General features: G+C 41.3%; 469 protein-coding genes, 1 tRNA gene, 2 pseudogenes, 2 riboswitches and 2 other annotated features (2 of these 476 cut by a window edge). Of the genes and pseudogenes, 97 read left to right on the top strand and 375 right to left on the bottom strand.

All coding sequences use genetic code 11. The features are described from left to right. The 100 genes from dapG to MKX49_RS06275 all read right to left on the bottom strand — a co-directional run. Window positions 1-777 carry the 5' portion of an aspartate kinase gene (gene dapG, locus MKX49_RS06770; RefSeq protein ID WP_063596245.1) on the bottom strand. The gene continues 450 nt to the left of window position 1, outside the view, so only the first 777 of its 1,227 coding nucleotides appear in the window; it begins with the start codon at window positions 775-777; the stop codon falls past the left edge of the window. 97 nt (window positions 778-874) lie between these two features. Continuing rightward, window positions 875-1,930 (bottom strand): aspartate-semialdehyde dehydrogenase, encoded by a 1,056-nt coding sequence (gene asd / locus MKX49_RS06765; RefSeq protein ID WP_053534389.1) that lies wholly within the window; start codon window positions 1,928-1,930, stop codon window positions 875-877. 211 nt (window positions 1,931-2,141) lie between these two features. Continuing rightward, window positions 2,142-2,744 carry a dipicolinate synthase subunit B gene (locus tag MKX49_RS06760; protein ID WP_034313581.1) on the bottom strand — a complete coding sequence of 201 codons (603 nt, stop codon included), beginning with the start codon at window positions 2,742-2,744 and terminating at the stop codon, window positions 2,142-2,144. After that, window positions 2,741-3,643 carry a dipicolinic acid synthetase subunit A gene (gene dpaA / locus MKX49_RS06755; protein WP_048684752.1) on the bottom strand — a complete coding sequence of 301 codons (903 nt, stop codon included), beginning with the start codon at window positions 3,641-3,643 and terminating at the stop codon, window positions 2,741-2,743. The genes MKX49_RS06760 and dpaA overlap by 4 nt, the downstream gene beginning before the upstream one ends. A gap of 228 nt (window positions 3,644-3,871) precedes the next feature. Further along, window positions 3,872-4,141, bottom strand: coding sequence for a YlmC/YmxH family sporulation protein (locus MKX49_RS06750; RefSeq protein ID WP_048684753.1), 270 nt, complete (start codon window positions 4,139-4,141; stop codon window positions 3,872-3,874). A gap of 158 nt (window positions 4,142-4,299) precedes the next feature. After that, on the bottom strand, window positions 4,300-5,526 hold the full coding sequence (locus tag MKX49_RS06745) for a M16 family metallopeptidase (protein ID WP_034313588.1): 1,227 nt from the start codon (window positions 5,524-5,526) through the stop codon (window positions 4,300-4,302). 46 nt (window positions 5,527-5,572) lie between these two features. Beyond that, window positions 5,573-6,532 carry a polysaccharide deacetylase family protein gene (locus tag MKX49_RS06740; RefSeq protein WP_340875781.1) on the bottom strand — a complete coding sequence of 320 codons (960 nt, stop codon included), beginning with the start codon at window positions 6,530-6,532 and terminating at the stop codon, window positions 5,573-5,575. Between the two features lie 158 nt (window positions 6,533-6,690). Beyond that, window positions 6,691-8,808, bottom strand: a complete 2,118-nt coding sequence (pnp, locus tag MKX49_RS06735) for a polyribonucleotide nucleotidyltransferase (protein WP_034313594.1) — start codon at window positions 8,806-8,808, stop codon at window positions 6,691-6,693. A gap of 319 nt (window positions 8,809-9,127) precedes the next feature. Next, window positions 9,128-9,397, bottom strand: a complete 270-nt coding sequence (gene rpsO, locus MKX49_RS06730; RefSeq protein WP_034313598.1) for a 30S ribosomal protein S15 — start codon at window positions 9,395-9,397, stop codon at window positions 9,128-9,130. A gap of 135 nt (window positions 9,398-9,532) precedes the next feature. Next, entirely contained in the window at window positions 9,533-10,483 is a 951-nt protein-coding gene (gene ribF, locus MKX49_RS06725) for a bifunctional riboflavin kinase/FAD synthetase (protein ID WP_251538995.1), read from the bottom strand. 33 nt (window positions 10,484-10,516) lie between these two features. Further along, window positions 10,517-11,437 carry a tRNA pseudouridine(55) synthase TruB gene (gene truB, locus MKX49_RS06720; protein WP_340875780.1) on the bottom strand — a complete coding sequence of 307 codons (921 nt, stop codon included), beginning with the start codon at window positions 11,435-11,437 and terminating at the stop codon, window positions 10,517-10,519. 152 nt (window positions 11,438-11,589) lie between these two features. Continuing rightward, window positions 11,590-11,958 carry a 30S ribosome-binding factor RbfA gene (gene rbfA / locus MKX49_RS06715; RefSeq protein ID WP_034313607.1) on the bottom strand — a complete coding sequence of 123 codons (369 nt, stop codon included), beginning with the start codon at window positions 11,956-11,958 and terminating at the stop codon, window positions 11,590-11,592. Between the two features lie 17 nt (window positions 11,959-11,975). Next, the gene (locus MKX49_RS06710; protein ID WP_034313609.1) at window positions 11,976-12,257 is read right to left on the bottom strand and encodes a DUF503 domain-containing protein; all 282 of its coding nucleotides are present in this window, start codon (window positions 12,255-12,257) and stop codon (window positions 11,976-11,978) included. Beyond that, on the bottom strand, window positions 12,254-14,407 hold the full coding sequence (infB, locus tag MKX49_RS06705; RefSeq protein ID WP_048684762.1) for a translation initiation factor IF-2: 2,154 nt from the start codon (window positions 14,405-14,407) through the stop codon (window positions 12,254-12,256). The genes MKX49_RS06710 and infB overlap by 4 nt, the downstream gene beginning before the upstream one ends. 19 nt (window positions 14,408-14,426) lie before the next feature. Further along, window positions 14,427-14,732, bottom strand: coding sequence for a YlxQ family RNA-binding protein (locus tag MKX49_RS06700; RefSeq protein WP_034313614.1), 306 nt, complete (start codon window positions 14,730-14,732; stop codon window positions 14,427-14,429). Between the two features lie 4 nt (window positions 14,733-14,736). After that, window positions 14,737-15,012: an RNase P modulator RnpM gene (gene rnpM, locus MKX49_RS06695; protein WP_034313617.1), complete on the bottom strand. Its 276-nt coding sequence runs from the start codon at window positions 15,010-15,012 to the stop codon at window positions 14,737-14,739. A gap of 16 nt (window positions 15,013-15,028) precedes the next feature. Then, entirely contained in the window at window positions 15,029-16,159 is a 1,131-nt protein-coding gene (nusA, locus tag MKX49_RS06690) for a transcription termination factor NusA (RefSeq protein ID WP_048684764.1), read from the bottom strand. A gap of 43 nt (window positions 16,160-16,202) precedes the next feature. Next, window positions 16,203-16,676, bottom strand: a complete 474-nt coding sequence (gene rimP, locus MKX49_RS06685) for a ribosome maturation factor RimP (RefSeq protein WP_048684765.1) — start codon at window positions 16,674-16,676, stop codon at window positions 16,203-16,205. Window positions 16,677-16,868: 192 nt separating this feature from the next. After that, entirely contained in the window at window positions 16,869-21,191 is a 4,323-nt protein-coding gene (locus MKX49_RS06680) for a PolC-type DNA polymerase III (protein WP_340875779.1), read from the bottom strand. 165 nt (window positions 21,192-21,356) lie between these two features. Then, window positions 21,357-23,057 carry a proline--tRNA ligase gene (locus MKX49_RS06675; RefSeq protein WP_340875777.1) on the bottom strand — a complete coding sequence of 567 codons (1,701 nt, stop codon included), beginning with the start codon at window positions 23,055-23,057 and terminating at the stop codon, window positions 21,357-21,359. A gap of 270 nt (window positions 23,058-23,327) precedes the next feature. Then, window positions 23,328-24,596 carry an RIP metalloprotease RseP gene (gene rseP, locus MKX49_RS06670; RefSeq protein WP_048684772.1) on the bottom strand — a complete coding sequence of 423 codons (1,269 nt, stop codon included), beginning with the start codon at window positions 24,594-24,596 and terminating at the stop codon, window positions 23,328-23,330. 7 nt (window positions 24,597-24,603) lie between these two features. Further along, entirely contained in the window at window positions 24,604-25,764 is a 1,161-nt protein-coding gene (dxr, locus tag MKX49_RS06665) for a 1-deoxy-D-xylulose-5-phosphate reductoisomerase (protein WP_251538993.1), read from the bottom strand. Window positions 25,765-25,807: 43 nt separating this feature from the next. Continuing rightward, the gene (locus MKX49_RS06660; protein ID WP_063596537.1) at window positions 25,808-26,605 is read right to left on the bottom strand and encodes a phosphatidate cytidylyltransferase; all 798 of its coding nucleotides are present in this window, start codon (window positions 26,603-26,605) and stop codon (window positions 25,808-25,810) included. Between the two features lie 25 nt (window positions 26,606-26,630). Then, window positions 26,631-27,404 (bottom strand): isoprenyl transferase, encoded by a 774-nt coding sequence (locus MKX49_RS06655; RefSeq protein ID WP_340875774.1) that lies wholly within the window; start codon window positions 27,402-27,404, stop codon window positions 26,631-26,633. Window positions 27,405-27,804: 400 nt separating this feature from the next. Then, entirely contained in the window at window positions 27,805-28,362 is a 558-nt protein-coding gene (gene frr / locus MKX49_RS06650; protein ID WP_048684777.1) for a ribosome recycling factor, read from the bottom strand. A gap of 3 nt (window positions 28,363-28,365) precedes the next feature. Beyond that, on the bottom strand, window positions 28,366-29,088 hold the full coding sequence (gene pyrH / locus MKX49_RS06645) for a UMP kinase (RefSeq protein ID WP_034313639.1): 723 nt from the start codon (window positions 29,086-29,088) through the stop codon (window positions 28,366-28,368). Between the two features lie 125 nt (window positions 29,089-29,213). Continuing rightward, a complete protein-coding gene (gene tsf / locus MKX49_RS06640; RefSeq protein WP_034313641.1) occupies window positions 29,214-30,098 on the bottom strand; it encodes a translation elongation factor Ts in 885 nt (294 codons plus the stop codon). A gap of 308 nt (window positions 30,099-30,406) precedes the next feature. Next, window positions 30,407-31,120 carry a 30S ribosomal protein S2 gene (gene rpsB / locus MKX49_RS06635; RefSeq protein ID WP_034313644.1) on the bottom strand — a complete coding sequence of 238 codons (714 nt, stop codon included), beginning with the start codon at window positions 31,118-31,120 and terminating at the stop codon, window positions 30,407-30,409. 154 nt (window positions 31,121-31,274) lie between these two features. Next, complete coding sequence (locus MKX49_RS06630; protein ID WP_340875772.1) at window positions 31,275-31,880, bottom strand: DUF6115 domain-containing protein; 606 nt, start codon at window positions 31,878-31,880, stop codon at window positions 31,275-31,277. A 259-nt stretch (window positions 31,881-32,139) separates the two neighbouring features. After that, window positions 32,140-32,904 (bottom strand): FliA/WhiG family RNA polymerase sigma factor, encoded by a 765-nt coding sequence (locus MKX49_RS06625; RefSeq protein WP_252269222.1) that lies wholly within the window; start codon window positions 32,902-32,904, stop codon window positions 32,140-32,142. Window positions 32,905-33,029: 125 nt separating this feature from the next. Continuing rightward, on the bottom strand, window positions 33,030-33,533 hold the full coding sequence (locus MKX49_RS06620) for a chemotaxis protein CheD (protein ID WP_323598865.1): 504 nt from the start codon (window positions 33,531-33,533) through the stop codon (window positions 33,030-33,032). Then, a complete protein-coding gene (locus MKX49_RS06615) occupies window positions 33,526-34,164 on the bottom strand; it encodes a chemotaxis protein CheC (RefSeq protein ID WP_048684797.1) in 639 nt (212 codons plus the stop codon). Before MKX49_RS06615 ends, MKX49_RS06620 begins: the two co-directional genes overlap by 8 nt. A gap of 4 nt (window positions 34,165-34,168) precedes the next feature. Continuing rightward, window positions 34,169-34,624: a chemotaxis protein CheW gene (locus MKX49_RS06610; protein WP_251538984.1), complete on the bottom strand. Its 456-nt coding sequence runs from the start codon at window positions 34,622-34,624 to the stop codon at window positions 34,169-34,171. 102 nt (window positions 34,625-34,726) lie between these two features. After that, window positions 34,727-36,769, bottom strand: a complete 2,043-nt coding sequence (locus MKX49_RS06605) for a chemotaxis protein CheA (protein WP_340875770.1) — start codon at window positions 36,767-36,769, stop codon at window positions 34,727-34,729. Between the two features lie 21 nt (window positions 36,770-36,790). Continuing rightward, entirely contained in the window at window positions 36,791-37,888 is a 1,098-nt protein-coding gene (locus tag MKX49_RS06600) for a protein-glutamate methylesterase/protein-glutamine glutaminase (protein WP_340875769.1), read from the bottom strand. Further along, complete coding sequence (locus tag MKX49_RS06595; RefSeq protein WP_340875768.1) at window positions 37,876-38,763, bottom strand: MinD/ParA family protein; 888 nt, start codon at window positions 38,761-38,763, stop codon at window positions 37,876-37,878. The genes MKX49_RS06600 and MKX49_RS06595 overlap by 13 nt, the downstream gene beginning before the upstream one ends. Then, window positions 38,747-39,745: a flagellar biosynthesis protein FlhF gene (gene flhF / locus MKX49_RS06590; RefSeq protein ID WP_340878487.1), complete on the bottom strand. Its 999-nt coding sequence runs from the start codon at window positions 39,743-39,745 to the stop codon at window positions 38,747-38,749. Before flhF ends, MKX49_RS06595 begins: the two co-directional genes overlap by 17 nt. A gap of 13 nt (window positions 39,746-39,758) precedes the next feature. Next, entirely contained in the window at window positions 39,759-39,902 is a 144-nt protein-coding gene (locus tag MKX49_RS06585) for a hypothetical protein (protein ID WP_340875766.1), read from the bottom strand. Then, window positions 39,899-41,935, bottom strand: a complete 2,037-nt coding sequence (gene flhA / locus MKX49_RS06580; protein WP_340875764.1) for a flagellar biosynthesis protein FlhA — start codon at window positions 41,933-41,935, stop codon at window positions 39,899-39,901. Before flhA ends, MKX49_RS06585 begins: the two co-directional genes overlap by 4 nt. A 41-nt stretch (window positions 41,936-41,976) precedes the next feature. Beyond that, entirely contained in the window at window positions 41,977-43,059 is a 1,083-nt protein-coding gene (gene flhB, locus MKX49_RS06575; RefSeq protein ID WP_340875763.1) for a flagellar biosynthesis protein FlhB, read from the bottom strand. Between the two features lies 1 nt (window position 43,060). After that, window positions 43,061-43,837 carry a flagellar biosynthetic protein FliR gene (gene fliR, locus MKX49_RS06570; RefSeq protein ID WP_252269209.1) on the bottom strand — a complete coding sequence of 259 codons (777 nt, stop codon included), beginning with the start codon at window positions 43,835-43,837 and terminating at the stop codon, window positions 43,061-43,063. A 3-nt stretch (window positions 43,838-43,840) separates the two neighbouring features. After that, entirely contained in the window at window positions 43,841-44,110 is a 270-nt protein-coding gene (fliQ, locus tag MKX49_RS06565) for a flagellar biosynthesis protein FliQ (protein ID WP_048684818.1), read from the bottom strand. Window positions 44,111-44,124: 14 nt separating this feature from the next. Continuing rightward, on the bottom strand, window positions 44,125-44,790 hold the full coding sequence (gene fliP / locus MKX49_RS06560) for a flagellar type III secretion system pore protein FliP (RefSeq protein ID WP_323598857.1): 666 nt from the start codon (window positions 44,788-44,790) through the stop codon (window positions 44,125-44,127). Continuing rightward, a complete protein-coding gene (locus MKX49_RS06555; RefSeq protein ID WP_340875762.1) occupies window positions 44,787-45,446 on the bottom strand; it encodes a flagellar biosynthetic protein FliO in 660 nt (219 codons plus the stop codon). Before MKX49_RS06555 ends, fliP begins: the two co-directional genes overlap by 4 nt. A gap of 15 nt (window positions 45,447-45,461) precedes the next feature. Beyond that, entirely contained in the window at window positions 45,462-45,824 is a 363-nt protein-coding gene (locus MKX49_RS06550; RefSeq protein WP_048684828.1) for a response regulator, read from the bottom strand. Between the two features lie 17 nt (window positions 45,825-45,841). Then, entirely contained in the window at window positions 45,842-47,059 is a 1,218-nt protein-coding gene (fliY, locus tag MKX49_RS06545; protein WP_340875760.1) for a flagellar motor switch phosphatase FliY, read from the bottom strand. Then, a complete protein-coding gene (gene fliM / locus MKX49_RS06540) occupies window positions 47,049-48,047 on the bottom strand; it encodes a flagellar motor switch protein FliM (protein ID WP_251538972.1) in 999 nt (332 codons plus the stop codon). Before fliM ends, fliY begins: the two co-directional genes overlap by 11 nt. A 52-nt stretch (window positions 48,048-48,099) precedes the next feature. After that, on the bottom strand, window positions 48,100-48,528 hold the full coding sequence (gene fliL / locus MKX49_RS06535) for a flagellar basal body-associated protein FliL (protein WP_063596269.1): 429 nt from the start codon (window positions 48,526-48,528) through the stop codon (window positions 48,100-48,102). Continuing rightward, entirely contained in the window at window positions 48,525-48,761 is a 237-nt protein-coding gene (locus MKX49_RS06530; protein ID WP_445670114.1) for a flagellar FlbD family protein, read from the bottom strand. Before MKX49_RS06530 ends, fliL begins: the two co-directional genes overlap by 4 nt. Before the next feature lie 26 nt (window positions 48,762-48,787). After that, a complete protein-coding gene (locus MKX49_RS06525; protein ID WP_340875758.1) occupies window positions 48,788-50,053 on the bottom strand; it encodes a flagellar hook protein FlgE in 1,266 nt (421 codons plus the stop codon). A 71-nt stretch (window positions 50,054-50,124) separates the two neighbouring features. After that, window positions 50,125-50,274, bottom strand: a complete 150-nt coding sequence (locus MKX49_RS06520; RefSeq protein WP_340875756.1) for a hypothetical protein — start codon at window positions 50,272-50,274, stop codon at window positions 50,125-50,127. 163 nt (window positions 50,275-50,437) lie between these two features. Then, a complete protein-coding gene (gene flgD, locus MKX49_RS06515; protein ID WP_289349448.1) occupies window positions 50,438-51,073 on the bottom strand; it encodes a flagellar hook assembly protein FlgD in 636 nt (211 codons plus the stop codon). Between the two features lie 8 nt (window positions 51,074-51,081). Further along, complete coding sequence (locus MKX49_RS06510) at window positions 51,082-52,386, bottom strand: flagellar hook-length control protein FliK (RefSeq protein ID WP_340875754.1); 1,305 nt, start codon at window positions 52,384-52,386, stop codon at window positions 51,082-51,084. Window positions 52,387-52,411: 25 nt separating this feature from the next. Further along, entirely contained in the window at window positions 52,412-53,020 is a 609-nt protein-coding gene (locus MKX49_RS06505; protein ID WP_340875753.1) for a MotE family protein, read from the bottom strand. A gap of 4 nt (window positions 53,021-53,024) precedes the next feature. Then, complete coding sequence (fliJ, locus tag MKX49_RS06500; RefSeq protein ID WP_323598850.1) at window positions 53,025-53,474, bottom strand: flagellar export protein FliJ; 450 nt, start codon at window positions 53,472-53,474, stop codon at window positions 53,025-53,027. Continuing rightward, window positions 53,474-54,793, bottom strand: a complete 1,320-nt coding sequence (fliI, locus tag MKX49_RS06495) for a flagellar protein export ATPase FliI (RefSeq protein ID WP_340875751.1) — start codon at window positions 54,791-54,793, stop codon at window positions 53,474-53,476. Before fliI ends, fliJ begins: the two co-directional genes overlap by 1 nt. A gap of 2 nt (window positions 54,794-54,795) precedes the next feature. Further along, window positions 54,796-55,560 (bottom strand): flagellar assembly protein FliH, encoded by a 765-nt coding sequence (gene fliH / locus MKX49_RS06490; protein WP_340875749.1) that lies wholly within the window; start codon window positions 55,558-55,560, stop codon window positions 54,796-54,798. After that, a complete protein-coding gene (fliG, locus tag MKX49_RS06485; protein WP_340875746.1) occupies window positions 55,553-56,572 on the bottom strand; it encodes a flagellar motor switch protein FliG in 1,020 nt (339 codons plus the stop codon). Before fliG ends, fliH begins: the two co-directional genes overlap by 8 nt. Window positions 56,573-56,584: 12 nt before the next feature. Beyond that, on the bottom strand, window positions 56,585-58,183 hold the full coding sequence (fliF, locus tag MKX49_RS06480) for a flagellar basal-body MS-ring/collar protein FliF (RefSeq protein WP_340875743.1): 1,599 nt from the start codon (window positions 58,181-58,183) through the stop codon (window positions 56,585-56,587). A gap of 93 nt (window positions 58,184-58,276) precedes the next feature. Further along, complete coding sequence (gene fliE / locus MKX49_RS06475) at window positions 58,277-58,585, bottom strand: flagellar hook-basal body complex protein FliE (protein WP_340875741.1); 309 nt, start codon at window positions 58,583-58,585, stop codon at window positions 58,277-58,279. 22 nt (window positions 58,586-58,607) lie between these two features. Then, entirely contained in the window at window positions 58,608-59,066 is a 459-nt protein-coding gene (gene flgC / locus MKX49_RS06470) for a flagellar basal body rod protein FlgC (protein WP_340875739.1), read from the bottom strand. After that, on the bottom strand, window positions 59,066-59,461 hold the full coding sequence (gene flgB, locus MKX49_RS06465; protein ID WP_063596280.1) for a flagellar basal body rod protein FlgB: 396 nt from the start codon (window positions 59,459-59,461) through the stop codon (window positions 59,066-59,068). Before flgB ends, flgC begins: the two co-directional genes overlap by 1 nt. Before the next feature lie 746 nt (window positions 59,462-60,207). Continuing rightward, entirely contained in the window at window positions 60,208-60,987 is a 780-nt protein-coding gene (gene codY, locus MKX49_RS06460) for a GTP-sensing pleiotropic transcriptional regulator CodY (RefSeq protein ID WP_034313657.1), read from the bottom strand. A gap of 107 nt (window positions 60,988-61,094) precedes the next feature. Further along, a complete protein-coding gene (hslU, locus tag MKX49_RS06455; RefSeq protein ID WP_340875735.1) occupies window positions 61,095-62,504 on the bottom strand; it encodes an HslU--HslV peptidase ATPase subunit in 1,410 nt (469 codons plus the stop codon). Window positions 62,505-62,516: 12 nt separating this feature from the next. After that, on the bottom strand, window positions 62,517-63,044 hold the full coding sequence (hslV, locus tag MKX49_RS06450) for an HslVU peptidase proteolytic subunit (RefSeq protein WP_048684874.1): 528 nt from the start codon (window positions 63,042-63,044) through the stop codon (window positions 62,517-62,519). A gap of 20 nt (window positions 63,045-63,064) precedes the next feature. Then, window positions 63,065-63,967, bottom strand: a complete 903-nt coding sequence (gene xerC, locus MKX49_RS06445) for a tyrosine recombinase XerC (RefSeq protein ID WP_048684877.1) — start codon at window positions 63,965-63,967, stop codon at window positions 63,065-63,067. Between the two features lie 59 nt (window positions 63,968-64,026). Next, on the bottom strand, window positions 64,027-65,334 hold the full coding sequence (gene trmFO, locus MKX49_RS06440; protein WP_048684880.1) for an FADH(2)-oxidizing methylenetetrahydrofolate--tRNA-(uracil(54)-C(5))-methyltransferase TrmFO: 1,308 nt from the start codon (window positions 65,332-65,334) through the stop codon (window positions 64,027-64,029). Between the two features lie 401 nt (window positions 65,335-65,735). Next, window positions 65,736-67,811 (bottom strand): type I DNA topoisomerase, encoded by a 2,076-nt coding sequence (gene topA / locus MKX49_RS06435; protein WP_048684883.1) that lies wholly within the window; start codon window positions 67,809-67,811, stop codon window positions 65,736-65,738. 265 nt (window positions 67,812-68,076) lie between these two features. Further along, window positions 68,077-68,943, bottom strand: a complete 867-nt coding sequence (dprA, locus tag MKX49_RS06430) for a DNA-processing protein DprA (RefSeq protein WP_340875732.1) — start codon at window positions 68,941-68,943, stop codon at window positions 68,077-68,079. 118 nt (window positions 68,944-69,061) lie between these two features. Next, window positions 69,062-69,964 (bottom strand): succinate--CoA ligase subunit alpha, encoded by a 903-nt coding sequence (gene sucD, locus MKX49_RS06425; RefSeq protein ID WP_048684890.1) that lies wholly within the window; start codon window positions 69,962-69,964, stop codon window positions 69,062-69,064. A gap of 18 nt (window positions 69,965-69,982) precedes the next feature. After that, complete coding sequence (gene sucC / locus MKX49_RS06420) at window positions 69,983-71,143, bottom strand: ADP-forming succinate--CoA ligase subunit beta (protein WP_048684894.1); 1,161 nt, start codon at window positions 71,141-71,143, stop codon at window positions 69,983-69,985. 477 nt (window positions 71,144-71,620) lie between these two features. Then, the gene (locus tag MKX49_RS06415; RefSeq protein WP_340875728.1) at window positions 71,621-71,893 is read right to left on the bottom strand and encodes an EscU/YscU/HrcU family type III secretion system export apparatus switch protein; all 273 of its coding nucleotides are present in this window, start codon (window positions 71,891-71,893) and stop codon (window positions 71,621-71,623) included. Further along, complete coding sequence (locus tag MKX49_RS06410; protein ID WP_340875726.1) at window positions 71,890-72,567, bottom strand: hypothetical protein; 678 nt, start codon at window positions 72,565-72,567, stop codon at window positions 71,890-71,892. Before MKX49_RS06410 ends, MKX49_RS06415 begins: the two co-directional genes overlap by 4 nt. 88 nt (window positions 72,568-72,655) lie before the next feature. Continuing rightward, window positions 72,656-73,021 carry a hypothetical protein gene (locus tag MKX49_RS06405; RefSeq protein WP_340875723.1) on the bottom strand — a complete coding sequence of 122 codons (366 nt, stop codon included), beginning with the start codon at window positions 73,019-73,021 and terminating at the stop codon, window positions 72,656-72,658. After that, window positions 73,008-73,358, bottom strand: coding sequence for a hypothetical protein (locus MKX49_RS06400; protein ID WP_340875721.1), 351 nt, complete (start codon window positions 73,356-73,358; stop codon window positions 73,008-73,010). Before MKX49_RS06400 ends, MKX49_RS06405 begins: the two co-directional genes overlap by 14 nt. Window positions 73,359-73,456: 98 nt before the next feature. After that, window positions 73,457-73,816: a hypothetical protein gene (locus tag MKX49_RS06395; protein WP_340875719.1), complete on the bottom strand. Its 360-nt coding sequence runs from the start codon at window positions 73,814-73,816 to the stop codon at window positions 73,457-73,459. Between the two features lie 14 nt (window positions 73,817-73,830). Then, window positions 73,831-74,613: a ribonuclease HII gene (locus tag MKX49_RS06390; protein WP_223255880.1), complete on the bottom strand. Its 783-nt coding sequence runs from the start codon at window positions 74,611-74,613 to the stop codon at window positions 73,831-73,833. A gap of 155 nt (window positions 74,614-74,768) precedes the next feature. Then, entirely contained in the window at window positions 74,769-75,641 is an 873-nt protein-coding gene (ylqF, locus tag MKX49_RS06385) for a ribosome biogenesis GTPase YlqF (RefSeq protein WP_048684908.1), read from the bottom strand. Window positions 75,642-75,658: 17 nt separating this feature from the next. After that, window positions 75,659-76,219: a signal peptidase I gene (gene lepB / locus MKX49_RS06380; protein WP_063231882.1), complete on the bottom strand. Its 561-nt coding sequence runs from the start codon at window positions 76,217-76,219 to the stop codon at window positions 75,659-75,661. 219 nt (window positions 76,220-76,438) lie between these two features. Next, window positions 76,439-76,786: a 50S ribosomal protein L19 gene (rplS, locus tag MKX49_RS06375; RefSeq protein ID WP_034313702.1), complete on the bottom strand. Its 348-nt coding sequence runs from the start codon at window positions 76,784-76,786 to the stop codon at window positions 76,439-76,441. A 130-nt stretch (window positions 76,787-76,916) separates the two neighbouring features. Further along, the gene (trmD, locus tag MKX49_RS06370) at window positions 76,917-77,651 is read right to left on the bottom strand and encodes a tRNA (guanosine(37)-N1)-methyltransferase TrmD (protein ID WP_048684912.1); all 735 of its coding nucleotides are present in this window, start codon (window positions 77,649-77,651) and stop codon (window positions 76,917-76,919) included. Next, a complete protein-coding gene (gene rimM / locus MKX49_RS06365) occupies window positions 77,651-78,169 on the bottom strand; it encodes a ribosome maturation factor RimM (RefSeq protein WP_340875714.1) in 519 nt (172 codons plus the stop codon). Before rimM ends, trmD begins: the two co-directional genes overlap by 1 nt. Window positions 78,170-78,179: 10 nt before the next feature. Beyond that, window positions 78,180-78,566, bottom strand: a complete 387-nt coding sequence (locus MKX49_RS06360; RefSeq protein ID WP_034313711.1) for a YlqD family protein — start codon at window positions 78,564-78,566, stop codon at window positions 78,180-78,182. 221 nt (window positions 78,567-78,787) lie between these two features. Beyond that, window positions 78,788-79,018, bottom strand: coding sequence for a KH domain-containing protein (locus MKX49_RS06355; RefSeq protein WP_048684915.1), 231 nt, complete (start codon window positions 79,016-79,018; stop codon window positions 78,788-78,790). A gap of 13 nt (window positions 79,019-79,031) precedes the next feature. Next, window positions 79,032-79,304: a 30S ribosomal protein S16 gene (rpsP, locus tag MKX49_RS06350; RefSeq protein ID WP_048684918.1), complete on the bottom strand. Its 273-nt coding sequence runs from the start codon at window positions 79,302-79,304 to the stop codon at window positions 79,032-79,034. A gap of 152 nt (window positions 79,305-79,456) precedes the next feature. Next, on the bottom strand, window positions 79,457-80,797 hold the full coding sequence (gene ffh, locus MKX49_RS06345; protein WP_034313716.1) for a signal recognition particle protein: 1,341 nt from the start codon (window positions 80,795-80,797) through the stop codon (window positions 79,457-79,459). 11 nt (window positions 80,798-80,808) lie between these two features. Continuing rightward, window positions 80,809-81,141 carry a putative DNA-binding protein gene (locus MKX49_RS06340; RefSeq protein WP_034313718.1) on the bottom strand — a complete coding sequence of 111 codons (333 nt, stop codon included), beginning with the start codon at window positions 81,139-81,141 and terminating at the stop codon, window positions 80,809-80,811. Between the two features lie 216 nt (window positions 81,142-81,357). Further along, a complete protein-coding gene (gene ftsY, locus MKX49_RS06335; protein WP_340875711.1) occupies window positions 81,358-82,374 on the bottom strand; it encodes a signal recognition particle-docking protein FtsY in 1,017 nt (338 codons plus the stop codon). A gap of 27 nt (window positions 82,375-82,401) precedes the next feature. Next, complete coding sequence (gene smc, locus MKX49_RS06330) at window positions 82,402-85,965, bottom strand: chromosome segregation protein SMC (protein WP_252297588.1); 3,564 nt, start codon at window positions 85,963-85,965, stop codon at window positions 82,402-82,404. Window positions 85,966-85,985: 20 nt separating this feature from the next. Then, entirely contained in the window at window positions 85,986-86,729 is a 744-nt protein-coding gene (gene rnc, locus MKX49_RS06325) for a ribonuclease III (RefSeq protein WP_034313726.1), read from the bottom strand. 260 nt (window positions 86,730-86,989) lie between these two features. Beyond that, window positions 86,990-87,223, bottom strand: a complete 234-nt coding sequence (locus MKX49_RS06320) for an acyl carrier protein (RefSeq protein ID WP_034313729.1) — start codon at window positions 87,221-87,223, stop codon at window positions 86,990-86,992. Between the two features lie 57 nt (window positions 87,224-87,280). After that, complete coding sequence (gene fabG, locus MKX49_RS06315) at window positions 87,281-88,024, bottom strand: 3-oxoacyl-[acyl-carrier-protein] reductase (protein ID WP_053534365.1); 744 nt, start codon at window positions 88,022-88,024, stop codon at window positions 87,281-87,283. After that, window positions 88,021-88,968 carry an ACP S-malonyltransferase gene (fabD, locus tag MKX49_RS06310; RefSeq protein WP_034313737.1) on the bottom strand — a complete coding sequence of 316 codons (948 nt, stop codon included), beginning with the start codon at window positions 88,966-88,968 and terminating at the stop codon, window positions 88,021-88,023. Before fabD ends, fabG begins: the two co-directional genes overlap by 4 nt. Before the next feature lie 27 nt (window positions 88,969-88,995). Beyond that, a complete protein-coding gene (gene plsX, locus MKX49_RS06305; RefSeq protein ID WP_034313740.1) occupies window positions 88,996-89,982 on the bottom strand; it encodes a phosphate acyltransferase PlsX in 987 nt (328 codons plus the stop codon). Between the two features lie 24 nt (window positions 89,983-90,006). Beyond that, window positions 90,007-90,564 carry a transcription factor FapR gene (fapR, locus tag MKX49_RS06300; protein ID WP_034313744.1) on the bottom strand — a complete coding sequence of 186 codons (558 nt, stop codon included), beginning with the start codon at window positions 90,562-90,564 and terminating at the stop codon, window positions 90,007-90,009. 118 nt (window positions 90,565-90,682) lie between these two features. Beyond that, on the bottom strand, window positions 90,683-92,734 hold the full coding sequence (gene recG, locus MKX49_RS06295; protein WP_340875707.1) for an ATP-dependent DNA helicase RecG: 2,052 nt from the start codon (window positions 92,732-92,734) through the stop codon (window positions 90,683-90,685). Beyond that, complete coding sequence (gene sdaAA, locus MKX49_RS06290; RefSeq protein ID WP_340875705.1) at window positions 92,731-93,615, bottom strand: L-serine ammonia-lyase, iron-sulfur-dependent, subunit alpha; 885 nt, start codon at window positions 93,613-93,615, stop codon at window positions 92,731-92,733. Before sdaAA ends, recG begins: the two co-directional genes overlap by 4 nt. A gap of 37 nt (window positions 93,616-93,652) precedes the next feature. Continuing rightward, the gene (gene sdaAB, locus MKX49_RS06285) at window positions 93,653-94,315 is read right to left on the bottom strand and encodes an L-serine ammonia-lyase, iron-sulfur-dependent subunit beta (RefSeq protein WP_034313754.1); all 663 of its coding nucleotides are present in this window, start codon (window positions 94,313-94,315) and stop codon (window positions 93,653-93,655) included. A 434-nt stretch (window positions 94,316-94,749) separates the two neighbouring features. After that, window positions 94,750-96,420, bottom strand: coding sequence for a DAK2 domain-containing protein (locus tag MKX49_RS06280; protein WP_340875704.1), 1,671 nt, complete (start codon window positions 96,418-96,420; stop codon window positions 94,750-94,752). Between the two features lie 18 nt (window positions 96,421-96,438). Continuing rightward, window positions 96,439-96,801, bottom strand: a complete 363-nt coding sequence (locus MKX49_RS06275; RefSeq protein ID WP_048684651.1) for an Asp23/Gls24 family envelope stress response protein — start codon at window positions 96,799-96,801, stop codon at window positions 96,439-96,441. Between the two features lie 253 nt (window positions 96,802-97,054). Between MKX49_RS06275 and rpmB the strand changes: the two genes are divergently transcribed. Next, window positions 97,055-97,243, top strand: coding sequence for a 50S ribosomal protein L28 (gene rpmB, locus MKX49_RS06270; RefSeq protein WP_034313767.1), 189 nt, complete (start codon window positions 97,055-97,057; stop codon window positions 97,241-97,243). Between the two features lie 185 nt (window positions 97,244-97,428). Here rpmB and spoVM read toward each other — a convergent pair whose 3' ends face one another. From spoVM to MKX49_RS06180, 18 genes are all read right to left on the bottom strand, one after another. Next, complete coding sequence (spoVM, locus tag MKX49_RS06265) at window positions 97,429-97,509, bottom strand: stage V sporulation protein SpoVM (protein ID WP_034313769.1); 81 nt, start codon at window positions 97,507-97,509, stop codon at window positions 97,429-97,431. Window positions 97,510-97,631: 122 nt separating this feature from the next. Then, the gene (locus MKX49_RS06260) at window positions 97,632-98,285 is read right to left on the bottom strand and encodes a thiamine diphosphokinase (RefSeq protein WP_048684650.1); all 654 of its coding nucleotides are present in this window, start codon (window positions 98,283-98,285) and stop codon (window positions 97,632-97,634) included. Between the two features lie 102 nt (window positions 98,286-98,387). Further along, complete coding sequence (gene rpe / locus MKX49_RS06255) at window positions 98,388-99,035, bottom strand: ribulose-phosphate 3-epimerase (protein ID WP_340875699.1); 648 nt, start codon at window positions 99,033-99,035, stop codon at window positions 98,388-98,390. A gap of 1 nt (window position 99,036) precedes the next feature. Continuing rightward, the gene (gene rsgA / locus MKX49_RS06250; protein WP_340875697.1) at window positions 99,037-99,918 is read right to left on the bottom strand and encodes a ribosome small subunit-dependent GTPase A; all 882 of its coding nucleotides are present in this window, start codon (window positions 99,916-99,918) and stop codon (window positions 99,037-99,039) included. A gap of 23 nt (window positions 99,919-99,941) precedes the next feature. Further along, a complete protein-coding gene (gene pknB / locus MKX49_RS06245) occupies window positions 99,942-101,975 on the bottom strand; it encodes a Stk1 family PASTA domain-containing Ser/Thr kinase (protein WP_340875694.1) in 2,034 nt (677 codons plus the stop codon). A gap of 5 nt (window positions 101,976-101,980) precedes the next feature. After that, window positions 101,981-102,730 (bottom strand): Stp1/IreP family PP2C-type Ser/Thr phosphatase, encoded by a 750-nt coding sequence (locus MKX49_RS06240; RefSeq protein WP_034313784.1) that lies wholly within the window; start codon window positions 102,728-102,730, stop codon window positions 101,981-101,983. A gap of 4 nt (window positions 102,731-102,734) precedes the next feature. Further along, window positions 102,735-103,829, bottom strand: a complete 1,095-nt coding sequence (gene rlmN, locus MKX49_RS06235; protein ID WP_340875691.1) for a 23S rRNA (adenine(2503)-C(2))-methyltransferase RlmN — start codon at window positions 103,827-103,829, stop codon at window positions 102,735-102,737. Continuing rightward, window positions 103,829-105,181 carry a 16S rRNA (cytosine(967)-C(5))-methyltransferase RsmB gene (rsmB, locus tag MKX49_RS06230; RefSeq protein ID WP_289349434.1) on the bottom strand — a complete coding sequence of 451 codons (1,353 nt, stop codon included), beginning with the start codon at window positions 105,179-105,181 and terminating at the stop codon, window positions 103,829-103,831. Before rsmB ends, rlmN begins: the two co-directional genes overlap by 1 nt. Further along, window positions 105,168-106,127, bottom strand: coding sequence for a methionyl-tRNA formyltransferase (fmt, locus tag MKX49_RS06225; protein ID WP_340875689.1), 960 nt, complete (start codon window positions 106,125-106,127; stop codon window positions 105,168-105,170). Before fmt ends, rsmB begins: the two co-directional genes overlap by 14 nt. Beyond that, entirely contained in the window at window positions 106,124-106,609 is a 486-nt protein-coding gene (gene def, locus MKX49_RS06220) for a peptide deformylase (protein WP_034313798.1), read from the bottom strand. The genes fmt and def (MKX49_RS06220) overlap by 4 nt, the downstream gene beginning before the upstream one ends. Window positions 106,610-106,704: 95 nt before the next feature. Beyond that, a complete protein-coding gene (gene priA / locus MKX49_RS06215; RefSeq protein ID WP_340875687.1) occupies window positions 106,705-109,116 on the bottom strand; it encodes a primosomal protein N' in 2,412 nt (803 codons plus the stop codon). Window positions 109,117-109,122: 6 nt separating this feature from the next. Then, entirely contained in the window at window positions 109,123-110,331 is a 1,209-nt protein-coding gene (gene coaBC, locus MKX49_RS06210; protein WP_249594990.1) for a bifunctional phosphopantothenoylcysteine decarboxylase/phosphopantothenate--cysteine ligase CoaBC, read from the bottom strand. 225 nt (window positions 110,332-110,556) lie between these two features. Continuing rightward, window positions 110,557-110,760: a DNA-directed RNA polymerase subunit omega gene (gene rpoZ / locus MKX49_RS06205; protein ID WP_034313807.1), complete on the bottom strand. Its 204-nt coding sequence runs from the start codon at window positions 110,758-110,760 to the stop codon at window positions 110,557-110,559. 3 nt (window positions 110,761-110,763) lie between these two features. Beyond that, window positions 110,764-111,378 (bottom strand): guanylate kinase, encoded by a 615-nt coding sequence (gene gmk, locus MKX49_RS06200; RefSeq protein WP_076366617.1) that lies wholly within the window; start codon window positions 111,376-111,378, stop codon window positions 110,764-110,766. A 10-nt stretch (window positions 111,379-111,388) separates the two neighbouring features. Further along, window positions 111,389-111,652, bottom strand: a complete 264-nt coding sequence (remA, locus tag MKX49_RS06195) for an extracellular matrix/biofilm regulator RemA (protein ID WP_034313813.1) — start codon at window positions 111,650-111,652, stop codon at window positions 111,389-111,391. Window positions 111,653-111,705: 53 nt separating this feature from the next. Next, entirely contained in the window at window positions 111,706-112,581 is an 876-nt protein-coding gene (locus MKX49_RS06190) for a YicC/YloC family endoribonuclease (protein ID WP_323599233.1), read from the bottom strand. 157 nt (window positions 112,582-112,738) lie between these two features. Continuing rightward, window positions 112,739-115,417: a calcium-translocating P-type ATPase, SERCA-type gene (locus tag MKX49_RS06185; protein WP_063596539.1), complete on the bottom strand. Its 2,679-nt coding sequence runs from the start codon at window positions 115,415-115,417 to the stop codon at window positions 112,739-112,741. Beyond that, window positions 115,417-115,545: a hypothetical protein gene (locus MKX49_RS06180; protein WP_340875683.1), complete on the bottom strand. Its 129-nt coding sequence runs from the start codon at window positions 115,543-115,545 to the stop codon at window positions 115,417-115,419. The genes MKX49_RS06185 and MKX49_RS06180 overlap by 1 nt, the downstream gene beginning before the upstream one ends. 284 nt (window positions 115,546-115,829) lie before the next feature. Here MKX49_RS06180 and MKX49_RS06175 point away from each other — a divergent pair, with 284 nt between their 5' ends. After that, window positions 115,830-117,551, top strand: a complete 1,722-nt coding sequence (locus MKX49_RS06175) for an Rqc2 family fibronectin-binding protein (protein WP_340875680.1) — start codon at window positions 115,830-115,832, stop codon at window positions 117,549-117,551. 46 nt (window positions 117,552-117,597) lie between these two features. Here MKX49_RS06175 and pyrE read toward each other — a convergent pair whose 3' ends face one another. From pyrE to MKX49_RS05960, 43 genes are all read right to left on the bottom strand, one after another. Then, window positions 117,598-118,233, bottom strand: coding sequence for an orotate phosphoribosyltransferase (gene pyrE, locus MKX49_RS06170; protein WP_034313822.1), 636 nt, complete (start codon window positions 118,231-118,233; stop codon window positions 117,598-117,600). Then, a complete protein-coding gene (gene pyrF, locus MKX49_RS06165) occupies window positions 118,227-118,943 on the bottom strand; it encodes an orotidine-5'-phosphate decarboxylase (RefSeq protein ID WP_048684626.1) in 717 nt (238 codons plus the stop codon). The genes pyrE and pyrF overlap by 7 nt, the downstream gene beginning before the upstream one ends. Continuing rightward, window positions 118,915-119,856 (bottom strand): dihydroorotate dehydrogenase, encoded by a 942-nt coding sequence (locus MKX49_RS06160; RefSeq protein ID WP_063591681.1) that lies wholly within the window; start codon window positions 119,854-119,856, stop codon window positions 118,915-118,917. Before MKX49_RS06160 ends, pyrF begins: the two co-directional genes overlap by 29 nt. Beyond that, a complete protein-coding gene (locus MKX49_RS06155) occupies window positions 119,853-120,632 on the bottom strand; it encodes a dihydroorotate dehydrogenase electron transfer subunit (RefSeq protein ID WP_054396938.1) in 780 nt (259 codons plus the stop codon). The genes MKX49_RS06160 and MKX49_RS06155 overlap by 4 nt, the downstream gene beginning before the upstream one ends. Further along, complete coding sequence (carB, locus tag MKX49_RS06150) at window positions 120,629-123,835, bottom strand: carbamoyl-phosphate synthase large subunit (protein WP_053534349.1); 3,207 nt, start codon at window positions 123,833-123,835, stop codon at window positions 120,629-120,631. Before carB ends, MKX49_RS06155 begins: the two co-directional genes overlap by 4 nt. Then, a complete protein-coding gene (locus MKX49_RS06145; protein ID WP_048684617.1) occupies window positions 123,814-124,920 on the bottom strand; it encodes a carbamoyl phosphate synthase small subunit in 1,107 nt (368 codons plus the stop codon). The genes carB and MKX49_RS06145 overlap by 22 nt, the downstream gene beginning before the upstream one ends. Continuing rightward, window positions 124,917-126,203: a dihydroorotase gene (locus MKX49_RS06140; RefSeq protein ID WP_340875675.1), complete on the bottom strand. Its 1,287-nt coding sequence runs from the start codon at window positions 126,201-126,203 to the stop codon at window positions 124,917-124,919. Before MKX49_RS06140 ends, MKX49_RS06145 begins: the two co-directional genes overlap by 4 nt. Then, window positions 126,166-127,101, bottom strand: coding sequence for an aspartate carbamoyltransferase catalytic subunit (locus MKX49_RS06135; RefSeq protein ID WP_323599229.1), 936 nt, complete (start codon window positions 127,099-127,101; stop codon window positions 126,166-126,168). The genes MKX49_RS06140 and MKX49_RS06135 overlap by 38 nt, the downstream gene beginning before the upstream one ends. Before the next feature lie 197 nt (window positions 127,102-127,298). After that, the gene (locus MKX49_RS06130) at window positions 127,299-128,588 is read right to left on the bottom strand and encodes a solute carrier family 23 protein (RefSeq protein ID WP_081088559.1); all 1,290 of its coding nucleotides are present in this window, start codon (window positions 128,586-128,588) and stop codon (window positions 127,299-127,301) included. 176 nt (window positions 128,589-128,764) lie between these two features. Continuing rightward, complete coding sequence (gene pyrR / locus MKX49_RS06125) at window positions 128,765-129,307, bottom strand: bifunctional pyr operon transcriptional regulator/uracil phosphoribosyltransferase PyrR (protein ID WP_048684666.1); 543 nt, start codon at window positions 129,305-129,307, stop codon at window positions 128,765-128,767. A gap of 196 nt (window positions 129,308-129,503) precedes the next feature. After that, window positions 129,504-130,421, bottom strand: a complete 918-nt coding sequence (locus MKX49_RS06120) for an RluA family pseudouridine synthase (protein WP_034313849.1) — start codon at window positions 130,419-130,421, stop codon at window positions 129,504-129,506. Further along, window positions 130,414-130,884 (bottom strand): signal peptidase II, encoded by a 471-nt coding sequence (gene lspA, locus MKX49_RS06115; protein ID WP_034313851.1) that lies wholly within the window; start codon window positions 130,882-130,884, stop codon window positions 130,414-130,416. Before lspA ends, MKX49_RS06120 begins: the two co-directional genes overlap by 8 nt. 206 nt (window positions 130,885-131,090) lie before the next feature. Further along, window positions 131,091-133,859 carry an isoleucine--tRNA ligase gene (ileS, locus tag MKX49_RS06110; protein WP_340878484.1) on the bottom strand — a complete coding sequence of 923 codons (2,769 nt, stop codon included), beginning with the start codon at window positions 133,857-133,859 and terminating at the stop codon, window positions 131,091-131,093. Window positions 133,860-134,253: 394 nt separating this feature from the next. After that, complete coding sequence (locus MKX49_RS06105) at window positions 134,254-134,769, bottom strand: DivIVA domain-containing protein (RefSeq protein WP_034313857.1); 516 nt, start codon at window positions 134,767-134,769, stop codon at window positions 134,254-134,256. A gap of 85 nt (window positions 134,770-134,854) precedes the next feature. Beyond that, on the bottom strand, window positions 134,855-135,628 hold the full coding sequence (locus MKX49_RS06100) for a YlmH family RNA-binding protein (RefSeq protein ID WP_048684605.1): 774 nt from the start codon (window positions 135,626-135,628) through the stop codon (window positions 134,855-134,857). Window positions 135,629-135,762: 134 nt separating this feature from the next. Then, the gene (locus MKX49_RS06095; protein ID WP_034313862.1) at window positions 135,763-136,029 is read right to left on the bottom strand and encodes a YggT family protein; all 267 of its coding nucleotides are present in this window, start codon (window positions 136,027-136,029) and stop codon (window positions 135,763-135,765) included. A 6-nt stretch (window positions 136,030-136,035) separates the two neighbouring features. After that, complete coding sequence (locus MKX49_RS06090; protein WP_034313864.1) at window positions 136,036-136,500, bottom strand: cell division protein SepF; 465 nt, start codon at window positions 136,498-136,500, stop codon at window positions 136,036-136,038. 21 nt (window positions 136,501-136,521) lie between these two features. Further along, window positions 136,522-137,193 (bottom strand): YggS family pyridoxal phosphate-dependent enzyme, encoded by a 672-nt coding sequence (locus tag MKX49_RS06085; protein WP_340875668.1) that lies wholly within the window; start codon window positions 137,191-137,193, stop codon window positions 136,522-136,524. A 2-nt stretch (window positions 137,194-137,195) separates the two neighbouring features. Next, window positions 137,196-138,023, bottom strand: coding sequence for a peptidoglycan editing factor PgeF (gene pgeF / locus MKX49_RS06080; protein WP_048684601.1), 828 nt, complete (start codon window positions 138,021-138,023; stop codon window positions 137,196-137,198). 55 nt (window positions 138,024-138,078) lie between these two features. Then, the gene (locus tag MKX49_RS06075; RefSeq protein ID WP_034313870.1) at window positions 138,079-138,348 is read right to left on the bottom strand and encodes a YlmC/YmxH family sporulation protein; all 270 of its coding nucleotides are present in this window, start codon (window positions 138,346-138,348) and stop codon (window positions 138,079-138,081) included. Between the two features lie 228 nt (window positions 138,349-138,576). Further along, window positions 138,577-139,356, bottom strand: a complete 780-nt coding sequence (gene sigG / locus MKX49_RS06070; protein ID WP_034313871.1) for an RNA polymerase sporulation sigma factor SigG — start codon at window positions 139,354-139,356, stop codon at window positions 138,577-138,579. Window positions 139,357-139,506: 150 nt separating this feature from the next. Next, window positions 139,507-140,226 carry an RNA polymerase sporulation sigma factor SigE gene (sigE, locus tag MKX49_RS06065; protein ID WP_034313874.1) on the bottom strand — a complete coding sequence of 240 codons (720 nt, stop codon included), beginning with the start codon at window positions 140,224-140,226 and terminating at the stop codon, window positions 139,507-139,509. Window positions 140,227-140,284: 58 nt separating this feature from the next. Then, window positions 140,285-141,211: a sigma-E processing peptidase SpoIIGA gene (gene spoIIGA, locus MKX49_RS06060; protein ID WP_034313877.1), complete on the bottom strand. Its 927-nt coding sequence runs from the start codon at window positions 141,209-141,211 to the stop codon at window positions 140,285-140,287. A 370-nt stretch (window positions 141,212-141,581) separates the two neighbouring features. Next, on the bottom strand, window positions 141,582-142,739 hold the full coding sequence (ftsZ, locus tag MKX49_RS06055) for a cell division protein FtsZ (protein WP_034313879.1): 1,158 nt from the start codon (window positions 142,737-142,739) through the stop codon (window positions 141,582-141,584). Window positions 142,740-142,783: 44 nt separating this feature from the next. Further along, complete coding sequence (gene ftsA, locus MKX49_RS06050) at window positions 142,784-144,082, bottom strand: cell division protein FtsA (RefSeq protein ID WP_034313882.1); 1,299 nt, start codon at window positions 144,080-144,082, stop codon at window positions 142,784-142,786. Between the two features lie 255 nt (window positions 144,083-144,337). Further along, complete coding sequence (locus MKX49_RS06045; RefSeq protein ID WP_034313884.1) at window positions 144,338-144,703, bottom strand: small basic family protein; 366 nt, start codon at window positions 144,701-144,703, stop codon at window positions 144,338-144,340. Then, window positions 144,703-145,413 (bottom strand): DUF881 domain-containing protein, encoded by a 711-nt coding sequence (locus MKX49_RS06040; RefSeq protein WP_251538907.1) that lies wholly within the window; start codon window positions 145,411-145,413, stop codon window positions 144,703-144,705. The genes MKX49_RS06045 and MKX49_RS06040 overlap by 1 nt, the downstream gene beginning before the upstream one ends. 43 nt (window positions 145,414-145,456) lie before the next feature. After that, window positions 145,457-146,149: a DUF881 domain-containing protein gene (locus tag MKX49_RS06035; RefSeq protein WP_323599225.1), complete on the bottom strand. Its 693-nt coding sequence runs from the start codon at window positions 146,147-146,149 to the stop codon at window positions 145,457-145,459. Further along, window positions 146,136-146,918, bottom strand: coding sequence for a cell division protein FtsQ/DivIB (locus MKX49_RS06030; RefSeq protein WP_063596313.1), 783 nt, complete (start codon window positions 146,916-146,918; stop codon window positions 146,136-146,138). The genes MKX49_RS06035 and MKX49_RS06030 overlap by 14 nt, the downstream gene beginning before the upstream one ends. A 129-nt stretch (window positions 146,919-147,047) precedes the next feature. After that, window positions 147,048-147,956, bottom strand: coding sequence for a UDP-N-acetylmuramate dehydrogenase (murB, locus tag MKX49_RS06025; RefSeq protein ID WP_340875661.1), 909 nt, complete (start codon window positions 147,954-147,956; stop codon window positions 147,048-147,050). A 354-nt stretch (window positions 147,957-148,310) separates the two neighbouring features. Beyond that, on the bottom strand, window positions 148,311-149,417 hold the full coding sequence (spoVE, locus tag MKX49_RS06020; protein WP_034313896.1) for a stage V sporulation protein E: 1,107 nt from the start codon (window positions 149,415-149,417) through the stop codon (window positions 148,311-148,313). A gap of 151 nt (window positions 149,418-149,568) precedes the next feature. Beyond that, window positions 149,569-150,921, bottom strand: a complete 1,353-nt coding sequence (murD, locus tag MKX49_RS06015; RefSeq protein ID WP_048684588.1) for a UDP-N-acetylmuramoyl-L-alanine--D-glutamate ligase — start codon at window positions 150,919-150,921, stop codon at window positions 149,569-149,571. Further along, window positions 150,922-151,899: a phospho-N-acetylmuramoyl-pentapeptide-transferase gene (gene mraY, locus MKX49_RS06010; RefSeq protein ID WP_034313901.1), complete on the bottom strand. Its 978-nt coding sequence runs from the start codon at window positions 151,897-151,899 to the stop codon at window positions 150,922-150,924. Window positions 151,900-151,988: 89 nt separating this feature from the next. Next, a complete protein-coding gene (locus tag MKX49_RS06005; protein ID WP_340875658.1) occupies window positions 151,989-153,461 on the bottom strand; it encodes a UDP-N-acetylmuramoyl-L-alanyl-D-glutamate--2,6-diaminopimelate ligase in 1,473 nt (490 codons plus the stop codon). A gap of 158 nt (window positions 153,462-153,619) precedes the next feature. Further along, window positions 153,620-155,542 carry a stage V sporulation protein D gene (locus MKX49_RS06000; RefSeq protein WP_034313905.1) on the bottom strand — a complete coding sequence of 641 codons (1,923 nt, stop codon included), beginning with the start codon at window positions 155,540-155,542 and terminating at the stop codon, window positions 153,620-153,622. A 112-nt stretch (window positions 155,543-155,654) separates the two neighbouring features. Continuing rightward, window positions 155,655-157,811: a penicillin-binding protein gene (locus MKX49_RS05995; RefSeq protein WP_340875656.1), complete on the bottom strand. Its 2,157-nt coding sequence runs from the start codon at window positions 157,809-157,811 to the stop codon at window positions 155,655-155,657. Between the two features lie 2 nt (window positions 157,812-157,813). Next, complete coding sequence (gene ftsL / locus MKX49_RS05990; protein WP_072272701.1) at window positions 157,814-158,170, bottom strand: cell division protein FtsL; 357 nt, start codon at window positions 158,168-158,170, stop codon at window positions 157,814-157,816. A 32-nt stretch (window positions 158,171-158,202) separates the two neighbouring features. Further along, window positions 158,203-159,135 carry a 16S rRNA (cytosine(1402)-N(4))-methyltransferase RsmH gene (gene rsmH, locus MKX49_RS05985; RefSeq protein ID WP_340875654.1) on the bottom strand — a complete coding sequence of 311 codons (933 nt, stop codon included), beginning with the start codon at window positions 159,133-159,135 and terminating at the stop codon, window positions 158,203-158,205. A 52-nt stretch (window positions 159,136-159,187) separates the two neighbouring features. Next, window positions 159,188-159,619, bottom strand: coding sequence for a division/cell wall cluster transcriptional repressor MraZ (gene mraZ, locus MKX49_RS05980; RefSeq protein WP_034313914.1), 432 nt, complete (start codon window positions 159,617-159,619; stop codon window positions 159,188-159,190). Between the two features lie 121 nt (window positions 159,620-159,740). Continuing rightward, complete coding sequence (locus MKX49_RS05975) at window positions 159,741-159,875, bottom strand: hypothetical protein (protein WP_286676029.1); 135 nt, start codon at window positions 159,873-159,875, stop codon at window positions 159,741-159,743. Window positions 159,876-159,961: 86 nt separating this feature from the next. Continuing rightward, the gene (gene bshC, locus MKX49_RS05970; RefSeq protein ID WP_340875649.1) at window positions 159,962-161,590 is read right to left on the bottom strand and encodes a bacillithiol biosynthesis cysteine-adding enzyme BshC; all 1,629 of its coding nucleotides are present in this window, start codon (window positions 161,588-161,590) and stop codon (window positions 159,962-159,964) included. A 109-nt stretch (window positions 161,591-161,699) separates the two neighbouring features. Further along, a complete protein-coding gene (locus MKX49_RS05965) occupies window positions 161,700-162,092 on the bottom strand; it encodes a DUF3397 domain-containing protein (protein ID WP_275730360.1) in 393 nt (130 codons plus the stop codon). Window positions 162,093-162,096: 4 nt separating this feature from the next. Continuing rightward, window positions 162,097-162,981, bottom strand: coding sequence for a 2-dehydropantoate 2-reductase (locus MKX49_RS05960; RefSeq protein WP_340875647.1), 885 nt, complete (start codon window positions 162,979-162,981; stop codon window positions 162,097-162,099). 467 nt (window positions 162,982-163,448) lie between these two features. Here MKX49_RS05960 and MKX49_RS05955 point away from each other — a divergent pair, with 467 nt between their 5' ends. Then, on the top strand, window positions 163,449-163,937 hold the full coding sequence (locus MKX49_RS05955; protein ID WP_318291365.1) for an N-acetyltransferase: 489 nt from the start codon (window positions 163,449-163,451) through the stop codon (window positions 163,935-163,937). A 44-nt stretch (window positions 163,938-163,981) separates the two neighbouring features. Here the strand turns inward: MKX49_RS05955 and MKX49_RS05950 are convergent, their stop codons facing one another. The 4 genes from MKX49_RS05950 to MKX49_RS05935 all read right to left on the bottom strand — a co-directional run bounded on the left by MKX49_RS05950 (window position 163,982) and on the right by MKX49_RS05935 (window position 166,355). Then, on the bottom strand, window positions 163,982-164,602 hold the full coding sequence (locus MKX49_RS05950) for an RsfA family transcriptional regulator (protein ID WP_048684572.1): 621 nt from the start codon (window positions 164,600-164,602) through the stop codon (window positions 163,982-163,984). Between the two features lie 79 nt (window positions 164,603-164,681). Then, on the bottom strand, window positions 164,682-165,446 hold the full coding sequence (locus MKX49_RS05945; protein ID WP_340875644.1) for an enoyl-CoA hydratase/isomerase family protein: 765 nt from the start codon (window positions 165,444-165,446) through the stop codon (window positions 164,682-164,684). Between the two features lie 148 nt (window positions 165,447-165,594). Next, entirely contained in the window at window positions 165,595-165,768 is a 174-nt protein-coding gene (gene rpmF, locus MKX49_RS05940) for a 50S ribosomal protein L32 (protein WP_034313929.1), read from the bottom strand. A 65-nt stretch (window positions 165,769-165,833) separates the two neighbouring features. Beyond that, the gene (locus MKX49_RS05935) at window positions 165,834-166,355 is read right to left on the bottom strand and encodes a YceD family protein (RefSeq protein ID WP_323599218.1); all 522 of its coding nucleotides are present in this window, start codon (window positions 166,353-166,355) and stop codon (window positions 165,834-165,836) included. A gap of 219 nt (window positions 166,356-166,574) precedes the next feature. Here MKX49_RS05935 and MKX49_RS05930 point away from each other — a divergent pair, with 219 nt between their 5' ends. Continuing rightward, complete coding sequence (locus tag MKX49_RS05930) at window positions 166,575-167,780, top strand: nucleotidyltransferase (RefSeq protein WP_340875642.1); 1,206 nt, start codon at window positions 166,575-166,577, stop codon at window positions 167,778-167,780. An 89-nt stretch (window positions 167,781-167,869) separates the two neighbouring features. Here the strand turns inward: MKX49_RS05930 and MKX49_RS05925 are convergent, their stop codons facing one another. Both MKX49_RS05925 and MKX49_RS05920 read right to left on the bottom strand, forming a co-directional pair. After that, window positions 167,870-168,895 (bottom strand): SepM family pheromone-processing serine protease, encoded by a 1,026-nt coding sequence (locus tag MKX49_RS05925; protein ID WP_048684565.1) that lies wholly within the window; start codon window positions 168,893-168,895, stop codon window positions 167,870-167,872. Continuing rightward, complete coding sequence (locus MKX49_RS05920; protein WP_034313939.1) at window positions 168,885-169,682, bottom strand: patatin-like phospholipase family protein; 798 nt, start codon at window positions 169,680-169,682, stop codon at window positions 168,885-168,887. The genes MKX49_RS05925 and MKX49_RS05920 overlap by 11 nt, the downstream gene beginning before the upstream one ends. A 306-nt stretch (window positions 169,683-169,988) precedes the next feature. Between MKX49_RS05920 and ylbJ the strand changes: the two genes are divergently transcribed. Next, complete coding sequence (ylbJ, locus tag MKX49_RS05915) at window positions 169,989-171,206, top strand: sporulation integral membrane protein YlbJ (protein ID WP_063596324.1); 1,218 nt, start codon at window positions 169,989-169,991, stop codon at window positions 171,204-171,206. A gap of 40 nt (window positions 171,207-171,246) precedes the next feature. Here ylbJ and coaD read toward each other — a convergent pair whose 3' ends face one another. Beyond that, complete coding sequence (gene coaD, locus MKX49_RS05910) at window positions 171,247-171,738, bottom strand: pantetheine-phosphate adenylyltransferase (RefSeq protein ID WP_340875639.1); 492 nt, start codon at window positions 171,736-171,738, stop codon at window positions 171,247-171,249. Next, entirely contained in the window at window positions 171,739-172,314 is a 576-nt protein-coding gene (gene rsmD, locus MKX49_RS05905; RefSeq protein WP_127778618.1) for a 16S rRNA (guanine(966)-N(2))-methyltransferase RsmD, read from the bottom strand. A gap of 471 nt (window positions 172,315-172,785) precedes the next feature. On the opposite strand from rsmD, the gene MKX49_RS05900 reads away from it, so the two are divergent. Further along, on the top strand, window positions 172,786-173,175 hold the full coding sequence (locus tag MKX49_RS05900) for a DUF7147 family protein (RefSeq protein WP_053534320.1): 390 nt from the start codon (window positions 172,786-172,788) through the stop codon (window positions 173,173-173,175). Window positions 173,176-173,229: 54 nt separating this feature from the next. On the opposite strand, the gene MKX49_RS05895 is transcribed toward MKX49_RS05900, so the two are convergent. Beyond that, the gene (locus tag MKX49_RS05895; protein WP_048684554.1) at window positions 173,230-173,505 is read right to left on the bottom strand and encodes a YlbG family protein; all 276 of its coding nucleotides are present in this window, start codon (window positions 173,503-173,505) and stop codon (window positions 173,230-173,232) included. 138 nt (window positions 173,506-173,643) lie between these two features. Between MKX49_RS05895 and MKX49_RS05890 the strand changes: the two genes are divergently transcribed. Further along, the gene (locus tag MKX49_RS05890; protein ID WP_340875635.1) at window positions 173,644-173,967 is read left to right on the top strand and encodes a hypothetical protein; all 324 of its coding nucleotides are present in this window, start codon (window positions 173,644-173,646) and stop codon (window positions 173,965-173,967) included. Window positions 173,968-174,140: 173 nt separating this feature from the next. On the opposite strand, the gene MKX49_RS05885 is transcribed toward MKX49_RS05890, so the two are convergent. The 4 genes from MKX49_RS05885 to MKX49_RS05870 are packed head-to-tail and all read right to left on the bottom strand — an operon-like array spanning window position 174,141 to window position 175,823. Continuing rightward, the gene (locus MKX49_RS05885; RefSeq protein ID WP_063596543.1) at window positions 174,141-174,590 is read right to left on the bottom strand and encodes a YlbF family regulator; all 450 of its coding nucleotides are present in this window, start codon (window positions 174,588-174,590) and stop codon (window positions 174,141-174,143) included. A gap of 60 nt (window positions 174,591-174,650) precedes the next feature. Continuing rightward, window positions 174,651-175,076: a hypothetical protein gene (locus tag MKX49_RS05880; protein ID WP_048684546.1), complete on the bottom strand. Its 426-nt coding sequence runs from the start codon at window positions 175,074-175,076 to the stop codon at window positions 174,651-174,653. Window positions 175,077-175,136: 60 nt separating this feature from the next. Next, window positions 175,137-175,379 (bottom strand): YlbE-like family protein, encoded by a 243-nt coding sequence (locus MKX49_RS05875; RefSeq protein WP_034313959.1) that lies wholly within the window; start codon window positions 175,377-175,379, stop codon window positions 175,137-175,139. A 12-nt stretch (window positions 175,380-175,391) separates the two neighbouring features. Continuing rightward, window positions 175,392-175,823 (bottom strand): YlbD family protein, encoded by a 432-nt coding sequence (locus MKX49_RS05870; RefSeq protein ID WP_063596327.1) that lies wholly within the window; start codon window positions 175,821-175,823, stop codon window positions 175,392-175,394. A gap of 709 nt (window positions 175,824-176,532) precedes the next feature. Between MKX49_RS05870 and MKX49_RS05865 the strand changes: the two genes are divergently transcribed. Both MKX49_RS05865 and MKX49_RS05860 read left to right on the top strand, forming a co-directional pair. Next, window positions 176,533-176,640 (top strand): hypothetical protein, encoded by a 108-nt coding sequence (locus MKX49_RS05865; RefSeq protein WP_289349413.1) that lies wholly within the window; start codon window positions 176,533-176,535, stop codon window positions 176,638-176,640. A gap of 640 nt (window positions 176,641-177,280) precedes the next feature. After that, entirely contained in the window at window positions 177,281-177,625 is a 345-nt protein-coding gene (locus tag MKX49_RS05860) for a transposase (RefSeq protein ID WP_340875630.1), read from the top strand. 134 nt (window positions 177,626-177,759) lie between these two features. On the opposite strand, the gene MKX49_RS05855 is transcribed toward MKX49_RS05860, so the two are convergent. Then, window positions 177,760-178,794, bottom strand: coding sequence for a CAP domain-containing protein (locus MKX49_RS05855; RefSeq protein WP_340875628.1), 1,035 nt, complete (start codon window positions 178,792-178,794; stop codon window positions 177,760-177,762). A gap of 345 nt (window positions 178,795-179,139) precedes the next feature. Between MKX49_RS05855 and MKX49_RS05850 the strand changes: the two genes are divergently transcribed. Next, window positions 179,140-179,502, top strand: a complete 363-nt coding sequence (locus MKX49_RS05850) for a YugN family protein (protein WP_034313973.1) — start codon at window positions 179,140-179,142, stop codon at window positions 179,500-179,502. Window positions 179,503-179,612: 110 nt separating this feature from the next. Here MKX49_RS05850 and MKX49_RS05845 read toward each other — a convergent pair whose 3' ends face one another. The 7 genes from MKX49_RS05845 to cyoE form a co-directional block, all read right to left on the bottom strand. Further along, window positions 179,613-180,074, bottom strand: coding sequence for a DUF420 domain-containing protein (locus MKX49_RS05845; protein WP_048684536.1), 462 nt, complete (start codon window positions 180,072-180,074; stop codon window positions 179,613-179,615). A 207-nt stretch (window positions 180,075-180,281) separates the two neighbouring features. After that, on the bottom strand, window positions 180,282-181,193 hold the full coding sequence (ctaG, locus tag MKX49_RS05840) for a cytochrome c oxidase assembly factor CtaG (RefSeq protein WP_340878483.1): 912 nt from the start codon (window positions 181,191-181,193) through the stop codon (window positions 180,282-180,284). A gap of 138 nt (window positions 181,194-181,331) precedes the next feature. Further along, on the bottom strand, window positions 181,332-181,667 hold the full coding sequence (gene ctaF, locus MKX49_RS05835) for a cytochrome c oxidase subunit IVB (RefSeq protein ID WP_063596329.1): 336 nt from the start codon (window positions 181,665-181,667) through the stop codon (window positions 181,332-181,334). A gap of 3 nt (window positions 181,668-181,670) precedes the next feature. Beyond that, window positions 181,671-182,300, bottom strand: coding sequence for a cytochrome (ubi)quinol oxidase subunit III (locus MKX49_RS05830; RefSeq protein WP_336862819.1), 630 nt, complete (start codon window positions 182,298-182,300; stop codon window positions 181,671-181,673). Beyond that, window positions 182,300-184,171 (bottom strand): cytochrome c oxidase subunit I, encoded by a 1,872-nt coding sequence (gene ctaD / locus MKX49_RS05825; protein ID WP_336862818.1) that lies wholly within the window; start codon window positions 184,169-184,171, stop codon window positions 182,300-182,302. Before ctaD ends, MKX49_RS05830 begins: the two co-directional genes overlap by 1 nt. Before the next feature lie 24 nt (window positions 184,172-184,195). Beyond that, the gene (coxB, locus tag MKX49_RS05820) at window positions 184,196-185,278 is read right to left on the bottom strand and encodes a cytochrome c oxidase subunit II (RefSeq protein ID WP_340875618.1); all 1,083 of its coding nucleotides are present in this window, start codon (window positions 185,276-185,278) and stop codon (window positions 184,196-184,198) included. Window positions 185,279-185,531: 253 nt separating this feature from the next. Continuing rightward, window positions 185,532-186,470: a heme o synthase gene (cyoE, locus tag MKX49_RS05815; RefSeq protein ID WP_340875615.1), complete on the bottom strand. Its 939-nt coding sequence runs from the start codon at window positions 186,468-186,470 to the stop codon at window positions 185,532-185,534. 601 nt (window positions 186,471-187,071) lie between these two features. Here cyoE and MKX49_RS05810 point away from each other — a divergent pair. Next, window positions 187,072-188,058, top strand: a complete 987-nt coding sequence (locus tag MKX49_RS05810) for a COX15/CtaA family protein (protein ID WP_034313992.1) — start codon at window positions 187,072-187,074, stop codon at window positions 188,056-188,058. Window positions 188,059-188,241: 183 nt separating this feature from the next. On the opposite strand, the gene pyc is transcribed toward MKX49_RS05810, so the two are convergent. After that, window positions 188,242-191,679, bottom strand: a complete 3,438-nt coding sequence (gene pyc, locus MKX49_RS05805) for a pyruvate carboxylase (RefSeq protein WP_340875612.1) — start codon at window positions 191,677-191,679, stop codon at window positions 188,242-188,244. Between the two features lie 620 nt (window positions 191,680-192,299). After that, window positions 192,300-192,581 carry a YlaN family protein gene (locus tag MKX49_RS05800; RefSeq protein ID WP_034313996.1) on the bottom strand — a complete coding sequence of 94 codons (282 nt, stop codon included), beginning with the start codon at window positions 192,579-192,581 and terminating at the stop codon, window positions 192,300-192,302. A gap of 221 nt (window positions 192,582-192,802) precedes the next feature. Between MKX49_RS05800 and MKX49_RS05795 the strand changes: the two genes are divergently transcribed. Next, window positions 192,803-193,306, top strand: a complete 504-nt coding sequence (locus MKX49_RS05795; protein WP_340875608.1) for a peptidyl-prolyl cis-trans isomerase — start codon at window positions 192,803-192,805, stop codon at window positions 193,304-193,306. 62 nt (window positions 193,307-193,368) lie between these two features. On the opposite strand, the gene MKX49_RS05790 is transcribed toward MKX49_RS05795, so the two are convergent. Continuing rightward, entirely contained in the window at window positions 193,369-194,700 is a 1,332-nt protein-coding gene (locus MKX49_RS05790; RefSeq protein WP_048684523.1) for a PhoH family protein, read from the bottom strand. Window positions 194,701-194,966: 266 nt separating this feature from the next. On the opposite strand from MKX49_RS05790, the gene MKX49_RS05785 reads away from it, so the two are divergent. The 3 genes from MKX49_RS05785 (at window position 194,967) to MKX49_RS05775 (ending at window position 196,326) form a co-directional block, all read left to right on the top strand. Further along, window positions 194,967-195,566 (top strand): YhcN/YlaJ family sporulation lipoprotein, encoded by a 600-nt coding sequence (locus MKX49_RS05785; RefSeq protein ID WP_072272691.1) that lies wholly within the window; start codon window positions 194,967-194,969, stop codon window positions 195,564-195,566. A 144-nt stretch (window positions 195,567-195,710) separates the two neighbouring features. Continuing rightward, on the top strand, window positions 195,711-195,911 hold the full coding sequence (locus tag MKX49_RS05780; RefSeq protein WP_072272690.1) for a YlaI family protein: 201 nt from the start codon (window positions 195,711-195,713) through the stop codon (window positions 195,909-195,911). Next, window positions 195,895-196,326, top strand: coding sequence for a hypothetical protein (locus MKX49_RS05775; protein WP_340875604.1), 432 nt, complete (start codon window positions 195,895-195,897; stop codon window positions 196,324-196,326). Before MKX49_RS05780 ends, MKX49_RS05775 begins: the two co-directional genes overlap by 17 nt. Before the next feature lie 38 nt (window positions 196,327-196,364). On the opposite strand, the gene MKX49_RS05770 is transcribed toward MKX49_RS05775, so the two are convergent. From MKX49_RS05770 to typA, 3 genes are read right to left on the bottom strand one after another with little or no spacing between them, the layout of a single operon-like run. Beyond that, window positions 196,365-196,649 (bottom strand): hypothetical protein, encoded by a 285-nt coding sequence (locus tag MKX49_RS05770; RefSeq protein ID WP_202317081.1) that lies wholly within the window; start codon window positions 196,647-196,649, stop codon window positions 196,365-196,367. Between the two features lie 4 nt (window positions 196,650-196,653). Beyond that, the gene (locus tag MKX49_RS05765; RefSeq protein ID WP_034314008.1) at window positions 196,654-196,962 is read right to left on the bottom strand and encodes a YlaH-like family protein; all 309 of its coding nucleotides are present in this window, start codon (window positions 196,960-196,962) and stop codon (window positions 196,654-196,656) included. Window positions 196,963-196,984: 22 nt separating this feature from the next. Further along, complete coding sequence (gene typA / locus MKX49_RS05760; protein WP_048684521.1) at window positions 196,985-198,832, bottom strand: translational GTPase TypA; 1,848 nt, start codon at window positions 198,830-198,832, stop codon at window positions 196,985-196,987. Window positions 198,833-198,956: 124 nt separating this feature from the next. On the opposite strand from typA, the gene MKX49_RS05755 reads away from it, so the two are divergent. Then, complete coding sequence (locus tag MKX49_RS05755) at window positions 198,957-199,139, top strand: YlaF family protein (RefSeq protein WP_034314013.1); 183 nt, start codon at window positions 198,957-198,959, stop codon at window positions 199,137-199,139. Window positions 199,140-199,227: 88 nt separating this feature from the next. Here the strand turns inward: MKX49_RS05755 and MKX49_RS05750 are convergent, their stop codons facing one another. Both MKX49_RS05750 and MKX49_RS05745 read right to left on the bottom strand, forming a co-directional pair. Further along, complete coding sequence (locus MKX49_RS05750; protein WP_063596336.1) at window positions 199,228-200,031, bottom strand: inositol monophosphatase family protein; 804 nt, start codon at window positions 200,029-200,031, stop codon at window positions 199,228-199,230. Window positions 200,032-200,426: 395 nt separating this feature from the next. Then, the gene (locus tag MKX49_RS05745) at window positions 200,427-200,624 is read right to left on the bottom strand and encodes a hypothetical protein (RefSeq protein ID WP_034314018.1); all 198 of its coding nucleotides are present in this window, start codon (window positions 200,622-200,624) and stop codon (window positions 200,427-200,429) included. 194 nt (window positions 200,625-200,818) lie between these two features. Here MKX49_RS05745 and MKX49_RS05740 point away from each other — a divergent pair, with 194 nt between their 5' ends. Beyond that, window positions 200,819-201,439, top strand: coding sequence for a YktB family protein (locus tag MKX49_RS05740; protein WP_340875598.1), 621 nt, complete (start codon window positions 200,819-200,821; stop codon window positions 201,437-201,439). Between the two features lie 309 nt (window positions 201,440-201,748). Here MKX49_RS05740 and trpA read toward each other — a convergent pair whose 3' ends face one another. From trpA to MKX49_RS05695, 9 genes are all read right to left on the bottom strand, one after another. Continuing rightward, on the bottom strand, window positions 201,749-202,528 hold the full coding sequence (gene trpA, locus MKX49_RS05735) for a tryptophan synthase subunit alpha (protein WP_095389971.1): 780 nt from the start codon (window positions 202,526-202,528) through the stop codon (window positions 201,749-201,751). Beyond that, window positions 202,521-203,726, bottom strand: a complete 1,206-nt coding sequence (gene trpB / locus MKX49_RS05730; RefSeq protein ID WP_063576935.1) for a tryptophan synthase subunit beta — start codon at window positions 203,724-203,726, stop codon at window positions 202,521-202,523. The genes trpA and trpB overlap by 8 nt, the downstream gene beginning before the upstream one ends. Window positions 203,727-203,730: 4 nt before the next feature. Continuing rightward, window positions 203,731-204,345 carry a phosphoribosylanthranilate isomerase gene (locus MKX49_RS05725; protein WP_340875593.1) on the bottom strand — a complete coding sequence of 205 codons (615 nt, stop codon included), beginning with the start codon at window positions 204,343-204,345 and terminating at the stop codon, window positions 203,731-203,733. Window positions 204,346-204,355: 10 nt separating this feature from the next. Continuing rightward, entirely contained in the window at window positions 204,356-205,132 is a 777-nt protein-coding gene (trpC, locus tag MKX49_RS05720) for an indole-3-glycerol phosphate synthase TrpC (RefSeq protein ID WP_252269135.1), read from the bottom strand. Then, on the bottom strand, window positions 205,132-206,154 hold the full coding sequence (gene trpD, locus MKX49_RS05715; protein ID WP_048687068.1) for an anthranilate phosphoribosyltransferase: 1,023 nt from the start codon (window positions 206,152-206,154) through the stop codon (window positions 205,132-205,134). Before trpD ends, trpC begins: the two co-directional genes overlap by 1 nt. 27 nt (window positions 206,155-206,181) lie before the next feature. After that, window positions 206,182-206,787: an anthranilate synthase component II gene (locus MKX49_RS05710; RefSeq protein ID WP_048687070.1), complete on the bottom strand. Its 606-nt coding sequence runs from the start codon at window positions 206,785-206,787 to the stop codon at window positions 206,182-206,184. Next, entirely contained in the window at window positions 206,784-208,181 is a 1,398-nt protein-coding gene (gene trpE, locus MKX49_RS05705) for an anthranilate synthase component I (protein WP_340875589.1), read from the bottom strand. Before trpE ends, MKX49_RS05710 begins: the two co-directional genes overlap by 4 nt. 162 nt (window positions 208,182-208,343) lie before the next feature. Continuing rightward, window positions 208,344-208,579, bottom strand: a binding site (T-box leader). 35 nt (window positions 208,580-208,614) lie between these two features. Next, window positions 208,615-208,845 (bottom strand) — a binding site (T-box leader). Between the two features lie 69 nt (window positions 208,846-208,914). Then, a complete protein-coding gene (locus tag MKX49_RS05700) occupies window positions 208,915-209,190 on the bottom strand; it encodes a UPF0223 family protein (RefSeq protein ID WP_048687073.1) in 276 nt (91 codons plus the stop codon). 57 nt (window positions 209,191-209,247) lie between these two features. Further along, window positions 209,248-210,207 (bottom strand): NAD(P)H-dependent flavin oxidoreductase, encoded by a 960-nt coding sequence (locus MKX49_RS05695; protein WP_340875586.1) that lies wholly within the window; start codon window positions 210,205-210,207, stop codon window positions 209,248-209,250. Between the two features lie 411 nt (window positions 210,208-210,618). Here MKX49_RS05695 and MKX49_RS05690 point away from each other — a divergent pair, with 411 nt between their 5' ends. Then, on the top strand, window positions 210,619-212,079 hold the full coding sequence (locus MKX49_RS05690) for an aminotransferase class I/II-fold pyridoxal phosphate-dependent enzyme (protein WP_340875583.1): 1,461 nt from the start codon (window positions 210,619-210,621) through the stop codon (window positions 212,077-212,079). Window positions 212,080-212,219: 140 nt separating this feature from the next. On the opposite strand, the gene MKX49_RS05685 is transcribed toward MKX49_RS05690, so the two are convergent. Then, window positions 212,220-212,345: a GapA-binding peptide SR1P gene (locus MKX49_RS05685; protein WP_072272684.1), complete on the bottom strand. Its 126-nt coding sequence runs from the start codon at window positions 212,343-212,345 to the stop codon at window positions 212,220-212,222. A gap of 362 nt (window positions 212,346-212,707) precedes the next feature. On the opposite strand from MKX49_RS05685, the gene MKX49_RS05680 reads away from it, so the two are divergent. Further along, window positions 212,708-213,142, top strand: coding sequence for a DUF1885 family protein (locus MKX49_RS05680; RefSeq protein WP_054396989.1), 435 nt, complete (start codon window positions 212,708-212,710; stop codon window positions 213,140-213,142). A 26-nt stretch (window positions 213,143-213,168) separates the two neighbouring features. On the opposite strand, the gene MKX49_RS05675 is transcribed toward MKX49_RS05680, so the two are convergent. The 7 genes from MKX49_RS05675 to MKX49_RS05645 form a co-directional block, all read right to left on the bottom strand. Then, entirely contained in the window at window positions 213,169-213,996 is an 828-nt protein-coding gene (locus tag MKX49_RS05675; protein WP_340875580.1) for a polysaccharide deacetylase family protein, read from the bottom strand. Window positions 213,997-214,039: 43 nt separating this feature from the next. Beyond that, the gene (locus tag MKX49_RS05670) at window positions 214,040-214,297 is read right to left on the bottom strand and encodes a hypothetical protein (protein ID WP_309247762.1); all 258 of its coding nucleotides are present in this window, start codon (window positions 214,295-214,297) and stop codon (window positions 214,040-214,042) included. Between the two features lie 761 nt (window positions 214,298-215,058). Then, window positions 215,059-216,471 (bottom strand): dihydrolipoyl dehydrogenase, encoded by a 1,413-nt coding sequence (lpdA, locus tag MKX49_RS05665; RefSeq protein ID WP_034314059.1) that lies wholly within the window; start codon window positions 216,469-216,471, stop codon window positions 215,059-215,061. A gap of 3 nt (window positions 216,472-216,474) precedes the next feature. Beyond that, window positions 216,475-217,833 carry a dihydrolipoamide acetyltransferase family protein gene (locus tag MKX49_RS05660; protein WP_048687082.1) on the bottom strand — a complete coding sequence of 453 codons (1,359 nt, stop codon included), beginning with the start codon at window positions 217,831-217,833 and terminating at the stop codon, window positions 216,475-216,477. Window positions 217,834-217,953: 120 nt separating this feature from the next. Beyond that, on the bottom strand, window positions 217,954-218,931 hold the full coding sequence (locus tag MKX49_RS05655; RefSeq protein ID WP_034314063.1) for an alpha-ketoacid dehydrogenase subunit beta: 978 nt from the start codon (window positions 218,929-218,931) through the stop codon (window positions 217,954-217,956). 3 nt (window positions 218,932-218,934) lie between these two features. Continuing rightward, window positions 218,935-220,050 carry a pyruvate dehydrogenase (acetyl-transferring) E1 component subunit alpha gene (pdhA, locus tag MKX49_RS05650; protein WP_034314064.1) on the bottom strand — a complete coding sequence of 372 codons (1,116 nt, stop codon included), beginning with the start codon at window positions 220,048-220,050 and terminating at the stop codon, window positions 218,935-218,937. Window positions 220,051-220,694: 644 nt separating this feature from the next. Further along, the gene (locus MKX49_RS05645; RefSeq protein ID WP_340875576.1) at window positions 220,695-221,357 is read right to left on the bottom strand and encodes a YkyA family protein; all 663 of its coding nucleotides are present in this window, start codon (window positions 221,355-221,357) and stop codon (window positions 220,695-220,697) included. A gap of 210 nt (window positions 221,358-221,567) precedes the next feature. Between MKX49_RS05645 and MKX49_RS05640 the strand changes: the two genes are divergently transcribed. Both MKX49_RS05640 and def (MKX49_RS05635) read left to right on the top strand, forming a co-directional pair. Beyond that, window positions 221,568-221,723: a YjcZ family sporulation protein gene (locus tag MKX49_RS05640; protein ID WP_063576945.1), complete on the top strand. Its 156-nt coding sequence runs from the start codon at window positions 221,568-221,570 to the stop codon at window positions 221,721-221,723. Window positions 221,724-221,960: 237 nt separating this feature from the next. Then, complete coding sequence (gene def, locus MKX49_RS05635; RefSeq protein WP_053534293.1) at window positions 221,961-222,515, top strand: peptide deformylase; 555 nt, start codon at window positions 221,961-221,963, stop codon at window positions 222,513-222,515. Window positions 222,516-222,562: 47 nt separating this feature from the next. Here the strand turns inward: def (MKX49_RS05635) and MKX49_RS05630 are convergent, their stop codons facing one another. Continuing rightward, complete coding sequence (locus tag MKX49_RS05630; protein ID WP_053534292.1) at window positions 222,563-223,330, bottom strand: Cof-type HAD-IIB family hydrolase; 768 nt, start codon at window positions 223,328-223,330, stop codon at window positions 222,563-222,565. An 884-nt stretch (window positions 223,331-224,214) separates the two neighbouring features. Here MKX49_RS05630 and MKX49_RS05625 point away from each other — a divergent pair. After that, window positions 224,215-224,424 (top strand): DNA-dependent RNA polymerase subunit epsilon, encoded by a 210-nt coding sequence (locus MKX49_RS05625; RefSeq protein WP_034314070.1) that lies wholly within the window; start codon window positions 224,215-224,217, stop codon window positions 224,422-224,424. A 3-nt stretch (window positions 224,425-224,427) separates the two neighbouring features. Then, complete coding sequence (rnjA, locus tag MKX49_RS05620; protein WP_034314071.1) at window positions 224,428-226,098, top strand: ribonuclease J1; 1,671 nt, start codon at window positions 224,428-224,430, stop codon at window positions 226,096-226,098. Window positions 226,099-226,589: 491 nt separating this feature from the next. On the opposite strand, the gene MKX49_RS05615 is transcribed toward rnjA, so the two are convergent. From MKX49_RS05615 to MKX49_RS05600, 4 genes are all read right to left on the bottom strand, one after another. Beyond that, window positions 226,590-227,249: a potassium channel family protein gene (locus MKX49_RS05615; RefSeq protein WP_340875573.1), complete on the bottom strand. Its 660-nt coding sequence runs from the start codon at window positions 227,247-227,249 to the stop codon at window positions 226,590-226,592. Between the two features lie 61 nt (window positions 227,250-227,310). Next, window positions 227,311-228,435, bottom strand: coding sequence for an N-acetyldiaminopimelate deacetylase (locus MKX49_RS05610; protein WP_340878480.1), 1,125 nt, complete (start codon window positions 228,433-228,435; stop codon window positions 227,311-227,313). Window positions 228,436-228,510: 75 nt separating this feature from the next. Continuing rightward, window positions 228,511-229,221 carry a 2,3,4,5-tetrahydropyridine-2,6-dicarboxylate N-acetyltransferase gene (gene dapD, locus MKX49_RS05605; protein ID WP_251538850.1) on the bottom strand — a complete coding sequence of 237 codons (711 nt, stop codon included), beginning with the start codon at window positions 229,219-229,221 and terminating at the stop codon, window positions 228,511-228,513. A gap of 124 nt (window positions 229,222-229,345) precedes the next feature. Next, window positions 229,346-230,230: a LysR family transcriptional regulator gene (locus tag MKX49_RS05600; protein ID WP_340875568.1), complete on the bottom strand. Its 885-nt coding sequence runs from the start codon at window positions 230,228-230,230 to the stop codon at window positions 229,346-229,348. A gap of 114 nt (window positions 230,231-230,344) precedes the next feature. On the opposite strand from MKX49_RS05600, the gene MKX49_RS05595 reads away from it, so the two are divergent. Next, window positions 230,345-231,082, top strand: a complete 738-nt coding sequence (locus MKX49_RS05595) for a sulfite exporter TauE/SafE family protein (protein ID WP_323599441.1) — start codon at window positions 230,345-230,347, stop codon at window positions 231,080-231,082. A 47-nt stretch (window positions 231,083-231,129) separates the two neighbouring features. Here the strand turns inward: MKX49_RS05595 and MKX49_RS05590 are convergent, their stop codons facing one another. The 4 genes from MKX49_RS05590 to MKX49_RS05575 form a co-directional block, all read right to left on the bottom strand. Beyond that, a complete protein-coding gene (locus MKX49_RS05590) occupies window positions 231,130-232,644 on the bottom strand; it encodes an MDR family MFS transporter (protein ID WP_063596353.1) in 1,515 nt (504 codons plus the stop codon). Between the two features lie 120 nt (window positions 232,645-232,764). Further along, window positions 232,765-233,205 carry a cyclic-di-AMP-binding protein CbpB gene (cbpB, locus tag MKX49_RS05585; protein WP_034314084.1) on the bottom strand — a complete coding sequence of 147 codons (441 nt, stop codon included), beginning with the start codon at window positions 233,203-233,205 and terminating at the stop codon, window positions 232,765-232,767. A gap of 120 nt (window positions 233,206-233,325) precedes the next feature. Further along, the gene (locus MKX49_RS05580; RefSeq protein ID WP_094246583.1) at window positions 233,326-233,472 is read right to left on the bottom strand and encodes a hypothetical protein; all 147 of its coding nucleotides are present in this window, start codon (window positions 233,470-233,472) and stop codon (window positions 233,326-233,328) included. A 116-nt stretch (window positions 233,473-233,588) separates the two neighbouring features. Then, window positions 233,589-233,828 carry a YkuJ family protein gene (locus tag MKX49_RS05575; protein ID WP_034314086.1) on the bottom strand — a complete coding sequence of 80 codons (240 nt, stop codon included), beginning with the start codon at window positions 233,826-233,828 and terminating at the stop codon, window positions 233,589-233,591. Window positions 233,829-234,011: 183 nt separating this feature from the next. Here MKX49_RS05575 and MKX49_RS05570 point away from each other — a divergent pair, with 183 nt between their 5' ends. Next, entirely contained in the window at window positions 234,012-234,971 is a 960-nt protein-coding gene (locus MKX49_RS05570) for an MBL fold metallo-hydrolase (protein WP_340875564.1), read from the top strand. 91 nt (window positions 234,972-235,062) lie between these two features. Then, entirely contained in the window at window positions 235,063-235,296 is a 234-nt protein-coding gene (locus MKX49_RS05565) for a glutaredoxin family protein (RefSeq protein WP_034314090.1), read from the top strand. A gap of 70 nt (window positions 235,297-235,366) precedes the next feature. On the opposite strand, the gene MKX49_RS05560 is transcribed toward MKX49_RS05565, so the two are convergent. From MKX49_RS05560 to MKX49_RS05545, 4 genes are all read right to left on the bottom strand, one after another. Beyond that, complete coding sequence (locus MKX49_RS05560) at window positions 235,367-235,846, bottom strand: DUF3993 domain-containing protein (protein WP_048687100.1); 480 nt, start codon at window positions 235,844-235,846, stop codon at window positions 235,367-235,369. A 181-nt stretch (window positions 235,847-236,027) separates the two neighbouring features. Further along, window positions 236,028-236,255 (bottom strand): hypothetical protein, encoded by a 228-nt coding sequence (locus tag MKX49_RS05555; protein WP_048687102.1) that lies wholly within the window; start codon window positions 236,253-236,255, stop codon window positions 236,028-236,030. Between the two features lie 74 nt (window positions 236,256-236,329). Then, window positions 236,330-237,535 (bottom strand): EAL domain-containing protein, encoded by a 1,206-nt coding sequence (locus tag MKX49_RS05550; protein ID WP_048687103.1) that lies wholly within the window; start codon window positions 237,533-237,535, stop codon window positions 236,330-236,332. Between the two features lie 197 nt (window positions 237,536-237,732). Beyond that, window positions 237,733-239,589, bottom strand: coding sequence for an SLC13 family permease (locus MKX49_RS05545; protein ID WP_318292952.1), 1,857 nt, complete (start codon window positions 239,587-239,589; stop codon window positions 237,733-237,735). A 163-nt stretch (window positions 239,590-239,752) separates the two neighbouring features. Here MKX49_RS05545 and MKX49_RS05540 point away from each other — a divergent pair, with 163 nt between their 5' ends. Beyond that, window positions 239,753-240,616 (top strand): metallophosphoesterase, encoded by an 864-nt coding sequence (locus MKX49_RS05540; protein WP_063596358.1) that lies wholly within the window; start codon window positions 239,753-239,755, stop codon window positions 240,614-240,616. Window positions 240,617-240,787: 171 nt separating this feature from the next. On the opposite strand, the gene crcB is transcribed toward MKX49_RS05540, so the two are convergent. Both crcB and MKX49_RS05530 read right to left on the bottom strand, forming a co-directional pair. After that, complete coding sequence (gene crcB, locus MKX49_RS05535; protein WP_048678196.1) at window positions 240,788-241,150, bottom strand: fluoride efflux transporter CrcB; 363 nt, start codon at window positions 241,148-241,150, stop codon at window positions 240,788-240,790. Next, on the bottom strand, window positions 241,147-241,527 hold the full coding sequence (locus MKX49_RS05530; RefSeq protein ID WP_048678198.1) for a fluoride efflux transporter FluC: 381 nt from the start codon (window positions 241,525-241,527) through the stop codon (window positions 241,147-241,149). Before MKX49_RS05530 ends, crcB begins: the two co-directional genes overlap by 4 nt. Window positions 241,528-241,689: 162 nt before the next feature. Here MKX49_RS05530 and MKX49_RS05525 point away from each other — a divergent pair, with 162 nt between their 5' ends. Next, window positions 241,690-242,013: a hypothetical protein gene (locus tag MKX49_RS05525; protein ID WP_445670159.1), complete on the top strand. Its 324-nt coding sequence runs from the start codon at window positions 241,690-241,692 to the stop codon at window positions 242,011-242,013. 290 nt (window positions 242,014-242,303) lie between these two features. Continuing rightward, window positions 242,304-242,810, top strand: a complete 507-nt coding sequence (locus MKX49_RS05520) for a YkyB family protein (protein WP_063596360.1) — start codon at window positions 242,304-242,306, stop codon at window positions 242,808-242,810. A gap of 55 nt (window positions 242,811-242,865) precedes the next feature. Here the strand turns inward: MKX49_RS05520 and MKX49_RS05515 are convergent, their stop codons facing one another. Next, on the bottom strand, window positions 242,866-243,771 hold the full coding sequence (locus MKX49_RS05515) for a chemotaxis protein (protein ID WP_340875549.1): 906 nt from the start codon (window positions 243,769-243,771) through the stop codon (window positions 242,866-242,868). A gap of 325 nt (window positions 243,772-244,096) precedes the next feature. Continuing rightward, window positions 244,097-245,080, bottom strand: a complete 984-nt coding sequence (gene corA, locus MKX49_RS05510) for a magnesium/cobalt transporter CorA (protein ID WP_264640628.1) — start codon at window positions 245,078-245,080, stop codon at window positions 244,097-244,099. Between the two features lie 148 nt (window positions 245,081-245,228). Between corA and MKX49_RS05505 the strand changes: the two genes are divergently transcribed. Next, a complete protein-coding gene (locus MKX49_RS05505) occupies window positions 245,229-246,377 on the top strand; it encodes an aminotransferase A (protein WP_340875546.1) in 1,149 nt (382 codons plus the stop codon). A 101-nt stretch (window positions 246,378-246,478) separates the two neighbouring features. On the opposite strand, the gene MKX49_RS05500 is transcribed toward MKX49_RS05505, so the two are convergent. The 7 genes from MKX49_RS05500 to MKX49_RS05470 all read right to left on the bottom strand — a co-directional run bounded on the left by MKX49_RS05500 (window position 246,479) and on the right by MKX49_RS05470 (window position 252,515). Then, a complete protein-coding gene (locus MKX49_RS05500) occupies window positions 246,479-246,844 on the bottom strand; it encodes a hypothetical protein (RefSeq protein ID WP_034314117.1) in 366 nt (121 codons plus the stop codon). A 65-nt stretch (window positions 246,845-246,909) separates the two neighbouring features. Further along, a complete protein-coding gene (locus MKX49_RS05495; RefSeq protein WP_323599434.1) occupies window positions 246,910-247,812 on the bottom strand; it encodes an NAD(P)-dependent oxidoreductase in 903 nt (300 codons plus the stop codon). Between the two features lie 6 nt (window positions 247,813-247,818). Beyond that, window positions 247,819-248,604: an SDR family oxidoreductase gene (locus tag MKX49_RS05490; protein ID WP_340875543.1), complete on the bottom strand. Its 786-nt coding sequence runs from the start codon at window positions 248,602-248,604 to the stop codon at window positions 247,819-247,821. A gap of 309 nt (window positions 248,605-248,913) precedes the next feature. Next, window positions 248,914-250,632 (bottom strand): phosphoenolpyruvate--protein phosphotransferase, encoded by a 1,719-nt coding sequence (gene ptsP / locus MKX49_RS05485; RefSeq protein WP_328130231.1) that lies wholly within the window; start codon window positions 250,630-250,632, stop codon window positions 248,914-248,916. Then, window positions 250,632-250,898, bottom strand: a complete 267-nt coding sequence (locus tag MKX49_RS05480; protein ID WP_034314127.1) for a phosphocarrier protein HPr — start codon at window positions 250,896-250,898, stop codon at window positions 250,632-250,634. The genes ptsP and MKX49_RS05480 overlap by 1 nt, the downstream gene beginning before the upstream one ends. 202 nt (window positions 250,899-251,100) lie before the next feature. Further along, window positions 251,101-251,886 carry an ABC transporter permease gene (locus tag MKX49_RS05475; protein WP_340875536.1) on the bottom strand — a complete coding sequence of 262 codons (786 nt, stop codon included), beginning with the start codon at window positions 251,884-251,886 and terminating at the stop codon, window positions 251,101-251,103. Continuing rightward, window positions 251,886-252,515 (bottom strand): ABC transporter ATP-binding protein, encoded by a 630-nt coding sequence (locus MKX49_RS05470; protein WP_445670158.1) that lies wholly within the window; start codon window positions 252,513-252,515, stop codon window positions 251,886-251,888. Before MKX49_RS05470 ends, MKX49_RS05475 begins: the two co-directional genes overlap by 1 nt. A gap of 179 nt (window positions 252,516-252,694) precedes the next feature. Here MKX49_RS05470 and MKX49_RS05465 point away from each other — a divergent pair, with 179 nt between their 5' ends. Next, the gene (locus tag MKX49_RS05465) at window positions 252,695-253,513 is read left to right on the top strand and encodes a thermonuclease family protein (protein ID WP_323599431.1); all 819 of its coding nucleotides are present in this window, start codon (window positions 252,695-252,697) and stop codon (window positions 253,511-253,513) included. A gap of 746 nt (window positions 253,514-254,259) precedes the next feature. On the opposite strand, the gene MKX49_RS05460 is transcribed toward MKX49_RS05465, so the two are convergent. Next, window positions 254,260-254,421, bottom strand: a complete 162-nt coding sequence (locus MKX49_RS05460; protein ID WP_153246083.1) for a hypothetical protein — start codon at window positions 254,419-254,421, stop codon at window positions 254,260-254,262. A 113-nt stretch (window positions 254,422-254,534) separates the two neighbouring features. Between MKX49_RS05460 and MKX49_RS05455 the strand changes: the two genes are divergently transcribed. Continuing rightward, window positions 254,535-255,029 carry a sigma-70 family RNA polymerase sigma factor gene (locus MKX49_RS05455; protein ID WP_340875528.1) on the top strand — a complete coding sequence of 165 codons (495 nt, stop codon included), beginning with the start codon at window positions 254,535-254,537 and terminating at the stop codon, window positions 255,027-255,029. 47 nt (window positions 255,030-255,076) lie between these two features. On the opposite strand, the gene MKX49_RS05450 is transcribed toward MKX49_RS05455, so the two are convergent. Next, entirely contained in the window at window positions 255,077-255,271 is a 195-nt protein-coding gene (locus MKX49_RS05450; RefSeq protein WP_340875526.1) for a hypothetical protein, read from the bottom strand. 452 nt (window positions 255,272-255,723) lie between these two features. On the opposite strand from MKX49_RS05450, the gene MKX49_RS05445 reads away from it, so the two are divergent. After that, the gene (locus MKX49_RS05445; RefSeq protein ID WP_064505160.1) at window positions 255,724-255,900 is read left to right on the top strand and encodes a YkvS family protein; all 177 of its coding nucleotides are present in this window, start codon (window positions 255,724-255,726) and stop codon (window positions 255,898-255,900) included. A gap of 193 nt (window positions 255,901-256,093) precedes the next feature. Next, window positions 256,094-256,720, top strand: a complete 627-nt coding sequence (locus tag MKX49_RS05440) for a hypothetical protein (protein ID WP_340875524.1) — start codon at window positions 256,094-256,096, stop codon at window positions 256,718-256,720. 53 nt (window positions 256,721-256,773) lie between these two features. Here the strand turns inward: MKX49_RS05440 and MKX49_RS05435 are convergent, their stop codons facing one another. The 3 genes from MKX49_RS05435 to MKX49_RS05425 form a co-directional block, all read right to left on the bottom strand. Then, entirely contained in the window at window positions 256,774-257,814 is a 1,041-nt protein-coding gene (locus tag MKX49_RS05435; RefSeq protein ID WP_340875522.1) for a YkvI family membrane protein, read from the bottom strand. 434 nt (window positions 257,815-258,248) lie between these two features. Continuing rightward, complete coding sequence (locus MKX49_RS05430) at window positions 258,249-259,943, bottom strand: M3 family oligoendopeptidase (RefSeq protein WP_340875520.1); 1,695 nt, start codon at window positions 259,941-259,943, stop codon at window positions 258,249-258,251. A gap of 227 nt (window positions 259,944-260,170) precedes the next feature. Next, the gene (locus tag MKX49_RS05425; protein WP_034314147.1) at window positions 260,171-260,608 is read right to left on the bottom strand and encodes a MarR family winged helix-turn-helix transcriptional regulator; all 438 of its coding nucleotides are present in this window, start codon (window positions 260,606-260,608) and stop codon (window positions 260,171-260,173) included. A 156-nt stretch (window positions 260,609-260,764) separates the two neighbouring features. Between MKX49_RS05425 and MKX49_RS05420 the strand changes: the two genes are divergently transcribed. The 3 genes from MKX49_RS05420 (at window position 260,765) to MKX49_RS05410 (ending at window position 264,473) form a co-directional block, all read left to right on the top strand. Then, a complete protein-coding gene (locus MKX49_RS05420; protein WP_340875517.1) occupies window positions 260,765-262,261 on the top strand; it encodes a PAS domain-containing sensor histidine kinase in 1,497 nt (498 codons plus the stop codon). A 143-nt stretch (window positions 262,262-262,404) separates the two neighbouring features. Then, the gene (locus MKX49_RS05415) at window positions 262,405-263,628 is read left to right on the top strand and encodes an MFS transporter (protein ID WP_048678249.1); all 1,224 of its coding nucleotides are present in this window, start codon (window positions 262,405-262,407) and stop codon (window positions 263,626-263,628) included. Between the two features lie 113 nt (window positions 263,629-263,741). Then, a complete protein-coding gene (locus MKX49_RS05410) occupies window positions 263,742-264,473 on the top strand; it encodes a ZIP family metal transporter (RefSeq protein ID WP_034314151.1) in 732 nt (243 codons plus the stop codon). Window positions 264,474-264,768: 295 nt separating this feature from the next. Here the strand turns inward: MKX49_RS05410 and MKX49_RS05405 are convergent, their stop codons facing one another. Next, entirely contained in the window at window positions 264,769-265,023 is a 255-nt protein-coding gene (locus tag MKX49_RS05405; RefSeq protein WP_340875514.1) for an aspartyl-phosphate phosphatase Spo0E family protein, read from the bottom strand. A 457-nt stretch (window positions 265,024-265,480) separates the two neighbouring features. Beyond that, complete coding sequence (locus MKX49_RS05400; protein WP_340875512.1) at window positions 265,481-267,640, bottom strand: PAS domain-containing sensor histidine kinase; 2,160 nt, start codon at window positions 267,638-267,640, stop codon at window positions 265,481-265,483. Between the two features lie 276 nt (window positions 267,641-267,916). Between MKX49_RS05400 and MKX49_RS05395 the strand changes: the two genes are divergently transcribed. Continuing rightward, complete coding sequence (locus tag MKX49_RS05395; protein WP_063596374.1) at window positions 267,917-268,942, top strand: acyltransferase family protein; 1,026 nt, start codon at window positions 267,917-267,919, stop codon at window positions 268,940-268,942. Window positions 268,943-269,147: 205 nt separating this feature from the next. Further along, entirely contained in the window at window positions 269,148-270,908 is a 1,761-nt protein-coding gene (locus tag MKX49_RS05390) for a B12-binding domain-containing radical SAM protein (RefSeq protein ID WP_340878479.1), read from the top strand. 36 nt (window positions 270,909-270,944) lie between these two features. Here MKX49_RS05390 and MKX49_RS05385 read toward each other — a convergent pair whose 3' ends face one another. Continuing rightward, window positions 270,945-271,091 (bottom strand): hypothetical protein, encoded by a 147-nt coding sequence (locus MKX49_RS05385; protein WP_164468810.1) that lies wholly within the window; start codon window positions 271,089-271,091, stop codon window positions 270,945-270,947. Continuing rightward, on the bottom strand, window positions 271,084-271,248 hold the full coding sequence (locus MKX49_RS05380; RefSeq protein ID WP_057278994.1) for a hypothetical protein: 165 nt from the start codon (window positions 271,246-271,248) through the stop codon (window positions 271,084-271,086). Before MKX49_RS05380 ends, MKX49_RS05385 begins: the two co-directional genes overlap by 8 nt. Window positions 271,249-271,370: 122 nt before the next feature. Here MKX49_RS05380 and MKX49_RS05375 point away from each other — a divergent pair, with 122 nt between their 5' ends. Then, entirely contained in the window at window positions 271,371-271,706 is a 336-nt protein-coding gene (locus tag MKX49_RS05375) for a DUF3905 domain-containing protein (protein WP_048680429.1), read from the top strand. A 69-nt stretch (window positions 271,707-271,775) separates the two neighbouring features. On the opposite strand, the gene MKX49_RS05370 is transcribed toward MKX49_RS05375, so the two are convergent. From MKX49_RS05370 to MKX49_RS05305, 14 genes are all read right to left on the bottom strand, one after another. Then, entirely contained in the window at window positions 271,776-272,753 is a 978-nt protein-coding gene (locus tag MKX49_RS05370) for a quinone oxidoreductase family protein (protein ID WP_048680433.1), read from the bottom strand. Between the two features lie 16 nt (window positions 272,754-272,769). After that, window positions 272,770-273,549, bottom strand: a complete 780-nt coding sequence (locus MKX49_RS05365) for an enoyl-CoA hydratase/isomerase family protein (RefSeq protein WP_340875508.1) — start codon at window positions 273,547-273,549, stop codon at window positions 272,770-272,772. Between the two features lie 17 nt (window positions 273,550-273,566). After that, complete coding sequence (locus tag MKX49_RS05360) at window positions 273,567-274,346, bottom strand: SDR family NAD(P)-dependent oxidoreductase (protein ID WP_191928544.1); 780 nt, start codon at window positions 274,344-274,346, stop codon at window positions 273,567-273,569. A 29-nt stretch (window positions 274,347-274,375) separates the two neighbouring features. Then, window positions 274,376-275,134: a 2-phosphosulfolactate phosphatase gene (locus tag MKX49_RS05355; protein WP_340875501.1), complete on the bottom strand. Its 759-nt coding sequence runs from the start codon at window positions 275,132-275,134 to the stop codon at window positions 274,376-274,378. A 4-nt stretch (window positions 275,135-275,138) separates the two neighbouring features. Then, window positions 275,139-276,200 (bottom strand): phosphotransferase family protein, encoded by a 1,062-nt coding sequence (locus tag MKX49_RS05350; protein WP_340875499.1) that lies wholly within the window; start codon window positions 276,198-276,200, stop codon window positions 275,139-275,141. 29 nt (window positions 276,201-276,229) lie between these two features. Continuing rightward, window positions 276,230-276,631, bottom strand: coding sequence for an acyl-CoA thioesterase (locus MKX49_RS05345; protein WP_048680441.1), 402 nt, complete (start codon window positions 276,629-276,631; stop codon window positions 276,230-276,232). Window positions 276,632-276,646: 15 nt separating this feature from the next. Further along, the gene (locus MKX49_RS05340; RefSeq protein ID WP_323599417.1) at window positions 276,647-277,426 is read right to left on the bottom strand and encodes an enoyl-CoA hydratase; all 780 of its coding nucleotides are present in this window, start codon (window positions 277,424-277,426) and stop codon (window positions 276,647-276,649) included. Further along, window positions 277,426-278,310: a 3-hydroxyacyl-CoA dehydrogenase family protein gene (locus MKX49_RS05335; protein WP_340875495.1), complete on the bottom strand. Its 885-nt coding sequence runs from the start codon at window positions 278,308-278,310 to the stop codon at window positions 277,426-277,428. The genes MKX49_RS05340 and MKX49_RS05335 overlap by 1 nt, the downstream gene beginning before the upstream one ends. A gap of 43 nt (window positions 278,311-278,353) precedes the next feature. Next, window positions 278,354-278,917, bottom strand: a complete 564-nt coding sequence (locus tag MKX49_RS05330; RefSeq protein WP_048680450.1) for a TetR/AcrR family transcriptional regulator — start codon at window positions 278,915-278,917, stop codon at window positions 278,354-278,356. Between the two features lie 72 nt (window positions 278,918-278,989). Continuing rightward, entirely contained in the window at window positions 278,990-280,600 is a 1,611-nt protein-coding gene (locus MKX49_RS05325) for a long-chain-fatty-acid--CoA ligase (RefSeq protein ID WP_063596550.1), read from the bottom strand. Window positions 280,601-280,637: 37 nt separating this feature from the next. After that, window positions 280,638-281,411: an SDR family oxidoreductase gene (locus MKX49_RS05320; RefSeq protein WP_323599415.1), complete on the bottom strand. Its 774-nt coding sequence runs from the start codon at window positions 281,409-281,411 to the stop codon at window positions 280,638-280,640. Continuing rightward, window positions 281,408-282,637, bottom strand: a complete 1,230-nt coding sequence (locus MKX49_RS05315) for an acyl-CoA dehydrogenase family protein (protein ID WP_063596382.1) — start codon at window positions 282,635-282,637, stop codon at window positions 281,408-281,410. Before MKX49_RS05315 ends, MKX49_RS05320 begins: the two co-directional genes overlap by 4 nt. Before the next feature lie 105 nt (window positions 282,638-282,742). Further along, window positions 282,743-284,065, bottom strand: a complete 1,323-nt coding sequence (locus MKX49_RS05310; RefSeq protein ID WP_340875489.1) for an ATP-binding protein — start codon at window positions 284,063-284,065, stop codon at window positions 282,743-282,745. A 190-nt stretch (window positions 284,066-284,255) separates the two neighbouring features. Continuing rightward, window positions 284,256-285,665 (bottom strand): TrkH family potassium uptake protein, encoded by a 1,410-nt coding sequence (locus MKX49_RS05305; RefSeq protein WP_286676049.1) that lies wholly within the window; start codon window positions 285,663-285,665, stop codon window positions 284,256-284,258. Window positions 285,666-285,840: 175 nt separating this feature from the next. On the opposite strand from MKX49_RS05305, the gene MKX49_RS05300 reads away from it, so the two are divergent. Continuing rightward, window positions 285,841-286,032, top strand: coding sequence for an alpha/beta-type small acid-soluble spore protein (locus MKX49_RS05300; protein WP_034314196.1), 192 nt, complete (start codon window positions 285,841-285,843; stop codon window positions 286,030-286,032). Window positions 286,033-286,083: 51 nt separating this feature from the next. Here MKX49_RS05300 and MKX49_RS05295 read toward each other — a convergent pair whose 3' ends face one another. From MKX49_RS05295 to MKX49_RS05280, 4 genes are all read right to left on the bottom strand, one after another. Beyond that, entirely contained in the window at window positions 286,084-287,382 is a 1,299-nt protein-coding gene (locus MKX49_RS05295) for an anti-sigma-I factor RsgI family protein (RefSeq protein ID WP_340875488.1), read from the bottom strand. Further along, window positions 287,379-288,122, bottom strand: a complete 744-nt coding sequence (sigI, locus tag MKX49_RS05290; RefSeq protein ID WP_323599411.1) for an RNA polymerase sigma factor SigI — start codon at window positions 288,120-288,122, stop codon at window positions 287,379-287,381. Before sigI ends, MKX49_RS05295 begins: the two co-directional genes overlap by 4 nt. Window positions 288,123-288,476: 354 nt before the next feature. Next, window positions 288,477-289,259 (bottom strand): TerC family protein, encoded by a 783-nt coding sequence (locus MKX49_RS05285; protein WP_053534247.1) that lies wholly within the window; start codon window positions 289,257-289,259, stop codon window positions 288,477-288,479. Window positions 289,260-289,518: 259 nt separating this feature from the next. After that, on the bottom strand, window positions 289,519-291,078 hold the full coding sequence (locus MKX49_RS05280) for an aldehyde dehydrogenase family protein (RefSeq protein ID WP_340875483.1): 1,560 nt from the start codon (window positions 291,076-291,078) through the stop codon (window positions 289,519-289,521). A gap of 776 nt (window positions 291,079-291,854) precedes the next feature. On the opposite strand from MKX49_RS05280, the gene MKX49_RS05275 reads away from it, so the two are divergent. Beyond that, entirely contained in the window at window positions 291,855-293,048 is a 1,194-nt protein-coding gene (locus MKX49_RS05275; RefSeq protein ID WP_340875481.1) for an FtsW/RodA/SpoVE family cell cycle protein, read from the top strand. A gap of 109 nt (window positions 293,049-293,157) precedes the next feature. Here MKX49_RS05275 and nhaC read toward each other — a convergent pair whose 3' ends face one another. Both nhaC and MKX49_RS05265 read right to left on the bottom strand, forming a co-directional pair. Then, window positions 293,158-294,537 (bottom strand): Na+/H+ antiporter NhaC, encoded by a 1,380-nt coding sequence (gene nhaC / locus MKX49_RS05270; RefSeq protein WP_063596389.1) that lies wholly within the window; start codon window positions 294,535-294,537, stop codon window positions 293,158-293,160. 821 nt (window positions 294,538-295,358) lie between these two features. Then, window positions 295,359-296,933, bottom strand: a complete 1,575-nt coding sequence (locus MKX49_RS05265; RefSeq protein WP_034314233.1) for a peptide chain release factor 3 — start codon at window positions 296,931-296,933, stop codon at window positions 295,359-295,361. A gap of 897 nt (window positions 296,934-297,830) precedes the next feature. Here MKX49_RS05265 and cspD point away from each other — a divergent pair. Then, the gene (cspD, locus tag MKX49_RS05260) at window positions 297,831-298,034 is read left to right on the top strand and encodes a cold-shock protein CspD (protein WP_034314240.1); all 204 of its coding nucleotides are present in this window, start codon (window positions 297,831-297,833) and stop codon (window positions 298,032-298,034) included. Window positions 298,035-298,132: 98 nt separating this feature from the next. Here cspD and MKX49_RS05255 read toward each other — a convergent pair whose 3' ends face one another. The 3 genes from MKX49_RS05255 to MKX49_RS05245 are packed head-to-tail and all read right to left on the bottom strand — an operon-like array spanning window position 298,133 to window position 301,354. Next, window positions 298,133-300,100 (bottom strand): DUF6449 domain-containing protein, encoded by a 1,968-nt coding sequence (locus tag MKX49_RS05255; protein WP_340875477.1) that lies wholly within the window; start codon window positions 300,098-300,100, stop codon window positions 298,133-298,135. Then, window positions 300,075-300,974, bottom strand: a complete 900-nt coding sequence (locus tag MKX49_RS05250) for an ABC transporter ATP-binding protein (RefSeq protein WP_251538795.1) — start codon at window positions 300,972-300,974, stop codon at window positions 300,075-300,077. The genes MKX49_RS05255 and MKX49_RS05250 overlap by 26 nt, the downstream gene beginning before the upstream one ends. Next, complete coding sequence (locus MKX49_RS05245; RefSeq protein ID WP_340875472.1) at window positions 300,971-301,354, bottom strand: GntR family transcriptional regulator; 384 nt, start codon at window positions 301,352-301,354, stop codon at window positions 300,971-300,973. The genes MKX49_RS05250 and MKX49_RS05245 overlap by 4 nt, the downstream gene beginning before the upstream one ends. 179 nt (window positions 301,355-301,533) lie before the next feature. Between MKX49_RS05245 and MKX49_RS05240 the strand changes: the two genes are divergently transcribed. Beyond that, window positions 301,534-301,950 carry an organic hydroperoxide resistance protein gene (locus tag MKX49_RS05240; protein ID WP_034314249.1) on the top strand — a complete coding sequence of 139 codons (417 nt, stop codon included), beginning with the start codon at window positions 301,534-301,536 and terminating at the stop codon, window positions 301,948-301,950. Between the two features lie 53 nt (window positions 301,951-302,003). Here MKX49_RS05240 and MKX49_RS05235 read toward each other — a convergent pair whose 3' ends face one another. Continuing rightward, on the bottom strand, window positions 302,004-303,320 hold the full coding sequence (locus MKX49_RS05235) for an MFS transporter (RefSeq protein ID WP_340875467.1): 1,317 nt from the start codon (window positions 303,318-303,320) through the stop codon (window positions 302,004-302,006). A gap of 177 nt (window positions 303,321-303,497) precedes the next feature. Here MKX49_RS05235 and MKX49_RS05230 point away from each other — a divergent pair, with 177 nt between their 5' ends. After that, window positions 303,498-304,319, top strand: coding sequence for a glycerophosphodiester phosphodiesterase (locus MKX49_RS05230; protein WP_340875464.1), 822 nt, complete (start codon window positions 303,498-303,500; stop codon window positions 304,317-304,319). Between the two features lie 304 nt (window positions 304,320-304,623). Here the strand turns inward: MKX49_RS05230 and MKX49_RS05225 are convergent, their stop codons facing one another. Then, window positions 304,624-305,100, bottom strand: coding sequence for a hypothetical protein (locus MKX49_RS05225; RefSeq protein WP_340875462.1), 477 nt, complete (start codon window positions 305,098-305,100; stop codon window positions 304,624-304,626). A 296-nt stretch (window positions 305,101-305,396) separates the two neighbouring features. Between MKX49_RS05225 and MKX49_RS05220 the strand changes: the two genes are divergently transcribed. Continuing rightward, window positions 305,397-305,684 carry a hypothetical protein gene (locus tag MKX49_RS05220; RefSeq protein ID WP_048687259.1) on the top strand — a complete coding sequence of 96 codons (288 nt, stop codon included), beginning with the start codon at window positions 305,397-305,399 and terminating at the stop codon, window positions 305,682-305,684. A gap of 28 nt (window positions 305,685-305,712) precedes the next feature. Beyond that, entirely contained in the window at window positions 305,713-306,498 is a 786-nt protein-coding gene (gene yidC, locus MKX49_RS05215) for a membrane protein insertase YidC (RefSeq protein ID WP_340875459.1), read from the top strand. Between the two features lie 85 nt (window positions 306,499-306,583). On the opposite strand, the gene cphA is transcribed toward yidC, so the two are convergent. After that, on the bottom strand, window positions 306,584-309,205 hold the full coding sequence (gene cphA / locus MKX49_RS05210) for a cyanophycin synthetase (RefSeq protein ID WP_340875457.1): 2,622 nt from the start codon (window positions 309,203-309,205) through the stop codon (window positions 306,584-306,586). Beyond that, window positions 309,202-310,014 carry a cyanophycinase gene (locus tag MKX49_RS05205; RefSeq protein WP_048687263.1) on the bottom strand — a complete coding sequence of 271 codons (813 nt, stop codon included), beginning with the start codon at window positions 310,012-310,014 and terminating at the stop codon, window positions 309,202-309,204. The genes cphA and MKX49_RS05205 overlap by 4 nt, the downstream gene beginning before the upstream one ends. A gap of 184 nt (window positions 310,015-310,198) precedes the next feature. Here MKX49_RS05205 and MKX49_RS05200 point away from each other — a divergent pair, with 184 nt between their 5' ends. Next, window positions 310,199-310,621: a pyridoxamine 5'-phosphate oxidase family protein gene (locus tag MKX49_RS05200; protein WP_063596399.1), complete on the top strand. Its 423-nt coding sequence runs from the start codon at window positions 310,199-310,201 to the stop codon at window positions 310,619-310,621. A gap of 145 nt (window positions 310,622-310,766) precedes the next feature. Here the strand turns inward: MKX49_RS05200 and MKX49_RS05195 are convergent, their stop codons facing one another. From MKX49_RS05195 to MKX49_RS05160, 8 genes are all read right to left on the bottom strand, one after another. Continuing rightward, entirely contained in the window at window positions 310,767-311,819 is a 1,053-nt protein-coding gene (locus tag MKX49_RS05195) for a M42 family metallopeptidase (protein WP_340875454.1), read from the bottom strand. Between the two features lie 92 nt (window positions 311,820-311,911). Next, window positions 311,912-312,049, bottom strand: a complete 138-nt coding sequence (locus tag MKX49_RS05190; protein WP_156319562.1) for a hypothetical protein — start codon at window positions 312,047-312,049, stop codon at window positions 311,912-311,914. Window positions 312,050-312,080: 31 nt separating this feature from the next. Beyond that, window positions 312,081-312,269 (bottom strand): hypothetical protein, encoded by a 189-nt coding sequence (locus MKX49_RS05185; protein WP_054397060.1) that lies wholly within the window; start codon window positions 312,267-312,269, stop codon window positions 312,081-312,083. Window positions 312,270-312,376: 107 nt separating this feature from the next. Continuing rightward, window positions 312,377-314,140 carry an oligopeptide ABC transporter substrate-binding protein gene (gene opp4A / locus MKX49_RS05180; RefSeq protein WP_340875452.1) on the bottom strand — a complete coding sequence of 588 codons (1,764 nt, stop codon included), beginning with the start codon at window positions 314,138-314,140 and terminating at the stop codon, window positions 312,377-312,379. A gap of 19 nt (window positions 314,141-314,159) precedes the next feature. Continuing rightward, window positions 314,160-315,059: an ABC transporter permease gene (locus MKX49_RS05175; protein ID WP_034315454.1), complete on the bottom strand. Its 900-nt coding sequence runs from the start codon at window positions 315,057-315,059 to the stop codon at window positions 314,160-314,162. A gap of 22 nt (window positions 315,060-315,081) precedes the next feature. Beyond that, a complete protein-coding gene (gene opp4B / locus MKX49_RS05170; RefSeq protein WP_340875449.1) occupies window positions 315,082-316,047 on the bottom strand; it encodes an oligopeptide ABC transporter permease in 966 nt (321 codons plus the stop codon). 15 nt (window positions 316,048-316,062) lie between these two features. Then, the gene (locus MKX49_RS05165) at window positions 316,063-316,989 is read right to left on the bottom strand and encodes an ABC transporter ATP-binding protein (RefSeq protein ID WP_053534228.1); all 927 of its coding nucleotides are present in this window, start codon (window positions 316,987-316,989) and stop codon (window positions 316,063-316,065) included. Further along, entirely contained in the window at window positions 316,967-317,992 is a 1,026-nt protein-coding gene (locus MKX49_RS05160) for an ABC transporter ATP-binding protein (protein ID WP_251538781.1), read from the bottom strand. The genes MKX49_RS05165 and MKX49_RS05160 overlap by 23 nt, the downstream gene beginning before the upstream one ends. A 494-nt stretch (window positions 317,993-318,486) precedes the next feature. Here MKX49_RS05160 and MKX49_RS05155 point away from each other — a divergent pair, with 494 nt between their 5' ends. Next, window positions 318,487-319,122: a Bax inhibitor-1/YccA family protein gene (locus MKX49_RS05155; RefSeq protein WP_034314277.1), complete on the top strand. Its 636-nt coding sequence runs from the start codon at window positions 318,487-318,489 to the stop codon at window positions 319,120-319,122. Between the two features lie 102 nt (window positions 319,123-319,224). Here MKX49_RS05155 and MKX49_RS05150 read toward each other — a convergent pair whose 3' ends face one another. The 3 genes from MKX49_RS05150 to MKX49_RS05140 form a co-directional block, all read right to left on the bottom strand. Next, the gene (locus MKX49_RS05150) at window positions 319,225-319,767 is read right to left on the bottom strand and encodes an acyl-CoA thioesterase (protein WP_034314279.1); all 543 of its coding nucleotides are present in this window, start codon (window positions 319,765-319,767) and stop codon (window positions 319,225-319,227) included. A gap of 131 nt (window positions 319,768-319,898) precedes the next feature. Then, window positions 319,899-320,363, bottom strand: a complete 465-nt coding sequence (locus MKX49_RS05145) for a M15 family metallopeptidase (protein ID WP_340878478.1) — start codon at window positions 320,361-320,363, stop codon at window positions 319,899-319,901. Window positions 320,364-320,515: 152 nt separating this feature from the next. Next, on the bottom strand, window positions 320,516-320,998 hold the full coding sequence (locus MKX49_RS05140; protein ID WP_340875445.1) for a DinB family protein: 483 nt from the start codon (window positions 320,996-320,998) through the stop codon (window positions 320,516-320,518). Window positions 320,999-321,181: 183 nt separating this feature from the next. Between MKX49_RS05140 and MKX49_RS05135 the strand changes: the two genes are divergently transcribed. Together MKX49_RS05135 and MKX49_RS05130 are read left to right on the top strand one after the other, a co-directional pair. Continuing rightward, a complete protein-coding gene (locus MKX49_RS05135) occupies window positions 321,182-322,414 on the top strand; it encodes an ABC transporter ATP-binding protein (protein ID WP_340875443.1) in 1,233 nt (410 codons plus the stop codon). 22 nt (window positions 322,415-322,436) lie between these two features. Next, the gene (locus MKX49_RS05130; RefSeq protein ID WP_340875441.1) at window positions 322,437-323,006 is read left to right on the top strand and encodes an ABC transporter ATP-binding protein; all 570 of its coding nucleotides are present in this window, start codon (window positions 322,437-322,439) and stop codon (window positions 323,004-323,006) included. A gap of 42 nt (window positions 323,007-323,048) precedes the next feature. Here MKX49_RS05130 and MKX49_RS05125 read toward each other — a convergent pair whose 3' ends face one another. Next, window positions 323,049-323,750 carry a DUF459 domain-containing protein gene (locus MKX49_RS05125; RefSeq protein ID WP_048687285.1) on the bottom strand — a complete coding sequence of 234 codons (702 nt, stop codon included), beginning with the start codon at window positions 323,748-323,750 and terminating at the stop codon, window positions 323,049-323,051. A gap of 188 nt (window positions 323,751-323,938) precedes the next feature. Here MKX49_RS05125 and MKX49_RS05120 point away from each other — a divergent pair, with 188 nt between their 5' ends. Beyond that, complete coding sequence (locus MKX49_RS05120) at window positions 323,939-324,445, top strand: GNAT family N-acetyltransferase (protein ID WP_034314287.1); 507 nt, start codon at window positions 323,939-323,941, stop codon at window positions 324,443-324,445. A 69-nt stretch (window positions 324,446-324,514) separates the two neighbouring features. Here MKX49_RS05120 and MKX49_RS05115 read toward each other — a convergent pair whose 3' ends face one another. Together MKX49_RS05115 and MKX49_RS05110 are read right to left on the bottom strand one after the other, a co-directional pair. Then, on the bottom strand, window positions 324,515-324,712 hold the full coding sequence (locus MKX49_RS05115; RefSeq protein ID WP_340875436.1) for an aspartyl-phosphate phosphatase Spo0E family protein: 198 nt from the start codon (window positions 324,710-324,712) through the stop codon (window positions 324,515-324,517). A 249-nt stretch (window positions 324,713-324,961) separates the two neighbouring features. Continuing rightward, window positions 324,962-325,150: a Fur-regulated basic protein FbpA gene (locus MKX49_RS05110; RefSeq protein ID WP_034314291.1), complete on the bottom strand. Its 189-nt coding sequence runs from the start codon at window positions 325,148-325,150 to the stop codon at window positions 324,962-324,964. A 175-nt stretch (window positions 325,151-325,325) separates the two neighbouring features. After that, window positions 325,326-325,430: riboswitch (SAM riboswitch) on the bottom strand. Between the two features lie 157 nt (window positions 325,431-325,587). After that, window positions 325,588-325,692: riboswitch (TPP riboswitch) on the top strand. Between the two features lie 91 nt (window positions 325,693-325,783). Here MKX49_RS05110 and tenA point away from each other — a divergent pair. Genes tenA through thiE form a run of 5 tightly spaced genes read left to right on the top strand, consistent with a single transcriptional unit; the run spans window position 325,784 to window position 329,210 of the window. Next, the gene (gene tenA, locus MKX49_RS05105) at window positions 325,784-326,473 is read left to right on the top strand and encodes a thiaminase II (RefSeq protein WP_340875433.1); all 690 of its coding nucleotides are present in this window, start codon (window positions 325,784-325,786) and stop codon (window positions 326,471-326,473) included. Between the two features lie 15 nt (window positions 326,474-326,488). Beyond that, window positions 326,489-327,010 carry an energy coupling factor transporter S component ThiW gene (thiW, locus tag MKX49_RS05100; RefSeq protein ID WP_340878476.1) on the top strand — a complete coding sequence of 174 codons (522 nt, stop codon included), beginning with the start codon at window positions 326,489-326,491 and terminating at the stop codon, window positions 327,008-327,010. Next, on the top strand, window positions 326,979-327,785 hold the full coding sequence (gene thiD / locus MKX49_RS05095; RefSeq protein ID WP_340875430.1) for a bifunctional hydroxymethylpyrimidine kinase/phosphomethylpyrimidine kinase: 807 nt from the start codon (window positions 326,979-326,981) through the stop codon (window positions 327,783-327,785). The genes thiW and thiD overlap by 32 nt, the downstream gene beginning before the upstream one ends. Beyond that, window positions 327,782-328,597, top strand: coding sequence for a hydroxyethylthiazole kinase (gene thiM, locus MKX49_RS05090; protein WP_340875427.1), 816 nt, complete (start codon window positions 327,782-327,784; stop codon window positions 328,595-328,597). Before thiD ends, thiM begins: the two co-directional genes overlap by 4 nt. Next, window positions 328,578-329,210, top strand: coding sequence for a thiamine phosphate synthase (gene thiE / locus MKX49_RS05085; protein ID WP_063596409.1), 633 nt, complete (start codon window positions 328,578-328,580; stop codon window positions 329,208-329,210). The genes thiM and thiE overlap by 20 nt, the downstream gene beginning before the upstream one ends. Window positions 329,211-329,248: 38 nt before the next feature. Here the strand turns inward: thiE and MKX49_RS05080 are convergent, their stop codons facing one another. Then, the gene (locus MKX49_RS05080; RefSeq protein WP_323599117.1) at window positions 329,249-330,454 is read right to left on the bottom strand and encodes an MFS transporter; all 1,206 of its coding nucleotides are present in this window, start codon (window positions 330,452-330,454) and stop codon (window positions 329,249-329,251) included. Window positions 330,455-330,724: 270 nt separating this feature from the next. Here MKX49_RS05080 and MKX49_RS05075 point away from each other — a divergent pair, with 270 nt between their 5' ends. From MKX49_RS05075 to MKX49_RS05065, 3 genes are all read left to right on the top strand, one after another. Next, window positions 330,725-332,212: an aldehyde dehydrogenase family protein gene (locus MKX49_RS05075; protein ID WP_340875421.1), complete on the top strand. Its 1,488-nt coding sequence runs from the start codon at window positions 330,725-330,727 to the stop codon at window positions 332,210-332,212. A gap of 292 nt (window positions 332,213-332,504) precedes the next feature. Next, window positions 332,505-333,737, top strand: a complete 1,233-nt coding sequence (locus tag MKX49_RS05070) for an aminopeptidase (protein WP_340875419.1) — start codon at window positions 332,505-332,507, stop codon at window positions 333,735-333,737. Between the two features lie 369 nt (window positions 333,738-334,106). Continuing rightward, window positions 334,107-334,274: a hypothetical protein gene (locus tag MKX49_RS05065; RefSeq protein ID WP_164855016.1), complete on the top strand. Its 168-nt coding sequence runs from the start codon at window positions 334,107-334,109 to the stop codon at window positions 334,272-334,274. Window positions 334,275-334,399: 125 nt separating this feature from the next. On the opposite strand, the gene cspC is transcribed toward MKX49_RS05065, so the two are convergent. Continuing rightward, the gene (cspC, locus tag MKX49_RS05060; protein WP_034314312.1) at window positions 334,400-334,600 is read right to left on the bottom strand and encodes a cold shock protein CspC; all 201 of its coding nucleotides are present in this window, start codon (window positions 334,598-334,600) and stop codon (window positions 334,400-334,402) included. Between the two features lie 289 nt (window positions 334,601-334,889). Between cspC and MKX49_RS05055 the strand changes: the two genes are divergently transcribed. Next, window positions 334,890-335,150, top strand: coding sequence for a hypothetical protein (locus tag MKX49_RS05055; RefSeq protein WP_048687304.1), 261 nt, complete (start codon window positions 334,890-334,892; stop codon window positions 335,148-335,150). Between the two features lie 32 nt (window positions 335,151-335,182). Here the strand turns inward: MKX49_RS05055 and MKX49_RS05050 are convergent, their stop codons facing one another. From MKX49_RS05050 to MKX49_RS05040, 3 genes are all read right to left on the bottom strand, one after another. Next, on the bottom strand, window positions 335,183-335,782 hold the full coding sequence (locus MKX49_RS05050) for a YdcF family protein (protein ID WP_340878475.1): 600 nt from the start codon (window positions 335,780-335,782) through the stop codon (window positions 335,183-335,185). A gap of 88 nt (window positions 335,783-335,870) precedes the next feature. Then, window positions 335,871-336,656, bottom strand: a complete 786-nt coding sequence (locus MKX49_RS05045) for a serine hydrolase (RefSeq protein ID WP_340875414.1) — start codon at window positions 336,654-336,656, stop codon at window positions 335,871-335,873. A gap of 660 nt (window positions 336,657-337,316) precedes the next feature. After that, entirely contained in the window at window positions 337,317-337,484 is a 168-nt protein-coding gene (locus MKX49_RS05040; protein ID WP_251538764.1) for a YezD family protein, read from the bottom strand. 523 nt (window positions 337,485-338,007) lie between these two features. Between MKX49_RS05040 and MKX49_RS05035 the strand changes: the two genes are divergently transcribed. Then, window positions 338,008-339,396, top strand: a complete 1,389-nt coding sequence (locus MKX49_RS05035; protein ID WP_323599119.1) for an amino acid permease — start codon at window positions 338,008-338,010, stop codon at window positions 339,394-339,396. 39 nt (window positions 339,397-339,435) lie between these two features. On the opposite strand, the gene MKX49_RS05030 is transcribed toward MKX49_RS05035, so the two are convergent. The 20 genes from MKX49_RS05030 to MKX49_RS04935 form a co-directional block, all read right to left on the bottom strand. Beyond that, window positions 339,436-340,410, bottom strand: coding sequence for an aldose 1-epimerase (locus MKX49_RS05030; protein WP_340875403.1), 975 nt, complete (start codon window positions 340,408-340,410; stop codon window positions 339,436-339,438). 235 nt (window positions 340,411-340,645) lie between these two features. Then, window positions 340,646-340,945 carry a YxcD family protein gene (locus MKX49_RS05025; protein WP_340875400.1) on the bottom strand — a complete coding sequence of 100 codons (300 nt, stop codon included), beginning with the start codon at window positions 340,943-340,945 and terminating at the stop codon, window positions 340,646-340,648. Beyond that, window positions 340,933-341,367, bottom strand: a complete 435-nt coding sequence (locus tag MKX49_RS05020; RefSeq protein ID WP_340878474.1) for a hypothetical protein — start codon at window positions 341,365-341,367, stop codon at window positions 340,933-340,935. Before MKX49_RS05020 ends, MKX49_RS05025 begins: the two co-directional genes overlap by 13 nt. Before the next feature lie 198 nt (window positions 341,368-341,565). Then, complete coding sequence (locus tag MKX49_RS05015; RefSeq protein ID WP_340875397.1) at window positions 341,566-342,966, bottom strand: C40 family peptidase; 1,401 nt, start codon at window positions 342,964-342,966, stop codon at window positions 341,566-341,568. A gap of 514 nt (window positions 342,967-343,480) precedes the next feature. After that, a complete protein-coding gene (locus tag MKX49_RS05010) occupies window positions 343,481-344,545 on the bottom strand; it encodes a sulfate/molybdate ABC transporter ATP-binding protein (protein ID WP_340875395.1) in 1,065 nt (354 codons plus the stop codon). Between the two features lie 10 nt (window positions 344,546-344,555). Beyond that, window positions 344,556-345,440, bottom strand: coding sequence for a sulfate ABC transporter permease subunit CysW (cysW, locus tag MKX49_RS05005; RefSeq protein WP_340875393.1), 885 nt, complete (start codon window positions 345,438-345,440; stop codon window positions 344,556-344,558). Between the two features lie 10 nt (window positions 345,441-345,450). Continuing rightward, entirely contained in the window at window positions 345,451-346,290 is an 840-nt protein-coding gene (gene cysT / locus MKX49_RS05000; RefSeq protein WP_340875391.1) for a sulfate ABC transporter permease subunit CysT, read from the bottom strand. 69 nt (window positions 346,291-346,359) lie between these two features. Then, a complete protein-coding gene (locus MKX49_RS04995; RefSeq protein WP_340875389.1) occupies window positions 346,360-347,391 on the bottom strand; it encodes a sulfate ABC transporter substrate-binding protein in 1,032 nt (343 codons plus the stop codon). Window positions 347,392-347,658: 267 nt separating this feature from the next. Beyond that, window positions 347,659-348,312, bottom strand: a complete 654-nt coding sequence (gene nadD, locus MKX49_RS04990) for a nicotinate (nicotinamide) nucleotide adenylyltransferase (RefSeq protein WP_340875385.1) — start codon at window positions 348,310-348,312, stop codon at window positions 347,659-347,661. A gap of 16 nt (window positions 348,313-348,328) precedes the next feature. Beyond that, window positions 348,329-348,955, bottom strand: coding sequence for an arylformamidase (kynB, locus tag MKX49_RS04985; RefSeq protein ID WP_048682948.1), 627 nt, complete (start codon window positions 348,953-348,955; stop codon window positions 348,329-348,331). Window positions 348,956-348,969: 14 nt separating this feature from the next. Then, entirely contained in the window at window positions 348,970-349,815 is an 846-nt protein-coding gene (kynA, locus tag MKX49_RS04980) for a tryptophan 2,3-dioxygenase (protein WP_340875380.1), read from the bottom strand. 17 nt (window positions 349,816-349,832) lie between these two features. Beyond that, a complete protein-coding gene (locus MKX49_RS04975; RefSeq protein ID WP_340875376.1) occupies window positions 349,833-351,182 on the bottom strand; it encodes an amino acid permease in 1,350 nt (449 codons plus the stop codon). 14 nt (window positions 351,183-351,196) lie between these two features. After that, window positions 351,197-352,483: a kynureninase gene (gene kynU, locus MKX49_RS04970; protein WP_340878473.1), complete on the bottom strand. Its 1,287-nt coding sequence runs from the start codon at window positions 352,481-352,483 to the stop codon at window positions 351,197-351,199. Between the two features lie 32 nt (window positions 352,484-352,515). Beyond that, window positions 352,516-354,030: a carboxylesterase/lipase family protein gene (locus tag MKX49_RS04965; RefSeq protein WP_340875372.1), complete on the bottom strand. Its 1,515-nt coding sequence runs from the start codon at window positions 354,028-354,030 to the stop codon at window positions 352,516-352,518. A 245-nt stretch (window positions 354,031-354,275) separates the two neighbouring features. Continuing rightward, window positions 354,276-354,689 (bottom strand): MerR family transcriptional regulator, encoded by a 414-nt coding sequence (locus MKX49_RS04960; protein ID WP_052137486.1) that lies wholly within the window; start codon window positions 354,687-354,689, stop codon window positions 354,276-354,278. Window positions 354,690-354,773: 84 nt separating this feature from the next. After that, window positions 354,774-356,414 (bottom strand): SulP family inorganic anion transporter, encoded by a 1,641-nt coding sequence (locus MKX49_RS04955; RefSeq protein ID WP_260088914.1) that lies wholly within the window; start codon window positions 356,412-356,414, stop codon window positions 354,774-354,776. Between the two features lie 493 nt (window positions 356,415-356,907). After that, window positions 356,908-358,317 carry a GH1 family beta-glucosidase gene (locus MKX49_RS04950; protein ID WP_340875371.1) on the bottom strand — a complete coding sequence of 470 codons (1,410 nt, stop codon included), beginning with the start codon at window positions 358,315-358,317 and terminating at the stop codon, window positions 356,908-356,910. Between the two features lie 259 nt (window positions 358,318-358,576). Next, window positions 358,577-359,698: an NADH-dependent flavin oxidoreductase gene (locus tag MKX49_RS04945; protein WP_340875369.1), complete on the bottom strand. Its 1,122-nt coding sequence runs from the start codon at window positions 359,696-359,698 to the stop codon at window positions 358,577-358,579. A gap of 21 nt (window positions 359,699-359,719) precedes the next feature. Continuing rightward, a complete protein-coding gene (locus MKX49_RS04940) occupies window positions 359,720-360,028 on the bottom strand; it encodes a hypothetical protein (protein WP_057278928.1) in 309 nt (102 codons plus the stop codon). Window positions 360,029-360,109: 81 nt separating this feature from the next. Then, entirely contained in the window at window positions 360,110-361,108 is a 999-nt protein-coding gene (locus tag MKX49_RS04935; protein ID WP_340878470.1) for a Gfo/Idh/MocA family protein, read from the bottom strand. Between the two features lie 206 nt (window positions 361,109-361,314). Here MKX49_RS04935 and MKX49_RS04930 point away from each other — a divergent pair, with 206 nt between their 5' ends. After that, a complete protein-coding gene (locus MKX49_RS04930; protein ID WP_340875367.1) occupies window positions 361,315-362,100 on the top strand; it encodes an SDR family oxidoreductase in 786 nt (261 codons plus the stop codon). Between the two features lie 50 nt (window positions 362,101-362,150). Here MKX49_RS04930 and MKX49_RS04925 read toward each other — a convergent pair whose 3' ends face one another. After that, complete coding sequence (locus tag MKX49_RS04925) at window positions 362,151-363,383, bottom strand: multidrug effflux MFS transporter (RefSeq protein WP_439126799.1); 1,233 nt, start codon at window positions 363,381-363,383, stop codon at window positions 362,151-362,153. A gap of 558 nt (window positions 363,384-363,941) precedes the next feature. Beyond that, entirely contained in the window at window positions 363,942-364,919 is a 978-nt protein-coding gene (locus MKX49_RS04920) for a 2-hydroxyacid dehydrogenase (protein ID WP_340875364.1), read from the bottom strand. 309 nt (window positions 364,920-365,228) lie between these two features. On the opposite strand from MKX49_RS04920, the gene MKX49_RS04915 reads away from it, so the two are divergent. After that, on the top strand, window positions 365,229-366,194 hold the full coding sequence (locus tag MKX49_RS04915) for an MBL fold metallo-hydrolase (protein ID WP_340875362.1): 966 nt from the start codon (window positions 365,229-365,231) through the stop codon (window positions 366,192-366,194). Between the two features lie 187 nt (window positions 366,195-366,381). Then, the gene (locus tag MKX49_RS04910) at window positions 366,382-367,578 is read left to right on the top strand and encodes a M14 family metallopeptidase (RefSeq protein WP_063577030.1); all 1,197 of its coding nucleotides are present in this window, start codon (window positions 366,382-366,384) and stop codon (window positions 367,576-367,578) included. 136 nt (window positions 367,579-367,714) lie between these two features. Here MKX49_RS04910 and MKX49_RS04905 read toward each other — a convergent pair whose 3' ends face one another. After that, window positions 367,715-368,686, bottom strand: coding sequence for a TRM11 family SAM-dependent methyltransferase (locus MKX49_RS04905; RefSeq protein WP_439126800.1), 972 nt, complete (start codon window positions 368,684-368,686; stop codon window positions 367,715-367,717). Window positions 368,687-368,832: 146 nt separating this feature from the next. Continuing rightward, window positions 368,833-369,924 carry a CotH kinase family protein gene (locus MKX49_RS04900; RefSeq protein WP_340875358.1) on the bottom strand — a complete coding sequence of 364 codons (1,092 nt, stop codon included), beginning with the start codon at window positions 369,922-369,924 and terminating at the stop codon, window positions 368,833-368,835. Between the two features lie 154 nt (window positions 369,925-370,078). On the opposite strand from MKX49_RS04900, the pseudogene MKX49_RS28365 reads away from it, so the two are divergent. Together MKX49_RS28365 and MKX49_RS04895 are read left to right on the top strand one after the other, a co-directional pair. Next, window positions 370,079-370,156 (top strand): annotated as a pseudogene (locus MKX49_RS28365) (CotG/ExsB N-terminal domain-containing protein); the annotation flags it as partial. 97 nt (window positions 370,157-370,253) lie between these two features. Continuing rightward, window positions 370,254-370,511, top strand: a complete 258-nt coding sequence (locus MKX49_RS04895; RefSeq protein ID WP_048682991.1) for a hypothetical protein — start codon at window positions 370,254-370,256, stop codon at window positions 370,509-370,511. 238 nt (window positions 370,512-370,749) lie between these two features. On the opposite strand, the gene MKX49_RS04890 is transcribed toward MKX49_RS04895, so the two are convergent. Genes MKX49_RS04890 through MKX49_RS04880 form a run of 3 tightly spaced genes read right to left on the bottom strand, consistent with a single transcriptional unit; the run spans window position 370,750 to window position 373,497 of the window. Then, window positions 370,750-371,061: a DUF3870 domain-containing protein gene (locus MKX49_RS04890; protein WP_034315474.1), complete on the bottom strand. Its 312-nt coding sequence runs from the start codon at window positions 371,059-371,061 to the stop codon at window positions 370,750-370,752. A 28-nt stretch (window positions 371,062-371,089) separates the two neighbouring features. After that, window positions 371,090-372,295, bottom strand: a complete 1,206-nt coding sequence (locus MKX49_RS04885; RefSeq protein WP_340878469.1) for an acyl-CoA dehydrogenase family protein — start codon at window positions 372,293-372,295, stop codon at window positions 371,090-371,092. A 14-nt stretch (window positions 372,296-372,309) separates the two neighbouring features. Then, window positions 372,310-373,497 carry a CaiB/BaiF CoA transferase family protein gene (locus MKX49_RS04880; RefSeq protein WP_034314369.1) on the bottom strand — a complete coding sequence of 396 codons (1,188 nt, stop codon included), beginning with the start codon at window positions 373,495-373,497 and terminating at the stop codon, window positions 372,310-372,312. A 453-nt stretch (window positions 373,498-373,950) separates the two neighbouring features. On the opposite strand from MKX49_RS04880, the gene MKX49_RS04875 reads away from it, so the two are divergent. Next, the gene (locus tag MKX49_RS04875) at window positions 373,951-374,889 is read left to right on the top strand and encodes a DHH family phosphoesterase (protein WP_340875354.1); all 939 of its coding nucleotides are present in this window, start codon (window positions 373,951-373,953) and stop codon (window positions 374,887-374,889) included. A gap of 116 nt (window positions 374,890-375,005) precedes the next feature. On the opposite strand, the gene MKX49_RS04870 is transcribed toward MKX49_RS04875, so the two are convergent. From MKX49_RS04870 to MKX49_RS04855, 4 genes are all read right to left on the bottom strand, one after another. Beyond that, window positions 375,006-376,022, bottom strand: a complete 1,017-nt coding sequence (locus MKX49_RS04870) for an aliphatic sulfonate ABC transporter substrate-binding protein (RefSeq protein WP_072272640.1) — start codon at window positions 376,020-376,022, stop codon at window positions 375,006-375,008. Between the two features lie 41 nt (window positions 376,023-376,063). After that, window positions 376,064-376,816, bottom strand: coding sequence for an ABC transporter permease (locus MKX49_RS04865; protein ID WP_034314377.1), 753 nt, complete (start codon window positions 376,814-376,816; stop codon window positions 376,064-376,066). Then, window positions 376,749-377,591, bottom strand: a complete 843-nt coding sequence (locus MKX49_RS04860; RefSeq protein WP_057278916.1) for an ABC transporter ATP-binding protein — start codon at window positions 377,589-377,591, stop codon at window positions 376,749-376,751. Before MKX49_RS04860 ends, MKX49_RS04865 begins: the two co-directional genes overlap by 68 nt. Before the next feature lie 281 nt (window positions 377,592-377,872). Then, on the bottom strand, window positions 377,873-379,975 hold the full coding sequence (locus MKX49_RS04855) for a YhgE/Pip domain-containing protein (RefSeq protein WP_340875348.1): 2,103 nt from the start codon (window positions 379,973-379,975) through the stop codon (window positions 377,873-377,875). A 325-nt stretch (window positions 379,976-380,300) separates the two neighbouring features. Between MKX49_RS04855 and MKX49_RS04850 the strand changes: the two genes are divergently transcribed. After that, a complete protein-coding gene (locus MKX49_RS04850) occupies window positions 380,301-380,993 on the top strand; it encodes a DUF421 domain-containing protein (RefSeq protein WP_340875345.1) in 693 nt (230 codons plus the stop codon). Window positions 380,994-381,094: 101 nt separating this feature from the next. Here MKX49_RS04850 and MKX49_RS04845 read toward each other — a convergent pair whose 3' ends face one another. Both MKX49_RS04845 and truA read right to left on the bottom strand, forming a co-directional pair. Then, on the bottom strand, window positions 381,095-381,619 hold the full coding sequence (locus tag MKX49_RS04845; RefSeq protein ID WP_340875342.1) for a type 1 glutamine amidotransferase domain-containing protein: 525 nt from the start codon (window positions 381,617-381,619) through the stop codon (window positions 381,095-381,097). 110 nt (window positions 381,620-381,729) lie between these two features. Continuing rightward, window positions 381,730-382,467 carry a tRNA pseudouridine(38-40) synthase TruA gene (truA, locus tag MKX49_RS04840; protein ID WP_340875340.1) on the bottom strand — a complete coding sequence of 246 codons (738 nt, stop codon included), beginning with the start codon at window positions 382,465-382,467 and terminating at the stop codon, window positions 381,730-381,732. Window positions 382,468-383,085: 618 nt separating this feature from the next. Between truA and MKX49_RS04835 the strand changes: the two genes are divergently transcribed. Then, window positions 383,086-384,222, top strand: coding sequence for a site-2 protease family protein (locus MKX49_RS04835; RefSeq protein WP_340875338.1), 1,137 nt, complete (start codon window positions 383,086-383,088; stop codon window positions 384,220-384,222). 768 nt (window positions 384,223-384,990) lie between these two features. On the opposite strand, the gene MKX49_RS04830 is transcribed toward MKX49_RS04835, so the two are convergent. From MKX49_RS04830 to MKX49_RS04815, 4 genes are all read right to left on the bottom strand, one after another. Then, window positions 384,991-385,407 (bottom strand): hypothetical protein, encoded by a 417-nt coding sequence (locus tag MKX49_RS04830; protein WP_054397148.1) that lies wholly within the window; start codon window positions 385,405-385,407, stop codon window positions 384,991-384,993. A 434-nt stretch (window positions 385,408-385,841) separates the two neighbouring features. After that, window positions 385,842-385,913 (bottom strand) — tRNA-Val (locus MKX49_RS04825). Between the two features lie 285 nt (window positions 385,914-386,198). Then, a complete protein-coding gene (locus tag MKX49_RS04820; protein ID WP_340875334.1) occupies window positions 386,199-386,810 on the bottom strand; it encodes a hypothetical protein in 612 nt (203 codons plus the stop codon). Then, the gene (locus MKX49_RS04815; RefSeq protein WP_340875332.1) at window positions 386,756-387,301 is read right to left on the bottom strand and encodes a hypothetical protein; all 546 of its coding nucleotides are present in this window, start codon (window positions 387,299-387,301) and stop codon (window positions 386,756-386,758) included. Before MKX49_RS04815 ends, MKX49_RS04820 begins: the two co-directional genes overlap by 55 nt. Window positions 387,302-387,809: 508 nt before the next feature. Here MKX49_RS04815 and MKX49_RS04810 point away from each other — a divergent pair. Next, window positions 387,810-388,031, top strand: coding sequence for a hypothetical protein (locus MKX49_RS04810; protein ID WP_034314444.1), 222 nt, complete (start codon window positions 387,810-387,812; stop codon window positions 388,029-388,031). A gap of 17 nt (window positions 388,032-388,048) precedes the next feature. Here MKX49_RS04810 and MKX49_RS04805 read toward each other — a convergent pair whose 3' ends face one another. Then, the gene (locus tag MKX49_RS04805; RefSeq protein ID WP_034314446.1) at window positions 388,049-388,606 is read right to left on the bottom strand and encodes a phosphatidylglycerophosphatase A family protein; all 558 of its coding nucleotides are present in this window, start codon (window positions 388,604-388,606) and stop codon (window positions 388,049-388,051) included. 190 nt (window positions 388,607-388,796) lie between these two features. On the opposite strand from MKX49_RS04805, the gene MKX49_RS04800 reads away from it, so the two are divergent. The 5 genes from MKX49_RS04800 to MKX49_RS04780 all read left to right on the top strand — a co-directional run bounded on the left by MKX49_RS04800 (window position 388,797) and on the right by MKX49_RS04780 (window position 391,701). Beyond that, window positions 388,797-389,519: an alpha/beta hydrolase gene (locus tag MKX49_RS04800; RefSeq protein WP_214769146.1), complete on the top strand. Its 723-nt coding sequence runs from the start codon at window positions 388,797-388,799 to the stop codon at window positions 389,517-389,519. Between the two features lie 88 nt (window positions 389,520-389,607). Then, entirely contained in the window at window positions 389,608-390,123 is a 516-nt protein-coding gene (locus MKX49_RS04795) for a YjcG family protein (RefSeq protein ID WP_048686587.1), read from the top strand. Next, window positions 390,095-390,556, top strand: a complete 462-nt coding sequence (locus MKX49_RS04790; protein ID WP_207200503.1) for a GNAT family N-acetyltransferase — start codon at window positions 390,095-390,097, stop codon at window positions 390,554-390,556. Before MKX49_RS04795 ends, MKX49_RS04790 begins: the two co-directional genes overlap by 29 nt. Before the next feature lie 158 nt (window positions 390,557-390,714). Then, window positions 390,715-390,978 (top strand): hypothetical protein, encoded by a 264-nt coding sequence (locus MKX49_RS04785; RefSeq protein ID WP_048686585.1) that lies wholly within the window; start codon window positions 390,715-390,717, stop codon window positions 390,976-390,978. A gap of 234 nt (window positions 390,979-391,212) precedes the next feature. Beyond that, window positions 391,213-391,701, top strand: a complete 489-nt coding sequence (locus tag MKX49_RS04780) for a spore coat protein (RefSeq protein ID WP_063591806.1) — start codon at window positions 391,213-391,215, stop codon at window positions 391,699-391,701. A 54-nt stretch (window positions 391,702-391,755) separates the two neighbouring features. On the opposite strand, the gene MKX49_RS04775 is transcribed toward MKX49_RS04780, so the two are convergent. Then, window positions 391,756-392,052 carry a hypothetical protein gene (locus tag MKX49_RS04775; protein ID WP_340875324.1) on the bottom strand — a complete coding sequence of 99 codons (297 nt, stop codon included), beginning with the start codon at window positions 392,050-392,052 and terminating at the stop codon, window positions 391,756-391,758. 151 nt (window positions 392,053-392,203) lie between these two features. On the opposite strand from MKX49_RS04775, the gene MKX49_RS04770 reads away from it, so the two are divergent. Further along, a complete protein-coding gene (locus MKX49_RS04770) occupies window positions 392,204-394,477 on the top strand; it encodes an ATP-dependent helicase (RefSeq protein WP_340875321.1) in 2,274 nt (757 codons plus the stop codon). Between the two features lie 121 nt (window positions 394,478-394,598). Here the strand turns inward: MKX49_RS04770 and MKX49_RS04765 are convergent, their stop codons facing one another. From MKX49_RS04765 to mgtE, 11 genes are all read right to left on the bottom strand, one after another. Continuing rightward, entirely contained in the window at window positions 394,599-394,853 is a 255-nt protein-coding gene (locus MKX49_RS04765; RefSeq protein ID WP_034314458.1) for a stage VI sporulation protein F, read from the bottom strand. Between the two features lie 112 nt (window positions 394,854-394,965). Then, a complete protein-coding gene (locus MKX49_RS04760) occupies window positions 394,966-395,118 on the bottom strand; it encodes a YjcZ family sporulation protein (protein WP_072272578.1) in 153 nt (50 codons plus the stop codon). A 102-nt stretch (window positions 395,119-395,220) separates the two neighbouring features. Further along, a complete protein-coding gene (spoVAE, locus tag MKX49_RS04755; RefSeq protein WP_048686576.1) occupies window positions 395,221-395,577 on the bottom strand; it encodes a stage V sporulation protein AE in 357 nt (118 codons plus the stop codon). Between the two features lie 16 nt (window positions 395,578-395,593). Then, window positions 395,594-396,619 carry a stage V sporulation protein AD gene (spoVAD, locus tag MKX49_RS04750; RefSeq protein WP_323599630.1) on the bottom strand — a complete coding sequence of 342 codons (1,026 nt, stop codon included), beginning with the start codon at window positions 396,617-396,619 and terminating at the stop codon, window positions 395,594-395,596. Between the two features lie 3 nt (window positions 396,620-396,622). Then, complete coding sequence (spoVAC, locus tag MKX49_RS04745; RefSeq protein ID WP_048686569.1) at window positions 396,623-397,093, bottom strand: stage V sporulation protein AC; 471 nt, start codon at window positions 397,091-397,093, stop codon at window positions 396,623-396,625. A gap of 18 nt (window positions 397,094-397,111) precedes the next feature. Beyond that, window positions 397,112-397,609 (bottom strand): YhcN/YlaJ family sporulation lipoprotein, encoded by a 498-nt coding sequence (locus MKX49_RS04740; RefSeq protein WP_048686567.1) that lies wholly within the window; start codon window positions 397,607-397,609, stop codon window positions 397,112-397,114. 293 nt (window positions 397,610-397,902) lie between these two features. Next, window positions 397,903-398,268 carry a DUF1360 domain-containing protein gene (locus tag MKX49_RS04735; RefSeq protein ID WP_034314467.1) on the bottom strand — a complete coding sequence of 122 codons (366 nt, stop codon included), beginning with the start codon at window positions 398,266-398,268 and terminating at the stop codon, window positions 397,903-397,905. Between the two features lie 14 nt (window positions 398,269-398,282). Continuing rightward, window positions 398,283-398,855, bottom strand: coding sequence for a hypothetical protein (locus MKX49_RS04730; RefSeq protein ID WP_289349317.1), 573 nt, complete (start codon window positions 398,853-398,855; stop codon window positions 398,283-398,285). Window positions 398,856-398,866: 11 nt separating this feature from the next. Beyond that, entirely contained in the window at window positions 398,867-399,178 is a 312-nt protein-coding gene (locus tag MKX49_RS04725; protein ID WP_251538687.1) for a hypothetical protein, read from the bottom strand. Between the two features lie 307 nt (window positions 399,179-399,485). Next, window positions 399,486-400,259, bottom strand: a complete 774-nt coding sequence (fabI, locus tag MKX49_RS04720) for an enoyl-ACP reductase FabI (RefSeq protein WP_034314473.1) — start codon at window positions 400,257-400,259, stop codon at window positions 399,486-399,488. 133 nt (window positions 400,260-400,392) lie between these two features. After that, complete coding sequence (mgtE, locus tag MKX49_RS04715; protein ID WP_340878468.1) at window positions 400,393-401,769, bottom strand: magnesium transporter; 1,377 nt, start codon at window positions 401,767-401,769, stop codon at window positions 400,393-400,395. A gap of 121 nt (window positions 401,770-401,890) precedes the next feature. Between mgtE and prpE the strand changes: the two genes are divergently transcribed. Further along, entirely contained in the window at window positions 401,891-402,634 is a 744-nt protein-coding gene (gene prpE, locus MKX49_RS04710) for a bis(5'-nucleosyl)-tetraphosphatase PrpE (RefSeq protein WP_057278897.1), read from the top strand. 94 nt (window positions 402,635-402,728) lie between these two features. On the opposite strand, the gene MKX49_RS04705 is transcribed toward prpE, so the two are convergent. Genes MKX49_RS04705 through MKX49_RS04695 form a run of 3 tightly spaced genes read right to left on the bottom strand, consistent with a single transcriptional unit; the run spans window position 402,729 to window position 405,125 of the window. Continuing rightward, the gene (locus MKX49_RS04705) at window positions 402,729-403,643 is read right to left on the bottom strand and encodes an RluA family pseudouridine synthase (RefSeq protein WP_063591814.1); all 915 of its coding nucleotides are present in this window, start codon (window positions 403,641-403,643) and stop codon (window positions 402,729-402,731) included. Between the two features lie 17 nt (window positions 403,644-403,660). Next, window positions 403,661-404,455 (bottom strand): NAD kinase, encoded by a 795-nt coding sequence (locus MKX49_RS04700; RefSeq protein WP_323599626.1) that lies wholly within the window; start codon window positions 404,453-404,455, stop codon window positions 403,661-403,663. 49 nt (window positions 404,456-404,504) lie between these two features. After that, a complete protein-coding gene (locus MKX49_RS04695; protein WP_034314484.1) occupies window positions 404,505-405,125 on the bottom strand; it encodes a GTP pyrophosphokinase in 621 nt (206 codons plus the stop codon). Between the two features lie 319 nt (window positions 405,126-405,444). Here MKX49_RS04695 and MKX49_RS04690 point away from each other — a divergent pair, with 319 nt between their 5' ends. From MKX49_RS04690 to MKX49_RS04675, 4 genes are all read left to right on the top strand, one after another. After that, a complete protein-coding gene (locus tag MKX49_RS04690) occupies window positions 405,445-406,023 on the top strand; it encodes a CYTH domain-containing protein (protein WP_340875304.1) in 579 nt (192 codons plus the stop codon). 22 nt (window positions 406,024-406,045) lie between these two features. Then, on the top strand, window positions 406,046-406,714 hold the full coding sequence (locus MKX49_RS04685) for a lytic transglycosylase domain-containing protein (RefSeq protein WP_445670113.1): 669 nt from the start codon (window positions 406,046-406,048) through the stop codon (window positions 406,712-406,714). 233 nt (window positions 406,715-406,947) lie between these two features. Beyond that, complete coding sequence (locus MKX49_RS04680; RefSeq protein WP_053534150.1) at window positions 406,948-407,352, top strand: globin domain-containing protein; 405 nt, start codon at window positions 406,948-406,950, stop codon at window positions 407,350-407,352. Beyond that, window positions 407,349-408,242 carry a ClpXP adapter SpxH family protein gene (locus tag MKX49_RS04675; RefSeq protein WP_053087428.1) on the top strand — a complete coding sequence of 298 codons (894 nt, stop codon included), beginning with the start codon at window positions 407,349-407,351 and terminating at the stop codon, window positions 408,240-408,242. The genes MKX49_RS04680 and MKX49_RS04675 overlap by 4 nt, the downstream gene beginning before the upstream one ends. A 933-nt stretch (window positions 408,243-409,175) precedes the next feature. Here MKX49_RS04675 and pepF read toward each other — a convergent pair. The 7 genes from pepF to MKX49_RS04640 all read right to left on the bottom strand — a co-directional run bounded on the left by pepF (window position 409,176) and on the right by MKX49_RS04640 (window position 418,088). Continuing rightward, window positions 409,176-410,993, bottom strand: coding sequence for an oligoendopeptidase F (gene pepF / locus MKX49_RS04670; RefSeq protein WP_063596454.1), 1,818 nt, complete (start codon window positions 410,991-410,993; stop codon window positions 409,176-409,178). Window positions 410,994-411,159: 166 nt separating this feature from the next. Then, window positions 411,160-412,368, bottom strand: a complete 1,209-nt coding sequence (locus tag MKX49_RS04665; protein WP_340875300.1) for a competence protein CoiA — start codon at window positions 412,366-412,368, stop codon at window positions 411,160-411,162. 97 nt (window positions 412,369-412,465) lie between these two features. After that, window positions 412,466-413,974 carry a cardiolipin synthase gene (cls, locus tag MKX49_RS04660; protein WP_340875298.1) on the bottom strand — a complete coding sequence of 503 codons (1,509 nt, stop codon included), beginning with the start codon at window positions 413,972-413,974 and terminating at the stop codon, window positions 412,466-412,468. Between the two features lie 91 nt (window positions 413,975-414,065). Further along, a complete protein-coding gene (gene mecA / locus MKX49_RS04655) occupies window positions 414,066-414,734 on the bottom strand; it encodes an adaptor protein MecA (protein ID WP_034314498.1) in 669 nt (222 codons plus the stop codon). Between the two features lie 494 nt (window positions 414,735-415,228). Further along, complete coding sequence (gene spxA / locus MKX49_RS04650; RefSeq protein WP_034314502.1) at window positions 415,229-415,624, bottom strand: transcriptional regulator SpxA; 396 nt, start codon at window positions 415,622-415,624, stop codon at window positions 415,229-415,231. 503 nt (window positions 415,625-416,127) lie between these two features. Further along, window positions 416,128-416,310, bottom strand: coding sequence for a hypothetical protein (locus tag MKX49_RS04645; protein ID WP_340875296.1), 183 nt, complete (start codon window positions 416,308-416,310; stop codon window positions 416,128-416,130). A gap of 1,196 nt (window positions 416,311-417,506) precedes the next feature. Further along, on the bottom strand, window positions 417,507-418,088 hold the full coding sequence (locus MKX49_RS04640; RefSeq protein WP_340875294.1) for a GNAT family N-acetyltransferase: 582 nt from the start codon (window positions 418,086-418,088) through the stop codon (window positions 417,507-417,509). 96 nt (window positions 418,089-418,184) lie between these two features. Here MKX49_RS04640 and MKX49_RS04635 point away from each other — a divergent pair, with 96 nt between their 5' ends. Further along, a complete protein-coding gene (locus MKX49_RS04635) occupies window positions 418,185-418,373 on the top strand; it encodes a hypothetical protein (protein WP_034314508.1) in 189 nt (62 codons plus the stop codon). 51 nt (window positions 418,374-418,424) lie between these two features. On the opposite strand, the gene MKX49_RS04630 is transcribed toward MKX49_RS04635, so the two are convergent. After that, a complete protein-coding gene (locus MKX49_RS04630) occupies window positions 418,425-419,570 on the bottom strand; it encodes a putative glycoside hydrolase (protein ID WP_323597976.1) in 1,146 nt (381 codons plus the stop codon). Window positions 419,571-420,140: 570 nt separating this feature from the next. On the opposite strand from MKX49_RS04630, the gene trpS reads away from it, so the two are divergent. Together trpS and MKX49_RS04620 are read left to right on the top strand one after the other, a co-directional pair. Further along, entirely contained in the window at window positions 420,141-421,127 is a 987-nt protein-coding gene (trpS, locus tag MKX49_RS04625; RefSeq protein WP_063591819.1) for a tryptophan--tRNA ligase, read from the top strand. Window positions 421,128-421,371: 244 nt separating this feature from the next. Then, a protein-coding gene (locus MKX49_RS04620) for an IS3 family transposase (RefSeq protein ID WP_445670112.1) occupies window positions 421,372-422,720 on the top strand; the annotation gives its coding sequence in 2 pieces (ribosomal slippage) (window positions 421,372-421,852 and window positions 421,852-422,720; 1,350 coding nt in all). Window positions 422,721-422,776: 56 nt separating this feature from the next. Here MKX49_RS04620 and MKX49_RS04615 read toward each other — a convergent pair. The 4 genes from MKX49_RS04615 to MKX49_RS04600 all read right to left on the bottom strand — a co-directional run bounded on the left by MKX49_RS04615 (window position 422,777) and on the right by MKX49_RS04600 (window position 426,762). Continuing rightward, on the bottom strand, window positions 422,777-423,532 hold the full coding sequence (locus MKX49_RS04615) for a YjbA family protein (RefSeq protein WP_034314514.1): 756 nt from the start codon (window positions 423,530-423,532) through the stop codon (window positions 422,777-422,779). A 114-nt stretch (window positions 423,533-423,646) separates the two neighbouring features. Next, a complete protein-coding gene (locus MKX49_RS04610) occupies window positions 423,647-424,411 on the bottom strand; it encodes a DUF2268 domain-containing protein (protein WP_340875290.1) in 765 nt (254 codons plus the stop codon). 126 nt (window positions 424,412-424,537) lie between these two features. Then, a complete protein-coding gene (gene fabF, locus MKX49_RS04605) occupies window positions 424,538-425,776 on the bottom strand; it encodes a beta-ketoacyl-ACP synthase II (protein ID WP_048686925.1) in 1,239 nt (412 codons plus the stop codon). Between the two features lie 50 nt (window positions 425,777-425,826). Further along, window positions 425,827-426,762 carry a beta-ketoacyl-ACP synthase III gene (locus MKX49_RS04600; RefSeq protein ID WP_340875285.1) on the bottom strand — a complete coding sequence of 312 codons (936 nt, stop codon included), beginning with the start codon at window positions 426,760-426,762 and terminating at the stop codon, window positions 425,827-425,829. 202 nt (window positions 426,763-426,964) lie between these two features. Between MKX49_RS04600 and MKX49_RS04595 the strand changes: the two genes are divergently transcribed. Then, entirely contained in the window at window positions 426,965-427,186 is a 222-nt protein-coding gene (locus tag MKX49_RS04595; RefSeq protein ID WP_048686923.1) for a hypothetical protein, read from the top strand. Window positions 427,187-427,228: 42 nt separating this feature from the next. Here the strand turns inward: MKX49_RS04595 and MKX49_RS04590 are convergent, their stop codons facing one another. The 3 genes from MKX49_RS04590 to MKX49_RS04580 form a co-directional block, all read right to left on the bottom strand. Continuing rightward, complete coding sequence (locus MKX49_RS04590; protein ID WP_034314525.1) at window positions 427,229-427,411, bottom strand: ComZ family protein; 183 nt, start codon at window positions 427,409-427,411, stop codon at window positions 427,229-427,231. A gap of 211 nt (window positions 427,412-427,622) precedes the next feature. Beyond that, on the bottom strand, window positions 427,623-428,456 hold the full coding sequence (locus MKX49_RS04585) for a hypothetical protein (RefSeq protein WP_048686921.1): 834 nt from the start codon (window positions 428,454-428,456) through the stop codon (window positions 427,623-427,625). A gap of 102 nt (window positions 428,457-428,558) precedes the next feature. Continuing rightward, window positions 428,559-429,281 carry an alpha/beta hydrolase gene (locus MKX49_RS04580; protein ID WP_048686919.1) on the bottom strand — a complete coding sequence of 241 codons (723 nt, stop codon included), beginning with the start codon at window positions 429,279-429,281 and terminating at the stop codon, window positions 428,559-428,561. Window positions 429,282-429,575: 294 nt separating this feature from the next. Between MKX49_RS04580 and MKX49_RS04575 the strand changes: the two genes are divergently transcribed. Beyond that, window positions 429,576-429,767, top strand: coding sequence for a YjzD family protein (locus MKX49_RS04575; protein WP_048686917.1), 192 nt, complete (start codon window positions 429,576-429,578; stop codon window positions 429,765-429,767). 82 nt (window positions 429,768-429,849) lie between these two features. Here the strand turns inward: MKX49_RS04575 and clpB are convergent, their stop codons facing one another. The 5 genes from clpB to MKX49_RS04550 all read right to left on the bottom strand — a co-directional run bounded on the left by clpB (window position 429,850) and on the right by MKX49_RS04550 (window position 436,571). After that, window positions 429,850-432,438: an ATP-dependent chaperone ClpB gene (gene clpB / locus MKX49_RS04570; protein ID WP_340875278.1), complete on the bottom strand. Its 2,589-nt coding sequence runs from the start codon at window positions 432,436-432,438 to the stop codon at window positions 429,850-429,852. A gap of 222 nt (window positions 432,439-432,660) precedes the next feature. Beyond that, on the bottom strand, window positions 432,661-433,860 hold the full coding sequence (locus MKX49_RS04565) for an FAD-dependent monooxygenase (protein WP_340875276.1): 1,200 nt from the start codon (window positions 433,858-433,860) through the stop codon (window positions 432,661-432,663). A 127-nt stretch (window positions 433,861-433,987) separates the two neighbouring features. Next, window positions 433,988-435,100, bottom strand: a complete 1,113-nt coding sequence (locus tag MKX49_RS04560) for a cupin domain-containing protein (RefSeq protein WP_340875275.1) — start codon at window positions 435,098-435,100, stop codon at window positions 433,988-433,990. A 30-nt stretch (window positions 435,101-435,130) separates the two neighbouring features. Beyond that, entirely contained in the window at window positions 435,131-435,622 is a 492-nt protein-coding gene (locus tag MKX49_RS04555) for a DinB family protein (protein ID WP_340875272.1), read from the bottom strand. A gap of 1 nt (window position 435,623) precedes the next feature. Next, window positions 435,624-436,571, bottom strand: a complete 948-nt coding sequence (locus MKX49_RS04550) for a fumarylacetoacetate hydrolase family protein (protein WP_323597956.1) — start codon at window positions 436,569-436,571, stop codon at window positions 435,624-435,626. Window positions 436,572-436,953: 382 nt separating this feature from the next. Between MKX49_RS04550 and MKX49_RS04545 the strand changes: the two genes are divergently transcribed. Further along, complete coding sequence (locus MKX49_RS04545; protein WP_340875271.1) at window positions 436,954-437,712, top strand: IclR family transcriptional regulator; 759 nt, start codon at window positions 436,954-436,956, stop codon at window positions 437,710-437,712. Window positions 437,713-437,765: 53 nt separating this feature from the next. On the opposite strand, the gene MKX49_RS04540 is transcribed toward MKX49_RS04545, so the two are convergent. From MKX49_RS04540 to argC, 8 genes are all read right to left on the bottom strand, one after another. Then, window positions 437,766-437,945, bottom strand: a complete 180-nt coding sequence (locus MKX49_RS04540) for a YjzC family protein (protein ID WP_034314546.1) — start codon at window positions 437,943-437,945, stop codon at window positions 437,766-437,768. A gap of 617 nt (window positions 437,946-438,562) precedes the next feature. Further along, entirely contained in the window at window positions 438,563-439,522 is a 960-nt protein-coding gene (gene argF / locus MKX49_RS04535) for an ornithine carbamoyltransferase (protein WP_340875269.1), read from the bottom strand. Beyond that, on the bottom strand, window positions 439,519-442,638 hold the full coding sequence (locus MKX49_RS04530) for a carbamoyl phosphate synthase large subunit (RefSeq protein WP_340875266.1): 3,120 nt from the start codon (window positions 442,636-442,638) through the stop codon (window positions 439,519-439,521). The genes argF and MKX49_RS04530 overlap by 4 nt, the downstream gene beginning before the upstream one ends. Continuing rightward, window positions 442,631-443,713, bottom strand: a complete 1,083-nt coding sequence (locus MKX49_RS04525) for a carbamoyl phosphate synthase small subunit (protein WP_048686899.1) — start codon at window positions 443,711-443,713, stop codon at window positions 442,631-442,633. Before MKX49_RS04525 ends, MKX49_RS04530 begins: the two co-directional genes overlap by 8 nt. 81 nt (window positions 443,714-443,794) lie before the next feature. Then, entirely contained in the window at window positions 443,795-444,946 is a 1,152-nt protein-coding gene (locus MKX49_RS04520) for an acetylornithine transaminase (RefSeq protein ID WP_340875264.1), read from the bottom strand. Continuing rightward, complete coding sequence (gene argB / locus MKX49_RS04515) at window positions 444,943-445,716, bottom strand: acetylglutamate kinase (RefSeq protein ID WP_340875262.1); 774 nt, start codon at window positions 445,714-445,716, stop codon at window positions 444,943-444,945. Before argB ends, MKX49_RS04520 begins: the two co-directional genes overlap by 4 nt. A 12-nt stretch (window positions 445,717-445,728) precedes the next feature. After that, window positions 445,729-446,961: a bifunctional ornithine acetyltransferase/N-acetylglutamate synthase gene (argJ, locus tag MKX49_RS04510; protein WP_340875260.1), complete on the bottom strand. Its 1,233-nt coding sequence runs from the start codon at window positions 446,959-446,961 to the stop codon at window positions 445,729-445,731. A gap of 16 nt (window positions 446,962-446,977) precedes the next feature. Continuing rightward, window positions 446,978-448,015 (bottom strand): N-acetyl-gamma-glutamyl-phosphate reductase, encoded by a 1,038-nt coding sequence (gene argC, locus MKX49_RS04505; RefSeq protein WP_048686891.1) that lies wholly within the window; start codon window positions 448,013-448,015, stop codon window positions 446,978-446,980. A 232-nt stretch (window positions 448,016-448,247) separates the two neighbouring features. On the opposite strand from argC, the gene MKX49_RS04500 reads away from it, so the two are divergent. Then, complete coding sequence (locus MKX49_RS04500) at window positions 448,248-448,937, top strand: Crp/Fnr family transcriptional regulator (RefSeq protein WP_034314560.1); 690 nt, start codon at window positions 448,248-448,250, stop codon at window positions 448,935-448,937. Window positions 448,938-449,177: 240 nt separating this feature from the next. Here MKX49_RS04500 and moaA read toward each other — a convergent pair whose 3' ends face one another. From moaA to MKX49_RS04485, 3 genes are all read right to left on the bottom strand, one after another. After that, window positions 449,178-450,191 carry a GTP 3',8-cyclase MoaA gene (moaA, locus tag MKX49_RS04495; RefSeq protein WP_063596475.1) on the bottom strand — a complete coding sequence of 338 codons (1,014 nt, stop codon included), beginning with the start codon at window positions 450,189-450,191 and terminating at the stop codon, window positions 449,178-449,180. Between the two features lie 107 nt (window positions 450,192-450,298). Further along, the gene (locus MKX49_RS04490) at window positions 450,299-450,607 is read right to left on the bottom strand and encodes a metal-sulfur cluster assembly factor (RefSeq protein WP_034314562.1); all 309 of its coding nucleotides are present in this window, start codon (window positions 450,605-450,607) and stop codon (window positions 450,299-450,301) included. An 88-nt stretch (window positions 450,608-450,695) separates the two neighbouring features. Continuing rightward, window positions 450,696-451,484, bottom strand: coding sequence for an alpha/beta fold hydrolase (locus MKX49_RS04485; RefSeq protein WP_340875254.1), 789 nt, complete (start codon window positions 451,482-451,484; stop codon window positions 450,696-450,698). 215 nt (window positions 451,485-451,699) lie between these two features. On the opposite strand from MKX49_RS04485, the gene MKX49_RS04480 reads away from it, so the two are divergent. The 3 genes from MKX49_RS04480 (at window position 451,700) to MKX49_RS04470 (ending at window position 452,962) form a co-directional block, all read left to right on the top strand. Continuing rightward, window positions 451,700-452,515, top strand: coding sequence for a Cof-type HAD-IIB family hydrolase (locus MKX49_RS04480; protein ID WP_323597948.1), 816 nt, complete (start codon window positions 451,700-451,702; stop codon window positions 452,513-452,515). A gap of 103 nt (window positions 452,516-452,618) precedes the next feature. Then, window positions 452,619-452,771 carry a hypothetical protein gene (locus MKX49_RS04475; RefSeq protein WP_164468789.1) on the top strand — a complete coding sequence of 51 codons (153 nt, stop codon included), beginning with the start codon at window positions 452,619-452,621 and terminating at the stop codon, window positions 452,769-452,771. Beyond that, window positions 452,771-452,962, top strand: coding sequence for a DUF3813 domain-containing protein (locus MKX49_RS04470; RefSeq protein WP_034314570.1), 192 nt, complete (start codon window positions 452,771-452,773; stop codon window positions 452,960-452,962). The genes MKX49_RS04475 and MKX49_RS04470 overlap by 1 nt, the downstream gene beginning before the upstream one ends. A 49-nt stretch (window positions 452,963-453,011) precedes the next feature. On the opposite strand, the pseudogene MKX49_RS04465 reads toward MKX49_RS04470, so the two are convergent. Together MKX49_RS04465 and MKX49_RS04460 are read right to left on the bottom strand one after the other, a co-directional pair. Further along, a pseudogene (locus MKX49_RS04465) lies at window positions 453,012-453,260 on the bottom strand (KGG domain-containing protein); the annotation flags it as partial. Window positions 453,261-453,395: 135 nt separating this feature from the next. Continuing rightward, the gene (locus tag MKX49_RS04460; RefSeq protein ID WP_048686881.1) at window positions 453,396-454,238 is read right to left on the bottom strand and encodes a YitT family protein; all 843 of its coding nucleotides are present in this window, start codon (window positions 454,236-454,238) and stop codon (window positions 453,396-453,398) included. Window positions 454,239-454,394: 156 nt separating this feature from the next. Here MKX49_RS04460 and MKX49_RS04455 point away from each other — a divergent pair, with 156 nt between their 5' ends. The 5 genes from MKX49_RS04455 (at window position 454,395) to MKX49_RS04435 (ending at window position 458,079) form a co-directional block, all read left to right on the top strand. Continuing rightward, entirely contained in the window at window positions 454,395-455,261 is an 867-nt protein-coding gene (locus MKX49_RS04455) for a DegV family protein (RefSeq protein WP_340875251.1), read from the top strand. Window positions 455,262-455,329: 68 nt separating this feature from the next. Next, the gene (locus MKX49_RS04450) at window positions 455,330-455,461 is read left to right on the top strand and encodes a DUF3941 domain-containing protein (RefSeq protein ID WP_072272565.1); all 132 of its coding nucleotides are present in this window, start codon (window positions 455,330-455,332) and stop codon (window positions 455,459-455,461) included. A 103-nt stretch (window positions 455,462-455,564) separates the two neighbouring features. Further along, window positions 455,565-456,056, top strand: coding sequence for a YajQ family cyclic di-GMP-binding protein (locus MKX49_RS04445; protein ID WP_034314577.1), 492 nt, complete (start codon window positions 455,565-455,567; stop codon window positions 456,054-456,056). Window positions 456,057-456,293: 237 nt separating this feature from the next. After that, the gene (locus tag MKX49_RS04440; RefSeq protein ID WP_048686877.1) at window positions 456,294-457,169 is read left to right on the top strand and encodes an SDR family oxidoreductase; all 876 of its coding nucleotides are present in this window, start codon (window positions 456,294-456,296) and stop codon (window positions 457,167-457,169) included. Window positions 457,170-457,299: 130 nt separating this feature from the next. Next, on the top strand, window positions 457,300-458,079 hold the full coding sequence (locus MKX49_RS04435; RefSeq protein WP_340878466.1) for an MBL fold metallo-hydrolase: 780 nt from the start codon (window positions 457,300-457,302) through the stop codon (window positions 458,077-458,079). A 37-nt stretch (window positions 458,080-458,116) separates the two neighbouring features. Here MKX49_RS04435 and MKX49_RS04430 read toward each other — a convergent pair whose 3' ends face one another. The 3 genes from MKX49_RS04430 to MKX49_RS04420 all read right to left on the bottom strand — a co-directional run. Further along, entirely contained in the window at window positions 458,117-459,160 is a 1,044-nt protein-coding gene (locus MKX49_RS04430; RefSeq protein ID WP_034314582.1) for a LacI family DNA-binding transcriptional regulator, read from the bottom strand. A 329-nt stretch (window positions 459,161-459,489) separates the two neighbouring features. After that, window positions 459,490-461,139: a glycoside hydrolase family 13 protein gene (locus tag MKX49_RS04425; protein ID WP_127777117.1), complete on the bottom strand. Its 1,650-nt coding sequence runs from the start codon at window positions 461,137-461,139 to the stop codon at window positions 459,490-459,492. Between the two features lie 79 nt (window positions 461,140-461,218). After that, on the bottom strand, window positions 461,219-461,373 hold the 3' portion of the coding sequence (locus MKX49_RS04420; protein WP_340875243.1) for an alpha-amylase family glycosyl hydrolase. Its footprint extends 1,381 nt past the window's final position; 155 of the gene's 1,536 nt are visible here — the last part of the coding sequence; its start codon lies off the right edge, out of view — the gene reads right to left on this strand; its stop codon occupies window positions 461,219-461,221.

The following is a 461,373-nucleotide window of genomic DNA, read 5'->3' as shown; positions in this document are numbered from 1 at the left end:
TTCACGTATGTCACTGCCCTGGCTTCCCTTATTCACGCTTGTAACAAGGGTTCCCAAACCTTCGCTGTATGTTGACCTTATCCGAATCGGGACTTTCGCCTGCATCGCAATTTCAACAGCTCTCGGATGAATGACCTTCGCCCCTTGGTATGCCATGTTGCAAACTTCCGTATATGAAACGATTGATAATGGACGAGCTTGATCGGCAATGCGCGGATCTGCCGTCATGATTCCTTCCACATCCGTAAAAATATCGACCCGTTCAGCTTGCAATGCGGCACCTAATGCAGCTGCTGAAGTATCACTTCCACCACGGCCGATGGTCGTGATGTCACCATTTTTAGCAGCTCCCTGGAAACCTGCTACAACGACAACATCCTTCACCTCAAGTTCTTTCATGAGTCGATCGCATTTCATTTCGATTATTTTCGCACTGGAATAGTCGGTATTCGTCATGAATCCTGCTTGAGCTCCAGTATAAGCAACCGCATCAATACCATGTTCCAAGAGCATGTTAGTAAATACTACAGATGATATCGTTTCTCCGACAGACATAAGTAAATCCTGTTCTCGTTTTGAAAGGCTGGCTTTGGCTCCATTTACAAGGGAAAGTAAGGTATCCGTTGCATAAGGATCCCCTTTTCTTCCCATTGCTGAAACCACAACCACCACTTTATAGCCTTCTTTAATCGCTTTTTCGATATGCCCCTTGGCAAATGAACGGCTTTCCTCATCACGAACGGATGTCCCACCGTATTTCTGGACGATAATTTTCATAATATGCACCCCAAATATAAGCCAGCTCCCCGATCCGGGAAGCTGACAAAAACTCTCTATCCTTTATTTTTCTGTCGAGTTCATTAAGAATAAATTATTACTTAACGGTAACCAAACCTAATTTCAAAAGGCTTTCAGCAATTTGAACGGAATTCCAAGCTGCACCTTTTAATAGATTATCGGAAACCACCCATAAATGGAAGCCTTTATCTTCATCCAAATCTTTGCGAATCCGACCGACGAATACATCATTCTTGCCGACGGATGAAGCAGGTGTTGGGTAAACTTGTTGTTCCGGTTCGTCTTCCAATACTATTCCAGGTGCCGTTCTCATTAAATCCTTGATTTGAGAAGCCGCTATGCCTTCTTTTTCAACTTCAATGTATACAGATTCCGAATGACCTGTTACAACAGGAAGCCTCACGCAAGTTGCAGCCACTGGAAGGTCTTGCATATGCATGATTTTCTTTGTTTCATTAATCATTTTCATCTCTTCGAATGTGTACCCATTATCTTGGAATTTATCGATTTGGGGAATGACGTTAAATGCGATTTGATAATGCTTTTCGTCCCCTTTTACCGGTAATATTTTCGGATCGATTTCTTTTTCATCAAGCAAGTCGCGAGCCTGTTCCTTTAATTCATTTATCGCTGCTGCACCTGCACCAGAAACAGCCTGGTAGGTAGAAACAACAATTTTTGACAAGCCATATGTCTGGCGGATAGGCTCTAATGCCACAACCATTTGGATAGTTGAACAATTCGGGTTTGCAATGATCCCATTATGCTGCTTCAAGTCTTCCTCATTTACTTCAGGAACGACTAGCGGCACATTTTCATCCATGCGGAAAGCGCTCGTATTATCCACCACTATCGCACCGCGTTTCACTGCTTCTGGAGCCAATTCCTTAGACACGCTTCCTCCAGCACTGAATAAAGCGATATCGATGCCTTCAAAGCTTTCAGGTTTTGCTTCCTGCACTTCGATTTCTTCGCCCTTAAACGTAAGTTTGATGCCTGCGGAACGAGCCGATGATAAAAAGATGATTTTCTTAATCGGTAAGTCCCTTTGTTCGAGTGTTGAAATCATTTGTTGTCCTACTGCTCCAGTTGCTCCCACAACTGCAATACGCAATCCCTGTGTCTCAGTCATTTATACATACTCCTTTTCTATCTCTTAAATTAGTTATTTGTTGGATTTATTACTTCTTGTTCAGAATATCATTTATTTTATCACATTAACATTCCAAAGGGTCGGACTTTAACAAAATATTCTGGTAGTGGAGTGGTTTTTTATAACTTCAACCTACAAATTTATGCATATATGTCAGTCGTTGAAAGCTAGATCCGTGGCAAAAACTTGTTCAGGCTAAATCATCCTTGAACCTTTCGACGATGACAGGCTGAATCTGTTCCCTCTCCAGTGCCGATATGATCGTATCCCTTATCATGCTCATCCTTGCAACCATGGAACTTGGTTTGCCTGTGGGATTATCCTGGCCATATGGAACAAAATAAATATCTTTTGCTGCCATCAGTCTCATTAGATTGACACCATTTAACCCAAGTGCATCATTTGTTGATATCGCGACCACGACAGGACGGTGATTCCTCATCGTCGCTTTTGCAGCCATAAGTACAGGCGAATCGGTAAGAGCATTTGCCATTTTACTCATTGAGTTACCCGTTAAAGGAGCGATCACCATACAATCGAGTGGCAATTTAGGTCCTAAAGGCTCCGCTTTGACGATTGTATCAACGACGTGATTCCCCGTCAATTTTTCTATTCTTTCGACCCAGTCTTCACCCTTTCCAAAACGGGTTTCCGTGTTTTGAACAGTCGATGTTACGATTGGGATGACTTCCGCTCCTTCATTTACAAGTTTTTCTATTTCCGGAAACACTTCATCATATGTGCAATGTGATCCTGTTAATCCGAAACCAATCCGTTTACCTTTGAGACTCATATCATTTTCCCCTTCCTTTTCAAGAACTCGCCTTGAATCAATAGTCCCAGTGCATTCGCTAATATCTGACCAGCTGTTTTCGGGGCAACTATACCCGGCAGGCTCGGTGCCAACAGCGCCTTAATTCCCCTTTTTTCAGCGTAACGAAAATCCGTCCCCCCCGGTTTTGAAGCAAGGTCGATGATTAATGTATGAACGGGCATATTAGCGATGACTTTTGCGGTAATTATCGGAAAAGGGATCGTATTGATACATATATCAACATTTTTCATTTCTGCAGCAAGATCATTTAAATGAAAAGGGGCTAATGCCATTTCACTGATCCTCGCTATATCTTCGCTTTTTCTTGCCCCCACCTTTACTTTTGCTCCAAGTGCCTGGAATGACCGGGCTACACTCATACCGACCCTTCCCAGTCCTAGAACGGCTACATTCGATCCATGGATAGTAAAATCCGTATGTTGAATGGCCATCATGATCGCACCCTCAACAGTGGGAATCGAATTATAAATAGCGACATCATCACGTTCGAACAATAGAACAAGCTTTCGATCCACTTTCTTGAATATCTCATCGAGGTAATCGTTACTGATTCCTGCATAAAAAGTACAATGTTCCGGGGTATTTTTTATCATTTCTTCAGTCAAAACAACCTCTTCACTGGAAAAGATCGTTTCTACTTTCCCATCTGAATCCGTACCCCGGACAGGTAAAATAACTGAATCTAATTCCTTGAAGTTTATATCTTCCATTTTTTCCTTAACCGCTCCGGTAAAAGCATGGTCGAGCTGTTCAAAACCTACCAATAATAGCTTTGCATCAAGCTCTGTCAGTTTACGGACAACTTCAAGCTGACGCGCATCTCCACCAATTACAGCGATTTGCATGCCTGTAAGCATTAAAACCGTCACCTTCTTTATATAAAAGATCCTAAACATTCCTTGCCTCGTGATACAATTCCTTCAGGAAGCAATTCGGTTTTTGCTACATTCTCTAGTTACCCTGCCATCTTATGTTTTTACTTAAAAAACGGTGATAAGAAAAGAAAAAACGCCATAGCTATTGCCAGCTAAGGCGTTTTCGAGAGTGTATTTCGAGAAGTTCCAAGGAGTATGAAGCGAGCGTCATTATCCGTCCATATGCTCTCCGTCTTTAAGTGAAAGTCCTTCCTGAAAATCAATGATGACCATATCCGCACCGATTTTTTTTATATGTTCCCATGGCACTCTTATTTCACTGCCATTCCTTAAAAGGCCGAACCATTTGACAGATGGAATGATCAACGAGGTAATTTGTCCAGTTTCATCTATTTCCAAATCCGTCTGACCAAGGATTCCTAATCTTTCCGCCCTATTCACATCGACTATTTCCTTACCGCTCAGTTCGCTCAACCTCAATTTTGGTTCCCCCTTTTTCGTCACCTATTCAATCTATATCCGAAAAAGGTGAACTTAGAAGGCATTTAACCAAATATTGTCCATAACTCTGGACCCTCCCGCACTCAAAGAAAAAAAGCCTGACCTCCCAATAAAGGAAGGTTCAGACTTGTTCGTTATTATTTGTCCCAATTTTCCAGCGGGCTCACTAATGACAAGGAATGTTCCGTAAAGATCTGATTTGCCAATTCATTGACGGTATCCTCAGTCACTTCGTCAATCTTGATGATGATATCATCAAGGGAACGGTGCTCACCCAACATAAGCTCATTTTTTCCATTCCGGCTCATGCGGCTATTCGTGCTTTCAAGGCTGAGCATCAAGCTTCCTTTAAGTTGCTCTTTGCTATTCCGTAATTCCTTTTCCGTAATGCCATCCCTTTTTAAAGTATCCAATGTTTCCTGAATGGTTTCATACAGGCTGTCAAGCTGATTTGTGCCTGTCCCCCCATATACTGTCACCATACCGCTATCTTGATAGCTGGAATGATAAGAGTAAACGGAATAGGCAAGGCCGCGTTGCTCCCTGACGTCCTGGAATAGACGGCTGCTCATGCTTCCCCCAAGGATATTATTCAAGGTAATCAGGCTGTATGTTTTATCATTGCCGATTTCCAATCCGTTGTAACCAAGGCATAAGTGGGCTTGTTCCGTATCTTTTTTACGGGTGATCCTATTTTCGTGGAAGGAAGGTTTGACCAATTCAAGACGTTCTTCCCCTCCTTGATACGAGCCAAAGTAGCTTTCGACTTCATTGATCAATTTTTCATCCACATTCCCAGCAATGGACACGACTACCTTATCGGGTGTATACATGTCATGGACGTATTTTTTTAATGTATCACTATTGAAGGTTTCAAGCGTATTTTCCGTCCCTAGTATTGGATAACCAAGGGGGTGATTTTCATATACCGCCTTGCTTAAGAGGTCATGGACAATGTCATCTGGTGTGTCTTCGTACATTTTGATTTCTTCATAGACGACATTTTTTTCTTTTTTCAATTCTTCCCCATCAAATGTTGAATTGAAGAACATATCAGCCAGGATTTCAAGCGCATAGCTTGCATGGTTATCCATTACTTTAGCATAATAGCATGTATATTCTTTTGAAGTGAATGCATTCACCTGTCCACCGATACTATCGAACGATTCGGCAATTTCACGCGCATTTCTCTTAGTTGTCCCTTTAAAGAACATATGCTCCAGAAAATGTGAAACCCCATTCAATTCTGGCGTTTCATTCCTTGAACCTGTTTTGATCCATACTCCAATTGCCGCTGAACGTACAGTTGGAATATTTTCCAATACAATTCTAACTCCATTTTGACACGTGTATTTCTTAATCAACTAACATTCCTCCCAATCATTCTATGCTGCCATCGTTACCAATACATTATGGATTCGATCGCTCTTCATCTACAGCTTCCGAAACGGTAACTACATCTAGATCTTTCTTTTTTATTTCAATTATTAACGTTTCCAATGATTTTGCAGTAGATTCAGTCGGATGCATCAATATAAATGCTCCAGGGTGTACCTTAGAAAGCACTCTTTGTTGAAGGACTTCAGGGCTTGGCTTTTGCCAGTCGATCGTATCCACACTCCACATGGCGGTCTCCATACCGAAAGAATCCGCGATTTTCACCGTTTCATCCCGGTAGCTTCCACTTGGTGGTGCGAACCATTTCATTTTCAAACCTGTCACAGCTTCAATGACTTCATTCGTTTTTCGAATTTCCTCACGTGTAGCTTGTGCGGATATGTTTTTCATATCTGGATGTGAATAAGAATGATTTCCAATTTCGTGCCCGCCATCCTTAATCATCTTGGCCAATTCTGGATTTTTCTTGGTCCAATTACCTTCAAGGAAAAATGTGGCCTTGACATTATTCTTTTTTAACACGGCCAACATATCTTGTAGGTATTCATTCCCCCAGGCCACATTGATTAAAAATGATACCACTGGCTTTTCGGGATGGGCCCGGTATATGGGAGCCGGATCCAGATCCTCCATATGTATCTTTGCAGGGACCTGCTGAAATACCAGCTTATTCTTATCGAACACGCCCTCCTTCTTCATGGCTTTATACGAATCATCAATATTTACCTTCAGGCCGTTATATGCAGGAACGGTTTTCCAAACAGAATCTATTCGTGCATCCTGTGGTGCAATCTCATATTTTTTTGTTGATTCTTTTATTTGTAAAAGAAGCTCGTCTTCTTGCTTCATAGAAGCAACTGAATCATCGGTTAATTGGGTCAAATAAATTTGTGTATATGGATTTTGCACTAATAACCATGATATACCTGCAATGGCACTTATCGCAACTATCTGCTTCCATTTATTATTCATTTTTTACGCCCCCTTCATACCAAAATGTATGAAGAAAACGGACAAGGTAGAACATGACATCCTTTTGACACCATTCTCCCCATGGATATTCCAATACCTTTAAACAAAAAAAAGCATGCAGATTCACAAGGAATCGCATGCCGGATTTATATTTTTCATTACGATTGAGAAGGGTTGGCTGCCTCTTTTTGCTCTTTCAAGACTGCTTTACGGGAAAGGTTAACCCTTCCTTGCTTATCGATCTCAGTGACTTTGACCAATAATTCATCGCCAAGTGAAACGACATCTTCCACTTTTCCGACTCTTTCTTCAGCCAGTTCAGAAATATGTACCAAACCGTCTTTACCATTGAAGATTTCAACGAAGGCACCGAACTTTTCGATACGTTTAACTTTACCTAAGTATAGTTCGCCCACTACGACTTCACGTACGATATCTTCAATGATTTTCTTCGCTTTTTGAATCATTGGTTCATCAGTAGAAGATATGAATACCGTTCCATCTTGTTCGATGTCGATTTTCACGCCAGTTTCTTCAATGATTTTGTTGATATGTTTTCCGCTCGGTCCAATGACATCACGGATCTTATCCGGATTTATGGACATTGTAACGATTTTTGGAGCATATTTGGATAACTGCTCACGCGGTTGATTGATCGTTGACATCATTGATTCCAAAATGTGCATCCGGCCATGTTTGGCTTGAAGTAAAGCTTCTTCAAGAATCTCTCTTGAAAGTCCTTCAATCTTAATATCCATTTGTAGGGCAGTAACACCTTTTGAAGTCCCTGCGACTTTAAAGTCCATGTCTCCCAGATGATCTTCCATACCTTGAATATCCGTTAAGATTGTATAGTGCTCACCTGATTTGACTAGTCCCATGGCAATACCGGCAACTGGAGCTTTCAATGGAACTCCGGCATCCATCATTGCCAAAGTGCTTGCACAGATACTTGCTTGTGATGTTGATCCGTTCGATTCAAGGACTTCAGATACAAGTCTGATTGTATATGGGAAGTCTTTATCGTTAGGAATGACAGGCTCCAATGCTCTTTCACCAAGTGCACCGTGACCGATTTCACGGCGTCCTGCCCCACGGATAGGACCAGTTTCACCTACACTGAAATGCGGGAAATTATAGTGATGCATAAAACGTTTTGACTCTTCGGTCCCAAGTCCGTCCAGAATCTGCACATCACCAAGTGCACCTAATGTACAGATGGATAGCGCTTGGGTTTGTCCGCGTGTGAACAATCCGGAACCATGTGTACGGGGCAGAATGGTGACTTCAGATGATAATGGTCTGATTTCGTCAGGATTACGGCCATCCGGGCGCACTTTTTCTTCCGTGATCAAACGGCGGACTTCGGATTTAACCAATTTATTAAGGATTTCTTTAATTTGCTTTAATTTTTCTTCATCAGTTTCTTCTTCATAATGAACCAACACACGATCTTTTACTGCTTTGATCGCGTCTTCACGAGCATGTTTTTCCTGAACTTGTACAGCTTTGTTCAAGTCAGCTTCACATAGGCCTTTCACTTCTGCTTCCAGTTCCGCATCCACTTGGTATAAAGTGACCTGCATTTTTTCCTTGCCGATTTCAGCAACGATTTTCTCTTGGAATGCAATGATCTTCTTGATTTCATCATGTCCGAACATGATTGCTTCAAGCATCGTTTCCTCTGGTACTTCATTCGCTCCGGCTTCAACCATGTTGATGGCATCTTTAGTGCCGGCAACCGTCAGATTGATGTCACTTTTAGCTAGTTGGTCAACAGTAGGGTTAATAATGAATTCATTATTGATTCTCCCCACTACAACTCCAGCAATCGGACCTTCAAACGGAATATCGGAAACTGAAAGTGCAAGGGAAGAACCTAGCATGGCTGCCATTTCCGTAGAGCAATCTTGATCGACACTCATGACCATGCTGATGATCTGAACATCGTTCCTGAAGCCATCGGCGAAAAGCGGACGGATTGGACGATCGATTAAACGGCTTGCAAGAATTGCCCTTTCACTCGGTCGTCCTTCACGTTTGATGAAGCCTCCCGGAATTTTACCGACTGCATAAAGTCTTTCTTCATAGTTGACTGTCAAAGGGAAGAAGTCAACATTTCTAGGTTCCTTCGAAGCTGTCGCAGTACTTAATACAGCAGTTTCTCCATAACGGACTAAAACTGCCCCGTTCGCTTGTTTGGCTAATTGCCCTATCTCTACCGTTACATTACGGCCGGCCCAGTCAAATGAATACGTATGTTTTTCCTGTCCCATTTATTAAACCCCTCTCTGAATCTTCACTTAGAGGCTTAGTTTACCTAAACCTGTATTGGATTAAATCATTTATATGTGAAAGTAACTGAACTCGAGTTAAAACCAAACTATTCCTATTATGCACGAAAAAAACAAGCATTAACAGTAAAATGAATAAAAATTTCATTCATTTGATTATGTATATCCTGATCATTTATAAATGGAAAAGGACCCGGCTCCTGCCGAGTCCCAAGGACGAAGGCCCAGCCTTAAGTAGAACACGTCCAAATCATTTGATTAACACCAAAAAAGCGGGAAATTTCCCGCCTTCCTGAAAAAATTATCTACGTAGACCTAATTTGTTAATTAGTGTACGGTAACGAGTAACGTCTTTGTTACGTAGGTAAGTTAAAAGATTACGACGTTTACCTACCATTTTTAGAAGACCGCGACGTGAATGGTGGTCTTTTTTGTGTGTGCGTAAGTGATCGTTCAAGTTGTTGATTTCTTCTGTTAATACTGCGATTTGAACTTCTGGAGATCCAGTGTCAGTATCGTGAGTTCTGAATTCTGCGATAAGTTCGTTTTTGCGTACTTGTGTAATTGCCATGTTATTATTCCTCCTAAAATTCTGTAAAATCACCTATTACCGAGCCAGCGTCGGAGTCTCGACTAGCCAAGCAATGGTTATTTTCATACATACAATAGAATACATGTTTTTCATCAAAATTGCAAGTCTTGTCTTTTATGCTTCAAGCTTTGCAAAATAGGCTATTGCATTTTGCTTATCCGTTTCGATCTGAGCGACCAATGCTTCAAGTCCGGAAAATTTCTGCTCACTCCGAAGTCTTGTATGCCATTCAACCGAAACCTGGTCGCCATAAATATCTCCCGAGAACTCCAAGGCATGGACCTCTACAGTGGGATATTTAGGTTTTTCTTCGTGGAACGTAGGTTTGTATCCGACATTGCAAACCCCATTATACCATTTACCGCTTATTTTGATCCTGACTGCATACACGCCTGCAGCAGGGAAGATATAATCGTCACTTACTTCAATATTAGCGGTGGGGAAACCCAACTTCCTGCCCCGCTTTTCACCGTGAACGACATGACCTTTCGTTAAATAGCGTCGTCCAGCCAAATGATAAAAGTCGGAAAAGTTGCCATTACCGAGAGTTTCCCTGATTCTCGTCGAGCTAACCTTTTCATCTTCAAGTGTCTGTTTTGCAACGACTGTCTGCGAAAATCTGCCCTGTGCGTAAACAGGCAAATCTTCCATCGACCCTTGACCATAGCGACCGTATGAATAATCAAAGCCTGCAACTACATGACGGACATTCAGCCCGGCAATGTATTCGTCAACGAACCGTTCCGGCAGTACCGAAGCAAATTCCTTGCTGAAATGGACAATGAATAAATAATCGATCCCCATCGACTCTATGATATCCACCTTATCTTCAAGTGGAGTGATATAGCGGATATTTTCCGTTTTCCTACCCAGTACTGCAGAAGGGTGCGGGTCAAATGTCATGACTGCTGACTTAAGATTCATTTCATCGGCTTTTTGCTTGGCGGCTTGAATGACAATTTGATGGCCTTTATGTATGCCATCAAAAAATCCAAGCGCCATTACAAGCTCGGGAAAATCATCCGTATTAAATTGATGAGGATGCTCTATTGCGATCACTTTCACCTTTCAATCTCCTCTTTCCGGCGGTAAAACGGTCTATAATTCTTGTGCCAATACTTTTACAGGTTTAATTAATCCCTCTTTTGTCGGATGTATTTGATAAATGGCAATGGCCTTATCTGCTGGATCGACCATCACAAATGGCATTCCTTTTTCAACAACAACATCCTTTGTTTGTTCCAATACCGCGCCGTTAAGTACTTTCTTTGCTACTTTATCACTAATCGGAAATTTGGGCAAATGAAATAATCCCCGCTCCAAAGGCAACAGAAATTCATCCGTTTGACCATTTTCCATGAACTCTTCCACTTCAGAAAATGTGAAACAGTCCTCCTGCTTAAAACCTGCTGATTCAATACGCGTCAAGTCTGACATATGAGCAGGAAAACCCAGTTCTTCACCCATCATGACTGCAAGTGTCCGAATATACGTTCCTTTGCTGCAATTTACACGAAAACGAAAAGATATGGTTTCCCCTTTAAATTCAGAACGATCATCGAGAAGGGTAATATCATAGATGGTGACCTCCCTTGTCGGCCTCTCCACATCTATCCCTGCACGGGCATATTCATATAATTTCTTCCCGTTTACCTTTACCGCTGAAAACATCGGCGGCGTCTGTTCAATTTTTCCAGTCAATGATTCAAGCACTTCCAGAATCCGTTTACGCTGAATCACTTGATCAATCTTTTTCTCTTCGACTTTTTCGCCGCTTGCGTCTTCAGTTGTCGTTGAAAAACCAAGGGTCACTTCCCCTTCATAAGCTTTACCGGCTTCTGTCAGATATTCGGCTATCTTTGTTGCCCTGCCAATACAAATAGGTAAAACCCCTGTTACATCAGGATCTAAAGTACCTGTGTGCCCAACCTTTTTTGTCTTTAATATCTTTCTTAATTTAAAAACACAATCATGGGATGTCAATCCCTTGGGTTTCCATAATGGAAGAATACCGTTCACGCTTTCACCTCATCTTTTATAAAACACCTTAAACGATTATGAATACTTTCCCGAAAGGTGTTTTTCCTTTTTTCATATTCGGTTTCAAAAAAAAGAGACCGACTTCAAGAAGTGCAAAGCACTTATTGAGTCGGCCTCCTTTTACTGCTTGCTTATTCCTCGTCTTTTTCAGCCGGTTTATCCTCTGAATTGATTTGGGAAATCAACGACTCGATACGATTACCATAATCGACCGATTCATCAAATTCAAAAAACAGCTCAGGGGTTTTGCGCAGGCGGATTCGCTGCCCAATTTCTGAACGCATGAATCCTTTTGCCTTAGCTAGACCTTGCAGGGTTTTCTCCCTTTGTTCCTGGTCACCCAAAACGGAAATATAAACTGTTGCCTGTTGTAAATCGCCTGTAACCGCGACATCCGTCACTGTAACAAATCCGATTCTTGGATCTTTAATTTTTCGGCCGATAATTTCACTCAGCTCTTTTTTCATTTGTTCGCCAACACGATTTGAACGAAGGCTCATAATATCACCTCGATAGCCTAAAGCCAGTCTATATCTGTTATTGTTCGCTCTAGTTCCGGAAAAGAATCTAGAAATTTAAGGGCATTTTGAAGTTCCCGTTCAGTAGCCTTCCTTGAGGATGTTACGGTTACGATTGAAATCTTTGTCCGCTGCCATAAATCCTGAAAATCGGTCTCTGCTACAGAAATATTGAACTTCTGCTTAAGCCGTGTCATGACACGCTGAAGCACGGCCCTTTTTTCTTTTAAAGAATGGGTGTCATGGATGATGCATTCACATTGGACGGAGCCAACGATCATTTACGTTCGATCTCTTCCATTACATACGCTTCAATTACATCGCCTTCTTTAAGGTCGTTGTAATTTTTAATCGTAATACCGCACTCATAGTTCGTTGCCACTTCTTTAACATCATCTTTAAAACGTTTCAATGCATCAATTTCACCTTCGTAAATGACGACACCTTCACGAATTAAGCGAATTCCGCTATCACGTGTAATTTTTCCTTCTGTAACGTAAGAACCGGCAATCGTGCCTACCTTGGATACTTTGAAAGTCGTACGAACCTCAGCCTGACCGATAATTTTTTCTTCGAATTCAGGGTCAAGCATCCCTTTCATAGCCGACTCGATCTCTTCGATCGCTTTATAGATGATGCGGTGTAGGCGGACATCAACATTTTCTGATTCAGCTGCACGCTTCGCATTCACGTCAGGACGGACGTTAAATCCGATGACGATTGCATTCGAAGCTGTAGCAAGGATGATGTCAGACTCTGTAATAGCACCAACGCCTATGTGAATGATTTTCACTTTAGCGCCTTCCACCTCTATTTTATTCAGGGAAGCGGCTACTGCTTCCGCAGAACCTTGAACATCAGCTTTTAGAATGATGTTCAATTCTTTAATTTCCCCTTCTTTCATTTGTTCGAACAAAGTATCTAGGGTTACACGGGATTTCTCATTACGTTGTGAAGCAAGTTGTCTCTGTGCACGCACTTCCCCAACTTGACGGGCCGTTTTCTCATCTTCAAAGACGATGAAACGATCGCCGGCTTGCGGCACTTCGTTCAATCCAGTGATTTCAACCGGTGTTGAAGGACCTGCATCCTTAACACGGCGTCCAAGATCGTTGACCATCGCACGAACACGTCCGAATGTATTACCGATAACAATCGGATCCCCGATTTTCAACGTTCCGTTTTGAACAAGCAATGTGGCAACCGATCCGCGGCCTTTATCCAGGCGTGCTTCGATAACCGTTCCATTTGCTTTACGAGCTGGATTCGCTTTATACTCCTCCACTTCACTGACAAGAAGAATCATTTCAAGCAAGCTATCGATACCCTCACCGTTCTTAGCTGAAATTGGTACGAAAATTGTGTCTCCGCCCCATGCTTCAGAAACTAAACCATGTTCTGTCAATTCTTGCATGACACGGTCCGGATTGGCAGCTTCTTTATCCATCTTATTGACAGCGACGATAATTGGAACTTCTGCCGCTTTAGCATGGTTGATCGCTTCAATCGTTTGAGGCATAACGCCATCATCCGCAGCGACGACAAGAATGGTGATATCGGTAACTTGTGCACCGCGGGCACGCATTGTTGTAAACGCAGCATGACCTGGTGTATCAAGGAATGTTATTTTCTTATCGTTAACTTTAACTTGATAAGCACCGATATGCTGAGTGATTCCGCCCGCTTCGCCTTCAGTGACTTTTGTATGGCGTATAGAATCAAGCAATGTCGTTTTACCATGGTCAACGTGCCCCATGATCGTCACGACAGCCGGACGTTCAATCAAATCTTCAGAAGCATCCTCAGTGACAAGTGATTCAAGGTCTGTTAGATCGACACGAATCTCTTCTTCGGCCACTACACCGTATTCCGCACAAATCAATTCAATTGCATCTTTATCCAAAGTTTGGTTGATTGTTGCCATAACACCAAGCATAAAGAGCTTTTTAATGATTTCAGAAGGTTCACGGTGAAGTTTTTTTCCAAGTTCCATAACCGTCAAAGACTCATAAAACGTAATTTTCTCTGGAAGTTCTCTTTCTTTACGTTTTGTAACAGGTGCCTGAGGCGCTTGTTGTCTTTGTTTATTATTTTTATTCTTGTTATTGCGACCCTTGTTGAACTGGCCGCCAGTTGGTTTTTTCGTCCCTACAGGTTTAACTGGTGGTTTCTTCTTCAGTTTTTCTTTATTGACAGTGCTCTTTTCATCCGCTTCGGCTTCGTACTTCGCAACCGTAGCGTTAGCTTTTGGCTCTTGGCTTTTATCTTCGTTTTTAGGTTTGATTGAATCGTTTAATTTATTTACAGTTGAATCGTCTAATGCTGTCATATGGTTTGTTACCTCTATATTCATTTCTTTAAGTTTATTTATTACATCCTTGCTTGAAACGTTCTTTTGTTTTGCATATTCATATACACGCAATTTTGTCATACGTTCACCCCCGTAAAATTTAATCGAGCAGCGTTCGGAGTTTTTGTGCAAAACCTTCATCCAGAACTGCGACGGCAACTCTAGCATCCTTACCTATCGCATGGCCGAGCAATGACCTGCTTTCGACTCTTTTTAAAGGAACCTGATAAAATGCGCACTTATCAGATATTTTTTTTTCAGTGTTTTTTGAAGCGTCCGCGGATAAAATAACAACTTTGGCATTACCGCTTCTAATCTCTTTAACCACTAATTCTTCACCCGAAATTAGCTTGCGTGCTCGATTGGCCAAACCTAATAGAGACATCCATTGTTGTTGTTGGGTCATGGTGTTAGTTTTTCTCCTTATTCACTAATTCGAGCAATTGTTCATAAAGGGAAGAATCGATTTGGGTACTAAGGTGATTAGCCAGCACATTTTTCTTTTTGGCCAGCTCGATAACATCCCGATCAAGAGTCAAATAAGCTCCCCTTCCAGATTTCTTACCGGTCGGATCCAGGCTGACTTCCCCTTCTTTAGATCGAACGATGCGAATGAGTTCTTTCTTCGGCTTCATTTCGCCTGTTGCCACACATTTACGCATCGGGATTTTTTTTCGGTTATTCATCTTTTTTCACCTCGAATTACTCGTTATCCTCTTCGAAATCTGTTTCCTCTTCAGTAACATAACTATCTCTGCTCAAAAGGAATTCCTGTTCTTCCACAGGATATATGCCAGCTTCGCGGGCTTCCGTTTCACTCTTGATATCAATTTTCCAGCCTGTAAGCTTGGCAGCTAAACGGGCATTTTGTCCACGCTTACCAATTGCCAGGGAGAGTTGATAATCAGGAACGATTACAGTCGTCGCCTTTTCCTCTTCTTTAACAATGACCTCAAGTACTTTTGAAGGGCTTAAAGCATTCGCAACGAAAATGACCGGGTTCTCCGACCATTTGACGATATCGATCTTTTCACCTTTCAATTCGTTGACGATGGCCTGAACACGCTGGCCTTTTTGGCCTACACAGGAACCGACAGGATCGACTTCTTCGTTATCGGAGTGCACGGAGATTTTTGAACGGTCGCCTGCTTCGCGGGCAACTGACTTGATCTCGACTGTCCCATCGAAAATTTCAGGCACTTCGATTTCGAATAAACGTTTTAAAAGGCCAGGATGTGAACGGGATACAAAAATTTGCGGACCCTTGGAAGTCTTTTCAACTTTAGTGATGAAAACTTTAATGCGGTCATGCGGTTTATATTGTTCATTCGGCATTTGCTCATTCACCGGGAGCAAAGCCTCGATTTTACCTAAGCTCACATAAATGAATCGGGAATCCTGGCGTTGAACGATACCAGTCATGATATCCTCTTCACGATCGATGAATTCGGCATAAATGATGCCCCGTTCCGCTTCACGCACCCTTTGAGTGACGACTTGTTTTGCTGTTTGTGCAGCAATACGGCCGAAATCCTTAGGTGTTACTTCCATTTCGACAACATCCTCTAACTGATAGTTGGGATCAATTGCTCTTGCTTCTTCAACAGAAATTTCCAGACGCGAATCGAACACTTCGTCAACAACGTCTTTTCTGGCAAATACACGCATTGTTCCTTTACCAAGATTCAAGTCGATACGTACATTTTGTGCTTGGTTAAAGTTACGGCGATATGCCGATATAAGGGCAGATTCAATCGCGTCGATCAAAACCTCCCTGGAAATTCCTTTTTCGTTTTCTAAAATATAGAGAGCATCCAATAACTCATTGCCCATGGTGATCCCCCTTACGGATATTTAAATTAATGATTTGCTTGACTTAAGCGAAGGTAATCGCCAATCTTGCTTTGGCTACCTTTTCGAATGGTATGACGATCGTTTTCTTTCTTGTCTTGATTCTGACTTCGAGTGTCACTTCTTCACCATCGAAACTGGTTAAGATTCCTTCGAATTCTTTTTCATCTAAAATGGGCTCGTATGTTTTTATGTAAACATTTTTACCGATAGCATTAAGGAAATCCTTCTCTTTTTTCAGAGGCCTTTCAGCTCCGGGTGATGAAACTTCGAGAAAATAATTTTGTGGAATCGGATCAACCTCATCAAGCTTTTCACTGAGTTTTTCACTCACATTTCCGCAATCATCAATATCTACGCCTGTTTCTTTATCAATGTACACTCGAAGGAACCAGCTTTTACCTTCCTTCACATACTCCACTTCGACTAATTCAAGCTGCAATTCTTCTAGAATTGGTAATGCTAATTCCTCTACGACTTCCGTTACCTTTTTACTCATTTGTTTCCTCCATACGTGCGTTGTATGCGCTTGGTTTCGGATTCAAAATAAATGGTCATTACAACACGAAAGAGTGGGTTTCCCCACTCTTGCCATTGGTTCCTCTTAGTATTTCCAATAAAAATATACCATAATCAAGATATTTATGCAAATATCATGTCTGTTTCTTCCTTTTTGAAATCCGTTTCCTCTTTAAAATAAAGATAACTGATTTTGTTCAGGCAATGACTCCAGACAGCCTTGTTTATCAAGGTATTCAAGGATGGTCTTCGAAACCTTACCCCGCTGTTGAAGGTCTTCTTTGGAGAGGAATTCACCATTTCCCCTCGCGTTGACGATATTGATCGCCGCATTCGTTCCAAGACCTGGAATCGAATTGAAAGGCGGAATCAAAGTATTTCCTTCAATTAGGAATTGATCTGCACTGGATTTGTACAAGTCCACTTTAGCGAATGAATATCCTCGTTCACACATTTCCAAAGCTAGTTCAAGAACCGTCAATGTATTCTTTTCCTTTGTGGATGCATCCAATCCCTTAACCATGATTTCTTCCATTTTTGCTTTGATCGCTTGCGATCCCCGTGTCATGGCGTCGATTTCAAAATCATCGGCACGTACTGTGAAATAGGCCGCATAATATAATAAGGGCAGATGCACTTTAAAATAGGCAATCCGGACAGCCATTAAGACGTAAGCTGCAGCATGGGCTTTCGGGAACATGTATTTAATCTTCTTACATGAATCGATATACCATTCCGGCACCTCATTTTTCCTCATTTCCTCTTCGAATTCCTCCGAGAGCCCTTTCCCTTTACGTACAGATTCCATGATTTTAAACGCCAGGGAAGGATCGAGACCTTGATAGATCAGATAGACCATAATATCATCCCGGCAGCCAATAACCTCACTTAGTGTACAGATCCGGTTGTGGATCAGTTCCTGTGCATTGCTCAGCCATACATCCGTACCGTGGGAAAGGCCTGAAATCTGAACAAGCTCGGAAAAAGTAGTAGGTTTCGTATCTTCAAGCATCTGCCGGACAAAACGCGTACCAAATTCCGGGATGCCTAGCGTACCCGTTTTACACATGATCTGTTCTTCGGTAACCCCTAAAGATTCAGTACTGCTGAATATTTTCATTACTTCCGGATCATCGGTAGGAACGGTCTTTGGATCGATGCCACTTAAATCTTGAAGCATCCGGATTACAGTCGGATCATCGTGTCCAAGTATATCAAGTTTCAAAATATTATCGTGAATGGAATGGAAATCAAAGTGAGTTGTTTTCCACTCTGAATTCCGGTCATCCGCAGGGAACTGAATTGGTGTGAAATCATAGATATCCATATAATCCGGAACGACGATGATTCCGCCCGGGTGCTGTCCAGTCGTCCTTTTCACACCAGTACAACCGGCAACAAGGCGATCGGTCTCGGCTCCGCGCATATGGATGTTATTATCAGAGGAATACCCTTTTACATATCCATAAGCCGTTTTTTCAGCAACCGTACCAATCGTTCCGGCACGATATACATATTCTTCACCGAATAAGACCTTCGTATAGTTATGGGCCTTCGGCTGATATTCACCGGAGAAGTTCAAGTCGATATCCGGAACCTTATCCCCTTTAAATCCAAGGAAAGTTTCAAACGGGATATCATGCCCGTCTTTAGTATAAGCGATACCACAATCGGGACAGTCTTTATCGGGCAGGTCAAACCCGGAACCTACAGAACCGTCATTGAAGAATTCGGATTTCTTGCACTCAGGACATACATAATGCGGCGGAAGAGGGTTCACCTCTGTAATTTCAGTCATGGTGGCAACGAAAGATGATCCAACCGATCCCCTTGAGCCAACTAGATAACCATCATTCAATGATTTTTTAACAAGCTTGTGGGAAATTAAATAAATAACGGCAAAACCGTGGCCGATGATGCTTTTCAATTCTTTCTCAAGACGGGCTTCCACGATTTCCGGCAGGTTTTCTCCATAAATCTTCCTTGCCATGCCATAACTCATTTCACGCATCTCTTCATCTGCACCTTCAATTTTAGGTGTGTATAATTCATCCTTGATTGGCTTGATTTCTTCAATCATATCAGCGATTTTATTCGTGTTGGTTACCACGACCTCTTTGGCTTTCTCGGAGCCGAGGAAGGAGAATTCCCGCAGCATTTCATCTGTTGTCCGAAAATGTACGTCAGGAAGCTTATGACGATTCAGCGGGTTTGCGCCGCCTTGTGAATTCACAAGGATTTTACGGTAAATTTTATCATTCGGATCCAAGTAATGCACATTTCCCGTGGCTACGACTGGCTTGTCCAGCTTTTCACCAAGCTTGACGATATTGGAGATGATCGTTTCTAATGATTTATCATCCCGTACATATTCAAGCTCAATCAAATGCTGATACACTTCCTTCGGATGGATTTCAAGATAATCGTAGAATTCGGCGATATCGACGACTTCCTCAAAACCCTTCTGCATCATCCCTTCAAAAACTTCCCCTTTATCACATCCCGATCCGACCAGGATTCCTTCACGATACTTTTTAAGTTGTGAGCGCGGTAATCGAGGCACACGATAGAAATAATCGATGTGTGATATTGAAATTAATTTAAAAAGGTTTTTTAAGCCAGCCTGTGTTTGCGCGATCAACGTACAATGGGACGGCCGGGAACGCTGGTAAGCATTTCCTTTACCCATATTGTCATTAAGTTGATCATGATGGGTAATCTCCTTTTCCATTGCATCCTTCAGCATCTTCAGCATAAGGTAACCTGTTGCTTCGGCGTCATAAATGGCCCTATGATGCTGGGTCAAATCAATATCGAACTTTTTACATAATGTATTTAACCGGTGATTTTTAAACTCCGGATATAAGAAACGGGCAAGTTCCAATGTATCAAGCACTGGATTGGAAGCTTTAGGATAACCCAAGTTTTTATAACCTATATTCAAAAACCCCATATCGAAGGCCGCGTTGTGGGCAACCAGAATCGCATCGCCCGCCCAGTCCTTGAACTTTTCCAGCACTTCCGAGACTTCTGGAGCATTTTCTACAAGGTCATCAGTGATTCCAGTCAATTCTATCGTCGTATTGGATAGTGGGTGATGCGGATTAGCAAATGACTCGAATCGATCAATGATGTCACCGTCACGGATTTTCACTGCAGCAAATTCAATGATCGTATCATAAACGGCTGACAGACCCGTCGTCTCTACGTCAAACACAACATAGGTGGCATCTGCCAAAGCGATATGGGCCTCATTATAAACGATGGGTACACCATCATTTACAAGATTCACTTCGACGCCATAAAGGATTTTGATACCATTCTTTTTCCCGGCACTATAAGCTTCAGGGAATGATTGTGCTCCCGCATGATCTGTAATGGCAACAGCCTTATGCCCCCACTTTGCAGCCTGGGCAACAAGCGCTGAAGTAGGTGTCACTGCATCCATCGAGCTCATTGGGGTATGCATATGCAGTTCTACACGCTTTTCTCCTTCTGGGGCCTTATCCTGCCGTCCTTGTTTAGAGATTTCATTTATATCATTTGCGATCATTACAAGGTCACGTACGAATGTATCATTTTGGATGCTTCCTTGGGCACGTACCCACATCCCTTTTTTCACTCGGGCAAGTATGGCAGCATCTTCTTTATCACGCGAAAACATTTTGACCAATATCGAGCTCGTATAATCCGTGACTTTAAATGTCAGCAGGCTTCGTCCGCTTCGCAACTCACGCACTTCTGCATCAAATACGAATCCTTCGATAGCAATCCTGCGCTCTTCATCGATAATTTGTTCGATTCTGCGGAAATCCGCATCTTCTTTAATCGTATAGCCAATTTTAACCGGTCCTTCGTAGACGCCATCGTCGCCGCCTTTTTCCGATTCTTTCTTCTGCATTTCCACTAGCGCAGCAAGTCCTTTTTCCGCGTCTTCCTTTTGTTTCTCTTCCAAAAACTTTTGGTAATCAGGATTCGACACCGTTTCCTTCACTTCCGCTTCAAGTGTCAACGGAGGAAAACCGAATGTTTGGTAGATATTCGAAATGATGCCGGAGTATTTTCGTTTCAGCTGACCAGCTTCCGTATCATTTCGGGCGCTTACGATAAGCTTATATCCATTTACCGTTGGCACTTGTTCATTCAGGAGCGATAACAGTGCTGGAGACATGCCTTCAAGCTCGCCAATGCAGTTTTTCCAATACTCTTTTACCAATTGTTCGGTCACTTGCGGATTGGCCACATTCAAGATGAATGTGACCTTTGCAATATGGGAAAACGTACTTGCTAGATGAGTAGCAAGTCTTGTATGAACACTGCAAGGAATCAATGCAGGTATATTAAAGGCAAAATGCCATGTTTTGGACTCCCTCTCGATTGAGAGTTTATCAATTTCGGCACCTATGAAATAATTTACAAAGGCATCCTCGGTCAAGTCCATTTGCTGGAGCAAGAGTTGAAATCTCTCTCTACCGCTATTTGGATTTTGATCCATTCCCTCTCTCCCCTATCTACTATCTCTTTAGATATTATTCACTATCATTTTCTTTTTGATATCAGAGGCTATTATAACATATCATGAATGTTTCACTAGTATCCAAATCCATGAAAAGGAAAGGCATCATCCTATTGAATGATGCCTAGTTCCCCCATTTTTAAATTATCCCAGTATTTCGTGAAGCTTTTGAGTTAGTTCAGCTCTTTCAAGTTCAAGAACCTCACCCGTTTTGCGGATTTTCACTTCGACAATTCCGTCGGATGCCTTTTTACCAACAGTCACCCTGACAGGAAGACCGATCAAGTCGGAGTCTGCGAATTTTACGCCCGCACGTTCTTGACGATCATCCATTAGAACTTCCATGCCTTGTCCCTTTAAATCTTTATATAATTCTTCTGCCAGGGCAGCCTGAGCCTCATCCTTCATATTGATTGGAATCAAATGGACTTGATATGGCGCTAAATTCTTTGGCCAGACCAATCCTTTTTCATCGTTGAATTGTTCAGCGACAGCTGCAAGTGTACGGGAAACCCCAATACCATAACATCCCATGATCATTGGCTGCGACCGCCCATTCTCATCCAGGAATGTCGCATTCATAGCTTCGGAATATTTTGTTCCCAGCTTGAATACGTGGCCTACCTCAATCCCTTTGGCAAATTTAATTTTTCCGTTTCCGTCGGGTGATGGATCACCCTCTTGGATGAAACGAAGATCTATATAATTGGCCACGTTAAAATCACGAGCGGGATTGACGTTCACATAATGGTGGTCTTCCTCATTTGCACCACAAACTCCATTAACCATGGCTTCGACGGCAAGATCCGCAATCACTTCCACATCAGAAGTGACATTTATTGGTCCAAGAGATCCAATTGCACATCCCAAGACTTCCTTCGTCTCATTTGCATCGACCAAATCAACGATTGAAGCGTTATAGAAGTTCTTCAGCTTGATATCATTGACTTCATGATCTCCTCGTACCAAAACTAGCACATACTTTTCATCCACTTTAAACAATAATGATTTTATTAGTTTCGCTGCATCGGTATTCAGGAATGCAGCAACTTCTTCTATCGATTTTTGACCCGGTGTATGAATTTTTTCAAGTGCAATTTGTTCTTCGCCGCTTTTTTCATATTTTACATTCACAGGTGCCATTTCAATATTGGCTGCATAATCGGAAGTATCCGAATAAGCGATGGTATCCTCCCCTATTTCAGACAGGACCATGAATTCATGTGTATCCTTACCACCCATTGCCCCAGAATCGGCAATGACCGCACGGAAGTTCAACCCACAACGGCTAAATATATTCGAATATGCCGCAAATAAATTTTTATATACAGCATCCAGGCTTTCTTGATTAGCATGGAAAGAATAAGCATCCTTCATGATGAACTCACGTCCACGCAGCAATCCGAAACGCGGTCTTTTTTCATCACGGAATTTGGTTTGGATTTGGTAAACCGTCAATGGAAGACGCTTATAGGATTTCACCTCATCGCGAACTAAACTGGTTATCACTTCTTCATGTGTGGCACCAAGCGCAAATTCACGGTTGTTGCGATCCTTAAGCCGCATCAGCTCTGGACCATAAGTATACCAGCGTCCAGATTCCTGCCAGAATTCGGCTTGTTGTAAAGCCGGCATCAACAGTTCCACTGCACCAGCATTTTCCAGTTCTTCCCGAACGATCGCCTCAACCTTTTGAAGCACCTTTTTTCCAAGCGGCATAAAACTATAAACCCCGCTGGAATTTTGTCTCATAAATCCTGCACGCAATAGCAGCTGATGACTTTTGATTTCAGCATCTGCAGGCACTTCCCTCAATGTAGGGATCAACGTCATACTTTGTTTCATATTTGCACCTCTTCAATATTTCCTTTAAATTACTTGCAGCTTCGGTAAATTTTGATACCGCAACATTTTAATACGGTCATTTCATACAAAAAAGACTTTCCGGTCATTCAGAAAAGCTAATTTAATATACTCATTCTCGATTATACTTACGATTTCCCTAGAAAACAAACAATTTCCCCAAAACGATTAAAAAACTAGGCAATCCCTTCAGATAAGAAAACGGCCAACAGATAATTCTGCTGGCCAGTTTTTGCATTATCCAAACATGTCTTACAGGAAGAATCGCTGGATGTCATTCCAGGTAACGACGATCATCAATAACATCAGCAAAGCAAAGCCGATGAAGTGGACCATCCCTTCTTTTTGACGGTCAATTGGTTTCCCTCTTAAGAATTCGACCACAAAGAATAACAGTCTTCCTCCATCCAATGCCGGCAGTGGAAGCAGGTTCATGATTCCCAGATTAATGCTGAGCAGCCCTGCCCATTTCATTAACGTGAATAAACCTTGTTTCGCCACTTCCTCAGTTGATTTATATATGCCTACAGGACCAGATAAACTGTCGATCGTAAATCCGCCCGTTACAAGATCACCAAGGATGATGAAGATTTGTTTTGTCCAAAAATACGTTTCTGTAAAACCATATTGTATAGCTTTAATCGGTGCTTTTTCAACTGGAGGGTAAACACCGATAATCCCGATTTTCTTCCCTTCCCTTTCCACTTCTTGTGGAACAACCGGTACTTCTAATGTTTTCCCGTCCCTGTCAACGACGAACTCGATCTCTTGCCCAGGGTTCTTCTGAATGCTTTCCTGAACATCTCCCCAAGTGGAGACTTCCGTCCCTTCTATGGATTGAATGACATCTCCCGATTTTAAACCGGCATTTACAGCCGAACCATCCGGAGTCAACTCACCAAGTTTCGCTTCATCCACCACGACACCTTGAAACAGGCCGATCAGCACAAAAATGACAAAAGCCAAAACGAAATTCATTGCCGGACCAGCTACAATCGTCAGAAAACGATGCCCAAGCGATTTTGAGGCAAATTGCCGGTCAAAAGGAGCAATCTGGTTCTCTACACCATTTTCAACGATCACAGCTTCTTTATTGATGGTAAACGTTTTTAGTGTATCTTCCTCGCCCTCTTCATAACCAGTAAGGATCAGTTTATGGTCAAGGTCGATCACTTCAACTTCCACAAGACGAATATCAGGATATTTATCTTTATTGTTCAAAATGATCTTTGTAACATTCTCATCATTATCGAACATTAACCCCACCCGATAGCCGGGTTTCAATTCTATATTTTCTGCATCTTCACCGGCCATACGCACGTAACCGCCAAGAGGAAGCAATCGGATGGTATAAACGGTTTCCTTCTTTTTATATGTGAATACTTTTGGCCCGAAACCGATTGCGAACTCACGGCATAAGATTCCTGCTCGCTTTGCAAACACTAAGTGCCCAAGCTCATGGAAAAATACTAGAGCTCCAAAAATGATGATGAACGCTATAATCGTTTCTAAAGTCTGCATGTTCCGGTCACCTATCTTTCACTAAAGATTCTATATACTGCCTTGTCATATTATCGACTTCCTGAATCGTTTCTAAATCTGGAAGGGCTATGACGGAATGCTGATTCAGCGCTTTTTCAATCAATGTCTCAATTTCAAGGAAGGTTACCTTTCCAGATAAGAATGCAGAGACTGCGGCTTCATTGGCGGCATTTAACACAGTAGTCATCGTTCCGCCCATTTTACCTGCTTTATAAGCGAATTGCAAACAAGGATATCTGGTGAAATCCATATCCCTAAAATGCAGTTTGCCTGCTTCAGCAAGGTTCAATCGTTTGCGACCTGCCAGCGGAATACGGTCTGGATAAGTAAGTGCATATTGTATCGGTACCCGCATATCCGGTGTCCCCAGTTGTGCTATCACGCTGGAGTCATGAAACTCAACCATGGAATGGATGATGCTCTCCTTATGTAGCAATACATCAATTTTATCGTAGGGAAGATCGAATAGCCAATGGGCCTCAATCACTTCCAAACCTTTATTCATCATTGATGCTGAATCGATCGTGATTTTAGCTCCCATTGACCAGTTCGGATGGTTCAGTGCCTCTTCCACCGTTACATCCTTCAATTCTTCCCTGGTCCGATCTCGAAAACTGCCTCCTGAAGCAGTAATGACAAGACGTTCTATATTTTTTTCCTTTTCACCTTGCAGTGCCTGAAAAATAGCGGAATGCTCACTGTCAACCGGCAGCAATCTGACCCCCGCTTTTTTTGCTTCACTTATGACCAAATGACCTGCCGTCACCAACGTCTCCTTGTTGGCGATTGCAATATCCTTTTTAGCCTTTATTGCTTGAAGTGTCGGATAAAGACCCACGCTTCCGATGACGGCATTGACCAATATCGTCGCCTGACCATAAACAGCAACAGCAGTCAATCCCTCATCCCCATACATGAACTCGATATCTTTGCGGTTGGAGAATTCACATTTCAAAACATGATAATCTTCTTCCGTCTGGACTGAAACCAGTTTCGGTTCAAACTCTTGTATATAAGTCCTGACCAATTCTATATTCTTTCCAGCAGAAAGCGCCACGATCTTGAATTGATCTGGATGGGACCTAACTACATCCGCTGTTTGTTGACCAATCGATCCTGTCGCGCCCAAAAGGCTGATATTTTTCAAATTGTTCATCTCCTAATTCATATAACGCTTGCCTATATTTATATTATAAAACATGCAATAAATGCAAAATCGGTAAAATGAAGATCACACTATCTAGCCTGTCCAAAATTCCACCATGTCCCGGGAGAAGCTTCCCTGAATCCTTTACGCCATAATGACGTTTATACGCCGATTGGACGAGATCACCCAATTGGCCGAATACCCCAATGATTAATGAAATCAATAATAATTGTAATAACGTGTAATCAAGGCTGGAGAAGGCGTAAAATAGAACACCCACCACCATCGCGGATATTAACCCGCCGATAAATCCTTCCACCGTCTTGTTTGGACTTATTTCCGGCCACAGCTTTCTTTTACCAAGCGATTTACCAATGAAGTAGGCTCCGGAATCAGTTGCCCAGATCGTAAATAGGGTAAGCAGGATATAAATCAGCCCCAACCCCAAAGAGTCACGTGTTTCAAATAGGAAGTAGAAACCTATGCCCAAGTATAGGATTGAAATCACTAGAAAGCCTGCGTCATCAAAGGTAAAACGGTTTTTTGAAACGACTGTATAAAGTAACAGCAGCAAAACCCCGATTAAGAATACTTGAACTTTATCATAATTAATTTCTGCCAAAAAAGCGGTATGCTCATTAGGCAATAAAAGCACCCACAATAATATGTGAGAAAGAATTGCTTCAAAAGAAAGTACACGTAACTTTTTCATTTTCATCAGTTCATATAAACCAATTGAACCTAACAGATAAACCGTCAGTAAAAAGGGAGTGCCCCCTAAAATGACTAGTGGAATGAAGATAGCGGCAACTACGACCGCCGTAATAATTCGTTGTTTCATTATTCCATTTTCCTCGCCTTCTACATTAAACGCCACCGAATCTTCGTGAACGCTTTTGATACTCCTCAACTGCCTGCAATAAATGCTCTTCACTAAAATCCGGCCACAGCACTTCAGTAAACCACAGCTCCGTATAAGCAGACTGCCAAAGCATGAAATTACTTAAACGGATTTCACCGCTTGTACGGATCAGTAAATCAGGATCCGACAAATGTTTGGTCATCAGGTAACTGGATACCATTTCCTCCGTTACATTTTCCTTTATTATACCATTCTTAGCATCTTGAATGATGCTATTCACTGCAGATACAATCTCCCCACGGCTTCCATAGTTCAGGGCAAAATTCAGAATCATCCCATCATTTTCTTTCGTGTCTTCCATTGCCCGTTTAACGGCACTTTGAGTATGTGACGGAATGAGTGACAAGTCCCCAATCGTTTCAACTCTAACATTTTCGGAAATGAGCTCGGGTAAAAAAGTCCCAAGAAATTCCTGGGGCAGCTTCATCAAAAAGTCGACTTCACTTTTCGGACGTTTCCAATTTTCAGTGGAAAACGCATAGACCGTCAAAGTTTTGACCCCTAATTTATTGGCAACTTTCGTAATTCTACGAACGGTTTTCATTCCTTCATGATGACCCGCCACACGTGGCAATGCACGCTTTTTGGCCCAACGGCCGTTCCCATCCATAATGATGGCGATATGCTGAGGAACATCAAACTGTTTAATATGCTGAATCCTATTTGTTACATCGGAAGAAGCATCTTTTTTAACGAAACGCTTCCAAAGTGAATACATATGTTAGTCCCCCATCAGGTTGTACTTATCTCTCTACAAAGGCAAAGTTTTTCGTGCACTATGTATATCAAGCTTTCTGCCGCTTAAAAAGAATCTATATTATAATATCAAAAAAAAACTGGTTCTCATATTATTATTATGAAAATTATTTCTTCATTAGAAGCTTGAAAGGGAGAAATCATTCCTTATTTTTTTCTAAAACCGATTATGACTGCCATGAAAAATGCAAAAAAAGGACCACCTCCAACGTTTGCATGCAACATACTAACTCAAGGAGTAATCATTATCGGAGAAACCTTATTATAACAGTTTTCTCCTTTAAGCACACCTATATGTTAGCACCAAGACATGACCCAGTATGGATTCGGCCCTCTTTATTTAATCAATACTTCAATGGAAATTATACTTCCAAAATTTCTTTTTCTTTATCTTTTGTAATTTCATCGATTCTCGTGATATTGCCATCTGTCATCTTTTGGATGTCATCAGCATAGCCACGTAAATCATCTTCAGTGATTTCACCACTTTTTTCAAGCTTTTTCAAATCATCATTAGCATCGCGACGCACATTACGGACAGCTATTTTCGCCTCTTCCGCTTCTTTTTTCACAACTTTCACAAGCTCTTTTCTGCGCTCTTCAGTTAACGCCGGGATGGCTATCCTGATGACCGATCCATCATTAGAAGGATTTAAGCCTAAGTCTGATTTCAAAATCGCCTTTTCGATTTCACCCAATACCGTTTTATCATATGGTTGAATGACTAATAGTCTAGCTTCCGGGACAGAAATACCAGCCACCTGATTAACTGGTGTCGGCGAACCATAATAATCAATCGAGATTCTATCAAGCAATGAGGCATTTGCCCTTCCGGCACGGATGCTTGCTAATTCACGTGTGTACGCTCCAATGGCTTTTTCCATTTTCGTTTTCGCATTCGAAATAACTTGTTTCGGCATCTTTTATTTCCCCCTTACAATAGTTCCAAGCGTTTCGCCTAAAACGGCCCGTTTAATATTACCTTTTTCCATGATCGAGAAGACGATCAATGGAATATCGTTGTCCATGCATAGTGAGGACGCAGTTGAATCCATTACTTCTAACCCTTCTTTAATCACATCAAGATAGGAAAGTTTATCATACTTCACTGCATTTTTGTCTTTAACCGGATCTGCATTGTATACGCCATCCACATTATTCTTCGCCATCAAGATGACATCAGCTTCAATTTCTGCAGCACGCAGGGCGGCAGTGGTATCCGTTGAGAAGTATGGATTACCTGTACCAGCTGCAAAAATCACCACTCTCTTTTTCTCTAGATGCCTGATTGCACGGCGTCTAATGTATGGTTCTGCGACTTGTCTCATCTCAATGGAAGTTTGCACGCGCGTTTCAATTCCAAGCTGATCAAGGCTGTCTTGTAATGCCAATGAGTTCATGACTGTAGCCAACATCCCCATATAATCGGCATTAGCACGATCCATGCCCATTTCACTGCCTATTTTCCCGCGCCAGATGTTTCCGCCACCGACAACAACAGCCACTTCCACATCAAGCTCAGCCACTTCCTTGACTTGTTCAGCAATGGATTTAATCACTGCAGGGTTAATTCCAAATCCTTCTTCACCGGCTAATGCTTCACCACTTAGTTTTAGAACGACACGTTTATATTTAGCGTTACTCATGAGAACCTCCAACTATGTAATCTTTTCATTCGTTCATCATGCTTTCTTGCAATACTGCCAAAAATTCATGACATTTCAAAAAATAGGGAACACAAGAGTGTTCCCCATTATTAATTATCTGACAATTAGTCTTTTTTAACTTGGTTCATTACTTCTTCAGCGAAGTTTTCTTGACGTTTTTCAAGACCTTCCCCTACTTCATAACGAACGAATGATTGGATTTTTCCACCTTTTGATTCAACGAATTGTCCCACTTTTTGATCAGGGTTCTTAACGAAAGCTTGTTCGTTAACACAGATTTCTTCGTAGAATTTATTGATACGTCCTTCAACCATTTTCGCAACGATTTTTTCAGGTTTTCCTTCATTAAGAGCTTGCTGCGTAAGAACTTCGCGTTCGCGTTCTAATTCGCTAGCATCCACTTGGTCGCGAGAGATATATTTAGGGTTAATTGCAGCAATATGCATTGAAACGCTTTTAGCTGCCTCTTCGTCAGTTGTACCTTCAAGAACTGATAGTACGCTGATGCGTCCACCCATGTGAAGGTATGCACCAAATGCATCGTTATCTGTTTTAGAAACGACTTGGAAACGGCGAAGAGTTAATTTTTCCCCAATTTTAGCAACAGCAGCATTGATATGATCTGCAACTTTTGCTCCATTTTCCATTGTTTGCTCAAGAGCAGCTTCAACGCTTTCAGGTTTGTTCGCAAGAAGGAACCCAGCCAATTCCTTAACAAGAATTTGGAAGCCTTCGTTTTTAGCAACGAAATCAGTTTCAGAGTTCACTTCAAGAATAACCGCTTGGTTTCCTTCAACAACGATTGAAGTTAAACCTTCAGCAGCGATACGGTCGCCTTTATTAGCAGCTTTTGCAATTCCTTTTTCACGTAGGAAATCGATTGCCTTTTCCATATCGCCTTCAGTTTGTACAAGTGCCTTTTTACAGTCCATCATACCGGCACCAGTTTTTTCACGCAATTCTTTAACTAATTGTGCAGTGATTGCCATAATATATATCCTCCTCAAATTAAATGCAGTTTATTCAATCTTTACCCATTATTGCCAAAAAATACTTGTTATCATCAAAGAAAATAACGAGCTTTGACAATATTTTCGAAAAACATCCACATTTTCAGTCAATATGACGGAACTAAACCAGCAGATGATTTTCATCCCTTAAAAATCGCCCATACCTTTTAAAAATGACATTCAGTACAGTGATTTTATGTATGTTTATTTAGTGCAAAAAAAAGGGATAAAAGGCATTATCCTCTTATCACCTTTTTTCTTACTGAATAAGCAACCTTTTTTACTTATTAAGCAGTAGTTGTTTCAGTTGCTGTTTCTTCGCCTTGTTTAGCTTCTAAGATAGCATCTGCCATTTTACCTGTTAATAATTTAACAGCACGGATTGCATCGTCATTCGCAGGAATAACTACATCGATTTCATCCGGATCACAGTTTGTATCAACGATACCAACAAGTGGAATGTGTAATTTGTGTGCTTCCGCAACAGCAATACGCTCTTTGCGTGGGTCGATAACGAAGATCGCATCTGGAAGAGTCTTCATATCTTTAATACCGCCTAAGAATTTCTCTAAGCGATCCCATTCTTTTTTAAGTTGGATAACTTCTTTTTTAGGAAGGACTTCGAAAGTTCCGTTTTCTTCCATTTTTTCGATATCTTTAAGACGAGCGATACGTTTTTGGATTGTTTCAAAGTTTGTTAAAGTTCCACCTAACCAACGTTGGTTTACATAGTACATACCAGAACGGATAGCTTCTTCTTTAACAGATTCTTGAGCTTGTTTTTTAGTTCCGACGAAAAGAACAGTACCGCCGTTAGCAGCTAGTTCTTTCACGAAGTTATAAGCTTCTTCAACCTTTTTAACTGTTTTTTGAAGGTCGATGATGTAGATGCCGTTACGCTCAGTGAAGATATATTTCTTCATTTTTGGGTTCCAGCGACGTGTTTGGTGTCCGAAATGCACACCAGCTTCAAGCAATTGTTTCATAGAAATGACTGACATTTTAGTTCCTCCTAAATGGTTTTGTTTTTCCTCCGCACCGATCATTTTCATACAGAAACTGTCGTAACAGCACCATCTGCAAGAATCACGGGGCGTGTGTATTAACACCATTTCATAATATATCATAATGACTCTGCACAATCAAGAGATAAGTTTATCTATTCATGCGAAACTTTAGTAATAGCTCTATCTCCGTTTGACCGCGACCTAACTTTTTGGCGATTTCAACCACTGAATGTCCTTGATCCGCTAACATATCCACTTTTTCATTTAATGACCGTTCATTTAACGAAGCCTGCAGCATGTCCGAAAATTCCATGGCAGCCGATGCAAGTTCCAATTTGTCCTCGACTTTTACGGGTAAAGCATTGGCCTCATTTTCTTCAGGCATTATTTTATAAGCGTTAATCGCCTGCTTTTTAGCGGCGGCACGACTTCCCGCTTTATACTCTAGCAGAATGTTTTGTTCTTGTTTTTCTTGTTTTTCTTCCTTAGTTTCTTTGATTGAACCATGTTCTTGTCCTTTTTGTCCATGCTCAGGATTCATCGCCACCGAATTGTTGATTGCCTTTACCAGTGTCTCGTTGTCCTCCTTTATCTCCATTAAATAACCAGACAAAAGTTGTTCCATTTCTCCAATGACGGCTTTTTGGTCTTTTTCCAACTTACTTAAACGATTTTGCCGAAGATATAAAACGATGATGGCAAAAATGGTGAATATGTTCAATATAAACAACAGAAATATAAAAAATGCTGACATGCTGCCTCCTAATTAACCGGAATAGTCAATCCTGTTACCTTTAGCGGATGGGGATCTTTTTTCACTGTTGTTTTTTTCTTGATTACTTTCCTATGCTCTTCTTGACAAAGTACAATTCGAACATTCTGTGATTTCGAAATATTTATTGATGAAAGTATCCCTAAAAATTCTATCAAGTTGATTTATACGGCTTTCTTCGATCAATAGGAATCTCTTATGCCTTCCAGACTCCATAGCCTCTTCAATGAAAATATCTTCATTAAATCTTTTGATCTTGCATCGTATTTCTTAATTTATAAATCGCTTTCGAGTGAATTTGGGATATCCGTGACGTAGATAAACTCATCACTTGTCCGATTTCGGTTAACGTCAGTTCTTCTTTATAAAAAAGCTGTAAAACCAACTGTTCTTTTTCATTTAGGGTTTCAATGACTTTGGCTAATTCCTCATACAGTTCATCCCTTAACACATGCTCCTCAGGTAAATCAGCCTTTTCATCTTTAATATGAAAATTCACGCTTTCTTTATCGTCCTCTTGGGGATTTTCATCCATAGATAGTACATTGGCAAAGAAATTCTCATTTAATGCAGCATATACTTCATCTTCCGGAATATTCAATTCAGCGGCAATTTCATTTGGCGAAAGGTTCCTCATGTATTGCTGCTCCAGCTTCTCTATTGCAGATTCAATTTTCTTGGCTTTATCTCTTGCACTCCGTGGAAGCCAATCCTCTTTTCTTAATCCATCTAAAATGGCACCACGAATTCTAAATGATGCATATGTGTCAAACTTGAGGTCACGCTTCGTATCAAAACGTTCCAGGGCATCGAATAACCCCATCATCCCTAAACTCCTTATATCATCCCGGCTCACATTTTTAGGAAGACTTACTGAAATACGTTGAACATGGTACGATACGAGAGGTATGTATTTCTTTACCAAAATGTCCCCGGCTAGCGGATCTCTGCAATCCACCCAATTTTTCCAACATAACTGCTCCTCTTCGATGGTCAGATGAGACATTGGACATCCTCCTAACATTGTTATACGATTTGTGATCAATACGGCCCTTAAAGCCATATATGCAATAATAATTCGGTTGCAAATACATCTGTCATATTTTGGTTTTTAAAGAGTCAAATCCGATCCTATATGTTTTTAGTCCCTTTTGTAACGGTCCGTATATTTAGCAGACAATCATTTAAATTGAATTCAATCGTTCTTCCGCTATTTCCGCCAACATCTTCGGCAACGATTCTAATCCGCAAGTCAGATAACCCTTTCCGGACAGCTTCCACATTCCGGGGTCCGATTCTCATTAAATCCCCTCCGGAGGCAAATTGAAACATTTGTGCTCCGCCAGCCAGCTTCGCTTTTAGGAATGGCATTCTTGCGCCTTCTTTTACTAATACCTGCACTAATTCGTTTATCGCCGTATCTGCAAATTTGGCAACGTTGATCTGTCCCGATTTAGCGAGTGAAGAGTCTGGAAGCATGATATGGGCCAAACCTGCAATTTCTTTTTTTTCATCATAAATCACAACACCGACACACGATCCCAAACCTGAAGTACGAATCGTATAGGGAGGTTTTATTATATTCATATCAGCTATTCCAACCTTAACAACCTGGACCTTTACCGATTCAGTCATTAGGTGAGACTCCTAAGGCGGAAAAAATGATATCAAAAAATTCGGGATCAGGTAATAAAAAGAAATGACCACTAACCGAGTCAGCAAAAAGCTGGTCCTTTTCAAGTACAGTTTCAATGACGATGGCCGCGTCACTTACTTGAGATAATTCCAATAACCCATAACTGATCGTTGCCCCTGCCATATCGATGCTCAAGGAAGGAACGGATGGATAGATATTCAATCGGGTAAAATCAGAAAGGGCAGAGAGATAGGATCCCGATAAAATATTCCCTAATTCCTGAAGGCAAGAGAGTGCCAATTCAGTATAGGGTGCGGATTCCATCAAAAAGGTTTCATCACCAGTCATCCTACGAATCAAGTATTGGGCTACAGGTAGTGAAAGGATAAAAAACATACTTCCTGAAGCATCACCTTCTATTCTAAGAAAAACGCTGGCCACGACGTGATCGGCCCCGCCAGCCATTTCCATCATTTCATCAAAGGAAACGATTCGGACATTAGGAACATTCATATCAATTTTCCTATTAAGGATGGCAGAAAGTGCAGTTGCTGCGTTTCCTGCACCTATATTACCGATTTCCTTCAAAATATCGAGCTGAAGAGTGTTGATTTTCTCAATGAACGACATATGATTATCCTTCTCTTAACATATTTTCAGTCATTTCAAGACTTAAGGCCTTCTCCAAATTAATCAGGACAAGCAGTCGCTTTTCAATTTTAGCCACTCCGCTAATGTATTCTGAAGCCAAATGTCCCACAACTTCAGGCTGAGGTTCGATACTCTCCACTGGAATATCCAAAACATCATTGGCAGAGTCCACTATTAACCCCACCTCCATATCATCCAGAATGACGATGATAATCCTTGTTGATTCATCGTATTCCACCTCTTCAAAATCAAAACGAACCCGTAAATCAATAATTGGAGTGATTACCCCCCTTAAATTTATGACTCCCTTAACGAATTTTAAAGCCTTTGGAACCCTGGTAATATGCAGTAGCTTTTCAATGCCGCTGACCTTATCCACTGGAATTGCATATTCCTTATCCTTTATTTGAAATACGATTACTTTCATATCCTCCGACATCTATTCCCCTCCTTTAATAAACTAATGATGATTGTGAAGTCTTGACGAAATCTGCATCGACACGGTCGAACCATCTCAATACCTGCACGATTCATCTATCATTCAATGAATCAATGTGTTGCAATCTATGATTAATGCAACTTGACCATCACCAAGTATCGTAGCCCCGGATATGGCAAATGCACTGGTTAAATAATTGCCCAATGATTTCAGAACGATTTCCAGTTGCCCGATAAATGAATCTACAACTAATCCCGCTAATTTATCACCTTTTCTTACAATGACCACAGAGAGGGACTCTTCTTCTTCCTGATTGATAGGAACTTCAAATATATCTTTCAAGAACAGAAGCGGCAGAACCTTACCCCTGAAGTCAATGACTTGTTGATTATGGGCATTCATGATATCTGCTTTTTTTATGATTGCTGTTTCTATGATGGAAGAAAGCGGTATGGCATATTTTTCGTTTTGGATGGCAACCAGCATGACAGAAATTATGGACAATGTAAGCGGAAGCTGAATAAGGAAGATGGATCCTTCATTTTCTTTGGAATCGATCGTCACAGATCCACCAAGGGACTCAATGGTATTTTTAACTACATCCAGCCCCACACCGCGTCCCGATACATCTGAAATGATTTCCGCTGTCGAGAAACCAGACGCGAATATCAATTCATAGATTTGCTTATCCGTTAGGGTGGCGGCAGTTTCCTTAGTTAATATCCCATTGGATAGCGCCTTGTTCAAGACTCGATCTTTATTGATTCCTGCGCCGTCATCCTCGATTTCAATGAAAACATGATTACCGCTGTGATATGCTTTTAACAGGATTTTCCCTTCTTCATTCTTCCCTTTCGCCCAACGTTCTTCAGGTGTTTCAATTCCATGATCCATGGCGTTCCTTATCAAATGTACGAGAGGATCACCGATTTCATCAATGACTGTACGATCAAGTTCCGTTTCGGCACCGTTAATTTCCAAATTGACTTTCTTGTTTAAGTCCCTTGCCAATTGACGTACCATTTTAGGAAAACGATTGAATACAGTTTCCACGGGCACCATCCGCATATTCAATACGATTGTTTGTAAATCACTGGTTATACGGGACATTCTTTCTACTGTTTCATGCAATTCTTGATTATCCAAATCACTTGAAATTTGATCAAGCCTGCCTCTATCGATTACTAGTTCCTCGAATAAGTTCATCAATATATCAAGCCGCTCAATGTTCACTCGAATGGTCTTGCTTGATGCCGTCTTAACGGGTGCCTGTTTTTTCTTATCATCATATTCCGTTGGAAGCTCGGCATTATTTGTCTCTTGTTTTGGGATTTCAGTAACTTTATAATCTTTAGAATGGGCGGCATACCGCAAATGTTCAAGATTAAGTGCATTTACAACAACTTGATTCACTTCTGAAACCTTCATGATTTTATTCTTTATCTCATCACTCGATTCCCTTGTTACCACCGTGATGGTAAATCGCTGATCGAATTGCTCTTCTTCCAAAAGTTCGACGGGTGGGTGTGACTTGATTACTTCACAGGACTTTTCAAGCACCTCAAAAACCATATACACCCTGGCAGCTTTTAAAAGACAGTCCTCACGCAACCCTATCGAAATTTCGAAGCTGCTGAATCCCTGATCCTTTGATTGCTGTAGTACTGTCCATTCAAATTCATCGTACTCTACAACAGTCATTTCCTCCTTTTCAAGGACGGCAGAAGCTGCTGCCACTTCTGCAATGGTTGAAGAAACGGGCGACTCGCCTTTTTCAATCATTTCCAGCTGATGGACAACCCCCATCACATTTCTTTTTCCATCTCCACCTTCAGCAATGGACATGACCATCGATTCTAAATCATCTACCGCTAAAAATATCACGTCAAACAATTCAGGCGAAAGAACGATTTGACTGTTTCGGATCGCATCCAAAACATTCTCCATTTTATGAGTTAAATTGGCTAGATCCTCATAACCCATAGTTGCCGACATCCCTTTTAAGGTATGGGCGGAACGAAAGATTTCGTTTACAATCGAGAGGTCTTCCGGGTTCTTTTCGAGTACCAGCAACTGTTCGCTGCATGTTTGAAGATGTTCTTTACTTTCTTCAATAAATACCTCTAAATACTGATTCATATCCATACAATCTCACACCTCCACGTGTTAACAATAGCTTATTACCGCTCTAGCTATTTTTTCTACATCCTCTATGCTATCTATTAACTTGGTATTGATTGCCGCCTTAGGCATACCAAAAACGATTGAAGTCTCCTGTGATTCGGCTATCGCTTTTAAAGGACCCTTTTTTTTCAGCTTGGTAAGCCCCTTTGACCCATCCATCCCCATCCCGGTCATAATAACGGCTATTTTCGCATAATCATTCATTTCACTCACCGATTCAATTAGCACATCAACCGACGGGCGATGTCCATTACGCAATTCGGATTGATCCAAAAGGATTGCCCAGCTCATTCCGACTTTCCTCACTTTCAAGTGATAACCTCCAGGTGCGATGTAGGCGACACCTTTTTGAATCAGTTCTCCCTCTTCAGCTTCCTTCACTTTAATCTTGCATAACGAATTCAGGCGTGTTGCCAAGGATTTTGTGAAACCGGGGGGCATATGCTGGACAATGAGTATAGGAGCATCAATGTCTTCTGGAAGTCCTGTCAAGACAGTCTGCAGAGCTCTCGGGCCTCCTGTTGATGTACCGATAACTATTATTTTTTTGTATCCATAGAACCATTTTCTTCGATTTTTTTCATTTATTGACGATGCTACTGATTCTATTTTACTATATTTTTCCCAAACGGATGGGCTTCTTTCAATATTTCTCGCATTTTTTTCTAGTATGTGAACATTTGCCCTGCTGGCAGCCATAACTTTTTCATGGAGTTCTTTCTTGATTTTATGTAAGTCCAATGAAATGGCTCCCGAAGGTTTAGCCACAAAATCAAAGGCTCCGCTGTTCATCGCGGCCAATGTATTTTCCGTTCCTTTTTTTGTTGTGCTTGATAACATGACTACAGCGGTTGGACATTCATTCATGATCCGGTTTAATGCTTCCAACCCGTCCATAATCGGCATTTCCACATCCAAAGTCACGACATCGGGTTTTAAAGTCTTTATTTTTTCTATGGCATCTATTCCATTCCTGGCAGTCCCGATGATTTCCATCCTGCTATCTTCTGCCAAAAACTCTGAGATTAACTTTCTCATAAATGCAGAATCGTCCACTATCAGCACTTTTACTTTATCCATAGAAGGAGACCTACTTTCCCAAAAAATATCTCTTTATATTTTGGAGGAAACGGCTTTTTTTGCAAAGTCAATTCTTCCCCAAATGAATGATTTGCATATCTCGAAGCAATGTCCACGATGGCTTTGGATACATCGGCTTCAGAATCGAAAAGGAGAAAGGGCATTTGTTTGGCAACAGATTGGGGTACGGTTCTATCATCTGGCAAATAACCTAGTGCTACAGCTTCAGAACCTAAAAATTTCACTAGCGCATTTTGTAGCCGATTAATCGTTTCTTTGCCGTCTTTACTCGAGAAAACACGATTGCAAACTAGGAAGAATGGAATCTCTTTGTTTACTGAATGAATATATTTCATTGCGGAATATGCATCCATGATGGAAGTAGGTTCAGGCGTCGTGAGAACGACCAATTCATCCACACATAACAGGAATTTCATGGAATCCTCAGTGATGCCTGCACCCATATCAAATAAGATATAATCGTAATTTGCCAGCAATAAACTGAATTCTTCATTAAAGCGGGTATACTTATCTTCATCAAGTGAAAAGAGATTCGTCATCCCTCCTCCTGTAATGATTGAAATATTTCCCGGTCCTGACATAATGATATCCTTCAACCTACATTCTTTTTCAAAAAAATCAATAATACTGCAGGGCGAATGTTCCCCAATCAAAATATCAAGATTCCCCATACCGATATCCATGTCGAACAACAGTACCTTTTTCCCTCTTTGGGATAAGGCAATGGAAAAATTCAAAGAAAAGTTTGATTTTCCCACTCCACCTTTACCGCTTAAAACGGCAATCGTTTTGGCCATTGATTGATTTTGGCGGGCTTCCAATCTTCTTCGTAAATTCTCAGCTTGATCTTTCATATTTTTTAGCCCCAAAAGCCATTTTCATTAGCTGTGATGATGTAGCTATTTCAATATCGTCCGGTACATTCTGTCCATCTGTTATATAGGCGGCTCCTAATTTATGAGTGTGTATAAAGTTGAATACAGGCCCGAAAGTGGAAGTTTCGTCCGCTTTTGTAAAAATGACCTGTTTAAGCGGTATGGCAGCAAACTGTCGATAAATATCTTCCATATCCTTCTGTTTAGAGGTCAATGACAGAACTAAATAGGTTTCCATCTCATCTGTAAAATGGATGATTTCATTAAGATCCTTAACATATTGCGCGTTACGGAAATTCCTTCCGGCCGTATCAATAAAAACAAAATCATAATGGGAGAAGCGTTCAGCCGCCCTTTTGAAGTCTTCCAGATTATAAGCCACTTCTATGGGAACGTTTAAGATCTTGGCATATGTCTTAAGTTGATCTATTGCAGCAATCCTGTACGTATCCGTCGTAATGAAAGCCACCTTTTTATCATGCTTCAACATGGTTTCTGCAGCCACTTTTGCCAGGGTCGTCGTCTTTCCCACACCTGTCGGGCCAACAAAATTAATATACTTTTTTTGCAGCCCGGTTTTTCCATTATCGACCTTTTCCAAAATCCCGAACATGGCTTCTTCCAACCAAACTTGAACCTCTTCATCAGTGGATTGTTGTTTAAAAACGAACCATTTTTCAAGAAGTTCATCCATGATTTTGGACCGAAGTGAACGATCCACTTCCTGCCCGGTTAGGTATTCATGCATTTTCTGCAGTTTCCCCGGATATTTTTTATCAGTTGAATAGATTTGCAAACTCTTTATCATATCTTTCAAACCTTCGATTTCTTTTAATAAGTCAGCACTTTCACTATTCCCTTTATTAGGTTCAGGGGCATGACTTGCCATTTCCAGCTTTGATGGCAACTTCTTCGATTTTTGCTTGGTTACGGCTTGGATAGGCTGGGGCACAGGGTCTATGGCTGCAATGACTTCAATATTCCTCTTCTTGAATAACCCTAAGAAACCACCAGTATATACAGCCTTTGAACAAGATTACCGCATCACTGCCTAGTTCCTCCCTTATTCGCTTCATTGCCTCGTTCATTGATGGCGCCAAATATTTCTTTACCTTCAATCGAAATTCACCACCCCTACACTTTGTACTTCTACATTCGATTCGAGTTCATTGTATGAAAGAATCGGTACATTAGGAAAATAACGTTCAGTTAATTGCCGGGCATACATCCTTACTGCTGGAGAGCAGAGTAAAATCGGTTGGTGATCCATTAGGGTCAGCTCTTCCAATTTGGCTGCAATTGCCTCCAATATGGATTGCGATAGAGTTGGATCCAATGATAAAAAATTACCATGTTCGGTTTGCTGTACACCATCCGCGATGGTCTTCTCCACTTTCCCCGATAATGTTATGACTTTAATTCTATTTTCATCCGTAATAAAAGAATTCGTTATTTGTCTGGCTAAATTCTGCCTTACATACTCAGTAAGCAAATCTGTGTCAGTCGATAACTTGCCATAATCAGCAAGTGTTTCGAAAATGATCGGTAAGTTCCTTATTGAAACTTTTTCCTTCAATAATTTTGCCAATACCTTTTGTACATCTCCTATAGACAAAGGATTCGGAGTGACTTCCTCCACCAGTATAGGTGCCGATTCGTGAAGATGATCGATCAATTGTTTCGTTTCCTGCCTGCCCAATAATTCCTGCGCATTGGCCTTTATGACTTCCGTCAAATGAGTGGATACAACGCTTGGCGGGTCCACAACTGTATAACCCAACAACTCGGCATGTTCTTTCATGTCATCCGTGATCCACTTGGCTGGTAAACCGAAAGACGGTTCTATTGTATCGATTCCTTCTATTGAATCATCCACCATCCCTGGACTCATGGCCAAGAAATGATTAAGGAGCAATTCCCCCTTTGCCATGACGCTTCCTTTAATCTTCAGCCGATACTCATTGGGATTCAACTGAATGTTATCACGTATTCTGACAACTGGGATCACGAGCCCCAATTCAATCGCAAGCTGCCTGCGGATCATGACGACCCGGTCCAGTAGGTCTCCCCCTTGATTGGCATCCGCAAGCGGAATCAATCCATATCCAAACTCAAATTCGATCGGGTCGACACTTAAAAGGTTAACGACGCTTTCTGGACTTTTCATTTCATCGGTTTCCAACACTTCTTCCATTTCTTGTATTTCACTTTCGTCCTGCTTCGGTATCCTTGAAATCGTATACCCTCCAACGACTAATAAAGCAGCAATCGGAATGGTGAATAAGTCGGAAATGGGAGTGAATAACCCTAAAAGGAAAATGGTTGCTGCTGTTAGGTAAAGCATTTTGGGAAATTGAAATAACTGTTCAACAATGTCCGCTCCGAGGTTTCCATTCGAGGCAGCCCGGGTTACAACTATTCCCGTAGCTGTAGAAATCAATAAAGCTGGTACCTGACTCACGATACCGTCACCAACCGATAACATGGAAAAATGGACGGCTGCCTCTCCAAAGCTCATGTCCAATTGCATGACGCCAATGATCATACCGAAAATCAAGTTAATGATGACAATGATGATGCCCGCTATGGCGTCCCCTTTAACAAACTTACTCGCTCCATCCATGGATCCATAAAAGTCTGCTTCGTTACTAATTTTTTCCCTTCTGGCACGAGCTTCGTTTTCGGAGATAATCCCAGCATTTAAATCTGCATCGATGGCCATCTGTTTCCCTGGCATCGCATCCAGCGTAAACCTTGCCGCCACCTCCGAGACCCGTTCGGAACCTTTCGTAATCACGATGAAATTGATGATGACCAAAATGATGAATACAACTAATCCTACAAGCACGTTACCGCCGACTACAAATGAACCAAAGGTTTCTACAACTCCCCCAGCATCACCATATGTCAAAATGGCACGAGTCGTGGAAACATTCAACCCCAGCCTGAACAACGTCAGTAAAAGGAGCAAGGAAGGAAAGATTGAAAATTCGAGAGGCTCTTTCATATTCATCGTAGTCAATAGAACCAGCAACGCAAGAGAGATATTTAATAGGAGTAAAATACTTAACAACCAGGTTGGCAATGGAATGACCAACATGGCAACGATCATGATGACGCTCGATATAACAACTAAATCTCTTGCTCGCATGTTTTTTTCTCTCCTAACTAGCGGGTTACCCTATTACTTCTTTACAGTTTACCTTTGGTTTTATATACAAAGGCCAGTATTTCAGCGACCGCCTTAAAGAACTCTTCAGGTATCGCCTGGCCTAATTCAGCTTGATCATATAAAGACCTGGCCAAAGGCCGATTTTCCACCATGATCACATCGTTCTCTTTAGCAATGAATTTAATTTTCTGCGCAACAAAATCAACGCCCTTTGCCACTACATACGGAGCCTCAGCTTTTTCTTGATCATATTTTAAAGCAATGGCAAAATGCGTCGGGTTGGTGATGACCACATCCGCATCGGGAATTTCCTGCATCATTCTTTGAGCGGCCATCTGCCTCTGCTTTTGCTTTATCTTGGATTTGATGAGCGGGTCCCCTTCGGAATTTTTATACTCATCCTTAATATCCTGTTTGGACATCCGGATGTTTTTTTCAAAGTCATATTTTTGATACAAATAGTCTAATAGAGCAATGAACAATAAGGCCACAGCGGCATAAAATCCTACTTTTATCGTAATATCCGCCAATGTTGCCATTGCTTCTTCCACAGAAATCTGTGATAAGATCATAATCTCATCCATGCGCTGCCATAGTACATAAGAGGCAACAAAACCAACAAATGCTATTTTAAGAATGGATTTCAATAATTCAACAATGGCCCTCATTGAAAAAATACGCTTGAATCCTTTAATGGGATCCAATTTTTCAAGTTTGAACTGAATGGATTCAGTCGAAAACAAAAATCCGACTTGCATGACATTAGCCAATATCCCAGCCACTAACGCTGCTGCGAAAACGGGTCCCAGGATAAGGCCCATCTCCTTTAAAACCTCAATCATGATAATTTGAATATTTTCCTCGTTGAATCCAGTCAAGGTAAAATGTTGCAGATGTTCTTTCATGAGACCGAGCAGATGATTATACATGTACGGTCCCATAAGCAATAATACTGAAAACACTGCAAGTAAATTCACAGAGGTATTTACATCCTGACTCTTTGCCACCTGACCTTTTTTCTTCGAATCCTGACGTTTTTTGGGAGTCGCCTTTTCGGTCTTCTCACCTGCGAAAAACTGCAAATCCAACTGAAACCTCTCCACATCAAACGCCTCCAATCAACTGCATTAGATGACGCATGGTCAAAAGCAAGAAATTGAAGAGTTGGGTGACAACTGTCATCATCATCCCCATTACCAGTATGATAACCGCTAAGCCGGCAATGATTTTCACTGGAATACCGACAACGAACACATTTAATTGAGGAACTGTCCTGGCAAGGATCCCCAGCGTGACATCCACTAAGAAAATACTTCCCACTACAGGTATGGACATTTGAAAAGCAATCATGAAAGCTTTGCTGAAAGCTCTGGCCAAATATTCTATCAGTGCATGATCTCCGAATGGTACAAATAATTGGTCAATCGGGATGAACTGATAACTATAAAAAATTCCATCCAAAAGCAAATGATGTCCGTTAGTGCTCAATAGGAATAATAAAGCGATCGTATAAAGGTATTGTCCCATCAACGGGCTTTGTGCCCCCGTTTGGGGGTCGATGACATTCGCTATTGAAAAACCCATTTGAAAATCAATCAATCCGCCAGCGACTTGAACGGCCGACAAAATCATATACGCTGTAAACCCAATGAAAAGGCCAACAAGCGCTTCCTTCATGATCAATAAATAAAACGTCACATCCAATTCCAGAACTGGAGCATCGATGGTGTAGTACATGATCCAGGCAAGGAAGATTCCAAGCCCGACCCGATGTTGTACCGGTATAGAACGGTACGAAAAAATCGGCATGGCCACGAAAAACGTAGTGACCCGGACTACAATTAATAAAAAGGCGGGAAAGTGCGGAAATAATTCCTCCATGCCCTACCCTACAAATCGATTCAGATTGCCGAATATTTCATTTGCATATGATAATAGGTGGCTCAGCATCCATGGAGCCAATAAAATGAGTCCCAATAAGACTGCGACGATTTTCGGAACAAATGCCAAGGTTTGTTCCTGAATCTGTGTAGTCGCCTGAAAGATGCTTACTACTAGTCCTACAATAAGGGCGATTACCATCAATGGACCGGCAATTATCAATACCATATAAATTCCTTTTTCTGCTATATCAATAACAAAATCTGCACTCATTTTTTCTCACCTGCTTAAAAACTCTGTAATAAAGACTTCACCACTAAATACCATCCATCAACAAGAATGAAAAGGAGGATTTTAAATGGCAGGGAAATCATGACTGGCGGCAACATCATCATCCCCATCGACATCAGAACACTTGCAACGACCATATCAATAACCAAAAAGGGAATGAAAATCATGAAGCCAATTTGAAAAGCTGTTTTGATTTCACTGATTGCAAAAGCAGGTACAAAGGCAGTCAAAGGAATGTCCTGTATCGTTTCAGGCTTATCCACCTTGGCATAATCCAAAAATAACGCCAAATCCTTTTGCCTTGTATGGGCACTCATGAATTCCTTGAATGGTATCGAGGCCTGTACATATGCCTCTTCTAAATCTATCTCTTCATTAAATAATGGGGTTAATGCCTTTTCATTCACTTCCTGTAAAGTCGGTGCCATTATGAAAAATGTCATAAAAAGTGCCAAGCCGACCAACACCTGATTCGGCGGCATCTGCTGTGTAGCTAGCGATGTTCTCACAAAGCTCAGGACAATGATGATTCTTGTAAAACAGGTCATCAAGATCAATATGCTTGGAGCCAGCGATAAGACAGTCATCAGAAGAACAAGTTTGACGGAAGTAGAGACATTAGTGGGATCACTGTTATTAAAAAACTCCATGAACTCATTCATTCATTGTCTCTTCCTTTCCTATCAAGCTCCTTTAACAGCTTTTTCCTGCTATCAGACATTTGATCAAGTTGACTTTTGAACTCTGCAGAGAAACTAGCGGTTTTTGAACCGCTTTTCTTCAACCACTTATTTTTCAACTTCATGGCAAGTTCCCCAGGCTGGATCATTTGATCGATCTTATCGTTGTGATCTTTCAAAAACTGTTCATATTCCTCGGGATCATCTATTTCTTTCAAAAGCTGAATATTTTCGCCGACCCCGATCACCAATATTCGCCCGCCGACCTTAACAAGCTGAACAGAACGGTTTGCACCAAGGGCCGTACCGCCTAAATTCTCCACTGAATTTGCCTTTTGATACGATTTACTTTTTTTATTAATGAACTTTAATAGGATATATAGAAGGGCCACTACAAAAATAGTAGCAAATATCATCCTCAGAAACTCCCAAACGGTTATCCCCACTTTGTCAGAATTCGTTGCCTGTTTGGTAGATTTCGAGTCTATTGATTCACCTTTATCCACCTTTAAATCATCTGGCTGTTCATAAACATCCTTCACTGTTTTTTCAAGATCTTCCGCATGGGCCTGTATGGCCCCAGAGAAGAATACTGCTATCATCAGTGAGAACTGAAGCCATTTTTTAATTAATACCAATATGAAGACACCTTCTTAACTTAATGCTTTATTTATGGCTTCCAAAACACGGTCTGCCTGGAATGGCTTCACGATAAAGTCTTTTGCACCCGCCTGGATCGCATCGATGACCATGGCTTGCTGCCCCATCGCTGAACACATGATGACCTTAGCTTGAGGATTTATCTTTTTAATTTCCTTTAACGCTGTAATACCATCCATTTCGGGCATGGTAATATCCATGGTTACAAGATCAGGATGGGTTTCTTTATATTTATCCACTGCTTGGGCGCCATCTGCTGCTTCCCCGACTATTTCAAAACCATTTTTAGAAAGGATATCCTTTATCATCATTCTCATAAATGCTGCATCGTCCACAATTAAAATTTTATTAGCCATTATTTTCGTCCCCCAAATTATTTTATTTTATTTAATCGTTCACTTTGGCTCATGATATCCGTAACACGCACCCCAAAGTTTTCATCAATCACCACTACCTCACCTTTTGCTATCAAGCGGCTGTTTACCAGGATATCCACTGGCTCTCCTGCCAATTTATCCAATTCGATGATCGATCCGGAGGAAAGCTCCAAAATATCCTTTACGGAGCGTTTCGTTCTTCCAAGTTCCACAGTCACTTGCAAAGGGATATCCATCAGCATGCTGAGATTTTTCGTTTCAGGCTCCTGAAGCTGATAAGGCTGGAAACTAGTGAAACTGGCAGGCTGAACATTCACCGGCTGTCCTGTTGGTACGGATGAAACTCCAAAATGTTGTGGTACATTCGGTATTTGGTTCATGGGTTGGGTTTGATGACCGCCTTGTCCATAAGTTTCATTTACCGATCGATCAGTCCGGTTATCCTGGAATGGTGCCGGCTCCTGAGTCGGAATGTTCATTTCTGGATCACTCAGTGCTTTTTGCGTATTCATATCGGCAGGTTGGCTTTCGCCCGTCCCATTTAATAATTCAGAAACTAACCCTTTAGCAAACTCTAACGGCAACAATTGCATAATGCTGGAGTCAATTAAGTTACCGACACGGAGGCGGAACGAGATTTTTGCAAATAAATCTTCGTCAGGTATCGCATTTTCACCAACACCATTTAAAAAGTTAAGTAAATCTACGCTAGGTGGTGAAATATCCACTTTTTTACTGAAAATGGTCGACATGGATGTCGCAGCAGAACCCATCATTTGGTTCATGGCTTCCTGGACAGCACTCAATTGAATTTCCCCAAGAAGGTCAGAAGGATTCCCCCCATCTCCGCCAAGCATCAAATCTGCAATGATAGCTGCATCGCTCTGCTTGATTACCAGCATATTTATACCTGAAAAACCTTCTGTATATTGCACTTGAATCGCTACGTACGGATGCGGGAATTCTTCCGCGATCTGTCCCCTTTCAATTAAAGTAACCGTCGGGGTGGTGATATCTACTTTCTGATTCAACAACGTGGATAGAGCAGTGGCCGAACTTCCGAAGGAGATATTACCAATTTCACCGAGGGTGTCGAGTTCCATCATTGATAAATGATCATCAATCGAAAGAGGGAACACCTCATCCTCTATATCACTTGTACCTTTTAAAAGGGCATCTATCTCGTCTTGTGAAAGCATTCCATCACTTACCATCTTCGTCTCCCCCTTTCAAAATATCAAGAATCTGGATAGCATGTTTTTTTCCTACTTTTCCTGGCTGCCCGCTGTATTTCGGGATCCCTCCAATGGTAATCGTCAAAGGTTCATCGATTGACTTATTTAAATCGATGACATCGCCAACATCAAGCAGCAAAAAATCCTCAATGGTGATGTCCGTGGAACCAAGTTCGGATATAATGGGAAGATCTGCGTTTCGGATACGCTTTTCCAAAATCATGATTTCCTCCGGGATTTTTTCCTTTTGGGAATTTTCCATCCAATAATGAGCGGACAACTTTGGTATGATCGGTTCCAATACGACGTGAGGAATGCAAACATTAATCATTCCGCTCGTTTCTCCGATTTGTGTGTTCAAGGAAATGACCACAACTGTATCGTTGGGCGAAACCAGCTGCAGGAATTGTGGATTCACCTCGAACTCAGTCATCACCGGGTCTATGTCAACAATCGTTCCCCAAGCCTCCTGTAAATTCTCAAAAGCCTTCTCGAATAAATTCGACATGATTTTCGTTTCTATTTCCGTTAAACTATCCACCTTATTCACGCTTATGCCCCGCCCGCCCAAAACGCGATCCATCATGGAATATGCGATATTCGGGTTGACCTCAATAATGATTCGGCCATCCAAAGGCGGCACCTCAAAAACATTAATGATAGTCATTTTCGGAATCGATCGGATAAATTCTTCGTATGGAATTTGATCTGCAGAAGCAACGGATATTTGGACATATGTTCTGAGCTGAGCAGAAAAGTATGTGGTCAGCAGCCTGGCAAAGTTCTCGTGTATCCTAGTCAAACTCCGGATTTGATCCTTTGAAAACCGAAGCGCCCTTTTAAAGTCGTATACTTTCACTCTTTTTTCTACTTCTTCTTTTTTTAAATCGTCTGCATCCATTTCCCCTGTGGAAATGGCCGATAACAAAGCATCGATTTCATTTTGCGATAATATTTCCCCGGACATTAACACTCACCTCCAAAGCTTCCCCTTCTAATTTAATGAAGCAAGGATGTTCTTATTGCAGAATCGAGGAAGTTATATAAACCTTTTCAACTTTTCCTTCTTCCATTAATTCATTCATTCTAGTCTTTAAAGCTTCCTGAAGCTTTTCCTTGCCTTTTTTACCGGTTAACTCTTCCGCTTTCATTTCGGATAGTTCGGTAATGATGATATTTTTCACTTGAAAATTTCTTTTTTCCAACTCTTCTTTTGCTTTTTTATTTTCTGTTTGAACCATAAATGAGATTTTAATATAATCATTGCCGGCAAGATTCGTAGTAATTTCAGGAACCTCCACTGATGATTCCACAATTTCGTCAATGCTAGGTTTATCTTCGGCAGATGTGGGATCAGATAACTTTGTCACAACCACGACCGCTATGACACCAACAAGCGTTATAGCCACGAGTATAATCAACATAATAGTCAATAGGTTTTTTTTCATGAACTTTCCTCCACATCCTTACGAAAACCGAGAACATTAACGGTACGATAAAATTGTATGATAGCTGCAACCAGTTCCTCTTCCTTCTCTAGCACAACGATTTTCTTACCATTTGTGAAAGTAATGGTCGTATCTGGCAATGACTCGACTGTGTCTATGTACAATGCATTTATATGAAAGTATTTGCCATTGAGCCTTCTGACTTTGATAATGATATTTAGGAGCCAGAGCAAAAGACCTGGCTCCTCCCTCCCTTAACCTATCGTTTTAAGTTAACTAATTCCTGTAAAATTTCATCCGACGTCGTAATGATCCTGGAATTCGACTGGAAACCACGTTGAGCAACGATCATTTCAGTAAATTCTTCGGATAAATCCACATTGGACATTTCCAATGAACCTGATGCAATCACACCGCGCCCCTCACCTGCGATATTGATGTTTGCAGTACCTGAATTGATTGATTCCTGAAAAGTATTACCACCCGTTTTCGTCAAGCCTGATGCATTGGAAAACTTGGCAACGGCCAGTTGGCCTAAGGTTGTGATAAGTCCATTGGAATAAACGCCATTTATTTCCCCTGATGAACCAATATTGAAACTTTCCAGTTTACCTTCTTTATTACCGTCCGGATTGACAAGAGCAGTAGTGGAACCTTTAACTTGAGTGAGGTTCGAGAAATCAAAATCCAAATTAACTTTTTGAACGCTTTCATCAACTGCTGTATCCGAGTCATCCTCATTGCCGCTTGAAATGTTAATGGTTTGACCTGCCTGGGTTTTATCTGCTGCCACAATCTGACCATTAGCATCGAAATTCACTGAAGTGAACGGCTTTGGTTTAGTTGCTGAGGTATCCCCCAAAGCAGCAGGTTCTTCATCAAATAGCTCCCATTTATCATCACCGTTTTTTTGGAAATAGATAGTTGCCGTTTGTTCTTTTCCCTTTTCATCCACAACTTTCATTTGCTGGCTAAATACGGTCCCATCAATTGCATCAGAAGCTAGATTTCCACTTACTGATATTTTAGTAGTGGTAATGGCAGGTAAAATCGCATTGACGTTAACAGCAACGTCGTCAATCGTTTTTGATCGTTTCCCGTTTTCATCAATCTTGTATGCCTGTACTTTCAAACCATTCGCGTTTACAAGCGTACCATTATCATCCAGATAAAAGTTACCTGCACGTGTATATGAAAGAGAATCACCTTGCTTGACGACAAAATAGCCATCCCCGGATATCCCTAAATCAAGATCGCGGCCGGTGGTTTGCAGGCTTGACTGTGTATGGATCGTATCGATTGTAGCAATCGTGGAGCCCAATCCAATTTGTTTGGAATTGGTTCCGCCTTTATTGGCTGTTGCTGCACTTGCACCAGATACCGTTTGGTTCATCGCATCACTGAATGTCACACGGCTTTTTTTGAAACCATATGTATTGACATTGGCAACGTTATTACCGATAACATCCAATTTTGTTTGTAAGTTTTTTAATCCGCTTATTCCCGAATACATTGAACGAAGCATGTAAAGCTCCCCTTTCATATAACGACTGCTTCCGTCATTCCGCAGTCCAGGCTTCCTTTTCCAAGTCCAGCCTATTTATCTATAATTATGGTTCCATTGATTTTCGTGAAAATTTGTGATGTTGCTTCATCTCTGTCCATGACCGTGATGACCTTGTTGTTTTCCGTGCTTACTATGAGTGCCGCATTAGCTGTAATAAAAAGAGCTTCGGTTACCCCCATCTTGTTGGCCTCTTTGGCTTTATGGGCTATTTTGTCCCAAGTTTGCGGAAATGCTGTCGAAAACCTTGTGGGATCATCTGCCTTTGCCTAAACTGTAATTGGGTTTGTGACATCAGCTCAGCGGAATCTGCTTGAATACCAAGTTTATTCATATTCCTGCCCCTTAAGCTTCAGCGATTTTTATCAATTGCCCTGATGATAACTTGGTTTTGTTTTCATCATCCACTTCAATTTGCAGCTTGCCATTACTCATGGATACCGAGATTACAACAGCGGACGACTCTCCATTTTTTTCGTCCATCCAGGAAACGCGCTTGCCTATTAATTCACTTGCCGCCGTCAGGCTATTCGCCGTGGAACTTGTTTGTTTCATTGCTGAAATATTTGCGGGTTCAAGCTTTGTGCCATCTTCTAAAAGAAAATAAACACCATCCCCCTTATATTGGATGGATTTAACGATGCCTGTCCCTTCTTCTATCGCAAGGTCGTCATCTCCCTCATCCAATTTGTGCCAAGTTACTTCCTTTCCTACAAAAGAGTTATAGTCCATTAAACTATTTTGTTGATTGATCCCAATTATTTCTTCCAATTGGGCTCCCATATTCATCATCTGTTCCAGAGAAGAAAAAGTGGCCATTTGGGCGATGAATTCCGTATTATCCATCGGACTTGAAGGATCTTGGTTTTGAAGCTGGGTAAGCAACAATTTCAAGAAATCATCTTTTCCCAATGCATCCCCGGCTTTTCTGTTTTCAGTTTGAGATTTTGGTAATAATAGCGACGTATCGATGGTCGTCATTTTTTCACCTACACTTCCAGATTTAACAGAGCATCGGCAAAGGATCCCATAAACTCGCTTTCCGCCTCATCATTGTTTTCTTCCTTACTCTCCTGTTGTTCATTATGTTCTTCCGCATCTTTCTGGCTGAATTTCTCAGAGTTAAAAGCATTGAAGGCCTGTGATATTTCAATTCTTTCAATTTGAATGTTTTGTCCGCTAAAGGCGTGTTTTAAACCATGAATCTGATTCTCCAGCATATCTTTGGCCTGGGCAGTAGTAGCCAGAATCTTGGCTGACAGCATACCATCCTTTTCAATCAACTCGATTCTTAGGGACCCTAAATGTTCAGGATTCAATCTGAACAACAGTTTATTTACACCGTTAGTTCCGCTAAAGTTAGCCTTACTTAAAATATTTTCAAATTGCTTAACAAACTCTTCTTGACTGACGGTTTGCTCACCTTTTGGAGCTGCCAAGACGAATTGTTCCAGCTTTGTCATGAGAAAAGGCATACCTGGCCCTTGATGTTTACCGCTATCCGTACTTTGCAAAGTCACACCGCTGCCCACTGTCCCGTCCTTAGTTACTTTGTCACTCCCGGATAATTGCGAGAATGCGCTTTTCAATGTTTCTATGGCTTTTGTTTGCCCTTTCTCCAACGTGTTAAAAGATCGGTCAATTTCTGATTTAGACTGATTGGACAGCCATTTCTCCAGCTTTCCCGTTATCCCTTCAAGGAGGCGTTTCATTTGTTTCTGGATGGCCGCTTCATCTTGTTTCATATCCTTATTCTCCGAGAGAAGAGCTTGAATTTTCACCAGTTTCAAAAGATTCACCACACCAGATAAGGGGAAGTCTTGCCATTCTTCTTCGCTCAATGCAGTAACTTTTTTCAGGATTGTATACAGTTCCATGACATCGGCAGATAACAAACTTTGTGGATTCAGGCTGAAGTCATCCACTTCTTGTTCTAAATCCAGTTCCTCGATGCTCGTTAAGAAATCAGCAAGGGCATCCTCATCATTTCCAGCTACATTCGTTAGGACCTGTAAAATATGTTTGTTGTCTCGTTGGTTTACTGTAGGGGCAACGGCTGCATTCTCTTCCCCTTTATCACTCAACCTTTCAAGTTTCAAAAAAACAAGCAAATCCTTTATTACAGACATTCGTCCTTCAGTGATGGCTGCCATATCCGATTGAATGGAGAGTTCTGCCCCCATGGCTGATCGAAGGACGGAACCAAACCCTGAATTAGTTTGCTGATTTGCCTTAATTGGTACCTTTAGATTCAATGATGCCAAAGGAAGTACAGAATTAATGGTTGAATTCATCTATTCACCTCCTCACTCTTTCCGCTTAAGAACCTTGTTCAGTTAGTTTCTTCGTTAATCTTGCAGCATCAGCTGTTGTCATTTTCTCCAAAACCTTAGCTAAAGTGGCTGCTTTCATACTTGAGAGAATTTCCACTGCATCTTCATCATTCATTTCTGTAATGATAGGTGCAGCTCTCTTGGGAGCCATCGTTTCATAAGTACGGATTATATCTTTGAACGCTTGTTTACTATTATTCTGACCATCCTTAAGTTGATTCATTTCTGTTTGAAGCTGCTGTTTTTCCGCTTCTGCCTTTGCAATGGCCTTGTCACGTGTATCAATGATGCCCTCAAGCTTTTCTATCTCTTTTTCCTTATTTTCAATCTCGGTTTCTAATTTTTCGAGCTTCATGGAAACTTTCTCATCATTCTTCGCTGATTTACCAATCTCTTCACCCTTTTGATCCGATTCAATGAAGGGTATTTTCGCCGACATTTCCTTTGCCTTTTCCACTACATTCACCCCTGCAACGGTAAAAACGATCAACGCTACAGTTACCGCAAAGATTAATGGAATGAAGATGACAAGAAACCATTGAAACTTGCTTATCTTGCTTTCTTTCAATTCATTAGATTCACTTTTTTTACGCATTCCATCACCTTACGCCTTTGCTTAAGTATTGCCGGATAGATATTTCATCCATTTCTTTGTTCTCAGCTTCCTTCATGACATCGAGAAATTCAAGCAAATCATTTTCTTTCATTTTCTCGTACTTTTTAACCTCGACATTTCTTTCCATTAATATATCCCGTTGAGTATTCATCTTGTATCGCGCTTCAATGACTTCCTGTTGACAGAGGCTTAAGAGTTTTTCCAAATTGTCCATAAATAACTGATGATGACGAATATCCTGAACGGATAATCCATTTCGCAGCTTCTCCTGTTGAAACTCAAGCAACTCTTCTTTTTTCTTTAAAAGCTTATATAATTTTTCTGCCACTTCTTCAAATTTTTTTAAAGCGGCATTATATTTAGCTAGTGCATCGGTTTTTTCTTTTTCTTTGATGGACAGGATCTTCTCGAATTTATATTGATAAATCATCATTAATCACCTTTCTCCATCAATTCGACAAGGGCGTTGATACTATTATCTTTAGAAGCTTTTTCAAGGGTTCCTTGCTTTAAAAATGAAATGATGTCCGGATAGCGTGTAATTGAATGATCAATTTGTTTGGAAGACCCCTTCTTATAAGCTCCTATATTTATCAAATCTTCTGACTCCATATAGGTTGATAAACTTGCCCGCAATTTTTCTGCAGCGTTTTTATGCTTTTCACCAACAATATTGTTCATGACACGACTAATGCTCTTTAATACATTAAGCGCTGGAAACTGTCCTTTATTGGCCAAATTACGGTCCAGTATGAAGTGACCATCCAAAATTCCCCTGACAGCATCAGCAATCGGTTCATTCATATCATCACCGTCGACGAGAACTGTGTAAAAAGCTGTAATGGTACCCAACAGATTTGTTCCCGTTCTTTCGAGTAACCTTGGAAGGATGGCAAAAACGGATGGCGTATATCCTTTGGTCGTCGGCGGTTCCCCGATGGCAAGCCCAATTTCCCTCTGGGCCATCGCAACCCTCGTGACCGAATCCATCATCAGCATCACATTCAATCCCTTATCACGAAAATATTCAGCGATGGCAGTTGCCGTCAAAGCACCCTTTATCCTCATCAACGCTGGCTGGTCAGATGTCGCCACTACAACGATTGATCGTGCCAGCCCTTCTGGTCCAAGATCTTTCTCAATGAATTCCCGAACTTCACGGCCCCGTTCTCCAATAAGACCGATTACATTTAAGTCCGCCGTCGTATTCCTTGCCACCATTCCAAGCAACGTGCTTTTCCCGACACCGCTCCCTGCAAAGATACCAACACGTTGTCCTTTTCCAACTGTTAATAAACTATCAATCACTCGAACTCCTACATCTATCGGCTCATTAATGGGAGGTCGTTTCATCGGATTCGGCGGATCTTGATCCACAGAAATTGTCGCGAGACCTTTTGGAAGCATAGAGTCATCTATAGGGTGTCCCAATGGGTCGACTACTTTGCCAATCAGCCCACTTCCCACCTTTATCTCAAGGCTCCGTCCGCTCCCTTCCACGATACACCCCGGTGCAATATCACTAACTGCTGTAAACGGCATTAAAATAACCATTTCATCACGGAAGCCGACAACTTCAGCCAAGATTCTATTTTTCTTTTTTTGTATACCTGTATAGATATAACAAATATCGCCTACAGAGCTTTCAGGGCCTTGAGATTCTATCATTAGCCCCACGACACGTTTGACCCGTCCATAATGTTTGAAAGGATCAACTTCATCAACTAAGGCCAATAGGTCTCTAGTTTTCATCTCTACTCCCCTTCCAGCACTTCAGTTAGTTTCACTTTTATTTCCTGCAGCTGACTGTCGACACTGGCATCCATCCTTCCGTTTTCGGATTCAATGATACAGCTGCTTTCTTCAAGCTCATCATCCGGAAAGATATACAACTCGGTATCTTTCGGAAAGATTGCCATCAATTCATCTTTATGAGAAAGAATCGATTGATATTGGATTGGATGGATATGCAATTGCACTTCACGATAATCCCTCACCTCTTTGATGGCTCTTTTGACTATGGATAAAAAAGACACTTCATCTTTTTCAAGCTGTTGCCCGATAATTTTCTCTGCCACTTTCAGGGCAAGATTCAAAATAACCCTCTCAGATGATTCAATGTGGTGCCGATAATCTTTTTTAGAAGACTCTACCACTTCCTTAGCGAAGGCTATTTCCGCTGCAATCTCGCTATACCCCTTTTGAATACCATCTTCGACTCCCTGCCGATACCCTTCTTTTTGAGCTTGTTCGATAAACATTGCTTTCTCTTGATTCTCCCATTGTTCTCGGTCTTGCTGGATTTCGGCATCAATCGCTTGGGCTTTTTGTTTAGCTTCAAGCAATAACGTTTTCGCTTCCTGTTTAGCATCATTAAGAAATTCATCAGATTGAAGATAATGAAGGTTTTTCCGCTCATCTGCAACATCATTTTGAAGAAAGTCGAAAGGGCGAACTTTTATTGCAATCTTTTTGCTTTTCTCCTGGTTAGCCTGCTGGGATTTGATAATCCTAGACAATGATATCATCCCCTCCGCCGCGGGCTATCACAATATCACCAGTTTCCTCCAGTTTTCGAATGACGGCAACAATTCTTGATTGTGCTTCTTCCACATCACGCAAACGTACCGGTCCCATAAATTCCATTTCTTCCTGGAACGTTTCAACCATACGTTTTGACATGTTGCGAAAGACGATTTCCTTCACTTCATCACTAGCCACTTTAAGAGAAAGTTTAAGGTCTTCGTTATCAGATTCCCTGACTACTCGCTGAATCGCCCTGCCATCAAGGGTCACGATATCTTCAAAAACAAACATTCGTTTCTTGATTTCCTCAGCAAGCTCCGGATCTTGGATTTCAAGTGCATCCAAAATCGTTCTTTCCGTTGAGCGGTCAACACCATTCAACACATCTACAACAGCTTCAACTCCACCAGTCTGTGTATAATCTTGGGTTACGGTCGCAGAAAGTTTCCTTTCGAGTATTTGCTCCACTTCATTGATGATTTCCGGAGAAGTGCTATCCATTAATGCAATCCTTCTTGCAATATCGGCCTGCACCTCTTGCGGAAGTTCAGACAATATTTGTCCAGCCTGTGTGGGATCAAGGTAAGACAGGATTAATGCAATGATCTGCGGATGCTCGTTCTGGATGAAATTCAAGATTTGTCCAGGATCTGCCTTTCGTGCAAAGTCGAATGGACGAACCTGTAAGGATGATGTTAAACGGTTAATGATGGCGGTTGCCTGATCAGTGCCTAATGCTTTTTCTAGTACCTGCTTCGCATATCCTATCCCGCCCTGCGAGATGTAATCCTGTGCCAAAGCAATATTATGGAATTCTTCCAGGATTTCTTCTTTATCATGGGGGTCCACTTTCCTCACTCCAGAGATTTCAAGGGTCAATCTCTCAATTTCCTCTTCAGTAAGATGCTTATATACGGATGCAGAAACATCCGGGCCTAAGGAAATAAGGAGGATGGCAGCTTTCTGTTTGCCAGTCAATCCGGCCTTTTTTTTTCTTTCTGTCACTTTCCAAGCCTCCTAGTCTTCCGCTATCCAGCTTCTTAATAATTTTGCAAATTCATCCGGCTTTTCTTTTGCAAGTTTCTCCAATTGTTTTCTTTTTAAGGATGCTTCCGTTTCCTTCTCTTTGTTCAAATCCGGAACTTCGAATACGACCTCTTCCTCTTCAACCACGTACTCCTCTTCCATTTCAGCTTGTTTTCGGGACCGGAGGAATAAGATTAATAGAATGATAATGGCAAGTATTAGCACTCCGCCGACGATGTACGCCCAAATTGGTAACGAAGGATTCGTTTCATCTTTTTGCACCTTCATTTTTCCGTTAAACGGCTGAACGGAAATCGCAATTTTATTATTAAGCTCCTCGTCCGTCAGTTCTTCCCCTTCAGCTTTTTTCTCGATTGTCGTGCGTATTATCGTACCTAGGATTTGTGTAATATCATCCACACTCTGTTGAGATAAAGAATCCGGATCGTCAGCTGAAGGCGGCTCGACCATGACTTGAATACCTAAATCTTTAACTTTATATGGGCTTTCGACTATTTCTTTCTTGATTCGGTTCACTTCACTATTTATCGTTTCATCCACTTTTTCATAATCACCGGAACCGTTTGTGCCTTCAGCATATTGGGTTCCCAATGAATCTGAGGAATCCTCACTTTGCGGAACGCCTCCTGCCCCCGCTGCGTCCCCGCTATACGATTCATTGATTCTTTGCGCAGAAATCTCAATCCCAGCCATATTTTCTTCATCGACCGGTTCAACTAAATTCTCTTCCCGATTTTCTTGAGTGAAATCGATGTCTGTCGTGACTGAAACTACGACTTTGTCTCTTCCCATTATCGTTCCAAGCATATTTTGTACCTGTCTTTGAATATCGCGTTCTATCTCTTTTTTTATTTCGTTTTGGGTAGCAAATACGGACGCAAAAGAAGAATTTTGTTTTTCAAGATCGAAGTACTCAAACTCTTGGTTCATAATGACGATATTATCTGTAGGGAGATTCGGAACACTTTTTGAGACAAGATGGTAAAGGGAATTGATTTGACTTTCCTCAAATTTATAACCGGGTTTCGTATTCAATACAATGGATGCTGACGCTTCCCCAGCTGAATCACTGACAAAAACTCCTTCATCAGGAAGAGTGATCATTACACTGGCATCTTCCACTCCATCAATCTTTTTTATTAAACTGGCCAATTCCGTTTGCATCGAGTCCAATTTAATGACATTGAATTCATTTTCAGTCATGCCGATACCGGCACTCTGACTAAAAAAGGAATAGTCGATGCTGCCCGATTCCGGAATTCCTTCTGCTGCCAGTTCCACTTTAAGTGAATCCAGTCTTTCTTCAGGAACTTTTATGGTCGTTCCATTTTCAGAAACTTCATTCATAATCCCTTGACTGTCTAGATTCTCTTTAATGCTCCCCGTTTCCGATGGAGTTAAGTTGGAGTATAAGGGCACCAGCGTCGTACGCGTGGTTAAAATTGAAACCGTCGTAATGATGATGATAATTAATGCTGCTGAACCAACCATCATGATTTTTTGGTTTTTACTGCGGCTCGTCCAGTAAGCAGTTATTTTGTTTTTAAAATTTACTAGTACTTCATTCATTTAAATCCCCCGGTCAGTCTATGAATTTATGATTGGGGGATTTCTTTTCCCCCTGGTCATTTTTCTCTATATTATGAGGTTAAAAAATGAATGCTATATACTCATTCTCATCATTTCCTGGTAGGTTTCCACAACCTTATTCCGAACCTCTAATGTAGCCTGCATGGTGACACTGGCTTTTTGTGAAGCTATCATCACCGAATGAAGCTCAACATCCTCTCCATTAACCAATTTGGTTGTAAGGTCATCAGATGCCACTTGTGTTTCGTTGACTTTATTCATTGATTCTTTTAATACCCACGCAAAATCCCTCTGTGCTTCGTATGGTGTATTAGTATTGCTCTGATCTTTTTTTAGTACATGATTTGCATTGGTCACTGCCGAAAGAGAAATCCCCTCCATGACAACATCTCCTTTCAAGATTTTATTTTCCGATTTCCAAAGCCTTCATCATCATTTCCTTTGATGCATTTAGAACTGTCACATTCGCTTCGTATGAACGTGTGACACTCATTAAATCAACCATTTCCCTAAGTGGGTCGACATTTGGCATTTCAACATAACCATCTTCATTGGCATCAGGATGGTCGGGATTGTAATCCAGTGCAAAAGGTGTTTTATCTCCTACTATTCCAGTCACCTTCACTCCATTCCCTACTTCGCTCGTTTTTCCGGATGCTGCGTTTAAGAAACTCGAAAAACCATTTTCCTTACTTTGCAACACAACCGATTTTCTTGTGTATGGCTTCCATGTTTTCGATTCAGCGTCATATTCCGCCCTGGTCGTATCGGCATTAGCCATATTAGCAGAGATTACATCCATCCTAACCCTTTGACTCGTCAGGCTAGATCCGGTCATGTTTATACTTTGGAAGATCCCCATCACTTACCTCCTCTAATTACATTCTGCAATGATTGAAACTTACCCGAAAGCCTGTCGGTTACTGCATTATAGTAAATTTGATTGGCAGCAAGATCCGTCATTTCCTTATCAATGTCCACGCTATTTCCATTGTTGTTATATCGGACATTTTTCTGCGCCACGATGTGAGAAGCATGACTCCCCTCTGATTTGAAGGTAAAGTGTCTTTCATCGGTACGATATGACTCGAGGGAAGATTCCAGCTCTGCCTTAAAGGACTTTGTTTTGTCAACATCTTTAGCTTTATAATTAGGCGTGTCCGAATTGGCTATGTTCTGTGAAATGACTTTTTGTTTTGCATTAGAATAATCAAGGGCATTTTCTAGTGATTGAAAAGTATTCGAAAATAATTCCATATCGATCACCTCTTTCTATAATTGACAGATAATTACTTTATCAATAAATTAACCCAGCCGATTTACGTTTTAATTTTAAAGAAACATTATAACTATGTCCATAAACAATACATAGACTTTAGACCTATTATCGTCGAAATTTGTCACAAATTGCTCAATTTTGTCTTTTTTCTTAGTATCATTATAGGGTTAATATTACGTAATCTTACATTTTAATATGATATTCTACATATTAACCAAATTTTACTTCTATTAACTTTTATATCATATCGAAAAACCTACCTATATACCTGATACTTTAGAACTAATTTTCACGTTTACTTTCAAATTTTTAATTTATTTTAGTTGATTTCACCCTTTAAAATAAAGGATTTATAAGAAAACAACGGATTGCTGCATTTTTTCTTTTTTGAAAAAAAACCGTTTTTATCAAAGTTTTGAACCATTCGACAAATTTCTCTAATGACTAAAACCGTTATCAATAGTCTTTTAAGAATCAAAAAGTTATCCTATCGTTCATTTACACCATTTCGACAGTTATAATAATATAATTACCCTTTATGGGAAATATTTAACTACTTTCTGCTTCAAACAGAAGCATGCCCATATTCACATGTCCATTTTATCTGAATTACCTCTTTTCCCTCCCCCTGCCCTTCACCGTATTTACCTGTTTGTCCCGGACAGTAACACATCCAAATATCAAAAAAAGGCAGCCCTTTTTTCAAGGACTGCCTTTCTATATGTTAATTATTTTTAAGCTTCTCTAATTCAAGAAGGAATTTATCGTTCAATACCTTGATATAAGTACCTTTCATTCCAAGAGAACGTGATTCAATGACCCCAGCACTTTCCAGTTTCCTTAGGGCATTTACGATAACGGAACGGGTGATGCCGACACGGTCCGCAATTTTTGATGCTACAAGCAGACCTTCATTACCTTTAAGTTCCTCAAAGATGTGCTCTATTGCTTCCAATTCACTGTAAGATAACGAGGAAATCGCCATTTGAACGACAGCTTTACTACGAGCTTCCTCTTCTATCTCTTCTGATTTTTCACGAAGGATTTCCATACCGACTACAGTCGCACCATATTCAGCCAAAATTAAATCATCATCGTGAAATTTTTCTTGTAAACGGGCAAGAACCAATGTTCCTAAACGTTCTCCCCCACCCATAATCGGTACGATCGTTGTTAATCCAGTTGAGAAAAGTTCCTTGTTTTCGACTGGGAAAGCAGTATATTCGCTTTCGATATCAAGATTCGAAGAGGTTTCAGGAATATTGAACAGGTTTTTTGTGTACTCTTCAGGGAATTGTTTATCTTCCAACATTTTGTACATGCGTTCGTTTTCAATTTGCTGACTTACTGCGATGCCAAGTAATTTCCCGCGGCGGCTGACGACGAATACATTTGCTTCGATAACTTCACTTAAACTCTCAGCCATTTCCTTGAAGTTAACTGCTTTACCTGCTGCTTTTTGGAGCATTGCATTGATTTTTCTTGTTTTTGCTAATAAGTTCATTTGATTTGTTCCTCCTAAAAATACCATGGTTCACAATAACTATGAAGTTGTATTTCCGTAATTTTATGTTCATTGCTTAGGCAAATCATTGCCAAAATTGTTTCTAATTAAAGGATAAACTGGCTTAAATCTTTGTTCCGGGCGATAGAACCAAGCTTACCTTCGACATATTGGGGCGTAATTGTAATCTTCTCCATCGTTATTTCCGGAGCTTCAAAAGATAAGTCTTCAAGCAACCGTTCCAAAATGGTATGAAGTCTTCTTGCACCAATATTGTCTGTGTTTTGATTTACTTCGAAGGCCACTTCTGCTATCTTACGAACAGCATCGTCAGAAAATTCAATTTCTATACCTTCAGTTTCCAATAAAGCAACATATTGTTTTAACAAGGCATTATCGGGTTCATGCAGAATCCGCACAAAGTCATCTACAGTCAGTTTGTTCAATTCTACACGAATTGGGAATCTACCTTGTAATTCCGGGATTAGGTCGGATGGCTTAGCCATATGAAAGGCCCCTGCAGCAATGAATAGGACATGATCCGTTTTAACTGAACCATATTTAGTCACTACTGTTGAACCTTCAACAATTGGCAGGATATCCCTTTGGACACCCTCTCTTGATACATCCGCTGATGAACTTCCAGATTGCTTACTGGCAATTTTGTCTATTTCATCTATGAAGATAATCCCATTTTGCTCAGCCCCGTATACTGCATCTGAAGTTACTTCATCCATATCAATCAATTTTGCCGCTTCTTCATTTGTTAAAACGGTTCTCGCTTCACTTACTTTCAATTTGCGCTTCTTGCTTTTTTTCGGCATCAAGCTTCCTAAAGCGTCCTGCATGTTCATCCCCATTTGTTCCATTCCCGAACCTTGGAGCATATCAAACATAGAAGCAGCCTGTTCTTCCACTTCGACCGTTATCATTTCACTTTCCAGCTCACCATTAGCCAGCTTTTCAGCGACGATTTTTCTTTTTTCCTGCAAACTTAAATCTTCGGAATTTTCTTCCGGATCCTGTTCGTCTTGATTGTTATTGCCTCCAAAAAAGACTTCAAGAGGATTCTTGAAATTACTCTGTTTTTTAGCCGATGGCACTAATAGCTCTATTAAACGGCGATTTGCATTTTCTTCTGCCCGTTCCTTTACACTGGCCATCTTTTCTTCCTTCACGAGGCGGACGGAAGTCTCCACCAAATCACGGACCATGGACTCTACATCCCGGCCGACATACCCGACTTCCGTAAATTTCGTTGCTTCAACTTTTACAAAAGGAGCACCCACCAATTTAGCCATTCTCCGAGCTATTTCTGTTTTCCCAACACCTGTCGGTCCAATCATTAATATATTCTTCGGAACGACTTCGTCACGAAGTTGATCCGAGAGAAGGGAACGTCGGTAGCGATTCCGAAGAGCCACTGCCACTGCCCGTTTTGCCTCACGCTGCCCAACGATATACTGATCCAGTTTTTCAACGATTTGCCTCGGTGTTAAATTAGCTTTTTTTGACATTTGCGCTCCTCCTTACAACTCTTCCACGATTATATTCGTATTTGTAAATACACAAATTTCCGCTGCAATTTGTAAAGATGATTGAGCGATTTCCTTTGCCGATAAGTGGTCGCTGGAAAACCGCATTAATGCCCTGCCGGCTGCCAATGCATAATTCCCTCCCGATCCTATGGCGAGAATCCCGTCATCCGGTTCAATTACTTCCCCGGTGCCAGAAACGAGCAGTAAATGGTTCTTATCCATCACGACTAGCATGGCTTCAAGCTTTCTCAATACATTGTCACTTCTCCATTGCTTTGCCATTTCAACGGCAGCGCGCTGAAGATTGCCATTATACTCTTCAAGTTTAGCTTCGAACATCTCAAATAAAGTGAAAGCATCTGCAACGGAACCAGCAAAACCTGCAAGTACATTACCATTAAAGATTTTTCTTACTTTCCTCGCTGTATGCTTCATCACTACTGAATTTCCTAAAGTAACCTGCCCATCACCGGACATGGCACATTCACCTTTATGATGCACTGCAAATATCGTTGTCATAAAGTGTCCCCTTTCAACATTTAAGGCCGCGGATGTGATGCATTGTAGACTTTTTTCAATTGGTCTTTTGTAACATGCGTATACACTTGCGTTGATGAAATTTTTGAATGACCAAGCAATTCCTGAACCGTGCGAATGTCCGCCCCATTATTCAATAGGTGTGTAGCAAACGAATGCCTTAGCATATGGGGATGAAGACTTCCATCTGCGGCTGACTTTTTAATCAATTCATTCAATATATAGCGAACTCCCCTAGGTGTCAGAGGGTCTCCACGAAAATTAACAAATAAATAAACATGCGCCTTGGCGTCAGACGAAGTCAATTCCATCCTGGCTGTACGTATGTATAAATCTATCGCTTCCTGTGCATATCTACCAACCGGAACGTAGCGATCCTTTTTTCCTTTTCCATGGATCAGTACTGTCCCTAAGGAAAGATCGATATCCTGCAGTTTAATATCACAACATTCACTTACGCGAATGCCTGTAGCATACAATAATTCCAGTAAGGCATTGTTCCTTATTCCTATCGGTGAATCTTTCTTTAAAGAAGAAAACAACTGATCCATTTCCTTCTCATAGAGAAAACGTGGCAGTCTTTGATCCTTTTTAGGTAAAGAAGCAAGGGAAAAAGGGTTATCCTTCACATCACCTTCACGCAGTAAAAATTTATAAAGGCTCCGCAAGCAAGAAGTTTTTCTTGCAACAGTGCGCTTAGAAAGTTTTTTCTCATATAAATTCGTTAAATATAACCGGACATCAAGATATTCAACGGACGTGATGTCCTCAATCCCCTGTTCATTAAGGAACAGGAAAAATTCGTGAATATCACGTTTGTAATTTTCAATGGTGTAATGTGAACTGTTCTTTTCAATTTGTAAATATTCGATGAAGGATGATAATGCCTTTTTTTGATTAATCATGGAAACACCTCGCAAAGGCTAATAAATAGTATCATACTTTAAAACAGCAGGCAAATATTTTACAAATTTTTCACAAAGTTCTGAATTGTGTCCAAAGCGCGTTTAGCATGCGTTTCATTCCGCTCTTTTTTGGATTTGATTCTCACTTCAAGGTCTGGAAGCAATCCAAAGTTGGCATTCATCGGCTGGAAGCTCTTACCATTCGTCGACGTTATGTACCTTGCCATACTGCCCATCGTCGTCTCCGCAGGGAAAATGATAGGCTCCAAACCTTCGACGATCCTTGCAGCATTGATACCTGCGACAAGTCCCGACGCAGCCGATTCAACATACCCTTCAACGCCAGTCATCTGACCGGCAAAGAATAAATCATCCCGATTCTTGAATTGGTATGTTGGCTTCAAAACATTAGGTGAGTTTATGAAAGTGTTTCGATGCATGACCCCATAACGTACAATTTCCGCATTTTCCAATCCAGGTATGAGCTGCAATACTTCTTTTTGCGGCCCCCATTTCAAATGTGTCTGAAAACCAACAATATTGTAAAGTGTTCCTGCCGCATCATCCTGACGCAATTGAACTACAGCAAAAGGACGTTTTCCCGTTTTTGGATCTTCTAGGCCAACTGGCTTCAATGGACCAAATAACATCGTTTTCTTCCCGCGTGATGCCATTACTTCAATGGGCATGCAGCCTTCAAAAAAGATTTCTTTTTCGAATTCTTTAAGCGGGACTGTTTCAGCAGCAATCAATGCATCATAAAAGCGGTCAAACTCTTCTTCCGTCATCGGACAGTTCAAATAAGCTGCTTCCCCTTTATCATAACGGGATTTCAAATATACTTTATCCATATTGATGCTGTCTTTTTCAAGAATTGGTGCGGCAGCATCATAAAAGTACAAGTATTCTTCATCCATGATTTGCTTTAAGCTATCAGATAGTGACTGACTTGTAAGCGGACCGGTTGCAATGACGGTAGGACCTTCCGGAATTTCCGTCACTTCTTCATTAATGACCGTTACATTTGGATGATTTTTGACCCTTTCCGTAACAAGACCGGCAAATTCATGACGATCAACGGCTAATGCACCGCCAGCCGGTACAGCACAAGCATCCGCTGCGGACATGATGACCGAATCCAGTATACGCATTTCTTCTTTTAATACACCAACTGCATTTGTTAACGTATTTGCCCGAAGTGAATTGGAACAAACAAGTTCAGCGAATTTATCGGTATGATGGGCTGGCGTTTGTTTTACAGGGCGCATTTCATATAGATCGACTTTAATTCCTCTTTTAGCTAACTGCCAAGCCGCCTCACTTCCAGCAAGCCCAGCACCGATTACACTTACTTTTGTTTCTTTCATTTTTCGAACCTCCATGTATAGATATGATAAGACAGGATCATTTATCATTAAAACTGCTTTCCAGAAGTTTCATTTTTAACGATATCTATGTATTTATACCCGAAATACTCATTCCTGCTAACGATTATTTTAAAAATATGCCATCCTTATTTACTAAAAGGGTAACGGACGCAAATAGGAATTATATCTTTAAAAGAATGTACTTGTCCACTGAATTTTACATCACAAGGCCTAAATAAAAAAGTTTCAAGCTTTATCCATTTTCTTCTTGGAAGTAAATCCACCTATCACCATGATATCATACTTCCCTGAACATAAAGAAACCCGGCAGATGCCGAGTCCATTTATATTTAGGGTTTTTCGATAGTTCACAAGGAAAGTAAACGATTTCAAGGCCTTTTCTATGCTTGGGGCATTTCTTTAAAATCACAATCCATGCACTGGACCTGGACACCTTTTTTGAGTTTTTTCTCAACAAGTGTACCTTCACATTTTGGACAACTCCGCGGCAGCGGTTTATCCCAAGATATGAAGTCACATCCAGGGTAAGTATCACACCCGTAAAATATGCGGCGTTTTTTACTTTTCCTTTCAATGATATTTCCTTCTTTACATTTTGGGCATTTGACACCGATTTCTTTGACGATTGGTTTGGTGTTACGGCAATCCGGGAAATTACTGCATGCCATGAACTTTCCATAACGTCCCATCTTAAAGACCATCCCATGTCCGCACTCCACGCAATCTTCACCTGCAGGTTCATCTTTGATTTCAATTTTCTCCATCTCGACTTCGGCTTTAGCCAAATGAATTGCAAATTCTTTATAAAATTCATCGATGACCTTAATCCATTCAATATTGCCTTCCTCAACGCTGTCAAATTCCTGTTCCATCTTGGCAGTGAACTCTGCATCGAGAATATCCGGGAAGAATTCGCGTATCAATTCGAGAACGATCTCACCAAGCTCTGTCGGGATGAACCGTTTATTATCCAAGGTAACATAGCCCCGTTTTTGGATCGTATCCAAGGTAGGCGCATATGTAGACGGACGGCCTATTCCCAGTTCCTCTAGGGTCTTGACCAGACGGGCTTCAGTATATCGGGGCGGAGGCTGTGTGAAATGCTGCTTCGGCTCGATATCTTTTGAAAAGAATTGATCTCCTTTTTTCACATCAGGAAGTGCATTTTCCTTTTCTTCCACCGAGTCATCGGACCCTTCAACATATACCTTCATGAAACCCGGAAATTTAATTTTTGAACCATTTGCCCTGAAGATGACATCCCCGTTATGCAGGTCGATGCTCATCGTATCCATGACCGCCGAAGACATTTGACTGGAAACGAATCGTTCCCAAATCAATTTATAAAGACGGAATTGATCTCTGGATAAGAACTCCTTGACTACGCCCGGTTCACGTAATGTGCTTGTTGGCCTGACGGCTTCATGCGCGTCCTGGGCATTAGTTTGTTTTTTCTCCTTGCGCTGCTCGACCTGAACATATTCTTTACCATAACTATTTTGAATGAACGTATGGACTTCCTCTTTGGCACTATCTGAAATCCGGGTCGAATCGGTTCTCATATAAGTGATTAACCCGACTGTACCTTCCTTGCCAAGCTCGATTCCTTCATAAAGCTGCTGAGCAAGCATCATGGTTTTCTTCGCACGGAAATTCAATTTACGTGCCGCTTCCTGTTGCAGGGAAGAAGTTGTAAAAGGTGCTGCTGGATTACGCCTTCTTTCCTTTTTAGCCACAGCTCCTATCGTAAATTCGCCGCCATTTAAAGAAGCGAGCACTTTTTTGACGTCCTCTTCGGTATTTAATTCCTTCTTCTCGCCGCCAAGGCTGAAGAAAGAACCTTCAAACTGTTCTTTTCCTTTTACAAAATCAGCCTTGATTGTCCAATACTCTTCCGGGATAAAATCTTTGATCTCCTTCTCCCGGTCAATGATCATCCGTACAGCAACCGATTGGACCCGTCCCGCGCTTAAGCCCTTTTTCACCTTTTTCCACAATAACGGGCTTATATTGTATCCGACCAAACGGTCCAAGACCCTTCTTGCCTGCTGAGCATCAACCAATTTCATATTTATTGGCCTTGGCGATTTAAATGATTCCTTGATAGCCTCTTTCGTGATCTCGTTGAATACCACGCGGCAATCTGAGTTAACGTCAACATCAAGACTGTGAGCCAAATGCCAGGCAATTGCTTCCCCTTCCCTGTCGGGGTCAGCCGCGAGATAGATTTTTTTCGCTTTTTTTGCAGCTGTTTTCAATTCTTTTAAAACCGGGCCTTTGCCGCGGATAGTTATATATTTAGGTTCATATTCATGTTCAACATCGACACCCATTTGACTTTTAGGCAAATCACGTACATGCCCCATGGAAGCCTTTACTTTATATTTTTTTCCCAAGTAACGTTCTATTGTTTTCGCCTTTGCGGGCGATTCCACAATCACTAAGTATTCTGACATCCAATAAATCCTCCTCAAAGAGGTAATATAAATCTTCACTATTATTAATCATTCAAAAATCATTTGTCAACACCTCTTTACTTTTCAAAGCATGCTGATTCATTTATTTCTAGTTTTTTGACAAGAGGTGCCATTTGCAAAACTTATAACAGTTTTACAATATTTTCAACCTTTTTGTCTAATAATTCAACCCACCCTTCAAAAAAAGCACCTATTTTTTCAATTTTCCCGTTTGATTCTCCGTCTATCTTCTATATTATATTGTTCAAAACTCTTCCTCGATCTGCCTGGAGCTAAAAACAAGTTTGGCACCATCATAAATCAATTGATTGGTACCCTGTGATTCAGGGCTCGTAACATTACCAGGAAGCGCAAATACTTCCCTGCCGTGTTCCAAAGCAGCTTGTGCCGTAATAAGGGAACCGCTTCTTTCTTTTGCCTCTACCACGAATACGCCCTGTGATAATCCGCTGATGATTCGATTCCTAAGTGGAAACATCCATGGTTCCGCCTTCACTTCCGGTGGAGTCTCAGATATAAGCAGGCCTTTATTCATGATTTCTTCAGCAAGGGTAAAATTGGATTTCGGATATATTTGCTTAAGCCCTCCGCCTAAAACCCCGATCGTATCTCCGCCTTCCCTTAATGTGATCTTATGTGACTCTGCATCGATTCCAGCCGCCATTCCGCTTATGATCACGAACTTTTTCTTTACAAGCGGTAATAGAATCGTTTTTAAGGCCTCCAGCCCATACGAGGTTGGCTTGCGTGTTCCAACAACACCTAGGGTATTCTTCCTTGTTAAAAGCTTCTTATCACCTTTAAAATAAAGAACCCACGGAGGATCGAATATTTGCTTTAGCAAAAAAGGATATTCATCATCGAAGATCGTTAAACAATGGATTTGGCTATCTTCGTATTTTTTAAGTTTTTCGATGGAATGGAGTGAATGTAAATCTTTGAGAAAGAGGTTAAGCTTATTTGAAGGGATAGGGAGCATTTTTGCCCATTCAACGTAATTCGTCGTGAACAGGGAAGATAATGATGGGTCTTTGGACATGATTGCTTGGATTGTTTTCCATCCTGCTCCGCGGCAATGATGGAGATGGATTAACTTTTCTTTTTTATTCAATCGGAAACGCCCCTAATCGGATATTTTTAAAGGTAGGTTGATAGTGATGTACTTGGTCTCTCCCGAGGAAATTCGAGGAAATAAAGACCGACCCAAAAAAAGGTCGGCCAAGCTTAAATCAATGTGTTTTACAAGGTTCGTAAATATCTTTTTCTTTTAAAACGGAAATCAATGTTTCTCCCATTACGGATGGAGTTTCGGCAACTTTGATTCCACATTCGTTCATTACGCGGATTTTCTCGTCAGCCGTCCCTTTTCCTCCTGAGATAATGGCACCGGCATGTCCCATGCGTTTACCGGCAGGAGCCGTACGGCCACCAATGAAACCAACAACTGGCTTAGTCATATTTTCCTTCACCCAGATTGCCGCTTCTTCTTCCGCCGTTCCGCCGATTTCCCCGATCATGATCACCGCATGTGTTTCCGGATCTTCATTGAACGCTTTTAAAACATCAATGAAATCCGTTCCGTTAACGGGATCTCCACCGATACCGACAGCCGAAGATTGTCCGATGCCTGCTTGCGATAATTGGTGAACAGCTTCATATGTCAAAGTTCCAGAACGAGAAACTACGCCTACATGGCCTTTTTTGTGGATATACCCTGGCATGATACCAATCTTACACTCTTCAGGAGTAATGACACCTGGGCAGTTCGGTCCGATCAAGCGAGTTTTTTTGCCTTCCATGTAGCGCTTCACCTTGACCATATCCAGTACAGGAATATGTTCCGTGATACAAATGGCAAGATCAAGTTCTGCGTCTACGGCTTCAAGAATTGCATCGGCAGCAAATGGTGCCGGTACATAGATAACAGATGCACTCGCACCGGTTTCAGTGACAGCTTCGGAAACTGTATTGAATACAGGTACCCCTTCCACTTCTGTTCCACCTTTACCCGGAGTGACTCCCCCTACGATTTTCGTGCCGTATTCCAACATTTGTTTTGTATGAAATAATGCTGTTGCACCAGTGATTCCCTGAACGATCACTTTCGTATCTTTATTAATATAAACGCTCATTATGTTCCCCCCTGCCTATTATCCTACAAGTGATACTATTTTTTGTGCTCCATCTGCCATTGATTCAGCAGCCGTAATATTTAAACCTGACTCTTTTAGAATCTTTTTGCCAAGGTCCACATTCGTTCCTTCAAGACGAACAACAAGAGGGACATCCAGTCCAAGCTCTTTGGCAGCAGCCACGACGCCTGTAGCGATGATGTCACATTTCATGATTCCTCCGAAGATATTAACGAAGATGCCTTTAACATTTTGATCGGAAAGGATGATTTTGAAAGCCTCTTTTACTTTTTCCTCAGTGGCGCCGCCACCAACGTCAAGGAAGTTAGCCGGATCTCCCATATAATGTTTAATGATGTCCATCGTCGCCATAGCAAGCCCGGCACCATTAACCATGCATCCGATATTTCCGTCAAGCGATATGTAACTTAGGCCATGTTTTGATGCTTCAATCTCTTTCGCATCCTCTTCATCCAAATCACGGTACTCCGCGATGTCCTTATGGCGGTAAATCGCATTATCATCGAAGTTCAATTTAGCATCAAGCGCCATTACATCGCCGTCACCCGTTACCACTAATGGGTTGATTTCTGCGATTGAGCAATCCTTTTCAACGAAAGCTGTATATAGGTTAATCATCAGTTTGGAAGCTTTATTTATAAGTGGAGCCGGAATATTGATATTGAATGCAATCCTCCGTGCTTGGAAACCAGTCAGGCCTACAACCGGATCGATTACTTCTTTGAATATTTTCTCTGGTGTCTTTTCGGCCACTTCCTCAATTTCCGTACCGCCTTCTTCAGAAGCCATCAATACGACACTGTCCGTAGCACGGTCAAGGACAAGCCCGATATAATACTCTTTCGTAATGTCGCAGCCTTCTTCAATAAGTAAACGCTTAACTTCCTTGCCTTCAGGTCCCGTTTGATGGGTCACCAGTGTCTTGCCAAGAATCTCTTCTGCATATGTACGTGCTTCATCAAGATTCTTTGCTACCTTGACTCCGCCGGCTTTACCGCGGCCGCCCGCATGAATTTGAGCTTTGACGACAACAACTTCCGTACCTAACTCCTTCGCTGCTTCAACTGCTTCATCAACAGTAAAGGCAACCCGGCCATTTGGAACGGATACCCCGTATTGTCGCAATATCTCTTTCCCCTGATACTCATGGATATTCATTTCCCATCCTCCTTATCTACTAAAAAACAACCTTGAAATTTAATGCGTGTTTTCTCTATCATATTACAACAAAATTCTCCCTCGTGCATAATATTCTTTCACATAATTTTTAAAATATTATTATAATATACTTCCTTACCCTTTAAAAAAATAGAAAAAACCTTCTGCGCCGTTGTGTTTTTTTCTTATTAATATCATTTATTTCGGATCTGCAATTCTAGTACAAAAAGAGTCATATTTCTATCAAAAACACTCCCGTGAAAGCCTTTTCAATTTATTGTTCCAAAGATATTCTCATGAATAACTACGGTTATCCTGGTCTTGATTCAAAGAAAAGTAAAAGGACAAAGCCCTGTCGCCTTGTCCTTTTACAAATAGTTTAGTATTTTTTTAATATAATGAAAAATCGACAGTAATTCTCCTAATATTCTACATAAACCAACAGAAACCCATTGGTGAAACCAGATGGTTAGTCTCCTACCGATTCATGTCCTTGTCAACTTTATAAATGAATGCAAATACCTCTGCAACAGCTCCATACAATTCTTCAGGAATCGTTTGATTTATATCCAATTGACCTAAAAGTGCAGCAAGCGATTCGTCCCTTTGGACCGGTATATCGAGTTTCATGGCCTTATCCATAATAGTTTCAGCCGTTTTCCCTTTCCCTTTGGCCAATATGACGGGCGCTTTGGATGTCTTTTGATCATACTTTAATGCAATGGCTTCTTTTCGTTTATCATTTATCATATTCGAATATCCACTCCACTATATGAACCTGCTTCTGTAAAAAGAATCGGTTCCCCCCTAAGGTCCCGCTCTTTTTCATATACGGGATTTACAAACGAAACTCCTGATAATCTGTAATCCATTTTCCCAAGATTCTCTCTCAGGATGTCAAGGTATTGACCGGCTGCCTCTTCAAGGGTTGCACCATGCCCATTGATGACCGTCACTTTTATGATTCGGTTTTGAACCTGCATGTCGATGACCGTCTCTTCAAGGTGCTCCAATTCTAAATAAAATAGGACTCGGCAGTAATCCGGGTCTATTTTGCCTTCTTTTGTCTTCCTTCCGCTCCATTGTAACGTCAGATCCGTTTTAGTAGATCCCAGATTGAGTGGAAGTGTAAGGAGTAAATTCTGAATCGGCCCGTTTTCCTGTGAAAGGATCTGTTGCGCTGTAATCCGATTCAGGATTTGTTCTGCCATTTCCTTGATAGCTGCCGGAATTTGCTCATTCAGCAATTTAAGCAGCAGCGGTTTAAGTGTCTCTAAATCATTGGGGAAATCTGCCAAATCATCTCCTGGAAGATTAATGAGTGCATGTTCCAGCTGGAGTCCAAGGATCTTGGTCATTTCTTTCAGTTGGTGTGCGACAGAAGGTCCATGGGTGTAATCGATTGTTTGAAAATCAGCTGCCAATACATGTGAAAGGACCAGCTTCTCATTAATCCTAGCGGATTGGGCCTCAGGAGGCTTATTAAGCGACCGAAACAGTAATTCAGCAGCTTTAACCCTTCGACTCAGCTACTTGCTCTGTGTCCTTATTCAAGTAGCCTATAAGGTCATTCACTTCTATTTTTCCGTCTACTGCCTTTGTAGCTATCGCTTCGGCAAAAGCATTCTGGAGTAAATGAAAGGCAAGAGGGGTAAGTTTTTCTGCAGAAATGTTTTTTCTCTGCATCGAGTGGATATCAATCGGCAGTTTTGCCTTCTCATGATCATGACTATTCAATATGCGGTTAATAGCCATTTCGATTTCTTCAACTTGTGCAAATGCTCCGCCTTTAGCTGCGGAAAGCAGCTGCAATCCTTGGTGTAATTTATCAATCGCTGAATTTTTAGGAATACCGGACCTAACCTCAGCTCCATCCATTAAACTTTCCAGAAAGACGGATTCCGTCATTCCCTTTGGAAACGAAACCCGTCTTTTGAAGCAGGGAAAATGCCCCGGATTTCATTTCTGGCGTTGAATCGGAATTCAGCCAAGCGGTCACAAGTTTTTGTAAACCGATTTGTTGAAGCTGGTTCTGTTTGGCAACATGTAAAGAGTCCAATACCTCCATTAGCTTGGAGGCAGTCCTCGTTACTGCCCCACCATCCTGCAGCTGCTGCCTGAAGCCACTGAGGAGTTTGTGGAAAGGTTCACCTTTGGACTGCGTAAATAATGCATCAAATACACCTTTTACAAAAGGCAGTTGCTGAATGAACATTGTTTTTATTACAGGCAGACCAACTTCTGCAGCATCAGCAGCTTTTAACCATTGTAAAGCGGATTGAAAAGTTTCCTTGGTTATCGGAAGGCGGTTTGTCAGCAGGTATGGTATTCGGCAAGCTTGGTTGCGGCCGGTTCAGGTTTTATGCCGAGGTGAGCGATCAATTGTGCAACTGTTCCCTTTAAGCCAGAAACGTTCAAATTGGGGGAATCTAAAGCTTTTAACACGACACACCCCTCAATTGGTTGCTGCACTTGAAACCAATACTTCACTCCTGTACGAAGCGGGATATCAAGAGTGGCAACCATTTTTTGATGGCCAACCTGTACCTCGGCCGTTTGGTTAAGAAAAAACTTATTCACCTTCCCGAAAAGGATTTGCCCGTTTTTCAAACTCGCAGTTCCTTTTATTTCAATGGGTGAAGCTACGGGTTGACTGCTTTTTATGGATTGCACCACTCATCCCCCCCTTATTCCTTCGTTCGTGCAGCGATTTCCTTAACCGGTGCAAAACTTCTTCTATGCCAAGGTGTAAGCCCGTGTATGTCGAGCGCTTCTAAATGTTGGCTTGTCCCGTAACCCATGTGCTTTTCAAAACCATATTCCGGATATTTTTCACCATATTCCTTCATCATCCTATCACGAGTCACCTTGGCTATTATGGATGCCGCAGAGATGCTAATGCTTCTTGCGTCCCCCTTTATGAGGGAAAGCTGGGGAATCGGCACATCCAGTTCCATCGCATCGATCAACAAATGATCCGGAAGTTCTGACAGATCGTTCACTGCAGCCACCATTGCCTTTTTCGTAGCTTGATATATATTGATTTCATCAATTACTTCGCTATGTACAACACCTACACCTACGGATATCGCTTCCTTAAAAATCATCTCATAAAACTGTTCCCTTTTTGACTCCGGAATCTTTTTAGAATCATTAAGCCCTGGCAAATAAAAAGAATCAGGCAAGATGACTGCACTTGTCACAACCGGTCCCGCAAGAGGTCCTCTTCCCACTTCATCGATGCCAGCGAGAATGGAAAACCCTTGTTTCCGTAATTGCCTTTCAAACTCTGTCATTTCCGTGAAAGCATCCCTTACCTGTTGTTCTTTTTCATAAGTTCTTTGCCATTTGTTTACTAAGTCGGTTACTCCCTTCCGTCCGTCCTCCCGGCATTTCTGTAAAAATAAATCTTCCGGCTCTCTTATCGTCTTTAACTTTAAGGAGATTTCCTTAATGCTCATTGCAGTTATCATCTTTTATCACCCATCATTTTAATTATCGGCAGTCTTGCTTCTTTTCTACAGTTCAAACAAAAATACGGAGCGGAAAAGAGACATCAAAAAGAAAAAATCTTTTCGACATCCAACTCCAGCTCCGTATTACAACACTCAAGTCAATGTTAATCTTATTCGGGGATATCATCCTTTTCATAATCCGAAGGAACCTCGAACGTAAGCGGGCCCATCTTTTCTGAACGGATTTCACGTACGACCAACTCTGCGGTTTTGTCATAATCGATGAAGCCCCCAGATGCTAAACAGCCCCTGAACTTTCCAACAGCATCGAACAATTCGAGCGTTTCCTGTGGAATTACATCCAGGTTATAACGGGATTTCAGTCTTTCCGGGTATTCTTTTTCCAAAAAGCGAAGGCCATATAATGAGACTTCGTGCAAGTTTAAAATCGTATCCTTGATCGCACCTGTCAACGCAAGCTTCAAACCTACTTCTTGATCCTCGAATTTCGGCCAGAGAATCCCCGGCGTGTCGAGCAATTCCAATTCCTTACCCACTTTTATCCATTGCTGCGCTTTAGTGACTCCAGGTGTATTTCCTGTTTTGGCAATGTTCTTTTTGGCAAGTCGATTGATTAAAGTCGATTTCCCCACGTTAGGAATGCCGACTATCATGGCACGGATCGCTCTCGGCTTTATTCCTCTTGATTCCATCCGCTCATACTTTTCTTTTAAAAGATTTTTGGATGCAGCTGTAATCTGGTTTAAACCGTTTCCTGCCTGTGAGTTAATGGCAATCGCCGTTTTCCCCTGCGATTTATAATGTTCCAGCCACATATTCGTTTTTGCCGGATCGGCCATATCAGCTTTATTCAAAAGGATGACCCTCGGTTTATGCTGAATGATTTCGTCGATCATCGGATTTCGTGAAGATGCCGGAATCCGGGCATCCACAAGTTCAAAGATGATGTCGATCAGTTTTAATTTCTCTGTTACTTCCCGTCTTGCTTTGGCCATATGGCCAGGGAACCACTGTATTGTCAATGGAATCCACCTTCCTACTATTCCGCCAATCGAAAGTCTTCGATCGGCCAATAAACTAATTTAGTTTTTCCTAACACTTTATCGTAAGGAACGACACCTACACCAATATGGCGGCTATCCTTGCTGAAACGGCGATTATCCCCCAGGACAAATAGGTGATCTTCAGGCACCGTTCCTTGTTCTATGACATCACTTAATGTAAAAGGTTCCGTCAAAGCCCCGCCATCAATCAATTGTTCTTTATATTCATCCAAGTATGGCTCATCATAAGCTTTTCCATTCACGTAAAGAGTATCATCTCTATATTCCACTTTTTCCCCTGGCAATCCGATGACCCGTTTTATGTAATCTTTGCCTTCTGGAGCTTCGAAAACGATAATGTCGAATCTTTTGGGTTCGCCAATCGAATAGGAGATTTTATTAACGATCATGCGGTCCGTATCCTTTAATGTCGGCATCATGGAATTACCGTCCACAACAATAGGAGCCAGGAGGAAATAACGAATCAGCGTCGCCGCTATAACCGCGATTATGACCGCCTTTGTCCATTCCCACAATTCATTTTTCTTTTTCGCCATCCTTACCCACCCTTTTTGAAGCATATCAACAATTATTTTAACATGTCGCGGACGCTATAGCGAGCAGGATTCTATATAGCTTTCACCCTATGTGCATTCATATCGTTTCTTAAAGTGCAAAAAGGGAGCCTGATAAACAAGCTCCCTTTTTTGCATGATACTGTTTGGTTATTCACCTTATGTGGATCATGGTAAACCCGCATGAAGATATTCGAAGAATTAACGACGAATTTCTTTAATACGTGCTTTTTTACCACGAAGTTCGCGTAGGTAATAAAGTTTCGCACGACGTACTTTACCGTGACGGATAACTTCTAGTTTCGCAATTTTTGGTGTGTGAACAGGGAAAGCACGTTCTACTCCAACGCCGTAAGAGATCTTACGCACTGTGAAAGTTTCACTAACTCCGCCGCCACGACGTTTGATTACAACGCCTTCAAACAACTGGATACGTTCGCGAGTTCCTTCAATAACCTTTACGTGTACACGTACTGTGTCACCAGGTCTGAATGATGGAAGATCTGAGCGAAGTTGTTCTTTTGTGATTTCGTTAATAAGATTTTGCATCGATTTCAACTCCTCCTGGACGCTCTTGCAAATACTTATTGTTTGCAGCGGAACATCGTTATAAGACTGAGCATTTTGCCCAAGTCACAAGGTATATCCTATCATACTCTAAACGTCGATGCAATAGACATCAGTCTTCTTTTTTAATCTCGGACAATAATTTTTTTTCAACTTCCGATAGTTCATAACTATCGAGCAAATCCGGACGTCGAATCCAAGTTCTGCGCAGAGATTCCTTCATCCGCCATTCATCGATTTTTTTATGATTCCCGGATATTAGCGGATCGGGAACTTTCATCCCCCTGAAATCTGCAGGTCTAGTATAATGGGGATGCTCTAACAAACCAGAAGAATAGGAATCAAGGATCGGGGAGTCAACATTTCCCAAAACGCCCGGCAGCAAGCGAACAACGCTGTCAATAATGACCATTGCGCCCAATTCCCCGCCTGTAAGCACAAAGTCACCAATAGATATTTCATCCGTTACGACATGCTCCCGGATGCGCTCATCATACCCTTCATAATGCCCGCAAATGAAAATGAGATGTTCCTCTTCAGCAAACTCTTCGGCTTTTTTCTGCGTGTAACGCTCTCCCTGGGGACAAAGGAGGACTACCCTTGGGGTTAGCTCCCCTTGCCCTTTAAGAGCTTCCACAGCATCAAAGATCGGCTGTGCCTTTAATACCATTCCGGCACCGCCTCCATAAGGATAATCATCTACCGTCGAATGCTTATTATCTGCATAATCTCGAAAATTGGTCACCTTATAGCTCACAGCCTGCTTTTCCGCAGCCTTTTTTAAGATTGACGAACCAAATACCCCTTCGAACATTTCTGGAAAAAGCGAAAGCACATCGATTTTCATCAGTCTAAAAGTCCTTCCATCGGTGTAATGATGACCCTTTTAGCGGAAATATCCACTTCTTTAACAATTTGTTCAATATACGGGATCAGGATGTCCTTACTGCCAGCTTTCTTAATGACCCAAACATCATTGGCACCAGGCGTAAGAACCTCAACGATTTCCCCAACTTCCATTCCTTCATCCGTAAATACCGAACAGCCGATGATTTCATGGAAGTAGAACTCACCTTCGTCCAATTTACCAAGCTGTGCTTCCTTCACTTTCAGGACCCCGTTTTTAAATGCTTCAACCTGTCCGACGTTATAATAATTCTCGAACGTCAATAGGTTAAAGTTTTTATGGGTGCGATGCGACCTGATTATAAGGGGCAAGGGTTTTTTCTCCGTGTCCCTAAACAGATACAGAGTATTTCCCACTTTGTACCGTTTTTCTGGAAAGTCTGTTGAAGAAATCACACGGACTTCTCCTAAAAGACCATGTGTGTTGACAATTTTACCTACATTAAACCATTTTTCCATTCTTTCACCTCTAACGAATTTCCGAGACGATTCCATCTTTTATGACAATGGTCTTCGTTGCCATGATTTCGTCCCAATCTGCCCCAATTTCCACATCAATGATACTTTGAACTTCCCGTTCCTTCAATTCACTACCTGCGGGAAGGATCTCCAACTGCTCCATTTGAAATTCAAGCAGTTTAATTTTTTCTTGCCTCTGGTTTATTTCTTTTTCAAAATGAGCACGGAGACTAGCAGGTTGGAGAGTTCTTGTTTTTTCAAGTTTTTTCAGTTCAAAGCGAAGCTGTTCACTCTCTTTTTGAAGCTGAAGGCGTTTTGACTTGTATTTCTCGAGGAGCTGATTCTTGCTGGATTCCGTTAATACTTGGTTAACGATTACATTTTGGAGAATTTTCATTCCAGCACCTCCTATTATCTATGATTTCTTATTTCCTTCAAAAAATATGTATGATGGGGTAATCTTTTTGAAATGGGGGTCATTCTCTTAAGTATAACGTAAATCGGTAAAAGATGCGTCTTAAAAAGGCGTAAAGTTTAAAGTCCGGGTCTATTCAATTAGGATCCAAGTCGAAATTTCACTTTCTTGAAGTACAAAAAAAGGAGGGGTATTAACCCTCCTTATTCGGAAATCTCCAAATAGATTTTCTTCTGCTGTGAAGATCCTGCTGCATATACCACAGTCCGAATCGCCTTAGCAACACGCCCTTGTTTACCGATCACCTTGCCCATATCCTCTTTATGAACGGAGAGGATATAAACAATCCGGTCGGATTCTTCCTTGGAGGTCACGATGACCTCTTCCGGATAATCCACAAGTGCTGAAACAATCGTTTCAATAAGTGCTTTCATCAACTACCGTCGATTACTTGCTGTTTTTTGCAACATGGAATTTTTCCATGATGCCTTGTGTAGAGAATAAGTTACGAACTGTATCAGATGGTTTAGCTCCATCTTGTAACCATTTAAGAGCAAGCTCTTCGTTGATTTCAACTTTAGCTGGTTGAGCAACCGGGTTATAAGTTCCTACCACTTCAATGTAACGTCCGTCACGTGGTGAACGAGAATCTGCAACTACAATACGATAGAAAGGAGATTTTTTAGCTCCCATACGTTTTAAGCGAATTTTTACTGCCATTTTAAATAAGCACCTCCGAATAGTTTCACACAAGATAGTATAATATCAAATGTCTTGCATGTTTGTAAAGGTTTTTTTCTTAACAGGTAAAAAAAGTGTTGAAATACATGGCTTCGACCCGTATTCGCCTCAGTTTAGACCTGAAATAAACCTTACATGAACGGGAATTTGAATCCCTTTTTCTTTCCTTTTTGCATGTTCGTGACCTGTTTCATCATCTTTTTCATTTCTTCGAATTGCTTCAGTAGACGGTTCACTTCTTGAATCGATCTGCCGCTTCCTTTTGCAATCCGTTTCTTGCGGGATGCATTCATGGTTTCCGGATGTTCCTTTTCATGCGTTGTCATTGAACGGATGATAGCTTCAACATGACCGATCTGTTTCTCATCGATCTGAAGGTTGTCCATCCCTTTCATTTTATTCGCACCGGGAATCATTTTCAGAATATCATCAAGCGGTCCCATATTCCGCACCTGACCAAGCTGATCAAGGAAATCATCAAAGGTAAAAGTGGCGGTACGCATCTTTTTCTCTAATTCTTTCGCTTTTTCTTCATCTACATTGGCCTGTGCTTTTTCGATAAGGGTCAATACATCACCCATGCCGAGGATCCTTGACGCCATCCGCTCTGGATGGAACGCTTCAAGTGCATCCAATTTTTCACCCATACCGACGAATTTGATCGGCGTGTCGGTGACTGAACGAATTGAAAGTGCCGCACCACCACGTGTATCCCCATCAAGTTTCGTTAATACGACTCCTGTCAGGCCTAGCTGTTCATTGAAGCTTTGGGCTACATTGACCGCATCCTGACCTGTCATCGCATCGACAACCAGGAAGATTTCATCAGGTTTTGTCAACTCTTTGATATCCTTCAGTTCGCCCATCAAGTTTTCATCCACATGAAGACGGCCTGCGGTATCAATCAACACATAGTCATGATGTTCTTCCTTAGCTTTTTCAATTGCCTGTTTGGCAATTTCAACAGGGCTGACCTGGTCCCCAAGGGAGAAAACAGGCATGCTTAATTGTTTGCCAAGTGTTTCGAGCTGCTTAATCGCCGCCGGACGGTAAATATCAGCCGCAACGAGCAATGGCTTGCGGTTGTATTTTTTTCTAAGAAGATTGGCAAGCTTTCCGGTGGTCGTCGTTTTACCAGCACCCTGAAGACCTACCATCATAATGACAGTCGGTGGTTTCGAGGCAACGGCAATCTTGCTCTGTTCGCCGCCCATCAGCTCAGTCAATTCTTCCTTAACTACTTTAATTACCTGTTGACCGGGGGTTAAGCTTTTCAGCACTTCCTGACCTACCGAACGTTCACTGACACGTTTTACAAAATCCTTCACGACTTTAAAGTTAACATCCGCTTCAAGCAGGGCCAATCGAACTTCACGCATCATTTCTTTCACGTCCGCTTCGTTGACCTTCCCTTTTCCACGGATCTTTTGCATCGTGCTCTGCAGTCGGTCGGCCAATCCTTCAAATGCCATATTGCCGCCTCCTAATCCAACTTCTCAAGCGTTGTGATTGCGTCTAGCAGCTTCTCTTTTGAAAAGGATTCCTTTTCTATGAGTCCCTTCATATTCGCAATCCACTGGTTACGCTCTTGAAATTTTTGAAATAACAATAGCTTTGCTTCATATTCCTCAAGCATCGCTTCTGTTCTTTTTATATTATCATAGACTGCCTGCCTACTGACTTCGTATTCATCGGCAATCTCGCCAAGAGAGTAATCATCCAGATAGTAGAGGGACATGTAGCTCTGCTGCTTCTCTGTTAACAACGATTGGTAAAAGTCATACAAATAATTAATCCGCGTTGTCTTTTCAAGCATCTTAGCAAGCCTCCCTGCTGTTAAGTGAAAACCCTTTACAAGTTTATATTGTAAAGCCTTGTTTATTTGATGTCAAGTTAAACTCCTTACCACGTGTTTGCAAAGCATTATTTTTTCATTTTCCGCTTCTTTTTTGGACCTTTCTTCAATTGGTCCTCCAATTATCATGGTAAAAAAACCAGAAGAGAATGAACTCTTCCGGCTTACAATTTTCCCTTAAACCTCTTCTTTATCGATGATATCAGCAAAAAGGCCATAAACATATTTCTCGGCATCGAATTCCTGTAGATCATCCATTTTTTCACCTAGCCCGACAAATTTAACGGGAATGGCCAATTCATTGCGAATCGCCAAAACAATTCCACCTTTAGCGGTGCCATCAAGCTTTGTTAAAACAATACCGGAAACATTTGTCGCTTCCTTGAATGTCTTGGCCTGGATAAGGGCATTTTGCCCAGTTGTCGCATCAAGGGCAAGCAGCACCTCGTGTGGTGCACCTGGTACTTCACGTTCAATTACACGTTTCACCTTTTCCAATTCCTTCATTAAATTCACTTTATTCTGCAAGCGACCGGCAGTGTCACAGATAAGGATATCCGCTTTTCGTGCCTTGGCGGCCTGAATGGCGTCGAACATGACAGCTGCTGGGTCAGAGCCTTCACCCTGTTTGATTACACTGACACCGACACGCTCACCCCAAACCTCAAGCTGTTCAATCGCACCGGCACGGAAGGTATCCCCTGCAGCCAATACGACAGATTTTCCATCTGTTTTGAATTTGTGGGCAAGTTTACCAATGGTCGTCGTTTTACCTACCCCATTAACCCCTACAAACAAAATAACCGTCAAACCTTCTTCTTGTATATTCAGGCTAGAAGTCGCTTCATCATCACCTTGGTAGATTTCAACAAGCTTTTCGGAAATAACGGACTGCACTTCCCTCGTATCAGAGATATTGCGAAGCTTGACTTCCATTTTTAATTGATCAATCAGTTCCATCACAGTATCAAAGCCTACATCAGCCTGTATCAGGATTTCTTCAAGTTCTTCAAAGAAGTCCTCATCCACTTTCCGATAACGGGCAACAAGTTCATTAACCCTTCCAGTAAAGGAATTCCTCGTCTTTGTCAAACCTTGTTTGAATTTTTCCCCAATGGATACTTCTGCTTCAACTGATTTTTCTTTTTCTTCCTGAGTAGTAAATTTCTCTTTTAACTTTTTGAAAAAACTCATTGTCCCACTTCCTCTAATTCATGAATTTTAAACTTCCATAAAGTTTTCTGATTCTTCCATCCGGACGGAAACAAGTTTGGAGACGCCTGACTCCTGCATCGTAATGCCGTATAGGACATCTGCCTCTTCCATCGTGCCTTTGCGGTGAGTAATCACGATGAACTGCGTTTCCCTGCTGAACTTTCTTAAAAATTGGCTGAACCGGACGACATTCGCCTCATCTAGCGCTGCCTCGACTTCGTCAAGGATACAGAAAGGAACAGGACGCACTTTTAGAATGGAGAATAAAAGGGCTATGGCTGTCAATGCTCGTTCTCCGCCGGATAAGAGGCTCAAATTTTGCAGTTTTTTTCCGGGAGGCTGTGCAATGATATCCACCCCTGTATTTAGCAAATCATCAGGATTCGTCAGTTTCAGCTCCGCTCTGCCTCCGCCAAATAAAGCTTTGAAGACTTGTTCGAATTCTTTACGGATCGAATAGAAAGTATCCGCAAAGCGGCGTTTCATTTCATCATCCATTTCATCGATGACTTGGAATAATGTATCTTTCGCCTGTTGAAGGTCTTCCTTTTGACTAAGAAGGAATTCATAGCGTTCAGCTACACGTGCGTATTCATCAATTGCACCTAAATTCACCGTCCCCAGTTCCTCGATTGCAAGCTTGATGAGCTTCACCCTTTTTTGAGCTTCGTCGGCAGGCATCATCAATGGATACTGTTCTTTAGCACCTTCAAAGGAAAGGGTATATTCTTCTCGCAAGTGGTCGAGGCGATTTTCCAGTTCGACATCCAGACGAGTTAATTTCACTTCTTCATCCTTTATCACTTCGACAATGCCTCTATAAAGTCGATTTTCTTCTTTCAAGGACAGTTCGAGCGTTTCAACTTCCATTAGAAGCTCGTTTTTTTCCTGTTTTTTTATGGTGATTCCTTCAATTGCTCCATTTTTATCGAGCAATTTCTGCTGAGCCATATCTTCCAGGGACTCTTCCCCGCTTGAACTGTCTGTCATTTCATTGGTGAGGAGCCCTAAATCATCTTTGTTTTCAGCAAGCCTGCTTGATTCCTTAGAAAGATCCGATTCAATGCGTTCCATCTTCTCTTTTTGGTTTTGCAGCTGGCCACGCTTGGAAGCGAGCATTACCTTCAGTTCATTCGTTTCTTCAGCAAGACTCTCTTTTGAAGATTGTTGTGATTGCTTTTGTTCGGTCATTTCGGAAATCAACCGGTCCAGACCTTCAATTTCCGATTTACATGATTCCAAAAGTTCTTCCAGCTCTTCAAGTCTTGCCGTTTTTTGCTGTTGTTCTTCTAAATATGAATTTTTATCCAAATCATAAAGATGCAGCCGTTCATTCACATTTCTTTCCTGAAGCTCCACTTCACGGAGTTCCCCTTTAAGGGTTTGTTCTTGTAATCGAAGTCTCTCTCCCGTTTTTCTGGTTTGTTCAAGCGTTTGCTCTTGAACACCCACATCCACTTTGAGCTGTTTGACTTGCTTTTCAAGCTGATTCGTTTTGACTTCCATGGCAGCAAGTTTTTGTTGGAGCTCCTCCAATTCCGTTTTCCTTGAAAGCAGGGAGGTCGTTTTTTGCTTTAAGGCTCCACCAGTCATTGAACCACCTGGATTAACGATATCCCCTTCAAGTGTTACGAAGCGGAAACGGTGCTGCATCATTTTCGCCAGGTCATTTGCCCCTTTTAAATCTGTGGTGATAATCACTGTTCCTAATAGGTTTTCAGCAATCGCTGCATGCCTATCATCATATTGGATCAATGAGGAACCAGTCCCTACAAAAGCTGAATGGCTCTTCAGCATCGATAATTGGTTAGCTGATATCTCTCTTGCCTTTATGACTGATAAAGGCAAGAAAGTCGCACGCCCATACCTATTTTTCTTCAAGAAGGAAATGGCTTCCCGTGCATGCTCTTCGCGTTCCACGACAACATGCTGCATCGCTCCGCCCAAAGCCGTTTCAATGGCCGTTTCATATTCCTTTGGAACCTTTATCAATTCCGCAACTGCCCCTTCAATGCCTCGAAGGGTTTCTTTCGCTTTCAAAACCTCTTTTACACCCTGAAAGAAGCCTGCATAATCATCTTCCATTTCTTCAAGCAGTTCCTTACGCGATTTAGCCTGTTGAAGGAATTGATAGGCCTTATAAAGGGTGGTTTCTTGTTTTTGATACGTATCTTTTGCCGCGTTCAATTTATTCTGCTGATTTCGGAAATAAGTGACATGCTCTTCAAGCTGCTTGGTCATATTGTCCATCAGCTGTGAATATTCCATTTTTTTTGCAGTGATTTCCATTCTTTCAGTTAAGAACTTTTCATTTTCCATATCAAGTTTTGCATTTTTATGTTCCTGCTGCGCAAGCTGCTGAAGCAGGTATTGTTTTTCGTTTTTGGCCGAGGCCTGCTTGTTCAACCACTCGATATAGTCACTCTTTTTCGCTTCGATCACCGCTTCAATATCACTATTGAATAGACCGAGGCTTTTTTGTTTTTCATGTAAGGTTTCAGAAATCCCTTTCACTTCCAAGTTCAGTGCATGCAGGATTTCCGTTTCTCTTTCCTTTTGCAAAGACAAACGCTCGACAGCAGCCTCACCTTCCACAATCGCTTTTTCCAGCTGTGACTTGTTTTGGGCGGCATTTTTTTTCCGTTCTTTCAAAACTTCTTTACGGCCTTCAAGCTTTTCAAGTTCTTCGCTGGCATTCAGGAGAATCTCCTGAAGGCCATTGATCGATGTCTCAAGCGTCGCAAGACTATCCCTTAACTTTTTGAGATGCGCTTCCCTGTCCTGAAGCTGTCCTGCCATTTGCTGTTCCATTTCATTATGTTTTTCAAGTTCCTGTGATAGTTTTTCCCATTTTTCATAAAGCTCTTCAATTTCATAAACGGTTAAAGCCACTTCTATTTGCTCTAGCTCGTCTTTCTTCGCCAAAAATTCCTTGGCAAGGGAAGACTGAATTTTTAATGGCTCCACCTGCCCCTCCAATTCATGGAGGATATCATGGACACGGTTTAAGTTATCCTGTGTTTCCGTCAGCTTCGATTCCGCTTTTCGTTTTCTCGTTTTATACTTCAGGACACCGGCTGCTTCTTCAAAAATCACTCGTCTTTCTTCAGCCTTACTGCTAAGGATTTCTTCCACTTTCCCTTGGCTGATGATGGAAAACGCTTCTCTCCCAAGACCGGAATCCATGAAAAGGTCTATGATGTCTTTCAGACGGCAACCTTGATTATTAATGAAAAATTCACTTTCTCCCGATCGATATACACGCCTTGTCACACTGACTTCATGAAAGTCGATCGGCAGGGAATTGGTCTCGTTATCAAGGGTCAATGATACTTCCGCAAAATTCAACGCTTTCCTCGTGTCACTTCCCGAAAAGATGATATCTTCCATTTTTGCTCCACGCAGTGATTTCGCAGACTGCTCTCCAAGGACCCACCGGACTGCATCGGTCACATTACTTTTACCGCTTCCGTTTGGTCCAACCACTGCCGTGACACCAGGTACAAAATCTATCGAAATTTTCTCTGCGAAAGATTTAAATCCTACAACGTCCAAACGTTTGAGGAACATGACCTTTCCCCCTCTACTGTTCAACTATCTTGTTGATTTTTTTCTTTTAAAACGATCAATGCATGCTCGGCTGCATGCTGCTCCGCTTCTTTTTTGGACTTTCCTATTCCAGAGCCAAGTTCTTCCCCATTCAGGGAGACCGTCGAAACAAACTCCCGATTATGGGCCGGTCCTTTTTCCTGCAAGATCTTATATTGCAGGACACCGATGGCATCGCGCTGGATCAGCTCCTGAAGCTGGCTCTTATAATCCATCACATGAGAAAAAGCACCCTCGTCTATCTTCGGAAACACGACATTCGTCAAAAACTGCACAACTGGCTCTAATCCTTGATCAAGGTACAAAGCACCAATATAGGCTTCGAATACATCCGCAAGCATGGCAGGGCGTTCCCTTCCACCTGTCATTTCTTCCCCTTTTCCGAGTAATACATATTCCCCGTAAGAAAGGCTATTGGCAAAAGCAACAAGTGAAGGCTCACACACAATGGCTGCCCTTAGTTTGGTAAGTTCACCTTCGCTCATCATCGGATATTTTTGATATAAGTATTTAGAGATGGTCAGTTCAAGTACAGCGTCCCCCAAGAATTCAAGCCTTTCATTATCTTCATAAGGCTTACGGCGATGCTCATTCACATAAGATGAATGTGTAAAAGCTTGTTTCAATAAGTTTTCATCTTTAAAATGAAAACCCAGATTTTCTTGCAACTGTTTGAATTTATTTTCCTTGATTGATGGTTTACGATTATTTCCGTTCCTACGCATCACACAAAACCCTCCACGGTTCAAAAAGCATATTTTTCCAATATATAAAAAGAAACCTGGCAGGAATTCCTGTCAAGCTTTCCTATGTACCATCATACATGATTATCCGCTTAAAGAAAACTAAAGGCAAAAGACACTGCATGCAGGCGGAGCATACCCGTGAACATGCTCATTCCGTTATCTGCCGCTGAATCAAACTTCTTTAAGCAATAAGAGAAAGCCCCGTTAAAAAACGGAGCTTTTAGTCAAATGACAATTCATTACATAGTGCTTTGTATGTAATTCACAGCATCACCTACTGTGGCGATTTTTTCAGCGTCATCGTCCGAAATTTCCATATCAAACTCGTCTTCGAATTCCATGACTAGTTCAACTACATCAAGGGAATCGGCACCAAGATCTTCTTTGAAAGAAGCTTCAAGTTTTACCTCTGATTCTTCTACGTTCAAACGATCTACAACGATTTTAGTTACTCTTTCTAATACATCTGCCAATGTGTTCACCTCCCCTCAAGACATTATAAATTAATTTCGAAAAAAATCAAAGAAAACTTACATGACCATGCCGCCATCTACATGAAGAGTTTGCCCAGTCATATATTTGCTTGCATCGGAAGCAAGGAAAGACGCCACTGCAGCAATATCTTTAGGGTCACCGAAACGTGCAAGCGGAATTTGGTCCAGCATGGCTTTTTGAACGTCTTCAGGCAATTCCCCAGTCATATCCGTTGAGATGAAACCTGGGGCAATCGCATTGACCGTAATGCCTCTTGATGCAAGTTCCTTTGCCGTCGTTTTAGTCAAACCGATGACACCTGCTTTAGCCGCTACATAATTAGCCTGCCCTGCATTTCCGCTGACGCCGACGATCGATGCCATATTGATGATCCTGCCGCTACGCTGCTTCATCATTTGCCTTGTAACAGCTTTGGTGCATAGGAACACGCCTTTAAGATTCGTATTGATAACAGAATCCCATTCATCTTCTTTCATGCGCATCAAAAGGTTATCACGTGTGATGCCGGCATTATTAACCAGGATATCCACTCTGTCAAATTGTTCGACGACCTCTTTGATCATGCTTGTCACTGATTCACTATTTGCAACATCGCATTGGATTGCGAATGCTTTCCGGCCCAATGCCTTGATTTCATCAACCACTTCATTCGCTTTTGCCTCACTGCCGGAATAGTTAATGGCAACGTCTGCTCCCTGACGGGCAAGTTCCAATGCAACTTCCCTGCCAATACCTCGTGATGCTCCCGTTACAAGTGCTTTTTTACCTTCGAGGATCATGCTTGTACCCCCTTCAATGTTTCAATTGTTTTAGTTAGAGTATCTATATCGGATACCGAATGAATTTGAACGGAACGATCAATTTTCTTTATCAATCCGCCCAACACTTTCCCTGGGCCAACCTCGATGAACGTATCCACGCCCAATTCAAGTAGATTTTTCACACTGTCCTCCCAAAGGACCGGTGAATACAGCTGTTCGATTAATTTTTCTTTTATTTCGGCAGGTGCTGTAATGGGCTTAGCCGTTACGTTTGAAATGACAGGAATTTCTGCCTGTTTGAAGCTTACTTCATCAAGGACACCCTGTAACTTTTCTGCTGCCGGTTTCATTAATTCAGAATGGAACGGTCCGCTCACTTCAAGAGGAAGAGCCCGTTTAGCCCCATTTTCCTTGGCTTTTGCACTTGCAAGTTTAACCCCTTCGGAGGTGCCTGAAATGACGATTTGCCCTGGACAATTAATATTGGCCAATTGAACGGATTCACCTGTGGCCGTAATTTCAGAAGTGACTTCAGATAGAGCTTCACGGTCCATTCCCAAAATCGCAGCCATTGAGCCTTGACCATTCGGTACCGCAGCTTCCATGAATTCACCGCGTTTACGCACTGTATATACGGCATCTTCAAAAGAAATTGCACCAGATGCAACTAATGCCGTATATTCACCTAAACTGTGCCCGGCAGTATAATCGGGTTTGATTCCCGCTTCTTCCAACTCCTTGACAAAAGCATAACTCGTAGTCAATAAGGCTGGCTGTGCATTATAAGTCACCGTTAATTCTTGTTGTGTGCCATTAAAGATCAATTCCGTAAGCGGAAAATCAAGTTTTTCATCTGCTGATCGAAAAATTTGCTGAGCACGCTCTTTTTCCTGAAATAGGCCATGCCCCATTCCTATTGATTGTGATCCTTGTCCTGGAAAGACAAAAGCAATTTTACCCATCTGTTACTCCCCTGCCTCTATGATTTATTATTGTTTTTCTATTGTCTCCGCAATTGTCGATATGACGTCATTTCCAACCATATCGCGAGTCTGGCGTATAGCATTATAGACCGCATTAGCATCTGAAGAACCATGCGCCTTAATGACAGGGGCCTTCAAACCGAAGAGGCCAGCACCGCCATACTCCGAGTAATCCATTTTATTTTTTATGACTTTTAGTTCTGGCTTTACCATTGCTGCAGCCAACTTACTTTTGAGGTTGCTCATCAAGGCAGCTTTCACCATTTTGAATACGCCCATAGCAGTACCTTCCAGCGTCTTTAACACCATATTTCCCGTGAAGCCGTCCGTCACAACAACGTCCGCCGGCCCGTTTAGGAGGTCCCTTGCCTCTACGTTACCTATAAAGGATATCTCCGATGATTGCTGCAGTAATGTAAAGGCATGCTTAGTCAGTTCATTCCCTTTTTTTTCTTCTGTTCCGATATTAAGTAATCCGACACGGGGCTTTTCGATTCCCCGCACTTTTTGGGCATAAACAGACCCCATTATGGCGAATTGAAGGAGATGCTCCGGTTTCGCATCGGAGTTCGCGCCTACATCCAGTAATACAAAACCCTTGCCATCGATCGTCGGAAGGGTGGGAGCCAATGCCGGACGTTCAATGCCTTCTATCCTTCCGACCACAAACAAACCTGCAGCCATTAGCGCCCCCGTATTGCCTGAAGAAATGCATGCGTCCGCTTCTCCGTCAGCCACTTGCTGTGCAGCCAATACCATCGATGCGCTTTTCTTGCGGCGAACCGCACGAACAGGTTCATCGGTACTTAATATTTTTTCATCAGTATGTATAACCCTTATTCGGCCATGCTTCGCTAAGTATTGGTTAATCTCGGATTCATTGCCTATCAAGGTAATTTCCACATCGGAAAAAGCCTCGACAGCTTTCATCGCTCCCAAAACCTGTGCCTTGGGAGCATTATCGCCACCCATTGCATCTATCGTTATCTTCATTTTTTTTCATCCTTTACTAGCAAGTTAAGAGCGATACATTTCGAACTCGCCTTTAAAAACCAGTTCATTACCTACGTAGCTTCTAACCTCCACCACGGAACGATCGTTGGTGTGGTCCACGTTTTTAACCCTCGCTTTAGCTACCACTCTTTCATTTTCCTTTACAGAACGAGTGAATAAAATGGATGCTTTCGCAGTTAATGCCAATTCATCATTTATGACTGCCACAGCCAATGAGTTTGCTTGGGCAAAAAGGTGATGTCCCCTTGCGATTCCATTCCGCTTAAAGACATGCTCTTTATTTATATCCAAAATCGAAATTGCATTATCATCTAAATTAAGATCTATTACTTCCCCGATGATTTCATCCAAAGGCAATGCCCTGATTTCGTCACTGAATTTTTTCTCGGCCACGCTTTTAATCCGTTCACGCAGTTCCGGTATCGATAATTCAAGACGGTCAAGCCTAATGGTCTGGACGCTCACCGAATATTTTTCAGCCAGCTCCTCATCCGTTACAAAAGGATTCTGTTTAATCGTTTCGATTAATAATTGCTGGCGTTCCTTCTTATTTCTTCGCATTTGAAGGTCACCATCCGTAGTATTATGACTAGGTACTAATAGTAGTATATATATTTTAAAAACAGATTGCAAGATATTGCGTAAAATCTCACAATCTGCTATTGGTTTTTTATTGGGTTCAGTCCAGCTTTTCTCCCGTAAATACTCCCGTTCCCTCTAAATAGTCCCGCAAAGGTGCATACTCCGGGGAATGCCAAAAGCTTTGGGAGGCAATCAATTTTGCTGCATCCATCCTTGCCACTTCAAGGGTCCTGTAATCATGGACCATGTCGGCTACCTTGAATTCGGGAAGGCCGCTTTGTTTTTTACCGAAGAAGTCCCCGGGTCCACGGAGTTCCAAATCTTTTTCGGAAAGGGCAAAACCATCGTTTGTCTCAGTCATGATTTTCATCCGCTCTTTGCCGACTTCCGTTTTCGGATCAGCCAGCAGGATGCAAAAGGACTGATCGCTACCCCGTCCAACCCTTCCGCGTAGCTGGTGCAACTGTGAAAGTCCAAAGCGCTCCGCATCATAAATGACCATTACCGTTGCATTTGGAACATTCACCCCAACCTCGACGACCGTAGTGGAAACAAGGATTTGCGCTTCATTGGCACTGAACTGCTGCATCACTTCTTCCTTTTCATCCGCGGGCAGACGCCCATGCATAAGACCCACTTTGTACCTGTTCGCAAAGTATTGTGTCAGCATTGCATGAACATCAAGAACATTCTGTAAAGAATCGAGTTTCTCCGACTCCTCAATCAATGGACAGATGACGTAAGCCTGTCTCCCTTTCTTTAGTTCCTTTTCGACAAAGGATAAGATCCGATCAAGCATTTGGTGTTTCGCCCAATAGGTCTCTATCGCTTTACGCCCGGCAGGCATTTCATCGATCGTCGAGACGTCCATTTCCCCAAACACTGTAATTGCGAGAGTTCGCGGAATTGGTGTAGCCGTCATGAAAAGTACATCTGGATTGGTACCTTTTTCACGAAGGATGCGGCGCTGCTCCACTCCGAAACGATGTTGTTCATCCGTTATGACAAGACCTAAGTTCCGGAAATTCACTTCATCTTGAATCAATGCATGAGTTCCTATCAAAAGATCCAGCTCCCCGGATTCCAGCATTTGCAATAGTTCCTTGCGCTTTTTGCCTTTTACCGAACTTGTCAACAATGCGACCTTTACTCCACTCGGTTCCAACATGGCTTTCAGCGATTGTGTATGCTGCTCAGCCAAGATTTCCGTGGGGACCATAAGTGCACCTTGGAAACCTGCTGTAATCGTAGCCTTCAGGCATATGGCGGCAACCACCGTTTTCCCAGACCCTACATCCCCTTGAAGCAGACGATTCATCCTGTAGGGAGATTTCATGTCATTCATTATTTCCTCGACGACCCTATTCTGAGCGTTCGTCAAAGGAAAAGGGAGGGTTTCAATAAAGGCTTCCAACCGCTCCATGTCAAACTCTTGACCTATTCCTTTTGACTGCTCCCGCTGCACTTTACGAAGTGCCTGCATTTTAAGTTGAAACATTAAAAATTCTTCATACACAAAACGGCGTCGGGCCTTCTTCACCTCATTGGCCGATTGAGGGAAATGCATGGTACGAAGAGCATCATTACGCGGCATCAGTTTGTATGCCGCCAATAATTGCGGGGGGAGATTTTCTTCTATCATTGTCCCATATTCAGAAAATGCATTGGAGATAAAGCGGCGGAGCCCTTTGACGGTAATGCTGCCCTTCACTGAATACACCGGTTCGAACTCTTTCTCCCGGCTTCGATCACCAACATGGCATTCCGAGCCTGTAATGGTTTGGCGATGACGATCCCATTTTCCCGTTATCGTTACGGTTTCGCCTATCGCAAGCTTCGGCTTCAGATAAGGCTGGTTAAAAAAAATGACATTTATTAAATATCTCCCAGTCAAAACTTTAATCGTGAGCCTGGATTTTTTCTTTCCGAAGTACCCTAACGTGGGTACTGTATGAACTTTGCCTTCTACAGTAACCCGTTCATCATGCTCGACCGTTTCTAAATCCCTCAACCGGTAATCTTCATAGCGATATGGGAGGTGCTCAAGGAGATCCGCGACGGTATGGATCTCCATTTCCCCCAAAGCTGCTGCCGTTTCGGCCCCAATGCCTTTTACTGCGGTAATGGGTTCGCGTAAAGTCGAGTTCACTTCTTATTTAGCGGTAAGCCAAAGATTTTCGCTTCCAACTCCCGCCCAGTCGGTGTAGCCGCTAAACCTCCTTGTGCAGTTTCCCTAAGAGCAGATGGCATCGTTTGCCCGATTTTATACATCGCATCAATTACTTCATCACACGGTATGCGGCTTGTGATACCCGCTAAAGCCATATCTGCTGCAACCATGGCATTGGCTGCACCCATGGCATTACGCTTCACACAAGGCACCTCCACAAGCCCAGCAACAGGATCACACACAAGACCAAGCATGTTCTTTAATGTGATTGCCATCGCTTCTGCACTTTGTGCCGGTGTCCCTCCTGCCATTTCAACGATGGCTGCCGCCGCCATACCCGAAGCAGAACCGACCTCCGCCTGACAGCCCCCTGCGGCTCCAGAGATAGAAGCATTATTCGCTACTACAAAACCAAACGCCCCTGCTGTAAATAGGAACTCAATTTTCTGTTCCCGATTCGGTTTTAATTTATTTTGCAAAGCGAAAAGGGTACCAGGCACAACACCAGCAGATCCGGCAGTCGGTGTCGCACAAATCGTTCCCATGGCTGCGTTCACTTCGTTTGTTGCCACGGCTTTGCTTACCGCATCCAACAGCAGTTCACCGGATAAGAAGTTTCCGGATTTAATGTAATTCTGAAGAAGGACTGCATCCCCTCCCGTCAGGCCGGAAACGGACCGTACACCTTGAAGTCCTTTTTCAACTGCCTGTTCCATTACATCCAGATTGACTCCCATCTGGCGGATGATTTCTTCACGGCTTTTTCCCGTTACTTCCATTTCCTGCTCTATCATCAGCGTTGAAATTTTTTTCTGCTTTGATTCAGCTAATTCTACTAATTCCGCTACATTTCGAAACATGATTTCTTCTCCTTCCTAAGTGGAAACGATTGCTCTATCAATCCACAATCCTTGCTACTTGAGTGATATTGGGGAGTGCTGTAATTTCAGCTATGACGTGATCCTCCAGGTTTTGGTCCACTTCAATCGTCATCAAGGCCATCTGCCCTTTCTCTTTTCGGGAGACTTCCATTTGGCCAATATTGATCTGATGCTTGGCTAATATGTTTGAAACATTGGCTATGGCACCAAATCGATCATCATGAACGACGAGTATGGCAGGGTTATGCCCGGACAGCCTCAATTTAAACCCGTTCAATTCGACGATTTCGATCTTTCCCCCGCCTATCGATATTCCGACAAGTTCCAGTTCACCATCATCATCACCAACAGTTATTTTTGCTGTATTGGGATGTTCCGGTACTGCCTCTTCTTCTCGAAATGTAATTTTCATTTTCTTTTTGCGTGCTATTTCCAGCGATTCTTTGATTCTCTCATCAAATGTATCAAAATCAAGCAAGCCTCCTACAATGGCTACATCCGTTCCATGGCCTTTATAGGTTTTGGCAAACGATCCGTAAAAAGAAATATGGGCCCATTTTGGTTCCCGGTCGAATAAATTCCTGGCAACCCTACCGATCCTTGCAGCTCCTGCTGTATGGGAACTAGAGGGGCCGATCATAACAGGACCAATTATATCGAATACACTTCTAAATTTCATGATTAGCTCCTCCTTCTATTCAATTGGAGTCAGTTTAATAATAAAGCCTGATATATTGTAATTACAATTATGCTGTCCGTAATCCTTCTTTTCATAAAAATAAAGGCTCTTTTCGTAAAGATTGTTGTTTTTAAAACGAAACTATTTAAGGTTGATTGGAGCGGAAGTGCGAGACTCCTGCGGGAGCAGCGGGACAGGTGAGACCCCACAGGCGTTTACGCCGAGGAGGCTCACCGCCCGCCCCGCGGAAAGCGAGCATCTGGAGGGGAAATCAACCACAACTCACTACCTGGTTAAATAGCAACAAAGTATGTGAAAACAGCCAAAATAAAACTGCATAGCCTAATGACATATGCAGTTTATTGCCTTTTATTTTTTTCGGGATCCTCCAAACATTGTGACGGATAGGTTTCCCTTATTTTCATGTTCTCTACTTATTCAATTGAAAAAATGAAAGAATATAAAGGTTGTTTCCCATTATGGACTTCAACTTCAACGTCTTCGAAATTCTCATTACAAAACGCAACAAGACTTTCGACATCTTCAGCAGTGGCATCTTCACCATATAAAATGGTAAGGATTTCTGAATCTTCGTCAATCATATCGGAGAGAAGATCTTTTGCCGCTTTAGTCATGTTCTTATCCTTCACCTTGATCGTGCCTTCAGCAATTCCCATGAAGTCCCCGGTCTCGATTGCAAGACCGTCAATGTTGGTATCCCGGACAGCATAAGTAATCTGGCCCGTTTTCACATGCGAAAGGGCTTCGATCATCGCTTTTTTATTCTCTTCGGCATCAAGTGAAGGGTTGAAAGCCAACAATGCAGCCATTCCCTGTGGTACTGTTTTCGTTGGAATGACAGTCACATGATCCCCAAGTACATCAGCAGCCTGATTGGCGGCCATGATGATATTTTTATTATTAGGCAAGATGATCACATGATCTGCATATGCCCCTTCGACAGCTTTAACGATATCTTCCGTGCTAGGATTCATCGTTTGCCCGCCTTCGATGACGGACTTAGCGCCGATGCTTTTGAATAATTCGCTGATGCCAGCGCCCATCGCCACTGACACTACAGCGTATTTCTCTTTGGTGGGCGGTTTAGTTTGAAGCGGTGTATTCGTCTCACCTACAATCGCAGTATGCTGTTCACGCATATTATCGATTTTCATTTTTATTAAACTACCATATTGCTGTCCATAATTCAGGCACGTGCCAGGCTGTTCAGAGTGAATATGTACTTTGACGACTTCATCATCTGAGATGACTAGTAAAGAATCTCCGTATTCACTTAAATCATTTCTGAATTTTTCTTCATCAAATAATTGATTGGCAAGTTTTTCACTTTCCAATCGGACCATGAATTCCGTACAGTAGCCAAACACGATATCTTCCGTGTTCATATGTCCTTGTACATTCATGTGATGTTCGGCACTGATCATGTCATCCATGCTTGGACCATTAGCGGATCGGACTGGAAGGGCTTCACCTTTCAGCTCAGCAAGGAAACCTTCATATACGAACACCAACCCTTGCCCGCCGCTATCAACGACACCCACTTCTTTTAAGACTGGAAGAAGATCAGGTGTGCGTTTTAATGAAGCATTAGCCTCCGTAACGATTTCTTCCATTACCTGAATAAGGTCTATATGCTTTGCTGCTGATGAAACCGCTTGCTTGGCTGCATCTTTTGCAACCGTTAAAATGGTTCCTTCAACAGGTTTCATAACGGCTTTATAAGCTGTTTGAACCCCTGCTTCAAAAGCTTGGGCAAATTCTTCACTATTGATTTCCGATTTATGTTCAATCGCTTTAGCAAAACCGCGGAACAGTTGCGAAAGGATAACTCCCGAATTGCCGCGTGCGCCCATAAGCAATCCTCTTGAAAGGGACGCACCCACTTTTCCGATGTGTTCCTGGACGTTATTTTGCACTTCCTTCGCTCCCGAAGTCATCGATAAATTCATATTCGTTCCTGTATCTCCATCCGGAACAGGGAAAACATTCAATGCATCAACCATTTGGGCATTAGCCGCTAAATGGTTGGCACCTTGAATGATCATTTCTGCAAAGCGCTTTCCGTTCAAACTTGTAATTGACACAAAACTTTCCTCCTATACTTAAGGGTTCGTCACACGAACTCCCTGTACAAAAATGTTAACGGAATCAACAGCTAATCCTACAGTTTTGTCCAGAGTGTACTTTACCTTTGATTGCACATTATGTGCAACTTCCGAGATTTTCGTTCCATAACTTACGATAATATACATATCGATATGAACTTCTTCCTCTTCTTGACGGACAATTACACCCTTAGTAAAGTTTTCTTTTCTTAGAATTTCGGCAATGCCGTCTTTAAATTGTTTTTTGGAAGCCATTCCTATAATTCCATAGCAATCCACGGCTGCGCCGCCTGCTACAGTTGCGATAACATCATTAGAGATATCAATTTGTCCATACTTCGTTTGTAATTCGATAGACATTTTCTTTTCCCTCCCAAAAAATCAAATCAACTAAAGACATTTTACTATAATGTCTCTGGTTTTAAAAGTAAATGTCTTACGGCACTCTATATAATTCAATTTCGAAGTATGTATGTCAAGGTTTTTTTCTTGAAAGTAATTAACTGAAGTATTGCATTCTAGCGGTAGGTATGATAAATTATTAAAGTATTTTACAAAGACTTAAGACGACTGCGAAAAACTTAAGCTTGTTGTAGTTAGGAGGGAATTTGACATGGCACGTAAATGTGTAATCACTGGAAGAAGAACTCGTTCTGGTAACAGCCGCTCTCACGCAATGAACGCTAGCAAGCGTACATGGGGCGCTAACCTTCAAAAAGTACGTATTTTAGTTGACGGTAAACCTAAACGTGTATACGTTTCTGCAAGAGCTCTTAAATCGGGCAAAGTAGAACGCGTATAATGTTACGGCATCCTCTTAGGATGCCTTTTTACTTGTAATGGCCGGTATTTAATGGGGATGGTTTCAAATCTTTGACCAGGTCCAGTCTGCATCAAGAGGATGCCTTCACCCATTAATGGATGGCCGCTCTTTTTTACCCAAAAATAACACCTCCCTTATTTTGAGAGGTGTCATGGAGATAAGTATCAGCCTTTTTTAAACGCTCCGAGCATAGCCCTTACCAAACTGCCCAGAACTTTTGGCAATTTAATCGTATAAAATTTCATCATGCCCCTCCTCTTTGCATCCCACAATTAAAGATGAAGTGGAATTTTTCTATTACAACATAAGCTTTTAAGCGGATATAGGATGATCGTAATTATATCCGAATCTGCTCTAAGCATGAATTTTAATCACTGCTTCTTATCACCATTAATATGCCTTTCTCAAATGAAACATTCCCAGATTCGGAAATTAGTTCATTGCTGATGCAAAGTGTCGAACCCATTTCCAAGCTTGCATCGTCCAGCGGATATTTGAAACCCGAAAGAGTAATGCCGGTGACTTCAGCGTTTACTGGGAGCAAGGACAAGTATTTCTTATCTTTCAAAGCAGTGACCTCATAAGAACCTGCTGTCTTTACTGTGATTATATTTTGCCGATCGACTATGTATATATCCATATCGCCATGATGAGGGAGGACACTTTCTTTTTGGAGCAGCTGGATATTCCCGAGAAAATGGTCCATTCTTCCCCCTGTTGCGCCCAGAATGTGAATTTCTCTTGGCTTTTGCCCCATTGCCCATTTAAATGCGATTTCTAAATCCGTTTCATCCTTTTCCGAGGAATATAGATTGATTTCTTGCAGCATTTGCTCAATCTTTTCGTATTCACCTTCCGAAACCGAATCAAAATCCCCAAAACCGTACTTAGGTTCGATACCTTTTTCAAGCAGAGACCATACTCCCCTGTCAACCCCGACCCAAAGATCTGTCTTCTCCTTATACCATGTCAAATCCGGCCAAAAACATTCCGGACCTCCAGCCATTATACTGATAATCATCGAAATCATCCTTTTCCATATATAATCATATCCAAGGTGCCTTAGTTTATTTGATAAAAAAAGCCGATCACCATCATATGAATATGATAGTGTCGGCTTATATCACTTTCCCCGAATCTTTTGAATCGCTGCGTGTCGATCTTCCTGATCATATATTGCCGAACCGGCCACCAGGATTGTCGCCCCTTGTTCAATACATTGTTTAGCCGTTTCTTCATTTACTCCACCATCAATCTCTATCTCGAGATTTTGATTATACTTTCCTGCCATCGCCTTCACTTCGGCAATTTTCGGAAGAACGGATTTAATGAACTTTTGCCCGCCAAAACCCGGATTAACCGTCATCAACAATACCATGTCAATATCTTCGATTATAGGTTGTATCAAGGAAGCCGGAGTGGCTGGATTAAGCACCACGCCTGCCTTTACACCAAAAGATTTAATCAATTGAACCGTTCGATGCAAATGTGTGCAGGCCTCTACATGTACAGTTATATAATCGGCTCCCGCTTTCGCAAAGGACTCGATATAACGATCAGGTTGTTCAATCATTAAATGAACATCAAGCGGAAGCTTCGTTACTGGGCGGATAGCATCAACAATTAGTGAGCCTATCGTTATATTCGGCACGAAATGCCCATCCATGACATCCACATGGATCAAATCCGCTCCGCCCCTTTCCACATCAAGAATTTCTTCTCCCAATTTTGCAAAGTCAGCTGATAAAATGGATGGTGCGATTTTAACCATTTTAATACCTCGGCTTTCTATCTCTTATTTCTTCTAAGAATTGCATATAATGCTCGTATCGATAACGGGGAATTTCCCCGGAATCCACCGATTCCTTCACTGCACATTTCGGTTCTTTATCGTGCAGACAGGCCCTGAATTTACAGTCTTCCCCATGCTTATGCATTTCCGGGAAGCAATAGGAAAGCCGTTCAGCTTCCATTTCCATGAATTCAAGTGAACTGAACCCTGGAGTATCCGCGACAAGTCCAGAGCCAATATGGATCAATTCAACGTGCCGGGTCGTATGCTTCCCGCGTCCCAGATGTGAAGAAATATCATCCGTCTTTAAAGCCAATTCCGGATTGATCGCATTCAGCAAAGACGATTTCCCAACACCGGACTGCCCCGCAAATACACTGGTCTTTCCTTCTAAATACGGCACTAGTTCTTCAATCCCTCCAGCGGTGACGGAAGATGTCTCCAGTACAGTATAGCCAAGTTTCTGATAGTCCTTGATATACTGAGACAATTTCTTTTGGTTTTCAGCTGTAACCAAGTCCAGTTTCGTCACGACGATAATCGGTTCGATTTCGTTATCTTCGATCAATACGAGAAATCGATCAAGCAAGGGTGGACTGAAATCAGGTTCCACTGCCGAAAAGACAAGGATTGCCTGGTCTACATTCGAGATTTGCGGACGTATCAATTCATTCTTTCGCGGTTTTATTTCGGTCACGGTCCCGTCCGTTTTATTTTCCGCTTCAAAAACAACATAATCACCAACGAGCGGGGTTACCTTATTCTTCCTGAACAGGCCCCTTCCACGGCATTGATAGACCTCTTCACCATCAAGGACATAATAAAATCCACTTAATGCTTTGATTATTTTTCCTTCTGGCATAACCACACTCCTAATTCTTAAATTTATTCTGGATATGAGACGGATTCGTCAATGATGACCTGATTGTCCCGCATGACTTTATATCCTGCTTTCTTATCCGGGGATACCATTAATTCGATCGTTCTCTTCGCATCTTCCAATATATAGAATGTTTCTTGAGGCTCCGTCATGCTATTGTCGATATCCTCGATGAAGATTTGTATTTTTTGTGTTTTGCCTGGCTCAACCGGATCATACTCGATGTTGACTTCTTCCGTTACACTCTTGGGCGGAATCTCTTCTTTCCCTTTTGAAATGACCACTTTCACAGTACTGCCCTTTTCCACCTTCGTAGCAGGTTCCGGTGACTGGGAAATGACAAGCCCTTCCGCAACGGAATCATCATAGATTTCTTCTTCGATCTCTACCTTTATTCCACTCTCGCTTGAATAATCATTAAGGCCAGCCTCATTGAACCCCGTTAAGTTCTTCAAGCTCAGGAGATCTGCCCCTTTACTGACCGTCAGCTCAAGCTCCGTTTCGGATGGTACGACCTCAGTCGCACCAGAAGGCGATTGTTCTATGATCGTGCCGGGAGCACTGTCATCATACTTTTCAGTAACGCTGATGTTTTTGAATCCCATTTTTTCAAGCAGGGATTTAACATCAGAGTAATCTCGACCTTCATAGCTGGACAATGAAATCGTCTCTTTACCAACGCTTTGGTAAATATCGATCACTGCACCTTCCTTGACCGTCTTACCTTCCTTAGGGTTGGTTTTGATCACAAGACCAGCTTCAACCTCTTCATCTTCAATCTCGATCGTATCTCCAATTTCCAAATCCATTTCAAGCAATTCAGTAATGGCGTCATCCAATTCTTCCCCTTTAAGGTCAGGGATCGTCACTTCCTTCGAGACAAGGAGGGGAGGTAAAACTGTGACAGATAAAACAGCAAGCAGTGCGAGAACTAAAAAGGTGGTCACCAAGATCGCAGGCATGTTCTTTCGTTTTTTACCTTTGTGTTCCGACTTGTTTTTTTGTTTTTTCTGTTTCTTTTGTTTCTTCTGTTTCTTTTTTGAATTACTCTCTGCTTCTGATTCACTTTCCTCATCGTCCGCATAAACTAACGTATTTTTTTCAGGACCCCTTATGATTGTCTCATCGATGCTTGAAAGCTGATCATCCGTTATGACGGGGATGGCTTTTGTTGCATCATGATCTTCGGGAATCGCAAAAGGAAGCTCATTTGAACGCTCCGGATTAAGCGACGTCCGTATATCATCTTCCATCGAGTCCACGCTCTCATAGCGGTAATATGAATCTTTGGCTGTCGCTTTCAAGATAATATTTTCCACACTCTGGGGTATTTCAGAGTTCCAGCGTTTTGGTGAAGGAGTTTCCGATTGTAAATGTTTAAGAGCTATCGACACGGCTGATTCACCCGAAAAAGGCAATCTCCCCGTCAACAATTCAAACATGACGATGCCAAGTGAATAAATGTCCGATTTCTTATTGGCCATACCGCCTCTGGCCTGTTCCGGAGATAAATAATGAACCGAACCCAAGACTGCGTTGGTCTGCGTTATGTTTGTTGCACTTAGGGCCAATGCAATGCCAAAGTCCGTAATCTTGACGGTTCCTTCCTTATCAATCAAAATGTTCTGTGGCTTGATGTCACGATGGATGATCCCATTATGATGGGCATGGGAAATCGCTGCCGTGATTTGCCTCATGATATCCAAGGCTTCATCAACTGGAATTGGATAATATTTTTGTATGTATTGCTTAAGTGTAAAACCGTCAACGTATTCCATTACAATATAATAGATGGAATCTTCTTCACCAACATCATAAATACTTACGATATTGGGATGGGCCAAACTGGTTGCCGATTGGGCTTCCCGATTGAAGCGCTTGATGAACTCTTCGTCATTATTAAAATCCATGCGAAGGATTTTCAAAGCAACATCCCTATCTAAGATCATATCCCTTGCAAGGTAAACATTAGCCATACCTCCGCCGCCGACCATCTGGATCAGTTTATAACGGCCGTTGATCCTTCTGCCAATCAACATTCAATTCACCTGCTTTCACTTTCTTCAGTAAATTGAACAAGCACAAGGGTGATATTATCTTCCCCACCGTAGTGATTGGCCTTATCTATTAATGAATTCGCCTTTTCTTCAAGTGACTGTGCATTGGTTACCGTTTCTTCCAGTTCCAGTTCACTCACTTTATTCGTCAATCCGTCCGAACAAAGCAATAGTAAATCATTTTCTTCGAAGATGACCGTCATAATGTCCATTTCCACTTGCATTTCTGTCCCCAAGGCTCGTAATAAAACATTTTTCCGTGGATGGTTTTCGGCATCTTCTTTCGAAATCTGACCGGAACGGACCAATTCGTTAACGAGTGAATGATCTTCCGTGACCTGCTTAAAACCACTCTCATTATACAAATAACACCGGCTGTCCCCGATGTTGGCAATGGTAGCAAACTTGTCGGTGCAAATGGCTGCAACAATGGTGGTACCCATGCCCTTACATTCCGTATTCGCTTCTGCATGTTCAAAAAGCAACTGATTGACCGTGAAGATTTGCTGCTTAAGCCAATCTTCGGCATCATTTGCCGTTTCGATTCCGGTGGATACTTCCCAGCCCTTTTTCAGAAGGTCTATCGTCATTGCACTGGCTACATCCCCGGCACGGTGGCCGCCCATGCCATCTGCAACGATGGCAAGGCGAACGCCTTCCGAGTTCTTAAAGATTCCGCCATTATCTTCATTATGCTGGCGGACTTTTCCACGGTCTGTCTTAAATATTGCCCTCATAGGGTCACCTCGTCTCTTCTTTGCGCTCCTTGGCCCGAAGCTGGCCGCAGGCTGCGTCAATATCACTGCCTTGTTCCCTTCGGATCGTTACATTAATGCCGCGCTTCTTTAATGTTTTTTCAAACTCAAAAATCTGGTCCCGAGGTGTTCGTACATAGTTGCGTTCCGGTACATAGTTAACCGGTATTAAGTTCACATGGCATTTTATCCCTTTTATTAAAGCTGCTAATTCTTCAGCGTGCTCCACTGAATCATTTTCGCCACCGAATAGACCATATTCAAAACTTACACGGCGGCCTGTTTTTTCTGTATAGTATTTGATGGCCTCAATCAGGTCTGGAAGTTTGTAGGCCTTATTGATCGGCATCAATTTACTTCTCAATTCCGTATTCGGTGCATGAAGGGAAACAGCAAAGTTTATTTGCATGCTTTCTTCGGCAAACTTATAGATTTTAGGAATGATTCCACTTGTAGAAACGGTAATATGACGCGCCCCGATGTTCAAGCCCTTTTCATGGTTTATATTCTTCAAGAATGACATCATATTATCGTAGTTATCAAACGGTTCACCGATTCCCATGATAACGACGGAACTAACACGCTCTTCCGACTCGTCAAGTGCTTGCTGAACTTTAACGACCTGGGCAACAATTTCCCCTGATTCAAGATTCCGCTTTAAACCGCCTAGTGTCGAAGCACAGAATGTACAGCCAATTCTGCATCCTACCTGCGTTGTCACACAAATGGAGTTTCCGTATTCATGACGCATCAGCACCGTTTCAATCGAATATCCATCTTGGAGTTCAAATAAAAACTTCATCGTTCCGTCATTGGACGTTTGCTGAATCAAAGTCTTCAATGTTGTGAAGGTGAATTGCGACTCCAACTTATCCCGTAATGATTTCGAAAGGTTGGACATATCTTCAAAACTGGAGACACGCTTTTTATAAAGCCAGTCATATACTTGCTCGGCCCGGAATGGCTTCTCACCATTTTGTAGAAGCCATTCTTTAATTTGGTGAAGCTCCAATGAGTAGATCGATGGTTTTTCTGGTGTCGTGTCTTTTCTTACTCTAGATGATTTAGTGATTTCTGCCATTACAGCACCTTCTTTCTAAAACTCGCAATAAAGAATCCGTCACTGCTAAAATATTGCGGAAAAACTTGCAGCGTATGACCCTCGATATATGGCTGAACGCTTTCAGGCATTCTTGTGGACAAGGTTGCATCGCTTTCAAAATCCGGATGGCTTTCCAAAAATGCTGCAGCGACTTTGTCATTTTCTTCTTTATCCACCGTACAGGTACTATATACTAACCGTCCGCCTTGCTTAACAAGCGGGGCAGCCGATTCCAATAATTGTTGTTGTATACTTGAGAGTTTCATTATATCATCTTTTGTTTTAGTATACTTTACATCAGGCTTCCGGCGCATGACTCCCAACCCGGAACATGGTGCATCGATCAGGACCCTGTCAAACCCTTCCTTATTAAAGTGCTCTTGCACTTTTCTGCTATCAAGGGCCATTGTCTTAATATTGTTTCTGAGTTTTAGGCGCTCCGCCTGCTCTTTAATGAGCTTGACCTTATGCTCATGAAGGTCTAGCGCATATACTTGTCCTGTGGTCAAGCCTTCTGCGATATGGGTCGTTTTCCCTCCAGGTGCAGCACAGCAATCGAGCACAGCATCATTTTCATTCGCACCCAATGCATGGGCAACTAGCATTGAACTCTCGTCCTGAATCGATAAATACCCCATTTTATAGCTTTCTGAATGAGCAAGATTCCCTTTATAGCTGACGATTGCTTCGGGAACGACTTCACTCGCTTCAACATCATATCCTTCTTCCGTTAATATGCTGATCAGTTCACGGCGTGAAATCTTCTTTAAATTAACACGTCCTGTCTGTAATGGCGCAGTTAAGTTGATTTCACACATTTCCTTGGTTTTTTCATAACCAAATTGCTCTACCCAACGCTGGACCAGCCAAATAGGATGACTCACCTCTATGGAAAGCCGTTCCAGATCATCTTTTATTTCCTCTAAAGAAGGAACACCATTTCTTTGAATATTACGAAGCACACCATTGACCATCGAAGAGGTGCCCTTGTGTCCGCGCTTTTTGGAAATTTCTACAGCCTCGAAAATGATTGCATGATCAGGCACTTTATCTAAATAGACCATTTGGTAAACGGAAAGTCTAAGTAAATTGATGACCCAGCTTTGCGTTTTTTTAGGTTGTTTAATAAACGGGTTCAAAAAATAATCCAAAGTCATTTTCCGCTGGATGGTACCGTAGCTTATCTCTGTAAGCAAACCGCTATCCACGACGGATAACTGGTGCTTTTTAATCAAGTTGTTCAATAATAGGTTACTGTAGGATTGGTTTTTCTCTACAGATTCCAAAATATCGAGAGCGATTTCACGTACTCCCTTTTTAGTTTGCTTCATTCTGTTCTCCTAACTTCATGCCTGCTTTAATGAACGATCCGGCTCCGCGCAAGTAATCTTTCGCCGGCATTTTTTTCTTTCCTGAAGGCTGCAGTTCAGTTACTAGTATTGCCGTCTCATTGCCTGTCGAAACGATGAAACCATCATTTTGTACATCAATGACCGTGCCCGGCAAGGCCTGCTTGCCAGCTTCAAGTTTCTTTACTTGCCATATTTTCATAATGGAACCGTCTAAGGTTGTATAAGCAACAGGCCAAGGATTCAGGCCGCGTACATGGTTATAGATGTCTTCCCCTGATTTCGACCAGTCGATTTTTTCCTCCGACCGTTTGATGTTGGGCGCAAAAGATGCTTTAGCATCATCTTGCTTGATTGCCTGTAACTCTTCATTTATAAGTTTTGGAAGTGTCTCCGCAAGTAAATCCGACCCTATCTTGCTTAATTTATCATGCAGTGTACCAACATTGTCTTCTTCCTCTATAGTAACTTCCGCCTGAGTCAATATATCACCGGCATCCAATTTTTCTGCCATATACATGATGGTTATCCCAGTCTTTTCTTTCCCCTGTAAAATGGAATAATGAATTGGCGCCCCTCCACGCAGTTCGGGAAGCAGGGAGGCATGTACATTAATACAACCGTACTTAGGGGCATCCAACAATTCATTCGGAAGAATTTGTCCGAATGCCGCCGTCACCACTAAATCAGCATTCAATGCAATGATTTTTTCAAGTTCTTCTTTTTCCCGGATTTTTTCAGGCTGATAAACGGGTATCCCATGCTTTTCGGCTTCAACTTTAACTGGCGGCGGCGTTAGCACCTTTTTGCGGCCCACTGGACGATCGGGCTGTGTGACAACAGCGATCACATCATACCCTTCATCAATGATTCTTTTCAATACCGGCACCGAAAAGTCCGGTGTACCCATAAAAATTATTTTTGTCATTCTTCTCCATACCTTTCTAACTCTTCTTCCGAAATATACCGGGAAACCTTACTTGTAAATAAGACTCCTTGCAGATGATCGATTTCGTGTAGAAGGGCCCTTGCAAGGAAATCCTCCGCTTCTATCTCGAAATAAGATCCTTTTCGGTCTTGTGCCCGGACTTTGACACGGTAAGGACGCACTACTTCACCATATAAACTCGGGAAGCTCAAGCATCCTTCAACACCTGTCTGTTCTCCTTCCAATTCCAGCACTTCCGGATTAATCAGTTCGATTGCACCTGATCCTTCCTCTATTTCAACGACGGCCACTTGCTTTTTCACGCCAACTTGAGGTGCTGCAAGTCCAACGCCATCCGCCTCCACCATCGTTTCATACATGTTATTTAACAGCTTTGCCAACTTTTTATCAAAACTTGTTACTTTATCGCATTTTTGTTGTAAAATTTTTTCAGGAAACAAAACAATCGGTAAAATAGCCAAAATTAAAGGTACCCTCCTAGATATGAAAAACAACACTTCATTATATAAAAACGCAAGCTGTAACAGCTCGCGGTAATCATCCATCTCTTAAATAATTACATCATGATTTGTGGATTTAAATCTATTGAAATCTGCAAATGATTCTGAGCGGTTTCTTTTTGGTAATGCTCTAAAAGTGTGCGTAAATGCTGATTCAGGTCAGGCTCTCGTTTGTATTTTATCAGACATTGATAGCGATATCTATTGTTGATTCGACTAATGGGCGAAGCAACCGGACCTAGTACGACAGAATCCCGATTCAATCGCGAGCCTAAATAATTGGTGATTTTCTCAGTAACACTCACCGTCTTCATTAAATCTTCATGTGAAACGGTTATCAGGACAACATAATAATATGGAGGGTAATGACTTTGCCTCCTTAGATACATCTCCCGTTCATAAAAAGCATCATAATCCTGCAGGGCAGAAAGCTCGATGCTGTAATGCTCAGGCGTATAGGTTTGGATGACCACTTCTCCCGGAAGCTGATGACGTCCCGCCCTTCCACTGACCTGCGTCAGCAGCTGAAATGTCTTTTCCGAAGAACGGAAATCAGGTAGATGCAGCATCGTATCAGCTGAAAGGACTCCAACAAGAGTGATATTAGGAAAATCAAGGCCCTTGGCTATCATTTGGGTGCCTAGCAATATATCCGCCTTTCCTTCACCAAAGGCATTCAGCAATCGCTCATGTGAACCCTTCTTACTCGTCGTGTCAACATCCATTCGTATGACCCTTGCTTCAGGGAGGATTTTTGCAAGCTCTTCTTCAACCTTTTGAGTGCCTGTTCCAAAGAACCTTATATGATCACTTTCACATTCAGGGCAAACGGAAGGCATTCCCTCTTCAAACCCACAATAATGGCATTTCATTATATCATTAAAGCGATGATATGTAAGTGAAATGTCACAATTAGGGCAGTTGATGACCAATCCGCAGCTTCGACACATCACAAAGGAAGAATGTCCCCTTTTATTTAGCATCAGGACAGTTTGCTCCCCCTTATCAAGCCGGTCTTTCAGCTTGGTAAAGAGCAGCTCCGAAAACATGGAACGATTTCCCGTTCTTAGTTCTTCCCTCATATCTACAATATCAACTGCTGGCAAAGCATTTTTATTCATCCTCTGGCTAAGGGTCAATAATTTATAGACATTTTTCTTGGCTCGCGCAAAAGATTCAAGTGTAGGTGTGGCACTGCCAAGAATAACCGGACAACCATATGATTTTGCTCTTTCAATGGCAACATCCCTAGCATGGTACCTTGGCGTTTCTTCTTGCTTATAACTGGATTCATGCTCTTCGTCAATGATGACCAGCCCCAGGTTTTCAAAAGGAGCAAACACGGCAGAACGAGCCCCGACCACCACTTTTACTTCTTTGCGGTGAATTTTCCGCCATTCATCATATTTTTCACCTACGGATAAACCGCTATGCATGACAGCTACCTGCTCCCCAAATCGTTCCTTAAACCTCTTCACCGTCTGTGGCGTCAAGGAGATTTCAGGTACAAGCATGATGGCTTCCTTCCCTTTTTCAATGACAGAGGCAATTGCCTGCAGGTACACTTCCGTCTTCCCGCTGCCGGTTACACCATATAAAAGGAAGACATCATGTTCATCATGATGTATTTTCTCTTGAATAGGCTTCAATGCAGCGGTTTGTTCAGCTGTCAGTGTAAAGGGAATGGATTTTTCGAACACACGGTTTTCATAAGGATCACGGTATATTTCTTGATCCATTTCAGCCAAGGCCCCTTTTGACACTAGGGATTTGACGGTACCGCTTGATGTGTTCATCAATTCAAGCAAATCCTTTAACGGGATGGGTTCTTGATGTTCAATAAAGTATTGAAGGAGTTCCTGTTGTTTTTTTGCATGGCTGGATATGGTTGATGCCATTTCTTTCAATTCCATAGGGGAAAGCAAAGATTTAATGACTCGGACCGTCTTCTTGTTAAGTCGGTTTTTCACATTATATTCGAGCTCAAGATTGCCATTTTGCATTTCCTTTTGGACCAGGGAGGCATTCTCCCCTTCAATCACATCTTTCCAAGATAGTGAATCATTTTTTCCGAAAAGGTTTTGAATGGAGGGAGGGAGCTGATCCTTTTTATCTTCAACGACTTTAATAACTTTTTCATACTTTGCTTTCATTGCTGCCGGAAGCATGGCCTGTAGCGCTGAAATTTTAAAACACATCGCCTCCTTCGTCAACCAGTCACCGAGCTGAAGCAATTCCTCATTAAGGATGGGCTCCAAATCCATTGGTTCCTTTATAAAGCGTAATTTCGCAAAGTCGCTTTTAGCTTTTAAGCCTGTGACGAACCCCTGCACCATTCTTGGACCGAATGGGACGATAACTCTCATTCCGGGCTTGATGACTTGGTTCCACTTTTCAGGGATGCGATAGTCGAATTCTCGATCCGTTTGTTTAGCAGGTACATCCACGATGACGGATGCTATATCCATAAGACATCATTCCTTTTGCTTGCGAGATACTTCTGCCAGGATGCTTTTAGCTATATCCGCTTTACTCATTTTTGGAAGTTCGGTAGCACTTCCATCTTTATCGTAAATGGTCACGATGTTCGTATCCGTTCCAAATCCTGCCCCTGCGACGGTAACATTATTGGCAACGATCATATCTGCATTCTTTTTGACTAATTTTCCTCTTGCGTATTCTTCAACATTGTTCGTTTCAGCTGCAAAGCCCACCAAAATCTGATGAGTTTTATTTTCACCGAGTTCCTTTAGGATATCCTTTGTCCGTTCAAATTCAATCACATTTTCCCCTGGCTGCTTTTTCATCTTTCGAGTATGATAGACCTTCGGTTTATAATCCGCCACTGCAGCCGTCATGATTACGACATCACTGGTAGCGAACTGATCGAATACCGCATCATACATATCTGCAGCTGATTCCACTGGTATTACACTAGCCTTGGGAGGTGGCGTCAAGTTCACTGGGCCGGTAATCAATGTCACCTCAGCGCCCATTTCAATTGCCGCTTCGGCTAGGGCATAGCCCATTTTGCCGCTGGAATGATTCGTCACAAAACGCACCGGATCAATCGCTTCACGTGTCGGTCCTGCCGTTATTAAATATTTCTTTCCTTTAAGAGGCTGTTGCTGTAATTTGCGTTCATTGAAATATCGATTAAGATGTTCTACGATTGTTTCAGGTTCCTCCAATCGTCCTTTCCCTACATATCCGCAGGCCAAATACCCTTCGCCCGGTTCAATGAATTGATATCCAAACGACCGAAGTGTCTCCATATTTTTCTGAACCGCTGGATGTGCGTACATGTGCACGTTCATTGCAGGCGCAACCCAAACAGGTGCTTCCGTTGCCAATAGGGTGGTCGTGATCATATCATCCGCGATTCCATTGGCTACTTTGCCAATGACATTGGCTGTAGCTGGAGCCAACAGGATGATATCAGCCCAATCAGCCAAGTCGATGTGGGCAATGACTGAAGAATCCTTCTCATCAAAAGTATCTGTGTACACATCATTTCTCGAAAGTGCTTGAAAGGTGAGCGGCGTCACGAACTTACGTGCCGATTCACTCATGATCACTTTAACATGCGCACCTTCCTGAGTTAATTTACTTGTCAGGGCAGCAGCCTTATATACAGCAATCCCGCCGGTGACACAAAGAAGTACTTTTTTATCGATAAGCATGCAAATTTCCCCTAACTATACATTCTATTCTTTCTAATTATGACGGAAAACCGAAGAAATTTCATTTGAAATGCGCAATAACCTATGGATTCCCCCAAACATTACTTTAAAAAAATCAATACAAACAGGCCTGACACCTTGGCCGCAGGAAGGAAGCACTTTCCAAATGTAACGCTCCTGTTTGCTTTAGGGTGTCAGGCCCGATAGGTCAAGCTCTGTGTTCTCTTAGTTTTCCTCGTAAGAATTATCGTAAGTCAATTTACCGGAATGAATTTCTTCAAGGGCACGACCTACCGATTTATGGGAAACCGGTTTTATAAGGCAATTATCTTTAATTTGCATTTCCCTGGCGCGTTTAGCTGCCACCGATACAAGTGAGTATTTAGAATCGATTTTAAGTAATAGAGAATCAATTGATGGATATAACATGATTTATTCCGCCTCCAACATTTTTTTATATAAAACTGCAACTCTTTCCCGACGGCAATGCTCGGCAATTACAATTGCATTAATTCTAGCACATGCTGCATCCACATGATCATTTTCAACAACATAATCGTACAGATCCATAAGTTCTATTTCTTCCTTGGCCACTTTCATCCGGCCTTTTATCGCTTCCTCCGTCTCGGTTCCGCGAGTAACGATGCGGCTTTCGAGTTCAGTCAAACTCGGAGGAGCAAGGAAAATGAAAAGTCCTTCAGGGAACTTCTCCCGGACCTGTTTAGCTCCTTGAACTTCTATTTCCAGAAATACATCTTTTCCGGAATCGATTGTTTCACGGACATAATCCACGGGTGTTCCATAATAATTACCGACGAACTCAGCATATTCCAGCAATTTGCCTTCTTTGATCAGTGCTTCGAATTCCTCGCGTTTTTTGAAGAAATAGTCCACTCCGTCCACTTCACCATGGCGAGGCAGCCTTGTTGTCATCGAAATTGAATATTCGAATGCCGTTCCTGGCTGAGAAAAAATCGCCTTCCTAACAGTTCCTTTACCAACACCGGATGGTCCGGACAAAACGATTAATAAACCTTTTTCTCTCATATTGTTTCAGTTACCCCTCTTCTACGCTGTCATCTCTATCTTGTAGCCGTGCAGCAACCGTTTCCGGTTGAACGGCAGATAAGATAACATGGTCGCTGTCTGTAATTATAACGGCCCTGGTTCTTCTACCATATGTAGCATCTATTAAGGATCCGCGATCTCGGGCGTCTTGGATGATCCTTTTTATCGGAGCCGATTCAGGGCTCACGATGGATACGATCCGGTTCGCGGAAACGATATTCCCAAAACCAATATTAATGAGCTTAATTGACATTTTTGTCCCCCATTCATATCTATTGTCACCTTGTTAGGTTCATCATAAACCGACTACTCGATATTTTGAACCTGTTCCTTTAATTTTTCAAGCAAACTTTTCATTTCCACCACTTCTTTCGTAATGGCCGAATCATTTGCCTTTGATCCAATCGTATTGACTTCCCTATTCATTTCCTGGACAAGGAAGTCAAGTTTCCTTCCAATTGGTTCACTGAGGGTAAGGGTCCTTGAAAATTGCTGTACATGGCTATCGAGTCTGGTCAGTTCTTCATTTATATCACATTTATCAGCAAAAATGGCCGCTTCTGTCACAATACGGCTATCTTCAATCAATCCATCAGTCAACTCGGCCAGTTTGATTTCCAATCGGGCTTTATATTTTTCGACGACTGAAGGTGCATGCATTTTGACCCCTGCTACTATCTCACCAAACTTTTCAAGCTGGCGTTTCATGTCCGAGGCAAGCTCCTGACCTTCCAGATCGCGCATTTTTTTCAGATTTTCCAATGCCCCCGTGACAGCCTTCATTAACAGGGATTCCAAATCGGCAGGAACGGCAGGTACTTCTTCCGTCACGAAAATCGATTCAAGTTGCAGCATATCCTGTAATGTAATTGAACTTTCCAGATTGTATTTTCCCTTAACTTCATCCATCAATCCCACATATTGATCAGCAAGATCCCAATCGATCTTCACCTTTTTGGAAACCAGGCTCTCACCTTCCACTGTAATGAAGATTTCCACCCGTCCCCTTCTTATGTATTGATTCGCCTTCTTTTTTACCTTTTCTTCCAAAACCAAAAGCTGGCGCGGCATTCGAATCGTATATTCACAAAAACGATGGTTAACGGTCTTGATTTCAGCAAAAACCCTGACCTGTTCGTTTTCCGCTTCTTCTCTTCCATAGCCCGTCATACTGGTAACCATGGTTCCACATCCTATCAAAACATAATGTAGTAATTTGGCCTTTTAACATTCATTATATATTAGCTAAAGTACGGAAACATTAGCTTACAAATAAAATACTACAAAAATAAAAAGGCAATAGAGCAAGACTCTACCACCTTAAAGATTATACCATATATCATTGTGCTTTTCTTGCTAAAAAGGTTCCAGCCAGTAAAAAAGTTGGTATGGATGCCATTCCTATTACTAATAGCCAATCCCTTCCCGAAATCGGTACCGTATGAAAGATGGTTTGTAAAGGCTGCACATACATGACGGCTACCATCAATAATAGGGAGGATAGTACCGCCCCCACTAGATAAAGGTTACCGAATGGATTTCTCGAGAAGATCGAACGTTCACTTCGGCAATCGAATACATGTATAAGCTGAGCCAGGACCAAGGTAGCGAAAGCAATCGTTTGTGCATAAGCAAGGTTATCCGGATTTGCACGATATACAACATAAAATGCAATCAATGTGGAAACCCCTATCAGAAAACCGCGTGAGATGATCTTCCAGCCAAGCCCTCTTCCAAAAACACCTTCATTGGCATTTCTTGGATTCCTTTTCATTACATCTTCTTCTGCGGCATCCAGGCCCAATGCCATCGCAGGCAATCCGTCGGTTACAAGGTTCACGAATAAGATCTGGATTGGTATCAATGGTAATGGCAAGGCGCATAGCATCGCAAAAAACATGACCAAAATCTCTCCAACATTGGAAGCAAGCAGGTAACGGATGAACTTCCTGATGTTTTCGTAAATATTCCTGCCTTCTTTGATGGCCGATTTTATTGTGGCAAAATTATCGTCAACCAATATCAAGGAAGAAGCTTCTTTAGCAACATCAGTCCCCGTGATGCCCATGGATATACCAATATCCGCTGATTTTATCGCAGGGGCATCATTGACACCATCCCCTGTCATTGCAACGACATGTCCTTTATTTTGCAAGGCTTTTACGATTTTTAACTTATGTTCCGGGGAAACTCGGGCAAATACCGAAACACTTTCAACAACTTCCTCAAGTTCCCCGACTTCCATGTCCGCCAATTGCCGTCCTTCAAGTACACGATCTTTTCCTTTTAAAATTCCAAGCTCTTTAGCAATTGCCTTTGCGGTTATCACATGGTCGCCTGTAATCATGACAGTTTTGATCCCGGCGTCCCTGCATTCCTTAACTGCCTGTTTCACCTCCGGACGAGGGGGATCGATCATGCCCTGCAGTCCCATGAAGGTCAAATTACGCTCAGCTTCGGTTTCATGCAGCAAAATCGTTCCTTTTGAAAGAGGTTTATAACCTACAGCAATCATTCTAAGTGCCTGCGAAGCAAGCCCATTCATGTCCTGCTGCACCCTTTCCTTACTCTCCCGATTTAATATTTCCGACCTTCCTTCCCAAAGAATCGTGTCGGACTGGGCAATCAATACGTCCGGGGCACCTTTTACGATAACGAAATGATTATCTTTATCATCCTTCACTATGACACTCATCATTTTGCGGCTCGAGTCAAATGGAAACTCCTTTACTATCGTAAACCTCTTAGATAAGTGTTCCCTCGTCAATCCCGCTTTCATTGCCGCGACCAACATCGCCCCTTCTGTCGGATCACCGTCTAGAATATATTGTTTACCATTCTCCTTTAACTCAGCTTTATTACAGAGCATGCCGAATGTAATTATTTGAAGCAAGGCATTATGGTTTTTCGGGGCAACTGAAACTCCCTCTAAAGAAAATTCTCCGACCGGATTGTAACCAGTACCGCCCACATCCCAAGTTTTTCCTCCACTCCAAACCTTCGTCACCGTCATTTTGTTTTGTGTCAGTGTACCTGTTTTATCTGAGCAAATCACTGTTGCACAGCCAAGCGTTTCTACGGCAGGAAGCTTACGGACAATTGCTTTTTGTTTGATCATACGCTGAACACCTAAAGACAAGGCTACGGTCACAATGGCTGGCAAGCCTTCGGGAATCGCCGCAACAGCCAAAGATACCCCGGCCAAAAACATCGTATAAAGATCATGTCCTTGAATGACACCAGTCAGGACCACGATTACAGTTAATATTAAAGCCGTGACGATCAAGATTTTGCCTAGCTGCTCCAACCTCCGTTGAAGCGGTGTTTCTTTTGTTTCTGCAGTCTGCAGGAGATCCGCAATCTTTCCCATCGCCGTATTCATTCCTGTAGCGATTACGATTCCGACTCCATTCCCTCTTGTCACCATCGTTCCCATAAACGCCATATTTTCCTGATCACCGATACCTTCAACCTCATTCATCAATGGATCAGAACATTTTACGGCCGGGAGTGACTCGCCGGTAAGTGCCGACTCTTCTATTTCAAGGCTTGAATGGTCGATGATCCGTAAATCGGCACCAATACGGTCACCGCTCGAAAACTTCAGGATATCCCCTACAACCACTTCTCTCGATGGGATTTTCATCCACTGGCCATCTCGAAGCACGTTAACTTGCGGTGCAGCCATTTCCTTTAAGGCATCCAATGATTTTTCTGCCTTCCGTTCTTGAAAAAAACCAAGTAATCCATTCAAAAAAACAATCGCCATGATGGCAATCGCATCGATATATTCACCCAATATCCCGGAAACCAATGTCGCGGCAAGTAAAACTATGACCATGAAATCTTTGAATTGGGCGAAAAATAAAAGAATGGCTGACTGTTTTTCTCCTTCCTTCAATTCGTTAAAACCATTCTTTCGCAGCCTGTCCTTTACTACATCATCGTCCAAACCGTGTGTAACGTTTGTTTGAAGCGCTTTCTCCATTTCTTGATTATTCATTTCCCTGAACTCCATCAAGTTTCACACATCCCTTTGAATAGAATGAAATAGGCTCCTGTATACATCTCAACAGGCGCTTTTTGCTTTACTCTTCCAACACCTGCCTGCTTACCGATACATAAAACAACCTGCTCTTCTTCCATGATTATTCAGACTCGTCCAAAATAATGCTATAATTAAACAGAATTGCGGAAAGAAGAACGATCCGGATAATTTTTTGTATGAACGAACTGTAATCATGATGAATGGACCAATTTTGTATTCAATATCAGGAAATTAAAAAAAGCATCCATTCACTGTACCTGAACTGCTGCTTTCACCCAGTTCGCTAAAAAATTGTAGTTAACTAAAATGGGCAGCGATGCATTTATAACGCCCGGCAAAAATGAGTTCTTAGAAAATCTTATGTAAAGGAAGTAAAAATAGAATGTCATTTGATGGATTATTTACGAAAGCGATGACGGAAGAAATCGCTTCTTTATTAGAAGGTGGACGAATCAATAAGGTACATCAGCCTTATAAAAATGAAGTAATACTGGTTGTTCGTGCTGGAGGTAAGAACCATAAGCTCTTATTATCAGCCCATCCAAGTTATTCGAGGGTGCAAATGACCGAAGAAAGTTATGAAAATCCCAAAGAGGCACCCATGTTCTGCATGCTTCTTAGGAAGCACCTCGAAGGCTATACGATAGAAAACATTTATCAATATGAACTTGATAGGATGATCATTTTTGAAGTGAAGGGCCGTAATGAGCTTGGCGATGTCTCTCAAAAGCAGTTAATCATCGAAATCATGGGGCGACACAGCAACATTGTTTTAGTAGATAAAGAACGAAATATGATTTTGGACAGCATTAAGCATGTTTCACATGCCGTCAACAGTTATCGGGCGATATTGCCCGGCCAGGAATATAAAGCTCCACCCGCACAGGAAAAAAATGATCCCTTCAAGGCTACCGAGGACGATATCAGGAAGAATATTGACTTCAATGCAGGAAAGCTGGATCGACAGCTTGTTGCCCATTTTTCAGGAGTTTCACCATTAGTTGCAAAGGAAGCCGTCTACCGGGCCGGACTTGCCAACAGTACGACCCTTCCAACAGCCTTTTTAAAGATTATCCAGGAAATCTCGGAACAGAAATATGCTGCCACGATCAAACAAGATGGAAATAAAGAAGTTTTTTATATGCTTTCACTAGAGCATCTGTCTGGGAATCAACGTACGTTTTCTTCATTGAGCGAGATGCTGGACCGCTACTACTTCGGAAAGGCAGAAAGAGATCGGGTTAAGCAAAAGAGTCAGGATGTAGAACGTTTCATTACTAATGAAATCGAAAAGAACTCAAAAAAAATCGGCAAGCTCGAACGTACATTGAAAGATACGGAACGCGGGGAACAGTATCAGTTGTTCGGTGAGCTGCTTACAGCTAATCTATATCAAATGAAAAAAGGCATGAAGGAAATAGAAGTCGTCAATTATTATGATGAAGAACAAAGTATGGTCACCATCCCGCTTGACCCATTAAAAAATCCGTCAGATAATGCACAAAAGTACTTCTCCAGATACCAAAAGTCCAAAAATGCAGTCGGAGTGGTCCAAGAACAAATCGAAAAAACTAAATTGGAATTGGCCTACTTCGAAGCCTTGCATCAGCAGCTCCAATCAGCGTCACCCAGGGATATAGAGGAGATTCGGGAAGAACTTCAGGAAGAAGGATACATTAGGCAAAAAAAGAAAAAAGGCATGAAAAAGCCTGCAAATGCAAAACCGCAGCTTGAAACATATTATGCTACGGATGGAGATCTCATTTTTGTCGGGAAGAATAATAAACAAAATGATTATTTAACGAATAAGTTTGCACGCCGTGATGAAATATGGCTTCATACCAAAGATATACCCGGCTCACATGTTGTGATTCGAAATGAATCGCCAAGTGAACAAACGATAAAAGAGGCAGCCGTATTAGCAGCTTTCTTCAGTAAAGCAAAGCAATCGAGTTCAGTGCCCGTTGATTTCACACAGGTTCGCCATGTTAAGAAACCGAATGGTTCCAAGCCCGGGTTCGTAATCTATGACCAGCAGCAGACCGTTTATATTACACCGGATGCCGATACTGTCATACGCTTAAAGGAAGCGGTAAAGGAGTAAAAAAATAGAGGGGGCCCAGTCCTAAGTGATTGGGCCTCCTCTATTTTCATGCCGAAATCCAAGCTGTATCAGCCGGATTCTCCCGCCATTTTTTTAGCTTTTCCAATTCTTCTGCCGTGATGTACCCTTTATCATTAGCGACTTTTATCAAAGTAGAGTAGTCACTCAACGAATGGTTAATAATGCCCTCAGCTTCGAATTTTTCTTTTCCCTTTTCCAATTCGTAAGTAAAGATCGAAACGACTCCTAGAACATCACATCCAGCCTCTTTCAGCGCATTAACAGCAGTAATCACACTTCCGCCGGTTGAAATCAAGTCTTCTACAACCACCACTTTTTGTCCTGGAACTGCGCGGCCTTCGATTTGATTGCCCTTTCCGTGCTCCTTGGCTTTGGATCGAACATAGCACATCGGTGCATTTAATTTTTCACTCACCCAAGCTGCATGCGGAATGCCGGCAGTTGCTGTGCCTGCAATCAGTTCAGCCTCAGGGAAATGCTGTTCAATCAAACCTTTCAATCCTTCCGCTATTTCATTGCGAACCTCTGGGTATGAAAGGGTTAAGCGATTGTCACAATAAATGGGTGATTTAATTCCAGATGCCCAAGTAAAGGGGTCATTCGGCTGTAGGTACACTGCTTTTATTTCCAATAGATGTTCAGCTATCTTATTATTTAACATGATATTCCCTCCCAAGCTGCTTTCATATCCAAATACGCCCTTAATGGATCTGCCGCCCCCGTTATGGCTCTCCCTACAACGATGGCATCCGCTCCAAAATCCCTAGCTTGTTCAGGCGTGGCAATTCTCTTTTGATCATGCGTCTGTCCACCTGCACTTCGGATTCCTGGTGTGACGGTCAAGAATTCATGACCGATGCGTTCATGTATGTTCTTTACTTCATGGGTAGAACAGACGACGCCATCCAATCCTGCCTGTCTAGTAAGGTTTGCATAATGGAGGACCGAATCTTCCAGAGATCCGGCAATGTTTTGCTCAGCATTCATTTGTTCTTGTGACGTGCTCGTCAGTTGGGTAACCCCAATGCATAATGGTCGTTTTTTACCAGCGGACGTACCCTTATCCAGGCCTTCCATGGCTGCTTCCATCATCTTTTGTCCACCTGCTGCATGTACATTGACCATGTCAGCGCCTAAAGCTGCCAATCCGGTCATGGCCATTTTAACGGTGTTTGGAATATCATGAAGCTTCAAGTCCAAAAACACATCGTGACCTTGCTCCTTTACGAAAGAAACGATTGATGGACCATTCTGATAAAATAATTCCATCCCCACTTTTACAGCCAGTTTTTCCGAATGGAACTGTTTTAGGAATGTCTCCGTTTGAAGGAGGTCAGGGAAATCAAGAGCGATTATTAGTGACTGTTTCATTTTGCTTCCAGCTCCTTCCGGTACATTCTGAAATATGGTCAAATCCCAGCTCATCCAACAATTTCGGTAATTCTTCGATGATGGTCGGGCATACAAAGGGATCCACGAAGTTCGCGGTTCCCACCGCAACAGCACTGGCACCCGCATAGAAAAATTCAATGACGTCTTCCGCCGTAGCGATGCCGCCCATTCCGATTATTGGAATAGAAACTTGCTGGCTAACCTCATAAATCATCCGGAGCGCTACAGGTTTTATTGCAGGACCAGATAATCCACCCGTTCTGTTAGAAAGGATCGGTTTGCCCGTTTTTAAATCCAATCGCATGCCGACTAATGTATTTATCATTGTCAACCCGTCGGCCCCGCCATCTTCAACTGCTTTGGCCATATCCACAATATTACTGACATTCGGTGAAAGCTTCACATAGACTGGGACGGAAGATACTTCCTTTACCGCCTTGGTTACCTCTTTGGCAACTTCCGGTACCGTACCGAAAGCTATGCCTCCTTCTTTTACGTTCGGACAAGAGATATTCAATTCAAGTGCTTTCACATTCCCCGCCTTGCTTATTTCACTGGCAACTTTTACATAGTCATCTATTTGCGAACCTGCAACGTTGGCAATGATGGGAACATCATACCTACTTAGCCAGGCCAGTTCTTCACTGATGACCTTTTCCAAGCCTGGATTCTGCAGACCGATGGCGTTCAGCATTCCCGAAGAGGTTTCCGCAACACGCGGAGTTGGGTTGCCGAACCTCGGCTCAGGAGTGGTCGCTTTGATCATGATCGCCCCAAGAATATCCAAGTCGAAAAATTGACTGTATTCACGGCCAAATCCAAAGCACCCAGATGCTGGCATGACCGGGTTTTTCAAGTGTAATCCTGGTAATTCAACTGAAAGCCTGCTCATAATACCACCTCTCCTGCCCGGAATACGGGTCCATCGCTGCAAACCTTTTTATAACTGAAACCAGTTGGGTCATCCCCTGTATGACACACGCAAGCAAAGCATGCACCGATGCCGCATCCCATCCTTTCCTCAAGGGACAGGAAAAGCTTTTTCTCACGATAGCCCGATTCCAAGGCTCTTAACATTGGTGTAGGCCCGCATGAAAAGATCGTTGCAAACTCTTGCTCCAGATTGTCTATTACAGTTGTAACAAATCCTTTTGTCCCGTATGAACCATCCACCGTGGCAATATAGGTATCACCTAATTCACTGAATTCTTTTTCGTAAAAGATGGCTGACTTGGTTTGGAAGCCCAATACATGGATTACCGTAACACCTTTCGCAACCAACATTTGTGATAATTGATACAGGGGCGGGACACCAATCCCGCCGCCAACCAATAATGCCGTTTCACCCTGTTTAGCCTCATGAACGGGAAATCCGTTGCCAAGGGGTCCAAGGATATCGACCGCTTCCGCCTCTTTACGCTGCGATAACAGTGTCGTTCCTTTACCTTCAGCCCGGTATATCATCGTGAACTGTTTTTCACTGCTGTTGTAAGAAGAAATCGAAATCGGGCGTCTTAACAATGGCTCAGTGCCTTCTGTTGTCTTGACTTGGACAAACTGGCCTGGTTGATTCATCTCTGAAACCAATTCACCTTGCAGGGTAAGTTCAAAGATGGATGGGGCCAGTTCCTTATGATTTAACACCTTCATTCTTTCCTTCTTGATCATATATAGCTCACCTCACGACTTTTTTCCGTTTTTCCCATTGCTTCTGCCGAGAAGGTCATGGATTCTATCACTCTTAAAATGGCTTCTGCCGTATCAAGTGATGTTAGGCATGTCACTCCATTTTCAACCGATTCACGTCGGATTCTGAAACCATCCCGTGCCGGCTGCTTACCTTTTGTCAAAGTATTTATGACAAATTGCGCTTCCCCGTTCCGGATGACATCCAGCAGGTTTGTACCTTCTTCGCCAATTTTCCCGACAATTGCAGTCGGGATTCCTGATTGCTCCAATAGGGCAGCAGTTCCGCTGGTGGCTATCAGCTTGAAGCCGATATTATGGAAACGCCTTGCTAAAAGCAGCGCTTCTTGCTTATCTTTATCCGATATCGTCAATAACACCGAACCATGCCCCTTGATCTTGAAACCGGAAGCGACCAGCCCTTTATATAAAGCTTTTTCAAGGGTGCTATCTTTCCCCATTACTTCACCGGTCGATTTCATTTCAGGTCCGAGTGAGATGTCCACACCTCTTAATTTCGCAAATGAGAAGACCGGCACTTTCACATAGACCCCAGTTTGTTCTGGCACTAACCCCGATTTGTAACCTTGGCTTTCAAGCGTGTGGCCCAAGATGACCTTCGTGGCTAAGTTAGCCATCGGCACATTCGTAATTTTACTTAAGAATGGAACGGTTCGGCTGGAACGTGGATTTACTTCAATCACATACACTTCTTCATTGCTGATGACATATTGAATGTTCAAGAGACCAATTATATTCAAGCCTTTTGCCAATCGGGTCGTATAATCAATGATTACTTCTTTTTGTTTTTCGGTTAAGTTTTGTGGCGGATAGACTGCAATCGAGTCACCTGAATGGACGCCGGCGCGCTCAATATGCTCCATGATCCCAGGGATAACGACCGTTTCTCCATCGGAAATACCATCCACTTCGATTTCCTTACCCGTTAAGTAGCGGTCTATCAGGACAGGATGATCCGGATTTATTTTCACGGCATTTTTCATGTAATGCAGCAATTCTTCTTGTTTATAGACGATTTCCATCGCTCTTCCTCCGAGGACATACGATGGCCTTACTAAAACCGGGTACCCGATATCTTCAGCGATGATGATCGCTTCATCAACCGATGTTGCAGTTTTGCCCTTTGGCTGAGGGATGCCTAAATCCTTAAGTGCTTTTTCAAATTTATTTCGATTTTCCGCCCTATCCAGGTCTTCAAGTGAAGTACCAAGGATTTTCACTCCTCTTTCAACAAGACCATCTGCAAGGTTGATTGCTGTCTGTCCGCCAAACTGTACGATGACCCCTTCCGGTTTTTCCAAATCGATGACATGCATGACATCTTCAATAGTCAATGGTTCGAAATAAAGTTTGTCGGAGATACTGAAATCCGTCGAAACTGTTTCGGGATTGTTGTTGATGATGATCGCTTCATATCCCGCTTCCTTAATGGCCCATACCGAGTGTACGGTCGCATAATCAAACTCTACTCCTTGCCCGATCCGAATTGGGCCTGATCCCAGAACAATGACACTTTTCTTGTCAGTGACGATGGATTCATTCTCATCTTCGTATGTCCCATAAAAATACGGAGTTTCCGATTCGAATTCGGCAGCACATGTATCAACCATTTTGTAAACAGGGATGATTCCTTGCTGTTTCCGGTATTCATAGACATCAATTTCGGGAACTCCCCATATTTCTGCGATCGTTTTGTCAGAAAACCCTAGTTCTTTAGCCTTTTGCAATACTTCACAATCAAAAGAATGTTCTTTAAGCTGCTTTTCAAAGTCGATTATCTTTTTCAACTTATGCAAGAAGAATAAATCGATCTGGCTCCATTCGTGGATGGTTTCGATCGTTTTTCCCCTTCTTAACGCTTCACCGATATAGAATAACCGTTCATCTCCGGCTTTTCTGATCCGTTTCTCTATCTTTCCATCCTCAAACTCGTCATTCAAATTAAGATGGAATATACCCGCTTCAAGGGAACGCACAGCTTTTAAGATTGATTCCTCGAATGTACGGCCGATTGCCATGACTTCTCCGGTCGCTTTCATTTGGGTACCGAGCCTACGGTTGGCGCTTTCGAACTTATCGAAAGGCCAGCGCGGAATTTTCGTAACGACATAGTCCAGTGCCGGTTCAAAGCTGGCATAGGTTTTGCCAGTGACAGGGTTCATCATTTCATCGAGCGTCAAACCAACGGCTATCTTTGCTGCTAGCTTTGCAATTGGATACCCAGTCGCTTTTGAAGCAAGTGCCGAAGAACGGCTGACCCTTGGGTTCACTTCAATGACATAATATTGATAGCTGTTTGGATCTAGCGCAAGCTGAACATTACATCCACCTTCAATTTTCAAGGCGCGGATAATCTTCAAAGACGTATTTCGAAGCATTTGATACTCTCTGTCACTTAATGTTTGGCTTGGTGCCGCAACGATTGAATCGCCTGTATGGACACCGACAGGATCGAAGTTTTCCATATTACAAACAACTATTGCATTATCATTGGAATCACGCATCACTTCATATTCCACTTCTTTGAAACCGGCAATGCTCTTCTCAAGCAGACATTGGTGAACCGGGCTGCTTTTCAGGCCACCCTCAACGATCTCGATAAGCTGCTCTTCGTTATCACAAATCCCACCGCCTGTTCCGCCAAGCGTGAAGGCTGGACGAACAATGACCGGATAGCCGACTCGTTCAACGAATGTATAAGCTTCTTCCAGGTTATGAATAATGTCGCTGTCAGGCACTGGTTCCCCCAGATCGTTCATTAGCGTACGGAAAAGGTCACGGTCTTCCGCTTGTTGGATAGCCGAAAGTTTGGTCCCAAGAATTTGGACATTGCATTCTTCCAGGATTCCTGATTCGGCAAGCTCAACTGCCATGTTCAAGCCAGTCTGTCCGCCCAAGGTAGGTAACAGTGCATCCGGGCGCTCTTTACGAATGATTTTGCTGACAAATTCCAATGTGATCGGTTCGATATAAACCGCGTCAGCCATTTCAGTGTCTGTCATGATTGTCGCAGGGTTAGAGTTAATCAGGATCACTCGATAGCCTTCTTCTTTTAAGGCTATACACGCTTGGGTTCCTGCATAATCGAACTCGGCGGCCTGTCCGATGACGATCGGACCGGAACCAATTACTAGGATGCTTTTTATATCATTGCGTTTTGGCATGTTTTTTCCCCCTTGTTGGTTGCAGCTTCAATCATTTGTAAGAATTCATTGAATAAGTAGTTGGCATCTTCCGGACCTGGTGATGCTTCCGGGTGATATTGTACGGTGAAAGCTGGATACTTTTTATGGCGCAGACCTTCAATCGTATCGTCATTCAATGCTGTATGTGTCACAATAAGATCTGTACTTTCAATGGAAAGTTCTTCAACTGTATATCCATGATTTTGAGATGTGATGGATACCTTTCCGGTACGAAGGTCCCTAACTGGATGATTCGAACCTCGATGGCCGAATTTTAATTTTGCCGTATCCGCCCCGTTTGCAAGTGCGAATAATTGATGTCCTAAACAGATTCCGAATAACGGTACTTGCGTTTGGATTGTACGGATCATTTCGAGCGTCTCATGAACACTTTTCGGATCTCCAGGGCCGTTTGAAAGCATCACGCCATCCGGATGGTATTGCATCACTTCTTCGGCCGTGACGTTATAAGGTACAACCACGACATCACAGCCGCGCTTCGTCAACTCACGTAAAATCCCATGCTTCATGCCGTAGTCTACAAGAACAACCCGCGGGCCTCTGCCCGGGCTGGAATAAGGTGCTTTTGTTGAAACCTGTTTTACCTGATTAGAAGGAATCACTGTTGCCTTCAATTGGGAAACCACTTCACTTGCATCTTTATTGATATTGCAAAGCGCCCCTTTTAGTGCACCTGATTTCCTGATGATTCTTGTCAGCTTTCTCGTATCGATTCCGCTTATTCCAGGTATGTTCTTCATTTTCAGATATTCATCTAGTGATAATTGGTTTCGCCAGTTGGAAGGAAGTTCTGCTGTTTCCTTAACGACGAATCCTGCTATGGCTGGGTTGATGGATTCAAAGTCATCGCGGTTTATCCCGTAGTTCCCGATTAATGGATACGTAAGTGTAACGATTTGACCGCAATACGATGGATCGGATAGAATCTCTTGGTAACCGGTCATTCCTGTGTTAAAAACGACTTCACCTATTTTTTCTACGTCCCCGCCGAATGCTTCCCCAAGGAATACTGTCCCATCTTCTAAAATTAGCTGTCTTTTCATCCTTGAACACGTCCTTTTTCCCAAGCTATTTTTCCTTCTGCAATCGTCATGACTGGCCAGCCATAACATTTCTTTTCATTAAAAGGTGTATTTTTCCCTTTTGAAGCAAACTCTTCAGCATTGATTTCTTTTTCCGTTTCCAAATCGATGAGTACGATATCCGCAGTAGCACCTTCTTTTAGCTCTCCATAAGGAAGGGAGAAGCTTTCGGATGGTTTGATTGTCATGAAATCGATCAATTGCTTTAATGTTATGACGCCCTTTTTAACCAATTCGGTGTAAAGCAGCGGGAAGGCCGTTTCCAATCCTACGATTCCGAAAGGAGCCAGCTGCATTCCCTGCGCCTTTTCCTCTGCCGCATGCGGGGCATGGTCTGTTGCTATAAAATCGATGGTTCCATCAAGCAGCCCTTCAATCAACGCGTCCCGATCTTCACGGCCCCTTAATGGCGGGTTCATTTTATAATTCGTATCAAGTCCCGGTATATCATCTTCACACAATAATAAGTGATGCGGTGTTACTTCGGCGGTGACGCGGATACCTGCACGCTTTGCATCCCTTACCGTCCTTACCGATTCCTTAGTGGATATATGGCACACGTGATAATGGCAGTCTGCCGCTTCGGCAAGAAGGATATCCCGGGCGATATGTACAGCTTCACATACCGACGGAATTCCATTGATCCCCTGTTCTTTTGAGAATCTTCCTTCATGGACGGAGCCTTTATTGATTAAGCTATTGTCTTCACAATGAGCAACAATGGCCATATCTTGAGCTGCTGCCCGTTTCATCGCTTCCAGCATCATCCCGGCTTCTTGAATTCCTACGCCATCGTCTGTAAAGGCGAAAGCACCCGTTTGTTTTAGTGAAGCAAAGTCGGTCAGCTCCTTGCCAGCTTCCCTAATCGTAATGGATGCATATGGGAGTACCCTGACATGAGCCGTTTCTTCAATTTTCCTGTTAAGCGCTTCTAGGTTCTCCACTGTATCAGGAACTGGCCTAGTATTAGGCATCGCCGCTACCGTAGTGAAACCGCCTCTTGCCGCTGCAAGCGTTCCGCTTGCGATTGTTTCCTTATGTTCACCGCCCGGTTCGCGTAAATGGACATGCAGGTCAACAAGCCCAGGTGTAATCAGTAATCCTCCAGCGTCAACTACGTTACAATTTTCCGTCGCCAAGTCCTCGCCGATCTTTGTGATGACCTTGCCTTCTATCTCAATGTCCGCTTTTTTGAATGAGTTTTGATTATCTAGCAATACTCCATTTTTGATTACTGTTTTCATGGATGTTTCCCCCTTCGGTTTGTTCAAGCACATTTTTTAATACGGCCATTCTAATGAACACGCCATTTTCCATTTGTTTAAAAATTCTCGAGCGGCTGCATTCGACTAAATCACTGTCTATTTCAACACCGCGGTTTATTGGTGCAGGATGCATGATGATCGCATCCGGTTTCATATTTTTTTCACGTTGTTTGGTCAGGCCGAATTTTTCCAGGTAATCTCCATTTGCCTGATCGTATTTATCAATATGCCTTTCATGCTGTATTCTGAGCAGCATGACCACATCCGATGTAGCTACCGCATGATCGATGTCTTCATACCTTCCTAAACTGTTTGTTCTGTCAAACCATTCAGGCGGACCCGAAAATACGACATTCGCTCCTAAACGAGTCAGTGCTTCTGCATTCGATTTCGCAACCCGACTATGCCTTACATCACCGATTATCGCAATCTTCAGACCTTTGAAACTTTTAAACTCTTGTTTAATCGTCAATAAGTCCAGTAATGATTGGGTTGGGTGATTTCCGCAGCCATCCCCTGCATTGATTATTGGAATCCCGATCTTCTCATTCAATTCGTCAAAATAATTATCCTGTTCATGACGGATGATCAAGGCATTTACACCTATCGCTTCTAACGTTTTAACTGTGTCATATAAGGTTTCGCCTTTTAACACGGATGATGTACCCGCATCAAAAGGAATGACCTCAAGTCCCAATTTTCTTTCAGCCATTTCAAAGCTTGATTTTGTACGGGTACTTGGTTCAAAGAAGAGATTGGCAACTGTGGTCAGTTGCTTTGGAATCCAGTTGGTTCCGTTGGCAAAACACTCTGCCTCATGTAAAATCCCTTCAATCTCACTTATTGTCAATTCATTCATGGTCAATAATTTTTTCATCGATCCTGCTCCTCTCACATTTGTGATGCGGGGCATAAAAAACACCCCGCCATTAAGGACAGGGTGTAGGTCATAAAGATTGTGAGGACACGGAATGGTTTACACTTTTCTCCGTTCTCATTCATCTTTACAGCAACACCCTTTTAAGCCTCTCTGGACTTCTTTTAAAAGGTGATCTATTGTTTTGATGCAATATCTTATTTTCCAAATATATCTCCGGATATTTTTTCCCGGTCAGGAAGAATCAAGTTAAGAAGGATTCCTACGATGGCTGAAAGTGCCATTCCGGAAAGCGATACCGTTTCCGATAGTTGTACGAACGCTCCTCCGATTCCTAACACCAGGATGACTGAAGCTATCATCAGGTTTCTTTTCTTGTCAAAGTCGACCTTATTATCAATTAGCATCCTCAATCCACTTGAGGCGATGATACCGAAGAGCAAGATGGAAATGCCGCCCATCACAGCTGTAGGTATCGAGCTGATGACTGCTGAAATCTTACCGTTAAAGCCAAAGATGATTGCAGTCAATGCTGCCCCTCCGATGATATAGACACTGTACGCCTTCGTCATGGTCAGGACCCCAATATTTTCACCATACGAAGTCAGCGGCGGCCCACCGATGAAGGACCCAATCATGATTCCTGCGCCATCTCCTAAAATCGAGCGATGCAAACCTGGCTTTTCCAAAAAGTTTCTGCCGACTACTTTGCTCAGTACCATCTGGTGACCGATATGTTCTGATAAAGTTACGATGGCAACCGGTACCATGATGGCAATGACTTCCCATGAGAAGGTCGGTGTATAGGTTACATACGGAAACATGAATTCAGGCATTTCCCACCATTTTGCTGCCTTGATTGGTTCATAATCTATTATACCTGCTACAGCCGAACAGCCGTAGCCCACTAGGATTCCCATTAAAATGGGGATCAAGTTAATGAATCCCTTAAAGAATACGTTGCAGATGATTGTTACCGCTAAAGTGATCAGCGCTATAATTATATAAGTGACGCTGTATTTATCTTGCGGATCATACATTGCCATGTCCACTGCCGTTCCGGCAAGGCTTAATCCGATTACGATAATCACCGGACCAACCACAACCGGAGGAAGTATATTCATTAACCAGCTTAAACCGACTTTTTGGATGATCAAAGCTACAATCCCATATATGAACCCTGCCGCAAAACAGCCGATCATGGCCGCTTCCGGACCTCCCAAAGCCTTAGCCGCGATGATTGGCGTAATGAAAGCGAAAGATGAACCGAGATAAGCTGGTATCTGACCTTTCGTTATCAATAAGTACGAAAGTGTTCCCAACCCGCTTGAAACCAGTGCTACCGCCGGGCTTAAACCTACCAGGAATGGCACCAGCACCGTTGCGCCGAACATGGCGAACAAATGCTGGATGCTTAACGTAATCCACTGTCCAGCCTTTGGCACGTCCTCGACATCCAGTACGATGTCCCTTTTCATTTCTTCCATTTCCGTATCCCCCTCATGAAAATTCCATCAAAACTGTAAAAACCCTCTTTGCAGTATACAAAGAGGGTTTCTCAGAAGGTAAATGCCTATACATGGGCATAGCTCTTCTGATTGACTCCCCTTTGCCAGCCTCTCTGGACTGTCTTTAAAAGGGTAATATGAAATTTTCATGGTGTTTAGTTTTCTAATATAGTAACTTGATCTACTTGATCTACTTCTGTTAAAGTAACTGTAATTTTTTCAGATTGGGAAGTCGGAACGTTTTTACCGACGAAATCCGCGCGAATCGGCAGTTCCCTATGTCCCCTATCCACTAATACGGCAAGCTGGATCTGCGAAGGTCTTCCCAAATCCACCAGAGCATCCATTGCCGCTCTAACGGTTCTGCCTGTGAAAAGAACATCATCCACTAAAATCACTTTCTTGTCAGTGATATTGACCGGAATGTCCGAACCTTTTACGATGGGTTCCCCATCATTGGTCTTTTTCGAAAGGTCGTCGCGATAAAGTGTAATATCCAGTTCACCCAGCTCTATTTCCTTGCCTTCTATTTGATTGATGCGCTTTGCAAGTCGGTCAGCGAGGAAAATCCCGCGTGTACGTATCCCGATTAAGACGCAATCCTCAATCCCCTTATTTTTCTCAATGATTTCATGGGCAATCCTCGTCAAGGCTCTGCTAATGGCCTGCTCATCAAGTACTATGGCTTTCTCATTCAACACGTCGGCCACCCCGATTCTTTTTTCTGATAAGTCAATTTCAACAAAAAAATCCTCATGCCAAGAAGGCATGAGGATTTTATCGCCATGGGCATAATTATCCCACTTTGCGTATCCGTTTCCTTCTCAGTCTCTCTGAACTGTGTTAAAGGTTCTTATTAAGTTGTTATTATAATATATCAAAAAAATGAATTTGTCAATCCTTACTTCTACGTAATTGATTAATTAGATTTTCAAACTCCTCCGGAATCGGCGCTTCGAATTCCATATACTCATTTGTTCGTGGATGAATGAAACCTAGAAGACCGGCGTGTAACGCTTGTCCATCCAATTTCAGGGTCTTTTTCGGACCATATTTCGGATCTCCCGCCAGTGGGAAGCCAATGTATTTCATATGAACACGGATTTGATGTGTCCTTCCTGTTTCAAGCTGGCATTCCACCAAAGTGAAATCTTTGAAGCGTTCGATGACACGGAAATGCGTGACGGCATTTTTGGCATTCGAATCTGTGACAGTCATGCTTTGGCGATCTTTTTTATCGCGGCCGATCGGTGCATCGATCGTTCCAAAATCATGAGGGATCACACCATGAACTACAGCTTGATACTTACGGGTAACCGTTTTGTCAACGAGCTGCTGTACCAGTTTCTCATGTGCCATATCATTTTTGGCAACCATCAATAGCCCTGATGTATCTTTGTCGATCCGATGGACGATTCCAGGACGCATGACACCGTTGATTCCAGAAAGATCCTTGCAGTGAGCCATCAATCCATTTACAAGCGTGCCAGATACATGTCCCGGTGCCGGATGGACGACCATACCGCTCGGTTTATTAACCACGAGTACATCTGCATCTTCATAATAGATATCCAAATCCATTTCCTCTGCTACCGCATCCAATTCCTCAAGTTCTGGAATCGTCACTTCGATTGTATCGCCAGGAACGGCTTTGTAATTCGTCTTAATAACCGCGCCATTTACCAAAACGTGATCTTCCTTGATCCATTGCTGGACTTGCGTGCGAGACCATTCCTCATTTAAAGTGGAAAGGGCCTTATCAATCCTAACTCCTTTTAGTGTTTCATCGATGCTGTATAACCTTTTATCCATTATCTTTCTCCTTAGCGTTTTTTTCTTCTAAAAACATATGAATCACGAGCAGTCCGACACCAATTGAAAGCGCAGCATCAGCAACATTAAATACCGGGAAACTATAGCTGAAAATATAGGTATGAACGAAATCCACTACTTCCTGACGAGCAACACGATCGATGAAATTACCAATCGCACCGCCTAGCATGAGACCAAGTGCAACTCCGAGTAAAATGCTTTCCTTCGCCATTTTCTGAATATAATAGACAAGTCCAATAATGACAGCGATGGTGATGATGTAGAAAAACCACATTTGACCTTGTAGAATTCCCCATGCTGCCCCACGATTACGATGCGAGGTGATATATAGAAGGTTTTCAATAATTTCAATGCTTTCTCCGTACTCCATTTTTTTCACAATCATCCATTTTGTCAGCTGATCGAGAGCTATGACCAAAAGGGCAATCAAATAATAAAACACATTTTTTCCCCCAAACTAATCAAATCTTCACTTTTGAATTGTAGCATAAACTAGAAATAATGACTAATCCGAAAAACAGAAGTCCGCTAACTGTTCCTTAAGAATATCGGAAGATTGGACAAAGGCAAAATTCCCGATTGGGGTTTTAGCTTTCATTCACACAAAAAAGCCGGCCCTTCATATAGGGACCGGCTTTTTTGCAGGAATTATTGATTCACGTAATGTTCTTTCACGACTGTAGCACAACGCGGGCAAAGTGTTGGATGATCCTCCACTTGACCTACTTCCTTCGAAACATTCCAGCAACGTTCACACGTTTCACCTTCTGCTTTTGTAACAAGGATTGCTATATCCTCAAGTTTAACCGCTTCGGCTGGGGCACTTGCCACATCTCCAGCGATTTCAAATTCAGATACGATGAATAGCTGTTCAAAGCTTTCCTTGATGCCATCAAGCAGGTTTTTCGTTTCTTCATTAACATATACCGTCACTTTAGCATTCAGTGATTTTCCGATGACCTTCTGGTTACGGGCTTCTTCCAATGCTTTCAGAACATTATCACGGACATCCATGAACGCCGTCCATTTTGCTTCAATGACTTCAGCATCATCAATGGAAATTTCTTCAGGCATCAATGTCAACTGTACACTTTCTTCCGTTACACCCGGAATGAACGCCCATACTTCATCAGCTGTATGAGAGAGGATCGGTGATACCAATTTAGTCAAGCTGACCAATGATTCGTAAAGGACCGTTTGAATGGCCATACGCTCTTTCCCATTTGGTGCTTCACAATAAAGAATGTCTTTTGCATAATCAAGGTAGAACGAACTTAAATCCTGTGTACAGAAATTATTGACCATATTATAAATGGTAGCAAACTCATAATTTTCATAACTTAGCTTCGACTGTTTGATCAGTTTATTTAATTTAACCAGCATGTATCGATCGACTTCAGGCAATTCTTGAACAGCCACTTTATCGGTCTTAGGATTGAATCCATCCAAGTTCCCCAACAGGAAGCGGAAAGTATTACGAATCTTACGGTAAACTTCCGAAACTTGTTTTAAAATAGGATCGGAAACCCTGACATCCGATTGGTAATCCACCGAAGCTACCCAAAGGCGTAAGATATCTGCACCCAGTTGGTTCATGACCTTGGATGGCAGTACAACATTCCCAATCGACTTACTCATTTTACGGCCTTCGCCATCCAATGCGAACCCGTGGCTAAGTACACCTTTATATGGTGCTTTGCCTGTAACGGCAACGCTCGTTGAAAGTGATGAGTTAAACCAGCCGCGATATTGATCGGACCCTTCTAAATAAAGGTCAGCAGGGCGTTGCAAGTCGTCTCTTTCTTCAAGTACCGCTTGATGAGAAGAACCGGAATCGAACCATACGTCCATGATATCCGTTTCTTTCGTGAAGATACCATTCGGGCTGCCTTCATGTGTATAGCCCTCAGGCAGAAGATCTTTCGCTTCACGCTCAAACCAGATGTTTGAACCGTGTTCGCGGAATAGGTTTGAAATATGGTCGATGGTTTCATCCGTAATGATCGGCTCGCCATTTTCTCCATAAAACACTGGAATTGGCACGCCCCAAGCGCGTTGGCGGGAAATACACCAATCCCCACGGTCACGGACCATATTGAATAGGCGCGTTTCGCCCCAAGCCGGTACCCATTTCGTTTCTTCAATCGCTTCCAGAAGTTCATTGCGGAAGTCCTTGATTGACGCGAACCATTGTGCTGTTGCACGGAAGATCGTTGGCTTCTTCGTCCGCCAGTCATGTGGATAAGAGTGCGTGATGAACGTCAAGTTCAATAACGCGCCTGCTTCAGTTAATTTTTCGGTAATCGGTTTATTCGCTTGATCATAAAATAATCCGGCAAATTCCCCTGCTTCTTCCGTCATGACCCCTTTTTCATCTACAGGACAAAGTACGTCCAAGCCATATTTTTGCCCAATGATAAAGTCATCTTCACCATGACCTGGCGCAGTATGAACACAGCCCGTTCCAGCTTCAGTCGTTACGTGCTCACCTAACATCACTAAAGATTCACGGTCATAAAGAGGATGTTTGGCAACAGCACGGTCCAACTCGCTCCCTTTTACTGTTTTATGGATGGACGGGTTTTCCCAGCCTAATGTTTCCGTAACCGATTCAAGCAGTGCCTCAGCAATTAAGAATTTTTCATTTTCGACAGCCACTACTACATAATTTAATTGCGGATGCAATGAGATACCAAGATTAGCCGGAATCGTCCATGGAGTTGTCGTCCAGATGATGATCTTGACGCCTTCATCAATTACACCTTTGCCATCTGTGACTTCAAAAGCAACATAGATCGAAGCAGAGCGTTTGTCTTGATATTCGATTTCAGCTTCGGCTAGCGCTGATTCACTTGAAGGGGACCAGTAAACAGGTTTTTTCCCTTTATAAATGTAGCCTTTTTTCGCCATTTCACCGAATACCTTGATTTGCTGTGCTTCATATTCAGGCTTCAATGTGATATAAGGATTTTCCCAATCACCACGGACCCCTATTCTCTTAAACTGCTCACGTTGATTGTCAATCTGGCCATAAGCATACTCTTCACAAAGCTTTCTGAATTCGGCAACGCTCATTTCTTTCCGTTTCACGCCTTTTTTCGTCAATGCCGTTTCGATTGGAAGCCCATGTGTATCCCAGCCAGGTACATACGGTGCTTGAAAACCGCTCATCGATTTAAATCGGACAATAAAATCCTTTAAAACCTTATTCATTGCATGGCCCATGTGGATATCGCCGTTGGCATATGGAGGTCCATCATGCAAAATGAATAAAGGACGTCCTTCCGTTTGTTCTTGCACTTTTTTATAGATGTTCATTTCTTTCCATTTTTCTTGGATTTCCGGTTCACGCTTCGGCAAATTCCCCCGCATTGGAAATTCAGTTTTAGGCATCAATAAGGTATCTTTGTATTCCATCATAAAATCCTCCATCCGTCTTTTAAAAAAATTCATTCGAACCGATGACTTGATATCCGGCCAAAATAAAAAGCCCTCTCATCCCTAAAAAAGGGACGAGAAAGCTTTGCTTCCCGCGGTACCACCCTGGCTAGAAAGATTCACGAAGTGAATCCAACCTCTCGAGCATTCGTAACGTGAATGAAACGCTTCATTTACTTACTGCAAAAGCAGGTTCAACTCAGAACTCAAGGGTGATCTTCAATATCTTCGCTTATTCCGGGCTTTCACCATCCCCGGTTCGCTAAAAATAAGTGTGTGAAGAATTTACTTTCCCTGTCATCGTCTAATTTCATAATGAATTGTATTGTTAAAAAATTATATGCGAAAAAAGTGTTCAAAGTCAAGGAATCGTTTAAATTTCCTCTTCCACTCTCTCATTTAATTCTATTTCAGTCGCATCCACTTCATAATCCAGAAGATGGTCCCAATCGTCATTGTCCAGCAAATCCAGCTGTGCACCGACAAGCATTTTGAAACGTGTCCGGAATACTTTGGATTGTTTTTTCAAATCTTCAATATCCATCGCTATTTTCCTTGCTTTCACAAGTGACTCATTTACGATCCTGTCAGCATTTTTCTCTGCTTCCTTTATGATCAGTTTCGCTTCTTTTTGGGCATTGCGCCTTAATTCTTCGGCTGCTTCCTGAGCGACAATAATCGACTTGTTAAGTGTACCCTCAATTGTCGTAAAATGTCCCAAACGATCGAAAGTCTCGTTCAGTTTATCTTCAAGTTCCTTCTTCTCCCTCAAAATCAGTTCATAATCTTTAATGACCTGGTCGAGAAATTCATTTACTTCATCTTCATCATACCCTCGAAATACTTTGTTAAATTCCTTGTTATGTATATCTATCGGGGTTAAGGGCATTACGGCACCTCCAGAACGGTTTCTACTCTAGTATGTTAAAACTCTATATTCGACAATAAATTTATGATTCCTGCTTTTTCTTGAATTATTTTTGTCTGCCTAACGAGATTCTCCACTTATCCTTCTTGGTTTTCCCATCGATTGAAGTTATTTTACATCTTCCAAAACCTCTGATGGAAAGTGTGTCACCCTCACGGCATTCTTCCGAGACGTTTTCCGTTTGCTTGAAATTCACCTTTACTTTTCCTGACGTTATCAAGGACTGGGTTTTTTGACGGGACAAATTCAGGACGGCCGATAGCACACTGTCAAGCCTAAGAGAACTGACGGTGGTTACTTGCTCTTCCCATTTTTCCTTAACTTGGACGATATTCTCGATTGGAAGCCGTTTGATGGAAACGGAAGCATTCCCTATTTTCTCCAGATTCCCAGTGAGATATGAATCCATCTCTTCGGCAGCTATAAATTGAATATGCTCTTCCGTCACTATTATATCACCAAATTTTTCACGTTTTACCCCTAGTGACATCAAGGTTCCAAGTATTTGCCTATGTTCAAGCGTTACAAATTTTTTTGGATAGGAGATATCGTATAAGGAGATATTGAAATCAGATGGTTCAGGAGAGTAATAATCAGGGAAAATGAGCACACGTTTTCGCTCTACGAAATCGCTCCCGCCATTGAATTGCAGTTTCGCTTCCGGATCATTCCCTATTAAGGAAGTAAGGATTTCCTGCTGACGCGGATCAAGAAAATCAGATAGTTTCGGAGCGTAGGAATGTTTAACTTGATCAATCCAATTCATAGCCTGGTCGATAAAATCTTTTTCCTCCGGCCTGAAATGCTGATAAATACTCATGATTGAATAAATGCTCCTTAGTTATCAAATTAATGGTCGATCATAAGGAATTGATTGAACTCATTCTGGCGTTGCAACTACACAGCGGAAATGTTCCGACTGTGTAGTAATATGCATGTCAGGTTAATTGTTGATCATCCAATTAATGTCTGTAAGTAATAAATTCCATAACCGCTGGCAAAATTAAGAACCAGCAAGGCCACAAGAGGTGAAAGATCAATCATGCCAAGTGGCGGAATGAACTTTCTGAACGGTTCTAAATACGGTTCGCAAATTTTTTCCAAAAATTGACCGATTGATGTCTCCCTTGCATTGGGGAACCATGACATCAATATGTAAACGATTAATGCCATTGAATAAATTTCAATTAAATAATATAAACCCTGAAGCACTAGACCCATTAACCATTACCACCTCGCTTCTTCGTACTCCTCTTCGGCGGCGAAGCCGGTAATATTACCGGAAACATCGACGTTGTCCGGGGTACATAAGAATATATCTGTTCCGATTTTTTGGATATCCCCGCTGATTGCATAGACAGTCCCACTTAGAAAATCGATGATTCGCTTTCCTTGGTCATGCTGGATTCGTTGAAGGTTCACGACTACTGCGCGCCTGTTTTTCAAATGATCAGCTACCTCCTGGGCTTCTGCATAAGCACGCGGCTCCAATAATACTACTTTAGAAGATTTCTGTACGCTTTGCAAACTTACGATATTCTGATTGGTATTATTCCCTGCAGAAGCGGACTGCTGCTGTTTAGCTGACTTCACGACTTTTGGTTCAGCCTCCTCTTCTTCCACCACTTCATCCCTGTACTCATACTCATCATCCAGCGCGAAATAAGATTTAAATTTTGATACGAACGACATCTTTAGCGTACCTCCTTAAAATTATTCGCCTACAAGTGCTGTACCAATCCGGATCATTGTAGCGCCTTCCTCAATGGCAATCATGAAATCATTGGACATACCCATGGACAATTCAGTACAGGGGGCATGCTTCAACTCCAAAGCTTGTACTTCGACCTGGATGCCTTTCAGTTTCCTGAAACATTCCCGCAAAATCCGTTCATCATCAGTCAATGGAGCCATCGTCATCAATCCTGCAACATTCACCTTATCAAAAGCAGATAACCCTTTGATGAAATCAATAGTCGCATCCGGATTCAGACCATGTTTTGATTCCTCACCAGATACATTCACCTGCACTAAACAGTTTATCGGCTCATTTGCGCGTTTTTGAATTTCTTCTGCCAAAGAAATGCGATCCAATGAATGGATATATGAAATTTTATCGATGACATTCTTAACTTTGCGTGTTTGCATGGAACCAATATAATGCCAGTTTGGCTTGTCCTTCAGCACTTCATATTTAGCCAATAGACCTTCGTCACGGTTTTCGCCCAAATCAAGTATTCCCGCTTCCAATGCTTCATTCGCCCTCTCGACCGAAACATATTTCGTCACTGCGATCAACTTTATCGCTTCACGGTCCCTACCACTATTTTCACATGCTATATTTATTTTTTCTTCGATGTTTTTTAAATTGTCCACTACTTTCACTGTTACTCTAAATCCTCCTTCCAACCGATAAAACTCATCAATCTGCCTGTCTTCCCGTTATCACGGCGATGTGAAAAAAACAATTCATGATCACAGCTTGTACAGTATGATGTAACGTCGATCTGACTATTTGGAATTCCTGATTTTTGAAGAATCAATGCATTAAGTTGCTTAAGGTCTAACTGATATTGTCCTTCACTGATTAAATTATAGGGCTTTTCGTCAATATCTACCAGCAAATTCTGCACTAAATCCATGACATAATCATCAACTACATAGCATTTCGAACAAATCGAAGGTCCAATAACAGCAAATATCTCACTTGCTTTTATACCCTCATTCAGCCATGCCTCAACCATTTTTCGTGCAATCCCATTAACCGTGCCCTTCCAGCCAGCATGTGCCACCCCAATCATACCATGTGCCGGAGCAAGAAAGTATAAGGGCACGCAGTCTGCATAGCAAAGGGTCAATAGAACGTTTGGGTCCTTCGTATAGAATCCATCAGTCGCTTTAAAGGCTGAATCATAATCCGCAGCACCTCTCCCGCAATCGCGGCTGGTAACCTGATGGATATTCGTTTCATGTGTCTGCTCGGCCCCTATCCATTCATTAAGCGGATACATCAGCTTATCGGCTATAATCCTGCGATTTCCCTGGACATCACCAAGTTTATCCCCGACATGAAAACCGGTATTCAATGTTTGAAATTCACCTGTACTGACTCCCCCATTTTTTGTGGTGAAGCCCGCTACGAGCTGGAGATTTTTTTGTCTCCAGCTGTCAATGAGCATATATTGGTCTTTTATTAAAACAAATGGCTCTTTCATGCTAAAAACCTCTTTATTTTTAGTCTAGTGTATCATATATTTGCGCCATGCACCTTTAAAAACGTTCATCTTTCAGTTCTCCTTGAAATACCGTCTGATGTTCAACAAGTATGACATCCGCACCGATTTTTTTTATTTTGCGCCATGGAATCACAATGTCTTGTTCTCTTCCAAAAAAACCCATTAATCGGGTACCATTTGAAACGACGATGGCCTCTATTTTCCCCGTGGCCGTATTTATTTCAAGGTCTGACATATTACCCAACTTCTTCCCATCCGCTATATTGACGATATCCTTTATTTGAAATTCTGAAATCCTGGTCACATCACTCAGCTCCTCAAAAATTCATCATAGATGAAGGTCCTATTCCTATGTATATGACAAGATGCGCTCAAGGATGAAGATTACGATAAATAAACGTCCCCGATTCACGATCCCTTCCGGAAGGGATTTTCAACAAAATAAAAAAGCCGCAATGGATAAGTAGCTATGAAGCGGGTATCGACATTTTTGCCCTGCCCGCTTCAGCTAACTTTTTCTCATGCTCAGCTTCTACTGTTGGATATTTTTATTCATTTGCTTGATTGCCGCTTTTTCCAAGCGGGAGACCTGTGCTTGTGAAATGCCGATTTCCTCGGCTACCTCCATTTGCGTCTTCCCTTGGAAAAACCGTTTGCGAAGGATCATTTTTTCCCGGTCATTCAACCGTCTCATGCCTTCATTTATAGCTATTTCATCAATCCAGGTACTATCTTTATTTTTTTCATCACTCAGTTGGTCGAGTACATAAATCGGATCCCCGCCATCATTATAAATCGGTTCAAAAAGTGAAACTGGATCTTGTATAGCATCTAGTGCAAAAACAATTTCTTCATGAGGTACTTCCAACACCTTGGCGATTTCTTCAGCTGTCGGCTCACGAAGGGTCTGGCTTATGAGCTTTTCTTTTACCTGCAAAGCTTTGTAAGCGATGTCTCTTAAAGAACGGGATACCCGAATCGGATTATTATCACGAAGATATCTTCTGATTTCTCCAATAATCATCGGTACAGCATACGTTGAAAACTTAACATTTTGACCTAGGTCAAAGTTATCTATCGACTTCATCAACCCTATACAGCCTACCTGAAATAGATCATCTACATACTCTCCCCGATTGTTGAAGCGTTGAATGACGCTTAGAACGAGTCGAAGATTCCCGTTTACCAGTTTCTCTCTTGCTGAAATATCGCCATCTTGCAGTTCTTTAAAGAGTTTTCTCATTTCTTCATTCTTTAAAACCGGTAATTTTGATGTATCCACACCGCAGATTTCAACCTTATTACGAGACAAAATTATTCCCTCCTCACAGGAGCGCTGTACAAAAAACAGTATTTCCGCGGGAGGAAAAAATATGCACATGGCTAGAACAGAAAATCCCGATTATTTTTCAATATAGCTACCGAAGTATTGATTTGATTGACATTCAAGCACTTTATTTTTTTACACCATTTTATTAAATTCTTTACGAAGCCTCTTAATAATCCGTTTTTCCAAACGCGAAATGTAAGATTGGGAAATGCCCAGCATGTCGGCAACGTCCTTTTGGGTTTTTTCTTCTCCTCCTGCAAGCCCAAAACGGAGTTCCATTATCTGTTTTTCACGTTCCGATAACTGTGTAAGTGCTTTTGTCAGCAACTTACGGTCAACGTTTGCCTCAAGGTCTTTCGTGATAATGTCATCATCCGTTCCCAGTACATCGGATAACAGAAGTTCATTTCCATCCCAATCAATATTCAGAGGTTCATCAAAAGAAACTTCAGAGCGGATCTTGTTATTTCTGCGTAAATACATCAATATTTCATTCTCGATGCATCTCGATGCATATGTAGCCAGTTTTATTTTCTTCTCAGGATTGAATGTATTCACAGCTTTGATCAAACCTATGGTACCTATGCTGATTAAATCTTCAATGTTGATGCCTGTATTTTCGAATTTCCTGGCAATATAAACAACCAGCCTTAAATTACGTTCAATCAAGATCGAGCGTGCAGCTTCATCGCCATTTGGTAATTTATTGATCAGTATTGCCTCTTCTTCCTTTGAAAGGGGCGGCGGCAGTGCCTCACTCCCTCCTATATAAAATATTTCGTCCGTTTTCAATCCGAGCTTGAACAATAGTTTGTACCAAAAGTAAGTAAGCCGAAGAATGAATTTCTTCAAAATAATTCTCCCTTCTAATAAACGGATTATGGGTCAAATTTAAGAGTGAATCGATGGTTCAGGAGGCAGTTTGCACCGGTATGCCGGTTAACATCTTCGGGTGAACGATAGATTGATAGCTATTGTCGGGAGAGAGTTGTTGAAAGGTAAACGAAATGAGACCCTGCTTGACATGAAATTCTTTTTCTCCTTGAACGATTTTAATATAATCCGGTTTGATTGCGGTTAACAGCTGATGTTCATGACCTACGACTTTATAAGGGATGACACGCATTCTTCCTGTCCATGAATATTCGGGCTGCACTTCCTGACTAATCAGGGTATCGGGGTTTTTAAAGAGCTCTAGCATATCATTCGGAATTCCTGTTTCCGCGCCTGAAAGAGAAATGATCATTACTGGGGAACGTGTAATCGGGTCATATAGTTGATTGCCGCTATCCACCAATCCATGAAACGTTCCTTCAAAGTCAGAAATTTTAACCGAGACCGAAACCATTTGTTCATGTGTAAGCTTGGTCATTTCCATCCCTTCTAGTGTTCGCTTGGAAAATTGCCATGCGAGCGGGAACCCGATCATGACGAATATCCAGCTGACAGGGTCGCCAAAACGATTGATTCCGGCATATTGACCAGGGTCCTTGGACACGATTTGGAATTCAAATAGGTAGTGAAGTCCCAGAAGGATTCCTCCCGATAAAAATGTCACAAAATATAAAGTGGCCACCGATTTCACGAATAGTTTTAACCTATTAAACCCAAAGGTTGCCAGCACCATGACCATGGATACTAAAATCTTCATGTATACCCGGTCGGCAATTGCATAAAAAGGAGTGAATGCCAATACGATAATGAAGGAACCAATCAATCCGCCGATGCATACCCGCCAAAGAGCTACCCTTCGTTTGAGAATGATTGCGGTCCAATATAAAAGGAGGCAGTCAAATAACCAATTCAATAACCAGATCACATCTAAATATAAAGTCACACCCTCCCCTCCTTATATGAACTAACCTTCCACTAGCAAAAAGTATAGCGTACCTGCCCTAAGAAAGTGTGTCACTTTTTGTACTGAAAACTTAAGAGTTTTTCAGTCATTTTTACCCTTTTTGTAGAAAATCAGCTATTGATATTTTCAATACTGTCTTAGAGACTATCCTGCTCCCTTTTACTGCTGTCGATTTATGTTATAAAAGTTTAATAATTTCCCTCTCATCTTTTTACATTAATGAATGGAAGTGAACAAAAGACGGAAGCTCCCTTCTGCCCAGGCAACATCCAGCACAATTCCGTCTAGGAATGCATTTTATTAACGACAAAAAACCGTCCCCAAATGGGAACGGCATATAACGTCGGTATTAACGGCGTCTGTTACGGTTACGGAGGAATGTTGGAATATCCAAAGCCTCATCACCTTGATTGGCATTACGTGCAGGCTGTTCATTGACTTCTTCCCTCTTCACTTCACGCTTCACGTTAGACTGTGGCGTTTGTTGTGTCTGAGGTCTTGATTGCTGCTGCTGTCCGAGTGTTGGACGTCCAGTAGGCCGAATTGAAGCTTCAACCTCGTTAAATCCTGTAGCAATTACCGTAACGACGATTTCGTCTTTAAGGTTTTCATTGATAACAGAACCAAAAATCATGTTGACGTCTTGATCGGATGCTGTAGCCACGATATCTGCCGCTTCCTGGACTTCAAAAAGACTTAGGTTCGTACCACCGGTAATATTCATCAGTACGCCTTGGGCGCCATCAATCGATGTTTCAAGCAACGGACTGGAAATGGCTTTTTTCGCCGCTTCCGCCGCACGGTTTTCCCCGGAGGAAATCCCGATTCCCATAAGAGCTGAACCTTTGTTGGACATGATCGTCTTCACATCGGCAAAGTCCAAGTTAATAAGACCTGGAACAGCAATTAAATCTGAAATCCCTTGTACACCTTGGCGAAGTACATTATCCGCTTCACGGAATGCTTCAAGCATTGGCGTGCTTTTATCGACGATTTCAAGGAGGCGGTCGTTCGGAATGACGATCAGTGTGTCAACCGATTCCTTCATGGATGAAATGCCGCCTTGTGCCTGTGTTGCACGTTTTCGGCCTTCGAAAGTAAATGGACGTGTAACTACACCCACTGTAAGGGCTCCTAGATCTTTAGCAATGCCCGCTATGACAGGAGCTGCCCCCGTTCCCGTACCGCCGCCCATTCCAGCCGTTACGAATACCATATCGGCACCTTTAAGCGCTTCTTCAATCTGCTCTTTGCTTTCTTCAGCAGCTTTTTTTCCTACCTCTGGATTGGCACCTGCACCCAAACCACGTGTAAGCTTCCCACCGATTTGCATTTTGATTTCTGCTTTTGATAGATTAAGAGCCTGTGCGTCAGTATTGACAGAAATAAACTCAACACCCTGTACACCATGCTCGATCATTCTGTTTACCGCATTGTTTCCGCCGCCGCCAACACCTATTACTTTTATCGTTGCTAATTGTTCTAGATTAGAATCAAACTCCAACATGACAATCCTCCTATTTTGACGAAATTCCCGATTCTTAATGATTGTTATTCAAAAAAGTAACCCAGGATTTTTTTGAATTTAGATTCACCTTTTTCACCTTGTTTTTTAGCCGTGTTCTCTTTATTTTTCTGAGAAACCTTCTGGCTGCGCTGGTCGTTATCTTCTTGAGCTTGTCCAGCTGCTACAGGAGTTTTATTAGCGGTGTTTTTTTGCATTCTCTCTTTCTTGCATGCGTGTTTAATCAAACCAACAGCCGTGGTGTATTGGGGTTCCCTAACACCGATGTAATTGGGTTCAGCTGTCCTTACTCGGTTTTGGAACACATATTGAGCTAGCTCCAGGACACCCGGCATCTTGACGACGCCCCCGGTCAACACGAAACCACCCGGTATATCCTGGAAGCCAAGTCTCTTCAAATCATCTTGAATCAACTCGAATATTTCGGTCACCCGCGCTTCAATGATATCCGAAAGCATTAACTGGTTGCAGGTCTGTTGCTGATCGCTGCCGATGATCGGTATTTGGAATACTTCATCTTCAGACGCGTCATCATAAAAGGCATGTCCATGCTTCACTTTTATTTTCTCAGCTTCTTCCATAGTCGTCCTTAGAACGATGGAAAGGTCTTTCGTAAGTGTTTCCCCGCCTATAGGTATCACAGACGTATATTGTAAATAGCCTTGTTCGAAAATTGCCAGGGTCGTGGAACCCCCGCCAATATCGACAAGTGCCACACCAAGTTCTTTTTCATCCTTGGATAAAACAAGGGAACCTGCGGCTAAGGGCTGAAGGGCGATATCGGTTATTTCCAATCCTGCCCTTTCCACACAGCGCAGCGTATTATGTAAAATTGTCCGAAGACCTGTGATTAAAATCCCTCTCATTTCCAACCGGACACCTATCATGCCCCGTGGATCACTGATTTCATCAAGTTCATCAACTTTGTAGTGAATTGGCACCACGTCGATGATTTCCCTGTCGGATGGTATCGTTATTAACTCCGCTGCTTCCCTGACACGGAAAACGTCATGCTCGGTAATCTCTTTATTGTCACTGGATACCGCTACTACCCCATGACACGGCTGAAGCGTCACATGATTTCCACTTATGCCGACGATTACTTTTGTTATCTCCATCCCTATCATCCGTTCTGCTTGCTCTATAGCCTTTTGAATGGATTGGACGGTTTCATCTATACCGACGATCGAACCCTTTTTGAGCCCTTCTGATTTAACATTTCCTACACCGATTATATTTAATGTGTCATTGACCATTTCCCCAATGATAACTTTTACACTGGATGTACCGATGTCAAGACTTACGTATATTTCGTTGCTGTTCATTCCATGGCACCTCCTTCAGTTTTATACATGTATTAGTAGAATAACATCTTTATATCGAAGACTTATACATTATAGAATAACAGAACTGTTTACAACAACTGACGAATTACATAGATAAGCGTTTCATTTTGTATTTCCCGAACAAAACTCGTACTTTATGGTGTATATTGTTCGCTTCTCTACGAGACTGATTTACTAAAAAAACTAGATACTGCCATAAACTATTCGTCATTTATAACTTAATTCCCTTTAAAATTATAGATTTTTTTTCTGCTTTTTCCGGGAAATGGACCATTTTTCAATCAGGATCCTTCTAATCAGGGCAATATTTTGAAAGAGCCTGACACCGAATACAAAGATTGCGGCTAAATATAAGTCTACACCAAGATGTACACCTAGAAAAGCCAAACCTGCGGCTAAAATAATATTAAAGAAGAATCCTGTTACAAATACAACTTCATCATAAAGATTTTGCAAATGAGCCCGTATTCCCCCAAATAAGGTATCAAAAGCAGCAAGCACGGCAATGGAGAGATAATTTGAATATTCATGGGGAATATCAAAATCCACCAAAAAACCAAGGGTGATTCCAATCAACAGACCAAAAACTGAAAGCCACATTACGATTCCCCCCCATCCATAATGGGTTCCATATGTTCCACGTTAATAGCATTTTGATAAGCCGGCAATGTCAACTCGCCGGAAGGCACCTTAATCTGCACTTCAAAATTGTCTATAAAGAAATCATCCATAAGTTCGGAACCTTCAATGCGCTGCTTCAGTTTCTTTGGATTAACGGTTATTGCCTGCACTTCAACCGGGTAATGAACCAGAGGATATCCGTCCATTTTCGGCTGCCCATTAATATCACGAATAACCGATGTTGATATATACCTTTGTCCTGAAATGGAAATTTCGTCAGCGCCATACCTATACATTTCATTAATGAGCCGAATGATCAATACTGGTGAAATATACTTGACCTTCTCACCGAGAAGGATATCGGCCTTGATAGGCTGTATAGATACGACTACCCCATTACCTCTTATTTCGGTCAAACCTGCGTCAGTCTTCAATTCGATCAGGGTGTCACGCAAGACTTCTTCTTTACCCTCATTTTTCTTTGTTTCATAAGATGCTATTTTTCCCTCAAGCTTACTGATACCCTCTATTAATTCCGCCTGGGTCTGCTGTTCTTTCAATAAATCATTTTTCAGTTCCCACATATCCCTTGTATCGGATACAACAGGCTGATTCACCAAATTGAATTGAATAGCGAGCATGAAGCCAGCAATCAACGTAACCAAACTAAAAGAAAGCTTTTTTTTCATTTCCAGTTTCTCACCAATCTTTCATCGAATCCGGCGGTCACGATCACCCTCCAATAATTGGATCAAAAATGATATTCTTTTGTTTTTCCACTGTAAAGATAATATTCTCATTAACCAGCTGTTCCTTGATGCCACCCGGTAAATCCAGTGAAGCACCCAGGACTTCCGGGTCCCCTATCGCAGATATGATGAAGGGAGCAGGATGCTGATGGCCATCAATTGTAATCACAGGCCCATTACAGATTATGTATGAATCATGATTTAACCTTTGACCGTTAATCGCAACAGCTTCTGCACCTGATATGTATAGTTCATTGACGACCTTGAAGACATGCTGTTCATGGACGAGGTAATTATTAACATTGGCTTCTGATTCCATATCTGTACCATCTTCAAGCGTCACCTGAAGGCCTGAGCCTTTCACTTTCACTTTTCCGAGAAACATTCGGTATTTTTCCGTTTCCTTTGCCAAATTGAAAAAAAGGTGCTTTTCCTGCGCTAGGTCTTTTTCTATTTGGGATACATTTTCTTGCTTCTGGAGGAGTTCCTTTTGAAGTTCCCGGTTCTGCTTCTCTTGTTCGATCAGCTGCTGCCTGAGCTCATATTCCTGATCCCAGGCTTTGTCCTTCCCTGCACCTTCACCTTCTTTGGTCAGATTGTAAGAGAAGGCAATCATGAATCCGAGAACCACGCAAACCAGGGGTAAAACCACCCGTTTGCCATTAATTTTCCTCATTGGAGTCTTCCTTTTGTTCAGCGTCTTCATATGCTTTAAAATAAGAACCCACTTCCAGATCGATGACTCCCTTTACATTTGGATCCAGCTGGCTGACTATCGATGGATAGTGAATCATTTTCTCGTATAAAGTCCGGCTTGTCGCACTTACTTCAAACCCATCGTTCATGAACATGACGATATGGTATTCATCGGTTTTTGTAGGAGCGTAATGAATTTCCGAAATGGCATTCTGGATCTCGACAGGAAGCTTGTCCAGCTCTTCTAAAAGCAACTTTAATGCTTTACCCTCTTTGAAACCAATTAAAACAGGGGCAAATACTGGAATTTCTCCTGTTGCTAACTCCTCTAAAACGGACCCGTTTTCCAAAATGGGTGCAAACTTCCCATTATTGGACAAATATGCCATTCTGTTATGTTCCGAAACCGTAATTTTAATGGAATTAGGAAATACCGGTGTCACCTTAACGCTTTTTATTTCTTGATTTTTTTTGATATTGGCTTCGGCTGTCCCTGTATCAACCTTCCAGATGCTTCGATCCTTCTTCACCTTACTCAATTTAATGATCTGTTTGGAAGTAATATACCGATTCCCCTCTACCTGCACGGATTTCACATAGCTCAACGGGGATAAGAAATATAGCACACAAGCAACAAGAATGAAGAAAAGGGACAGCAAAAGAACAAGTCGCCTGTTTGCTTTGCTTTTTCTTAATTGTTTTAATTTCGGGATGCGGTCCTCAATGGAAACGATTTTTCCCTTTTCCATCCCCTTCACCTCTTCCTGAAAAAATGGATGGTTCTTGACAGTGCGAAATCAAGAAAACTCAATATTATGTTCTTAACAAACTTTAAAGGTAACACATTATATCACAATATTTGGATATAATGAATCTCATTATTTTCTTCCAATGATCTCCACTTCTGTTTCCATTTCAACTTCAAATTTATCATATACAGTATCCTTCACATGCTGTATCAAGGCTTGAACATCCGCTGCACTTCCATTACCTGTGTTAACGATGAAGTTCCCGTGCATCGGTGAAATCTGAGCTCCGCCAATAGAATGTCCCTTCAGGCCTGCATTCTCGACCAATTTACCAGCATGGTGTGGAAGTGGATTCCTAAATATGCTCCCGGCACATGGAAGATTATACGGCTGGGTATCTTTACGATAATTCTTGTTATTTTGCATTCTTTCAACGATTTCGGTTTTATCCCCCTCTTTCAATTGAAAAATTGCTTCCAGTACGATACCAGGTCTTTTCTTCTGAAGCAGAGAAGTTCGATAAGAAAACTCCATTTCCTCTTTCGAAAGCCAAGCTAGAGTTCCATCTTCAAAAAGAACATGTGCCTGCTTGAGGATTTCACTCATATCGGAACCATGTGCACCAGCGTTCATATAGACTGCTCCGCCGACGGAACCAGGAATCCCACTGGCAAATTCCAATCCTGCATATCCTTTTTTACTGATTTGTACGGAGAGGCTGACAAGTGATACCCCAGCTCCTGCTTTGATCTCCGTCCCATTTATCTCGAGATGATCAAGTCCTCTACCCAATTTAAGCACGGCACCTTCAATTCCGCCATCACTGACCAGCAGGTTCGAGCCCCTGCCAATCACCCTCCACGGCATCCCATTTTCTTTGATGACCTGCATCGTTTTTTCTATATTTTCAATGGATGACGGCATGATGAATAAATCAGCCGGCCCCCCAATTTTCATAGTTGTATGATTTGCAAGCGGTTCCTGTTCAAGAACTTTGCCGATTTTCATTTCAGTTAATTGCTTTATCACATTATCCATGATAAACCTCCTTGTTGTTCCAAAATTCCAAGTTATAATTTTCATTTCCTCTTCCATGAGGTCACTTATATTACAAGATTAATAACGCCTTTTTAGCAGAAAAATGAACAGAAGCAAGCCCCAGTACGGCCTAACCCTCTTATACTATAGTCTAAACAAAGACGTATTGCCAATATTTATTGTGGATTCCCCAACATTCATACATGGTAATATTTAAGCGGCATTTCATTTATTTCTAAATTTCGGCAAGCCCCACCAAAAAATTGTTTTTCCTGGAAGGGTTTTCAACGTAAAAAAGGGAAGCCCTGCGTTCAACAGGACTTCCCTTTTGCCAAACCACATTTTTTACTTATTTCAGAACCTCGAATATCGGCTAATATTCAGGAGCACCCCAATCGCCATCAACATGAGCGTCAGCGATGAACCGCCATAACTTAAGAGGGGCAAGGTGATGCCCGTAACCGGCATAAGCCCCGTTACCACCCCTATATTGATCATCACTTGAATGGCGACCATTGCAATGATTCCCACCGCTACAAGGCTCCCGTATAGATCAGGGGCACCAAGTGCGATCCGAATGCCCCGCCAAAGCATTAACGCAAATAATAAAATGACAAGAGAACCCCCGATGAAGCCAAGTTCCTCGGAAAGTATGGCAAAAATGAAATCAGTCTGCGGTTCGGGTAAATAGAAAAACTTTTGGCGGCTTTGCCCGAGTCCCAATCCGAACAATCCCCCTGGCCCGATTGCATAAAACGATTGAATCATTTGAAATCCACTGCCCAAAGGGTCTTCCCATGGATCCAGAAAAGACGTGATCCTTTTTATCCGGTAAGGTGCTGACAAAATCAGACCGATAAAACCTGCTACCCCAATTAGCCCCAAGCCGACAAAATGACTGATTCTTGCCCCGGAAATAAAAATCATGACAATGCACGTTCCAACCATTACCGTTCCCGTTCCAAGGTCCGGCTGTAACATGATCAAACCAAATGCCAAAAACACTAAACCCAAGGATGGAAGCATCCCTTTTTTAAAGGAGGTGATCAGCTTTTGCCGTTCCGATAAAAACTTAGCTAAAAAAGCGATCATCGCCAGCTTCATGAACTCAGAGGGTTGGACCGAAAAAGCACCCACACCAATCCAGCTCCTCGAACCATTTCTCGCCATCCCTATACCTGGTACAAGCACAGCCAGTAACATAATGAAACAAATGATGATAAGGATTTTGGCCCATGTCCGCCACGTCCAGTAATCCACATTCATGATGAAAAACATGGCTATGACACCGACGCAGGCAAAAAGCAATTGCCTTTTAGCAAAATAAAACGAATCATCAAATTTATATGTTGCCCAAATGGCACTCGCGCTGTAAACCATGATTAATCCAACAGTCAAAAGACTTAAGGTGACGATAATGAGAATGAGATCAGGATTCGATTTTTTTAATGGCACGGACATCCACCTCTAGGAAGTTTTTAGCCTACGAATATAAACATCAGTGCTGATTGCTTGTCAGCACTTTAGTCAAAAAAAAAGCGATAACGGCTCATTATCGCTTTTTTTCATGGTGTCAACGTAGAAGCAAGTTCACTTCTCTCTGCGAAAGCTCTTACTTAAGTTTATGCACGGCCTCCATAAACATGTCTCCTCTTTGCTCAAAAGTTTTATATTGATCCCAGCTTGCACAAGCCGGGGAGAGAAGAATACAGTCGCCTTCATTTGATAATTCAAATGCAGCCGGCACGGCCTTTTCTACATTATCGACACGTTTTATATTCGCTATTCCTATTTCTTTGGCTACCCGTTCAATTTTTTCCGCCGTTTCACCAAAAGTTATCACGGCTTTGACATTTTTCATCGCCGGTTTCAACTCATCAAATTCATTTCCGCGATCCAGACCGCCTGCCAATAAAATGACAGGTTCCGTAAAGGATGTTAACGCTTTGGATGCTGCAAGAATGTTCGTCGCTTTCGAATCATTATAAAATTTACGGTTATCGATCGTTGCCACGAACTGCAGACGGTGCTCCACACCATAAAATGTTTTCAGTACAGTCTGAATGGCTTCATTCGTTACACCCTTCAGCTTGGCCGCTGAGATGGCGGCGAGCACATTTTCCAAATTATGCTTCCCGGGAAGGGCTATCTCTGAAACTTCAATGATTTTTTCCCCTCGGAAACAGGCGGCACCATCTTCCACATAGGCTCCATTCTCATGTTTCACTTCAGCTGAAAAAGGAACAAGTTCAGCCTTGGTCTCTTTCGCCATGGATAAAACAAGATCTTGATCTGCATTATAAATCATGAAATCCGATGCTATTTGATTTTTCGTGATGGCAGCTTTTGCTTCGACATATTCCTGTTTGGAACTGTGATAATCCAAATGTGCATCATACAGATTTGTCACGATTGAGATTTCAGGACGAAATTCGTCTATTCCCATTAACTGAAACGATGATAATTCAATGACGATCGAGTCATCTGGTTTTGCATGTTCAGCAACACCAGATGCCACTGTCCCGATATTACCGGCAATCAGCGGGGATTTTTCACCGGACTTCAACATTTCGTATATCAATGTTGTCGTGGTCGTTTTCCCATTTGTACCAGTGATTCCTATGAAAGGTGCTTCACTTATCTGGTAGGCCAGTTCAACTTCCGTGATAACAGGAATCCCTTTTTCCAATGCCCCTTTTACTATAGGGTTCCGATAGGGAATTCCCGGATTTTTCACGATCAGCTCGAACCCCTCATCCAGAAGCTCGATTGGATGACTGCCGCAGATGACTTTGATTCCCTGTTCAAGAAGTCCTTGAGCCTCAGGATTTTCCGATAATGGCTTCATGTCATTAACCGTCACGAAAGCACCTAATTTATGTAGAAGCGAAGCTGCCATCACTCCGCTTTTTGCCAAACCCAATACTAATATCTTTTTCTCTGAATACTTTGCAGTCTCTTTCAATTATATCCACACCTCTAAATAGATTCCGAGTACCGCACACAGCAGCCCCACTGTCCAGAAAGTGACGACGACACGCCATTCCGACCAGCCGGAAAGCTCATAATGGTGGTGAAGCGGACTCATTTTAAAAATACGTTTACCAGTCGTTTTAAAAGATCCTACCTGAAGGATGACCGAGAGCGTTTCAATGACGAAGACTCCGCCAATGATTACCAGGAGGATTTCAAGCTTCGTTAACAAGGCGATGGTTGCGATCGCTCCCCCAAGGGCCAAGGAACCCGTATCCCCCATGAAAACCTTTGCCGGGTGTGCATTGAATACCAAAAATCCGAGTACTGCACCGACAACCGCAACCGAAAAAATGGCGACATCATATTGTGACTGACTCCAGGCCAAAATGGCAAAAGCACCAAAGGCAATGGCTGATGTCCCTGAGACAAGTCCATCAAGCCCATCCGTCAAATTGACGGCATTTGAAAAGCCTACCAGCCAGAATATAACGATGAACAGATAAAACCAGCCAAAATCAAAAGCAAAGTCAGTGCCTGGAATCGTTAATTCAGGATTAAAACGGTCTGTCTGCTTGAAGACGAAGTAAAAGATGACCGAAATCACAATTTGTCCAAGCAGTTTTTGCTTGGAAGTCAGTCCCAGGTTACGCTTCATGACCACTTTGATGAAGTCATCAAGGAAACCTAATAAACCAAAACCTAAAGTAACGAATAATAATAAATACGTTTCGGTTGAAGGTGCCGAAAATTTCAAAGTCATGACCAGTGTAGCGATGGTAACAGATAATAATATGACCAAACCGCCCATGGTGGGTGTTCCCGTTTTCTTCAAATGCGATTGCGGGCCTTCTTCCCTAATACTTTGCCCGAATTTCAATCTTCTTAAAAACGGGATGAAAATCGGCGAAAGAAGAACGGTTACTAAAAACGCCACCAAAATCGTATAAAAAATCACTTGTTCCAACATTCCTTATTCCCTCATTCCTAACACAATTCAAATATAAAATTCTGCTTGATGTCTTTTCCTATTTGTTGCAGGGCAATTTCAGCCTTGGTTCAAACTGAACCCAAACGACTTTGAATCGCCTTTTCCGCTTCCTCACGGTCATCGAAGTGAAGCACTTCGTCACCGACCAATTGATAGGTTTCATGGCCCTTTCCAGCAATTAATATAACGTCTCCCTCTTCCGCCTTTGAAACTGCGTAAGCTATCGCCTGCCTGCGGTCTTCAATAACCTTATATTCTTTGCTTGCTACACCAGCTTCCATATCGCGGAGGATCTGGGCAGCATCTTCACTGCGTGGATTATCCGAAGTGAAGATCGGGTCAGTCGCCAAGCTGCATGCAATTTGCGCCATGATTGGACGCTTTGTCTTGTCTCGGTCCCCGCCGCAGCCCACTATCACGTAAATTTTCTTTCTAGCAAACTCACCAACAGTCTTTAGAACATTTTCCAAACTGTCCGGAGTATGGGCATAGTCAACAATGACCGGGAAGTCCTGATTCGCTGAAATGAGCTCAAAACGGCCTGCAACACCTTTTATATCCTCGATGGATCTAATGGTCTCATCCAGATCGTTACCGGCGCACAAAGCAGCAGAGATGGCAGAGAGTACATTATAAACACTGAATTTACCAATTAGCTTCAGCTGAATGTATCGCTCTTCTTTACCTGCTGTCAAGGTGAACGATGTGCCATTTGCATCAATTTTTATATCCTTGGCCCTGATATCCGCTTCATTGTCTATGCCGTATGTAACGACAGTAGCAGCAGTCGCTTTAATGAAATCGGCTGTTGCCTCATCATCAGCATTAAGCACAGCATATTTAGGGCGATTTTCTATGTAAGCATTGCCAAGCTGTGAGAAAAATAAGGATTTTGCCTGCCTGTATCTGTCCATGGTTTTATGAAAATCCAAATGATCCTGTGTGAGATTCGTAAAGACGGCAATATCATAATCACAGCCATGGACGCGCCCAAGCTCAAGTGCATGCGATGAAACTTCCATAATGGCCGTGGAGACGGATGCTTCGGCCATTTCATGAAAAGCCTTCTGCAATGTAACGCTATCTGGCGTCGTATTCTTGGTTTCATATACCGTATCGGCAATTTTTGTATACATCGTGCCAATCAAGCCTGTTTTTTCTTGTCGATCCTCGAAAATCTTTTCCAATAAGTGACTGGTCGTCGTCTTTCCATTCGTTCCTGTAATTCCGATCAAGCGCATCTTTTGAGTCGGATGGCCATAAAATGCATCGGCAAGAACTGCCATCGCCCTGCTCGAATCCCTGACTACGATCACGGGAACATCGAGGTCAAGCGGCCTTTCGGCAATGACTGCTGCAGCTCCATGCTCTACAGCAAGTTCGGCAAAATCATGACCATCGACTGTATAACCTTTTATACAAACAAATAAACTTCCGTCTATGACTTTTCGGTTATCATTTTCAATGGAGGTGATTTCAGGATTTTCTCCTTCATACGTAAATAAGGAGTGTAAATAAGATAGTAATTTGTGAAGCTTCATTTTTCCATCCCTCTCAACTTAATTTGAGGATTCATTATATGTGATTAGCCTTGGCTTGTCGAGAAACCAATTTCAATTATACGGGGTTATCCCGACTCCGTAAACAAAGCGGCTGATGATTCTTCAGCCGCTTTAACTATTCATATATTATATTATACTTATTCTGTATTTTCGCCAAGATAAATTCTTATTGTAGAGCCTTGTTTTACTTTAACACCTGGATCTGGGGCTTGATTTATGACTTTATCCCCATTTCCGGCAATATCAAGCTTAAGGTCGATGAGCTGGGTTTGCAACTCTTTTTTGCTGAGACCCACGACGTCGGGTACCTCGACCATGACGGGATCCGTCCAGACCGTTTCCTTCTCAATCTGGTTCTTCCTTGGCTTGACGCCCATGGCCCTAAGTGAATCCTCCATGATATTCCCAACGATCGGTGCGGCAACGACCCCGCCGAATTGTACCGTTCCTTTCGGATTATCCACAGCTATATACACGACGATTTGCGGATCATCCGCTGGAGCGACACCAATGAATGAGAGAATATAATTATTTTCAAGGTATCGGCCATTTTCAGCTTTTTGGGCTGTACCCGTTTTCCCGCCGACGCGGTACGACTCCACGAATGCTCCTTTACCGCTTCCTTGGGCGACAACGGATTCAAGCGCTTCCCGGACTTTCTTCGAGGTTGCTTCTGAAATCACCTTTTTCTTCGCCTGAGGGGTCTTTCGCATCAGCACTTCCCCATTTTTTGGATTCACGAGTTCCTTCGCGATATATGGTGTATACAAAGTCCCGCCATTCACGGCCGCCGATACCGCTGTCACCTGCTGAATGGGCGTTACGGCTACACCTTGTCCAAACGCAGTAGTTGCCTGCTCTACCGGACCCACTCGATCCATGTTGAACATGATTCCTTTTCCTTCTCCGGTTAAATCAATTCCCGTCTTTTGCCCAAAACCGAAATCATTTATATATTTAAACAGCTTGTCTTTACCAAGCCGGTTCCCTAATTCCACAAAACCCGGGTTACATGAGTTCTCGACCACTTCAAGAAAAGTTTGATCCCCATGTCCTCCGCTTTTCCAGCAATGCAGCGTTGATCCTGACACTTCCACATGTCCGGAATCATAAAAATGTTCCTTTTGTAAGTCGACCTTCCCTTCCTCAAGCGCTGCAGCAAGCGTGATGATCTTAAAAGTCGATCCTGGTTCATATATACTCCAAACTGGTAAATTACGATTATACACTTCTGAGGGGACATTTTGAAAATTGGCAGGGTCGAAGGTTGGCCTGCTGGACATTGCCAATATTTCCCCTGTGTTCGGGTCCATTGCAATGGCAATTATACCATCGGGATCATATGTCGCCTCCGCATTATCGAGCTCCCTCTCCACAATTGTTTGGATTTTGCTATCGATGGTCAGCTTCAAGTTATCACCATCAACAGGGGGCTTATAGTCATCGGCCATATTCTCAAGCCTTTTCCCTTTCGCATCGGAGTAAAATTTAACGAATCCTTTTTCCCCGCTTAGTTCCTTATCATAAGACAATTCAATACCCATCAACCCTTGATTGTCAGAGCCTGTAAAGCCAAGAACATGTGAAAGGTATTCACCAAATGGGTAATGGCGCTTTGAATCTTCAGCGATATATACACCCTTTATCCCTAATGCCTTAATTTCCTTCGCCTTTTCGTGAGATATCTTTCTGCCTTCCGGAATTCTGACGCTCATCGCCTGTTTCGTTAACCATTGATAAGCCTTTTCCTTTGTCATATCCAATATTGAAGCAAGCTGTTCCGCCGTCTCCCCAGGATTCTCAATCTGTCTTGGGATGACATACACTGTTGGCGCAGATATATTCGTTGCCAGCTCGACACCATTCCGATCAAGGATTTCTCCTCGTTTGGCTTCAAAAGGAATATTCCTGCTCCAGGAATCTTTAGCCAGCCCCGTCAACTTATCCCCTAGATAAAACTGTACAATTCCCAATCGGATATCAATGATAAAAAAAACAACGATACCGATCGCCAATGCGATTGCCAGCCGTTTTCGGACAGTAACATTCGAAACACGCAAAAACAGGCACCTCCATTTCATACATGCTTCAATATATGCTTGTCTACTCGATGCTAGACTAGAAAATTTGATAGAAATAAAGAGGGGATCCAATTGGATCCCCTCTTTGTCTTCACTCTGTTTTCTCTTTTGTCGATATATCTTCACCAGCCCCATCTGGTTGGGATAATTCAATATTGAAGGTTTCCCCTTCATTAACCTTTTTCCCGGCCTCAAGACTCTGTTTACTCACGTATCCCGTACCTTCGGTTTTCAGATCCAGTTTTGCAACCTTAGCCAATTTCATGACATCGCGCAAGGACCATCCCTTCATGTCAGGAACTTTCATTTCGCCATCCGTCCTGAGGATTATCTTTTCACCCTGTAAGAGTACACTCCCCGCTTTCGGGGATTGGTCGAGCACTTTACGTCCACTTCCGATCGTACTTACATCATAACCAAGTTCCTTCAGTTCTGTAACAGCTGAACTCTCGGTTTGATTCGTAAAGTCTTTGATTTTATTTGCTTTTTGTTTTTTAACTTCAGAAGGTTTTATGTTTAGATATTGCAGGCTATTTTGCATGACAGGATTAAATATCTCTGACAATGGATCAGCCCCAACATAAGATACACCTAACTTGGGCTGCTTGACCGCCACATACATGACCAACTGCGGATCATCTTTTGGAGCCATTCCTAAAAAGGAGAACACATAGTTATTTTTCCCTTCTAAATATCTACCTGTCGGACCCGCAATTTGTGCAGTACCGGTTTTCCCCGCTACTTGATATCCATCAATGGCATATTTTTTCCCAGTTCCTTTTTTCGCGGTAATTACCGTTTCCAAATAATCACGTACTTGTTTTGCAGTTTCTGCCGAAATCGGTTGCCCTGTCACTTTCGGCTTAGTCGTTTTCAAAATTTTTCCGGTATCCTGATCGGAAATGCTTTTTATCACGTACGGCCGCATCATTTTTCCGTCATTGGCTATTGCGGATGCAGCTTGGATTTGTTGAATCGGTGTAACGGTCGAACCCTGTCCAAAGGAGGTAGTCACTTTTTCAAGCTTATACTTGTATTGAATTTTTCCGGTTATCTCGTTTGGCAGGTCAATTCCCGTTTTTTTATCAAATCCGAACTTAGTCAAATACTCACGGAACGTATCGGCTCCTATTTTATCCATTGCAAGTGTGGCAAAAGCGACGTTCGAGGAACGTTGTACCCCTTCCAGAAAGGTCATGCTCTTTCCTCTTTCGATTCCGCTATGATCCCCGATTTTCCCCGATCCGGCTTTATAGGTTCCTGCAACAAAGCTTTCATTCGGATTAAAGACCCCTTCCTCAACAGCCGCGGCAAGGGTGAAGGTTTTCATGGTTGAACCCGGTTCGAAGGTTTCTTCAATAGCCAGGTTACGCCATGTATCCGTTAGGCCGACTTTCGTTGTCGGATGGAAGGTGGGCCTTTGCCCCATCGCCACAATCTCCCCCGTTTTGGGATTGGAGACAATCGCTATGATTTGTTCGGGATCGTATTTTTCCTGCACTTTGCTCATCGAGTCTTCCAAGAATGTTTGTATTTTCTTGTCGATCGTAAGCATGACATCATTGCCATTATCAGGAGCAACGACTTTTTCCTTCTTATCCGGTAAGAGGAAACCCCATGAGTCACTGTCATATGTCAGCTTCCCATCCGTTTCCTGCAATTCTTTATTGAGGTACCTTTCGATGCCGAACTTACCAGCCATTTCTCCCGTTTCTTCATCCTTTTCTACATAACCAATCAGATGGGAGGCAAAAATCCCATTCGGATAAAAACGTTTATTGGTCCTTCCGAATGTAATTCCCGGCAGTTCCAATTTTTCTATTTTCTGCTTGACGACCTGAGTCAAATCCTTGCCGGCACTGCCAAACTCCACTTGGTATGCCCCTTTTTTCGTAAGTCTTTCATAGATGTCCTGTTCATCCATTTCGATATATTTAGCAAGCTCATTCGCGGTCTTCTCCGGATCCTTGACATGCTCCGGCTCCTTTTCACTAAGTACTGCCCTTAAGATATAGGAGGAAGTATCTTCGGCGATGACTTCACCTTTTGTATCGAGTATGCTTCCCCTTTTTGCTTCTATGACCTGTTTTTTTTCATATTTCTTGTCGATTTTCGAAGCCAGTACCTCCCCGCCAGCTGTACCCGTCACCTGAATATACAAAAAGCGGCAGACTAAAACAAAAAAGAGCAGGCCGAATAAGAAGAATAATCCGGCTGCCCCATGCTTCATATTTTTTTGTTTCTGCATTATCACTGCACACCCTTCACATTATTCTCATTTAACTTGAACCCTAGCGCTGCAGCTTTTTTCCAAATTCTCTCGTATGTACTAAGTTCAGCAACCTGCACTTTTAAATCATCATTCACTTTACCCTGTTCTTCAATCGATGTTTCCACTAGCTGGATCTCTTTATTCGTTTCATAGATGGCCGCTTGATTAGAGACTATTTTCACTCCCATGAAGGTGACCATGATAGCAAGGGCACATAGTAAGAAAACTTCACCAATGGATATCTTCGCTTTACGGATGACCACTGTTTGCTGTGTCTGTTGCTGCTGTTGGTCTTCATATTGCTGTTCTTGTACTTTTTTGGCTATGGAACTCATTCATGTTCCCCCTCACTGATTTTTTTCTGTAATCATTGCTTTTCGGCGATTCTTAGCTTAGCCGACCGGGAACGATTATTCCCTTCCAACTCTTCTTCTGAAGGTAAAATCGGTTTTCTCGTAATTATTTTCATAGTTGGCTTGAATTCATCCGGGATAACTGGAAGTCCAGGCGGAAGATCCGGCATGCTACTGGCCTTTTTAAATACCGTTTTACAAATTCTATCTTCGAGCGAATGGAATGTAATAACAGATATTCTTCCCTCTCTATCCAAAAGCGAAATGGCCTGCTCCAGGGAATCTTCAAAGACACCAAGTTCGTCATTCACAGCGATCCTTATTGCTTGGAACACTCGTTTCGCAGGGTGCCCGCCTTTACGCCTTGCCGGGGCCGGTATCCCATCCTTAATTAATTCCACAAGTTCGAACGTCGTTTCAATCGGTTTTATTTCTCGTGCCGCTTCAATTTTCCTGGCAATTTGTTTCGAAAACTTTTCTTCTCCATATTGGAAGAAAATTCTCAGCAAATCATGGAATGACCAAGTATTCACGACATCATAGGCAGAAATGGCAGCACTTTGGTCCATCCTCATATCCAAAGGTGCATCATGGTTATAGCTGAAACCACGCTCCGGTGTATCCAATTGTGGGGATGACACACCTAAATCATAAAGGATCCCGTCCACTTTCTCGATTCCCCGGGCATTCAACTCTTCTTTTAAGTATTTAAAATTATTAGGAACAAGAACAATACGTTCGCCATAGCTTTCCAATTTTTCCTTAGCATTCCGAATCGCCGTTTCGTCCTGATCAAAAGCATAAAGCCTGCCCTTGTCAGAGAGCTGTGAAAGTAAGTATTCGCTGTGACCGGCTCCTCCTAAAGTACAATCCACATAAATTCCATCAGGTTTGATGTTCAATCCATCAACCGTCTCTTTTAATAACACTGTTGTATGTTGAAACATGCTAGACATCCTTCCAATCGGTTATTGAGTGACTCTATTTCTGAGGGCAGCCTTAAATATCAAAGCCAATCATATTTTCTGCTATCTCAGCGAAAGAATCCTCCGAAGCTGAAAAATAGTTTTCCCAAAGGGATTTGCTCCAAATCTCAATACGATTGGTAACACCAAGAATTACACATTCTTTTTCCAATTGGCCATATGAAGTAAGCGGCGTGGGGATATTAATTCGCCCTTGTTTATCAATTTCGCATTCTGTAGCTGCAGAAAAGAAAAAACGGGTAAAGGCTCGGGCATCTTTTTTTGTTAAAGGCAGGGCTTTCAGCTTTTCTTCTAGCAGCTTCCACTCTTCCATAGGGTAACCAAATAAACATTGATCGAGTCCGCGGGTAAGGACAAATTGCTCCCCGAGATTTTCCCTGAATTTCACCGGGACTATCAAACGGCCCTTTATATCGATGTTATGATGGTACTCTCCCATGAACATACCCAATACCCCCACATTCTAATCTCAATGTACCACATTCCCCCACCTTTCTCCACTTGTTTTTACTTTCTCCTTCCAAGTAAAAATTACCTTCTTTTCTTATTAAGTTTATTTAGCCAAATTATTCAAAGAAACGTGCATTTCCCTCGAATGCACTCAAACTAAGACGCAGGCCCACTATTACTGTCGAAGCCCCGCCTGACAAGTACTCAGGAAACAGAAAAAAGACAGGCTTTAGCACCTGTCTTTTTTTCACATTTCAATCCCTCCATCAGGATTGGTTTGTGGCAACCGTATTCAAAATGATCTATCCGCCACTTTTCCCCAAAACGGATGGTTTTTCTAAATGAAAATCAATTTATGCTGATTATTGAAGCGATAGTCCAGTTTCATCATATCCCTTACGAGCTCTGGCCCATATTGATTCAAGTAATAAAACACATTCCAAATCCTCTCCTGGGGTGATTCGAGAGGGTACAGCGAATTTGCTATCCGATCATATTTTTTCAAGATGACCGAATGTCTTTCCTTTGTACGGTCACCGATTTTGCCATAGATGAAATTCAATTGTTTTTGAATGAATTCAATGTTCTTGTTCAACATTGGCTCGAGTCCTCTATCCAAAGAGACAGCGTGGACAAATAGCTTTTCATGGTTCTCTTCAAGCTGTGATTTCAGCGTCCCGAACAGGGTGTCAATCGTCTCATCTTTAACGGAATCAAGGTAACTTTCCACAGCATTAGCGGTCCCTTCAGTCAGAACAGTTTCCAAACTGAGTTCCATTTCTTCAAGGTCGCTTTGGATACTCCGCTCCACCAGCGTGATGTTTAACCTAGGAATGATTGGCGGCATCTTCATGGAAAACAACTCAAACACCTTTTTTAATTCTGCCCAATAGGCTATTTCCCCTGGCCCAGAAACGAAAGCCAATACAGGGAAAAGCATTTCCTGCATGAGCGGGCGTGTAATGACATTGTTGCTTAATCGTTCTGGATGATTTCTGGCTATCTGCAAGAGTTCATCTCCGGTAAATGATACCTCACCGTTTTTTCCGCTGAAACCGCCTTCTACACGTTCGAGTAAACATCGATCTTTTTTTTCTGGATCATAATAAAATAAATTAGCGGCCTGTTTATCCATTTCAATCATTTTTGCATACCCTTTTGCATGCATGAATGATTGCTGTTCCTCGACCACTTCAGCAATCCGTCCACTTTCATTGACCATCGATTCAAAGTATGCCTTCTCGATTCGCCTTAAATCCGGATCTCCGGCATCGACTAGTAAAAGGCCATATTCTTTGAACCATTCATGAATCAGCTCGGCGAAGAAATCGACGAAAGTATTCGATCTCTTAATGGTTTCCTTCATATCAATCAGGAGTTTGTTCGTAAATTCCGTTTCTCCATATGTTTCAATGATTTCCTCAAGCCACTTCTCTGCCTTTTCCGTTTCCAGCTCCACATCGGAAACCATTGTTTTATATGGCTGGTAGGAAGGGTAGGTTTTTTTATCGGGTTTTCCGTTTTTCATAACATAAACATGATTGACTTCAGCCAAATCATGATCTTCTCCAGCTATCCAAAAAACCGGAATGACTGGCTGCCCCAGTTTTTTTTCCTGTTCTTCCGCAAGCTTAATGATCGATATCACTTTATGAATGGTATACAGCGGCCCTGATAATAACCCTGCCTGCTGTCCTCCAATCACAACCACGGAATCATCCCTGCGCAACCTTTCAATATTACCCTTAACTGCCTCACTGAACGAAAGACGAGACATGTATTGTTGTATGTAATCCGACAATTCCCCACGTGAAAAAGAGCGGTTCATCAATTCTTCATATCTATTGAGATAAATGTCAGGCTTAGACAAGTCATAGTGAAAATAATCCTCCGTTTCAAGACGGTTTTGTAAATAGTCCGATGCAAAACGGTTTAAAGATGGTAACGCGAGATCTTTCATCTCCATTTCTGTTCTCCCTTTCTCTGCAACTACAATTCTTTTTAGAGTATAACATTCCGGTTTAAGAAAACAAAAGAAGTTGCCCAGCAGCAGAAAATTGATGCGTTGTTCTATGTTATGTAGTCAATATCTTCGTAATACTTGTGATTATTCCAATGGAAAACAATAGAAGGTAAGCCACGAAAAAGAAGGCGAAGTTCACTCTCCAAAAACCCTTTAATACCTTATGGAAAATGATTTCTCCTTTTACCTTGTAATGGACAAGAACCACCACGAATGCGTTGATGATCATGATGAGCATGATCACCCAAAGAATTTGCATATCCCAAATCGTAATGATCAAATAATGGACGGATAATACGAACAGCAGCGTACTCATGTCCATTGCAAATTGAACGGAGCGCCGATGGTTTCCAGTGAATTGTTTGGCACCTATAAAAAAAAGTATATACCCTACGAAAGGCAAGGTAATAAATATCGCGGCAAGGCTTGAAACTACGTACGGCACATCCTCATCCCCCCTGAGACTCTTTTCCTTTGACCATCTTATATAGAGAAGACGTCAGGCAATCACTTTTCCCTTTATTCTTTGCCTCCGAGAGGATATGACCCAAAATGGCATCAATTTCCGTTTTACGGCCATTTTCTAAATCTTTTAGCATGGACGATCGATTTTCAGCAGTTGCCATGCAAACGGATTTCACATGTTCAAATGACTCTTCCTTATTTTGAACTTCCAAAATACCGGAGATTTCCCCGAAAAGATCTTGAAATAATTGGTAGTGAAAAGAGTTAGTGATTAAACCGCCATTTTCCACACCAAGTATCGCCGTTAATGGATTTATCACCGCATTGACGACAAGTTTATCCATCAGCATCGAGTGAAAATCTTCACTCGTCGTAAAAGGAAAATGATCGATCCTTTCATTCATGAGCGATAGTTGCCCAAGTTCCCCTCTAAAGGAAGCGATCCTTGTAATGCCAAGCCCCGTATGCTCCACGGTATTCCCGTCATGTTTCAATGCACCATGCTCCACTACCCCCACATATATGGTCGGGGATTGAAGCTGCTTTAAATAAGAAATATGCCCATAGCCATTCTGCAAGAATAGCAATGGAACCTGAATACCTTTGATCCTAGGCAATATTTGCGGCAGGTGATATTGCTTGACTGCCACTATTAGAAGATCCACATCCGATATCCCTTCATCCAGCCCCTTGGAAATGATGCCCGTCAGCAGTCGGCTTTCACCATCCGCAATAAGACGGATTCCATCACGTTGGATGATGGACGCCTGATCCGCAGTATGAGTATAGAGAGTCACATTATGTTTTTCACTTAAATGGGACGCAAACAGCAGCCCTATGGCCCCTCCGCCAATGATTCCAATTCTCATAATAACCTTCCTTACTTTTTTATATATATTTACTATTTTATCACATTATCTTTTTTAGCCTGCACCAATTTTCCCATCGTTGGAAAACGCAGCCAATCTGATTGAACGAAACGATGGAACTGCCATTAACGATGGCTCGTCATAAAATACCAATGGAAAGAATGATTAATACGCAATTGAAGATATATTTTCTTCTTTAAGTGTTAATTTAATGGTATATTAGATACGAAAAGCTTAGCCATTTTGAAGACTTTACAGGAACAAAAGATAACTCCAAACTCACCCCAAGAGATTGAAGGGAAAAGGGCGGGGGATATAAGGCTATAAGCATTTAGTCAGCTAGGATAAGTCGATGATGTCATACTAGATTTAACCTAAGTTGAAATTCCACATGGCAAAGATCAGTGGGATGACTTTCAAAGGGTACTATCGGAAGAGGTTTATCAGAATTAAGGGGGAGCTTTTTTATGGAATACAAGGTTGAACGATTACTTGTAAATTTTAAAACGCTTGAGGAATTCAAAAAATTCAAAGAATATGGGATACAGGAACTGTCCATGCTAGATGATTTAGAGGGTAACATCATCGAAAATGACAGCCAATCACCTTTTTACGGAATCTTTTATGGCGATAAACTTGTAGCTCGCATGAGCCTGTATAAAAGAAGCGCTAAATTCGACCAGTATTTTGACAATTCCAGGGATTTCCTTGTGCTTTGGAAACTTGAAGTCCTGCCTAACTATCAGAAAAAAGGTTATGGAAGAGCTTTGGTCGAATTCGCCAAAAGCCTGAACATGCCTATCAAAACCAACCCAAGAGTCCATTCACAAGACTTTTGGAAAAAGATGGGTTTTTCTGCTGTTTCCTATGACTTGGACAGGGACCTCGGAGAAAACCCGCTGATTTGGAGCCCATTTGACATACAAGATAAGGAAGAAATAGATACACAAGAATAAGGAAGCATCAAGAAAATGCGGGCGGATTTTCCCACCCGCATTTTTTATTTATTGACCCTTTCCAAATTACCATTCTTATCCATTTGAAAACTCACCTTCGGATTCGCCTTTTCGTCCTCCTGGACACTAAGTTTTCTTGCGCGCTCCATGATCTGCATTAACGCACGATAATCTTCCTCAACAGCTTTCAGGTTTTCCTTAAGCAGGACATTCTCTTCCAGTAATCGGACATTTTCCCGTTCAAGAAATAGGGAACGCTCAGAAATCCGTTCTTTTTCCTTATTATCAAGCTGAAAGAATTCATCCATTTTGGTTAAATATAATATAACTTCCTGAAGGGTAATAGATTCTTTATCTTCATGCTCGGGCGTTATTTCTTCAATCGTGACATTTTCGACCGCTGCAATCGAATCCCTTTCCACTTCAGGATTATTGACTACCTGTTCTTTCCTTTGTTTTTTCGCCAGCTCTATCCCTGATTTATATTGCTTCCTAACAAAGGAATTCCAACGGAACCCACAAGCAGCAGATGTCCTTGATAACTGTTTCCCCACTTCTTCAAACGCCTTTAATTGTGTACTGCCTTCCCGTATATGCCTCAGTACCACTTCAGCCAACAACAGATCCTCATCATGAGTCCATGCATCTTGTCTCGCAATCGTCATCTCTCTACCTCCTTAGCAAGTTTTAATTCATAATATGCACATGCTAGGAAAGATAGAAGATATATAGAGCGTGTAATATTTATTTTTTCTTATTTAGAAAACGCTCGACTGCAGCATGGTGCTCATCACTCGCCCACAGTTTGGAACATTCCCGGATTTCCGCATCCATTCTTCCTTTAAGCCCGCTATCCTGCCATTTATGGACCAGCAATCGTTTATAGGCCATCAATACCCCTTTCTCATGGCGAAGAAAATCTTCCGCAAACCATTCCCATCCATCCGTACCTTCTCCGACTACCTCATCTACGAAACCAAGTTCCTTCGCTTCCTCAGCTTTATGTATTTTTGCATCCAATAATAGCTTTAGCGCTTTTTGCTCTGGTATTTTTTCAAGTAAAAGCGAAGCTCCGCCCCAGCCAGTCGTTATTCCTAGAGTACCTTGTACAAACCCTAGCCTAGCTTCCCTCTTTGCTAACCTGAAATCACAAGCTGTCGCTATTTCGCATCCGCCGCCGAAAGCACTTCCATTGATTAGCGCTATTGTCGGTTTTGGGAAAACTGCTAGTTTATACAGAATTTCACCCATTTTCGATAACATAGAAAAGGCCTCTTCTTCTGTATGCAAATCCTGAAATTCCCTTAGATCCCCGCCTGAACAGAACGCCTCAGAGCCCGCGCCGGTCAGGACCAGCAACTTAACTTCATCATCGCTTGCAGCTTCCGACAATATCGACTCAAGTTCGTCCATCAGCTGATAATTCACGGCATTCCTTTTCTCCGGTCTATTAAATAGGAGCTTCATGAAACCGCGTTTATCCATTTCAACTTCAATCACCTGATCCATGTAAACACCTTCTCCAAAATCATCGGCAAACACAAATGATTCGAAATATTCTGCCAAATATATTTGTAAAAAAAGCACAGAGAAAAATCCCTGCGCTTTGATTAGCGTGTTGCATCAAGAGAGCTAAGCTCTCAAGTAGGTCAAGAAATTATTTTGCGACAACTTCTTTTCCTTTATATGTTCCACATTCTTTACAAACGTGATGTGAAAGAGTCATTCCACCACAGCTCGGGCATTCTACCATACCAGGTACTTGAAGCTTGAAGTGCGTACGACGTTTTCTTTTTACAGTTTTCGACGTTCTTCTAAAAGGTACAGCCATTATTCCCACCTCCTTAAAAAATATAAAAAAGCTGGAAAAATCGGATTAACGATTTTTCGTTCCAATCAAGATTCTTTATTGTTGTCAAAAAAGTCGGCAAGCTTTGCAAATCTCGGATCAACCTTATGCTCATTTTCCTCTTCGGAAATAACAGCCCAGTCTTTCCCAGATTGAGGAGCAGCTTCATTCGAATCGACATCCTCACAAAAAACCTGCATCGGAATTTCTAGCAATAAATTTTCTTTAATTACCGGTATTAGGTCTACAACGTCGCCTTCCACAACAGTGACATCATCTCCGTAGAAATCTGTGCCATCTGCCTTTAAAAGAAAGGTTTCCTTTGTATCAATATCAATCGGATATTTAACGTCTACCAGTGTACGGGAGCAAGGTAATGTTAATTCACCTGAAAGATGCAAGTGAAAAGTAATCTCGGTCGAGCTGATATCAGCTCTTCCTGTTACTCTGATCGGAGAAACATCGCGAATTTGCGGGTCTCTTTCTCTAATGTCCAAGACATCCACCAGTTCATCAAACCGTAAATCTTTGTCCCGAATTTTTTGAAGTTGACTAATCGTCCATTTCAAATGAAATCACCTCAAGGCAACAAAAATAATTATAGCTTTCAATTATAAGTTTGTCAATATTTTTTCTTTACACTATAATGTAGTCATCCTAACTGATTGTCTAAGTTTTATGAATCATTTCTAACAAAAAATCCAGACGATTACTTATAGTAATTTTACTTGAAATACTATTTTAGCACTAAGTTGATAAAATACAAAGTTTTTCTCTGAGGTGAACGAATGAAAGCTTGCGGTTTAGTAGTCGAATATAACCCTTTTCATAATGGACATGTTTTACATGCAAGAGAAAGTAGAGAAAAAACAGGTGCAGATGTTGTTGTCGCTGTTATGAGCGGGCCCTTCTTACAGCGTGGCGAGCCCGCTATCGTCAGCAAGTGGACACGCGCTGAAATGGCCTTGAATGGCGGCATTGATCTTGTCATTGAGCTGCCATATGCTTTCGCGACACAGAAGGCTGAAATATTTGCAAAAGGATCTATTGCTCTTTTGGAATCCCTTGGCTGTGACTCCTTTTGCTTCGGAAGCGAGGATGGCAAAATTGAACCATTCATCATCGCCCACAGAATCCTTTCGGAAAATTCCGCTGCATTCGATGCCGCAATCAAATCGGCCATGGATGCCGGTAATAGTTATCCGGCAAGTGCTGCCCAGGCTTATCGTTCGATCATCCATGGTGATGCGGCATTGGATTTGACAAAGCCGAATAATATCCTTGGAAAGGAATATGTAAGTGCTGCCCTTTCAAACGGCTACTCCATTCGCCCTTATACGATTCAAAGGGTCGCTGCCGGGTACCATGAAACAAAGTTGTCCAAAAACCCTATTGCCAGCGCAACGGGGATACGTAAAGCCATCCATGAACACCAGGAATTACATTCAGTTTCCAGTTACATTCCTCAAGCGACGATGAGTGGCCTTGAGCAATATTTAACGCACTACCATGCCTTGCATGACTGGGAAATGTATTGGTCCATGTTGAAATACCGTATCCTTTCCTCCTCTTTAACCGAATTGGCAGGAATATACGAAGTTGAGGAAGGCATAGAGCACCGAATGAAGGAGATGGCCAACCAATCTTCGAGCTTTTCTGGATTCATGGCAGCGCTGAAGACAAAACGCTACACATGGACACGGCTGCAGCGGATGTGTGTCCATATATTGACGCATACATTCAAGGAACAGGTGATTCATAATGACCAACCGGCCTATATCAGACTTCTTGGCATGAATGGCCGGGGACAAGAATATCTTCGTTCTGTAAAAAAAGGCTTGCCCCTCCCTCTCATCTCTAAACTTTCGTCCTATCGGAAGCAGGACATCGATATGGACTTGCGAGCGGCACAGGTGTATGCACTGGGCTTGCCCGAGCCGCATCAAGCTGCATTGATGCAACGTGAATATGAATCTCCCGTCATTTTCAAATGAAGAAGGATTCAAGCTTGGTCCGTTTCATCCTTAAGTGTAAAAAGAAAATGAAAAAAGCGCAAACAGTAGATGACTGCCTGCGCTTTTTTTCATTTTTCTTTTCCATTTAGCTTCGTTAAATAGGCTACTGCATCTTCAAAGTTGTCAACCGGCACGATCTTCATGTCAGTGTCAATATCCTTTGCTGCAATGAGTGCATCTTCATAATTCGAACCCGCTGCTCCGTTTTCATTCGGGGCAAAGAATATTTCGGCTCCAGACTTATCGGCTGCAACAATTTTCTGTTGAATTCCGCCAATTGGACCGACTGTCCCATCATCAGACATCGTCCCTGTACCCGCTATGTCATATCCATTTGTAAGATCGCCTTTCGTTAATTGATTATAAATTTCCAATGAAAACATTAAACCAGCCGAAGGACCGCCTATATGTTCTGAATCTATGGCAATCGCCGGTTTTGTGGTCACTCTTCGATTGTCATCCAGCGAAATGCCGATTCCTACCCTATTTGGGTCATTTTTAAAAGGCTGCAATGAAAGAACGGCCGTTTTCTCCGTCTCTTCCCGCTTATAAACTATTTTAACTTCATCTCCAGCCTTCTTTTCGTTAATATAGTCCATGAATTCCTGTGCAGACTTGAATTTAACATCATCAACTTGAATGATTTGATCGCCCGCTTTCAGCTCTTTTGCTGCCGGCATTCCTTTTAGCACGTCCAAAACATATACACCCAGGTACTCGTATTCGACTTCTTTCCCTGCTTTTTCATATGCGATCTTAATGGCATTATTTTTAGAACCATCCATTAAATGGAGCTGCCTGATATTATATTCTTCATCTGTTTCATCTTCGCTTCTGATGGAGGTTTCTGGATAAAGCTCCTGATATTTGCTCCACTTCGCCATCATGTAGGAATATATATTCGCCCGGCCCATCCTTACAGTGGTTAACATAAAGCTTCCTTTTGCTTCATCTCCTCCGGATACCTCAATGATTGGCTCCAATTCTTTAGCCATTCCTGGTTTCGATACATAAAAAGGTAGGGAATAAAGGGCTGATGCTATGAGAAGTATAGCCACCACCAGGAAAGTGCGTACATACGTTTTACGGCTCATCTTCAAAGGACTCCTTCCAAGTAACAATGCTCTGCTTAATTTGATCTATCTTACCTCTTGCTGCTTCTTCTCCAATACTAATTATTTCCTGTACGTTTGTAAATGATTTCGAGCTGTATTTCTCAACCCTGGGGCGTATCATGACGTCTGAAGCAAACTCCCTGCTTTTAACCAGCTCCATTTGCAGGATATCGAGGCTTTGCATGATGACGTCATATATGGAGTTTATCTCCATATCCTGTTTCACGTGGGCTACATCCACACCAATTATGATGTCTGCTCCCATGTCCTTCACAACTGAAACAGGAACCCTGTCAACTACGCCGCCATCAACAAGCAGTCTGTTTCCGATTCTTTCGGGAATGAAAATCCCGGGAATGGAGATGCTTGCCCTTACAGCCGGTGCGATGGGACCTTCCTGAAAAATGACTTTTTCCCCCGTTTTTATATCAGTGGCTACCACCGCCACAGGAATATCAAGTTCTTCAAATTTCTTGCCATATGTAAATACCCTGATTAAATCCTTTGTCCGCTTACCCGAGATGAAGCCCATCTTAGGTATGGTGAAGTCCAAATAATACTTCCGCTTAAATGCACGGGACAACTTATACAGCCTCTCGATATCCGACCCCGCTCCATAAAAGGCTGCAACCATTGCTCCCATGCTGCTTCCAGCAATCATATCTATCGGAATGCCTTCTTGCTGCAATACCTTTATCACGCCAATATGTGCAAACCCCCTAGCTCCTCCTGACCCAAGTGCAAGCCCGACCTTTGGTTTCGACAAAGATATCCCTCCCGCTTTAACTAGTTCAAAATATTGAAATAACACTCATTCAAAGTTATGGTCTTAAACGGATTTATAGAAGCATATTATTTATATTGACAGTGAAACAAGCATGGCAGATATATTCCATGCAGCCAATGTAAGTGAAGGGCTGCGCGGAAATTCCATTGTGCGGATCATCCCTCTTTACATGTCGGTACAATCCTTATTCCATCATGCGCTTACTTTCGAGAAAAAGAAGTTCATATTTTATTATATACGAAACGAACTGCCCTTATTTAGTAACCTTCAAGAGGAGGCTGAATTTTGCTAAAATCAAAATCTAAAACAGTACTGTTAGCTACCTCCGTCACGATGATGGCAGTTGGCTTGATCATCTTCCCCCAAGAATCCTTTGAAGCTTCCAAAGGCGGACTGAATATTTGGTGGACAATTGTTTTCCCTTCGCTTCTGCCTTTCTTGATTTTCTCGGAGTTATTAATCAGTTTTGGGGTTGTCAGGTTCATTGGTGTCATGCTCGAACCATTTATGCGTCCCTTATTCCGTGTACCAGGAGTGGGCGGTTTCGTTTGGGCGATGGGACTTGCATCAGGGTTTCCAGCCGGGGCGAAATTCACTGTAAGGCTTCGTCAGGAAGAACAATTGACCCGCATTGAAGCTGAAAGACTCGTTTGTTTTACTAATTCATCCAATCCATTGTTCCTATTCGTTGCCGTTGCCGTTGGTTTTTTCCACAATCCTCATTTAGGGATCATCCTTGCACTTTCCCACTACCTAGGAAATATTTGTGTAGGCATCATCATGCGTTTTTACCGTTGGAAAGAAGAAAAATCCCATGCAAAAGTACTGACCAAGCTCCCCTCCATAAGACAAGCCTTTAGTCAAATGCATCGAACCAGAATAAAAGAAACAAGACCATTTGGCAGTTTACTTGGAGATGCAGTACTCTCATCCATCCAAACCCTATTGATGATCGGGGGGTTCATCATTCTCTTTTCTGTGGTGAACAAGCTTTTATTTCATATGAACATCACCGGATTGCTAGCATCTGGGGTCGGAGGAATTCTACATATTTTTAATTTCCCGGATTCCTTAAGCCTTCCCTTCATATCAGGTATGTTTGAAATGACTCTAGGTTCAAAATTAACCAGCACGGTCGAAGAGGCGACACTCTTTCAGCAAACCGTGATGACAAGTTTCATCTTAGCTTTCAACGGGTTCAGCATTCAAGCGCAAGTGGCCAGCATCATTGCCGCAACGGACATTCGTTTCACTCCCTTTTTTCTGGCTAGGATTGCACATGGCCTTCTTGCATCCATTATCACCGTCCTGCTTTGGGAACCATTCTATAAAGGCAAAATGTACAGCGGCAGCCCGATAAACGCATTCCCGGTCAGCGGATCCGGTGAACACGCGAATTCCCTATATCAAAGCATGCTTGAAATAGGTCCCATTCTAACACTCGTGTTTTTGATCCTATACATCATCATATTTACCAAAAGGTTATTCAAAGGCCTTTCGTAAACCAAAAAAGAGCATTGCGCGTTGGCAATGCTCTTTTTTTCTATCCTTTCAGTTCCTCGTATTTTTTGGCCAGAGCTTTCTGGACGACACTTGGCACTAGTTCGGAAATATCCCCGCCATACTTCGCTACCTCTTTCACGATACTCGAACTCAAGAAAGAATATTGATTTTTCGTCATGATAAAGAATGACTCTATTTTACTGTTAAGGAATCGGTTCATCGAAGTTCCCTGCATTTCATATTCAAAGTCGGAAGTCGCCCTCAATCCCCTGATGATGGCATTCGCGGAAACGCTTTCAGCATAGTCGACCGTCAATCCTTGATAGAAATCCACTTTAACATTCGGCATATGGGCAGTCGCTTCAGTAATCAGTTCCAGCCTCTCCTCCACTGTAAAAAGGGAGTTTTTCGCTGAATTGTTCACGATGACCACATATACCTCATCAAAAACATTCGCTCCCCTTTGAATGATATCAAGATGACCAAATGTTATTGGATCAAAACTCCCCGGACAAATCGCTATTTTGGACATTCATAGTTCCCCCTGTTCGTGTACGTTTCCCCATTGATAAATCGTAACGGCAATGACGCCATAAACTTCTTTTCTCTTAACGGTAAAGTCACCAACTTTTTCTGGCAAAGTAACATCATGGCCATGCTCACAAACAATGTATCCCATATCGTTCAGCAATCGGTATTTATGTATTTCTTCAAGAATCTCAACTAGCTTTTGTTTCTTATAAGGTGGATCAAGAAAAATCAAATCAAAAGTCATTTCCCTTTTCACCAAAGCCTTTAATGCACGTTCTGAATCATTTTTATAAACTTCTGCACGGTCTGAAAACTTGCATAGTTCCAAATTAGCCTTAACCGTTTGATTTGCTTTAAAATCCCGGTCGACAAATATGGCTTTTTCCATGCCTCTGCTTAACGCTTCAATTCCCAGTCCACCGCTTCCGGCAAACAAGTCGAGGACCAGCCCTCCTTCGAAATAAGGACCAATCATGTTGAAAATGGATTCCTTGACTTTATCAGTAGTCGGCCGGGTTCCTGTACCCGGTACAGCCTTAAGTGGTCTTCCTTTGCAAATTCCGGAAACGACCCTCATCATTCTCACCACATTTTATGACAAATTTCTGTTACTTTCCTATCCTAACATATTAGAAAAAGCTAGCCAATATTTAAACCCATTTGGCTTCATTTCCATGATGAAAAGAACATAACATTTCGTACCATGGATAGTAGATATCCATTCTTTTTATAAATCTTTTACATGTTGAATAATAAAGTGGTTTTTGGCAATAATGTGAATAACAACATTCCTTTTTAGGTGTTGTTGCCAACCGCGGAGAAGGCTTACGTTTCCCCATAAGTTCTTCCTCCGGTTTCTCCTCTCCCTTTGCCTTCTGGTCCTTAGTTAGACATAGAAGGACCCTGCATATTTTTGCAGGGCTTTTTTTTATTGATAAACCACTTATTTCTAATTTCCTTTATCATCATTCGTCAATGAAGTTGTCCTTCTCTTTTATGAGGGATAATGATAAAGTAATGAATAATAAGTTAGTTAGGAGAGGTTTAATTGATTCAACGTTTTATTGAAATTGGACAAGGATATTCCGATATATATGAGTTGCTGGAAGTAGGCCGCAATCAGAAACATCGAGTTGCAAGGCTCTTGGCCATGCATACTACTATAAATGATAAAAAGGTAACGTCATTGGTCATCGTCATGGAGCCCACAGATCCCGGGAAATTCCAGCCGCTTTACATTTGCCGTGAAGGTATCCCTAACCCACATGCCACCAAAAACAAACGCTATGAGCTTTTTGAGAACTTGGCTGAGGAACTGGATAGGCCAATTATTGAAATCGACGTGAAACCTTCGGTGCTCTTTGCAGAAATCGAGTTGTACTACCAGCACTTAATCGGCATTTTGCGAATGAATAGATATCTGCCGCCATTAGGTTGAAAGATGTTGCTGCCCTGAAAATGAAAAAGCTGACTCCGCATGAGTCAGCTTTTTTCAAATTCCCATTTTATAATCATATTCTTTCGCTTTATCCGGTTTGGAGTTTTCGAACTCCACCTTCAAAAAAGGCTTGTAAGAAAGGTCCACCTTTTTAACGAACGAATAATTATTCAGTTTTTCCACCAGTGGTTCCACTTCATCCATATTCGTATAAAGCACGACATATTTCAACTTTTTTGAAACATAATGGATATTTCCAAATTTCCTAAGCATTTTGGCTTGTTTCAATGTATGTAAATAGACGATGATTCCCTGTCTCGCTCCAAGCATATCAATAACTCCCTTTTATAAAGGTTTTAACTAAGTGTAGCATAGCAGAATCTTTACTTTCAACCAAGAAAAAAAGATTATAAACAAAATTCTCTCACTATTATGAATATATACACTGTGAAGGGAGTCAAACAAACGATGGATTTAAACCAAATTTGGCATCAATTTATTGATCATCTATTGGATAATGATGAAATTACCCAAGCTTCGATAAAAAAGTTCACAGGAATCCCCTTTATATATATCCATTATCATCCGGCACCAAATGATGATGGTAAGCTTCCTCTCTTAATAAAAACAGCCGCAAGCCTTTCAATGCGTGGCAAGCAGCTTCATTGTGAAACCATTTTCGTACGGCAGGAAGAACATTTATATGTATTCCGGCATCGTTTTTATGTGCCGCAGCAAAAGATGTTTTGCTGCGGAAACCTTTGTCCGGATTGTATTTTATATCGCAGTTAATCGCTTTTTGCCACGAATCCGGAATATGTACAATGAAAGAACATGCATCTGTTCATGACCATGTCTCGGCGAGGTTCCAAACATGACACAGCCACCGAACTTCGTATTAATGTCGAATTTCGATGGCTGCATGTTATATACCGGCCGGGAATGTTCCCAATCTGGCCATTACCTTAAGCAGAGCACCCGCAACTTCCCCCGGTTCCGCAACTTCCCGTTGAACATCCGCCGGATGAAACAAAAAATGGATTCCCAGCCGGGGTTTTGACCTGTTCAGAAACAGCTCGGCCAATTCTTCCACTTATTTCATCAAGAACGGATTGCAACTCGGTCTCCGCCCGCTTAAACCTTGCAACGGCAGGATGCATATCCATGTCTCGTTTAGCTTGCCTCGTTTCTAAATTGATGCGTTTATAATCCGGATGATATTTACCGAACCTTTGAACATCTTCAAATAGATCCTTAAGCGAAGTAAACTTTGAAATTATCCGCTGGGCCTCTTTGTCGTTTTGTAATTTATATAAACTAAGGAGGTATTCTTCCCCTATTTCAGAATGAAGGATCATTTCAGCTAATCCATCAGCCTGATGTAAAATGTCGATGATTTCCATAGTAGCAAGCATTAACAAGCTCACCTCCACAACCATTTTACCATTTCTCCCTTTTAGATGCTAATGGTTTGATTAAATCGAGGAAGTGATATGTACCTCAATCTCTTTTTGCAGCCCTGTTTTTTCACCTGCACCATTCAAAATCTCCAGCTTTATTTTATGCATGCCATTCGGAACATCCTTTACGATAAATGCTGCCGTTTTCATATCGACTTTCTTTTGATTATCAATAAATACGGACACAGTTGCCAATTGTTCAGGATTTGATTCAGAAAAACCATAGTTTTTCAAGTAGCACTCAACATAGACGGAGTTGCCTTTTACAAATGTTTTTACCCGAAAGTCCTCATCTGAGTTTTTGATGCTCGATACAGTGGTGGCAGCCTCTAGTGTAGAAACACCTTGTATGGCTACTCCTGAGTTTTCAGGTTCAGGTATTTTCTTGCCACAACCCGTCGCTGCCATCAACACTGTTAGAGCCAATATCAACTTTCTCATTCCATCTTCCCCCTTTTGCCTTTATTGTTCGCCAAAAGGAGTAATTTACTCTTATTTTCTTCATTCACTTGGAGCATTCATCGCTTGAAACATATGAAGCATCATTGAGGCAACCTGAACGCTTTCCGAAAATTTAGAGACCCGATGTGGAATCGACTTCTCAAAATAATATTTAGCTTCGGTTTCAAACACATCCACTTCATGTGGATTACGCATTAATCTTTTGTACCATGCAGGCTGAACCCTCAAATAATTTCGCATATCTTCGTTTGTTTGAATGAATTCATATATATTCTGGCGCATGAAAAACCCTCCTTAATCTTTGGTGAATAAAAAAGGGTTAGCTCTCTGCTCTTTTTCTTTTGGGGGAGGACTGGTATCACCTGATTTATTCCCTTGGAAAGCAGATAGCACTCCTTGGATTGCACCGATGGCCTGATTGGCATTCGTAATATATTGTTGAATCTGCCCCATATCCATGTTTTTAACGGCACTCATTAACGAACCGATCAACTCAGTGCTTTGGTCTCCCTTTTCAACCGGCGGTGATGGAGATCCTGTATTCTCTTTGGGCTCACCCACACTGCCGTCAGCCTGCCAGCGCGGATGATCTTCTCCGAGTAAATACCACTCTTCAAAAAGTTCCTGCCATGTTGCTTGTTTGCTTCTCACTTCATTCACTAAATGAGGATGTTCCTTTACAAACTCCCGAAATCCATCCACGGAGGGCCGCTTTCTTTTTGCCATTACTCTCACCTCACACTTAGACATCGCCTATTGCACCATATGCTAAAGGTAAATAAAAAGTGCATAAATTCCTTTTCTAATGCAATGGGGCGTGACTGCTGAATCCAAGTTCGTTATGTAAAAACCTCCATTGGCAAAAGATCCTCATCGAGGGGAATGCAACTGGTTGGGACCTTTAGTCAATTTAAAAATATGATCCACAACAAGAAAACGGACCCAAACCGGGTCCATTTCAGACTGTAGTCAAACTCGATGAAAAACGAGTTTGTCTACATTTTTTTTGCTTGTACAAATTTGGACGTTGATTTCCACTTCAGGCACTCGCTTTCCGCGGGCGGTCCGGGAGCCTCCTCGGCGTACTTGCGCCTGTGGGGTCTCCCTTGGACTCGCTATTCCCGCAGGAGTCTCGCACCTGCCGTTCCAATCAACTATGTTTTAGCCTACAGTCTTTTGTTTTGAAATAGATCTATTAAAACTTGAAGTGATGAGGATGCTTTCGAAACATATTTCCATTCGAGATCAATGATTACGTTAGATCAATTGGTGCCTCCGAACCATTTGGTTCGTAAAATATAGGCTGACATTGACTTCACTTTCATGTATGACTTGGTGAAAGGTATGTATTCAGAGGTAGGACACGCAGTATTGATCCAGTTATTCAGTTAAACTGACATTCATTCAATATACCTTCGTTTTCGTTATTCGTTCCATGCGTAAAGCGATTGAAGAAACTGAAACAAATATGGCTTACCATTGGCTCTTAGGCTATAGTTTTCATGATAAGCACCTCATTTCTCAAAGTTCGGAAAAATTATGAGCGACGTTTTAAAGATACAGACCCGTTTGAACAGATTTTCAATCGCATCTTAATAACAGCTGCTGATAGAAAGTTAATAAGCGCTGAACACGTATTCGCGATTCCACACATGTAAAAGCCAATGCGAATAAGCGCAAATTGAAAAGAAAATCGTACGCATAGAAACACGAGCATATCAATGACGTCTTCCAGATGAAATAAATCAAGATCGTGAAAACCATGGAAAGAAGCCTTTTCCACCAGATAAATTTGATAAGGAAGAAACCAAAGCAATTAAAGAAAGTACTACGGATCCTGAGAGTGGCTACCATGTGAAAGGTAAACGAACAAAACAGTTCGCCTATTCATTCCACGCGGTCGCAGACAGCAACGTTTTGTATTAGGAACAATTGTAACAACTGGCATGACAGTCATATTTTGATGCTACTAGGATTGAGAAAGTTGGCAACGAGAAGCAGTTGCCGCAAATGCAGCTTATAAAACACCAGCGATTACAAGCTACCTTTTTAACAAAGTAATCACACCTGCTTTACCCTATACACGTCCTCGAACAAAAGAAGGATTCTTTTGCAAACATGACTATGTTTCTTGTTACCTTTGCTCTTCGTGCGAAACTTTAAAGTACTCAACAACAAATAAAGTGGACTATCGCGAGTACAAATCGCCAAAACAAATTTGTGCAACATGCTCATATTTATCACGGTACAGAAAGCAAAGACCATCAAAAGGTAGTGACACGACATATCTGGCAAGCATTTGTGGAAGAAGCAGATCATTGCGTCATCATCAAAATATAAAACCTATATATGCGAAACGCAAAGAAACGGTTGAGCGTATATTCGCAGATGCAAAAGAAAAGCATGGTATGCGATGGACTACTTTAAGGGGATTTGAAAAATTGCCGATGCAAGCGATGCTTACTTTCGCTGCCATTAATTTAAAGAAGATGGCCACGTGGACATGGCAAGGTCCTAAAATGGCATAACATAGTGGCTCGAAGAACTCAAATCTCTTACCCTTTGGTCAAAATTTCAAAGGGAATATTAAAGGTTCGGAATTTTTTAATTCCGAACCCCTTTTGTCTACAAACTGAAACGGACCCAAACCGGGTCCGTTTTTTTATCTCTTTATGAAATTCTGGGTGTAATACTTTTTATATACCCCGACGCCCAGACCTGTAAATTCCTCGCTCAGCATCGCATCCCGATGCCCTTTGCTATTTAGCCAACCTTCCATGACTGCAGCTGCATCCACATAATTGGCTGCTATATTTTCACCGGCCACCCTGTATTTCACATGACCTGCATCAAGACGATTTTCCAAATCCCCCTTTGTTTCAGAAACATGGGTTCCTTCAGGGGTGTCCTTCATTTCCCGGCTATGAAGGTAAGCAACCTCCGCAGTAGCGGCATCCCATTCTAAAGGCTTCAAATCAAATCTGCTGCGCATGATATTCGTAATATCGAATATTTGCTGCTCATTTCCATCTTCCACTTTCGCCATGTCCTCATCTGAAAGGTCCTTAACTGTCACAAGTTCACCATGATAGGTCAACTCATATGGCTTTTGTTTCAATAGGGCGGAATCATTCAAAAATCGGATGCTTGAAACAGTCCCCGTGAATTTATCCAAATAAAGCTGAACATTAATATTCCCTAAATCAATTAACGGCCTCATGTTCATATCTTCCTCCGACAATTCAAAACGATAGGAACTGTGACCAACTTCAATATCAACAGTAGGTTCCACATATAAACTGGAATAGATGGCATCAATCGATTGTCCAATTTTAAAAGGAGCGACATTGACCTCATCACCGATTCCGAAAGCAGATACCACTTTTTCATTTTCAACGGCTAATTGGAAATAATTATTATAGTCCTTTTTATAAACCCACCATTCATATCCATAGGCAGACAAATCAATTCGATCCGGCTTACCGTATTCCCTTTCTATCTCTTTTGCATTTTTCCCGATCGTTACCGCCAGACCTTCTGTCACTTCAGTAACCCCTTCCTTTTCAGAGGAAGTGCTTCTTTCATTTATATGTCCATTGGGGTTAACACCTTTGTTACCATCAATAAGAGGGTTCCCTTCATCTTCATCGCCGATATTAAGATAAATACCGATTACGAAAAAAATAATGATTAACACCAACACCTTACCTAAACTGCGCAGAGGAACACTCCCTCTCTCTATCTAATTTATGTATCCAATGCAAAAACCTTTCTTTCCTGATTATATCACTGTTCAATCATAATTTTCTAATTTACGATAGACTGCCCCTTCATTAAATTTATTTAAAAAATGGAACTTTTGTGAATGATTGAAATACCATGGTTGAGTTCATTGCAACTTCAACCATTTCGTACTATTATAAAATATAGGATAAAATGGTATATTATAAACATACTTGGAGATTTTTAATATATTCATGTACATAATATTTTCCCGGTATGTCATTTTAATTCTCAATAGTAAACATAGGAGGTACTACTCGTGAAATTTGAAAGCTTTGGAATCGAAAACATCACAGCCGACTTAAACCGACTAGATGACCTAATGCCGCAATATGGTTTAATACGAGCAGAACAATGGGATTACGAAAGAGTCAGTTACGATCGTAAGTTCGAATTAAAAGAAGGCACGTTTTACCTGAGAATACTTGGCTATGCTACAGAGGGCGATGTTGGCGCTCACAGGGCCGTCATCAAATTAATGGTTCCTCTATTAGGAAAACACTATTATCCACACGGAGTTGAATATGGTGAAGGAGAGGATTTCCCTGCATCACTAGTTAAACAAAGTGAAAAAATCCTCGCTCAAATCAAAGAAGAACTTACACAATTTAACGGCCTGTAAAAGCCGTTAGCGAAAAGTGGGTCAAAGAGAGAGGATCATGTGTGATGCTCTCTTTTTTGTATCCAATACAAAAGCCTGATGCTTTTTTTTGCACCAGGCTTTTTTTCATTTTAAAATCCTAGGATTGCCTTTATTAAAGATGTTGTTTCGCCGCCATGATAAATCACATAAAGCAGGATGTAAACAGCTACTCCAGTAATCCCAGTGAAAAACCAAATGATGCTGGTCGCCGGCCCGATTTTCTTATGAATCGCGAATTTACCTTTAAACCCAGTGGTAAGCATGATGATCCCCAAAACAGCTCCAGTTGTTGCAAGCGTTATATGGAAAATCAAAAAAATCGTATAATAAATTTTTATGTCATCGGGTCCGCCAAATGACGTACTACCAATGAAGACCGTCCGAGAAAGATATATAGTGAAAAAGATCACCGCAAAAATCGCAGCTGCCATCATGGTTTTTTTATGGGTCTCGATTTTGCGTTGTTTAATTTGATACCAGCCTATTGCAACAGTGATGGCACTTAATACAATGAAGGCTGTACTTATCGTTGGAAGGATTGGTAAAGACATATGAAGTGTAGTCCTCTCTATATTTATTAATCAACTACCATTTTATAAGAGGCAATCGTAAAATTCAATAAAATCAAGGATTATTAACAGAATGCTCACTTTTACAGAATAGCCAAGTCAAATCACTGGCAATTTGCTTTAATTCGAAAATCAGGCAAAGGCAGATAAAAGACTTGTCCGCCCCAAGACAAGTCTTTTATCGTACAATTATTCTACAGTCTGAAAATCCGAAGGTATCGGATCGATATCACTTTGGCCGCCATTCTCCTTTTTGAACCAAGCAAAGAAAATGACACCTAATACATAGCCTAAAACGATTTCTTGAATCACCTTCATCAGAACCCCACCAAGCTGTTGATCCTCAAGCAACGGCAGTCCATTGAACATTTCCGGGCCACTGAGCGTTAAGCCCGACAGTGCTGAAGCAGGAACGCAAAGTTCCATGGCACTCGCCCAAGATTCCGCATTCGTAAATGTATCATACATCGGATCATTAGCAAAAATGATTAAAGCGCAAGCAGGGGTCATTAGAATGCCACTACCGAAAATATAAGCTACTTTTTTCACACCTGATAGACTTTCACGTTCCGGCAGTTGATTGACAAGCGGGAACCACATCAAAACGGCAGTCGTAAATAAAAGGACCGTGTATCCGGCATGAAACCACATGCCAGTTTTGATAAAGTCGAATACTAATGGGATATGGTACAGAGAGAAAAGAACATTAAATAGTAAAAGGGCGACAAGAGGTTTCGTGAAAAATTGAAATAACGTCTTCACTCCCCTTGAATTTATGAAAGTTCTTAAAAGCCAATCTGGAACCGCAATGATAAATAAAGGCGGGATCACGAGATAAAGCAGTGCCATTTGAAACATATGGGCACTGAACATGATATGGCTCAATAAGTCCAGTGGCGATCCTTTTACAACATATAGAAGGAACATGGCTATCAAAAAATAAGTAGCCTGTTTAACGGAAAGCGATGAACTGCCCGAAAACTTTTCCCTTTTTTTTGTCACCAGCCAAAAATAGCCAACGGTTATAAGTACGAGGACGGCAAAATAATAAGGACTCCATAAAGCACGAAATCCGAAAATATCAATAGACAAAAAAATCACCTCGTTCATGAACTTTTTCTTACTTTCATTATAACTAAAATGAAACCCGGTAACAAATATAGATAAACTTGGATTCTTTTTCTAGCTCATCACATAAAGAAAACCGGCTATCATTCAATAGCCGATTTTCTTTATGGTCTATAACCAAACAATCGTTGTGAACACAAGGACCGTTATCAAGCCGACTGCAAGCCCGGAAAACAAGAACAATGCAATGGTGCCATGGCCTTTATGCTTCATATGCATGAAATAATACAATTGGAAAATCACTTGTACAACTGCCAGCAGCAAAATGACTGGTTTAATGAACCAATGTGAAAAACCCTCAATTCCTACAGCAGCAAAAGCAAGTAATGTAAAGAAAATCATAAGTGTAAATGTTATCACTTGGTGTTTCATCTCTTCAGCATTTTTCTTGCGGCGATATTTTAAATCGACATTCGGGTTCGCTGAATTTGATTGTTCATTCGCCATCAGTTATCCCACCATTCCCATTAAATATACGACTGTAAAGATAAACACCCAGACTACATCAATGAAATGCCAATAAAGACTTGCAACATAAAATTTAGGAGCGTTATATAAATTCAAGCCCCTTCTTGCATTACGAACCATTAGAGATATGATCCAAACCAGACCAAAAGCAACGTGTCCTCCATGAAAACCAACTAACGTATAGAATGCGGATCCGAATGCACTGCTCGTAAATGTATGATTATATTCATGTATATAGTGATAAAATTCATAAATCTCAAGACCCAGAAAAGCAAAACCAAGTACAACCGTAATCAAAAGCCAAGCCTGCATCTGTTTAAAGTGGTTATTTTTCATATGGTACATCGCATACACACTGGTTAATGAACTGGTCAATAACAGCATGGTTGCTACAAAAGTAAGTGGTAATTGGAATAAGTCTTTTGCCAGGGCCGCATCACCATTTGGAACTTTATCCTTCAATGCAAGGTATGTTGCAAAAAGTGAGGCGAATAGTACCGTCTCTCCACCAAGAAACAACCAGAATCCCAAATACTTATTTTTACCTTCTAAAGTCGCTTTCTCGGGAGAAGCAGGCCAAGTGGCATCCGTGAATCTTTCATCTGTTTGCATTATGCCTTACCTCCCTTGTCTTTATCGTCCAAAAGGTCTTCTTTATGAATGTGGTATCCATGATCGTCTTTAACGGAACGGATAAACATTGAACCGAACGTGATCAAAAGACCAACAATCATTATAGGCAGGGTCCATGTCTTATCATCCATATTATATAAAGCACCGAATGCGGCAACAAATAAACCGAAAGAAATCGTTAAAGGGAGTATAGATGAATTCGGCATATGGATATCCCCCAGTGGTTCTGCAGGAGTCATTTCCTTTTTCCCTTCCATTTTTTCGACCCAGTAAGGATCCAATCCGCGGACAAGCGGAAGTTGTTTGAAATTATAAAACGGCGGTGGTGATGGAATGGCCCATTCAAGCGTACGGCCGTCTCCCCATGGATCATTGCCGACTTTCTCATTCTTTACAGATGTAATGATTATATTTATGATCATTACCAAGACACCAAATGCCATTAAGAAGGCACCGACTGTGCTGATCATATTACCTGTATTGAGACCTTGATCGTCCAAGAATGTAAATACGCGACGAGGCATCCCCATTAAACCTAAGAAATGTTGGATGAAGAATGTTAAATGGAAACCGATCAAGAACGTCCAAAATGTAATTTGCCCCAATTTCTCGTTTAACATCGTTCCAAACATTTTCGGCCAATAGAAATTGATTCCAGCCAGTAAGCCCAATACAACCCCACCGACGATTACATAGTGGAAATGGGCAACAACGAAATAACTATCATGGTATTGATAATCAGCAGGTGCTGACGCGAGCATGATACCTGTCACGCCACCCATGGTAAATGTAGGGATAAAGGCAACTGCATAAAGCATCGGTACCGTGAACTTGACGCTTCCCCCCCACATCGTAAAGATCCAGTTGAATATCTTAATACCTGTCGGAACTGCGATAGCCATGGTAGCCACGGCAAAGATTGCATTCGCTATAGGGCCTAAGCCAGTGGTAAACATGTGATGCGCCCAAACCATGAAACCTAAGAAACCGATTAAAACGGTTGCAAATACCATCGATGAATATCCAAATAATCTTTTTCTTGAAAAGGTAGCGAAAATTTCGGAAAAAATACCGAAAGCAGGAAGGATCAGGATATATACTTCCGGGTGACCGAATATCCAGAATAAATGCTCCCAAATGATCGTATTCCCGCCTGCTGCTACATCAAAGAAATTCGCACCGAACATCCTATCGAACATCATTAACACCAATCCCACGGTAAGCGGAGGAAAAGCGAATAATATCAATGCGGAAACAACGAAGGTTGACCATGTAAACAGCGGCATACGCATATATGTCATACCAGGCGCACGCATATTAATAATGGTTACAAGGAAATTGATCCCCGCAATTAATGTTCCCAATCCCGATATCTGTAATCCCAGGACGTAAAAATCAATACCATGGCCTTCTGAGTGCAGGGAAAGTGATGCATATGATGTCCAGCCCGCATCAGGAGCCCCTCCTAAAAACCATGAAAGATTCAGAAAGACTCCCCCAAAGAAAAACAGCCAAAAACCTAACGAATTCAAAAATGGGAACGCAACATCACGTGCCCCTATCTGTAAGGGTACGACCGCATTCATTACAGCAAACACCAACGGCATGGCTGCCAAAAATATCATAGTCGTACCGTGCATGGTCAATATTTCATTATAAAATCCGGCACTTACGAAGTCATTATTTGGGATTGCAAGCTGGATACGGATAAACATTGCTTCCAAACCGCCGATTACAAAGAATAACCCGCCAGAGATAAGATATAAAATGGCGATTTTCTTATGGTCTACCGTCGTCAGATAATCCCAAAGCGTAGCGCCAAATCCTTTTTTATTAGCGTACGTACTCACGATTTAACCTCCTTAATCAATGTTCTATTTGTCTTCCACCTTAAGCTCTAATAGATAAGCTGCCAGTGCATCAATATCTGAATCCGAAAGTTCACCGTAAGTACCGGTCATCGTGTTGCCCGGTTTATACTTCTCAGGATCCTTGATCCATTTCTTCACATTCTCTTCCGTATGATCCAATACGCCAGCTACTTTTTCACGCTCACCGAATGTAGCCAGATTCGGAGCCTGACGAGCAGCTTCAGGCCTGCTGTCATTTGGTGTCACCGCATGGCAGCCTATGCAACTTTGATTAAAGACGTCTTCACCCTGTTTGGCTAGATCACCTTCAACGACAGGTTCCTTCGCGGCTTTCATATCTTTTGCCCATGCTTCAAAATCGCTTTTAGACTTCGGTATGACTTTAAAATCCATCAAAGCATGTGAAGGACCGCAAAGCTCAGCACATTTTCCGTAGAATAAGTTATTCGAATCTTCTGCCTTTTTACTATCGAATTCTAAGAAAAACTGATTGACCCCTTCTGTATTTGTATCCATCTTTCCTCCGACGGAAGGTACCCAGAATGAGTGCTTAACATCTGAAGCAGTTAGATTGAAGTACACTTTTCGATCTGTCGGGACAACCAAATCCTGACTTGTTACAACGCCAAGGTCTGGATATTCAAACTCCCACCAATAAAGGTTTGCCCTAACATTCACGACAAGTGCATCCTTCGTTTTTCCATCCTTATCTTTCTTATCCATTGCCTTTGTGTCGGCTAAGTCAAAAGTCGTGACGACGGTTGGAACAGCCAGAACAATTAAAAGAAGGATAGGAATAACAGTCCAGATAATTTCGAGTTTATGACTTCCTTCAATTTGTTTCGGTATTGTTTCGTCGCCTTCCTTCCGACGGAAGCGTAGTAAAACTACAACGAACAAAATAATCACAACAATAATAACCAGTACCATGATTAGTGTACTCAATATCAGTAAGTCATACTGAGATTGCGCAACATCGCCAGCTGGCTTCAGCGCGGATAGAAATGGTTCGCCGCAGCCCGAAAGGACAAGTCCTACAATACCCAGCAGAGCAATTAGGCGCCATTTGTGCAGCCTTTTTTTCATAGCTTCAGAAACCCCTCTTTCGTCAAAATTTTCTCACAAAAATAAAAATGGGCGCAATTGCGAATATTCTCTCTATGTCAATTTCTAAAAAGAAAGAATCCCTAATCTAAGGAATTATTAAGTTGATTCATGTAACCGCTCTTATGTATGCCCCTGTTGGTTCCGTTAATATGTATGAATGGCGGTCAGTGCTTTATTTATCAGTAAACTGGAGCCTGTAAAAGAACAGGCCGCCAGTTTATTTAAACCAAAACTAGATCAGTGTGACAATAACCATCGCTACAAATAAAATGGTCATATAATTTAAAGAATATACAAACATGGATGTTGCCCATTTAATATCGTCTTTCTTTTTATACCCCTTAATTCCCAAAATAAGCCAACCTGTGCTCAATAAAGCAGCAAGAATAACTAGCGGTGTTCCTAATGGAGTTAAAAAGAAAGGAATGAACATTAAACAGATGATCCATAGCATAATCGATCTTTTTGCAGCCTTGAACCCTTTTACGACCGGAAGCATAGGTATTCCAGCTGCTCGATATTCTTCCACACGCCTCATTGCAAGTGCATAAAAATGAGGGGGCTGCCACAAGAACATGATCGCGAACAGGACCCAGGCGATCTTATCAAGGCCCGGGTCGACCGCAGCCCACCCGATAAGCGGAGGCACCGCTCCGGATATACTGCCTATTATCGTATTCGAGACAAATCTACGTTTGAAAACCATAGTATATAAAACAACATAGGCGAAGACGCCGAATGCACCCAGTATGGCAGTTGTCATATTAGTCAATGCAAGTAAAATCAGCCCTGCAGCAATTAAGCCGAAACTTAACGCCAATACCTTTGAAGGCTGTACTTTCCCGGTTACCGTCGGACGGTTTTTCGTTCTTTCCATTAAATGATCGATATCACGGTCATAATAATTATTGAAACTGCAAGAACCCGCCATTATGAGCGCCGAACCTGCAAGTGTATAAAACACTACATCTAGATTGCTTAAGAAGCTAAGCCCCGAAAAATGAAGAGCTAACCACACGCCGGTAAAAGCAGTAATTATATTCGAATTGACGATCCCCACTTTTATAAGTGCGAGAAAATCCTTCCAAGCTGTTGTTTCAGGTATATCCGATTGAAGGGCGGCTTTACTGTCCTCCATGACAGCTTCTGACAAACCCCTTGTTTCTGACATTTGTTTTCCTCCTTTAAATCATTCAGCACAGACGCAAATGCAAAAAAATACTTACATATGCTATAGAACATTATTTCATACTTTTTGATATTTGTAACCAAGGAAGCGTAAACAAAAAGTAAATTATTTACCAATGACTGTCGTCAATGGAATCCATCGAGAGCTATCATTCTTAATATCATGCTTAATAACAGTAAAATTTAGTAAAATCATTTCTTCAATATATTAAAACACATTTTTGGAAGCTTTTGTGAAAATTTTTCGGATATTTTTTGACCAATTTGTGTCTCAATAATTTACTGCTCTTGTAAGATGTTCATCAAGAACATGAATAGTATGCTATTATCATCATCCCCTAGGCTCTATCCCTATTTTGCTCCTACTTGAAGGTTTACACTCCCTTTATTTCTATCAAAGTCTTTTGTAACTTTCAACTATTTCAGGCATTTTAATTAATAGTTATAATATTAACTGAACTTGTAAAATCATTCTATTTTGTGTAATATCGAGGAAGTTCGACAAATATTATGAAAAATCTTATGCTATTATTAATTTTATGGAACAATCCTAATTTGCTACAGAGAAAAAGGTGGGACTACTAGTGAAATCGTCTCTTAAATGGTTTGCTGTTTTAACAACGATTGTAATGCTTTTCATCTTACTTGGCGGAGCTTTAGTCACGAAGACGGATTCCGGCATGGGATGCGGCAGGTCCTGGCCATTGTGCAATGGCCAATTGATCCCGGACAAAATCACGATTGAATTGGTCATTGAACTTTCCCATCGTCTCGTTTCAGGTGCTGGAGGATTCTTGGTTTTAATTTTATCGTATATGTCTTGGAAAAAAATCGGCCATATCCGTGAAGCACGTTTCTTATCCGTCCTTTCTTTTGGTTTTCTGTTACTACAAGGGTTAATCGGGGCCGCTGCCGTCATTTGGTCACAATCCGATTTTGTCCTTGCCCTTCATTTTGGCATATCGCTCATTTCCTTTGCTGCCGTCTTTTTACTTACATTGTTGATTTTTGAAGTAGACAAGAAGTTCGAAGCCGAAAAACTTATAGTTGACAAACGAATGAAATTCCATATCATTGGCGTATTGATTTTTTGTCTCGTAGTCGTATATACAGGTGCTCTTGTAAGGCATACAGAATCAAGTCTTATCTGTAAGGATTGGCCTTTATGTGTAAATGACAGCCTTGCACTCCCCTCTAACCTTTATGAATGGATTCAGATGGGACACCGTGCAATCGCAGGCGCCATTTTCATTTGGGTATCATATGTGGCTTATATCGCAAAAAAACATTACAAAAATCAAAAAGTGTTATATGGCGGTTGGATGGCTGCATTCATTCTCGTATTTTTACAGGTTACCGCTGGAGCCTTCATCATTTTCTCAAGGCAAAACTTATATATCGCATTGACACACGCATTATTCATTGCCTGCTTTTTTGGTGTAATGAGCTATTTGATGCTATTGACATCAAGAAGCAAAAAAAATGCACTGGCCAAGCAAAAAAGAAACTCCACGCACACAGTCAAAGGACAGGATGAAAAGGATATAACACCAACAGTACCCGCCCGTTAATTTCTGATTGTTCAATCAATAATATAATAGGACAAAACAAAAACCACCATTCCCCAGGGAATGGTGGTTTTTGTTTTGTCTTAAGATGACCGTGGATTGCCTTGAAAGAGGGTGTAGGGCAGCTTGAAACCTCAAGCATACCCCATATACCCTAAATCATTCAGAAGGTCACAGTCAGCGATATTACTTAGTTATTTCTATCAATAAGTCTCCAGTACTGATCGCTTCTCCATCTTTTACATAAATATCTTTGATGGTCCCGGAGAATGGTGCTTGCACGGTGGTTTCCATTTTCATCGCTTCCGTAATGATCAGGTGATCACCCTGCTTGACCTGATCTCCTTTCTCGACCACTACACGAATTACCGTACCTGGCATTGTCGCACCGATTTGTTCTTTATTTTTTGAATCAGCTTTTACTTTTGATACAACGGAAGATTTAATGTTTTCATCCTTGATGATCACTTCACGTGATTGACCATTCAACTCAAAATACACAACCCGTGTTCCATCAGCCAATGGCTGGCCGATTGAAACCAATTTTACGATAAGCGTTTTACCCTTTTCGATTTCAACTTCGATTTCTTCCCCTAGCCTCATACCATATAAGAAAGTTGCGGTATCGAGGTTGGAAACATCTCCAAACAACTCAATCGTTTTATTGTAGTCCAGGAATACTTTTGGATATAAGGCATATGCAAGCACATCGAAATCAGTGACTGCCCGTCCCAATTCCTTGAATAATTCTTCTTTAAGTGCTGCAAAGTCCACTTCTTCCAATAACTCACCCGGTCTTACCGTTATAGGTTTCTTCCCTTTCAGGATAACTTCCTGAAGCTCTTTAGGGAATCCCCCAACTGGCTGACCTAGATAGCCTTCGAATAACTCTATGACTGAATCAGGGAAATCGATGGATTTACCTTTTGTCAGAACATCCTCTTCAGACAGGTTATTTTGTACCATGAATAAAGCCATGTCCCCAACAACTTTGGATGAAGGAGTCACTTTAACGATATCGCCGAACATTACATTGACGCGCTGATACATCTCTTTCACTTCATGCCAGCGGTCTCCCAGCCCAACTGCTTTGGCTTGCTGCTGCAGATTACTATATTGGCCGCCCGGCATTTCGTGTTTGTAAACCTCGGTATGAGGTGCATTCATTCCGCTTTCGAAGTCATGATAGAATTTCCTGACCTCACCCCAGTATTCTCCTAAACGCTCTAGTGAATCGACTTCCAACTTAGGCTGTCTGCTTGAACCCTCCAATGCATAATGAAGTGTTTGTACACTTGGCTGCGAAGTCAGTCCAGCTAAAGAACCAATCGCCGTATCAACGATATCCACACCGGCTTCAATCGCTTTAGAATACATGTAAATTCCATTTCCGCTTGTATCATGAGTATGCAGATGTATCGGAAGGGATGTCGATTCTTTCAGTTCCGAGACAAGGCGGTAAGCAGCATCAGGCTTCAAGAGGCCGGCCATATCCTTGATCGCTAAAATATGGGCACCGGCTTGTTCCAATTCCACCGCCATATTTTTATAATAGTCGATATTATACTTGCTGCGTGTTGGATCATTCAAGTCCCCTGTATAACAAATGGCAGCTTCTGCAATTTTGCCGGATTGACGGACTGCATCAATAGCCAATTCCATCCCTTTAACCCAGTTTAAACTATCGAAGATACGGAAAACATCAACGCCTGCATCCGCTGATTTCTCGACGAATTCACGAATGACATTATCAGGATAATTTTTATAACCAACTGCATTTGAAGCCCTTAAAAGCATTTGTAATAGGACATTCGGTGCTTTTTTCCTGAAACTTAACAGCCTGTCCCACGGATCTTCTTTCAAGAAACGATATGCGACATCGAAAGTTGCCCCGCCCCACATTTCCATTGAAAATAAACCAGGAAGCAGTTTTGCTGTAGGTTCTGCGATATCAAGGATATCTTTCGACCTAATTCTCGTCGCCAGCAAAGATTGATGTGCATCACGGAAAGTCGTATCGGTGATCAATACCTCTTTCTGTTCTTTTATCCAATTGACCAGTCCCTCTGCTCCTTGCTCTTCAAGTATATTTTTTGTACCCGAGATAAGCGGCAGGCCACCAACATTCGGAATTGGTGCTGGATCAAAAACAGGTTTTTTCTTTTTCTCGACTCCCGGGAATCCATTCACGGTCACATTTCCGATATATGAAAGCATTTTTGTCCCACGGTCTTTTCTAATTGGGAAGCTAAATAATTCCGGTGTTGAATCAATGAATGATGTATCATATTCCCCATTAATGAATTTTTCATGTTTTACAACATTTTCAAGGAAGGGGATATTTGTTTTAATACCACGAATCCTGAATTCCTTAAGGTTACGAACCATTTTGGAAGCTGCCTGCTCAAATGAAAGCGCATGAGTAGAAAGTTTAACGAGAAGGGAATCATAATATGGTGTGATGACCGCACCTTGGAACCCATTCCCTGCGTCCAGACGGACACCGAATCCCCCACCGGAACGGTACACCATCATTTTCCCGGTATCAGGCATGAAATTATTCAATGGATCCTCGGTCGTCACCCTTGATTGAATCGCATATCCATGAGTTTTAATACCTGCTTGTTCGGGAATCCCGATCTTCTTGCCATGGAGCTCATGCCCTTCAGCCACCATGATTTGAGATTGAACGATATCAATGCCCGTAATCATTTCAGTGATCGTATGCTCAACCTGCACCCGTGGATTGACTTCAATAAAGTAAAATTCGCCATTTGCGACAAGGAACTCGACCGTACCAGCGTTTACATAATCAATATTTTTAGCCAACTTGACTGCTGCTTCACAAATCCTTTCCCTTAAATCTTCGGAAAGGGAAACGGAAGGTGCCACTTCCACAACTTTTTGATGCCGTCTCTGAACGGAACAGTCACGCTCATATAAATGGACGATATTCCCATGAGTATCAGCCAAAATCTGAACTTCGATATGCTTCGGATTTTGTATGAATCTCTCTACATAGACTTCATCATTACCAAAAGCTGCTTTAGCTTCTGATTTTGCGCGATCATAAGCCTCTTCAACTTCTTCGATTTTTCCGACAATTCGCATTCCGCGTCCGCCGCCGCCTAATGAGGCTTTTATAATAATTGGAAAACCGTATTGTTCACCAAATTCCTTGACTTCTTCAACACTGGTCACCGGTCCATCGCTACCAGGGATAACCGGAATATCCGCCAGTTCAGCTTGTGTTCTAGCTTTTACTTTGTCACCAAACATATCTAGGTGTCTTGATTCTGGTCCGATGAAGATTATGCCCTCTTCCTCACAGCGTTTCGCAAATTCAATATTTTCTGAAAGGAAACCATAACCGGGATGAATCGCATCGACGCCACTCATTTTGGCAATCGCGATTATGCCTTCAATATCCAGGTATGCATCAATCGGCTTTTTGCCTTCCCCGACCAAATATGCCTCATCCGCTTTATATCTGTGATAAGAACCATAATCTTCCTTTGAATAGATTGCAACTGTGTGAATGTCTAATTCCGTACAAGCCCGAAAAATCCTTATCGCTATTTCCCCGCGATTTGCCGCAAGTACTTTTTCTATACGTTTCCCCATTGCTACCACCCTAATCAATATGTATTTTTATTGAATATATAGAAAAAAAGCGTGAAAGATTTCCACCACTTTTTATTCATGAATTGATTTCCCAAATAAGGAGTCCAATCTGTTTAAGCTCATTTTATCGCTGATGTAATTATTTCGATATATTTTATATTTTCGTTTTTCACATCCGATAAAGACTAAAAAGAGCCCTATACCATTAACTAATTAAAATTTAGCTATAATAATATATTATCAATTTGATTTAACATTCAATTAATATAACAATAATACTAAAATTAACTGAATACAATAAAAAAATAAAAAATTACATATATTCGTATAAAAAAACAGGGAATTAGATCTGACTCCCGTACTAGCGATCCATTATTGATCAAAGCCATATGACCGGAAAATCCCACTTGTTTAATGCATGATTGGGAATTTTTAAAAATGGAAGATGACTATTGAACTTAGATCAAAAATTCAAAAGAATGAGAAAACTCAAATTGAGCTTCCGTGAATTAATTAGTATGTCACTATTAAAAATAGTATAACATTATTCATTAATTGTGTATATAAATAAAAAACTCAAACAATCATCGAGATTTGTTTGAGTTAGTATGTTTTATCTATTATTTTTTTAACGATGCTTCATGCAAAACTGACAATTCCTGTTCAAGGGTTTCCAAAAGGGATTTACCCTCGGTCTCCTCTACCAAACCTAAGCGTACGGCAAAATCGATTTCTCGTGATAGGCCGAACATTTGCGTATCAAGTACCTCTTCATATAAAGGACATTGAGGCATAGTGAGATTTTCCATTTGAACTTTTATCAGTTTTAGAATCTTGTCAGCATCTGCTTTTAATAAAGCATAAGCTTTTTCTCGATGATTGACAAGCATATCAGATGCCATGTTAAATCCCCCCGCTCAGAGCGATTAAATCTTATCTCTAAATTCTACCTTTAGTTTTGTGAAAAAGCAAGGACATTGACAAACAATTTGCCATTGAGATATCACGATCCCCTCTCAAATGAATATACCCAGCCATGGAATTTGTTCACCATCTTGAAGATGTGACATTTCAATTATAATTGATTATAATCATTAAAGAGCAACAGAAAGGAATGAGATATTTGGAACCCATCGTATTTATAAATGGAAAAGTGAAATATCCAATTACGCTAGATCCTGGAGTATGGATTTTTGATGACCGTAAAGTTGAAATCGAAACATATTTCCACGCTGAAAGAGTCCAAGTCAATGAATTAGAAGAATATACGATTGCCGCCTCCAAGCATTGGCAAAAAGAAATACAGGAAGGCGCAATAATGCCACCCACAATAAAAACGGAACGAAAGTTCGAGAAGCAAAGATTGCTGGAAGGGACTTTCGGCATCCCTTTTGAACCTTTTTTAAAAAACGCCGAACCTGAAAATGGGGTGACCGAAGTCATCGTTACAACCGATGATGAGGAGCTTACATTCCCGTTGGAAACGGCACTTGAATTTTTCCTGGGCTTTTCCAAGGATGGAAAGCCGCTTAAAATATCCGAGGGCGGCCCTCTGGAAATTTATTTCGGAGACGCTTCCAACATCAATGAACCGATAAAAAATGTACGGTCTTTCACCGTTAAATAAGACTTCGTTCATTCTTGCCAAAAACTTTGGCAATCGGCAAGGGAAATCCCTTGCCGATTGCATTATAAAAGTGTAGCTGCCAGTTGTGCCAATCCCGATCTTTCCCCTTTTATCAATTTAACATGGCCGGCAATACGCTCGGTCTTGAATTTTTCCACAACATAGGTCAAACCATTATTATATTCATCTAAATAAGGATGATCTATTTGCTCCGGGTCCCCCATTAAGACAATTTTGCTCCGTTCGCCTACCCTCGTCAAGATTGTCTTGACCTCATGTTTCGTTAAGTTCTGCGCTTCATCGATGATGATGAACTGATCCGGTATGCTCCTTCCCCTGATATAGGTGAGGGCTTCAACTTCGATCGAACTCATTCCTGCTAAAATCGCATCCAATTCCCCAGGTTTTTTCGTATTGAACAGAAATTGGAGATTATCAAAAATAGGCTGCATCCATGGTCTTAATTTTTCTTCTTTTTCCCCTGGCAGATAACCAATATCCTTACCGACCGGAACAATGGGCCTGGCAACCAAAAGTTTCTTATATTGTGACAAATCTTCAGTTTGCATCAACCCTGTTGCCAATGCCAATAAAGTCTTGCCTGTCCCCGCCTTACCAATGAGCGTCACAAGCTGGATATCCGAACGAAGCAACAAATCAAGGGCCATGGTCTGCTGGACATTTCTCGGTTTAATTCCCCAAATATGCTCCCCTTCATACATCAATTTCTTAACGGTCCTGCAGTTCTCATCCACTATCCCAATCGCCGAAGCTGAACTCCCCAGCGTGTCCTTCATCAACAGGAATTGATTTGGATAATATGCATCTTTTGTCAGTTCTTCCAGTGAAAGAAAACTTTTTTCATAAAACTTATTCAGGTTATCAATCGATACATACACTTCTTTGTGCCCAGCGTATATATGATCCAGTTCTACAACGCGATCATTTAAAAAGTCCTCTGCCTCTAGACCGATGGCGTCAGCTTTAACCCTGACGAGAGTATCTTTGCTAACCAGAATGACCGTTTTTCCATCTTCCTTCGTCTCTTCTTCCAAAGATAAATTTTTCGCGACTGCCAATATCCTGTTATCATTCGTTTTCTCAACAAAAATTTCCTGAAGTTTGTGAAATGAACGGTGGTTGAGTTCAATCCTTATGCTGCCACCATTATGAAGCGGAATGCTCTGATGCAGCTTTCCTTTTTCACGAAAGCTATCGATCAATTTCGATACTTGCCTGGCATTCCTTCCGATTTCATCCATATATCTTTTTTTTGAATCCAATTCTTCTAATACGACTGCTGGAATGACAACTTCATTATCTTCGAATGAATAAATCGAATACGGATCCTGCAACAGGACGTTCGTATCTAAAACATATATTTTTTTCCCCAATATGACGCCTCCTGCCTGCTCTATAGGATATGTCTTACCATTTACTACACTCAGCAGTTATGTAGCGGACGAGACTGTTGATAAAATATATGTTCCTTTGCATAAAGATAGAAGAACATTTACAGACTATAAAGAAAACTTCCAGCAAAGAATGCAATCCCCACCATTGATTTCTCCATGTTTGGCTGCATTTTATACTCAGATGCATCAGACTAGGTAGCGATGGACAGGCTGGAACCAAAGGAAAACATTAAGGAGGTTTTACATTGCAAAAAATTATATTGTCGCTCGCTGCTGTTCTGTTGATGTCAGGTTGCACAATGGATAATAAAAATGAAGTGTCTGAAAATAATGCGCAAAACAATATAACGAAAGTCAATAATACGACCATTAAGGAAGCAGACAGGAATACAGGTCAGCAAACAGCGGAGAGACTCACCGGTTTGGCTAAGTCCATTCCAGAGGTGAACGATGCCACCGCAGTCGTACTTGGCAAATACGCCATCGTCGGAATAGATATCGACCAAGATATTGAGCGATCACAGGTTGGAACGATAAAGTACTCAGTCGGAGAAACTTTAAAACATGATCCTGACGGTGCAAATGCCATCATCGTCGCTGACCCGGATTTAAATGAGCGGATCAGGGAGGTGGCCAAAGATATTAAAGACGGCAAACCGGTAACCGGGATACTAAATGAACTCGCTGACATCACAAGTCGAGTCATCCCGGAGGTTCCTGGTGATATTTTAACCCCAACGCCATCTAAGAACATCGAAAAGGAAAAAAATAAACTTGATGATGATACGGAAAGAAAAGAACTCGATAAAGAGCAAAATGATCAATCCAATCACTTTAAAGAATGAATTTACCCGACCCGAAGTGAATCTTCGGGTCTTTTTCATACCCAACAATCAACTTCAACTGTTAGTTTCACTTTATCCTCGTTTTACCATAAAAATATTGGTATACTTAAAAGCATATTCAAATTGAAGTGAGGTTCAACTAATATGAAGGTTAAATGTGTAATATGCGATCAAATTGAATCTATTCCCGACGATAGCCCGGAAGCAAAGAAACTTCGCAACCGTCCTATACATACCTATATGTGCAATACATGCAACCAACGCATTGAAGAGCGTACAAACGAACGGATTGCCACCGGTAACTTCCGTCTTTACCGGACGATCAAAAATGAAGATGAATGGTAGAACTTTCCACAAAGTTACCCTGATTGGCCTGTTCAATGGACTTCTGCTTGGATGGATAATGAAGTGGGTCGAAATGCTATCCGGTAAACAAGTGTATAAGCTTTTATTGAATGTGGATTTCCTCCCCCTAATTGGAGCCGTTTCCTGGAGTGAGGAATCATTATTCCTTTTCCATCTCCTTTTCTCACTGGCAATTACGTATAGTTACGTTTATATACTACATCCTTTGAAAGCTTTCAGGAAATGGAACAAATACGCACTTGCTTTTATCACGATCATTCCCGCCATCATGCTTTACTTCCCACTATCAACGCTGTCAAAAACAGAAGTTGTCCTTCCTTCTGATTTGACAGCTTTCTTTTTGTGGACAATCTTACATCTTTTTTACGGACTTTCCCTCCCTAAAGCAATATAAAAAAGAACCGTGCGTAAATCGCACGGTTCTTTTTATCATTACTCGATATTTTTATACTTTTCTGGCTCTAACTGAATTTGGTCCAACATGATATCAATCAATTCAATCGGATAACGCTGCTTCTTCATTTCGTCTCCCAAAAGGTACTCGACGTAATAAAAAGGTTCTGTTTTTGTAACCGAATCGATTATCACCTGATGATCGTCTTTCAGCATCTGCATGAAAAACATTTCTGTATCGCGTGCAGCTGAATCATCAGGCCTTGCATCACAGACAACTTTGATCGTCAACCAATTGTATAAAGCATCCTGTAATGATTTCATCATCTTAAGCCTGTTCTTCTTTTCTCGAATTATGAAGACGGATCCTATAGATCCCCAGAACAAGCGAAGCGATGACTAATGCCTCCCCCATAGGGAGAAACACCGCAAAGAAAGAAAGAAGGGTACATCCAAGTGCCATTACCACATAAATGACCACATTTTTTAGCAATGGTAACTTTTTGGCAAAACCTAACTGATAGACAAGGATGCATAATCCAAAGACCGTCAAATATAAATACCACATTCCTGCTTCAGGGTTTTCATCCACTCTGTACAATGCTGCAAAAAATGATAATCGCTCTTGGATATCCAATCTTTTCTCCTCCTCTTGCTATTTATTTTTCTTCAACAGCAACTTTTTTTCTTTTAGCTGCTCTTTCACGCTCGTTTTTATCTAGAATTTTTTTACGAAGGCGGATTGAATCCGGAGTTACTTCACAGTACTCGTCATCGTTCAAATATTCCAGAGCTTCTTCAAGGGACATGATTCTTGGTTTTTTCATGGAAGAAGTTTGGTCTTTATTTGCTGAACGCATATTTGTCATTTGTTTCGCTTTAACGATATTAACAGTCAAATCGCTATCACGGTTATGTTCCCCGACGATCATGCCTTCATAAATATCCGTACCTGGCTCAACGAAAATAACACCGCGGTCTTCTACTTGCATAATACCGTATTGTGTAGTTTTTCCTGATTCCATGGATACAAGTACACCTTGGCGTCTTCCGCCGACTTGACCTTGTGCCATTGGTTGATAGCTGTCAAATGAATGGTTCATGATACCATATCCGCGTGTAATCGTTAAGAACTCAGTTGAATAACCAATAAGTCCGCGAGCTGGGATCGTGAACAGTAAACGAACTTGACCGCTTCCGCTGTTGATCATATCCAATAATTCACCTTTACGGGCTCCCATTGATTCCATGATCGAACCAGTGTGCTCCTCAGGTACGTCGATTTGTACACGTTCAACCGGCTCACAACGGACGCCATCAATCAAACGAACGATAACTTCCGGTTTAGAAACTTGCAATTCATAACCTTCACGTCTCATGTTTTCGATCAGGATGGAAAGGTGAAGCTCCCCACGACCTGAAACAATCCAGACATCCGGAGAATCAGTATTTTCGACTCTTAAGCTGACATCAGTCTGCAATTGGTTTCTCAAACGCTCTTCAATTTTACGAGCTGTAACGAATTTACCTTCACGGCCTGCGAATGGGCTGTTATTTACAAGGAAAGTCATTTGTAATGTTGGCTCGTCAATACGCAGGATAGGTAGAGCTTCAGGATGCTCGGTCGGACAAACCGTTTCCCCTACGTTAATATCCTCCATACCAGAAACGGCAATTAAATCACCGGCAACGGCTTCTTGGATTTCAACTTTCTTCAAGCCAATATAACCAAAGATTTTCGTTACACGGAATTGTTTAACCTTCCCATCAAGTTTCATTAATGAAACTTGTTGACCTACATGCATTTTACCGCGGAATACACGGCCAACGCCAATTCGTCCTACATAATCATTATAGTCAAGTAAAGCCACTTGGAATTGAAGCGGTTCATCTGAGTTATCAATTGGTGCAGGGATCGTTTCGACGATTGTTTCGAAAAGTGGGGTCATGTCTTCTTCTTGTTTAGCAGGATCTGAATCCAAGCTAGCAGTACCAGCGATACCTGAAGTGAAGACAACTGGGAAGTCTAATTGTTCTTCTTCAGCTCCTAGTTCGATGAATAAGTCAATTACTTCATCGACCACTTCATTTGGACGTGCAGAATCTTTATCGATTTTGTTCACGACAACGATTGGCGTGATCTTTTGTTCCAATGCTTTTTTCAACACGAAGCGAGTTTGCGGCATACAGCCTTCATATGCATCAACAACAAGTAGAACGCCATCAACCATTTTCATGATCCGTTCCACTTCACCACCAAAGTCGGCATGACCAGGTGTATCCAAAATATTGATTCTTGTATCTTGGTATTGAACTGCTGTATTTTTCGCAAGAATCGTAATTCCGCGTTCTTTTTCAATCGCATTAGAATCCATCGCACGTTCTTCCACATGTTCATTTTCACGGAAAGTACCAGATTGCTTTAGCAACTGATCCACTAACGTCGTTTTACCATGGTCAACGTGAGCAATGATGGCTATATTACGAATATTTTCTCTTAATTTCAAAAAATTCACTCCTAAAAAAGTTTGTGTAAAACGTATCACTAGTATTAACTTACATATTATATCACAAACATACTAGAAACAAATACAGAAATTATGTACAATAGATATATTAGGGGTGATATTAATGAACATTAAATGGAATTTCTTAATATTAGCGGTATTGGCAACATCCAGCATTGGCTCCATTGGCATCTTCATTGCTGAAAAAAGCTTGATTGGAATATTAGCTGCAATCGTTATTCTTTGCGGAATCATGGGGTTCGGTTTCACCCAGAAGAAGAAATTACGTGAAGCCGGGAAGTTATAATATAAAAAACTCGCTGACAGACAGCGAGTTTTTTTTGTTAATTATTTCTATCCGAGACATTTATCATGGCCGCAATCAGTCCTTGATACTAACGGCTGGAGTTTCCTGATAAGTATTTGTCAAATACTTCTTTGTGTAGCCCTGGTTTTGATACGAAAAGTGAGTCGCCTTTTAAAAAATCCAATTTGTCACCTTTAATATTACTAACTTCCCCGCCCACTTCCTCGACCAGTAAAACTCCCCCGGCAAAGTCCCAAGGCATGAGTCTCATGGTTATGTATGCATCAATCCTTCCAGCGGCCACGAATGCCAGCTCCAACGCTGCCGAGCCATAAGAACGTGTTCCTCTTGCATCCCGGACCAGCGGTGCCAAAAGACTCGGGTCGATCCTCCGGTTTTCCGTTACCCAGCTTGCATTAATGGAAATGATCGCTTTGCTTACCGATGCCTCTTCAAGAGATGGGAGCCTTTGATCATTCAGAAATGCTCCTTGTCCCTTAATCGCATGATATAATTCATCACTAAAGACATCATAAACCATGCCAATCTTTCCGATGCCATCCACATAAACCCCAAGGGAAATCGCAAAATTCCTCTGTTGATGAATGAAATTCAAAGTTCCATCAATTGGATCGATGATCCACACCGTACCTTTTAGGTCTTTAATATCATTGCCCATTCCCTCTTCACCAAAAATGCGGTGTTCTGGAAAAACTTCGCCAATTTTTTCGCAAAAAAACTTTTCTATCCCCTTATCCATATTAGTTACCAAATCATTCGGATTCGTTTTCATTTCAATATTCAACTTGGTTTTGAAGGACGCCCTTAGCCTAGTACCGGCTTCTTTCATCCATAACTTCGCATATGTATCCATTTCCTTGACCGATGCCATTATAATATCCCCGTCCTTTATGATCAGAAACTACATTAAAATGATCCTCTTTTAAAGATTAAAGCAAAAATAGCTTGCCTTCAAGCTTTTAACATCTTAAATTTTCCATTTTTTTAACCGATGAGGAAAGAAGGTTCTTTGACTGCCCATCCATTAATCGTAATCATGTTTTAGCCAGCAAGAATATTCTCCCTTATTTGACGTTCCCCTTCCTTTATTAAAGGGACTCGATACAAAATGATATTCCACCTTATATATATTGGACATTTAATGAAAAACGGACACATTATTTTTTAATAAAATAAAGTGTCCGTTCATCTATAATAAAATTCCTTGTATTGAAATTGATTCATTTCCTTAATTCATTCTCCTTCAAGGTCTCTGCAGCCAATCATTTACAAGGCTTTCAGTTTCAACAATTCCAAGCGGATGCGTTCTAGTCTTTGCTTGCATTGTGACCTCTTTTGGTCATTCTCTTCACCGATTGCTTCAAAAAGGGTTGCTAATTCATAGTCCATTTCCATTCTTAACACTGCAGCTCTATGTCTTTCAACTTCTTTAGCTTTTAATGCTTGGTTCATGACTTGTTTCATAATTAACATTCTCCCTTCGTTAATTAACGTAATTTTCTGAATTTATATTATCATATGACTTCCTACCTCAAATAGCAACTAATTTGTGCTTAAACCTATAAGGAATTTTTCATTGCCAACCCGAATCGTATTTTTTAAATTTTACTTTTACTTATGCTACAATATGTGCAGATATTACGGTAGGAGAGATGAAAATGAATATAGAAAGTTTTACAGCAGATGATTTTGATGTTTTTAAAATTGATGGATTGGAACCGCGCATGGATGCTTTAAAAGAACGGATCCAGCCTAAATTACAAGCCCTGGGAGAGCACTTTTCTCAAAAACTCTCAGTTATGACCGGCGATGAAATGCACCCTCACGTTGCAAAGCATGCTAGACGGACAGTGAATCCCCCCAATGATACATGGGTTGCTTTTGCTGCCAATAGCAGAGGCTATAAAATGATGCCGCATTTTCAAATCGGGTTATGGGAAACGCATATGTTCATCTGGTATGCCGTCATTTACGAAGCCCCTAATAAAATGGAAATCGGTAAGCATCTGGAGCAGCAGGCAGACAGATTGGTGAATAGCATTCCCTCCCATTATGTTTGGTCAATGGACCATACAAAACCTGATGTCATCCCTCATGATGGTCTTGGAGTAGATGATTTGAATTCAATGTTCACTCGTTTGCAAACGGTAAAGAAAGCCGAAATCCTATGCGGTATAAAAATTTCCCGTGATGACGCTATTAAGTTAAAAGATGATAATTTCATTGAAACCATTCAAGATGCGTTTGAACATCTTTTACCCTTATATCAATTAAATTAAACACATTGATTCCTATTCGGATCCAACAAAAACTGGATAATATAAAAGGAGAGCCAAAAGCTCTCCTCAGACTGTAGGCAAACTCGATAATCAATGGGTTTGTCTTCAGTTTTTTTAGGTTTTTAAAAATTTGACCGTTGCCTCCAGGCACTCGCTTTCCACCGGCGATCCGGCGCTTTTACACCTGCGGGGTCCCCCCTGGACACGCTTTTCCGCAAGAGTCTCGGACACCCGCCCCAATCAACTATGTTTTAAGATAGAACTCCTTTTTGCCTATAAACTAAGGGAAGCATGGGAGTCTCTCCATCCCTATTTTTGCACTAAGCCTTTGCTTGCTTGAATCAAGTCTCTAATTCGGTCTTCCTTGCCTGTCTCGAAGCATTCGATGATCTTGCTGCCGACAATGACTCCATCGCAGTATTGTATGGCATCACGGACATGTTCTGGAGTCGATATGCCGAACCCGGCAAGAACGGGAACCGGACTTATCTCTTTTACCTTCTTTAAATAGCCTCCAAGTTCTTCTCCGAAGGCGTCACGGGCACCTGTGATGCCTTTGACTGTAACTGCGTAGATGAAGCCCTCCGCCCCTGCGGTAATCTCAGTGATGCGCTCTTGCGGAGACGTGAGTGTCACAAGTCGGATAAGAACGATCCCTGCAGTTTTGATTGATGAAAAGATGGCTTCTTCTTCAATCGGTAAATCGGGGATGATGCACCCGGAAATTCCTGCTTGAAGGCAGTCAGTCGTAAACTCTTTAAGTCCATATGCCAGGATTGAATTCGTATATCCCATTAAAATAATGGGGATGTTCACATCATTTTTGATTTCCATTACTTTTTTCAGAACATCTTTTAAAGTTGTTCCATTTTTCAAAGAACGGATTCCAGCTTGTTGGATAACGGGTCCATCAGCGACAGGGTCAGAGAAAGGTATACCTAGTTCAACGGCAGTCGCCCCGCTGTTTTCAAGGAAAAGAAGCTGACTCTTTAACCGATCAAGACCTCCATCACCTGCCATGATATATGGTATGAATGCTTTTTCCTGCTTTGTTTGACATTCTTCAAGCGCATTTGTTAATTTATTCATGTTCACTACCCCCCATCAATGATTGGACCGTTTCAACATCTTTATCACCACGGCCGGACAGGCAAATCACCAGTCCTGTTCCTTTCTCCATTTCTTTAGCAAGCTTTAAACCATAGGAAATGGCATGTGAACTTTCTAAAGCAGGGATGATCCCCTCCTCCCTTGAAAGCATCGCTAGGGCTTCCAAGGCTTCATCATCGGTTACTGAAGTATATTCCACCCGATTCGTATCTTTTAAGTAACTATGTTCAGGCCCTACCCCTGGATAATCCAGCCCTGCCGAAATAGAATGTGCCTCCTGGATCTGACCGTCCTCGTTCTGCAAAACATACATGAATGCCCCGTGGAGCACCCCAGGTTTCCCTTTCGTCAAACTTGAAGCATGTAACGGTGTATTAAGTCCATGCCCTGCCGCTTCCACTCCGTATAACTTTACCGTTTCGTCCTCAATGAAGGGATAAAACATCCCCATTGCATTACTTCCTCCGCCTATGCATGCAACTATTGCATCCGGCAGGGAATGAACCGCCTCAGAATATTGACGTTTTGTTTCATTCCCTATCACGCTTTGAAAATCACGGACAATAACGGGGAATGGGTGCGGACCAAGCACTGATCCCATTATATAATGGGTGTCATCCACATTAGCCACCCAATATCGTAACGCTTCATTTACTGCATCCTTCAGTGTCCCGCTTCCTTGTGATACAGATATGACTTTGGCTCCCAAAAGCTCCATCCTGAATACATTCAATTTCTGTCTCCTGATATCTTCTTCTCCCATAAAGATAATGCATTCCAACTTCAGCAAAGCACACACAGTCGCCGTTGCAACCCCGTGCTGTCCTGCACCCGTTTCGGCAATCACTTTTTTCTTGCCCATTTTCTGAGTCAGCAAAGCCTGGCCGATCGTATTATTTATTTTGTGGGCTCCAGTATGATTCAAGTCTTCACGCTTCAGATAAATGTCTGCACCGCCAGCCAGTCTCGTTAAGTTCTCCGCAAAATAAAGAGGGGTTTCCCGACCGATATATTGTTTCAGGTAATAACTTAGCTGCCTTTGGAATTCTGGATCATTTTTAGATTGTTCATATACTTCTTCAAGCTCCGTAATCGCCGCCATTAAAGTTTCTGGAACGAAGCGGCCTCCATATGCTCCAAAATGTCCAGTTTTATCAGGCTGTGTATAAGTATTCATCTATTCATTCCTCTTTTCCGGCTGTATTTTTTGCCTCATTGATAAATGCTTTCATTTTTACAGCATCTTTTAATCCGTTTGTTTCAACACCACTTGCTACGTCAACTGCGAATGGTAAAACGGCATTAATCGCTTTTCCGACATTTTCCGGAGTCAGCCCACCGGCTAGAATTACCTTCTCCAGTGGCAGATCAGCTTTTCGAATCATATCCCAATCCAAAGTCAATCCCTTGCCGGATGCGCTCTTAGGAAGATCGACCAATAGATAATCCGCTGGGTATTCATGCAGGTTTTCAAGGTCTTTCTCTGAATGGATGGCAAAGGCCTTGATCACCGGCAGGGGCATTCTGCGGGCAAAGCTGGCAGACTCGTTACCATGAAGCTGAATATAATCCAATCCCGCAATTTCAGCAATTTTTATCACTTCTTGTTCAGTTTGATTGGCAAACACTCCGACCTTTTTAACATGACCAGCTAGATTCGCTCCGAAATCTCCTACTATCTCCGGCTCAACCTTCCTGCTGCTCTCGGCAAAAATGAAACCAATGAAGTCTGCTCCGGAACTAACAGCAGTCTGAGCAGCTGCCAAAGTCTTTATCCCACAGATTTTCACTAACATATTAATCTCCTTATATACTCATTTGCAGTTCGGCCATCTTGTGCGGAAGATTTGATGCAGTCATGAGTGTCTCCCCGACCAAAACCGCTTTTGCACCAGCATCCTTCACACGCATTACGTCTTCTTTTGTTTTGATCCCACTTTCACTGATAATGATATGTCGTTTGGGATCAAGTAACTTCGCCAGTCGTTCCGTTACAGCCAAATCCACTTTGAAGGTCTTTAAATTCCGATTGTTAATCCCTATGAGCTCTGCATTCAGCTCTAGAGCACGTTCCAGTTCGGCTTCATCATGGATTTCCGTCAACACTTCAAGTCCTTTCTTTTTTGCATATTGATATAATTCATGAAGGCGTTCTTTAGAAAGTGCTGCCACAATCAATAGAATGATAGTCGCACCTGCTTGATGGGCCCGATCGATTTGGATTTCATCGATGATGAAATCTTTGCACAACCTGGGAATTCGTATGGCCTCGCTTACGTTTCTCAAATCTGCAATTGATCCTTTAAAGAAAACCTCATCCGTCAATACGGATATCGCTGCAGCTCCGCCACTTTCATATGAAAGGGCCTGCTCGATCGGATTTACATTGATTTTAATGTCCCCTTTTGAAGGGGAAGCCCGTTTTATTTCCGCGATGACCGCCATCGATTTAGCCGTTTTCAAATTTTCCACCAAAGATGGTCTGACTATGTTGATCATGACCGAATCATCTAAGCCCCTTTCTTTTAATTTTGCGACTTCCACCTTTTTCTGTTCGATGATTTTCGTTAAGATATTTTCCATTACATGACCACCTTATTTCTATTGCCATAAGCAATCAGATTTTCTAACTTTGCAAGAGCCGATCCGCTATCAATGCTTTCTTTGGCCATGGAGATTCCTTTTTTGATCGTCGCTGCCGTACCATGTGCGTATAATCCCAATCCGGCATTCAATAAAACGGTATCACGATATGCACCTTTTTCCCCTTTGAGAAGCCTAAGCATGATATCGGCATTTTGTTTGGCGTCACCGCCACGGATGGCATCATTTCCGTAAACAGGCAGATCCACTTCTTCAGGATGAAGCGTAAATGGTATAATATCTCCTTGCTCCAAAAGGACGAGTGAGTTTTCACCCTGCAGGCTCGCTTCATCCATGAACCCGGCACCATTTATCACGACTGCGCGTTTCCTGCCCAATTTATGCAGGACTTCCGCAAAAAGCTCGAGCATATCGCGTCGATTGATTCCCATTAATTGCGTGTCGAGTTGGACTGGATTTGTCAGAGGACCGATAAGATTAAATATCGTCGGGATTTTCAGTTCTTTTCTCACTTTCATTATCCTTGCAATATTAGGATGAACAGATGGGGCAAATAAGAATGTGATCCCATTTTCCTCCAACAGTTCCTTTAACATGTCAGGCTCCAAGTACAAATTAACGCCTAATGCTTCCAATACATCCGCACTTCCCGTTTTGCTTGAAATGCTGCGATTTCCATGTTTGGCAACCTTGACACCGGCCCCAGCAAGCACGAAGGCCGATGCTGTGCTTATATTGAAGCTTTGTGACCCATCTCCTCCCGTTCCGCAATTATCCATTACATTAAGGGAGCTTGTTTGTACACTTCTTGCTTCTTTTCTCATGACTCTGACAAGGCTTGCTATTTCACCTGCCGTTTCCCCTTTGGCTTTTAAGGCAATGATGAATGCTGCCATCTCGCTTTCGGAGATATCTTTAGAAAATAACGATTGGGCTGCTCTGCTCATCTCTTCTTCCGTCAATGTTTGACGCTCTGCTAACTTCGCTAAATACTCCTTCACCGCTAACTCCCCCAGTCGTTTTTTGTTTTATAGAATGGATTGTTCCTTCTCTGATTGAAAGGTACCGGCAATCTCATAAAATTGATGTAATAATTCCTTGCCGATTTTCGTCCCTATTGATTCAGGGTGGAACTGTAAACCGTAGAGAGGGAATTCCTGATGTTTAAGGGCCATGATTTCCCCATCATCCAGTGCCACTGCCGTCACAGTCAGTTCTTCTGGCAAACTCCCCCTTTCAACCACAAGGGAATGGTAACGCATTACCGGGAATTGTAAGTCCTGTTTGGCAAAAACACCTGTTCCATCGTGTTCGATTACCGATGTTTTCCCATGCATGATTTGTTTCGCCCCAACAACATTCGCTCCAAAAACCGCCCCAATGGCCTGATGCCCCAAACAAATGCCTAATAGCGGAACCTTCTCATAAAAATTGCGGATGATCTCCATACTGATTCCAGCATCTTCGGGCCTGCCGGGTCCCGGGGAAATGACGATTGCCATTGGATTCAGTTCCTCAATTTCCGCAAGGGTGATTTCGTCATTCCTTTTTACTACGATTTCTTTTTCCACTTCACCTAAATATTGATAAAGGTTGTAAGTGAACGAGTCATAGTTATCAATTAATAAAATCATATAGTGTGAACCTCCATTAAAGCGCGTGCTTTATTTTGTGTTTCTTCATATTCCGTTTTTGGATCTGAATCATATACGATTCCAGCCCCTGCCTGTACATAGGCCTTGCCATCTTTGATGATCATCGTCCGAATGGCTAAAGCCATATCAAGATCCCCTCCAAAACCTATGTAGCCTATCGAGCCCGAATACATCCCGCGTTTACAATTTTCCAGTTCATTGATCAGCTCCATTGCCCTGATTTTAGGAGCACCTGAAACTGTTCCGGCAGGAAGGCAGACCGTCAGTGCATCTAAACTCGTGTACCCTTCCCTAAGCTTTCCGCTAACCTTCGAAGCAATATGCATGACATGCTGATATCTTTGAATTTCCATTTCCTCGGTAAGGTGGATTGAACCGATTTCGCAAACCCTGCCAAGATCATTTCTACCTAAATCAACAAGCATCTTATGCTCGGCAAGTTCCTTTTCATCCATCAGCAGGCTTTTTTCGAAGCCCTTATCTTCTTCATCCGTTTTCCCTCTCGGCCGTGTGCCGGCAATGGGATTAACATGAACCATTCCTGATGAAACACTGATTAAACTTTCTGGAGAAGACCCAATGATTGTATAGTCACCAAATTCTATATAAAACATATAAGGAGAGGGGTTGGCTAATCGCAAACGACGGTATGCATCGAAAGGCTCCCCATCGAAGTCCGCTTTAAACCTTTGTGATAAAACAACTTGGAACACTTCACCAGCTATGATCGCCGATTTAGCTTCAAGGACCATTTTCTCGAATTCATCCTGACTGAAATTCGAGTTGAATTCCAAATATTCCGACGATATTTCCTTTGACGGCTTGCTTGCCTGATTGATTTTGTCCTTCATTCCCAATAAACTTTTTTCACTATCTTCTTCAGCAGTCAAAAGATGGATCTTCTGCAGAACATGATCGAATATATACAGTTCTTTATAAAAAAGAAAATGAGCATCAGGCATTTGCAAAGAATCAGGTGGAACCGGACCTATATTTTCATAAAGACGAATGATATCATAGCCCATATATCCGATTGCACCACCGTTAAATGGCGGAAGATGTGTGGGAACCTCTTCTATTTCCACTAATAATTCTTTTTTTAGAAACTCGATGATATTGATGTCCTTAACGATTTGATCACCTGTTTCAGTGTCTTTCACATTTACTCGGTCAGCAAGTGATGTCACCTCCAAATAAGGTTTTGAACCTAGATATGAGTAGCGGCCGTTGTCATGATGCGAGTTCGAACTTTCCAATAAAAACTTCTGGTCACCATCTAATTTCTGAAATATGGCAATGGGTGTATGGATATCCCCTTCAATTGTATCCATTTTGAAACGGAGTATTTTTTTTTCATCCAAATTATTATTCATCTCTTGATTCCCTCCCGATTCTTATGCGCTCTTATAATCCCCCGGAGGGAAAACCCTTTTGGTCAAATGACCAGGTCTTCATTTCCTCTGGATATTTTCTTTAAAAGGTATATATATTGAAATTCCAATAAAAAAATCCCCTGCAAACACAAATATGTGTCTGCAGAGGACGGTATACCGCGGTGCCACCTCAAGTTGGAAAAATGCATCATTTTTCCCTCTCAAGCAAGAATTGAATTCTTGCGATTACCCTTTAACGGTGGCAGCCGAGTTTCCCTACTTATTTTCAAGAAACCACTCATAAGTCCATTCATCTTCTTATATCGTACCGGTTTCCACCTATTCCGGCTCTCTGTGACGCATCTAAAAAGATTACTACTCTCATTCATAGATTTAATTATCATTTTCAAAAAAACGCAAAAAGGGCCCTCATCCAAAGGACGAGGAACCCGTGGTACCACCTTAATTAGCTAAATTAGCTCACTTTACGGCATTAACATGCCTATCTCCATTAACGATGAGATAATCGCCAAAGCCTACTCCGTTCATCCGTTTCGGTTTGGGGCTCGGAAGTCCATTCGCTTAATTTCGTTCACCAGTTTTCAGCAACCACTGGCTCTCTGCAGAACATCATTAAGGTACTCTTCTTCGTCACTGCCTTTATCTTTTTCTTGATTATTATGTTAAAACAATCTTTTCAGTAAGTCAATGGAGTTTTCGAAAAATTATATTTTTAATGTTTCATTTTTATCCATTCCCCGTCATCGATTCCTTTTGCCTTCTTAATGACAAGATAGGCTGAATAGGTGCTGACTGACTCGAACTCATCCGTATACTTTTTTTCATCCGCCTTACCGGGGACTATTTCCTTGAATCTTCGGTAAGCCTTCATGAATTCTTCCTTTTGTATCTTATTTTCATAAGCCTTTTCTACTGCTTCAAAGAATTTAATCACATCTACGATTTCGTCAGTAGACCAATCAAGATCCATTGGATATTGATAATCCATATCCTAAACACGCTCCTTCTAGATAGTTTTTCATGTTGTCCGGCGGACCATGCATCATCAGTCTACCCATTTTGAACGAATTGCTTCCGCCTGGTCGATAATCCGACTGAATAGTTCAGCAGTCGATGGCACATCATGAATCAGCCCCATCACTTGTCCAGCCCAGGCAAAGCCTTCACCTTCGACTCCGTCATGAATATAACGCTGATTCGCTTTTCCACTTATGTATTCCTTCAATTGTTCATATCCGCCGTTTTCTTTTTCAATATCAAGAATCTTATCGGTCCAGCTGTTTGCAATTACCCTGGCTGGTGCACCAATGGACCGCTTAATGATAACGGTATCATTTTCCGTGCCGGAAACCAAGGCATTTTTATATAATTCATGTGCATGAACACACTCCTTGACAGCTATGAAACGTGTCCCCATCTCGATTCCTTCGGCACCAAGCGCCAACGCTGCCATCAAACCGCGTCCATCTCCAAAACCACCAGACGCGATGACTGGAATTTTAACGGAGTCCACAACTTGAGGAATTAACACGGAGGTTCCAATATCATCACGCCCTAAATGTCCTCCGCCCTCCTGACCAACTACCATCACTGCATCTGCACCAAGCTGTTCAGCCTTCATTGCCTGCCTTCTTGCAGCAACAAGCACCAGTTTTTTCACTTGAGTGCCTTTAACGTAATCAAGAAAAGGGCCAGGGTTGCCGCCGGTTACGGAAACAGCAGCAATTCCCTCTTTCAAGGCTGCTTCAAGCATGTGTTCATAAGGCCTCCCATGCTGGCCGATCGCAAAGTTCACACCAAAAGGTTTATCCGTCAATGATTTGGTTTTTCTTATTTCTTCTATCAGCTGCTCCGGGGTGTCCAAGGACATGGCCGTCACCTGCCCTAGCCCGCCTGCATTCGACACTGCCGCAGCCAGGTCGGCATATGCTAAATGGGCCAACCCCCCCTGTACAATTGGGTATTGAATACCTAACAAATCGGTCACACGCGTTTCCCACTTCAAACTCCTCATCTCCCTTTTCAATTGCTGGTTTGTTTATTTAGCTGAATCCAAATCATTAGCTTCATTATGGCAAATATTGTTTACCCGTTCAATTTTTAACTCACACATACAATATAAAAAAAGAAGAATTCTTGAGTAAATCAAGTAAATACTAGGAAAATGGATATTTATAAACTGCTGATAATTTTATTGGGCTCCTTAAAGACAAAGACATATATAAATTGTTTAAGTCAGGACATTAAATCACTCTAGGCATTTATTATAAGACGTGCTATAATTCATATGTTTTATGTCTATCCACAAGCTTACTAACCATTTGAATGGAATCGGAGAAACATACGATCATTAATAGAACGGGAGTAAAACCTCCCATATTTCGTACCTATTTTACTGAAAAGGGGCCACAAAGAATTGTCACAGAATGAAACACCCTTATACACTGCCTTATTGCAGCATGCAAAAAGAAATCCCGTTCAATTTCATATTCCAGGTCATAAAAAAGGAAAAGGAATGGACGCTGATTTCCGTAATTTCATTGGAGAAAATGCATTATCGATAGATTTAATCAATATCGCTCCACTCGATGATCTCCATCAGCCAAAGGGAATCATCAAACAAGCTCAGGATCTTGCCGCTGAAGCTTTTGGGGCAGATCACACATTCTTTTCCGTTCAAGGAACAAGTGGAGCAATCATGACAATGGTCATGACAGTCTGCGGACCTGGGGACAAAATCATCGTCCCAAGGAATGTACATAAATCCGTAATGTCTGCCATTGTATTTTCCGGAGCTGTTCCCATTTTCATCAATCCTGAAATAGACAAAGATTTAGGCATTTCACACGGAATCACCGTCGATGCCGTTGAAAAAACTTTAAGGGAACATAGCGATGCAAAAGGATTGCTTGTCATCAATCCCACCTATTTCGGCATTTCCGCTGATTTGCAAAAAATAGTGGAAGTTGCCCATTCCCACCAAATCCCAGTACTCGTAGATGAAGCACATGGTGTCCATATACACTTCCATGAAGACTTGCCGATGTCAGCCATGCAGGCTGGAGCGGATATGGCTGCTACTAGTGTTCATAAACTGGGCGGTTCACTAACGGGAAGTTCCATATTGAATGTTAAGACTGGATTGGTTTCCGCAAATCGTGTTCAAGCCATATTGAGCATGCTCACAACCACCTCAACCTCCTATATCCTTCTGGCTTCCCTGGATACGGCTAGAAGACAACTTGCGACAGTAGGCAGGGAAATGATCGATGAAGCGATCAATCTGGCAGGGTATATCCGTGAGGCCGTTAATGAGATTCCTTATCTTTACTGTGTCGGCAGCGAAATTCTCGAGAGCGAGGCAGCCTTTAGTTATGATCCGACAAAATTGATCATATCCATCAAGGAATTGAATATTACCGGATACGACGTTGAGAAATGGCTTCGTGAAAAGCATAATATCGAAGTGGAACTTTCCGACTTGTACAATATCCTTTGCCTGATAACACCTGGAGACACAAAAACAGAAGCGGACCTGCTGATCACTGCCCTTAGAGACTTAGCGGATGAGTTTAAGGAAATGGCGGCTGAACATGAAAAGATCGAAGTCCTGCTTCCTGATACACCACCTCTGGCTTTATCACCCAGGGAGGCATTTTATGCAGAAACCGAAGTGGTTCCCATTGAGGAATCTGTCGGCAAAATCAGCGCTGAATTCATCATGGTTTATCCGCCTGGAATCCCGATCTTCATTCCAGGAGAATTGATTACTGAAGATAATATCAATTACATCCGGAAAAACATCGAGGCCGGACTTCCGGTTCAAGGCCCTGAGGACCCAGAAATAAAACATTTACGGATCATAAAAAATGATTGATCCCATCAAACCAGAGCAGAGTACTGCTCTGGTTTTTTTGAACCTTTTATTATTAAGCACTGGCTTCTATAAAAAGGGTGCTCCAGGCTACAACCCTGAAACACCCTTACATTCTATTAATCTTGAAATCTTTTTTCCATTTATTTTTCAGAGGCAGCTGTATCACAGCTTTGGCAGTTGTGATTGTGTGTGTATAATACACTTACTTTCTCATCTTCAAAATGTTCAATCGTGCTATTGCAAGTTTGACATACGATAGTTCCCATTTTTACAACCCCTTCCCCTATATTGTATGCATTATTGATATAATGTAACCGCTTTAAATGAATTATAATATAACACATTTATTATTTCAAGCTAAAAAGTATAACATATATACTTTTTCCCACTTAATGAACGATCATCTTGAAAGAACTGCATTCCAATCGTTCGTTAGACTGATTCTTTTTTTAAAACACGGTAATTTATTTATAAACGAAGGGCCCTGGACCAGTGCATCACACTCCTTGCTTTAGCATGGCAAGGTGAAAAAGGAATTTCGCCTTTTCATTTACATATAGATAGGTATATAATACATCCATAAAATGTTAAAATATTCTTACATCTTATCGATTTAAGGGGGATCCACATGACTGAAAATGCCTATATCAAACTTGTTCCTGAGTCCGTGAAAGGAACTGTAACCATCGAAGACGTGAAAGAATTACTGAACTATTATCAAATGATTACAGCGAAAACCGGAAAGCAACTGGATTGGGACTATGATAAGAAAGCATTTCCTTATGAAATGAAAGAACCGGAAAGAATGAAGGATAAGGCCATATATCTCCAAGCCAAAGAAGATCGATATCACATGATATTGATAGGAGTTGACCAAGAAGTCGTAAAGGATGAAGATGGATCAGATCGGATCCAATCCTATATCCAATTCACCCTCCCTGAAACAGCAACTTTCGGTGATAAGGGAAAAGCTAATGAATTGTGCAAATTCCTTGCAAAGAAATTACGGGCGCAGCTGCATCTCTTCAATAAACGGGTGATGTATTATTACCCAAGGAAATAAAAAAACCTGCAAATGCCGAAATTGGCTCATGCAGGCGTTTCAATTAATTTTGGATCAAGGAACTCGTAGCCTTTCTTTTGAAAACCTTTCACGATATCCTCTATCGCTTCACTCGTCCATTTCCGGTCATGCATCAGTAAGTTCGCCCCATTTCCCAAATAAGGGCTGTTCAGCACGATTTCCGTTAAAGCTTTTTTATCCTGATACTCTTTTTCCCAGTCATATCCGTAAGTCCAATTCATGACCAACATTTTTTCTTTCTCAGCGACTTTTTTTGAATGCTCGGTATTCGACCCAAATGGCGCCCTGAAGTACTTAGGGCGCACCCCTATTATTCCCTCAACCAAATTGTTCAATTTTACGATTTCCCGCTCTTGTTCCTTTTCGTTCAACTCTTTTAAATTCACATGGGAATACGTATGATTTCCTATGGAAAAACCCATTTCATGAATTTCTTTCAGCATCGCTTTATTTTCATCATTTTCAAGAAAGTGACCGTTCACGAAAAAAATCGCAGGTACTTCAAGTCGCTTCAGGGTTTGGGCGATTGCCAGGGAATATTTTTCAGGTGCATCATCAAATGTCAACAACACAACTTTCGGATTTGCATCCCCAATCGGTTTAAATGACCAATTCTCTTTATCCACCCGATATTCTGCCTTTACATTCCCTTCGCCAATCGTTTGTGACGTTTCCGTTTCCAAATCTTTATCTTGCTGACTTTCATCTTGGACCGTTGTCGTCGTTTCCACACTTTTTTCATTCTCATTTTCAGTTTGACCGGAACTCGGGTCATTACAAGCCACCAATAAAAATGATACTAATGTAAATAATGCCACTACTTTTTTAAACATGATTCCTCCGTTGTTTCATATGTCTTCGAAGCTTACGAAAAATTCAATATACGGGTACCAGCGTTTCCAAAAGGATTTGCAAAATCCCGTAACATAATAGACTTATCACGGTAACAAGCATGGTTCGTCTATTGGATTTTAAAATCATTTTACCAATGTAAATGGCTAGATAAGAAAAGACCAGAAACATGAATACTTTGAAAACCAATCGATCGTTAACAGACAGCCATTCAACTAATGTATACCCACTCCAAACGATTAGTTGAAAGAGGATTACCAGATAATTTTTCAAGTGATCCACCCCATTTTAATATGAATATATCAGCCATGATTGGCAAAAAATATTCCTTTAACAAATCGCTCATCTTATTTTTTATCCTCTATGGCCTTTTTCAAACCATTTCAAGGAAAAAAGTAAGAAGTCCTTTTTATAGCTTATGCCCTTTTTGTCCATTTCATTTAACTAGTAAGAAGAAATTCATGTATGGGGAGTCTCCTTCATTTTTTAAATCCGGCCAAAAAAAAGCGTACTGCATTTAGCAGTACGCTTCAGACTGTAGACAAACTCGATGAAAATCGAGTTTATCTATTTTTAGGGATTGTACAATTTGGACGTTGTTTGGAACGTAGGGCACTCGCTTTCCGGGGGCGTTCGGGGAGCCTCCTCGGCTTTCGCCTGTGGGGGTCTCCCCTAGACGCGCTTTTCCCGCAGGAGTCAGTACCTTCCGTTCCAATCAACTTTGTCTTACCTTTTAGATTGAACACTAGTACTCAACAACAAATAAAGAGGGCTATCGCGAGTATAAATCCCCAAAACACCGCTGTGCAACATGCTCATTTTTATCACGGTGTGCATATCTGACAAACACATATGGAGTATGCTTTGGACATGGCGAGGTCCAAAATGGCCTAACATAGTTGGCTAGTAGAGCCCCAATCTCTTAACTTTAGGCGAAATTCAGAGGGAATTTCAAAAGGGGTTCAGAATTTTTTAATTCCGAACCCCTTTTGTCTACAAACTAAAGCGTACTGCATTTAGCAGTACGCTTTTATATAACTCAATTACTTAATGATGTGGATAGGAGTTCCAAGGGCAACTTCAGCAGCTTCCATTGTGATTTCCCCTAAAGTTGGATGTGCATGGATTGTCATCGCAATATCTTCGGCAGTCATACCTGCTTCGATAGCCAAACCAAGTTCTGCAATCATATCAGAAGCGTTTGGTCCTGCAATTTGTGCTCCAATAACCAATCCGTCTTCTTTGCGAGTGATAAGCTTCACAAATCCGTCCGTATTATTTAAGGAAAGAGCACGTCCATTTGCAGCGAATGGGAATTTAGAAGCAAGCGCTTCGATTCCAGCTTCCTTCGCTTCTTTTTCATTATAACCGACAGAAGCAAGTTCCGGTTCAGAGAATACAACAGCCGGAATAGCAAGATAATCGATTTCAGATGAATGTCCAGCAATGGCTTCAGCTGCAATTTTACCTTCATAAGAAGCTTTATGAGCTAACTGAGGTCCAGAAACGATATCACCGATTGCGTAGATGTTTTTCACGCTAGTACGGCATTGTTTATCCGTTTCGATCAAACCGCGGTCAGTCATTTTGATTCCGACTTGTTCCAGGCCGATTTCAGCAGTGTTTGGACGACGTCCAACTGTTACTAAAACGTAATCGGCTTCAACTTTTTTCTCTTCGCCTTTTACTTCATAAGTAACGGTTACACCTGTATCAGTTTCTTCCACGCCTTTAGCATTTGCTTTAGTAACAATTTCAGCACCTTTGTTTTTAAGGTTACGCTTAACAAGTGCTGCCATTTGTTTTTCAAAGCCTGCAGAAAGGATTTCTTCGGTACCCTCAAGGATCGTCACTTTAGTGCCAAAGCTAGCGAATGCTCCGCCAAGTTCAGTTCCGATGTAACCTCCGCCGATTACCACGATCGAACTTGGAACTTCTTCCAAAGCAAGAGCGCCAGTTGAATTAAGTACACGTTTCGTATATTTAAATGACGGAATCTCGATTGGCGATGAACCAGTAGCGATGATTGCGTTTTTAAATGTATATGTTTGGGCTGAGTCTTCATTCATAACACGGATGCTGTTTTCATCAACGAAATAAGCTTCGCCAGTTACAACATCAACATTATTGCCTTTTAACAGGCTGCTTACACCGCCTGTTAATTTTTTTACTACAGAACCTTTCCAAGCTTGTACTTTAGAAAAATCAACAGTAACTTTTTCTGCAAAGATACCCATATCTTCTGAATGCTGAGCTTCATGGAAACGGTGTCCAGCCGAAATTAAAGCTTTCGATGGAATACAGCCTACATTCAAACAAACTCCGCCGATTGTTCCTTTTTCAACGACCGTTACTTTCTGTCCAAGCTGTGCTGCGCGAATTGCGGCAACATATCCCCCTGGGCCTGAACCGATTACTAAAGTATCTGTTTCGATTGGAAAATCTCCTACTACCATTGTTTACGCCTCCATTAACAATAATTCTGGGTCGTTCAATAACTTTTTGATATGATTCAATGCATGTTGAGCTGTTGCTCCATCAATCATGCGGTGATCAAAGCTCAGTGATAATGCCAGAACTGGAGCGGCGATAATTTCCCCGTCGCGTACAATTGCTTTTTCGGCAATGCGTCCAATCCCTAGAATGGCAACTTCTGGATGATTGATAACAGGTGTGAACCATTGACCGCCTGCGGAACCGATATTCGTAATGGAGCAAGAAGCACCTTTCATTTCGTTAGGAGCCAATTTGCCGTCACGGGCTTTCGTCGCTAATTCGTTAATTTCTTGTGAAATAGCAAAAGTTGATTTACGATCTGCATCTTTTACAACTGGAACGAGCAGTCCTTTGTCTGTGTCTGCCGCAATTCCGATATTGTAATAGTGTTTATGGATAATCTCACTAGCTTCATCATCAAATGATGTGTTAAGCATAGGGAATTCACGCAATGCACTTGTTAACGCTTTAACAACATAAGGTAGGAATGTAAGCTTGATTCCTTTTTGTGCAGCAATTTCCTTGAATTTCTTACGGTGAGCAACCAATAGCGTCACATCGACTTCATCCATTAATGTTACATGCGGAGCTGTCTGCTTGGACTTAACCATTGCTTTTGCGATCGCTTTTCTCATACCGCTCATTTTCTCACGAGTTTCAGGATATTGCCCTTCTGGAATTGAAACTTTTTGTTTTTCGGTTGTTTCCGTATCTTTTTGTTGTGAAGCTTCACTTTGAGCTGCTGGTTGCTGTGGAGCGGTTTTGCCGTTTTTGAAAGCATCAATGTCTTCCTTCATGATGCGGCCGTTATCCCCAGAACCAGTGATCTCACGAATATTTACCCCTTGTTCGCGTGCATATTTCCTGACAGAAGGCATGGCGATAATACGACGTGAAGGATCTGCCTCAACCTGTGGTTGTGCTCCCGCGCCTGTTACTCCGCTATTTTCTTGAACCGGAGCAGCCTCTTTCTTGACTTCCTGTCCAGCTTCAGCAGTTGCTTGAACCTGGGCCTCCGTATTCTTCTCGCCTTCTGCCTTCGCTTCTTCTCCATGATCCCCTTTAAACTGAAGATTTTCATAACCTGGAGCATCGAATGTTACAAGTACATCGCCAACAACGGCAACCGTTCCTTCTTGAACAAGGATTTCTTCAACGGTACCTTCCACCGGGGATGGGATTTCAACAACGGCCTTATCGTTTTGAACCTCGCAAAGCACGTCATCTTCTTGTATCTTATCTCCTGGTTTTACAAACCATTTCACTATTTCACCTTCGTGTATACCTTCTCCGATATCAGGGAGTCTAAATTGGAATGCCACTGAGTTCAACCTCCTATATTAAATCATACTTAGTGCTTTGAATAAAGTCCTTTATCTTGCATTACCGTTAATGCAAAATCACTTTCCCAAGCAGGACATTCATTCCATTACTTAAGATTGTTAAAACTTCAAGACTTTAGTCGCCGTTTCAATAATGTCTTTATAATTAGGGAGCCATACTGTTTCAGCTTGTGAAAACGGGAATACCGTATCAGCTGCCGCCACGCGCAGTACTGGAGCATCCAAGCTCAAAATGGCACGTTCGTTAATTTCCGCTACGACATTCGCCGCTATACCAGCTTGCTTTTGTGCTTCTTGAACAACGATAGCGCGTCCTGTTTTTTCTACAGAAGCAATGATTGTATCGATATCCAATGGTGATACAGTCCGTAAGTCGACCACTTCGACGGAATGACCATCCTTAGCCAATTCCTCAGCTGCCTTGATGGATTCCTGCACCATCGCACCATAAGTAATAATGGATAAATCCGTTCCTTCTCTTTTCACATCCGCTTTTCCTAATGGAATTGTGTATTCTTCTTCAGGAACTTCCTGACGGAACGAACGGTACAATTTCATGTGCTCAAGGAAAATGACAGGGTCATTATCACGAATCGCTGAAATCAATAAGCCTTTTGCATCGTAAGGAGTGGAAGGGATAACTACCTTTAACCCTGGTTGCTGGGCCATTAAACCTTCTAAGCTATCAGCATGCATTTCCGGAGTATGCACTCCGCCCCCAAAAGGTGAGCGAATTGTAACCGGTGCACTGTAACGTCCGCCTGAACGGTAGCGCATACGAGCAAGCTGACCGCTTACGGAATCCATTACTTCATATACAAACCCAAAGAATTGAATTTCAGGAACAGGACGGAAACCTTGTAAAGAAAGACCGACCGCTAATCCACCGATTCCAGATTCAGCAAGAGGTGTATCGAATACACGATCTTCACCGAATTCTTTTTGAAGATTTTCCGTTGCACGGAAAACTCCACCATTAAGACCTACATCTTCTCCAAAAACGAGTACATTCTCGTCATTTTTAAGTTCTGTACGTAATGCTTCTGTAATTGCTTGAATCATCGTCAATTGAGCCATGGCTTACTTCGACTCCTTCTCTTTATAAATTTCATATTGTTCTTTTAAGTTATAAGGCATTTCTTCATACATGATTTCAATTAGGTCTGTAACCTTTTGTTTAGGTTCTGCATCAGCCAATTTGATTGCTTCTTTAATATCGTCTTTGGCTTTCTCTATCGTTTCGTTTTCTAATTCTTCATTCCAAAGTTTTTTGCTTTCCAAGAACTTGCGGAAACGAACCAATGGATCTTTCAGTTCCCACTCGTTATCCATTTCGGAAGTACGGTAACGTGTCGGGTCATCCCCAGCCATCGTATGTGGTCCATAACGGTAAGTTAATGTTTCAATCAATGTAGGGCCTTCACCATTGATCGCACGTTCACGCGCTTCTTTAACGGCTGTATAAACGGCCAACGCATCCATACCATCAACCTGGATTCCAGGAATACCTGCAGCCACACCCTTTTGGGCCAATGTTTTCGATGCTGACTGCAAATCAACTGGTGTAGAGATTGCAAAACGGTTATTTTGCACGATGAAGATAGCTGGCGCTTTAAATGCACCTGCAAAGTTAATTCCCTCATAGAAGTCACCTTGTGAAGTTCCACCGTCACCCGTATATGTAATGGCAACAGCTTTTTTCCCGCGTTTCTTCAACCCAAGAGCCACTCCGGCAGCTTGGATATATTGAGCGCCGATAATGATTTGAGGAGAAATTACATTGACGTCTTCAGGGATTTGATTTCCCTTAAAATGACCCCGGGAGAATAAGAATGCTTGCCAAAGCGGCAGGCCATGCCAAACGATTTGCGGAACATCACGATAACCAGGCAAAATGAAATCTTCTTTTTCCAAAGCATACTGGGAAGCGATTTGAGAAGCTTCTTGACCGGCAGTCGGTGCATAGAAACCTAATCTGCCTTGACGGTTCAGTGATATGGAACGTTGATCCAAGATGCGTGTATAAACCATACGGCGCATTAATTCTTGCAATTGTTCATCACTTAAATCAGGCATAGCCGCTTCATTCACGACTTCTCCCTCTTCATTTAAAATTTGAAAAGTTTCAAATTGTTCTTCTACTTTCTTAAGCTGATCCTGAACATTAATTTTAGCTTGTTTAGTTTTTTGAGCCATTTGGCACCTCATCCTTTCATTAAAAAGGTTTGCTATTATTATTCTATAAAGCAAAAATAGTTTGCTTTTTAGTTTCTTCAACAATACATTCTTTTATTTTTCCCTTAAGACCAATCCTCAAACGTGGATATGCTTAATATGTCTCAATCTTATTCTGTACCATAAAAAAAATCAAGGAAAATGATACAAGAATTTTTATAGATTAAGTTTACAAGATGAATTAACATCAAGTCAATCACTTGGAGTTCCTTATAATTTTGATCTAATAGAATTTCCAATACTCATACTTCTTCTCTGTATTAGTTTTCAATTTATAACTGTACTATTAAATTTCCCGTATTTTTCAATTTAAGGATGGCGAAGGATAACATTTCAATTCCCCAGCATATCCCATCGATTCCAAAACCGCTTTAACTAAAGGCATTTGAGCCCTTAAAATAATATTCCGATAAAATATTCAAGCGCTTTCATCTAAGTCTGCTGTTAGATTTTTAATTATCGTTTTTTTTTAGTACAGGTATGAAAATTTCACATCAGGCTTGTTGCATAAAAAAAGACCATTCTTAAATTTTTTATCCCAAAAATGAACTGGATTGAAAAAAATATGGGCTGTGAGTGAGGATCACAGCCCATCATTATTTATATTATTTTGTTGAATCCGCCATTTCTATGCCGGAACTATCATAAAAACTTTCTTTTTTTTGATTTGATTTTTCCGTTAATGCATTAAATTCCTCATTCGCTTTCAAAACTTTTGTATAAGAGGTATTTATTTTCTCGATTTGCACTTGTAATTCATCCATTTTCAAATCCTCTTTTTTAAAAAGCTCATATAATTCACGATCATAAGCGAGACTTTGTTGATAAGCATCATATAAATCATCATAGGTGCTATAGCGCTCACTCATGATCTTTTTCATTTCAGTCGCTTCTTTTTTTATCTTTTCATCCTCTATTTTCCCGATTTGTTCATCTATTTGATTGAATTGTTCTTTTGAGGATTGCATACTGCTTTGTTCCTTTTCAATTATTTTTTCCCTTTCGTCGATATTCTTGGTTGCTTCATCTGAAAGCTCGACGATCTGTTTATAATCATCCAATCCAAGTTTAATGATTTTCTCATATTTTTCTTTTTCTTTTTTCTCCAATTCATTAAGCGGCTCTTGATTCTCGGTGAAATCACTTTCCTTTTCTGCAGTTTTCTCCAGGATTTTGTGGATTCTTTCTTCCGGTGAACCATTAAAACAACCGGTCAAGATCACTAAAGAAAGAAGTAAGATAACAAATGGACCAAAACGTTTCAACATAGACAACTCCTTCTGATAGTTCTTCGAAGATTCATGTTCCTCAATTCATTCTTAAGCCGCAGACATTTGTTACAATCATATTCCGAACAGGTTTTTTTCATTACTGGGCGCTAGCCTACACCCTTTAAACCATACTGCATAGGCTGTAGGGACCGTTTCAAATTTGAATGGTCAGCATTTTAATAAATACAAAAACGGAGGTATGAAATTATGTATGGAGGCTTCAACCAAGAATGTTGTTATCCGGTTTCCGCTGCACCCAGCTATGGATATGGCGATGGTGGAGGCTGCGGCTTTGGAAGCGGCTTTGCCCTGATCATTGTCCTGTTCATTCTGTTAATCATCGTCGGCGCGTGCTTATGCTAACCAGGTAATTACTATTACCTTTACCCGAAAATGATAACGATTTACCCTGATTCACAAAAAATGATAATATTTTTTAAATAGACCAACATGCAAATAAAATAATGGCAGGGATAGGAAATCATCGACTTGATTCCATCCCCTCCATTTTTCTTTCATTAAACCATTCATTAACTTTCAGCCTTTTTTTTGTTAAAATAACCCTATACATATTATAAGAATTTTATGGGGTGAAAGATTATGCTTACCATGGATGATTTTGTTAATGAAGACGATCCAATCTTAAGGCAAGTCGCGGTAGAGGTTCCACTTCCGGCATCAAATGAAGATAAGCAACTTTTAGCCAGCTTGATGGAATATGTCCAAAACAGCCAGAAACCTGATATTGCTGCTCTATACGGGTTAAGGGCAGGAATTGGCTTGGCTGCACCACAGGTTAATGTTTCAAAAAGGATGATTGCGGTTCATTTAAAAGAAAAGGATGATCAACTTTATAGCTATGCACTTTTCAACCCTAAACTCGTTAGCCATTCAGTCGAAAAAGCATACTTGACATCCGGAGAAGGCTGCCTTTCCGTAAATCGTCCCGTTTCCGGCTATGTGCCACGTTATGCCCGAATAACGGTTGCGGGTACGGACCTGGAAGGAAAATCGGTTCAACTCCGCCTGAAAGGCATCGCAGCCATTTGCTTTCAACATGAAATCGACCACCTTAATGGTATCATGTTTTATGATCATATCAATCCGGAAGACCCCTATGCCATTCCGGAAAATTCAATTGCGGTGGAAAGGTAACGTAATAAGCAAAACCCCCGTCTGTTGGTTGACGGGGGCTTTATTTTTTATATCAGTTCAAGTTCTTTCAAACCAAAAAGTATGCCATCATCATCGACATCCTTCGTTACAAAGTCGGCCTCTTGCTTCACAAGCTGACCGGCATTCCCCATAGCCACGCCATATCCCGCTACTTTTAACATCTCTATATCGTTTAAGCCATCTCCAAAGGCGTAAACATCCTCAAGAGCAAACCCGACTTTTTCCATTAATATTTTAATGCCTTCAGCCTTTGAACCCCCGAATGGAAGTACATCCGTCGAATACTCATGCCATCTAATGAAGTGAAAATCATCATATTTTCCAACAAAGTTCCCTTCTTCATCTTCCGAACAGAATAATAAGGCTTGGTATATATCATGGTCCTCATAAAAATCCGCCACATGTTCAGGGTGGGGAAACTTAAGGCTGCTTAATGCTTCTTCAATTCTGCTATGATGCGGAACACTCGATTTCATTGTTTCCTCATTCATGAACACGATCGGTATTTCATTTTTTTCAGCATGTTCGTGAAGGCGTTTTATCTCAGGTATGCTCAAAGGGTTTTTATAAACGACTTTCCCTTCAAAAACAACGTATTGTCCATTGAAACTTACGAATGTATCGATGCCAAGCTCTTCCCTTAAAGACTCGAACATGAACGGAGCCCTTCCTGTGGCAATCGCTACAAAAACCCCGCTATCCTGAAGTTGCTTAATGGCTTCTTTTGTTGATGCAGGTAACTTTTTTTCATGATCAAGCAATGTTCCGTCAATATCAAAGAATACGATTTTCACTTGCGATTCACTTCCAATTCATTCATTTTTTCCTTTTTAATATGTACCCATTTAATAATTGTCATCAAGATAAGTCAAGTAACTCTACCGGACCCAACTCAAAGTTACGTTTTTTATTCAGGAATGGGCATATACTATTCTTAATGAAACCAACTCAGGCTTTCCAGATTACACTTCTCCCATCCTTCTGCCTCTTAAATCCCAGTTGCTTGTTTGAAAGAGCCTTTTTTTTCAAAAATGGGCCATGTACCTGTAAAGACGTATTTACATTATTGAATAATCCTATACAATAATAACTAAGGGAGCGTGATCGCCATGTTAAAAAAGCTTCGTAAAAAGCTTGCTAAACAGTGGAATGATCTTTTAAGAAAAAAATCTATCGCATGATTTGCCACTCATTCCTGCCTTGGCCGTCATCCATATGCGAATTTTTTTCGGACAGCCCTTCAAAAACTTGCGGAGGGCTTCTTCCTTGTTGTAAAGTTCTTGTTAGGCATTCTTTCTATCTTGGCTTTTATATGGTCAGGTGAATACATATTTCAATCAAAATATGAGTCGCTGTGTTTTCATGAAACGCTGTACACAGTGGTACTGTATTAATTTAGAAAGAAATCGTTTACGAAAAAAAGATCCCATGATTTAAGTTTTACACATGGCAAAAACGGATAGGATATAAGATAGAGGAAGCTACAATTGGATTGATACCAGATTCGGCCATCTATTTTTTTATATACTTTTAGACATTGGTATATTTAATTCATCAAACCCCTTCCGTTTTTATGGCGGAGCTGGGTTTATTTTTACATGATGTTGAAAAACATGAAAAAATTGTTGTTTTTATATATAATGAAAAAAGCAATGCAAACAAGTGAGGAGAGATTAAAATGGTTTTTAAGGTATACTATCAAGTAACCATATCAGAGGTTCCCATCAGGGAGAATACTAAAACAATGTTTGTCGAAGGTGAATCCGTTCGTGACGTTCGTTTAAAATTAAAAAAAGAACCTTATAACGTAGAAATCGTACTACCCGTAACCGGAGCATATTTAGAATATGAAAAACAAAATGAAGATTACAAAGTATTGGAGCTATAATTTATGAAATTCGTAAAAAACGATCAAACAGCTGTATTCGCCCTGGGCGGTTTAGGCGAAATCGGTAAGAACACATATGCTGTTCAGTTTCAAGATGAAATCATCATCATTGATGCTGGAATTAAATTTCCTGAAGATGAACTCCTCGGTATTGACTATGTGATTCCAGATTACAGCTATTTAGAGAAAAATGTAGATAAAATCAAAGGTGTTTTCATTACCCATGGTCATGAAGACCACATTGGCGGGATTCCTTATTTACTTAGAAAAGTGAATGTCCCTGTATACGGCGGGAAGCTTGCACTTGGACTGCTTCGTAATAAATTGGAAGAACACGGCCTTTTACGTCAGACAACCATGATTGAAATCAGTGAAGATGAAGTGATCAAGTTCCGGAAAACGTCCGTCTCTTTCTTCCGTACAACTCACAGTATCCCTGACTCATATGGAATCGTCGTAAAAACCCCACCTGGACAAATTGTCCATACTGGTGATTTTAAATTCGACTTCACCCCAGTGGGTGAGCCTGCAAACCTGACCAAGATGGCTGAAATCGGTAAAGAAGGTGTATTGTGCTTACTCTCGGATAGCACAAATAGTGAAGTGCAGAACTTTACTATGTCCGAAAGCCGTGTCGGTGATACCATTCAAGACATTTTCCGCAAGGTTGACGGCCGGATTATTTTTGCAACGTTTGCATCGAACATCCATCGCCTTCAGCAAGTTGTGGAAGCAGCCGTGGCCAACGGCCGTAAAATAGCCGTTTTTGGCCGAAGCATGGATTCAGCCATATCAATCGGACAAGATCTTGGTTATATCGTAGCGCCTAAAGATACATTTATTGATGTACAGCAATTGAATCGTATGCCTGCGAATAAAGTAACCATCCTTTGTACAGGCAGCCAAGGTGAACCAATGGCAGCACTATCGCGCATAGCGAACGGCACTCACCGTCAAATTCAAATCATCCCTGGTGATACGGTAGTATTTTCTTCTTCACCCATCCCAGGTAACACAATCAGTGTTTCCAGAACGATCAATCAATTATATCGTGCAGGAGCAGACGTCATTTCAGGTCCTCTTAATGACATTCATACATCAGGACATGGCGGACAGCAGGAACAAAAGCTTATGCTCCGTTTGATAAAACCAAAATTCTTCATGCCAATCCATGGTGAATACCGTATGCAAAAACTGCATGCCCGCCATGCAGTCGATTGCGGCGTTCCGGAAGAAAATTGCTTTATCATGGATAATGGTGAAGTTCTTTCCTTAAGTGAGAACACAGCTCAAATCGCTGGTAAAATCCCTTCAGGTTCGGTTTATATCGATGGAAGCGGCATTGGGGATATCGGTAATATCGTTCTCCGTGATCGTCGGATTCTTTCCGAGGAAGGCCTTGTCGTTGTTGTGGTCAGCATCAATATGAAGGAATTCAAAATTGCATCCGGTCCTGACATCATCTCACGCGGATTTGTTTATATGAGAGAATCAGGAGACCTTATCAGCGATGCTCAATCCTTGATCACAAAGCATTTAAATAAGGTGATGGATCGCAAAACTACACAATGGTCTGAAATCAAAAATGAAATTACAGACACTCTATCTCCATTCCTATATGAAAAAACGAAACGCCGTCCGATGATCCTGCCGATCATCATGGAAGTGCAATAAATAATAGAAGCCCAGCCATCATTTGGCTGGGCTTTTTTTGTTTAGGTTTTTAAATCCCCCACCTTGAATTCCACTCCAGGCACTCACTTTCCTCGGCTGTCCGGGAGGCCCCCGGCGCCTTAGATGCCTGTGGGGTCTCCCTTACACGTCTCCCGCAGGAGTCTTGAATACCCGCTCCAATCAATTTTGTTTTAAAAGTTAGATAGAACTCCTTTTGTCTACAGTCTTTCTTGTTTTAAAAATGGAAAGCTTCCGAAAGTAAACTGATAAGAAGCATGTATTTGTTGATTCCACACTGTCGAAGTGCCGGAAACACGAGTTTATCAAGTACGCAAAAATAAAAAGGGAATTGAAAAATTGTCGATGCAGGCTATTCTCTATAACTCCTTCAGATCCAATTAAAAAACAAAAAGGTTTCGGAATGAGGCCATTCCGAAACCTTTTTGTTTTCCTTTGATAAAAGCGCTGCTCGATTTTAGCAGGACGCTTACTTATTCCACAATTTTTTTTTCAAAGCGATTGATGTCCGAATCCGCGCCGATGACGATCAATATATCACCTTTATGAATTAAATCGCTCGCCTGTGGGGAAACATTTATTTCGTTCCCTCTTTTGATTGCGACTATATTCAGTCCATAGTGGGCACGGATATCAAGGTCAATTATCGAGTTTCCATTCATCTTTTGGCTTGCAACAATTTCGACGATGGAGTGTTCATCAGAAAGCTCCAAATAATCGAGAATATTATTGGAGACGATATTATGGGCAATCCTTCTCCCCATATCCCGTTCGGGGTGCACGACAAAGTCGGCCCCGATTATACGAAGAACCTTCTCGTGATAATCATTTTGCGCTTTAACCGTAACATTTCCGACACCCAATTCCTTAAGCATGAGAGTCGTCAATATACTTGCTTGAATATTCTCGCCAATCGCTACAATGACATGATCAAAATTTCGAATCCCTATGTTTCTCAGTACATTTTCATCTGTCGTATCCCCTACTACAGCATGTGAAGCTATTCTGGCAAATTCATTCACTCGATCTTCGTCGGCATCGATAGCCAGAACCCCTAATCCTTCTTCAGCTAATGTCTTGACTATGCTGCCGCCAAAACGGCCAAGTCCAATCACCGCAAATTCTTTTTTCACAATAAGCCCTCCAACGTCATTCGTTCTTTCTTTAGAGCATGTTCTGTACTGAAAATCATTTTTATGCTTCGCTTCCTTTAAACGTTATATAATCCGTTAAGTGATCGATCGCGAGTTCAATCGCTTTTTCATCCGGGCTTAACTTGGCGTGGTGCAATCCGTATTCCGATGAAACCCCCAGCCAGAACATGAATCCTGGAATCTCCTTTAACATATAACCAAAATCTTCACCAGTCATTGCTTCAGTACATTGATGCAAACGAACAGCAGTTGACTTCTCTGTGAATTCCATGAATTCCCGGGTCAACCGTTCTTCATTATATACCTGGTGATACATTGCGCCATAGTCGATTTCAGCCAAGCACTCATATCCCACTTGTATACCATCCACAAGCGCTTTTATCCTAGACTTGACCTTTACCATTGATTCGGGGTTAAGAGTGCGTATTGTGCCCTCTAACCGCGCTGTCTCCGCAATAATGTTTTGAACAGTGCCTCCAGTAATCTTCCCAACTGTAATGACAGCTGAATCAAGCGGATTGACATTCCTGGAAACGATTGTTTGAAGCTGCCCTACAAGCGAGCAGGCCGCAATGACCATGTCATTTGTTTTGTGCGGATAGGCTGCATGTCCTCCTTTCCCCCTCAAATCGATGAATAATTCAGATGTATTGGCAAATAGAAGCCCTTCTTTAACGGCAATCGTCCCAACTGGATACTCCGGAGCAATATGTAAAGCAAGAATCATATCAGGCTTCCATTTTTTCATCGTTTCCGATTTAAGCATTGGTTCTGCTCCGCCAGGACCCTCTTCTGCAGGCTGGAAGATGAATAGCAAGTCATCATCTATCGGATTTTCCGTGAAATATGTCAATAATCCCAAACCTATGCTCATATGAAAATCATGACCGCAGGCATGCATATATTCCTCGTGGTTGGATGCAAACGGCAATCCGGTTTCCTCTTTTATCGGCAAACCGTCTATATCAGCCCTGTAGCCAATGGTTTTTCGCGGGTTCATTCCCTTCACTTTCACGAATATCCCAGTTCGCCATGTTTCTATTTCCATTCGCTCCTGGGCCAGATTCGTTATGTAATTCAGTAGGTATTGCTGCGTCTTGAATTCTTTGAACCCTATCTCCGGTATTTGATGCAGATCACGCCGGATCTTGGCAAAAGGGTTTATTTTCACATTATTCCCTCCCTATACAGAAAGCGTGGATATAGTTATCCACGCTTCAGGCAATATTCACTAAAGAAATTAAAGTTGACGAAGTTCTTGCATGATTTCTGTTTTTGATTTTGTTTTTTCGTCAATTTGTTTAATGACCCTCGCCGGGATACCAGCAGCCACGGAGTATGGAGGAACGTCTTTCGTTACGACGGCACCAGCAGCGACAACGGAACCTTCTCCGATTTTGACACCTTCCAGTACGACCGCATTGGCTCCGATCAATACATCATCTTCCAAAATGACCGGCTGTGCGGAAGGTGGCTCGATGACACCTGCTAAAACGGCACCAGCACCTACGTGACAGTTTTTGCCCACTGTTGCACGTCCGCCCAGTATTGCGTTCATGTCGATCATTGTACCTTCACCGATGACAGATCCAATATTGATTGATGCACCCATCATGATGACTGCGTTATCTCCAATGGAAACTTGGTCACGGATTATTGCGCCTGGCTCGATACGGGCTTTGATGCCTTTTAGGTCCAATAAAGGAATGGCAGAGTTACGACGATCATTTTCAACTACATAATCCTCGATTTTTGTTCCTGCTGTCTTGATCGCTTCTTCGATTTCAGACCACTCACCGAATACAACCCCTGTATTTCCTGTTATGAAAGTTTTAGAAGCTGGACCAAAATCCAGGCCTTCTAAATCGCCTTTGACATATACCTTTACAGGTGTAGATTTTTTACTATTCGAGATAAAAGAAATAATTTCGTTTGCATCCATTTTATTCATTCCGGGTAAACCTCCTAAATATGTATCATTACTCGTTTTAAATTTACCAGACAACAGCCGGCAAGACAAGTTGAATGTCACTCATATATATTAATCTGCCCTATTGACATTTTCGTCGGCGGACCTATAACATTCCTTGGTCGCGGATATGCTCTTTCACCACTTCCGTGAATGCTTGGACTTGCTTTAACTGGAAGGCAGATTCATAGCCGCAAAGCCATGTATCACGTTCGATTGAGTGGTTATGCCCATCCAGTAGAGGGATTTTAAATACATTCGTATCTTTATCATGTAAAGTGATGGCTGGCAGGATCGCATATCCAATACCATTAACCACCATTTGTTTGCATGTTTCGATTTGATCAACGACTATGGTGTTTTTTGGTGTCGTTTGAAATTGCCGATGCCACCAATCTTGGATTTCCTGATAATAATTCGAATCGCTTTTAAACTGAATGAATGGACGGTCCGTTTCGAACACTTGATTCAATTCCTTCATTTCAGTATCCACCAAATACAGCATATCCGTGAATAAATGCTGTTTTACGCCTTTCCAATCCGGTGCTCCCCTTATGATGCCAATATGCACTTGCCCTTCATACAAAGACTTTAAAATCTCACTGCTCCAGCCAGTGATCAAGGAAATTTTTGCATACGGATATTTTCGGACGAACTTTTTCAATACTTGCGGCAGCCAATTTTGACCGACAATCGAGGCACAGGCTATTTTCAAAGTGCCATATACTTCATGGTCCATGGCTTGAATACTTTCCCTAACCTTCTCTTCTTTTTCTATAACCTCATTGGCCAAACGAATTACCGCTTCACCTGCAGGCGTCAGTGACAGCCCCTTTTGTGAACGCAGAAACAGTTTCGAGCCCCAATCCTTTTCTATTGATTGTAAACGCTGGGATAAAGCCGGCTGGGAAACGAACAACCGCTCAGCTGCTTTTCTCATATTCATTTCCTGAGCAAGCACTGATAATAAATGAAATTCTGAAAATGACATACACACCAACCTCTTGATAATTAATTCTTAATCATGATGATTTAATTTATTTAAATTTTATTATCAACAAAGTCCGCTTATAATACAAGAGAAAAGAAACGGAGTGAATATCCTTTGACGATCATTTTATTGCTTGCCATCAGTTTTGCAGCATCCTTTGTCGGGACATTGGCCGGGAGCGGCGGTCTCATCGGCATGCCGTCCCTTCTTTTGATAGGTTTACCCATTCACCAGGTTATTGGATCAGTCAAATTTTCCAATATGTTTTCTTCTTTCTCTAGCTTTTATATTTTACTCAAGAAAAAGCAGCTAAAATTGAAAGATGCCCTCCAGTTAATCCCATTTGCCCTTTTTGGTGGCTTATGCGGCGGTCTGCTTGCTAATTCATTCTCCGAGAAGGCAATGAATTTGTTAGCCATCTGCCTTTTGACTGTCGCTTTGATCATGAATTTCATCAAAAAACCGAAACCTTCCGATGAATCGGATTGGCATCTCCCAAAAAAAGTTTATCCATCCCTATTCGGAATCAGTGTCTATGACGGAATGTTCGGACCGGGACAGGCGACCATGCTCATGTATACCTTTTTAAGAAATGGCGCCACCTACCTTCAATCCCTGGCCTTTACTAGATTCCAAACTTTCATTAGCTGTACAGCTGCATTCATTACCTATTTCATGGCCGGTAACATTGCATGGGGGATTGCCATTTATTACACGATCGGTTCCCTGATCGGATCACAGCTGGCCTTGCGTGTGGCTCAAAAAATCTCCACTGGACAGTTGAAATTCATTTTACATTCGGTCACGATCGCATTATTGATTCAATTGGTCATCAGAGTTGCGTTTCCTTAAAACAAAGGCAAACTCCATTAACGAGTCTGCCTTTTTCCTATGCCTTCTTATTCTTCCTTATTCTTTCTTAGTCTCGTTAGAAACAGGAAGCTGATTACAGAGAAGACTAGAACAATGAGATAAATCGTCTGTAAAGACAATGTAAGTCCTTCCTGTAAAACATTTACCACATTTTCAGGAAGCGACGTGCGTTCTTCACTGTTCAACAATTTATTTGCCGTATCTATCGTCACTCCCGATCCGGCCGGCGCATGCTCGTTCAGATAAGCGTGAAGCCTCATATTCATGATTCCTCCAAGTAATGCAGCACCTACAGTATTTCCTAAATTACGCATGAACATATTGGAAGCTGTCGCAATACCCCTTCGTTCCCAGCTGACGGTTTTTTGAATGACGACAATGAATGAGGTAGAAGTCAAGCCCATGCCTACACCGACAAAGAAGGATCCCATGGCGGCAATAATGGGCCCAGCTTCCGGCTTCATCCATACTAGGATCAGACTCCCAAGGATCAATGAGCACCCTCCAAGAAGGGAGGTTGATTTAAATCCTATTTTCAACAATAACTTGCCTGACACCATAGATGCGATCGGCCAGCCAATTGACATGGCTGTCAATGTAAAACCAGCTACCGTAGGCGAGCGCTCCATCACGCCCTGAACGAATGTGGGGAGGAAACTTGATAATCCAATCATCATCACCCCTGTCGTCAAGGATACTAGGTTCGCAATCAGAATGGAACGCTCCTGCCAGATTTCAAATGGCATCATCGGTTCGGCTGCTTTCTTTTCCTGAAGAATGAATAGGATAAAGGTGATGATGGCCACTAATGCCAAGGATATGACCGGAGCTGAAGTCCATGACCATTTCACTCCTCCTTCTACGAGCAGCACCATAAGAGTGGAAATGGACAATGTCAATAGCGTTGCACCTAGGTAATCGATATCACGTTTTTTCTTTTCGATATTTTCATGAAGGAATAACCAAATTCCAATAAAAGATAGTACGCCCAAAGGAATATTGACCCAAAAGACAAGTTTCCAAGTCAGGGATTCAACGAGCAAGCCGCCCAATGCTGGTCCCATGACCGCTGAAATGCCCCAAACGCTTGATAGATACCCTTGAACGCGTGCCCTCTCTTCATTTTTATAGATATCACCAATAATTGTCGAGGCTACAGGTGCTACAGCTCCCGCCCCAAAACCTTGTACAAAGCGATAAATGATGAGTTCCGTCATTGAATTGGCAAAGCCGCAAAGAAGGGAGCCGATTAAAAAGACAACGATTCCAAATAATAAGACGGGTTTTCTCCCGAGTATGTCCGATAGCTTTCCGTAGATCAAAACTGTTACGGCATTCATTAATAAATAGCCTGAAAACACCCAGCTGTATAGTGAAAAACCACCTAAATCACTTACAATGGCCGGCATTGCCGTCGAAACGATCGTTCCTTCAATAGCATTCATAAACATCGCCAACATGATGGCAGCCAATATGAAGGGACGTTTCAATTTTTTATTCTGCACGTTTGCACTATCCATTGCATGGCCCAATGTTTGCATCCTCTCCTAATAGATCCTACCTGTTAATAGACTTCACCACTAACTGGATCAAATATGTAAAAAAACAAGAAAACTCGCCAACTGGCGAGTCTTGGGGTTAACCGTCATTTTATGCCTTGCTTATTTATCAGGTGTATTTTGTTTAAATACTTTTTTCAAGATTGCCCTTCTTGTTAAGATGCCTTCAAATACATGTTCGTCATTCTCCACACAGACAAATGGATGATCAATCAACAATTCCACACCCTTGGTCAATGTATCTTCAATATGCAGGCGAGGTATTTCTATATTCATTATTTCGGAAACTTTTTTATGCTCAAGATTATCAAATTCAATTCGTTCCAGTCCCAAGATTGAATCGAGAATGACTGGTGTGCTAATTAAACCATGCAGTTTATACATCGGATCTAACACAGGAATGGCCGTATAACCGCTCTTTGTTAATACCAATAGTGCATGTTCTAAGTTATTGGTTACCTGCACGTGGGCCACGCGTTCAGAAGAAATCATTAAGTCTTTAACGCTGGATTCCAATAAATCCCCATCATGAGTACCGATCATGTTAAAACCCCTTACCATATGTTTTTATATACAGCTCTTTCTATAGTTTAACATATGTAAGCAGAAAAGGCTCATTCCTAGACCAATAAAATCCCAATTGGCGGGATTCGTGAGAGACCCTTAGCCCTTACTAGTTTTGATGTTAACCTGTTTAAAACCGCATTCCGGGCATTGATAAATCACATTTTGGTTGGATTGTGCCGTTAATACATTTTCCATTTCCCTTTCCTCACCGCATTCCGGGCATATTACCATCGGATTTTTCATTTACATCCCTCCAACTAATAAGATGTCGTAAAAATCACGACTTCATTCAGTAAAAATTGACCGGTTTTTCACAATAAAAAAGCCGCTTCCAATGGAAGGCGGCTTTTTGTGTTTTTTTAAGATTGAAGAAGATCAAAGATTTCAATGGTAATCATATCAATATTATCAAATTGATATTTTGATGATTTCCCTTTATCACTGTATACTTCAAGCTCGAACATTTCTGTTTTGCTGAAATATGTAACCTGGCACTTTTTCACACCATCTATTTCAAAAAAACGTTGAGCAGATTCAGATTCCTTCGCTTGCTCTTGAAGACTTTTCAATCTGGTAAGGATGCCCTGTAATTGAGACATACTCCCTCTCCTTTCTGAATAAAACCTTTTCGATAGGTTTCACTATACCATACTTTTCTATCCAGTAGCCACGCGGAAATAAATTCAGAATAATTTAAAACTTCATTCTTTACATGGCACTATTAACAGAATAAAATAAGGAATGGATTTTGTACATGAAAAATTTTCTGGGGGTAGATTCTGTTGCAAAACATTAGTGAGCTTGGTTTTCGAATTTCATTGATTGATGGTTTTGATTTGGATAGAAGAAATCGTACAGGAACATATGTAATTGCCGATGAAGACATCACCTTAGTCGAAACTTCCGCTAGCCCTTCCATCCCCCACTTAATGAAGGGGCTCGAACATTTGGGAATCGCCCTCGAAGATATTACATATATCATTCTTACCCATATTCATTTGGACCATGCAGGTGGAGCTGGACTTTTTTTACAGCATTGTCCGAATGCCAAAGTGATCGTCCACCCAAAAGGCGCAAGGCATCTAGAAGATCCAACACGTTTGATCGCTGGGGCTAAAGCAGTCTATGGTGAAGAATTCAACAAGCTTTTCGATCCGATATTACCTATACCTTTTGAAAAAATGCTGATTAAACAAGATAGGGAATCCCTAAAAACAAGTGATACTTCCACGTTGACCTTTTATGATACGCCAGGACACGCGAACCATCATTTAAGCATATACGATTCGGTTTCAAAAGGGATGTTTTCAGGTGACACCGTAGGCATCTATTATCGTGAACTCGATGAAGAAGGTTTGGAATTTTACTTACCGTCCACATCGCCAAACCAATTTAATCCCGACGCGATGCTTGCTGCAGCGGAATTGTATGAAAGCATTGGCGTCGAACGTATATATTTTGGCCATTACGGCGTATCGGAAAACCCTAAGGAAGTATATAAACAACTTCATTACTGGCTGCCTAAATTTGTGGAGACTGCCAAATCGGCATATAGGGAATATGCTAGCTTCGAGGATCAAGTGGCAGCAACCAGTAAAAATATTTTCACGGAAGTCGCTGTTCATTTAGGCGAAAAAGGAATCACTGCTGATCATCCAGTTTTTGATATCATTGCCATGGACTTGAACGTTTGTTCCATGGGATTGATAGACTATCTTGTAAAACAGGAGAAAAATCGGTAAAACGATCCTTGAGGTTTATCCCTATTCAAATGTCTTGGCATTCTCTATAATGAAAAAGTGAACCCTACTAAAGCATATATGGAGGAATGAAATGAAAGACGTTACACTCTATACCCAACCTGATTGCCCTCCCTGCAAAATCATGAAAATGTTCTTTGATGATAATAATATAGTATACAAAGAAAAAGATATTAAAGCAGATGGGCATGCACGTAAAGAACTAACCAATAAATACGGGGCTTATTCCACACCAACGGTCGTCATCGACGGGAAAGCCATTATTGGTTTTGAATTGGACGAAATAAAAAAAGAATTGAATATATAACAAAAAGTCTAGAGAAGGCTGTGGCCTTCTCTAGACTTTTTCATTTCAGCTTCCTTTAAAATCCCCAATTCTATTTTCTGTTTTCATACTTTACATCCGTTACCTTCCAAGCGCCATTTTCCTTTTTCAAAGTAACTGCTTCAACATGTTTTTCCATCGATACAGGTCCGTCCCCATTGTCCTGGAATTCTTCCTGAACATAAATGACATCACCGTTTTTCCCATATACAATTTCCGTATTCTTATCGTAACTGAAGAAAGGGATATAATACGGAGCGAAATCTGAACCAAATGCGGTATAACCGCCTTCGACTTTCACTACATTCGCTTGGACGAACTTCTCGATGAGATCACCTGTGAAATGTTTATCCAACTTTCCTTCAATCGCTTCCTTAGATCGTACTTCTTCGCTGATCGAACGTTGATTCTCCATGGCATCATGTACTAAAGATAGTACTTCCTCTCTATGTAAGCCCTCCGCTGAAGCAGTGAACCCCCCATTTAAAAATAAAAGGACGCTGGCAAGACATGCAACTAAATATTTACTCATTACAATCATCTCCTCGTTATAGAATTTCTCCTAATGATTCGGATTTTTGCCTCTGTCTTTCAATACCCGTCCAGGTCAAAGCCAAACTACAAAATCACATTCTCCGTTAGAACTTGAAACCATCGCCCATTTTTCACAATAAAAAAGAAGATTTCATGATATTGAAATCTTCTTCTTACAACTATCGAAAAGCATAGTAAAAAATAAAACCGGCAACCAAAATCGTCCCAATAAAAAGAGAAACGAATATCGGGTTCTTTAAATAAGGATGTTCCTTTACTGAATCATCGATAGTCGAATCATATCTGGCTTTCACTTTCTGTGCCCTTGCTACAGAATAAGTATAAAAGAGCAGATATAACGCCATGACTGTAACGATTATGATTAGAATCCAGATGTACGTGCTCAAAATATGTCTCCTCCAAGCGCATCATTTCTGCTTATCGTTACACATTTAAAGCGATTATATTCATGAATCGTTTTTTATAATAGTGCTTCATTTTCATATAAATAACTATAAGAAAGATCACAGAAAATATATTCCTTATTATTCAGTGGATAGGAAAAGGTCCGAATGGTTTCCCCCGTTTCAATATCACTGTATAAATCGGATAGCCTTCCTTTTTTCTCGTTACGCATCTTTACAATATTTTCGAGGAAATAAGGTCTCCAGCTCCAATTTTTATTCATATAACTCGGTTGGACTATCCATTGCCCGTCCTTATGGAGGATATTGGGGGATTTTTGATACCCCTCTTCATCACATATATATAGACGAAAACATATTGAATCCAATTTTTTCGCCAAAACTCCGAGAAACTCTTCATGGGAGCCGGCCCGCTTATGCTGTTTTAAGAAGTTTTGCATATTCTCGTTGAATTGCAAAGTCTTTTGATAAACGGCTTCAAGCTTCTTGGTCTCTAAAGAAATGAAGGACTGGCATTCTTGATGGAATTTTTCACGAAGTAAATCTTTATTAATGAATTCGCCCTCCGGTTTCGCCAAGAAATACCCTTGATAATATCGTCCCCCATTCTTCCATGCAAAGCGAAGCTGGTATTCGGACTCAATGTTCTCAAATAGTAAGTTGGCGCCGATTTTACGTGCTAGCATGCTTAAAGAAAACAGGATGACCTGATAGGCATCTCCACCTGAGATGCGAAGCTGGTCCAGGTTAACTTTTAAAATATTCGGAGAAATCTGTGCGATTCGGTCCAGTTGCGTATCTTGTCCTAAATGATCTAAAGCTATCTTAATCCCATATGTTTTAAAGTAAGCAAGCACATGCTGCAGAGGATCTAAGTTTTCCGGACTGATCGTGTCTGATAATTCCAACACGATCCGGTGCATTTCCTCCGGTTGAAAATGACGATGTAAAATCTCCATGAATTCTTCGCCATGATCCAGCATCAGCAAATTAGGATCTCTGTTGATAAAGATAAGAAAATCTTCACCATAGTCTTTTATTCTCTCCAAGGCAATTTCAAGTACGTAATTGTCCACTTCCACCCTATACTCTTCCGGCACTGCAGAATCGTGAAAAAATGGCCCAAGGCTTTTATATTCAGATTGTTCCTCATAGCGCCCTAGAATTTCATACCCGATTACTTGATGTTGATCTGCACTGAAAATCGGTTGAAAGAATGGTGTCACCCTGTCTAAATTCTTTAATATCTTTTCTGTATCCATGATGCATCTTCCCCCTAATTACGAAAACACCAATATGCCAAAATTATACCATTAGTTTCTTGCATTGATAATAAATAATTTTAATTCCTACTGCATAACTCTTTTTTCAGTGCATTAAAATTCCATTCATCCTATCCAATTTAAAAGAAGCACACTGAAAAGGCATTGCCCATAAATGGACAATGCCTTATGACTTATCAGAAAGGGAAGAACCATGGTATCGTAATCACCATGATAACGCCAATGAAGATCTGTATGGATATCCCGATCATGATAAAATCTTTATGCTTGTAATCACCTGCCGTCATGACAAGCGCGTTGGTAGTGGCAACCCTTGGAGTGGATAACGCCAAACTGCCAGCAACGGCAAGGCATAGAAACACAGGAAGTGGATCGATTCCTTGATTAACCGCAGATGTCAGGGCGATGGGCGTCATGATAACCGTCGCGGCTCCATACGGGATGAATTGGCTCAGGATCAGTGTCAGGAGGTAAAAGACCGCTAAAATGCCGTGTGCTCCGATATTACTGAATAAAACGGCCAGCCAATCACTTATCATTCTCACTCCACCCGTATTATCCAATGCAGCCGTTATTCCGAACATGGCGGCTATCAATAGCACAGGTTCCCAGTTAATCTTTTGGTAAGCATCCTCCATCGAACGGACACAGCCTGTAACCACCATCAACAATGCTGCCGTCAATACCGACAGTACAGCAGGGACGGACTCCATCGATAAAAGAATGACCATCAAAGCTGTGATTCCCAAGGCAATCCAAGCTTTGCCCTTGGAATGCACCGGAGAGCCATCTTCCGATGTACTCCCAATAACGATGACATCCTGCAAATCCGAGGAAATCCTTTCAATGTTCTCCCATTCTCCATGTATCAGGATTGCATCCCCCGGTTTCAGGCGTTCCGTTCCGACATCCGCTTGAATATATTCGCCATTCCGATTGATTGCCAGTACATTACATTGGTATTTCTCACGAAAATGGACATCAATCAAAGTTTGATTTTCATAATCCGAGTTCGGGACGATCAATATTTCCGTCAATCCAAATCTACTGCTAAGAAAATGTTTCTTTATTTGTTCGGTATTGAAATGTTTAAATTCCAGTTCATAGTTAAGTGCCAATCTCTCAACTGCTTCTTCTTCTCCAAACACCAAAATGATATCTTCAGGGTGAAGAACCTCATCCGCCCTGGCTGAAATCGTCTGCTGCCTTTGCAACAGCGGCAATTGCTTATCCTTTGGCTTCCGCTGGATTTCAATTAAAGTCAATTCATACTGAATAGGAAGCTGGAGGTCCGACAGCCTTTCCCCAACAATATCGGAAGTAGCGGGTATATGCAGATAATGCAATCGGTCATATACTTTGTACATGCCGGCAAGCTCCCCTGCCGACAGTCCCTTTACACTATTGTTCGCTGCAATGGTCTTCTCGGGAAGCAAAAGGCGTCCAAGTGTCAACATGAAGAATACCCCTGCTGCAAAGGCGACTAAGCCCACAGGTGTAAAGTCAAAAAATGATAAATTTCCTATTCCATTTTGCCGTAATACATCAGCGACGATCATATTGGAGGGAGTACCTGTAAGTGTTAATAGCCCTCCAATACTGCTTGCATAGGCAAGGGGCAATAAATACCTTGTCGGACTTGTTTTTTGTTGTAAGGCCATGCTCATGACGAGCGGTAGCAGTATGGAAACAATTCCAGTTCCGCTTAAAAAAGCACTTAATATTCCTGCTGTCAGCATGACGATAAGCAGCGATTTCCATTCACTGCCCCCACATAAACCCAACAACTTATTTCCTGCCTTTTCCACGATTCCTGTATTTAACAGGCCGGCACCGACTATAAATAGCCCAGCCAGCATGATGACCACTTGATTCGCAAAACCGGCCACTAGTTCATCCAATGTAAGAATCCCCAGTAACCCCAGAATGGATAGTGCACTAAGTGCAATTAAATCTGCTCGAAATTTTCCTTGTATAAAAAGCGCAATCGCGCATAGAAGTATAATCAGTGTAATAAACATTGGTTCGGTCATCATGTTACCTCCGTATAGATGTTCAATTTCAAACCGGATACGGTTTCATCAAACCCCAGTTTACATGTTTTTCATAGGCTTATAGAAGATATTTTCTTCAATTTATGTATATTGTTTGTTAGTATGAGGAAGTAACATTTTTATATTAGATAGGTTGATTAATTTGAATAAACCCATTTCCAGAAGAACATTCTTAAAGAAAAGTCTTGGTACTTTGGCTACCTTAACCGGTTTAGGTATTGGCGGAAACTATTATGCCCATAATTTGGAGCCGAAATGGCTGGAAACCAAGCATAAAATCATCAGCCATCCGCTTATCCCAAAAGGTTTTCATGGCATGAAAATGGTCCAATTCAGCGATACGCATTTAGGCTTCCAATTTCAGCTTAAAGATTTACAAGCAATTGTCAATAAGATAAACGAACTGGACCCTGATGTTATTTTATTTACTGGAGATTTAATGGACCAGCCTAATAAATACAAGGCTCACCAGAAAATCCCTCTCGTTTTGAATCAGCTCAAAGCGCCGCTTGGAAAATTCAGCATCTATGGTAACCATGATCATGGGGGATATGGCTCAGAAATTTACAGCGATATCATGGAAAAATCCCATTTTACCATGTTGCAAAACACCTCAGCTAAGATAACCTTATTATCGGCTGAAGAAATAATCATTGCCGGTGTTGATGATGCCATGCTAGGAAAGCCGGATTTTGAAAAAGCCCTTTTCGGCATCCCGAAAGAAGTGTTCACCATCATGCTTTCACATGCCCCTGACCTTGCCGACATATCAAGGACTTACGACATCCAGTATCAAATAAGCGGTCACAGTCATGGAGGTCAAGTGCAAATTCCCTTCGCCGGTGCCCTAGTAACTCCCCCATACGCTGAAAAGTACCGGGAAGGCACGTATGAAATCGATTCATTAACCTTACATGTTAATAGAGGCCTTGGCACTACCCGTCTCCCCTATCGTTTTCTTTCACGTCCGGAGTTAACTGTTTACGAATTCCAAGCCGAAAAATGATAGAAAAAGAACACAGGAGAAAACAGCCAGACTTATTAACAAAACCTGTGCGGATAAAACAACTTGTTGCCATGAATCATTTGTAATCGACTCCTATGAATTATAGCATTAGATGTATATCTGAGAAAACCAGGTTTTTTTTACCAGTACCCGTGGTAATTGCCATAAAGGTCATACCATAATTAAATAGCCACATAGGAAAGTGCCGATACAACCTAAAACAGACACCGTTATATAGATAAGGCAATCTATATAACGGTGTTTTCTAATAAGTTCAAGGGTTTCCATACTGAATGTTGAAAAGGTCGTAAAAGCGCCCAGGAAACCTATCGTCAGAAAAACCTGCAAAGATAAAGCCCAGCTTTCTTTCTGTGGCAACACCATTCCCAGCCCAAAGGATCCTATAAGATTAATCAGTAAAATGCTAACGGGTATCGAGACGGCTGGCAATAGCCTATTAAAAATAATCTGCAAGACATATCTAGAGGCCGCCCCAAAAAAGCCTCCTATAAAAACTGAAAGAACCTCAATCAAAGAGTCTCACCTCTCCGTTTTTTAAACAGGCCCAGTCCAAGGAAACCAGCGGCCAAACCAAATAAAAGCGTGGCTCCAAGATACATTCCCGCCAATGGCAGAGAAGTCTGCAGGAGATTCACCACTTCTTGAGAAAATGTGGACATCGTGGTAAAACCGCCGCAAAACCCGCTGCCCAGCGCCAAAAAAACAAATGATTTCTTTTTCGAGGCGAAATACCCATTTATCATTCCAAGTAAAAAGCTGCCTACTATATTTATTAAGAGGGTTCCAAGCGGGAAGAAGGAATGGCCGGCAGTCAAGATTACGCAATAACGCAATATCGCTCCAGCCGCTCCTCCAAAACCGACTGCAAAAATGCTTTTAAACCGATCCATCAAGGTCACCCCAAATTTTTATCATAAGTAGATTCATTATAACAGATTAAGATGAAACAGGCTCTTTTCTTAAAAAAATCCATACTATGTAAAGAATTTGAGAAAAGGAGGCTAATTATGCAAACACAGTATTTACCTTACTATCACTATCCACAGACCATAATGCTGCAGAACGATTACAGAAATGCATATGGGAATGAATATGGACCTGAATATTGGAATGACGAGCGCTTCTTTCCTTTCTTTCCTCTATTGGCTCCTGTAGCTTTTGTTGCAGGATTGGCAATTGGACCGTTGCTATTCAATAACCGTCCACCTGTCTATCCTCCATATCCTCCTCCATATCCTCCTCCATACCCGCCCGCCTACCCTCCTTACCCTGCTTATCCAGCGTACCCTCCCTATCAAGGCTTTCAGGGTTACCAGCAACAACAATTCGGCGCACAGGCTGGGGTATCTGAAAATATCAATATCTACACTCAATAAGAGTTGGACAGAAGGCGACATAAACGCCTTCTTTTTCTTGGACCAAAAGGAGTCCGATTGAATTTTACTTCCCTATATATTTTGAAGTGGTATAATATGAAAATGAATAGATGGTAAAGTGTTGGGAAATGATGGTCATACCCTAGAGGTGTACATGCTTAATTTTTTCACTATTTTCTGCCTGGTTGCACACACGTCTCTATTTCAACCAATATATAAAACGGGTTTTTCCTGAAGGAAGTCTGTATGTAACGTCCTTCTAACCTTATTAAGAAAAGGAGTTTCCACTAATGAACCAAACGAAAGGACATTCTGAAAGGGATGAGTTTTCGATAAACTCCCTTGCCCAAGCCGTGTTTATTGTCAATAAACATGCAAAGACTGCATTGGAGCCAAAGAATTTATATAATTTAAAACGGCTCGCATTAAGCAAGCTTATGCAAGAAGGAAAAGCGAAGAAGATTGGACTTCATTTCTCTGATAACCCTCGCTTTGCAGCACAGCAATCCGACGTCATTGTCGAATGCGGATCATATGTTTTTCATTTACCTCCCACTAAGGAAGATTTGAAAAAACTACCCCACCTCGGCAGCCGGGCAGCCTCCATACGGAACCCTAAAGCCGCGTTGTCATTATCCAAGGCCAAACAGATCCTGCAATCTTACGTTGGACAAGCAGGTGAAAAACAACCGAACACAACCAATACCGAGAAAAGGGCTCACGGGCGCAGGTCGGTCAAGCAACCTTTTAACAATCCATTCCCATCTACCTTTTTAGGAAAAGGTTCCAAGTATTGATCATTGATAAACCAAACGGGCCGTGAGGTAACGCCTCATCGGCCCGTTTTCACATTCATAATATCAATCTGTCTATCAACTTTATAAGCTCTGCAATTTCAGGCTTGCTGATTTGCGCGTCAGCCCCTACGACCTGACCTTTATGACGCAGGCTGTCAGTAATCAATGAAGAGAAAATAATCACCGGCAGCCCAGCAAGTTCCCCGTTTTCCTTTATTCTTCTAGTCAAATGATGTCCATCCATCTGAGGCATCTCAATATCGGTAATCAACAGTTGCACTTCCTCTTCAACCACTTTTCCTGATTCAATCAAATTCTCAAGATAATTAAATGCATCAAGTCCATTCTCATAAAACTCCAAGTACTTGAATCCTGCTTCTGACAATGTATCGAACAGCAGCTTTCTCAGTAATGGTGAATCTTCAGCAATCAGGATTCTCTTGTCAGAATTTTGACGGATACCAAGCTTTTTTACCTGTTGGATGTTTATTCCTGATTCTGGATTGATTTCGACCACTATTTTTTCAAAGTCGAGTAACAGTAACATTTCACTATTTAATTTTATTACTCCGATAATCTGACTTTCAAGGCCCTGATACATATCCGAAGGCTTTTCGATTTGGGACCAGGAAATACGGTGGATCTGTGTTACGGTATGGACATGGAAAACCACTTTTTGCTGATTGAATTCAGCCACTATGAATTTATCCTGCTCAGGAGTTTCAGATGGCGGAAACCCTAAAGCATCCGCGACATTCACAACTGGCAGGACTTCTCCGCGAAGCTCGATGATTCCCTCCACATTTGGATGGGAATGAGGGACAAGCGTGATGGGGACAGGATTGATGATTTCCTTCACCTTAATTACGTTAATTCCGAATTTATTCTTTCCGAGACCGAATTCCACTATCTCAAGCTCATTCGTTCCACTTTCCAGTAATATTCCTTTATTTGCTTCCACTGTTTCATCTCGCCCTTCTGCTTTTTCATTTCAAAATTCCATAAATCATTAAACCGCTAGGAAAAATATCATGGTTTCATCAATGAACTCATACCTAATAATTCGGTTAAATATTTCTTTTGTTTAGAGCATGGATAAAAAAAATCCAGAAGTGATCATTTATTAAAGCCCAAACAAAAAAGGGACCCAACTGAGTCCCCCTTATTCCAAGCTCATTTTCACCACTGTCATTCCGCCACCATATCGTTCGTAAGCCTATCCCTTCGATATAAACCCCCGCCGCGCAAACTAAATAATGCATACTCACCAATTTCTCAAATGATTCTTATCTCTTTCGCGACCTTTTCTTAGGATTGAGCCAACCTTTTTTTACAAAGAATAAAAACATCATCAAGGCAATACCGCCCATCGTTCCAAGAATGAGGAAATAGCCATAATGCCAATTTAATTCCGGCATATATTCAAAATTCATCCCATATACGCCCACTATGAAGGTCAGCGGCATGAAAATGGTAGTGATGACAGTCAATGTCATCATCGTTGAATTCATATTATTAGAGTTCACAGACAAATAGCTATCACGGATATCGGACGAAAAATCTCGATACGATTCAAGCATTTCAGTCAATTTAAGAAGATGATCGTACACATCATTAAAATAAAGATGCTGATCTTTCAAGTAATTCAGACGCTCCGATGAAATCATTCTGTACAATAAATCACGCATCGGCAATATGGTCCGACGGAGCCTGGACATATCTGTACGTAAATCGAAAAGCTGATCCATCAATTCGTTAATCGTGTCATTTTCAGTATTTTCCTCAATGCTAGCCAATTCGCTTTCAATTTTATAAACAGGCGGGAAGAATTCATCGACGATCCTGTCAATTATCCTATGCATCAAGAAAAAGGGACTTTGCTTCAACATTTTATTACCGGCAATTTCTTCCCATACCTTTTCTAGTTCAAGCATATCTTCCTTATGAAAACTGACTATCCATTTTTCACCAACAAACATATCCAATTCCACTGCTTTAAATACCTTCTCCCTTAAAGCATGAATCACAAGAAATTGGTAGCCTTCATAAAAATCCATTTTGGGACGTTGATTAAAATCATCCAGGCAATCTTCAATTGCCAGCGGATGAAAGTGAAAATGATTGGTTAAAAGTTCGATTTCCTTGTTTGTGGGATTGGAAAAATCCACCCAGTACCACTCGATATCCGGATTATTCATTTCCTTTAGCGGTAAATCAAAACTGATTTCTTGATTAGAAGTAATTGCGCAAGTCCTTATCAAATGTATCAACCCTCAAAATTTTCTTATCATACATTATACCTTTATTTCATTAATCATAAAAAGTTTTCTCCCCCTCCAAACTAAATGATAAAATAGGATGAATGAGTCAAACATAGTACATAAATTCATGTAGGTAGATAAGGGAGGATATTCATAGATGGAACATTTAATAAACCCTCTAGTAAAAGACGTACAAATATCAGGAATCCGCAAATTCTACAATATGGTCGCTGATATCGAAGGCACCATTTCCTTAACGATAGGGCAGCCTGACTTTCCAACTCCAACGCATATTAAAGAAGCGGCAAAACAAGCCATCGATAATGACTATACCGTTTATACTCACAATGCCGGCTATCTGGAATTAAGGGAAGCCGCTTCAAATTATGTAAAAGATAAATACAAGCTTAACTATGATCCGGCGACTGAAGTGATCGTGACCTCTGGTGCCAGCGAAGGCATAGACATTACATTTCGGACGATCCTCATCCCAGGGAACGAAGTAATATTACCGGGTCCGGTATATCCGGGATACGAACCCATCATTAAGATGTGCGGCGCAACACCTGTTTATGCCGATACAACAAAAAATGGATTCCGTTTGACGGCAGATATACTTGAAAAGTACATAACTGAACACACTCGGTGCATCGTTCTGCCCTATCCATCGAATCCGACCGGGGTTACATTAACTGCCGAAGAATTATTGGACATTGCCGAACTTGCTAGGGGCAAGGACATCTTCATATTGGCTGATGAGATATACAGTGAGCTGGTATTCGATCAGGAGCATGTTTCGATTGCCACTTTCTTAAAAGAACAAACCATCGTCCTGAACGGATTGTCCAAATCCCATTCCATGACCGGTTGGAGGATCGGCCTTCTGTTTGCGCCTGCAGCCATCTCTAAGCATCTCCTGAAGGTTCACCAATACAATGTGACATGTGCCGCCTCCATATCGCAGAGAGCTGCCTTGGCAGCACTGACGGCAGGCAGAAATGATGCAATACCCATGAAGACTGAGTATGCACGGAGACGGGAATACGTGTACAGCCGCTTACAAGCGATGAAACTGGAAATAGTCAAACCAAATGGTGCCTTTTACTTTTTTATAAAGCTGCCTGAAGGCTATGCCTCTTCCCTTGATTTTTGCCTCAAGCTTGTTCAACAGGAAAAAGTGGCAGTGGTCCCTGGAGATGCCTTCTCTCCCCTTGGCGAAGGGTACTTCAGGATATCTTATGCCTATTCCATGGAGACCCTGGAAAAGGCCTTGGACCGTATTGAAGCTTTTTTAGCTAAAAAGTAATCGCAAAAAAAATAGTGGCCTTCAATTGAATGGACAATTGAAGGCCACTTTCCAATGTTCAAGGATGTCAGGCTACCTAAGTTTTTTCACCTTGCCGCCAACTAATACAATCTTCGTAAAAAACGAATTTCCCGATATCCTTCTTCCTTATTTGTCGTGGTAAGGCTCACTTCAACGATGGACCCAAGTAAATCAGCCATCACTTCTTCGAATTCCTTTGCGGAGCGCGGCTTTGAAAAGCCTAAGCTCTTCAATTCGCGCATCAGTATCTGAAAACCGGCATTCGTTTCGATATGACTGAATTTCACCGGCAAGATTAGCGGACTTTCATTCATTAATTTCAGATCCCAACGAATGGGCTTTGTTTGATGAATGGTTTTTTCTCGTTTAAAACCTTCAATCCTTACAATATATCGACCATCTTCTAATTCCTGGAATTTCATATTGATATCATCGAATTCGCCCATAGCTTTCACTCCTTTTTGTAAAGGCTGTCGCTATCAGCTTATTCATGATAAAGAAATGCTAGCACTTAATTATAATGTTTATATAATGCCTGTGTACCGCTATTTTCTTCGCCAGCTTCTGCCAGCCCCTCATACAGGGATTTGCTCAGGCTTAATCCAGGAGCGTCCATTCCCATTCTTTCCGCTTCATCAAGTGCAATCTTCATATCCTTGATAAAATGCTTAATATAAAAACCAGGTTCAAAATCCCCTTCAACCATCCGCGGTACGAGATTGGACAATGACCAGCTCCCGGCAGACCCCGATGATATGCTTCTTAATACCCGGTCCGGATCCAACCCCGCCTTTTTGGCATAGGAAATCGCTTCAGTCACTCCGATCATATTGGATGCAATGGCGATTTGATTGCACATTTTCGTATGCTGTCCTGAGCCAGCCGGGCCTTGATGGACAACATTGCTGCCAAGGATATCAAAAATGGGCCGGACCGCTTCAAATGCATCACTAGACCCGCCGGCCATGATCGTGAGCTTTGCATCACGAGCACCGATATCTCCACCGGAAACCGGTGCATCCAATGATTCCATGCCCCTTTTCTTCGCTTCCTCTGCTATCTTCACTGCCAAAGTTGGAGTCGAGGTCGTCATATCGATTAAATAAGTTCCTTGTTTCCCGTTCTCGATAAGGCCATTTTCCCCAAGATAGATTTCTTCCACATCACTGGGGTATCCCACCATGGAAATGATCACATTAGCATTTTGCGCAATTTCCTTTGGAGCAGCTGCCCACTTCGCTCCCTGTGAGAGCAGTTCACTTGCCTTATCTTTCGTCCTTGTATAAACAAATACCTCATACCCCGCCTTAAGCAGATGTGCGGCCATGCTTTTTCCCATAACTCCTAAACCAATGAAGCCGATCACTTTGTTCGATTGCATCAATGCAGATTCCTCCCAATCATTTTGTTTCAAAAAAACTTAAATGGACTTTATCATTCCTCCGTCAACTAAATAGGACTGCCCCGTTATATATGTATTAGCACCTGAAACAAGGAAAGTAACGAACTTTGCAAATTCCTCGGGTTCCCCATAACGCCCAAGAGGGATTTTGTTAATGGATTGTTCAGTCATCTCCTCTGGAGTGACGCCTTGTTTCTCTGCATTCATCTTATCAAGGTGCTGAACGCGATCCGTTGCGATTCTTCCTGGACCGACTGTATTGATCAAAATCCTGTCTGGTGCTAATTCTGAAGCTAACGTCTTCGACAAACCAACGATTGCCGTCCGGAATGTATTCGATAATATCAGTCCTGGAATCGGTTCCTTAATGGATGAAGAAGCAATATTAACGATTTTCCCGCCTTGTTTTTTTAAATGTGGCAAGCTCTCACGGATCGTCCTTATGAAGCTTAGTAAATTAAGTTCAAAAGATTGTTGCCATTCTTCATCCTTGAAATCTGAAAAGGAACCTCCTGGAGGACCTCCGGCATTATTAATAAGAATATCAATACCGCCGAATTCTTCAGCGGTTTGCGCAACCAGGCTTTTAATATCTTCAGCTTTTGTTATATCCGTTACCATATAAGAAACTTTACCGGTCCCAAGCTGCGATAATTCCCTTTGTACGGCGGCTAGCTTTTCTCCATCACGGCTGGCTAGCATGACATTTGCTCCTTCTTTAACCAATTCGGCTGCCATAGCCTTCCCCAAACCTTGACTTGAAGCTAAAATCAAGGCATTTTTCTTTTCCAAATGTAATTCCATATCATATCTAACCTCCATATTCTTAAAAATATAATTCCATTATATCGTTATAACCGTAAAGTGAAAAATCTGAATAATCATTCTTATGATTTTTTATTTGCAAAAAAAATAGCCGGTTGGATAAACAACCGGCTTCAAAGGGGGAAATGAGAATGTCAGCTGCCCTAAAAGAGCTAAACAACTGTGCTTGCTTTTTATTTACCCCCATTTTGGTGCAATAAACCATTTTTTCTTTAAATTAAACAAGAATTACAGGACAGCACCCCATCCGAAGGTTTTAATGGATGGGGTGCTGTTTTCCTGATTTAATTATTTCTTCAAAGCGTTAACAACCGCTTCTTTCACATTATCATTCGTGTCCAGCCCTAGAACTTCCTGAGATAGTTTTTTCATCTCTTCAAGCGAAAGTTGGCTAATTAAAGAACGTGCTTTTAAAATCGAAGTGGCACTCATTGAGAATTCATCAAGGCCCAATCCGATTAAAATCGGGATGGCCACTTCATCTCCAGCCATTTCCCCGCACATTCCGGCCCATTTCCCTTCTTTATGAGCTGCATCTATGACCATTTTAACCAAGCGTAAAATCGCTGGATTGTATGGTTGATATAAATAAGATACTCTCTCATTCATTCGGTCAGCGGCCATCGTATACTGAATCAAGTCATTAGTGCCTATGCTGAAGAAATCGACTTCCTTAGCAAATATATCCGCCATCACTGCAGTTGAAGGGATTTCAACCATGATTCCGACTTCAATCTTTTCAGCAACTTGAATACCATTATCAAGCAATTCCTGCCTGACTTCAGCCAAGACTGCTTTAGCTTCGCGGAATTCAGCCAGTGTGGCAATCATCGGGAACATGATCTTCAAGTCCCCGTAAATGCTTGCACGAAGCAGGGCACGGAGCTGGGTCCGGAATATCTCCTGCTCATTTAAGCAAAGGCGAATCGCACGGTAGCCTAGGAAAGGGTTCATTTCCTTAGGAAGCTCTAAATAAGGCAACTCCTTGTCTCCGCCTATATCAAGCGTCCTGACGACTACAGGCTTCCCTGACATTCCTTCCAGCACCGCTTTGTATGCCTCGAACTGTTCTTCTTCACTTGGAAAGTCATTTCTGCCCATATAAAGAAATTCCGTACGATATAACCCGATGCCTTCACCGCCATTTTGATGTACGCCCTCCAGATCTTTCGGCGTGCCAATATTGGCTGCCAATTCCACATGATGGCCATCATTCGTAACGGTTTTTTCATGAACAAGTTTCGCCCACTCAGCTTTTTGCCTGGCATAGGCTTCCTGCTCCTCTTCGTAGCGTTTCACGAGTTCAGGAGTGGGATTGATGTGGACTTCACCCTTTAACCCGTCAATTATGACCAAGTCACCATTTTCAATGGTAGTGGTCACTGACTTCGCTCCAACGACTGCTGGAATTTCCAATGAACGGGCCATTATGGCTGAATGGGATGTACGTCCACCGATATCGGTCGTGAATCCTTTAACATATGCCGGATTCAACTGTGCTGTATCGGATGGAGTCAAATCCTCCGCAATGATGATCACTTCTTCAGCAATCATGCTCGGATTAGGAATATGAACACCTAAAAGATGTGACAGCACCCGTTTCGTGACGTCACGGATATCCGCTGCTCGTTCCTTCATGTATTCATTATCCATTTGTTCAAACATCGTAATGAACATGCTTGCGGTTTCATTTAAAGAAAACTCTGCGTTGACGTTTTCTGATTGTATTTTATCCTGAATTGGAGTGATAAGTTCCGGATCAGCCAAAACAAGCAGGTGCGCGTCAAAGATTGCGGCTTTATCGGCCCCTAGATCCTTTTCGGCTTTATCCCTGATTATTTCCAATTCATTTGTTGACTTTTGAATAGCTTCCTTAAAACGGGATATTTCAGCCCCGACATCTTCTATGCTTCTTTTTACAATCGATAAATCTGGCTCAGTCAGTCGATAGGCTTTAGCGATGGCTATTCCGTTTGAAGCTGCTATTCCACTAATCAAAGTGGACATTATTCTGCTAATCCTTCTCTGTTCAACGTTTCGGCAAGTGTGTTCAGTGCATCGTTTTCATCGCTTCCTTCAGCAGAAATCGTAATTTCCGCCCCTTTGCCGATACCTAGGGACATTACACCCATAATGGACTTAAGGTTCACTTTTTTCTCTTTATATGCAAGGTTTATTTCTGAATCAAATTTTCCTGCAGCTTGTACAAGCAATGTTGCCGGACGAGCGTGAATTCCTGTTTCTGCAGTTACTGTAAATGTTTTTTCTACCATATAGATCAATCTCCTTTAAGATAAATTAACAAAAATAGGTTATGTAAGGGGTTTTCTCTATCCAAATGAAAAAAGAAATGCCCTTTTCCTTATCAGGATAGCATTATCATTCCCAACAAACAAACCAAAACTATTGGTACCTACAAAATAGTACAAAAATATAGATGGAACTGCAACTATTACTTTTCAGATTCTTCAATGATTAAATGGACAGCTGCGCATTTTTGGTGAAAAAAGCCCTGAAACTCAGCATAATGAAGAGGACCACCGTTAATGAAACACTTCCGAGAATCCCAATCAGAATCGCAATCTGGTACTCAATAGCAATTAGCGGGCTTATCCCCGACATGATTTGCCCTGTCATCATTCCTGGAAGGAAGATAATCCCCATCCCGAGCATATTGTTCAAAGTCGGGAGCACAGCCGAGTCGAATGCAGCATCCACATATTTCTTCACAGCCTTCGCTGGAGTCGCTCCAAGCATCAACATCGCTTCTACCTTTTCACGATTACCGCTTATCCCATCATGGAGGTTTTTAAGCGCCAATGTCACTCCGGTCATGGCATTCCCCACGATCATCCCTGCAATTGGAATGAAGTACCTCGGCTCATACCATGGCGTGAAATGGATCACGACCACATTAAAATAAAACAAGGCAGCCATGGGACCTGACAACATACTTAAGATAACCATCCTTTTGATTTTCTTATTAAGAGTATGGGACACTTGCTTAAAAATATTATGGATGGAAAATAGGGCCATCGCACATAAAAATCCTAAAGAAAGTAATGGGTGGGGATTTTCAAAGATATATGTCAAAACATATCCTGCGAGAATGAGTTGGACAGTCATCCGCACTGTGGCCAGCATGATTTGCTTTTCCCGTGTAATCCCGCGCCACTTCACGATCATGAGCAGAATCACTACAAACACGTAGGCCGCACAAAGACGCCAGAACTCAATATCTATTATCCCATTCGACTCCATTAATAGTCACTCTCCTTCGCCTTTTTCAGAACGATCCTATGCTCAGCACACATGTCCGCCAGCTGTTTTGAATGGGTTATCATGATGACCGTTCCTTTTTCCCGCTTCACTTCTTCTAAAAAACACCCCATGACCGTCAGCTCGGCTTCCTCATCAAGAGCTGAAGTCGGCTCATCCAGTAAATACACCTCGGGGTTCAATAAAAGTAACCTCGCCAGTGCCAGTCTCTGTTTCTCCCCGCCAGAAAGATTCTCCGCACTCTCGTCTAAGGACTTCTGCAACTGGACGGTATCAAGTGCTTTAACCAATTCTTCTTTATCCTTTTTTTCCCGTTCTGTCAGCTCCAGGCCAATCTGAAGATTTTCTTCAATCGTACCCGGTAAAGTGAATGGTGCCTGAGAAAGCATTGTGACTTTACGCCGGAGCTCTATCGGGTTGAATTCATCCAGCAACTGATCCTGATAATAAATCAAACCGCTATCCGGGTCATCCATCCTGTTCAATAATCGTAGCAGTGAGGTTTTTCCTGCACCGCTCTCCCCAGTCAAACAAGTTACCATATACGCCGGTATTTGCAAATCATCAATATTCAAAATCCCTTTATATTTAATATTTTCTAGCCTGAATATCATTTTACCCGCCTGCCTCCCTTACTCCACCATATCATTATAAGAAACTATCCTGATCTGGGGTAGCGATGCATGTAAAGATTTTCATTTTCTTTCGCATTTTTATAGGTTAGTATTATTCCTGCCGAATATATCCATGACTGATGTGGAAAACACCTTAATAAATGGAGGGACTTATCATGAACGGAAATTCCTTTTTACATTCTTACCTGAATGTTTTTCTCCTTACTGCACTTTGCCTGATCACGTTGTCTGGCTGCCAGGCAGCTTCAGATAATCTGATCAATCAATCCAAACAGGAAGATTCACTCTCCAACGAAGACACCCAATCCAGTGCGGACTCTTCAAATGAAGAAAAAGGCAAGACATTCACAGCCGAGATCATCAAAGTTATTGACGGAGATACAGTCAAAATCAAAATGACTAATGGAAATCAAGAAACGGTCAGGCTCCTGTTGATAGATACTCCAGAAACCGTGCACCCATCCAAGCCCGTTCAGCCTTTTGGACCTGAAGCAAGCAAGTTCGCCAAGGAACTCATGCCTTCTGGCTCTAAAGTGGAAGTAGAAACCGGCATAGGTGAAAGAGATAAATACGGCCGGCTGCTGGCCTATTTTTATGTTGATGGTAAAATGGTGAATAAACTGCTGCTGGAAAAAGGACTGGCAAGGGTAGCCTATGTTTATGCACCGAACACGAAATACCTTGATGAATTGGAAAATATTCAAAAACAAGCCCAACAAAACGAAATCGGTATTTGGTCAATCGAAAACTATGCAACTTCAAAAGGGTTTGATGATTCGAAGTCAAAAGAAGCATCCGTGGAAAAGCCCATTGGGTCTTGCAATAACCCGCAAATTAAAGGAAATATAAATTCCAAAGGCAATAAAATTTATCACATTCCTTCGGGCCAATATTACGAAATAACTAAACCAGAAGAAATGTTTTGTACTGAAAAAGACGCACAGGATGCTGGATTCAGAAAATCGCAAAGTTAACAAATACGGTTTTTATAAAAAAAGATCGAGTTGATTTCAGAAATCCGCTCCCTTTCCGCCGACTGCCTGCCAAGCCTCATCAAAGAAAGCGTCTGCAGGGTCTCGGCCAGCCAGTTTTTCGGCAGGAGTGTCGCATATTTCTTCCATTAAGGATTACAGGAAAAAAAACATGAAGAAAAAACTAGTCTTAAACAGGGTTCGGAATAAGACGAGCCAGCAGTTTTTTCTTTTAAAACACAAAGTTGATTGGAACGGAAGGACGAGACTCCTGCGGGAAAAGCGTGGCAAGGGAGACCCCGCAGGCGCGCCGAGGAGGCTCTCCGACCACCCGCGGAAAGCGAGTGCCTGAAGTGGAAATCTAAATTTTACACCGCCTCAAAAAAAACTCTGGACAAAAGGATTTCTATCTTTTAAAACAAAGTTGATTGGAACGGAAGGTACGAGACTCCTGCGGGAAAGCGTGGCAAGGGAGACCCCGCAGGTCCACCGAGGAGGCTCCCCGACCGCCCGCGGAAAGCGAGTGCCTGAAGTGGAAATCTAAATTTTACACCGCCTCAAAAAAACTCTGGATAAAAGGATTTCTATCTTTAAAACAAAGTTGATTGAAACGGAAGGTACGAGACTCCTGCGGGAAAGCGAGGCAAGGGAGACCCCGCAGGTCCTCCGAGGAGGCTCCCCGACCGCCCGCGGAAAGCGAGTGCCTGAAGTGGAAATCAACGTTGAACTATATAAAATATATCCTTGTTTTAAATGAGGCCATTCCAAACTCCCTTTTCGACAAACGGTACATCATGTTTCGGCACATCCAATCTTTGGATGTGTTTTTTCATTTGCTCCCACACACTCAACATTTCCTTAATTATCCTTTTCTCATCAAAAAGGTTCTCTTTAGCTCCTTTAAAACCCACTTGTTATTACCGCCATTTTTCGGTTATGCCATTTGGCTTTATCCGATCGATTTATTTATGGTAGAAGCACCCGGGAATACAGGAAAGTGCACTTTCTAAAGGTGACTTGCTTAATGAAAGATTTCTCAGCGCTAACGGAAGAATTCACCCCGATGATCCATCATATTATCCGCTCACTTTCCATCTATAAAAATAAGGAAGAATATTTTCAAGTAGGCTTGATCGCTTTATGGGAGTCATTAGGGAATTTCAATGAAGAATACGGACAATTCTCCAACTATGCCTATACGGTAATCAAAGGCAAAATTCTGAACGAATTAAAGCATCAGCATAAATATGAAATCCGTACCGAACCCTTTGATTCCTTCCTATTAGAGATGATTAAAGATCCTTTTTCAATGCATGAAGAGGCCTTTGCCATCGATAATGTATTAACCTACACGGTAGGATTGACACTGAATCAGCAACGCTGGCTTTTACAGACATACCTTGAAAATAAAACCGTGACTGAAATCGCTGAGATATATCAAGTTACTGCTGCAGCCGTCAAATCATGGAGAAAGTCCGCCTTAAATAAATTAAGGAAACAATTGATTTTTCCAATATAAATAATTTGGGGTGGCTCAATCATGAGCCACCCCAAATTATACATCCATCAACTTCTCGCTTCTTCTAAATACGTATAAATTATCACACCGTTATGTTGAGCATTCCCCCGAAAATGTTTAAAGTCATGCCTATTGACAAGGACCTCACGAAAAGCTAAAAATTCTTCTTTTGTTATCCGGAACTCTTCCATTTCCCGATTTGCCAATTTATCGAGTACTTCTTTTGCTTCCTCTGCATTCATATATTATCCTCCTTAATTATCGAATGTTCCATCATTTTCAGACAGGAGAAATTCCGTTTTCATTTTAACATAAGCTTGCCACTTAATATAAATTAGAATTTTTTGTTGCCCACTCACTACATTATTCTTTACGAATGCTTTAAAATAGTGCAAACTGTATATTAAAATATCATAATGTAAAATGATTGGCATTTTTTGTACATATAATTACATACTGGTACGCATAACTGCGTTTGCAAGATATACCAAATTATGCCACATCTTTACAACGCTCCATTACAAGAATCGTACCTCCTTTTAAAAGTTTAGCTTACTGTACCGACATAAGAGATAACTAATTCTCTTACTAGCACTTCCCACGTCAAAATCTAAACGGCAAGATGTTCGAATAATCCAATTACTCCATTGTTACTTTTTGATCATTGGAAACAAAATGGGAAAGGATGATTACCATGAAGAAAGCGGAAGTTGGAAATATCATTGAATTTAGAGAAGGCTTAAAAGGAATCGTCGAGAAAGTGAACGAGAACTCAGTAATCGTGGACGTCACGTATATGGAAAATTATCGTGATTTGGAGCTTGAACAAAAAACAGTCGTAAACCATAAAAATTATAAAATCATAGGATAATTCAATTTATCAAACGGGATGGTTACTAGATGACCATTCCGTTTTTCACTTTTTAGCAATCTTCCCATTCGATTCCCCCGCTTTTTGTAACCATTTCTATTTCATGCCGTCTAATTCATTAAAGGGCAAAGCATCTGTATGTGATGCAGGAATAACCAGTTTGAAATTTCTATCAGAAAGATGAGGGAAACACATGACTTGTTGGACACGTTATATTGGCAGTGTCACATTCGCCGCTTTTCTGCTGACTGGCTGCGGTACGGCCACAGACGAAAATGCAGATGAGCCACAGGAAGATTCAATAAAAGAGGAGAACGGAGGCAATACTTCTCAAAGAGGCAATCGTAATAACCGAAGCGATAACAAAATAAGACTGATGGAGCAAAACCTGCAGTATACAATGAACGGGGAAGCAAAAGAAAAAACAGCATTCCTAAAAAAAAGCGATAATCAACCGTTCAGCCTCTATGTTTTGCAACAATTCAAGCTAAGTGCCGAAGAACCAGGAAAAGATATTGTGTTCCTGATTGAAGATGACTCCATTTATATGAGAATCGAATTGTTGAAGGCCGATGTCAGTTGGGATGAGGTGGAAGAAAATGTTCAAGCCCAGCTGAAAAGCATTTCAGAAACGATTAGGGATCCTTCACTTGATATCGGGAGCGGCACAGGATTTGAAGTGGAAAGTGGGGATGATGTCATCACTTCCATTTTGCTCAAGGATGAAAAAGCACCCGTCCGCTTAACTATGTTCACGAAAAAAGATAAAGATTACCGGGATGCTTTTCTAGAGATGGCTAAGACGCTGATGAAAGGGTGACCATTGATTTCCCCCCTGGTACGGAGGGCTAGGGTCAGGCCCCCCGTTCTCCATTACTCCTTGCCCGCCTTGCACTTCCAGACAAGCACTAAAAAAAGGAGGCTTATGTATCCAAAAACCGGATAAATATATCCTAGTAACCTTCCATATCCGAATTCACTAATGATTAAAGCTATTAAAAAGATCACCGCTATGATCAGCATGCTTGGCAATTTAATATAACTGCTGATTTGCCTCTGTAAGCCATATATGTTTCCGATGACCGAAGTGAATATCTCGCCGTATATCACCAAAATGAACATCCAATACAACTGACTGGCCGCCGTTCTCATAATAACTGCTGAAGGAATTTCATAACGATTCACGTCAGGAAGTGTCATAAGTGAAAAATGCCCCGTCAATAAAATGATGGTCAGGAATATACCTCCAAGAATTGCTCCATGCTTAATGACCTTCTCATCTCGAACTTCATACGCAACCGGAACCAGCACAGCCTGTGCCAAAGCCAGGTTAAAGGCTGTATAGGCAAAGGGGGACAAAATCATTTTCATGGTGATCACTTCATCCGGAACTTTTGTCAGGGTCTTAAAGAAATCCACATTACCTAAAGTCGAGAAAAAAAGAATCACGCTAAAGCAGATCATGATTGGTACAACAAACGAGTTCACAGTGAAAACACCGCGCATGCCCATCATCAGGACCAAGGATGCCAGTATGATCGTAGACCAACTTCCAATACTTTTAGGCACGCCAAGTTGTTCTTCAAAAACGGCTCCTGAACCCGAAATCATGACAGCCGTCACCCCTAACAGCATGATAAGGAAAAAGAAGTTGATGATTCCTGCTATTTTCTTGCCAAAAAGAAATTGATTGAACTCCTCATAAGAAGATGCTCTGATCCTTGCGGAAATGAGCATGATTTTCGTGCCGGTGAAAATGAAAATATAACCTGCTATTAAAATCCCGATAAAGCCATAAAAACCATAACGGGTAAAAAACTCGACAATCTCTTTTCCAGTTGCAAATCCTGCACCGACGACTGTGCCTACATAAACCGCTGCAATCTGAAAACTCCCTGACCACCTTGACAGCATACTCTCCCCTCCTCCCTACATTTATATGTAAGGAAGAGACATTTAAGACAAGCCGAGCAATATTCCTTTCGTCAGCTGTTTTTTTCCTGGGTTACATCCTCTCATCGTGCAGTCTGAAACCCCCTATGCATTTCACTGTGAAGCATCATTCCGAACGCATGAAAGATTTTAAAAAAACGCTTGGAATAATCTCCAAGCGTTCAGACTGTAAACTAATTAATAAACGTACCAGTTTATTCCAGAAATTAGTTCCCTTTCCGCTGACTGTCTTTCATGCCGCATAATTGCAAGCGCCTGTGAGGTCTCGGCTAGTCAGTGATTCGGCAGGAGTGTCGCAAATTTCTTCCATCCAATAATGTTTCTTTCTATAAAAAAAGTGTTCATGAAGGATAACCAAGTCTTCTTTTATAATCATGGTTCGGAGTTAGATCATTTCATAATGCTTTATCATCAACAGTGGAGAGCCATTCGTCTATCACCTTCACAACGGACTGTACAGTACCGTCAACAAACGGGGATTTTAGATTCGCAGATTCAACGAGATCAAGGAAGGACTTGCTGCCTCCAAGTTGGCACAGATTCAAATAATCCTCCCAAGCCGTTTCATCTTTTTCAGTCGACCTTTTCCAGAATTGGAAAGCACAAATCTGGGCCAATGTATAGTCGATATAATAAAAAGGTGATTGATAAATGTGGCTTTGCCGCTGCCAATACCCGCCATTCTCCAAGAATTCGTTTCCTTCATAATTACGATGCGGCAAATATTCCATCTCGATCTTACGCCAAGCCTGCTTCCTTTCAACGGGGGAGGCATTAGGATTTTCATAGACAAAATGCTGAAATTCATCAACAGCTACCCCATACGGGAGGAATATGAGGGCACCGCTTAAATGGGAAAACTTATATTTTTCCGTATCTTCCTTGAAAAATAGCTCCATCCATGGCCAAGTTAAAAATTCCATGCTCATCGAATGGATTTCACATGCTTCATATGTAGGCCAATAATACTCAGGAATGTCAAGATCACGGCTGCGATACACTTGGAATGCATGACCTGCCTCATGTGTCAAAACATCAATATCCCCGGAAGTACCGTTGAAATTAGAAAAGATGAATGGAGCTTTATAGTCTTCTATAAAAGTACAGTAGCCACCGCTTTCTTTTCCTTTTTTCGCCACAAGGTCCATCAGGTCATTATCAATCATATAGTTGAAAAACTGATTCGTTTCAGGTGATAGTTCCTGGTACATCCTTTTCCCATTATCGATGATCCACTCAGCATCGCCTTTTGGAATGGCATTACCCGTTCTGAAATGAAAATTCTCATCATAATAGTTCAGGTTCTCCAATCCAAGACGTTCCCGCTGCTGTTCCTTCAGCCGGGTGACAAGCGGTACCACTTCCTCTTTCACCTGCTTGCGGAATACAGCAACCATATCAGCATCATAATCAGTCCTTGTCATTCGATAATACCCAAGTTCCACGAAATTCCCATAACCCAGCGCTGTCGAAATCCCATTCCTAACCTTGACAAGTTCATCGAATATACGATCCAATTCCTCCTGCTTTTCTTCAAAGAAACCGTAATATGCCTCACTTGCATTTTTCCTTAACTCACGGTCCGAGGACTCCATAAAAGGCTGAAGCTGCGCAAGTGTTAATTCTTTTCCATCAAAGTGAATTTTTGCAGAGGCAATTAATTGTGAATACTCACTTGATAATTTATTTTCTTTTTGCAGTTGTGGTATGATTTCGGGCGAAAAGGTTTTGAGTTGGGCCTCTGCCAGGTCAAATAGTTGAGTTCCCCATTTCTCCTCAAGCTCCTTACGGAATTTCGAGCGAACGAGTTCATTGTAAAATTTCGAGGTCAATTCTTCCATTTCAGGGGAGAAGTCATCTAAGTAATCATTCTCCGCTTTATAAAAAACATCATTGGTATCTATGGAATGCCGGATATAGACCAAATTAAACATCGTACCTACATAATTTCGAATTCCGTTTATTTCTTCCATGGCTTTTATTTGTGCATCGGCGTTTGCAGCGTCCGTAAACTTTTCCAAAGCTTTCATGAACCGGGTTTTAATTTCATCCATTTCAGGACGTTTATATTGATACTCATTAAATTTCATATGTAGGCTCCTTTTCGAATATAAAACATTTTTTCTGTATAAACCAGAGTGTCGTTATCCAATCGGATTCGTTTCCAAGAAACTTTCACCATTATCACGATTATCTTAATGTAATTTAATTCGCCACTGCGTTATTAAAAACCTTTTTATGTCGCTAAAACAAATTCATGTTTTATCAGACATAAAAAAACAGCACCTGTAGTCAAATCAAGGTGCTGTTTCTTTAGCTAATTTTGAGCGGAATACCCAATCTTTTTAAGCAATTCAATCACGGTCGCCTTTTCATCTTGCGTAAGTACACTCATGATATCATCGATTCTTTTTTCATGCTCAGGAAAAACTCCTTCAATAAAGGCCTTTCCTTTATCGGTTATCTTTGCAAAGGTTACACGGCGATCCTCTTTACATGCTATGCGCTGCAGATATTCCTTCTGTTCAAGTTTATCCACGACATAGGTAATGCTGCCGCTAGCTAGCAGGATCTTTCCGCCTATTTGCTGAAGAGGCTGATCCCCTTTATGATAAAGCAATTCCAGTACTGCAAACTCAGTTGGATTCAAACCCTCTTCAGCTATATGTTTATTAACCACATCATTAATGGATCGATGAGCTCTAGACATCACAATGAACAGTTTCAAAGACTGTTGGATGTTATTATTCTCCATAACTTCACAACCTTAAAAATTTTTAATTAAAATATCTTGAATTAAAAGTTATTATATGACATAAAGGATTTTTTGTCAATCTGCCCTGTTAGTATGCACTATTGTTTAATCAATCATTTTGATATACTTGAAAAAAAAGCTAAAGTAGTGACAAACATGAAAACGAGGCATAAATTCACCACATATCTACTTATTGTTATTTTACCATTAATTTTTCTCTCTATCATTTATTGGATGCATTTAGAACGTTCCCTTCTAAAAGAAAGACAGGAACAAGCTGAATGGGCGGGAACGGTTTATCAAGAATACATAGATCAAGTTATAAGGGAAACGAAGGAAAACCTTGAGCTGCTTAGCCTTAGCAGTTCCGTGCTTTATATGGATGACAAAAAAACCGAACTGCTTATGAACTGGATCAAAGATACAGATTCCAGGTATGCCGGAGTATATTGGCTAAATCGCGACGGTGTTTCCATTTCGGGTACGAATAAGAATTTCCATCATTACCATTTAATCGAACAAAATGATATGGAACGTGCAGTAAAAACTCAAAAAGCAGTTGTTGCAGGAACAAAGGAGCTTTATAACGCTCATTTTAATTATTTTTCCATTTTTGCTCCCATACTGGATCAAGATAAAAAAGTGCAAGGGTTTTTATTGGCACATATCAGGCTGGATCATATGGAAAAAATATTAAAAATGCTCAGCCCAGGTCATACCTTTATATTGGAAACAAAGGACAAAACCCGAATTTTAGATATAAATGCCGAGGGATTCAATGGACATTCAACATGGGTGGATGTTCCTTTGACCGAAGTTGATTGGACACTGAGCGTCAAAGTGCCCGACAAGATTAACACAAATAACATGAATGTTTTTTTAATGCTTGTTTTTTTCACCTTCTTTATTACTCACATGATTTATATCATCATGGAGGAAGTGATCGTTCGCAGGCATGCCAAAAAACAAAAATTACTAAATGAAAACCAAAAAATAGATTTTGTCGGTACATTGGCTGCAAGTACTGCACATGAAATAAAAAACCCACTGACCGGCATAAAGGGGCTAGTGCAGTTACTGGTTGAAAAACACCCTGAGGAGCAAGATCAGTTCTATTACTCTGTCATCATGAAGGAAATTGAACGGATCAATAGCATCGTCAGCGAATTTTTGATTTTAGGAAAGCCAATGGTACAAACTTTATCCTTATATGATATTCGCAGTATCATTGCTGAATTGAGACCAATAATAGAATCAGAAGCACGTCACTTCAATATTGAAGTGGAATGGAATATCATAAAGGAGCCAATCCTGGTTCATTGTACAAAGGACCAACTCAAACAAGTCATTCTCAACATTGCCAAAAACGGTTTCGAGGCCATGGAAGTTGGGAAAAAGTTAAGGATTCGTATTCACCATGAAAATGAATGGGCTAAAATCATGATCATCGATAACGGGCAAGGATTGAATGAAAAAGATATAGGGAAAGTGTTCGATCCCTTCTATACATCGAAAAAAGAAGGAACGGGATTAGGGCTATTTGTGTGTAAACGAATCATTGAATCTTTTAACGGCACCATCGAGTTTTCAAGTAAACCTCTGGTCGGTACAACCGTTACAATCAGCTTGCCGCTTATAAAAGACCACACTTAGCAATACTTTGAAGAGTTATCGAATTTTTCATGAAGACTAGTAACGATCCCGATTTATTTAAGGTGTCATGCATACGGTGCATGCTTCTTGAATCTATTTATGGAATAGGTAAAAATCTTAATCAGGAAGAAGGATATATACAGATGGGAAGTATCGCTGCCATTAAAACAAAACCGCAAAAACAAGATATGACTCTGAAAATCATGATCATCATAGGCATATGCCATTTAATGAATGATTCTCTTCAGGCCGTCGTACCGGCCATGTTCCCAATCCTCGAAAAATCAATGTCGCTTTCGTATACACAGCTTGGAATGATTGCATTCTGCCTGAATATCGTCTCATCGCTCCTGCAACCGGCAGTTGGGTTCTATACGGATAAAAAACCATTTCCATATGCATTGCCCATTGGGTTGACCAGTACTTTAATCGGGGTCATCATTCTCGCAATTGCCCCAAACTATACCATTATCCTTGGTGCAGTCATCCTGATGGGCTTAGGGTCGGCCATATTCCATCCGGAAGGCTCCAGGGTTGCCTACATGGCAGGCGGACCAAAGAGGGGCCTGGCACAATCCATTTATCAGGTCGGCGGGAATAGCGGGCAGGCACTTGCCCCACTCATCACAGCCATCGTACTTGTTCCATTTGGTCAGAAAGGCGCACTCTGGTTTGCCCTGGTTGCCTTAATGGCCGTTATCCTATTGCTGTATATTGCCAATTGGTATTCCCAAAAATTAATTCACTTCCAGCCTAAGAAGCTTGCTGCAAAAATAATCAATAAAGAGCGGTCCCATAAAGTGGCCAAAGCCCTGGTATTGATTTTATTCATAATCTTTGCCCGTTCCTGGTATGTATCGTGCATGACGAACTTTTATAGTTTTTATTTGATCGAGCAATATTCATTCACGATAAAAGCCGCACAATTTTTCCTATTTGCCTTTTTGGCAGCTGGTGCTGTAGGTACATTTTTCGGAGGCCCGCTTGCTGATAGATTCGGACGTAAAAACATCATTTTCTTTTCTTTCGCTGCCAGTATGCCAATAACCGCACTTTTACCATTCGTACCTCCTACAGCCGCTTTTATCTTATTATTGATAGCGGGATTCATTATCATGAGCAGTTTTTCCGTCACGGTAATATACGCACAGGAATTGGTTCCGGGAAAAGTCGGTACGATGGCAGGCTTGACCGTAGGTTTAGCCTTCGGAATGGGTGCCATTGGATCCGTTTCATTGGGAGCCATTGCAGATATAATTGGAATTGAATCCATGATTAAGCTAGTGGGATTCCTGCCATTACTGGGGATCATCAGCATATTGCTACCGTCTGATCTAACATTGAAAAAATGGTATGCAGAAGATTGATGCAAAATGGTTTTTTCCAGGAACATATTCTTTATGTCTAAATACAATGAATTATTGTTTCACCCAAAAATTCGCAAAGAAGTAACGATAAGTACCTTACAAAGGAGAAATTTATGAGTGGAGTTTTATTAGGCAGCATCCTATCTGCTATGTCTACAGGGTTTGGTGCGTTACCGATCTTGTTCATTCAAGGTTCAATCACACATCGATTCAGAGACACGCTACTGGCATTTACCGCTGGAATCATGATGGCTGCTTCGTTATTGAGCCTGATCCCGGAGTCTCTGGCCACCGGAGGGTATATTCAGCTAGTAATTGGGGTTTTTCTCGGGGTAATGACATTAACGATCATGGAACAAAACATTCCTCATATCGATCTCAGCCATACGAAAAGTGGTATTCAGTTCGATGAAAAGGCCTTGCTCATCATCACTGCCATTACACTCCATAATATTCCTGAGGGGCTTTCTGTCGGGGTCAGTTACGCCTCTGATACAGCTGATACAGGTAACTTGATCGCTTTTGCCATCGGCCTGCAAAATGCTCCGGAAGGCTTACTGGTCGCCTTGTTTTTAATTAATCAAAAAATCGGTAAACTCACAGCATTCCTGATTGCAACCTTAACCGGCACCATCGAAATAATTACAGGCTTACTGGGTTATTATTTAACCTCTTACATTGGGTTCCTGGTTCCATACGGCCTAGCTTTCGCCGCCGGGGCCATGCTTTTCATCGTTTATAAGGAACTGATTCCCGAAAGCCATGGGGATGGTAATGAACGCACATCCACCTATTCCTTCATTATCGGCCTTTTGTTCATGGTCATATTATTGGAAATTTTATAATTGCGGTACTTCCATGGCTGGCTCCATCAAGTGAGTCAGCTCTTACTTTTTATTTATCAGTGTAATCCATTCAGAAAAATTAAGACTTCTAAACCAATCCGATGCACGAAGGACACCTTCTGGTGACCTCCCCTCGATATATACCCCAAATCCAAAGGAAATTCCAAAGATATATTCTTGTTTATATAAGTCTTTCTTTATTTGTTTTTAGATATGATTCATTTCACCAGAAATCACACAAAGCTGATTGTCTCTTGCCTGCTAATATAAAAAGTCATGGGCATTGCATTTCCTTCTAAAAGGAAATGTCATCATTAAAGGGCTGCTGTACAATAACAACCATTTCTTCGCGCTTATTTCTCACTTCCACTGATGAATGATGTTGAAGGATCAGGTACTCATTTATAAGTTTGTCAAGCTGCTCACTTTGGCGAAGGGTATACTCATGGCCAAGTCCATACATTTTCGCCAACTCCATCATTTCCCAACGCTTCATTCGAATCTCAGAACAAATTTCCGTTGCACACCTAGAATTCATAACTACATTCACTACTCCTGCCCTTTTAAAGTTACATTATAATAAAGAAGTATTACAAAATATGCCTTATATGTAAATAGATTCGCAAAAAAAGACAAAACTTCTTAAATTGCGATATGGCTTTGTCCATCAGCAGACAGGATATGACGGAAATTCCTAAGCATAAGCATCATATATTGATCAGGAAGATTTCATATGAAGACAGCTCCGAAAATCGCTTTGAAAGATCCCCCCATTTGGATGCTATTATTAGTTTTCGCTTATTCAATTCGAGCAAATAATTTCTCAATGATTTAAAAGCAGGACAGCCCCTTAAGTGAAGGGGAAAAATGTTTATCATTATTACAACCCTCATTTGAAATCCCAGGATAATAATGCTGGAACAAAAAAGGAATCCGATAAAGGATCCCTAATGTAATATCCATGCTTTCCGTTAACTTAAGAAAGGTATAGAGCATCCCCTTCTACATTACTCGAATGGCAAATAAATATGAAAACTCGTCCCTTTTCCCACCTCGCTTTCCACTTCTATATAGCCATTGTGTTCTTCAATGATTTTATAGCTGACCATGAGCCCCAGCCCTGTTCCCCTATCCTTCGTCGTATAAAAAGGTTCACCCAATTTTTTTAGCATTTCCGTTGAAATCCCCATGCCTTTATCGGTAATTGAAATGCAAACGTATTTCTCTGAAAATCGGCTTGTTTTAATGTGAACAGACCCGCCATCCGGCATGACTTCCAATGCATTTTTGATGATATTAATGAACACTTGCTTTAACTGGTTCGCTTCACATAAAACCTTACATTCATCTTCTTCAAAGTATGTCTCGAATTGAATATTTTCCAACAGTGCCTGAGCGGCCAGTAATTCCAGTGTTTCTCTCAATATGGTATGAACATCCTGTTTGAAAATTTTTAGCGCCTGCGGCTTTGCCAGTACCAAAAATTCCGTGATAATGGTTTCGATTCGCTTAATTTCGGATGTAATCACATGAAAATATGTGGAAAACTCCCCTTTAACACCGTCCTCAAGCAACTGGATAAAACCTTTTAAGGCTGTCATTGGGTTCCTGATTTCATGAGCAATACCTGCCGCCAATTCACCAACGACATTCAAAGTATCCGATTTACGGATTTGTTCCTGCATCTCGAGATTTTTACTCACATCACGGAAAATGCTTAAATTCAGGTTCGAATATAAATTTTTCCTCGTCAAAAATTCAATATGCTTAACTCTTCCATCTTCGAATGTTATCGGAATGATGGAGGAGTATACCTCATGCTTATAAACATTTTCAATATGAGCATTCAAGACTGGAGCATTTTCAGGAATTTTTTCGATGAATCCCTTAACAGATAAAGAAAGCAGTTTGCGCTTCGAAATCTCCAATATTTTCTGACCCGCTTCATTAATATCCGTGAACCCTTCATGATTCCATAAAATCAGGCCGTCTAATGTTCCCTCAAAAATCTTCCTGAACTTCTTCTCACTATCCCTTAATTCCTTCTCAATCAGCCAGCGCTCACTGACATTTCGAAAGATCGTTACGTTATATCCGTCACCTTCATGTTTTTTTGCAGTCAATTCTAGCAATTTAATTTGGTTATTAGGCATTTTATAAATCAGCTCACCCCGCACCTGGGTGTCTCTTTCAAATGTTTCCATCATCTGACTAAAATGGTGATTGTTGCTGTAAACGTATTTCCAGATATAACTGCCAATCAAATCCTCCCTGCTGGATTCGAATATTTTACACGCTGAATGATTGACCCGAAAAATGATCCCGTCATCATTCCAGAATATGATTGCATCCATGGACTGGTCGAATAATTCCGCAAAAATCCGTTCGCTCGTCTCTAACTTTTTTTCTATTATATTTGATTCTGTAATTCTTCCAAGCACAGACATATATAGTTCATTTCCTACCGTTGAACTTATCGAAAAAGTAAAATGATGCAGTTCATCCCCGACCTTTATCTCTACCTCCCCTTTATAGTTCGACTCATCAAAGGCTCTTTGTATGCTCTCATCCCAATATCCCCTATAATCTGGGGAGATGAGGTCCCTCATATTCTTACCGACAATCTCTTTTTTCGGAATGCCCAAGGCATGGATAAAGGCATGGTTCACTTCCATTATTATTCCTGAACTGTCGAATAGAACGATGCTTTCTATGGCTGTATCGAAAATGTCCAAAAACATCTGTCTTGACATCCCTGTTTCCCTTGACGAAGAAACATCCAATGTCACATCCCCCAAACGATAGAACTGCTGTCCTTCGGAAAGTGATCCCATTCGTATAAACTCTATTTGCTTAAGGGCTCCGGTATGTAGCTGGATAATTTGCCTTTCACTTTCATTCGAGGTTTTTAGGGTGCTTGACACTTCCTGGTTATTTAAAGGGATGACATCGAGAAAATCAGTTATCCTCATGGACTCCAGTTGATCTTTAGGTGTTTCGAGCAGGGCACAAGCGGCATCATTGGCATAAGTGAGACGCAGTTCCTCATCAACCCTGATATAAGGCTCTGACATTGAATCGAACATATTCAGAAACCCTTCGATCTGTTTATTCAATTTTAAAATTTCCTGTTTATATTCCGTTTCATTCTCATAACCGATATTCATATTAACCCCCCTCATCAAAACCCATACCTACCCAACTTTATTCGACATCCATCTTGATTTTCCTCGGTATTTTTCGAAAATCAGCGCAAACTCCTTTATCCAAAATTAACCTATATATCAAATGATAGTATATTGAATGCTGTAAAACTTAGCGTTAAGCTTAATTTAAGGTTTTTATAATAAATTTAATAAATAATGATTTAGTACAAGGTATTTAGGGAATAAGAAATAACAATGCTTTCTAGCTACCTTAAAATTTATTAAATGGAGGCAATAATGAAACAACGTGATTTTTTCTTCGATAACGCCAAGTTCATTCTCATGGCATTTGTCGTCTTTGGTCATTTGCTGAATACGTATATACATGACAGTGAAACGATATATGCTTTATATAAAACCATTTATTCCTTTCACATGCCTGCCTTTATCCTTGTTTCAGGATTCTTTGCGAAAGGTTTTTATCAAAAAGGGTATTTGGGCAAAATTACTAAAAAACTGATTTTACCCTACATCATTTTCCAATTGATATATACCGTTTACTATTATTTCTTATATGAACGTTCTGCCATCACTGTAGACCTGCTTGACCCCCAATGGTCGCTATGGTTCTTGATCAGTTTATTCTGTTGGAACATCATGCTGCTTGGTTTCTCAAAGCTAAAGCCATCAGTAGGCATAGGTTTATCTTTAATAATCGCATTATTGATTGGTTATATAGACAATATTTCCAATTACCTTAGTCTCTCCAGGACATTCGTTTTTTTCCCGATGTTTTTGATCGGGTACCATTTAAGCAAGGAACATTTAAAAAAACTATTCACTCCCAAAGTTCGTTTGGCATCACTTATTGTCATGTTAGTGATTTTTATCGGTTTTTATTTAAATACCGATATTAATTATAAATGGCTGCTCGGTTCGAAACCATATGCCGAACTTGAAGATGCGACAATCGTGTCCATGTTTAAACGCCTAGGATTTTATGGATTGAGCATCATTTCAGTGTTCAGCTTCCTTTCGTTCATCCCACGCAGACAATATTTCTTTACGAATTGGGGTAAACAAACCCTTTATGTGTATCTGCTGCATGGTTTCTTCATTCGTTTCTTCCGCGAAAGCACCATACAGGAATACTTCAGCAATACAGAGAGCTTTATCATGCTCGCCGGACTCTCTTTCTTGATTACCGTGTTATTATCAAGTGAAATGATCGCTTCCATGGCACAGCCGATCATCGAATTGAAGGCGACCAAAACAAAACGATTCATGACTAAAACGAAAGATTATATTAAACAAGCGTTTTAAATAAAACGGATGAAGCATTTCCTGCTTTATCCGTTTTTTCAAATTCGATTTATTATCCGACTTTCAAGCAGCAAAGATTCCCCCTTCAATACCATAACTCATTTTTCAAATGGAGCACGCTATGGTAAAATTACTCGTTAGTGCTTGTTGGCTTAAAAAGACATGTACACGAAAGGAGCCAGGCGTTTCTTTTACGCCCTTTAACATGAATATAATAATCAGTACTCTTAACGCAAAATATATCCATACATCGCTATCCATCCGATATTTAAAAGCTTACGCCCAGCCTGATTATGATGTCCAGCTGGCAGAATATACGATAAAAGATCCAATTATGAACATAGTTGGTGACCTTCATTCCAAAAAACCTGATGTCATAGGGTTCAGCTGCTATATTTGGAACATCGAGGAAACAATGAAAGTCGTAGCCATGCTAAAAAAAATCAACCCGGAATTGGTCATCATTCTCGGCGGACCTGAAGTCACCTATGATGTTGGGGAATGGCTTGATCAGATTCCCGGGGCTGATTTCATCGTAATCGGTGAAGGTGAAGTCACCTTCAAGGCCCTTTTATCTGAAATTGAAGGTTCGAATGACTATAAGAAGATCGGCGGCATTGCGTACCGACAGGATGGAAAAAAAATCATCCAGCCTCAGAACGGCAAGGTTGATTTAAAATCCCTCCCTTCTCCATATCGTTTGGAAGAAGACCGCGGCGACCTATCTAAACGTGTCACCTATATCGAAACTAGCCGAGGTTGCCCGTTCAGCTGCCAATTTTGCCTTTCATCGATTGAAGTGGGTGTCAGGTATTTTGATCGTGAAAAGATTAAAGATGATATCAGGTACCTTATGGCTAATGGTGCAAAGACCATTAAGTTCGTTGACCGAACCTTCAATATCAGCCGAAGCTATGCCATGGAGATGTTTCAATTCTTAATCGATGAGCATCTTCCCGGTGTGGTTTTCCAGTTCGAGATCACGGCGGACATCATGCGTCCGGAAGTTATCCAGTTCTTGAACGACAATGCCCCTGCAGGACTGTTCCGTTTTGAAATAGGGGTACAATCGACGAATGATCATACGAATGATCTAGTAATGAGAAGACAGAATTTCGAAAAACTGACCAGGACCGTAACCATGGTAAAAGATGGTCAGAAAATTGATCAGCATTTAGACCTTATTGCCGGTTTACCGGAAGAAGATTATCATTCTTTCCGAAAGACCTTCAATGATGTTTTCGAGCTTAGACCCGAAGAGATGCAGCTTGGTTTCTTAAAGATGCTTCGTGGAACCGGCTTACGGATACGAGCCGATGAACACCAATATATATACAGCGAACATGCTCCTTATGAAATATTGGGGAATAATGTTTTATCCTTCGATGACATTGTCCGCATTAAACAAGTTGAAGATGTACTTGAAAAATACTGGAACGATCATAGAATGGATCATACTACGGAATATCTTGTCAAAACGGTATTCCAATCACCGTTCGACTTCTTTCAAGATTTCGGTACCTATTGGGATGAACAAGGGTGGTCACGAATCGGCCATCAGCTTGAAGACTTGTTCAGACGTTTACAGCAGTTTTTGGCTTCCCAGGAATCTGCCGAACTAAAAAACATTATCGGACTCATGAAATTGGATTATTTCATGAATCAAAAATACAAACCACGTAAACCTTGGTGGGAAGCTTCATTAGATAAAAGTGGTCGGAAAGAGATATATGAATATATTCTCAATAAGCCTGAACAGCTTGGTTCCTCTTTCACCGCTTTGGCCCTAAATGAAAAAGAAATACACAAACACACGTTGCTCGAGGCACTTCCCTTTGATTTGGAAACGTATTTAGCCGAGGGAACAATCGTCGATAAACCTTCATTCATGCTTGCCTATTTTGATCCGAGTGGTAAGGGATCAACGATTTTCCCTCTTTCAAAATCCGGCAGCATCATGCATTAATAATAAGGACGGACCCAAGGCTGGGTCCGTCCTTTTTTACTTATCACTTTCACGTTTTTTATTTTCTTTTGCCAAAATTTCATAAATTTTAGTTGCGTTCATATCGCCGCTGAATTCGATTCCAAATTCAGTTCGTACATGTTCACCCATCTTTTCCCCGCTGTTCCGTTTTTCTTTATCCATTACTTCTTCCTTTTCTGCCTTGCTTTGAATTGCGGTTGGCACCTTTCATTGCATTTTCCTCCATTGCGAACTCATTGGAAAATTCATTTTCAGCTTGATTTCTTTTTGGCGTTTTACTTGCTTTGACAGCTCCATCCACATTGGCTTTCCGTTTCATTTTCATCCACCCTTTTTAATATAGTTTACCTTTTAGAATGGGGTAAAAATGCCGGAAATTATTCAGGGATAATATAGGGACAGACGAGAAAAATAACCGTAAAACGAAAAGGGAGACACTACATGAAAAAGAAATTGGATTCACCAATTGTCGACGATACACAACCACACCAAATTAACGCACCAAGCTTTAAAGGGACCGGTATAAAACCACAGGCTCCATTCGTCAATGATTATGGAGTCGTAATTGGCGACAGTAAATATGCCTCTGAAAACTCACCACTCGAAAACTGGAGCGAAGATACAGACCCGGAAATCATGGCTGGAGACGAATGGGTACACCCCACCAATGATATAGGCTGGAATTCAACTGAAAACCGCCAACTATTAGAGTCTAAAATAGCGCCGCAGCCGCCTTTCATGCATCCAGATAAAGATGTTAGCACTGATACGGATTGAGGCGTGCTTTCTTTAGGGTCAAAGGAACAAGTGAAATCCTAGAAGGGGTGCATCATACACCCCTTATTCTCATTTAACCTGCAAAATCAACTTCCCTTTCGTTTGCCGGGCGTTCATTTCCTCATGAACGGCTGCTGCCTTTTCAATTGGGTAGATGCCCCCGATAGTTAACTTAAGCTCCCCAGACGCAACGTATGCAAAAAGGTCTTGAATGCTAGGCAACAGCAAATCCGGGTGTTTCATGATCTGTGGCAGGAAAAAACCCACGACGGATTGATTGCGCCTCATTAATTGCTGCGGGTTCATCGTATAAGGCTTACGACTTGCATTACCAAAAACAACAAGACGTCCAAATGGAGCCAAACATTTCAATGTTTTATTGAAAATATCCCCTCCAGCCATTTCCAGCGCGACGTCTACTCCCTTTCCTCCCGTGACCTCACGGACTTTCATTTCCCATCCTTCTTGCGTGTAATCAATGAGTTCATCTGCCCCCATCTCTTTAGCCAGTTCCAACTTTTCCACTGTACTGGCGGTGGCAATCACTTTTCCAGCCCCGAAGATTTTGGCTAACTGTACGGCAATCGTTCCCACTCCCCCAGCAGCAGCATGGACCAATACCGTTTCCCCCTGTTGCATGCGTCCCATTGTCTTAAGAATATGATAGGCGCTCAGACCTTGGAGGGGCAAGGCAACAGCTTCATGGAACTGAATGGCATCAGGAAGCGGAATGGCCGAGAATTCATCAGAAAGGGCATATTCTGAATATCCACCAGATTCAATTAAGCTGACGACCCTTGTACCAGGTTTGATTTTGGTCACCTTTCCACCAACTTCCACCACTACGCCAGCCACTTCCGCACCGGGAATGAACGGAAGCGGCGTAGGAACTACATATTGCCCTTCCCTTCTGGCTGTATCTGCATAATTGACGCCTACACAATCGATTTCAATCAGAACTTCATGCCCTGTTGGCACAGGTCTTTCCATTTCAGTCAATTTCAGTACTTCCGGTCCGCCGTATTCTTCAAAGTGAATAGCTTTCATCTTTATCCCTCCCTTATTAATTTCCTGTAAATTCCGGCTTTCTTTTTTCTTTGAATGCCGCTACCCCCTCAAGATGATCTTCCGTGGAAACCATCAAGGTTTGCGTAATACGTTCCTGTTCCAGTATTTCATCAAGTGTAGCCGTATATGAATGGCTGACGAGCTTTTTCATCATCCCATATGCTTTTGTCGGTCCATTTGCCAGTTTTACCGCAAGTTTCAATGATTCCTCTTCAAGTTGATTGAGTGGATATAAATAATTAATGACACCCAGCTGATATAAGCGTTCCCCAGAAATTGGCTCGGCCGAAAAGAAGAGCTGCTTTGCAAGGTGGGGCCCTACCAATTTAGGTAAAAAATACGAACCCCCTCCATCAGAGATCAGGCCTACCTGTGAAAAACTCATGGCAAATTGACTATCATCGGAAGCCACGATCAGATCACAGGCGAGTGCCAAATTGAATCCGGCACCAGCAGCAAATCCATGGACGGCAGCGATTACGGGAACCTCGGAAGCATCCAGAGCCAATATGCATTCATTCATTCTGCCAACATGATCATACAATTGACCTGCAGAGGCCTGCCCCATTGACTTGACGTCGCCTCCTGCAGTGAATGACCTTCCCGCCCCTTTGATGATGACTGCCCTTATATGCGGTGTTTGTTTTACATCCTTAATCTCTTTCGTTAAGCTTGCAATCATATCCGGACTAAATGCATTCAAGCTTTCAGGGCGATTCAAAGTCAGGATCATTACATTATCGATTACTTCTTTCAATAAGTGTTCTTTTAACATTTACCCATCCCCTTTTTCTATTTGATCAACCAGCCGCCATCCACCAATAAATCCGTCCCAGTCATATAGGAAGCCTCCGGGGAAGCAGCAAAGGTAATGACATTACTTATTTCCTCCGCTTTCCCCACTCTTTCCAGTGCCGTGTTCCGTTGAATGGACTTTACGAATTTTTCATTTTGCAGTCCATCCTCCGTCAATGGCGTTTCAATGAATCCCGGTGATACGGAATTGACCCGAATGCCGACTGCAGCGAGTTCCAGTGCCAAAGATTTCGTTAAACTGATGACTCCGGCTTTAGCAGAGCTGTAATGCGGGATGAACGCTCCTGCCTGATGTCCTGACAGTGAAGCCACATTCACGATTGCCCGATTGCTGGAACCTTCATTTCCCCCACTAGCTCCTTCTTCCATCAATTTCCCCAAATACTTGGAAACTAGAAAGACACTTTTCAAATTGACATGTTGAATCATATCCCAATCAGCTGCAGATGTATCCAGGAGCTTTGAGGACTTTGAACCACCTGCGTTATTGATTAAAATGTGAAGGTCACGATATTTTTCCTTCACATACTTGGCCAGCTCCATTACCTCTTCCTCGACGGTAACATCTGCAGGGAAAATATCAGCAACCGGAATCGGGTGCCTGGCATTGATTTCTGCAGCTGCTTCCTCCAGCTTTCCTTTCGTCCGCCCTACCAACAGCACTTTTGCCCCTTCGTCCGACAAGCGCATCGCCGTAGCTTTCCCAATACCAGAGCCTGCACCTGTAACCACCGCTATTGACTGCGAAAACCTCATCCCCTTCACTCCTTTTCTGTATTTTTGAACTACGTTTCCTGCCTTTTCAATTCCGCTTCGATCCTTCCATCCACCAACTTTGGGACAAGATCCAACGAACCTTTTTGCGCCGCCAATTCCAAATCGGCGATCAAACTATGTTTGTCAAACAACCGTCCGACATACGATGATTTCAGGATATCAAAGGCATTTTCGCTATTCGTGCGATAAAGCGCATTGGCAGCCTTTGCTGCATCGTTGAGTATGAACGTACCTTGTGATCCAGCAATCAGGCAATCTATCAAATGGCCTGCACCGTAAAAGTCTTCCAGACTGAATTCACCTGAATTTCCCGAACAAACGATGAGGATCGTTTCTGTTTTATGATATTTTTTTATTTTTTCCGCAACAGACGGATTATTCAACAAAGAAGCAATATAAACCCTTTTGGCAGCTGCTGAATTCCTCAACGCGACCGTTCCATTAGTAGTGGACAATATTAAAGTTTTACCGCGTACCAACTTACTCAATAGCGTTGGACTTGGATACATTAAATCATCAACCGGCTTTGCCTTTAGTTCTCCTGCCACTACAAAATCCCCATGGTCCAATTCCTGGCTTTTCACCAAGGCATCCAGTGGATCCATGACAGGTATCACCTGGCGTGCTCCATCATGAAGTGCTGAAATAATCGTAGTAGTCGCTAATAACACATCCAGGATGACCGCAACTTTCTCCCCTTCTTGAAGCTTTTCCACATCTATCTCTTCTTTTTTTAGTAGTAAATGAATGTTTTGAATATATTCCATTTTATTAAACTTCCTTCGCAGCTACATTTGCAGCATGAGTGAGTAAGCTTTTAACCGTTTTTCCAAGATTGGAAAAACGGGGATCATCAGTCTGGCCTTTTTTATATCGATAATAGATTTGCTGAAGGATGACAGCTAACTTAAAATAACCAAAGGTTAAATAAAAATCGACGTTGGTAACATCCCTGCCACTTCTTGCTGCATACGTCTCGATAAATTCCCTTCGAGTCAGGAAACCAGTTAAAGTCGTGACGGACGCTTGACCCACACCGATTTTGATAAGTTCCGGGTCACCGCTTTCCGTCCAGTAGCTTAATGCCACTCCTAGATCGGCTAGCGGATCACCAACGGTGGACATTTCCCAATCAAATAAACCAACCATCTCTGTAAGGTCCTGATTGAACATGGCATTATTGATCTTATAGTCATAATGGATTATTGAAGTCTGGCTATACTTCGGGATATTCTGTTGAAAATAATTAATAAGCGGACGAATTTCCTTGATTTCATCAGTCTTTGCTCTCTCATAGCGGGAAATCCATCCGTGTACTTGTCTTTCAATGAACCCTTCAGGTTTGGATATTTCGATCAAACCCGTTTTCTCATAGGGAATCGAGTGAAGATCAGCAAGCCGATTCACCATCACATATGAAAGCTGTCGGCACTTTTCAAAAGTAGGCTCGATTCCCTTGGGAAATTCAGTATCTATTACAATTCCATGTTTCCTTTCCATTAGAAAAAAAGGGGCCCCCGCGACCGATTCATCATCCGAGAACAGAATAGGCTCGGGAGCTGCTTGGAAATATGGGTTGATTGAGGAAAGGATATGATGTTCACGCTTCATATCATGTGCCTTTGGAGCAACAGGGCCAAGCGGCGGCCTTCTGAGAACAGCCTCCCACTCACCAACTTTCAGCTGATAGGTCAAATTGGAATAGCCCATAGAAAATTGTTGTAATTCCAACGGTTCATTTGGAAGGTCCAATACATTTTTTCTTAGAAAACCTTCTAATGCAGCAATATTCAATTCCTCGCCGGGCCGAACAGGAATCGTATCGTCAATCATGTTCTTCCACTCCTTTAGACTTTGTCATTCTAATTATGAACAAGATGTGAAATGAGCTTTTCTTTAATAAATTCAGGAATAGGTTCACTTTTTTGTTTCAAAAAATTAAAACAGACTAAAACTGCACTTCCTTTAGCAATCACTTCCCCAGTTTGTGAACAGAGGATATCATGGACCATATCACAGCTTTTCGTACCTACCTTTGTCAAAGATGTACGAATGGTCAAGAGTTGATTGAAATATCCCTGAGCAATAAAGTCGCATTTGGTGGAGGCTAACAAAAAATTCCAAGATTCTACATTTGTCGCTAGGCCTAAAGCTTCAAAAAATTTCATGCGTGCTTCTTCGAGGTATACGAAATAGCTTGTGTTATTGATGTGGCCCAAAGCATCCGTTTCGGAAAAACGGACGCTGACTTCCAATTCATGCATAAGACCCCTCCTTGATTAACGATGTACGAAAGCGGGTTTACGTTTATCCAAGAAAGCGGAAACCCCTTCTTTAACATCTTCAGTTTGGAAGATTTCTTCAAAAAGATTCGTTTCAATCTCTAAACCTTTTTCAAGTGTTGCCTCACTTCCTTCATTAATCGCCTTCTTGATTCTCGAAAGTGCCTGAAGTGAGTGCCTTGTCATTCGTGAGGCCAAGATTTTCGCTTCCGATAAGCCGCTCCCTTGCTCAACGACTTTATTGATAAGCCCGATCTTTTCCGCTTCCGCGGCTATAAGCGGATCACCGGTAAATATAATCTCTTTTGCCTTTGCATTACCTACAAGTCTTGACAAACGCTGTGTACCGCCACCTCCAGGGAATAAGCCTAATTTCACTTCCGGCAGTCCGATTTGAACTTGTGTTTCAGCTACTCGCAAATCACAGGCCAGTGCCAGTTCACATCCGCCGCCCAAGGTCAAGCCATTTAATACAGCCATCGTAGGTTTAGGAAACTGTTCGATTTTAGTTAGGACGGCATGACTTTCCTTTACCATTTCTTTCATATTCGGGTTCCCCATCATGCTAGGGAATTCTTTTATATCAGCCCCGGCCGCAAATGCGATATTGCCTGCACCGGTTATGAGTACCGCAACAGTTTCAGTATCTTTTGAAAGTTCATCGAAAGTTTCTCCCAATTCTCTGAATACTTGTTTGCTGATTACATTTAATGGAGGATTATCGATGGTGATGACCGCAAGCTTATTTTCCTTAACCACTTTAATTAATTTTGTCATCAATTCTTCACTCCTTGGTTTGGATAATCATACCAGCCTTTTCCTGTTTTCCTGCCTAAATGTCCTTTATTCACCTTTTCTTCTATACAAGCATTTGGCTTGTCTTCTGGATTTCCAGTTTCATTGAAACGCTGCTGCATGACAAAATACCCTACATCAATACCTGATAGATCCATCAGTTCAAAAGGACCAATGGGATGGCCTAAAGCTTTCCTGCAAATCAAATCGATATCCTTATAGTCAACAATTCCTTCTTCATACAAATATAAGGCCTCACGCTGCAACGCTCCCAAAATTCGGTTGGCTACGAATCCCGATATCTCTTTCCTCAACAAAACTCCTGTCCTATTCATATTCTCTGTGACTTCCATTGCAAGCTTCGCTGTTTCCTCGGATGTTTGGTCACTCATTACAACCTCAACACAATCCATTACTAGAGGCGGGTAAAAGAAATGCATATTAATGAACTTATCCGGACGATTCGTCACACTCGCAATCAGGCTATTGACAATCGTTGAACTATTCGTGGCAAAGATGGTTTCTGCTGGGGCCAGTTCTTCAAGTTGGGCGAAAACCTCCTGCTTCACATCAAGTTTTTCAACTACCGCTTCAATGATCAAATCAGCCCCACTGGCCGCCTTCTCAAGATCGGTGGTATATTGAAGACGGCTAAAAGCAGCCAATTTACGATCTTCAGACAATTTTCCTTTTTGAACCCATTTAGTCAAAATGACGTCCAATTTTTCTTGGGCTGCATTCAACGCGTTTTCATGAACATCCTGAAGAATCGTTTCGTAACCTCCTAGTGCAGCAAGCATCGCAATTTGGTGCCCCATCTGCCCAGCCCCAATAACGGTAATTGATTGAATTTGCTTGTTGGTCATGCCTTCTATCTCCCTTCTACTAACCGGTTAGTATGTAACCTGGTCACGCTTCAATTCCCTGCAGAATCATCCCCATAAAAATGGCTGCAACTTCCTGTTCGGTTTTTTCACCTTCTGGGTCGAACCAATGATAGCTCCAATTGGCAACACCCAAAATAGCAAAAGAGATGATGGATGCATCGAGATTGGAACGCAGTTCTCCGCTCTCGATGCCACTAATCAGAACTTGCTCGATTTTATTACGGAACTCATCCCGCTTAGGAAGGATTTGTGCAAGCTTATCGTCACTTAGATTCTTCATTTCACGGAAAAAGACCGTTGCGCTGGATTTTTTGGTTTTAATGCTCTTTAAAAGCATCAATACCATATCGAAAAGTTTATCCTTACAGCTTTTCCCAGGTTCCAACATGATTCTTTCCTGCTCACTAAGCAACTCGTCTATATAAGCTAGATGAATATCCATTAGCAACTGCTCTTTGCTCGTAAAGTAATAATAAAACGTTCCCTTCGTCACTCCGACCGATTCGACGATATCAGAAATCGACGTTTCACTAAAGCCCTTCTTTTCAAATAAGCGTATGCTATGTTCTGTCATTTTTTCTTTCATGTATGCACCCTCGCAATCTGTTAAAATTTCAGCTGAATTGATATCATACGCTTTCGTGCCATCAAAGCCCTCTTACTTCCTGGAAAGTTCTTCTCTTAAAGCCCGCCTTAAAATCTTTCCGACATTTGTTTTCGGTAACTCTTCACGAAATTCAACGAAATGCGGAACTTTATAAGCCGATAAGTTTGCACGGCAGTAATCGATGATTTCCCGTTCATTGGCCGTTTTATTATTTTTAAGTACAAGCACCGCTTTTACCGACTCCCCTCGGTAAGCATCTGGAACTCCGATGACAACCGCTTCCTGGACAGCTGGATGTTCATAGAGAACTTCCTCGACATCTCGCGGATATATATTATAACCACTTGCGATGATCAAATCTTTTTTCCTGTCGACAATATAGAGGTACCCATCTTCATCAACTTTGGCGATATCACCCGTATAAAGCCAACCATCCCTTAGGGTCACCGCCGTTTCCTCCGGCATATTCCAGTAACCTTTCATCACTTGAGGTCCTTTGACGACCAATTCCCCCAATTCGCCAGATGCCACTTCTTTCGTTCCGTCTCCCAGGTCCATCACCTTATATTCAGTCGAAGGGACACCAATCCCGACGCTCCCAGGTTTCCTTTTTGCAAATGCCGGGTTACAATGCGTTGTTGGCGAAGCTTCCGTAAGACCGTAGCCTTCCAATATCTTCGCACCTGATTTTCGTTCGAACTCACGCAGCAGTTCCACGGGCATCGGTGCACTTCCGCTGTTACAGACCTGAATGGAGCCCATTCCATATTCTTCTGCCTTCGGGTGATTCGTCAACGCTACATACATGGTCGGTACTCCAGGAAAAGTGGTCGGCTGTTCACGCTTAATCGTTTCCAGTACTTCTTCTATTTCAAATCGTGGCAGCATGATGGAGTCACCCGCGATATACACGGATAAATTCATTGCGGACGACATTCCAAAAACATGAAAAAGCGGGATGACCGACAGCGTTCTTTCAGTACCTATTTTTAATTCATGCTTGAAGAATTCATACGTTTGAACGACATTGGCCAGAATATTGCTGTGTGTCAGCATCGCCCCTTTTGAACGGCCAGTCGTTCCTCCTGTATACTGAAGAACGGCTATATCATTTTCCGGATCGATTGATACGGGATTGATTTTGCCGTCTCCTGTCTTCATGAATTGATCAAAAGACGCATCAGGCTGAAAATCTGCTTCCGAAGTCTGCAGGCTTACGACGATAATATTTTTCAAATTTGCATGTTGCTGCACACTTTTCACTTTCGGGTATAATCCATCCAATACAACGATCGTTTCTGCACCGGAGTCCTGTAAAATATGCTGCAGCTCCCTTTCAACCAGCATTGGGTTGATTTGGGTGATAATGGCCCCTGTTGTCAATGATCCATAATAAGCTATGACGTACTGCGGACAGTTAGGCAGCATGATGGCGACACGATCACCTTTTTGAACACCTTTTTTTTGCAAGGCTGAAGCAAAGGCTAGCGACGCATGAAAAAGTTCCTGATAAGATATCTTTCGGTCATAAAAAGTAATAGCTGTATTGTTTGGATGGGACTCACATGCATTTTGAAGGATTCTTTGCATCGGGAACTCAGGGACTTTTATTTCCTTTGAAATTGAATCAGGATAAACTGAAAGCCATTTTTTTTCATTCATCATTTCATACCCTCCAGCCATATTTACTTACCTTTCATTACTTTGCATGTGAACCCCCATCGACGATCAAAATATTTCCAGTCACAAAATCAGATGCCTTTGAGGCCAGGAAAACCGCTGCCCCTTTCAAATCATCATCACTCCCTAACCTTTTTAACGGCGTGGAATCCAGGATAGGATTCTTCCCTTGCTCAAGAACCCCTTTCGTCATTTTTGTCGGAAAGAAACCGGGTGCGATTGCATTAACATTGATATTATGCTGACCCCATTTAACGGCTAAATCCTTCGTTAAAGTAATGACCGCCCCTTTACTCGTATTATATCCGACCGTATCGAGCACCCTCGGGTCGGTCCCCCCTAATCCGGCAACGGAAGCGATGTTTATGATTTTCCCATGTCCCTGCTCAATCATTACCCTGCCTGTTGTCTGGCTCATGATAAAGGTTCCGGTTACATTTACATTCATCACCTTCTGCCACGCTTCAAGAGGCATGTCGACGGCTGGTGCCCCCCAGGATGCCCCGCTATTGTTTACTAATATATCGATGACACCAAATTCACGGTAAGTTTCGTTAACGACTTCCTGTACATCTGACGGATTGGTGATATCACACTTGAAGGAAAGCGCCCTGACTCCAAGTTTTTGGATTTGCGTAGCAACTTCGTCACATGCTTCCTTCTTCCTTGAACAAAGTACGACATTTGCCCCAGCTTCGGCAAAGCCTGTCGCTATTTGTGCTCCCAACCCTCTCCCTCCACCGGTTATGATCGCCGTCTTTCCAGTTAGATCGAATAAGTCGGTAACTTTCATATTTTCACCTCATGCTTTTGTTGGTATTTTCGAAGTTCTATTTTAGCAACTTGTGAGCGATGAACTTCATCGGGACCATCAGCAAGCCTTAAAGTCCGTGCATTGGCCCAATGAGCAGCAAAAGGGAAATCATCGGAAATCCCTGCAGCTCCAAAGCCTTGGATGGCCCTGTCCAGCACATTCAATGCCATATTTGGTGCCACCACTTTTATCATCGCGATCTCCGCCTTTGCTTCCTTGTTCCCGACAGTATCCATCATATAGGCAGCTTTTAAGGTCAGAAGTCTTGCTTGTTCGATTTCAATCCGTGAATCAGCAACCCACTCCATGATTACACCTTGTCTCGCCAATGTTTTACCAAAAGCGACACGTTCTTGAATGCGCTTACATAACTCTTCAAGTGCTCTTTCAGCAGCGCCGATCAGCCTCATGCAATGATGTATCCTTCCCGGTCCAAGCCTTCCTTGGGCAATCGCAAATCCTTTTCCTTCACCCCATAGAATATTCGTAGCCGGGACCCTCACATTTTCAAACGTGATTTCGGCATGGCCATGCGGGGCATGATCATAACCAAACACAGGGAGCATTCTCTCGATTTTGACACCCGGTGTATCGAGCGGGACAAGAATCATTGACTGTTGTTCATGCTTGGCCGCCTCAGGATCTGTCTTACCCATGACGATGGCAATCTTGCATCGGGGATCGCCTGCTCCTGAAGACCACCATTTTCGGCCGTTGATGACATACTCATTACCCGTCCTTTCAATCCTGCATTCGATATTGGTCGCATCGGAAGACGCCACTTCCGGTTCCGTCATCGAGAAGCATGAACGGATTTCCCCAGCAAGCAAGGGCTTCAGCCAGCGTTCTTTATGTTCATCCGATCCATATCTCACCAACACTTCCATATTACCAGTGTCCGGCGCATTACAGTTGAAGATTTCAGGTCCTATCGTCGACCTACCCATGATCTCGCAAAGCGGGGCATATTCTAGATTTGTTAAACCCGCGCCATAACCGCTATCAGGTAAAAATAAATTCCATAATCCTTCTTCTTTTGCTTTTGCCGTCAATTCAGATAAAATCGGGGGAATTTCACTCCAGCGGCTTTCCTGTGCTTCGAGCTGCTTTTTGTATATTGATTCATTTGGGTAAACGTGCTTCTCCATGAATTCCGTTAACTTCTTTTCCAGATTTTTCACCTTTTCAGTATGTTCAAAGTTCAAATTGAATTCCTCCTTTTAAACTTACTAACCGGTTAGTATGTTATTACTTTTAAAGTATATACACAAGATTCTGATTTTTTCAACAATTAAACCTTTGTTTTCTTGTCATTCAAGATCCCGTATCTTGACCTTTTCGTTCTCACTATATTGCTTTTGTTGGACGGTTGGAAATATACAAACGATTTTCGTACCTTTTTTCAGTTCACTTGTGATGAAAACTTTTCCTCCATGCTTTTCGATGATTCTAAAACAAACGGAAAGACCCAAACCCGTTCCTGATGTTTTTGTAGTGAAAAATGGTTCTCCTACTTTTTGAAGGGAGTTTTCCGGAATACCATCCCCTTCATCCAAAATGCTCAAAAAAACTTCCTCATTTTTTTCATTTATGCTCACAAAAATATTTCCGCCATTCGGCATCGATTCTATGGAATTTTTTATCATGTTTATTAGCACTTGCTTGATTTGGTTTTCATCAAAATACATAAAAATTGGTTCTGAATCATAATTTTTATGTATTTGAATATTGTTCAGTACGGCATTTGTCTCCAACAGCGTTACGGCATGGTTACAGCTTTCCTTTATATCCTTCTCAAGGAATACCGCTCCAGTGGGTTTCGATAGCAGCAAGAGTTCATTCAGCACTTTCTCGATTCGATTTATTTCCGAAAAAATAATATCGTAGTATTCCTGCTTTTCGGCACCGCCATCTTTAATCAGCTTCACGAATCCCATTATCGCCGTCATCGGATTCCTGACCTCATGTGCAATCCCAGCCGCAAGTTGGGCAGCCGTTGATAACTTGCTTGATGTGATTGCCAAATGTTCGTTTAGGCTCACAAGCTTTTCCTCTGCATGTTTACGTTCATTAATTTCGGATAATATGCCCGCTGTCCCGATGAATTTCCCAGTGTCATCGTAAATAAGTTTAACGAATGCCTCAACCCAGCTTGTTCCCTTTTTCGCATTTAGTTTAATGTCCGCACGAAAATATTTATCCCCTCGATGAAAGGAGTCCGCAAAGGCCTTTAATACGTCTTGATAAGAATTGTTATCCATATGTTTAGAAAAGTGAAGCCCCAGGGATTCATTTACGGATGCACCACTCATCGATTTCCATGCCGGGTTTAAGTACAACCATTTTCCTTTATCATCCGTTTGGAAAATAACCTCATTGAAGCTATTGACCAATTCTTTAGAGTAATTGGAGAAAATGCGATAACGCCCTTCGCTATCCTGCAATAAAGCTATCGTTTTCCGTTTATGATCATAGATGGCACCCAAACACCAGGCTATGGTTAAAATTACGATTAAATATATTCCTGCAAAGGCGGAAAACCTGCGTTCTTCATGACCAAGCCACCCTATATAGGGTAATATCAATACAAAAAAAAGAGCAGGGACAATGATCCTTCCAGTATATTTCTTCACATTCTCCACCTCCTTACCTAAATGGTTTATACTACATCCGATCGAATTCCAAGTAAGGGATCAATTTATGCATATTTGAAATGGTAGGACACTCACTTATAGGTAAATTTCAACATTTTATCCATGATTCCTGCAAACAACACAAAAAACCTTTCCACGAGTGGAAAGGTCACTGTTCAACTTAAATCATTTACCCAATGATGACGCGTTCTTTTGGATAATGGAAATTTTCCGTAACTTCTTTATGGCCTATGATATACAGGAGGGAGGTTATCCCAACACGGCCAATGAACATAATGATCATAATGACAATTTTACCGGTATTGCTGAGGTCAGGCGTGATTCCCATCGAAAGGCCGACTGAACCGAAAGCCGAACATACTTCAAAAATGATTTGCATCAAAGTGAAATTTTCGGTAATGGATAATATGAAGACCGCCATTATGCAAAGAAGCGATCCCATGATCATAACCGCTGTCGCTTTTCGGATATCATCGGGATGAATCTCCCGTTTGAAAACTTTTATGGAACGCCTTCCTCTCATGAAATTCCATAAAAATAGAATCATGATGGCCAGTGTAGTTGTCCGGATTCCTCCCCCGACTGAACTTGGGGAAGCTCCAATGAACATCAATATGCTCAACAATAAAAGGGTCGGTTCCGAAAAGTCACTCACATTCATGGTTGCCAACCCGCCGCTCCGCGTATTGGAGGACATAAACAATGAGTAAAAGAACGATTCATGCCAGTTCTTACCTTTAAAGAACCCATTAATTTCCAGAAGGTAAATCAGGATCGTTCCCCCAACGATAAGGGAAAAGAAAGTGACTGAGGTCAGCTTCGTGAACAAAGAAAAATGAAACTTATAAGTACGGGCCTTATTGGACAAAAACTCCTTCAGCTCAATCAAGACAGGAAACCCAATGGCTCCAAGGGTAAGCAGGATAATCGTAATGAACTGTACAAAATAATCGTCTTTAAATGGAATCATCGAAATACCGGTAATATCAAAACCAGCATTCGTGGTGGCACTTACGGCTAAAAATAAGCCATTTAAAAAGGCTTCTTTCCCGTCTGGAAAATAATTCAGAAAGTAAATGCCTAAAACGAGAGCCCCAATCATTTCAATTACGACAAATATCTGAATGATTTGGATCAATAATTTAACAAGACCGGAAAGATTCGATTGGTTTTGATCCGTCATGATCAATTGTCTTTCCTTCAAGCCGATTTTCTTGCCCACTATAAGCCAGAAAAAGGTTCCGAGTGTCATGATGCCAATACCGCCAAATTGGAGAACGAACATGAGAATGAAATAGCCTACCTCATTGTACACTTCGGGCAAACTTACAACTGTTAGACCTGTTACACTAACTGCACTTACGGCTGTGAATAAAGCATCCATGAATCCAAATTCCACGCCTGGCTTAAGAGCGACCGGCAGACTCAACAGTACGGTCGAGATGCTGACTGCCAAAACATAATAACCGACGATAAGCTGAGCTGGTGTTAACTTTGATAATATTTTTTTGATAGCAAACATAAAGAGTTTCCTTTCTTGCTCCTTTATAGTTATGCAAATCACATAACCATTAAAAATCTAGTTTACCCTTTTTTCATTCTTTTTTCCATTCTCTTTTAAAACTGACTTACTTACAACAAAAAGGCAGGTTTACCAATAAGTTTGATGCTGCTCGTATAAGTAAAACTCCACATTCTACTTATACTATCATTACAGCGGCAAAAGCCGTTGAAAAAGTAAAGGGGAGATTCAAATGGCTAACAGCAGTAACAATCTTCTTGTTCCAGGAATCGAACAAGCATTAGAACAAATCAAATATGAAATTGCATCTGAATTCGGTGTACAATTAGGTTCCGATACTTCAGCACGTGCCAATGGTTCAGTTGGCGGAGAAATCACGAAACGTCTTGTACAACAAGCACAATCTCAACTTAAAGGTCAATAATTCACAATTAAATATCCATGGCTAAGAGTCCAGCTGCATGCTGGACTCTTTTTAATGATTATGTCCATTTCCGTTTCCATTATTGCCTTTACCCCTTTTCGACTTATCCCAATCTTTCTTATCTTGTTTATATTGCTTATCTTGTTTATATTGCTTATCCTGTTTATCTTGTTTAACTTGTATTTTCTGCCTATCCTGTGTAACCTGTTTATCTTGTCTATCCTGTTTATTTTGCTTATTTTTATTGTCATGCTTTATAGAATCATCACTATTCTTTTTTTTGAGTGATGATTCTGTTTTTACATCGAACTTTTTCTCATTCTGTTCATTTTCCTGCTTGTCCTTTGATTGGTTGCTGTGATGGCTATCCGATTTTCCTTTTGACTCGTTGCTTCTTTCCTTATATCCATTTATCGCATTCCGTTTTCCACTTGTATCTTCCCGTTCGGTTTGTTCCTTAATTTTGGTAACTTCAATACCCGCGTTTTTCCGTTCAGTCGGTTTGGCTTCATTGGCCGGCTTTTGTTTTATTTCAATTTCATTATTCTCTTTTTTCTTTTCTCCATCCGATTTGTTTTCCGTATTTAGCATTACGCCCTTTTCTTTCGGAATAACAACGTTTTCCTCGACTTTTTTAACTGACGCCGGGGCAGGCTCCCTCTTATTGACCTTTATCTTATCTTTATCTTCATTCAACTTCTTTTCGAGATACTTACCCGTGGATATACCTTGTTCCCTAGCTTGCTTCCGATCGCTTTTTGTTGCCTGGATCACTTTCATCTTTGTTTTGGAAACATTATCCTGCTCAGATATTTCTTTTATCTCCTCTTTTAAATTCTTATTCAGTTCTTTATTTTTTTTCATTAACGTTGTGGAAACGACTATTTGTTTATTTCCTTTCAAATAACCAAGTCGCTTCGTCGTGTCAACGATTCGGTTTGTAACAACTTTTATATCCTTGCCTTTCCAGTCCTTCAGCTGACCGATCACAAGCTTTCCGTCTTCATTTAATCCGGTAAGCTTGAGAACTTCTAAATCATCATCAAGCTCCAATTCAATGCTTGGATTCACATCTATCGTCATATATGCCGACACAGGACCAGAGAAATAAGAAGGAAGAATTGAAAAGAGAATCAGGAAGGTGGAGGCAATGCTTAGCACGGCCGTTTTTTTGAAAGATGAATGAATATTGGAAAAGGCTAAAGTGAATTTTTGTTTTGCAGGTGAAAAAGTTATTTCCTCACCCACTTCATATTCCCTTTCCTGCCTTTTGGTTTTCAGAAATTCACCCTCGGGGGTCAATAGGGTTACAAATCGTTTATTAACTGAAAGAATAACTCCTTTTTTCATTCATCGATAGCCCCTTTTATATAATCATTCAAATACAAAAAATCTCCGTTTATTATGATTGCCACGGCAATGATGTATTTTCTGTTCCGTTCAATCGTTTTTCTGCTTACTTCCACTTTTCCCTCAAGCTGTTTTACGGGCAGCCGCTTTTTTGCAAACAGGACTTCCTTCAGTTCGTCATCTTCCATTAACAATTTAGCGATCATAATAGCTCCCTTCCTGGCATCTGCATGTTTGGGAGAGTTTTCAACTAAATCCTCAAATGACAGACCAAAATCCTCTAGATGGCTTATATAAAGCTGAATTTCTTCTTTTCTTCTTTCCGATTCCTTCTGCATTTCGTATTCATTGATGGAATTTTCATTATCGATATATATTTGGCTTTGATCATTATCATCATTCAGTGTTAAATCCAAAAGGATTTCTTTTTGTTTGGACTGGCTTCTTAAATAATCTATAACCCTTCGTTTAACGAGGGTTTCGGCAAATGCCAATAAAGAACGGCCTTTTTCCGGGGAGTATTTTTCAATTGCCTCGTTAAAAGCAATCATTCCAATACTGAATTCATCATCTGATTCGTATATGTACCGTTTGCAAACCGATGAGACTGTTTTTGCAATAAAAGGTTTGAATGACTCTATAGTATCATTACGAAGGCTATTATCGCCTTGTTGAATTTTCAATACGGTTTCTTCTAAAGAACGCTTTTTTTTGAATGCTGTAAACAACAAACCAAGCATTTGCTCACCTCGCTCCTGTTGAACATAAAATACGCATCAACATACTTATCTTAAGCGGAGGGAGTCTAAAAGACAGTACCAAAAGAACTATTTTTGCGATAAAAATGAAATCACACAATATATCAACATGATAAAATACTTAGTTTTTTCTCGTTTGTTACAGTGCAATTACAGTAAAATATCTTTTTCCTTTTTTTTGCCCAATACAATGGGACAATTGTCATTTTTATAACCGGAATTTAATATTCACATCTTTTAACATATCATTCGTAAACGTACCTGCGCTTTTGAGGGTCATCTCCATAAATACTTTAAGAAGCAAAAAAAATAGGCGTGACCGGCACGCCTGTTTTTTTATGCTTCCTGTATTTTTTTCTCTTCTTTCTCTTTTTTTTCTTTTTTGCTTGAAATGACCCATGCACCTGCTGCAATTCCAATCAATACAGTCCAGAAAATCGATTTCCAAAGCGTTGATTCAGGGAAATGATGATCAATGAAAGCAAGTGAAGGGTGTGCAAGTGTGTGTACCGCCAATTTCACGCCAACCCAACCCACAATCAAAAATGCTGCCGTTTCAAGTGAAGGACGCCGATGAAGCAGCTTAACGAATGCATTTGCTGCAAATCGCATAATGATCAACCCGATCATACCGCCGAGGAACATGACAGCGAATTGCCCTCCGTCAATACCGCCGACTTTCATCCAGCCTGTTGCAGGAAGTGTAACAGCCAGCGCGACGGCAGCCAACATGGAATCGATTGCGAAAGCGATATCAGCCGCTTCAACCTTTACCACGGTCATCCAGAAGCCTGATTGCTTTTTAGGCTTCGTGATTTCCTTCTCACCTTTACCAGCGTATTTTTTGTAAATGTGCTGAAAAGCGATGAAAAGTAGATAAATCGCACCGATTGCTTGAACTTGCCACACCTCGACAAGAAAGGAAATAAGGAATAGACTGGCAAAACGGAAAACAAAAGCTCCCATCAGACCATAAAACAAGGCTTTCCGCTGTTGTTCTTTTGGCAAATGCTTAACCATGACAGCCATGACGACTGCATTATCTGCAGCCAGTATCCCTTCTAATCCAACCAAGATAAGAAGGACCCAGCCATATTCCAATAACATTGATGCTTCCATCCATTCAACCTCCAATAGTAGTATTTCCTTCCTATTGGCATCGGCAAAATAAAAAGACCTCTGCCGTATAGGCAAAGGTCTTGCTGAACATGAAATCATGTCAACAAAGCCGATGAATGTTTAACATTCACGTAATGACGACTTTGTTTTAGGGCGAACCCTAACGCTACTCCCCTTTGAAAAGGAAAATCAGTTATTAAGTATATTAATAGTATACGCGCTCGTTATGAAAATAACAATCTTTTTTTATAAAGGGATCTCATTTTCTGTTCCTTTTGGATAATTTTATCAACGATAAATACTCTTTGCCGAAACGAATCCAGTTCGGTTTGGCAGAAAAATAGTTCTGAAACAGCGATAAAAAACTCGTGTATTTCCCTTCATATGGATACCATTGTATTTCTGTATCGTTTTTACCTTTATCGATCATGATCGCTTTTTCATGGCAGAAAATCTTCAATCCATGCTCGCCATGATAGCGGCCAACCCCACTTTGTTTGGCACCGCCAAATGGTAAATGATGATTAGCAACCGTAATCAGCACATCATTGATCGTCACCGCACCGGTTACTAACCGTGACGCAATCCGACTTGCTTTTTCCCTATCCATCGTCCAAACGCTGGAATTGAGTCCATATTCACTTTCATTTGCCAGGGCGATCACTTCTTCCTCCGTATCGAAAGGCACAACAGGCAACACGGGTCCGAACGTTTCTTCTTTCATGATTTTCATGGAATGATCGACATTGGAAAGAATCGTCGGCGGAATGAAATGGGTCTGCCCCGTTTTCCACTCTTTCGGAGGTGTTCCGGTTTCAAGTACGGCCCCTTTATTCAGTGCATCCTCCAGTTGGTCAGCCACAATATCGACTTGTTTAGGAAAAGTCATTGAACCGATATCATCCTGCGATTGCACCCCCTGTCTCATGGACTTCGTTTTTTCTTTAAGAAGCATTAGGAATTCCTTATAAACAGGACGTTCCACATAAACCCTTTCAACACTCATGCACACCTGCCCACTATTTGTGAAAGCCCCCCAAAGGGCTCCGTTCACAGCCCGTTCCAGGTTAGCATCACGAAGAACGATCATCGGATCCTTACCGCCAAGCTCCAAAGTCGTTGGGATCAGGTCTCTTGCTGCAACCTCACCAATCATTTTTCCGGTCCTTACAGACCCAGTAAAAAATATATAATCTGGTTTTTGCTCAGTTAATGCCGCACCCAATTCTTTCCCTCCATGGGCAAACTGTATAGTTCCTTCTGGGAAACCAGCCTCAAGAAACAGATTTTCGATGCACTCCCCAACTAAAGGAGTTACCTCTGATGGTTTGGCGATGACAGAATTTCCAGCCGCTAGGGCATTAAGAATGGGAACCATGGAAAGCTGCAGCGGATAATTCCATGGTGAAATGACGAGAATCGTTCCACGTGGCATATAATGGACATAAGATTTTTTACCAATTAACATGAGTGGAGTGGTGACCTTCCGTCCGGAAAGAGTTTTCACTGCATGTTTCTCGATATGCTTGATTGCATCGATCGTTGGCATGATGTCAGCAACCAGCGCTTCAATTTTCACTTTTCCCGCATCTTTTGAAATGACTTCTGCTATTTCATCCATCCTTTCAACCATCAATAAGCGGAGCCGTTTTAAATAGTTCAGCCGTTCCTTGATGGGAAGATTCGACCATGATTGGAACGCATGTCTTGATTTCATATATATATGAGGAATCGACTTCAATGGTGTTGGGACGATTTCCGCAATCTTCTCACCTGTTGCCGGAGAAAACACTTCCAACTTGTCATGTATTTCTTCCATAATTACTCCCCTTGCTTTATCTTATTTTATCGTTACTCCATATCATTTTTATGCTTTAATAAAGATCGACCGAGGGGGAACCCCTCCTCTGAAATGCAGCAAAACTTCTCGGCTGCACTGCTGTCAAAACCCCTTTTTAAGTGAAATTAGGTTGCCAGGAAGAATTGATAAGAGCGCCTGAGCACTTTTCTTGAACAGTTATATGTTCATATACTTCACTAAACGTACGAAAATTCTTCCCCTGAACCCTCTTTATATAATGCCAGAGACGCAGCAGCCTGTATAATATAATCGCTTGGAACCAACTTCACAACCGGTTCCCTCTCTTCATAAGGTTCCTGACCGATTCCCTGCCACTTAATCGGTGTATTCCCCTTAAGTTGAATTACACTAACTAATTCGTTTGCAGTTTACAGTATCCACTGCATCACATCACGTTTTACAACTCAATTGGTGAAGGTCCATGAAATCCATCCCCATCGCAAATACCCTTAACAAGTAATCTTCCAGTCATGATAGCACTTTAAAATGGAATATATAGTAAAAACTTTTTCGTTATTAAAAGGAATATTCACGTTTGTTATCGAAGGTAATGTATATAAGAATCGAAATTCTGATAATCCGGCAGACATGTTTATCGGTTTTAGTGTTTAATACTGGGTAATGGAGGATAAATTCATACTATCGAATAAAAATTATTATCTATATAACCGATTTTCCGTTACTATATAAGAAGGCGATTTTTTCGCGCATACATATTTGAGGTGAGCGCACAAGTGAAAAGAATAATTAAAGCATACGACTTCCCTATTTTCATCGCTGTCGTATTACTCTGTTTGTTTGGTTTAGTCATGATTTACAGTTCGAGCATGATCACTGCTGTCGCTCGATTCGGCTGGCCCATGGATTACTTCTTTGAGAAACAAAAAACGGCCTTTCTCATTTCATTCGCGGCAATGATCGTCACGATGATTCTTCCTTATAAGATGTACAAAAACAAAATGTTCTTGATGTCTATGATGTTTGGAATGGCCGGTATCCTTTTGCTGCTCTTTATCTTCGGCCATACAGCAGGAAATGCCACAAGCTGGTTCAAGTTAGGGACAGCATCAATACAACCTGCGGAATTTTCCAAGTTAGCCATAATCATTTATCTGGCAGCCATTTACGGAAAAAGGCAGGATCGAATCAATAGTATTGATAAAGCCGTCATCCCGCCGATTTTCTTTCTGGTATTCATCTGCTTTTTAATCGGAATACAACCTGACTATGGAACGGCAGCGGTCATTTTCCTGATTTCAAGTACCATGATCATTTCATCCGGTATGTCTTTTAAGAGTATATTCAAACTCTCTTTGATCACTGCGATATTCGTTGCCATATTTGCATTGGGGGTACTCGTGACAGGAAATTTCTCAGCCGTTCTTACTGAAAATAAGCTGTCTCGTTTTACCGGGTTTGCAGACCCTTTCGGAAAGGCAGGAGAAAGCGGGTATCAACTCGTGAATTCCTTATTCGCCATAGGTTCCGGCGGCCTTACTGGAGTGGGACTTGGTGACAGTGTACAAAAATACGGGTATCTGCCTGAATCACATACTGATTTCATCATGGCCGTCATTGCAGAAGAGCTCGGGATATTCGGAGTGGGATTCGTTTTATTGACACTAGGTTTTATCGTCCTGAGGGGATTTGTACTTTCAGCCAAATGCAAGGATCCATTTGGAAGTCTTTTATTGATCGGCATCTCATCCATGATTGGCATTCAAGTCGCTATCAACGTCGGCGGAGTGACCGGACTTATCCCAATTACAGGGATCACCCTTCCATTCATCAGTTATGGAGGATCTTCCTTACTGCTGCTCATGCTTTCAATGGGCATATTCCAAAATGTCGTCATGCGAATGAATTTACTTGAACAGAAAGAAAAAGTCGTATCCATCCCACAAGATGAGATTGCGTCTTCAAAATAAACGATCAAATACCCCTGGCATTTCTGTTCATGTCAGGGGTTCCCCTTCTCTGTAAGGTTATGGAAGTTCTCATGAAAAAACAGGCAGTCGAATCCGACCGCCTGTTTTTTCATTTATAATGGATACCGATTTTAGTAAAGCCAGAAATCAGGCTAAGCAAAGGACAAAGTAGGCAGAAAAATGCAAATGGAGCATATTCCAGGGTTGAAACACCCAATACCTGTGTCAGGAATACACCGCAGACACCCCATGGAACCAGAGGATTCACAACTGTTCCCGCATCTTCAAGCACCCTCGCAAGCGTTTTGGGCTGCAGGCCTAAATCTTCATATTTCTGCTGAAAGGCTTTCCCAGGCAGTATAACTGACAAATACTGTTCACCCACTAGGAAATTCACGCTGATTCCTGCAAATACAGTAGCGGAAATCACTTTCGCTACACTCGTCAATGAATCCTGGATTGCATTTAAAATAGAAGGAATGACTCCCAATTCAAACAATAGTCCGCCCATCGCCAATGCCAACAACACCATCGAAACGGAGAACATCATACTTTCAATTCCGCCCCGCGATAGGATTGAGTCAAGTTGTTCCATTCCACTCTTCAGTACAAAACCGCCGTATAAGATATCCGCTAGTTTTGCAACCGTCAAACTTGGGGTTTGTATGAAAGCAATGACAGCCGCCGAAATGATTCCTGCTGACAATGTCGGAATCGCTGACACCTTTTTCAAAGCCATGATTAGAACAATGACAAACGGAATCAAACTCCATATGCTTATATTCGTTTCCATTTCCAGGGCTTTGGTCATGGCTTCGATTTCCTCAACGCGAGCAACTTTGACATTCGGTGAAAGGAAGAAAAAGATGATAAGCGATATGAAAAAACCTGGAATCGTAGTCCAAAGCATATTATTAATATGTTCAAATAATGGTGCTCCAACCGTTCCCGATGCAAGATTGGTAGAGTCGGATAATGGAGACATTTTATCTCCAAGAAATGCACCGGAAATGATTGCACCGGCTGTAATCGCCAACGATAAATCCATCGCCGCCGCCATCCCTATCAAAGCAACGCCGATTGTGGCTGATGTTGTAAGTGAACTCCCGATACAGAGCCCAATTAGCGAACACACCAGAAATGTGATTGCATAGAAATATTCACCAGAAATCCAGTCAAACCCATAGAACATGATGGTAGGGATAGTCCCGCTTGCCATCCAGATCGAAATTAACATTCCAATGAAAAAGAATATATAGATGGCTCCCATACCAGTGCCTGCGCCTTTGACGATAGCCGCCTCCATAATCGAAAATGGCAGCTTCTTGAACTTTCCATAAACAAATAGAAAAAGGAGAGCCGCTATAATTGGAATATGGGGGGCAAGTCCATAATGAATGATACCAGTTGCAATAATTAAGAAAAGAATGGCCAAAACCCCAATTGCTTCAGGTAAGGAGAGTTTTAGCTTTGCATCTTCAAGACGCATGATGTATTTCCCCGCTTTCAATGTTGTATATTCTCTGAGGTAAGGATCGGACCTTTTCACTCCTCACAATTACTGAAACGCTTTTAAGCACTAAAGTACTAGCTAAATATAAAGGAGTTTCAGGAGATTGTCAAAGGAATAATTTAGTAGACATTGATTTTTTTCAGTATCTTCATGTTCAATTCATTCCATCATAATGACTTTTATGTGATTCGATAATTATTTGGGCTAATTGCAATGCCTTGGTTGTCTCATTGATCAAACAGTTTTTTCATTGATCGATCAGGACCAGGTAGCCTGTCTTTCGGAAAGGCTGTTTTCACATACTTTGTTGCTATTTACCAGGTAGTGAGTTGTGGTTGATTTCCCCTCCAGATGCTCGCTTTCCGCGGGGCGGGCGGTGAGCCTCCTCGGCGTAAACGCCTGTGGGGTCTCACCTGTCCCGCTGCTCCCGCAGGAGTCTCGCACTTCCGCTCCAATCAACCTTAAATAGTTTCGTTTTAAAAACAACAATCTTTACGAAAAGAGCCTTCGGAAAAAACGCAGGGACTCTTCTTTGACTGAAGAAATTACCCACATTCCCACGAGAAAAGTTCACTCATGCAGACGATACTTACTTTCGCTGCCATGAATTTAAAAAAGATGGCCAAATATACTTGGAGAAGGGCAGAAATGGCTAAATGATGACCTTAAAGCTGTACAACCATTCTCAATAACTGCATCAAATCCAATAAAATCAAAAGGGTTTCGGAATGTAACCATTCCGAAACCCTTTTTGACTATAAACTAAAAGCCCGTGTATATAACACGGGCTTTCTTCATTATTTTAAATCCATTGGATTATATAATTCCACGTCAGGATTTTTATCTTGGAACCAGCGAAGTGCAAACTCATTTTCAAATAAGAATGCATATTTATCAAACCGGTCCTTAACAAGGATGCTTCTTGAGCTATGAAGATTTTCATCAAGCTTTTCATCCTCAGCCCAGCGTGTAATCTTGCTGCCCATTCGCTCCATCACGACTTCAACATTGTACTCGTTCCTCATTCGATGCTCGAATACTTCAAATTGAAGCTGCCCAACCGCACCAAGCAGATATTCTTCCATCCTAACCGTTTTGAAGAGCTGAATTGCCCCTTCTTGTACAAGTTGGTTAATACCTTTATGGAAATGTTTCTGTTTCATGACGTTTTTAGCTGTTACCCTCATGAATAGTTCCGGCGTAAACTGAGGCAGCCTTTCAAACTGAAACATGTCTTTGCTTGTGGTAATCGTATCGCCAATTTGGTAATTACCAGTATCATATAAACCGATGATATCTCCGCTTACCGCTTCATTTACGGTGTTTCGATCATCAGCCATGAATTGAGTAGAGGAAGAAAGGTTGATCGGTTTCCCTGTCCTGCTCAAGTTGACGCTCATTCCACGCTCGAATTTACCGGAGCAAATGCGAAGGAAAGCGATTCGGTCACGGTGTTTTGGGTTCATGTTCGCCTGGATCTTGAAAATGAAACCGGAAAAATCATTGCTGACAGGATCCATTTCACCTGACGTTGTCATCCGTGCTTGTGGAGCTGGTGCAAACTTCAGATAAGCATCCAAAAACGTCTGAACACCGAATGTCGTTAAAGCACTTCCGAAAAATACAGGACTAAGTTTACCATTCGCGATATTTTCTTCAGAGAATTGGTTACCCGCTTCCGTCAACAGCATGATTTCTTCCAAAGTTTGCTCATATAACTGGGAATCCTTAAGTTTATGATCCACTTCGAGTTCACCATCTTCATTCAACGGAAGGAAACGCTCTTCCCCTTCAGTTTTGAACTGTTCAATCCGATTGTTGAACCTGTCGTAAATGCCCACGAAGTCTTTTCCCATCCCGATCGGCCAGTTCATTGGATATGTTTCTATTCCTAATACCTCTTCAAGTTCGGCAAGCAATTCTAGCGGTGTTTTACCTTGTCGGTCCATTTTATTGATAAAAGTGAAAATCGGTATACCCCTCATCCGGCATACTTTGAATAATTTAACCGTTTGATCCTCGATACCTTTTGCCGAGTCGATGATCATCACGGCGCTATCAACAGCCATCAGTGTACGATATGTGTCTTCACTGAAATCTTGGTGGCCCGGTGTATCGAGAATATTGACACGGAAGTCATCATAATCGAATTGCATGACTGAAGATGTAACGGAAATTCCCCGTTGCTTTTCAATTTCCATCCAGTCACTGGTTGCATACTTCCCTGTTTTTCTAGCTTTAACTGTTCCGGCATCGCGGATCGCGCCGCCAAACAGCAATAATTTTTCTGTCAAAGTCGTTTTCCCGGCATCCGGGTGAGAGATGATTGCGAAGGTCCGTCGGGATTGAACCTCGTCTTTTAAATTAGTCATAATATGTTCCTTTCATTATTGGAGTCATCAATAAAAAATATTTATAGGAGGTTTATTGTATTTTTTACATTGGAATGGCAACCTTTCTTTGTATGCAAAAATCCTGATCATACACAATATATGTAAGAAAAAATATATCATAAGGCTTAAGCATTGGCTACTCAGCATTCATTTCAATCAACCTTTCTATTTTAACACGATATGAAGGAAAGATGTAGAGGTGAATGAAACACCCATTAGGGGATTTGTTCAGATGGCAAAACAAAAGACGCTTAATCAGCGCCCCTTATCTTGATCCATATGATAACCGTTCATTTATTCATGGTTTATTTATTTACCTTGCAGTTTTAAACGATTTTTGATTCCGCTTGTTCTTCCAGCGTTTTTTTACTTCCTTGAATATGATTGGAGCAGCAAAAATGAGAGCCCTTTTTAATAATTTCTTCATTTTTCATCAGTCCTTTCTTTCTTATCCTATACCCGATTATTTTCGCAGAAAACTTTAATGCCAAATTGTTTTCCTGATTTCAACCATAAAGGCATTTCATATTGGACATGGAATCCCCCGTCAAATTTCAATCAAGGAAAGTCCCGTGCGACAATACCGTTATATTTCCCCGTCTAAAACCTGTCTAATATTATTTTCCCCAAATGGGAATGTATAAATTACTTCCATTTGTTTTATCCTTTATAAAGGTGGGTATATACTAAAAAACTGGAAATTGCTCCAGAGGTTATTGTGGTAATTTTTCCTGTAGGCTTTCACATATTATCAAGCATCGTCGTATGATAATTTTAACTTGAATGAGGGTGCTGGATAATGTGTGAAATTGATTTTTCCCTCTAGGTAAAATCATCACCATTAATATTTTTTAACTTTTTAGGAGGATTCATCGAATGACAGTAACAGGTAAAGTGAAATGGTTCAATAGTGACAAAGGATTTGGTTTCATCGAAGTACCAAACGGAGATGATGTTTTCGTACATTTTTCCGCCATTCAAGGAGAAGGTTTCAAAAGCCTTGATGAAGGTCAAGAGGTTGAATTTGAGATCGAAGAAGGAAACCGCGGACCTCAAGCTAAAAACGTCGTAAAACTCTAAAGCATAGATACACAAACATAATTGATAGGCAATGCAAAAGGATGCCGCCCATATCGGGCGGCATCCTTTCCTTTATGTGTACATGCAAAATATTCACGTTATTTTTCATTAAAATGATCCAAAATGAAATCGGGAACATGTTCGCCAGAAAAACTCTTGATGTCCACATCTCTGCTTTCTTTATAATAAAAGGCAGCTGAATACTCCCCGCTCCAATCAATTTGGGCATTATCAATCGCTGTCTCGATTTCAGAAGCGGTCTTAATTTTCAAGCGATTTGGCTGTTGTTCAATCTGCTGTGCAAGTTCACTTTCAGAATTCGTGTGATAAATTTTCGAATCGGACTTCGCAACCAGGATATAAGAAATATCATCAGCCATTAACCGCGCTTGTTCCGATTGTCCGGTACTTACCATCCATTCTGAAAACTGAGGATATGAAGAGTCCCAATTCATATAAATGGTTTTGTTATTATTCAAAAGAATCTCTATGGAGGCGTAATCACCAAAAGAAGAAGTCATTTGTGCGAACGATTGATTATTCAGGTCCTCCGACAATGCCTTCACTGCAGCTTCCAGCTGTTGACGGTCCGTGATCGTTATGGATTTGTCAACTTGGCCGCTCGCCGTTATCTTGATTTTAGAAACGTCTTGAGCGGAAACATTCAATACCTGATTAACCATTTTTTTATATTCATTAGACTCATATATTTTCGCCAATAATGGCATGTATGAGTCGTAATTCTGCAAATGATACTCTCTTGCTAACCGTTTCCCATTCTTGAGTTCATACATCAGAAATACGGATTGACTATCATTCCATTCACCAATGGAAACCTTTTTACCCTTATCGATGATTTCCTGATGCAATAACCTTATCGCTTCAATATTTTCCTTCTCTTTAAGATAATTGGAAGCATTATTCGACGTGTCATCGCCTTCAAAAAATATAGGAGAATCACCAATATAAATTTGGCTAATCATCTTTTCATCAGGAATCTTGGTCTTATACTGAAGGGGATCTATTTTTATAATGAGTGCCAGCACAATGACAGCCGCTATAAACGCTACATAACCTTTCAGGTTGATCCGTATTCGCCAAGTCTTTTGCAGGACGATTTCCCCTAAATAATATCCAAGCAAAGAACCAACGGTATATCCGAAAAAAATCCACCCAGGTTCGCCTGTCGTTTCGCTAAAATAAAGCCCTGTAAACAGCATCATGCATAATGTCAGGCCGAATTTAAACACTGGCTTAATCTTCGGGTAAACAAATGCCTGCGACACATGCTCCAGCTTTCTCCTCTCATAGAGAAAAAGAGAGCTGATCAGAAAAAGAAAGGTTAATATACTATAAATTAATGTATTAATAGAGAAGAAAGTGATTTTTTCCATCTCCGTTGCTGCTAATAATGGGGAGATGCCATTCATATTGGCACTTAGATAATAATCTGCAGAAAATCCTGCTATCAAAAATTTCACATTAGCTGCAAACAAAACAAAAAGCCCCACCGGCAAAGTAAGAAAAATATAGGTCAGCACTCCTTGAAAGGCTGATAATCCCGTAACCATTCCAAGTAAAACGGCAACAGAAAAGATCAAAGCTTCCAAAATAAATGTAGTCCCCATCCAAGACCATATATCCGTCATGGTATATAGCCGTTCTATATCAATTGCCGAGTGAAATAATATCAATATTGAACCTGTAAGTAAAATCGGCAAACCCATGAAGCCAATTCCCGTTCCAATCATATGAGCGTAGATGCTGCGTCTCGTAATCGGTAAACTATGAATGAAGTCTGAGGCTTGTTTCATTTGTAAAAACCGAAAAAGGAAGATGGCAAGTAATACTGGAATAACGATGACCAAGACAAACTGTATCATCTGCTGACAGGAAAAAAGGTTTTCGAATTCCACATATTCATTGTTCCCATTCAAGATAATCGCTAACATTTCCAGAGGCAGCGCAAATATGAGGCCTACAAGATATAGGAAACCAATCCAGCCAGTGCTTCTGAAAATATAGATAATCAGTTCCCTATTAAACCAGGTTATTCTGGATGACATAACCGATATCCCCCATTTCATAAATGAATATCTCCTCAAGAGTAAGGGGGAGAATATCTAATATTTCTGGCTGAAACTGGTTAAAATGCGATTTAATCATGGCTTCACTACCTTTAACGATACAAACGATCACGCTGCCGCGTCTTTCCTTGTTAAGGATTTGAATTCCACGGTATAAACCATGGGGAATTTTATGCTTAAAGGCAATTTGCACTTTATGTACATCAGCTTTCAAGTCATTCAAAACCTTTTGGATAACAAGCTCACCCTTATGCAAAATCCCTACATGATCGGCTAAATCTTCAATTTCCAGGAGATTATGGGACGATAGTAAAATCGTCATATCCCTTTCCGAAACATCCTGAATCAACAACTGTCTCACATTTTTTCGCATGACCGGATCTAATCCATCAAACGGTTCATCCAATATTAGAACTTCCGGCATCGTCGAGAGTGCTAGCCAAAAAGCAACCTGTCTCTGCATCCCCTTCGATAGTTTATGTATTTTATTTTGGACGGGTATCGGGAATACTTCCTGTAATTGATAGAAACGTTCTTGATTCCACTCGCTATAAATATGGCTATAAAAACCTGCCATTTGCGTGATCGTATAGTTAGCCAGGAAATAAGGCGTATCAGGAAGGAAGAAACAACGATTTTTCACTTCACGGTTTTCAAACACATATGATCCATCAATAAGAACTTCACCTGCATCCTGTATCAGGTTGCCTGAAAGCATTTTTAATAGAGTCGTTTTCCCCGCCCCATTTGAACCTAATAACCCGAATATGGAGCCTTTTGGTATAACCAAGGTGACGTTTTTGATTGCTTCTTTTCCTTCATATAATTTACTCACCTGTTTTATTTCAATCATGAATCCCCCCCCTTTGCCAATGGACTGATTTCCTTTATTATTCTATAAATTTCATGTTTATCGATTCCGATATACAGAGCTTCAGCGAGTACCTTTGAAAGCTCGTTTCTGATTTCTTCTTCTTTCAATGAATTTTTGAAGGATTTAGGAGGTGCCACGAAATTCCCTTTGCCTGGTAAGGTATATATAAACCCGTCAGACTCAAGCTGCTTGTACGCTTTCTGGATCGTATTTGGATTGATGGTCAACTCCTGAGCCAATATTCGTATGGATGGGAGCTGATTATGCTCCTGTAAAACTTCATTGATCATTAGTTCCTTTAACTTATCCATCAATTGCTCATATACCGGCTTTCCACTTTGAAAATCCAACTCAATCATCATAAACCCTCCTTGCAATGGGTGTATTACATCTCCTAATACAGTACATTATAAAACAATATCTTCCAATTTAAAACCAATTTAATACCATTTTCAAACAATACTCGCTTTCATTTTGTTTAACAAGACTTACAGCAGGGAAGTAATGATAGTAAGAATGAATAAAGGAGTTGTTTTCATTGAAACCATTATATACAGCTACAGTTACCGTACACGGTGGTCGTGAAGGACATATTAAATCAGAGGACGGGATTCTGGATTTCGATGTGAGGTCACCGAAGGAATTAGGTGGTTCCGGTGAGCGCGCCACAAACCCTGAACAGTTATTCGCAGCCGGTTACGCGGCATGTTTTGACAGTGCCTTGAATCTTGTACTGCAAAAAGAAAAGAAAAAGGTCGATACGTCCGTGACGGCAAATGTAACGATCGGTAAAGATGAGGAAGACGGCGGTTTTAAATTGGCTGTAAGGTTGGATGTTTCGATTCCCGACCTAAGCAGGGAAGAAGCCGAAGACTTCGCCAAAAAAGCACACATGACCTGCCCTTATTCAAAAGCAACACGCGGAAACGTCGATGTAACCTTGATTTTGGTATAACGTTTAAGCAAGGGACTGGATACGGCATTAAGGCCGGCTCCAGTCCCTTTTTCTTATTTCACTTCTTCCAATCCCTTCAGTTTCAAAAGAAAGCCAAGACCTATTATCGCCATGATGATCAATGACCCTAATGCCATCCGGCTCGCCAATGTACCGAGGTCATGGAATATCAACGTTATCGTTCCATATAATAACGGACCGATTATTGAAGAGACTTTTCCAGAGAATGCAAATAGTCCAAAAAATTGCCCCCTCTTCTCATCTGGAGTCAATTCAATGATATACGTCCGTGATGTCACCCACATCGAACCTAGCGAAATGCCGAACATACTCCCTGCAACCCAGAACCAAAGGGCGGTTTGTGCGAAGACCGCTATAAATAATGCGACCAAGAGCAGAACTCCCACATATGTCACAGCCAGCCGCGGTCCCTTCGACTGCGTGACGTATCCAAACAGAAACGATCCGGCAATGCTCGATACTGTCGATACCAAGTAAAGCAAAATGAATCCGCTGGAGGAAAATCCAACAACAGTCTTGGCATAAACGGCCATCATGCCGATAGTGGTCGCAATTGCATCATTTAAAAAGAAATAAGCAATCATGAATGTAAAAACCGATCGATAGGATCGCATCTCTTTAAATGTTGATTTAATTTCCTTATAACCAGATAAAAAAGGTTCTTTCGCTTTTTGCTGTTTTGGAGACTCTTTTAAAAAAAAGAATAAGGGAAGGGAAAAAACCAGAAATAAAATGGCCGTGGGAATGAAGGCTTCATGTGAACTCCCTTTACTAATGAATGGATAGATTGACAGTCCCACCAACGTTCCAAGGTAGCCTACCGCCACGCCAAACCCTGATATAAGCGGCAATTGCTGTTTCGTGCCTAAATCACTCATCATCGTATCATAGAAGACAAGACTCGAATGATAGAAAAACTTTGCTATCACAAATAAAAGAATGACGATCGCCAAGGAAACGGGAATCCCCAGAATCTTTCCATCCAACGGCATCCCTCCGAATGCCCCCATTAAAAATGTACATACAACGGAAATAAGTGTGAAAATCATAATGTATTTTTTCATTTTTCCCGTTCGATCGATCATGACACCGAACAGCGGGGAAAACAAAACAAGAAACAAACTGGCAATCGCATTAGCGTAGGAGATGAAGGTACTCGCAATCTGATCAAGAACGGCATTTTCCCCAATCTGTTCCTGGAGGAAGAATGGAAAGAAAATCGTATTGATATTAGAAGAAAAAATCGTATTGGCAAAATCGTAAAACGCCCAAGAGAGAATGGGTAGGGAAAAATATAAACCAAAATTCCCTTTCCATTTTTTAGACTTCGGTTTCACCTGCAATTCCATCTGCTTTCCCTCCTTAATGATACTTAAATTATATGTATTCCATACCTTTCCAATAAATCCTTTAAGTAGGATTATAACATTGTGTAAAACATGATTTTTTCCTGCCTAACATGTAATATTATGAAATGAGACTGTCCTGCTTACTTTTAATCATTGTGCCTGATAGGAGTGTGAAAGATGACCGCATTTTTTCTTATTATCGTGATAACCATGCTTGTCCTGTTCGCTCTCTACGCTAAAAGATCAAAAAGTGATTTCCCTAAAAGCTTAATAATGCAGCATTCCCCCATTAAAATTGGACATCGAGGTGCATCTGGATACTGCCCCGAGAATACAATGGCATCTTATAAAAAAGCAATTGAATTGGGAGCTGATTTCCTGGAAGTGGATATCCACCTCAGTAAAGATGATGTCCTTGTGGTTCATCATGATCCCACCTTGGATCGAACCACAAACGGCAAAGGGAACCTCCGTGATTACACGGCAGCCGAATTAAAGGAACTGGATGCAGGAAGCTGGTATCATTCTCGCTATAAAAACGAAAGGATTCCTTTACTAAGGGAGGTATTGGAGAATTTCGGGTCTGAAGTCGGCATTTTAATCGAATTGAAACATCCCTCTGCTTATCCCGGCATAGAAGAGAAACTTGCAGAAGAATTAGGTGAATTCCAAGAATGTTCAACGAGTAAAAATAAGATAATGGTTCATTCGTTCGATATGGAATCCATGAAAAGGTTTCATCAATTAATGCCGGACATACAAGTGGGCGTTTTGATAAAACGGCGAATCAATGACCAAAAATTAAGAGAGATTGCCGAGTTTGCATCATTTTTGAATCCAAAACAAACGATTTTGAGTACGAAGCTGCAAATGCGAATCCAAAAGCACGGGATGAAAGTATTTACATGGACCGTCAACAATAAAAAACAAATACACATGTTCAAAATGATGCAGGTAGATGGTATCATTTCCGATTTTCCGGATTTTTTTTTGGATTGAAACTTTGAATGATAAGTGAAAAAATGAAGATAACTAGTTCATTACACAATTCAGGGTGAGACCATTCCGAATCCCTTTTAAAATTCCCTATGAAATTTCGATTAAAGGTTAAGAACAAAAGATTGTAGGCAAAAACATAGTTGATTGGAGCGGGTGTGCGAGACTCCTGCGGGAATAGCGAATCCAAGGGAGACCCCACGGGCGCAAGTGCGCCAAGGGCGGACCGCCCGCAGAAAGCGAGTGCCCTACATTCCAATCAACTTCCAAATTTGCACAAGCAAAAAAATGTAGACAAACTCGATTTTCATCGAGTTTGTCTACATTCTGAACAATGAAAGAACTGTATTTCATGCGCGTCCGTTCCATAATAAGCCCATCGCTGTTGACTTCGTCTCCATCGATAACCTGCCACTGAATTATATCCGACATATGTTGGGTAAAACCAAAATGAACGGCCATTCTTAAGCCAAATATACGTATGTTTGTATAAGCACCCTTTCATTGACCCAGTGTCCATTGCCTTATACATTCCTTCATGAAGTTGTGGAGTGAATAATGGCGGAGCTATATGAGGCGGTCCTCCTCCGTGCGGCGGCCGTGGCGGCGGCTGGCCCCCTCCATAGGACGGACCAGGCGGGCCAGGAGGAGTCCTTACATCCATCATCTGATTTTCTAATGGATAGGGCGCTGCCAAGAAATCTATGCCCATATTTCGGAGATATGCATTTTGATCATTACCGTTATGGTCGTTCTGTTGATTCAATGAATCGTATGGTTTCATACCTTTTCACCTCATAATTGAACTTCCTTTTATCCGTATGTAGTCGAATGACCATTTGTGCATTCTTTGCTCTGAACAGTCTCGAAATTGGTTTCTATTTGATCTATTCCTGAAAATGATTCATCAGAAAATATTCCCTGTTTATTTTTTGAATAAATCCCTATATTTTTTAGCTTTCTTGCCCTAGAATTGATATAGTGTTGTTAATGATTTAAACTCAATATGGTCAAAAGTCATTTAGGCCCTAAATCATTTTTGGACAAATTTAATTATCTTGGAAAAAACGAGGGATTCCTATGTGGGAATTATTATTAGAATTCGATTATCAAACCGTTCGCCATGCGGTATGGGCAGGTTACTTATTTACCTTTGTCTTTCCACTGGCCGCGTTTTACTTCTTAAATAAAAAGCAATCACTCTTGAATGACAAATATCAAGCTTCCGTTCATACAGATAAAAGTAAATCCCCTGTTCATGCAGGCAGCATTTTCGACTGGCGCGGTGCACAGCGCTTTTTCACCTTTATCCGGCAAAAGGATTCACCAGATGATTCCGATGAGCCAAGCCTCCTTCTAGTTGTTTAAACATTAACAATTCGAGGAGGAAATAATATTGAAGAAGAAAAATACGTTTTTAATTGCCGTACTATTTTTGGCAACGACCCTTTTGACTGGTTGCTCAGCAGCAACGAGCGGTCCATTTCATACAGCATTGGTTAACCCCATGACAAAAATGCTAGAATTCAATGCTAATTTATTTAATGGCAACTATGGTTTAAGCATCATCTTGATGACATTTTTGATTCGCCTTGTTTTGCTTCCACTGACTGCCAAGCAATATAAAACACAGCTTAGCATGAAGACGAAGATGAATGGGCTGAAACCGGAAATGACAGCAATCCAGCAGAAAATCAAAGAGACGAAAGATCCAGCTAAACAAAAGGCCCTCCAGCAGGAAATGATGCAGCTTTACCAAAAACATGGAGTCAATCCTTTAAACATGGGCTGTCTGCCGCTCTTGATTCAAATGCCGATCCTAATGGGCTTTTATTACGCGATTCAAGGTTCCCATGAAATTGCAACCCATAGTTTCCTTTGGTACAGCCTAGGCCAGCCGAATATTGCCATGGCGATTATCGCTGGTGTCATTTATTATTTCCAATCGGTCATTTCCGTGAGACAAATGCCGGAAGAACAGCAGAAACAAATGAAGATGATGAGCTTGCTCTCACCAGCAATGATTTTATTCATTTCTTTCTCCGCTCCTGCTGCATTGCCACTATACTGGTCAATCGGGGGTATATTCATGATTGTTCAGTCAATCGTGCTTCAGCGAATATATAAAAAAGACCATGCCGCAGTCCCGGCTGCAAATGAAACGGTCTTGAAAAAAAGCTAATCCACTTGGATTAGCTTTTTTCATACTTTCATTTTCCACTTGCGCTGAAAATTGATGGGATTTCCAGGGGTGAGATCACTTTGTTTTATTTCTTCGGCAATGGATTTGTTGAAACTTTTTCGAAAAATCTCTCTACATATTCAAAATCCGTGTAAAAGAACAATAATAGGTCACCCGGTTGTGATTTCTCCCAGGCTTTTATGAATGCGTCCAATTCATTAGGTTCGATGAATGTCCGATCTTTTTGTAACCCAGCTTCTATCGCAGCATCCTGAAGCAGCCCGGCTACTTCTAACGGCTCCCTTCCCCGCAAATCATCGTCTTCTTTAATGATGAACAGATCGGAATTAATGGCCGCTACTTTGGAGAGTCTGATAAGTTCTTCATCAATACGGTCCCCCGGCCCTGCCAAAACAGTGATAAGATGATTTTTGTTATAGGCACTGACCGTTTCGAATATGGCCTTCAATCCCGCTTCATTATGGGCATAGTCAATGATGATCGTGCGCTCTTTCAACTTTTTCAAATTGAACCGTCCTTTGGACAAATTCGTATCAGGCATAAATGTGGCAGCCTTCCTTCTTAGTTCTTCCATGGAAATGCCTTGTGTTTCGGCTGCGGCTAACGCCTGAAGTAAATTGGCGATATTATGACGTGCCATGCCGGAAATCGTTATTGGAACCATGGTGCAATCCATAAATGGATGGATGACTCCATCAGCTGAATGACAAATGACGCCTTTTTCATTGACGTACCAAACTTTACATCCCTTATCTATCGCAGCTTTCACGTGAGGCTGGGTGGCATCTGTAGAGGTGTAAATGACCTCCCCATCTGTATAAGCGTTCATGGCAGCTACATTCGGATCATCTGCATTCAGTACACAATAGCCTGTTTTCCTTACGACTTCGGCTACCAGCCTCTTTAATTTAATGAGATCATCCAATGTATCGATTCCATCACGGCCGAGGTGATCCTCACTTACATTGGTGATGATCCCCACATCACATTTACGAAAAGCCAGACCTTCACGCAGAATCCCGCCCCGGGCCGTTTCCAATACGGCAATATCGACTTCAGGATGGGCCAATACCATTCTTGCACTGACAGGGCCACTGCAGTCACCGTGATCCAATACCTCATCGCCGATATATACTCCATCAGAATTTGTCATACCAACTTTTGTTTTTTCATTAGTAAGAAAATAATGAATCAATCGGGTTGTTGTCGTCTTTCCATTTGTTCCGGTCACTGCGATGATCGGTATAGCCGCCTCTTCCCTGGTCGGAAATAAATAATCGACAATGGCTTTGCCTACATCCCTTTTTTTTCCTTCACTTGGATAATGATGCATTCGAATTCCCGGTGCAGCATTCACTTCAATAATTGCAGTCCTTGAATATTCCATCGGTTTTGATATATCCTCACAAATAAAATCTATTCCGGCGATATCCAAACCGATCGCTTTCGCAGCAGCAACAGCCATATTATTAATGGTCGAATGAACCTGGTCCGTTACATCGATTGCCTTTCCGCCAGTCGAAAGATTTGCATTGCCGACAACTTGAACCAATTCCCCTTGATTCGGAATCGTATCGAGCGTCCGATTCGACTTTTCCAAATAACACGTCACGGTATGTGTAAGTGGGATTTTTGACATCGGCTTTTCATGACCATCTCCCCGCAAATCATTACCATTTTCCTTTTCTATTAAACTGCGTATCGTTTCCTTGCCATTTCCAATAACATAGGGAGGAAGCCTCAAACTGGCGGCGATAAGTTCTCCATTAACTATCAGTAACCTATAATCATGTCCTTCAATATGCCGTTCGACAATGTACTTCTCCACATGCAACTCCAAACAATTGATTACATTGAATAGCTCATCCTTATTTTTGATATGGGTGATGACACCCTGACCCTGTCTCCCATTATACGGTTTTATGACCAGTGGAAAACCCAGCCTGTCCGCCGAGGCAAAGATATCTTCAATGGAATGGGCAACTTCCCCTTCAGGTACAGGGAGGCCACAACCTCTTAAAATGGATTTGGTCAATGCTTTGTCACATGAATTCTCAACCGCAATATTCGAAGTCTGGCTAGAGATTGTCGCCTGGACATACTTCTGCCTTGCACCTGTTCCTAAACGCAGTAAGCTTTCATCACCCATTCGCTCGACAGGGATATCTTTTGCTTGTGCTGCCTTAAAAATGGCTTCGGTACTTGGCCCCAGTTTATTTTTATAATATAACTGCTCTATTTGTTTTACATAAGATTGTACATTTATAAGTTTTTCACCATTCAGGATGGCTTCCGCGATATCTTTCGCTGCTAAAAAAGCTTGAAGACCTGAGTGAGGCTCCTGATAGTCAAAGGTAACATAATAAAAACCCTTCTTTTCCATCATTATCGTTTTTCCGCGAATGGCTTCGATTCCGGCCAAGTTTTGAAGCTCAATCGTCATATGCTCCAATATATGTCCCATCCATGTTCCTTTTCTCAGCCTTTCGGCGAAACCGCCTCGATACCCTTTTGAACATGTATGGCTTCCCAAGTTCGGGAGCGCCTTTAACAATTTTTCATTGAATCCAGGGATTGAATCAGATGGTTTCTGTTCCAGTTCCCCTATATCCAATTCAATGCAAATCGTAGGTGTATAAGCAAAATAATTAGGTCCTTTTAAATAACGGACTCGATTGATCTTCATTGTTGGATCCCCTTTTTCATCAACAATTTCCTGGTAAGCAGGTCAAAACGGTATCCCCTGGTTAGTGCATGAAGGTTAAATCCCGAAAGAGTCAACTCTTCACTGCCATTATCAGAAGATGTGATATTGATATAATCACTGGTACTGCCATCAAGAACCAATACTTGATGTTGGCCGACTACTTCAAAATGACCGTCTTTAACTAAAATTGCTGTATTTTCATCAATCCCAATACCCATAATTTCTTTTTTCCCTGCTATTGCACTTAACAGACGGTCAAATCGGCCACGCTGGGAAAAATGTTGATCGATTATCAGTCCGTCCAGGAAGCCGAAACCTAAGCCAATTTCAACCTTTAACTTATTGTCATTCAGCATCGTGTCAGCTGCAACGATCATATACTTACCTAAAATCGAAGCACCAGCACTTGTCCCTGCTATCACCATTCCTTCATGCCATGCTTTAGAAAGGGCATCGTGGAACTTTGTTTTTCCAATCAGTTCAGACAATCGGCTTTGGTTTCCCCCTGAAATGAAGATGGCGGAAAAGGATGCAAGCTGTTCACAAATTGCCGGATCGTCTGCATCCTGCCTTGAATCCAGCTTGATCACTTCCACCCTGTCCACACCTAAATCCCTGAAAATCTTAATATACTCTGTACTCACTTCCTCAGGAATTTCACTCGCTGTAGGCAATATTCCTATTCCGCCTTCGCTATGGGTTGCAAGCTCGACAAATTTATTTAATACTTCACCTTCAAGGCACTTATCCTCTGCCCCGCCAATGATAAGTAATTCACCACAATTCATTCATCATACTCACCTTTACAAATGGATTCACATCATGAAATTGCTCTAAACAGAACACATAATGACTAGTATGGCAACTTCTTTCAGTATTCATTCATAAAAATGGCAAACTGCATAATTTTGTTTAACTTAATGAAAAAAGAGGAAAAGTAATAGAGTAAAAAATAAAAGGAGTGTGTAAAAAATGAGCCAAAACCAAATAAAAGAAAAAGTATTGAACATCATCCGTGATCATAAAATAGGGGTTTTATCTTCTGTTGAAAACAACAAACCACATTCACGCTATATGACATTTTTTAACGATGATTTAACTTTATACACACCAACGAGCGGAAAGACGGAAAAAATCGATGAAATTGAAAAGAACCCTAATGTTCATATCCTGATCGGCTATGATAATGAAGGATTGGGCGACTCTTACCTGGAAATCTCAGGTACCTCGAAAATAAACGATTCACAGGAACTGAAAGATAAATTATGGAATGAATCATTTGAACAGTGGTTCGAAGGTCCGAAAGATCCGAATTATTTAATTCTGCAAATTAAGCCGGAAAGCATACGGTTGATGAACAACAATGGTGAACCTCCACAAGAATTATCATTATAATTTGTCATTCACGAGTATTTGAGCGAAATTCACGAGTAAAACACCGAAACTCACGAGTATTGCGCACAAACTCACGACTTTAATGAAAATATCGCCAAAAAACAAGTAAAAGCCCGCACTACTATGATAGGAGTGCGGGCTTTTCTCACGATTTTACCAACTCAGATTGGATATAATGCAAAATCAGATTGGCTGTATGCTTTAATGAAGAGACATGTGTCCGCTCGAAGGCATGTGATGCATCGATTCCCGGTCCGATCAGGCCATGGACGACATCATATCCTGCCCGGATGGCAGCGGAAGCGTCCGATCCGTAATATGGATAAATATCGACGCGATAATCGACAGCATTTGCTTGGGCAAGTGAGACCAGATGCTGACGCAGTTTATAATGATAAGGACCCGAGGAGTCTTTTGCGCAAATGGAAACGCTGAATTCATCCGTCGTTTGTCCATCACCGATCGCGCCCATATCGACAGCTAGATATTCGACTGTTTTCTCAGGGATATTGGAATTTCCGCCATAGCCGATTTCTTCATTGTTGGAAATCAGGAAATGGGTCGTATATGCCAATTTTATCTTTCCTGCGGAAATGAGGTCAATGATATGAAGGAGGATGCCCACGCTAGCTTTATCATCCAAATGCCTTGATTTCAAAAAGCCTGTATCCGTCACTTCCACTCTCGGTTCAAAGGAGACAAAATCTCCAACAGAAATGCCAATGGCCTCGGTTTCCGCTTTGGTTTTCACGACAGCATCTATCCGGACCTCTATTGTCTCATCATCACGCTTCGCATCGCCGGCATTTTTATATACGTGGACAGAGGTCTGATTGATTAAAATGGTCCCGGTGATGATGGCTCCGTCAGCTGTATGGATTTTACAATACTCCCCTTCCACTGAGTTCCAGCGGAAACCGCCGATCATCGTCAATTTAAGGCGGCCATTCGCCTTGATTTCCTTTACCATGGCTCCCAGGGTATCGACATGGGCAGTCAGCAAGCGTTGTTTGTTATCATCTTCGCCTTTTAATGTAGCAAGCAATGCCCCTTTATTCGTGATGTTATAAGAAACCTTCCTCTGCTCCATGAAATCGGCCGCGTATTTAATGGCTTGTTCAGTATAGCCGGAGGGGCTGGGTATGGACACCAATTCTTTTATGTAAGATACGATTTCTTTTTCTTCAATCACGCTCATGCATATCTCTCCTTTCCTCTTTGTTCATTATATCTTCCCATGGCAACTTTTAACATATTAAAAGACCGCCAAAAGGCGGCCCTTTAATAGATTTAACTCATAAAAGCCATGACAGGCAAGATGGCCATAGCTAATGTTGCAATTCCATATAACGCTAAATTCTCCATATTCACTCTTCTTTTCCACTTATCGCGCCATACCTTGTATCTGTCCATATCTTCGTTCCTCATAAAAAAACCTCCTTCATGATGAAAGTTCAACTTACTTCAATTGTCTTTGTTTGTTGGACATTTCCTTCATATATTCCAAGAAGGCAATTCTCTTTTCCTCTGGATAGGCTACAATGTCTGCGATGATTTCCTCTTCGAGAGGTTTCAGTAAACGGCCAACCGATTCAGTAAACAATATTTCTAACTCTCTCTTTGTTTCATTAGGATTTCTCACTTCCATCAATATCACCCTTCCAATTACTTACTATTATCTATATAACCTTTATCCACTTCATTGAAACGCAAAAAAAATCGACCGCCATAAAGGCAGCCGATAGTCTTCTTAAATTATTTCGTTACCCCGACATTATGCCATTGATATTGACGGCCTGCGAGATAATCGTAACCTGTAACGCGTTCATTCACTCCAGCCAATTGATAACGGAATAATGTCGGAATGACCGGAACCTCTTCATGAATCAATTCTTGCCACTCATTATACGTATCGATTCGATATTGATCATCGAAGGCTTCCTCTGAAATCCCTTTAGCAAGAAGCTCATCATTTTTTTCACTCACCCAGCGGGTATAGTTAAATTCAGCAGACCTGGACCATATTCCTGATGGATCCGGATCGGAAGCGACGCCCCATGCTGCTGAATAAACATCAACTTCGTCATTATCCTTTTTCAGCAGGTCGTAGAATGAATTGAACTCATGCAGCCTTCCGTCCTGCAATTCGACGTCCAACCCTACTTGTTCCCATTGCTGGATATAATATCTTGCCAGTGGCTCAGAAACATCGGAACCGCTCATGGAAGCAAAGTTGATTTTGAACTCTTTTCCATCAGCATCCTCACGAATGCCATCGTTATTCGTATCTACAAACCCTGCTTCATCCAAAAGTTCCTTAGCCTTTTCAGGATTATATTCATATGCTTTTAAATCTTTATTGTTATATTTAAAGTTCGGGGTAATGACAGAGTTGGCAGGGAAGCGAAGGCCCTTGTACATTTTTTCGCCCACTTCTTCATTATTGATGGCATATGCCATCGCCTGACGAAGGCGTTTGTCTCCGAATTTCGGATTCTCATCCATAATATTTTCTTCTTTTTCTTTATCATAGTAGCCAAAATTGAAACCAATATAGGAATAAGCCAATTCAACTTTCCCCAATAATTCGACATTATCCAATTCCTTGGCTTGCTCATATTGCTCCGCCAGGACCTCTGCTACATCGAGGTCACCATTTTCAAGTGACTTGACGACAACAGACGGATTCACGACTTTCAATGTGACACTGTCCAATTTAGGTTCACCGCGGTAATAATCTTTATTCGCTTCGAATTCGACCGCTTCCCCTTGAACGATTTTCTTCACTTTGAATGGTCCAAACCCAATCGGATTTTTACGGATTTTATCAGAAGATTCCAAATCCGCAATCGGAACATCTTTTAAGTATTCTTTATGAAGCGGGTATGTCCATAATCCGGTCGTGACGGACGGGTTCGCTTTTTTGAAAGTGAAAGTGATTTTCTTGTCATCGACTTTAATGCCTGAAATCTTATCCGCTTTCCCTTCATGATACTCTTCCATACCCTCGATTAAAGCCATTTGCTCATCATAGCGGACACCTTTGTAATCTTTGCTTCCCATGACAAGATATGCATATTCCAAATCGGCGCCTGTCACAGGCTTTCCATCATGCCAATTTACATTATCCTTAATCGTCAGCGTGACCGTTTTATGATCGTCCGATATCTCATAGGAAGCGGCACCTTCATTCGTGAAAACATAGTTTTCGTCTGTATCCAATAAATCCTCATCAAAGAATGTGATAACTTGGTTATCGGGTTCACCTTGATAGAAAACCTTGTTTAATATCCCTTCAAATGGGGTATCTGATACCAAACCATATGTCAAATGGCCGCCTTCAATCGGCTCTCCTTGATTTGTCGTCTTTGTCGGGAATTTAGAGGTATCGACCTGTTCGACATCTTTCCCTTTTTTCTCTTTCGTTGACGATTTCTCCGTATCATTCGAACATGCAGCAAGCAGTAGAGACGAAATGGCCAATGCACTTAATACCTTACTGTAGCTTTTGATTTTCATATCATACACTCCCCTTTTATTATCCTCTTCTTTGTCTTGCATCGGCTGCGCGTTTTAACGCTTGACCAACGAAATTTATACTCAGCATCAACACTAAAATCATGAGTGATGCGGGTACCCATATCCACCACTTGTTTTCCAGAACATCTGGATTTCGAGCATAACTGATGAGCGTCCCTAAACTCGGGGTGCTCTCCGGAAGGCCGAACCCTAAGAAAGTCAAACTGGATTCTAAGCCAATATTGCCAGCAAGGTTCAAAATGAAGTTAACGATGATCAATGAACTGACATTGGGCAGAAGCTGAAACAGGATGATTTTCCAATGTGGCGTCCCGAGAGTCTGTGAGGCATGAATATAATCCAGCTCACGCTCAGACAAAGCCTTTGAACGAATCAGCCGTGCCTTTCCTGTCCATAAAAACATCGTCATGATTAAAATGAAAACATATACATTGAAGATCGGTACAATCGTGACCACAACGATGATGAACATCAATTGCGGCAGGGCAATCACGAAATCGATAACACGCATGATCACATTATCGGTTGCCCCGCCAAAGTAACCGGCAAGAAGTCCTAAAGATAAACCGATGATAGCCGTGAATAATGTAATGAATAAACTGATCGTGAATGAATTTCTGGTACCTATTATCAGTTGTCCGAATACATCCCGGCCGCCATAATCGGTTCCAAGCCAATAGTCTGAGGATGGTTCCATATAAATGGAGAGAAAATCGACTTTGGCTATTTCCTTGGCATCCATGAAGAACGACGCACCGTAAACAAAAAGCAATATGGCTGCTAATATAATCAATGAGCCCATGGCAAGTTTATCTTTTTTGATTTCCTGCCAGATGATTTTCATTCCTGAAGGGCTCACATCGTTAACTTGTATGTTCTTTCCGGTTTCTACTTTCATTTCCATACGACTCACCCCGCTCCTATTCTATCCGTATACGCGGATCGACCGCACTAAGTATGATGTCCGAAAGAAGAGTGCCAAGCAGAGTGGCAAATCCCGTCATCATGACGATGGCTGTGACAACACTGAAATCCCGCAGACTTACTGAACTAAGGAAAAGCTGCCCCAGTCCCGGATAACTGAAAATGGTCTCGATTATGACCGCGCCGCCGACCAATCCAGTAATTTCATAACCTAAGAATGCTGCTATCGGTAAAAAGGAATTTCTTAGGATATGCCGTGAATACACTTTTGATTCGGGCACTCCCTTCGAACGCGCTGTCCTTACGAAATCCTTGATTTTATTATCGATGATTTCATTTCGCAAATATTGGATCGTACTGGTGGTTGCAATTAAAGCTGTACTTAAAGCTGGTAAAATCAAATGATTGATCTTGCTTACAACATAGGCGAATGTTCCTTCATCCACCTTTGAATCGACACTGCCTCCAGACGGGAACCAATCCAGGGCAAATCCGAAAACGAATAACATGATTAAAGCAAAAATGAAAATCGGGGTGCCAAACCCTACATAGCTATAACCCGTAACGGTTTTATCCACCCAGGTATCGTTATACCTTCCGCTAAGTATGCCTAATGGTATCGCAAGCATATATGTAAAGATCAGCGTGACCAACGCCAGGAACACCGTATTCCAAAGCCTGTCTTCGATCACATCCATAACGGGCGTCTTATGTGTATAGGAAACACCGAAATCCCCCTGTACTGCATTGGATGCCCACCTTATATATTGTTGGTACCAAGGGTCATTCAAACCCAGTTCTTCCCTGATCCTATCAAGCTCTGCCGGATTGGCCCTAGGGTTTATTTCCTGGCCGGACAGGGCATCCCCTGGCATTGCCTTTGCCATCATGAAAACGATGATGCTCAATAAAAAGAGCTGCGGGATCATAACTAATAATCGTCTTAGGATAAATTTCCACATATTCCTTCCACCTCCTTATTGTAATGCGACTCTATGTGTCGATGAGATCGGCTTCAAATCGTAAGCACGTCCATTCTCATCGAAATATTTTGAGTAGGTAGACTCATATTCCGAGGTGAGTTTTTTTCTAAGCTGCACTTTATCTTCACGAACTTCCGGCTCTAAATCAGGAATGGCGGCAATCAGGCGCTTCGTGTATATATGTTGGGGATTTTCATAGATTTCCTCGCTTTTTCCTTCCTCTACCAATCTACCACGATACATAACACCCATCCGGTCACACATATGCCGGATTACACCTAAATCATGCCCGACAAATAAATAAGTCAAATTGAACTCCTGTTGGAGATCCTGAAGAAAATTCAACACTTGTGCCTGAACGGAAACATCCAGTGCTGACACCGGTTCATCCGCAATGATCAGTTTAGGCTTCAATGTCAATGATCGGGCAATCCCGATTCGCTGGCGCTGCCCTCCAGAAAATTCATGAGGATACTTGTGGATCGATTCCGGACTCAGTCCGACTTTGTCCAAGAAGTCCTGTACGATTTTCTTTTCCTCTGAAGGGGATAACCGTTCGAAGTTCCTCAGCGGTTCGGCAATTATGTCAAGTACCCTCTTCTTGGGATTCAATGATGAATACGGGTCTTGGAAAATCATTTGGATATCTTTTCTGAACGGTTTAATTTCTCTTCTACTTAAAGATGCCAAATCCCTGCCTTCAAACAGGATTTGTCCGGATGTCACCTCATTCAGTTTGACCACTGCCTTGCCTGTCGTGGACTTGCCGCTTCCGGATTCCCCGACCAAACCATATGTTTCCCCTTGCTGCAACTCAAAGGAAACACCGTCCACGGCCTTTACATGATCGACCACCCTTCGAAAAAAACCGCCCCTTATTGGAAAATGCACTTTTAAATTATCTAATTTTAGTAATGTCATGAGCCGATGCATCTCCTTCTACTTGAAAATAGAATGCTTTATAGCAGGTACAGCGGACAAAATGACCGTTGCCCACTTCGTGAAGCCGGGGTGTCTCTTCATGCGCATGTTTTGGTATCCAAGGAATCCTATCTTGGAAGCGGCATCCGATCCGATCCATTTTGGCTATCGATGGAACGATTCCCTCGATGACATGCAAACGGTTTTTCTCGTTTGCGGCCGAAGGAATCGAATTCAATAACGACCTTGTATATGGATGCAGCGGATTGTTGAATATCTCTTTAACACTTCCCGTTTCCACTACCTGACCTGCATACATGACAACGATCCTGTCAGCGACCTCTGCTACTACGCTCAGATCATGTGTAATTAAGATGATCCCCATTTTTGTCCTGCTTTGGATATCCTTCAGCAGATCAAGTATTTGCGCTTGGATCGTAACATCCAATGCCGTCGTGGGTTCATCGGCGATGACCAGTGCAGGGTTGCAAGCAATGGCAATCGAGATCATTGCCCTTTGCCGCATTCCGCCCGAGAGCTCATGCGGATATTGCTTGTACGTCCGTTCAGGATATGGAATTCCCACTTGTGTCAAAAGTTCGATCGTCCTGTTCTTTTTTTCAGCACTGGAGAGTTCTGTATGGTAATCAAGATTCTCCTCGATCTGTTTTCCAATGGTCATGAGCGGGTTCAAAGCCGTTAAAGGTTCCTGGAATATCATACCCAATTCCTTACCACGGACTTTATTCATTTGCACATCATTCAACTTTAGAAGATTTTGGCCTTTATAATTGATGTTTCCTTCGGATTTCGTTCTCTGCTTATTATGTAATTGCATGATGGATAAGGCCAATGCACTCTTTCCACATCCTGATTCTCCAACAACTGCTACAATTTCATTTTCATTCACCGTAAACGAAACATCATCCACCGCTGCATGATATTTGTTACCGATTCGAAATGAGGTAGTTAGGTTTTCTATTTGCAAAATAGCTTTCTTCATCCTTGCTCCCCCTAAACTATTTTATCGGGAAAATAATTAATCTTCTGATAATTATTTAAAATTTTAATCATTTTTTTACAATTATACAATAGTTTTTATAGAAAATAATCACATTTTTTTCATATTTTATAACTTCAGGAATAATTTTCTGCAACATAAAAACTTTTCCTTTATAACTGTTATACAGTAAAGTTTTGAAGTCCGATTAAATATATAGAATCAATAATTTCGAATTTATTATTTCGAGATAGCTTTTTTTGAAGTTTATGCCTATTTATTGAGCTTATCGTTTTACTTACCGCGGAATGGTTCCGTTTAAAGTATTTTAATATTTCAGAAAAATTAGTATATTTGTAAGAATATCATAGAAAAGGTAATTACTTCATATATATTTCAATACTTTTAAAAAAACACCAAATTTTCATTGTATGCAATGAAACCTTTTTAAAACAGATTCGTAGAAAACGGTAGAAAATAAATGATGGGGTGATTGAATGTATTCACAAACTGTACAAACATATATGCCGTCCGTCATGCGGACGTTCGCTTTATCTCTTGCCGTTTCCGTTTTAGGTATGGCTCTCGGCACTCTTGTTCCGCCATCCTTGTTTCTTCCCTTGGCGATACTTGAGATCGCCATGTTGATTGGAGCATTCATATTGCGAAGGAAAAAAGCCATCGGTTACACATTTTTGTATATTTTCACGTTGATTTCTGGAATTACAACCTATCCGATCATTGCCCACTACCTAGCCGCTGCCGGGGCAAATGTGGTGATCTTGGCAGGTGTTACGACAACAGTCGTATTTGGAGGACTGGCGGTTTATGCCACAACCACCAAAAGGGACCTTTCATTCTTGGGGGGAATGTTATTTGCGGCCTTGCTAGCTTTAGTCGTCATTAGCATTTTCAACATTTTCTTTCCATTAAGCTCTACAGCCATGCTGGTCTTTTCATTTATAGGGATTTTAGTTTTCAGCGGTTATATTTTATATGATTTCAATCGAATGAAGCATTACGGGGTAACAGCCGAAGAAGTACCGCTCATGGCTTTGAATCTATATCTTGATTTCATTAACCTATTCATTAACATCTTGCGCTTCTTTGGTATTTTAGCAAGCGATGACTAAAAGACCTAACAAGGTACCATAAAAAAGACGCTTGGATTTATCCAAGCGTCTTTTCACTTAATGTCTCGATCATCAATAAGAACGGCTGAAGGGATGCCTATCTTATTTATATAATCCTGGATTTGATTGATCGGTCCAAGGCAGTTTCACACCGAAAGTACTTGCAATGAACTGTGTATCTTCCCTTCTTTTTTTCCTTATTTGGGCCCGTTGTTTTGCTGATTCATTTAAATTCATTTCCATCTCCGTTTCCGGAACCAAACGCGGAACAGGAATTGGTTTACCTTCTTCATTAATGGCAACAAATGTCAGGAAGGAAATGACGCATAAATTTCGGGCTCCTGTAACTAAATCCTCTGCAATCACCTTTACGATGATTTCCATTGATGTTCTGCCCGTATAAGTCACGAAGCTTTCAAGGCAAACTGCATTTCCTTCGTGAATAGGGTGCAGGAAATCTACGGAATCAGTTGATGCCGTAACGACGTTGCTTCGCGCATGACGCATGGCTGATATAGCCGCTACATCATCAATGTATGCCATTAATTTGCCTCCGAACATCGTACCAATATTATTTGTATCCGGCGGGAGGACAAGGCTTGTTTTTATGACCAAAGAGTCCCGGCAATTTTTTGTTTCTTCCATGGTGACTGCACTCCTTTATGTCTGATTTCTCACTAGTTCACTTTATCGAATTCTTACCTGTAAAGCAATTCACATGCTTATTTTCCTGCTATTAGTCAAAATTATGCGGCTTATAATGAAGCCAACCACTTTCACTGCCCTTTTGGCTGCTTGCCTTGCTGCAGCTCATGCAGACTTAAGCCAAATGTCATTTGTAAATGCGGATAATCCTTGAACCCTGCCCAATCCCCTCCCCAATCGAAACCTAACCCTTTAGCGATTGTAACGACTTCCATCCAATCCGACTTTCCATTATCGTTACCGTCATAACTCATATCCCAAATGGCCTCGCCTTCTTTGTTAAGGAGGGCAAAATCTATCGCCAAACCGAAATTATGCAGCGACTCGCCACCTCTTGCATTCGTTACGATGTTGCCCGGGTCTGATCGGCCCTTTTCATAGAGTTCATTTTGCTCGGCTAAAGACCGGAATCCGGCCGTAATGATTACCGGGATGCCTTTGTCCTTAGCCAGTTGAATGAGCTCGTCTTTTTTTTCGGCGACGATCGGATTCAGCTCGTCAGTCAGTTCGATTTCGTCTAGATCAGGCGGAAGCATATACTTGAACAAGAGCCACAGCAGCAATCCGAAAAAGCCCAATACCAAACATGTCCTTACCCAAGTGGCTTTCACTTAAAAAATCCTTCCCTTTACGAAAATATCTGTCTAAAATGAAAAACTCAACCAAAGACGGATGAGTTTTTCTTCTATTATAACTTTGCTTTTAATTCTTCAATTTGCAATAAATGCCGTTTTTCATGCAGTCCCACGAACGGAATCCATTGCTTCAGGCTTAAATCTTTGAACAAAGGATGCGGAAAAGACTTTTGTTCGAGATCAATTTCCTTTGCATGGTCAACGACATGTACAAAAGCTTTTCGGGATTCGGACAACTTCTCCTTAACTTCACTCAAAGTTTGGTATGATTCCGACGGAGTGACAAATGGCGGGGCCTCGACCTTCACTTCACGATTTAACGTAAGTTCTATCGGTTTATCCACAGCAGCAATGCTTTCATCGCTCTTCAATTTATCGGAAATGCTCTTTGTTATGGCGCTCTCCATTAAATATAAATGATCCAAAACCTGGATGATGCTCCATCTTCCTGTTTCAGGTTGGGCGTTCAGCTGTTCATCCGATAGTCCGTTGACCGCATTTAAAAGTTCTTCCCTGATTTTTTCATTTTCATTCATTTTAGCACCTCCTCTTATCAGCCTCGCTAATCTCCTTTAATTATTCCATGTCCTATAGGAAAGTGTAAAATAATAATACTTTTTGACAGAACGAACCGATTAAAAGTTGTCTATTTTTCGAAAAGCTCTATGATAGTCATAAAGGCAAAAATCATCTAGGACAGTAAAATAGGAGTGATCGTTATGAGTGGAGGACATATTCCATTCAGCCACAAAGGGCGCAGTGCAATACATGCAATACCCTCAAAAGGAAGCATATGGTTGATGCTTAAACAAATGTTCAACCGGGTCCCATCGAAATGGAAGTTTTGCTCTTTGGTTTTATGTATCATGCTTTTCATTTCATTGCTTGAGTTCTCCATCCCCCAATTGACACAGTTTACGATTGATAAAATCATTCCCGAAAAAAGATATGACTCGTTGATCTGGATTGGTGCAGGAATTCTTTGTGCTGCAATCTTATTGGCTATACTGAACTACTTTAACAGCTATATCGTTTCCAAGGTCGGTCAAAAGGCCATCATGGATATACGTAATAGCATGTATGAACATATTCAAACACTGGATATGAAATTCTTTGATAAAAACCGGACTGGTGACTTAATGTCGCGGTTGACCAATGATGTCAATTTACTGCAGCAGCTCATCTCTTCGAGCATGCTTCAAGTGTTGACTGACACGGTGACCTTCATTGCCGTAGCGGTATATATGCTTTTCATTAACTGGAAGCTTACCATTGTCCTTCTAATTACATTCCCTTTCATGTTCTATATCACAAGGGTATTCGGGAAACGCATCAGGATGTCATTTATGTCTGTGCAAAGTTCCGCAGGAGATGTCAGCAACCAGTTACAGGATTCGATTTCAGGAATGCGGCTCATTCAATCTTTTACAAATGAAGAATTCGAATCAAGACGGTTTGCGGAGCGTAATCAGGAAAATATGACTGCAAACCTTAAGTCCGTTCGGCTGCGTTCCATGTTCGGGCCGATTATTGATTTATTGAACAATATCGGTCTTGTAGCAGTCATTGTGTTCGGTGCTTGGCAAGTGATGGAAGGTGAATTCACAATAGGATTAATCGTGGCCTTTCTAGCCTATTTGAGGTTGCTGCAGAGTCCCGTTCGCAATTTTAGCCGGGTAATCAGCATTGTCCAGCAATCAGCCGCCGCCTTTGAGCGGATAACTGAAATATTGGAAACCCAACCTGAAATAAGTGACAAGGGAAATGCCATAGAACTCCCTGCCATAAAAAAGAAAATTGAGTTTAAAAGTGTTGATTTTGCTTATGATGAGACTGTTCCTGTTCTCGGCAATCTAAATCTGACCATGAAAGCTGGTCAAGTAACCGCTTTGGTCGGCTCCTCCGGCGCAAAGAAAATCGACCATCACGAGCCTACTGATCCGATTTTATGATCCGCAAAATGGAACGATTAAAATGGATGGACATAATATCAAAGATGTGTCACTGAAATCATTACGGGGACAAATGGGAATTGTTTCTCAGGATATCATTCTATTCAATGGTTCTATCCGTGATAACATCGTATATGGCAAACTTAATGCTACAGATGATGAAATCATCGAATCCGCCAAAGCTGCAAATGCGCATGACTTTATCAGTGCCTTTCCTGATGGTTATGATTCTCAGATCGGGGAGCGCGGAGTCAAGCTTTCAGGCGGACAAAAACAGCGCATTGCCATTGCCAGGGCACTTTTGAAAAATCCGCAAATCATCATTCTCGATGAAGCAACGGCGGCCTTGGATACAGAATCTGAACATTTGATCCAGCAAGCCTTGTCACGTTTAATGAAAAAACGGACTTCAATAGTCATTGCACATCGTTTATCGACCATTCATGACGCCGATCAAATCATCGTTATGGAAAAAGGGCAGGTTCTTGAAAAAGGAACACATGACCAGTTAATGCAAAACAACGGCCGATACAAGCAGCTCCATGACTTACAGTTCCCTCAACTAAGCGATATCAACTACCTAGCAACTTAGCAGGCAAACATGCACAGAAAGCCTTTCTGTGCATGTTTGGTTTCATTTGAAGTCATAACTTTCCAAAACCCGATTCGCAATGAGCTGATACCCTTTTTCATTCGGATGTAACTTATCACTGAAATACTTTGTTTTCTTTTCATCTTCAAAAAGATCATTTGTAGGAATGAATAACATCCGTTCACCTTTATCGGCTAATCCCTTTATTGACTCGTTATAATCGCGAATGTGCTTTTCAAGTTTTTGATTGTCTTTAATTGGGTTATATAGTCCTACTACCAGAATATCCGCTTTATCGTTTGCCTCTATCAGTGTTGATGTAATTTTTTTCAGATGGTTGATATATTCCCGTTTACCCTCATTGATTTTTCGGTCACTTATTTTCTCCAAGTTCCCGCCATTACTATTGATCAAGTCATTCGTTCCAATAAAAACAATGAAAGTATCGGCTTCATCAAGTTTCGTTTTAATGCGGTAATCATCTAGCTGTTTCATCACCCCATCCGTTTCCTGGCCTTTAATACCGTAATTCCAAAAACTCACTTTTTGCTCCGATTGCGGATTATTCAATTCATCCTCAAGGCCATCTATATATCCTTCCCCGTCCTTATCCCCTTTTCCATAGGTTAATGAATCTCCAAAAGCCATGACCCTTTGCACATCTTCCGACTCCGAGGCCTGAAATTCATATGCAGCAAAACATATAACCAGTACGATAATCAATATACCTGCCAATTTTTTCATTTGGTTCTCCTCTTGTCTTTTTACTAGAAGTATTTAATCTTTTTCATACCCAAAAAATCTGCAGTACTAACATAAAAAAGAATTGTCAGATAAAGAATAAAGAGTGTATGATAATATAAAACTTTCAATGGAAACGGGATTACCCTTCATTCTGGAGATTGAATAAATGATAGTTAGGAGTTTAAATCATGGAAGAACACATAGAGTTTAGAGAGGCAGAACTATCTGATCTACCCAGAATTGTTGAAATATATAATTCGACAATTGCTTCAAGAATGGTCACGGCAGATACGGAACCTGTATCCGTCCAATCGAGGGTTAAATGGTTTGAGGAACATCATTCAGAAAGTAGACCGCTATATATCATTACTATAGAAGGGAAAACCGCTGGATGGATGAGCTTTCAATCCTTTTATGGCCGACCGGCATATAATTCCACTGCCGAAATCAGTATTTACATTGATGATTATTTCCGGGGAAAAGGAATTGGACAAATTTCGATTCGAAAGGCAATTGAATTGAGTCCAAAATTAGGCGTTAAGACTTTATTGGGTTTCATTTTCGCCCATAATACACCAAGCCTTAAGCTTTTTTCCAAATTCGGGTTTGAAGAATGGGCACATTTACCTCAAGTTGCCGAGATGGATGGCATTGAGCGGGATTTGATCATTCTAGGTAAACGTGTCGATATTTAATATATAATTCTTTAGAGCTATTGCCTTGAGCAGTAGCTTTTTCAGATTAATACAGGTCGAATTGCTAATTTAAAAATACCTATATGCTTCTTGAAGGGAAAAATATTCAGAATCTCTTTTACTTGCTAACGTATTCAATAGCGTATCCAATTCTTGACTGGCTTGTACAGTCAGCAGACTTGTTAAGCCGTAAATCGCTCCCAACTTTATCATTTCCTGTCTCTTCTCTTCTACTTTTTCTATAGTTACCTTACGGCAAGGCATCATAGTCACCTCCCATTTATTCAATATTTTTACACTTTCATCATAATGAAACCACTAGTTAAAATCAACTATTTTTCAGAAATTAAATGTGTTATTTTATAGGTCAAATGTGACAAAACACCTATTTTGTTATTTAATTATGTATAATTTGTGTCGTTTTCTAATAAACGCAAAAAAAGCATCCACTAGTGTAGACTGCGAATGCTTACATCATATCCCTTATCCAAAAATCCAAATATTGTATTCCGTTTACTATGTCATCCATTCAGAAGGTGACTCGTTATTAGGTCTATTTATAACAATCTTATATTCATCTTCAAGTACTTTTAATGGGGCATCATAAAGGTGCCTTTCATCAGAGGTTTTGTATACTCCATTGGCCAATAGCTCTTCAATGAGTTTTGCCTTCCTCTGTTCAATCCTCTTAAATAATTCTGCCATGTAAATGGCTCCTTTCCCAGTCGTCCTAGTGCCTGCTTCTAGTTAGCTAAACTTTATCAACTTGTTTGATTTCACCAAATTATATATACCTTTTCTAGTATGTCACTAAACGTTATTTCCCAAAAATAAAAGCCCCTTCTAATTTAAGAAGAGGCTGACAGTGTCCGTACGGCTCTTCTTATCTTCCAAGCATATGCTTGTTGGATTTAGCACAGTTCCCTAAACGGGTCCGCTGCCGAGGTTTCTTAGGGCCAAGTCCCTCCACCTCTCTGGATAAGAATTCGATATATAATGATGTAGAAATGATTCTAACCTAATAATCTTCAAAAGTCAATTACCTGGTTCTCCCTTTTTTCCTGGACATAAAGTGATTCCTCTTTCAAATACGGGTTGCATTTTCTTGTCTTTCTGATATGATGTCAGTAATTACATACAATTCACACCACTAGGGGAGTCTTTTTTAAGACTGAGATGGAATTAGTTCCGGACCCTTTGAACCTGAACCGGCTCATACCGGCGGAGGGAAGTGGATGATATCGTCCATTTTACAGACTATATCCATCTACCCCGTTCCGTATTCAGGAACGGGGTTTTTTATTCAACAAAAGGAGCCATTCTATAGGAGGATGAACAATGGAGAATACAAAATTAGAAACATTCAGTGATAGACTGCATGCACGGGCAAAAGAGATTTGGAAAAGGAACCATTCACATCCCTTTGTCCAGGCAATTGGAAACGGTACACTTCCTGAAAAGAAATTTGCCTATTACCTGAAGCAGGACTATGTCTATCTCATGGATTATTCCAAGCTCTTTGCTTTAGGTGTCATCAAAGCCCATAACATCGAAACCATGGCAAAATTTGCGAGCATTTTAAATGAAACCCTTCAAGTGGAAATGGATATTCATCGGCATTATGCTTCCGAATTCGGGATCAGCTCCAAGGAATTGGAAAGTACAGAACCTACTCCAACCACTCTAGCCTATACAGGTTACATGCTAAATGCAGCTCAGCATGGGACTTTGGCAGACTTGATCGCCTGTCTCCTGCCCTGCGCTTGGGATTATTATGAAATCGGTTTGCTATTAAAAGAACAAAATGGAGCAGCACTGGAAAACAATCGCTACGCAGATTGGATAAGGTCCTATTCATCTCCTGAATTCGGGGAAGCACACAAGTGGCTGATCACTTTGTTGGAAGAATTGACGGAAGGCATGCCTGAAAAGGAACTTCTTAGATTAGAAAAGCACTTTTTGGTTACTTCCCGATATGAATATTTATTCTGGGACATGGTTCAAAATGAGCAGGATTGGCCTCTGTAGGTGGTTGACATGAGGATGAATCCTATCAAGAAACTGACATTGACAGCCATGATCACGGCTTTAACGACGCTGACCAGTTCATTTATTTTCATCCCTGCAGGATTTGCAAAAATCTTTCCTATTCAACATCTGGCAAATGTCCTGACGGCGGTTCTATTGGGGCCTACATATGCTGTGACACAAGCTTTTTTAGTTTCCATCATTAGAAACATGTCTGGTACCGGTTCAATTTTCGCCTTTCCCGGCAGCATGATTGGTGCACTTTTGGCCGCCATCCTTTATCGAAAAACACAAAGCTTAAAATTCGCCTGTTTAGGGGAAGTGATCGGGACCGGCATTCTCGGTTCCCTGGCCTGTTATCCGCTTGCAACCCTCCTATTGGGAGAAAAAGCTGCTCTTTTTGGTTTTTTACCGGCTTTTATGTTCAGTTCATTCGCAGGGGCGATTTTAGCTTTCATATTACTTAAAATACTGCTAAAAAATAATTATATGAAGGGGTTTTTTTATGAAAACAGCATTAACGATCGCAGGCTCTGATTCAGGGGGCGGTGCTGGAATACAAGCGGATTTAAAAACATTTTCTGCACATGGTGTATTTGGAATGTCTGCCATCACAGCCGTAACCGCCCAAAACACAATGGAAGTCCGTTCTGTACAGCCCATTGAAACAGCTATCATATCGGATCAAATTGCAGCTATCTTTGAAGATATTCCTGTCGATGCAGTAAAAATAGGCATGCTTGGATCTAAAGAAATCGTGGAAACGGTCGCTGCGTCCCTTAAAACCTTCATGCCTGCCATCGTTATCCTTGACCCTGTCATGATTTCCAAAAGCGGCCACCATTTGCTCGACGAAAAGGCCGTCTCTGCCTTAAAAACGGAATTGCTTCCGCTTGCAACTCTTGTAACACCCAATGTACCAGAAGCGGAAGTACTTACTGGCTTCCCGATTCGGACGAAACAAGATTTCTACAGGGCATGCATTTCGATACAAGAAATGGGTCCCAAAGCCGTTTTACTTAAAGGCGGCCATGCAGCAGGAAATCCAAATGATCTTTTTTATGATGGTACTGACTTCCACTGGATCAAGGGAGAGCGCATTCATACCAAAAACACTCATGGTACGGGCTGCACCCTATCATCCGCCATTACATCTAACCTGGCAAATGGACTGCCATTGCAAGTCTCGATCGAACAAGCCAAGACCTATATTTCCGAAGCGATAAGCAATAGCTTTTCAATCGGTAAAGGTCATGGACCTGTCCATCATTTTCATTCATATTCAAAAAAAGAACGGAGTGACTTGTTATGAAGATTTCTTCAGCCGATTTATTTATGAAGGTAAGAGAAAGGAAACCACTCGTTCACCAAATCACAAACTTTGTTACGGTCAATGACTGTGCAAATGCCACCCTTGCCATCGGAGGTTCACCAGTAATGACATCGAGCCCAAGAGAAGTGGCGGATATGGTCAAATTAGCAAATGCATTGGTCCTGAATTTCGGTACGATCGATGATAAAGCCTTGGAAGCAATGGAGATTGCCGGTAAAACGGCAAATGCCCTGGACATCCCGGTCATTTTGGACCCGGTGGGAGTTGGTGCCACCTCCTATCGTACAGAGCAAGTCAAAGAGCTCCTAAGTAAGGTTACTTTCCAAATCATTCGCGGAAATGCGAGTGAAATCCTGTCAATGATGGGTGGGGATACCGTTACACGCGGAGTGGATTCGGGGGAACTTGCGATTAGCAATGCCGAGCTGGCTGCACAAGCGGCAAATGAATTGAATAGCATCATCGTGGTCAGCGGAGCTAAGGATGCGGTCAGCGATGGAAAACATACGTCCATCATCGATAACGGGAACCTCCTTTTAACTAATGTTACAGGTACCGGATGCATGTCCACTGCTCTTATCGGAACTTTTTCCGGAGTCACCGATGATTTCTATTCTGCCGCAATTGCCGGTATATCAACAATGAGCATATCAGGGGAACTGGCAGCCTCAACCCTTCAAAAGGATGAAGGAACAGGTACTTTCCGTGTGCGATTAATCGATGCCATATCAAGAATGGATAAGGAAATCTGGATGCATGAGGTGAAACTAAGTGAAGAAGTCGCAAATTGATTTAAGCCTGTATTTAGTTACGGAAGAGTCCATAGCAATAGAAGAATTGACCAAAATCATTGCAGAATCGGTTTCAGGAGGAGTCTCGATCGTACAACTTAGAGAGAAAAACAATTCCTCCCTCTCCTTTTATAAAAAAGCATCTGCATTAAAACAGTTATTGAATGAGCTTTCCATTCCCCTTATCATCAATGACCGGGTGGATATAGCACTTGCGGTTGGAGCGGACGGAATTCATATTGGACAAGATGACCTCCCACTGCCTGTCGTCAAAAAAATGGTTCCTGAAGATATGATTGTCGGTGTATCTGTCTCCACTCTTGAAGAAGCTCTCGAAGCCGAACGAAATGGAGCCGATTATATCGGAGTAGGTTCCGTTTTCCCCACCAAGACCAAACAAGATGCAACCCTAATGGCACTTGAGGATCTGGGGGGAATTTGCCGCGGCGTATCCATTCCCGCAGTAGCCATCGGGGGTATCACTGCCGATAACATTTCCGCTCTTTCTGATAGCGGACTATCAGGTACCGCAGTCGTATCGGCCATCATGAATGCAAATAATCCGAAGACTGCCTCCGAATCCCTTTTAAAAATAATAAAAGACTTTAAATAACAAAAGGATGGAGACTGCATGCAGTCCCCATCCTTTGTTTATGTCAAAACGGTATTCTTTGTTTCCTTCCCAAAAGCCACGGCAACTGCCCCCACTAAAATAGCAATTGTAAAAATGGTGAAAATCGATGAAATCGGTGTGTCTGCGGCAACTAGATACCCTACAAGCAAAGGTCCCAGAACACCGCCAATTCTCCCGATCCCTGCAGCTAACCCAGCCCCTGTACCGCGAACGGATGTTGGATACTGCTCAGGTGTATACGCATAAAGTGCACCCCATGCCCCTAGGTTGAAGAAAGAGAGGAACATTCCGGAAACTATCAGCAGTGCCAGCCCCTCTGCCGATCCAAAGAAAAAGGCACTGACGGCCGTTCCAATTAAGTATGTGATCAAAACGAATTTACGTCCCATCTTCTCTATCAGCCATGCAGCTGAAAAATAGCCCGGAAGCTGTGCAAGCGTCATGATCAAAACATATTCAAAGCTTTGAATCATGCTGAAGCCTTTAAGGACCATAACACTTGGCAGCCATAAAAACATCCCATAATAGGAAAAGACCACGCAAAACCATAGAATCCACAATACAAGTGTCTGACGGGAGTATTCCTTTTTCCAGACACTTTTCATATTGCTTAATACAGATGGTCTTTGCTTTTTTTCAAGTTCCGTATACTTTGGTGAATCCGGCAGTTTCAAGCGCAGATACAGCGCATATAAAGCTGGAACTGCGCTCAATAATAATGCAACCCGCCAACCATAAGCCGGTATGATGAAATAGGATATGAGTGCTGCCAAAATCCAGCCAACCGCCCAAAAGCTTTCAAGAAGGACGACGACCCTTCCCCTTTTACTCGCTTCAACACTTTCAGAGACCAATGTCGAGGCAACCGGGAGTTCTCCCCCAAGTCCCATTCCAATCAAAAAACGCAATATCAAGAACAGGCTGAGTGTACTGACTGCTGCAGACAGGCCGCTTGCGATCGAAAACAATAATAATGTAATGATAAAGACATTCTTTCGTCCGACCCTGTCGGCCATCGCACCAAAGAATACCGCGCCAACAGCCATTCCTATGGAGTTTATGCTCCCAATCCAGCCAACCTGCTCACTGGTTAAGTTCCAATCCTGCTTTAATGCAACAATGATGAAAGAAAGCATACCGACATCAAGTGCATCGAACATCCAACCAAGACCCGCAACACCAAGTAACTTACGCTGCGATATCATTTTCGTATTATTTCCCATATATTCCTCCTGAAGAACTTTAGACCTTCTTGTTATTTTATCCTTTTTCATTTTAACTATTAACTTTCATTTTTGCTATAGTAATTACACATGTCATGACAAAATAATACTACATTTTTTTAATAGATGAAGAAATCTTGGATATTCTGTCGAATGTTATAGATTGAATATTCCCTTTTTTTCATTTATCATAAAAATTGGCAATCATAGCGTTAACAATAAGTCATCATGTTTTGCCCAAGATAAACATTTTATTCAGGAGGGTAATTAATGACAAATCTAACGTTAGAAGTAAGTGGAAAGCTGCAAAAATTTTTAACAGGACCAAAAAAGCTTTATATTAATGGTCAGTTTGTAGAAAGTGCTTCAAAAAAAACCTTCTCCACTCCTAATCCTGCTACAGGACAAAAACTTGCCGATGTTTATGAAGCTGATAAAGAAGATATCGACTTAGCCGTCAAAGCTGCACGCAAAGCATTCGATGAAGGTCCTTGGTCAAGAATGAGCGCAGCTGCACGCAGTAGACTGATGTATAAACTAGCAGATTTAATGGAAGAAAATAAAACTGAACTTGCTCAATTGGAAACGTTGGATAATGGGAAACCAATCAGTGAAACTACAAATGCCGACATTCCTTTAGCAATTGAACATATGAGATATTTTGCTGGCTGGTCCACCAAGATTGTTGGACAGACCATCCCGGTAAGCGGAAATTACTTTAACTACACAAAACACGAGGCTGTTGGTGTTGTCGGCCAAATCATCCCTTGGAACTTTCCGCTTCTTATGGCGATGTGGAAACTGGGAGCGGCACTTGCTACAGGTTGTACGGTCATATTAAAGCCCGCTGAGCAAACACCGCTTTCCGCTCTTTACCTGGCTGAATTATTGGCTGAAGCCGGTTTCCCTGATGGGGTCGTCAATATCGTTCCCGGTTTTGGTGAAACCGCTGGACAAGCGCTTGTCGACCATCCGCAAGTAAATAAAATTGCATTTACCGGTTCGACCGAAGTTGGAAAATTGATCATGCGTTCCGCTTCATATTCATTGAAACGGGTCACATTGGAACTTGGAGGGAAATCGCCAAACATCATCCTGCCTGATGCGGATTTCTCAAAAGCCATTCCTGGAGCTTTGAATGGGGTCATGTTTAACCAAGGCCAGGTATGCTGTGCCGGTTCAAGGGTTTATATCCAAAAGAAACATTATGATAATGTTGTTGCCGATATGGCCAGCCATGCAAAAAACATCAAACAAGGGATAGGCCTAGATCCAAGTACACAAATTGGACCGCTTGTTTCCGAAGAGCAGCAAAATCGGGTAATGGGCTATATTGAAAAAGGGAAAAACGAGGGTGCGGAAGTTCTTGTCGGCGGAAATAAACCGGGTGAACAAGGCTACTTTGTTTCTCCTACTATATTCGCTGGTGTTGAAGAGGATATGACGATTGCTAAAGAAGAGATTTTCGGACCGGTCATAGCGGCAATGCCATTCGAAGATTTAGATGATGTCATTCACCGTGCAAATGCCAGTGAATATGGTTTGGCTGCCGGCTTATGGACAAGCGATATAGCCAATGCCCATTATGTTGCAGGAAAACTCCGTGCCGGTACCGTATGGGTGAACTGTTATAACGCGTTCGACGCAGCTTCTCCGTTCGGCGGCTACAAACAATCCGGAATCGGACGTGAAATGGGATCTTATGCACTGGACAACTATTCTGAAGTGAAAAGTGTCTGGATTAATTTGGGTAAATGATTTACTGACTATTAAGAAAGAGGGTCTCAAAGAGGCCCTCTTTCTTTCAGTCCATTGATTCACTGCACCAAATCATCAAATTATTCAACTATTCAAACCTTTTCAATAGTCTTTCCTTCTTTAGTTTTGGTAAAATGCAAGATAGACAAAATAGCTGCTGAAGCAGCTCCCTGCCGGTTATAATGAACTCCTTCGTATTCGAGTAGTTTTCACAAACGATGTAAAAAGTTTCTTTTTTATATGACAAAAAGTACAATTGAAAACGTAGAAAATGGAAAAGGAGTTTTAAATGATGAGTGATTTTCAAACGAATTTAGAAAAATATGCAGAACTTGCCGTAAAAGTCGGCGTAAACATCCAACAAGATCAAACCTTGGTCGTAAACACAACATTAGAGGGTGCTGACCTTGTGCGTCTAATTGTAAAAAAGGCATATGAAAACGGTGCGCGCAATGTCATCGTTAATTGGAATGACGATATCGTTTCACGTACCAAATATGAATTGGCTCCGGATGAGGTGTTCCACGAATATCCAAAGTGGCGCGCAGAGGAAACGATTGAACTCGCAGAAAACGGAGCTGCTTATCTATCCGTCATCTCCTCCAGCCCTGACTTACTAAAAGGTGTAAAGCCTGAAAGGATTGCCAACTACCAAAAAGCATCCGGGACAGCACTGAAGAAGTGGCGTCAGTATATGCAATCCGATAAAGTGAGCTGGTCCATAGTTGCCGTCCCTTCAAAGGCTTGGGCTGATAAAGTATTCCCTGAAGAAGCAGAAGGAAAACGTGTTGATCTGCTATGGGAAGCCATTTTCAAAGCAGTTCGTGTTGATGTGAAATATCCTGTGGAAGCCTGGAAAAAACACGATGATACCCTGCATGAAAAGGTTGATTATTTAAATGATAAGCATTACCAAAAATTGCACTATACGGCTCCTGGAACCGATCTGACAATCGAATTACCCGACAAACATCTTTGGGTCGGGGCAGGAAGCGTTAACGTACAGGGGCATGAATTCATGGCTAATATGCCAACCGAAGAAGTGTTTACAGTTCCATTGAAAACAGGCGTTAACGGTACCGTTTCCAGTACAAAACCCCTTAGTTACGGCGGAAACATCATCAATAATTTTTCCGTGACGTTTAAGGAAGGACGGATCATTGAAGTAAAAGCAGAAGAAGGGGAAGAAATCCTAAAGCAATTGGTTGAAACGGATGAAGGTTCACACTACCTTGGTGAAGTCGCGCTTGTTCCATTCAACTCACCGATTTCCCAATCGAATGTTTTATTCTTCAACACATTATTTGATGAAAATGCATCAAACCATCTCGCTATCGGCAGCTCCTATGCTTTCTGTATTGAAGGCGGAAAAAACATGAGTCCAGAAGAACTTGCAGAAAATGGACTGAATGAAAGCCTTACACATGTCGATTTCATGATTGGATCGGAGAAAATGAACATCGACGGCATCAAACAGGACGGCACTTCAGAACCTGTCTTCCGTAATGGGGATTGGGCGTTTTAATTAACCGGCCTTAAGACCCGTCCATCACTTGAAAATCTTCAGCCACGTGATTTCTGCTGTACCTGGGAACATGTGGCTGTTTTTTCATGCCCAAAAAGGGAGACAAGCCCGTAGTAATATCGACTCCTTGCTTTCGAGTAAGTTCATTCACTATAACTTGGCCTGCCCCCGCTTAATCCCATATTGTGACATCCACTCCTTGTTCATCCTAAAACATGACCCATTAACTTTCTCTATACAACACTCAATATAATTAGGCTCATTGCCATATGCATAGTCTGTTTTTTATACGCAATATATCATTGGAATATGTTGAACACATCTTTCATTGCCAAATATGTTATACTATTATTAAAGAGGGTGGCTAAATTGAAAAGCAATAAGTATAATACTGGTGAAACAGTAACCATTCAGGATACTAATGAATCAGTAACCATTAATAAATGGGCATATGTAAAAAACATGAAGAGATATTCTTATACTGTTAAAGAACATCCGACTACTTTTTTCTTTGAAGAAGAATTAAAAAAAGCTTAATGACAAGTCACTAAAAACCTACTCAGTCAGAGTGGGATTTTTTTTTGCTTTCATTTTATAGCACAATAAAAAACAGACTCCCATCGAGGAAGTCTGTTCATATAGGTTACGATTTAATTTTAAAATTAAGCTTTTTGAACGTTAGCAGCTTGAGCTCCACGTGCACCTTGCTCAACTTCGAAAGTTACTTTTTGACCTTCGTCTAAAGATTTGAAGCCTTCGCTTTGGATAGCTGAGAAATGTACGAATACATCGTCTCCGTTTTCGCGTTCGATAAATCCAAAACCTTTTTCTGCATTAAACCATTTAACTGTACCTTGTTCCATTGTTGTTGCCTCCTAGTGCATAACACACATTGTATTACTATTTTTAATCATTTGGAAAATAACGAGTATCCTCTTCCACAACCAAAAACAATTCTTTATTAGATTAACATGAATTGATGCAGATAGCAAATTTTCCAGTGATTATTTAAAGATGGTCCACATTCTTTTTGCCTTCTTATTTTCTTTATTTATCCAATTTAATGATTCAGATAGTAATTAATGGGTATATCAGAGTAATAAGAAACAGTACGATTTTCACTTAAAGAATTATCAACAAGGAGGTCACTCAATGAAATATTACAAAGTTTCTAATAGCGGATTTGACAGTAAGGTTATTGTAGCCTATAGCGGGTATGAGGCACTCGGGTATTATTTAATGGAAATTGATGATCAACTTGGTTTTGTTGATGATATAGATGTAGAAGAAGTGGATGCTGATGATCGAGTCGAGATTTCCTATACCGGTTATCCCGTTTATAAGACACTTAAGGAGCTATATCAAGAGAAAGATTTTTGGCAAGTTCCTAATGTTGTCGTGGAAGTCGAATAATGAAAGCACCCCACCTTTTAGAGAATTCGAAGTTACCTCCCAATCAACCCGGTCAAATAGTATTTGGTAATTGCCAGATATTCACGGGTATATGATTTCAACAGTGACACTTTTGGTGTCTTTGCCGGCAATCCCTTCATATCCAAGCCTTCTTTTTTTGCTATTTCGACTGCCCGGTAGATATGAAAGTCATTGCTAACGATTAACCCTGAAGTTGCTGTATCAGGAATGAGTTCTTTTGAGAAAACAATATTTTCGTGAGTTGTTGTAGATTTGTCTTCCATCATGATGCGTGCTTCTTCAATTCCTTGGGCGATTAGCCCCTGTTGCATTGCTTTTGCTTCCGATATATCTTCACCCGGTCCTTTGCCGCTAGATACAATGACCACTGTATGTTTATTCGCCGATAAATATTCTGCAGCTTTATCAATCCTGTATTGTAAGGATAATGATGGAACCGAACCTTTGACCCTTGCTCCAAGAATCATGAGGTAATCGGCATTCTCCGGAATTTGCTGGCGAATGCTTTCCTGAATTTTCATGTGCAAAAATCCAAAATACCCCAGTACCGCAATGACACTTATTACACAAAAAAGTTTCATCGTCCTTTTCAAAATTTTTCCCCGCTTCATATTCTTATCCAATTCCACTAACTCCTATATAACTAAGATCGAAGAGAGGGAAATCATGAAAGACTTCCCTCTCTTCTCAATCGACAGTTTATTCTGCGACCATATCATCATATATCATTTTCCCAATTTTACTGATTACTTGACGGCTTTCTTCCTCTGATTTCATATCTTCAGTAAGAACTGCAGCATAAACAGTTTGTGTTTCTGAACGAATGATTGCACAATCATGGGCAACTCCCCGAATTCCGCCCGTTTTGCTTGCGACCTTGACTCCTCTGCCCATCAGCGATGGAAGTTTATCCCTTAATTGTTGGTTGTCAAATACATGCAATATTTTTTCCCGGCTTTCTTTCGTTAAAAAGTTGCCTGTATGTATGGCTTTTAAGCAGGTAATCGTATCTTCTGCCGATATGGTATTGTCGCGCCCTTCTTTTAATGCCTTAAAATCCTGCATTTTTCGTTCAAGGACAGTATTTTTCAAACCAAGTTCCTTGATGCATTGATTGATTTCTTCAAAGCCCAACAGGTTCATCATCATATTCGTGGATGTATTGTCGGAAACAGTTATCATCAATGTCAATAAATCCTCTACGGTCAAAAATACCTTATTCGATAAGACATGCAGGACCCCAGATCCCCCAGTCACTTCACTAGGCGGGATGGTCACTGGTTGGTTCAAATAGATTTTCTTTTGTTCACTTTGACGATAACCTTCGATGATCATTGGTATTTTGATCAAACTCGCTGATTGAAAGGATTCATTCTCGTGATATCCAATCGTGTCACCAAGACCATTTTCAATTTTATATGCGATTCTCCCATTAAATGTTTCAACTAATGCCAAGATATCATGTTCTATAGTTTGTATGGTCATCTATTCCCTGTTCCTCCCTTAGATATCATTTAAACCCCTATAAAAAACTCCCTTATACCCTAACTTATTCTACCATGTTAAAAGCAGTACAATCTTATTAGAAATTCCAAATTGAATAAATTTTTGTATAAAAAAAGAGCCTTCATACCGAAAGCTCCGAGTTTGTAGACAAAAGGGTTCCCAATCTGAATTTTTAAACAAAGTTGATTGGAACGGAGGGTACGAGACTCCTGCGGGAAAAGCACGTCCAAGGGAAACCCCACAGGCGCCACGAGCGCCGAGGAGGCTCCCGGACCGCCCGTGGAAAACGAGTGCCTGTAGTGGAAATCAACGTTCATATTTTACACTCCCTCAAAAAATTGTAGGCAATCTTAATTAATATTGAGTTTGTAGACAAAAGGGGGGCCCCATCTGAATTTTTAAACAAAGTTGATTGGAACGGAGGGTACGAGACTCCTGCGGGAAAAGCGCGTCCAAGGGAGACCCCGCAGGCGCGACGAGCGCCGAGGAGGCTCCCGGACCGCCCGCGGAAAGCGAGTGCCTGTAGTGGAAATCAACGTTCAAATTGTACAAGCCATAAAAATAGACAAACTCGATTTTAATCGAGTTTGTCTACAATCTGAGAGCCTTCATATTGAAGGCTCCTTTAATGCCTGTCATTCATCTAACTTTAACGGCACGGCCCTTCACTAATGGGAATCGTTTCTTCTCCGTGGTATCGACCTGTGTGATTTCACCATCATGTACGGTTATTAAAACCGATCCATATTGCAGATCTTCCAACCTTGAAATGATATGCCTGATTTTCAATTCTTCTTTCTTTTCCATAATATCTCCCCTTCACTACTGGTAATAAAGCTTCGTTTCATGCCTAATGTTAAAAAGGTTCGCACGACAAGCACATGTGCACTTCCCACTTTCAATGTGTTCTTGGGAACTTGGTTTACCTATCATATCCTCATCACTTAACTTTCCGTATAAGAATAACCAGTTAATAGGAACTCCATATTCCCTCCCTTCCCTATAAAAAATAAAAGGCACCCGCCATCTAACAGATTAGATGTAAGGGTGCCTTTAGTTGACTAATCGGCAATATTCAGGAATGGCAAATGTTATAGAAAAATACGATTTAATGTGTCAAACCGTATTATTCTTACCAACTAACTTGGTATTTACTAATATAATCCAATTTTATCCTTTTGTCAATCCTGTGTTTAAATTTTCTGATTAGTCCGCCTTTTACATTTTACTTATTTACCACTTTACCAAACTAAACTATTTGAGATATACTATTTTAGTATAAGTTGTCGGTATTAACACACACTTTGTATTTAAGAAAGGTTCGATATAAATGGTAAATAAAAAATGGGGTTTATTGATTTTGACCACTTTCGTAATTGGAAATATGGTCGGCGGCGGAATTTTCATGCTCCCTGCTCAATTAGCACAGGTATCCAGTCCGTTAGGGGCCACATTTGCATGGATCGTTACTGGACTTGGAGTTTTTCTAATTGCTTTGGTGTTTGGTAACCTGGCAGTCCGGAAACCTGATTTGAAGGCTGGACCGCAAAGTTATGCCCAATCATTATTTAAATCTCCTGTTAAAGGAAGAGTTTCAGGGTATAGCATGGCTTGGGGGTATTGGGCTGCGAATTGGGCTGCGACAGCTTCTGTCATCATTTCATTTGCTGGTTATCTATCAACGTTTTTCCCTGTGATGCATAGTCCAAAAGTGATTTATACAGCGGGTTCGTTTCAACTTGAACTAGGTAAAGCATTAACGTTTGCGGTATGTTCCGCTGCCCTTTGGGGGATTCAAGCAATCTTGGTAAGAAGTTTTAACAGTGCTGGGAAAATGAATCTTTTTGCTACAGTTACCAAAGTGCTTGGATTCTTATTTTTCATCATTATCACGATATTCATCTTCGATACTTCCAATCTAGGAAACGGAGCTGAATTTTATGATAAGGCGGGAACTGCAATCTCTTTAGGAGATCAAGTGAACGCTGCTGCCATTTCAACATTATGGGCCTTCATCGGTATCGAAGCTGCCGTCATGCTTTCAAACCGTGCCAAGTCACAAAATGATGTAAAGAAAGCGACGATTCTTGGTTTACTTATCGCTGTTGCCATTTATATCGGCATTACTTTATTGACGATGGGTGCCATATCACAAGACGAGTTGAAAATATCACAAAAACCGCTTGTTGACGCACTACAAGCAGTAGTTGGTTCAAGCGGCACGTATATAATGGCTGCTCTTGCCGTCATTTCCTTATTGGGATCGACGATCGGATGGATTGTCGTTGCCTCGGAAGTTCCTTACCAGGCAGCGAAATCGGACTTGTTCCCGGCCTATTTTGCGAAAGCAAACAAAAATGGCACACCTGTCCGTTCTATGACTATAACAAATATCATGACACAGATATTCTTATTCTCCACTATTTCAGGTACGATTTTGGAGGCTTATAAATTTTCGATGATCGTCGCTACACTTGCTTACTTGATCCCGTACCTTGCATCCGTTCTGTATCAATTGAAACTGGTGATGACCGGGGAAACCTATGACATCATGAAAGGCTCAAGGATACGTGATGGCATTATTACAATCTTGGCGTTAATCTACTCGATCTGGGTCATCAAGACAGGTACAGCCGATATGAATACATTCATACTTGGCATTGCCTTATATGTATTCGGAATCATCCTATACCCACTCTGGATGAGAAAAAAAGCATAACCTTAAACACCTAGGCATTTTTAAATGCCTAGGTGTTTTTTATATTTCTTTCACAATCAATCTGGTTTTCAGCTGTACCGTTTCCCCTGAGCATAACTCCCTCAATCCAGTCAATTTTGCAGGCAAATCCAAATTAGGAGCATTCGTTACCCAAGTATATGGTTCAGGACAAACGAACCCCTCCTGATTGAACAATACCCAAAACTTAAAATGTTGATCGCCTTGATAAATGACTTGTATGCCAGCCTCTTGATCAGTGAGAAAGCACTCGTTTTCCGGATTTCTTTCCTTATCATAGCCAAATAAGTCATCAAATTGCCGGCCGTCCAAGCTAATACCGTTTTGGATTTCCAATGTATTGGCCGTTTCATGAATTACACCTGTGGGCAATGATCTTTCATTCAACTCCCAATGTTTATTGACGGGAAGGGATATTCTGCAATCCTCCCATTTACTCACTGCTCCAAATGGAAAATTGAATACAGTATGATAACCTGCTCCCCACGGAAAAGGTTCAATGCCTTTGTTGGTGATTTCCAATTGTATTTCCAATGTTTCAGCCCTTAAAGATAAAGACATATTCACAGTGATATCTTGTGGAAAGCTATCTTTTAGATCAAATTCACTGCTTGAAAATTCAGTATTAATGACGATTTCTTTCCCGTTCACTTCCTTTTTGCACACTTGCCAAGGCTTGTCATGCAAAAAACCATGTATATGATTGAATTTTCCCCTTTCATTGACCGGAAACTTATACACAGTCCCCTTATATGTAAATTGACCATCTTCAATTCGATTAGGAGGAAACAGGATAGGCATTCCGTATAAAATAGGAGCCTTTTTATATTCTTCCAGACTAACTGGAGTTCGCAGCACCTCAATATCCTTATGCTTGTACTTAAACGAAAGCAGATTGCTTCCTAAAGATGGCGCAAGTATCGCTTCCACTTTTTCATTGCCGAACTTTATGGCCTTTTCATTTAAAAAAGTGATATCTTCTATGTACCCTTTCACTTATTCTCCTCCTTTGACTTGAACATATATCCATCCTACTTCCACGGACCATTTTTTGCAACAAATGGAAAATATATTTCGTCCTTAATCTTTCTAAGTTTGAAATTATGTGTAATCGAGGATTTTGCTTAATTTGCTTTGCTATTTTTCTATTTTTCTTTTATCCTTTTCCTTCTCCCGGACGAATTGTAACTTTTTAAATAAAAAAGGATGCCGTAACGGCATCCTTTTTTACTTATCTATTACTTTCACTTACCAAAGCCACTATACCTTCATCATCATCCAAAACAAGTTCAATACCTGAGTATGGATCTTTATTCATATATTCATCCAGCCATAAACGAAGCGCTTCTATCAAGTTGATGGTGATTAACACTTGTTTCCGGCCATCGACAAACGTTTCCGCCGAAAAGCCATAATCATCATCATACATTAACTCCACTTCCACCTCATTAGGTTGTACCTGCTTTTTACGGGCAATGTAAACACAAACCGCATTGATGATATCTTGTTCGGAAATTTTTAGCCTCTCCATGGGTTTGGATCTTCTTTCTTCTTCTTATCTTTGAAATATGTGAATATTTTACGGATTACAACGATTAATACTACAATCGCCATCACGTTGATTAATAGACCAAGTATAGAACCAAGCATTCCCATATTGGCAAATAGGCTACCAAAAAGTAAACCTGCCAATCCTCCTAGCATAAGTCCTTTCATTAAGCCGCCTTTTGCGAATGTGTTTCCACTCTTGGCTTTATTGGCAGTAGTGGCATCGGATTTCTTCGTTTCTTTATTTTGGAAATTCGAATTATTATTGTTGTTGCTGTTAAAGCTTCTTTTTCCGGACTTGTAACCCCTTGCATCGACTGACTCCGTATGATCCTGGAATACATACGTGCCGACTGGCGAGAATGCTAGTGTAATTGTAAGTAATGCAGCCATAAATTTTTTCATCATGTTTTTTTGCCTCCGTTTAATAGTATGGAATGTTGTTTCATTATATCTTTTCCCAGATTAACTGAAAGTCCACATCACCTATCCTTGTTTTATCTTATAGTATTTACGTTGAAATTCAAAATAAGTTTCATTTTTTTTTGATTTTTTTCAAAAAAATAAGCAGGGGCATTTTCTCCCCTGCTTATTATTGAACTATTAGTTTACACGAACGACACGGCCGTTGAACTTACTTGCCCAATATCCGCTATCCATATTGGCAATTGCAACACCTGTTGAACTTTGGGAACCGATAAATTTGCCGCCGCCGACATAAATACCGACATGCCCATCAGTTTTATAGGTATTGAAGAATACTAAATCTCCAGGTTGTTTTTGACTGCTAGATACTTGACGTCCTGCACCTTTCAATGCATCCGTACTGGCTGGAAGGTTCACACCAGCTTGTTTATAAGCCCATGCAACGAATCCTGAACAATCGAAAAGACCGTTAGCGATATCGGATGCCGTTCTTCCGCCACCAAATTTATACGTGGAGTTACCGATATATTTATAACCTGCTGTAATGGCAGAGCCTGTATTTGCACTGCTTGGCTTACTTGATGCTTCAGTTTTACTTGCTGCAGGTTTAGCTGCAGAACTGTTTTTAGAAGAATTTGAAGATGATTCAGCTTTAGACGAATTTTTTGCCGAAGCCTCTCCTTTAGACGAACTTGATGATTCTTCGCTAGAAGAACTTGATGATCCTTCACTGGAAGAACTTGATGATTCTTCACTGGAAGCATTTGAAGAATTCACTTCTTCAGCAGCACGGTCAAGATCTGCTTTTTCCGATGCTTTACGTTCTTCCTCTTTTTTGATATTTTCACGAATGGAAGCTATTTGTGCTTCTAGACCAGCATCTTTATTCTCTAAAGATTGTTTAAGCGCCTCTGTTTCAGATTCTTTCTTTTCGATCTTAGCCTTCATATTGACAGTTTCAGCTTTTTGATCTTCAATTTGCGATTGCATGCCTTTAAGCTCTACTTCCATATCCTTAAGGCTTTGCAATTTCTTCTCAACGGTCGCTTGTTTTTTCTCTAAGTCAGCTTTATCCGCTTCCTGCTCGCTAAGAATCTGTTGGTCAGCTTCCACGATAGTGGCTACCGCCCCAACACGATTAACGAATTCACCAAAGCTTTTAGAACCTAAAACAACTTCCAGGTACTCAACGTCCCCGCCGCTCTCTTGGAAAGAAAGTGCGCGCTCTTTCAAGACTTCCTCGCGTTTTGCGATTCTTTCTTCCAACGCTTTAATTTCTTTCTTTAAAGATTCTATGTCTTTTTCGGTGTCTTTAATTTCTTGTTTAGTATCTTTGATTTTTTGATCATTTTCTTTCATTGCCGATTCGATCTGGGCAATATGGGCATTCATTTTCGATTGTTCTTTTTTCAATTGCTGAATAACTTGTTCTGCCTCTGAAATATCTGATTGTATTCCTGTACGTTGCGATTGAATATCCGTGATAGATTCAGCTTTTACAGACGGTATGGCAAAAGCGCTTCCTAATCCAAGCATAATTGTCGTGTTCAATACGATAAGTTTTTTCTTCAAACTCATTTCCCCTGCTTTCCTCCCCTTGCATTTCCATCGACCTACTTCTTTTTCTCTATGAAAAATGATTAGTCAAAATAAATTGCTGGGAACTCTTCTCTATTTTTTTTACTCTTTATGTAATCTTCTAAGGTTGAGATAATATTAAATACATTTCTTAAACTCTACTATGTTTTCATCTAAGTCGTAGTATATCATCAGATTTTGTCAAATACGTGATAACAATATTACAATTATATTTCAATTTTAACATTAAACATAAAGATTCGACTTTTTCACGTGATAAAACATCCAATATCTTACATAATCACCTTCAAATTTTGATGCAAGACTTTCTATCTAGTGTTTAGCACCAAGGGACCATGGACTATTGGCAGACAAAAACTTACCACCTGTGAATGCACGGTAGCCCTTTTGGAACAGATTACAGTTCATTTACCCTCCATACGGGAAGGTCCGCTGGCAGTCCCATAAAAAAAACCGCTCATCAGCGGTTTTTTCGACAATATTCGACCCACCCTTAAATTCCGGCCATAAAGTCGACAAAAACTTTCAATTCTTTCGGTCGGACGAATACCCTTTCCCCTTTGCTTATTTCCAGATTCATATATTGTTCCTTCGTCAGTTCGATTTCAAGCGGTTCGTTTGTATCCTGACGAATGACTTCTATCCGGACGATGGGGCCGATTGTATGGATGTGGTCAATTATGGATGCGATCGAATCCTTTTCCGCTGGTTCTCTTTCTATGATAAAGTTATGAGCCCTTACATAACCGGTGCCCGCTCCATCTTCACTGCCCGGGGCATTCATTTCTACATTGCCAGTAACCAATTTCCCTTTATGCACGTTGCCCTTGAATAAATTGACACTGCCTAGAAAATCATAAACAAAGGGATTTTCAGGGTGATCATATACTTCTTCCGGGGTTCCAATCTGTTCAATTTTCCCTTCATTCATGATTACGACCCGATCAGCAACATCCATCGCCTCTTCCTGATCATGTGTCACGAACACGCTCGTTACATTGAATTCGTCGTGAAGTCTTCTTAGCCAACGACGAAGTTCTTTGCGAACCTTGGCATCCAATGCACCGAATGGTTCATCAAGCAAAAGGATATTCGGTTCAACGGCAAGTGCCCTTGCCAATGCGACACGCTGGCGCTGGCCGCCTGATAATTGCGATGGATAACGATCTTTATATCCTTCCAACTTGACGAGCTGAAGCAATTCGGTAACCTTTTGTTCGATAACTTCTTTACTGGGCCTTGTTTTTCTGGGGCGAACCTTTAATCCATAGGCGATATTATCAAAAATCGTCATATTACGAAAAAGGGCATAATGCTGAAAGACGAAACCCACATTTCGATCTTTTACATGCTTATGCGTATAATTCTCTTCATTGAAGAGGATCTTTCCGCTCTCTGCCAGTTCAAGGCCCGCGATGATACGCAGTAATGACGTTTTTCCAGATCCGGAAGGGCCAAGCAGGGCTACGAGTTCACCGCTCTTTATTTCCAAATCGATGTTTTGGAGTGCTTGATAGGACCCGTAATATTTTGTAACATTTTCAATGATGATACTCATTTCATTCCTCCTAACTTGCTTTGGTCGATTTATAGTCCGTTTTCCATTCTATGAAGCTTTTAATGATCAACGTTATGATTGCAAAGATGGACATCAGGGATGCAACAGCAAAAGCGGCCGAAAATTGATATTCATTGTATAAGATTTCAATATGAAGCGGCATCGTATTGGTCATGCCCCGTATATGTCCCGATACGACCGATACAGCTCCAAACTCCCCAATTATTCTGGCATTACAAAGGATGATTCCATATAGAAGTCCCCATTTTATATTGGGAAGCGTCACATACCAAAATGTCTTGAACCCTCCCGCACCCAGCGTGAGTGAGGCCTCTTCTTCAGACGTCCCCTGACTTTGCATGAGCGGGATCAATTCGCGTGCAATGAATGGGAAGGTAATGAAAATGGAGGCGATGACAATCCCTGGTATTGAAAAGATCACTTTAATGTCAAAAGATTGCAGCAGTGGACCAAGTGCCCCATGTAAGCCGAACAGAAGGACAAAAATCAACCCGGCAATGACCGGTGATACGGAAAAAGGCAAATCTATCAATGTTATTAAGAAGTTTTTTCCCTTGAAATCATATTTTGTTATGGTCCAAGCGGCAACCACTCCAAATATGGCATTGAGCGGCAAGGTGATGAGGACAACGATCAATGTTAACTTAATCGCAGCCACGGCATCAGGATGGGCGATGGCCGCAAAATAAGCTTCGGCACCTTTTTCAAAGGCTTTTACAAAGATTGCGATTAATGGGACTACTAAAAACAAAGTGAGAAATAGCAATACAATGGAAATGAGGATCCACTGTATGGATTTAGGCTCTTTAGTTGCGTTTCTCGTAATAATGACTGGGTGATTCGCTTTTGCAACCACTGAATTATCATGTTCCATCATATCCCCCCTACTTCCCTGAATATCTTTTGCCGGTCCACCATTGTAAGATATTGATGGTGAACAAAATTATAAATGTAATAATGAGCATGACGGCTGCAACAGCTGTTGCACCTTCATAATCATACTGTTCAAGCTTTGTCATGATGATCAGCGGGGAAATTTCCGTTTTAAATGGCATATTTCCTGCAATGAAGACAACGGATCCATACTCTCCAAGTGCCCTCGCAAAAGAAAGGGCAAAACCCGTCAATATCGCAGGGATCAATACCGGGAAGATGATTTTAATGAATGTCTGCATTCGATTCGCCCCTAAAGAGGCAGATGCTTCTTCCATCCCTTTTTCGATATTTTCAAGCACCGGTTGAACCATCCGCACCACGAATGGCAGACCGATAAATATAAGGGCGATGATGATCCCTGCGGGAGTGAAAGCGACTTTAAAGCTGAAAAATTGCCCGATCCATCCGTTCGGTGAATACAAGGTGGTCAACGTAATCCCTGCAACGGCAGTCGGGAGGGCAAAAGGCAAATCAACCAGTCCATCGATGATCCTTTTGCCGGGAAACTCATAACGAGTAAGCACCCAGGCAATCAATACACCAAAAACTGCGTTAACAATGGCCGCAGTTAACGCTGTCAAGAAACTCAATTTATAAGAAGCGAGAACCCTCGGTTCAGTTATGGTCGCCCAAAAATCCTGGAACCCCATTGAAAATGTGTTTAGAAAAACCATCGATAACGGGATCAAAACGATGATGGTGAGATACAGCAGCGTAAAACCCATCGTCAATCCAAAACCGGGTATGGTCCTCTTTTTCGTCTGTTTACCTTCAGTCACTATATTCATCGCTTCGCCTCAACCCTTTTTCTGATTTATGAAGGAGAAGATGTTAAAGCCACACCTTCTCCTTCATGCTTACTGCTGTTGGTAAATCTCGTCAAATGTGCCACCATCATTAAAATGTGTTTCCTGGGCTTTTTTCCAACCGCCAAATGTATCATCAACAGTCACCATATCGATATTGGCAAATTGGTCTCCATATTCAGCGAGGTCCTTCTCATCCCTTGGACGATAGAAGTTTTTCGCGGCAATTTCCTGACCGGCATCCGTATACAGATATTTCAGGTAGGCTTCGGCCACTTCCTTTGTTCCTTTTTTCTCGACCACTTCATCGATAACAGCTACCGGTGGCTCTGCTAATATACTGATTGAAGGGTTGACGATTTCATATTTGTCATCACCGAATTCTTCCAGTGTTAAATAGGCTTCATTCTCCCAAGCGATCAGTACGTCACCGATTCCCCTTTCCACAAAAGTGGTCGTTGCACCGCGGGCCCCTGAATCCAGGACTTCAACATTCTGATAAAGTTTTTTCATGAAATCCTTCACTTTTGTTTCGTCATTATCGAAATTTTTCTCCGCATAAGCCCAGGCAGCCAGGTAATTCCACCTTGCCCCTCCGCTTGTCTTTGGGTTTGGCGTAATGACGGATACATTCTTTTTAGTCAGATCATCCCAATCTTTAATGCCTTTAGGGTTATCCTTTTTCACCAAAAACACAATCGTTGATGTATATGGTGTCGAGTTCTCCGGTAAACGTTTTTGCCAATCCTTCGCTAATAGGTTACTAGCTTCATAAATGGCATCAATATCATAAGCCAATGCCAATGTAACGACATCCGCCTCCAATCCGTCAATGACAGCCCTGCCCTGTTTACCAGATCCGCCATGTGATTGTTGTATCGTTACATCCTGACCTGATTCTTCTTTCCAGTGCTTCACGAACGCTTCATTGAATTCCTGGTACAATTCCCTTGTCGGATCATATGACACATTCAAAAGCTCTACTGACTTCGATGTTCCGTCCCCTTTCGTTTTTTCCGAGTTGCATCCAGCAAGTACACCGAAGGCTAAAATCAAACTTGTCAATAACATCAACTTTTTCATGAGCTTCCCCCTCTTTTTACAGCAAAAAAGGCATTCTATTTCCCTTCAATTATTTTTCGGGAGATAGTATGCCTTCAGTTCTCTGATCAGCAATTATTTTGATTTTTGTATATCCTTACCATAAAGCAAAGTTTACCAAGTTGTCAACTAGGTATTGCATGTCCCTTTAATTAAATTCATTCACATTTTGCAGGTTGAAAAATTCCCTAAACGAAAAGGGCTCGATCCACCGGGGAGATCGAACCCTTTTTAATACTTTGCCAACAATTATGAATTTGATGATTTTTGATAAAGCTTATTTTCCACGATATACTGATAACACTTATCGGGCAGTAAATATCGTGGTTCCCCGCCCATTGCAAATTCATCCCTTATATATGTAGAACTGATTTCCATGGAAAGGCCTTTATCAATAAGGTGAAATGTATTGCCATCATCATAATTCCTTAGCAATGGACTTTTGGATATGATTTTCAGCATATCGATTCCATTCCGAGCCATGACGATGAATTTATGATTGGCAATCAATTTTTCCCTGAATTTCCATCGTAAGTGTACCGGCAGCTCCTGATTATCAATATCTTCAAGTAAATCTGCACCCATTATGAAGTAAACTTCGTCTTTTGGAAATTGTGATTTAAAATATTCCATCGTATACCAAGTATATTGTTTACCCGTTCCGGCACGTTCATTCATTTCATAATCACTGACTTCGAATATCGGGTTGCCCCCTATTGCCAGCTCGAGCATTTGCCAACGGTGTTCATTGCTTGTTTTCATCTGTTTATCGATACGGCCATTTGCGCATGGTAAAAAAATCACCTTGTCCAGCTTAGCACGATGCGCAATGGTGGATGCTGTCCATAAATGCACATTCGTGACCGGATCGAAGGAAGATCCGTAAATCCCAATTTTGCCCATCCTATTATCCCCCTCATCAGCCTTTCTTTTTCACCACGGCCCTGACCGGGCTCCCGTCCCCTGCTTCCAATGCCAGCGGCAATGCAGCCAAATCGTACAGCCCAGGCTCCAGTCCATCAAGGACCAGCCCTTCGAGGATATGAATTCCACAGCCTGACAGTTTATTGTGGGCAGGCAATTCTTTGCTGTCGAGACAGTCGACTGAAGGTAAATCAAGCCCAAGGAGCCTAACCCCTTTATTTGCAAGGAAGGGAGCTAAATCTGGTTCAACCGGTGGAATCCATTCCGGAAAACGGCTAAGGTCCTTCCATTGACCTGTTGCCACCAACAACCGCCGGACCCCTGTCAATTCGATGCCTTCAAAAGCTTTAATGCCAATGCTTTCAGCTGCATCCACCTTTACTACGGTAGCAGTGCCAATATATAAATCAAGATCGAGTTCGATGATTTTTTTTCCATTCTCATCAAAATGATAGGGAGCATCAATATGAGTTCCTAAATGTGTACTCATCCGGATTTCCCCTACATTGACGGAAGACCCTTCAGCCATTGATGAATTCAGCCGATATGAATATTGCGTATCTCCTGGCCAGTATGGCGTATTTTCATTGAGGCGCTGAGAAATATCTAACCATTGATTCATGTGTTCACCCCTCCTTACAGTTTGGTCCTTAATGTCCAAAGCTCAGGAAAAAATGGCTGTTCGACCACTTTCTTCAGATAACTTACACCGGACGATCCGCCAGTTCCCTTTTTATTGCCGATGATACGTTCTACGGTGCTCATATGATTGAATCTCCAGAATTGTTGTTGACTTCCAATATCAACGAGTTTTTCGGCCAGCTCATACAAATCCCAGTAGTTATGCACATCACGGTAAACGGTCAGCCACGCGCTTTCAACACTTGCATTTTCCTGATAAATGACAGACCAGTCCCTGTTCAATACCGATTGATCAATGGGAAGCCCCCTTGCAGCCAAAGCCCCTATAGCCGCATCATAAATACTAGGTTTATTCAAGGCTGCCATCATCGACTCATGAAGCTCAGGCTGATGACGGAAAACGGCCAATATTTGCGAATTCTTTTGACCCATCGCAAATTCTATCAACCTGTTCTGAAATGATTGAAACCCTGAAGAGTTTCCTAGTTTCTCCCGGAATTCCATATAATCGGATGGCGTCAAGGTGGAAAGCACATTCCAGGATTGAACTAGTTGCTGTTGGATCCTGGCCACTCTGGATAGCATCTTAAAGGACGGCTCCAAATGTCCTGCCACAATATGATCAGTTGCCGCAGTCAATTCATGGATGATCAATTTCATCCATAATTCACTTGTTTGATGAATGATGATGAACAGCATTTCATCGTGATGGCCGGAAAGCCGATGCTGACTTGATAAAATTTGATTTAAATGCAGATAGTCCCCATAGGACATATCTTTTTCAAAATCAGTTACCATACTTTCTTCCAAACGATGTTCATCTCTTGGACCCTTATCCATACCATCCCTCTTTCCCTTTACTTTCTTTTGAATTTCGACATCAATAAATAAACGATGCAAAGAAAGATGAGCCAAGGAACCCCGAACTGGAGCACGATTTTAAATGGGCCAGTGAACCAGGTGGATACCGTCAATGCAAACAAAAGAAATGCACCAAGAATCGTTAGATATGGAAATCCATACATTTTAACCGGTAATTTGCGGCCCCCTGATTTCTCCCACCTCTTCCTGAAATATAAATGGGAAATGAACACCATGAACCAGGTTAGAATGGCTCCGAACATCGATATCCCCATCATGAATGCATATGAAGTATCCGGAAGCAGGACTTTTACTCCTGCAGCAAGAAATATTCCTAAAGTGGATATGAGAAGGGCCCTTAGCGGGACACCTTTCCTGCTCACTTTTTGAAATAGGGCTGGAGCCTGATGTTGCTCGGATAATGAATATATCATTCTGGTGGAGGCATATAATTGACTATTCATTGCAGATAAAGCAGCGGTTAAAATAATGAAATTCATTATCCCAGATGCCCCGGGGACATTCAGGATTTCCATTACCTTGACAAATGGGCTCTTATCAATACCGGCAGCTTGCCAGGGAACAATCATTAACATGATCCCGATAGTCAGTACATAAAAAGTGGCAAGCCTGAAGACAGTTGCCTTCAAAGCTTTAGGTACGGCTATATCCGGGTCCTTTGCTTCCCCCGCCGTCACCGCAATCAGCTCAGTTCCTAAAAAGCTGAAGAGCGAAATGAATATGGCGACCCAGAGCCCCCAAAATCCGAAAGGCATAAAACCTCCATCATTGGCATAGTTCTCTACACCGATCCCGCTTGAAGGTTCGGCGCCAATCACCACATAGGCCCCCAGTAGAATGAATATGACAATGGCGCTTATCTTGATCATTGAAAATACATACTCAAAATTGCCGAATGTATTGACACTCGTCGCATTTACATAGATTAGCAGTGCAGCAAAAAGGAAAATCCAAATGCTTCCAGGCACACCTGGAAACCAATATTTCATATAAACAGCGATGGCACTCACTTCGACACCAATGGCAAGTACATTCGCTATCCAATAGGAATACCTCACAACAAAACCCGCAAATGGACTTATATATTTTTCCGCAATGGTTCCAAAGGATCCCGATGTTGGATAGGCTACAGTCATTTCCGCCAAACATCCCATCAGCAGAAGGACAATGAATGCACCTATTGCATAGCTGATAAGTACACTTGGACCAGCCGTTGAAATCGCAAGGCCGCTGCCCAAAAATAACCCGGTGCCAATTGCACACCCCATGGCTATCATAGTGATTTGATTCGATGATAATTCACGTTGCAGCTTATTTTTCTCCATATGTTGCTCCCATTCTAGGCAATGATTCCCCTTTTATTTTCATAGTTTTCATATAATCTGCCGTCCATGATCTTCTTGAGTACCTGTACAGTTTCATAGACTTCCTGAAAAGAGGTATAAAGAGCGACAGGTGCTAAACGAATCATATTCGGTTCACGATAGTCGGGAATGATGGCCTCTTGTTTCAATGCTTTACATATTCTCGCAGCTTCTGGATGTTCAAGGATGATATGACCGCTCCTTTTTGATTCATGCCTTGGGTTCCCAATTTCAAATCCATATCCCGTTAATTCCGATTGTATTAAATCCATAAGATATTGAGTCAGCCTCAAGGATTTCTTCCGAACTTGTTCTATCCCCGCTTCCGCAAACATTTCAAGCGAGCCTAAAAGGGGAGCCATGCTTAATATATGGGGAGTTCCAATTTGAAAGGCACCTGCCGAATTGGCCTGGGTAAAGGTATGTTCCATAGCAAACTGCTTATCTTTCCGCGAGCCAAACCATCCAGCCAATCCAGGCTTCCTTGCGAAATGCTTCCGATTCACATATAACCCCGCTACACATCCTGGTCCGCCATTCAAATGCTTATAATTACACCAAAAAGCGAAATCCACCTCCCAATTGTCAAACAAATGCGGGATGGCACCCACAGAATGACAGGCATCGAATCCTATCATGATTCCACGCGCATGCGCTTCCTTCGTTAACCTTTCCATATCAAGGATCTGACCGCTTCGATATAAAACCATCGGAAGTACAATCAACGCTATTTCCTCGTTCATCTCTGCAATGATGTCATCTTCTTCAAGGAATTTACCATCTTGGCTTTTCACCTGAACCAAGTGTGCCGAAGGGTCAAGCCCATGCAATCGTAGCTGGCTTTGAAGTGCATAGATATCACTTGGGAAGGTCAGTTCATCCGCCAAAATCTTATTCCTGCCAGCTCTCGGTTCAAAAAAAGTGGCTGCAAGCTGATGCAGATTAGCCGTTGTCGACCCTCCCATTATCACTTCATCCTCTAAAGCTCCTACCAACGGGGCACTCAATTCACCCAATCTCTCAGAAAAGTAAAACCAGGGCTCTGCACCCTCCGTCCAGCCATCGATCCCATACTTTTTCCAATCTTCCAATGACTTCATTAAACTTTTCTCAGCCCGCTTCGATAAAAGTCCCAATGAGTTGCCATCCATATAAATCATCCCGGGGTTTAAATAGAACTCCTCTCTGTAAGAAACTAATGGATCTTCCTGATCCAACGTTTTCGCATACTCTTTCGTTGACATGAAATTATTGATATCCATGTTCTCCCCGCTTCCTTCCAATCCACTTTTTTTCACTTGTAAATCCCTACCCCTTCCCATGCCAACCTTATCATTCTGTCAGGATCTTTTTCAATATAATCCTTTTTATCAAAAATCATTGTGTAGTGGTTGATTTCATCATATTTCGGCCAAATTTCACCTTCCGGGGGGTTGGGGTTTCCATATTTCGCAAAGTTGACCCAATGGCCCTGCATTCTATGGGAAACCTTTAGGGCAGCTGACCTTGAACCATATGAAACAATCCGTTTCCCGAATGCCGAGTCGAAGGTCTGGAAAGCAAAAGGGATTTCCATACCATGTGTCGCCCCTAATTTACTTATGCGCATGGCCGCCGTTTTATAATCAAAACGATACATCCATGTTTTTTCAAAGCGGCTGTATGCCTCCGCATACCAAACCGAGGGAATATGGAATGTCGCATCACGGCCAATGCCTAGTACAGCTTCCTTTTCTGGGTAGTTTGTATAAGCATTCGTAATTCGCTCTTTCGCCTTCGGATCAGTATTTTCGAACATTTTATGAATCATCGCCGTATTAGTTGGGATTAACGGGGGGTCCATCTGATCGAATAATGTCGCTTCGTCCCTATTTGTTCCTATAAGCAAGGGTATTCCCCCTGCTCTTCCCGATCGAATCGAATCAAGTGGATAATCGGGCAGGAAGTCACCATCTACGACTGGTCCAAATGCTAGTGAGCCCGGCATTTCCTGTGAATTTTCCTGCAAGAGTTGGTGGGAGGCAGCGACAATCTCTTGAACTGGTAGTGTTTTTAATCGGTGGATTTCACCCTTTCCAATGCCCAATATCTTAAGGAACCTTTCACTGAATTGGCGCGCAAATCCTTTTCCGTAAACAGATGTCGGAGCAGGACTTTCTGCAATGGCCTGTTTAAAAAGCCCCCTCGCTGAAGGTACAGTAAGTAAAGTCGTCACCGCATTACCGCCAGCTGATTCACCAAATATCGTAACATTATCAGGGTCGCCGCCAAACGCTTCTATATTTTCTTTAACCCATTTCAGAGACGCAACTTGATCACGTAAACCTAAATTGTTTTCAAATATTTCCCCTTCACCTGCCAACTCGGTAAAATCCAGATATCCCAGTGCCCCCAGCCTATAGTTGATGCTTACCACGACTACATCTCCATTTTTAGCCAGTAAGTGACCATTGTACATATCAAGGGATCCAGCTCCTGTTATATATGCTCCTCCTGGAATCCACACCATGACCGGGCGTTTATTATCATCAGCTCTAGGCGACCAAATATTCAGGAACAAGCAATCCTCATCCATTTTTTCATTTCCGCTCATTCCTGTTCTTACCGCACGATCCATCGGCTGCGGGGGAACGGGACCAAAATCCACTGCATCCATGACACCGCTCCAATTATCAACTGGCTCCGGAGAACGGAAACGCAGTCCATCAATCGGCGCTTTCGCATACCTGACTCCACGCCAAACGCATATATCGTTTTCCATAGTACCTTGAAGATGTCCTTTTACCGTCGTAACTATTGATCCAATCATTCCCACTCACCTCTTCATATAGTAGTAGATATGTAAGTTCTTCTTTTTCCATTCCCTTATATCCTTCATCTTTATCGAAAAAAGATCTATGGAGTCCGTTCATCCGAAATAAAGGAATGCCATTGTATATAAAGCTCCGGTTATCCTCAGGAGTTTGAATTGTTATTTTAAATAATGGTTTTCAAATGACCCGTTCAACAAAAAAAGACCCAATCAGGTCTTTTTTGTTGAACTCGGCAAAAATCTTAGGCAAGCATGGCAAGGATACTCAATAAAGAGCTGCCCCGAACGGAAAGCTGCTGTGCAGCATATGTTAATTGCTGTTCATCGAGCTGTTCCAATAAAGGCTTTAATTCCAGCAATTCATTCTCCAGGCCTCTAAGGTCTGTAGATAGCTTGTCCACCATCAAGAGCACTTGCTCAGAATCAACAGTGGTTTCAGACAAGACTTGTAACCGTTCCTTGATTTCAGTCAAAGGCATATTCTGTTCTTTATACCGATTAATCATTTGAAGTCGATTTAAAGCATCTTCTGTGTAATACCGATATCTTGACCCAGTTTTTTCATAGTTCAGCATTCCTAATTGTGTGTAATAGTCAATGGTTCTTCTCGAAACATTCGCAAGTTCAGCAAGCTGGCCAATCCGATATACATTCACCCAGATAGTCACCTTCTTTAAAAAATCTACTGTTAACGATACTATAACACATCTATCCAAAAAGGTGACTTCAAGATGAAACTATTAGACTACTTTATCCGAATTGCCCTTCAGCTGGTTCTTGGCAAAATACAGGGCATCTTCTTTCGATTTAAAAAAGTGCTGTTTTTCTATTTTATGATACAACCCAGTGCTGAGTAACAATTCCTTTGGTTGCTGCTGAATTCCGGAAATGATCAATTTCCCCTTATATTTTCGAATGCGATTAACGATCGCCAATAGTGCTGCCTCTGCTGAAGTGTCCATATATGTTACCCGGCGCATGCTTAATACCAACACTTTCGTCTTATTATCCAAGTTAGCCAATATCGATGACTCCAGGACGTCTATCGAACCAAAGAAAAGAGGTCCTTCCAAGTTATACACATTGATCTTTGAATCCGAATTATCAATTGGAACAATCTCGGTAATCTCATGACTTCTTTCCCTAACCTTTAACGTGTGGCTCATTTTTGCAATAAAGGTGATGAATGCAATCAATAAGCCGATTCCCACTCCCATGATTAAATCAGTGAAGACAGTGATGAGGAAGGTGACTAGCAAAACCGCAGAATCCGCCGTCTTTGTTTTCAATACATGAGCGAATTCCTTTCTTTCACTCATATTCCAGGCAACAAACATCAATATGGGTGCCATGCTAGCCAACGGTATATGCGCTGCATATGGGGAAAGCACCAGCAAAACCAGTAAAACGACAATTCCGTGAATGACTCCGGACATCGGGGAGGCTGCCCCGCTTTTTATATTGGTAGCGGTCCTGGCGATTGCTCCTGTTGCAGGTATCCCGCCAAAGAATGGGGTCGCGATGTTCGCAATTCCTTGCCCAACCAACTCTTTGTTACTATCATGCTTGGTACCGCCCATGTTATCCGCCACGGTAGCGGATAACAATGACTCGACACCGCCTAACAAGGCAATTGTAAAAGCAACGGGAAGGAGTGTGATAATGACTTCCACTGAAAGCTCCGGTGCTTGGAATTCCGGAAAACCTCTCGGAATCGCTCCATACGTGGAACCAATCGTAGCCACCTTATCGGGAAATAAAAGGTAAGCTGCCATTGTTGATATTAGCAGACCCAGAAGCGGTCCTGGCACTCGTGGCACAAACCTAGGTGCCAGCAGTATGACGACAAAGCATATGATCGCAACGATCACACTGTATAGATTGATCGTGTCTGCTTTAATCACCAGCTCCTTCATGTTATCCATGAACGCTTCATGTTTTTCCACTTTCATACCAAAGAAATTGGCAATTTGCCCTGAAAAGATTATTATCGCAATTCCTGTTGTAAATCCAATGATGACGGGACGGGGAATGAACTTCATCAAATTACCTAACTTAAGAAGACCCATCAGGACTAACATGATCCCCGCTAAAAACCCGGCAATAAGCAGGCTTTCATACCCATATTGCATAACGATTCCAAATAATAAAGGAACGAACGCCCCGGTCGGCCCTCCAATTTGATATTTGGAGCCACCCAAAATCGAAATGAGAATACCAGCGATGATGGTCGTATATAACCCATATATCGGTTCGACGCCTGAAGCAATTGCAAAAGCCAGCCCTAAAGGAATGGCTACAACCCCTACGACCAATCCTGCCGTCACGTCTTTTTGAAAACCCTTCATGTTATATCCTTGAAATCTAGAATCTTTTATCATCTTTTTCAAACTCACATCCTTAGTCGTTTTTTAAGATTGGAATCTAGCATCATCACGAAAATGACATTCTTTCATTTTAGAGGGAGTTACTTGTTTGAAATTAATCTAATTATTGTAGGCATTTTTCAACGGGACAATCTAAGCGGGGGACTTTTCAAAACTAAGAAATAATCGTCATATATAATCTCCTTTTGTAAGGTTATTTGACATGGTCTCGACCACGCTTCAACATTATACAGTAAAACGTAAAACTGTACATTGTTAGAAATGTTAACATTTGTTTACAACTTTTTGCATATTTTTACATTAACATTACAATCCGGGACCATTTTTCCAGTCTAGTTAATTTGAAGCCGGAGATTCAGACTACGAATCAGGAGGTTTGAACTTTGGACTAATTCCTCATACCGGAAACTTAATCAGTGAACAATGGAAAAAGCATGTTTTGAGGAAGATTGCTCAAAACATGCTTTGCCCTAATACACACTTTCAGTTACAGCTCTTCTCCTCTCGTCTCGATAATATGCTTATACCAATGAAACGACAGCTTCTTTTTCCGTTTTAACTGATCATGATGATCCACGTAAATAAATCCGTACTGCTTCTTATACCCGTTTAACCAACTTAAAAGGTCAATGACAGACCATGCGTAATACCCTTTTAAATGGATGCCTTCGTTGATTGCACGTTTAATCACTTTTAAGTGCTCCTCAATATATTTAATACGGGGAACATCCACTATTTCACCATCGATAATCGGATCCTCATCACCAAGTCCGTTTTCTGTAACATACATTTTAATATCACCGTAACGTTCTTTTAACATATGCAAGCCATCTAAAAACCCTTGGGGTGAGATTTCCCAGCCCCATTTTGTATAGGTTTTATCTTCCATTTTCACGGTCCGATAAAAGCCATCAAAAGACGGGTTCCCTGGAGCCAGAGTAGATGTTTCTCTTGAATGCTCCATGTTTGAAACGGCTTCCAGGTTTTTTTCCACCCGAATGGGCTGGTAATAATTGAGTCCAATAAAATCATTTTTCTCCGCATTCCTTTTTAACGTATCCAGTTCTTCTTCTGTCCAACTTGGTGTCCAGCCTCTCTCCTTCAATTGCTCAACCACATAAGCTGGATATTCTCCTTTTAAAATTGGGTCATAATACCAAAAGGTTTCATATTCATTGGCATGCCGAGCAGCTAATACATTCTCATGTTTGTCATCAGTACTATAAGCTGGCAGGAATACATGGGTAATCCCAATTTCACCGTAATGATTCAGTGCCTTGTATACCTCTACCGCTTTGGCATGTGCATAAAAAACATAATGTGTCGCTTGAAAGTATTTATTTTCATCGTTTTGGATTCCAGGCGGGTGCGCTCCTTTTAAATACCCTAAACCGCAAAACATAACCGTTTCATTAAACGTGATCCAATGTTTGACGCGGTCTCCGAATGCGCGAAAACAAATCTCCGCATACTTGACGAATGCTTCAGCTGTTCGCTTATTCGTCCATCCCCCATCTTGTTCAAGCGTCAAAGGCAAATCCCAATGATACAGCGTAACAAATGGGACAATCCCATATTTTAAGCATTCATTAATCACATTATTATAAAATTCCAAGCCTTTTTCATTGACTTCCCCATCACCTGTTGGCAAAATACGGGCCCATGAAATGGAGAAGCGATATGATTCAAGTCCCATCTCTGCCATTAATTTAATATCTTCTTTGTAACGATGATAATGGTCTATCGCTACATCCCCATTTGTACCTTCAAATGTTTTCCCCGGAATCTTTGAAAAAACATCCCAATTCGTTATGCCTTTACCATCTTCATCCCATGCTCCTTCTATTTGAAAAGAAGCAGAAGCTGCTCCGAATAAAAAATCGTGTGGAAATTTCATTAAAAACCCTCCCTTTTCATACCTGCTTATTAAATTGATAATAATATATTTTATTCATTGGTACAAATATTATTTTTAGTTCACGTAAAACATAAGCCTTATAGATAGTATTTACTATCACGGAATGATTAAATCCAGAATTCCGCTGAATCAATCTCTCTTTTTCTAGCAAAAGATGATCGATACTTAGTAGCATATGAACATACAAAAACCCGTCCACCTTTTGAGGGACGGGTTACACATATTAAAGATTTAGCAATCATTCCACAACCGGGAGCCAGCCTTTTATCCCGATCAACTTTTCCCAAAGCGGATCTGGAATGACCAGTTCATGCTGATCTTTTTTTGAGAGGGTAGTCCGTATTTCCGCTTCTTTTCCAGACCTGATTTTTTCAATCCAATGCGGTTCCATAAGAAGTTCACGGCCAAGGGCGATAAAAGGGACCCCCGTTTCCATGGCTTCTGCAACTTCATCGGGTGCATGCAGTGATCCTACACCGACCACCGGGATACGATTACCTACTTTATCGTAAATTTTAACGATGCGCGACTTTGTCCTATCACTCTCACGGAATGAGCCATTCCAGAAGTGACCTACCGATATATGTAGATAATCCAGGTTTTGATTCGCTAATCTATCAACGAATTGAATCGTATCATCTAAAGTGATTCCAGGATTGCTGCCTTCTTCAGGAGAAAGGCGGTAGCCAATTATAAACGGCTTTTCTGCATGCTCGGCAACCGTTCTCTCGACTTCATTCACAATGGTTAGCGGGAAAATCAATCGTTTTCCCAATGTTCCGCCCCATTTATCTGTACGGCGGTTCGAGTGTGGCGAGAAGAATTGTTGAAGCAAGTAAGTATTGGCACCATGGATTTCCACACCATCGAAACCTGCTTCGATGGCCCTTCTTGTTGCTTCGCCAAATGCCTTAATAACGTCTTGTATTTCATCTTCACTCATTTCCCGCGGTACAGGTGCTTCCTCGCTGGAAGCAATGGCACTTGCAGAAACAGGTTGGTTATCAGGCAATAATTCCGGCGGACTTTGACGGCCTCCATGATATATTTGCAGGATTGCTTTTGACCCGTTGGACTGAATCGTTTCAGCTAGTTTTCTCAAGGATGGGATAAAGGAATCGTCATCTGCACCTAGTTGGCCTGGGAATCCCTTGCCTCCAGCAGATACATAGGCACATGCCGTGACAACCGCACCTACACCAGCCGAGCGCTCAGCGTAATAGGCCAGTTCATCATCGGTTACAACCCCTTGGTCATCCGAAGAATAAGTGGTCATAGGAGCCATCATGATACGATTTTTCACTTCTACCCCTGATGGAAATATATATGGTTGAAAGATCTTTTCGTATTTTTGATTCATGCCAATCCTCCCCCTTTACTATTAGTGGTGATGATGTCCATGCGGTTCTTTAGAAGGATTCGTGATTTCAAAGCCTTCTTCTGGAACATAAAAATATTTAATCCAGACACCATCCAGAAATTCTTCACGTGAATCAAGCAAAATATCGATATCTTTATCTGTTTTTACGATTTCATCATATTCTGCCGGTGTATCCAGCTTCATGTCATAATGGGCATGATCACCATGCATATGGGTGATATATACACGAATCATTTTCCCTTCGGCTTCTTCAGTGCTCAGCATTTTTTGTAAGACCTTTGCTGCATTGCGATTTATTTTACAATTCATGTCCATTCCTCCAACAATAAAATTATCCCTGTACTGAGTTCTACCCAATTAAGGGTTATCAGTAACATCCATTTTTCCCCTTCATGATTGGCCTTGTCCGCGGTCTGAAGGAAAGACGATGCCGATTTGCCTTCTTGCTTCATCCATGATTTCCATAGTCAACAGTGAATTCGAATATGTATTTATATCGGATTCCATTTTCCCCTGCTGTATCAAATCAACAAATTCCTTCGCTTCATAATACATGGTAGGCATATCCTGTTTAACGGAAATATTTTCAGTGGTTCCATCCCGATACTGAATATCCACCGCTTGCGGTCCTGAAATTTTCTGAATGATGATGCTTCCATTTTCACCTTGAATTTCCGATGGCAAATTGGACTCAGTAATTTTGGAAAACATGACGACTGCCTCCATTTCATCATAGGAAAGCAGAATCGTACCTTGCCCATCAACTCCTGATTCGAGCATCGTTCCTGATGCCTGCACCTTATTCGGTTTACCGAACAGTACAACAAGTGGATAGAGCACGTAAATGCCTAGATCCATTAAAGAGCCACTTGAGAATTCAGGATTGAATGCATTCAGCACAGTTCCTTGTTTATATGAATCATATCGTGATGAGTATTGGCAAAAGCTTCCCGAGAAACGCCGTATCTTCCCGATTTTATCCAGATTGCCCTTTATACTTTCGAAATTCGGCATGATGGTCGATTTCATCGCTTCCATCAATAGCACATCATTTTGTTTTGCAGCCTCAATCATTTCCCTTACTTCAGCCGCATTCGAGGCCATTGGTTTTTCACATAATACATGTTTTTTATTTTGTAAAAATAACACGGCTTGCCGGCAATGATGGGAGTTAGGGCTTGCTATATACACAGCGTCGATTTCATCGCTGCTGGCCATTGCTTCTAAATTCGTAAAAGTCGTATGTACTTCGTATTTATTGGCAAATTCCTTCGCTTTCTCCTCTGTACGTGAATACACGGCAGTTAAGGATAAACCCTCTACATGCTTTGCAGCCTCCAAAAATCGTTCCGTGATCCAATTTGTACCTATTACCCCTAATCTTATCAACATCCTATCCCCTTTCAAGCTAACTTTATCATGTCCTCAATATACAGACATTTCACTGAAAAACAAAGTATATTGAACACTCGCAATTGCTTAAATTGGATTTTTTAGGCAATATTCGTTTATAATTTTTCTATATTACAACTGCCATGATGTTTCTACATACTCCCAAAATGGGAAAGAAAACTTAAAAGGAGCGTGTGAAGTGTATGACAGAATTAATGAAAAACAAAGTTGCCATCATTACCGGTGGGGGATCAGGAATTGGCCGGGGTGCCGCACTGAAACTAGCTGAAAACGGCGCGAACATCGTCTTTTTTGACCGTACAGTCGAAAATGCCGAAAAAGTGAAGGAAGAAGTCGAGAACCTTGGTCGAGAGGCTTTAATCATTAAAACGGATGTTTCCAAGGCTGAGCAAGTTGAACTTGCCTACAAAACAGCCCATGAACATTTTGGGAAAATTGATTTTGTATTTGCAAACGCAGGCATCAACGGAGTGATTGCCCCTATAGAAGACATAAAGCCAGAAGATTGGGATAAGACACATACCATCAACCTCAAAGGCACCTTTCTCACCATCAAATACGCCATTCCTTACATGAAGGAAACGGGTGGCAGCATCGTGATCAACAGCTCCATCAACGGAAACCGATATTTCAAGAATTTTGGTTTTTCCGCTTATAGTTCATCCAAAGCCGGTCAAGTCGCTTTCGGTAAAATGGCCGCACTCGAATTGGCAAGATATAAAATCAGGGTAAATACCATTTGTCCCGGTTCCATCGATACGAACATTGACAATAACACATTCCCGGAAGAAGAAAACCTTAAAAAAATCAGGATTCCCATTGAATATCCCGAAGGCTCCCAGCCCCTGGCAAGGAAAGCGGGGACTGCCGAACAAGCTGGTGATCTCGTATTATTCCTAGCATCAGACATGTCCTCCCATGTTACGGGCACGGAAGTTTATATCGATGGAGCGGAATCACTATTATGAATCAAAAAGGCAAAAAGCTGAAATCCACATCAGGATTTCAGCTTTTCTTTTTAAGCAACTCGCCTTAACCCGCGACGGGCAAGGAGTAAATAAGCGCACATGGCGATGACATGACAACTTACCATCACAATTCCCATCGGCAAGGGCGACTCACCTGAACCTAACCCCACCAGGGGAGCCATTAGCGATCCTAATATGAAGGGAAGCAAGCCAATTAAAGCCGAAGCACTGCCTGCCGTTTTTTTCTGATTTTGCATCGCTAAAGAAAAACTCGTTGTACCGACAATACCGACGCTGGAGACGGAGAGGAATAAAGCGGCCAAGATTCCGGTCAAGCCCATTTCGAGAAGGACTGAGGCAAGAAGTAATATTCCCCCAAACAAAGCTAGGCATAACCCCATTTGAAGCAATCTTTCTTCTTTAACCTTGCCTGCCAGCTTCCCGGCAACTTGTGAAGCGATGATGATCCCAACCCCGTTTATTGCAAAAATCAGGCTGAAGGTCTGTGGGGAAACCCCATAAATGTTCTGGAGAACAAAAGGCGATCCGGAAATATAAGCGAACATTGCAGCACTTATGAATCCTTGTGCAAAAGCATAGCCCATAAACACACGATCTTTCAATAAGTTCCCAAAAGTCCTGATTGTATCATTTACCCCGCCAGCACTCCTGTGATTGGACGATAAAGTTTCCTTTATCCCAAAAAATGCAGCCGCAACCATAATGATACTTAATACTGAAATGACAATGAAAACGCCCCGCCAAGAAGTGAACTGCAAAAGTTGACCGCCAAAAACCGGAGCCAATATCGGTGCCGCCCCATTCACCAGCATTAACATGGAGAAGAACTTGGTCAAATCCGTTCCTGAAAAAAGGTCACGAACTATGGCCCTTGAAATGACAATGCCTCCCGCTCCCGCAATACCTTGGATAAAACGTAATAATAAAAGCAATTCAATGGTTGGGGCAAAAGCGCATAACAGAGATGAAATGCAATAAATGGATAAAGATATGATTAACGGTGAACGCCTTCCTTTTGCATCACTTAGAGGCCCTAAATAAATTTGGCCCAAAGCCAATCCTAACAAACAGGCAGTCAAGCTTAGCTGCGCTAATGACGTACTGCTTTTCAGATCCTCTGCCAGTGTGGGGAGACCTGGTAAATACATATCAAGTGACAGTGGTCCAATCGCTGCAAAAGACCCTAGCATAAGAGCCATCAACAGCCTTTTGGATTTAGTCATTTCGTTGCCTGATGATATCGTTTCCTTCATTTCAATCATTATTAACCCTATTCCTTTCAACTAATTGTTCTTCCTAAATAAAACTCGACTTTCTTTATTTTACAAAAGATCGCAACAATTTACGATAAGTATGCTCCACTTGAATGGGATTCTTCCTTTCGGCACTCAGGTAAGCACAGGTGCATCAAAACTCCGAAATCTTCTAAAAAGGACAAATCATATTTCAGGAAATATCATTTGAGAATACTGCGAACCAAAGAAAAACTATTAAAGGTCCAACATTCCCCATAAAAAATGACCCCATTTTTGGGGTCATTTCAGATTGTAGACAAACTTGAAGTGAAGAGAGCTTGCCTGCAGTTTTTTTATTTAAAAAAGGTTGCCGGTGATTTCAGAAATCCGCTCCCTTTCCGCCGACTGTCTGCCAAGCCTCCTTGACGCAAGCGTCTGTGGGGTCTCGGCAAGCCAGTTATTCGGCAGGAGTGTCGCAAATTTCTTCAATCCAATAAGGATTATAGTAAAAAAACATGAAGGATAATCTATTCTTGTTTTAAAATCTTTGTTCGGGATGAAACCATTCCGAATCCCATTTTAGCGTCATTTTGATTTATTCAACAATACTAAATTACGGGGAGTATCCCCAGATAATCCGTCCACCAAGTTTTGTACAGCAAGAGCTGCCATTTTCATTCTTGTGGCAATGCTAGCACTCCCGATATGCGGTAAAGTAACCACATTGGGCAATGTTAGCAGCGGGTGGTCCAGAGGGACCGGCTCTTCTTCGAATACATCCAATCCAGCCGCCCAAATCTCTCGATTTTCCAGCGCCTGGTACAACGCTTTTTCATCGATAATTCCGCCTCTTGCGGTATTAATGAGCACAGCCGTCCCTTTCATCAATTCCAGCTGCTCCTTGCCAATCATATAAGCCGTTTCCGCTGTGAGCGGCAGCATGACACAAACGAAATCCGAGATTTGGAGCAATTTTTCAAGGGGCTGATATTCGATTCCTAACTCTTTTTCCTGTTCATATTTACGGCTTCGATTAAAATAAACTAAGTTCATATCAAATCCCTTAGCTCTTTTTGCAAGGGCTTCCCCAATTCTGCCTAACCCGATGATACCCAGCGTTGCACCGTGTACATCTAGTCCTGTCAGCTGCATCGGCGACCATGTTTCCCACTTTCCACTCCTTAAATAATCTTCTGCCTCCATCATCCTCCTTGCCGTTGCAAGCAGTAAGCCGAAGGTTAAATCAGCTGTCGTTTCCGTTAAAACCCCCGGTGTGTTCGTTACCATGATGCCCCGTTTTGTTGCACTTTGAACGTCAATATTATTATGGCCCACTGCCATATTCGCGATGATTTTCAGATTGGGTGCCTGTTCAATCAGTGACTCATCGATTTGTTCCGTCAATAAGCAAAGCAGCCCCTCGACTTCTTTCATTTCTTCTACAAGGACTTCTCTAGGGACCGGTATATCCTCTTGATCCCACATCCTGACATCATAATTCCAACTAAGACCCTCGATGGTTTGTTCTGGCAATTTCCTTGTAATATAAATTTTTGGCTTCAAACCATAACCTCCTATACCGTTTCTTTCCATGGAACACATTCAGTTTTCATTACACAATAATTAAATTTAAAGAATATTGGCTAAATGACTAGCTTGTTTATTCAATTTTAAAATAAACTAGATAAATAGACCATCATTTCCAAACAATCTTACTATTAAATTTCTTGATTGCCTGGAAGCTTCCGCTTGACAGTTTCAGTTCATTCAACCAATCATAGAATAATAACCCTTTACATCTATTCGGTCATTTAGTAATATCGCAATTTTCCAGATGAAGTATATCTCGATTTAGGAGGATATGGGACGTTCATGAAAACGAATACAACATTTAAAATTTATCCAATTATAGCTCCAAGCGCTTTATCTTTAAAAAGTATAAACTTTTATTTAGTTAAACAGGATGAATCTTTAACATTAGTTGATGCAGGTATGAATGATGACGTTTGCTGGAATGCACTGCAGCAAACATTAAATGAAAATGGATTTACAGTTGGGGACATCACGGAAATTTTGTTAACCCATCACCATGGAGACCATGTTGGTTTGGTCAACCGGATTACCGAACTCCATCCGATTCCCGTTTATGCCCATTCTAAATCCATTCCCCGTTTAAAAAGGGACCCTGACTTCTTAAGTATGAGAATTGAATTTTATAAACAGCTATACCTTGAGATGGGCTGTGGTGAACTTGGAGATAAACAAGTGGCTTACCTATTCAACGCGGTCGATAATAATAAAGATCAAAAACTGAATGGGGACATCATCGCAATCACGGAAAAACACTGGCTGAATTTTGAGGTGATCGAATTTCCCGGGCATGCCCCGGATCAAATTGCATTCCTTGACCGAGAAGGGAAACGGCTTCTTGCCGGTGATTTATTGATTGAACATATCTCAAGCAATGCCTTGATCGAACCTGATGAAAACGGTAATAGAATGCTGACTCTTGTAGATCATATCGATTCATTAAAACGATGTTCAGCATTACAGGTGAATCTCCTCTTTCCTGGTCATGGTAACGTGATTGAACAACCCGGTCATCTGATTGAAAAAAGACTCAACAGCATAGAGAGGAAATCACAAAAGATCCTGGCCTTGATAGAATCCGGAATTTCTACAGGCAATGAACTGGCAAAGGAGTTTTACAAACAAAAGTATATAGCAGAATTCCCGCTCGTCATGTCAGAAATCATCGGCCATTTGGATTATTTGGAATATCAGGCGAAGGTCACGAAACAACTCGTTGAAAATGTAGTTCATTATCAAGCTAAATGACATCAAAAAAGGCTGAATTGAAATCGTCCCCACTTAGTAGGGACTTTTTCATGGAAAATGTACAAAATAATTGAATCTGAAATACATAGGCCTTTTTGGGTGTTTTAATGAATCTAACAGGAAATCGATTAGAAAGTGAAGAATTTATTATCTGAATATTAAATATTTTCAGAATAGGGGATTTGATGTGAAAAGAAAATTTTTAAAGGTTTTAAGTTCAACAGTAGTAGCCGCAACATTACTTGGCCCAAATGTCAGCTTAGCTGAAAGAGGACCAAATCCGACAGGCGGAACGAACCTTTCTACCGAAGCATTCCTAAATTATGACGAACTTGTAAAAGAATTAAATCAACTTGAGCAAGCGAGTGCAGGGATAGTCAATGTAGAAGTGGCCGGAAAAACGAATCAGGGTCGTTCCATTCAAAAAGTGACTGTCGGTCATGGTGACAAAGTCGTTCTTATTCAAAGTGAAATTCATGGAAATGAAAAAACAGGAACTGTCGCGTTATTGAACATTCTTAAAAACCTTGGTCAAAGTAACTCGCCTGAGGTAAAGAAAGTTCTTGATGAACTAACAATTGTTGCCATTCCAATGATGAACGTAGACGGCTCAGAGCTTGATCGTCGTGGAAATGAGATGAAATGGTCTGAAGTTGTAGGTAAATTCCCCCAACTTTCTAATGCAAAACCTACTTGGAACTATTACACTACTCCCAGATCAGGAGACGACTATGCTAGCAAACCAGGATTTGATGTTAATCGTGACTTCAATCCAGACCTAAATTATGTACCAAAACCTCAAGACTTCCCGGGGGCATCTGAAAAGCCAGGCTGGTTTATTACCCCCGAAGCGCAAACGCTACGTGACACATATAAAGGGTTAAAATCGAAATTCGGGAAAGTGGATGTTTTTATCGATCTTCATCATCAAGGATTCCCATATCTCGAAGGAACTGATGAGCGTGCAACTATGTCAATATCAGGTAAATTCGTTCCTAACCCAAGCACTCCAGAAGGTGCTAAATATGCAGAGTATGCAGATGATTTCAAATATGATTTCTCTCGTCAGTTAACACTTACTGCGTATAATGCACTGCAAGCAAAAGGGAATTCAGTTTTTACAAATATTTCATTATATGATCAATCTATTGACCTGCCAGGAACTGCTTTAGGGACGTTTGCTTTAAACGGAAGTGGAACGGTTCTATTTGAAGTTAGTGGTCAAACACAAAACTTTGGGCAAAAAAAGAATGGCCAGCTCGTAAAAACGGTTGAAACGGGGCTAATGGGTATTATCAATGGCGTAACAGATGGATCGGTTCATAATCTTAATCCATCAGACTATGAAAAAATTCCTGAAAGTTCATCTACACCCGGAATCTAGTCAATTTTGAAACTTAATTGTAAAGGGGACTTGTCCGCCATCTGGCATCGGTTGAATATCGAAGCCAGATGGCAGCAAAGCCCTTTTTATTTGTCTAATTGACACTGAAATTTCAGCCTTTTCTTGCTGAAGATACTTACACGCACACGACAATCTCTCTGGAAAAAATGCCTTTCCTGGCAACACAGCGATCAGCAATCTCAAATCCAGCTTCTTCAATCATATGATCCATCGTATCGATCGTTACGACGACGACCTTATCAGCAAAGCTCCTTGCGTGCTTAAGGATTGATAGCTGATCCTCCGGCGTCGCATGTGTATATAGATTATAAGGCATATCGATAATCGCTACATCATATTTACTGGTGACCTCCGAAATCGGACCTGTAGTTACATCACCTTCGAGTCCGAAATAGGCAATGTTCTCCCTTGAACCGTCGGTAACAAGCGGGTTGATATCCCGGCCATCAATATTGATCCCCATCGAAAGGGCTTCCACCAATACCGTTCCAATTCCGCAGCATGGATCAATTGCCTTCACCCCATCCGGATGTGGAACGGCAATGTTGGCAATGGCCCTCGCCACTCTCGTGCTAAGCGCAGTTGAATATTCACGGGGCTTCTTCATATGTTTTAACCAAACCGCTTCAGGTTTGACATACTTCCCAAAATACCAACGACCGCCAAGCGTCACGATTCCAAAGACCTGATCTGGATTACGTACATCGGCATTTCCCTGAATGTGCCAGCCAATCTCCCGTTCAATTTCACGCTGTCCATCATAATCTATTTTTTCTTCTTTATTCAAATCATTAATTTTCACGAATAATACTTTGAACGTCGAATCAGGCAAATGAATATCCTTAACTTGATCAACAATTTCGGATATGCTTTCCCCTTCAAACATGATGTCGACCCGCCCTTTTATAAAAGGGCTCCTGCTCGGTTCAATGGCTATATCACTTTTCAAAATATCCCCTGAAGTCTCAAAGCCAAAGAAAGAACGCATCTCCATTTTAGATAATGAGCGTTCGTCAGGGGTGCATGTAAATGTATATATATATGCCGGTTTGCGGCTATGATTAGTCAATCCATTCCCATCCTTCATTACTTTAGATTATACCTTTCTATCAAACATAGCTGTAATAGTATAGAAAAGCAAATGGAATCGTGCAGAAAAAAGCAGGAATGCTTTTTATTCAGCATTCCTGCCACTATATTTTTCATTGTTCCATCTCTAAACGAAAGGAATTATTAATCCAATTTATACAGGTGGCTATTTATATACTTCGCACGGGCCTCAATGAATTTCAGGATGAATTCGGGCTCATCATCAAATTTCTCCTTATTCCCCTTGATATATGGATCTTTTGATACATAAGGTCTTAATTGATCATGCATTTCCTGAATGATAGGTTTCATATAGGCCACGTTATATTGATTGTTCAAAATCTCCTTAAGAAGTTCTTGGTACCTGACACGAAATCCCCTTACATCAAGGATTCTAGCAGTCAATGTATTGAACCCACCGATTCCCACATAATCCTCTTCCATCACTTTCCCGTTAACATCCCTGCCCCATGTCGCATCATAATCCCATGGAATCATTTCAAATAGACCGGTATCTCCATTTCGATACAAAGCGTAGTTATGAACGAACCCATCATAGTTTTGCGTGAATATGACACCGGCCAGCCAGCGCAGGTACTTTTCCACATCGACATATTTTACGATTTCCTTTTCAAAATCCACTCTTGAAATTGTATTGATTTGGAGGATCAGCTCTTGTAAATATAATTCCTCCTTTTCTGTCCCGCACTTTTTTTGATAGCCCATCTCCAATGATTTTTTGATTCCTTTATCCAAATCGCTCATCAATGAGAAATTGGCATCACCATCCACTGCATAGAAAATGGCACCCTTGGGGAGCCCCCTTTTCTTCAAATAATATTCATCCACCGATTCCAATTCGAGGTATATCCCTTCGTCCTTTCCGTTCATATTCAGGAAAACGAACTGGGAGTTCGGTGACAAGGTGCCTATATCCGCAAAAAAGTCTAAAGATAATTTATTTCTTAGTAAAGATTTATCTTTATATTCGGCATTTAAATGAACTTCCTTGGCATTCTTAAAAGTATTAGGTTTATAAAAGACTACATTATAGGATTTTTTCCGAAAACTTCGGATATGTGAGCCACGGTAAACAATATCAATATCAAGTTTTTTTTTGTTGATCGTTAACTTTGCAGGTAAAGGATCATTGCACCATATATCTCTGCGAAGCTCCATTAAATTAACTGGTGGAATAAAAAGCTGATACACAGGCAGCTTCTTGTCAGCATTCATATAACCTAACCCTTCCCTTTCACTTTCCTATTAAATTATGGAAAAAAAGCGAGGGGTGTCACCCTAAAAACACTATTTTTAAAAAGATTGGGGATTATCTTTAGCACATCACGTACAAGCAACATAGTTTAATGTATAGAAAGGGGGATTATATATGTCAGACATCATTCGTGACATACAAAATGCGGTGGATAGAGCCAATTCCATGGGGTTAAGCGATTTCATGTTTAATGACCCACATCCAATAGGCAGACATTCACGTACAAATAACAATAAAGGGTGCTCTTCTTGCAGCACTAAACGTTGCATGGGCAGGAATCGGTCCACTCGTGGCACTCAAAGGCGCACGAGCAGTTCCACTTGCCGCACGCAAAGGCGCACAAGCAGGAATACTCATAGGGGTTCTTGCTGGAAACGATCAACTTCCGGAACGCAAAGGGGCTCTTGCTGGAAAAGGAGATCTACATGCAGCAGACAAAGGCGCACAAGCAGAAACCGGTGCTCCTCCAACAACTGCAGGTGGCTCTGCTGCAATAACTTTCGCAATAAACGGAAATGGTGCTTCTAGCTTCTCGAATCCGTTTTAATGCACAATCAATATTTTTCACTGGTCATTAAGCTTTACCTTAACATTTTAAATACACAAAACTCGTCGTATAATGACGAGTTTTGTGTTTTATAATTATCACGTACAGTTATAACCATCTAAATGTCTCTCCTTACCTGCAACGGTTATTCCGACTCTAGCATAATCCTGTTTAGAACCTGTACCTATAATAAAAGGATCCTACCCTCTTACATACGGTAGGACCCTTCCGGTTTCACTTATTTAACGGAGACCAATTCGAACTGTGCATACACATCCTTCAGCCCTGCTTGAATGGCTTGACCAGCCTTTCCACGATAATGAATTTGCACACGATCAATCAATTCTTCGATACCATCTTTCAGGCAATAACCGCGCAGCAGTTGACGGATGAATTCCCTGCCATGCTCTGTAGCAAGCGTACAGGAAGCCTCGACTATTACTCCATATTTAAAGTCAAGCTCCACCGTGATCGTGATTGAATCATATATATTTCTCGCTGCCATCCCTTGAGGAAGTTTTGCATGCCCTGCAATAAAGTATGTGTTCATCATCTGTTCTGATCTCCTCTATCTATAGTTAATGTACGGAAACTTGCTCGAAGGGCCATGCAGGCAATTGCTTGCGAAGCTCTTTATCTTGTCTATAGCCAAGTGCGTATTCACCCTGCATTACAGTGTGAATCTCACGGGTCCCTTCGTAAATGACCGGAGCTTTTGAATTCCGCAGAAAACGTTCGACTGGATATTCATCCGAGTAGCCATAGGCACCATGAATTTGAACAGCATCATTGGCCGCTTCATTAGCAGCATTACATGATATCCACTTGGCAAGTGATGTTTCCTTCGTATTCCTTTTTCCTTGATTTTTCAAGGTGCCCGCTTTAAAGACCAGCAATCTGGAAATCTCTAAATTTGCTGTCATCTTGGCAATCATCTGTTGAACGAGCTGATGCCTGCCAATCTCTTTTCCGAATGTGCTTCGTTCATGGCAATACTTCAAGCTTGCTTCCAGGCTTGCTTCAATTAACCCTACAGCACCTGCGGCAACTGTAAATCGGCCGCTGTCCAATGCCGACATGGAAATTTTAAAGCCCTCACCTTCTTCACCAAGCCTATTCTCCACCGGAACTTTTACATCCGTTAAAAAGATCTCGCCTGTATTCCCCGCACGAATTCCTAATTTCCCTTTAATGGCTTTCGACTCCACTCCCTCGAAAGTCCGTTCCACGATAAAGGCAGTGATTCCCCTTGAACCGGCATCATGATCCGTCTTGGCGAAAATGAGGAAATGATCTGCATAATCACAGAGCGAAATCCATGTTTTTGACCCGTTTAAGATATAATGGTCCCCAACACGTTTTGCCGTTGTTTTCATTGCCGCTACATCAGACCCTGCATTCGGTTCAGTCAGCCCAAAAGCACCAATCTTAATTCCTTTTGCCTGGGGTACTAAATATTTCTGTTTTTGTTCTTCCGTCCCCCATTGAAGCAGGGTCATGCTATTCAACCCTGTATGTACAGAAACTGCAGTTCGGTAAGCCGTATCTCCTCGCTCCAGCTCTTCACAAACGATGGCTAGGGTATTATAATCCATTCCGACCCCGCCATACTCTTCGGGTATACACACGCCCATCAACTGCAATTCAGCTAACCTTTTTAAAATATGCGGCTGGAATTGACCTTGCCTATCCCACTCTTGAATATATGGAATAATTTCCTTATCCACAAATTTCCTTACCACTTTCTTCACACTTTGCTGCTCTTCTGTTAATTCGAAATTCATCATTAAAATTCCTCCTAAATAATTTTATTTTCCTTGAATTTGCTTATTTGATCTGGACTATATCCTATTTCAGCCAAAATGGAATCGGTATGCTCGCCATAGAGTGGCGGATGCTTTCTCATGGTAACCGGTGTTTTTGAAAGATTCAGGGGCGATCCCGTCACTTTAAGATCTTCGATTGTGGGATGTTCCATGCTCACCAACATGCCTCTTGCGATGATCTGCGGATCCTCGAACATCTCTGCTATATCATTAATCGGACCATTCGGTATCCCTGCATCATCAAACAGCCTTTTCCATTCCTTCTTTGTCTTACCTCTCAACGAATCCTCTATTATCGGTATTAATTCTTCCTTGTTTTGCAAACGTTTTTCATTATGTTTAAACTGTTCCTGTTCCGCTAAATCAGGTCTGCCTATAACGGTTGAAAATCTCCTGAACTGATCATCATTTCCCACAGCCACGACAAGCTCTCCATCCCTTGTCCCGAACGTCTGGTATGGAACGATATTTGGATGTTGGTTCCCCATTCTTTCAGGGGTCAAGCCACTGAATAAATAGTTGCTGGCGACATTCACCAATGAAGAAACCTGACAATCCATTAATGAAATATCAATTTCCTGTCCTTCCCCCAATTTATCCCTATGATGTAAAGCGGATAAAATGCCAATGCATGTATACAAGCCAGTCAATATGTCAGCTATGGCCACTCCGACCTTCACGGGACTCCCATCTTTCTCTCCGGTGATGCTCATCAAACCACTCATCGCTTGAATGATATAATCATAGCCTGGCAAATCTTTATAAGGACCGGTTAAACCAAATCCTGTAATCGAGGCCATGATCAGTTTGGGGTTGATTTCCTTTAAATCCTCATAACCCAACCCCAGTTTTCCCAATGTGCCTGTCTTGAAATTCTGAATCACTATATCCCCTGAAGCCACCAGCTTCCGGAAAATCTCTTTTCCTTCCTCAGATTTTAAATTCAAGGTCATGCTTTGCTTATTTCGATTGGCACATAAATAGTAAGCGCTTTCCCCTTCGGCGAATGGCGGCCCCCACCCTCTCGTTTCATCACCTGACTCATGATGCTCGATTTTAATGACATCGGCACCCAAATCGCCGAGAATCATTGAACAAAACGGCCCCGCCAAAACACGGGATACATCGATAATCCTGACTCCCTCCAAAGCTCCATTCATATCATCACCCCTTTCAAACTGTCATGGATACACAAAAAAGAGCCAGCAAAACCAACAATGTCATTACATTGAATGTTTCACTGACCCTTATCCACGAACCGTCTTCCTGCAAAGGAAGATCAAGTGAACCAAGTCAATTTTTATGGATTCCAGTTTTTTATGTCAAGCCGGCCATGCAACAAGGTAACTTGTTGTCATCGGTTTGGTAAATTAAGTATAGTTGCATTTTTTGAATTTTGCAATAATTTTGTTTGAGTGTTTTATTACATTTCCCGGAATACTCTTTCGCATACTTCCCGTATACTTCCACTCCCCCCCCATCCAAAGTAATCGGAATTGCCTTTATTCGTTTGGCATGTGATGATTGAATAGGTATAACTGTCAATATATGAATTTTACATATTATCAATTGTCACTCGGCAGACAAGGAAAGGTTAAAAAGGGGATGGCGCTATGGAAAATAAAAAAATGGAAATAATCGAAGCGATCAAGAAATACCACACAATCATCATTCATCGTCATGTAAATCCGGACCCGGATGCATTGGGATCACAACTCGGTTTAAAGAAGCTATTGAAGCACTCCTGCCCTTCTAAAGAAGTCTATGCGGTAGGCGAGGAAGTGGATAAGCTTCTATTCATAGGTGATATGGATGTCATTTCCGATAACAAATACAAAGATGCCTTAGTGATTGTTTGTGATACTGCCAACATTTCACGGATCAGTGATTCCCGATATGATCATGGAGACATGCTGATCAAAATTGATCACCACCCCGAATACGAACAATTCGGTGATATTTCTTGGGTCGACCCTTCTTATAGCTCTGCAAGTGAAATGCTTGTTGATTTATTCTTGGAATTTCCAGAAGGCTTCATCATGAATAAAGAAGCGGCTAAATCTTTTTATGCAGGAATACTTAGTGATACAGGGAATTTCACGAATGGGAATACCACTCCCAGGACATTAAAAATGGTTTCGCACTTAAGAATCTATAATATTCAGCCAGAAAGAATCCATAACAGCCTTAATGTTAAGGCGAAAAACGCTTCCCGACTTCAAAAAGACATTCTCATGAGCTTCAAGGTAACTGATAAAGGGGTAGCTTACTTCATTATTACGGACGAGCTTTTAAATATGTATGGGGTGGATCGACTCGAAGCTTCGAATTTAGTCAATACGCTATCAAGTGTCAGGGACAATAAAATCTGGGCTTTCTTCATCGAATACCCTTCTGAAATCCGTGTCAGGATACGTTCACGGAATATTCCCATCACATCGGTCGCACGTCAATTCAATGGTGGAGGACATTCACTGGCTTCAGGCGCTACCATCCATTCCTGGGAGGAGGTTGATCATGTTATCCAAGCATTGGATCAAGTCTGTCCATAACAGGGCGTTCATGACCTGAGGTGTTTATATCAGGATTATTTCCCGCTTAATTAAAATGGATAAATCCGGCCTTTTAAAAAAAGCGCCAAAGCCAGGATGGCTGAGGCGCTTGCTTGTTATTTGGACACTTCTTCAAGAATTGATAAATCGATCATGCCTTTTATATCACTGCTAGGGATATAACCGGCTTCTTTACTTATGTCGGCCATTTCTTGAATGACTTGCTCATTAACTTCTGTTGTCACTTCAAGGCGTGAAAATGCTGAAGCCACTTCTTCTTTGCTTAATTCTTTTCCAGTCAGTTCCTTCAAATGCTTAATAACCAGTTCTTGGCTTTCTTCAGGGTTTTCCTGTATGAACTTCACCGCTTTTTCATGCGCTTTCAAATAGGAAGCAGCGAGCCCCTTTTTATCCAAGAACTTCTGGCTTGCAGCCACTACCGTGTTAGGTGAATCTTTTCCCCATGCAAATTGATCCCAGTCAAGCACCAGCTTACCTTTTGCCTGGTTTTCCAATACATACCCCCATGGTTCCTGGGTCGCTGCTGCATCGACAGACTTTTGAACAAAAAGGGCGGTTGTGTCAGCAGGTGCTGCCGCATACAGTTCAACTGTGCCCCCATTTGTAGTCGGTTTTAAATCTACATCTTGAAGGGCCTTCCTAAGCATGACATCCTGTGTGCTTCCAATGACGGGAATCGCTACCTTTTTACCGGCCAAATCTTTTAAATCCGTGACCTTGCTGCCTTCGCTAGCCACAAGTACGGCACCTCCATTAACAGCCCCGGAGATCAGGTGGTATTCAGGGTTTTTTACGTAAAAGTTAAGCAATGGACCAGGACCGACCGTTCCGACATCAATGGCGTTTGTGGCCATTGCTTCCATGAATAATCCGCCATTGGCCACTGTTTTGGTTTCAATCTTGACATCTTTACCGAACTCTTCTTCGAAAAAGCCTTTTTCAAGTGCAATGATCGTTGCACTGTGGGTTAGGTTAGGAAAATAACCAATTTTCACGGATTTCCCCCCGGACCCTTCCCCTTCTTCATCATTACTGCTGGATTGAGTGCATCCGCTTACTATTCCGATTAACAAAACAGACAGAATAAGGGCAAAGAATGATTTTTTCAGCATATTTTTCTCTCCTTTATAACTATTATTTTATTAAACTACCGTTACTTCACTCCCCATTTCAGTTGAACATTACGTTCAAGACGGGAGAAGACAACATTATCCACGATTGTTCCGATGATTGCGATGATGATCATCACGGAGATGACCAAATCCATTTGACCAAGTGATCTTCCCATTTCCAGCAATTGGCCAAGACCGCCTCCCCCGCCAAGTAATTCACCTGCCATCAATGCACGCCAGGAAAAGGCCCATGCAATTCGGAGACCGGATATTATTTGCGGGACGGATGCTGGTAAAATCACGGTACGAAGAAAATGAAATCCGGTCGATCCATATGTTTTGGCAACCCGCTGATACAACTGGGGTACATTCCGGAAGCCACTGGTTGCATTAACCGTCATCGTCCAAGTTGCGCCGATGGTGACGATGAAGAGGATCGAAAAATCATTCAATCCAAACCAAATGATCGCCAAAGGGAACCACACGATACTCGGAATGGACTGTAATGCCGTCACGACGAATCCTAAAGTGTCTTCGACCAATTTAAAGCGCCAAATGAAATATCCTAATATCAGACCTACTATAATGGCAATCATAAAGCCGATCAGGATACGGCCAAGGCTTTTTCCGATGGCTTCGGTTATTTGTCCGCTCATCAGTCCCTTAAACAGAGTTTCCAAAACCTGAGTCAGGCTCGGAAACATGAAATCCGGAAGACTGGAAAGTCTAGATGTGACTTCCCATATCCCCGCTATCATCGCGATGAATATGATTCGTCTTAAAGCTGTAATCATTCCCCATTTCCTCCTTCAGCACTTTTTCAATTTCCTCCTGCAAAATCGATAGAACCCTTTGTTCTGTATGCAAAGTTACACTATCCGGCATAACTCCATCTTTCATTGAAGGAACGGAAATCGTCTCTTTGATTTTCCCGGGACGGGTAGCAAAGACGATAATTTTTTCGGAAAGCTGAACAGCCTCGCGAATATTATGGGTAACGAAAAAGATCGTCACTTTAGTTTTTCTCCAGATTTCGAGCAGCTCTTTATGCAAAACCATCCTCGTTTGCTCATCAAGTGCGGAGAATGGTTCATCCATCAACAGGATATCCGGTTCCATCACCAACGCTCTTGCGATGGCTACCCTCTGTTTCATTCCTCCTGAGAGTTGATGAGGATAGGAGTCAACATATCGGCTGAGGTGAACCATCTTTAAAATGTCCAATGCCTTGGCTTTTGCCTCTTCTTTGGGCATTTTCTTTATCTTCAATCCGTATGTAACATTTTCAAGTACTGTCAGCCAAGGAAATAACCCCGCCTCCTGAAACACGACAACCCGTTCCGGACCTGGCTTCACCACTTTTTTCCCAGCTACACGTATTTCACCCACATCTGCCTTATCAAGGCCGGCAATCAGATAAAGGAGCGTGGATTTACCACATCCTGAAGGGCCGACGATCGAAACGAAGCTTCCTTTCTCGACCTCTATGTTTATCTTATCGAGCACCTTTATGCTTTCTTTCTTTTCATTCTTAAAACTTTTTTCAATGCCATCTATTGTTAAATACATAAAGTCACCCCACTTTTATATCGCATCGATTTACTAAACATTATTTCTTAATAATGATTAATCCAATGGTTTTTGTCAACTATAAAAATGCAAAAATTCTAATTTATCGGTATCTTTCTATTCAATTGTCGATGTATTGATAAATATTCCAGACTTACACAAAAATACAAATGAACAAATCCCAATCAGCAAATAAAAAAACCTGAGCCCTTTGTAAGGGTTCAGGCTGATTATATCCATAAATTTTTAACTTCAGTTAACCGCGGTCTCCAGCACCGACCTTAAAAAATCCTGCTTCCATACAATTTATCCTTCATCTTTTGTGTCCTTGCATGCAGAGGCTTTTTCAAAATGACACCTAAGATGAACGTGATTATTAAAAAGAGAATCAGGATAAAAATGTCCTTGCCAGCTACACTCCAGGTTATTCCCCCAACAGATTCACGAAGCAAACCCACAGCATAGGTGAACGGCAAGAAAGGGTTAATATGCTGAAAAAAGGGCGGTGTGACTTGAATGGGGAAGGTACCGCCTGAACTTGATATTTGAAGGACCATCAAGACGACGCTTATCCCTTTTCCAATATTTCCAAGAACGGAAACGAAGGTGTAGACAATGAGTGTAAATACCGTACTTATCAGAACGGAAAACAGGATGTACTCAAATTTATCAGCTACATAAACACCGATAAGGACGATATTCCCAATGGAAACACTAAGAGCCTGCATTACCCCAATGATGAAAAATATAAGATACCGCCCGATATAAATTTGATACGGGCTGTAGACCTTTTGAGAAACACCCACGCTAAGCATGGAAATCAATATTGTACCGCCGACCCAAAGGGAAAGTGCCGTAAAGAAAGGAGACATGGCGGATCCATAGTTCGGAATCGGAAAGAGACTGTGTTTATTGAGCAGAACTGGTTCTGAAAAAAATTCACTTTCTTGTTCAATATCATTCCTTAGGAAATCGATCACTTCTTCCATATTATAAGACTTATCAATTTCCCTCATTTTAGAAGCCAGAGCCTTTATTTTCGTTTCGATTTCCGGAAACTTATTCTGTAACTTATCAATATCCGCTGTACGTGTTTCCAATGTTCGATTGGTCTCATTCAACAGCGTCCTCACCTCAGGAAGAACCTTGGTTCCCTCCTCCATCGTAAGCTGGACATTATTCAATATTGCTTCTGTTTCATTCCAGATTTCATTGAATTTTGGCCCCGTTTCCTTTGAATAGCTCTCCTGGAAGCTTGCCAAGACTTGATCATTGTTCCTGCCAAGTTCGATAAGATTGCCGTATGCTCGGTCATTCAGCGCTTGAAGTTGGTTCGAAGCATTATCCCTTAGTTCATCTACCAGCTGTATTTCTGGCTGAAGAACGTTTTTCTCATTAAATTGATTGACTCTCACCAATAAATTATACATACTGTCCAAAAGGTACAACTCTTTATTTATCCTCGTTACCCCTTGTTCCACTAGCTGATCCGACTCATTGTCAGGTAAATCCTGACCCGTTAACCGGTTTGCCAGCACTAAAATGGATTCATTATCGCTCCTGATGTTCGCAATATCATTTTTCAAAAGGGGACTGATTCCCTCGAATGCCTGCCTTGTTGAATCTACATAACTAGAAACGTCCGATACCAATTTGTCCTTCTGTGATGTTATTCCTTCTATCGAATTCAGGCCATCATTGACCCTCTTAATGATATCTTCAGCCTTTTTGACATGTGTTTGAACGGTTTTGATATTTTGTTCAAGCTCAGGCAGTTCAGCCTCTAATAAATAAACCATATTTTTCATTTTTTGAATTGTCGGCAACTCGTTTTGCAAGGTGATTCCCAGTTCATTAAAGATTGCAAGGATACTCCCACTGGCTGATTTGATAAAGGTTTTGCTCACATTGTCCACAATGCTGTTGGCACCCGCTGCCGTAATTTTAGGAGCAATGGAATTGATTTTTTCATTAACATAGTAATCAATCTCCGCCTTCTTAGGGTCATCGGTCATGATCGTCGCAATATGTTCGGAAAAGTTCTCCGGAATGATGATGGATGCATAATAATCACCCTTTTCCACCTTTTCTATCGCTTCTTTTTCCGATGTGAACCTCCAGCCCAGATCCTTATTCTCCTTTAACCCTTCCATTACTTCCTTGCCTATGTTCACGGCTTCGCCATTTAACTCCGCACCTTTATCATTATTGGCAACACCGACAAGAATTCCTTCCGTATTTGCATACGGGTCCCATGATGCGACAATATTAAACCACGCATAAATGGAAGGAATGAACATGAGAAAGACTATTACGATACAAACAAAGAAATTTTTATAAATGCTTTTTAAATCGTCAATGAAAATTTCCTGAATATTTCTCAAAACATACCCCCGTGCAAATGTATTTTGATACTATTATTCGAAGAAATTTCTTAATCGATACTAAGTAAACATATCCATGGATTCATCAAACCAAATAAAAAAGAAGCAAGTAATGAGCGGCTTGCTTCCTGATATTACACTTATATGAATGCCTGTTTTATAAGAAAAGTTGTTTATCGTAACCGTTAAATTAAATATACCAATTGTAATACTGGTTCCCTTATCAAAGACGGTTACCTCATTTTCCTTTACAGAATAAACGGCAAGATACAAGAACATACTATCACAAATGAACTGTCGGGAGTTTTGTAAGGGAGTAATCACCATGTCGGAATCTGTTGAAATCATCTTTCGAACCTTTACCTCTTTTATTTTATTATGGATATTTGTCCAACTCCTCGGTAAACAAACAATTGCCCAGAGGACCTATCACCTTTATATCGCTTCCATTACGATGGGGACAATTGCCGGAAATCTAGCATTCAATATTAAAATTAAATTCCTGTATTTTATCATTGCAATCATTATTATGGGTACCATCGTTTTCATGCTCAATCATCTAGCGGTTCGAAATCCACGTTTCGGGAAATGGATTGCTGGAGAACCTGCCACTTTAATTCAAAAAGGAAGGATTCTCGAAGAGTCAATGGAACGGATGGGGTATTCACTGGATTCTCTTAAACAGGCTTTGCGGGGAAAAGATATTTTCAACATAGATGAAGTTGATTGTGCCATTTTAGAGATAAATGGCTCACTCTCTGTATTAAAAAAAGAACAATACCAAAATGCTACCAAGCAGGATTTACCAATACTGCCCCCAGCAGGTTCTGTACCGATTGAACTGGTCTATGAGGGGAAGATCTTATATGATAACTTATCCAAAGAAACCTACAATGACGAATGGCTGATGGCTGAGCTCAAAAAAAGAAACCTTGCTGTTTTTGATATCTCGTATGCTGTCGTAGGGACAAAAGGAAATTTGTATATTGATTTGATTAAGGATCAATCAAGGGTATGATCTTTAGCATTTCAAAATCAGCATTAAAAAATAAATTCGGGTATGGATAGAAAAAGTGGTTTTTCCAGAAGGAAAAACCACTTTTTCACCGTACTATGGATTTAACCCTTTTCAATCACGTTTATCAATTCTCTTAAATAATCCGGCAGATCAGGTGGACGTCTGCTTGACACAAGGTTTCCATCTACGACGACGGGCTCATCTATCCAAGTTGCCCCTGCGTTTTCCATATCATCTTTAATGCCAGGTGTACTCGTTACATTCTTCCCCTGTAAAATTTTCGCGGATATCAACACCCAACCAGCGTGACAAATTTGCCCAATGGGTTTTTTATTTTCTTCCATGCTTTGGATAAGCGTTATCACTTCAGGAAACCGGCGAATTTTGTCGGGTGCCCAACCGCCTGGTACAAGAATGGCATCATATTCTTCAGCTTTGATACTGCCATACTCATAATCAGATATGGCTGGTACACCATATTTTCCAATGTATGTTTCATTCGCCTTTTCTCCGGCGAGATGAACAATCGCCCCTTCTTCTTTTAAACGTAAAATCGGATACCAGAGTTCTAAATCTTCAAAATCATGGTGCACAAGACTGATTATTTTCTTTCCTGCTAATCTCATGAAAATCTCTCCTTCTTTCGTACTTTCCGCTTTACCATTCTTCCCTATTACTTCCCTTTTTCTACTGCCTGTACACATTACATGCATTAACACATGCATCAATAACCGGTCTAAAAATCAACCTTTACCAAGTATAACCCAGCTGCCTCCGCCATACGGCCCGTTTGGATTCTTTCTTTTGACTCAATAATACTTGGTATATTTTCAGCATCTATTTCACCCAACCCAACTTCTATCAACGTCCCGACAATCTTTCTAACCATATTATAAAGAAATCCATCGCCTCGTACTGTAATTTCGATGAAACCGGCATCTTCTTCTATATCAATGGAATATATTTCACGTACCATGGATTTTTTCTTGGATTTTGCATTTGAAAAAGCAGTGAAATCATGTTCACCTACAAAATATTGACATCCTTTTTTCATTCTAGTGATATCCAGCTTTTCCTCTACATGCATACTGTACTTTCGCATGAAAGGATTTGTATATGGCTCGTTCCAGATTTTATACAAATAGGTTTTATCCTTAGCATTATAACGGGCATGAAAACGTTCAGGGACTAGCGTAACCTCGACAATGCTGATATCTCTTGGTAAATATCTATTCAAATAATTCATGATTTCAACTTCAGTCAGATTTTCACCGATCTTAAAATTGGCGATTTGAGCAAGGGCATGAACACCGGCATCCGTTCTGCTGCATCCGATGATCTCGATTTTTTCCCCTGCCATTTCCGTTAATACATTTTCTATTTTCCCTTGAATCGTATCATCACTATTACCAAGCCGCTGCCAGCCTTTATAGCGCCCGCCATCATATTGAATGGTCAATTTATAATTGTTCATTGCTTCCTCCTTATTTCATCTAAACAGAAAATTCTCAGTAAAATACAAGCCCCCATACAACTCCTGCTGTATGAGGGGACAGATGGTCTTCCTAGAAAAACATTTATATTGTTAAAGTTTTGTACCATATTTCGTTCGGGAGCACCCCATCGCTTACAAAGACCAAATTATGTAAAGACGATAGCATCTTATCTACATGCGATAGTAAATCCTAGCTGAAATGCACTTCTGCATAGTGTACCAAAGTGGCTAGCGTCATGCAACGAACGATTCACCTTCACATGCAGTTTCTATGCACTGCGTAAAAACACACAGGAATGATAAATGGAAATTAAAAATAAAAAAGACCCAAACCCTTGTTATATCAAGGATTTGAGCCTTTGATAGTTGATGACCTGTGAGGGCCCTAAATATTAAGGACAGAACTCTATCTTAATTATAAAAAAATGTAATACTTGAAAGTTAATATTCTAGAAAAATATTACTAATATGATAAGAAATGTATGATCTAATACGATATAATAAGGATATTAGCAAGATGATAAATCAAGAAGGAGCTCAGATAGACATAGTGTCACTGGGGTCATCTGTTTTCCCATTTACTCTAGGAGGTACATTTTGAAAGAATCTATATCGAAAAAAGGATGGTTAAGTTTGGGGGCCATCGGGTTATTTTTCCTGGGGAAAATGAAATGGTTGTTTGCGCTATTGAAAATAGCAAAAGTAGGTTCCCTGATTTCTATTTTCGTTTCATTAGGTGCGTATGCCTTGGTTTACGGTTGGAAATTTGCCGTAGCCCTAGTCTATCTAATTTACATCCATGAAATGGGGCATTTACTTGCTGCAAAGAGAAAAGGCATCAAAACATCCAATGCCATTTTCATCCCTTTTGTCGGAGCATTAATTGCCCTTAAAGAAGAACCCAAGAATGCTAACCAAGAAGCTTATCTTGCCTTCGGTGGTCCTTTATTAGGTACATTAGCATTTCTACCAGCCATCCCCCTATTTATGATGACGGAAAATCCATTTTGGCTTTTAGTTATTACACTGGGAGCCATGATTAACCTATTTAATCTAATGCCTGTGCATCCTCTTGATGGAGGACGTATAGTGGGAGTCATCTCCACAAAGCTTTGGGTAGTAGGGATTATCGGGATGGTTGTATATTTGTTTCTCCATCCAAATCCATTCTTAATTCTTTTCTTATTATTGGGTATTTCTAAGTGGTGGAAAGAAATTCGTAGCGAGACAACCAGAAATCAAAGAGACATCATCATTGAATTGAATCAATTTGGATTAAGGCAACTAGAACAATATCCAGCTGCAACAGATGAAGAAAAAATTCGCCTGGTTAATATTTGGAATATGGAATCAAGCCAACAATATGAAAAGTTTAACAACATGAAGAGTTGGCATATCCCGCTATTTGATGATAATAAGCTAAAAGAAAAACAGCTGACCGAGGTAAAATTAAGTATTTATAGATCCTTAATGGATGCTGCTAATTCGAATGAATACCAGAACGGACCGACCGATTTTGAAAATATAGGCACGTATGAACGAATAGCAGCAAAGTTCTTTAAAGAAGTGCAAGAACAAACTGAAATTAGGGATAAAGAGAAATCCTATTACTCATCGAGTCTCAAAACAAAAGTCATCTGGTTCTCATTATACATTGGGCTTGCCATTTTCTTAATGATAACTAGCTTATATGCAGGTGATTTAATGGAACAATATAAAACTTTATTACCGTAATACATTATGAAAGGGGGACCTCACTTTATGAGTTCCCCCCTTTGACTGTCCATTTATTTAGGCTTGTGAAACATTAATGTTAATTATGTATAAATAAAAGAGACTACTTCTTGTACTCTCTTTTATTACACCCTATAGAACTAAAGCCCCTGTTAATCGAAGAAAGATCATCAGGATTATCAAAAATTAAACACCAAATATCTCAGTTCCTAAAATCAAATATACAAAAGGAAATATTAATAAAACCAAAATTACAATGATAGCACTAAGCATCCAAATCTATCCCCATACCATTGACGGTTTCTATTAATACCATCATATATAGCAAGAAACTGTTCTCGATTAAATTGCTTCAAGTTTGGTTGGATAAAAACATCGTAATTATGTTACTGCCATGAACAAATCGTTGGATGAGCAGGTCATAATACTTATCTACGCAATCGTTCTTTGGAGACGCTTTACCAATAATCTCTTTCCTCTTTATCTAGTATATGTTGTTCATTAAAACCTTTCTTCAGAAGTATGTTCAGTCCAGTGAATTTCTTATGTCAAGTAATCGATATCTCTTAAAAATCGAGCACGAACTTTGAACTTGATTTTCTATTTGTTTATTCATCAATCTTTCTAAGACAACTCCTCTTTCTCTGGGTCTTGTCTTATTGGATATCAGTTTAATTTCTCACTCAAAATTCAGCCAGAGAGATTCTCCAAGGAGGCTTCTTTTTCTTGTTTTAGTTTAAAGTCGGGTCTCCATTTTCTTAGAGTACATTAATTTATTAACATTTTGTCCAATTCACGAACTTTATCATATGACTCCAATAGTTGTTCAGGTATTAATGTTCTCCCATAATCCCAAGCATTAGTTTCTATTTCAGATTTCAGCTTTTCTTTTTCTTCTTCGTGACCATACATTAAAATCCTTAAATCATGTTTGTTTTTCTTAAAATCTAAATAATAACCAATCATACGATAAAGAATAATTTTAACAAAGTCTTCCTCAGTCTCTTTAATTCTAATTTTCCCTTTATAACCGTTAACTTGAAGGTAATTGAATTTTATAGTATTGGTCGATACGTTATAACTCATAGGTGCACTTAGATTATTGTCAAATTCATAAATAATATCCAAATTGTGCTCATTTAATGTGTTATTAATTATCTTTTCGATATCGCTTATATAAAGCATTTAACAATCACTTCCCTTTTAAAGACTTACCAAATTATAGTAGCAGATTAAATTCTTCATCCTTTATCAATATAATAAACTGTTGAGGTATTAAAATCACACATTTAAAAATTCCCGTGCATGGTATTTGGTAGTGAGTAATCCAACACATTATAGTAAAGTGGGTTTTACCGAAGAATATAATTATGTACCTTTTAAAGAAAAGCCAAAAATACGGTCTTGTTTTTAACCTCCATCGTTAGCTGAATATGCAAAAGGCTTTACCTACAGTTCCTTGAAATATTAATTATTACAAATAATTGACCTGTAGTACGTTCAAATCCTTCTCTATCCGCCACCAATTAAGTAATTAATACATAATGAACTATATCTGTGTAAACAAAAAAAAGACCCAAATCCTTGTTATATCAAGGATTTAAGCCTTTGTTAGTTGATGACCTGTGAGGGATTCGAACCCACGACCCCTTCCCTGTCAAGGAAGTGCTCTCCCACTGAGCTAACAAGTCGTATGTAAATCAAGCTCTTTAGAGCTTGGTTTAAAACTTACTTAGTTGCTGACTTCTTTTCTGAACAAGATTTATTATATAGTGGTATTCAAAATAAAACAAGTAGTTTTGCTAAAAAAGTTTTTTTCCGTAAAGTGCGGTCTTAGAAGTTAATCCCTGAAAGTTCGTTCTTACCCCAAAAATTTCTCGAAATAGAATCAAAGGCTCCTAATCATACATTTACTCAACTTTAATTAACAAATATGATGTCCATTTACTCAATCTAAGACTAAAGCAGAAAGATCTTTACATTGGAGAAGGGAATCTAGCAGCCTGAAAGTTTGTTAAAGATGCTTCTGCTAAAATTTCTCCGTTTGCATCTGCGCTAAATAATACTTGTACCCGATCTCCTGCTTGTAACTGAAGGATTGTAGTAACCGATAGTCCAATAGGTCTTGATTTTTCCAAGAAGTCATTAACAATATCTAAATTATCTCCATTTACGTTAATGGAAATGGATGCGACATATCCTTCTTTTGAAGAATTCTTTTTTTTGTCTTTTGAAGAATGATGTTTTCTGCAATAATCACAGTTGCAACTATTTTTACTGCAATAATCACATTTGCAATTATCTTTTTTGTTTTTTGAGGAATCATCGCTTTTCCTTTTTGACGGACAAAACGAGACTTTTGCTGTTATCTCATAAATTCCATCCTTAGTTGGAATAAATGTTGATATGTGCGGATTATATTCATCTGCTAAATCAAACTGTTCAGTTTGGAATAAAACTTTTACAGAGGGAGTTAACGCTGCTTCGTAAAGTTGTGGTGTGTTCTTATTAGCCCTGAACGCAGATGCTCTTACTAGATTATCTTTCTTATTGTCACAGTGACAGTCATTATGTTTCTTATGGCACAAATGACAGTCATCGGGTTTCTTTTGCTCACAAATACAGTCACTGTGTTTTTTATGACAACAATGACAATCATCTGGTTTCTTTTGATGACAAATACAGTCATTATGTTTCTTATGGCACAAATGACAGTCATCATCTTTCTTTTGCTCACAAATACAGTCATTGTGTTTCTTATGACAGCAGTGACAATCATCCGGTTTCTTTTGATGACAAATACAGTCATTGTGTTTCTTATGACAGCAATGACAATCATCCAGTTTCTTTTGGTGGCAAATACAGACATTGTGTTTCTTTTGGCAGCTATGACAATCATCCGGTTTCTTTTGGTGGCAAATACAGACATTGTGTTTCTTTTGGCAGCTATGACAATCATCCGGTTTCTTTTGATGACAAATACAGTCATTGTGTTTCTTATGGCAGCTATGACAATCATCCGGTTTCTTTTGATGACAAATACAGTCATTGTGTTTCTTATGGCAGCTATGACAATCATCCGGTTTCTTTTGCACACATTTCTTATTAAGATATGTGGTGTCTATAAAGGAATTACAATGTGAAATGGAATAATGATTTTTAATTATAATCACCTTTTCTTTTTTTATTTTCGGGTTATTTTATTCATTAAAAGAAAAGATGTTTGTACATATGTTACAAATTTGAAAATAAATCTAACTCAAACAGCAAAAATCTACTGGATTATATATCTTATTAAGAAGGTGGTCGTTAACAATATGGAAGGGATTTTTGTGGATATAATCGGGGAAACAGATTCTTTATTCTCAATCTGAAAGATGAGGTGAGGTATAATCGCACTTCAGTTTTGGTTGATGTTTTTTGTTTTTTTGTTAAAAAGTCTACATATTATATTAAAAAAGTTATAATTTCATCTTATTCCATTTACCCTCACAACAAAACAGAACCAAGGTTCCCTTTTCACTTGCATACAAAACGTATGTTCGCATATAATGATAGCAAGCAAGTCAGCAAAGGAGTGACTGGGAATGAAATATATACTTCGTAAACATATGGAAGAAAATGCTCCATTAGAAATAATTTATCTCTCCGAACAAGGTAAGATTACGCAACGGAAAATCCAGGTGCTTGAAATTTATCCAGGCCATATTCACGCATTCTGTTTTCTAAGGCAGACAAAACGGACATTTAAAGTAGCCAATATCCTTTCTGCCCGCCTCATTAAGGCCAGGTTTTACAGATCTGGCTGAAAATTGCTCTTCAAGGTTCAACCTATTAACTCTTCTTCTTCCTGGATGTCCTTTTCCTGTTCAGTTAACGATTCTTCTTCATCTCTCAGACGATGAGCTAACCTTGAGGCGGCACTCGCGGCAATGCTTGCAACGATATCATCCAGGAAGGTATGCACGATTCCTTCTTGCTTCTTATCAAGTTCGTGTATGACGCCTATTTTATTTTTATCCAAATGGCCAAAGGTCGTTACAGCAATGCTTCCGTAACCGAGTACAGCACCAAAGGCAATCGTTTCATCCACTCCGAATAGCCCTTCATCTGATTCAACAATCGATTGCAGGGGTTCTGATAGTTTTTTTTGCTCTGCCAGTTTATCCAGCTCCACACCGACTAAAATGGCATGTTGAATTTCCCTTTTCAACAGGACACGCTCAACGCTGTGGATGCATTCCTCCAGCTTAAGATCAGCTTTGTACGGGAACTGCAATTCATAAACGATTTTTGCAATTGCCTCCACACTGACACCACGCTCCAATAATGTTCGTTTAGCCGCCTTTGTCACTTCCCTGCTGTGCACGTGTACATCTGCCATTTTATTCGCCACCTTTTTTTGTATTATTTTTCTATATCCTTGTATTATAGCACCTTATAATTTAAATTTTTAGAAAATATAACGAAAATTTTATATTCCAAATTCTTGTCGCGGGAAAAAGTTGCAAGGCTATGCTAAAATAATCAAGTAAGTTGTTTTTCATTATTAATTATCATTGAGGTGCGGGAGAATGAGTTTACGCAAAGGCACAATTAAAGAGTACATGTTTAAAAGCGAAGCTTTAGCAGAAGAATTGGAATTGCTTGTCTACTTGCCTGCTAATTATTCGCCATTGTATAAATATTCGCTTGTGATTGCTCAGGATGGCCGTGATTATTTTCAAATGGGCCGAATCGGTCGGGTAGCAGATGAACTGTTAGGGAATGATGAGATCGAGAATATCATCATTGTCGGAATTCCTTATAAAGACCGCTTTGACCGCTGGCGCAAATATCATCCGGACGGGGAACAGCACATTGCATACATACGTTTTCTTGCCCATGAACTAGTCCCGTTTTTAGATGATGAATTCCCAACCTATCAAATGGGACATGGTCGAACTTTGATCGGTGACTCTCTAGGCGGTACAGTTTCTTTATTGGCCGCTTTGCAGTATCCGCATACATTCGGGAAATGCATCATGCAGTCCCCTCTTGCCAATGAAGCAGTAATGGATGCTGTACGTAATTTTGAGGATCCGCATCTCCTCGAACTTTACCATGTGATCGGGACGGGTGAAACAGATGTACCGACGACGGATGGCAATAAGGCAAACTTCATAGAACCAAATAGGGAATTGCATAAATTAATAAACCAAAAAGGATTTCCTTGCTTCTATGAAGAATTTGAAGGTAATCATACCTGGAAATACTGGCAGGCAGATTTGAAACGAGCACTATTGGAAATGTTCTAATTACTCGAAATCATCTGTTTGGGATGGTTTCAAGAAAAAACATGTCCAACTATAATACAACAATAAAAAATATCAGGAGGTTTTATTTATGAAATATGGTGTTGCAATTTTCCCTTCAAAAAAACTTCAAGATTTAGCTAACTCCTATCGCAAACGGTATGATACGAAATATGCTTTCATACCACCGCATCTAACGCTTAAACCAACGTTCGAAGCGACGGATATGGAAATTTCAACAATCGCGGAACAATTAAAAGTCATTGCTCAAAAGTGCAGGCCTTTTACGATGAGCGTAACCAAAACGAAGTCTTTCCAACCCGTAAGCAATACTATTTATTTCAAAGTAGAATTATCCGAAGGGCTTCAAGAACTGCATGATGCACTTAACAATGAGGATTTCATAAAAAGTGAAAGTGAACATGCATTTGTCCCGCATATTACGATCGCTCAAGATTTATCCGATAATGAGCATTCTGATGTTTTAGGCCAATTAAGCATGCTTGACATCAGCCATGAAGAAGAGGTGAAACGAGTTCACTTGCTGTATCAACTTGAAGACGGGGCATGGACCGTTTATGAAACATTTAGATTGGGAGCTGAATGATTTCGTGTTTGTAAAAATCGCAGAGAACAGCCAAGAGCTTGAAAACGCATATATGATTCGAAGAAAAGTGTTCGTCCAAGAACAAAACGTCCCTCTTGAAGAAGAGATCGATGAATATGAAAAAGAGTCCACACATTTCGTTTTATATGATGAGCAGCATCAGCCAATCGGTGCCGGCCGCTTCAGGGTCATTGACAACATCGGTAAAGTACAGCGCATTTGTGTACTATCATCGGGCCGTAAGAATGGTGCCGGAGCCATGATCATGAATGCTATTGAGGAATACGCAATCCAGCAGGAAGTGCCACAATTGAAGCTTGATTCCCAAGTGCATGCCATCCCTTTTTATTCAAAATTAGGGTATGAGATCGTTTCCGACGAATTCATGGATGCTGGCATTCCTCATAAAACGATGAAGAAAACCATTTTATGATATAAAAAAGCTGTCCTTCAGTCTTCTGATTGGACAGCTTTTTTTGTTCGTTCATGAACTTAAATTATCGTTTTATGAAAAAAACCATTTCCGTTCAATGGCAATCTCATCAAAAATACATAGTCTATATATAGAAAGCAAGAAGGAGGGAAAATTTTATGGGTAACAATGATTTTAACCTGGATGAGTCTCAAAAAAGACTGATGGAACTGCTGGTTTCGAGGACTTTAAGAAAGCATGGTTTCAAAAAGGAAAAGGTCGATCTAACTGAAAAAGAGAGAAACAACCTTAAAGAAACCGTTCGTTATTTACAAGAGCAATCACTAAAAATCATAAACCAAGAAAAGAACATCACGGAACATGATGTTAATCCAGTTACCAATTCCATTCACAACAAATTCACGGATTCCAAAGATAAATGACGCACCATATCACCTAATCACCTTACTTGCTGGCGAGAAATAAGTAAACCGAGACATAGCAGCACTTACATTTCATTCCTAAAGCTCCAGCTTCTTTATTATTCATCCCCCACACACTAATACTTTCTCTAAGTATTTTAAAAAATAGACGAATGAACTGATTTATTCGTCCAACCCGATTAACCATCAAAGCATATTTTAATAGGGAATAAAACCTAAGGAGGAAAAAACAACATGAACCAAAATGTATATCGTAGCAATTGTAACACACATGATGACTCTGAAAGGTCATGGTCGGCTCTAGATTCCGCTTCCAGACATCCCCTTTCAGGATTCTGTAACGACGATGACACAAAGATTGACCAAGATGCAAGACAGGATAATAATCAAGTTCAGCTTTCTGAAGAACTTATTTACATTAAAGATTCTTGTAATGTAAATATCACTTCAACGGATGTTAAAGCGGCCCTCTCACTGCAAGCTGCTCTACAAGCTGCAATTGCGGTCATCGTAAGCATTTCCGTTGCAGATGGTGATAATGCTGACAAGATCACTCAACAATTAATCCAATCTTCTAATGTTAAACAAATCACGCGCCAAAAAACAATTGTTGAAAACAGCCGTGATATCGACATTACAACAACTGATGCACAAATCGCTCTTAACATCCAACTTTTATTGCAACTATTGTTAGCCCTAATCGTGGAAATAGACATTCTTTAAGAAATCAACACAAAAAGGACACTTCACGTGTCCTCTTTTGTCTTTCTGGAGGAACTAGACAATTTCGTTGATGAACCTGCCTTTTCCTGTCATTCCAGGCGTTAAACCTTTCCTGACGCTCCTGCCCATTTCATATTGATATGTGCCTGCTCCATATGCACTTACCCGATCATTATCTTGAATTTGATTTAATCCTTCAACGCTTTCCCTTTCCCTTTCCAACACCTGATCAAAACGGATGGGTTGAATGGGTGCCGCTCCTTTAACAATTCTTACTTTCCCTGCAGCTTCGACCGTCCGGTTGGCATATTGAATATAATCAAATTGTGTGACAGGTGCTATATATCCCATAGTAACCCCTCCTTATATTGAAATAGTTATGTTGTCATTTAATTACCCTGCCTAAACAATATTTAAACATGATTTCCACATTCTTTTTTCCTAATCTTCTGGTATGATGAGTATTGCCGATATTTTTAATAGATTAGAGGTATCCATTTATATGAATCAAGCAAAATCTGGCAATGAAATCGTACATTTACATACCGTTTCAGCTGGTGAGCTGCAGACACTTTTTGAAAAGGGAAAACGTGATCAGCTTTCTTGTATCATTTGTCATAAACCAGTGAAATTATTTATTGGAATCCATGAGACACCTTATTTTTATCATAGCGACCCATCGCAGGGACCCTGTGAAATGCCAATTTCAGAATCAATAAATAAAGATAAGCCCTTAGAATATATGGAACAGAATGGTTTTAGGATTCCTACATCACGAACCATTACTGAAACGAAAACCATTACTGAACCTTTCCTTAAAAGCCGTCCCATAACCGGCAATCCGAAATATTCAGATAAAACATATGACCTGGCACAATCAGAGGAACCATACTTTCAAGAATTATCCTCTTCAGGGGTTGTTCTCGATGCAGAGCAACTCAAGGCGGTAATGTCGATCGATGGACCCATCCTTGTCCTTTCAGGAGCAGGCAGCGGGAAAACCCGCGTATTGACAGTACGTACTGCCTATATGCTCACAGTGAAAAAGATTGATCCAAAAAGTATCATGCTTGTAACATTTACGGCGAAATCCGCAAAGGAAATGCAACAGCGTCTGCTCGGCTATCCCAATATGACTCCTTCCCTTGTTTCTCAAATCGTTAGCGGGACATTTCATAGCATCTTTTATAAAATCCTGATTTTCCATGAACCAGCCAAATGGCAGCGGGATTTCCTATTGAAGTGGGAGTGGGAAAAAGAAAAGGTATTGAAACAGGCTGGCAGGGTATTGGAACTTGATGATAAGGAATTTGCATATGATCAGGCCCTTCAACAAATTGGACTATGGAAAAACTCATTGGCTTTTCCAGAAGATATACAGCCTAAGGACGATTGGGAGAAATCCTGTTTACATTTATATAAGAAATATGAAGAATATAAACAGCAAACAGGGAAGTATGATTTCGATGATATGCTTGTAGGCTGTTATGTATTTTTAAAAAATAATCCGGAATTTTTAAAGAAATATCAGCAAAGGTTTAACTATTTTTTGGTCGATGAGTTTCAGGATATTAATAAAGTTCAATATGAATTGATAAAACTCCTATCTGCTGAATCAAAAAATGTATGTGCGGTTGGAGATGATGACCAATCCATCTATTCATTCCGTGGAAGCGATCCGAAGTATATTTTGAATTTCAATCATGACTTCCCCCGATCCCAAGTGGTGAAGCTGACGGAGAATTACCGCTCTTCCCATGAAATTGTCGCTACAGCGAACCGCTTGATCAAGCGAAACCAGAACCGGATGGAGAAAAAGATGAGGGCACAGCATGATTCAGGAAATCCACCTGTTTTATTTTATCCTTATGATGAAGAATTGGAAGCGACGATGATCGTATCCGATATCCAGGAAAAAATATCCAAGGGAGCAAACCCTGGGGACTTTGCAGTATTGTATAGGACACACACGATGTCAAGGGCCATTTTTGAACGGCTAGCCGCTTCCAATCTGCCATTCGTCATTGAAAAGGATGCGGATTCGTTTTATCAGCGCAAGGTCATTCGCGGCATGCTTGCCTTTATGCGCTTGAGTTTGTTCCCGCATGACAGCAAGGCAGCATCTGATGTCCTTTCCTCCCTATTCTTAAAGCAAAGTATATTACAAGAGTTAAAAGCAATGACAATATTGCAGGATTGTGATTTCATCGATGCATTTGCTTTTGTTAAGACTGGACATGCTTTTCAAGAACGAAAATTAAAAACGATTCCGGGACAGATTCGGTCTTTAAAAATTATGTCGCCACTCGTAGCGTTAGAGATCATCGAGAAAGATTTAGGATACCAGGAATATGTAAAAAAACGCGGTAATGATGCGAACCTGGAAAAAGGGTCCGATGACATCCGTGACTTAAAGGTGGCGGCAAATCGTTTTCCAACCGTTGCCGCTTTCATTGAACATGTCGATCATATGACCGCGATGGTCCAAGAGATTAAACAGCTATCGAAACACTTTAAGGATGCCATACAGCTTACCACCATACATCGTTCCAAAGGGCTTGAATATCAAACCGTATATGTCCTTGCTGCTGTCGATGGCAGCATTCCTCATGATTTCGCACTTGAATCTTACCGAAAAGGGGAACTATCCCCTCTTGAAGAGGAAAGACGATTGCTCTATGTAGCGGCAACCAGGGCTAAAAAGGATCTTTACCTTTCCATCCTGCAAACTAGACGCGGGCGGACTGCCCATCCATCACGTTTCCTGAAGCTTTGACCAAAAGCCGACGCTATATATCTTGCAAATGGACTTTTTTAAAATTAAAAAACTACAGGCAAACTCGCTTTTTTTCAAGTTTGTCTGCAGTCTGAAGGCCTGCATGATAGCAGGCCCTTTTTCATTTTTTATTAATCATATTGGATATCGTCCCGAAATCAAGTTTATTCCCTTCAGCTACGATGGAATGTACGATTTTATCTTCCGTTTCCTTATTGACCGGCTTATTCGCTATTTTTGAAACGCGCTTAATGACGTTTCTAACCGTTGTTTCATCTTTGAAGTTGGCTCCTTGAAGCGAGTTTGCCAATTCTAATACATCTTTCATATTTACACCGGTTTTACCTTCTATGTTTTTAAAAAAGTTATTATCCATACTTAAGCCCCTCCCTTTTCTGTACCTATCCTATGGCATAATCAGAAAAAAGTGCTAGGCCCATACAAAAAAATAAAAGGAATAGGCTTCTTCTGCCTATTCCTTTTACACCTTAGCAGAAAGAAGCCCCTACAATGATCAATAGGATAAATAATACAACGATTATCGCGAAAGTGGAACCGCCGCCACCGTATCCTCCGCCATAACCGCCGCCGTATCCATAACCGCTGCCGCCACAACAACCGTAGCCACCAAAACCAAACATACATATCACCTCGCTCTCGCTAAAGCTTACTGATAACATATGTAGGTCTGGACAAATATGTATAGGCCATGTCCTAGGCCAGGCTGCCTATTTCCGCTTTTTTCATCCTTTTGGTCTGAAAACCAAAGCTCCGATGAATCCAAAGACGATTGCTGCAGAGATACCGGAACTTGTAATTTCAAACATGCCTGTCAGTACGCCGACTAGACCATGTTTTTCCGATTCCATCATCGCCCCGTTCACCAGCGAGTTCCCGAACGAAACGATCGGTATGGTTGCTCCGGCACCGGCAAAGTTAACAAGCGGCTCATATAAATCAAATCCGCCGAGAACAGCCCCTATTACAACGAACAAGCTTAACGTATGTGCCGGTGTCAGCTTAGCAACATCGAAAAGAAGCTGGCCGACTACACAGATCAAGCCACCGATGACAAAGGCCCAAAAAAACATTGCTAACATCGAAATCTCTCCTTTTTCATGAATTCATCCCATATTCAATGGCTACAGCATGGGCAATGCACGGAATCGTATCTTTTTGCTGGACGGAAAGCGGTGACAATAATGCTCCTGTTGCGACCAGCAGGATTTTTTTATATTTGCCGGAAATCATTTCATTCAGTATATGACCGTATAATACCACTGCCGAACATCCCGCACCGCTCCCGCCAGCCAAAACAGGCTGGTCCTTTTTGAAAATCATCAATCCGCAATCCTTGAATTTTTCCTGATTGATATCACAGCCCTTTTGCTTTAATAAGTCAAGAGCTGTCTCCCTCCCTATTTGACCTAAATCACCGGTAATGATGAAATCGTAATCATCCGGGGTCAAACCAGTATCTTTGAAATGGGCAAGTATCGTATCGGCGGCCGCCGGGGCCATCGCTCCCCCCATATTGAAAGGATCTTTCAATCCCATGTCAATGACCTTACCAATAGTGGCCGAGACAATATGCGGAAATTCCCCTTGCTTGCTTCCATTAGGAGCAACCAGCGCCACCCCTGCTCCTGTTATCGTCCATTGAGCTGTAGGTGGCTTTTGCCCGCCATATTCAGTTGGATAGCGAAATTGTTTTTCAACAGCTGCATTGTGGCTCGATGCACCTGTCAACACATAGTTAGCCCCGCCATAATTAGTGATGAAGGCAGCTAGTGCCAGCCCTTCCATCGATGTGGAACAAGCCCCAAACAAGCCGAAATATGGAATTCCGTTGGTTCTGGCCGCAAAGCTTGTCGGTGTAACCTGATTGATTAAATCACCCGCCAAGAAAAACTGTACCTGCTCCTTGTCAATCTTGCCTTTTTCCAATGCAAGCTCTACCGCTTTCTCCATCAAATGCCGATGAGCCTTCTCATAGGAATCCTGCTCCATCCACAAATCGTCGTATAAAATATCGAAATCACCAGCAATTTCTCCATTAGCTTCAAATGGCCCGCCTGTTACCCCTGTTTCCAAGATGACCGGCTTATTGGTGAACATCCATGTTTGTTTTCCCTTTAACACCGCTTAGCCCCCAATCATTAGGTAAATCGTTTTTATCAACGCCACGACAAAGGCTGAGAATACTCCGAATAAAATAACCGATCCGGCCAATTTAAACATATTGGATCCAACTCCAAGTACAAAACCTTCCGTCCGATGTTCGATTGCTGCCGAAATGACTGCGTTACCGAACCCAGTGACTGGGACGGCACTCCCTGCCCCCCCAAACTGGCCAATGCGGTCGTAAAACCCGAAACCGGTCATCAAAAGTGCCAGAAACACCATGGTGGCCGTTGTCGGACCTCCAGCTGTCTGCTCTGTAAAGTTGAAAAAATAAATATAGAAGTAGGAAATGGCTTGTCCCACTATGCAGAAAATACCACCTACTAAAAAGGCCTTCAAACAATTCTTCACTATCGGTCTTTTAATTTCATGCTTTCCTTGGAGCTGCTGATACGCATCCTGTATTGGGGTCGTTTTATCCTTGCCGCTCATATTGCTGAACCTCTCTTTCTAAATTAATTCTTTTTGAAGTTCTTCAATTTCCTTGAACTTCTTCCTTGCCTTTTTCTCGGGTACATCCTTTTTCTTAAGTAACTCGTTCAACCTTACCGATTCCAAAAAGATTTTATAATCGCTAGATACGATAAAATCATTTTTGGGAAACTTCTCTTCCAGATTTTCAGTCACAGTCTTTTCAATTTTCTTCATATGAAAACGTTGTAGGTGCTTAACTTTATAAGCGACGATAATCTTTTTGTCGTTTTTCACGACGATCACGTCATAGATGGTGTCTTCATTAGCAACTGTTTCCTTGACCTTTGAGATCAGTCCCTTTTCATCCTTCTCATCCATTCCATTAATGATATCCATCGGTTCAGGATTCGTACGTTTAATCATCGCGAAATTCTCCGTTTTTCCATCATTCTGATTGCTGCACGCCGTAAGCACACACAAAACAACTATAAAAATCAGCCAGCTTCCCTTAAAATATCTTCCTTGTCTGAACATAGAATCACATCCTAATTTATCGTTCTATTGTTATTTTCTTGTTTAACGGTTTTTTTATGAATGGTAGGATTAGGAAATAAAAAAACCCTTCCAAAATGGAAAGGTTTTTTCACTCAATAGCCTTTATTTTTATTGTTATTATTACAGCCACAATCTTTCTTGATTTTGATTGGCTGATCTTTTTTTATCGGTTTTGCATATGCCCATGGATTATTCTGTTTCTGATTCAATTCTTGACTCCTCCTTTAAGATCTATATCATACTATATGAATGATTAGACAAGTTGTTTCCAATCAAATGTCCATAATTTTGCTGATTATGACCTCAATTATCGCTCCTACTGCTGCAACGGCAAGGATTAATATCAGTACGTCGCCTATAAACCAATGTTGGATATAAAGGAAAACCAGAAAAAGGCTGACCCAGACACCCACGCACCAAAAACAACTTAGCAATTGACCAATCCACCCCAGCAGACCCTTTTCTTTGGGCATTAAAAATATTTCCACAATTCCTTCTTCATTTTTTTCTTCTATCTCTTTAAAAAAGGGGCTGCGCAGCGGCTCCATGATTTTATCGAAAACGATCAAGCGTGTCAGCCTGAAGGAAGCCAAGCCTAATATGATAAATAAGGTAAATTCACTTTGTGGGGGAAACATTTAATATTGCTCCTTCACTTGGATTCTTCAATTATTTTGGCATCGATAATATCCGGCAGACCCACGAAACGGATATGGTTCCCTCTTTTAATTTTCACTGATTCCCCTCTCATGCCCAACACATGAAACCGAAGCTTTTCTCCGTTAATTACCGCCTCACATAATGGTTTTGGAAAACCTTGATGATTGGATAGGCGGGAAATGATGTCACGGGAAGATTCTTTCTTCTCCACCTTTTTCCTTTTTCTCTTAACTGGCTTTTCATTTTCCTGTTCTATTTGTTCAGGATGTTCCATTTTTTCAACCGGAGCTTGCTCAGGGACATATTCTTCCGTGATTTTCCTTAATCCCGTAATCTCTTTTTCAATTTCCATCATGGCATCATAAACACCAAATTCGCGTTTGACCTGTTCGATTTTTTCTTCTTTATGCTCGGCTTCTTCCTGAAGTTCCGGCTCAGCGCTGTCTTGAGGTTTAGCCTTTTTCGTTCGAAAATCACTTTGCATATTTCCACGCAGATCTGATATTTTTGCTTGATCGACATATATAAGTGGTTTGGATTCTTTATCGCCATTTTTCTCTGACATGAAAACCCTCCTTAATATTTCAGAATATCCACGGACTGCAGCTGTTCCATTTGGTATTGGACAACTTTTTTCCCGAATTTATGCCTTATGAACAAACTGGATTCTTTTTTTTGTTCCAATTTCCCGAATAGTGTACGGTCATTGATGATGAACTTACAAACAGGCTTAGGTGCAAAGGCTGGAAGTCGGGACAATAGCTCCACCAATTCCTCGGCGGTATATGAAGTGCTGATATTTTTTTCATGTAAATTGATATGTCTCTTCAGCGTATTTTGTATGGTTTGTTTTCCAGCACAAGGCACACCAACTTTTTCCACGTCCATGATACCCCTCCTTCTTTTTCTCGAATAGGGTTGAAAGCAGCTTTATGCCGATTCTCGCAAACAATGAATATCCGCTCTATGTATCATTTATATGAAACTCACCCTTCTTTATGCTGGAGATGTGACACTCCTTCAAAAAAGGACATCAAACCAAGCTTGGATATGCTGGGCATTTATGGAGAAAACTAAAACATTTGAAGATGAAAAAAATCGGATAGATTTCAAATGAGGATGCAGCAATTAAAGATTCCTGAGGAGTGGAAAATCAATAAAAAAGGGGACCGATATCGGTCCCCTTCTTTTACTGTCATCCGATTATATGGTAACCAGAATCCACATGGATATTTTCCCCGGTAATCCCGCGGGACATGTCACTTAATAAAAATACTGCCGTATCCCCTACTTCTTCTGGAGTCGTTGTACGACGAAGCGGTGCTTCTTCTTCAATCTTCTTTAAAATGGTATTGAAGTCGCGAACACCTTTTGCGGATAGGGTACGGATAGGTCCCGCTGAAATAGCATTCACTCGAATGTTATCTTTGCCAAGATCACTTGACAGGTAACGGACATTGGCTTCAAGTGAAGCCTTAGCCACTCCCATTACATTATAATTAGGCATGACCCGCTCACCGCCAAGATACGTCATTGTGACGATGCTGCCGCCTTCCGGCATGATTTCTTTCGCCGCTTTAGCCACAGCCGTTAAAGAAAATGAACTGATATTATGGGCAAGCAAGAACCCTTCACGGCTCGTGTTGACGAACTCACCGTCCAGTTCTTCCTTGTTAGCGAATGCGACACTGTGTACCACGCCATGAATGATACCTGTTTCTTCCTTAATCGTCGCAAAACATTTTTCAATGCTTTCATCCTTCGTTACATCACATTGTAAAATGATGGAGGGCTCCCCTTCCAATGTAGAAGATAGTTCCCTAACGCTTTTTTCCGTACGGTCTTTTCCGTAAGTGAAAATCATCTTTGCACCTGCTTTATGTAAGGAACGGGCAACTCCCCAAGCAATACTTCTTTTATTCGCAACACCCATTATGACAAACGTTTTTCCCTCTAATGAAAAAGTCATCGTATGTGACCTCCTATTTTTAATACAAGTTATTAGTACCTGCTACTAATGACAGTATATCAAATTTCCTTTGATAAAAACACCGTTTTCTAAAGTCCTCTGGGAATGACCCTCCAGGAGGGCCTTCTTTGACTTATAGTAAATAGCCCATTAATAATGTTGCTAATCCGAAATAAATAAGAATACTGATAAGGTCATTTATAGTTGTAATGAAAGGACCTGAAGCTACTGCTGGATCGATTTTCATTTTATGCATGAGAAGCGGGACGATTGAACCGGCAAGTGTGGCAACGATCAGAGTTATGAAAATTGAAATACCGACCAATAAACCCAGCATTAAATCTTTTTGCCAAAAATAGACGATGAAAATGATGGAAATTCCGCATGTCAGACCAATAATAAGGCCAGTTCCAGCCTCTCGAAGGACTAGTTTCCACTTGCTTTCCTGTTCTAATTCACCTGTTGCGATTCCTCTGACCGCTACTGCCAATGCTTGTGTACCTGTATTTCCAGCCATGCCGCCAATCAATGGAATAAATACAGCCAGAATCGCTTTTTGGCTTAGTGTCTCTTCGAATCGCCCGATCAAACTCGCAGTCAGCAAGCCTAAGAACAAGAGGATGACCAACCATGGCAGCCGTTTTTTTGCAGCTGAAAATGGACTCTTATCAACATGATCCAGATCAGATATACCGGCGAGTTTTGAATAATCATCCGATGCCTCTTCATCCATGACATCAATGATATCATCAACCGTAATAATCCCTAACAAATGGTTTTGGAAATCGACGACCGGCACGGCAAGGAAGTTATAGTCCCTTATTTTTCGTGCCACCTCTTCCTGGTCTTCAGATACAGGTACGGAAACTACCCTGTCATCCATTAAATCACCAATTAAAGCATCTTCATCTGCTATGATCAAAGTCCTGAGCGATAAAACACCAAGCAGCTTCTTATCCTGATCGGTAACGAACACATAATATATCGTTTCCGCATCCGGAGCTTCCCTTTTTAATATCTGCATGGCTGATCGAGCCGTTTCATTTGCTTCAATGGCAATGAACTCTGTCGTCATGATACTTCCTGCCGTAGATTCCTCATAATTCAGAAGTTCCTGGATTTCGCTTGCCGCTTCATCATCCATGATGGTCAAATAGCTGACGGCCTGCTCATCATTGATTTCATTCAAGACGTCAGCAGCATCATCCGCATACATATGGGAAAGCATATCAGCTGCGTAAGAAGGATTCATTTCAGCCAACAGGCTTTCGTAATCCTCTTCATCTATTTCTATATTCTCAAAAAGGTCCGCCATTTCTTCCGGTGACAAATATGTGTAAATGACGGATCTGTATTCATCTGACAAGCTTGTATAAAATTGAGCCTGATCATAAGGGTGCATTTCAAGGAACTCCGTACGAAACTGATCTAGATTTTCCGTTTTAAGCGCTTCAAGCAAAAACTCGTTATTCACTTGACTACTCTCCCGTTCCTTCTCCCGGTCCTTCATCTCCTCCATAACCATACACCTCCTAAAACATATTTTTTCATTTCCTCGTTTATATTTTATTTTTTAAATAATACTATACTAATACCATAAACATATACAAAACAAACAAAGGATGTGTCAAATGAACATCGATATCATAGGGGACATTCATGGATGTTTCGCTGAATTCAGGCAGCTGACCGAAAAAATGGGCTATACATGGGAGACTGGGGTTCCTGTACATCCCTCTGGAAGGATTCTCGGCTTTGTAGGGGATTTAACCGATCGCGGCCCCAATTCCCTTCAGGTAATCGAGGTTGTCCATGAATTAGTCATTAACCAAAATATAGCAAGGTATGCCCCAGGTAACCACTGCAATAAATTGTATCGTTATTTTTCAGGCAATAAAGTACAAATATCACACGGTTTAGAAACTACTGTAGCTGAATATGAATCACTGAACAGTCGGGAGCAGAAGAAAATCCGGAAAAAATTCATGGATCTATATGAACGTTCCCCACTTTATCAAATCATGGATGAAGGGCGATTGATCATTGCCCATGCAGGAATTCGCAGTGACTATATTGGTCAATATAGCAGTAAAGTAAAAACCTTTGTCCTCTATGGTGATATAAATGGCTCCAAACATCCGGATGGGTCTCCCGTCAGGAAAGACTGGGCCAAATCATACAAAGGGGAATCTTGGATCGTATATGGCCACACACCTGTCCCTGAAGCTAGACAAGTCAATCATACATACAATATTGATACAGGCTGCGTCTTCGGTGGAAAACTGACGGCTGTCCGTTATCCCGAAATGGATCTTCAAGAGGTGCCTTCAACCATGCCATATATAGCGGAAAAATTCAGGACATCTTTTGATTAACCAAAAAAACTCGCCATCTTGGTGAGTTTTTTTGCGTCTATGATTTTTTACAAAAATCTTGAATCATTCGTTTTAATGTGCCCCGTTATAAAAATCAGGAATCCCATCCTTTACTTCCATCGAGCAAACGGGACATATCTTCTGGCAACTCTTCTTGAAACAACATCATCTTCTTTGTGAAAGGATGTAAAAATTTCAGCTCAAAACAATGCAGGGCTTGGCGAGGTATACCTCTCCTGTTCCCTCCATATAAATCATCACCAGCCAACGGGTGACCAATATGAGCCATATGGACCCTGATTTGATGCGTACGCCCTGTTTGGAGTTCCAAATCAAGGAATGTATGGGACTCTGTGTGTGCCAATACCTTAAATAGGGTACAGGCATGCCGGCCATCCTCCCTAACTTCCCGTTCGATGATGCTGGTCGATTTTCGTCCGATTGGCGCCACTATCTCTCCTACAGGTCCTTCAACGATCCCCTCAGCTATGGCTTGGTATCTCCGTTTAACCTGTCCTGATTTTTGCTGTTCACTTAATAGGTGATGGATATGCCGGTGCTTGGCAATTAAAACCAGACCTGATGTATCCCGGTCAAGACGTGTAACTATATGGATCGTCGCCTGTACTCCCGTCTTCCTATAATAACCCGCCAAGCCATTCGCCAGACTGCCGTTGGGATGCTCGCGGGAAGGAATGGTATTCATGAAAGGGGGCTTGGCCACCACCAATACAAACTCATCTTCATACCTGACATTCAGGGGGATCGGTTCCGGTAAAAGGCCTTCGCTTGCCTGCTCCGGCGGGAATATGACGGTGACGGTGTCACCTGTTTCAATCCGTTCCCTTACGGTTACTTCTTCGCCGTTCAACCGGATATATCCACCTTTAAACTTAATATCCGTTAATGCTCGTTTTGAAATATCGCATTTGCTGAGAAACTCTCGCAATAAAGAGCCAGAATCCTCTTCAGAAACCGACCAGGTCAAAGAAAAGTTTTGATTTGACATGAGGTGAGTCTATCTCCTTAATTAGCAATAAATGAATCATGCACTCTTTTCCAGAAAGGAAAAGGGCGGAATCTGGCAAATCGGATCTTTTCATCTGCCACCCGACACTGTATCGACTTTACATTTTCCTGAAGCAAGGACAAATGGTCGACCGTAATTTGAAAATTGACCGCATTGACCGGCCTGAACATACATGTATGATGTGCCGGCAGCAGAAGTGGAGATCCTACCGTTCTAAACACCCGGTTATTAATGGATGCCAATTCGGTAATCTGGATGGCATCGATTGATGGATGGACGATGGCCCCGCCAAGCGCCTTATTATACGCCGTGCTTCCAGATGGCGTCGCAATGCATAAACCATCTCCACGGAACGTCTCGAAATGCTGGCCGCGTATTTCAACGTCCATTACGAGCGTCCCTTCAACACTTTTGACTGTCGATTCATTCAAAGCCAAAAATCTGGCTTCCCGTCCTCCATGCTGATAACGGACAATCGTTTCGAGCAGTGGATATTCCACTATTTGAAATGGGGTTTTCGCTAAAGCTATCACCAATTTTTCTATTTCATCAGGGGTCCAATCTGCATAAAACCCAAGATGTCCTGTATGTACTCCAACAAAGGCGGTTTTATCCAATCGATTCTTATAACGGTGAAAAGCATATAATAAAGTGCCATCACCACCGACAGAAATGACAATATCCGGCTGATCTTCGTCATATTCCAACTGAAAGTCCTGAAGATACGTTCGCATCCTTTGCATTAAAGTATTCGATTTCGCATCTCCTTTTGACGTAATCGCAAATTTCATGTAATCCCACCTTCTATTTAGATTTCTTCTCGTTTACCCATTTATTTTTTCAAGAATCTTTCTTCCGGGAAAAAAGACGCTGTGCTTCCTGGATTTCCGTACGGATTTGCGACATCTCTGCATCAAGCAGGAAGGCCGCTTCAGCTGCACGTTTGAGTCGCAGTTGAATATCTTCCGGGAAAATGCCTTTATATTTATAATTTAAAGAATGTTCAATCGTCGCCCAAAAATTCATCGCAAGAGTCCTGATTTGAATTTCGGCAAGGATATTCTTTTCGCCATGGATCGTCTGGACCGGATAGCGGATTACAACATGATAAGAACGATAGCCGCTAGCTTTTTTATGGGAAATATAATTCCTCTCCTCGACTATCTCGAAGTCATTTCGACCTCGTAAAAGTTCAACCACCTGTTCGATATCATCCACGAACTGGCACATCATGCGCAGCCCTGCAATATCCTGGATCTCAGTTCCCAATTTATCAATGGGAATGTCCTTTAAGCTCGCCTTATCCAATATGCTGACAATCGGCTTTACCCTGCCTGTTACAAATTCGATCGGTGAGTGAATATTCTCTCTCTCAAACTGTTTCCTTAAACCCTTTAGCTTAACCTTCAATTCTTCGACAGCCTGAGTATAAGGCGCCAAGAAATCGTCCCAACTCTCCATTGCCACACCACCTATATCTATCTAAAAAGCGCCTGTTCAACTCTGGTATGGGCAGAACGCTCTCCTAAACCCAGCAGCCAAATGACTTTATGCCAATTCACCACTGGATTCTATTAAATCTTTCTCTAGCAAAGAATATGTATTAAATTTCTATATATACGATTGACCAATTCTCCTGCTCAACGTTTATATTTTATCATATCCTGCAATTGATTCCTAAATATTCAAGTACAATAGCAAAAAATTATTGAATTCAATTTGACAGCTTGAATGGTTCTTATATGATTAACCTAAGAATCAGCGAGAAAGGATGGAACACATGAACCAGCATATTGAAATTGAATTTAAAAACCTCTTAAGCGAAAAAGAATTTCGTCAACTGATCGAATACTTTCATGTCGGGGCATCGAACTTTAAAACACAGAAAAACCATTACTTCGATACACTTGGATTCTCTTTGAAACAGCAAGACTCTGCACTTAGGATCAGGGAGAAAAATGGCCGATACGAGCTGACTTTAAAACAGCCCGCTACAGATGGATTATTGGAAACGAATCAAGATATTCCTGAAGAAACCGCATATGGCTTCCTGAAACATAACATATTCCCTGATGGCGAGATCCGACATCTTATCCTCGAGTGCGGAATTGATCCAAAAGATTTCACCTGCTTTGGGACACTACAAACAGACCGTTTTGAATTTCCTTACAAAGAGGGCCTGCTCGTTTTAGACCATAGTTCGTATTTGAACCAAGAAGACTTTGAGCTTGAATATGAAGTGTCGGATGCAAAAGCCGGGAAAAAAAACTTCCTGACGCTCCTTGAAACCCTTCAAATTCCGGTAAGGGAAACCGAAAATAAGGTTAAGAGGTTTTATCGTGCCAAATTCCAAAAATAATCCTGTTTGAACCCATTCGGAGGTGGAGAGTTTGAAAATCCAAGATTTCAAAACGTTTATGGAATTGCAGGCAATCCAGCAATTCACGAACGGCAACATCAAAAATACAAATTCATCTCGATCCGTTTTCCAGGACATGCTCTCGGCATTGGTTTCGGGTGATGCTCTAGAAGGCACTTCGCAGACATTGGGTTCCTTATTATCCAATGTGGAAACGGAAGCGAAGAAGTCCTTTCTTCAACCCATCGGTCTGACATCCATGAACATCAACCCGATTTCCACTGCCCACGCTAACAATCAGAGCAGCGAAAACGCAACAAACTATGATCATATCATCAGCCAGGCGGCAAGTTTATATAATCTCCCGGAAAAACTGATTAAGTCTGTCATTAAACAAGAATCGAACTTCAACCCTGAAGCCACCAGTTATGCGGGTGCAACAGGCCTTATGCAGTTAATGCCAGCAACTGCAAAAAGCCTTGGGGTGGATGATGCAACCGATCCAGAACAAAACATCATGGGCGGGAGTAAATATTTAAGTCAAATGATGGCACGTTATGACGGGGACATTCAGGTTGCCCTTGCTGCTTATAATGCCGGGCCAGGAAATGTCGATAAATATAACGGCATCCCTCCTTTTAAAGAAACTCAGAACTATGTCCAAAAAGTTTATGGCACATTTTCAAGCTAAAGCAAGCTGACCCTGTTTATTTATGATGGGTCAGTTTTTTCATGTCTATATATGCTTCTTCCACGCACCCTGATCAAATGGTAAAGCTCCTCAAATGCTGTCATCTTCGTTCATTTCCCTGTGTCATATTACAGATGTAAAATTTTCTTTAAGCTATATATTTGTTATATCAGTACGTCATTGATAAAATATGAATAAATATCAACCATCTTTCTTTAAAAGGAGTAATCAACATGATGCAAGGGAACCCTACACCATATGAATTAATTGGAGAAGGGCAATTACACAAATTAATTGATGTGTTTTACTCCAACGTTAGTCAACACCCGGATCTGCAGCCAATATTCCCTGATGATTTAACTGAAACGGTCCGTAAGCAAAAACAATTTATGACTCAATATTTAGGCGGTCCCTCTTTATATACCGAAGAGCATGGCCATCCTATGTTGCGGGCTCGACATATACCTTTTGAAATCACACCAGAACGTGCGAAAGCATGGCTCTCATGCATGTATCAAGCCATGGACGAAGTTGGCCTTGAAGGTGAGATTAGGGAGTTTTTCTATCACCGCCTCTATTTGACGGCACAGCATATGATCAATACATCCGGAACTGACGGGAAAGGAGAAGACAGTTGAGCGCACAAAAACCAGTTTTCAATATTTCCGATTGGATCAAGACGCAGCATTGCTATGATATAGGAAAAAAGCCAATTGAAATTTATGTTTTTGTTGATCCGCTTTGTCCCGAGTGCTGGGGCTTAGAACCAATTATTAGGAAATTACAGATAGAATATGGCCAATTGTTCAGTTTACGCCATGTTTTAAGCGGTAAAATCGATACTCTTAATATGGGGAAAAATAAAAATTATGAAAACCTTGCTCAAGTTTGGGAAAAGACAGCCAGCCGCTCGGGAATGTCCTGCGACGGGAGCCTTTGGTCTGAAAACCCAATCTCTTCTCCATATACAGCTTCCATCGCAATAAAGGCAGCGGAATTGCAGGGCCGTAAATTGGCCATTCGCTTTTTAAGGCAGCTTCAAGAATATGTATTCATAGGTAAAAAGGATATATCCAATATCGAGGTCTTGACCGAATGTGCCAAAATGGTCGGTTTGGATGTGGAGGAATTCCTTTATGACATCAATTCTTCCAGTGCAGCCAAAGGCTTTCAATGTGACATGAAAATCACAAGTGAAATGGAAGTGACTGAAATACCTTCCCTTGTCTTTTTCAATCAAAATATTGAAGAAGAGGGAATAAAGGTTTCAGGTGTCTATTCCTACGAGGTATATGTTCAAATTTTAGAAGATATGCTGAATGGTCTTCCAGCCCCCGCACCCCCTCCCTCTCTCGAAGAATTTCTTAGCTGTTTCAAACTAGTGGCCACAAAGGAGATTGAAACGGTTTATAATATGAGTAAGAATACCGTCGAGTTGGAAATGAAAAAGCTTGTTTTAAAACAGTTGGCAGAGAAAATTCCTGCTAAATACGGAACGTTCTGGAGATACACAAAGAAGCAGTCATGAATTTGACTGCTTCTTTGTTTGTTATATATTAAAAAGGAAAAACCATGCAAATCAAAAGATTGCATGGTTTTTTTATTATAAGAAATAAGGGGATGGGAGAAATTTTTCACGATCAAACAAAGGGGTATAAGTTTGTTTGTGATTCACTTCACAATATATAATATAACAGATAACCCATTTATGTTTCAACCATATGTGTAACTTTTCACAAATTGTTCACAATATATATTTTTCGTCTTTTATTATCCTTTCTGGTATATATAGCTAAATAAGAGACGGTTTTAATTTTTAGGCCATACGTGTTTTGATAGCTGATTTAGTATGGGATTGAGTCTATTTGTGAAATGTATCACAATAATAACTAAACATTTCTTTTTATTAATTCAGCTTACGTTCAACTTTTATTACTACCGGTACCATTATATTTCATGCACATGAAAAACCCCGGCAAATCACGAAATTTGCTGGGGTTTTCACCTATTTATACGATTAAGGGGATGGGAGAAATTTCACGACGAACAAACAAAGGGGTATATGTTTGGGATGTGATAACTTCTATATCTGTACTATAGCAGATTACACACCTTATTTGCAAGAACTTTGTGCGCGACTTCACATTATTGTCATATTCTTAGAATACTGCTTATTCTAAAACATACTATCTAATAATGAGCAGATGAGTTTTTACTGCTGCCAGGTTGGAGGTGACCAAATTGAAAGGCTTTATTCTACTCATACTCTTGATAGGGTCGCTATTTGTCCAGCTACTCGGTATCATGGACCTCATTCCTCTGTATTTTACCTCCCCTATTTTATTTTTTGTTTTGTTCATAATTCTTCATAGCTTAAATCAGAGAAACCGTTTTAAAGGATTATGACGGACATCCAGATAAAGATGAAAAGGACCCGAAGTGTTCGGGTCCTTTCCACATCCTATTTATTCAAAAGTTCTTCCAACTCATTTAATTTTTCTTCGAATACATTCATGGCTTCTTGTACAGGCTCGGCTTTTGTCATATCGACGCCAGCCTTTTTGAGTACTTCGATCGGATAATCGGAACTTCCTGATTTCAAGAACTCCAGATACCTTTTGACAGCAGGCTCTCCTTCTTCAAGGATTTGCTTGCTCAATGCTGTTGCTGCACTGATTCCAGTTGCATATTGATAAACATAGTAATTATAGTAGAAGTGTGGTATACGAGCCCATTCCAAACCGATTTCTTCATCAATGGTCACGTTCTCGCCAAAGTATTTCTTGTTCAGCTCATAATATTCCTTAGTAAGCATATCCGCCGTCAACGCTTCCCCATTTTGAGCTTTTAAATGAATGGTATGTTCAAACTCTGCAAACATCGTTTGTCGGAACAATGTGCCACGGAAACCTTCCAGGTAATGGTTCAGTAAATAGATGCGTTTCTTTTCATCTTCGATCGAATTCAGTAAATAATCATTCAACAGGTTTTCATTACAAGTCGATGCAACTTCCGCTACAAATATTGAATAATTCCCGTATGGATATGGCTGATGTTTACGTGTATAGTAGCTATGGACCGAATGCCCAAACTCATGAACGAGCGTGAATAAGTTATTGACGTTATTTTGCCAGTTCATTAGAATATAAGGGTTCGTCCCGTATGTACCCGAAGAATAGGCACCGCTTCGTTTCCCTTTGTTCTCATGCACATCGACCCAACGGTTTTCAAATCCCTCTTTCAAAACGTTCAAATAGTCCTCCCCTAGCGGAGCAAGACCTTTAAGGACATAATCTTTGGCCTCGTCATATGTCACTTCCATCTTCACTTCTTTAACAAGAGGAGTGAATAGATCATACATATGAAGTTCATCTAATTCCAGTACTTTTTTACGTAAATCAAGATAACGGTGCAGTAATGGCAAGTTGTCGTTGACCGTTTTAACGAGATTATCGTAAACGGTCTCCGGAATGTTATTATTACTTAACGCCGCTTGGCGTGCTGAATCATATTTTCGAACCGTGGCATTGAAGTTGTGGTTTTTCACCTCACCTGACAGGGTTGAAGCAAATGTATTACGGAACTCCCCATACTTGCTGTATACCCCTTTAAATGCCTCCTCACGTACACGGCGATCTTCACTCTCAAGAAATCTGATATACCTTCCGTGAGTAATTTCCACTTCATTTCCCTCTTCATCCTTGATGGTCGGGAATTTCAGATCTGCATTGTTAAGCATACCGAAAGTATTGCCCGATGCATCGAGTACTTCTGATGCCTGCGCCAATAGTTCTTCCTGCTCTGCTGATAGGATATGGGGTCTCTGAAGATTAATTTCCTCTAAAGAATGTTTATATAATTTCAATTCCTCTTTTTCTTCCAAAAACCCTTCAACTTTACTTTCGTCAATACTCAATAGTTCAGGAACCATATATGAAAACGCAGCCGCTGCCTGTGCGTATAAAGCTTTTGCCCGATCCTCCATCCCTTGATAAAATGGATTGGTTGTATCTTGATCATTGCGCATATGTGAATAAGAATAAACTTTCCCTAGCTTCTCGAAAACCTCATCTTGAAGTTGGAGGGCCGCAAATAACTTTTCTGCGCTTTCTCCCAATGTCCCTTTATGTGCCTCCGCTTTCTTGAGGTCTTCCTTTACCGCTTTGAAGGCAGCTTCCCAATCTTCCTCGGTTGCGAAGATATCTTCCAGTCTCCACGTATCTTCAGGAGCTATTTCACTTCTTGAAGGTAATGTATTCGTTTTTGTTTCCTGTGCCATAAAAATTCCTCCCCATTCTATAGAAACTTGCCATTGGGCTAACTCATTAAACCGGATTGAAACTGCAATGCTTCATTTTGTTTAATTCCCAGTTCTTATTACTATTTCTCCATTTACAAAAATAATCCTGCCATTTCATCTGAATTCAAGATAAATTGAGATGTTATCACTGATTATACTGGATATTCCCCTTTTCCATCATCAATTTATGCTTATCATAGAAATCTTTTTCCAAAATTTGAGCTTGATCACTGGTGAAGGGAAGGGTAAATTCCTTTTCAACTTTAAAAACCCCTTCTTCCAGCTTTGTTAGATAACCCAATTGCTCCAAAAGCATGATATATTGTTCTATAGGATACTCGATGGTTTTTTCATGAAGCAATGGCAACGGTCGGAACTTAATTTCCCCTTTTTTTGAACGCTTTCTAAAAATGCGGATAATATCAGCCATATAAATCTTTTCCCCTGTTCTTTTCTCTTGAAACACATCCATGTATAACCATGCCTGCCATTCGATCGAGGCAGTTTCGATCAACAGCATCCCTCTGACGGGAACACCCACTTCAATTGGAAGTGTCGCAGGTGAAATATGATGTAAATATAGGGCTTCGAAAACAGGATCGCATCTGCGTGCTGTTTTCACTCGATGGAGGGACCAGCCATTTCGTTTATATCTCCATACAGGCAGAAAAGGGAAACGAAGGCAGTTTTGGGGCACTGCCCGACTAGGGGGAAGGAGCTTTAGAGAAGCTGTTGTCAATTCGGCAAAGACGGTTCTAGGGGTAAAAGGAGTGAGGTTCTTCAATACTGATAAATGATCAGTTTCCGGGCAATACATCCAAAGAAACGGATGATGGCAGCTGCCGGTGACGAAGAGCCATTGGAAGCGGGATATACTGAATTCATAAAAGCTTTTCCTTTTTAAGCTTTTTGCAGCGAGGATCCAGATTGGTTTAATGCCTATGCTTTGATAGGCTCTTGACCTTTCCATGAATTCCGCCTCGGGGATAACTGAGCATTGAAATTCTATCGCATAACGATTACCTCCTATCCTCACTAAAATATCAGTCCTTTTCTTAATTTCGGGAAGGTAGGCTTCTAGATCCACATGATAACCATGTGATAAAAACCACTGAAACAATTTTCTTTTTCCCATTAAATGATAGGCGGATTCCGGTTCTGAAGAAGCACGGCATGAAGAACTATTTTTATGGGCGAAATGCGGAACCCTTACACTTCCCGCTTTGATGGTCAATTCCATCTTGCAGCATGGACAGTAATAATCTGCTGACTTTCTCCAGTAATCAATCATGTTTGCCGGTATCTTTTCAGGGAGGGTAATCCAAGTCCCATCTTTATTTATCGCAGTTAGCATACATCTCCTCCTCATCCACTACATTCGCCTGGTTCGCTTAGGATTCCTTTTAATGTGCAAAAAAAAATGCCTGATCGGCATAAAAGAGAGTTACAATCTAAAGAAGGGGTGAAAGCAATCGGCAAGTGGACTCCAATAATTTCAAACCGAAATTACGTTTGGAAAACTCATCAATCTCCACTTCCTTGGATACCTTTATATCTTCCATGTAATCATTCACCAGTTGCTGAGCACTTTCCGTCCGGTAAAGAAATGCATTGACTTCGAAATTCAGGTGAAAGCTTCTCATATCGATATTGGTTGTCCCAATTGATGCCATTTGGTCATCCACTATGATGATTTTACTATGCATGAAGCCTTCATTATATTGAAATATACGAACTCCAGAAGCAAGCAATTCGGGAAAATAAGTTCTTGAAGCATGAAATACGATACGTTTATCGGGGTTCTTCGGGACGAGAAGCCTGACATCCAAACCACTTAAAGCAGCCACCTTCAATGCTTGTAAGATATTGTCATCAGGAACGAAATACGGGGAGGCAATCCAGACGGACTTTTCTGCTGAAGCGATCATCTTAAAAAAAATGCTTTTAATGATCGTCCATTCACTATCCGGCCCGCCGCCAATCAATTGAACTCCGCCATGTCCGTGATGGTTCGGAATTCCGGTCATGAGGTATTCATCACTTAAAAAACTATTGTTGGTGCTATAATACCAATCCTGCAGAAATATGAGCTGTAACGTCCTGACCGCTTCCCCCTTTATGATGAGATGCGTATCCCGCCAAGAACCGAATTTCTGGTCTTGTCCCAAATATTCATCCCCTATATTGAGGCCGCCGGTGAAACCGACAGAGCCATCTATCACAATTATTTTACGATGGTTGCGAAAGTTGAATTTATTATTTAATAAAGGGAGATGCAACGGACCAAAGGCCACCATTTCGGCTCCCGCATTCTTCAGTTCATCGATATAAGATCGAGCTAACTTCCAGGAACCAACCGCATCATAGAGAAAACGGACCTTTACCCCTTCTTTTACTTTCTGTATCAAGATTTCTTTTAACAGTCCGCCAATGCGGTCATCCCTAACAATATAATATTCTAAATGAATATGATGTCTTGCTTTTTTTAATTCTTCGATGATATTGGAAAATGTCTCCTCACCATTCCGTAAAACCCTGGTTTCGGTCGTAAATGATACAGGGCTATTCCCCAGCCTATTTGCAAGAGTGATTAACTGCTGTGGGTGATCGCCCATTTCCTTAATTCGTTCATTATATCCCGCTTCGCCGCTTATTTTCACGAAAGTCTGTTTATCCAAAAAGTACTTCTTGCGAAATATCCTTTCTTTCCGAAAATTACGGCCAAACAAAAAGTAAAAAATGAAACCGATGAATGGGAAAGCGCAAAAAATAACAAGCCATGTTATGGTCTGGATGGGATCTCGATTTTCCAGGAAAATGTTGAATCCAATTATCACCAAGAAAAGGGTCAAAATAAGGCTAGAATAAAAAATCAGCCCGCCATCAACGCCATTTAATAGAAAATGCCAAGTGCTGACCAACATGAGAATAAGCAGACCGATGCCAACTATATTCTTCACCTAGACTCCCTCCAATTAACAAACACAGGAACACTAAAAAAACCCCCCTTAGACGAAAAGGCCGATTTCTACTGAAATCGGCCTCAACAGTCTATGCGAAATATTTATCGACCGTTGTGAATACATCATTTTCGATAACTATCTTTCCGTACTCTTCAAGCATGTGCACCGTTATAGGCGACTCCTGGCTATATTCCAATAAAAGACTTAGAACATTATCGATTTCTTCCTCATCAATCTCCGCTTCGGAAAATTCGATATAAAGATAATATTTATTCTGATAAACATAAAGTTTAGTCGTCCAATCATCCAAGCCATGACGTTTGCTTAATGAAATGACATCTTCGAAATCCTCGAAAGTCGTGATGAATTCAATCATACCATCTTCGAATGTCATTCCGCTTTCTTCATCTTTACCATGAAAATGTTGATCAAGAAGCGTATCCATCTTGTCTGATACATTCAAATCCCTTAACTTATCATCTGAAAGAGGCAGCTCGAGTTTCTGACCATCTTTGGCAAGCTGGGCTTTTGTGACCAAAACTTCCAAGCCTTTTTCAAGGGCTTGAACTTGAATCCATAAAGGTCCTTCAATCATGAATTCTTCTTCCTGATGCACTTCATCCATCATTTCCCAAAAAAGTTCCTCACTTCGCTCGCGGCTGTACCAAATTTCTTCGCGATCAAAGCCTCTTTCCTCAATATCTATATAGGAAATATAAAATTTTACTGTATCGTCATTAATGCGTTCGATTTCCATGATTCCCCTCTCCCTTCCTTTCTCATTTTGAAGGGATAATAACCCCCAAGCGAAAATTGCTCTTAAAAGCTCTTTACCCGTAAGTGAATACTGTAAATCATGATAGTCATTAAAACAGACTATTTTACATCATTTTATGACAAAACCTTGAAGAAGGGAAATAAAAAACATTACTTATCTAAAAAACAATTGTTTGCCTAATATTCCATTCATTCTATAAAAAAATACATCCGCATGCAACTATCATAATGCTTTATTAAATTTCACTCTTACTGCCGTCAATGTCATATTATATACATGGCATGATGAGCTGCATTCTTATTTTTTCTTGAAATGATGACCGGTTCAAGGGACCTGTTGCAGCTAAGAAACGACCGCTGTCGCCTATCAATCCTGTTATGTTCCCCGTCATTAAGTTAAAAAAATCAGCGGAAAATCGGATATGTATAAAGAAAAAGCCCTGCACATTTCCTGGCAGAGCTTGAAAGACCTTATTAGTTGACCATACGTTGTGCTTCCCGTAATTGGAAGGTACGAACTTTACGTGGTAAAAATCGTCTTATCTCATCTTCATTATAACCAACTTGAAGCCGTTTCTCGTCAAGGATAATTGGACGTCTCAACAGTCCAGGATTCTCCTTGATCAATTTATATAATTCTTGAAGAGGCAGGCTCTCTAAATTTACGTTTAACTTTTGGAAAGTTTTTGACCGTGTTGAAATGATTTCATCGGTTCCATCTTCTGTCATTCGAAGAATTTCTTTAATCTCATCAATCGTTAACGGTTCTGAAAAAATGTTTCTTTCTTTATATCCAATCTCATGTTCCTCTAACCATGCTTTTGCTTTTCTGCATGAAGTACAACTAGGTGATGTATATAATGTTACCATGCTTACTCACACTCCCTAAATATAGAATCGGTGATCTATGAGGGGAAATCTACTATTAGTATTCATAAGTACCACTCTAATTTGAAATAATTTTAAATAAGTATTTCATGTTCCTTATTATACACTAATTTTTTTAAAATGAATACCCTTTTTGATATTTGAAAAAATCCTTTAAAACTTCCTGTTCATGCTGTACTATAGCTATTTCATTTTTTTATGTAATACATTAAGACCACATTTTCTAATTGAAAAAACATAGCTGCCATTCTCATTTAACTCTCAATTCGGCCCTCATGATTATTTAATTATCTCGTTACTTTTATTTACCCCCAATCCTTGTCAATAAACAAGATCATGTTAATATATTTTCTTTAATAAAAAGCAAATTCCTCCTTTTACAAGAAAAACCATTCTTTTAGCACATATTTTTCCAAAAGTGAAAAAGGTAATTCAAAAGAATCCGCAATAAGGGAGTAATCTACCATCCAAGAAGTTATAGATATTCATTTATCTGCAGAATATGCACAATAAAAGACATACCATTTGATTCCAGAAATCCGCTTCCTTTCCGCCGACTGCCTGCCGAGCCTCCTCGGCACAAGCGCCTGTGGGGTCTCGGCTAGCCAGTTATTCGGCAGGAGTCTCGCAAATTTCTTCCATCCTTTAAGGATTACTGTAAAAAGCATGAAGGATCCCCTATCGATGTGTCCGAGCCTACAGTCTTTTCTTGAAATTACATTCCAGTTGATTTCGGAAATCCGCTCCCTTTCCGCCGACTGACTGCGGGGGCTCGGCTACCCAGTTATTCGGCAAGAATGTCGCTCATTTCTTACATCCATTAAGGGGTACTGTAAAAAAACATGAAGGATAAACTCGTCTTGTTTAAGAGTATGGTTCGGGGCGAGAGCAATTCGAAATTCCTTTTGCCGGAAAATTGATGGAACCGCCAGACTGTAGACGAATTGGAGAAGAAGAGCCAGTTTCCCTACAATATCTCTGAAAAAAGAAGTTCCAGCTGATTGGAACGTAAGGTACGAGACTCCTGCGGGAAAGCGTGGCCAAGGGAGACCCCCGCAGGCACAAGCGCCTGTGGGGTCTCGGCTAGCCAGTTATTCGGCAGGAGTGTCGCTCATTTCTTCCGTCCATTAAGGGGTACTGTAAAAAAACATGAAGGATAAACTATTCTTGTTTAAAATTATGGTTCGGGGCGAGAGGATTCGAAACTCCTTTTGCCGGAAAATTGATGGACCGCCAGACTGTAGACGAATTGGAGAAGAAGAGCCAGTTTCCTACAATATCTCTAAAAAAAGAAGTTCCAGCTGATTGGAACGTAAGGTACGAGACTCCTGCGGGAAAAGCGTGGCCAAGGGAGACCCCGCAGGCGAACGCCGAGGAGGCTCCCTGGACCGCCCGCGGAAAGCGAGTGCCTGGAGTGGAAATCATTACAAATACCCACTTTCGGAAATCCGCTCCCTTTCCGCCGACTGTCTGCCAAGCCTCTTCACCGTAAGCGGCGTGGAGTCTTGGCTACCCAGTTATTCGGCAGGAGTCCCGCAAATTTCTTCCATCCTTTAAGGATTACAGTAAAAAAACATCAAGGATCACCTATTCTTAAATTTGGTTCGGGATGAGTCTAGCCTTCGGTTTTTTCTTAAAATTTCGTTCCAGTTGATTCCAGAAACCCGCTCCCCTTTCCGCCAGCCAAGCCTCCTCGACGCTAGCGTCTGCGGGGTCTCGGCTAGCCAGCATTTTGGCAGGAGTATGGCAAATTTCTCAATATATTGGACATCCAAAATAACTTTATTGAATATTAACCAAGTTCTCCAAAAAAACATGATTTCGACAAACTAAAAAGGGCCGGTTAACAACCGGCCCTTTTTACTCAAACTTCCATCTCTTTAAAAATATCGGTTTCCTGACCTGCATTCAAGCTAAGTACATCCTCTACATCTTGATAAGATTTCCCATAAAGATCATCATCCTTGTAAGTATGGATTTCAGAATAAATCTCTTTCATGAAATCAAATACATCTTCTTCATCAACAGATGGATTTGCCGGCCAATACAAGATTTCCATAGGCGTATTCTCCTTGGTGGCAAGCGATTTTCTGCTGTAGGAAATCGAAGAGGCGTGCTTGAATCCTTCCCTTTTATAAAATTTCAGCCTTTTAAATGTATCATCATCATTTTCTTGTACTGGTTCTACTTCCAGCAAGATCGTTTTCTGCTTTTTTTGCAATTTTTGAATTAATTTCCTTCCAAGTCCCTGCCCCCTTGATTTCTTTGATACAAAAAGGTAATCAACGAATATAAACTCGTCCCCTTCCACATATAATAAAACATGGTCGGGACCTTCATCCTTTTTATATATTTCCTGTTTATCTTCTAAAAGAACTTCTATGTGTTCTTTTGACTTCATTTCTTCAATAGGGAAATACTGGTTTAGCTTTTCATACCAATTCATAATTTAATCTCCTCATTTGCTAGTTTATACTTTCCAGATTTTTTCTTATCCACTACAATGGAACTTGAATAGCTTGAAAATATTAGGAGGGTTTTGATGATCAGCTACTTTTTGGACTTTTTTTTAGTCGCCGCTTGCGTTATTGGCATTACGGCTGTGAATGGCGTTGTGACGAATGGCATCGGCGAAAAATGGTTTGGCGGGAAACGTCACTCTCATATTTTCGATCAATCGAAACGAATTCAGTCAGGGTGGAGTCAAGTTGGCGGGAATAAAAAGCGGTAATTCAGAGAGAAATTGGATGACCGGAAGGAACTTCCTAGGTCATCCTTTTTTTCATGGGGTATAGTCTACTCCCTTTGTATATCGATTTGCTGCATTCCACAATAAGTATTCATCAATACCATTATCATTCAATGCTTTTATTTGGGCTTCCACTTCTTCCTTACCATACCTTTGGTAATTTCCATCGCCTAAATAAGAGGCAGTAAAATCTTGGAGCCAAGGTCTTGAAGTAGGTGGTGTTTTTAATTCCTTCAGCTTCCCGTTCTCCAATTTCGCATATTCCTTAACGAGATTATAAGGCTCCAAATCAGGCTTTTCGATACCAAAATAAGATGTCCAGTGACTCGGATAGATCATCGAGGAAATTACATCAACATTCTCAGAGATTTTTGTGAAGTTTTGCCCAATTCCAGGAGCTTCAGGCAATGTAGCCGCATATCCAAAAATATCAACTGACACTTCGACATCGTATGGCTCCAGTTGCTTCCTCGCATAACTTACGAAATCCGTCACTGCCTGAACCCTTTTGGCTGTATGACTCATTTTCGCTTCATCATATTCACCGACATCATATTTCAAATCATCTTCTTTATTTTCGAATCCTTCGGGAAAACGGACATAGTCAAATTGAATTTCTTTAAAACCCATCTTTGCCGCTTCAATGGCAATACCGACATTATAATCCCACACTTCTTTTAAGAATGGGTTAACGAAGGCTTCCCCTCGGCCATTCTTCCATACCTTTTCACCATCTAAAAAAGACAATTCCGGTTTCTCTTTGGCCAAAAGGGAGTCTTTAAAGACGACAACCCTTGCAATCGGATAAATCTGTTTATCCTCAAATTTTTTCAGCATTGCCCTTGGGTTTTTTATGTAGTCTTTACCAATCCCAGCATATGGAGAGTCGGGATTTTCCGTTTTATACGTTACATTCCCCTTGTCATCCTTAATGTCAATGACCATCGCATTCAAATCGGTTTCATCTACATAATTAATAAGTTCATTCAATTTATTGCCACCCGCTGCAGGCCCTGTCACATATATTCCGCGTACAGCATCCGGATAGTCGAATTTCAACCCCGAATCAAAAACAAATCGCGGTACGCTCGCAGGCAATTCTTTATTTTCTAATGCTACCTGCCTGGTTTCGTTCATGCCTTGCGCATGAACTGGCTGTTGAATCAGGAATAAGCACATACCTGTCATCAACCATTTACACATTGGTTTCATTTTCTCCACCTCATTCGCCATCAGTCATCAATATTCAACAAATATAATAAACCCCTTTCTTTAATACCACAAACAATTAACTTTACTCCTATAATTGATAAATAAATTAAAAAAACTGCTTTACAAAGTTTCAGCTTAAGAATACGTTCACAATCCTGTATTCCCTTGTGAGTATCCTTCCCTAAAATGGTCTGCTCATTGTGATATATGTTAAACGGTTTGATTTTCCTTGAAGCCTTCATTTCTTCCATGTCAAAAAAAAGAAACGGAAAATCCTTTCTATTGGCTTGATTTCCGTTTCGATTATACATTTAATATGAATAAATGCTAAAATACAGTATAGTGGACATTTCGTATTCTCAAAATGGCATCGATACAGGACAAAACGGCCCTCCACAAGATTCAAATGAGCGTTTCCCCACAAAGGAACATGCACATTTCTTTCAAAGAATGTGGATTCATTTTCTATTTATCCTTACAATAATGAAGAGCGAATATCCATTTATCAATAAACGTATTTAGAGGAGTGACTAGCAGTTGAAAAGGATTTTCTCCGGCATTCAGCCATCCGGTTCCGTTACTTTAGGAAATTACATCGGAGCCATGAAACAATTCGTTAATTTACAAAATGAATATGAATGTTTCTTTTGTATTGTTGACCAACATGCAATTACAGTTCCACAAGACCGCATCAAGTTAAGGAAAAACATTAAAACATTGGCTGCTTTATATCTGGCCATTGGCCTGGATCCTGAAAAGAATACCATCTTCATTCAATCAGAAGTACCAGCGCATGCACAGGCAGGCTGGATTTTACAGAGTATATCCTATATCGGGGAACTTGAGAGAATGACACAATTCAAGGACAAATCCGCTGGCAAAGAAGGGGTATCCGCAGCACTGCTCACTTACCCGCCGTTGATGGCTGCCGATATTCTCCTTTATAGTACAGATGTGGTCCCTGTCGGGGAAGATCAAAGACAGCATCTAGAATTGACACGCGATTTGGCTGAACGATTCAATAAAAAGCATAATGACATATTTAAAATCCCGGAAATCAGCCTCCCTACAGAAGGGGCCCGTATCATGTCCCTTCAGGAACCAAACAAGAAAATGAGCAAATCCGATCCTAATAAAAAGGCGACGATTGCCTTATTGGATGATCCGAAGCAAATCGAAAAAAACATCAAGAGCGCAGTTACCGATTCGGAAGGAATTGTCCGTTACGATAAGGAAAACAAAGCAGGTGTTTCCAACCTGATGTCCATATACTCCATTTTCAGTGGAAAATCCTATTCAGAAATTGAAGAGATGTATGAGGGCAAAGGCTACGGTGACTTTAAAAGTGATTTGGCTGAGGTGGTTCTTGGAGAAATCCTGCCAATCCAAGAACGCTATAATGCATTGATCGATTCACCTGAATTGGATGAAATTCTGGACCGCGGTGCAGAAAAGGCGAATATTGAAGCCAATAAAATGATCAGAAAAATGTATAATGGCATGGGACTTGGCAGAAAGAGATAAAAGAAGATGATCCTCAACGGATCGTCTCAGTGTGTAAACAAAAAGGTTTCGGATGGTATCATTCCGAAACCTTTTCTTTGTATTCTTGATTCTTTCTCACATTCTTGTCAAATATGTCCCTCCTCCGCGGGCTCAGGCAAATTTTCAAATTGTACATAAAAAACTGTAGACAGATTCGATTTTCATCAAGTTGAACTGCCCCGTAAATGTTAGACACCAAACTAACATTTACGGGGTGTTTTTTATGGCTAATTTTTCTGCCGAACAGAAAATATTCATTGTACGACTTTACCTTGAAGGAAAGCACAGCTATATGGATCTTCAGAAAATATTTGAAGTTTCTTATCAAATGATTCAAGGATGGGTTCGTTTATACCAAATTCAAGGAGCCGATGGATTTAAGAAATCCTATACAAGTTATTCTACGGAGTTTAAAATGGATGTACTTAATTATATGAATGAAACGGGTATATCTTCTTACGACGCAGCCGCAAGGTTTAATATTTCATCTCCAGCGCTAATTCGGACGTGGAGAATAAATGTTAATGCCTATGGATTAGATGCCCTAATTTCTAAGAAAAAGGGGAGACCATCCATGAAAAAAGATATCAATCCATCCAAACAAATTGAAGGTTCGGTTAAAGAGCTTGAAGAACGAATTAAACAACTGGAAATGGAGAATGCGTATTTAAAAAAGTTAAATACTTTAGTTCAAATGCAGGAAAAATTACAACCAAAATCAAAGCGCAAGTAATTTATGAACTAAAGTCCATTTATAAGGTTGTGGCCTTAATTAAAGTCGCTGATATTCCACGTAGCACGTACTATTATTGGGAAAAACGCTTGAATCGAGAAGATAAGTATTCGAAGGTAAAAGCCACTATTCAGTCTATCTATCATGAACATAAAGGACGTTACGGTTATCGTCGTATCACAAAAGAGTTAAAAAAATATGGGTTTTCTCACAATCCAAAGACCATCAACCGCCTCATGAATGAAATGGGCGTAAAATGTTTAGTCCGTATGAAAAAGTATCGTTCATATAAGGGGCGTGTTGGTCGAATTGCCCCCCATATTTTACAACGTGATTTTCAAGCCGAGAAAATGAATCAAAAATGGGTAACAGACGTAACGGAATTTCATTTATTTGGGGAGAAACGTTACTTATCCCCTATCCTTGATTTATGTAATGGTGAAATTATTGCCTACAAAGTGATGAAACGGCCTGTTTATAAACTTGTTGGAGATATGTTAGATGAGGCGATTAAACACCTAAAACCAGAAGATACGGTCATCCTCCATTCGGATCAAGGGTGGCATTATCAAATGAAGAAGTATCAAAAAACCTTAAAAGATTCCCGCATTATACAAAGCATGTCCCGTAAGGGAAATTGTTTAGATAACGCAGTCATGGAAAACTTTTTTGGCTTGTTAAAGTCTGAATTGCTTTATCTCCAAGAGTTTGAAAGTATGGAGCACTTTGAAAAGGAATTAGATGATTATATTCATTACTATAACCACAAACGAATGAAGGTAAAATTAAAAGACCTGAGTCCGATAGAATACCGAACTCAGGTCTTAGAAGCTGCTTAAATTATATGTCTAACTTTATTGGGTCAGATCATATCCTAACGGATCGTCTTTTTTGTTCATAAAATCGATGGGCTATCGCCAGCCTCCACTTGCCAAAGCTTTTCAAAAAAAGGCTGCCCCTTCACAAGATTTTCACAAAGTTGAAGGTGCTTCTCTGACCAGCCTTCCTTCATTTCTTCATATAACTCAAGCCAAGCTATCTGAAAATCCATTTCTTGAATGCTTTCATATTTCTCAGGGGCCCATTCTGTGTACCAATAGCGGATTTCAGCAGTGTTTTTCGCCGTGAATAATTGGTCCATGGCCATGAATAGCAATTGCTTAAGCTGTCTTTCTTTTCTTGTCAAACCGTTCATGAATAAGGGAGACGGCGACAAAATATGATATTCTTTCTCAGATGTAGGTTTTTCAGTAAAGGTGTAATCCATCTCATCATGGTTTTCTATCATGTCATAAACAATTTGTTCCTGCCGGGGAATTATTCTGCTTTTCCTAATCGGAATATGATAACCTATCGTATCAACAGCTAAAATTCCATTTCCGTCAGTCACGATAAAGCAATAGTCAAGCTGAATTCGCTCATGATTTTTCCTTGCATATGCTTTTTGATAAACATCATTCAGCAATGGCTTAGGTAATTCTGACAAGTCGTTTTCTATGTAGTGGAACAATGTTGATGACACTTTCAACAAAGGAACTTGATCTAGTAGTTCGATCCCGTCATCTTTCCTCCATTCATGAAAATGACAAATATTATAGCCGTTTTCTTCTCCTTCAAACCAGTTAACCCATACATCATGAAGATATAGCATCATTCATCCCTCACTTAAACAAATTTCTGTTTGTCAATCAGTATAGGCAGTAACCATACAATTTATTCCTATTCTAGAAAACAGATTAAGAAAAAAAGAACGTATATATTAGCTCTATTTTGATAAGAATTCTTCAGATTGAATAATGAATGATCTTTTCACGGAGAGTTTTTCAAAATTTTTCACCAGGTAATAGCCACTACAGTATCCAAGCATATATGGATATCCTTTCGACCCAAGCAGAAGTACATCATGAAGAGGATCTGTACGTTTTATCGTGTGCTTTTCCTCTAAATGCTTTCTCCAATATTCTCGTAGTTTATCTTCCTGATATAACTTAGTCCAATTCGCTAAATATTTTGTTCCTAAATATTTTCCCACCGTTCTTTCCGCCAGTCCTTCCATGATCATCGTATCAAGGAGAGTGAATTCTTTTTGGTCCTTTTTCAAATGATGCAGACGGCAAACATGATGGTATTCATGAATCAACAGGGCCTCCATTTCCTTTTCGGCTATCCCCTTTCCGTAAAAAAGGAATAGTTTATCTTTAAAGGCCAACCCTGACTTCGTTTCAACTTTTTTATTCCACATCCCTGTAGACATGAGCGGGAAAATATATATGGGAACATCTGGCCCTCCCCATAGCTTCTTATAAGCTGTAAACAAGCTTTGTGTTTTTTCCCATACATCGTTTTCTTGCAAGTCTTCCCATGTGAGTTTAGTTTTTTGATTCGGAGAATACATGCCATGCTTCAATAAATGATGATAAATCATATCCGCATCAAGGGTATCGTTGAAAGTGCTTTTAAGTCTTTCCATCATTAGGATCGGCCGGTTGAAATCCTTCCTCATCCATTCATTGGTTGAAATGACTCCCATTTCCCCATACACCTCCGCTTCTATTTACCATCGTATGATTTAATGAAGGCGGATGACACAATATATCCCTTTTCCCTTCAACATAAAAAAGAGCAGATCCCAAAAGATCTGCTCTTCCTTCAAAACTTATTGATATTTCTTGAAAAGAATCGTTGCGTTATGTCCACCGAATCCAAGTGAATTGCTGATGGCTGCATTGATTTCGCCCTTCCTTGCTTGATTCGGGACATAGTCCAAATCACACTCAGGGTCTGGTGTTTCAATATTGATGGTTGGAGGCAAAATGCTGTCCCTGATTGCCTGAATCGTGAATATTGCTTCCACACCGCCTGCTGCCCCTAACATATGGCCCGTCATTGATTTAGTGGAACTTATCGCAAGTTTATTAGCATGGTCGCCAAAGACTTCTTTGACTGCCATCGTTTCGTATTTGTCATTGTATGGCGTACTCGTTCCGTGGGCATTCACATATTGGATGTCTTCAGGATTCAAACCTGCATCCTCAATTGCAATTTTCATGGCTCTTGCCCCGCCTTCTCCACCTGGTGCCGGAGCGGTAATATGGAAGGCATCTCCTGTTGAGCCATAACCAGCTATTTCAGCATAAATCTTGGCTCCTCTATTCAATGCATGTTCAAGGTCTTCCAGAACGATGATTCCAGCTCCTTCACCTATTACAAAACCATCACGGTTAAGATCGAAAGGACGGCTAGCGGTTTGCGGATCAGGATTTGTCGATAAAGCCGTATTTGCACAGAAGCCTGCAACCGACATTTTTGTGATTGGCGCTTCGGCCCCGCCTGTAATCATGACATCGGCATCGCCCCGTTGAATGGCTTTAAACGCATCACCGATTGAGTTTGTTCCTGTTGCACAGGCTGTTACCGTACATGAATTGATTCCTTTTGCACCCAGTAAGATAGAAACCTGGCCGGCTGCCATGTCCGGTATCATCATTGGAACGAAAAATGGGCTAACCCGTTTATATCCCCTGTTTAAAAAGTTTTCATGCTGTGTTTCAAGTGTCTCCAGCCCGCCGATACCCGAACCGATCCAGACCCCGACACGTGCAGCATTTTCATCGGTTATTTCCAGCTTGCTATCATTATATGCCATAACGGAAGCTGCAATTGCATAATGGGTAAAACGGTCCATTTTGCGTGCTTCTTTACGATTTATATATGTTTCTATATCAAAGTCCTTGATTTCAGCAGCCACTTTAACGGGATATTCTTCAGCATTCAAACGAGTTAAAGGCCCTATTCCCGATTTCCCCTCGATTATATTCTTCCATCCAGTTTCTGCATCATTACCAACTGGAGAGATTGCTCCAATACCTGTTACAACTACACGACGATTAGTCATTGAAAATGGCTCCTTCCTATTTTTAAAGCTCTTACGATTTGTTTCTTCTTTTATTTACCCCACCTAAGAGCGATCGCTCCCCATGTAAGGCCACCACCAAAACCGACCATGACGATTAAGTCATTGTCCTTGATTCTTCCCGCTTCCATTTCTTCCACAAGGGCCATTGGAATGGACGCTGATGAAGTATTTCCATATTTATGAACCGTTTTTGTCATTTTTTCAAGCGGGAGACCCAGGCGTTCCCTTGAGGCTTCCATTATGCGTATGTTTGCTTGATGCGGAACAAGCAGATCCACCTCTTCCTTTGTCAAACCAGCTTTGTCTAATACACCCAGGCTGGATTCCCCCATCTGACGGACAGCAAATTTAAATACTTCACGTCCATTCATATGAATGAAATCTCCTTCCTGTAATAAGTGCTTCCCGCCAGTTCCATCTGCGCCTAATTCAAAGGAAAGGACCCCTTTGCCATCAGATACAGGTCCAAGTACAGCTGCACCCGCTCCGTCACCAAAAAGGACAGCAGTATTACGGTCTTCCCAATTGGTTACTTTCGAAAGTTTTTCAACACCGACAATCAACACATGCTTATATGCACCTGTCTTAATAAACTGCTGTGCCGTGATCATTGCATACATAAATCCGGCACATGCTGCACTTACATCCATTGCAGCTGCCTTCATCGCTCCCAATTTCTCTTGAATCATGCAAGCGACAGAAGGAAACGACTGATCAGGTGTAACGGTAGCCACAAGAATCATATCTATCTCTTCAGCCGAAATTTCCGCATTTTTCAATGCAGCTTTTGCGGCTTCATAAGCCATATCTGAAGTATCAATATCATCATTTGCAATTCTTCTTTCCTCAATACCCGTCCTGGTCCGGATCCACTCGTCAGAAGTGTCCATAATTTTTTCTAAATCCGCATTTGTAACGATTTTGTCGGGTAAGTAGCGGCCAAGCCCTAGTATTCCAGCATTCATCTTGCCATCCCCTTATATTTTAATGAGTTATTATAATCATCTATTATTACCTGGTACTAATTTTATATAAAAAAAGACTTCCTTGCAAGAGTTAACAGTTTTAAAAGCTAAAGAAATCTCTTTCGGAAGCCGGTCAAGCGCCTATGCCAGGGGAAATTCAGGGACATACATTATATATAAAAGGAGCAAAGGAGGACTCATTATGGACATCTTCAATCGCAACCGCGAAAGAAACCCGGATGATCATTTTTCGAATTTGATGTTTGGCAGGAAACCCGAACCGGAGCAAGAGGAATCGGAGGTTGATTACTTGCAATTGATGGCGAGCGTTGAAACATTGATGGGCTTGTACAGTCAATACAAACCGACCATTGATAAAATCAATCTGAACCCATTGATCGCCAAGTTCTTGAAAAAAGAATAAAAAAAATCAAGGCTGCCCTTTATCGGGACAGCCTGCCTTTAATTAACGCTGAGCATCTTGTTTGCCAAGCTCATAAGCTTCTTGCATTACGCTTTTAAAGAGCTCCATGAATGGCTCTGCCATCTCCATTGAAAATGGAATCCCGCTTGCCTCAAGCTTCGCTTTAGCCTCTGGGAAGTATTTCATGGCGATTCCCATAAATTCAAGAGTTTTATCTGAACTCATTCGCGTTTCCCCCCTATCTTTTGAATATTAATCAATTGATTTGTGATGCCCAAATAATATCATAATTCCACAGGACCCTTTCGTAAAGGGCGCACATATAAAATCATGGATATCTTTTGATGTTCTTCCTATCCTTGTACATTATAGTACAAGACATATAGATTAGAGGCAACTATACCGTTTTGTTCTTCTCAATAACGAAATTATTTGTTTAATCACGCTTTCTCCACTTTTTAAGTAAGTTTAATCGTTTATTATGTTTTTTTTGTAATGCAATGCCTTCTTCCGGTTCCATTTTGCATTGCACTTCAAATATTGTTCCTTTATTGATTTTAGTTGTTGATTGTTGGGGAGTGAATGAATCCATGCTTTCACCAAATATTAGCTTGGCACATTCATTCCAATGATCATCAATAGAGCTGCACAATTGGATGTCCCTATCGGAACTTGAGGTTAGCACCGCTTCCAAGGCATTAACAAAATCAGTGATATAGAGAGCATCAAAGGTATATTCGGCAGCAATTGCCGCTTTGATATCAGACTGCCCAAGCTGATTGATTCCAGCTTCAAAGCTCATGCCTTCCGATTGCCAAGGTCCATAAATCGTCGGTAAAAATATGATTTTTGCAGAATCGATTTCACGAATCGAGCTTAATATGGAATGAAATATACTGACATCTTTTTCAATGGGCATGAAAAGAACGAAATTGGGCGTTTCATTCTTGCCATTTTTGAATTTCTCAATGAAGGAAACGATTTCGCCTATCAGAAAATCGATTTTGTCCATTTTGCCGCTTTGAATATCGTAACAAGAGATGAACACCGTGTCCTGCTGTGAAATATCCAATAATTTAAGTTTATTTATCGGAAAGTATATATAATTTGAATTCCTTCCTATTTCAAATTCCTTTTCTTCCATAATATATTGATTTGCTTCGGAATCATCCCAATCGATTCCGATTACTTCTTTCCCTTGGTTCAAAAAATATTGAGTCACATAGAAGCCCACAAATCGATAAGTGCCTATGACAATGTTTGTTTGCATAAATACAGCCTCCTCGTATGCCATCAAGCCCACTTCACCCGGCACGTCTAGTTTTTTTAGATGCTGTATCGTATGCAAACTATTGTGAAAATATATCTCTTCTCATAAAATCTCTTCATTCTCATTGAAAAACTTTTGTATTTGATAGGGGATTTTATAACGTTTTTCGGGCAATATATACGTCAGCTGCAAGTCTGCTTTTCTGGCCAGCTGGATTTGCCGATAAAGGGAGGCTTGCTCTTTCCGTAAGCTTCCAAAAACCTGAATCACTTTCATGGGGATATTCTCTGCGATAACTGAATCTTCAGTGTCCAGGATATGCTGTTCACATTCTGCCGGATCGAGCTCATATGCAGCAGCAACCTCTGACAGCCATTTTTTATAGAAGAACTTATTTTCCTTTTCTTTTTCCAGTTGTGCTTTCAAGGAAAAAACCGGATCGATCAATACGACAGACCGAATTTTATTTCCAAGTTCATTCATTAGCTTTAGGGCAAGTAGTGCGCCTGTCCCCTCTGCCAATATATGAACCCTTTGATTGACTATTTCTTTTTTCATGAAAAGAATATATAGGTTAAGGGAAAGGTCCAGTGCTTTAGGACTGCCCCAGTTGGCCCCGTGAAAATTAGAAGAAAATAGCGTGTATCCGTATTCCTTTAAATATTCCAATATCTGCAGCCTGCCTGGATGCTGCAGCCAAAAGCTGCTGTCTTTTTCGACAAAATGACTACGGTCTCCAATTACCATTACGGAAAAACCACTGGGTCGCTCTGGATAATAGATGATATTCCATTGGTCATCAATTTGAAAAGTTCGTTGTTCCATCGTTCAAACTCCTTTAAGGAATATTACTACTACTATATTAATTTATGACGAAAAATAGAAAGGGTCAGTGGAAACGCCTAACTTCTTATCTTAAATTAACCAAGCAGGGACGATTTTTGTTTTTATTCCCCCGATGATTTCCCTTTTGAAGTTTTGAACCAGCTTGTCTGCCAAAAAATTTCTCTTATGATTTAATGTATTGAATTATTTAAAGGTTATTATTAAAAACACGTTTTAACTGTATATTAATTATGGTAAGATAAAAATGAATGTAGTGGAATGAGGTGAAATTCGATGCGTTATGCTTGGACAATTTTTTGGACATTCTTATTAGTGCATATGACTGTATATGTTGTTTCTTCCATGATCGGAGTTTCATACGATGCTGCGCAGGGAACTATTCTAGGATTAGCTGCTGCTATCCTGATTTGTATCATCCCAGCTATCATGCCTGCCGGACCAGCTAAAGACTCCCATCAACATTAAGAAGCAAAAGAGGACATCCTTTTTAGGATGTCCTTTTTGTTATACCGAACTTTGGATACGGATAAACTGCATATTAACGTTTTTATTTAAGGACCAATTCATCATGGTCATAATCAATCGTGATTCCTTCTTTAAGCTTAACAGTCCCAGCTATGATTTTACGGGCGATTTTCGTTTCGAGATGCTTTTGGATGAATCGCTTCAGCGGTCTAGCTCCATATACCGGATCATATCCCTGGTCCGCAATGAATTCCTTAGCCGCTTCTGTGACGTTGAGGACTATATTTTGTTCAGTTAACCTAACTTGTAATTGATGAACCATTTTATCTACGATTTCAACGATTTCATGTTTCGTCAGAGGTTTGAATAAAACAATGTCATCCACTCGATTCAAAAACTCCGGACGGAAATGCCCTCTTAATTCTTTAAAGACCTGATCTTTTATTTCTTCTTCAATGCCACCATCCACCCGGTTGGATTGCAATAAGAAATGGGAACCGATATTGGAAGTCATGATGATGACCGTATTTTTACAGTTGATTGTCCTGCCTTGGGAGTCTGTTATTCTTCCATCATCCAACATTTGCAATAAAATATTGAAGACTTCAGGATGCGCCTTTTCAATTTCGTCCAGTAATATGACTGAGTATGGGTTTCTCCTTACAGCCTCCGTAAGCTGGCCGCCTTCCTCAAATCCAACATAACCGGGAGGTGCACCAACAAGTCGGGACACGGAATGTTTCTCCATATATTCCGACATATCAATTCGAATCATATGTTCCTCACTATCGAATAATGTTTCTGCCAAAGCTTTTACCAATTCGGTTTTACCGACACCAGTCGGCCCAAGAAAAATGAATGAACCGATTGGTCTGTTTGGATCTTTTATTCCAGCCCTTGCTCTTAAAACAGCATCGGATACGAGTTCCACCGCTTCTCCTTGACCGATTACGCGTTCATGCAGGATATCTGATAGGCGAAGCAGCTTCTCCCTTTCACTTTCCACCAGCTTGCTTACCGGAATCCCTGTCCACCTTGCCACAATCGAGGCAATTTCCTCCTCCGTCACTTCCTGGCGAAGCAATCGTGATTCCTGTTTTTCCTTTTCCAATTCGTCTTCCATTGCTTCCAATTCTTTTTGAAGCTGCGGAATCCTTCCATGCCGAAGTTCAGCTGCCCGGTTAAGGTCATAGTCATTCTCTGCCTGTTCCAGTTCATGACGCAGTTTCTCAAGCTCTTCACGTTTGTCCTGCACCTTTTGAAGCGCTGATTTCTCCATTTGCCACTTGGATTTCATGCTATTCGCTTGATCCTGAAGTTCTGATAGTTCTTTTTGAAGCACTTCCAGCCTTGCTTTGCTTTGAGGGTCGTCTTCATTTTTCAGGGCCGCTTCTTCAATTTCAAGTTGCATGACTTTTCTCGTGATTTCATCCAACTCGGATGGCATGGAGTCGATTTCCATGCGGATCATCGCACATGCTTCATCCACAAGATCAATCGCTTTATCCGGTAAAAACCGCTCCGTTATATATCGGTTCGAAAGGACAGAGGCTGCAACGATCGCCCGATCATGTATCCTGACGCCATGATGAATTTCAAACCGTTCCTTTAATCCCCGCAAAATTGAAATCGTATCTTCAACATCCGGTTCAGGAACCAGAACCTGTTGGAAACGGCGTTCCAAAGCCGGATCCTTTTCAATATATTGCCGATATTCATCAAGGGTCGTTGCACCGATACAATGCAGCTCACCGCGCGCAAGCATCGGCTTTAACATATTTCCGGCATCAAGGGCGCCATCCGTTCTTCCTGCACCGACAATTGTATGCAATTCATCAATGAATAAGAGAATTTTTCCATCACTCTTCTTGATCTCATTCAACACCGCTTTTAGGCGTTCCTCAAATTCACCTCGGAATTTGGCCCCTGCGACAAGTGCACTTATATCGAGTGAAAAAACGGTCTTATCCTTTAAACCTTCCGGCACATCCTTCCTGACGATCCTTTGAGCCAACCCCTCGACAATCGCTGTTTTACCTACTCCAGGTTCTCCTATTAATACAGGATTATTTTTCGTTTTCCGTGAAAGGATCCGTATGACGTTACGGATTTCCGTATCTCGACCGATTACTGGATCGACCTTACCCGATTTAACCTCAGCAACGAGATCTCTGCCGTATTTTTTCAGTACTTCATAAGTGCTTTCAGGATTTTGACTAGTCACTCGCTGATTCCCCCTTATATCGCTTATAACCCGTTTTGCTTTATCATAATCAATTCCATATGATGAAAATAGCCTGTTTACATTCGTTCTATTGACTTGCAAAGACGCAAGCAGTATATGCTCGACAGATAAGTATTCATCCTCCCACATCTGCATTTCCTTTTCGGCAGCCGTCAGAACTTGCTGTAGGGAGGATGACATGTAAACCTGGGAAACACCCCCGCTCACTTCCGGTAATCCATCCAATTCCTTATTCAGCACTATATCAAAAAGATTCACCGATTTACCAGATTCCGATAAAATCCTGATTAATAAACTTTCATCCTGTTCCATTAAGGCCTTTAATAAATGAAGCTCCGTCAGCTCGGGATTCCCTCTTTCATTGGCTAGTTCCTGACCGCCAGTGAATGCCTGTTGTGTTCTCTCCGTCATTTTATTAATATCCATCTTGAAACCTCCCATTCATCTATATCATGAACGAATCCCCACTGGGTTTGACCAATTTTGACCTTTATATTTTCATTATACTTCTAATTCTCCCTATGTAAAGGAAAGTTATAAGAAATGCAGTAGTTTGGAAAATAAACGGAAAAAGCCTTTCTTCATATAGAAGAAAGGCAGACCCATTTGTAACATGGATAAATTCCTTTATGGATGAAACAAAATGGTTTATGCTTTCACGGCCGTTTTATTGTAACCATGAAATTCATCGATGAATTGGAAATCCCTATCCGTCCGACCTGCAAGGATCGTATCTCGGAGCAGAATGCCTGCATCGGTCGTATTGTGGATGATTTCCCCCCACATTCTAGCACTCGTTTGAACATTTGCCGTACGTGGAATGCGTTCCTCCTGATATTCCAAAAATGCCTGTTCAATGTCATTCCCATGCTTATGGAGCATATCAGACAAATAAGCTGCATCTTCTAAAGCCTGGCAAGCGCCTTGTGCCAAGTATTGAAGCATCGGATGTGCCGCATCGCCCATAAGCGTAATTCTTCCTTTTGTCCAATTATCAATTGGTAAACGGTCATACATCGGCCAGCGGCGTTGTCTTTGAATGAATGAAATCGCATTCTGAACAAGCTCACAAGTTCCGGCAAATACACGGTCCATTTCTTCCGGTGTTCCCCATTGATCTGTTTTTTCGTTTTCTTCCGTATATTGAGAACTTTTGAAAACCACTACTTGGTTATAAAGTTCTCCCCTTCTAACCGGATATTGAACAAGATGAAGGTCTGGCCCAATCCACATGTATACATCATCTAAATCCCCATGGCTCGTAACCTCCTCCATCGGGATCGCTCCCCTGTATGCAACATATTGAGAGCAGACCGGCTGATCTTCCACAAAAAGTTTCCGTGCCTTGGACCATAATCCATCGGCTCCAATGACAGCAGTTCCTGAATGTTGGGACCCGTTGGCAGAAGTAATCGTCACTTCACCTTCATACTCTACTGTCTCAATAATGGTTTGATTCGTGACCAGTTCGATATACGGGTTCTTTTCACAGGCTTCAGCCAATACTTTATGCAAATCGGAACGATGCAAAACAACATACGGAGCTCCATATCTTTCTTTATAAACATCACCTAAATCCAAAGCGGAAAGCTCTTTTCCGGAAAAGGCGTCCATCAGCACCAATCTTTTTGGAAATACTGCAATATCATTGATTTTATCCATGACACCCAAACGCTGCAATACGTTGGTGGCATTTGCTGCAAGCTGAATCCCTGCACCAATTTCCCCAAATTCGGGAGCTTGTTCTAGGACTTTTACATACTGTTTTGTTTCTGCGATTCCTAAAGCAGTTGCCAATCCGCCAATTCCCCCACCGATAACGATGAATGGTTTTTTTTCTGTGTTCATCATCAATTCCCCCTATATTAGTTGCTTTAAGCCAAAGTTGCGGACCACTACCACAGTAAGCGTTTTCATTCGAATGGCATTCATCTATTCACTAGTATCTTAGCTGAAGATTCCAAACCTATTATTTTCAAACCAAAACAGGCTTGAATTCACTTTCAACCTTTTGGTACCCATTGTTTGTGTCTAATTCTTGTTGCTGTTCCAAATCGAATCTTTCCATTATTGGTAGGTCGTTTACCGAGAATAAGTAAGAATCCGCATCTGCAACGTGCTCATGCCATGCCCAATTCGGAACGACGAAATAATCTCCCTTGGACCAGTCAAAACGAACGCCATTAATGACCGTATAGCCTGATCCTTGGTGCACTTGATAAATCGTGGAATGGGTATGGCGATGGGCTTTCGTATGGAAACCTTTAGGAAGTTTCTGCATCCATGCCCCCATCGTCGGATTGGCCGTTTGGCCATTTGATGGATTGATATATTCCACGGCAAAACCTTCATATGGATCCGGTTCGAAATTCATCAATCCTTCTATTGCTGCTTTGGTGCCCTTCCATTTGTAATTGGCAAGCGGTGCCACTTGTGAATAACGGTCGGATACTGGACGAACCATTCCGCCTTGATAACGGAGCTCTGAAAAATTATCCGGCCGTTTAGGCGTTTCAATCCGATCTGGATATGGTTCAAAGAAAGTGCCGCCTATGGAATAGATGGTTGGGATATCAAGGGCATCCATCCAAATCATTGGTTTTTCCCCAACATGTCCATGACCATGCCATAAGTTTTTAGGCGTGATCAAGAAATCTCCTTCTTCCATGAAGATCCTTTCTCCCTGCACGATGGAGTAGGCACCTTCACCATTCGTAATGAAACGAAGTGCACTTTGGGAATGACGGTGGGAAGGGGCCACTTCACCTGGCAACAAAAGCTGGACCGCTGCATAAAGCGTTTGTGTTGTTGAAGCCCATCCCCAAGGCTGGCGATAAGTAAGGCCAGGGTTTTGAAAATAAATCGCCCTGCGCTCCCCGCCTCGGTCAGGTGTGAAGATTTCAGCCGCTTCCATCAATTTTTTTGTTAAAAGCTCTTCTTTCCATAAATAAGCATGCGCATGAGGTTTAGGTTCATGGTCCATCAGAGCGGGAATGGCTTCCCACAGCGGCCCAAGGTTATACTGCTGAATATCCTTTGTAAAATCTTTTACGATTGTACTATTCATGTATTCCGATTTTTCAGCCATATTAATCCCTACTTTCTTTTTTATCTTGCCTCACTGGATTTTAGAAAGATTTCGCTTAATTTGATCATAATGTCCTGAAACATGCTCATCGATGAAGTGATCGACTATATAGGAAACTGGTTTGTTTCCGAATTTAGCGAAATTCCGGTGTGGCGATTCTTTGGATAGTGTTTCTTCATCTAAATTCCCGAGACCGCTCTCCACTTTATATTTAAGCCCCTCCACTTGCTTCATGACATCATCCACAGCAAGTTTGTCTGTATCGGTAACCGCCGCCAATCGGGCTGGATCTTGCAATCCACGCCCCCATTCGGCTCCAGGCATCGCTATTACAGTTTCCACTTCACCTAACCAATAAGGAATGGCTTCAGCTAAATGGGAAAGTATCTGCATGATTGACCATTCATCCTCTGCTGGTCTAAATCGGATCGTTTCTTCCGGTAGGTTTGCCGTTGTCTCAAGAATATGCTCGATGGATTGTTGCACTGATTGGATTGATGTCCCGATTCCCTGATAAGCCATTTTATTTTCCCTCCCCGACACGTCTCACACGGTTTTCAAGATAACCTATTTTGTCGATTTCGATTTTGACAACGTCACCATCTTTTAAGAACACTTGCGGATCACGGGCTACTCCTACCCCACCCGGTGTTCCTGTTAGTACGATGTCACCTGGTTCAAGAGTCATTAAGTTCGATAAGAATTCAACTAGATACTTCACATCGAATACGAAGTTGGATGTATTCGTTTTTTGGCGTTCTTCACCATTTACCGTTAATCGGACATTCAAGCCCGATGGATCGGACAGTTCATCGGAAGTGACTAACCAAGGCCCCATCGGAGCACTTCCTTCAACCGTTTTCCCTTGTAGCCACTCAAGTGTACGCCGTTGGATATCACGGTAAGTGACATCATTCGCAATTGTATAACCAGCTACATAATCAAGAGCATCTTCTTTTGAAACATTACGTGCTCTTTGTCCGACAACAAAAGCGAATTCCGCTTCATAATCCAGTTGTTCCGAGATTGGGAAAAACGGTATATCATCCTGGGGACCGATAACTGTATTGGCGAACTTTGCGAATACTACAGGGAATGGCGGCAGTTCACGGCCCATTTCAGCAATGTGTTCACGGTAATTATGGCCGACACAAATAATTTTGCTTGGCTTTTGGACAGGGGCCTCAAGCTTTATATTTTCAATTTCATGTACCAATTGATGTCTGAAGGAATCACGATTGCTAATAGCGTAGTCAGCAGCCTTTTGCGCGATGGAAAGGCTTTCATTTCCTCCCTGTAAAAACTCCTCCATTGTTGCAGGGACATAAGCGTCAGCAATTTGTTCACTGCGAAGTTTCCCTTCGCTTTCAAGTAGCGCTTGATAGGCATAGTTCAAGTCAACTACTACATTTTCCGGGTAAATTGCACCGATGCGTTTAAATCCTTGACTGCTGAACGTTACTAATTTCATATTCATTCTCCTTTATTAATCTGGATTTTTTTAAAACCTCTTTTGATGCCAACATCCTAATTCTGCTGGATTCGCTTCACAAACCAGAATTTGAATGACTGTACACCTTATCCATTCCACTTATAGATAACATTGTTCACTATTTATATAAATAATAACTCAATTTTCGCAATATTGTCAAGAAAGTATTGCAAATTTTTGTGCAAATGTTATCATCTACACCATTATCAGTACTGCGGAATCAAAAAGTTCGTTATTCATTTAATAGGAACATATATTGATAGCTTCAAGCATCCGGCGGTTTTTTCTGCTGAATTTCATGTATATTTTACATATTCTGATATACTAGACCTAAATTAAAACAGATTAGGGAGATTGATTTATGGAAATCGTAAAATCCGGTTCGACGATTCAATCATTACAAATAGGGATGAGCATCATAGATTTACTTGCTTCCCAAAGAACTCCTTTAAGATTCTCTGATATTCAGGAATTAACGGAGATAACGAAAAGTAACCTCTATAAGTATTTGAATACTTTGACTCAACTGGAGTTACTATATCGCGATAAGACAACCGGTATGTATCACCTTGGGAGCAAATTGATTCAATACGGAATGGCAGCGATAGGAAATGAGGATGTAACGAGCAGAATAACTCCTTATTTACAGGAAATCAGTCACCATACTTCCTGCACGGTCCTTTTTTCCGTTTGGACATATGATGGACCAATCACTGCAAAAATATGGAATTCCAATCAAAACTTAAACATAGGGGCACAGTTAGGTACGCGACTTCCGCCATCATCCTCTTCCGGAAAGGTATTCACTGTATTTCAGGATCCTTCCTTGACGGCGGAATGGATTGAAAAAGATCGTAATGTTACGGGCTCGTTCATTAAAGAAACAAATGAATATGATGAAATTCGGAAATACAAAATAGCTTTTGCCAAAGAGCCTCTTGTACCTTCCGTTTCCTCCATGTCCATTCCGGTTTTTAATTATAATTCCGAATTGTTGGGAGCAATCACTGCCGTTGGGTTCACCGAGAACATTCCTGATCATTATGAAGATCCTTTAAGCGTCTATTTAAGGAAAAGCTGTTTGGAAATCTCGAATATATTCGGTTATTCCGCTGAATAGAAAAAAGCAGGAAGAAGGATGGCGACCATTCCTTTTTCCTGCTTTTAGATGTTTCATGGCTTCCGCTTATAGGTCCATATCCGATTATGATTGGATGTTTCAGGAAAAGAATCCCCAGCATCAAGCTTTACCATTTTCGGATTCACTACCGTGCTGCCCGTTTCACCGATTTCTACGTAGGTCCCATTATTCGGTGCCTTCTGTCCTGGCTTAAATTGACGATTTTGCCCCATAGATTTCACCCCTTTACATGCTTTCCCTGTTATTATTACCAGGTTCCTACCTTTCATGTCAGAAAAATTAGGTACATACAGGAAATTCGGCTAATTAAAAAGCGTCTGTTCTCTGAGCAGAACGTCTTTTTAGGTTTTTAAAAATTGACCGTCGATTGGAACGTAGGACACTCGCGCCATTGCGCCTGCGGGGTCTCCTTTGGACGCGCTTTTCCCGCAGGAATCTCGAACACCCACTCCAATCAACTTTGTTTTAACATTAAGGATAGATCCTTTTACCTGCAGTCCTTTTTGTTTTAAAAAATGGATTAAAACTCGAGGTAATAGGGATGCTTTTCTATACATGGTTCTATTCAGCGAGATCAATTTGAAATGATTTACTTTAAATCAACTGGTACCATCGAACCTTTTGGTTCGTAAAATGAAGGCAACAATTGGTGTCTTTTTTCATTTAAACTTGATGGAAGATATGTTTTAGAGGTAGGACGCCCAAGTATTGATCAAGTTATTATTTTCTAACTGCTACAAATAAAATCAAAAAGGTTTCGGAATGAGACCATTCCGAAACCTTTTTTTCTACAAACTGAGTGACTGATCTCTGAGGTAAGCTTTTTTGGTTAAGACATTAAGTCCACCAGGACCGCCTTTTGGGCATGAAGGCGATTTCCGGCTTGGTGGAAAACGACGGAATTAGGACCATCGATGACTTCAGCCGTAACCTCTTCCTCCCGATGTGCAGGCAGGCAATGCATGAATAAATAATCTTCTTTAGCAAGTTTTACTAGCTCACCATTGATTTGATAATCTTTAAAAGCTTCTAAGCGGATACCATTCTCGATTTCCTGCCCCATGGAAGTCCAAACATCCGAATAGACGATATCCGCATCTTTTATGGCCTCCGAAGCTGAGGTTGTCACCAAAATTTCACTGCCAGTCTCTTCTGCCACTTTTTTAGCATAGGCGACGACCTTTTCATCAGGTTTGTAGGCGTCAGGACACCCAATGGAAAAATCCATTCCCATTTTTGCACAGCCTACCATCAATGAATTCGCAACATTATTGCCATCACCGATATAACTCATCTTCAAGCCTTTTAACTGCCCTTTTATCTCGATGATCGTCAAGAAGTCTGCAAGTACCTGACAAGGATGTGCAAGATCTGTTAACCCATTGATGACTGGGATAGAAGCATTTTCTGACAATTCCAGGATTTTGTCATGCTCGAAGGTACGAATCATGATGCCATCAATGTATTCAGAAAGGACTTTTGCAGTATCGGAAATCGTTTCACCACGTCCAATTTGCAAGTCATTGCCACTTAGGAACAAAGCGTGCCCGCCAAGCTGCATCATGCCCACTTCAAAAGAGACACGGGTACGGGTAGACGATTTTTCAAAGATCATCCCCAGTGTTTTCCCTTTTAAAGGCGTATATTCTTCACCTGCTTGCAATTTGCCTTTAATGGTCTGCGCTAGCTTTAACAAATCTGCAATTGCCGTTGGTGTGGACTCTTTCATGGTCAAAAAATCTTTTCCATTTAAAATCTTCGCTTGTGTCGGTGCCGTCATTGAACTCATACGTGTGACACTCCTTTCGTATATGGTACAAGCCATTCCTGAAGCGAGGTAACCCCTGGATCAGCATTATCCACCGATTGCAGATAGGCCTTGAACGTCTCTTCTTCCGTAAAAGCAAGCAGTCGGTATTTCGCTGCAAGTAACCTTAGCTGCTTATCTTCCTCCGTTGTTCCATATGCCAAAACGACCGCCGCATTTCCTTCATTTAACCATTTATCAAAATCTGAATTCCCCAATGTCAAACCTGCTTCTTTGATTTGCACTAACAGGTCTTCACTTAATTGAACTGATTCTGATTGATAAACGCCTGTGGTATGATTAGCTTTTTGAGCATGGAACACTTTTGTCAACGCTTCATTTACCGTTTCCCCGATGGCGATTCCTTCACCTGTTGATTTCATTTCCGGACCTACCTTCGAATCAAGTCCGCTTAGTGCAAAAGTAGAGAATACGGGATATTTGACAACTGCATATGGAATTTCATCCATTAAGCCTGTTTTTTCGAACGCATTCGACAATGAATATTTCCCAAGCAATATTTTTGTCGCTATTTGCACTAAGGCCACATCGGTCACTTTACTGATGATTGGAATTGTTCGACTTGCACGAGGATTCACTTCCAATACGTATACACTATTTCCCTCGATCACGAATTGGATGTTCATAAGACCTTTATAACCAAGTTCACTAACTAGTTTTTTAGCATAAAGGGTCATTTTATCTTTAATATCATCCGTTAAGGATTGAGCTGGCAATAAAGCCATGCTATCTCCTGAATGGACGCCTGCTTTTTCTATATGTTCGGCAATGATGGGAATATAAACATCATTTCCATCAGCAATCAAATCGATTTCGGCTTCCTTCCCTGGAATATAGGAATCGATCAACACGGGATAGATTAGTGCCGTTCCATTAGCCATTCTATTCAACAAGCTTTCCTTGGAGCGGATGATTTCCATTCCCTGGCCGCCAATTACATAGGATGGGCGTAAGAGTACCGGAAAGCCGATGGCCTCTGCCCGGGAAATTAATTGTTCTTCTCCATTAGCCATTGAACCTGGTACATGGGGGATATCCAGTTTTTGAAGAAGCTGATAAAAACGATCACGATCTTCTAATTGATCAAGCGTATCGAAGGATGTCCCCAACAAATTGACCCCGTATTCTTCCAGGCCTTTAGCAAGGTTTATCGCAGTCTGCCCGCCAAACTGGACGATAACATCTTTTATGTCTTCCGCTTCTATTACATTAAGAACATATTCAAGGGTCAACGGTTCGAAATAAAGGCGATCTGCTGTCGCAAAATCCGTGCTTACCGTTTCCGGATTATTATTGATCATGATCGTTTCAACATTTTCATCCTGGAGTGCATAAACACCGTGAACTGAACAATAATCAAATTCTATTCCCTGACCGATGCGGATCGGGCCGCTGCCAATCATCAAGACTTTCTTTTTATCCGTTTTTTGCTGTTCGTTCTCACCAAAATATGTTGAATAGTGATAGTTTGTATGTGATTCGAACTCGGCTGCACATGTATCAACCGTTTTGTAAACCGCCGTAACACCCAGTGATTTCCTGTGTGCTCTCACTTCCATCTCATTTACTTTCCATACGGAAGCAAGATAGCGGTCTGAAAAGCCCTTTTCCTTGTATGACTGAAGTTCTTCCCTTGTTACCTGATCGATTGCCTTAGCTTCAATCTCCATTTCGCTTTGGATCAATGAAGCAAAGGATTTAAGGAAGAAATAATCTATGGCTGTCGCTTCATGGATTTCTTCAATCGTCACGCCTTTTCTAAGCATTTCAAAAATGACAAAGATTCGTTCATCCGATTTTTCGGCAAGCTTTCCCCAAAGTTCAGGAATGGTTTTATTTTTCAGTGATGATAGCTGCAGCCCAATCGTTTTCAATTCCAAAGAATCGACGGCCTTTTGGACTCCACCCTCAAAGCTGCGGTGTAAAGCCATGACTTCACCAGTTGCCTTCATCTGTGTTCCCAATTTGCGGTCGGCGGTCGTGAATTTATCGAATGGCCACCTCGGGAACTTCACCGCTACATAGTCAAGCGCAGGTTCGAAACTTGAATATGTGCTTTTCGTTACAGGATTGATGAGCTCCGATAAATCGTAGCCGACAGCGAGCTTTGCCGCTATGCGGGCAATGGGATAACCTGTTGCTTTTGAAGCTAGTGCCGATGAACGGCTGACGCGCGGGTTCACTTCTATTAAATAATATTGCTTGCTATTCGGATCAAGTGCAAATTGAATGTTACAGCCGCCTATAATCCCTAAAGCAGAGATGATTTTAATGGATGCGGCACGCAGCATCTGAAACTCATCGTCCGATAAAGTCTGTGATGGTGCCACGACGATCGAATCACCTGTATGGATCCCTACCGGATCGATATTTTCCATATTACAGATAGTGATGCACGTATTGTTGCCATCTCGCATAACCTCATATTCGACTTCCTTAAAACCAGCTATACTTCTTTCAATCAAGCATTGTGTAATTGGGCTTTCTTGCAGTCCGCCCCGTACAAGTTCCTTAAAGGTCTCCAGTGAATCGGCAATACCACCGCCAGTTCCGCCGAGTGTATATGCGGGACGAACGATGATGGGGAAACCGATTTTGTCGGCAAAAGCCAGCGCTTCTTCAAGAGTATGGACAATCGTACTATCGGGAACGGGTTCACCTATTTCAAACATCAACTCACGGAACAGCTCACGATCCTCCCCTTTTTTGATAGAATCGATCGGAGTTCCCAATAATTTGACCTTATATTTTTCAAGTATTCCAGCATCATCCAACTGATAAGCTAGGTTCAATCCTGTTTGACCGCCTAATGTAGCGAGCAGGCCATCCGGCTTTTCTTTGGAGATGATCTTTTCCAGTACATCAACCGTTAAAGGTTCGAAATAAACAGCATCCGCATTCATATCATCAGTCATGATTGTTGCCGGATTGTTATTGACCAGTATGACTTTATATCCTTCTTCCTTTAAAGCGAGGCAGGCCTGTGTACCTGCATAATCGAATTCGGCGGCCTGCCCGATGACAATCGGCCCCGAACCAATCACTAAAATGGTCTGTATCGTGTCGTCCTTAGGCATAAGCTTTTTCTCTCCCGCTATAATCATTTATCATTTGTAAAAAGTCTTTGAATAGTAATGAACTCTCGATAGGTCCTGGATTTGCCTCTGGGTGGTACTGGGTAGTGAAGATTGGCAAGTCTTCATGCATGAGTCCCTCAACCGTGTTATCATTCACGTTTCTGAATCTCACTTGAAGCGATGTTCCTTGCAAGCTCGGTTCATCAACCTCGTAACTATGATTCTGCGAACTCATATACACCTTTTTCGTTTTCAAATCGACCACGGGCTGATTCGCACCGCGATGTCCAAACAGCATTTTTTTTGTATTTCCACCTAAGGCAAGGGCCGTTAATTGATGACCGAGGCAGATGCCCATCGTGGGAAAACTCGTAATGATCTTTTTTATGTTTCCTAAAAGGTATTCAAGCTGTTTTGGATCCCCAGGCCCATTTGAAAGCAAAATACCATCTGGCTTCAAGTCCTTGATTTGCTCGAATTCCGTATCGAATGGTACGACAGAGACTCGGCAGCCTTGAGCGACCAATGAATCCAGGATTGATTTTTTATAGCCGAAATCCATCATCACAACGTGCTTGTCGCCTCCACCAAATCTCTCGACAACCTTTGTGGATACCTCAGCTACATGGGCTGATAAACCATTCAGGCTGGGTACGACAGTGTATTTTTCTTCAGCTGTGATGACTGCCTGCATGGAACCTTCCTGTCTTATATTTTTAACGACCGCTCTTGTGTCCACATGGCTTAAAAGAGGAATGTTCCACTTGTCTAAATATTCACCAATTGAATATTTAGCCTGATAATGGGAATGGCTCATATTTCCTTCATATACAATCACACCGGCAACATGCGGCTTTTTACTTTCAAAATCATGTTCATTGATTCCGTAATTTCCGATTAGTGGGTATGTGAAGATGACAATCTGGTCCTTATATGAAGGATCTGTCAACACTTCTTGATATCCGGTCATTCCTGTAAAAAAGACAATCTCTCCAGTGATTGTTTTTTCAGTCGATTTAGTCAGCAGTTCCCCTTCAAAGACGGAACCATTCTCTAAATATAGATAGCTTTTCATGATCTTCACCTCTTTAGATGATGTATATTTATATATACAATAGCATAATTATTCATTTTATTCTATAAAAATTCAATAAATTTAGACAGTTTGTTTTATTGCCAATACTTTTTTAATTTTATTTATCGCCGTATCGATCTCCGATTCGGAAACAGTCAGGGATGGAAGTAAACGAAGTACTTTAGGACCTGCACTCAATACAAGTAAGCCCTCTTCTTGCAATTCCATTAAAAACACCTGAACATCTTGTTTACATTCAATTCCGACCATCATTCCCAGACCGCGAATCTCTTTCACTTCTTCGATGCCATTCAATGCTTTTGCCAATTCGCTCTCAAGGTATTCCGCCTTTTTAACGGTTTCTTTTAAAAACCCTGATTGAAAAATTTCCTTTAATACAGCTTCGGCTGCTGAGACACTAACTGGATTCCCTCCAAAAGTGGATCCATGACTTCCAGGGTCAAAGAATACAGACAACTCTTCCTTCCCAATCATCGCCCCGATTGGCAGGCCATTTCCCAACCCCTTTGCCGAAGTGATGATGTCCGGCAGGATATTGAAATGCTGGAATGCAAATGGCTTTCCTGTACGTCCTATCCCAGTCTGAATTTCATCTATGATAAGGAGAGCTCCGTGTTCTTGGCATTTAGTTTGAATCGCGTCCAGATATGATTGCTGTACAACATGGATGCCGCCTTCACCTTGCACGATTTCAATCATTACAGCTGCCGTATTTTCATCGATGGCTGCTTTCATGGCATCATGATCATTAAATGGAACATATTCGAACGAAGCTAGCATCGGTCCGAAACCAGTCTTGATTTTTTCCTGTCCCGTTGCCGCCATCGTTGCAAAAGTACGGCCGTGGAAAGACTGCTGACAAGTGACAATTTTGCTTTTCCCGGTAGCTTTACGTGCTAGTTTGATGGCTGCCTCATTCGCCTCGGCACCGCTGTTGGCAAAGAACACCTGACTTAAACCAGAGGCATCAGCCAGCATTTTTGCTGTCCGTTCCTGTATGGAACTTTGAAACATGTTCGATACATGCCAATATTTATTAAGTTGTTCCGCCACGGCCATTTTTACCTTCTCATGACAATGTCCAAGATTCAAAACTCCGATTCCGGATGTGAAATCCAGATACTCTTTACCTGTTTCACTCGTAATCTTCGATCCTGACGCTTTTCTTGGCTCAATGTCCCACCTAGCGTATGTAGGAAATAAAGAACTCATTGAAATACCCCTTCTTCCTGAAGAAATTTTGTACCGATGAATTGTCCGCCTTGATAAAAATGATCTTTCCCACTAACGATCATCACTTCTTCAATCCCTTTATTCAGCACCGACAAGGCTGTATTGACTTTCGGGATCATTCCGCCATGTATACTTCCATCCATGATCAAATTCTTCGTTTCCGTTTCATTCAATTTCTCAATGATCTGCCCATTCTTCAAGACCCCCTGAACATCGGTCACAAATAAACACATATCAGCCGATAGTGCCTTAGCTACAGACCCGGCAGCCATATCGGCATTCACATTTAATTTATTGCCTTCTTCGGTAGATGAAATGGGCGTCAATACCGGACAATAGCCTTTTTCGAATAAAAGCCCGAATAATTCCGTATTGACTTGTTGTATTTCACCAACAGCCCCAAGTTTCTGTTCATCGATATACTCACCTGTGAGAATTCCGCCGTCCGAGCCATTTAAACCGACTGCCTTGATGCCATGGGCTTCCAATTTATGAACGAGGCTGCGGTTCGATTTGCCTGCCAGCATAAGTTCCACAATTTCCAGCACTTCTGTGGTCGTTTTTCTTAACCCATCTTCAAATACTGGTTCAATTTCAAATTTTTCAAGCATTGAATTTATATCAGGGCCGCCCCCATGCACAAAGACAATATGGTATCCCCGGTTTTGTAACTCTTTAATACTATTGAAAAACGACTCCGATAACTCATTAATGATGCTGCCGCCGCACTTTATGACTAATATGTTCATACTTTTCACCTCTTACGAACGATAGCTTCCGTTTATTTTCACATAATCATAGGTTAAATCGCAGCCCCATGCCGTGCCTGATTCATTACCATCTTTCAAATAAACATGAATGATGATACTTTCATTTTCCAAGTATGCTTTGGCTTCTTCCTCAGAAAACATAATCGGCTCACCGTCTTTAAGTACGACGATATCACCAAAAACGATCGTTGTTTGATCCGGATTGAATCTCACTCCGCTTCTTCCCATTGCAGCTATGATTCGTCCCCAGTTTGCATCCGCTCCAAAAGCTGCCGTTTTCACAAGATTTGAACCGACGATCGTCTTCGCCATCATCTGTGAATCTTGTTTCGTATGCATGCCATGAACATTCACTTCTATCAGTTTAGTCGCACCTTCTCCATCTTTCGCAATTTGTTTGGCGAGGTTTTCGGAAGTTTGTTTTAATAATTCCAGGAAAATGGACCATTCTGGATGGTCAGGTGTCAAAGGTTCATTGTTCGCTTCTCCATTCGCGAGCACCAACACCATGTCGTTCGTTGAACAGTCGCCGTCAACCGTGATTTGATTGAATGTATCATTGGTAATCGAGGATAATGCTTGCTGTAAATCATGCGGTTCAATGACGGCATCCGTCGTAATGAAACCTAGCATTGTGGCCATGTTTGGATGAATCATTCCCGAACCCTTTGCAGCACCGCCCATTTTCACGGTTTTACCGTCGATGATTGTTTCATAACCACAACTCTTCGTTACAATATCCGTTGTTAAAATGGCGGTACCGAAAGCTTCAGCAGCTTCAGGTGTATTTTCTGGCTGTAATGCCTCTATGCCGTTTCTTACTTTTTCCATTTCCATGAATTCCCCTATGACTCCCGTTGAAGCCACTGCAAATGAATGGTCCTCCAAACCGAACTTTTGAGCCGCAAGCTTCCTCATTTCATTTGCATCTTTTAAACCTTGTTCACCTGTACAAGCATTCGCACAAGCACTATTCACTACAATGCCGTGAAGTTTTCCAGTAACGGCAATACTGTCTTTCGTTACATTGATTGGAGCGGCTTGAACGACATTTTGTGTATAAACGGCCGCGGCTGAGGCTGGGACATCGGTAAAAATGATGCCAACGTCCTTTTTAGAATAGCGTAATCCTGCATGGACACCCGACGCTTTGAACCCTTGGGGCATTAAAATGTTTCCTTCTTGAATTTGTTTGATTTCTTCAACTGACTGTAGTGTATTCATTGGTTCCCTCCATAGTTTACGGATATAGCGGACTGTTCCATAGTCCAGCCGTTTCTTCTAGTCCCATTAATATATTTGCATTTTGAATGGCCTGCCCTGCGGCACCCTTCACTAAATTATCAATAACCGAAACCACCGTTACCTTACCTGTTCTTTCATCATAATCGACGCCAATGTCGCAAAAGTTCGATCCGTATACCTGTTTCGTGGATGGATAGCGATCAAGGGGCTGTACCCGAACAAATGGGTGGTTCTCGTAAACCGTTTCGTACAAATCCTTTAATTCAACATTTGAGGTTTCCCGATTTACCTTTATATACATCGTTGCCATAATCCCTCTTGTCATTGGAACAAGATGGGTATTGAAGGTAATGGGCTGTAAACCTGATGACCATCGCCCAAGCTGTTGCTCGATTTCCGGTATGTGTTGATGTTGATTCACCTTATATATCTTAAAGTTCTCATTCATTTCACTAAAATGGGTGACTGCAGAAGGTGATTTACCCGCCCCTGAAACCCCGGATTTTGCATCGATGATCACATCGGCATCCGCTCCGGCCAACCCTTCAGTGAATAAAGGGGCAAGACCTAATAGTGATGCGGTTGGGTAGCACCCAGGATTTGCAATGATCGTCGCTTTTTTTATAGCTTCGGCATTCCATTCAGCCAATCCGTATACGGCTTCTTCAATAATATGCTGAGGCGCTGCCGGTTTTTTATACCAGTTTTCGTATTCACCTGGAGTTTGAAGCCTAAGATCTCCTGATAGGTCGATCACTTTAATATCGAGATCAGAAAATTCCGAAATCAATTGCGATGAAACGCCCGAAGGAGTTGCAAGAAATACAATATCGGATTTTTTTGCAATCGCTTCCGGGTCGATTTCTTCTAATGTATCTTTCATATGCATTAAATGTGCATTTTCTTCATATAAACTTCGACCAAATTGGGATGAAGTATGCAATGATTTTATTTTAAATTGCGGATGATTATTCAAAAACCTTATTAGTTCCATTCCTCCATAACCCGTTGCACCTACTATTGATACGTTCATAAAACCATCTCCTATAATTTCAGGTCCCTGTCAATCTTTGATTCTATTATTATAAGACTGAATAAAAATAAAATCAAATGTATTTTTATAAAATTATAAACATAAATTTTAAATGAAATATTATCCAACGAAATTCCTAGAATTATCCAAAGTTGTTGACTACTAGGTTTTTTTCCGTTTAAATCAAAGGTAGTAATTGAGTAATGACGGTTTCTGAAAGGTGGTCATATGCATGAATGAATTATCGTTATCCAATCGGATGCAAGCAATTTTAGATAATAAACAACAAATTAAACATATGGAAAAAGGGCGCTACCTTTTTCATGAGAGCACCCCAGCAAGTGATTTGTATTACATTATAAATGGGAAAGTAGAAGTGAGTAAGGTTGTTCCCGACGGTCGGGAATTAACTATACGCATTAGTTCGGAGAATGATTTGGTTGGGGAGACAGTCTTATTTTCTCAAAATCCTAAATATATGATGAATGCAAAAATGATGGAAGATGGTACTGTCGCGGTTATTTCCAAAGAAGCATTAGAAGAAAAAATCGCCTCCGATAGCCATCTCGCAGTCGAGATGATGACATGGTTATCCGCTCAAAACCGTAAAAATCAGGCTAAATTCCGCGATATGCTCCTGCACGGTAAGAAAGGTGCATTTTACTCCACCCTCATCCGTTTATCAAATAGCTATGGCACTGAAGCGGAAGACGGCAAAGTTATCAATCTTCCCTTTACAAACCAAGAACTCGCCAATTTTTGCGGCACATCCCGCGAAGTAGTCAATCGAATGCTCGCTCAATTAAGGAAAAACAATGTCATCTCCATTAAAAAGGGCCGCATTACGATTCTTGACTTTGACTATTTGAAACAGGAAATCGACTGTGAAAACTGTCCAATAGAAATCTGTACAATCGATTGAATCCTTTCCCATAAAAAGCAGCAATACATAAAGCCTTAATGATCTTAATAATGAATGGAATTTATTTCAGACTAATCCATCCTTAGGACCATTGAATTATTTTCATTACCTTGTATCCTAAATAAAAATGCATAAAAAAAGTATAAACATGGATTTCGCCATTGACCGGCATCATGTCCTGACAACTATACAAAAAAGGGATGGCATAGCTGCCATCCCTTAATTTTTCATTCGGACGGATTATCCGCCAATGAATGACATTTCGATTTTTTCCTGTTTCTTCACCGTTCCCGCTGCCCGCTCATCCGAATAGCGGTCGTCCCTACGGTTCCAAAGTGAAATGATGAACCCTGTCAATTCTTCATCGGTCATGTCGGAACGGAGCAATGACTTCAAGTCATGTCCCTTTCCATTAAACAGGCATGTATATAAACTTCCATTAGCAGAAAGACGTGCACGTGTACAACTTGAACAAAAAGACTCGGAAACCGAGGTAATGAAGCCTACTTCTGCAGTAGTGCCCTTATAGCGGAAGCGTTTTGCGACCTCTCCAAAATAATCTTCTTCAACTGGTTCTAGGTCGAATTCGGTTTGGAGCATTGCAAGCAGTTCTTTTTTCGTAATGACATTCTTTAACTGCCAGCCATTTGTATGCCCGACATCCATGAATTCTATATAGCGTAATTGAAGGCCCTCATCTTTACAAAATCGGGCCATCGGCAGGATTTGAGATTCATTGGTTTCTTTTTTGACTACCATATTCACTTTAACGCCAAGCCCTGCTTCTTTAGCAGCAGCGATGCCTTCAATAACGGGCTTTATGCCGATATCCCTGCCGTTCATCTTCTTGAAAAGATCGTCATCGAGGCTGTCCAAGCTGATATTCACCCTCTGCAAACCAGCTTCCTTCAAATTTACGGCATGTTTTTTCAAGAAGACCCCATTCGTGGTCAGTCCAATATCTTCAATACCTTCAATTTTAACGAGATTTGAAATCAAAGTGGTAAGATCTCTTCGGAGTAATGGTTCCCCGCCAGTCAACCTTAGTTTTTTTACCCCTAAGCCTGCGAAGATTTTAGAAAGCCTTACAATTTCCTCATAAGATAATAGCTCACTTTTAGGCAGGAACTGAAAATTCTCGTGAAAAATTTCAGCAGGCATGCAATACTGGCAGCGAAAGTTACAGCGATCTATGACTGAAATCCTTAAATCCCTTAGTGGCCTGTCCAATGAATCTTTAATTTGACTGTTCAATTAACCACTCCTAGCCGAAAGTATTAGAAAAAAACCAGAGCATAAAAAGTGGCTCCTTGAATGGGTTCACTTTTTTTGACTGGCTTTTCATTTCTATTACAGAGTTATTATTTGATACCTAATGCAATTTTAGCATATCTGGACATTTTGTCTTTCGTCCATGGCGGACTCCAGACTATCTTCACGTCCGTTTCCTTGACCTCCGGGATATCTTCCAGAACCAATTTAACTTGATCGACAATCGTCCCAGCCATCGGACAGCCCATTGCTGTCAATGTCATCGTAACGGTGGTCAGACCTTCCTCATCCATATCCACATCATATACCAAGCCTAAATTAACGATATCTATACCAAGCTCAGGGTCAATGACCTGCTCCAAAGCTCCAAGAATAATGTCTTTTGTATCTTGATCCACTTCAATCACTCCTTTTATGGAAAATCTCTAGTTTGTCGCTTTCATCATTATGTCCATATAAGCATCATAACAGATTTTGAGTGAGTACTTAAGCATTTTGCACAGCAGACAGTAAATGTTTCGCGAACCAGTCCGCTGTCTTAAGCACTCCTTCTCTGCTGACCTTATGCCCAGCCTTAGGGTCAAGGATAAAATCAATTTTTTCATCTGCCTTGTCATACCCTGCTTTGACCCCTTCATAAAAACGGTATGCATGCTGATAAGGTACAACCGGATCTTTGGCACCATGCCAAAAAAGAAGCGGTCGGTCGCAAAGCTTATCCTGATTAAGACTCAAATCAAATGGCTTAAGCTGTTCAATCACCTTCGCAACTTCCTCATCAGTAGCTGGGAAATCAACTTTCCTTTTCTTAATCTCCTCCATTTGGAGCTCTGCATACGCGACATATGATGGGTTCCCCATTAAACTGACTCCGGCGGAAATCCATTCATAAGCAGCAAGGGCCCCATTAGTAACTATTCCCCCCATTGAAGTACCTGCCACGCCAATTCTGTCGGGATCAATCAATTTTCGGGATAATAAATCATCCTTCAGCAAAGATAAATCCTGGATTGTTTGTAAAACCATTTCCCAAAAACGGGGCATCATTTGAGAATCACTTAAACCGGCTCCCCTTTCCCCATGATGAATCACATCGGGTAGAAGCACACGAAACCCCTTTTCAGCCAATAAATAAGCATAGTGCAGATTATGTTCTTTTGCACTTTGAAAACCATGTATAAAAATAATAAGCGGCAATTCCTGATTGAAAGTGGTTTGTTCCCCTAAGTGCAAGACAGGAATTTGTCCAATTCGTTCTTTTTCAATTATTATCAAGTTAACCCCTCCGATAATTTGTTCCGGTCTTTTCAATCCATTATCAAAATGGAATTCATTACCTTTAAATCTGAGCTTCGCTTTAATTATCATAATCCTGGATATAGTAATATCATACAGGAATGCATAAAGAATGAAAAAGATTTACATTTACTTTAAAATAGGCTTAACAATATTTGCATATAATGAAATCAAAAAGAACAGAAGGTGTGTACATGACTGAGAAACATTTAATCGTATTGGATCTTGATGGTACTTTACTTACAGATAACAAAACAATTTCTTCAAGGACTAAAAAAACACTCCTAAAACTTAAAGAAGATGGACACGAGGTTATGATCGCCACCGGGCGCCCCTTTCGCTCAAGTGAACTTTATTACCGGGAACTGGGGCTGACTACACCAATCGTTAATTTCAATGGCGCTTTCGTCCATCACCCATTACATACAAGCTGGGGGGTATACCACTCTCCACTGGATATAAATGTTGCGAAAGAAATTGTCGAAGCGTGTGATGAGTTTACATATCATAACATCATCGCTGAAGTCCGGGATGAAGTTTATGTCCATTATCATGATGAAAAGTTGATGAACATGTTCAATCTAGGAAATCCGATCATGAAGACAGGTGATTTACGCAATTACCTTCAGGATTCCCCAACTTCGATGCTGATTCACACAGATAGTGAATTCGTAGGGCAGATTCGCCAGCATCTATCCGATGTCCATGCAGAATTGGTCGATCACCGCCGCTGGGCAGAGCCTTTTCATATCATCGAAATAATAAAAAGCGGGTTAAGTAAAGCAGTAGGGCTAAAACGCGTATCCAACTATCTGGAAATTCCTCAAAACAGGATAATCGCTTTCGGTGATGAAGATAATGATTTGGAAATGCTCGAATATGCGGGAACCGGGGTGGCCATGGGAAATGCGATCTCACCAGTAAAAACGGTAGCAAATACGACGACATTGACGAATGAAGAAGATGGTATAGCCGTCTTCCTCGAAGAAAAATTCAATATGAAAGCCTAATTCGTCATTTTTTACCTTCATAATATTCAACTTTCAAGCCAAACTAATATGGACAACAGATTTATTCCGTTGTCGACAACGCTCAGAATCGGAGGAGATAAGAATGGGTAAAAGCAGTAAATCTAAACGATTTGTACAGCAGGGCAAAGAAAGTGTTGCCAGGCATGCCGAAAAAATCCCTTATCACACTACGTTTGAAGAGGCAGAAAAAGACAGGTTAAGAATTATGTCTGAACAAAGCTATGGTGGCTTCTAATGGGAAACAAATTATTCCAAAAGGCTAGGGAATTTGTTGAAGAAGCTCTCCACTCTGAGCATGACGGTGACCAGCATAAGACAGAGGAAATCGCTAAAAACGCTCTTTCATCAGCCTTTGCCAATACGAACGAGGCTGAAAAAGAACAATTGCGAGAACTCCAGCAAGAGCTGGAAAATCACTCTAAATAATGTGAAAGCCTCCAGGGATTCCTGGAGGCTTTCGCTTTGTTTTTCATCAATTGTTATTTCGTGCCTTACCGCCTTTTTCACCGATCTCCTTATAAAAATCTTTACCATGGGAATCAGCAGTGGCTTCCCCGCCCTTTTGTCCAATTTCCTGATAGAATTCCTTATCATGATTATCCGAAGTGGCTTCTCCGCCCTTTTGCCCAATTTCCCGGTAAAAATCCTTGTCGTGATTTTTAGAAGTGGCTTCCCCGCCTTTACGGCCTGCTTCCTGCCTGCTCATTTTTTCGTCGTTAGCCATTTTAATCACTCCTTCATAAGATTTTAAATTGGCGCTACAGTATTAGAATTAGCCGTTTTGTACAGGCAATAAACTTAAAACGCCGAAATACCTCCTTTTGTAATAGAAGTGTAATGGCCTTGATTTTTATTAATATCATTCCCTGCGGAAAGTCCCAACAATTCCTGACGTTTCTATGATGTTTGTGAATGCGTGTGGATCAACTTCCTTGATGATCTTTTCAAGGTCATACAGTTCATACCTTGTAATGACAATCAATAACATTTCCTTAGTTTCGTTAGTGAATGCACCTTTTGCGGGAACTCTTGTAATTCCGCGAACTAATTTAGCATGGATTGCCTGTTTAAGCTCTTCGCTTTTCTTTGTAATGATCATGGCCGTAAGCTTTTCATGACGTGTATGTATCGCGTCCACGACACGGGTCGATGTATAAAGGGTAACAAGTGTATACAAAGCTTTTTCCGGTCCATAAACAGCACCTGCCGTTACAATGATCACGCCATTCAGCAGAAATAAATAAGTCCCTACAGGTTTATCCTTCTTCCGTGAAAGAAGCATGGCGATAATATCCATTCCGCCAGTCGATGCTCCGTATTTCAAGGTGATCCCTACACCAACTGCAGCTATGACTCCGCCAAATACCGCATTCAATAATATGTCAGGTGACCAGCGTGTAATCGGGATGATTTCCATAAAAAAGGACATCAAGGCAACGCTGAGGAAACTATAAAAGGTGAAAGACTTTCCTACCTTTCGCCAAGCAATGATCGTTACTGGAATGTTCAATAAAAGCAAGAGAATACCTGTCGATACATTAAAAGGAGCAAAAGATCCAATCATCCTTGATAGAAGCTGGGCCACTCCGGTAAATCCGCTTGCATATACGTTTGCCGGTATTAGAAAAAAGTTCATTGCGATGGCATTAAGCAATGCCCCGACCACAACTATGATAATTTTCTTCATTTCACCACTGTACATCCTAAAAACCTCCATTTCACCCTTATTCTATTATCTTTTTACCCTTAATTATTTATTCTATTTACGTAGAGATTGAATTTTTACCGTTACGTGCTACACTAAAAAGTAGAGTGACCACTCATTTTCTAAAATTTGTAAAAAGAAAGCAGGTGTATTATGGCTATCACAATTTTTGCAGATAGTGCATGTGATTTGCCGTTGTCTTTCTATAAGGAAAACAATGTTTCATTAATCCCTTTACAAGTCCATCTTGACGGGGAAACTTATGAAGATTTACTTACCATTAATTCTCACGAAGTCTATCAGGCGATGCTTGAAGGAAAAGCCCCGAAAACATCGCAAGCTTCTCCAGAATACTTTATAGAACTTTTCACACAGTTTGCCAAGGAGAAAAAACAAGGGATATATATAGCCTTTTCCTCTGAGTTATCAGGAACCTATCAAACGGCAGTCATGATTCTTAATCAGGTGAAGGAAGAGTACCCTGACGTTGACATTGATATCGTCAATACAAAATGCGCTTCCATGGGCGTCGGTTTAATTGTAAAGAAAGCAGCCGATCTGGCAGCAAACGGTGCCACTAAAGAAGAAATCCTGGCTGCCATAGAATTCCAAACCCGGCATATGGAGCATCTATTCACTGTAGACAACCTTGAATATCTGGCCCGTGGCGGCCGCATCTCCAAGACATCTGCCCTTGTTGGCGGTTTATTAAACATTAAACCGTTATTGCATGTTGAAGATGGGAAGCTTGTTCCGCTTGAAAAGATACGCGGCAAAAAGAAATTGATCAAACGTGTAATCGAATTAATGCACGAAAGAGGCAAAAACTTAACTACCCAAACGATTGCCATCAGTCATGGGGACGATGAAGCAACGGCCCTGGAATGGAAGGAAGCCATCCAAAATGAATTCGGGACAACCGACTTCATGATCCATACAATTGGCTCCGTCATCGGTGCGCATGCCGGCCCTGGCACAATTGCCCTCTTCTTCTTAAACGATACCCCTGAGAAATCATAAACATACATACTCCCTTCCATAATTGTGAACAATATATATTGATCAGATAATGGAAGGGAGTTTTCACTATGTCCAAAACAACCGATGACAATAAAAGGCCAAAAGATAACCAAGCGAGAAATGCTGAAAAAAATATCGCATATCAGGAAAACCTTGCTGCAGGTAAGCACTCCTATTCGAAGAAAACGGACCATAAATGAAGCGCGGGGCTTGTCCCCCCGCTTTTTTAATATCGTTTATATAGTTGTCTTCCTATCATACTTTCTCTATAATAAAGGAAATAAACCCTGCTGGAGGTAAGTGATGGCAAAGGAAAATTCATTTGATATTGTTTCGAAAGTAGACTTTTCAGAGGTAACGAATGCAGTTACCATGGCTATGAAGGAAATACAGACACGCTATGATTTTAAAGGGAGCATAAGCAGCATCACCATTGATAAAGAAGACTTGGTTTTAGTATCCGACGATGAATATAAGCTCGAACAGCTGAAGGATGTTCTCATCAGTAAACTCATAAAACGTGACGTACCCGTCAAGAACCTGGATTATGGCAAATTGGAAGGAGCTTCTGGCGGGACCGTTCGCCAACGGGCCAAGTTAATTCAAGGCATCGATAAGGAGCAAGCAAAAAAGATCAATACCATCATTAAAAATAGCGGCCTTAAAGTGAAAAGCCAGATCCAGGATGATCAAATCCGGGTTACAGGTAAGAACCGGGATGATTTACAAGGAATCATTTCCGCGATTCGGGGCGCTGATCTATCCATTGATGTACAATTCTTAAATTACCGCTAAGTATGAAGGCCTCACCTGCTTTGGGTGGGTCTTTTTTCATTTGTTTCAACTGCCTCCATCAGCGCTCATCCTCCTCTTTTTCTTATGAATCGCCTTCATGGAACATGGAAAGACTAGTCATGTTCCCTTCAGTTAAAACATAAACCAAAATCTTTATGGGTATTTTTTCCATGTTTTCTTTTTCCTAAAAGAAGGAATAGAAAAAGCGTAGATAATTAAATGGGAGGCGTTTATATCTTGACTACTCAAAACCAAAATCAGAACAAACAAGGATTTCCACCTCAACATCAGCAGCATCAACCTGGATTGGAAACAAAAATGGAACCGAATCCTGATTCAGTTAAAGCTGCCTACAAAGGAAGCGGCAAATTAAAAGGTAAAACGGCAATCATAACGGGAGGAGACAGCGGAATCGGAAAATCAGTTGCCATTTACTACGCTAAAGAAGGAGCGAATGTGACAGTTGCATACCTGGATGAACACGAGGATGCCAAAGCGACAAAAGAATTGATCGAAAAAGAAGGCCAGAAATGTTTACTCATTTCCGGTGATATCGGTGATGAAGCCTTCTGCCAGGAAGTCGTCAAAAAAACGGTTGATGAATTTGGCGGTTTGGACATCCTAGTCAACAACGCCGGAGAACAGCATGTGCAGACAAGTATCCTGGACATTTCAGCTGAACAATTGGAAAAAACGTTCCGCACGAATATTTTCTCGATGTTCCACTTAACTAAAGCTGCATTGAAGCACCTTAAAAAAGGAAGCAGCATCATTAATACAACCTCTATCACAGCCTATCAGGGCAACCCAAAACTAATCGATTACTCTTCAACAAAAGGTGCAATACTTGCATTTACAAGAGCCCTGTCGAACTCCATTTCAAAAGATGGCATCCGAGTGAACGGTGTGGCTCCAGGCCCGATCTGGACACCGCTGATTCCTGCCTCATTCGGCGAAGAGGATGTTGCCAAATTCGGACAGGATACTCCAATGGGCCGTGCAGGTCAGCCTGAGGAATTGGCACCAGCCTATGTATATTTGGCAAGTGATGATTCATCCTATGTCAGCGGACAAGTCATCCATGTAAACGGCGGAACCGTTGTAAACGGATAAGGCCTTGCCTTTTTTCCAAAAGCAGTGGATTTCACAAATTGAAATCCACTGCTTTTACTCTTTCAGAAAGGATATTTCCGGTTAACGCGGAATATATGAGTGGGAAGGAGTGGAGGCATTTTTGAAAAATATTGTAGATCCATGGTTCACCGTTCAGGGATTGGACACAAAAACGTTTGCAATCAGTGAATATGGTCATTGGGAGAAAGTTCATTCCTTTTTATTACTTGGTGAGACCCGGGCTGCGTTAATCGACACAGGGTTAGGCATCGATTCGATTAAGCGGATTACAGACCAGCTTACCGATCTTCCGATCATCGTCCTGACCACACACGTTCATGCGGATCATATTGGCGGTCACGGTGATTATGAAACGATTTATGTTCATGGTGATGATGCCAATTGGCTGATTAACGGCATTGAAGGTTTGTCCTTGGAACAAATAAGAAAGAACATGGCCCGGGATATCACATTACCCATACCCGAATCATTCAATCCTTCTACATACAAGCCATACCAGGGGTACCCTGATAGGCTCTTATCGGATGGCGATACGATCGATCTCGGGAACCGCCGTTTAAGCATTTATCATACCCCTGGTCATTCACCTGGCCACATTTCAATTTTGGATGATGAAACAGGTTATTTATTTACTGGCGACCTGCTTTATTCAGATACTCCCGTTTATGCATTTTATCCCTCGACAAGTCCTGAAGACCTTGTGAACTCGTTGGAAAAGATCACAAAGATCAAGGCAGTCTCCAAAATCTATGGCGGACACAACCAACTAGGCCTCGAACCAAAGATCCTTGATGAAGTCCTTGCAGCCATTCAATATCTTAAAGAGAATCATTTGGTCAAACACGGAACGGGAGTACATGCATTCAAAAGTTTCAGCGTACATTTCTAGATAAAAAAGGCATTGCTTTTACGCAATGCCCTCTCGTTCAATAAGTCATGGCCATTGCACCTTGCTTGATCGATCTGCAGGAATGCCTTTCCACAAAATGATGTGGAATGATGGTCCCGGCAGGAGCATCTCCAGTCTGCAGCATATGAATGATGCCCTTAGCGGCCTGATATCCCAAATCAAAAATATTAATATCTACGGAGGTCAGGGCTGGTAATGACAGTTCAGAGAAAAGAACGTTATTGAAGCTGACGATTGACATTTCTTCAGGAGTGCGCACGCCCATCTCGCGAAGTGAATGCACGATGCCAAGTGCCATGAGATCATCACTGACCACCAAAGCGGTAGGTGGTTCATCGATGGATAGTAACCTTTTTGCAGCGGCTTGTCCCCCTTCATGTAAAAAATCTTCATGCAGGGTATATTCCATCCTTCGATCGATTCCAGCCCTCTCCAATGCCCGTTCATATCCTGATAAGCGATCAATGGTCATCATAAGGGATTCATCACCTCCGATAAATCCAACCCTTTCATGTCCTAGCTTTATGAGGTAATCCGTTGCCTGTTCGGCAGCCAAGACATTATCGTTATCAACATATGTTATCTCCTCGATGTAATCATAGGGTTTCCCAATGATCACAAATGGAAAATCCCTTTCCCTCAAATAGGTCAGAATGTGATCGTTCATCCTTGAATACATCAGGATTATTCCATCCACCATCCCCCCCTGCACCATATTCACTACTCCTTCGTAGATTTCATCTTCTGTTTTTCCCGTGCTTAACAACAGGGAATAATGGTTTTCCTGAGCTCCCTCACTTAGACCCTGGAGGATCGTAGGAAAAAAGGGATTTTGATAATAATCATTTGACGAACTTGGCATTACCAAGCCAATGATCCTGGTCGATTGATTGGCAAGACTACGTGCAATGAAGTTTGGATGGTATCCTAATTTAGTCATCGCCTTACGTACCCGTACCTTTGTTTTTTCACTTATCCGAGGATTGTTTGCAATCACTCGAGAAACTGTTGAAGGAGCAACATTCGCTAGCTGTGCCACATCTTTTATTGTGATGGCCATGCATTTCCCCTCTCCCTTCTTAGCCTTTATTGACTTCATTTTAAAAAAGGTGAATACCAATAAACACTTCTCTAATATTCGTTTTATATTTATACATTTTGTATGTATTCATAATACACTCAGTTCAATAGTTATATCCATACTTTTTTTAATGTTTATTTAATTTTTCAGAAAATACTCACTTTTCCGTTTTTTTCATCTAAGATTAAAATCCAAAAAGAAGCTGATGGATAATCAGCTTCTTGAAAAACGACAGGTCTATTGGAAATTAAGAAGTCAGACGACTAACTACATAGGTTTTAGGCTAATTTCCAATCAAGTCTATAGAATCAATAACGATAAATCCTCGTTTCATATGGACGTAAATCAATAAGGGGCACCTCAGGACAATCCTCATAATTAGCAAGCAAAAGTTCCATTTTACCCCAATAAGAAAGGTCGATTTGATGGTGATTCATACTAAAGTTACATACTACCATAACTGAATTATCATTCATGTTTCTTGTATAAATATAAAGTTCGGGATGATCTTCCCATAATAACTCATATTCCCCATAAACAAGGACCTGATGTTTTTTTCGAAGTTCAATCATCTTTTTATAAAAATGATAAATGGATGACGGGTCATTTTTCTGCTGTTCTACATTAATGGCGCGATAATTTGGATTAACCCTCATCCAAGGGGTTCCATGAGTGAATCCGCCATTTTCAAGATCATTCCATTGCATCGGTGTTCGTGAATTATCACGGCCGCTATGCCATATAATGTTCATGATCTCATCATGAGGTCGACCTTTCGAGGTCTCTATCCTATAAAAGTTTTTCATTCCGACATCATCATAATCATCAATCGAATCAAATTGGACATTTGTCATGCCAATTTCCTGACCTTGATAAATAAAAGGTGTCCCTTGCATGAAAAAGTAAAGGGCCCCTATCATTTTTGCGCTTTCCAACCAATATTGATGATCATTTCCCCAGGTGGATACACTTCTCGGCTGGTCATGATTTTCAAAAAACAAAGCATTCCATCCTTTGTTTTTCAGCCCCTTTTGCCATTTGGTCATCGTTCGCTTTAGCCCTTGAACATCAACAGCGTGATTCTGTCCCCTATTCCAAAGACCAAGATGTTCAAATTGAAAGATCATATTGAACTTCCCATTCGATTCCCCGACCCATTCTTCCGCCTGCTCTATCCTGACGCCATTGGCCTCACCGACCGTCATGATATCATACTTAGAGAAAGTCTCTTCTTTCAACTCCTGAAGGTAATCCAGAATCCCGTCCTGATTGGTATGCATTTCAAACGCAGGTACATACTGATGCCAATAAGGATTGGGCATATCCGGAAGGCCTTCGCGCTTATGAATATGCGTGATCGCATCAATCCGGAAGCCATCGATTCCCTTATCGAGCCACCAATTGACCATTTCATATAATGCCTTTCGCACATCAGTGTTTTTCCAGTTTAAGTCTGGCTGCTTTTCGGCAAATAGATGTAAATAGTATTGATTGGTCCTTTCATCGAATTTCCAGGCACTTCCGGAAAAGATGCTTTCCCAATTATTAGGCTCACGGCCGTCCTGCCCATCCCTCCAAATATACCAATCCCGTTTCGGATTATCGCGGGAAGAACGTGACTCGACGAACCAAGGGTGCTCATCACTTGTATGATTCAAAACAAGGTCGAGTATCACCTTCATCCCACGCCCGTGAACATCTTTCAATAACAGATCAATATCTTCGATTGAACCGAATTCATCGGAAACTGCTTGATAATCACTAATATCATAGCCATTATCCGCATTGGGCGATTTATAAAAAGGACAAATCCAAATGACATCTATCCCTAATTCCTGCAGATAGTCGAGCTTTGAAATCAAACCTTTTATGTCTCCGACTCCATCACCATTACTATCCATGAAACTGCGCGGGTAAATTTGATAGCAAACCGCTTCTTTCCACCAGGTCTTATTCATGCTGTAACCTCCCGATCCTGTTTTCCACAAAGCCTTAGGGACAATGTTTGGCGGCTACCGACAATCGAGAGGTATATGATTATTTTGGTTGATTCCGTTTTGAACGTTTAATAACCAAAGCAATGAATATACCAAAAATGAGAAGAACCAATCCTATGACTAACAGGTAAGGAATATTAATAATCGACTTAGGTGACAGCGTATAGACTTCTGTCGTCTCCCTGTCGATTACGA

The sequence above is a fragment of the Peribacillus sp. FSL M8-0224 genome (assembly GCF_038003055.1).
Taxonomy (GTDB): domain Bacteria; phylum Bacillota; class Bacilli; order Bacillales; family DSM-1321; genus Peribacillus; species Peribacillus frigoritolerans.
This window is presented reverse-complemented; position numbering and strand designations above follow the sequence as displayed.

Coding starts and splice junctions, on each gene's coding strand:
- asd (WP_053534389.1), bottom strand. CDS start 1,930: ATGACTGAGACACAGGGATTGCGTATTGCAGTTGTGGGAGCAACTGGA.
- MKX49_RS06760 (WP_034313581.1), bottom strand. CDS start 2,744: ATGAGTCTCAAAGGTAAACGGATTGGTTTCGGATTAACAGGATCACAT.
- dpaA (WP_048684752.1), bottom strand. CDS start 3,643: ATGCTTACAGGCATGCAAATCGCTGTAATTGGTGGAGATGCGCGTCAG.
- MKX49_RS06740 (WP_340875781.1), bottom strand. CDS start 6,532: ATGAATAATAAATGGAAGCAGATAGTTGCGATAAGTGCCATTGCAGGT.
- pnp (WP_034313594.1), bottom strand. CDS start 8,808: ATGGGACAGGAAAAACATACGTATTCATTTGACTGGGCCGGCCGTAAT.
- rpsO (WP_034313598.1), bottom strand. CDS start 9,397: ATGGCAATTACACAAGTACGCAAAAACGAACTTATCGCAGAATTCAGA.
- rbfA (WP_034313607.1), bottom strand. CDS start 11,958: ATGAGCCTTCGTTCAAATCGTGTTGGCGAACAAATGAAAAAAGAGCTG.
- MKX49_RS06710 (WP_034313609.1), bottom strand. CDS start 12,257: ATGATCGTTGGCTCCGTCCAATGTGAATGCATCATCCATGACACCCAT.
- infB (WP_048684762.1), bottom strand. CDS start 14,407: ATGACAAAATTGCGTGTATATGAATATGCAAAACAAAAGAACGTTTCA.
- MKX49_RS06700 (WP_034313614.1), bottom strand. CDS start 14,732: ATGACCCAACAACAACAATGGATGTCTCTATTAGGTTTGGCCAATCGA.
- rnpM (WP_034313617.1), bottom strand. CDS start 15,012: ATGAATAACCGAAAAAAAATCCCGATGCGTAAATGTGTGGCAACAGGC.
- nusA (WP_048684764.1), bottom strand. CDS start 16,159: ATGGGCAATGAGTTATTGGATGCTCTCTATATTTTAGAAAACGAAAAA.
- rimP (WP_048684765.1), bottom strand. CDS start 16,676: ATGAGTAAAAAGGTAACGGAAGTCGTAGAGGAATTAGCATTACCAATT.
- MKX49_RS06680 (WP_340875779.1), bottom strand. CDS start 21,191: ATGGATCAAAATCCAAATAGCGGTAGAGAGAGATTTCAACTCTTGCTC.
- MKX49_RS06675 (WP_340875777.1), bottom strand. CDS start 23,057: ATGAAACAAAGTATGACGTTGATCCCTACATTGAGGGAAGTGCCTGCA.
- rseP (WP_048684772.1), bottom strand. CDS start 24,596: ATGCAGACTTTAGAAACGATTATAGCGTTCATCATCATTTTTGGAGCT.
- MKX49_RS06660 (WP_063596537.1), bottom strand. CDS start 26,605: ATGAAACAACGAATTATTACGGCGGTCGTAGTTGCCGCTATCTTCATT.
- MKX49_RS06655 (WP_340875774.1), bottom strand. CDS start 27,404: ATGTATTCACTTTGGAAGCGTTTCGTTAAAAAAGATGCTTCTTCCGAT.
- frr (WP_048684777.1), bottom strand. CDS start 28,362: ATGCCGAAACAAGTTATTTCGAATGCGAAAACGAAAATGGAAAAAGCC.
- pyrH (WP_034313639.1), bottom strand. CDS start 29,088: ATGAGTAACGCTAAATATAAACGTGTCGTTCTAAAACTAAGTGGTGAA.
- tsf (WP_034313641.1), bottom strand. CDS start 30,098: ATGGCAATCACTGCACAATTAGTTAAAGAATTGCGTGAAAAAACTGGT.
- rpsB (WP_034313644.1), bottom strand. CDS start 31,120: ATGTCAGTCATTTCTATGAAACAATTGCTTGAAGCTGGTGTGCATTTC.
- MKX49_RS06630 (WP_340875772.1), bottom strand. CDS start 31,880: ATGTCAGCATTTTTTATATTTCTGTTGTTTATATTGAACATATTCACC.
- MKX49_RS06625 (WP_252269222.1), bottom strand. CDS start 32,904: ATGTCTCATCTGACCATCGAAGAGGAGCAGTTATGTTGGAAAAATTGG.
- MKX49_RS06620 (WP_323598865.1), bottom strand. CDS start 33,533: ATGACTGAATCGGTAAAGGTCCAGGTTGTTAAGGTTGGAATAGCTGAT.
- MKX49_RS06615 (WP_048684797.1), bottom strand. CDS start 34,164: ATGTCGTTCATTGAGAAAATCAACACTCTTCAGCTCGATATTTTGAAG.
- MKX49_RS06610 (WP_251538984.1), bottom strand. CDS start 34,624: ATGTCGGAGGATATGAAAGTAATCGTATTTCAAATAAAGGATAAGGAA.
- MKX49_RS06605 (WP_340875770.1), bottom strand. CDS start 36,769: ATGGATATGAATCAGTATTTAGAGGTATTTATTGAAGAAAGTAAAGAA.
- MKX49_RS06600 (WP_340875769.1), bottom strand. CDS start 37,888: ATGGATAAAGTAAAAGTGCTGATAGTGGACGATTCTGCATTTATGAGA.
- MKX49_RS06595 (WP_340875768.1), bottom strand. CDS start 38,763: ATGAAAGATCAAGCTGAGAATTTACGAAGAAGATTGGAAGCCCGCCAA.
- flhA (WP_340875764.1), bottom strand. CDS start 41,935: ATGCGAGCAAGAGATTTAGTTGTTATATCGAGCGTCATCATGATCGTT.
- fliR (WP_252269209.1), bottom strand. CDS start 43,837: ATGGAGGAATTATTTCCGCACTTTCCCGCCTTTTTATTAATTGTAGTC.
- fliQ (WP_048684818.1), bottom strand. CDS start 44,110: ATGAGTGCAGATTTTGTTATTGATATAGCAGAAAAAGGAATTTATATG.
- fliP (WP_323598857.1), bottom strand. CDS start 44,790: ATGAATGAGTTCATGGAGTTTTTTAATAACAGTGATCCCACTAATGTC.
- MKX49_RS06550 (WP_048684828.1), bottom strand. CDS start 45,824: ATGGCTAATAAAATTTTAATTGTGGACGATGCAGCATTTATGAGAATG.
- fliY (WP_340875760.1), bottom strand. CDS start 47,059: ATGGTAAGTGATGGAATGCTTTCACAAGACGAGATAGATGCCCTTTTA.
- fliM (WP_251538972.1), bottom strand. CDS start 48,047: ATGTCCGGGGAAATATTATCGCAAAATGAAATCGATGCTTTGTTATCG.
- fliL (WP_063596269.1), bottom strand. CDS start 48,528: ATGAAAAAAAACCTATTGACTATTATGTTGATTATACTCGTGGCTATA.
- MKX49_RS06525 (WP_340875758.1), bottom strand. CDS start 50,053: ATGCTTCGTTCAATGTATTCGGGAATAAGCGGATTAAAAAACTTACAA.
- MKX49_RS06520 (WP_340875756.1), bottom strand. CDS start 50,274: ATGGGGGTAACCGAAGCTCTTTTTATTACAGCTAATGCGGCACTCATA.
- flgD (WP_289349448.1), bottom strand. CDS start 51,073: ATGACGACCATCGATACGTCGCTATTATTACCAAAATCTCAAACTGAA.
- MKX49_RS06510 (WP_340875754.1), bottom strand. CDS start 52,386: ATGAATTCAACCATTAATTCTGTACTTCCTTTGGCATCATTGAATCTA.
- MKX49_RS06505 (WP_340875753.1), bottom strand. CDS start 53,020: ATGCGTAAAAAAAGTGAATCTAATGAATTGAAAGAAAGCAAGATAAGC.
- fliJ (WP_323598850.1), bottom strand. CDS start 53,474: ATGATGATTTATCAATATAAATTCGAGAAGATCCTGTCCATCAAAGAA.
- fliI (WP_340875751.1), bottom strand. CDS start 54,793: ATGAAAACTAGAGACCTATTGGCCTTAGTTGATGAAGTTGATCCTTTC.
- fliF (WP_340875743.1), bottom strand. CDS start 58,183: ATGAATGAAGTACTAGTAAATTTTAAAAACAAAATAACTGCTTACTGG.
- fliE (WP_340875741.1), bottom strand. CDS start 58,585: ATGGAGGGGATTTCTCTTTCGGCAGTGACCAATGCAAATCATGTACTA.
- flgC (WP_340875739.1), bottom strand. CDS start 59,066: ATGGGGATCTTCCAAAGTATAAACATGACCGGATCTAGCCTGACGAGT.
- flgB (WP_063596280.1), bottom strand. CDS start 59,461: ATGGAATTATTTTCGAATACTTTTCAATCACTAGAAAATGCCCTTGAT.
- codY (WP_034313657.1), bottom strand. CDS start 60,987: ATGAACTTATTAGCAAAAACAAGAAAAATCAATGCAATGCTCCAAAAA.
- hslU (WP_340875735.1), bottom strand. CDS start 62,504: ATGTCAAAAAAAGCTAATTTAACACCGAGGCAAATCGTTGAAAAACTG.
- hslV (WP_048684874.1), bottom strand. CDS start 63,044: ATGACAACGATATTTGCAGTGCATCATAAAGGTGAATGTGCCATGTCC.
- xerC (WP_048684877.1), bottom strand. CDS start 63,967: ATGATTAATCAAAAAAAGGCATTATCATCCTTCATCGAATATTTACAA.
- trmFO (WP_048684880.1), bottom strand. CDS start 65,334: ATGAAAGAAACAAAAGTAAGTGTAATCGGTGCTGGGCTTGCTGGAAGT.
- topA (WP_048684883.1), bottom strand. CDS start 67,811: ATGTCAGAATACTTAGTGATTGTGGAATCGCCCGCAAAGGCGAAAACA.
- sucD (WP_048684890.1), bottom strand. CDS start 69,964: ATGAGCGTTTATATTAATAAAGATACGAAAGTGATCGTTCAGGGAATC.
- sucC (WP_048684894.1), bottom strand. CDS start 71,143: ATGAATATCCATGAGTATCAGGGGAAAGAGATATTGCGACAATACGGG.
- MKX49_RS06415 (WP_340875728.1), bottom strand. CDS start 71,893: ATGATAAATGATAAACGAAAAGAAGCCATTGCATTAAAGTATGATCAA.
- MKX49_RS06405 (WP_340875723.1), bottom strand. CDS start 73,021: ATGGATGGAGCTGAGGTTAGGTCCGGTATTCCTAAAAATTCAGCGATT.
- MKX49_RS06400 (WP_340875721.1), bottom strand. CDS start 73,358: ATGTTCATTCAGCAACTGCCTTTTGTAAAAGGTGTATTTGATGCATTA.
- lepB (WP_063231882.1), bottom strand. CDS start 76,219: ATGGCGAAAAAGAAAAATGAATTGTGGGAATGGACAAAGGCGGTCATA.
- rplS (WP_034313702.1), bottom strand. CDS start 76,786: ATGCAAAATCTTATTAACGAAATCACAAAAGAACAACTTCGCTCAGAT.
- trmD (WP_048684912.1), bottom strand. CDS start 77,651: ATGAAAATCGATGTGCTTTCGCTTTTTCCAGAAATGTTCGAAGGGGTA.
- rimM (WP_340875714.1), bottom strand. CDS start 78,169: ATGGAAAAATGGTTTAATGTAGGTAAAATTGTCAACACACATGGTCTT.
- MKX49_RS06360 (WP_034313711.1), bottom strand. CDS start 78,566: ATGAAAATTCTCCAAAATGTAATCGTTAACCAAGTATTAACGGAATCC.
- MKX49_RS06355 (WP_048684915.1), bottom strand. CDS start 79,018: ATGAAAGCACTTATTGAAACGATTGTTTCAGCACTTGTGGATTATCCG.
- rpsP (WP_048684918.1), bottom strand. CDS start 79,304: ATGGCAGTAAAAATTCGCTTAAAACGTATGGGAGCTAAAAAATCTCCT.
- ffh (WP_034313716.1), bottom strand. CDS start 80,797: ATGGCATTTGAAGGATTGGCCGACCGACTGCAGAGCACGATGCAAAAG.
- MKX49_RS06340 (WP_034313718.1), bottom strand. CDS start 81,141: ATGCTTGAAAAGACAACGCGGATTAATTATTTGTATGACTTTTACCAA.
- ftsY (WP_340875711.1), bottom strand. CDS start 82,374: ATGAGTTTTTTCAAAAAGTTAAAAGAGAAATTTACTACTCAGGAAGAA.
- smc (WP_252297588.1), bottom strand. CDS start 85,965: ATGTTCCTCAAACGTTTGGACGTTGTAGGATTTAAATCTTTCGCAGAG.
- rnc (WP_034313726.1), bottom strand. CDS start 86,729: ATGCGTAGGAACGGAAATAATCGTAAACCATCAATCAAGGAAAATAAA.
- fabG (WP_053534365.1), bottom strand. CDS start 88,024: ATGATCCTCGAAGGTAAAAAAGCACTTGTAACGGGAGCATCACGAGGT.
- fabD (WP_034313737.1), bottom strand. CDS start 88,968: ATGGGTAAAATTGCTTTTGTCTTTCCAGGACAAGGATCACAATCAATA.
- plsX (WP_034313740.1), bottom strand. CDS start 89,982: ATGAAGATAACGATAGATGCAATGGGTGGCGATAATGCTCCCAAGGCA.
- fapR (WP_034313744.1), bottom strand. CDS start 90,564: ATGCGAAGAAATAAGAAGGAACGCCAGCAATTATTAATCGAAACGATT.
- sdaAA (WP_340875705.1), bottom strand. CDS start 93,615: ATGTTTCGAAATGTAGCGGAATTAGTAGAATTAGCTGAATCAAAGCAG.
- sdaAB (WP_034313754.1), bottom strand. CDS start 94,315: ATGAAATTTAGAAGTGTATTCGATATAATTGGTCCTGTTATGATCGGC.
- MKX49_RS06275 (WP_048684651.1), bottom strand. CDS start 96,801: ATGTCTATCGAATTACAAACGAAGTATGGACAAATTGATATCTCTAAT.
- rpmB (WP_034313767.1), top strand. CDS start 97,055: ATGGCACGTAAATGTGTAATCACTGGAAGAAGAACTCGTTCTGGTAAC.
- spoVM (WP_034313769.1), bottom strand. CDS start 97,509: ATGAAATTTTATACGATTAAATTGCCAAAAGTTCTGGGCAGTTTGGTA.
- MKX49_RS06260 (WP_048684650.1), bottom strand. CDS start 98,285: ATGATTATCAGTATAATGGCTGGAGGTCCGGAATGTTTTTGGCCGGAT.
- rpe (WP_340875699.1), bottom strand. CDS start 99,035: ATGGTTAAAATCGCACCATCCATTTTATCAGCTGACTTTGCAAAATTG.
- rsgA (WP_340875697.1), bottom strand. CDS start 99,918: ATGCCAGAAGGAAAAATAATCAAAGCATTAAGTGGATTTTATTATGTC.
- pknB (WP_340875694.1), bottom strand. CDS start 101,975: ATGTTGATTGGCAGAAGGATCAACGGCCGTTATAAACTGATCCAGATG.
- MKX49_RS06240 (WP_034313784.1), bottom strand. CDS start 102,730: ATGAGGGCAATATTTAAGACAGACCGTGGAAAAGTCCGCCAGCATAAT.
- rlmN (WP_340875691.1), bottom strand. CDS start 103,829: ATGGCAGAAATCACTAAATCATCTAGAGTAAGAAAAGACACGACACCA.
- rsmB (WP_289349434.1), bottom strand. CDS start 105,181: ATGAAGCAAACTAAAAAGGGAGTACGTGAAATCGCTCTCGATATTTTG.
- fmt (WP_340875689.1), bottom strand. CDS start 106,127: ATGACAAAAATAATTTTTATGGGTACACCGGACTTTTCGGTGCCGGTA.
- priA (WP_340875687.1), bottom strand. CDS start 109,116: ATGGATATAGCATCCGTCATCGTGGATGTACCTGCTAAACAAACGGAT.
- coaBC (WP_249594990.1), bottom strand. CDS start 110,331: ATGCTTATCGATAAAAAAGTACTTCTTTGTGTCACCGGCGGGATTGCT.
- rpoZ (WP_034313807.1), bottom strand. CDS start 110,760: ATGTTATATCCATCAATTGATTCTCTATTACTTAAAATCGATTCTAAA.
- gmk (WP_076366617.1), bottom strand. CDS start 111,378: ATGAGAGAAAAAGGTTTATTAATCGTTTTGTCCGGACCATCCGGTGTT.
- remA (WP_034313813.1), bottom strand. CDS start 111,652: ATGTCAATTAAGCTCATTAATATTGGTTTTGGGAATATCGTTTCCGCG.
- MKX49_RS06190 (WP_323599233.1), bottom strand. CDS start 112,581: ATGGTTACCAGTATGACGGGCTATGGAAGAGAAGAAGCGGAAAACGAA.
- MKX49_RS06185 (WP_063596539.1), bottom strand. CDS start 115,417: ATGGAGTTCAGGGAAATGAATAATCAAGAAATGGAGAAAGCGCTTCAA.
- MKX49_RS06180 (WP_340875683.1), bottom strand. CDS start 115,545: ATGGAAGAAGAGCAGGTTGTTTTATGTATCGGTAAGCAGGCAGGTGTT.
- MKX49_RS06175 (WP_340875680.1), top strand. CDS start 115,830: ATGTCATTTGATGGATTATTTACGAAAGCGATGACGGAAGAAATCGCT.
- pyrE (WP_034313822.1), bottom strand. CDS start 118,233: ATGTTAAATAATAAGATAGCTGAACATCTATTGGAAATAAAAGCAGTG.
- pyrF (WP_048684626.1), bottom strand. CDS start 118,943: ATGAAACAGTCACTAATAATCGCTCTTGATTTCCCTGACCTCCTTCAA.
- MKX49_RS06160 (WP_063591681.1), bottom strand. CDS start 119,856: ATGAGCAGGCTTTCAGTTGAATTACCAGGATTACACTTGAAAAACCCG.
- MKX49_RS06155 (WP_054396938.1), bottom strand. CDS start 120,632: ATGATCAAGAAGGAAAGAATGAAGGTGTTAAATCATAAGGAACTGGCC.
- carB (WP_053534349.1), bottom strand. CDS start 123,835: ATGCCAAAACGCAATGATATAAAAAGCATCCTAGTAATTGGTTCCGGT.
- MKX49_RS06145 (WP_048684617.1), bottom strand. CDS start 124,920: ATGAAAAGACAGCTAATTTTAGAAGATGGGACAGTATTCCTTGGGGAA.
- MKX49_RS06140 (WP_340875675.1), bottom strand. CDS start 126,203: ATGAAAACAGTAATCAAAAATGGAGTATTGCTAGATAATCAAAACTCA.
- MKX49_RS06135 (WP_323599229.1), bottom strand. CDS start 127,101: ATGAAAAAATTATTGACCATGAATGAATTGACAATAAGTGAGATTGAA.
- MKX49_RS06130 (WP_081088559.1), bottom strand. CDS start 128,588: ATGGAAGAAATGAAAAGGGACATCGTACTGGATGTCGAGGACGTGCCA.
- MKX49_RS06120 (WP_034313849.1), bottom strand. CDS start 130,421: ATGGATAAAAGGTTATACAGCATCGATGAAACACTAAAAGGAGTTAGG.
- ileS (WP_340878484.1), bottom strand. CDS start 133,859: ATGGAATACAAAGATACCTTATTGATGCCTAAAACTGAATTTCCAATG.
- MKX49_RS06105 (WP_034313857.1), bottom strand. CDS start 134,769: ATGCCCTTAACCCCGATAGATATACATAACAAGGAATTTAACAAAGTA.
- MKX49_RS06100 (WP_048684605.1), bottom strand. CDS start 135,628: ATGAGTATTTATCAGCATTTCAGGCCGGAGGAAAAAGATTTTATCGAC.
- MKX49_RS06095 (WP_034313862.1), bottom strand. CDS start 136,029: ATGGGTCTAGTGCTTCAGGGTTTATATTATTTAATTGAAATTTATTCA.
- MKX49_RS06090 (WP_034313864.1), bottom strand. CDS start 136,500: ATGTCGTTCGTATCAAAATTTAAATCTTATTTCGCGCTGGATGATGAG.
- pgeF (WP_048684601.1), bottom strand. CDS start 138,023: ATGAAAGAGCCATTTGTTTTAATAAAAGACCAATATATGCTCATTGAC.
- ftsZ (WP_034313879.1), bottom strand. CDS start 142,739: ATGTTGGAGTTTGATTCTAATCTAGAACAATTAGCAACGATAAAAGTA.
- ftsA (WP_034313882.1), bottom strand. CDS start 144,082: ATGAACAGCAACGAAATATACGTAAGTCTTGACATCGGTACATCCAGT.
- MKX49_RS06045 (WP_034313884.1), bottom strand. CDS start 144,703: ATGTGGCTTTCAGTTTTTGGTCTGTTGATTGGAATCACCCTTGGTTTT.
- MKX49_RS06040 (WP_251538907.1), bottom strand. CDS start 145,413: ATGAAAAAAAAGCTTTCTTTTAGTTTGGTTACGTTGATTGCTGGCTTC.
- MKX49_RS06035 (WP_323599225.1), bottom strand. CDS start 146,149: ATGAGGAAAATTAATGGCAAACGGGTGGTTTTACCCCTGGTTTGCGTG.
- MKX49_RS06030 (WP_063596313.1), bottom strand. CDS start 146,918: ATGGAAAAGGGAAAAATCGTTTCCATTGAGGACCGCATCCCGAAATTA.
- murB (WP_340875661.1), bottom strand. CDS start 147,956: ATGGATAATGTGATAAAGCAATTAACTGAAATGAAAATCGGCAAAGTT.
- spoVE (WP_034313896.1), bottom strand. CDS start 149,417: ATGTCCGTGCCATTAAAAAAATCGAATCCTGATCTCATTCTCATTATC.
- mraY (WP_034313901.1), bottom strand. CDS start 151,899: ATGTTGGAACAAGTGATTTTTTATACGATTTTGGTGGCGTTTTTAGTA.
- MKX49_RS06005 (WP_340875658.1), bottom strand. CDS start 153,461: ATGAAGCTTCACAAATTACTATCTTATTTACACTCCTTATTTACGTAT.
- MKX49_RS05995 (WP_340875656.1), bottom strand. CDS start 157,811: ATGCAGAAACAAAAAAATATGAAGCATGGGGCAGCCGGATTATTCTTC.
- ftsL (WP_072272701.1), bottom strand. CDS start 158,170: ATGAGTTCCATAGCCAAAAAAGTACAAGAACAGCAATATGAAGACCAA.
- rsmH (WP_340875654.1), bottom strand. CDS start 159,135: ATGTTTCAACATACAACAGTGTTATTAAAAGAGACGGTTGATGGATTG.
- mraZ (WP_034313914.1), bottom strand. CDS start 159,619: ATGTTCATGGGAGAGTACCATCATAACATCGATATAAAGGGCCGTTTG.
- bshC (WP_340875649.1), bottom strand. CDS start 161,590: ATGGAGATGAAAGATCTCGCGTTACCATCTTTAAACCGTTTTGCATCG.
- MKX49_RS05960 (WP_340875647.1), bottom strand. CDS start 162,981: ATGAGAATTGGAATCATTGGCGGAGGGGCCATAGGGCTGCTGTTTGCG.
- MKX49_RS05955 (WP_318291365.1), top strand. CDS start 163,449: ATGGAATACAAGGTTGAACGATTACTTGTAAATTTTAAAACGCTTGAG.
- MKX49_RS05950 (WP_048684572.1), bottom strand. CDS start 164,602: ATGACGATTGCGAGACAAGATGCATGGACTCATGATGAGGATCTGTTG.
- MKX49_RS05945 (WP_340875644.1), bottom strand. CDS start 165,446: ATGGATCAGGTGATTGAAGTTGAAATGGATAAACGCGGTTTCATGAAG.
- rpmF (WP_034313929.1), bottom strand. CDS start 165,768: ATGGCTGTACCTTTTAGAAGAACGTCGAAAACTGTAAAAAGAAAACGT.
- MKX49_RS05930 (WP_340875642.1), top strand. CDS start 166,575: ATGAAAGCTTGCGGTTTAGTAGTCGAATATAACCCTTTTCATAATGGA.
- MKX49_RS05925 (WP_048684565.1), bottom strand. CDS start 168,895: ATGAGCCGTAAAACGTATGTACGCACTTTCCTGGTGGTGGCTATACTT.
- coaD (WP_340875639.1), bottom strand. CDS start 171,738: ATGTCCAAAATAGCGATTTGTCCGGGGAGTTTTGATCCAATAACATTT.
- rsmD (WP_127778618.1), bottom strand. CDS start 172,314: ATGAGGGTCGTTTCCGGAATTTGCAAAGGAAGACCACTTAAGGCTGTA.
- MKX49_RS05895 (WP_048684554.1), bottom strand. CDS start 173,505: ATGCTTGGAGCGAGACAGGGAATCATCGTCTATTTACATACATTGAAA.
- MKX49_RS05890 (WP_340875635.1), top strand. CDS start 173,644: ATGGATTTAAACCAAATTTGGCATCAATTTATTGATCATCTATTGGAT.
- MKX49_RS05885 (WP_063596543.1), bottom strand. CDS start 174,590: ATGCTTGCTACTATGGAAATCATCGACATTTTACATCAGGCTGATGGA.
- MKX49_RS05880 (WP_048684546.1), bottom strand. CDS start 175,076: ATGAGAAAGTTGATATTGGCTCTAACAGTGTTGATGGCAGCGACGGGT.
- MKX49_RS05875 (WP_034313959.1), bottom strand. CDS start 175,379: ATGCGCCAGAATATATATGAATTCATTCAAACAAACGAAGATATGCGA.
- MKX49_RS05870 (WP_063596327.1), bottom strand. CDS start 175,823: ATGGCAAAAAGAAAGCGGCCCTCCGTGGATGGATTTCGGGAGTTTGTA.
- MKX49_RS05865 (WP_289349413.1), top strand. CDS start 176,533: ATGCGTAAAGCGATTGAAGAAACTGAAACAAATATGGCTTACCATTGG.
- MKX49_RS05845 (WP_048684536.1), bottom strand. CDS start 180,074: ATGTCTTTACCAATCCTTCCAACGATAAGTACAGCCTTCATTGTATTA.
- ctaF (WP_063596329.1), bottom strand. CDS start 181,667: ATGGCGAATGAACAATCAAATTCAGCGAACCCGAATGTCGATTTAAAA.
- MKX49_RS05830 (WP_336862819.1), bottom strand. CDS start 182,300: ATGCAAACAGATGAAAGATTCACGGATGCCACTTGGCCTGCTTCTCCC.
- coxB (WP_340875618.1), bottom strand. CDS start 185,278: ATGAAAAAAAGGCTGCACAAATGGCGCCTAATTGCTCTGCTGGGTATT.
- cyoE (WP_340875615.1), bottom strand. CDS start 186,470: ATGTCAGAAACAAGGGGTTTGTCAGAAGCTGTCATGGAGGACAGTAAA.
- pyc (WP_340875612.1), bottom strand. CDS start 191,679: ATGGGGAAACGTATAGAAAAAGTACTTGCGGCAAATCGCGGGGAAATA.
- MKX49_RS05800 (WP_034313996.1), bottom strand. CDS start 192,581: ATGGCATCTGATATGCTTGTCAATCATCGAGAAAAAGCTTATGCTTTA.
- MKX49_RS05780 (WP_072272690.1), top strand. CDS start 195,711: ATGAAGGTTAAATGTGTAATATGCGATCAAATTGAATCTATTCCCGAC.
- MKX49_RS05775 (WP_340875604.1), top strand. CDS start 195,895: ATGAAGATGAATGGTAGAACTTTCCACAAAGTTACCCTGATTGGCCTG.
- MKX49_RS05770 (WP_202317081.1), bottom strand. CDS start 196,649: ATGAAATCATTACAGGATGCTTTATACAATTGGTTGACGATCAAAGTT.
- MKX49_RS05755 (WP_034314013.1), top strand. CDS start 198,957: ATGAACATTAAATGGAATTTCTTAATATTAGCGGTATTGGCAACATCC.
- MKX49_RS05750 (WP_063596336.1), bottom strand. CDS start 200,031: ATGGCATCGGTCAAGGAAATGGATACATATGCGAAGTTATGGATGAAA.
- MKX49_RS05745 (WP_034314018.1), bottom strand. CDS start 200,624: ATGAAACAAGTCATGAACCAAGCATTAAAAGCTAAAGAAGTTGAAAGA.
- MKX49_RS05740 (WP_340875598.1), top strand. CDS start 200,819: ATGAATATAGAAAGTTTTACAGCAGATGATTTTGATGTTTTTAAAATT.
- trpA (WP_095389971.1), bottom strand. CDS start 202,528: ATGAATAAATTAACAAATGCGCTTGAAGAATGTCAAACAAAGCAGGAA.
- trpB (WP_063576935.1), bottom strand. CDS start 203,726: ATGAATACTTATACACAGCCTGATAAAACTGGACATTTTGGAGCATAT.
- MKX49_RS05725 (WP_340875593.1), bottom strand. CDS start 204,345: ATGTTAGTGAAAATCTGTGGGATAAAGACTTTGGCAGCTGCTCAGACT.
- trpC (WP_252269135.1), bottom strand. CDS start 205,132: ATGGAAAATATCTTAACGAAAATCATCGAACAGAAAAAGGTGGAAGTC.
- MKX49_RS05710 (WP_048687070.1), bottom strand. CDS start 206,787: ATGATTTTATTAATTGATAACTATGACTCGTTCACTTACAACCTTTAT.
- trpE (WP_340875589.1), bottom strand. CDS start 208,181: ATGAATAATAATTTGGATGAAAAAAAAATACTCCGTTTCAAAATGGAT.
- MKX49_RS05700 (WP_048687073.1), bottom strand. CDS start 209,190: ATGGATTATCAATATCCAATGGATCTTGATTGGTCTACTGACGAAATC.
- MKX49_RS05685 (WP_072272684.1), bottom strand. CDS start 212,345: ATGGGAACTATCGTATGTCAAACTTGCAATAGCACGATTGAACATTTT.
- MKX49_RS05680 (WP_054396989.1), top strand. CDS start 212,708: ATGACTGAAAATGCCTATATCAAACTTGTTCCTGAGTCCGTGAAAGGA.
- MKX49_RS05675 (WP_340875580.1), bottom strand. CDS start 213,996: ATGTTTAAAAAAGTAGTGGCATTATTTACATTAGTATCATTTTTATTG.
- lpdA (WP_034314059.1), bottom strand. CDS start 216,471: ATGGTAGTAGGAGATTTTCCAATCGAAACAGATACTTTAGTAATCGGT.
- MKX49_RS05655 (WP_034314063.1), bottom strand. CDS start 218,931: ATGGCTCAATTGACGATGATTCAAGCAATTACAGAAGCATTACGTACA.
- pdhA (WP_034314064.1), bottom strand. CDS start 220,050: ATGGCTCAAAAAACTAAACAAGCTAAAATTAATGTTCAGGATCAGCTT.
- MKX49_RS05645 (WP_340875576.1), bottom strand. CDS start 221,357: ATGTTGAAACGTTTTGGTCCATTTGTTATCTTACTTCTTTCTTTAGTG.
- MKX49_RS05640 (WP_063576945.1), top strand. CDS start 221,568: ATGTATGGAGGCTTCAACCAAGAATGTTGTTATCCGGTTTCCGCTGCA.
- def (WP_053534293.1), top strand. CDS start 221,961: ATGCTTACCATGGATGATTTTGTTAATGAAGACGATCCAATCTTAAGG.
- MKX49_RS05625 (WP_034314070.1), top strand. CDS start 224,215: ATGGTTTTTAAGGTATACTATCAAGTAACCATATCAGAGGTTCCCATC.
- rnjA (WP_034314071.1), top strand. CDS start 224,428: ATGAAATTCGTAAAAAACGATCAAACAGCTGTATTCGCCCTGGGCGGT.
- dapD (WP_251538850.1), bottom strand. CDS start 229,221: ATGAATAAAATGGATGCAAACGAAATTATTTCTTTTATCTCGAATAGT.
- MKX49_RS05600 (WP_340875568.1), bottom strand. CDS start 230,230: ATGTCATTTTCAGAATTTCATTTATTATCAGTGCTTGCTCAGGAAATG.
- MKX49_RS05590 (WP_063596353.1), bottom strand. CDS start 232,644: ATGCAAACATTGGGCCATGCAATGGATAGTGCAAACGTGCAGAATAAA.
- cbpB (WP_034314084.1), bottom strand. CDS start 233,205: ATGATCGGTACTCATGATGGGGATTTATTGGAATCCAGCGTTAAAGAC.
- MKX49_RS05580 (WP_094246583.1), bottom strand. CDS start 233,472: ATGAAAAATCCGATGGTAATATGCCCGGAATGCGGTGAGGAAAGGGAA.
- MKX49_RS05575 (WP_034314086.1), bottom strand. CDS start 233,828: ATGTCTCAATTACAGGGCATCCTTACCAGATTGAAAAGTCTTCAAGAG.
- MKX49_RS05565 (WP_034314090.1), top strand. CDS start 235,063: ATGAAAGACGTTACACTCTATACCCAACCTGATTGCCCTCCCTGCAAA.
- MKX49_RS05560 (WP_048687100.1), bottom strand. CDS start 235,846: ATGAGTAAATATTTAGTTGCATGTCTTGCCAGCGTCCTTTTATTTTTA.
- MKX49_RS05550 (WP_048687103.1), bottom strand. CDS start 237,535: ATGGATACAGAAAAGATATTAAAGAATTTAGACAGGGTGACACCATTC.
- MKX49_RS05545 (WP_318292952.1), bottom strand. CDS start 239,589: ATGACCGAACCAATGTTTATTACACTGATTATACTTCTATGCGCGATT.
- MKX49_RS05530 (WP_048678198.1), bottom strand. CDS start 241,527: ATGGATCGGTTTAAAAGCATTTTTGCAGTCGGTTTTGGAGGAGCGGCT.
- MKX49_RS05525 (WP_445670159.1), top strand. CDS start 241,690: ATGCTGCAGAACGATTACAGAAATGCATATGGGAATGAATATGGACCT.
- MKX49_RS05520 (WP_063596360.1), top strand. CDS start 242,304: ATGAACCAAACGAAAGGACATTCTGAAAGGGATGAGTTTTCGATAAAC.
- MKX49_RS05505 (WP_340875546.1), top strand. CDS start 245,229: ATGGAACATTTAATAAACCCTCTAGTAAAAGACGTACAAATATCAGGA.
- MKX49_RS05500 (WP_034314117.1), bottom strand. CDS start 246,844: ATGGGCGAATTCGATGATATCAATATGAAATTCCAGGAATTAGAAGAT.
- MKX49_RS05490 (WP_340875543.1), bottom strand. CDS start 248,604: ATGGAATTACATTTGGAAAAGAAAAATGCCTTGATTTTAGCTTCAAGT.
- ptsP (WP_328130231.1), bottom strand. CDS start 250,632: ATGTCCACTTTGATTAGTGGAATAGCAGCTTCAAACGGAATAGCCATC.
- MKX49_RS05480 (WP_034314127.1), bottom strand. CDS start 250,898: ATGGTAGAAAAAACATTTACAGTAACTGCAGAAACAGGAATTCACGCT.
- MKX49_RS05475 (WP_340875536.1), bottom strand. CDS start 251,886: ATGGAGTCGAATGGGATAATAGATATTGAGTTCTGGCGTCTTTGTGCG.
- MKX49_RS05465 (WP_323599431.1), top strand. CDS start 252,695: ATGAACGGAAATTCCTTTTTACATTCTTACCTGAATGTTTTTCTCCTT.
- MKX49_RS05455 (WP_340875528.1), top strand. CDS start 254,535: ATGAAAGATTTCTCAGCGCTAACGGAAGAATTCACCCCGATGATCCAT.
- MKX49_RS05450 (WP_340875526.1), bottom strand. CDS start 255,271: ATGAATGCAGAGGAAGCAAAAGAAGTACTCGATAAATTGGCAAATCGG.
- MKX49_RS05445 (WP_064505160.1), top strand. CDS start 255,724: ATGAAGAAAGCGGAAGTTGGAAATATCATTGAATTTAGAGAAGGCTTA.
- MKX49_RS05440 (WP_340875524.1), top strand. CDS start 256,094: ATGACTTGTTGGACACGTTATATTGGCAGTGTCACATTCGCCGCTTTT.
- MKX49_RS05435 (WP_340875522.1), bottom strand. CDS start 257,814: ATGCTGTCAAGGTGGTCAGGGAGTTTTCAGATTGCAGCGGTTTATGTA.
- MKX49_RS05430 (WP_340875520.1), bottom strand. CDS start 259,943: ATGAAATTTAATGAGTATCAATATAAACGTCCTGAAATGGATGAAATT.
- MKX49_RS05425 (WP_034314147.1), bottom strand. CDS start 260,608: ATGGAGAATAATAACATCCAACAGTCTTTGAAACTGTTCATTGTGATG.
- MKX49_RS05420 (WP_340875517.1), top strand. CDS start 260,765: ATGAAAACGAGGCATAAATTCACCACATATCTACTTATTGTTATTTTA.
- MKX49_RS05415 (WP_048678249.1), top strand. CDS start 262,405: ATGGGAAGTATCGCTGCCATTAAAACAAAACCGCAAAAACAAGATATG.
- MKX49_RS05410 (WP_034314151.1), top strand. CDS start 263,742: ATGAGTGGAGTTTTATTAGGCAGCATCCTATCTGCTATGTCTACAGGG.
- MKX49_RS05400 (WP_340875512.1), bottom strand. CDS start 267,640: ATGAATATCGGTTATGAGAATGAAACGGAATATAAACAGGAAATTTTA.
- MKX49_RS05395 (WP_063596374.1), top strand. CDS start 267,917: ATGAAACAACGTGATTTTTTCTTCGATAACGCCAAGTTCATTCTCATG.
- MKX49_RS05390 (WP_340878479.1), top strand. CDS start 269,148: ATGAATATAATAATCAGTACTCTTAACGCAAAATATATCCATACATCG.
- MKX49_RS05385 (WP_164468810.1), bottom strand. CDS start 271,091: ATGGATAAAGAAAAACGGAACAGCGGGGAAAAGATGGGTGAACATGTA.
- MKX49_RS05380 (WP_057278994.1), bottom strand. CDS start 271,248: ATGAAACGGAAAGCCAATGTGGATGGAGCTGTCAAAGCAAGTAAAACG.
- MKX49_RS05375 (WP_048680429.1), top strand. CDS start 271,371: ATGAAAAAGAAATTGGATTCACCAATTGTCGACGATACACAACCACAC.
- MKX49_RS05370 (WP_048680433.1), bottom strand. CDS start 272,753: ATGAAAGCTATTCACTTTGAAGAATACGGCGGACCGGAAGTACTGAAA.
- MKX49_RS05365 (WP_340875508.1), bottom strand. CDS start 273,549: ATGTTAAAAGAACACTTATTGAAAGAAGTAATCGATAATGTAATGATC.
- MKX49_RS05360 (WP_191928544.1), bottom strand. CDS start 274,346: ATGAGGTTTTCGCAGTCAATAGCGGTGGTTACAGGTGCAGGCTCTGGT.
- MKX49_RS05355 (WP_340875501.1), bottom strand. CDS start 275,134: ATGGAATATATTCAAAACATTCATTTACTACTAAAAAAAGAAGAGATA.
- MKX49_RS05350 (WP_340875499.1), bottom strand. CDS start 276,200: ATGATTGACGATACGATTCCTGTTCGGCCCGGCGAGGAATTGAATATT.
- MKX49_RS05345 (WP_048680441.1), bottom strand. CDS start 276,631: ATGCATGAATTGGAAGTCAGCGTCCGTTTTTCCGAAACGGATGCTTTG.
- MKX49_RS05340 (WP_323599417.1), bottom strand. CDS start 277,426: ATGACAAAATTAATTAAAGTGGTTAAGGAAAATAAGCTTGCGGTCATC.
- MKX49_RS05335 (WP_340875495.1), bottom strand. CDS start 278,310: ATGACCAACAAGCAAATTCAATCAATTACCGTTATTGGGGCTGGGCAG.
- MKX49_RS05330 (WP_048680450.1), bottom strand. CDS start 278,917: ATGAAAGAAAAAATGACAGAACATAGCATACGCTTATTTGAAAAGAAG.
- MKX49_RS05325 (WP_063596550.1), bottom strand. CDS start 280,600: ATGAATGAAAAAAAATGGCTTTCAGTTTATCCTGATTCAATTTCAAAG.
- MKX49_RS05320 (WP_323599415.1), bottom strand. CDS start 281,411: ATGAAAGTTACCGACTTATTCGATCTAACTGGAAAGACGGCGATCATA.
- MKX49_RS05300 (WP_034314196.1), top strand. CDS start 285,841: ATGGCTAACAGCAGTAACAATCTTCTTGTTCCAGGAATCGAACAAGCA.
- MKX49_RS05295 (WP_340875488.1), bottom strand. CDS start 287,382: ATGAAAAAAGGAGTTATTCTTTCAGTTAATAAACGATTTGTAACCCTA.
- sigI (WP_323599411.1), bottom strand. CDS start 288,122: ATGCTTGGTTTGTTGTTTACAGCATTCAAAAAAAAGCGTTCTTTAGAA.
- MKX49_RS05285 (WP_053534247.1), bottom strand. CDS start 289,259: ATGGAAGCATCAATGTTATTGGAATATGGCTGGGTCCTTCTTATCTTG.
- MKX49_RS05280 (WP_340875483.1), bottom strand. CDS start 291,078: ATGGAAGAAATACATGACAAGTTGGAAGTGTTTTCTCCGGCAACAGGT.
- nhaC (WP_063596389.1), bottom strand. CDS start 294,537: ATGCGTCTTGAAGATGCAAAGCTAAAACTCTCCTTACCTGAAGCAATT.
- MKX49_RS05265 (WP_034314233.1), bottom strand. CDS start 296,933: ATGACTAATTTAAAAGACGAGGTTCAATCCCGACGGACCTTCGCAATC.
- cspD (WP_034314240.1), top strand. CDS start 297,831: ATGACAGTAACAGGTAAAGTGAAATGGTTCAATAGTGACAAAGGATTT.
- MKX49_RS05255 (WP_340875477.1), bottom strand. CDS start 300,100: ATGTCATCCAGAATAACCTGGTTTAATAGGGAACTGATTATCTATATT.
- MKX49_RS05250 (WP_251538795.1), bottom strand. CDS start 300,974: ATGATTGAAATAAAACAGGTGAGTAAATTATATGAAGGAAAAGAAGCA.
- MKX49_RS05245 (WP_340875472.1), bottom strand. CDS start 301,354: ATGATTGAGTTGGATTTTCAAAGTGGAAAGCCGGTATATGAGCAATTG.
- MKX49_RS05235 (WP_340875467.1), bottom strand. CDS start 303,320: ATGGAATTGCAGGTGAAACCGAAGTCTAAAAAATGGAAAGGGAATTTT.
- MKX49_RS05230 (WP_340875464.1), top strand. CDS start 303,498: ATGACCGCATTTTTTCTTATTATCGTGATAACCATGCTTGTCCTGTTC.
- MKX49_RS05225 (WP_340875462.1), bottom strand. CDS start 305,100: ATGAAACCATACGATTCATTGAATCAACAGAACGACCATAACGGTAAT.
- MKX49_RS05220 (WP_048687259.1), top strand. CDS start 305,397: ATGTGGGAATTATTATTAGAATTCGATTATCAAACCGTTCGCCATGCG.
- cphA (WP_340875457.1), bottom strand. CDS start 309,205: ATGAAGATCAATCGAGTCCGTTATTTAAAAGGACCTAATTATTTTGCT.
- MKX49_RS05205 (WP_048687263.1), bottom strand. CDS start 310,014: ATGAATTGTGGTGAATTACTTATCATTGGCGGGGCAGAGGATAAGTGC.
- MKX49_RS05200 (WP_063596399.1), top strand. CDS start 310,199: ATGAGCCAAAACCAAATAAAAGAAAAAGTATTGAACATCATCCGTGAT.
- MKX49_RS05195 (WP_340875454.1), bottom strand. CDS start 311,819: ATGAGCGTGATTGAAGAAAAAGAAATCGTATCTTACATAAAAGAATTG.
- MKX49_RS05190 (WP_156319562.1), bottom strand. CDS start 312,049: ATGAGGAACGAAGATATGGACAGATACAAGGTATGGCGCGATAAGTGG.
- MKX49_RS05185 (WP_054397060.1), bottom strand. CDS start 312,269: ATGGAAGTGAGAAATCCTAATGAAACAAAGAGAGAGTTAGAAATATTG.
- opp4A (WP_340875452.1), bottom strand. CDS start 314,140: ATGAAAATCAAAAGCTACAGTAAGGTATTAAGTGCATTGGCCATTTCG.
- MKX49_RS05175 (WP_034315454.1), bottom strand. CDS start 315,059: ATGAAAGTAGAAACCGGAAAGAACATACAAGTTAACGATGTGAGCCCT.
- opp4B (WP_340875449.1), bottom strand. CDS start 316,047: ATGTGGAAATTTATCCTAAGACGATTATTAGTTATGATCCCGCAGCTC.
- MKX49_RS05165 (WP_053534228.1), bottom strand. CDS start 316,989: ATGACATTACTAAAATTAGATAATTTAAAAGTGCATTTTCCAATAAGG.
- MKX49_RS05160 (WP_251538781.1), bottom strand. CDS start 317,992: ATGAAGAAAGCTATTTTGCAAATAGAAAACCTAACTACCTCATTTCGA.
- MKX49_RS05155 (WP_034314277.1), top strand. CDS start 318,487: ATGTATTCACAAACTGTACAAACATATATGCCGTCCGTCATGCGGACG.
- MKX49_RS05150 (WP_034314279.1), bottom strand. CDS start 319,767: ATGGAAGAAACAAAAAATTGCCGGGACTCTTTGGTCATAAAAACAAGC.
- MKX49_RS05145 (WP_340878478.1), bottom strand. CDS start 320,363: ATGCTTCCGCCTGATCTAGACGAAATCGAACTGACTGACGAGCTGAAT.
- MKX49_RS05140 (WP_340875445.1), bottom strand. CDS start 320,998: ATGAATGAAAATGAAAAAATCAGGGAAGAACTTTTAAATGCGGTCAAC.
- MKX49_RS05135 (WP_340875443.1), top strand. CDS start 321,182: ATGAGTGGAGGACATATTCCATTCAGCCACAAAGGGCGCAGTGCAATA.
- MKX49_RS05130 (WP_340875441.1), top strand. CDS start 322,437: ATGGATGGACATAATATCAAAGATGTGTCACTGAAATCATTACGGGGA.
- MKX49_RS05125 (WP_048687285.1), bottom strand. CDS start 323,750: ATGAAAAAATTGGCAGGTATATTGATTATCGTACTGGTTATATGTTTT.
- MKX49_RS05120 (WP_034314287.1), top strand. CDS start 323,939: ATGGAAGAACACATAGAGTTTAGAGAGGCAGAACTATCTGATCTACCC.
- MKX49_RS05115 (WP_340875436.1), bottom strand. CDS start 324,712: ATGATGCCTTGCCGTAAGGTAACTATAGAAAAAGTAGAAGAGAAGAGA.
- MKX49_RS05110 (WP_034314291.1), bottom strand. CDS start 325,150: ATGGCAGAATTATTTAAGAGGATTGAACAGAGGAAGGCAAAACTCATT.
- tenA (WP_340875433.1), top strand. CDS start 325,784: ATGGAGAATACAAAATTAGAAACATTCAGTGATAGACTGCATGCACGG.
- thiW (WP_340878476.1), top strand. CDS start 326,489: ATGAATCCTATCAAGAAACTGACATTGACAGCCATGATCACGGCTTTA.
- thiD (WP_340875430.1), top strand. CDS start 326,979: ATGAAAACAGCATTAACGATCGCAGGCTCTGATTCAGGGGGCGGTGCT.
- thiM (WP_340875427.1), top strand. CDS start 327,782: ATGAAGATTTCTTCAGCCGATTTATTTATGAAGGTAAGAGAAAGGAAA.
- MKX49_RS05080 (WP_323599117.1), bottom strand. CDS start 330,454: ATGGGAAATAATACGAAAATGATATCGCAGCGTAAGTTACTTGGTGTT.
- MKX49_RS05075 (WP_340875421.1), top strand. CDS start 330,725: ATGACAAATCTAACGTTAGAAGTAAGTGGAAAGCTGCAAAAATTTTTA.
- MKX49_RS05070 (WP_340875419.1), top strand. CDS start 332,505: ATGAGTGATTTTCAAACGAATTTAGAAAAATATGCAGAACTTGCCGTA.
- cspC (WP_034314312.1), bottom strand. CDS start 334,600: ATGGAACAAGGTACAGTTAAATGGTTTAATGCAGAAAAAGGTTTTGGA.
- MKX49_RS05055 (WP_048687304.1), top strand. CDS start 334,890: ATGAAATATTACAAAGTTTCTAATAGCGGATTTGACAGTAAGGTTATT.
- MKX49_RS05050 (WP_340878475.1), bottom strand. CDS start 335,782: ATGAAGCGGGGAAAAATTTTGAAAAGGACGATGAAACTTTTTTGTGTA.
- MKX49_RS05045 (WP_340875414.1), bottom strand. CDS start 336,656: ATGACCATACAAACTATAGAACATGATATCTTGGCATTAGTTGAAACA.
- MKX49_RS05040 (WP_251538764.1), bottom strand. CDS start 337,484: ATGGAAAAGAAAGAAGAATTGAAAATCAGGCATATCATTTCAAGGTTG.
- MKX49_RS05035 (WP_323599119.1), top strand. CDS start 338,008: ATGGTAAATAAAAAATGGGGTTTATTGATTTTGACCACTTTCGTAATT.
- MKX49_RS05025 (WP_340875400.1), bottom strand. CDS start 340,945: ATGGAGAGGCTAAAAATTTCCGAACAAGATATCATCAATGCGGTTTGT.
- MKX49_RS05020 (WP_340878474.1), bottom strand. CDS start 341,367: ATGAAAAAATTTATGGCTGCATTACTTACAATTACACTAGCATTCTCG.
- MKX49_RS05015 (WP_340875397.1), bottom strand. CDS start 342,966: ATGAGTTTGAAGAAAAAACTTATCGTATTGAACACGACAATTATGCTT.
- MKX49_RS05010 (WP_340875395.1), bottom strand. CDS start 344,545: ATGAGTATCATCATTGAAAATGTTACAAAATATTACGGGTCCTATCAA.
- cysW (WP_340875393.1), bottom strand. CDS start 345,440: ATGGAACATGATAATTCAGTGGTTGCAAAAGCGAATCACCCAGTCATT.
- cysT (WP_340875391.1), bottom strand. CDS start 346,290: ATGAATATAGTGACTGAAGGTAAACAGACGAAAAAGAGGACCATACCC.
- MKX49_RS04995 (WP_340875389.1), bottom strand. CDS start 347,391: ATGAAAAAGTTGATGTTATTGACAAGTTTGATTTTAGCCTTCGGTGTA.
- nadD (WP_340875385.1), bottom strand. CDS start 348,312: ATGGGCAAAATTGGGATTTACGGATCTTCCTTCGATCCGGTCACGAAT.
- kynB (WP_048682948.1), bottom strand. CDS start 348,955: ATGAATCAATGGTTAGATATTTCTCAGCGCCTCAATGAAAATACGCCA.
- kynA (WP_340875380.1), bottom strand. CDS start 349,815: ATGGATAAGGGTCCAAGAGATGAACATCGTTTGGAAGAAAGTATGGTA.
- MKX49_RS04975 (WP_340875376.1), bottom strand. CDS start 351,182: ATGGAGAAAAATAAGCTGCAACGTGAATTATCATCGAATCAAATCACT.
- kynU (WP_340878473.1), bottom strand. CDS start 352,483: ATGGATATCAATAATTTCATGTCAACGAAAGAGTATGCGAAAACGTTG.
- MKX49_RS04965 (WP_340875372.1), bottom strand. CDS start 354,030: ATGATTGGATCAATAGTTACGACGGTAAAAGGACATCTTCAAGGTACT.
- MKX49_RS04955 (WP_260088914.1), bottom strand. CDS start 356,414: ATGATAAAAGATTCTAGATTTCAAGGATATAACATGAAGGGTTTTCAA.
- MKX49_RS04950 (WP_340875371.1), bottom strand. CDS start 358,317: ATGAAATTTCCACACGATTTTTTATTCGGAGCAGCTTCTGCTTCTTTT.
- MKX49_RS04945 (WP_340875369.1), bottom strand. CDS start 359,698: ATGAATCAAAAATACGAAAAGATCTTTCAACCATATATATTTCCATCA.
- MKX49_RS04940 (WP_057278928.1), bottom strand. CDS start 360,028: ATGAATTGTAAAATAAATCGCAATGCAGCAAAGGTCTTACAAAAAATG.
- MKX49_RS04930 (WP_340875367.1), top strand. CDS start 361,315: ATGACAGAATTAATGAAAAACAAAGTTGCCATCATTACCGGTGGGGGA.
- MKX49_RS04925 (WP_439126799.1), bottom strand. CDS start 363,383: ATGATTGAAATGAAGGAAACGATATCATCAGGCAACGAAATGACTAAA.
- MKX49_RS04915 (WP_340875362.1), top strand. CDS start 365,229: ATGAAAACGAATACAACATTTAAAATTTATCCAATTATAGCTCCAAGC.
- MKX49_RS04905 (WP_439126800.1), bottom strand. CDS start 368,686: ATGAAGGATGGGAATGGATTGACTAATCATAGCCGCAAACCGGCATAT.
- MKX49_RS04900 (WP_340875358.1), bottom strand. CDS start 369,924: ATGAATGCTGACAAGAAGCTGCCTGTGTATCAGCTTTTTATTCCACCA.
- MKX49_RS04890 (WP_034315474.1), bottom strand. CDS start 371,061: ATGAACACATACTTTATTGCAGGGCATGCAAAACTTCCTCAAGGGATG.
- MKX49_RS04885 (WP_340878469.1), bottom strand. CDS start 372,295: ATGAATTTCGAATTAACAGAAGAGCAGCAAAGTGTGAAGAAAGTGGTA.
- MKX49_RS04880 (WP_034314369.1), bottom strand. CDS start 373,497: ATGAATGGAGCTTTGGAGGGAGTCAGGATTATCGATGTATCCCGTGTT.
- MKX49_RS04875 (WP_340875354.1), top strand. CDS start 373,951: ATGGAAAATAAAAAAATGGAAATAATCGAAGCGATCAAGAAATACCAC.
- MKX49_RS04870 (WP_072272640.1), bottom strand. CDS start 376,022: ATGCTGAAAAAATCATTCTTTGCCCTTATTCTGTCTGTTTTGTTAATC.
- MKX49_RS04865 (WP_034314377.1), bottom strand. CDS start 376,816: ATGATTACAGCTTTAAGACGAATCATATTCATCGCGATGATAGCGGGG.
- MKX49_RS04860 (WP_057278916.1), bottom strand. CDS start 377,591: ATGTATTTAACAATAGATGGCATTGAAAAAAGTTTTAAGAATGAAAAG.
- MKX49_RS04850 (WP_340875345.1), top strand. CDS start 380,301: ATGTCGGAATCTGTTGAAATCATCTTTCGAACCTTTACCTCTTTTATT.
- MKX49_RS04845 (WP_340875342.1), bottom strand. CDS start 381,619: ATGAGATTAGCAGGAAAGAAAATAATCAGTCTTGTGCACCATGATTTT.
- truA (WP_340875340.1), bottom strand. CDS start 382,467: ATGAACAATTATAAATTGACCATTCAATATGATGGCGGGCGCTATAAA.
- MKX49_RS04830 (WP_054397148.1), bottom strand. CDS start 385,407: ATGCTTTATATAAGCGATATCGAAAAGATAATTAATAACACATTAAAT.
- MKX49_RS04815 (WP_340875332.1), bottom strand. CDS start 387,301: ATGATTGTCATAGCTGCCATAAGAAACACAATGACTGTATTTGTCATC.
- MKX49_RS04810 (WP_034314444.1), top strand. CDS start 387,810: ATGAAATATATACTTCGTAAACATATGGAAGAAAATGCTCCATTAGAA.
- MKX49_RS04805 (WP_034314446.1), bottom strand. CDS start 388,606: ATGGCAGATGTACACGTGCACAGCAGGGAAGTGACAAAGGCGGCTAAA.
- MKX49_RS04800 (WP_214769146.1), top strand. CDS start 388,797: ATGAGTTTACGCAAAGGCACAATTAAAGAGTACATGTTTAAAAGCGAA.
- MKX49_RS04795 (WP_048686587.1), top strand. CDS start 389,608: ATGAAATATGGTGTTGCAATTTTCCCTTCAAAAAAACTTCAAGATTTA.
- MKX49_RS04790 (WP_207200503.1), top strand. CDS start 390,095: ATGAAACATTTAGATTGGGAGCTGAATGATTTCGTGTTTGTAAAAATC.
- MKX49_RS04785 (WP_048686585.1), top strand. CDS start 390,715: ATGGGTAACAATGATTTTAACCTGGATGAGTCTCAAAAAAGACTGATG.
- MKX49_RS04780 (WP_063591806.1), top strand. CDS start 391,213: ATGAACCAAAATGTATATCGTAGCAATTGTAACACACATGATGACTCT.
- MKX49_RS04775 (WP_340875324.1), bottom strand. CDS start 392,052: ATGGGATATATAGCACCTGTCACACAATTTGATTATATTCAATATGCC.
- MKX49_RS04770 (WP_340875321.1), top strand. CDS start 392,204: ATGAATCAAGCAAAATCTGGCAATGAAATCGTACATTTACATACCGTT.
- MKX49_RS04765 (WP_034314458.1), bottom strand. CDS start 394,853: ATGGATAATAACTTTTTTAAAAACATAGAAGGTAAAACCGGTGTAAAT.
- MKX49_RS04760 (WP_072272578.1), bottom strand. CDS start 395,118: ATGTTTGGTTTTGGTGGCTACGGTTGTTGTGGCGGCAGCGGTTATGGA.
- spoVAE (WP_048686576.1), bottom strand. CDS start 395,577: ATGTTAGCAATGTTTTTTTGGGCCTTTGTCATCGGTGGCTTGATCTGT.
- spoVAC (WP_048686569.1), bottom strand. CDS start 397,093: ATGAGCGGCAAGGATAAAACGACCCCAATACAGGATGCGTATCAGCAG.
- MKX49_RS04740 (WP_048686567.1), bottom strand. CDS start 397,609: ATGTTCAGACAAGGAAGATATTTTAAGGGAAGCTGGCTGATTTTTATA.
- MKX49_RS04735 (WP_034314467.1), bottom strand. CDS start 398,268: ATGTTTCCCCCACAAAGTGAATTTACCTTATTTATCATATTAGGCTTG.
- MKX49_RS04730 (WP_289349317.1), bottom strand. CDS start 398,855: ATGTCAGAGAAAAATGGCGATAAAGAATCCAAACCACTTATATATGTC.
- MKX49_RS04725 (WP_251538687.1), bottom strand. CDS start 399,178: ATGGACGTGGAAAAAGTTGGTGTGCCTTGTGCTGGAAAACAAACCATA.
- fabI (WP_034314473.1), bottom strand. CDS start 400,259: ATGACTTTTTCATTAGAGGGAAAAACGTTTGTCATAATGGGTGTTGCG.
- mgtE (WP_340878468.1), bottom strand. CDS start 401,769: ATGAAGGACCGGGAGAAGGAACGGGAGAGTAGTCAAGTGAATAACGAG.
- prpE (WP_057278897.1), top strand. CDS start 401,891: ATGAACATCGATATCATAGGGGACATTCATGGATGTTTCGCTGAATTC.
- MKX49_RS04705 (WP_063591814.1), bottom strand. CDS start 403,643: ATGTCAAATCAAAACTTTTCTTTGACCTGGTCGGTTTCTGAAGAGGAT.
- MKX49_RS04700 (WP_323599626.1), bottom strand. CDS start 404,455: ATGAAATTTGCGATTACGTCAAAAGGAGATGCGAAATCGAATACTTTA.
- MKX49_RS04695 (WP_034314484.1), bottom strand. CDS start 405,125: ATGGAGAGTTGGGACGATTTCTTGGCGCCTTATACTCAGGCTGTCGAA.
- MKX49_RS04690 (WP_340875304.1), top strand. CDS start 405,445: ATGAACCAGCATATTGAAATTGAATTTAAAAACCTCTTAAGCGAAAAA.
- MKX49_RS04680 (WP_053534150.1), top strand. CDS start 406,948: ATGATGCAAGGGAACCCTACACCATATGAATTAATTGGAGAAGGGCAA.
- pepF (WP_063596454.1), bottom strand. CDS start 410,993: ATGGCACAGGAAACAAAAACGAATACATTACCTTCAAGAAGTGAAATA.
- MKX49_RS04665 (WP_340875300.1), bottom strand. CDS start 412,368: ATGCTAACTGCGATAAATAAAGATGGGACTTGGATTACCCTCCCTGAA.
- mecA (WP_034314498.1), bottom strand. CDS start 414,734: ATGGAAATCGAACGCATTAATGACGATACAGTAAAATTTTATATTTCC.
- spxA (WP_034314502.1), bottom strand. CDS start 415,624: ATGGTAACATTATATACATCACCTAGTTGTACTTCATGCAGAAAAGCA.
- MKX49_RS04645 (WP_340875296.1), bottom strand. CDS start 416,310: ATGCTTTTTACAGTAATCCTTAAAGGATGGAAGAAATTTGCGAGACTC.
- MKX49_RS04640 (WP_340875294.1), bottom strand. CDS start 418,088: ATGAATTGGTATGAAAAGCTAAACCAGTATTTCCCTATTGAAGAAATG.
- MKX49_RS04635 (WP_034314508.1), top strand. CDS start 418,185: ATGATCAGCTACTTTTTGGACTTTTTTTTAGTCGCCGCTTGCGTTATT.
- MKX49_RS04630 (WP_323597976.1), bottom strand. CDS start 419,570: ATGTGCTTATTCCTGATTCAACAGCCAGTTCATGCGCAAGGCATGAAC.
- MKX49_RS04615 (WP_034314514.1), bottom strand. CDS start 423,532: ATGCTATATCTTCATGATGTATGGGTTAACTGGTTTGAAGGAGAAGAA.
- MKX49_RS04610 (WP_340875290.1), bottom strand. CDS start 424,411: ATGGGAGTCATTTCAACCAATGAATGGATGAGGAAGGATTTCAACCGG.
- fabF (WP_048686925.1), bottom strand. CDS start 425,776: ATGACTAATCGTCGTGTAGTTGTAACAGGTATTGGAGCAATCTCTCCA.
- MKX49_RS04600 (WP_340875285.1), bottom strand. CDS start 426,762: ATGAATGCTGGAATACTAGGGCTTGGCCGCTACTTACCCGACAAAATC.
- MKX49_RS04595 (WP_048686923.1), top strand. CDS start 426,965: ATGGACATCTTCAATCGCAACCGCGAAAGAAACCCGGATGATCATTTT.
- MKX49_RS04590 (WP_034314525.1), bottom strand. CDS start 427,411: ATGAGTTCAGATAAAACTCTTGAATTTATGGGAATCGCCATGAAATAC.
- MKX49_RS04585 (WP_048686921.1), bottom strand. CDS start 428,456: ATGCAAACAAACATTGTCATAGGCACTTATCGATTTGTGGGCTTCTAT.
- MKX49_RS04580 (WP_048686919.1), bottom strand. CDS start 429,281: ATGGAACAACGAACTTTTCAAATTGATGACCAATGGAATATCATCTAT.
- MKX49_RS04575 (WP_048686917.1), top strand. CDS start 429,576: ATGCGTTATGCTTGGACAATTTTTTGGACATTCTTATTAGTGCATATG.
- clpB (WP_340875278.1), bottom strand. CDS start 432,438: ATGGATATTAATAAAATGACGGAGAGAACACAACAGGCATTCACTGGC.
- MKX49_RS04565 (WP_340875276.1), bottom strand. CDS start 433,860: ATGAACACAGAAAAAAAACCATTCATCGTTATCGGTGGGGGAATTGGC.
- MKX49_RS04560 (WP_340875275.1), bottom strand. CDS start 435,100: ATGGCTGAAAAATCGGAATACATGAATAGTACAATCGTAAAAGATTTT.
- MKX49_RS04555 (WP_340875272.1), bottom strand. CDS start 435,622: ATGGCTTATCAGGGAATCGGGACATCAATCCAATCAGTGCAACAATCC.
- MKX49_RS04550 (WP_323597956.1), bottom strand. CDS start 436,571: ATGAAATTAGTAACGTTCAGCAGTCAAGGATTTAAACGCATCGGTGCA.
- MKX49_RS04545 (WP_340875271.1), top strand. CDS start 436,954: ATGGAAATCGTAAAATCCGGTTCGACGATTCAATCATTACAAATAGGG.
- MKX49_RS04540 (WP_034314546.1), bottom strand. CDS start 437,945: ATGGGGCAAAATCGTCAATTTAAGCCAGGACAGAAGGCACCGAATAAT.
- argF (WP_340875269.1), bottom strand. CDS start 439,522: ATGAGTTCAATGACGGCACCGACACAAGCGAAGATTTTAAATGGAAAA.
- MKX49_RS04530 (WP_340875266.1), bottom strand. CDS start 442,638: ATGCCTAAGGACGACACGATACAGACCATTTTAGTGATTGGTTCGGGG.
- MKX49_RS04525 (WP_048686899.1), bottom strand. CDS start 443,713: ATGAAAAGCTATCTATATTTAGAGAATGGTTCCGTCTTTGAAGGGGAA.
- MKX49_RS04520 (WP_340875264.1), bottom strand. CDS start 444,946: ATGAGTTCTTTATTTCCTACATACGCTAGGTGGGACATTGAGCCAAGA.
- argB (WP_340875262.1), bottom strand. CDS start 445,716: ATGAACATATTAGTCATAAAGTGCGGCGGCAGCATCATTAATGAGTTA.
- argJ (WP_340875260.1), bottom strand. CDS start 446,961: ATGAATACACTACAGTCAGTTGAAGAAATCAAACAAATTCAAGAAGGA.
- argC (WP_048686891.1), bottom strand. CDS start 448,015: ATGAACGTATCAATAGTAGGTGCAACGGGTTATGGAGGAATGGAACTA.
- MKX49_RS04500 (WP_034314560.1), top strand. CDS start 448,248: ATGAATGAATTATCGTTATCCAATCGGATGCAAGCAATTTTAGATAAT.
- MKX49_RS04480 (WP_323597948.1), top strand. CDS start 451,700: ATGACTGAGAAACATTTAATCGTATTGGATCTTGATGGTACTTTACTT.
- MKX49_RS04475 (WP_164468789.1), top strand. CDS start 452,619: ATGGGTAAAAGCAGTAAATCTAAACGATTTGTACAGCAGGGCAAAGAA.
- MKX49_RS04470 (WP_034314570.1), top strand. CDS start 452,771: ATGGGAAACAAATTATTCCAAAAGGCTAGGGAATTTGTTGAAGAAGCT.
- MKX49_RS04460 (WP_048686881.1), bottom strand. CDS start 454,238: ATGTACAGTGGTGAAATGAAGAAAATTATCATAGTTGTGGTCGGGGCA.
- MKX49_RS04455 (WP_340875251.1), top strand. CDS start 454,395: ATGGCTATCACAATTTTTGCAGATAGTGCATGTGATTTGCCGTTGTCT.
- MKX49_RS04450 (WP_072272565.1), top strand. CDS start 455,330: ATGTCCAAAACAACCGATGACAATAAAAGGCCAAAAGATAACCAAGCG.
- MKX49_RS04445 (WP_034314577.1), top strand. CDS start 455,565: ATGGCAAAGGAAAATTCATTTGATATTGTTTCGAAAGTAGACTTTTCA.
- MKX49_RS04430 (WP_034314582.1), bottom strand. CDS start 459,160: ATGGCCATCACAATAAAAGATGTGGCACAGCTAGCGAATGTTGCTCCT.
- MKX49_RS04425 (WP_127777117.1), bottom strand. CDS start 461,139: ATGAATAAGACCTGGTGGAAAGAAGCGGTTTGCTATCAAATTTACCCG.